Here is a 433,037-nt window from a genome sequence, read left to right on the forward strand (position 1 = left end):
CGGACACCGGCCCGGTGGGGTGCCGGCCGGTGGAGTACCGGCTGCCGGCGTACTGGATGACGCCCTAGTCGCGGGCCGCCGGGATGGTGGGCTTGGGCTCCGGGGCCGGCTGCTCCTCGAAGTCGATCTTCTTCATCTGCTTGTTCATGTTCTTCATGAGCGCCCACAGGCCGACGGCGATCACCGCGAAGACCACGAATCCGAGCAGCCCCGGGGTCACCTTGTTCTTGTCGAGCTCCTGGGCGAGCGGGACGAGCGGGTGGAGGGCGTGGTAGTCAGTCACGCCCTCCATTGTTGCTCAGACCGGAAAGCTCCCCGCAGTCAGGCCCCGCGAACGCCCGCGAACAGGTCGTCCTCGGGGAGGGAGACGTCCACCCGGGAGCGGGCGAGTTCGTAGTCCTCGGTGGGCCAGACCTCGCGCTGGACGTCCATCGGCACCCGGAACCAGCCGCCGTCGGGGTCGATCTGGGTGGCGTGGGCGAGCAGCGCCTTGTCCCGGATCTCGAAGAACTCGCCGCACGGCACGTGCGTGGTGAGGTTCCGCTCGGGCCGGTCGGACTGCTCGAACCGCTTGATCCAGTCCTCGTAGGGCGACTCCAGGCCGCGGGCGAGCAGCGCCTCGTGCAGGGCGAGGGTGCGGGCCTTGTTGAAGCCCTGGTTGTAGTAGAGCTTCAGCGGGGTCCACGGCTCGCCCGCCTCCGGGTAGCGCTCGGGGTCCCCCGCCGCCTCGAACGCCGCCATCGAGATCTTGTGGGTCATGATGTGGTCGGGGTGCGGATAGCCGCCGTTCTCGTCGTAGGTGGTGATGACGTGCGGCCGGAACTCGCGGATGAGCTTCACCAGCGTGCCGGCGGCGGTGTCGACGTCCACCAGGCCGAAGCAGCCCTCGGGCAGCGGCGGCAGCGGGTCGCCCTCGGGCAGCCCGGAGTCCACGTAGCCCAGCCACGCCTGCTTGACGCCGAGGATCTGCCGGGCCTCGTCCATCTCCTTGGCCCGGACCTCGTGGATGTGCTCCTCGACGTAGGGGTCGCCCTGGAGCTTGGGGTTGAGGACGGAGCCGCGCTCGCCGCCGGTGCACGTCGCCACCAGCACGTCGACCCCCTCGGACACGTACTTGGCCATCGTGGCGGCGCCCTTGCTCGACTCGTCGTCGGGGTGGGCGTGCACGGCCATCAGTCGAAGCTGATCGGTCAAGGCTGGCTTCCTTATGTCTCCGGTCATCACAACAGTCTCGATCCCCTCCGAAACAACGGCCGGGGGCACCTCCTATAGTGACGGGAGACGGGGGCGATTAATTCCGCGGTCCCCGACGGGAGGACGATCATGACGGCCGTGCAGCCGGGTCCGGCACCGTCGCTGCCCGAGGGGCGGTACGGCGGCGGCGCAGACGCCGACGCACGCAAGGACCGGGCGCTGCGCAGGGCCGCGGTCGTGCTGGGCGTGCTGCTGGCCGCGGCTGTCGGCTACTTCGGCTGGCACTCCCTCCAGGAGAGCCGGATCAGCGCGCAGGTCGTGTCCTTCCAGGCGGTGTCCGCGCACTCCCTCCAGATCCACCTGGAGGTCCACAAGGGCGCCGGGACGACCGTGGTGTGCACCGTCCGCTCCCAGGACGACGACCACAACGAGGTCGGCCGCAAGGACGTGCGGATCAGCGAGCACGCCAAGGACGTCGACACGATCGTGACGTTGCGCACCACCGCGACCGGCAGCACCGGCGAACTGGTCGGCTGCCAGTCGGCGAAGAACAGCTGATCCGGGTCCGGCCGGTGGCCGGGCTCAGTGGGTCAGCGCGTTCGCGCCCACGATGACCAGGCCGATCACCACGTCCACGATGCCGACCCGGCAGGACGGCGCCCAGCGCTGCCCGGCCGCGCGGGCCGCCCACAGGCCCCAGCCGAAGAGCGTCGCGGTGTTGACCAGCAGCACCACGCCGACGCCGCCGCTCTCGCTCCACCACCCGGCCGACGCGCCGAGCAGCGCGACCAGTGTCGGGGCGACGGCGGCGACCAGCGGCCACTCGTCCAGCATCGACCGGAGCGTCTCCACGGTGGGCCGCCGCCCGCCCGCGGTCCAGTGGGCGATGGTGTGCGCGTAGCCGTGGGCGGCGGCCGCGGTGAGCGCGGCCACCAGAATCCACAGCGCGTCGTAGCGGGGGTCGGGCTGCCCGGTGTCCTGGTCCAGGGCGGAGGCGAGCGAGCTGGCCAGCACCGTGCCGTAGACCCCGCCGAACAGCAGGCGCTGCCGCGGCACGCCGAGGGGCGCGTACGGTGCGTGCTGGTGCGGGTCGTCCGGCATGGCGCCCCTTTCGACACGGTGGCGGCGCGGTCGGCACCGGGGGGTGTTCCGCCGCACACGATGTAACCGCATATGGGGCAGCCTCGCCGGTCAGGAATTGTTAGGCTCGTGGTTTCGTCCCGGCGCCGGGTGGCAATGCACTTGTGCACCGGGAGGGGACACGCACCAGAACACCGCATGACCGTATCGACGAGGAGCACCAGTGACCCAGACCAGCGACAACGTCACCTGGCTCACCCAGGCGGCGTACGACCAGCTCAAGGCCGAGCTGGAGCACCTGTCTGGTCCGGCCCGCGCCGAGATCGTCGCCAAGATCGAGGAAGCTCGTCAGGAAGGCGATCTCAAGGAGAACGCCGGCTACCACGCGGCGCGTGAGGACCAGGGCAAGCTGGAGCTGCGCATCCGGCAGCTCAACCAGATCCTGGAGACCGCGAAGGTCGGCGAGGCGCCGGCCGACGACGGCGTGGTGGCGCCCGGCATGGTGGTGACCATCGCCTTCGACGGCGACCCGGACGACACCCTGACCTTCCTGCTCGGCTCGCGCGAGGGTGTCAGCAGCGACCTCGAGACGTACTCGCCGCAGTCCCCGCTCGGCCGCGGTGTGACCGGCAAGCGCAAGGGCGAGGACGCCACGTACGAACTGCCGAACGGCAAGACGGCAGCGGTGAAGGTCCTCGACGTGAAGCCCTACCAGGGCTGACCCCCTCCTCCCCCCACCCGCCCCCGCAGCAGCCCCGCCCGTCCCCCGACGGCCGGGGCTGCGCTGCGGCTAGGCGGTGGCGGAGCGGTATTTGCGGACGGCGAGGGTGCGGAAGACCGCGACGATCAGGACGGACCAGGCCAGTGAGGCCCATACCGGGTGCTGCATCGGCCAGGCCGAGGAGTGGACGACGCCCGGGTTGCCGAAGAGGGTGCGGGAGGCCTGGACGGTGGCGCTGAAGGGGTTCCACTCCGCGACGTGCCGCAGCCAGGGCGTCATGTTCTGCGGGGAGACGAACGCGTTCGAGACGAACGTCACCGGGAAGAGCCAGACCAGGCCGCCGGAGGTGGCCGCCTCCGGGGTGCGCACCGTCAGGCCGATCAGCGCGCCGATCCAGGAGAAGGCGTAGCCGAGCAGCAGCAGGAGCGCGAAGGCGCCGAACATCTTCGGCAGGCCGTTGTGGATGCGCCAGCCGACGAGCAGCCCGACGCAGGCGAGCACCACGACGGTCAGCGCGGTCTGCACCAGGTCGGCGAGGGTACGGCCGGTGAGCACCGCGCCGCGGGACATCGGCAGCGAGCGGAACCGGTCGATCAGGCCCTTGTGCATGTCGTCGGCGATGCCCGCGCCGGCGCCGGCGGTGGCGAACGTCACGGTCTGCGCGAAGATCCCGGCCATCAGGAAGTTGCGGTAGTCCGAGGCGCTGAACGACCCGCCGACGTTGACCGAGCCGCCGAAGACGTAGCTGAAGAGCACCACGAACATGATCGGCTGGAAGAGGCCGAAGATCACGACCTCGGGGATGCGCATCATCCGCAGCAGGTTGCGCTTGGCGACGACCAGGGAGTCGTGCAGCGAGCCGAGCGCGCCGCCGCGCGGGGTCGGCGCGAGGGTGGTCCGCGGGCTGTCCGGGGTGCCGGTGGCGACGCTCATTTCACGGTCTCCTTCGAGGATGCGGAGTCCGGGCCGCCGTCGCCGTCCCGCGCGGCCCGCGCCTCGGACTCCTCGGCGGTGTGCCCGGTCAGCGAGATGAACACGTCGTCGAGGGTGGGGCGACGCAGCCCGATGTCGTCGATCTCGATGCTCTCGGCGTCCAGTTCGCGGATCACCTCGGCGAGCAGCTTGGCGCCGCCGGTGACCGGCACGGTCACCTTGCGGGTGTGCCGGTCGACGCTGACGGCGTCCTGGCCGCCCCGGCCGTACCGGACCAGTACGGCCACGGTGTCCTCGATCCGGCTGTGGTCGTGGGCGACGACCTCGATCCGCTCGCCGCCGGTCTGCGCCTTGAGCTGGTCGGCGGTGCCGCGGGCGATCACCACGCCGTGGTCGATGACGCAGATGTCGTGGGCGAGGTGGTCGGCCTCCTCCAGGTACTGCGTGGTCAGCAGCAGCGTGGTACCGCCGGCGACCAGTTCCTGGATGACCTCCCACAGCTGCTGCCGGTTGCGCGGGTCCAGTCCGGTGGTGGGCTCGTCCATGAACATCACCGGCGGGCTGACCACGAGGGCCGCGGCCAGGTCCAGCCGGCGCCGCATGCCGCCGGAGTAGGTCTTGGAGACGCGGTTGGCGGCGTCGGCGAGGTGGAACCGCTCCAGCAGCTCGTCGGCGCGGGCCCGGGCCCGCTTGGCGCCGAGCTGGTAGAGCTGCGCGACCATCTGGAGGTTCTCCCGGCCGGTCAGGTACTCGTCGACGGCCGCGAACTGGCCGGACAGCCCGATGTGCCGGCGGACCTCGTTGGGGTGCTTGAGTACGTCGATGCCCGCGACGACGGCTCTGCCGCTGTCCGGGCGGAGCAGGGTGGTCAGGACGCGGACGGCGGTGGTCTTGCCCGCCCCGTTGGGGCCGAGCAGGCCGAGGACGGTGCCCTCCGGCACGTCGAGATCCACTCCCCCCAGTGCCCTGACGTCCCCGAAGGTCTTCACCAGACCCTCGGCGTAGATGGCGCCGGCCATGTCTTCGCTCCCGTCGGTTGTCCGTGTGTACACGTCCGCGGGGGGTTGTCCCGGGGTACGCGCGGTCAAAACGCCCGGCGGCCGTGCGCGCGGCCGGGTCCCGCTTCCCCGTTCGACCGGTGCGCCGACCGAAACTCATCGGCGGCCGGCACCCTCGCGATAGTTCGCGACTATGGCAGACGCGATATATCGCGTCAACTGTTTTCGCCGCCGGCCCCGGGAACGTCGGGCCGATCGGACCAGGCGAGCGGGTGAGCGAGTGAGCGGTCAGGCCAGGACGGCCCAGGTCAAGCCACGCCAGGTCAGGTCAGGTCAGGCCAGGACGGGTCAGCCGATCACCGTGTAGCCCGCGTCCTCCAGCACCGCCGCCACCGCCGCGCGGTGCTCGGGCCCCTTCGTCTCCAGATGCACCTCGACCTCCGCCTCGGTGAGCCCGAGCCGCGGGTCGGTGCGCATGTGGCTGATGTCCAGCACATTGGCGTCCGCCTGCGACAGCGTCGCCAGCAGCCCGGCCAGCGCGCCCGGCCGGTCGGTGAGCCGCAGCCGCAGCGACAGGTAGCGGCCGGCCGCCGACATGCCGTGCCGCAGGATGCGCTGCATCAGCAGCGGGTCGACGTTCCCACCGGACAGCACCGCCACCACCGGCCCCTCGAACGACCGCGGCGCCGCCAGCAGCGCCGCCACCGAACTGGCCCCGGCCGGCTCCACCACGAGCTTCGCCCGCTCCAGGCACAGCAGCAGCGCGGAGGACAGCGCGTCCTCCGAGACCGTCACCACGTCGTCGACCAGCTCGCTGACCACCGCGAACGGCACGTCGCCGGGCCGGCCGACCATGATGCCGTCGGCCATGGTGGCCACCGAACCCAGCGCCACCGGGCGGCCTGCCGCGAGCGAGGGCGGGTACGCCGCCGCGCCCGCCGCCTGCACCCCGACGACCCGCACGTCCGGCCGCAGCGCCTTGACCGCGACCGCCATCCCCGCCACCAGCCCGCCGCCGCCCACCCCGACCAGCACCGTGCGCACCTCGGGGCACTGCTCCAGCACCTCCAGGCCCACCGTGCCCTGCCCGGCGATGATGTCCGGGTGGTCGAAGGGGTGGATGAAGACCGCGCCGGTGGACTCCGCGTACGCGATCGCCGCCCGCAGCGTCTCGTCCACCACGGCGCCCTCCAGCCGGACCTCGGCGCCGTACTCGCGGGTCGCGGCGACCTTCGGCAGCGGGGCGCCCACCGGCATGAACACGGTGGAGCGCACCCCCAGCAGGGAGGCGGCGAGCGCGACGCCCTGCGCGTGGTTGCCGGCGCTGGCGGCCACCACGCCGGCCGCGCGCTCCTCGGGGCGCAGCCCGGCGATCCGCACGTACGCGCCGCGGATCTTGAACGAACCGGTGCGCTGGAGGTTCTCGCACTTCAGGTACACCGGCGCGCCGACCAGATCCGACAGGTGGCGGGAGCTCTCCATGGCGGTGACCCGCGCGACCCCGGCGAGCATCTTGTGCGCTCCGCGCACGTCGTCCAAGGTGACCGGCTGGAACCGCGTGTTGTCCATGGGGCACAGTGTCGCAGTCCGGCCGGGCGATCACGGGCAGGCGTTCACCCGCGAAGTCGCACATGCGGCCGCGAGGCTCCCGATGGCCTCCGGGGCCGCGTACTCTTCTCCCAACTTCCCGCCGTTCCGGCGCCGTACGCCCGTCTGCCCGCCGCGACCGCAATCCGCGCCGGCGCGCATCCACCGAACCGACAGAACGCGAGCTTGAAGGTCATGTCCAACCCTCCGGAGACCTCGACCGAACTCCTCGAGAGCCTCCAGCACCAGGTCGCCCTCTTCGCCCGCCGCGCCGAGCAGACCCGGCTCGGCGGGATCGGCGGGGCCCGCAACTCCATGGACCGCGCCGCCTACCTCCTGCTCAACCGGCTCGACCACGAGGGCCCGATGGGCGTCAAGGCGCTCGCCGAGGCGATGGGGATCGACTCCTCGACGGTGACCCGCCAGGTCGCGCCGCTGGTGGACACCGGCCTGGTCAAGCGCACCTCGCACCCCGAGGACGGGCGGGCGGTGGTGCTCGCGCTGTCCCCGCGCGGCCGCGCCCGGCTGGGCGAAGTACGGGACTCACGACGGCAGTTGATGGCGAAGGTCACCGAGGACTGGTCGGAGCAGGAGCGCGAGCTGTTCACCGAGCTGCTCGGCCGGTTCAACATCGCGCTCGCCGACTGGCACGCCGGCCTCACCCAGCGCGACCCGGAACGCGCCGACCGGTAGCGGACGGGCGGCGTCCGGCAGCGGACAGGCGACGGCCCGGCAGCGGACGGGCGGCGGTCCCGGCGGCAGTACCGCAACGGCCCGGCAGCGAGCCCGGTCGCGGGTATTGACCGCGTGGCCGCCCGTGCCGTCCCATGTCCGCGTGGGCACCCCAGGGGGTCGGCGCCGGGCGGCCGCGGAGGCCCGCAGGGACGCCGAGTTCGCCGATTTCGTCGCCGGCGCGGGCGGGCGGCTGCTGCACTCCGCGCTGCTGCTGACCGGTGATCCGGCCGCGGCCGACCGGCTGCTGACCGGCGCGCTCGCCCGGCTCTACGCCCACTGGCCGGAGCCGGCCGGCGACGACCCCTACGACCGCGCCCGCGCGGAGCTGTTCGTACGGTACGGCTACCGGCCGTGGCGGCGCCCGCACGGCGGCCCGCTGGACGGCCTGACGGTGCGTCAACGGCTCGTCGTCACCATGCGGTACTTCGAGGGGATCGGGGAGGAGCAGACCGCGGCGATGCTCGGGATGGCGTGCGAACGGGTCGCCCTGATCGCGGCGCGCGGCAGCGCGCGGCTGCGCAGCCGGCGGTGAGCCCCGCCGGCGGGCCGCCGCCGAACCGCCGCGAAGCGGAGGTGCGGCGGCTCCTCGACACCCCGCACCCCCCGCTCCCGCCGGACCTCGCCGAGCGTGCGGCCCGCAGGGGCCGCGCCCTGCTGCGGCGCCGCCGCACGCTCCGCCGCGCCCTCTGCGCCGCCCTGCTGCTCACCGCCGCCCTGGCCGCGGCCCTCCTCCTGACCTGAGCCCGGGCACCGAACGCGTCAGGCCAGGGCCTGGCGGAGGTCCTCCACGAGGTCGTCGGCCGCTTCGATGCCCACCGAGATCCGTACGAGGTCGGCCGGGACCTCCAGCGCCGAGCCGGCGGCCGACGCGTGGGTCATCCGGCCCGGGTGCTCGATGAGGGACTCCACGCCGCCGAGCGACTCCCCGAGGGTGAACAGCCGCGCCCGGTCGCAGACGGCGACGGCCGCCTCCTCGCCGCCGGCCACCTGGAAGGACACCATCCCGCCGAAGTGGCGCATCTGCTTGGCCGCGACCTCGTGCCCGGGGTGCGAGGAGAGCCCGGGGTAGTGCACCCGGGTCACCTTCGGGTGGCCTTGGAGCATCTCCGCGATCCGCCCGGCGTTCTCGCAGTGCCGGTCCATGCGCACCGCGAGCGTCTTGATCCCGCGCATCACCAGCCACGCGTCGAACGGCCCGGCCACCGCGCCCATCGCGTTCTGGTGGTACGCCAGTTCCTCGCCGAGCGCGGCGTCGGAGGTGACCAGCGCGCCGCCGACCACGTCGGAGTGGCCGCCCATGTACTTCGTCATGGAGTGCACCACCACGTCCGCGCCCAGCGCCAGCGGCTGCTGGAGGTAGGGGCTGGCGAAGGTGTTGTCGACCACCAGCCGCACCCCGGCCTGCCGGGCCACCCCGGCCAGCGCGGCGATGTCGGTGATGCCGAGCATCGGGTTGGAGGGCGTCTCCACCCAGATCAGCTTCGTCTCCGGGCGTACGGCGGCCCGCACGGCCTGCACGTCGGAGGTGTCGGCGACCGACCAGAGCACGCCCCACCGCTCGGCGACCTTCGCGAAGAGCCGGAAGGTGCCGCCGTAGGCGTCGTCGGGGATGACCACGTGGTCGCCGGGGGTGAGCACCGTACGCAGCAGGCAGTCCTCCGCGGCCAGGCCGGAGGCGAACGCCAGGCCGCGGCGGCCGCCTTCGAGGGCCGCGAGGTTCTCCTCGAGCGCGGTCCGGGTCGGGTTCGCCGACCGGCTGTACTCGTAGCCGCCGCGCAGGCCGCCGACGCCGTCCTGCTTGTACGTCGACACCTGGTAGATCGGCGTGACCACCGCACCGGTCTGCGCGTCGGCCGGCTGGCCGGCGTGGATCGCCAGGGTCTCGAAGTGCTGGTGGGCACGCGGGGGGTGAGGGCTATCGTTCATGCGCCGAGCGTAGCCGCCGTACGGTCCCGTCCGCTGACCGCCGCCGCGGGCCGAACCGTACGGGCGCGCGGGCGTTCAGACCCGCGCGGCGCCGCGGGCGGGCACGTGCGGGACCGCCGCGGCCGGGTCGTACCCGGCGAAGACCAGCCCGATCACCAGGCCCGCCGCCTCCTCCAACTGCCGGGCCCGGCGCAGCGGTCCGACCACCGCCGCGGTCCCGCCCGCGTCGCCCGCGAGGACGGTGACCGTCCGCAGCGCGGCCTCGTCGTCACCCGCGACGGGTACGGTGACCGGTCCGCCCGCCGCCGACCACCGCGCGGCGGGCAGGAGGTGGAACGCCTTGACCACGCGGGCGCCCGGTGCGAGGTCCGCGATGTGCTCGGCGGCGGCGCGGCCGTCGGTCAGCAGGTGCTCGCCGACGCCGTGGTCCACCGCGTTGACCGGGTCGACCAGCACCGTGCCGGCGAGCGCGCCGCGGTCGGCGCCCGCCGCGCGCAGGATGTCGGGCACCCCGGCCCAGGAGACGGCGAGCAGCACCGCGTCCCGCCCGGCGGCCGCCTCCGCGGCGGTGGCGGCCGCGCGGGCCGTCCCGCCGCCGTCCGTACGGTCGTCGCCGCCGCCCATCGCCGCCGCGGCGGCCGCGGCCCGCTCCGCCGAGCGGCCGCCGACCAGCACCTCGTGCCCGGCCCGTACCCACGCCGTGCCCAGGGACGTCGCCAGGGCGCCGGTGCCGAGAATTCCGATCCTCATGGTGTACTCCCGAAGTGTCGGGCGGCGCTCTGCCGGTCGCAGCCGCCGCGGGAGCGCCACCGTAGGGAAACCGATACGCACCGGACGGTAGGAAACAGGTGCGGGAGGATGGGGGCATGGCAGCGACCACGGGCACGGACGGCGGCGGACCGGGGCGGGGCGCGGGACGGGCGGACGCCGTGCGCGGGCGGACGCTCGTGGACTGCCGGCTGCGCGCGGCCACCGAGCTGCTCGCGCACACCTGGGACCCGGTGATCCTGGCGGGGCTGAGCGCGGGGCCGCTGCGGCGGGCCGGGCTGCGGGCGCTGGGCGGGGGGATCAGCGACAAGGTGCTCACCGAGTCGCTGCGCCGCCTGCTCGCCAACGGGCTGGTCGAGCGCCGCGCCTACCGCGCCGCGCCGCCCCGGGTCGACTACGGGCTCACGCCGCTGGGCGCCAGCCTGGTGGAGGGCCCGCTCCGGGCGATGGGCGACTGGACCCGGGAGCACGGCGAGGAACTGCTCGAGGCCCAGGAGCGGGCCGCCGGGCAGGACCTGACCGGCTGACCGGCGGCCCGCCGGCCCGGCTGACCGGCTGACCGCCCGTGCCCAAGGCAGCAGGGCACGGGCGGGGCTCAGGAGCGGCGGGGCTCACTTCTTGGCGGACTCCCGCACCGTCAGGGTGCCCTTGCGGATGGTGGCCAGGCGGGGGGCGCGCTTGGCGATGGTGGAGTCGTGGGTGACGAGGATGAAGGTCAGCCCGCGGTCGCGCCACAGCCCTTCGAGCAGCCCCATGATGTCGTCGCGGGTGCTCTCGTCGAGGTTGCCGGTCGGCTCGTCGGCGAGCAGCACCTTGGGCTCCTTGACCAGGGCCCGGGCTATCGCGACGCGCTGCTGCTGGCCGCCGGACAGTTCGGACGGCAGGTGGGTCAGGCGCTCGCCGAGGCCCACGGACTCCAGGGCGGCCGCGGCGCGGGTGCGGCGCTCGGCGGGCTTGACGCCCATCGGCACCAGCGCGGTCTCCACGTTCTCCTGCGCGGTGAGCGTGGGGATGAGGTTGAAGCTCTGGAAGATGAAGCCGATGTTCTCCGAGCGGACCTTGGTCAGCCGCGCCTCGCTGAGCTTGGCCAGGTCGGTGCCGTCGAGTTCGACGGCCCCGGTGGTGGGGCGGTCGAGTCCGCCGAGCATCTGGAGCAGGGTGGACTTGCCGCCGCCGGTGGGGCCTTGGATGACGACCTGGTCGCCGTCGGCGATGGTGAGGTCGATACCGCGCAGGGCGTCGACGGTCGTCTTGCCCCGGCGGTACTGCTTGGTCACGCCGTTGAGCTGGTACATGGCTGGACTCCTGGGAGCGGAAGGGAAGGTGGGCGGCCGGGGTGGACGGCCCTGACCGGCCGCCGCCCGCCCAGGGGAGGTGCGGGCGGCGGCCGGACCGGCGGCGGCTACTCGACGCGGCGCAGCGCGTCGGCCGGGCGCAGCCGCGAGGCGCGCCAGCCGCCGAAGGCACCGGCGATCAGTCCGCCGCCGATGGCCAGGCCGACGGCCAGCACGATGGTGCCGGCGCTGACCGGCGCGCTCAGCGCGATGTCGAGCGTCTTGGACGCGGCCTGCCGGGCACCGCCGCCGAAGCCGCCGCCCCCGCCGGGGCCGCCCGTGCCGCCGCCGGTGGAGGCGGTGGAGCCGAGCTGGGCGCTGAGCGTGGGGCTGATCTCGGTGACGGCGAACGCGCCGGCCAGGCCCAGCGCGATCCCGAGCACACCGCCGATCAGGCCGTTGACCAGGGCTTCGCCCATGACCTGGCGGGTGACGCGGCCGCTCTTCCAGCCGAGCGCCTTGAGCGTGCCGAACTCGCGCACCCGGCGGCTGACCGCCGAGGAGGTGAGCAGGCCGGCGACGAGGAACGCGGCGATCAGCACCGCGATGGACAGCCACTTGCCGACGTTGGAGGCGAGCGAGGAGGCCGTGGACAGCGAACCGGAGACCGTGGAGGCCAGGTCGGCGGAGGTGGTGACGGTGGTGCCGGAGATGTTCTTCTGGATCTCGGACTTCACCGTGGAGATCTGCTTGGAGTCGGACGCCTTGACGTAGATCGTGGTGATCTTGTTCGCCGAGGAGGCGAGGGTCTGCGCCTGCTTCAGCGGCAGGTAGAGGTTGGCCGCGGAGTCACCGCTGTCGGCGGTGGCGATGCCGATCACCTTGTACTTGGTGCTCTTGACGGTGACGGTGGAGCCGACCTTGAGCTTGTTCTGCTTGGCGTAGGCGGAGTCGGCGACCATCACCTTGGCGTTGCTGTCGGCGGAGGTGAAGGTGGTGCCGGAGGTGATCTTGGAGGAGGAGAGCGGGCCGAGCGCCAGGTTCGACACGTCCACGCCGTACATCGTGTAGCTGTTGGCGTCGAACTGCGCGCCGCCGCCCCTGACCTGGCCCTGCGGGGTGCTGCTGCCGGAGCCGCCGCCGAAGCCGCCGCCCCCGCCGGAGCTGCTGGAGCCGCTGGTCTTGTTCTGCTGGAACTGGCCGGGCGTGAAGGTGCCGTCGATCTTCAGCACCTGGAGGTTGAGGCCGCCGACCGCGCTGGCGACGTTCTTCTGCTTGCCGACGCTGGTGACGACCGAGGAGGCCAGGGTCTGGAAGCCCTGCACGGTGACCCGGTCGCTGCTCTGGGACGAGCCGTCGCTCTTGGCGTCGAAGTCGAACTTCGGGCGGGTGGTGGAGCCCGAGCCGGAGGCGGGCGCGGCCTTGGTCACCGTCATGTCGGTGCCCAGGCCGTAGAGCGACTTGAGGACCTTGCCCTGGGCCTGGTCCATGCCGGACGAGACCGAGTCGACCGTGATGACGAGGCCGATGCCGAGCGCGAGGCCCAGCGCGACCACGAGCGCCGCCTTGCGCCGGCGACGCAGCTCGCGCCGGAGATACGTGAAGAACATCCGATTCCTCGTGTTGGCAGGGATAGGCAGGGGAACCGCACCAGGACAGGTGCGAGGAGCAGGGGGTGGACGCGAGGAGGGCGAAGCGTCCACCCCCTGCTCCCACTGCGGCGCAACGGTAGGAATCGGTGGTGAGGGCGCCGTGAGGCGAATGTGAGGGGGAGTTGAGAAATGCCACGCGGGGATGAGAGCTCGCTGAGCGAAGGATTATTTCTTCCTTGGACAGGCCGCGCACGGCCTGTTCACAGCCGGTCCCCAGGTTCGTGCGGGAGTCTGTTCCGTCGCCCGGCCCGGCGTGCGCGCGACCTGCGCGGCCGGCGCACGCCGCACGGCTCAGCGCACGCCGAGCAGGTGGTCCATGGCGAGCTGGTCCAGCGCCTCGAAGGCCATCCCGCGCTCGCCCACGGCGTCCGCGTCGAAGTCCTCGTAGGCGCTGCGGTCGGCGAGCAGGTCGGCCAGCGTCTCACCGGCGGCCAGCGTGCTCTGCCCCAGCTCGTCCAGACCGGAGGTGCGCAGCGCCTCCTGCACGACCGGGTCGGCGCGGAAGGCGGCGGCCCGCTCCTTGAGGATCAGGTAGTTGCGCATGCCGCCGGCCGCGGACGCCCACACCCCGCTCATGTCCTCGGTGCGCGGCGGCTTGAAGTCGAAGTGCCGCGGGCCCTGGTAGCCGCCCCGCTCCAGCAGGTCCACCAGCCAGAACGCCGAGCGCAGGTCGCCGGCGCCGAAGCGCAGGTCCTGGTCGTACTTGATGCCGGTCTGGCCGTTGAGGTCGAGGTGGAAGAGCTTGCCGTGCCACAGCGCCTGGGCGATGCCGTGCGGGAAGTTCAGCCCGGCCATCTGCTCGTGGCCGACCTCGGGGTTGACGCCCACGATGTCGGGGCGCTCCAGCGAGTTGATGAACGCCAGCGCGTGGCCGACGGTGGGCAGCAGGATGTCGCCGCGCGGCTCGTTCGGCTTGGGCTCCACCGCGAAGCGCAGGTCGTAGCCCTGCTCGGTGACGTACTGGCCGAGGATGTCGAAGGCTTCCTTCATCCGGTCCAGGGCGACGCGTACGTCCTTGGCGCCGCCGGACTCCGCGCCCTCGCGGCCGCCCCAGGCGACGTAGGTCTCGGCGCCCAGCTCCACCGCCAGGTCGATGTTGCGGATCACCTTGCGCAGTGCGAAGCGGCGCACCTCGCGGAGGTTGGAGGTGAAGCCGCCGTCCTTGAACACCGGGTGGGTGAAGAGGTTGGTGGTGGCCATCGGCACCTTCATGCCGGTCTCGGCCAGCGCCTGCCGGAAGCGCTTGACGTGCTGCTCGCGCTCGGCGTCGGAGGAGCCGAAGGGGATCAGGTCGTCGTCGTGGAACGTCACGCCGTACGCGCCCAGCTCGGCGAGGCGGTGCACCGACTCGACCGGGTCGAGCGGCGCGCGGGTGGCGTCGCCGAACGGGTCGCGTCCTTGCCAGCCCACCGTCCACAGTCCGAAGGTGAACTTGTCGGCGGGGGTGGGAGTGAGGTTCGTCTCGGATGTCATGGCGGTCGGCTCCTATTCGTCAGACTGTTGAACAAATTAGTATGCGAGCCCGGTGTTGGGAAGTGGGACCGTGCGAAAGGACCCGGATCACATGGCGGGACAAGGGCAGGTCGTGCTCGGTGTGGACAGCTCGACGCAGTCCACGAAGGTGCTGGCGGTGGACGTGGACAGCGGCGAGGTGCTGGCCCGCGGCCAGGCCGCGCACACCGTCAGCGCCGGCGCCGGGCGCGAGACCGACCCCGAGGTGTGGTGGCGCGCCCTTCAGGATGCGCTGGGCCAGCTCGGCGGGTACGCCGGGCGCGCCGACGCGATAGCGGTCGGCGGGCAGCAGCACGGCCTGGTCGTGCTCGACGAGCGGGGCCGCCCGGTGCGGGACGCGCTGCTGTGGAACGACGTGCGGTCCGCCCCGCAGGCCGAGGAGCTGGTGGCGCGGCACGGCGCGGACTGGTGGGCCGAGCGGATCGGCTCGGTGCCCGCGGCGAGCTTCACCGTCGCCAAGTGGGAGTGGCTGCGCGCCCACGAGCCCGAGGCGGCCGCGGCCGCCGCCGCGGTCCGGCTGCCGCACGACTTCCTCACCGAACGGCTGAGCGGCGCCGCCGTCACCGACCGCGGCGACGCCTCCGGCACCGGCTGGTGGGCGGCGAGCACCGGGGCGTACGACGAGGCGCTGCTCGCCGAGGTCGGGCTCGACCCGAAGCTGCTACCCGCGGTGCTCGGGCCCGGTGAAGCGGCCGGCACCGTACGGGAGGGCGCCGGGGTGCGGCCCGGCGCGCTCGTCGGCGCCGGCACCGGCGACAACGCGGCCGCCGCGCTCGGGCTCGGGGTCGCTCCCGGGCAGCCGGTGCTCAGCCTCGGCACCTCCGGGACCGTCTACGCCGTCGCCCGCCAGCGTCCCGCCGACCCGTCGGGGACCGTCGCCGGGTTCGCCGCGGCCGACGGCGGCTGGCTGCCGCTGGCGTGCACGCTGAACTGCACGCTCGCGGTGGACAAGGTGGCGGAGCTGCTCGGGCGCGGCCGGGAGGAGGTCGAGCCGGGCGGCTCGGTCGCCTTCCTCCCCTTCCTCGACGGCGAGCGCACCCCCAACCTCCCCTACGCCTCGGGGCTGCTCACCGGGGTACGTCACGACACCACCGCCGGGCAGATCCTCCAAGGCGCGTACGACGGGGCCGTCTACGCCCTTCTCGCCGCGCTCGACCTCGTCCTCGCCGTCGACGGCGCCGGGCACGCCCCGGACGAGCCGATCCTGCTCATCGGCGGCGGCGCGCGCGGCGCCGCCTGGCGCGACACCGTACGACGGCTGTCCGGCCGCGCCGTCCAAGTTCCCGCCGCCTCCGAACTCGTCGCCCTGGGCGCCGCCGTCCAGGCCGCCACCCTCCTCACCGGCGAACAGCCCGCCGCCGTCGCCGCCCGCTGGCGCACCGACCACGGCGACCTCCTCCCCCCGCTCCCCCGCGACCACGCCACCCTCGCCCGCCTCGCCGCCGCCCTCCCCCTCGCCGGCTGACCCCTTCCCCCCGCGCCCCGCCCCACCGGGGCGCGGGCGCCGGTGGGGCGAGGCGCGGGGACCTGCGCGACCAGCCCACCACCCAGCGGCAGCCGGGAACGAGCAGACACACCCCCGAGCCGAAGCCGCAGGGGCGCGGACGCCAACCCGGCATGCTGCCGCATCGGGCAGACGCGCCCGCAGGGGCGCGAGGAACTGCGCGACCAGCCCACCACCCGGCGGCAGTCGGGGACGCGGGCGCAGCTCCGCGGCGGGCGGCCGGGACCAGAAGCGTGCCGTCGGGCAGAAGCGGGCGGGTGGGCGGGGAGAACACCCGGAAAGCCCCCGCACATAGGGTGGACGCAGCCCCGAAAACGGAAGGAGCCCCCTGATCAAATCCAAACGCACCGGCGCCCAATCGGAACTACGCCACCGCAACCTCTCCCTGGTCATGCGAGCCCTGGCAACGGAAGAAGACCTCACCCGCGCCACAGTCGCGACGACAGTCGGCCTCACCCGCGCCACCGTCTCCACCCTCGTCGACGAACTCCTCGCCGCCGGCCTCCTGGAAGAACGCGGCGCCCGCCGCCCCGGCACCGTGGGCCGCCCGGGCACCGCCCTCGCGCTGCCCGCCACCGGCCCCGCAGGGCTCGGCGCGGAAATCGGCGTCGACCACCTCGCCGCATGCGTCGTGGACCTGCGCGGCGAGGTCCGCTGCCGCACCGAGCTCCCCGCCGCGAACCGCGGCCGCCCGGCCCCCGCCGTCCTCGCCGAACTCACCGGCCTGACCGCCCAGGTCACGGAGGAAGCCGCCGCCCTGGACCTGCACCCGGTCGGCGCCACCGTCGCCGTCCCGGGCCTGGTCGGCCGCGACCGCGGCACCGTCCTGCGTGCCCCGAACCTCGGCTGGGAGAACGTCCCCGTCACCGCCCTGGGCCCCCACCCCACCGTCGTGGAGAACGAGGCGAACCTCGGCGCCCTCGCCGAACTCTGGCTCGGCGGCCACCACCGCCTCGCCGACTTCGTCCACGTCTCCGCCGAGATCGGCATCGGCGCCGCCCTGATCGTGGAGGGCCGCCTCTTCCGCGGCGCCCGCGGCTTCGCCGGCGAACTCGGCCACGTACCGGTCCGCCCCGACGGCCCCCTGTGCTCCTGCGGCGCCCACGGCTGCCTGGAGACCTTCGCGGGCGAGACCGCCCTGCTGCGCGCGGCCGGCGCCGCCACCCCCGCCGACCTGCGCGCGGCCGCGGCCGCGGGCGACAGTGCCGCCCTGGACGCGCTGGATCGGGCCGGCGAGGCCCTGGGCACCGCGCTGAGCGGCGCCGTCAACCTGCTCGACCCGCAGGCCGTGGTGGTCGGCGGCCCGCTCGCGGACCTCGCGCCCTGGCTGCTGCCCGGCGCCCGCCGCGAACTGGCCGCCCGTGTCACCGACCGCCGGTGGCGCCCGCAGGACGTGATCACCTCGCGGCTGGGCCGCGACGGGGTGCTGCGGGGCGCCGCGTACAGCGCGGTCCGGGCCGTCCTGGACGACCCGGCCGCCTGGATTCACACCGCCGCGGCCCCCGCCGCGACGGCTCCCTGACTACAGCGCCCTGACTACAGCGCCGAACCGGCCACCCACTGGCTCCACGACAGGTTCCAGCCGTTGAGCCCGTTGGACGCCTGGATCGTCTTGTCCTGCGAGTTCTTCACCACGACCACGTCGCCGATCAGCGAGTTGTTGTAGAACCACGCCGCGTCCGTCGTGTCGTCCTTGCCGCCCTTGACGTCGCTGAGGCCGATGCAGCCGTGGCTGGTGTTGGCGGTGCCGAAGACGGACTTCACGGTCCAGTAGTTGCCGTGGATGAAGGTCCCGGAGTCGCTCAACCGCATGGCGTGCGGCACGTCCGGGATGTCGTACTCGCCCTTGCCGTCGCTGTCGGTGAAGCCGACGGACGCCCCGTTCATCCGGGTCGTCTGGTCCTTCTCCTCGATGACCATCTGGCCGTTGTACGTGCTGTGGTCGTCACTGCCCGCGGAGATCGGCAGCGTCTTGATCACCTTGCCGTCGCGGACCACGGTCATCGTGTGCGTGGACGCGTCGACCGTGGAGACCTGCGAGCGGCCCACGTCGAAGCTGACGGTCTTGTTCTGCACGCCGTACACGCCCGCGGAGCCCTCGACGCCGGCCAGCTTGAGCTTGAGCGTGACGTGCGAGCCCGCCGCCCAGTAGGTCTGCGGCCGCAGGTCGAGCCGGGTGGAGCTGAACCAGTGGCCCACCACCGCCTGCCCGCTGCTGGAGCTCACGCTGATCCCGCGCTGCACCGCGGCCCGGTCGGCGGCGGAGATCGCCTTGCTGAAGTTGATCGAGACCGGCATGCCCACGCCCACGGTGGAGCCGTCCTCCGGGGTGAAGTACCCGACGAAGGTGCCGGTGCTCGACTTGGTGCCGAACGTCGACTGCGCGCTGGTGGTACGCCCCTGCGTGTCGGTGGCGGTGGCGGATATGTGGAACTGGATGCCGTGGGCGAGCGTGCCGTTCGGCGTCCAGGTGGTGCCGTCGGACGACAGCGTGCCGGAGACGGTGTGACCGGACGCGACGCCGGTCATCGTCACCTTGGTCAGCTTGCCGCCGGTGGCCTTCACCTGCACCGCGCCGCTCACCGCCGCACCGGTGGTGCCGGTCTTCGGCGTGATGGTGATCTTCGCGGCCGAGGTCTGCTTGGCGGCGGCCGCGTCCGCGGCTGCCTGGGCCGACGCGGAGCTGCTCGGGCTCGCGCCGCCACCGGACGCACCGGACGCACCGGAGGAGGAGGCGCTCGCGGTCGGGGAGATCGTCGCGGCCGCGTTCTGGCTGCTCGCGCTGCTGCTGTGCCCGCCGCACGCGGTCAGGCCCACCGCGCCACCGGCCACCACTGCGAGCGCCGCCAGGGTGCTACGGCGGAAGACCTTCCGCTTCCGGCGGGCGGCCGCGGCAGGACCGTACGCGGCGGGACCGTCCTGCTCGGAGGTGGGGGTGTTTCCGGTGTCGGGCGGCGTCACGCGTCTCTCCCAAAAGTCGGGGTCGCCCGCAGGCCGAAGCGATCGGAGCGGGGCTTCTTCCACCACCCATGGAAACAGCCGAGCCGCCGCGTATGTTCTTTCCGCTGGAAATTGTGGGCTTTGACACGCCATCCGCCGTGATGCCCGTCACGCGGCTTTCCGTAGCGCTCCGGCCACGCACCGCGCACCGCCCCGCGGCCCCCGCCGCTTCCCACCGGCCGCCGCCAGTCACTACGATCGGCGCCTACGGTCAACTCGCCGCATCCGCTGGGGGATCAGATGGCCATGCCCCGCCCGTACGTCGCCGCGGCCGCTGCCGCCGTACTGGCGGCGCTTTACTTCGTCCCCTCCGCGCACGGCGCCACCGCCGCGGACACCGCACCGGCCGCGGCCACCGCACCCGCACCCGCACCCGCCGCCGCCTCCGAGACGCAGGCCGCGCCGTTGTCGGGCCGGCTCGCCGAGACCGGCATGATCGACACCAAGCCCTACCTGATAGGCGGCGGCGTCTTCCTGCTGGCCGGCGCCGGCCTCGTCGTCAACGCCACCCGCCGCTCCCGCCAGGCGCTGGAAGCCGCCGACGCCGAGGACCCGACCCCCGAGCCGTAGCCTCCTCCCGCGGAAAGGCCGGATCAGGGGCGCCCGGACGCGGGCCGGCGGATCAGGCCAGCGGCCCCGTCACGCTCTCCGCGGCCCGCACCAGCGAGCCGTCGCGGACGAAGGCGCACGCGGCCTCCAGGTCGGGCGCGAGGAACCGGTCCCGCCCGGGGCCGGGCACCCCGGCCGCGCGCAGCGCCGCGAGCACCGCGGCGGTCGCGGGCGCGGGCCGCGCCCGCGTACCGGTGGTCCGGATCTCCAGCGCCCGCGTGGCGGCGAACATCTCGACCGCTACCACCCGCGCCAGCGCGTCCACCGCGGTCCGCAGCTTCCGCGCCGCCGACCAGCCCATCGACACGTGGTCCTCCTGCATCGCCGAGGACGGGATCGAGTCGACCGACGCGGGCACCGCGAGCCGCTTCATCTCGCTGACCAGCGCCGCCTGCGTGTACTGGGCGATCATCAGCCCGGAGTCCACCCCCGGGTCGTCCGCGAGGAAGGGCGGCAGCCCGTGCGACCGGTTCCGGTCGAGCAGCCGGTCCGTACGGCGCTCCGCGATCGAGGCGAGGTCGGCCGCCGCGATCGCCAGGAAGTCCAGCACGTAGCCGACCGGAGCACCGTGGAAGTTGCCGTTCGACTCGACCGTGCCCGCCTCGGTCACCACCGGGTTGTCGATCGCCGCGGCGAGCTCGCGCTCGGCGACCAGCCGGGCGTGTGCCAGCGTGTCCCGTCCGGCCCCGGCGACCTGCGGCGCGCACCGCACGGAGTACGCGTCCTGCACCCGCGGCGCGTCGTCCTGGTGGTGCCCGGTCAGGCCGGAGCCGGCGAGCACCCTGAGCATGTTGTCCGCGCTGGCCGCCTGCCCGGGGTGCGGGCGGATCGCGTGCAGTTCGGGCGCGAGCACCCGGTCGGTGCCGAGCAGCGCCTCCAGCGTCAGCGCGGCGGTGACGTCGGCCGCGGTGAACAGCCCGGCCAGGTCCGCGCAGGCCATCACCAGCATGCCGAGCATGCCGTCGGTGCCGTTGATGAGGGCGAGGCCCTCCTTCTCCCGCAGTTCGACCGGCTCGATGCCGTGCTCGGCGAGCAGTCCGGCCGCCGGGCGCACCACGCCGTCCGGCCCCTCCGCCTCGCCCTCCCCCATCAGCACCTGCGCGCAGTGCGCGAGCGGCGCGAGGTCCCCGGAGCAGCCGAGCGAGCCGTACTCGTGGACGACCGGGGTGATCCCCGCGTTCAGCACCGCCGCCATCGTCTCCACGACCACCGGCCGCACCCCGGTACGGCCCGACGCCAGCGTCTTCAGCCGCAGGAACATCAGCGCCCGCACCACCTCGCGCTCCACCCGCGGCCCCATCCCCGCGGCGTGCGAGCGTACGAGGCTGCGCTGCAACTGCGCCCGCAGCTCCGGGCTGATGTGCCGCACCGCCAGCGCGCCGAACCCCGTCGACACCCCGTAGACCGGTTCCGGCTTCGCCGCCAGCGCCTCGACCGCCTCCCGGGCGCGCGCCACCCCCTGAAGCGCCTCCGCCCCGACCTCCACCCGGGCGTCCCCCCGCGCCACGGCCACCACGTCCTCGGCCGCGACCCCGTACGCCCCCACCACCACGTTCTGCATATTCATATTCACAAACCCTAAGCACTGAATCCCCCGCTGTCACCCGCCCCCACGCCCGCCTCCGAGCCCCACGCCTCAGAACCCCGCGGGCATGCCCGGGTCAGGGGTGATGGCCGCGGAGCGTGCGGCGGTCGGCGTCGGGATGCGGCGGCGGGGTGTCGGCGAGCCGCACCACCGGGTCCTGCGGGCCCTCGCGGCCGGCCACCACCGGGTGGTCCGCGCGCAGCGCCTTCGCCCGGTACTGCGCCGCGTCCGCCAGCCGGAAGAGCCGCCGCGCGGACCGGACCGGCCCGATCGGGTCCTCGGTGGAGGCCACCCCGCACGCCACCCCGTCGCCGACCTCCAGTTCGGCCGCACGGCGGCACAACTCGTCGGCGGCGCGCACCACTTCGTCCGCGCTCTGCCCCACCGCCACGATGCAGAACTCGTCCCCGCCCAGCCGCGCCGCCAGGCTCCCGGGCAGCATCGCCCCGCACAGCGACAGCAGCGAGCCGAACCGTTCCAGCAGCCGGTCCCCGACCGCGTGGCCGAGCCGGTCGTTGACCCGCTTCAACCCGTTGAGGTCGCACACCATGAGGCTGACCACCACGCCCTGCCGCCGGTGCAGCTCCAGCGCCTCGTCCAGCCGCACGTCCACCGCCCTGCGGTTGCCCAGCCCTGTCAACGGGTCGGTGAACGCCAGGAGCCGGACCTCCGCCAGCCGCTCGGTCTGTGCGATGCCCGACGCGAGCAGCGTGGCCAGCACCGTCGCGAAGTCCGCGTCCTTGCGGTCGAAGCCCGCCTCGCCCACCCGCCGCGCGACGTACAACTCGCCCCAGGCCCGCCCGTGCAGCACGATCGGCGCGACCACGCAGCTGCCGCGGCCGCGCCGGCGCAGCGCCGCGGCCCGGCCCCAGCTCCCGCCGCCGGGCGAGGTGCCGGACGCGTCCTCGGTCTCCACCCAGGCGTGCGGCTCGCCGCCGGCCGCCCAAGTGCCGTGCAGGAACTCGGCGATCTCCGGGAAGTCGTGCACCGAGTACGACTCGTCGGCCGGCTCCGGCTCCTCGCCCGGGGCCAGGTCGCCGTCGTTGACCAGCACCCGCAGCCGGCCGGACTCCCGCTCCCAGGACGAGACCGCGGCGAAGGCGCCCTGCATCGCCAGCCGGGCGCCCCGCGCCCCTGCCCGCACCGTGGCGAGCGGGGTCTGCGCCGTGGCCAGCGCCTGCGCCAACTCCACGACCGCCCGCAGCCGCACATCGGCCGTACCTTCCGCCATCACCCCAGGCTAGGCACCTTCGCCCCGGCTCGACGGGCGACCCGGCCCCGCACTGGGCCGAACGGACCTGCCACTGCTCTCGCCGGGTTCACCACCCCGGCCAGGCCGGCCGCCGCTTCTCGTTGAACGCCGCGACGCCCTCCGCCCGGTCGGCGGAGAAGGCGACGGTGCGCCAGGCCGCGTCCTCGACCTCCATCCCCGCGCGCAGGTCCAGGCCGTGGCCGACCCGCAGGGCCTGCTTGGCGGCGCGCAGCCCCACCGGGGAGTTGGCCGCGATCCGCGCCGCCAGCTCCAGCGCTGCGGTACGGGCCCGGCCGGCCGGTACGACCTGGTCGACCATGCCCAGCGCCAGCGCCTCGGCCGCCGGGACGCGCCGCGCGGTGAAGACCAGTTCCGCCGCCTTGGCCGCCCCGACCCGGCGCGGCAGCAGCTGGGTGCCGCCGCCCCCGGGGATCACCCCCACCGAGACCTCGGGCAGGCCGACCACCGCGGCCTCGTCCGCCACGATCAGGTCGCAGGACAGCGCGAGTTCGTAGCCGCCGCCCAGTGCGAAGCCGCCCACCGCGGCGATCGCGGGCATCGGCAGGTCCAGCACCCCGCCGTAGGCCGCCCTGGCCCGCGGGCGCTGGCGCAGCAGTTCGGCGTCGCTCAGTTCGTTGCGCTCCTTCAGGTCCGCGCCGGCGCAGAAGGCGCGCTCGCTGGAGGAGGTCAGGACGGCTACGCTCACGGCCGGGTCGGCGGCCAGCGCCGCGCACGCCGCCGCGATCGCCTCGGCCATCGCGGTGGAGACCGCGTTCATCGCCTGCGGGCGGTCCAGCACCACTTCGGCGACGTGCTCGCCATGCCGCCGCACCTCGACGACGTCCCCGAACCTGCGCGCGCCGCCGGTGTTCTCCTGCTCGCCCATGCCGCCCGTCCCTCCCGTGCAGTTAACGATCGCGAACCTCGCGCCATCCTCGCACGGCCCGGCCCGGGCGCCCCCGGAGCAGCCCGGTCAGGTGGCTCCGGGCGGCCCCGGTCAGGTGTCGCGGCGGGACAGCAGCCAGGGCTCGACCACGCCGAGCCCGCGGACCGGGCGGCGCCACATCGGCTGGAGCGCGAAGCGGTACTTCTCGGTGGTCGCGTCGTCCGCCTCGACGTCCGCCTCCGACAGGGGCGCCTCGCCCGCCGCGCCGAGCGCCTCCGCGAAGTCGCCGTCCACCAGGACCGCGTCCCGGGGCGCTATCGAGGTGAGGCGGGAGGCGAGGTTGACGGTGGTGCCGAACACGTCGCCCATGCGCGTGGTGACGGTGCCGAAGGCCATCCCCACCCGCAGCGCGGGCATCGTCTCGTCGCCGGTCATCGTCTCGATCAGCCGCATCCCGATCTCGGCCGCCGTACCGGGGTCGTCGGCGACGAAGAGCACCTCGTCGCCGAGCGTCTTGATCAGCCGCCCCCCGTACGCGGCGACCTGGTCGGCCGCGGTGGTCTCGAACGCCTCGACCAGCTCGCCGAGTTCCTCCTCCTCCAGCCGGCGGGTGAGCCGGGTGAAGCCGACCAGGTCGGCGAAGCCGACCGCGAGCCGGCGGTCGACCGCCTCTTCGTCGTCGGACTGCACCACCCGGCTGGTGGCGGCCGCGACCTGGCGGCGCCAGACGTAGATCAGGAACTCCTCCAGCTCGGGCAGGAGCAACTCGACCAGCGGGTAGGCCACCTCGGCGCGGGTCATACCGGGCTCGGGCGGCTCGGTCAGCCCTTCGAGGAAGGAGTCGGTCTGCCAGTCGGCGAGCCGCGCGGTGGTCTGCCCGGTCGACCGCGCCACCTGGATCGCCATCGACTCGCTGAGCAGCCCCGCCTCGACCAGGCCCGCCAGCCGGCGCAGCGCCAGCACGTCGGCCTCGGTGAGCGCCTTGGCCTGGCCGATGTCGGCGAAGCCCATGGCCCGCCAGAAGCGGGAGGCCAGGTCCATGGACACGCCCGCGGTGCGGGCCGCCTGGAAGGGGGTGTACTGGCGCGGCGCGCCGAGGATCAGCTGCTCCAGCCGGAGGGCGAGCGGGTGTTCGCCCGGGCCCTCGGGGTCGCCGCCGTCCCCGGGGTCGCCCGAACCGCCCGGGTCGCCCGGGTCATCCGGGTCGCCCGCCTCACCGGACACGTCCGGCTCACCCGAGGTCTCACCCGGCTCACCCGAAGACTCGTCCGAAGGCTCACCCACTGTCCCGCCCGAAGGCTCACCCGCGGTCCCGTCCGGGCCCTGGACGGCACCGGCAGGCGCCGGCTCCACGCCGCCCTCACCCTCGGGCACGTGCCCGGGCCCGTCACCGGACGCGGCGCGCGCACCGCCCGCAGCGGCACGCGCACCGTCGGAGGCGGCATCGCCGCCGGGGGCGCTCGGCGGGGGGCTGTCGTTGTCCACGCTTACCGCCCGGCCCCTGAGAAGTCCCTGCGCACAGCCCTTCCGATCATCGAGACGACGCAGCCCCTCAACGATACGGCAGGTGTGCCCTGGCTCACTCTCCTTCGGTGGGGCGCAGATGGACGACGTCCCCGGCGTCGACCGGCTGCTCCCCCTGCGGCCCGGCGATCACCAGCCGCCCGTCGCCGTCGACCGCCACCGCCGTGCCGGACAGGTCCCGGCCGCCGGGCAGCTCGGCCCGCACCTGACGGCCGAGCGTGGCGCAGCCGGCCGCGTAGGTCTGCTGGAGCCGGGACGCGGCCGGGTCGCCGTCCGCGGCGCGCCAGGCGTCGTACCAGTCGCCGAGCGAGCGCAGCACCGCCCGCAGCAGCGGGTCGCGGTCGGTGCCGGCGGCCCCGGCCAGCGCCAGCGAGGTGGCGGTGCGCACCGGCAGTTCCTCGGCGCGCAGCGAGACGTTGAGCCCGATGCCGAGGACGACGGCGCCGTCCCCGACCCGCTCGGCGAGGATGCCGCCGGCCTTGCGCTCCTCGCCGTCGACGGTCAGCAGCAGGTCGTTGGGCCATTTGAGGGCCGTGTCGACGCCGGCGGCGCGGGACAGCGCGGTGGCGGTGGCCACCCCGGCCAGCAGCGGCAGCCAGCCCCACCGGTGCACGGGGACGGGCCGGCGCACACCGTCGGCGGTCGCGGCCGCCTCACCCGGTCGGAGCAGGACCGAGAAGAACAGTCCGGAGCGGGCCGGGGCGCTCCAGCGCCGGTCCAGCCGGCCGCGGCCGGTGGTCTGCTCCTCGGCGACCAGCACCGCGCCCTCCGGCGCGCCGGCGGCGGCCCGGGCGGACAGGTCGCTGTTGGTGGAGCCGGTGGCCTCCACCACATCGAGCGAGGTCCATACCGCTTCCGGTGTGACCACCGCCTTGCGCAGGGCCACGGCGTTGAGCGGCGGCCGTTCCAGGTCGGACCAGCGGCTGGACGTCATGCCCCCACCCTATGAGCCGCGCCCGCCGCCGGGTGCCGCGCCCGCCCGGCACGTACGGGATGTGGTGAACGCCGCACTGCTCGTTCGTCTCCGTCACCACTACGCTACGCAACAGCGTTACTCGCCAGTCACGTACGCGCGGACCGTACGCGTACGACCCGCCGAGAGCAGGAGAGCCGCCTCCATGGCCGAGCCGCAGTACGACATCCACACGACGGCGGGCAAGCTCGCCGACCTGCGCCACCGCATCGAGGAGGCGACGCACGCCGGCTCGGCGCGTGCCGTGGAGAAACAGCACGCCAAGGGCAAACTCACCGCCCGGGAGCGGATCGAACTGCTGCTGGACGAGGGGTCGTTCACCGAGCTGGACGAGCTGGCCCGGCACCGCTCCACCAACTTCGGCATGGCGGCGAACCGGCCGTACGGCGACGGCGTCGTGACCGGCTACGGCACCGTGGAGGGCCGCCCGGTGGCGGTCTTCTCGCAGGACTTCACCGTCTTCGGCGGGGCGCTGGGCGAGGTGTTCGGCGAGAAGATCGTCAAGGTGATGGACTTCGCGCTGAAGACCGGCTGCCCGGTGATCGGCATCAACGACTCCGGCGGGGCCCGCATCCAGGAGGGCGTCACCTCGCTGGGCATGTACGGCGAGATCTTCCGCCGCAACACCCACGCCTCGGGGGTGATCCCGCAGATCAGCGTGATCGTCGGGCCCTGCGCGGGCGGCGCGGTCTACTCCCCCGCGATCACCGACTTCGTGGTGATGGTCGACCAGACCTCGCACATGTTCATCACCGGGCCCGACGTCATCAAGACGGTCACCGGCGAGGACGTCGGCATGGAGGAGCTGGGCGGCGCGCGCACCCACAACACCACCTCGGGCAACGCCCACCACCTGTCGGGCGACGAGAAGGACGCCTTCGAGTACGTCAAGGCGCTGCTGTCCTACCTGCCGGGCAACAACCTGGAGGAGCCGCCCGCCTTCCCGGCGACCGCGGACCTGGCCGCCACCGACGAGGACCGCGAGCTGGACACGCTGATCCCCGACTCGGCCAACCAGCCGTACGACATCCACCAGGTCATCGAACACGTGCTGGACGACGGCGAGTTCCTGGAGACCCAGGCGCTGTTCGCGCCGAACATCGTCACCGGGCTCGGCCGGATCGAGGGCCGGCCGGTGGGCGTGGTCGCCAACCAGCCGCTCCAGTTCGCCGGCTGCCTGGACATCAACGCCTCGGAGAAGGCGGCGCGGTTCGTGCGCACCTGCGACAGCTTCAACATCCCGGTGGTCACCTTCGTCGACGTCCCCGGCTTCCTGCCCGGCACCAGCCAGGAGTGGGACGGGATCATCCGCCGCGGCGCCAAGCTGATCTACGCCTACGCCGAGGCGACGGTCCCGCTGATCACGATCATCACGCGCAAGGCGTACGGCGGCGCGTACGACGTGATGGGCTCCAAGCACCTGGGCGCGGACCTCAACCTCGCCTGGCCGACCGCCCAGATCGCGGTGATGGGGGCGCAGGGCGCGGTGAACGTGCTGCACCGCCGCACGCTGGCCGAGGCGGCCACCCCGGAGGAGGCCGACGCGCTGCGGCAGCAGCTGATCACCGACTACGAGGACACGCTGCTGAATCCTTACGTCGCGGCCGAGCGCGGCTATGTGGACGCGGTCATCGAGCCGTCCAGGACCCGTGCCCACCTGGTCAAGGCGCTGCGCACGCTGCGCAACAAGCGGGAGAGCCTGCCGCCGAAGAAGCACGGCAACATCCCGCTGTGACGCCCCCGCGTCCGTCGGCTCGTCCGCTCGTCCGCTCGTGCGTGGTGTCCGCGCCCTTGCGACCCGCGCCCCGCGCTTCCGTGCTTCCGTCGACAGGAGGACCGCAGAGATGATGATCAAAGTGGAGCGGGGCCGGCCGACCCCGGAGGAACTGGCGGCGGTCGTCGCGCTGGTCCAGGCGCGGGCCGCGGCGGCCGACCTGGGCGGCGGGCCGGAGCCGGCCGTGCGCAGCTCGTGGTCCGACCCGGCGCGTACGGTGCCGGGCGTCGCGCCCCGCCCCGGGCCGGCGGCGTGGCGCACCTCGGTGTGGCCGGCCTGACCACCGGTCCCGACCGGGCGGCAGTGAGTACCCGTACTCAGGCGCGGGGCGGCGCCGCGGTCCACCCTTGACGGCATGCTCTGGTCCGACGATCAACCGCGCCAGCGCGACGAGGAGTTGCGCCGGGCCCAGCTGATGGTGCGCCGGGCCATGCTGGTGCTCGCGGTGGCGGCGGTCGTCGGGATGGCGGTGGCGGCCTGGCACGCGTGACGGGCCATGCAGGCGTTGCGCGGCCGGAACGGGACCGCGGGGCCGGGGCGGCGGCGGGCCTCTCCTACGATGGCCCGGTGACCTCGACACCGCGCCGCGCCCTCGTCCTCGCGTCCGCCTCGCCCGCCCGCCTCGGGCTGCTGCGCCAGGCGGGGCTCGACCCGCGGGTGGTGGTCTCCGGCGTCGACGAGGAGGCGATCACCGCGCCCTCCCCCGCCGAGCTGGCCCGCGTGCTGGCCGAGGCGAAGGCCACCGCGGTCGCGGAGGGCGGGCTGCTGGACGGCGGTGAACTCGTGGTCGGCTGCGACTCGGTGCTGGAACTCGACGGCGGCGCGCTGGGCAAGCCGCGGGACGCCGCCGAGGCGACCGACCGCTGGCGCGCGATGCGCGGGCGCAGCGGGGTGCTCAGGACCGGGCACTGCGTCATCGACACGGCCGACGGCCGCCGGGTCTCCCGGACCGCCTCCACCACGGTGCACTTCGGCACCCCCGACGACGACGAGGTCGCGGCCTACGTCGCCAGCGGCGAACCCCTCCACGTCGCCGGTGCCTTCACCCTCGACGGCCGTTCGGCGCCCTTCGTCACCGGCATCGAGGGCGACCCCGGCAACGTCATCGGCCTGTCCCTCCCCCTGCTGCGCACCCTCCTGGCCGAACTGGGCACCCGCCTCACGGACCTGTGGGCGTAGCCGCCTAGGTGGCCGGGGCGGCCTCGGCCACTCCGGCGGAGTCGTCGCCCTCGTCGGGCGCGTACATCAGCAACGTCCCGACCAGCAGGGCGAGTACCACCATCATCGCCACGAAGGCATACCAGCCGACCAGGCCCACCACGACCGCGCCGACCACGCCGTGGACGACCGCGCAGACGATGAGGACGATCCGCCCCACCCGCCCGGCCATCTCGTCGCGCAGCGCGATCCGCGCCACCAGTACCGCGCAGCACAGCAGGAAGAGCGCGAAGACGCCGCCGGCCGCCCACGCGCCGACGGTCATGGCGTGCGTCGGCAGCCCGCCGAGCGACATCTGCTGGCGGCGAACCGCCAGCCCGAGTATCCAGTTGACGGCCGCGATGGTCAGCGCGTCGAGCACGAGCACCACCGCGGTCGCCACGGCTATCCCTCTGCGCATTCCGTCCCCCTTGTCATGCCTGCCCGCCTTCGGGCCGGTTGGCCCCCGCGGCGCGCACCTGCGCCGCGGCCCGACCCGCCGGGATTTCCACGGGAGTTACCCCAGGTACCCAGGGCTCGCAGGCTACTCACGGGTATGCGCGGCGGCAAGGGTCCTGACCCAACCACCCGCCAGGGAACGCGCGGCGGCAAATTTTCCGTCCGCTGTTCGTAGGAATCCCACAAAGGATCGGCGCGTCGCAGGTCGGCCGACATGCGAGACGCGATCCACACCCGGGAGTGCGGGACATTGCGCCAATCCGCGCCGTACCTTGGAATGAGCAGGCTTTCACGGGGTTCTCCAGGCCCCTGGATCACCCTGCGTGTGGGCAACCTCACGTCCAGGGGCGCCTCGGTTTCAAGTGTGGCCATTGCCTAAACTCTGCTTGTTCCAAGGAGGGAGCCATCGTGCGCAAGGTGCTCATCGCCAACCGCGGTGAAATCGCTGTCCGTGTCGCTCGTGCGTGCCGGGACGCCGGCATCGGCAGTGTCGCGGTGTACGCGGAGCCGGACCGGGACGCCGTCCATGTCCGGGTTGCCGACGAGGCGTACGCGTTGGGTGGTGACACCCCGGCGACCAGCTATCTCGACATCGGGAAGGTGCTGGCCGCCGCAGCCGAGTCCGGGGCGGACGCGGTCCACCCCGGTTACGGGTTCCTGTCGGAGAACGCCGAGTTCGCGCAGGCCGTGCTGGACGCCGGACTGACCTGGATCGGCCCGCCGCCGCAGGCGATCCGCGACCTGGGCGACAAGGTGGCGGCCCGTCACATCGCCCAGCGCGCGGGCGCGCCGCTGGTGGCCGGCACCCCCGACCCGGTCTCCGGCGCGGAGGAGGTCGTGGCGTTCGCGAAGGAGCACGGCCTGCCCATCGCGATCAAGGCCGCCTTCGGTGGCGGCGGCCGCGGCCTGAAGGTCGCCCGCACCCTCGAAGAGGTCCCCGAGCTGTACGACTCCGCGGTGCGCGAGGCGGTGGCCGCGTTCGGCCGCGGCGAGTGCTTCGTGGAGCGCTACCTGGACCGCCCCCGGCACGTCGAGACCCAGTGCCTGGCCGACACCCACGGCAATGTCGTGGTGGTCTCCACCCGCGACTGCTCCCTCCAGCGCCGCCACCAGAAGCTGGTGGAGGAGGCCCCGGCGCCCTGGCTGTCGAAGGAGCAGAACGCGCAGCTGTACAGCGCGTCGAAGGCGATCCTGCGCGAGGCCGGCTACGTGGGCGCGGGCACCTGCGAGTTCCTGGTCGGCCAGGATGGCACGATCTCCTTCCTGGAGGTCAACACCCGGCTCCAGGTGGAGCACCCGGTCACCGAGGAGGTCTCCGGGATCGACCTGGTCCGGGAGATGTTCCGGATCGCCGACGGCGAGGCGCTCGGCTACGACGACCCGCCGTCGCGGGGCCACTCGTTCGAGTTCCGGATCAACGGCGAGGACCCGGGGCGCAACTTCCTCCCGGCGCCGGGCACGGTGACGCTGTTCACGCCGCCGTCGGGCCCCGGGGTGCGGCTGGACGCGGGCGTGGAGTCCGGCAGTGTGATCGGCCCGGCGTGGGACTCGCTGCTGGCGAAGCTGGTGGTGACCGGGGCGACGCGCGAGCAGGCGTTGCAGCGCGCGTCCCGTGCGCTGGGCGAGTTCACGGTGGAGGGGATGGCGACCGCGATCCCGTTCCACCGCGCGGTGGTGGTCGACCCGGCGTTCGCCCCGGTGGACGGGAACCCGTTCACGGTGCACACCCGCTGGATCGAGACGGAGTTCGTCAACACCATCCCGCCGTTCGCCGGACAGGCGGCCGACGAGGAGGAGGGCGGCGGCCGGGAGACCGTCGTCGTCGAGGTCGGCGGCAAGCGCCTGGAGGTCTCGCTGCCCGCGCACCTGGGCATGACGCTGGCCCGTACGGGGCTGGCCGCCGGTGCCAAGCCGAAGCGGCGGGCCGCGACGAAGGCGACCGCGGCGGCGTCCGGTGACACGCTGGCCTCGCCGATGCAGGGCACCATCGTGAAGGTGGCCGCCGAGGAGGGCCAGAAGGTCGCCGAGGGCGACCTGATCGTGGTCCTGGAGGCGATGAAGATGGAGCAGCCGCTCAACGCGCACCGCTCCGGCACCGTCGTGGGCCTGAAGGCGGAGGTCGGCGCGTCGATCTCCTCCGGCGCGCTCATCTGCGAGATCAAGGACTGAGGTCCGCGCGGGGCGCCCGGCGTACGGGGCGCGGCAGCGGGCGGCGGGCGACCTTCGGGTCGGCCGCCGCCCGCTTCTCGGCTCCGCGGCCGCTCAGCGCAGCCGGGGCTTCGGGGGCGCCTTGAGCAGCAGCACCATCACCAGGGCGGCCGCCACGAAGACCGCCGCGAGGGTGAACGCGGCCGTGGCGCCGCTGATGAACGCGTCGCCGTGCGTGTGCCGGGAGACCGTGCCGAAGACGGTGACCAGGACCGACAGCCCGAGGCTGCCGCCGACCTGCTGCATCGTCTGGAGCAGGCCCGAGGCGGAGCCGGCCTCCTTCGGCTGGACGCCGGAGAGGATGAAGGTGTTCAGCGGCATCATCGTCCAGCCCACCCCGAACCCGATCAGCATCAGCGGGCCGAGCAGCCCGGCCGCGTAGCCGTCGGAGCTGCTGAGCTGGGTGATCCAGACCGTGCCCGCCAGGTTGAGCGGCAGCCCGAGGGCCACCACCGTCTTCGCGCCGAACCTGCCGATCATGCGTGGCGCGAGCCGCGCGGCGACGAACAGCAGCCCGGCCAGCGGCAGGAACGCGAAGCCGGTCCGCAACGGGCTGAAGTGCAGGTAGGTCTGGAGGTACTGGGTGGTGAAGTAGAAGACGCCGAACATCCCGGCCGGCACCAGCAGCATCACGCCGTAGGCGATGGCGCGGTTGCGGTCGGCGAACAGCCGCAGCACCACCAACGGCCGCTCCACCCGCGTCTCGTTGACCAGGAACGCGCCGAGCAGCGCGACGGCGGCCACGAACGAGGTGATCGCGCGTCCGTCGCTCCAGCGGCTCTCGCCCACCCGGATGAAGCCGTAGACCAGGGTGGCCATGCCGAGGGTGCCGGTCAGGGCGCCCGCGACGTCGAAGCGGCCGCCGCGGTGGCGCTCGGTCTCCGTGACGAAGCGCGGGGCCAGCAGCAGGATCGCGGCGCCCACCGGCACGTTGACGAAGAACACCCAGCGCCAGGTGCCCAGGTCGGTGAGGATGCCGCCGGCGGTCAGCCCGATCGCCGAGCCCGCGCCGGAGACCGCGGAGAACACGCTCAGCGCCCGGTTGCGCTCGGTGCCCTCGGCGAAGGAGGTCGCGATCAGGGCGAGGGTGCTGGGTGCGGCGAGCGCGGCGGCCGCGCCCTGGAGGCCGCGGGCGACCAGCAGGGTGGTGGCGTCGTTGGCCAGCCCGCCGGCGATCGAGGCGACGGTGAAGGCGCCGACGCCCCAGACCATCGCCGTCCGGCGTCCGACCAGGTCGCCTATTCGGCTGCCGAGCAGCAGCAGGCCGCCGAAGGCGAGGGTGTAGACGTTGAGCACCCAGGACATGCCGGTCGCCGAGAAGCCCAGGTGGGAGCCGATACCGGGGAGTGCGACGTTCACCACGGTCGCGTCGAGCAGGATCATCAGCTGGGTGCCGACGATGGCACCCAGCACGAGGTACGGATGGGCACGGCCGCGGGCTGAACGGTCCGCGCCCGGGAGACGGGTCGCACTGGTCGCAGGGGCCGCCGGGGCCGCCGCCGGGGTGGCAGGGTCCGCAGGGACGGCAGAGGCCGAAGGGGTCGAGCTTCTCGGGCGGGGTGAGCCGTCGGAGTCACGCGTCGTGGGCGTGGGCATGGCGAGGAAGCCTCCAGCGGTGGAAGTAAACGGAGGTCGTCTCCGAAACTATACGGAGACTTCCTCCGGAACCACCACCGGAACTACCATCTATTTCGGCGGGATGTTCCGGGACGGAGGCGTGACCAGGATGCGGGCAGACGCACAGCGCAACTACGACCGTTTGCTCGAAGAGGCGCGGCAGGCGTTCATCGTGCACGGCACCGACGTCGCACTGGAGGACATCGCCCGGCACGCGGGCGTCGGCATCGGCACCCTCTACCGCCACTTCCCCAACCGCTACAGCCTGATGAACGGCGTCTTCCACCGCGAGATCGACGCGCTGTCCGAGCGGGCGGCCGAACTCGCGACCGCGGCCGACCCGACCGAGGCCCTCACCACGTGGCTGTACGCGATCGCGACGCACTCCACCCTCTACCGCGGCATGGCCGCCGCCATCGGCGAGGCGTCGGACACGCAGATGCCCGCCTGCAAAATGCGGATGCGCGAGGCGGGTTCGGTGCTGCTGACCCGCGCCCAGCGGGAGGGCGACGTCCGGGCGGACATCCAGATCGGCGACCTGCTGAAACTCACCTACGCGGTGGTGCAGGCGGCCGAGAAGGACCCCTCGGAGCACGGGGTGTTCAAGCGGCTCATGACGCTGATGATGGAGGGCATCCGGGTCCGGCAGCCCGCACCGGAACTCCAGCGGTGAGCGCCCACCGGGCGGCGGCTCCCCGGGGGCGCTTCCCCGGGGAGCCGGCCGCTCGCGTTCAGCGGCGGCGGACGTCCGCCAGGCGGGCCGCCGAGCCCTCGCCCGCCGAGCCCAACGGCGGGGCGCCGCGCAGCGGGTGGTGCCGTCGAGGCCCGGGCAGCCCCCGTCCGGAGGCGAGCGTCTCGGCGGTGGCGGCCGAGGCGGCCGCCGCGCCCGCACCCGGCACCGGTGCCACGGTCACCTGCACACCGCGGTCGGCCAGCGCCTGGAGTTCGGTACCCGCCCGCTCGTCGTCCGGCTCGGAGTCGTCGGTGACGAGATGGGTGATCTGGTCGGTCGGCACGGTCTGGAACATCGTGTCCGTACCGAGCTTCGTGTGGTCGGCGAGCACCACCACCTCCGCCGCGGCCTGCACCAGCGCCCGGTCCACGCTCGCGGAGAGCATGTTGGACGTCGACAGCCCGCGTTCGGCGGTCAGCCCCGCGCCGGACAGAAACGCCCGGGACACCCGCAGCCCTTGCAGCGACTGCTCGGCGCCGCTGCCGACCAGCCCGTAGTTCGAGCCGCGCAGGGTGCCCCCGGTCATCACCACCTCGACACGGTTGGCGTGCGCCAGCGCCTGGGCCACCAGCAGGGAGTTGGTCACCACGGTCAGCCCGGGCACCCGGGCCAGCCGTCTGGCCAGTTCCTGCGTGGTGGTGCCCGCACCGACCACGATCGCCTCGCCCTCCCCGACGAGGCCGGCCGCGAGATCGGCGATGGCCGTCTTCTCCGCGGTCGCTAGATGGGATTTCTGCGGGAAGCCGGACTCCCTGCTGAAGCCACCCGGCAACACCGCACCGCCATGCCGGCGGTCCAAGAGTCCTTCCGCCTCCAGCGCCCGCACGTCCCTGCGCACGGTCACTTCGGACGTCTGGACGACCCGGGCGAGCTCCCGGAGCGACACCGCTCCGTTGGCCCGCACCATTTCCAGAATCAACTGACGACGTTCTGCAGCGAACACAGAACCGACAGTAATGCCAACGACCGGACGGTTTCAGCGTTTTGCGCCCGTTGATGGAAGTCGTTCACAAAACAGACCGCCAAGTGCTATACCTCGACCGCACGTTCCCTTCCCACCCTAGGCGCGCCCGAGGTCCTTCAGGCGCACCGCTCCGGGCGCGAAGCTGCTGGAGTCGATGGCGGCGTCCATGTTCCCCAGGTCGATGGACTGCACCTGCCACAGCCGCCCCGCGAACTCGACGGTACCGCCGACCGGCACGTCGCGGAACGTGCCTCCGCCCTCCTTGCCCATCACCGTGCTGATGTCGCACCGCGGCGGGTCCGCGGCGATGTCGGTCACCACGATGGACTTGTCGACGCCGCTGTCGTCCCGCGAGTTGACCGGCACGTGCCAGAGCAACGACAGCACACCCGCGCGGGTGGTGGGCCAGTCGGACATCTTCCCTCCCGTCTCGGCCGGAGCGTGCAGCCCCGGGCCGGTCAGAACGACGCGGTAGGTGCAGATCTCCGCGACGGTGTACACATGCCCGGCGAGGGTGACGTGCTGTGCGACCTTCACCGTGTGCCGGATGGAACCGGTTGCCAGCTCCGCGGTGCGGCTGGTGCCGTCCGCGTGCGCCGCGTCGTAGGCCACTTCCGTGCCGCCGGGCAGGGCGGCCTTGGCGTGGAGCAGGACGTGCAGCCCCTGCGCCGCTTTCCGCCCCGCGCACTCCGGCCCCGGGTCCATGGACGCGGAGACGGAAGGGCTCGGTGGATGCCCGGCTGTCGTACCCGAGTTGCCGCACGCGGCCGCAGCCAGGAGGCAGATACCGGCCCCCACCGCCCGGGCCCGCTTCGTCGACACGTCCATCAGTCCACCGAGAGCCGCTGCGGAGCGGTGAAGTAGTCGTGGTACTGCTGCGGCGTGACGGTGATGTCGCGGTCCGGCCCCCAGGGGTTGCCCAGGATCATGTTGCCGTCGCCGTCGAAGCCCTTCACATAGAAGACGTGCCGCGTCACGTACTTGTCGTTCCAGTGGGGATCGAGGCCCTTCGACTTCAGGTCGGCGTCGGACGGCGTGGCGACGATCACCGGATGGCTCGACTGGTACGCCTTCTTGACCCCGTCGAAGCCGCCGTCGATCGACTTCGACTTGTCGCCGGTGACATAGGGCGGCGCCTTGTCGGTCTCGTCCCACTCGGTGGCGCCGTAGTCGCCCTGCTCCGTGCGGTCGTAGAGCGGGTCGTCCTCGTGGCCGTCCGGGGCGCCGCCCTTGTCGCCCGCGTACATCAGGGCGAACGCCTTCTCGTAGTAGGCCGGCCAGCTCTCTCCGGTGCCGTAGGCGGACACGGGGACGTCGTTGCCGTCCATCGGGATGTCCGGTGTGACCGTCACCCAGTGCATCTTGCCGCTCTTGTCCCAGATCCGCACGTTCACCGTGCCGTTGGGATTCTGCTTGATGCCGTCGGCGATGAACTTCGGGTCGGCCTGGGCGGTCGCCTCCAGCGACGCCATGTACCAGCAGTCGGCGATCTGGCCCTGTGACACCCCGGAGGCATCGACGGTCCCGGGGTTCTTGAACAGCGGGTCCGTCGGCATGCCGTAGTGCATGTCCGGTACGCCCTCGCCCCGCTGGGAGTTCTGGCCCTCCAGCCAGGCATCCGTCGTGTCGAATCCCGGCTGCACCGGGAAGGCCGCCTCGATCTTGGGCCAGTGCGTGGGCCCCGCCTTGGCCAGCAGCGAACTGGTGAGGTCGCGGTACTCGCCGGCGGGCAGGCCGTTGTCGTGGTCGAAAGGCCAGATGCCGCTGCTGCCGGTGTGGGCGGCGACGGTGTTGAAGTGGGCGAGGTCGCCGGCCGGGACCTTGTCCAGGAAGGCGTCGAGTTCCGCCGGGGTGAGCCCGTCCAGGTCGCCCTTGATCCGCTCCAGGTCCGAGCGGCCGGCGGTGTCCCCGGCGTCCTTGCCGTTGAGCTTCGCGAGGTCGCTCATCGCGGCGTTGATCTTCTTCTGGTCCGGCGCCGTCTCGTCGTCGAAGTAGAGCGAGGGGTCGATGTGGTAGCCGCCGTCGACGAGGGCCTTCACTCCGGTGAGCTGGGCGTTGCGGCGCTTCATCGACGCCTGGGTGCTGTCGAGCTCGCGGACCAGAGTGCCGGGCAGGCAGCGGTAGTTGCCGAAGAAGATCCCTCCCATCAGGTCGCCGACGAGCGGCTGGAGCAGGGAACTGGTGGTGACCGGTGTGCTGCCGTCGAGCAGTTCGTCGGCGCGCGTGAGCAGGGCGGCGGTCCTGCGGTGCAGCCCACCCGCGCCCTCGCTCGCCTTCTGCAGGTCCCCGGCCAGCGTGGCGATCTTGTCGGTGTCGAAGCCGGCGAACTCCATCAGTGCGCCCCCTTCGCGGCCTCGTCCTCCAACGTCTGGGCCGCGTTCTCCCAGCGCTTGGCGTCGGCGACGAGATCGGACGCCATCTGGTGGAGTGTGGACTTGCGCGAGCCGAGCATCGCGGTCGTCGTCTCGGCGTACGGGCCTTTCCAGATCCCGGAGTTGGCCTGGGCGACCGCACTGTCCAGATACGGCCCCAGAGAGCCCGCGATCGTGCGGGCGTCGCGCGCGCAGTCGCGTAAGTCGTTCGCTCGCTGCTTCTTCTGAGCGGGCGTCTCGCCCGGTTCGTCCGGCGCTCGTCCCATGTGGCACCCCCCGATGGACACAAAGTGGTGCCACCGTAGGGGGCGGGGGACGCGGATGGAGGGCGGACAGACCGGGCGTTACGGAACCGCAACGACCGTGACCGTCCGGTGACAACCAGTGATCACCGGCCGGGTGCGGGGCGTCAGTTGGCGTGGTTGACCTTGCGGGTGTGGAGTTGGCGGGCGACTTCGGCGATCGAGCCGGACAGCGAGGGGTAGACGGTGAAGGCGTTCGCGATCTGCTCGACGGTCAGGCTGTTGTCGACCGCGATCGAGATGGGGTGGATCAGCTCGCTGGCCTTGGGCGCGACCACCACGCCGCCGACCACGATCCCGGTCCCGGGGCGGCAGAAGATCTTGACGAAGCCGTCGCGGACGCCCTGCATCTTCGCCCGCGGGTTGCGCAGCAGCGGCAGCTTGACGACGTTCGCCTCGATCCGCTTGGCGTCGATGTCCGCCTGGGAGTAGCCGACGGTGGCGATCTCCGGGTCGGTGAAGACGTTGGAGGAGACGGTCTTGAGGTTGAGCGGGGCCACCGCGTCGCCGAGGAAGTGGTACATCGCGATCCGGCCCTGCATCGCGGCGACCGACGCGAGCGCGAAGACACCGGTGACGTCGCCGGCCGCGTAGACGCCGGGGGCGCTGGTGCGGGAGACCTTGTCCGTCTTGATGTGACCGGCGTCGGTGAGCTTGACGCCCGCCTCCTCCAGGCCCATCCCGCCGGTGTTGGGGATCGCGCCGACCGCCATCAGGCAGTGCGTGCCCTCGATCACCCGGCCGTCGGCGAGCGCGACCTCGACCCGGTCGCCGACCCGCTTCACCGACTGCGCCCGGGAGCGCGCCATCACGTTCATGCCGCGGCGGCGGAAGACGTCCTCCAGGACTGCCGCCGCGTCCGGGTCCTCGCCCGGCAGCACCCGGTCCCGGGAGGAGACGAGGGTGACGCGCGCGCCGAGCGCCTGGTACGCGCCGGCGAACTCCGCGCCGGTGACGCCGGAGCCGACCACGACCAGCTCCTCCGGCAGCTCGTCGAGGTTGTAGACCTGCGTCCAGTTCAGGATGCGCTCGCCGTCGGGCAGCGCGTCCGGCAGCTCGCGCGGGCGCGCGCCGGTCGCGATCAGCACCGCCTCCGCGGTCAGCCGCTCGGTGCTGCCGTCGGCCGCCTCGACCACGACGCACCGGGTGCCCCCGGCGGTCTGGCACCCCTCCAGCCGGCCCCGGCCGCGCATCACCCGGGCGCCGGCCCGGGTCACGGCCGCGGTGATGTCATGCGACTGGGCGAGCGCGAGCCGCTTCACCCGGCGGTTGACCTTGCCGAGGTCCACCCCGACCACCCTGCCGGAACGTTCCAGCGGCGGCGCGTCGTCGCCGACGATGATGCCCAGCTCCTCGTAGGAGGAGTCGAAGGTCGTCATCACCTCGGCCGTGGCGATGAGCGTCTTGGACGGCACGCAGTCGGTCAGCACCGACGCACCGCCCAGCCCGTCGGTATCCACGACGGTCACCTCCGCGCCGAGCTGCGCCGCAACGAGCGCGGCCTCGTAGCCGCCGGGTCCGCCACCGATGATCACGATCCGAGTCACGTACCCCATTGTCCCGCACGTGCCAAGCGACCGCCGCCAGGGTCCCGCCCGTACGGCGGAAGGGCGCGCAGAAGCGATCGCGGAAAGAGCGCGCACCCCGCCCCTGACCTGCCGCCGACCCGCCTTCCGCTCCTTACGCCGGGTGAACCCCGCTCCCGTACTCTCGTGTCCATGTCGCTCTACGCCGCCTACGCCGGCAACCTCGACGCGCGGCTGATGACGCGCCGCGCCCCGCACTCCCCGCTGCGCGGCACCGGCTGGCTCGACGGGTGGCGGCTGACGTTCGGCGGCGAGCAGATGGGCTGGGAGGGCGCGCTGGCCACGCTCGTGGAGGCACCCGAGGAACAGGTCTTCGTCGGCCTCTACGACATCGCCGAGGTGGACGAGGAGTCGATGGACCGCTGGGAGGGCGTGCCCCTGGGCATCTACCGGCGCACGACCCTGCGGGTCCACACCCTCGACGGCGACGTGGCGGCCTGGCTGTACGTCCTCAACGACTACGAGGGCGGCCTGCCCTCCGCCCGCTACCTCGGCGAGATCGCCGACGCCGCCGAGTCCGCCGGGGCGCCCCACGACTACGTGATGGAGCTGCGCAAGCGGCCCTGCTGAGGCTGCGCAAGCGGCCCTGCTGAGGCGGCCCGCACGGCCCCGCCCACCCGGGTGGACGAGCGCCGGCCCCCTCGTCGATGGTCGGAAGATCCGATTTCCCACCACCAGGTCTTCGCGGCGTCTACGCGCGTAGGGAAACACGGGTTACTCTCATCCGCGTGAACGCTTCCCCAGAACCCGATCCCTACGCCGCGGCCGAGGCCGCCGCCGCCCGCCTCCGCGAGCTGACCGGCGCCGACACACACGACGTGGCCCTCGTCATGGGCTCGGGCTGGGTGCCCGCCGCCGACGCACTCGGCGCCCCCGACCACGAGGTACCGGTCACCGATCTGCCCGGCTTCCCCGAGCCCGCCGTCGCCGGGCACTCCGGACAGGTCCGCTCGGTACGGATCGGCGCGGTGCGCGCCCTGGTCTACCTCGGCCGCACCCACCTCTACGAAGGGCGCGGCGTCGACACCGTCGTCCACGGCGTCCGCACCGCTGTCGCCGCCGGCTGCAAGACCATCGTCCTCACCAACGGCTGCGGGGGGCTGCGCCCCGGCTTCCTCCCCGGGCAGCCCGTCCTCATCAGCGACCACATCAACCTCACCGCCACCTCGCCCCTGCGCGGGCCGCGCTTCGTCGACCTCACCGACCTCTACTCGCCGCGGCTGCGGACGCTGTGCCGCGAGGTCGACCCCACCCTGGAGGAAGGCGTCTACGTCCAACTGCCCGGGCCGCACTACGAGACGCCCGCCGAGATCGGGATGGTGCGGGCGATAGGCGGGGACCTCGTCGGGATGTCCACCGCCCTCGAGGCGATCGCTGCGCGCGAGGCGGGGGCCGAGGTGCTCGGGATCTCCCTCGTCACCAACCTCGCGGCCGGGATGACCGGGGCGCCCCTCAACCACGAGGAGGTCCTTGAGGCGGGGAGGGTTTCCGCGACGCGCATGGGGGCGCTCCTCTGCGAGGTGCTGGGCCGCCTCTGAACGGTGCCCATCCCGCCCGCCCGCCCCTTTGCCCTCAAACGCCGGGCGGGCTTGATCGGTTGGCCTCCGCCCGCTCGACTGCCCTCAATCGCCGGGCGGGCTGAATTGGCTCGCCCGGACCCGCATGTCTGCCCTCAAACGCCGGGCAGGCTGATCATCGGTACCCGCCACAAACAAGCCCGCCCGGCGATTGAGGGCAGGCACACGGCACAACCCGCGCAAACACCGAGCCCGCCCGGCGATTGAGGGCAGGCGAGACCGGAAGAAGGTGAACCGACGGTGCGGCTGGAGCCCACGCAGTGGATCGCTGAGGACCCCGACCCCGAAACCCGCGCTGAGCTGGAGGCTCTGGTAGGGGCCGCGGCGGAGGGCGACGAGGAGGCCCGGGCGGATGTGGCGGACCGTTTCCGGGGGACCCTGGAGTTCGGTACCGCCGGGCTGCGCGGGGCGATGGGCGCGGGCCCGATGCGGATGAACCGGGTGGTGGTGATGCGCGCCGCGGCCGGTCTGGCCGCGTACGTGAAGGACGCGTTCCCGGACCACCCGGGCGGCGGCCTGGTCGTGATCGGGTACGACGCACGGCACAGGTCGGAGCGCTTCGCCCGGGACACCGCGGCGGTGCTGACGGGTGCGGGTCTGCCCGCGGCGGTGCTGCCGCGCCCGCTGCCGACCCCGGTCCTGGCGTTCGCGATCCGCCATCTCGGCGCCGCCGCGGGCGTGATGGTCACCGCGAGCCACAACCCGCCGCAGGACAACGGCTACAAGGTGTACCTCGGCGACGGCTCGCAGATCGTGCCCCCCGCGGACGCGGAGATCGCCGCGCGGATCGCGGCGGTGGGCCCGTTGAAGACGGTGCCGGCCCCCGAGGACGGCTGGACCGTGCTGGGCGAGGAGGTCGTGGCGGCGTACCTGGAGCGCGCGGTGGGGGTCGTCGCGCCGGGCGGCCCGCGCGAGGTGTCCACCGTGTACACGCCGATGCACGGGGTTGGCCTGGAGACGCTGCGCGCCGCGTTCGACCGGGCCGGCTTCCCCGCGCCCGCGGTGGTGCCGCGGCAGGCGGCGCCCGACCCGGACTTCCCGACGGTGGCGTTCCCCAACCCCGAGGAACCCGGTGCGATGGACCTCGCGTTCGAAGCCGCCCGCGCGCACGGCCCGGACCTGGTGATCGCCAACGACCCGGACGCGGACCGCTGCGCGGCGGCCGTACCGGACCCGAACGCGCCCGGCGGCTGGCGGATGCTGCGCGGCGACGAGCTGGGTGCGCTGCTCGCGGTCCACCTGGTGCGGCGCGAGGCGGCCGTACCGGGCCGGGACACCTTCGCGGCGAGCATCGTCTCCTCGTCGCTGCTGTCGAAGATCGCCGCCCGCGCCGGCCTCGGCTACGCCGACACCCTCACCGGTTTCAAGTGGATCTCCCGCGTGCCGGGCCTGCGCTACGGCTACGAGGAGGCGCTCGGCTACTGCGTCGACCCGGCGGGGGTGCGCGACAAGGACGGGATCACCGCGGCGCTGATGGTCGCCGAACTCGCCGCCGACCTGAAGCGGGAGGCCCGTACGCTCGGCGACCTGCTCGACGAGCTCGCCCTCGAGCACGGGCTGCACGCCACCGACCAGCTCTCCGCGCGGGTCGCGGACCTGTCGCTGATCGGCGCGGCCATGGAGCGCCTGCGGGCGCACCCCCCGGCCGCCCTCGCGGGGCTGGACGTCACCGGCGTCGACGACCTGGCCGCCGGGTCGGCGGAGTTGCCGCCCACCGACGGCCTGCGCTACCGCCTGGCCGGGCCCGGGGTGGACGGTGCCCGGGTGGTGGTCCGGCCCAGCGGCACCGAGCCGAAGCTCAAGTGCTACCTGGAGGTGGTGGTGCCGGTCGCCGCCGCCGCGGCCCTGCCCGCGGCCCGCGCCGCCGCGGCCGGCCTGCTCACCGCCCTCAAGCGCGACCTGGCGGCCGCGGCGGGCATCTGAACCAGCGTACGCCGCGGCGCCGTGCGCCTTCTTCGCGCACGGCGCCGCGGCGTACGGGGGAACGGGAGGTACCGGTCCCGTTCAGGCGGCTGTCTCAGGCGGTGGCCGCCAGCACCGCCAGCACGATCGCGCCGGCCACCGATGGCGCGATGACCTCGTAGCACCAGCGGATCACCGGGTGCGCCTGCTCCTCCTCGCCCGGCCGCGCCTCGTGGCGGTCGGCCAGTTCGCGCAGTTCGTACACCGCGCGGTCGGACGGCGCCCGTACGGTGCCGTCGGCGTCCGGCTGCCCCGGGCGGCGGCGCGGGATCGGGCCGAACGGGTCGCGGCGGCCGCCCCCGGACTGGGCCCGCTCGGTCTGCTTGGCCGCGCTCTTGCGGGCCCGCACCGACACCGGGATCGCCCAGAGCTGGAACTTGCGGCCGCCGGCCAGCATCTCCGTCGAGTAGCCGGAGCGGATGCTCTCCACGCCGGGCCACGGCACCGTGATCGTACGGAAGGGGTTGCGCACCCGGATGCGGTCGTCGTTGGCGTAGACCACCGGGCGCAGGGTGAACGCCACGATCAGGGGGACCGCGCAGAGCATCGCGGCGAGCGCGAGCCACGGGGTGTGGCCGGTGCCGCGGGCGACGGCGTCGCCCCCGATCCACCCCACCAGGACGAGCAGCAGCACACCGCCCACGACCCCCGCGACCGAGCGGTAGGCGCGGTCGGCGTACTTCGGCTGCCCGTCCCCGGCCGCGGCCGGACCCGAGCGGTCCTTCTTCGAGCTCGTCATCCCCCGATTCTGCCTCACGGCGCGCCGGACCCCCCGGTCTGCCCCGTCCGCGGAGCTGCGGGACCACCTCCCGGTGGGTGGGCCCTCCGGGCTGCCCCGTCCTGTGGGTGCCGGGGCCTTGCGGTCACCACGGGCTGGTCGCGCAGTTCCCCGCGCCCCTGGTAATGCTCGGCTCCTCCCGCGAAAGAAGCTCGCGCCCCAAAGGGGCGCGGGGAACGGCGCGCGCAACAGGTCACCGGCCCGCCGCCGGGCGCGCCCCACAACCACAACGGCGAGAGCCCGAGGGGCGCGGGGAACGGCGCGGTCAGCCGGACGCCGGGGGGTGGTCCCGGGACGGGGGAAGCGCGCACCCCGGGGGGACTGGCCGACCTGTTACGCGCGTAGATATGGTGATGTGGTGACCATGTCCTCCGAAGTTCCCCCGCCCCCTCCCGACGTCGCCGACGCCGTCGGCGTGCCCGGCACCCCCGGCATCCCCGGCGTGCCCGGCCTCGCGGACGTCGCCTCTTCCGCCCAGGCCCTGCGCAGCTACCTGCACGGACTGCCCGGCGTGGACGCCGTCGGCCTGGAGGCGCGGGCGGCAGCCCTGGGTACGCGCTCGATCAAGACGACCGCGAAGGCGTACGCGATCGACCTGGCGATCTCGATGATCGACCTGACCACGCTGGAAGGCGCGGACACGGCCGGCAAGGTCCGCGCCCTGTGCGCGAAGGGCGTCCGCCCGGACCCCACCGACCGTACGGTTCCGCGCGTCGCGGCGATCTGCGTGTACGGCGACATGGTCGCGACCGCGAAAGAGGCGCTGGCGGCGGCGGGCGGCGAGCAGGTGCACGTCGCCGCGGTGGCGACCGCGTTCCCCTCCGGCCGGGCCGCGCGCCGCGTGAAGCTCGCGGACACCGCGGAGGCGGTCGCGGCGGGCGCGGACGAGATCGACATGGTGATCGACCGCGGCGCGTTCCTGTCCGGCCGCTACCTGGACGTCTTCGAGGAGATCCGGGAGGTGCGGGCGGCCTGTGTCCGCCCCGACGGCACCCGCGCCCACCTGAAGGTGATCTTCGAGAACGGCGAGCTGTCGACGTACGACAACATCCGCCGCTGCTCGTGGCTGGCGATGCTCGCGGGCGCGGACTTCATCAAGACCTCGACCGGCAAGGTCGGGGTGAACGCCACCCCGGCGAACACCCTGGTGATGCTGGAGGCGGTCCGCGACTTCCGCCGCGCGACCGGCGTGCAGATCGGGGTGAAGCCGGCCGGCGGCATCCGTACCGCGAAGGACGCGGTGAAGTACCTGGTGATGGTGAACGAGACCCTGGGAGACGACTGGCTGTCGCCGCAGTGGTTCCGCTTCGGCGCCTCCAGCCTCCTCAACGACCTGCTGATGCAGCGGCAGAAGCTCAGCACCGGCCGGTACTCCGGTCCCGACTACGTCACGGTGGACTGATCCCTCATGGCAGACCAGAAGTTCGCGTACGCGCCCGCGCCGGAGTCCCGCGCGGTCGTGGAACTCGCGCCCTCGTACGGCTTGTTCGTGGACGGCGAGTTCACCGAGGCCGCCGACGGCCGGGTCTTCAAGACCGTCTCCCCCGCCACCGAGGAGGTGCTCGCGGAGGTCGCGCGGGCCGGTGAGGCGGACGTCGACCGCGCGGTGCGGGCGGCGCGCAAGGCGTTCGGGAAGTGGTCGGCGCTGCCGGGCGCCGAGCGCGGCAAGTACCTCTTCCGGATCGCCCGCATCCTCCAGGAGCGGGCCCGTGAGCTGGCGGTGCTGGAGACGCTGGACAACGGCAAGCCGATCCGCGAGACCAGGGACGTGGACCTGCCGCTGGTGGCGGCGCACTTCTTCTACTACGCGGGCTGGGCGGACAAGCTGGAGTACGCCGGCTGCGGGCCCGCCCCGCGGCCGCTGGGCGTGGCCGGGCAGGTCATCCCGTGGAACTTCCCGCTGCTGATGCTGGCGTGGAAGGTCGCGCCGGCGCTGGCCGCGGGCAACACGGTGGTACTCAAGCCGGCCGAGACCACTCCGCTGAGCGCGCTGTTCTTCGCGGACGTGTGCCGCCAGGCGGGCCTGCCGCGCGGGGTGGTCAACATCCTCACCGGCTACGGCGACGCGGGCGCGGCGCTGGTCGCGCACGAGGGCGTGGACAAGGTCGCGTTCACCGGGTCGACGGAGGTCGGCAAGGCGATCGCCCGCACGGTGGCGGGCAGCCGCAAGAAGGTGACGCTGGAGCTGGGCGGCAAGGCGGCGAACATCGTCTTCGACGACGCGCCGGTCGACCAGGCCGTCGAGGGCATCGTCAACGGGATCTTCTTCAACCAGGGCCATGTGTGCTGCGCCGGGTCGCGGCTGCTGGTCCAGGAGTCGGTGCAGGAGGAGGTGCTGGACGCGCTGAAGCGGCGGATGGGCACCTTGCGGGTGGGCGACCCGCTGGACAAGAACACCGACATCGGCGCGATCAACTCCGCCGAGCAGCTGGCCCGGATCACCGAGCTGGCCGCGGCGGGCGAGGCGGAGGGCGCCGAGCGGTGGGCGCCGGCGTGCGAACTGCCCACGTCCGGCTACTGGTTCGCGCCGACGTTGTTCACCGGGGTGACGCAGGCGCACCGGATCGCGCGGGAGGAGATCTTCGGCCCGGTGCTGTCGGTGCTGACCTTCCGCACCCCGGCGGAGGCGGTGGAGAAGGCGAACAACACGCCGTACGGGCTGTCCGCGGGGATCTGGACGGAGAAGGGTTCGCGCATCCTGGCGATGGCGGACCGGCTGCGGGCGGGGGTGGTGTGGGCGAACACGTTCAACAAGTTCGACCCCACCTCGCCGTTCGGCGGTTACAAGGAGTCCGGCTACGGCCGGGAGGGCGGCCGGCACGGCCTGGCGGCGTACCTCGCCGAGGAAGGGGAGCTGGACCGATGACGGAGTCCGAGCGTACTGAGGGTGCGGCGCGGCTGAGCGTCCTGAAGACCTACAAGCTGTACGTCGGGGGGAAGTTCCCCCGTTCCGAGAGCGGCCGGGTGTACGAGGTGACGGAGTCCAAGGGCGGCGGCAGTGGTCGCGGCCGCGGCAAGGGCGGGGGCGGCGGGGCGTGGCTGGCGAACGCGCCGCTCGCCTCGCGCAAGGACGCGCGGGACGCGGTGGTGGCCGCGCGCAAGGCGTTCGCGGGCTGGTCGGGCGCGACGGCGTACAACCGCGGGCAGGTGCTGTACCGCGTCGCGGAGATGCTGGAGGGCCGGCGCGAGCAGTACGTCCGCGAGGTCGGCGAGGCGGAGGGGCTGTCCCGGGCGAAGGCCGGCGCGGTGGTGGACGCGGCGGTGGACCGCTGGGTCTGGTACGCCGGCTGGACGGACAAGGTCGCTCAGGTGGTAGGGGGCGCCAACCCGGTTGCCGGTCCTTACTTCAACCTGTCCACGCCGGAGCCGACCGGCGTGGTGGCCGTCCTCGCGCCGCAGGATTCCTCCCTGCTCGGGCTGGTCTCCGTCCTCGCGCCGGTGATCGCCACCGGCAACACCGCGGTGGTGGTCGCCGCCGAGCGCGCGCCCCTGCCCGCCCTCTCCCTCGGCGAGGTGCTGGCGACCTCCGACGTCCCCGGCGGCGTGGTCAACATCCTCTCCGGCCGCACCGCCGAGCTCGCGGCGCCGCTCGCCGCCCACCAGGACGTCAACGCGATCGACCTCACCGGCGCGGCTCCCGAACTCGCCGCCGAACTCGAGGCCGCCGCCGCCGACAACCTCAAGCGCGTCCGCCGCCCCTCCCCCGCCGAGACCTGGACCGCCTCCCCGGGCACCTCCCGCCTCACCGCCTGGCTCGAGACCAAAACCGTCTGGCACCCCACCGGCGTCTGACCCCGGGCCCCGGTTCCCCACCGGACCACCCCCCGGTCACCCCGCGGCGACGTTCAGTCGGTCGCCTTGGGGTGACCGGTACCGGCGTAGGTGATCCATGCGGTCCGCGTGTCATCGTCCACGAGATACCAGATGCGTCCGCCCGACGTGACTTCGTACTGCCAGCGTTCCAGCGAGCAGCCCTTGAAGACGCCGCTCCCGAGGGAACCCTTCAAGCGGTGGTGGCGCGTGGGCTGGTCCGTGGCGCGGGGTGCCGCACGGATACGGTCGAACGCCCGTCGGAGGTTGCCCGCGGCCTGTCGGGCCAACTGCTCCCATCCGTCGGCCGCTTCGGCGCTGGCGAAGCGCAGGTCGTACTCGGTGCCGACCGGAGGCGGCGCGGCGCGGTCACCGCGTTTGGGTGTCATGCGCCGCCGTTCTCCGGAACGGGCACCGGCCCGAGGTCTCCCTCGGGTTCGCGGGTGAGGAGGGCATGCAGTGCCGGGTCCGCGTGGACCTCGGCGGTGTGGCGCCACTGGGCGAGCAGCAGCGCGATCGGCGCGAGGTTGTCCAGAGCCAGCGCCCCGCGTGCGGTGGCCACCAACTCGGACAGCAGCGCGTCGATGTCGTCCGCGGGCAGAAACGTGCTCCACGGCAGCGCTTCGGGCAGCACCTGCCGCAGTGCGGCGATGTTCTCGCTCCGCACCAGGCCGGCCAGCAGCCGGGCGGAGAAGTCGACGACGGTGGCGTCCTGCTCCATCTGCGTCACGCTCATCAAGGCCAGGTCTTCCGCGTCGCGTCGCCGCAGTCTGAGCGCACGCACGGCGTCGAGCCTGCGCGCGGTCGCCGCCGGATGATGCAGCAGTTCGCTGAACGGAACGTCCTCGTAGGCAGAGGTCATGACATCCACACTACTTCGGATGTCCCTCTCGCGCACGGGCTTCCTCCGTCCGGGCGTCCGGTCAGCGGGAGAGGGTGCGGCCGAAGCCGGCGGCCAGGGGCATGCGCAGGCCGAGGGGCGGCGGGGCCGCGAGGGCGTCGGCGACGGGGCGGGAGAAGGGGCGTTCGAGGAGGGTGCCGAGGACGAAGTCCGCGGCGAGCGCGGCCACTTCGTGGCGGTGGTGGTGCAGCCCGTGCCCGTCGGAGTGCACCTCGAACCGGCAGACCTCCCGGTTCCCCTTCTTCGCCCGCTCGGCGAGCTCGTACGACAGCTCGGGGTCGGTCGTGCTGTCGTCGGTGCCGTGCACGATCAGCACGTGCCGCCCGTTGAGCTGCTTCACCGGCTCGGGCTCGTCGCCCTCCGGCAGCCAGGGCGCGAGCGCGACGGCGGAGCGCACGGCGGGGTGCCCTGCGGCGTGCAGCGCCGCCCGCGCGCCCATGTCGGTCCCGAGCAGGCAGACGGGCACGTCGCCGTAGCGGCGTACGACCTCGCCGACCGCCCACTCCGCGTCCTCCGCGGGGTGCGCGTGCGCGCCGTTCCACCCGCGGAAGCGGTAGTGCACGACGTGCGCGGCCACCCCGTCGGCCGCACCGACCCGCACCAGGTGCCGGGTCAGCGGCCACATCGCGGCCGCGGCCATCGGCGAACGCCGCCGGGTGCTCAGCGCGTTGCCGCCGGGCAGCGCGAGCACCACCGCGCGCACGGTCGGCACCTCGGTGTGCTGCCCCTGCTGCCGTGGTGTGCGCCCGGGTGCCACCTGCCGCCCGAGTCGTGCGCCACGCGCCGGTAATGCTTGCGAAGCCATGGCGCAACGATGGCAGACAGGAGGGTGTGCGTTCGATGGCCAGGCGGAAAATAGTTGCCTGGAAGGCGATATCTACGCGCGTAGGGGCTATCGTTCGAGGATGGAGAACGCCACGCCCACCCTCCCCTCGGGGGAGCAGATCCGCCGCGCCCCGAAAGTCCTGCTCCACGACCACCTCGACGGCGGCCTGCGCCCCGGCACGATCGTGGACATCGCCCGGGCGACCGGATACGAAGGGCTGCCCGAGACCGACCCGGACAAGCTCGGCCTGTGGTTCCGCGAGGCGGCCGACTCCGGTTCCCTCGAACGGTACCTGGAGACCTTCTCCCACACCTGCGCGGTGATGCAGACCCGCGACGCGCTGGTGCGGGTCGCCGCCGAGTGCGCGCAGGACCTGGCGGCCGACGGCGTGGTCTACGCCGAGGTGCGCTACGCCCCCGAGCAGCACCTGGAGGGCGGACTGTCGCTGGAGGAGGTCGTCGAGGCGGTCAACGAGGGCTTCCGCGACGGCGAGCGGCGGGCGCGCGAGGCGGGCCACCGGATCAGGGTGGGCGCGCTGCTCACCGCGATGCGGCACGCCGCCCGCTCCCAGGAGATCGCCGAACTCGCCAACCGCTACCGGGACCTGGGCGTCGTCGGCTTCGACATCGCCGGCGCCGAGGCGGGCTTCCCGCCCACCCGGCACCTGGACGCGTTCGACTACCTCAAGCGCGAGAACAACCACTTCACCATCCACGCCGGGGAGGCGTTCGGCCTGCCGTCGATCTGGCAGGCCCTCCAGTGGTGCGGCGCCGACCGGCTCGGCCACGGTGTGCGGATCATCGACGACATCACCGTCGACGGCGACGGGGTGCACCTGGGCCGGCTCGCCTCCTACGTCCGCGACAAGCGGGTGCCGCTGGAGATGTGCCCCACCTCCAACCTCCAGACAGGCGCCGCCACCTCCTACCGCGAGCACCCCATCGGGCTGCTGCGGCGGCTGCACTTCCGGGTCACCGTCAACACCGACAACCGGCTGATGTCCGGCACCAGCATGAGCGAGGAGTTCGGCCACCTCGTCGAGGCGTTCGGCTACACGCTGGACGACATGCAGTGGTTCACCGTCAATGCGATGAAGTCGGCGTTCATCCCTTTTGATGAACGACTCGCCATGATCAACGAGGTGATCAAGCCCGGTTATGCGGCCCTCAAGGCCGAGTGGCTCTTCGCGGCGGGCGCCGCCGCACCCTCCGTGGCCAGCGGTTCCGCCGCCGAGCAGGGCTGAACCCGGCGCCGGCGCGGCGCGGCGCGCGGCGGGCGCGGAGCCGCGCCACGCCGGTTGCACACGGCGCGCCCGCGTCACTACGTTCTGTGCTCATGCAGACCCTCACCAAGAAGACCCTCACGACCGCCGTCCTCGGGCTGGCCGTCACCGCCGCTGCTGCGGGCACCGCGTCCGCGGCCGGGCTGGCGCAGTCGAGCGACGCCCTCGCGCCGGTCGGCTCGGCCGCCAACCTGCTGCCGGGTGCCGCCTCCACGGTGACCGGCGCGCAGACCGCGCTCAGCAACGGCACGTCCGCGCTGCCGACGGGCTCGGCCACCAGCCTGCTGCCGTCGGGCAACCACCTCTCCGGCAACTCCCTGGGCTCGGCCACCGGCCTGCTCGGCGGCCTGCCGATCGGCGGCTGACCCCGCAAGGGACCCCGCGGCCGGCGGTGGCCGCACTCCGCGGCGTTCCCCGTACCCCTTGCCGGGTGCGGGGAACGTCGTGCGTCGGGGCGGGGCGCCGGCGCGGGCCTACGGCATGCTGGCCGGGAGGGGTTCGTGGGCGGTCTGGGGGATCGGCGCGGCCTCGCGGAGGATACGGCGCCGGGCGGCCGGCACGATCAGCAGGTGCGCGGCGGCGACGCCCACCGTGTTGAGGATGAGGGCGTCCACGTCGAAGATCTGCCCGGGCACCATGGTCTGGGCGAACTCCACGAGCAGGGAGACCATCAGGCCGGCGAAGGTGGTGCGGACGAAGGACGCGAGCCCCGAGCTGTCCGCCCGGCCGCCGGCCATCGGCAGGAGCACGCCGAGGGGGGCCAGCAGCCCCAGCCCCGCGCCGAGCCGCCGGGCGGCTTGCAGGGGCCCCAGCGACAGGTCGTCGCGGATGGTGTCCAGCGGCTGGAGGTTGGGCGCGGACACCCACGCCACGTTGTGCGGCCGCAGGAGCTGCCACCCGACCAACACGAGATATGCGGCGGTGAGCAGCAGCCCGGCCGCGCGCACCCTGAAGACGAAGCCGTCGTGCCGCACGTTGTCGATGACGTCCGGGTCGCGCGCGCCGGTTCCCGGTCCGCCACCGCGACACGCCCGCCACCTGCGTGATCCCCATCACAAGCCGCGTGCGGGGCAGTTGCCACCGCCACCGGGCCCGGCGCGGGCCCGCCCCGGGACGCTCCGGCGCGGGCGGTCAGCCGACCGCGGTGCCCGCGCCGTCCGCCGCGTCGGAACGGCTGCGCAGATCCGACGTGCAGGTGTAGGAGCGGAGCTTGGCGTCCTGCTCCGGGCCGCCGAGCACCACCGAGTGCCCGGGTGAGACCAGCGAGTCCGCGGTCAGCGTGCAGACCAGCTGCGCGAGCGCGAAGGACGGCAGGTCCTGCGGGCGGAGGTTGAGCAGCAGGGCGCCCTTGTGGCTGCCCGAGGCGACCTCGACGACCTGGAGGGTGCCGGGCACGGCCGTGGAGAAGCCGGCCTTCGTCTCGGCGGTGCGCGGGCTCATCTGGAGCTGGGCGAGCAGCGTGCGGACCTCGCCGATCCGGTCGAGCCGGCCGTCGCGCACGTCGACGTACCGGCTGACCGGAGTGACCTGGGTGTTGCAGACCAGGTAGACCTTGTCGACCATCGTGTCCTGGCCCGGGGTGGCCGACGCGCCGGGCGGCGCGCACGCCACCCGGGAGGGCGCGGGCCCGTCGTCCACCGGCACGGTGGTGCTGCGGATGCCGCAGCCGGACAGCGCCGCCAGGGCCGCGCAGGAGGCCGCCAGGGCGGCCGTGGAGCCGCGCAGGGCACGCCGGCCCCCGGACCGCGGGGTGCCCGCGGGAGCGTTTCTCAGCGTCATCGCGCGCTCCCCGCGGGCCCGTCGGCGCCGCCCGCCGGTCCCGTACCGCCGTTGCCGCCGCCGTTACCGCCGTTGCCGTTGCTGCCGCCGCCCTGGGCGTCGTCGTCGCCTTCCTCGGCGCGCGGCCGTACCGGCATCCGCAGGGTGAACACCGCGCCGCCGTCGGGGCTGTTGGCGGCCGTGATGTCGCCGCCGTGGATGTGCGCGTTCTCCATCGCGATGGACAGGCCGAGGCCGCTGCCCTCGGAGCGGGCGCGGGAGGCGTCGGCCTTGTAGAAGCGGTCGAAGACGTGCGGCAGGACGTCCTCGGGGATGCCCGGCCCGCGGTCGGAGACCACGATCACGATCTCGCCGTCCGCGCCGCCCTCCCGGCGCAGCGTGACCCGCACCGGGGAGCCGCCGTGCTTGAGGGCGTTGCCGATCAGGTTCGCCATGATCACGTCCAGGCGGCGCGGGTCGATCGTCGCCAGCACGCCGCGCGGCGCGTCCAGTTCGACCGAGTCCAGCCAGGCCCGCGCGTCCATGCACGCCATGATCATGTCGGCCACGTCGACCTCGTCGACCCGCAGCTTCGCCGTCCCGGCGTCGAACCGGGTGACCTCCATCAACGTCTCCACCAGTTCGTTCAGTCGCCGGGTCTCGCTGACCACCAGCCGCACCGCCGGGGCGATCATCGGGTCCAGCGCGTCCGCCTCGTCCTCCAGCACGTCGGTGACCGCGGTGATCGCGGTGAGCGGGGTGCGCAGTTCGTGCGACATGTCGGCCACGAAGCGGCGGCTGGCCGCCTCCCGGGCCCGCAACTCCTCGACCCGGCTCTCCAGTTGCTCGGCCGCGTTGTTGAAGGTCAGCGACATCTCGGCGAGTTCGTCGGTGCCCGACACCTTCAGCCGCGTGTCGAGCTGCCCTTCGCCCAGCCGCTTCGCGGCCTCACCCAGCCGCCGCACCGGGCGCAGCACCGCGGAGCCGGCCGCCTGCGCCAGCAGGGCCGCGCCGATCAGCGCCAGCAGCGTGGCGATGCCCAGCGACCAGGCCAGCGAGTTGAGGTCCTTGCGCTCGGTGTCCAGCGACTTGAGCATGTAGCCGGTCGGGCCGTCGTCGTTGATCCGCGCACCGGCCACCAGGTAGGGGTGGCCGGCCAGGGATATCCGCTCCCAGTGCAGGTGGTAGCGGTTGTCGTCCTTCGTGTGCTTGGTGTTGACCGCCCGCACCAGCGACGCGGGCACGTCGTCCATCGAGAACGTGCTGCCCTCGGAGCGCTCCGCGCACCGCTGGTCCGACGTGATGTCGAGCAGGATGACCTGGTAGGTGTCCGGGCCGCCGATCCGGTTCGCCGCCGCGGCCACCGACTCGCAGGTGGGCTCCACCGGCAGCGAGGCGGCGTTGCGCTGGAGCGAGTCGCGGAAGTCGTCCAGCGCGCTGTTCTGCGCCCGGGTCAGCACCGCGTCGCGGTTGAGCCAGTACGCGATCCCCGACACCGACACCGCCGCGGTGAGCGCCACCAGCGCGAACACCCCGATCAGCCGCAGCCGCAGGCTGGTCCAGCGCAGCAGCCAGAACGGGCTGCCCTGAGCACGTTTCACTGAGGCGTGTCCAGGCGGTAGCCGACACCGCGCACGGTACGGATCAGCGTCGGCGACGACGGCACGTCCTCGATCTTCGCGCGCAGCCGCTGGACACACGCGTCCACCAGCCGCGAGTCGCCCAGGTAGTCGTGCTCCCACACCAGCCGCAGCAACTGCTGCCGCGACAGCGCCTGCCCCGGCCGGCGGCTCAGCTCCAGCAGCAGCCTCAGCTCGGTCGGCGTGAGCTGAAGGTCCTGGCCGTCCTTGGTCACCGTCATCGCGCTGCGGTCGATCACGATCGCCCCGAACGCCGCCGAGTCCGTGCTGTCGCGCTCCCCGCGCCGCAGCACCGCCCGAATCCGCGCGTCCAGCACCCGCGGCTGCACCGGCTTGATCACGTAGTCGTCCGCGCCGGACTCCAGCCCCACGACCACGTCGATGTCATCACTGCGCGCGGTCAGCAGGATGATCGGCAGCTGGTCGGTCCGCCGGATACGCCGGCACACCTCGAAGCCGTCGATCCCCGGCAGCATCACGTCCAACACGATCAGGTCCGGGCGCTGCTCCTTGAGCAGCTTCAGCCCGTCCTCTCCCGTCGCAGCGGCCACCACACGGTGACCCTGCCGCGACAGGCCGAGTTCAAGACCCGTACGGATGGCGTCGTCATCCTCGATCAGCAACAGGAAAGGCACGGGCGCCATTGTTGCCTACTCGGGCACCTGAGCGGGAAGGGGTCTCACCCTCCTTTCATCTCCCCCACATCCACCGCCGACCACCACAGCTCAACCAGGAAAGTCCAGAAGCAACCCAGGGGCGCGGGGAACTGCGCGACCAGCCCCCACCGACAGGTGGTCCCGGAACCGACAGAAACCCCCCAGTACGCGGGCGGCCAGCGCAGGAAGTCCCGACAGTTACCCAGGGGCGCGGGGAACGGCGCGAGAACCCCCCACCGACAGGTGGTCCCTCAGCCGACAGCACCCCCCACCCCGGAGGGTCCGCTCACCCACCCCCACGTTGTTGCGCGGCTGTGACACTCGCCGGACAGCCCGATGAAACTGGCCCGGCAGGGTTATCCCCATCGAAGAAACGCGGCGGCTTCAAAGCTACGACGCCGAAGACCACGCGGCAGGTTCCACAGACGGGGGCGCGATGATGAACGCACTGCACAGCACCACCACCACCGCAGTTCACAGCGCGCACACCCGCCCGGGGTTCCGCCGCACCGGCGGCCACACCGCGCCCCGCCCGCGCCCGGCGCACATCGCCCCGGTCGGCACCGAGCAGCCCACCGCGGAGCGGGTGCCCGCGCAGGCCGCGGCGCCGCGCACCCCGCAGCACTCCGCCGACGCGGAGGCCGCGTTCACCGCCTACGTGCAGGAGCGCCGGGCCTCGCTCTACGCCACCGCCTACCACCTCACCGGCGACCGCTTCGCCGCCGAGGACCTGCTCCAGAGCGCGCTGTTCTCCACCTACCGCGCCTGGGACCGGATCAGCGACAAGGCGGCCGTCGGCGGCTACCTGCGGCGGACCATGACCAACCTGCACATCAGCGCCTGGCGGCGGCGCAAGCTCAACGAGTACCCGACCGAGGAGCTGCCCGAGACGGTCGGCGACACCGACGAGATGGGCGGCACCGAGCTGCGCGCGGTGCTGTGGCAGGCGCTGGCCCGCCTGCCCGAGCAGCAGCGCACGATGCTGGTGCTGCGCTACTACGAGGGCCGCACCGACCCGGAGATCGCCGACATACTCAACATCAGCGTCGGCACCGTCAAGAGCAGCATCTGGCGCTCGCTGCGCCGTATGCGCGAGGACGAGGCGCTGAGCTTCGGCCGGGACGAGGAGGACGCGTTCGGCGAGCTGGTCGCCTGAGCCCGGGGGTTCCGGGGGCGTACCGCACGGACAAGGGGGGCGTACGGGGGAGCGGGGCCGGACGGCACGGAGGGGTGCCGTCCGGCCCTCGCGCGTGTTCACCGGCCGCGCGCGGGGCGGCGGCTCACCCGCCGGCGGCCGGTGACGACACCGGCACCGTGGCGGCCGGTGCGGCGCTGCCGAGCCGGGTGATACGGGCCAGGGCCTCGCGCTGGTCGCAGGGCGAGCAGCCGAACCCGACCTGGCGCCCGACGATCGCGCGTTCGGCGCGGAAGAGGTGCCAGCCGCGCCGGACCAGGAAGCGTACGGACTTGCGGCCCTCGCGCAGGTCGCGCACGAAGCGGCGGCGGGCGGTGGTGGCGGGGCTGCCGCGCAGGCAGATCGCGTCGGCGAGCAGCCCGAGCGCGCGGCAGCGCTCGGCGATCTCGGCGGCGAAGATGCCTTCTGCCACGAAGTGGGGCGCCCCGGCGAGGTCCAGCCGGTTCCACCCGCTGATGGCGCTGGCGGAGATGTCGTACCGCGGGGTGTCGGTGCTGCCCTGTTCGCACAGTGCGCTGATCGCGGCGATCGCGGCGTCCGCGTGCCAGGAGTCCGGGGCGTCCCAGTCGACGGCGGTGCCGCCGGGCAGCAGCGGGAGCGTCGGGTCGCCGTCCTCCTTGTAGAAGTCGTCGAGTGCGAGGACAGGCAGCCCGGTGCGGGCGGCGAGCGAGGACTTGCCCGAGCCGGACGGCCCGGCGAGCAGGATCACACGGGAACGGGAAGGTGGACTCACGGACAACCATTCTCCCGCAACCCCGCCCGGGGGACGCCGCGCGGTATGACAACTACCATCCGCGGTCATTGCGTTACGCTGCGACGGCAAGCCGTTACGTCGACAGGAGCCGTTCCATGCCCTCGCTGCGCACCGCCCTCGTCCTCACGCTGACCGCCGCGGCGGCGGTCGCCGCCCCCGCGGCCGCCGCCGTCGCCGCGGACGCCTCCACCGCGCTGCCCGACCTCCAGCGCACCACGGACGCGCTGCCCACCTCGGGGATCACCTCGGCGGTGCCCACCCAGTCCGTCACCGGCGCCCTCGCCAGCGGGATCGCGCCGGTCCGCGACCTGAAGCTCGACCCGCTGAACAACACCACGGTCGACCCGCTGACGAACGGCGTCGGCTCGCAGATCGCCGACTTCCGACCCGTCTCCACCACGGACGCCACCGCCCCGCTCACCAGCGGCGGCTCGCTCGGCACCCTCCCCCTCGTCGGCCCGCTCACCGGCGTCCTGACGCACTGACGCCGGGGGCTACCGGGCGCCGGTGAGGAGGGCGCCGCCGTCGACGGTGAGCACGGTTCCCGTGACGAAGCGGTTGCCCATCAGGTAGAGGTGCGCGGCGGCGATCTCGTCCGCCTCGCCGATGGTCCCGGTGAGCGTCCGGTCGGCGAGGGAGGCGAACAGCGCGGTGCGCTGCGGCTCGGGGACCGGGTCCCACAGCGGCGTGCGGACCGCGCCGGCCCGGACCGCGTTGACGCGCAGCGGGGCGAGTTCGGCGGCCAGCCCGCGCGTAAGGCCCTCCATGGCGGCCGCGGAACCGGCCGCGAGCGCCGCGCCGGGCACCGGGCGGACCGCGACCGTGCCGGAGGTCAGCACGATGGAGCCGCCCGGCCGTATCCGCGGCGCCGCGTGCTTGACCGCGGTGACCGTGCCCCAGAAGCGGACGTCGAGGAGCTTGCGGGCCTCGTCGAGCGGCAGGTCGGCCAGCGGCTGCGGGCGCACCGCGTCCCCCGCGGTGTAGACGAGGTGGTCGAGCCCGCCGACGCGGGCGAAGAGGTCGGCGACGGCGGCCTCGTCGCGGATGTCGACGGCGGCGCCGTCACAGGTGTCCGGCAGTTCCGCGAGCGCCGCGTCGATCCGCGCCTGGCTGCTCGACGCGATCGTCACCGCCGCCCCGGCGGCCGCCGCGGCGCGGGCCGTGGCCAGCCCCATCCCCGAACTGCCGCCGATGACGACGACGCGCTGCCCCGAAAAAGTCCCTGCACCAGACATGGCGGTACTCCTGTGCCTCGAAGATGATGACTCAGTGAGCCGTCAGCGTAGCACCGATGATGTCCCAGTGAGTCGTCACTGTTAGACTGCGGGTATGCCGCGATGGGACCCGCACGCCGAAGACCGGCTGCGCGAGGCAGCGTTGGAGCTGTTCCTCCAGCACGGGTACGAGAACGTCACCGTCACGCAGATCACCGAGCGGGCGGGGCTGACCCGGCGCTCCTTCTCCCGGTACTTCGCGGACAAGCGCGATGTGCTCTTCGCCGAGGACGACCGGCTGCCGGCCGCCCTCGCGGGCGCGGTGCGGGCGGCCGACGAGGCCCTGTCGCCGTTCGCGGCGCTGCTGGCCGGCCTGCTGGACGTCTCGGACGCACTGGCCCGCCAGGCGCCGCTCGCCGTTCAGCGGCGCGCGGTCGTCCAGGCCAGCCCTGAGTTGCAGGAGCGGGGGCGCACCAAGTTCGCCGCCGTGACCGCGGCGGTGGTGGACGCGCTCGAGGACCGGGGCGCGACCGCGTCGCAGGCCGGGCTGCTCGCCCAGGTCGGTGTCGCCGTCTTCCGTACGGCCTTCGACCGCTGGACCGACGATCCGGGCAGCGCCGGACTGGCCGCCCGGATCGAGGAGGCGGCCGCCGAACTCGCCGACGGCCTCGGTTCGGTGGACTTCGCCGCGCTGCCCCGCCCCTGAGTCCTCGGAGGCGGCGGGGGCGGGGCAGCGCGGGCGGGCGGATCAGGCGGGGCTGACGCGGTCCAGGACCACCGGCGCGGGCGTGAAGGCGGTGCCGGCCGGGGAGATCGTGAACGCGCCCTCGAGCGCCTCCAGGGCGCCCTGGAACCGCTCGGGGGTGTCGGTGTGCAGGGTGAGCAGCGGGGCGCCCGCGGTGACCTGGTCGCCCGGCTTGGCGTGCAGTTCCACGCCGGCCCCCGCCTGGACGGCGTCCTCCTTGCGGGCGCGGCCGGCGCCGAGCCGCCAGGCGGCGACCCCGACGTCGTAGGCGTCGAGCGCGGTGAGCACCCCGGAGGCGGGCGCGGTCAGGACGTGCTGCTCGCGGGCGACGGGCAGGGCCGCGTCCGGGTCGCCGCCCTGCGCCCGGATCATCCGGCGCCAGGCGTCCATCGCGGAGCCGTCGGCGAGCGCCTTCGCCGGGTCGGCGCCGGGCAGCCCGGCGGCGTCCAGCATCTCCCGGGCCAGCGCGAGGGTCAGCTCGACCACGTCGGCGGGGCCGCCGCCGGCCAGCACCTCGACGGACTCGCGCACTTCGAGGGCGTTGCCCGCGGTCAGCCCGAGCGGGGTGGACATGTCGGTGAGCAGCGCCACGGTGCGCACGCCGTGGTCGGTGCCCAGGCCGACCATGGTGGCCGCCAGTTCCCGGGCGTCCTCGAGGGTCTTCATGAAGGCGCCGGAGCCGACCTTGACGTCCAGGACGAGCGCCCCGGTGCCCTCGGCGATCTTCTTGGACATGATCGAGGAGGCGATCAGCGGGATCGCCTCGACCGTGCCGGTCACGTCCCGCAGCGCGTAGAGCTTCTTGTCGGCAGGGGCCAGGCCGTCCCCGGCCGCGCAGATCACCGCGCCGACATCCGCGAGCACCGCGAGCATCTCGTCGTTGCCGAGCGAGGCCCGCCAGCCGGGGATGGACTCCAGCTTGTCCAGGGTGCCGCCGGTGTGGCCCAGGCCGCGCCCGGACAGCTGCGGCACGGCCGCGCCGCAGGCGGCGACGAGCGGCGCGAGCGGCAGCGTGATCTTGTCGCCGACCCCGCCGGTGGAGTGCTTGTCGGCGGTGGGCCGGGCCAGCCCGGAGAAGTCCATCCGCTCGCCGGAGGCGATCATCGCGGCGGTCCAGCGGGCGATCTCGGCCCGGTCCATCCCGTTGAGCAGGATCGCCATGGCCAGCGCCGACATCTGCTCGTCGGCGACCTCGCCGCGGGTGTAGGCGTCGATCACCCAGTCGATCTGCTCGTCGCCGAGCCGGCCGCGGTCGCGCTTGGCACGGATGACGGAAATGGCGTCCATGAAACGGTGGTTCCTAGCGGTCGAGGTCTTCGGGCCCGAAGGCGTCGGGCAGCACATCGCTCATCGGCCGCACCCCGCGCGGGGTGTCGACGAGCAGGTCGGGGCCGCCGTGCTCCCACAGCAGCTGGCGGCACCGCCCGCACGGCATCAGCGGGTTGCCGCGCAGGTCGGAGCAGGCGAACGCGACGAGCCGGCCGCCGCCGGAGGCGTGCAGCGCGGAGACGAGCCCGCACTCCGCGCACAGCGCGACCCCGTAGGCGGCGTTCTCCACGTTGCAGCCGACCACGGTCCGGCCGTCGTCGGTGAGGGCGGCCGCGCCGACCGGGAAGCCCGAGTAGGGCGCGTACGCCCGGGTCATCGCCTCCCGGGCGGCGGCGCGCAGCCCCGGCCAGTCCACGTCCGGCCCGGCCGCGGCCACCGGGGCCGGGCCGGCCGCCGGCCGCGGCCCCGTGCCGCCGCCGGCTTGCCGCCCGCCCGGTCCCCCGGTGTCGTCCGTCATCCGCTCTGCCCCTTCCGGTACGGCAGGCCGTCCGCCTTCGGCATCCGCAGCCGCTGCGCCGACAGGCCCATCACCAGCAGCGTCACGACGTACGGCGTGCCCTCCACGATCTCGTCGGGCACCGAGTCGGTCAGCATGTACCAGACTGCCAGCAGCACCGCGAAGCCCAGCGCCACGGCCGCGCCGATCCGCGCGCCGCGGTAGAACTTCCACACCGCCATCGCCAGCAGCAGCACCGCGATCAGCAGCAGCAGGGCGTGCACGGACGGGCCGCCGTTGCGCAGTTGGAGGCTGTCGGCGTAGCCGAAGAGCCCGGCGCCCATGGCCAGGCCGCCCGGCCGCCAGTTGCCGAAGATCATCGCGGCCAGGCCGATGTAGCCGCGGCCGCCGGTCTGCCCTTCGAGGTAGAAGTGCGTGCTCATGGCGAGGAAGACCCCGCCGAGCCCGGCGAGCGCGCCGGAGATGATCACCGCGGCGTACTTGTACGTGTAGACGTTGACGCCCAGCGACTCGGCCGCCACCGGGTTCTCGCCGCAGGAGCGCAGCCGCAGCCCGAACGGGGTGCGCCACAGGATGAAGAAGGTCGCCACGAACAGCACGATCGCCAGCAGCGTGATCGCGGAGATGTCGGTGACCAGGCCGCCGACCATCCCGGCCAGGTCGGAGACGAGGAACCAGTGGTGCTTCTCCACGCTGTCCAGCCAGTGCGACAGGCCCGGCACGGTGAACTGCTTCGCGTTGTCCAACTGCGGCGACTGCTTGGGGGTGCCGCCCTTGCGGGCCGCCTCGCCGACGTTGAACCAGCGCTTGGCGAGGTAGGAGGTGACGCCCGCGGCCAGGATGTTCATCGCCACACCGGCGACGATGTGGTCCACGCCGAAGGTGACGGTGACGATCGCGTGCACCAGGCCGCCCAGCGCGCCGCCGAGCACCCCGGCCAGCACCGCGACCCACGCGTTGGTCTGCCAGCCGGCCCACGCGCCGAAGAACGTGCCGAGGATCATCATGCCCTCGAGGCCGATGTTGACCACGCCGGCCCGCTCCGACCACAGGCCGGCCAGGCCCGCCAGGCCGATCGGCACCGCGCTGGCCAGCGCGCCCGCGACCTGCCCGGAGGAGGTGACGTCCTCCGCGCCGGTGATCGCCCGCACCGCGGAGACCGCGATCAGGGCGCCCGCGATGATCAGCAGGATCACCGGGAGGGTGAGCTTGACCCGCCCGCCCTTCCTGGCCGCGGCACCCAGGCTCGGCGGCGGCGTCTGAGTCGTGGTGGCGCTCACGCCGCGACCTCCTTCTTGTCCGTGCCCTGACCGGCCGCGGCGAGTTCCGCGCCGACCTGGCGCTGCTGCCGGGTGAGGCCGTAGCGGCGCACCAGTTCGTAGGCGACGACCACGGCGAGCACGATCACGCCCTGGATCACACCGACGATCTCCTTGTCGTACCCCTGGAACTCCAGGCCCGCCGAGGAGCGTTCGAGGAACGCCCACAGCAGCGCGCCGACCGCGACGCCGATCGGGTTGTTCCGGCCCAGCAGCGCGACCGCGATGCCGGTGAAGCCGATCCCGGTCGGGAAGTCGGTGCCGTAGTCGTAGGACTGGTTGAGCAGCGTCGGCATGCCGACCAGGCCCGCCATGGCGCCGGAGATCAGCATGCTGGTGATGACCATCCGCTTGACGCTGACCCCGCTCGCCTCGGCCGCGGACTCCGAGCGGCCGACCGCGCGCAGGTCGAAGCCGAAGCGGGTGCGGGAGAGCAGGAACCAGTAGACGACGCCGGCCAGCACCGCGAAGACGATGAAGCCGAAGACCGGGTCGGTGGACGTCTTGAAGCTGAACAGGTGGCTGGAGGTCGGGATCGGCTTGGTGGACACCATGTTGGCGTCCTTGTCGAGCACGCCGAGCCGGCCGCCTTGCAGGAAGTAGCCGATCACGATGCCCGCGATCGAGTTCAGCATGATCGTGGAGATGACCTCGCTGACCCCGCGGGTCACCTTCAGCACCCCGGCGATCGCCGCCCATGCCGCGCCGACCGCCATAGCGGTCAGGATGATCACGGGCACCTCGACGACACCCGGGATGGACAGCGCGCCGCCGACCACGGCGGCGAAGAACGCCGCGAGCCGGTACTGGCCGTCCACGCCGATGTTGAACAGGTTCATCCGGAAGCCGACCGCGACGGCCAGGCCCGCCAGGTAGTACGTGGTGGCCTTGTTGAGGATGTAGACCTGGCTGTCGGACTTGCCGCCGTAGGTGAGCATCACGTTGAACGCGTGGAACGGCTCCTTGCCGGTGGCCAGCAGCACCAGCGCGGTGACCACCAGCGCGCTGACCACGGCCAGCACCGGCGCCGCGATCCCCAGCAGGGCGCGGTCCTTGTCGAACTTCCTCATCGGTCCTCTCCCCCGGCCTGCTTGCCGATCTGCCGTTCGAGGTGCCCGGACGCGGCGCCGGTCATCGCCGAGCCCAGCTGCTCCGGGGTGATCGTCGACGGGTCGGCGTCCGCGACCAGCCCGCCCCGGAACATCACCCGCAGCGTGTCGGACAGGCCGATCAGCTCGTCCAGGTCCGCGGAGATCAGCAGCACCGCCAGGCCCTCGCGGCGCGCGGCCCGGATCTGGTCCCAGATCTGCGCCTGCGCGCCGACGTCCACGCCCCGGGTCGGGTGCGCGGCGATCAGCAGCTTCGGCAGGTGGCTCATCTCGCGGCCGACGATCAGCTTCTGCTGGTTGCCGCCGGACAGCGACGCGGCGGTGACCTCGATGCCGGGGGTGCGCACGTCGTACTCGCGGACGATCCGCTCGGTGTCGCGGCGGGCGGCGGCCGGGTCGATCAGGAAGCCGCGGCTGTTGGGCTGCTCGGTGACGTGGCCGAGGATGCGGTTCTCCCACAGCGGCGCCTCCAGCAGCAGGGCGTGCCGGTGCCGGTCCTCGGGGATGTAGCCGATGCCGTCCTCGCGGCGGCGCCGGGTGGGGTCGGCGGTGATGTCCCGGCCGTCCAGGCTCAGCGAGCCGCTGTCCGGCGGGCGGGTGCCGATGATCGCCTCGACCAGTTCGGCCTGGCCGTTGCCCTCCACGCCCGCGATGCCGAGGACCTCGCCCTTGTGGATGGTGAAGGACACGTCGTCCAGCACGATCCGCTCGACGCCCTCCGGGTCCACCGCGGCCAGCCGCAGCCCGGTGACGGTGAGCATCGGCTCGTCGGTGACGGTGGACTCGCGGGTCTCCGGCGACGGGAGTTCGCTGCCGACCATCAGCTCGGCGAGCTGCTTGGCGGTGGTGTGCGCGGGGTCCGCGCTGCCCACGGTGGTGCCGCGCCGGATGACGGTGATGTCGTCGGCGACCGAGAGCACCTCGCCGAGCTTGTGCGAGATGAAGATGACCGTCAGGCCCTGGGACTTCAGCCCGCGCAGGTTCTCGAAGAGCGCGTCGACCTCCTGCGGCACCAGGACCGCGGTGGGCTCGTCGAGGATGAGGATGCGGGCGCCGCGGTAGAGGACCTTGAGGATCTCCACCCGCTGGCGGTCGGCCACGCCCAGGTCCTCCACGAGGACGTCGGGCCGCACCCCGAGGCCGTACGCGTCGGATATCTCGACGATCTTCGCCCGGGCCCGGCCGCCGATGCCGTGCAGCTTCTCGCTGCCCAGCACGATGTTCTCCAGCACGGTCAGGTTGTCGGCGAGCATGAAGTGCTGGTGCACCATGCCGATGCCGCGGGCGATCGCGTCGCCCGGGTCGCCGAAGGAGACCTGCTCGCCGTCGATCGCGATGGTGCCCTCGTCCGGCTTCTGCATGCCGTAGAGGATCTTCATCAGAGTCGACTTGCCGGCGCCGTTCTCGCCCACGAGGGCGTGCACGGTGCCGCGCCGCACGGTGATGTCGATGTCGTGGTTGGCGACGACCCCGGGGAAGCGCTTGGTGATGCCGCGCAGTTCGACCGCTGCCGCGCTGCCGGGTTGCGGCGGTTGCGGCGGGGTCGGCGCGGGTGGACTCGTGGACGCGTTGATGGCGCACTCCCCTCGGGGAAAGGCTCGGGCGGGCGGAACGTGGGGGTGAAGGTATCGCGCGAAGGTGAATCTACGCGCGTTGCGGTGCCGATTCACCGTGCGGGACCCGGCAGTGGGCGCCCCGGTGCGGACACAGGCGCGCAAATCCACCCGGTCCCGCGGGCCGCGGCACGGGGAAGGCCCGGCGAAGGGGGTGCCGGAGCAGCCCCCCTGCCGAGCCTCCGTGGTGCGGTCGTGCGGTCCCGCCGTGCGCTACCGGTTCACCCGGTGCGGGTCACGGAGTGGACTTGACCTTGATCGCCCCCGAGATGATCTTCTGCTTGGCCGCGTCGAGCTGCGACTGGATGTCGCTGATGAAGCCGCCCGAAGTCGCCAGCGAGACACCGCCGTTGGCCAGGTCGTACGTGTTGGTGCCGGTCTTCGGCTTGCCGTCATGCACCGACTTGATCAGGTCGTAGACGGCCACGTCGACGTTCTTCACCGCCGAGGTGAGGATCTGCTTGTTGTACTTCGCCAGCGCCGGGTCCTGGTACTGGTCGGAGTCGACACCGATCGCCCAGGCGCCCGCCTTGCCGGCGACCGTCTGGATCGAGCCGTCGCCGGACAGGCCCGCCGCGGTGTAGATGACGTCGACGCCCTTGTCGAGCATGCCCTTGGCCTTGCCGGTGGCGGCGGCCGGGTCGGCGAAGCCCTTGGAGTCGGTCTCGTACAGGTACTGGTCGGTGATCTGGACGGAGGGCTTGGTGGCCTTGACGCCCTGGTCGAAGCCGGCCTGGAAGGTGCCGATCAGCGTGTTGTGCACACCGCCGATGAAGCCGACCTTGCCGGTCTTGGTCTTCAGCGCGGCGGCGACGCCCGCCAGGTACGAGCTCTGCTCGGTGGCGAAGGTCATGCTGTCGACGTTGCTCGCGTCCACCACGGAGTCGACGATGGCGAAGGTGGTCTTGGGGTACTTCTTGGCTATCGCCTTGACCGCGTCACCGTAGGTGTAGCCCACCGCGATCACCGGGTTGTAGCCTGCTCCGGCAAGCTGGTCCAGCCGCTCCTCGCGGTCGGACTCGGTCTCGTCCTGGCTGGCGGTCTGCTCCTTCTCGCCGAGCTTGAACTCCTTCGTGGCCTTGTCCATGCCGCGGGCCGCGGAGTCGTTGAAGGAGTGGTCGCCACGACCGCCGACGTCGTACGCCATACCGACGCCCTTGTCCTTGCCACCGCTGTCGGTGGAGCTGCTGCCGCACGCGGTCGCGGTCAGCGCGAGGGCCGCGGAGGCGACACCCGCGGCAGCGATCTTGGATACCCGGCGCAAGAGGGTCCCCTTCAGTTCGAAAGCGCCCCGTCCGGCGCTGGCTAAGCCGGAGCTTAACGCGCGTAGATGACAGGTAAAGACCGCATGAAGACCCGTTATCGGATCGACGCATTTCGACCTGGTGAAGCCCCGGTAGCCGGGGCTTCACCCCCAGTCAGGACAGCAGCGCAGCGGCGGTGAAGAGCTCCACGCCGACCGCGATCGCGCCCTCGTCGATGTCGAAGTCGCCCTGGTGCAGATCGCGTGCGGTGCGGTCGCCGACCGGCCGCACCCCCAGCCGCGCCAGCGCGCCCGGCACCTGCTCCAGGTACCAGGAGAAGTCCTCGCCGCCGAGGCTCTGTTCGGTGTCCTCCACGGTGTGCGCGCCGAACCGGCGCGTCATCGCCTCGCGCAGCAGCTCCACCGACTCCGCCTCGTTGACCACCGGCGGCACCCCGCGCTGGTAGGCGATCTCGCACTTGGCCCGGTACATCGCGGCGATCTGGTCGACCACCTCGTGCACCAGGTCCGGGGCGTCGTGCCAGGCGCCCAGCTCCAGGCAGCGGACGGTGCCCTCGAGTTCGGCGTGCTGCGGGATGACGTTCGCCGCGTGCCCGGCCTCCATCCGGCCCCACACGATGCTCAGCCCCGCGCGCGGGTCCACCCGGCGGGACAGCGCGGCCGGCACCTCGGCGGCGAGCTTCGCCGCGGCCATCACCAGGTCCGTGGTCAGGTGCGGCCGCGCGCTGTGGCCGCCGGGGCCGTCCAGCACCAGCTTCAGCCGGTCCGCGGCCGAGGTGATCGGGCCGACCCGCAGGCCGATCCGGCCGACCTCCACCTTCGGGTCGCAGTGCAGCGCGAGGATGCGCTCGACACCGTCGAGCACGTCCGCCTTGATCGCGTCCAGCGCGCCGCCCGGCATCACCTCCTCGGCCGGCTGGAACAGCAGCCGCACCGGGCGCGGCAGCCGGCCGAGCCGGTCCAGCTCGGCGAGTACCAGCCCCGCGCCGAGCACCACCGTGGTGTGCGCGTCATGGCCGCAGGCGTGGGCCTGGCCCTCCACGGTCGAGCGGTACGGGACGTCCTTGCGGTCCGGCACCGGCAGCGCGTCGAGGTCGGCGCGCAGCGCGAGCCGGCCCCGCCCGTCGTCGGCCGAGCCGATGTCGCAGACCAGGCCGGTGCCGGACGGCAGCACGCGCGGCTCCAGCCCGGCCTGCGCCAGGCGGGCCCTGACCTGTTCGGTGGTGCGGAACTCCTGCCGGCTGACCTCGGGGTGGCGGTGCAGGTCGCGGCGGAAAGCGATCAGTTCGGCGCGCAGCTCGTCGCTCACTGCGGCGTCTTCCGGCGCGCCGGACGGTGCTGAGGGTGAGTCATTCACCCAAGTCACGGTATGCCCCACGACCTGCTCCTCATCGGGTGATCAGAAAAACGATGTCCTGTTGTGCTCACGGGGAGGAGAAAGAATCGCCCGATCGGCGCATACCTGGTCATCCTCTGGGGTATGCCCTCCCTTTTGGGGCTAGGCCACCAACACTTCCATACTCCCGCACCCCCGTCCCAGAAGCGAGCCAACGCGCTCCCCGCGCGGGCCGGCACCTACTCGTCGACGGTGCAGGGGCCAGGGCCCAGCCGGTGGGGAGGCGGCGTCTCCGGCGCGCTGTGTCCGGGATGGAGCCGGCCGCGCTTGGTGCGTCGCTGATCAACCCGCTGCGATGTCGGCCTCGATCGCGTCGACGACATCCCTCAACTGGGAGCGGGCCGTGATGCCCAACTTGGGGAAGGCGCGGTAGAGGTGCGAGCCGACCGTTCGGGGGGACAGGAACAGCTTCTCCGCAACCTCACGGTTGGTCAGGCCGGTTGCCGCCAGCCGCACGATCTGCTGCTGCTGGGGCGTGAGCGCGGTGAAGGCGTTCGGCTCGGTTGTGCTCGTCTGTGCTCCCGCTGCCCGTAGTTCAGCCTGCGCGCGCGCCGTCCAGGGCCGGGCCCCCAGCCGCCGGAAGGTCGCTTCGGCCTCGGCCAGCGACGGGCGCGCCTCTGCGATACGGCGCCGCCGGCGCAGCCACTCCCCGTGCGCGAGCAGCGCCTGAGCCCGCTCCATTGGCCTGCGGCCGAGCACCGGGTCCGTCAGTGCCCGGGTGAAGTACGGCTCGGCCTCGTCGGGCGTGGAGAGGATGGCCCGGCTCAGCTGGACCAGGACCGCCCTGCGCGGCGCGAGATTGCCCGCGCTCTTCAAAGAGCGCTCGGCTGCGTCCACGGCGAGGGTGGCCTCGTCGTTCCTGCCGCAGCGGGCCGCGGCCGACGCGAGTTGGGGCAGGGCCGGGTAGGAGAGGTGGTAGTGGGTGGGATGGCCGTGGCCGTCGAAAAGGGCGCGGTAGTGCTGGTACGCCGTCTCGTGGTCGCCTTCCGCGGTGGCGGCGGTGCCCAGTGCACGGTGGGCGAGAACCATGATCCCACGGCTCTCCGCGGGGTCGACGAGTTCCAGGGCGTACCGGGCCTGGTCGCGGGCTCCGGCCAGGTCGCCACGCAGCGCGCGCACCATGGCGTCGGTGGCCGCGGAGCATGCGGCGGCGTGGTCCAGGCCCGCGGCGGACGCGACGGCCGCGAGTTCGGCGCAGGCCGTCTGCGCGCGGGCCCAGCGGCCTTGGTCGAGGTAGGCGAGGGCGGCAGTACCGCTCAGGCCGTTGGGGACCGGTCCCTTGGAGGCCCAGGACGCGAATGCGGTGTCGAAGGTTCCTGCGGCCAGGTCCGTCTCGTCGATCAGCCACGCGGCGATGGCCAGCAGGGTGAGAAGGTCAGGCTGATCGCCCACGGCCTTGACCAGGGTGGGCAGCCGCGACGGGAGACCGGGTTCGGCGGCCTCGGGACGCGCGACGGTCCTGGCCCAATCGCCGAGCAAGGTCCCCTGATCGGGGAGCGTGAGGCCATCGGGTTGCGTGGACGCCGATGCGACGGAGGCGTCGGCGTGCGTCAACAACCCTTCGATTTCCCGCAGTTGACTCGGGTCGGACGAGTAGAAACCGACTACGGATGCCGCGGCCACGGCCTCCACAGCGGCGGCGGGGGCGGTGTCCAGGAGCATCCGGGCCGGGCGTATGAGCTGCCCGAACGCGGCGCTGTGCGAGGTGGTCATGGCCATGAGCCGTCCGACCTGCACGGCGGCGAGCGCCGCGGCCGTCGGGTCGTCCGTGTCGGCGCGGGTCCGCGCAGCCAGTCGTTCGACGGTGCTCAGCTTGCCGGTCAGGACCGCCGTACGGGCGGCGGCGACGAGCAACCGGGCGCGCTCGGCCTGGACGGGGTGCAGTTGCGCGGCGCGCTCCAGCAGGTGCGTGGCGGCGGAGTACCCGCTGCGGCGCCGCGCGCGGTCGGCGCTGTTCTCGAGCTCAGTGGCCACCCGCGCGCTCGGCCCGGTCGTGGCGGCTGCGAGGTGCCAGGCGTATCGGTCGGGGTCGCGCTCGCGGTACAGCCCGGCCAGTTCCAGGTGGGCGGTGCGGCGCTCGTCGGCGGGGGCGGCCTGGTGGACGGCGAGGCGCACCAGTGCGTGGGCCGCGACCAGCCGTCCCCCGGACCGGCGCACGAGCCCGGCCTTCTCAGCGGGGGCCCACACCGGATCTCCGATGCCCGGGAGCCACGACAGCAGTGGCTGCGGCGGATCGTCGGCGTCCGCCGTTGCCAGGCGTACGATCGCGCGCCTTGTCGCGTCGGGCAGGGCCGCCAGCCGTTTCGCGTAGACGAGCTCCAGCCGGTCGGTGACCGGCAGGGGGCCGTCGGCGTCGCTCAGAGGGTACGGGCGCTCCGCGGCGGCGCGCGTAAGCTCCACCAGCGCCAGGGGGTTGCCCTCCCCTTGATCGAGGATCCGCTCGCGGGTGGCCGGATCGGTCTCCTCCGGCAGCCCGGCGAGCAGCAGCCGCGCCGCGTCCCGGTCCAGGGGAGGCAGGTCGATGGCCTGCTGCCACGGCACGAGTTCTGGCAGGACACCGTCGTGGGTGGCCAGCACCATCGTCACGGGCTCGTCGGCCAGGCGCCGGGCAGCGAAGGAGAGGGCGTCGAGCGAGGCGCCGTCGGTCCACTGGGCGTCGTCCATCACCAGCAGTACCGGGTGGTCGGCGGCGAGATCCGACAGCAGGGTGAGCACGCCCATGCCGATGAGCATCGGGTCAGGCGCCTCGTTCCGCTCGCCCAGTCCGAACGCGGTGCGCAGCGCGTCGCGCTGTCTGGGGGGCAGCCCGTCGATGCCGTCGCGGACCGGCCGCAGCAACTGATGCAGGGCGGAGAACGCCAGGTCGGTCTCGGACGGGACGCCGGCGGCGCGCAGCACCCGCCCGCCCGACGCCCCGAATCGCCCGGCGGCCCGAGCGACCAGGGTGGTCTTGCCCGCTCCGGGCGCCCCGATGATGACCAGTACCCCGCCCGTGCCGCGCGCCACGTCCACAACGGCGAGGATTTCGTCCTGCTCCGCCTGCCTGACAGCCGAGGACTCCGGGTGGGGCGCGTCGTCCTGTCCGGTGGCTCCCGTGGCGTGCTCATCCACCAGATCTCCAGACGTCGCGGGCGCGGTGCGGGGCCGTGGCCCGGTGGTGGCGTCCGGCCTGCTCCATCGACGTTACCAGGCGTTTTCCGCCACGACGGGGGCTGCGGGCGCAGGTGCAGTCAGGTGTGCGATACCGCCGGCACCGGTGCCCGTCCCAGGCTGGGACCCGTCCGAACAGACGTAGGAGAAAGCCATGTCCCTCACCTCTCCCGCCCCCTCCGCCACCGCGAACGGGCAGGGTGCCGCTGCGAACGGCGCCCTCGAACCGACGGTCAGCACCATCGAACTCGGTGATGTGCAGATCCACCGCGTCATCGAGTTCTCCGACACGACACCGATGACGACGGACGTCTTCTTCCCCAACAGCGAGCCCGAGGAGTGGAAGCTCCACACCGAACTGCTGGCGCCCCACCACTGGGACCCGGCCACCGACCTCACCCGCGCCGCCACCCAGTCCTGGGTGCTGCGCAGCGAGGGCAGGATCATCCTCATCGACACGGGCGCCGGCAACGACAAGTACCGACCACTGCAGCCGATCTGGTCCTATCTGCGCACCGACTACCTGGCCAATCTCGCCGCGGTCGGCATCCGGCCCGAGGACGTCGACATCGTCGTCAACACCCATCTCCATGATGACCACGTCGGCTGGAACACCCGCTTGGAGGGCAGGGACTGGGTGCCCACCTTCCCGAACGCCACCTACCTCATGCCGCAGCGCGACTTCGAGTACTGGAAGCCCGAGAACCTGCACAACACGGTGTTCGGGCGGGGCAACCAGAACGTCTACGAGGACAGCATCGACCCGGTCGTCGAGGCCGGCCTGGTAGAGGTCTGGGACGAGTCGTACACCATCGACTCCAACCTCCGCCTCGAGCTGGCCCCCGGGCACACCCCCGGCGCGTCGATCATCCACCTGGAGTCCGCGGGAGACCGCGCCGTCTTCGCCGGTGACCTGCTGCACGGCGCGATCCAGGTGCACGAGCCCCACATCAACAGCTGCTTCGAGGAGGACGAGGACGGCGCCCGCGCGAGCCGAGCGCGGATGTTCGCCCACGCCGCCGACAACAACGCCCTCGTTCTGCCGGCCCACCTGCCAGGCCACGGCGCCTTCGAACTGCGTCGGCGCGGTTCCGGCTTCGAACTCACCAACTGGGCGCCCTTCTCCCGGACCTGACCACGACGCCCGACCTGCGTACGACGACGGCGCGGGGCTGTGGGAAGGCGCCTGGTTCCAGGGCCGCAACCAGCGGGACGGCAACCAATGGGCCAGCCGATCACAGGTGCAGAAGGCCGAGCCCGGAACCGCGTTCGCCTACACGGTCCTCAGCTCGGTGCCCGTGCCCATCGTCCGCTGGGGCTCCCTTCGCCCGCACACCCGCAGGGCCAAGCCCGCAGAAGGACACGAGAGATGAGCCACCGCCCCGATCCCGTCGTCACCACAACACAGGGGGCCATCCGCGGTCTGCACCAGGACGACGGCATCGCCGCATTCCTGAACATCCCCTACGCCGCTCCTCCCCACGGCGGCGGCCGGTTCGCACCGCCCGAGCCGCACACGTCGTGGAACGGCGTGCGGGACGCCCGCATGCCGGGCCCCAACGCACCGCAGTCCGAGCGCAAGCTCGGCAGCATCGACATGTCCCCGTACTTCGGAACCGGTTGGAGCCGCGGCGAGGACTACCTCACCGTCAACGTCTGGACGCCCGCTGTCATGCGCGGCGACCTTCCCGTGATGGTGTTCGTCCACGGTGGCGGCTTCGTCGCCGGCTCGACACGGTCCGCCTTGTACGACGGAAGCGCCTTCGCCCGCGACGGCGTCGTGCTTGTCACACTCAACTACCGGCTCGGCATCGCCGGTTTCCTCGACCTGCCCGGGGCGCCCGCCAACCGCGGCCTGCTGGACGTCGTCGCCGCGCTGCAATGGGTGAACGAGAACATCGCCGCGTTCGGCGGTGCTCCGGACAACGTCACGCTCTTCGGCCAGTCAGCCGGGGCGACCATGGTCGGCGGCGTCCTCGCCGCCCCCGAGGCGGCAGGGCTCTTCCGTAGGGCGATCGTGCAGAGCGGCAGCGGCCTGGGAGCCTTCACCACCGAACAGGCCGCCCGCGTCACCGCCGCTGCCGCCGAGGCCCTCGGCATCAAGCCGCACGTGGACGCCTTCGCGGAGATCCCGGACGAGCGTCTGGTGGCCGCCGCCGCCAAGCTCGCCGGGATCGCATTGGAAACCGCCACCCACCGCGACCCGATGATCGGCCTCACGCCCTTCGGTCTGGTCCTGGACACCCAGCCCGCCGTATCCGTCGCTGCCGGACAATCGTCCGACGTCGACCTGCTCGTCGGGACCAACGCCGAAGAAGGCCGCCTCTACCTGGTCCCCGTGGACAGGTTCTCCTCCTCGACCGCCAAGGATCTGGAGGAGACGGCGGCGCGCTCGCACCCGAACCCGGCCCGGCTCATCGAGACGTACCGCACGACGCGTCCTGACGCGTCCTACGGCGAGCTGCGCTCAGCCATCATGGGCGACGCCTTGTTCGGCGTGGGCAGCCGGGCCCTGGCAGATGCCCATGCTGGTCGGGCCGGGTCCGCCACCTTCGCCTACGAGTTCGCCTGGCGCTCGCACGCCCTGGACGGAGAGTTCGGCGCCACGCACGCGGTCGAGTTGCCCTTCGTCTTCGATCTCACGCACCTGCCCCGACTGCACGGCCCCGCCGCCCTCCTCGGCCCGGACCGGCCCCCGGCCGATCTCGCGGCAGACATACACCGAACGTGGGTCCGGTTCGCCAGGACCGGTGACCCCGGCTGGGACCCCTACGACACCGAGCGCAGGGCCACGATGCGCATCGGTGCCGAGTGGACCCAAGTCGACGACCCGCACGGCCGCGAACGACAGGCGTGGAGCTGATGTGTGTGCCCCAGAGCGCGTTTGAGCAGTTCAGTGGGCTTGGCGTAGGGGTTCGGGGCCGGGCCGGGCGGCGGGTCGTCCACGGGCGGTCCCGGGCAGGTCAAGACGTGGCAACCCGGGGGGACCGCTCACGGACTCCCCAGGCGATACACCCCACCGCCGCCACACACAGCGCACCCCCGGTGACGAGGGCGGCGGTGCCCGACCAGGCGCCGGCGACCAGTCCGCCCCGCATGTTCCCGAGGTCGGGCCCGGCCTGCCCGACGATCTGCTCGGCCGCACCGACCCGCCCGAGCAGGGCGTCCGGCGTGTGGAGCCGTACGACCGTCCCGCGCGAGACCACCGCCACGGTGTCGGCCGCACCGGCGACCACGAGGCAGCCGAGCGCCTCCCAGGGGCGCGTCGCGAGCCCGAAGCCCATCAGCGCGACCCCCCACAGCGCGGACCCGCAGAACATGACGGCCCCGGGCCGCGCCCGCCGGGTGAACGCCCCGGACAGCACCGACGCCGCGATCCCGCCGACCGCGATCGCGGTGAGGAACAACCCGAGGGTGCGCGGACTCCCGCCGAACCGTTCGGCGTTGACCAGCGGGAAGAGGCTGATCGGCATGGACAGCACGGTGGCGGCCAGATCCGTGAGCAGGGCCGCCCGGACCACCGGGGTGCGGGCGAGGAACGCCAGGCCGTCGGCGATTCCGCGCAGCCCGGGCCGGGCCGGGGCACCGGCGCCCGCGGCCGTACCCCGGGGCGAGGGAGGCAGGCCGTACAGCCCGTACAGCCCGGCGGCGAAGGAGACCGCGTCGACCAGGTAGCACCCGCCGACGCCCCACGCCCCGATCACCAGGCCGCCGAGGGCGGGCCCGATCAGCATCTGCGCCTGGAAGGCGACCCGGTTGAGCGCGAGCCCGGCGGCGAGCGACTCCTTGGGCAGCAGTTGCGGCAGGAACGCCCCCGCGGCGGGCCCGGAGAACGCGCCGAAGGACGACTGCACGGCGAGCAGCCCGAGGACGGCGGCCACCGGGGCGGGCCCGGCGAGCCCCTGGACGGCGAGCAGCGCCGAGCACACCGCCTGGCCGACGGCCGCCAGCAGGCACAGCCGCCGCCGGTCCACCCGGTCCGCCACCGACCCGGCCCACAGCCCGAGCACGACCACCGGCAGTGCCTGCGCCAGCCCGACCGCGCCGCTCCACACGGTGCTGCCGGTGGTCTGCCACACCTGGTACATGACGGCGACGAGCGTCATCTGCCCGCCGAAGCCGGAGACCGCCCGCCCGGTCCACAGCCGCCGGAAGACCGGGGAGGCGCGCAGCGGCGCGGTGTCGACCAGTAAATGCCTCACTGCCATTCCGGGTCCTGTGCGAGCTGCGCGGCGATCCGGTCGTGGAAGCTGCGGCGGGCCAGCGCGGCGCGCATGTCCTCGACCACGCGGCTGAGCGGGTACGGCAGTTCCGCCTCCAGCTCGGCGCTCGCCCGCTCGGTGGCCCGCCACTCCGCCGCCAGCCGGCCCGTCAGGCGCTTGGCCTTCGCGGTCAGCGTCACCTTCTTCGTCCGCGCGTCCGCGCCCGGCACGGTCCGCACCAGCCCGGCCGTCCGCATCGCCGCGACCTTCTGGCTGACCGCGGAGTGCGTCAGGCCCACGGACGCGGCGAGTTCGGTGATCGTCATGGGGCCGCGCGCGTGCAGCCGCAGCAGCTCCCCCACGTGCGTGGGCCTGATCTCGCCGAGCGCCGCCGCCGCGTAGATCCGCGCGATGTCGTCGTCCATCTCGCGCATCAGCACCCACAGCGGCCGCCACAGCCCCTCCTCGCTGGGGTCGCTTCCCGCCGCGCTCCCGGGCACCTGCTCCTTGCCGTCCATTCCACGAATGTAACAGCACTTATATAAGCACTGTCAAAGAGCGGTCCGGACAACGGAGGCCGGGTTCCTAGCTCCCGCCGCCGGAGGCTGCGGGAGACGGCGTGGCGGGGCGCGGGCAGGACGAGGGGGAGGTGCGGGTGAGCTGCCAGCCGGGGGCGGTCACGACGATCCGGACCGGCTGCCGGGTGGGTTCGGGGGACACCTCGCCCGGGAGTGTCGCGGCGGCGGGGAGCGCCGAGGGCCACGCTTCGGCGGCGGTGCAGGCGAGTTGCTCCATCGCGAGCGCGTCGAGCCGGGGCCCGGCGGAAGGCAGCCGCACGGTGACCGTACGGCCCTGCACGCTCACCGGCACGGCTACCGGGTACCGGGGCAGGTGCGTGGTGAGGTCGGGGCGCCCGGCGGCGGCGGGCCCGGCCAGCAGCAGGTCCACCGCCGCCGCCTCCGGCTCCGCCTGGTCCGGCACCGTGTGCTCGGCCGCCTGGAGCCGGCCGTCGGCGTCGAGGAAGTAGACCAGCGCGACGCGCACCGCGGCCGGCCCGCTGGGCAGCGCGTCCGCCGGCACGCCCACGTCGATGACGCCGGTGGTGGGCACCCCGCACCCGGCGAGCAGCCCCAGCGCGGCGGCGCCCGCCGCACCGGCCGCGCCGGCGTGCCACGCCCGCCCGTCTCCTGCCCCGCGCCGTGCCCTCATGCCTCCTCCCCCGCGGGCCGCTCCGGCGACTCCGGCAGCTCCACCGTGAAGACGGCGCCGCCGCCCGCCGCGTTCTCCGCCCGGACGGCCCCGCCGTGCAACCGCACGTTCTCCGCGGTGATCGCCAGCCCGAGCCCGCTGCTCTCGCTCCGGGTGCGCGCCGAACTCGCCTTGTAGAACCGATCGAAGACGTACGGCAGTGCCTCCGGCGCGATCCCGGGCCCGCCGTCGGCCACCACCAGCCGCACCCCGGGCGGTTCCGCGTGCCGTGCCAGCGTCACGCTGACGGGCGGGGCGCCGTGCCGCAGCGCGTTGCCGACCAGGTTCGCCACCACCACGTCGAACCGCCGCGGGTCCACCGCCAGCCGCAGCTGCTCCGGCCCGGGCAGCCGTACCTCCACGCGTTCCTGCCAGCCGCGCGCGGCCAGCGTGCGCCGCACCGACTCGGCCAGGTCGATCTCGTCGAGGTGGAGTTCGGCCGCGCCCGCGTCGAACCGGGAGACCTCCATCAGGTCGTTCACCAGCCGCACCAGCCGCTCGGTCTCCTCGCTGATCAGCCGCACCGCCTCGGCGGTGCCGTGCTCCAGGCCCGCTGCCTCCTCGTCCAGCACGTCGGTGACCGCAGACATCGCGGCGAGCGGCGTGCGCAGCTCGTGCGAGACGTCCGCGGCGAACCGCCGGGCCTGCGCCTCCATCCGGCGCAGCTCGGACACCGAACGCTCCAGCGCCACCGCCGTCTCGTTGAACGCCGCCGACAAGTCGGCGAGTTCGTCCGAGCCGTTGACGCTGAGCCGGGTGTCGAGGTGCCCCGCGGCCATCCGGCGGGTGGCCTGGCGCAGCGCCCGCACCGGACGCAGCACCCCGCGGGCGACGAACAGCGCGAGCAGCACCGCCAGGCACAGCGCCGGCAGCGCGGCGCGCTCGACCGACCCGACCAGCGCGGTGACATAGCGCTGCTCGGTGGTCTGCGGCACCACGAGGTAGCAGGCCAGCCCGGACGCGACCCGCCCGCCGTCCCCGGTGCCGTAGACGACGGGCAGGCCGACCACCAGCGAGGAGCTGCCGCCGGTGTGCACGCGCTGGAAGACGGCGACGTTGCGGGTGCGCACCGACTTCCGCAGTTCCGCGGTGAGTTCGGGGAAGCGGTCGCCGGGCTGCGAACCGGCCCGCAGCCCGCCGTAGGTGGCCAGCACCCGCCAGTGCTGGGAGCGGTGCGTGGCGGCGAGGTTCTCCACCAGCGCGGTCAGATCCTGCTGCCCGGGCCGGGACGGGATGCCGGGGGTCAGGGCGTCCACGCTGTCGCGGAACTGGTTGACGACGGTGTCCTGGCTCTGCTGGAGCACACCGGTGCGCGCCTCGCGGAAGGTCAGGGCTCCGGTGCCGAGCGCGCTGACCGCCGCGATCAGGGCGAAGCCGGCGACGAGGCGGAAACGCAGGCTGCGTACGGCTCCGGGCATCCTGGCCATGGCGTCCGGCCGACCTCACACCGCGCGGAAGCGGTAGCCGAAGCCGCGCACCGTCTCGATGCAGTCCTGGCTCCCGCCGGACGCGCGGGAGTCGTCGGAGGCGGCGCCGGCAGCCGGGCCGGATGCCGCACGCGCGGCCGGCCCCGAGCGTCCGCCGCTGCCGCTGCCGCTGCCGCCGAGCTTTCCGCGCAGCCGCTTCACACACGCGTCCACCAGCCGCACGTCGCCGTGGTAGCTGTGCTCCCACACCTGTTCCAGCAGCTGCTGGCGGCTGAGCACCCGTCCCGGGGACGCCGACAGCGCCAGCAGCAGCCGCAGTTCGGAGGGGGCGAGCGGCACCGGCCGGCCGCGGTAGGTGACCGCCATGGCGGTGCGGTCCACCACGAGGTCGCCGTAGGTGCTCGGCGCCGGCCGGGTGCGGCCGGCCGCGTCGGGGTCGGCGCGGCGCAGCACCGCGCGTATCCGCGCCTCCAGCACGCCGGCCCGCACCGGCTTGACCACGTAGTCGTCGGCGCCCGCCTCCAGGCCGACCACCACGTCCACGTCGTCGCCGCGGGCGGTCACGATGATGATCGGGACCTGGTGGTGGTCACGTATCCGCCGGCAGACGTCGAGCCCGCGGATGCCCGGCAGCATCAGGTCGAGCACCACGACGTCCGGCCGGTAGGGCCGCAGGAGGTCGAGCCCCTCCTCCCCGGTGGGCGCGGACTCGACGGTGTGCCCGCGGTGCCGCAGCGCTACTTCCAGGCCCCGCCGGACGGCGGGGTCGTCTTCGATCAGCAGGACGCGGGGCACGCGCATCAGTATGTGGTCGCCCTGCGGGCGAGCGGCACGCCGGGACCGCTCCCGGGGCAACTGTTGCAGAACGGTCACACGGGCCGCGGGCCCTCCCACCGCCCCCCAGCAGGCACATCAGGCCGACTGTTACGGCTTCGTGACCGCGCGGGCCAGAGGTCATCATCTCCGGGCACGAGCCTGGAGCCGTTACGCACCGTACGCGGCCGCCCGGTCCCCCTCCCCCGCCGCCGTGGCACCGGTGCGCCGTCATGCCGTAGACCGGAGAGGACATGGAATGGGCACCAGGGCACGCAGGCGGAGGGCGACCGCACCCGCGGGCAGGGGCGCGGGCAGGCGGGCACCGGCCCGTCGCGGCCCGTATCTGCTCTTCGGACTGGTCTTCCTGGCGCTGCTCGGGGTGACGCTCGCCACGGTGCGCTCGGGCGGCCAGGCCCACGCCGGCACGTCGGCGGCAGCGGACGGCGGTGCGGACCGTACGGCCGGGAGCGGTGCCCCCTCGGCCGGGGCCACGGCGCCCGCGGCCGGCTCGCCGAAGACCTCCGCACCGAGGACCTCGGCTCCTCAGACCACGGCCCCGAAGACCACGTCGCAGGCCCCCACCACCCAGAGCGTCCCGGCGCACGGCTCGGGCAGCTTCACCACGGCCGACGCGTCGGCGAAGGCGGTCGGCCACGGTGACATCCGCCGCTACGAGGTGCAGGTCGAGGGCGGCACCGGGGTCGCGTCGCAGGCCGCGGCGAAGGAGATCCAGGACATCCTGGCCGACTCGCGCGGCTGGACCAAGGACGGCCGGGACGGCTTCCAACTCGTCTCGTCCGGCCCCGCCGACTTCGTGATCAAGATCGCCACCCCGGACACGGTGGACGCCATCTGCGGCGCCGCCGGCCTGCACACCCACGGCGAGGTCAACTGCGACGTCGGCGCGACAGTGGTGGTCAACCTCAAGCGCTGGCTGCTGGGTTCACCGCAGTTCCCCGGGCCGATCGAGGACTACCGGGCGCTGATCATCAACCACGAGGTCGGCCACCGCATCGGCCACGGCCACGAGGGCTGCCCGGGCGCGGGCAAGCTCGCGCCGGTGATGATGCAGCAGATCGACGGGCTGCACGGCTGCAAGGCCAACGCCTGGCCGTACGACAGCAAGGGCCGCTACATCCAGGGCCCGTCGGTCGCCTGACGGACCGATCTCCTTTGCGTGCAAGGCAGTTGGCGGAAAGTCCCGCCGGCGCTCAGCGCAGGGGGCCGAGCAGCCGGGCGTACAGGTCGAGCAGCGGTGCCGACTCGGTCTGCCAGGACCACTGGCGCAGCACCTCCACCTTGTCGTACGCCTTGCGGTAGCGGCGCGGGTTGGTCAGCACCGCGCCGACCGCGCGGACGAAGTCGGCGGTGTCGCCGGCCCGGAACACCTCGCCGTTGCCGGCCTCGAGGGTGGCCGCGGACATCGCCCGCACGTCGGAGACCACCACCGGCAGCCTGGCGTGGGCGTATTCGTAGTAACGGGTGGCCAGCACCGTCTGGTGGTACGGCAGTTGGTGCACCGGCAGCACCCCGATGTCGGCCGAGGACAGGAACGCGGGCACCTCGGGCACCGGCACGTACGGCACCACGTGCAGCCGGGCGTGCACGCCGATCTGGGCGGCGCGGTCGCGGAGTTCGGCCAGGTACGGGTGGTCGGGGTCGGGCACGACGAAGGCTGCGTGCAGGTCGTAGAGCTTCGGCAGCGCCTCCACCACGGTGGACGGGCCGCGGTCGGGGGTGACCGGGCCGGTGTGCACCAGCAGCGGGACGTCCGGTCCGAGCCGGCAGCGGGCCCGCACCCCGTCGTCGCGGCCGGCGGGCGGCGCGGTCATCGGCGGGGTGTTGCGGACCACCGTGGGCAGCGTGGACAGGTTGTGCCGGACCAGCAGTTCACCGGCGAGGCGGTCCCCGACGGTGACCACGCCGTCGGCCTCGCGGGCGTACGAGCGCAGCAGCGCGTCGTCGGCGACGGCCGCCCGGCGGGTGGCGGCGGGGATGCGCGGCGGCGCGTCCCACACCACCTCGATCCGGTGGCCCGCGCCCTCCGCGCGCAGCGCCGCCCGGATCGCCAGGGCCAGCGCGCGGTGCCCCAGCGCGTGGATCAGGTGCGGGCGGACCGCGTCGAGCACCGGCCCGTACGCGACCTCCTCGTCCAGCAGGGACGGGTCCAGCCGCCGCCAGGCGCGGCGGCCCAGGAGCAGGCGGGCGAGTTCCGCGGCGAGGTCGTCGAGGCGGGTGTCGGGGCTGCGGCGGCGCTCCACCGCGGCGCGGTACTGGGCTCCCCGCAGGCCGGTCCAGCCGGCGCGTACCGCCAGCCGCGCCGACGTCAGGCCGTGCCCGGCCCGGGCGAACGCCTGGAGCGGCAACGGGCGGTGCACCACGTCGAGTTCGGCGGCCCGGGTGGCGCCCAGCAGGCGGTGCGCGGCCAGCAGGGCGGTACGGCGCTCATAGGACTCCGCGGCGCGGTAGGCCAGCGGCCAGCGCAGGCCCGGGCGCGGACGGCGCTCGCGGTGGGCGCCGAGCGCGGCGCCGGCGGCCACTTCCCTGACGGTGACCTCCGGTTGGGTCTGCCGGGTGGTCTCCGCCGGGCCAGCGCCGACCAGGGTGACGGCGTACCCGGCGGAGTTCGCCGCCGCGGCCACGCGCAGGACTCGGGAGTCGCCGTCCAGTACGCCATCCGTCACGATCGCCGCGCGCAGCGTCGGCCGGGCTGAGGGCTCCGCCATTCCCGTATCCGACCCTACGGAAGTGAACGAACGCGACCCCCCGGGTTGCCTGGAGCTGTCGGCTCCGGGACCACCTGCCGGTGGGGGTCTCCCTCCGGGCTGCCCCGTCCGCCGGGTGCCGGGACCTTGCGGCCCGTCGTGGCTTGTCGCGCAGTTCCCCGCGCCCCTGCGGGCGCGAGCTTCTTTCGCGGAAGAGCCGAGCAACACAGGGGCGCGGGGAACTGCGCGAACAGCCCACCACCGGCGGGTGGTCCCTCAGCCGACAGGACACACCACCCCGGGGGGTCAGGGGCACCCCGCCTACGTGAGGTTGTGGAGGGTGCGGGCCTTGTCGGTGATGTCGGTGAGGAAGGTGTGGGCGCGGGGGGAAGCCGCGGTGGTGAGCCACTCCTGGTCGATGTCGCAGACGGTGATCGTCACCCCGGTGCCGGCCAGCGCCAGCGGCAACGTGTGCACGACGGTGGAGGGGAAGGAGAGCACCGCGCGCCCGATCGGCCCGCGGCGGGCGACGAGTTCGAGCGGCAGGTCCGGCCGTACGATCTCCAGCCCGGTCTCCGCGGCGAGCCGGTGGAGCTTCGCCGGGGCCTCCCGGCGGTGCGCGAAGTACCTCCGGGCACCGTGGCGTTCGGCGAGCCCGCGGACGACGGCGAGGTAGCGGTCGGGGTCCACGACACCGGTCTCGACCAGCGAGGTGCCGATCAGGTCGGTGCCCGCGAGGGTCCGCGGCGGCCCGAACCGCCCCCGGGTCCAGGCGAACCGGTTGGCGCGCAGCGCCATTCCGGGCGGCGGCGTCGCCGGCATCGCGCTGAACAGCTCGATCCGGGAGCGCCGCCGGGGGGTGAGCCGTCGGCGCGCGCTGCGGGCGAAGACGCCGAACGCCACGTCCGCCGGGGAGCGCCGCTTCCCGCTGCGGTGCCAGCGCACCAGCTTCCCGCGCCGCGCCAGGATCTCGGTGAACTCCATGGTCGCGGTGCCGTCGTCGACGACGGTGATGTCCTTGGCCCGGCACAGCGGCAGCAGCACCTGCACCAGCCGGGAGAAAGGGTCGCCGATCACCAGCCGCTTCACCCGTATCAGGGTCGGTGCCAGCGCGAACGCGGTCCGCAGCAGCCCGCCGCGGCCGCCGCGCGCCTCGTACCACCGCACCGACGCGCCCTCGTCCCGGGCGAGTTCGGCCATCCGCCGCAACTGGCCGCGGCTGGTGGGGTCTGCGGGCGAGAGCACCACCACGGTCAGCGGCGCGACCTGCTCACCCGGTGCGGCCGGCGGCCGGACGTGGGCCCACTCCAGCACGTTGAGCAGCTGCACGGGCGACTCGACGAGCGCGACGGCACCCGGTGGGGCGGGCCGGTCGGCCATTCGGCTTCCTTTCGGTGGGCGGCCGCACGCGTCCGCCGTCAGCTCGGCCCGCGCCCACGTGCGGCTCCTTCCGCGGAGGGAGCCGCACGCGCGGGCGCGGGCAATGGGGTTGGTGCCCGGGCGGAGCGGTCAGACCGTCGCGTCGGCCGTCTGCTGCGCCTCGGCCACCACGCCGGCCACCCGGCGCAGCTTCTTCATCGGGCCGATCTCGCCCTCGTAGACCTTCTTCACGCCGTCGCCGAGCGAGGTCTCGATGATGCGGATGTCGCGCACCAGGCGCTCCAGGCCCTGGGTCTCGACGGACGCGGCCTGGTCCGAGCCCCACATGGCGCGGTCGAGGGTGATGTGGCGCTCCACGAAGACCGCGCCGAGCGCGACCGCGGCGAGCGTGGTCTGGAGGCCGACCTCGTGGCCGGAGTAGCCGACGGGGACGTTCGGGAACTCGGACTGGAGGGTGTTGATCATGCGCAGGTTGAGCTCTTCGTGCTTCGCCGGGTAGGTCGACGTGGCGTGGCAGAGCACGATGTTGTCGCTGCCGAGCACCTCGACCGCGTGGCGGATCTGCTTCGGCGTCGACATGCCGGTGGACAGCACCACGGTGCGGCCGGTGGCGCGCAGCGCCCGCAGCAGCTCGTCGTCGGTGAGGCAGGCCGAGGCGACCTTGTGCACCGGCACGTTGAACTTCTCCAGGAACTCCACCGAGGGCACGTCCCACGGGGAGGCGAACCAGTCGATGCCCCGCTTGCGGCAGTACTCGTCGATGGCGCGGTAGCCGTCCTCGTCGAACTCGACGCGGTGCCGGTAGTCGATGTACGTCATCCGGCCCCAGGGGGTGTCGCGCTCGATCTCCCACTGGTCGCGCGGGGTGCAGATCTCCGGGGTGCGCTTCTGGAACTTGACCGCGTCGCAGCCGGCGGCCACGGCCGCGTCGATCAGGGCGAACGCGTTCTCCAGGTCGCCGTTGTGGTTGATGCCGATCTCGCCGGTGATGTACACGGGCTGGCCGTTGCCGATGTGGCGGGAGCCGACGGCGCGGAGGTTGGCGGGGAGCGTGGTGGTCACGGCGTGTTCCTTCACTACGGGGGTTGGGACTGGGGGTTGGCGCGGGCCGGAAGCCCGGGGGACGCAGGAACCGGAAAGGCGAGGGGAGTTCGGGGCGGCCGGGCTCAGCGGGCGAGCGTGGGGCCGAGCAGCCAGGCGGCGATCTCGCGGATCGCGCCGTCGCCGCCGTCCCGGGTGGTCACCGCGCGGGCGGCGGCGCGCACCACGTCGTGGGCGCCGGCCACGGCGACCGGCCAGCCGACGAGGCCGAAGCACGGCAGGTCGTTGACGTCGTTGCCCGCGTACAGCACCCGCTCGGGGGCGATGCCCTGCTCCTCGCACCACTGCTTGAGCGCCAGGTCCTTGCGGTCGATGCCGTGCAGCACCGGCACCTGGAGCTTGCGGGCGCGGGCGGCCACCACCGGGTTGGTCTCGGTGGACAGGATCAGCACGGGGACGCCCGCGCGGCGCAGCGCGGCGATGCCGAGGCCGTCGCCGCGGTGCACGCTGACCGTCTCGTGGCCGTCGGCGTCGATCAGCACCCGGTCGTCGGTCTGGGTGCCGTCGAAGTCGAGGACGACCGCGTCGACGTCGTCGCGGCGGGGCGTGGTGACTCCGGCGTCGAGCAGCGGGGCGAGGGCGCGGGCCCGCTCCAGGTCGGCGGGCTCGTCGATCTCCAGCACCCGGGCCGGGTCGGTCCACACCAGGCTGGTGCGGCCGAAGAAGCGGTGCCGGGCGGCGCGGAAGCCGTCGGCGCGGAAGCCGTAGGCGGCGCCGGTCTCCAGCAGGTCCTGCGGGCGGTCCTGGCGGCGCGGGCGGGTGGACTTGTCGTGGTTGACGCCCACGCCGTTGCCGCGGAAGTCCGCGCCGCCCGCGCCTTCGGCGCCGTGCGAGCCGTGCGAGCCGTGCGAGCCGCCGGCAGCCTCGGCGGCGTCCGGGCGGTCGGCCCGCCAGACGAAGCCGTGGAAAGGCGCGACGGTGTGCGCGGTGTCGGCGCCGCCCTCGGTGATCGCCTCGACCACCCCGTCCAGTTCCTCGCCGGTGACGAAGGGGCTGGTGCACTGGACGAGCAGCACCACCTCGGCGGCCGCGCCGCTCATCGCCTCGTAGGCGTCCATCGCGTGCAGCACCGCGGCCTCGCTGGTCGCGGTGTCCCCGGCGATCGCCGCCGGGCGCAGCACCACCTCGGCGCCCGCCGAGCGGGCCACCTCGGCGATCGCCGGGTCGTCGGTGGAGACCACGGTCGCGGTGATCCGGCGGGCGGCGCCGCAGGCGCGCACCGCGCGGGCCACCAGCGGCACCCCCCCGACCGTCGCCACGTTCTTGCCGGGCACGCCCTTGGAGCCGCCGCGGGCGGGGATCACGGCGAGGACCCGCGCCTCGCCGGCCGACGCGCGGGACGGCTCCCCCGCGGACGTGATCGTCTGGGTCATCGTGCGGCTCCTGTCGTGGGGGTCGTGCGGGCCGCGGTCGCGGCGGGACGCGCCGCTTCGGCGCGTGCGGGGCGCACCGGGGTGCGCGGACTCGTACGGAGGCAGGTGCGCGGGCCGGGCGGCGGCGTCCCGCCGAGCCCCGGGCCCGCGGTGCGCGGCCGGCTCACAGCTGGCCCCAGCGGCGGATGGCCGGGGCGACGCGCTGCACGCCCTGGCGGTAGGCGGTGCGGGCGGACTTGCGGATCATCCGGCGGGCGGCCTTGCGCACCCGGTTGCTGCCGCCGGCGGCGGTGGCCGCGCGGACCGCGGGCAGGCCCTCGGGGTCCAGGCCCTGGCGGGCGAGGATGCCGGGCAGGTAGCCGGGCGCGGTGCGCAGCGTGTAGTAGGGGGTCAGCCGCGGCAGCCGGCCGGCGGCGAGCAGGGCCCGTACGCGGGCCCGCAGGTCGGCGTACGGGTCGCCGAGCGCCACCCCGTGGGCGGCGGTCCAGTCCGGGTCGGCCTTGGGCAGTTCGCCGTCGTCGAGCTGGTCCCAGGAGGCCAGGCAGCCCGAGCCGAGGAAGTGGTGGTTGCCCAGCGGCTCGCGGATACCGAGGTCGGTGAGGATGGCCGTGGGTATGCCGCGGTAGAGCGACTCCAGCGCGGCGGTGGAGCTGACCGTGACGAGCAGGTCGGTGCGGTCGAGCACCTCGCCCATCGCCCCGTAGACCAGCGAGACGTTCGCCGGCGGCTCCAGCGACTGCATCAGGTGCTGGTAGGGGTGCTCCTCGACGTGCGTGGTCTGCTCGCCGGGCATGCTGCGCAGCTTCACCAGCACCTCGCGGTCGGGGTGCCGCCGGGCATGCTCGACGGCCCGGCGCAGCAGGTACAGCCGGTCCGGGCGCTCGGCGGGCGCCGACGGCTGCACCGCGAAGGTGACGGTGAACGGGGTGCTCGGGTCGCGGCGGTAGGGCGCGCCGTCCAGGAACGGCAGCGCCGTCTCCACGATCGCGCCGGTCGGGAAGCCGACCCCTTCGTACACCGCGCGGAACCGCAGCGCGTCGTCGGTGCTGTTGGCGAGCACCACGTCGGCGCCGGCCCGCAGCAGCAGCCCGTCGGCGAGCTTCTCGTAGACCACGCCGACGTAACCGGTGACCACCACCGGCCGGTTGGCGTGGCCGCGCCAGGCCCGGTCCAGGCCGTGCAGGAAGCACTGGATGGTGCCGCCCACGCAGGAGATGACGAGCACGTCGCAGGTGTCCGCGCCGACCTCGGCGAGGATCTCGGCGGTGGTCTGCTCGGTCATCGAGTCGGCGGTGATGCCGAGTTCGGCGAGTTGGCGCTGCGTGGGGGTGGCACGGCCGCGGAGGAAGCGGGCGTCGATCCGCGCGTCCGGCGCGATCCGGCGCGCGGTCAGCGCACCCCACTTCCAACGGGTGTCCGAATCGGCGATCACCGTGACCCGCAGGGGCCCTGACGTACGTTCTGGCACATCGCAGACAGTAGGAAGCAGGTGGGTGGAATGGACTAATCGAAGGCCAACGGAAGGTAAACAGAATGCCGATACTTCGCGAGCTGCGGGCCGTCGCAAAGGGCACACCCGGTCGACATTCTCCGTTTACCTGGAAGTACGAATTCGGCAAAGTACCGGGCCGGAGCGCGTCCTAAAGTAATCGGGTGGTCAAGCTCTCCGTCATCGTGCCGTTTTTCAATGTGCAGCCATTCGTCCCCGACGCGCTGAGAAGCCTGCGGGCCAACGCCCGCGACGACTTCGAGTTCCTGCTGATGGACGACGGGTCGACCGACCGGACCCCGCAACTCCTGGAGGAGGGCGTCGGTTCGCTGCCCGGTGCCCGGATCATCCGCCGGGACCACACCGGGGTCGCCGCGCTGCGCAACGCGGGCATCGACGCGGCGCGCGGCGAGTACCTGACGTTCATGGACGGCGACGACTGGCTCGCCCCCGGCTACCTGCCGCAACTGGTGCGCGCCATGGACGACCTGGACGTCGACTTCCTGCGCACCGACCACGTGCAGTGCACCGGCACCAGCCGCAATGTGATCCGCGCCCCGCACGGCCGGCGCAACGCCCGGATCGACCCGCGCTCCGCGATCCTGCCGGCCAACCGGCCCACGCTGGTGGACTACCCCTACTCCTGGGCCGGCGCCTACCACCGGCGGATCGTCGAACAGGGCCTGGTGCACATGCCCGAGCACCTGCGCACCGCCGAGGACCGGCCGTGGATCTGGCGGCTGCACCGCGAGGCGAAGTCCTGCGCGGTGGTCGGCCTGCTCGGCGTGCACTACCGGCGCGGGGTGACCACCTCGCTGACCCAGATCGGCGACGAGCGCCAACTCGACTTCGTACGCTCCTTCGACCAGGTCATAGCCGAACTCGCCGGCGACCGGGACGAGGAGCGGTTCCTGCCCAAGGCCATCCGCAACTACTGCGCGATCATCGCCCACCACCTGGACAACATCGACCGGTTCGAGCCCGCGCTCGCCCGGCAGTTGAAGACGCTGTCCGCCGCCGCGCTGGGCCGGCTGCCCGCGCAGTTGCTCGCGGACGCGCTCGACTCGATGGACGACGAACGCAGCGCCCGGGTCCGCCGGCTGCGCGGGCGGATGGCGGCCAGAGGCGACAGCGGCGGCCCCGGCGCCGACGGCGAGGCCGACGCGCGCGACAACGCGACCAGCGGATCGGTGATGGCGTGATGGCCCGTACCCAGCTCCTCCTCGCCTCGACCCTGTACGGGATGGCCACGCTCGCCGCGGCCGTCGACGCCGGTGCGCTGCCGCCCGCCGACCGCAGGGTGCTGGTGGTCAGCAACAACGCGGGCGTGCCCGAGACCCACGACGCCCCGGACCGGGCGCCCGGCTTCGAGCCGCTGCGCGGCCGCTTCGACAAGGTGGTGTCCTGGAACGAGGCGATCCGCCCGCTGCACCCGGGCGGCTGGTCCCCGCGCACCGACGAAGTCCCCATGTGGGAGCGGTACTTCCGGCAGCTGTGGCAGCTGGGCGAGGACGACCTGGACCTGGTGGTGGAGTCCCTCCAGGTCGCGCCCGCGCTCTCCTTCGCGCAGGTCTTCACCGGCGCGCCGATCACCGTCTACGCCGACGGCCTGATGTCCTACGGCCCGACCCGCAACAAGCTCGGGCTGCTGGTGGACACCCGGATCGACGCGCTGCTCCACCTGGACCTGGTACCCGGTCTGGAGCCGCTGCTGCTCAGCGAGTTCCAGGTGCCCTCGCGGGTGGTGCCCAGCGCGGAGTTCACGAAGGTGCTCGCCGAAGTGGCCGACGCCACCCGCGGCTTCGGCGCGGCGGACCCGGCGGACCCGGTCGACGCGCTGCCGCGCGACGCGGCGCTGCTGCTGGGCCAGTACCTGTCGGCGCTGGGCATCCTCAGCGTCGAGGAGGAGGAGCGGCTGCACCTGTCGCTGGTGCGCGGCGCGGTCGCCCTCGGCCACCGCAAGCTGGTCTTCAAGCCGCACCCGACCGCCCCCTCGCACTGGCTGGAGCCGCTGCGGCAGGAGGCGCGCACGCTCGGCGCCGAACTGACCGTGCTGGACACCCCGGTGCTGGCCGAGGTGGTCTACCAGCGCGCCCGCCCGGCCCTGGTGGCCGGCTGCTTCTCCACCGCGCTGCTCACCGCGTCCGCGCTCTACGGCATCCCCGTCGCCCGCAGCGGCACCAAGCTGCTGCTCGACCGGCTCGCCCCCTACCAGAACAGCAACCGGGTGCCGGTGACCATCGTGCACGCGCTGCTGCCCGACATCTCCGACGCGGCCGCCGTACGGGCCTGGACCCCGCCCTCGCCGGAGCAGGTGGCCGCCGACCTCACCCCGCTGCTGCACACCGTCGGGTACTGCATGCAGGCCGAGGCGTACCCGCATCTGCGGGCGGAGGCCGAGGCATGGCTGGCGGCCCACCTCGGGCCCGGGGTGCAGCCGTACTTCAAACGCCGCCGGCTGACCTCGCTCGGGCTGCCCGGCGCGCTGCCGCCCAAGCGGTCGCTGGTGCCGCGGGTGCGGGCGGTCCGGCAGGTGGCGCGCGGCGCCCGCGCGCTGAAGAAGGCGACGCTCGGCTGAGCGCGGCGCGGGGCCAGGGGTACGGGCGGGCCCGGTGCGGCCGCCGGGGACGGGCGGTGCCCCGATTAACGGACACGGGAGCTCATACGCCCTGCCCTACGATGGAACAGTGAGCGATATCACCCGTGGGAGTCTGCGCGAACAGCCGACGCGCGCCGAGGCGATCCTCGCGGCCGGGCTGCGCGACGAGAAGAGGCGGCAGACCCGGCGGCACATCGCCGAGGTGGCCACCGGGCTGTTCCTCGAACACGGCTTCGCCCGGGTGACCATCGCCGAGGTGGCCCGCACCGCCGAGGTGTCGGTGAACACCGTCTACACCTACTTCCCCTCCAAAGAGGACCTGGTCTTCTACCCCGAGGAGGCGTCCGCCCAGCGGATGGTGCAGATGGTCCGGGACCGCGCGCCCGGCCAGTCCGCGGCCGGGGCGGTGCTCGCCGCGCTGCGCGGGGAGCTGCGGGCCGGGGACCGCATGGTCGGCCTCACCCAGGGGTTCGGCCGCTTCCTTGAGATGGTCCGCGCCGAGCCGACGCTCTCCGCCCGCCTGGACGCCACCAACCGCGAGATGGTCGACGCGCTCGCCGAGACGCTCGCCGAGGAGACCGGCGCGGCCGGAGGCGACCCCATGCCCCGCCTGGTGGCCTCCCAGCTCGGCTGGGCGCAGGAGCAGCTCTTCCGGGAGATCGGGGAGCGCTCGCGCGCCGGGCGCCCGCCCGGCACCGTCGCCGAGGACGCGCTCGCGCTGCTCGACTGCGTCGAGTCGCTGCTCGGTGACCGCGTCCTGACGTACGCGACCCGCTGACCGCGTCCCGCGCGTACGCCACCCGCTGCTCCGGCCCGCCCTGTTCCGTTTCCGCCCCGCGGCTCGCGGCCCCCGCCGCGGGAGAGCGAGCGCGGCCGGGCAGGGGGAAAACGCACCCGGCCGCGCTCTGTGTCGTGGCCACCGGCACGGGGAGAGCCGGCGTCCACCGGGTCGATGACCAGTCGACCCATTACATAAGGGCGACACAGGGCCCGGAAGTGTCACCCACCCCGTTCGCCACCCTGGCCGGCGCCGGGCGCGACCGGCTCAGTGCCCGGTGCTGCGGCCCTTGTCCCAGCCCAGGCGGCGCCCGCGGTCCAGGCGGTTCACCGTCCCTTCGTCATCCCCGTGCTCGTCGTCGTCGGTGTCCCCCGGCGGCAGGAAGGACAGCCCGTCGGTGGGCAGGGTGCCGGCGTGGGAGGACGGCGATGCCGGCGGAGCTGTCGAAGGGGTCGAAGGGGTCGGAGCCGTCGGGTCGGGCGACTCCTCGGGTTGCAGCGCGTTCCGCCCGGACACACCCGAGCCGCCGGGGTCGGCCGTGGCCCCGCCCCCGTCCGAGGCGGCCGGTACGGGCACGCTGCTGCCCGCCGGGTGCACCGGCTGGCGCCCGCCGCTGCCGGCCGCGGTGGCCGCCACGCCGAGCGCGACACCGCCCAGCGCGACCACGGACGCGGCCGCGGCGAGCGCGATCCGGGTGGACCGCCCCTGCCGTACCCGCCGCGCGCGCCGCGCCCGCACCAGGCGCGCGGACCACGGCGGGAGGGCGGTGTGGCCGCCGACCACGACGGGTTCGGGCAGCGCGTCGCCCGCGGCGACGTCGTCCGCAGCCGTGTCCCTGGCGGCCGCGTCGTCAGCAGCCGCCTCGCCGGAGCACTCGTCCGCGGCCCGCCCGACTGCGACCGGCGGCGCGACCCGTGCCGCGACCCGCGCGGCCCGGAAGGCCGCGAGCGCCTCCTCCTCGCGTACCGGGTCGAGCGGCTGGAGCGCCGCGTGCTCGGCGGCGGCCGCCCGCAGCAGCATCGCCAGCCGGCGCGCCTCGCCCGCGTCCCGGCGGTCGGCCAGCGGCAGCTGACGCCCGGACAACAGCTCCTCCGCCGCCTCCCCGGTCAGCCACCGCCCGCCGGCGCAGGGCGCCCCGGCACCGTCGCCCTGCCCCTCGCGGGGCAGCTGCTCGGCCCGCCGCGGGTGCGGAAACCCCGCCGTCCGTCCGTCGTCGCTCATGCCGCACCCTCGCCGGAACCAGAACCAGAACCAGAACCAGAACCGGGGCCGAAACCGTAAGCGGAGCCGGCACAGGCGCGGGCAGCGGCACCGCAGCCGACACCGGCACCGGCACCGGCACCGGCACCGAACGCATGACCGGACCGCGCCGCCCGCCGCCCGGCGCCCGCGGACGCGGCCGCCACGCCGCCCCCGCCTCCGCCGCCGGTCCCGGTCGTCGACTCCACTCGGCACCGCTCCTCTCCTGCGCCCGCGGGCCTCATCCGCGCACGTCCAACCGCTCCTGCGGCGCGGTGTACGCCGTGCCCTCCCGCACCGCCGATCCCCCCTGCGCCGCCCCGCCCGGCGCGCCCTCATCCTCCCGCCCACCGGAAGCACCGGGCACCCGTTCCTCGGACGCCCGTTCCCCGGCCATCCGTTCCCCGGCTGCCCGCTCCGCGGGTTTCGACTCCCCCGATTCCCCCGGTTCCCGCTCCGCCGCCGACGGCTCGGCCGACAGCTGCTCGGCCAGCCGCCGCAGCCCCCGGTGCGTGGCCATCCGCACCGATCCGGCGCGCCGGCCCAGCACCTGCGCGGCGCTGGTGGAGTCCAGCCCCATCACCACGCGCAGCAGCACCGCCTCGGCCTGCTCGCGCGGCAGCGCCGCTATCGCCGCCAGCGCCCGGTCGGTGGCCACCGACTCCAGCGCCTCCCCGGCGGTGTCGGCCCGTCCGGGCAGCGCGACGAGCTCGTCCACACCGGCCCCGGCCACCGGGCGGCGGCTGCGCGCCCGGATGTGGTCCAGCGCCCGGTTCCGGGCGATCCGCGCCGCCCAGCCCTTGATACCGGTCCCGCCGCCGCGGAAGCTCGGCAGGTCCCGGGCGATCTGCAACCACGCCTCCGAGGCGACGTCCTCCGCGTCGCCCGGCCCGACCAGGCTGCGCACGTACCGCAGCAACTGCGGCTGTACCGCGCGGTACAGCACCCTGAACGCGGTCTCGTCACCGCCTTGCGCCGCGTTCACCGCGGTCTCCAGATCCACTGTCCGGTCCCGCCCCCTCGACCCCCTTGGTCCCCCGCGAACGGGCACCATCCTGCCGCATTCCGGCCGGTGACACTTTCTTACGGTCATACGCCTTACAACTCGGCGGCCGGGGACGCTCCTGTGGGGGGAGGCGGACCCCGGCCGTCTTCACGCCGCTCCGGCCGTCCCCACCGCGCACCTCCGCCCGCGCCTCCACCCTCGACACCGCGCCGGACCGCCCGCGACACGCCCGGTTCCGCCCGGTGTCCACAGCCCGTACGGGTGAATTCACCGATCCGCCCAACCGATCGGGCCGGGGCGGCGTCTACAGTTGCCGTGCCCCCCGTACTGCGCCCAGCCGCGCGCCCGCTTCCGGCGCGCCCGCCCCGCGACCCAGGAGCCCCGCTGTCCAGCGACACGCCGCCCGAGGGACTGCGCCTGCTCAACCGCGCGCCCGCGGCCGACGCCGAAGCAACCCTCCTCACCTGCTGCGGTTCCCACCGCTGGGCCCGCCGGATGACCGCCCACCGCCCCTACCCGACGCTGGAGTCACTGCTCGCCGCCGCGGACGAGGCCGCGTACGACCTCGCGCCCGCCGACCTCGCCGAGGCACTCCAGCAGGAGGACACCACCCCGCTGCCGGACCGCGGCAACCTCGCGGTGCACACCGCGCTGCGCGCCGCCCACGCCGCCTACGAGGCGAAGTTCGGCCATGTCTTCGTCATCGCGCTGGACACCGCCGACCCGGCCGTCGCCCTGGACCAGGCCATGGCCGGCCTGCGCACCCGCCTCGACCACGACGAGGACCACGAGTCGGCCGTCACCGCCGAGCAGTTGCGCCGTATCGCCCGCGCCCGGCTCGCCCGCCTCGCCACCCGCGGCGACGGGCCCCGCCGCCGTGCCCTCGCGCACGCTCACCGGCCGTAGCGTTCACCCGACCGTGCGGGATCGATCACACAAGCACGACCCCGCAGCATCCTGCACAGATCGCGTCGCTACGATGGCCGGGGCCGGTGGACCGTACCCGGCCGGGCGTGACCGACAAGAAGCCGGCAGCCCTCGTCCCGCTTCCGGAGGGTTTTTTCCGTGCCGGCAGGAACGCTCTACCGCGGCCGGGAAGGCATGTGGTCGTGGGTGGCTCATCGAGTCACCGGTGTCCTCATCTTCTTCTTCCTGTTCGTCCATGTCCTCGACACCGCGCTCGTGCGCGTCTCCCCCGAGGACTACGACAAGGTCGTGGCGACCTACAAGACCCCCATCGTCAGCCTGCTGGAGTACGGCCTGGTGGCCGCGATCCTCTTCCACGCGCTGAACGGTCTGCGGATCATCGCCGTCGACTACTGGACCCAGGGCCCCCGCTACCAGAAGCAGATGTTCTGGACGGTGATGGGCCTGTGGGTCGTCCTGATGATCGGCGCGATCTACCCGGTACTCGGCCACGCCGCCCGAGTCCTCTTCGGGAGCTGACGTCCCATGGCCACTGAAGTCTCCCCCAAGGACGCCGTCGAGCTGACCGGCTCCAGCGTCTCCTACAGCCCCGAGAACCCGGCGCCGCTGATCGAGCCGCCGCGGGCCCGGACCAAGCGCACCCCGCGCCGCGGCCGCACCAACTTCGAGCTGTACGGCTGGCTGTTCATGCGGCTGTCCGGCGTGGTGCTCGTGGTGCTGGTCATCGGCCACCTGCTCATCCAGCTGGTGCTGGACGGCGGTGTCACCAAGGTCGGCTTCGCGTTCGTCGCCGGCCGCTGGGCCTCGCCGTTCTGGCAGTTCTGGGACCTGGCCATGCTGTGGCTGGCGATGCTGCACGGCGGCAACGGCCTGCGCACGGTCATCAACGACTACGCCGAGCAGCCGAACACCCGCGTCTGGCTGAAGACGATTCTGTTCACGGCCGTGGCGTTCACCATCGTGCTCGGGTCGCTGGTGATCTTCACCTTCGACCCGAACATCCGCTAGGCCAGGGCAGGGAAGCGACCCCCATGCAATTCCACACGTACGACACCGTCATCGTCGGCGCGGGCGGCGCCGGTATGCGCGCCGCCATCGAGGCGACCAAGCGCAGCCGCACCGCCGTCCTGACCAAGCTCTACCCGACCCGGTCCCACACCGGCGCGGCCCAGGGCGGCATGGCCGCCGCCCTGGCCAACGTCGAGGAGGACAACTGGGAGTGGCACACCTTCGACACGATCAAGGGCGGTGACTACCTGGTCGACCAGGACGCCGCCGAGATCCTGGCGAAGGAGGCCGTCGACGCGGTCCTCGACCTGGAGAAGATGGGCCTGCCGTTCAACCGGACGCCCGAGGGCCGGATCGACCAGCGCCGCTTCGGCGGCCACACCCGCAACCACGGCGAGGCCGCGGTGCGCCGCGCCTGCTACGCCGCGGACCGCACCGGCCACATGATCCTCCAGACGCTGTACCAGAACTGCGTCAAGGAGGGCGTGGAGTTCTTCAACGAGTTCTACGTCCTGGACCAGCTGCTCACCGAGGTCGACGGCGTCAAGCGGTCCGCCGGCGTGGTCGCCTACGAGCTGGCCACCGGCGAGATCCACGTCTTCCAGGCGAAGGCCGTGATCTACGCGTCCGGCGGCACCGGCAAGTTCTTCAAGGTGACGTCCAACGCGCACACCCTCACCGGTGACGGCCAGGCCGCCGTCTACCGGCGCGGACTGCCGCTGGAGGACATGGAGTTCTTCCAGTTCCACCCGACGGGCATCTGGCGGATGGGCATCCTGCTCACCGAGGGCGCCCGCGGCGAGGGCGGCATCCTCCGCAACAAGGACGGCGAGCGCTTCATGGAGAAGTACGCGCCCGTCATGAAGGACCTCGCCTCACGCGACGTCGTCTCCCGCGCGATCTACACCGAGATCCGCGAGGGCCGCGGCTGCGGCCCCGAGGGCGACCACGTCTACCTCGACCTGACCCACCTGCCGCCGGAGCAGCTGGACGCGAAGCTGCCGGACATCACCGAGTTCGCCCGCACCTACCTGGGCATCGAGCCGTACACCGACCCGATCCCGATCCAGCCCACCGCGCACTACGCGATGGGCGGCATCCCCACCAACGTGCACGGCGAGGTGCTCTCCGACAACACCACGGTGGTACCGGGCCTGTACGCGGCCGGCGAGGTCGCCTGCGTCTCCGTGCACGGCGCGAACCGGCTGGGCACCAACTCGCTGCTGGACATCAACGTCTTCGGCCGCCGCTCCGGCATCGCCGCCGCGGAGTACGCCCACGCCAACGACCTGGTGCCGCTGCCGGAGAACCCGGCCGAGCAGGTCGAGGCGCAGGTCGAGCGGCTGCGCGCGTCCACCGGCAACGAGCGGGTGGCCACACTGCGCCTGGAGCTCCAGGAGTGCATGGACGCCAACGTGATGGTCTTCCGCACCGAGCAGACCATCAAGACGGCGGTGGAGAAGATCGCCGAGCTGCGCGAGCGCTACCTCAACGTCTCGATCCAGGACAAGGGCAAGCGGTTCAACACCGACCTGCTGGAGGCCGTCGAGCTGGGCAACCTGCTCGACCTGGCCGAGGTGATGGCGGTCTCCGCGCTGGCCCGCAAGGAGTCCCGCGGCGGCCACTACCGCGAGGACTTCCCCAACCGCGACGACGTCAACTTCATGCGGCACACGATGGCGTACCGCGAGGTGGACGCGAACGGCACCGAGTCGATCCGCCTCGACTACAAGCCGGTCGTGCAGACCCGCTACCAGCCGATGGAGCGTAAGTACTGATGAGCACCCCGACGATCGACAAGCACTCGGCGGCCCTGGACGCGGCCGAGGTCACCGGATCGCACCTGATCCCGATCACCCTGCGGGTGCGCCGCTTCAACCCCGAGGTCTCCGCGGAGTCCGAGTGGGTCGACTACCAGATCCAGGTCGACCCCAAGGAGCGCGTGCTGGACGCGCTGCACAAGGTCAAGTGGGAGATCGACGGCTCGCTGACCTTCCGCCGGTCCTGCGCGCACGGCGTGTGCGGGTCCGACGCGATGCGGATCAACGGCAAGAACCGGCTGGCGTGCAAGACGCTGATCAAGGACATCAGCCCGGAGAAGCCGATCACCATTGAGGCGATCAAGGGCATGACGGTCCTGAAGGACCTCGTGGTCGACATGGAGCCGTTCTTCCAGGCGTACCGCGACGTGATGCCCTTCCTGGTCACCACCGGCAACGAGCCGACCCGCGAGCGGTTGCAGTCCGCCGAGGACCGGGCGCGGTTCGACGACACCACCAAGTGCATCCTGTGCGCGGCGTGCACGTCGTCCTGCCCGGTGTTCTGGAACGACGGGCAGTACTTCGGGCCGGCCGCGATCGTCAACGCGCACCGGTTCATCTTCGACTCCCGCGACGAGGGCGGTGAGCAGCGCCTGGAGATCCTCAACGACAAGGACGGGGTCTGGCGCTGCCGCACCACCTTCAACTGCACGGACGCCTGCCCGCGCGGCATCGAGGTCACCAAGGCGATCCAGGAAGTCAAGCGCGCCCTGATCACCCGCCGCTTCTGATCCTCTTGACGCGCGTTCGGCCCCGCTTCCCCCGTGGCAGCGGGGCCGACCGCTTTCACAGCTGGCTCAGGACCGCCGGGTCGGTGATCTCCGTGTCCCGGGCGAGCATCATCGCCTTGCTGAGGACGATCGCGAGGGTGCGGTCGCCCTCGAAGGGCAGGTAGCCGACCGCCGGGGTGCCGGGCGCGGCCTTGGGCACGATGCACAGGTAGCGGCCGTCGGGCGTCCGCAGGATGTTCCCGGAGCCGAGGTGGATCTTGTACGTGTGCCGGTCGCCGCGTACATGCAGGAAGCGGCCCTCCACGCTGCACCGCTCGGCGATCGCCAGGCGGGGCACCAGCCGGGCGAGCAGGTCGCGGCGGGCGAGGGCGGTCTGCGACAGCTCGCCGAAGCCGTAGCTCTGCCAGTAGGTCCGGAAGCGGCCCTCGGGGCCGCCGTCCTGCCACTCCGGGTCGTTGCCGACGCTGGCCACCCCGACGAAGAGGTCCACGTCGCGCAGCACCTCGCTGAGCACCAGCGGGGGGACCTCCGCCAGCGGCACCGGCTCGGCGGGCTCCTGCCCCCGCACCGGTCCGTACCGGCCGACGTGGGCGTGCGCGACGTTCTCCGCCGCACCGGCGCGGTAGAAGCGCACCTGATCGGTGGTCAGCCACACGAAGGCCCCGGACTCCGAGACGTCCTCCTCCACGCCCTCGACCCAGTACTCGGCCCGCAGCCCCCACCGCGGCAGTTCGCGGGTCGCGGGCGGGAAGTCGTCGTCGACCGCCAGCCGCAGCGGGTCGCGCCAGCCGCGGACCGCGGCCAGCGCGTGGAACGGGTACTGCCGCAGCACATGCCCGGCGAACCGGTTGGAGTACGTCCCCGTGGCCCGCTCGGCGTCGGTGAGCGGATACACCTCGCGGTGGGCCTGCTTGAACGGCTGGGTGACCGCGTGCCGCTCCAGCCAGTCCCGCCAGCCGGCGACCTCGGCGGGCTCCCGGCCCACCGGGTGCCACAGCTCGACGGCGGCGTCCTCCGCGACCGTCCCCAGCTCCTCGTCCGTGAGGGTCCGCAGCGCGCCCCGCGCCCAGCCGCAGGCGCGGCCGTCGACCGTCCACAGCAGGCGTCGGGCGAGGGTGCCGAGCAGCGGGTGGTCGAGGTAGCGGGCGCGCCACGCGGCGTAGGGCCAGGTGCGGCGGGCCAGGAACTGCCGGTCCAGCCGTTCGGTCTGGGCGCGGAGCATCTTGTCGATGTCCTTCGCGGCGGCCTTCAACTCCGTGATCAGCTCAGGCTGTTCGCGCTTGAGTGCGGCGGGCGGGCTCTTGACCGCCTTGCCCGCGGGGGTGCGCCAGGTCAGCACCGCCTTGCCGCCGGTCACCGCCAACTCGCCGTGTTCGTGCGGCAGCCGGCCGACCTCGGTCAACCCGTAGGCGGGCACGGCGAGTTCCTCGACCTCCTCGCGGCTCATGCCGAGCGCGGCGGCCCGCGCCCCGAGGGCGGTGTCGAGCTGCTTGAGGGTGCCCTTGAAGGTGACGCGGGCGGCGAGCCGGGCGAGTTCGGCGAGGGCGGCCTCGTCCTCGATCCGGGACAGCGCCAGCACGGCGGCGTTGGCGACCTTGGGGTTGCGCGGGCCGGTGCCGGGCACCTTGCGCAGCGACGTCTCGACCAGCCGGCCGAGCGCGCGGGCGGTGTCCGGGTGCGGCGGCAGCAGCGCCAGCAGCCAGGCCAGGCCGCGCAGCGCGTTCGCGTTGTAGGGGTCGTAGAGGTCGTCCTGCGCGACCTGGGCGTATCCGCGCCCCCGGTACGGCAGGGTGCGGGGGCGGCCGACGAGCGCGAGCCAGCCGGTGATGCGGGTCCGGGCGGTGTCCGCGCCGAGCCGGTCCAGCAGCGCGCTGCCCTGCGCGTTCCACCCGGCGGTGGGCCGGGCGGCGGTGGCGGTGGCCGCGTGGCGCAGCAACGCGCTCCAGGGCGGGCCGAGTTCGGCGGCGTCGGCGAGCGCGGTGTCCGACCACGCCTCGCCGACGTCCAGGGCGGGCTCGGTGAGGACCGCCGCCAGCCCGGCCATCCGCCCGGGGGTGTAGGCGGTCAGGGCGGTGCGGCGGACGACGGCGACCACGCCGGCGGGTACGGGGCGGCCGGCGGCGCGCTCGTCCTCGACCAGGTCGGCGAGCCCGTCGAAGATCGCGACGCTGTGCAGGGCGGCGTAGCGGTCGAAGTGCGCGGCGCGGGTCGCGGTCAGCGCGTCGTCGCCGAGACCGCGGGCCAGCCGGACCACCAGCTTGAACAGCCCGTCGAGGAACGGTTGGTTGTCCTCGCCGGCCAGGTGCCGGGCGGTCAGCAGGTCGAGCAGCCGGCGCCGGTCCGCCTCGGGCAGCTCCTCGACCTGTGCGAAGAGTCCACCGCCCCGGTGGTATCCGCCGACCTTCCCGGCCACGCACGCCAGCGGGTCCGCCAGCGCCTCGATGTCCCGCGCGGCCAGGTGCTGCCGGCAGACGGTCAGGAGTTCCTCGAAGTCGTTCATCAGCCACCCACCAGCGGCACGAGCTTGAGGAAGACCACTTCGGTGCCCGGGGGCAGGTCGACCTCCTCATCCCACTCCTGGACCTGGCGGTCCCCGACGAGCACGAGGAAGCCGTTGCGCCCGAACGCCTCCCGGGCCAGCGCGTACTTCTGCTCGGAGTCGATCCGGCGCGGGGCGCCCGACCGGTGGGCGTCCGGCGCCGCCGCGGTGCCGGCCGGCTGGACGAGGCCGCGGAACGGCACGCCGTCGGCCGGGTAGTTCTCCGCGACCTCCTGGAAGACCCGTCTGCGGACCAACTCGCCCACGGTCAGCCGCTCTTCGGCGATCTCCAGACCCCAGGAGCCGCCCCGTCCACCAGATGTCGTCTCGTCGACGTATGTGACCCTTGCCATAGCCGTCACCCTAGGTGACCCCACTGACAGTCAGCCGGCTCGTACGGGGCTCCGGCGGACGGGGTCCTACGCCCCCTGCGCCGAGCACGTCGACGGCCGGAGGTGGCCGGTGACGAAGGCGGCGATCTGGTCGAGGGCCTCGGCCGCCTCGTCGACGAGCGGGGCGAAGCCCTGGAACACGTGCGGCGCTCCGGGGAAGATCCGCAGGGTGACCGGGACGTCGGCGTGGGCGGCCCGCGCGGCGAGCCGCAGGGCGTCGTCGAGCAGGATCTCCCGGCCGCCGGCCTGGATCAGCAGCGGGGGCAGTCCGCGCAGATCGGCGTGGAGCGGGCTGGCCAGCGGGGTGCGCGGGTCTGCTCCGGCGAGGTAGTCGGCGGCCCGGGTCTCCAGGGCCCGGCGGGTGAGCGCCGGATCGGCGTCGGCCCGGGTGGCCATGGTGCCGCCGGACTGGGTGAGGTCGGTCCACGGCGACAGGACACTCGCGGACGAGGGCTGCGGCAGCCCCGCGTCCCGGATCGCCAGCAGCAGGGCGAGGGCGAGGCCGCCGCCGGCCGACTCGCCGGTCACCGCGATCGAGTCGGCCGGGGTGCCCCGGTCGAGCAGCGTCCGGTAGGCGGCCAGCGCGTCGTCCACGGCGGCCGGGAAGGGGTGTTCGGGGGCGAGCCGGTAGTCGACGGACAGGGCGGTGGCCGCGGTGCGCCGGGCGATCTCGGAGGCCAGGCCGACGCCCGCGGCGGCGGAGCCGATCGCGTAGGCGCCGCCGTGGAAGTACAGCAGGGTGCCGGCCGCCGCCGCGGTGCCGCCCGCCCGCACCTCGACGGCGGGCACCCCGCCCAGGTCGGTTTTCCGGGTGCGGACGTCGCCGGGCAGCGGCGCGGCGCCGAGCACCTCCTCGAAGACGCGGCGCATCGTGGCCACGTCGCCGCCCAGGTCCAGCGGCGAGTTCAGCAACAGGTCACTGACGGCGTCCAGTTGACTGCGGGTCATGTCGTGTCCATTCGTCAGGGAAGGCGAGGTGATCGGTGACGGACCAGGTAACGGGAGCAGGTACGGAACACGGGCGCGGGGCCGCCTACACCCGGGCGACGTGCAGGACCTCCTCGAATCCCATGCGCCGCACGAAGTCCGTGCGCGCCTCCAGCACGGCGGAGTTGGCCTGTTCGACTTGCGAGTTGGTCAGGTCCACCACGCTGCGGAAGGGGCGCTCGCCGAAGGGCAGGGACAGAATCCTGGCGATCTCCTCGGCGACGGCCGAGGGGTCGGCCGGCGTGCCCGGGGTGAAGAGGCGCTCCGTGGCCTGCTCGTTGCGGGCGACCAGCGGGTCCAGTGCCTGGTAGCCGGCGGCGACACCAGTGGTGTCCGCGGGCCGTCCGGCCTTGGGGAAGTGGTCGGTGCCCTGGGTGAAGGCGCCCGGCATGACGATCACCGTCTCGATGCCGAGCGGGGCCACCTCGTAGGAGGTCACCAGGGCCAGCGCGTCCATCGCCGCCTTCGAGACCACGTACGGACCGAGGAACGGCGGTGTGGTCACCGGGATGGTGCTGCCCACGTAGAGAAGGGTGCCGCTGCCCTGTCCGCGCAGGTGCGGCAGCGCGGCACGGTTGAGCCGCTGGACACCGAGGGTGTTGACGTCGACCAGGCGGGCGATCTCCTCCGCGGTGAACGCCTCGACGTAGCCGGTGACCAGGTGCCCGGCGTTGTGGATGACGACGTCGAGCGCTCCCCCGTCCGCCAGCACGGCCGCCACCGCGCGGTCGGCGGACTCCTGCGAGGTGACGTCGAGTTCGACCACCTTCAGGTCGAGCCGTTCGGCCTCGGCGAGCCGGCGCAGTTCCGCGGCGGGGGCGGCGTTGCGGGTCCCGGGGCCGCGCATCGAGGCGTGGACGCGGTGGCCGGCCCGGGCCAGGGCCCTGGCGGTGAGGTTGCCGATACCGGTGGCGGCGCCCGTGATGAGCACAGTGGACATGGTGGTCTCCTGCCGGAGGGGGTGGAGGGGAGGAAAGTCGGTGGGCGGGGGCGGCGTCGCGGGTCAGGCGATGCCGCCGTTGCTGAACAGCACTTGGCCGTTGATCCAGCGGCCGGCGGGACCGGCCAGGAAGGAGACGGCCTCGGCGATGTCCTCGGGGGTGCCGAGCCGCTCCAGGGGTGCGGCGGCGGCGATCCGGGCGATCAGCTCCTCGCTCTTGCCCTCGGCGAAGAGCGGCGTCGCGGTGGGCCCGGGGGCTACCGCGTTGACGGTCACGTCCCGGCCGCGCAGCTCGCGTGCCAGGATCAGGGTCATGGCCTCGACCGCGCCCTTGGTCGCCGCGTAGCCGCCGTAGCCGGGTTGCTGGAGCCGGGTCACCGAGGTGGAGAAGTTGATCAGCGCGCCGCCGGGGCGCAGCCTGCGGGCGGCGAGTCGGGAGACCACGAAGGTCCCCCGGACGTTGACCCGGTGCATACGGTCGAAGGCTTCCAGCTCCATCTCGGCGAGCGGAGCCAGCAGCATGATCCCGGCGGTGTTGACGACCGTGTCGACGCCGCCGAACCGTTCCTCCGCGGCGTCGAAGAGCGCGGCCGCCTCCGCGGGCTCGGCGACGTCGCCGGGCAGGGCCGCCGCCGTGCCGCCGGCGGCGATGACCGACTCGACGACCGCCTCGGCCTTCGCCGCGCTGCCCGCGTAGTGGACGACGACGGCCATGCCGTCCGCGGCCAGCCGGCGCGCGACCGCGCCGCCGATGCCGCCCGAGCCGCCGGTCACCACGGCCACCCTGGGGCGGCCGGGTCCGTTCTGCGATACCGCGTGGTCCATCGCTGCTCCTTGTCCGGCATCCGCGGGGACACCTGGCACCGGGGGTTCGCGGGCGGTCGCCCGACGACGGGATCAACCCTCCGCCACGTGCTGATATTTGTCTAATGCATCATGAAGATGTAGATTATTCGAATGGTGCATATTGAACGGGTCGACCTCAACCTGCTGGTCCCCCTCGCCGCACTGCTGGAGGAGCGGCACGTCTCGCGCGCGGCCGAAGTCGCCGGGATGAGCCAGCCCGCGATGAGCCGGGCCCTCCAGCGGCTGCGGGACACCCTCGACGACGAACTGCTGGTACGCACCCCGCGCGGGTACCGGCTCACCCCGCGGGCCGAGCGCGTCCACCGCCGGCTGCGGGCGGTCCTGCCGCGCCTGGAGGGCCTGTTCGCTCCGGAGGGGTTCGACCCCGCCTCGGCCGCCGAGGCGTTCCGGGTCGCGGGCACCGACTTCACCCAGGTGTTCGCGCCCGCGGTCTTCCAGCGGGTGTTCCGGGAGTCGCCGCGCTCCACCCTGCACTTCCGCACCTGGCACGACGCCATCTACGAGGACCTCGACCGGGGAGTCGTCGACCTGGTGTTCTTCGCCAGGTCGACGCCGCTCACCGCCCTGCACACCGAGCATCTCCTCGACGACCGGTTCGTGTGCGTGCTCTCCGCGGACCATCCGCTCGCCGAACGCCCGGAGATCGCCCTGGCGGAGTACCTGGACGCGGCCCACGTCGTCGTCGGCACCCTCGGCGAGCGCCAGACCGCGATCGAGCAGCGCCTGGAAGACCTCGGCGAGCACCGCCGGGCCGGGCTGACCGTCCCCTACCACTCCCTGGCCCTGCGCTCGGTCCCGGGCACCCGGCTGATCCTCACCCTGCCCGCGCGGCTGCTGGCGGTGCAGCGCCCGGACCCCGGCGTCCGCATCCTGCCCGCCCCCGAGGAAGTCCGCCCGCTGGGCTACCAGATGGCCTGGCACCCCCGGCTCGACGGCGACCTGGGGCAGCGCTGGCTGCGGAACGTCATCCGCACCGTCACCTCCGAACTGCCGGAGCCGGCCGAGCACTTCTGACCCCGCGCCCTGGTCCCGCGCCGCCCGCGCAGCGCATCCGGGAACGGCCCGTCAGACCGGGGTGAGCCGCCCGGCGGCCGCGGGCAGGGTCACATGGACGGTCAGGCCGCCCTCGGGCGCGCTCTCCACGCTGACGCGGCCGTGGTGGGCCTGCACCAGCGCCTGCACGATGGACATCCCCAGGCCCGCGCCGCCGGTGTCGCGGGCCCGGTCGGGCGCGGCCCGGAAGAAGCGGTCGAAGACGCGGCGGGCGTCCTCGGGGGCGAGCCCCGGGCCGCGGTCGGTCACCGACAGCCGTACTTCGCCCTCGCCGTGCGCGGCGACCTCCACGGTGACCGGGACCCCGGCGGGGGTGTGCACGCGGACGTTGTCCAGCAGGTTGCCGACGATCTGGCGCAGCCCGGCCTCGTCGCCGAGGACCGCGGGCAGGTCCTCGGCGCCCTCCCCGCCCCCGGCCGCGCCGGCCCCCTCGCGGTACGCCGCCCCCGCGCCGTCGGGCTTCGCCCCGCCATACGCCTCCCCCGCACCGGCCGCTCCCCGGCCCGGCACCAGGACCGTCACCGGCCGCCCGGGCTGCTGCGCGGCCAGATCGGCGGCGGCCTCGCGGGCCAGGCAGGCGAGGTCGACCGGGCCGAACCGCAGGGCGGGGCGGTCGTCCAGCCGGGCCAGCGCGAGGAGTTCGTCGACCAGGCGGCTCATCCGCAGCGCCTCGGCCGACACCCGGCGCAGCGCCCGGTCCTGCTCGTCGGCGTCGAGCATGCCCTTCTCGTAGAGCTGGAGGTAGCCGCGTACGGACGCCAGCGGGGTGCGCAGCTCGTGCGAGGCGTCGGCGAGGAACTGCCGCAACTGGGCGGTGGCGCGGTCGCTTTCGGTGAGCGCGGTCTCGATCTGCTGGAGCATCGCGTTGAGCGAGCCGCTGAGCTGCTCCACCTCCTCGCAGCCGTGCCGCGCGGTCGGCTCGGGCACCCGCCGGGACAGGTCACCCTCCGATATGGCGGCCGCGGTCTCCACGATGGCCTCCAGCGGCCTGAGCCGGCGCCGGGCGGCGGTGAGCGAGCCGACGGCGAGCAGCACCAGCAGCACCGCGCCCACGCAGCCCTCCACGACGAGCAGTTCGCCGATCGCGTGGTACACGCCGCTCAGCCGCATGCCGCGGACCACGACGGTGCCGTCCGCCAGCCGCATGCCGATCACCCGGTAGGACCTACCGCGGGCGTGCACGGTGACCGCGCCGGCGCCGGCCAGGTGCCGCGGGTCGGGCAGCGCGGCGGCCAGCGCCCGCTGCTCGCCGTCGACCGGGGTCGCGCTGCCCGGGCACATCGCGCCCGGGCGGCCCTGCGGGTCGAGCACGACCAGCAGTTCCTGCTGGAAGGTCTTGGCGAGCACCGAGTCGTCCTTGCCGCCCAGCAGGTCGGCGAGCGTGCACAGCTGCCGCAGCCCGCGGGCGTCGACGGCGGTGTGCGCGATCGCCGACTGCGACGACTTCAGCGAGTCGTCGATCTCGTTGATCAGCACCATGTACGTGGCGGCGATGCTCGCGGCCGCGGCGAGCACCAGCCCGACGGCGACGAAGGCCACGGTGGCGATGGTGAACCGGCCGCGCAGCGACTGCGGCCGCGGCCAGAAGCCGCAGCGCACCCAGGCGGTGGCGGCGCCCCTCACGCCGGACCGCCCCCGGGCGGTAGGGCGGTCGGTTCGCAGAAGTCCAACTCACTCTCGTCGTAGGGGCGTTGCGCCGCATCCCGGCGGACGGCGGCCTCGTCCGGCCCGGGTCCGGGGAAGATGCCGTAGCCCACCCCGCGCCGGGTCTGGATCAGCGGCGGCCCGAGCCGGTCCAACTTCCGCCGCAGGTAGGAGATGTAGGTCTCCACGACGGTGGAGGAGGAGACGGCGCAGTCGTAACGCCAGACGTGCTGGAGGAGTTGTTCCCTGGTGAGGATGCGGCCGGCGTTGCGCAGCAGGTGCCGCAGCAGGTTGTACTCGGTGGGGGTGAGTTCGACCGGCTGTCCGGCGCGGCGCACGGTGTGGGCCGCCTCGTCGAGTTCCAGGTTGCCGTGGCGCAGCACCCGCGCGGCGGGCAGCGGGTCGCGGCGACGGGTGCGGCGCAGCACCGCGTGCACCCGGGCCACCACCTCGTCGACCCCGAAGGGCTTGGTGATGTAGTCGTCGCCGCCGAGGGCGAGTCCGGCCACCACGTCGCGCGGCGCGTCGCGGGCGGTGACGAAGATGACCGCGGGGCCGTCGGGCTGCCCGCCGGACACCTCGCCGCTCCTGGCGGCGTGCTCGCGGCGCAGCGTGCGGCAGACCTCGAAGCCGTTGCCGTCGGGCAGCATCACGTCGAGCAGCACCAGGTCGGGCCGGTGCTCCCGGGCGGCGGCGAGCGCCTGCCGGCCGGTCGCCGCCTCATATACGGTGAATCCGTTGTATTTCAGGGTGATCCGCAGGATGTCGGCGATACCGGGTTCGTCCTCGACGATGAGCACCGTGGCGTCCATGCCCCTCAGTATCCGTGGCCGCGACGGCGGTTGGCGGCACCGAACTTTGGAGTTCCTTGAGAGAACGCGGTTCGGCTTGGTGGTGGGGTGTGCGGCCGCGGACGCTGGGAGGGCGGGGTGCGCCGGGCGCCGAGGCGGCCGGCCGGCCCCCGCCGAGGACACCGGGAACGGCGAAGACGACGAAGACGACGATGGGGATGTGGACGTGGCGGGTGTGGCGCGCTGGTGCTTCCGGCACAAGTGGTGGGTGATCCTGCTCTGGTCGGTGGCGCTGCTGTCCGTGGGCGGGGCGGGCCGGGCGGCCGGGGACGCGTACTCCAACGCGTTCTCGCTCAAGGGCACCGAGTCCGCGAAGGTGCTCGACCTGATGGGCAAGGCGGTGCCCCAGCAGTCGGGTGAGGCCGACACGGTGGTGTGGCACGTGGACTCCGGCTCGGTGCGGGACGCCGCGGTGCGCGAGCGGATCAGCCCGATGCTGGCGCGGGTCGCACACCAGAAGGACGTCGGCGCGGTCGTCGGGCCGTACACCGCGGCGGGTGCGGCGCAGATCAGCAAGGACGGCCGGACCGCCTACGCCACCGTGACGTACACCAAGCTGGGCGGTGAACTCTCCAACGACCAGGCGTCGTTGCTGATCGACACCGCGCACGCGGCGCGGGCGCCCGGACTGCGGGTGGAGGTGGGCGGCGCCAAGCCCGCGCAGGCCGAGCAGCCGCTGCCCGAACTCGCCGAGGGGATCGGCATCGCGGCCGCCGGAGTGGTCCTCTTCCTCGCACTGGGTTCGCTCTTCGGCATGCTGCTGCCGATCGTCACCGCGCTGTTCGGCATCGGCATCGCGTCGTCCGCGATCATCCTGCTCAGCCACGGGATGGATGTCGCGGACTTCGCACCGGAGTTGGCGACGCTGGTGGGCCTGGGCGTCGGCATCGACTACGCGCTGTTCATCGTCACCCGGCACCGGCGGGCGATCCTGCGCGGCCGGAGCCCGGAGGAGGCGGCGGTCGTCGCCCTCAACACCTCGGGCCGGGCGGTGCTGTTCGCCGGCGGCACCGTGTGCATCGCGCTGCTGGGCATGTTCACCCTGCGGCTGACCTTCCTCAACGGGGTCGCGGTGGCGGCGGCGTTGACGGTCGTGATCACCGTGGCGGCGGCGATGACGCTGCTGCCCGCGCTGCTCGGCGTGCTCGGCATGCGGGTCCTCAGCCGCCGCCAGCGGCGGGCGCTGGCCGCGTCGGGCCCGCGGACGGAGTCGGCCACCGGGGCGGCGGCGCGCTGGTCGGGCTTCCTCCAGCGGCACCCGCGCTCGCTCGCGGCGGTCGCGGTCGTGGTGATGGCCACGCTGGCGGTCCCGGCGCTGTCGCTGCGGCTCGGCTCCTCCGACCAGGGCAACAACCCGACGGGCACCACCACCCGCAAGGCGTACGACATGCTGGCCGCGGGCTTCGGTCCGGGCTTCAACGGCCCGCTGACGATCCTCGCCGAGCTGCCGCACTCCGGTGACCAGGCCGCGCTGGACGGCCTGGTGACGTCGCTGCGCGCCACCCGCGGCATCGCCTACGCGGCGCAGCTGCCGACCGCGGGGGACGGGAAGGTCGCCCTGGTCGAGGCGGTGCCGACCACCTCCCCGCAGGACAAGGCGACGTCCGACCTGATCGACCACCTGCGCGACGACGTGGTGCCCGCGGCCGAGCGCGGCAGCACCATGCGGGCGTACGTCGGCGGCCAGACCGCGGTGTTCGAGGACTTCTCGACGGTGCTGTACGGCAAACTGCCGCTGTTCGTCGGGGTGATCATCGCGCTGGGCTTCGTGCTGCTGCTCTTCGCGTTCCGCTCGCTACTGGTGCCGCTGACCGCGGCGGTGATGAACCTGGTGGCGGCCGCGGCCTCCTTCGGGGTGCTGGTCGCGGTCTTCCAGTGGGGCTGGGGCGGGCCGCTCGCCGGGCGGGCCGGGCCGGTCGACGCCTTCCTGCCGGTCATCATGCTGTCGCTGCTCTTCGGGCTGTCGATGGACTACCAGGTGTTCCTGGTCAGCCGGATGCACGAGGAGTGGGTGCACACCCGGGACAACGCGCGGGCGGTACGGGTCGGCCTCGCGGAGACCAGCCGGGTGATCAACTCGGCTGCCGTCATCATGATCTGCGTCTTCGCGGCCTTCGTGCTCAGCGGGCAGCGGGTGCTGGCGATGTTCGGCATCGGCCTGGCCGGCGCGGTGGCGCTGGACGCGTTCATCCTGCGGACGGTGCTGGTGCCCGCGCTGATGCACCTGTTCGGCGCGGGGAACTGGTGGCTGCCCGGGTGGCTGGACCGGCGGCTGCCGCACCTGGCGGTGGAGCCCGCCGAGGAGGACGCCGGGGACGCCTCGGGTGCCCCGGGTGCCGGGCCGGGTGAGCCGGGTGGGCCGGGTGAGCCGGCCGTCCCGGCGCCGCGCGGCGGTTCCGGCGCGGGCACGCTGGTGCGCGGCCGGGTGACGGGTGCGGCCGGAGTGCCGGTGCCGCGCGCGGAGTTGACGCTGATCGCGGCGGACGGCCGCCAGGCGGCCCGGGCGCGCGCAGCCCAGGACGGCGCCTACACCCTGCCCGCCCCCGCTCACGGCTCCTACGTCCTGGTGGCGAGCGCTCCCGGCCACCATCCGCAGACCGCGAGCGTGCTCACCTCGGGCGGCGAGGTCGACTGCGACCTGGAGCTGACCGGCACCGGCACGCTGGCCGGCACGGTGCGCCGCGCGGACGGCCTGCCCGTCGAGGACGCGAAGGTCATCCTCCAGGACGCCGACGGCCACCAGGTCGCCGAGGTGCGCACCGGCGCCGACGGGTCGTACGCCTTCACCAACCTCCACCCCGGCAGCTACACCGTCGTCACCGTCGGGTACCCGCCCTTCCCCGCCGCGGTCCGCCTCAGCGACGACGACCCCGACGGCGACGGCACCCTCGACGTCCACCTCACCCACTCCGACTGACCCCTCCCCCGCCGCCCAGGGCCCGGCCTCCCCTCACGGGGACGCTGTTGGTTAATTCGGGTCTGGTTGCTTCGCCCCGTCGTTATGCGGCGGGGCGAAGTGCTGCCAGGGGGCTGGTGCGGGTGCGGGCGCGGGGTTGGCCGGTGAGCCAGGCGTTGATGCGGATGAGGTTGATCGCGGCGCCGGTCAGCTGGTGCTGGAGGCTGGTCTTGGCCAGGCCGCGGTAGCGGGATCGGCGCAGACCGCAGGCTTGGACGGCCTGGGAGATGGTTCCCTCGACCCCGGCGCGGATCTTGTAGCGGTCCTTCCACTCGTCGGTTCCCTGGAGTTTCCGAGCCTGGTGGAGGGCTTCGTATTCGTCGCGGGGCTTGAGGTTGATCTCCCGGCGCTGGGCCTTCGGAGAGTTGACGCACTGCCGCAGCTGGGGGCAGGCACGGCAGTCGGCCGGAGAGAACCGGACCCGGATGGTCGGCAGTCCGTCTTCCGAACAGCGCTGGTGCCACTGCGTGCTGGTGACACCGTTCGGGCAGGTCACGTGTTGGTTGTCCCAGTCGATGCTGAACGCGTCCTGCCCGAATGCTGCCTCGCCACGGGCGTGCGGGACGGTCACCGACTTCAGCGGTCCGTGCAGCGCGACCCGGTGATCACGGCGGGCGGCGACCATCGCGCCGCCGTTGACATAGCCGGTGTCGACCCAGTGCTCGGCGGGCAGCAGGTCCCGCCTGGCAAGGTCGGCATGGACAACGGCGGCCATCCGGTCGTCCGGGACGGTGGCGACGGTGGTGGTCACGTTCGTGATCAGATGCACCCGCTCCGGCTCGCACGTCTCGGTGAAATGGACCTTGAAGCCGTCCCAGAAGGTGTCGCGCTTGACGCTGCCCCTGGCCTCGGGGTCATAGGGGGTGACCAGGCGCTTCGCACCCGGCGGCCGGTCTTTTGGGTCCCGCCGCTCCACCTCGCCCTCCACCAGGTGGAAATGCCGGACCCACAGCTGCCGCAGGAGCTCCACCTCTGGCAGTGTCCGAAGAGCTGAGGGAGCGTCATCGGTCCAGATCATCTCCAGCAGCCGCGTGCCGTCCGAGCCGATCCGGCGCCCCACCTCCGCCCGCTTGGCCTGGGCCTTGGGGAAGCGGGAGTCTTCGATCCGGGTCGCATAGTGCGTGAACCAGTCCGGCAGGGCGTGCGTGCTGAGCCAGTCCGGTTCGACGCGGGCCACCGCGTTCAGTGCCGCCCGCAGACTCTCGCCGACCAGCTCCAGCCAGTTCAGCTCACGTGCCGCAGACAGCACATGAGTGGAGTCGGTCCGTGCCTTGCCACCACGGCTGATCAGCCCTTTCTCTCGGGCAGCGGCTAGGATGCCGTCCAACACCGGCCGGCCGCCATCGGCGCTGACCAGCCGGTCCCGGAACTCCGACAGCACGGAGAAATCGAACCCCGGATCGGCCAGCTCCAGTGCCAGCGCGTACTTCCAGTCGATCCGGGCCCGCACCGCCTCTGCGGCCTGCCGGTCGGTCAGCCCCTCCACAAACTGCAACACCAGCACCAGCGCCAGCCGCCCCGGTGACCAGGCAGGCTTGCCCCGCACTCCAAACAGGCCCGCGAACTGCTCATCGCTGAACAGGACACCTAACTCGTCCCTCACCCGGATCGCCAGGCTCCCCTTCGGGAACGCGGCCCGCGCCACCCGCACCGTCTCCGCCGGGATCTCCCCGGACCCCTTCGCCTGCATCGACATCCGCACCCACCCCATACGACAACGTCGGCCTTCAAGACCACAACCGGGTCTTGAAGGCCGACGTCACGCGAGGCCCCGAATTAACCAACAGCGTCCCCTCACGGGGCGCCGGGCCCTTCCGCGTCCCCAACTCCCCCTGCTTACGGGGCGACCCGAGCTTGAACACGTTCAAAAATAGGTCTAGCATCCTTACTGTCAGAGAGTTTTGAACAGGTTCAACAACGCTCTTCCAGGGGTGGAACGCACCATGAACCTCACCGTCCTCGCCTACGTGATCTACCTGGCGGTCAGCGTCACGCTGACGGTCTGGGTGGCCCGGACCCTCAGCCACCACGGCCGGCTCTTCCTGTCCGACGTCCTGCACGGCGACGAGAAACTGGCCGACGCGGTCAACCACCTGCTGGTGGTGGGCTTCTACCTGGTCAACCTCGGCTTCGTCGCGCTGTATCTGAAGACCGGCGACGACATCGACAACGCCCGCGGGGTCTTCGAGGCGCTGTCGGTCAAGCTCGGCGTCGTCCTGCTGGTACTCGGCGCGATGCACCTGGGCAACGTCTACGTCCTCAACCGCTTCCGGCGCCGCGGCTTGAGCGACCGGGAGCAGTTCCCGCCAGTCGACCCGGACGACACCACGCCGACCGCGTGGGCGCCCGAACCCGCCGGTGCCTGAGATGGCCCCCCGCACACCGGCCGGCCGCCTCCCGCTGCGCGCGCTGACCGTCCTGTACGACCCGGACTGCGCGCTGTGCGCCTTCGTCGCGGGCTGGCTCGCCCGGCAGCGGCAACTCGTCCCGATCTCACTGGTGCCCACCGGCTCCGCCGAGGCCCGGCGCCGCTTCCCGGCACTGGACCACGCCGCCACGGCCCGGGAGGTCACCGCGGTCGGCGACCGGGGGCAGGTCTACCGGGGCGACAGCGCCTGGATCGTCTGCCTGTGGGCGCTGGCCGGGCAGCGGCGGCTCGCGCACACCCTGACCCGTCCCGCCGGGCGGCGGATGGCCCGGGCCGCGGTGCTCGGTGCCGCGAAGTACCGCGGCGCCGCCGTCCACTCCCGGGCCGCCCGCCCGCCGGCGCGGCCGAAGGCGACGTACGGGATGGCGCCCGGCTGGACGTACGACCGTGTCACCGGCTGGTCCCAGGCGCCGGTACCGACGCCGACGCTGACGCCTGCGCCCCCGTCTACGCCTGCGCCTACGCCGACCGCGGCACCGCCGCCGGCACCCGGCGGGCCCTGCGCGGACGGGTGCGGGCCCGGCCCCGGATAGGCTCACCCGGGTGGAGGACACGAACGACCGCACCACCGCGAAAGCCGCCGCCGCGGGCGAGGCGGAGCCGCTGCCCGGCGGCCGGGCCAGGCCGAAGACGGGCAAGAGCGAGCAGACCCGCGCGGCCATCCTCGACACGGCGATGCGGCTGTTCCAGGAGCGCGGCTACGACAAGACCACGATGCGGGCCATCGCCCAGGAGGCCGGGGTCTCGGTCGGCAACGCCTACTACTACTTCGAGTCGAAGGAATTCCTGATCCAGGGGTTCTACGACCTGATGACGCGCGAGCACGCGCGCGACGCGGCATCCCGCATGGAGGGGGAGCGGGATTTCGCCCGGCGCCTGGAGACCGCACTGGCCTCCTGGCTGGACTGCGCGGCGGACTACCACGAGTTCGCCGCGCAGTTCTTCCGGACCGCCGCCGACCCCGACAGCTCGCTCAGCCCGTTCTCCAGCGAGTCGCACCCGGCCCGTGAGACCGCCGTCGCCCTCTTCGGCGACGTCCTGGCCGGGTCCGACCTCGCGCCCAAGCTCGACGCCGAACTCGCCGGCCTCCTGCCCGAGCTGCTCTGGCTGCACCTCATGGTCGTCGTCCTCTACTGGGTCTTCGACCGCACCGAGGACACCGCCCGCACCCGGGAGTTCGTCCGCCGCTCCACCCCCCTGGTGGCGCGCCTGATCTCCCTGTCCCGCTACCGCGTCTTCCGCCCCCTGGTCCGCGACGCCACCGCCCTCATCCAGGACTTCGTCCTCCCCACCCTCGGCAAGTCCCCCCTCCCCGGCACACCGCGCTGACCGCGCTGACCGTTCGGCGTTCGGCGTTCGGCTGAGCACCGCGCGTCTCCCCGGCTACGACCGGCTACGGAAACGGTCGCCGCGGGTACTTGAGGTAGCTTGAGTCGTGTGACTTCCCAGGTGACCGCCCGGAGTATCGAAGAGGTGCGGCTGACCGCGTTCAAGAGCTTCCGCGACCAGGTCCTCCCGCTCGCACCGCTGACCACACTCATCGGCCGCAACAGCAGCGGGAAGTCCAATGCGCTCGACGGCCTCGAAGTGCTGTCCCGGCTCGCCCGTGGCGAGGACATCACCGAGGCGCTGGAGAGCCGCCGTGGTCCGGAGGGCGCCGTCCGCGGAGGGCTGACCGGATGCGCTCCGCACGGCTCCGACCATTTCTCGCTCGGATGCACTGTGCGGACGGAACGCGGACCGATCCGCCTCGACGTGACCGTCCAGGTCGAGCCCGAGGTGCAGATCATCGCGGAGCGCCTGTCCGGGCCGACCCCGAAAGGACACCAGCCCGTCCTGGTCAGCGGCGAGGCGAACCCTCAGGTCGGCGACCTGTGGGCGACCTGGCACAACGGCAAGAAGGGCCGCGATCCGAACGTGAGGTTCCGCGGCTCCCGGCTGCTGACCTCGCAACTGCCCCTGCGGGTGACGCCGGTGACGGTGGGCGGGAGGGACAGCGTGTGGTGCGCCGAGACGATGATCTCGACGCTCGAGGGCGTCTTCCACCTCGACCCCGTCCCCCACCTCATGCGCCAGTACGTCCCCTCCCGCGACAGCAACCTGCGCCGTACCGCCGAGAACCTGTCCGCCGCGGTGGGCAACATCGAGCGCACCGACCAGCGCCTCTTCCGGCGCTTGGTGGAACTGCTGCGCGGCCTCGCGGACCACGAGATCGAGACGCTCGCGGTGACCCGGTCCGACCTCGGCGACGTCATGATCGCCCTGAACGAGGGCACGCTCGGCCTCACGCCGGCCCGTGAGATGAGCGACGGGATGCTCCGCTTCCTGGCCATCACCACCTCACTTCTCACCGGTGGAGGCGGCCTGGACCTGGGGCCTTCGACCACCGAAGAGGACGAACGCTCCCTGATGCTCGTGATCGAGGAACTGGAGAACGGCCTCCACCCGTCCCAGGCGTCGGAGGTACTCGAACTGGTCCGTCAGACCGGGGCGGCGAGCAGAGCTCAGGTGCTGATCACCACACACAGCCCGGCGCTGCTGTCCGCCCTCGACGCCGAGGACCACGAGGGTGTCGTCGTCTGCTGGCGTGATCCTGACGAGGGGACCAGCCGCCTGACCCGGCTGACCGAACTGGAGGGTTACCCGGCGGCCATGGCGGCCGGCTCGCTCGGCGAGGTGGTGACGCGAGGGCGCCTCGAGACGCGCCCCCGCCGCGATCGCGACTACACCGAGTTCAACCGGCTGCTGGGAATCGGGTGACGCATGGCACGCCGGGTCGAGTTCGTCGACACCTCCATCCTCTGCAACCTGCTGAAGATCCCTGGAAAGTGCCAGGACCACGCGAAGGTGGTCGAGGAATACCAGGCCAAATGCCATGCGCGTGACTGCGACCTGCTGCTTCCGGTGACTGCGATCATCGAGACCGGCAACCACATAGCCCAGCTCTCCGACGGCCGTCAGCGGCGTGCCTGTGCCCAGCTCTTCGCGGCGATGCTGCGCGCGGTCGTCGACGGAGAAGCTCCGTGGGCACTCAACAAGGTGGAGTGGAACGCCGCTCACTTGCAGTCGCTGATCAACGGGGGCCGCACCGGAAGCACCCTGATCGAGCACGCCTGCAACCAGCTCGGCTGCGGCGATCTGAACATCCTGATCGAGCGGGACCGCTACCTGGCCCGCACTTCCGGAGTGACCGCGACGGTCTGGACACTCGACGAGCTGCTTTCCTGCTACGCGTGAGCGCGGCCGGCGGTTTCGCGTCAGCGGGTGGTGGCCGGTTGCTGGGGCTCGTCCGCTGACGGGGTGGGCGGGGTGGGCTGGGGGGCGGCGGGGGTGCGGTGGAGGGTGCGCAGGGAGCGGATGCCGAGGACCCCGATCACGGTGCCCAGGACCGTGGAGGTGATCGCCAGGGCGAGGTGGATCCAGAAGTACGCGGTGGGGTGGGAGTGGTCACCGTGGTGGAAGGCGAGACCGCTGGTGTCCTTCCAGAGGTTCTTCACAAAGGTCGTCCAGACGATCCAGGACCACACCCCGAAGGCGACCAGGAACCAGGAGACGCGGCGGCTGAGCTTCATACGCACCAGTATGGGCGGAGTCCGGGCGGCGACGGCGGCCGGGGGGAGGGGGTTGCGGGCGGCGGGCGTGCGAAGGGTCACGTGGCGCTCCCGGCACCCGGGGGCGCGGGCGGGCGGCCGGGCCGGGTACGTTCTGCGGGTGGCCACCACAGTCTCCTCAGCCCTGAAAGCGTCCGCGGCGTCCCTGACCGCCCTCCTGCTCGGCGGGAGCGTGCTGGCCGGCACCGCGCAGGCCGCCCCCGCGACAGCGAAGACGCCCAGTCCGCCGTCGGTGATGTCGAAGGTCGGCGGCGACCGGCTGAGCCTGCCGGGCACCCAGGTCAACGCCGCCACCGGCGTGCCCGCGCTCCCCAAGGGCATCACCGCGCGCTCCTGGATCGTCACCGACGCCGAGACCGGCGAGATCCTGGCCGAGCACAACGCCCACTGGAAGCTCGCCCCGGCCAGCACCCTGAAGATGCTGCTCGCCGACATGCTGATACCCAAACTGCCGGCGTCGACCGTGCACAAGGTGCTGCCGTCGGACCTGAAGGGCATGGGCGAGGGCAGCAGCCTGGTCGGGGTCAAGGAGAACCTGACCTACACCGTCAAGGACCTGTGGCTCGGGGTCTTCCTGCGCTCGGGCAACGACGCGGTGCACGTGCTGTCCGCGATGAACGGCGGCGTCCCGGCCACCGTCGCCGACATGAACGCCGAGGCCCGCGAACTCCAGGCCGACGACACCCACGTGGTCTCCCCGGACGGCTACGACATGCCCGGCCAGGCCAGCAGCGCCTACGACCTGACGCTGTTCGCGCGCGCCGGGCTCCAGCTCCCCGAGTTCCGCGAGTACTGCTCGACGCTCACCGCGCAGTTCCCCGGCGACTACAAGAAGGTCAAGAACCCCAAGAAGGGCCAGCCGAGCAAGGTCCGGGAGTCCTTCCAGATCCAGAACACCGACCGCCTGCTCAGCGGTGACTACGACCTGAAGCCGTACCAGGGCATCGCCGGGGTGAAGAACGGCGACACCACGAACGCCGGCGCCACCTACACCGGGGTCGCCCAGCGCGACGGCCGCAAGCTGCTGGTCACCGTGATGCACCCGGACCCGAAGTCGGGGCACAACGCGGTCTACCGCGAGGCGGCCTCGCTGCTGGACTGGGGCTTCAAGGCGGCGCCCACGGTCCAGCCGGTCGGCACCCTGGTGCCGCCGCTGAGCCAGGTCGCCGCGAGCAAGGCGAGCACGCAGCCGTCCTCCGCCACGCCCCGGTCCACCGCGGCAGCGGCCCCGGTGGCCGCCTCCTCGTCCTCGCGCGGGCTGTGGACCGCGGCCGGGATCACCGCCGCGACGCTGGTGCTGCTCGCCGCGGTGATCATCGTCGTACGCCGCCGCCGTCCGCTTCCGTCCGCGGTGGCCGCCAGCGGTGCGAGCCCGACCCCGGTGTCCGCGCCGGCTCAGCGCCGGGCTCCCGATCAGGAACAGGGCCAGGAGCAGCGTCAGGAGCAGAGCCAGGAGCAGGGCCCGCGTCAGGGCCAGGCGCGGGCGAAGCGCCCTCGCGGTCTCCGGAAGCACTGACCCCGGACGGGCCCGCCCCGCCCGGCGGCCTCACCTCGCCGTACTGCGTCGCGGTCCACGCGGCGCAGTACAGCAGCAGCTTCGCCATGAAGTTGAACCACAGCAGCAGCGCGATGGGCGTGCCGAACGCACCATAGACGTTCCGGCCCGCGACGCCCCGCAGGTAGCCGCTGAGCGCGATCTTGAGCACCTCGAAGCCGACCGCCCCGATCAGCGCCGCCACCGCGACGGCGCGGCGGGGCGGGTCGACGCCGGGCAGCAGCGTCAGCACGTACAGCAGGATCAGGAAGTCCGCGACGACCGCCAGGACGTAGCCGACGACGGCGAGCAGCACCCGGCCCGGGCCGTGGTGGTCCAGGCCGATCCGGTCGGCGGTCCAGTTGACGGCGGCGGTGGCGAACCCGGAGGCGGCGAGCGAGACCAGTACCGCGCCGCCCAGGCCCAGCAGGACGCCGCCGTCGGAGAGTTTGGCCGTGACCGGGTTGCGTTCCTCGTCGTCCTTGAGCCACACCGCCCGCAGGCAGCCGCGCAGCGAGCCGACCCAGCTGATGCCGGTGAAGAGCAGGGCGGCGGAGGCCGCGATGCCGATGGTGCCGGCGTTGGCGACCAGGCTGTTGATGTCGAGCTTGTCGGCGATCCCCGGGATCTGCTCGGTGATCCGGTGCTCCAGCTTGTCGAGCCGCCGCTGCGACAGGGTCGCGGCGCCGACGGCGGCGACCACCGCGAGCAGCGGGAAGAGCGCGAGGAAGCTGGTGAAGGTCATCGCGGCCGCCAGCCGCGTCCAGTGCACCGTCTGGAGGTGCGCGAACGCCCGCCACGCGTGGGTGCGCATCGCCCGCGCGATCCGCGGGCCGATCCACGGCAGCCGGGTCAGCCAGTCCATGTCGGGCGGTTACCCTCCCCCGCCGCCCGCACGCCCGCACGGTCCGCCACTCCCCCGTCCGGGTGAGGCGCGGAGCCGAACACCAGCGTCCGCGTCCCCCAGAACCGCACCGCGGTCGCCAGTGCCATCCCGACCCCGGCCCCGGCGACGACGTCGGCCCGCGCGGAGGTGCAGCCGAGGACGTAGTGGGAGAAGCCGAGGCACGCCAGCTGCACCAGCGCCCCCGCGAGGTTCACCGCGAAGAAGGCGCCGAACCTGCGGGCCCGTCCGCCCCGGGCCCGGCCGCGGTAGGCGCCCAGCGCGTTGCCGGCGTACGCCACCGAGCAACCGGCCAGGAACGACAGCGCCTTGGCGGTCAGCGGCCCCGCCCCGCCCGGCCCGCGCAGCCACACGAACAGCCCGAGGTCCACCGCGTACGCGGCGCCGCCGGCCAGCGCGAAGCCCAGCAGCTCCGGGCCGACGCCGCCTCGTACGCCGCCCCGTACGCCGGCCCGTGCACCGCCCCGTACGCCGGCCCCCGCCGGGTCCCGCCTCACGAATTGACCACCGCGAGCACGTACAGCGCGCTCCACGCCACCGCGATCACCAGCAGCGGGCGGTCGCGCAGCACCACGTCCTCGGGTTCACCGGCCGCGCCGGCGTCCGCGAAGACCGCGTAGCGCAGCACCGACAGGGTGAAGGGCACCATCGACAACTGCCGCCAGGGCAGCAGCCCGTGCTCGCCGCCACTGCTCTCCAGCGCCCACAGGCAGTACGCGAGCACCGCCACGCCCGCCGCCAGCTGCCACACGAACCTCAGGTAGCCGATGGTGTACTCGCCCAGCAGCGCACGGGTGGCGGTCAGGTCGCCGTCGCGCTCCGAGACCAGGACCAGTTCGGAGTACCGCTTGGCGGCGACCATGAACAGCGCGCCGAAACCGGAGGTGATCAGGAACCAGCGCGACAGCGCGATGTCCAGCGCGAGCCCGCCGGCCATGGCGCGCATCAGGAAGCCGGTGGTGACGATCACCAGGTCGACCACGAGCATGTGCTTCAGCCGCAGGCAGTAGGCGAGTTGCATGGCCACGTAGGCGGCCAGCAGCGCCGCGGTGTGGCCGTTGCAGGCCGGCACGGCGAGGGCGGGGGCGAGGACCGCCAGCAGCGCGCCGGCGGTGTAGGCGACCGGGACCGGGACCTGGCCGCTGGCGACCGGGCGGCGGCACTTCACCGGGTGCGCCCGGTCCGCCTCCGCGTCGCGGGCGTCGTTGATCAGGTAGACCGCGGCCGAGCAGGCGACGAAGAGCGCCAGCGCGGCCGCCAGCCGTATCGCCTCGTCCAGGCCGAGCGGCCGGGCGGCGGCGAAGGGCGCGGCGAGCACCAGCCCGTTCTTCACCCACTGCCGGGGGCGGGCGGCCCGCAGCAGGCCGGTGGCGAGCGTCCAGCCGGTGCCGGGCGCGGCGAGCACCGGCGGCGCGGGCTGCTCGATGACGACGGCGGGTTCACTCATCGCACACCCCTGTGGGTCCAGTCCCGCCCCAGGCGGGCGGTGGTCGCGCCGAGCAGCGCGCCGAAGACGACGTCGGTCGGGTAGTGGACGCCCGCGACCAGCCGGGACACGCAGACCGCGGCGGCGAGCGGGCGCAGCGGCGCGGCGGGGACGAGCGTGCCGAAGGCGAGCGCGGCCGCGGCGGAGGAGGCGGCGTGCGAGCTGGGGAAGCTGTGCCGGCCGGCGGTGCGCACCAGCGGCGCGGCGCCGGGCGGCAGTTGGGGGCGGGGGCGGCGCACCACGCGCTTGACGGCCATGCTCGCCGCGTGCGCGGCGGCGACCAGGGCGGTGGCGCGCAGCCACGCGCCGCGGCGGGCCGGGTCGGCGGCGGCGCCGGTCAGCCCGGCGGCGAGCCAGACCGCGCCGTGCTCGCCGGCCAGGGACAGGCCGCGGGCCGCGGCGGCGGCGCCGGGCCGGCGGCCGCAGCCGCGCAGCACGGCCAACAGGTCGTGGTCCGGGCGGAACACGTGATCCGGGCGGAGCACCGGCCGCACCTCCTCGTTTCCTCCGTCGGGTTTCCCGCCCCCACGCCGTCCGTGCCGCACCCTCCTCGTCGCGTCCCCTCCGGCCAAAGCGCGGCCGGAGCGCGGCCGGACCGCAGGCACGCCCCGTACGGCCCCACACGGCGCGTGAGTCATACGATTCGGCCATCGGACTGTGAATCCCTACCGTGCGACCCCCGCCCTTATCCCTACCGATCGCCCGTTACGGTGAGAAAAGCCGCATTTCCCACCGAACCTCACCCAAGAGGGCACTCCTTCGGGTTGCCCGGCGGTACGTTCACCGGCATGCCCGTACCGCTCGCGCCGGCCACCACCTCCGTCACCGGCTGGGGACGCACCGCCCCGACCGCCGCCCGGCTGCTGCGCCCGGGTACGTACGAGGAGGCCGTCGAGGCGGTACGGGCCTGCGACGACCGCGGCGCCATCGCCCGGGGCCTGGGCCGGGCGTACGGCGACGCGGCCCAGAACGCCGGCGGCGCCGTCCTGGACATGACCGCGCTGGACCGCATCCACGAGATCGACGCCGTGGGCGGCGTGGTCACCTGCGACGCGGGCGTGTCGCTGCACCGGCTGATGGAGGTGCTGCTGCCGCTCGGCTGGTTCGTGCCGGTCACCCCCGGGACCCGGTACGTCACCGTCGGCGGCGCGATCGGCGCCGACATCCACGGCAAGAACCACCACGTCTCCGGCTCCTTCAGCCGCCACGTACGGGCCTTCGAGCTGCTGACCGGCGACGGCGAGACCCGGCTGGTGACCCCCGAGGCCGAGCCCGAGCTGTTCTGGGCGACCGCCGGCGGCATGGGCCTGACCGGGGTGGTGCTGGCCGCCACCCTCCAACTGCTGCCGGTCGAGACGTCGTTGATGACCGTGGACACCGAGCGGGCCACCGACCTGGACGACCTGATGGCCCGGCTGACCGCCACCGACCACCGCTACCGCTACTCGGTGGCCTGGATCGACCTGCTCGCCCGCGGCGCCCGGACCGGCCGGGCGGTCCTCACCCGCGGCGACCACGCACCGCTGGAGGCGCTGCCGGTCCGGGCCCGCCGCGACCCGCTCGCCTTCCGCCCGCGCCGGCTGCCGGCCGCCCCGCGCCCCGCCCCCGACGGGCTGCTCGGCCGCACCAGCGTCGGGCTCTTCAACGAACTGTGGTACCGCAAGGCGCCCCGCGAGCGCCGCGGCCAGTTGCAGAAGCTCGCCTCGTTCTTCCACCCGCTGGACGGCCTGCCCGACTGGAACCTCGTCTACGGCCGGTCCGGCTTCGTGCAGTACCAGTTCGTGGTCGGGCACGGCCAGGAGGAGACGCTGCGCTCGGTGGTGCGGCGGCTGAGCACCCGCGGCTGCCCGTCGTTCCTCGCGGTGCTCAAGCGGTTCGGGGCCGGCGACCCGGGCTGGCTCTCCTTCCCGATGGCCGGGTGGACGCTCGCGCTGGACCTCCCCGCCCGGCTGCCGGGCCTCGGCACCCTGCTGGACGAGCTGGACGAGGAGGTCGCGGCCGCCGGCGGCCGGGTCTACCTCGCCAAGGACTCCCGGCTGCGCCCGGAGACGCTCACCCGGATGTACCCGCGGCTGGACGACTTCCGTTCCCTGCGCGCCCGCTACGACCCGCGCGGCGCCATCACCTCGGACCTGGCGCGGCGGCTCGCGCTGTGACGTTGGGAGTGCGCTCATGAAGGACGCGTTCGGGGCTCCCCAGTCCCTGCTGGTGCTCGGCGGCGGCTCGGAGATCGGGCTGGCCACCGCGCGGCGGCTGATCGCCCGCAGGACCCGGCGGGTGCACCTGGCCGGGCGGCCCTCCCCCGTGCTGGACGCCGCCGCGGCCGAGTTGTCGGCGCTCGGCGCCGACGTGCATGTCACCGCCTTCGACGCGCTCGACCCGGGCAGCCACGAGGAGGTCCTCGGGAAGGTCTTCGCCGAGGGCGACATCGACATGGTGCTGGTCGCCTTCGGCGTGCTCGGCGACCAGGCGCGCGACGAGCAGGAGCCGCTGTCCGCGGTGCGGGTCGCCTCGACCAACTACACCGGGGCGGTCTCGGCGTCGCTGGTCTGCGGCGCCGCGCTCCAGCGGCAGGGGCACGGCTCGCTCGTGGTGCTCTCCTCCGTGGCCGGCGAGCGGGCCCGGCGGGAGAACTTCATCTACGGCAGCAGCAAGGCCGGGCTCGACGCGTTCACGCAAGGGCTCGGGGACGCGCTCCACCCCTGCGGGGTGCATGTGATGGCCGTACGGCCCGGGTTCGTCCGGGGACGGATGACCGCGCACCTGCCCCCGGCGCCGTTCGCGACCACCCCCGAGGCCGTGGCCGAGGCCATCGAGGCGGGCCTGCGCCGCCGCTCCGAGGTCATCTGGGTGCCGGGCCGCCTCCGCCCGGTCATGTCCGCCCTGCGCCACCTCCCCCGCCCCCTCTTCCGCCTCATCACCACCCCCCGCTGACCCGCTGTGCCGGGAGGTGGCGGGGCTGCTCGGGTGAGGGGGGCGGGGTCTGGTCAGGTCAGGGCCTCGCGGAGGCGGGACAGGGACCAGGTGAGGTCGTCCTCGGTGATGGTCAGCGGGGGAGCGAGGCGGATGGTGGAGCCGTGGGTGTCCTTGGCCAGGACGCCGCGCTCGAGGAGCCGCTCGGTGAGGGCGCGGCCGGTGCCGAGGGACGGGTCCACGTCGAGCCCCGCCCACAGCCCGCGGCCGCGTACCGCGGTGAGCAGGCCGTCGGACCGCAGGGCCGCCAGCTCGCGGTGGAGCAGGTCGCCGAGTTCCGCGGCCCGCTGCTGGTACTCCCCGGTGCGGAGCATCGCCACGACCTCGATGCCGACCGCGCACGCCAGCGGGTTGCCGCCGAAGGTGGAGCCGTGCTCGCCCGGGTGGAAGACGCCGAGCACGTCGCGGGAGGCGGCCACCGCGGAGACCGGTACGACCCCGCCGCCCAGCGCCTTCCCGAGGACGTACATGTCCGGCACCACGTCCTCGTGCTCGCACGCGAAGGTGCGGCCGGTACGGCCCAGCCCGGACTGGATCTCGTCCGCGACGAAGAGCACCCCGCGCTCGGCGGTGAGCTGCCGCACCCCGGCGAGGTAGCCCGGCGGCGGCACCAGCACCCCCGCCTCGCCCTGGATCGGCTCGATCAGCACCGCCACGGTGTCGTCGTCGACCGCGGCCCGCATCGCGTCGAGGTCGCCGTACGGGACGACCGTGAACCCCGGGGTGTACGGGCCGAAGTCCGCGCGGGCCTCGGGGTCGGTGGAGAAGCTGACGATGGTGGTGGTGCGGCCGTGGAAGTTCCCCTCGGCGACGACGATCTTCGCCCGGCCGTCCGGCACGCCCTTGACCTGGTACCCCCACTTGCGGGCGGTCTTGACCGCGGTCTCCACCGCCTCCGCCCCGGTGTTCATCGGCAGCACCATGTCCTTGCCGCACAGCTCGGCCAGCCCGCGGCAGAACTCGGCGAAGCGGTCGTGGTGGAAGGCCCTGGAGGTGAGCGTCACCCGGTCCAGCTGCGCCTTGGCAGCGGCGATCAGCCGCGGGTTGCCGTGGCCGAAGTTGAGCGCCGAGTACCCGGCGAGCATGTCGACGTACCGGCGGCCCTCGACGTCGGTCACCCACGCGCCCTCCGCGGCGGAGATGACGACGGGCAGCGGGTGGTAGTTGTGGGCGCTGTACTCCTCGACGACCGCGATCTCGCGGTCGGTCGCCGCGTGGTCGGCGGTGCCGGGGTGCTCGCCTGCGGCCGGTTCGCTGCCCGGGGCCGGGCGGGCGGGGGCGTCGTTCGTCACGTGCGTACTCCGTTCGTCGTGCGTCAGGAGCCAGGGCCAGCCTGGGAGCGGGCGGGGGTGGTGCCCTGCTTCCATGGTCGCGCACGGCGGTCCCGGTGGAAACTCCCCCGACCCGCGCCTCCGGGCCGGCCCGCGCGGCGCGCCCCGGCGGGCGGCGCTCAGGGGTGTGGGAGCAGGTCCGCGGCCTGAGAGAATGGGGGTATGGCCAACCTGCGACCTCGTGCCCTGTCCGGCATCCAGCCCACTGCCAGCTCCTTCCACCTCGGCAACTACCTGGGTGCGATCCGGCAGTACGTCTCGATGCAGGAGACCCACGACGCCTTCTACATGGTGGTGGACCTGCACGCGATCACCGTGCCGCAGGACCCGGCGACGCTGCGCGCCAACACCCGGCTGGCCGCCGCGCAGCTGCTGGCCGCGGGCCTGGACCCGGACCGCTGCACGCTCTTCGTGCAGAGCCATGTGCCCGAGCACGCGCAGCTCGGCTGGCTGATGAACTGCATCACCGGCTTCGGCGAGGCGTCCCGGATGACGCAGTTCAAGGACAAGTCCGCCCGGCAGGGCGCCGACAGCACCACCGTCGGCCTCTTCACGTACCCGATCCTCCAGGTCGCCGACATCCTGCTCTACCAGGCCGACGCGGTGCCGGTCGGCGAGGACCAGCGGCAGCACATCGAGCTGACCCGCGACCTGGCCGAGCGGTTCAACGGGCGGTACGGCGAGACCTTCAACCTGCCCGCGGCGCACATCGTGCGCGAGGTGGCGAAGATCTACGACCTCCAGGACCCGGCGGCGAAGATGAGCAAGTCCGCGGCCTCGGCCAAGGGTCTGGTCAACCTGCTCGACGAGCCGAAGGCGTCGGCGAAGAAGTTCCGCAGCGCGGTCACCGACACCGACACGGTCATCCGGTACGACGAAACGGAGAAGCCGGGCATCAGCAACCTGCTCAGGATTCACTCCGCCCTCACTGGCACCGGAATCGCCGAACTGGAGGAGCAATACGCGGGCAAGGGCTACGGTGCGCTCAAGACCGACCTCGCGGAGATCTTCGTGGCGTGGGTCACACCGTTCCGTGAGCGCACGCAGGAGTACCTGGGGGACCCCGAGACGTTGGACTCCGTTCTGGCCAAGGGAGCCGAGAAGGCCCGGACCGTCGCCGCCGAGACGCTGGCGCTGGCGTACGACCGGATCGGCTTCCTCCCGGCGAAGCACTGACGCCGCGGCCGTCCCGCGGCTGTGACAGTAGTCGGATCGGGCTGTGACGTACGTCGCGGTCCGGTTCGTCCGCGTGCGCGCGACACTGAGCAGGACGACCGAGCAGGGCACAAGCAGCACACAGCAGGAGCACGCGGGCGGCCGGCCGCGGGGCCCTGCGGCGGAGCGGCGACCCGGGGAGAGGTGAACGCAGTGGGTACCACCACCATCGGCGTGTCCATCGCGGTCCCGGAGCCGTACGGACGGCTGTTGCAGGACCTGCGGGCCGGGTTCGGCGACCCGGCGGCCCACGCGATCCCCACGCATGTGACGCTCCTGCCGCCCACCGAGCTCGCCCGCGAGGAGCTGCCCCGCTTCGGCCGGCACCTCGCCCGGGTCGCCGCGGACGGGCGGCCGTTCACCATGCGGCTCGACGGCACCGCGACCTTCCGGCCCGTCTCGCCCGTGGTGTACGTGCGCATCGCCGAGGGCGGTACGGACTGCGGCGCCCTCCAGGAGCAGGTCCGCTCCGGCCCCGTCGCCCGCGAGCTCCAGTTCCCCTACCACCCGCACGTCACCGTGGCCCACGGCATCTCCGACGACGCCATGGACCGCGCCCAGGCCGCCCTCGCCGACTTCACCGCCGACTGGACCGCCTCCGGCTTCGCCCTCTACGAACAGGGCCGCGACGACGTCTGGCGCCAACTGCGCGTCTACCCCTTCGGCACCGAGCCCCTCCCCCCGCTCCCCCACCAGCACACCTCCGCGGCCACCCAACCCTCCCGCATCCCCCGCCCCGTCGCCTGAGGCCCCCTGCCGTTGGGTGTTCTTTCCTCCGCGGAAGAAGCTCGCGCCCCAAAGGGGCGCGGGGAACGGCGCGACCAGCCCCCACCGGCGGGTGGTCCCGGCACCGACAGAACCGGGCAACCCGGGGGGTCAGGGCCCCCCGATAGCATCGGCAGATGCTGACCGGACTGCTGGCGGCGCTCGGCGCCGCGTTGTGTTTCGGCGCGGCCACCACCCTCCAGGCGAAGGCCGCGCGGTCAGCGCGGGGCGGCGGCGCGGCGGGCCTCCTCGTGGCGGCGCTCCGCCAGGCCCCGTACCTCGCGGGCCTGGCCCTGGACGGCGCCGGCTTCGTGCTGGAAGTCGTCGCGCTGCGCGCGCTGCCGGTCTACACGGTGGGCGCGGCGCTGGCCGCGAGCCTGGCGGTCACCGCGGTACTCGCCGCCCCGCTGCTGGGCGCGCGGCTCGCCCGCGGGGAGTGGGCCGGGGTGGCCACCGTGTGCGGCGGGCTCGCCCTGCTGGCGCTGGCCTCGGGCGGGGAGGGCCCCGGCCACGGCGGGGGCGCGCTGCGCTGGGGCACGCTAGCGGCGGCGCTGGCCGTACTGGCGCTGGGCGCGGTGCCCGCAGCGCGGCTGCCGCGGCGGGCGCGGGCCGCGCTGCTCGGCCTGGGCGCGGGCCTGGGCTTCGGGGTCGTCGAGGTCGCGGTACGGCTGCTGGACCCGGTCACGCCGAAGGCGCTGGCGGCGAACCCGGCGTCGTACGCCCTGCTGGTCGGCGGCGGGGCCGCCTTCCTGCTGCTGACCTCGGCGCTGCACCAGGGCTCGGTCACCGCGGCCACCGCGGGGATGGTGCTGGGCGAGACGGTCGGCCCCGCGCTGGTCGGGGTGCTGGCGCTGCACGACCGCACCCGGGGCGGCTGGGCGCCCGCGGCCGCGGCCGGTTTCGTACTGGCGGTGGCCGGCGCGCTGGCGCTGGCCCGCTACGGGGAGGGCGGCCCGCCGGCGGAGGCCGCCGGCAGCACCCGGCCGGAAGGCGTCACGCTCGGGTCCGGGGGCTGAGCCGGCAGGTGACGCCGATCCGGTTCCAGGCGTTCATCGTCACGCACAGGGCGATCAGCCGGGGCAGTTCGGTGCCGTCGAAGAGCGCGGCGGCGCCGTCGTAGGCGGCGTCGGCGACGCCGTGCGGGCCGAGCGCGGTGACGGCCTCGGCCAGTTCGAGGGCGGCGCGTTCGCGGGCGGTGAAGAACGGGGTCTCCCGCCACACCGTCAGCCCGGTGAGCTTCTGCTCGGTGATGCCGAGGGCGCGGGCGGCGGCGCTGTGCTCGTCCACGCAGTACGCGCAGCCGTTGAGCTGCGAGACGCGTACCCGCACCAGTTCGCGGACGACCGGGTCGAGCCCGGCGGTCGCGGCCTTGTCCAGGCTGATCATGGCCCGGTAGAAGTCGGGCGCGGAGGCGTTCAGGTCGATCCGGCGCGGCGGGGCGGGCACGGTGGCGTCACCGGCGGGGGCCGGGTGGTCGGCCGGGGTGCCGGTCGGGTTGTCGGTCGGGTTGTCGGTCGGGGCGGAGGTGGTCGGCTCGGAAGTGCTCATGCCTTCAACGTAGCCGCGAAGTGGCCCCGTCCCGTGGTCCACTTGACCTGTGAACGCAAGGGCCACTTCGGGCGAGCCGGGCCGAGCCGGCGGCTACGACCTGCTGATCGACCTCGCCGCCCAGCGGCAGCGGGGCGCGGGCGCCCGGGCGGGCCTGGAGGCGGCGCTGCGGGAGGCGGTGCGGGACGGGCGGCTCGGCGCGGGCACCCGGCTGCCGTCGAGCCGGGCCCTCGCCCGGGACCTGGGCCTGGCCCGGAACACGGTCGCGGAGGCGTACGGCCAGCTCGTGGCGGAGGGCTGGCTGACCGCGCGGCAGGGCTCGGGCACGGCGGTCGCGGCGCGCCAGACCGCGGCGGAGCAGGCGCAGCGGACAGGGCAGACTGAGCGGACGGCGACAGGGCCGGCCGGCCCGCCCGCCGCGGTGCCGGACGCGGTGCGGCTGCCGTACTCGCTGTGGCCCGGCTCCCCCGACGTCTCCGCCTTCCCCCGGGCCGCGTGGGGCGCCGCCGCCCGCCGGGCCCTCACCGCGGCGCCGAGCGAGGCGTTCGGCTACTCCGACCCGCGCGGGCGGCCCGAGCTGCGGGCGGCGCTGGCGGCGTATCTCGCCCGGGTGCGCGGGGTGCGGGCCGATCCGGAACTGCTGGTGGTCTGCACCGGCTTCGTCCAGGCGGTCGGCCTGCTCGCCCGGGTGCTGCGGGACCGCGGCGGGCGCCGGATCGCCGTGGAGGAACTGGGCTTCCCCGACACCCGTACGCTGCTGCGGGCCAACGGCCTGGCGACGGTGCCGCTGCCGCTGGACGGCGACGGCGCCCGGGTGGAAAGGCTCGACGGCACGGCGGACGCGGTGCTGCTCACCCCGGCGCACCAGTTCCCGACCGGCGTACCGCTCTCCCCCGCGCGCCGCACCGCGGTGGTGGACTGGGCCCGCGCCACCGGCGGAGTGGTCATGGAGGACGACTACGACGGCGAGTTCCGGTACGACCGCCAACCCGTCGGCGCCGTACAGGGGTTGGCGCCCGAGCACGTCGTGTACGCGGGGACCGCGAGCAAGAGCCTGGCGCCGGGGCTGCGGCTGGCGTGGATCGCGGTGCCGCCGGACCTGCTGGACGCGGTGGTGCGGGAGAAGCGGCTCGCCGACCACCACTCGCCGGTGCTCGACCAGTTGACGCTGGCGGAGTTCATCGGCTCCGGCGCCCACGACCGCCACGTGCGGCGGATGCGGCTGCGCTACCGGGACCGCCGGGACCGGCTGGTGGCCGCGCTCGCCGAGCGGGTGCCTTCGGTACGGGTCTCGGGTATCGCCGCCGGGCTGCACGCCGTCGTCGAACTGCCGCCGGGCGCCGCCCCGTCGGCCGTGCTGACCGAGCGGGCCCGGCAACGGGGGCTGGCACTGGGCGGGTTGGACCTGCTGGGCGCCCGCGCCGACCGCCCGGCCCTGGTGATCGGGTACGCCACTCCGCCCGACCACGCCTTCGCCGGGGCGCTGGAGCGGCTGTGCGCGGTGCTGGCGGAGTCCTGCGGCTGACACCCCGGGACCGGCGCCCGTAGGCGCGGACGGCCCCGCCGCTCACCGGGGTGAGGGCGGGGCCGTCCGGACCGGCTGGGCTCAGATCAGGCCGAGGGCGCGGACCGCGTCGCGCTCCTCCGTCAGCTCCTGCACCGACGCGTCGATGCGCGGGCGGGAGAAGTCGTTGATGTCCAGGCCCTGGACGATCTCGTACGTGCCGTTCTTCGTGGTGACCGGGAAGGAGGAGATCAGCCCGGCCGGGACGCCGTAGGAGCCGTCGGAGACGATGCCCATGGAGGTCCAGTCGCCCTCGGCGGTGCCGTTGACCCAGGTGTGGACGTGGTCCAGGGCGGCGGAGGCGGCCGAGGCGGCGGAGGAGGCGCCGCGGGCCTCGATGATGGCCGCGCCGCGCTTGGCGACGGTCGGGATGAAGGTGTCGGCGAGCCACTGCTCGTCACCGATCACCTCGGCGGCGTTCTTGCCGGCGATCTCCGCGTGGAAGACGTCCGGGTACTGGGTGGCGGAGTGGTTGCCCCAGATGGTGACGCGCTTGATGTCGGCGACGGCGGCACCGGTCTTCTTCGCCAGCTGGCCGACCGCGCGGTTGTGGTCCAGCCGGGTCATCGCGGTGAAGCGGTCGGCGGGGACGTCGGGGGCCGCGGACTTCGCGATCAGCGCGTTGGTGTTGGCCGGGTTGCCCACGACCAGGACCTTGATGTCGTCGGCGGCGTGGTCGTTGATCGCCTTGCCCTGCGGCTTGAAGATGCCGCCGTTGGCCTCCAGCAGGTCGCCGCGCTCCATGCCCTTGGTGCGGGGGCGGGCGCCGACCAGCAGCGCCACGTTGGCGCCGTCGAAGGCCACGTTCGGGTCGTCGGTGATGTCGATGCCGCGCAGCAGCGGGAAGGCCGCGTCGTCCAGCTCCATGGCGGTGCCCTCGGCCGCCTTGAGGCCCTGCGGGATCTCCAGCAGCCGGAGCCTCACCGGCACGTCCGCGCCGAGCAGGTGGCCCGAGGCGATACGGAAGAGGAGCGCGTAGCCGATCTGGCCGGCCGCTCCGGTGACGGTGACGTTGACGGGAGTGCGAGTCATTGCCTTCTCCTGGCCTTCTGCTTCGGGTGGTGCTGCGGGTGGTACTGGCGGGTACTCGGTCGCCCCGGCAGCGGCCCGAGCGGCCCCGAACGTGGATCTCTCGGCGTCAAGAGAGCCAGTCGCCAGGCTATCGCGCGCCGCCCGCGCCCATCACGCGGCCTCCTGTGGCACCAGTCACCCGATCCGGTGACAGGCGCGGCCGGGGGCCGCGCGGCGGCGCGGGCGGGGCGTACCGCCGGCGTCAAGTCGGCGTCAGGTCCGTGTCCCGTCAGCGTCCCGTCAGCGCCCCGCCCGCGTCCCGCCCGCGTCTTCGTCAGCGGACGGAGAAGTGGATGATGTCCTCCAGGAACGGGATGCGGATCAGGGGGTCCGGCTGGGCCATGAGCCCGAGCAGGATGATCGCCGCGCCGAGTATCCCGTAGGTGATCACGTCGGTGAACCGGCTGCGCACCGCGAGCATGCCCACGGCGGTGACCGCCCAGCGCAGCCCGGCGCCGAGCAGCAGCGCCGCGCCGATCAGGATGGTGCCCGCCCGGAACTGCCCGGCAGCGGTGACGATGAGCCCGATGGCCGCCCCGGCGATCACCGCGATGATCGGCCACTGCCGGACCGGCGCGGGCGCGTCCCCGCCGGCCGCCCGGCCGCCGCCCTCGGGCCGGGCGACGCCCCGGGTGCCCTCGGGCCGCCCGCCCGGGTCCTGGGACGCGGCACGCACGGTGCCGTCGGGGATGTCCGCGGGTCCGCCCGCCGCCTCAACCGACATGGCCCGCCACCGTCCGCTCGGCCGCCTCCACGACGTTCTGGAGCAGCAGCGCGCGGGTCATCGGCCCGACGCCGCCCGGGTTCGGCGACAGCCACGCCGCGACCTCGGCCACCCCAGGATGGACGTCGCCGACGATCTTGCCGTGCTCGTCCCGGCTGACGCCGACGTCGAGCACCGCCGCACCCGGCTTGACGTCCTCCGGCTTGATGATGTGCGGCACGCCCGCCGCGGCCACCACGATGTCCGCCTGCCGCAGGTGCGCCGCCAGGTCCCGGGTGCCGGTGTGGCAGAGCGTCACCGTGGCATTCTCCGACTTGCGGGTCAGCAGCAGCCCGATCGACCGGCCGACGGTGATGCCGCGGCCGACCACCACCACGTCCGCGCCGTCGATCCCGACCCCGTGCCGCCGCAGCAGCTCCACGATGCCGTGGGGCGTGCAGGGCAGCGGCCCCGGGACGCCGAGCACCAGCCGGCCCAGGCTCGTCGGGTGCAGCCCGTCCGCGTCCTTGTCCGGGTCCACCAGCTCCAGCACGCGGTTGGCGTCGATGCCCTCGGGCAGCGGCAGCTGCACGATGTAGCCGGTGCAGGCGGGGTCCTCGTTCAGCTCGCGGACGACCGCCTCGATCTCCTCCTGCGTGGCGGTGTCCGGCAGTTCGCGCTGGATGGAGCCGATGCCCACCTGCGCGCAGTCGCGGTGCTTGCCCGCGACGTACCACTTGCTGCCCGGGTCGTCGCCGACCAGCAGGGTGCCGAGGCCGGGCTCGACACCGCGCTCCCTGAGCGCTTGGACCCGGGAGGTCAACTCCGACTTGATCGCGGCGGCCGTGGCCTTGCCATCGAGAATCTGGGCGGTCATGGCTCCATACTCGCGGATCTGCCCGGCAGCGGACCAATCCGCGCGCGAACCGGCCCCGTACCGGTCCCGTACCGCCCCGGACCGCGGCTTCCCCGTCAGCTCGCGTCGCGGATGGTGACCGTGTGGACCATCTTGTCGGCCCAGGTCTGGTGCAGTTCGTCCCACAGCGGCCACAGGAAGCCGAGGAAGCACGGGAGGGCGTCCACCGCGTGCAGGACGCGGCGCCCCACGGCCCGGCCGAAGCCGAGCGCCGAGCCGTCCGCCAACCGCAGCAGCCGGATGCCCACGATCCGCTTGCCCGGGGTCTGCCCGGTCTTCCCCTCGCGGTAGGCCAGGAACAGGAAAGCAGCCAGCGACAGCACGGCGCCGACGAGGATCAGCAGCCCCGAACTCGTCGGCACCGACGGCGTGGGGCACTTCGACCGCTCGATACCTCGGTCGTCGCACGCGTTCCACGCGTCGGCCACTTTCGCCGCGAACCGCCCGTACCCCGCCAGAAACAGGCCCGTCGGTATCAGGTTGAACATCAGCCCGTCGAGCACCATCGCGCCCAGCCGCGCGCCCCACCCCGCCGGCGGCGGCATGCCCAGTGGCCGGTTCCCCACCGCCGGATACCCGTACCCGGGCGGAAGCGGATCACCATACGGGCCGGCGGACCCAGGAAACTGACTCACGGGCGGATTCCTTGCGGCAGCAGGGGACGATGCGTGCGCGCACATCGTCAGGCCCCCACCCCCGCCAGTGCAAGAGTCATCCCCCCGCAACCCCCGAGGACGCACCCGAGCGAACCCAGGGGCGCGAGGAACTGCGCGACCAGCCCCCCACCGGCAGGTGGTCCCGGAACCGACAGGACCACCCACCCCGGAGGGTCAGGGGCACCGCCCCCGCGAGGTCAGTGGAAGAAGTGCCGCGTCCCCGTGAAGTACATGGTGACCCCGGCCTTCGCCGCAGCCTCCACCACGGCCTCGTCCCGGATCGACCCACCGGGCTGCACCACGGCCTTGACGCCCGCGGCCGTCAGCACCTCCAGCCCGTCCGCGAACGGAAAGAACGCGTCGGACGCCGCGTACGACCCCGCCGCGCGCTCCGCCCCGGCCCGCTCCACCGCCAGCCGCGCGGAATCCACCCGGTTGACCTGCCCCATCCCGACCCCGACGGTCGCCCCGTCCTTCGCCAGCAGGATCGCGTTGGACTTGACCGCGCGGCACGCCCGCCACGCGAACGCCAGGTCCGCCAGCTCGTCCGCGCCCAGCGCCTCGCCGGTCGCCAGCGTCCAGGTCGCCGGGTCGTCGCCCTCCGCCTGGAGCCGGTCCTTGACCTGGACCAGCACGCCGCCCTCGATCGGGCGGTACTCCGTGGCGGCCGCGGGCGCGTCGGCGCAGCGCAGCACGCGGATGTTCTTCTTGCGGGCCAGCACCTCCACCGCGCCCTCGTCGTACGCCGGGGCCACGATCACCTCGGTGAAGATCTCCGCGACCTGCTCGGCCATCGCCACGGACACCGGGCGGTTGACCGCGATGACGCCGCCGTACGCGGAGACCGGGTCGCAGGCGTGCGCCTTGCGGTGCGCCTCGGCGACGTCCGCGCCGACCGCGATCCCGCACGGGTTGGCGTGCTTGATGATCGCCACGCAGACGCCGTCGTGGTCGTAGGCGGCGCGGCGGGCCGCCTCGGTGTCGACGTAGTTGTTGTACGACATCGCCTTGCCGTGCAGCTGCTCCGCGCCGGCCAGACCGGTGCCGGAGCCGTCGGTGTAGATCGCCGCGCCCTGGTGCGGGTTCTCGCCGTAGCGCAGGGTGTCCAGCCGGGTGTACGTGGCGCCGGTGAACGCGGGGAACTCCTCGTCCGCGCTGTAGCCGTCGAGGAACCAGGACGCCACGGCCACGTCGTACGCGGCGGTGTGCTGGAACGCCTCGGCGGCGAGCTGCTTGCGGGTGGCGAGGTCGAAACCGCCGTCGGCGACCGCGGCGAGCACCTCGTCGTACCGGGCCGGGCTGGTGACGACCGCGACCGAGGGGTGGTTCTTGGCGGCGGCGCGGACCATGGACGGGCCGCCGATGTCGATCTGCTCGACGCACTCGTCCGCGCTCGCGCCCGACGCGACGGTCTCGCGGAAGGGGTAGAGGTTCACCACGACCAGCTCGAACGGCTTGACGCCCAACTCGTCGAGCTGCCTGCGGTGGTCCTCGAGCCGCAGGTCGGCGAGAATGCCGGCGTGCACCCGCGGGTGCAGGGTCTTCACCCGGCCGTCAAGGCACTCGGGGAAGCCGGTCAGCTCCTCGACCTTGGTGACGGGCACGCCGGCCGCGGCGATCCGCCCCGCCGTCGAGCCGGTCGACACCAGTTCGACCCCGGCCGCGTGCAGGCCCCGGGCCAGCTCCTCCAGGCCGGTCTTGTCGTAGACGCTGATCAGCGCGCGGCGCACCGGCCGCTGCGTTCCGTTCGCCCGGGGGCTGTCCTGCGCGGTGTCCTGGGGAGTGGCGCTCATGCCGGAATCAAAACCTTTCGTCCCTCGATGCGGTACCCGTCGCGCGACAGACGTCCCACCACGTCGACGAGCAGACGTCGCTCGACTTCCTTGATGCGCTCGTGGAGCGCGTCCTCCGTGTCGTCCGGCCGGACCTCGACCACGCCCTGGGCGATGACCGGGCCGGTGTCGACGCCGTCGTCGACGAAGTGGACGGTGCACCCGGTGACCTTGGCGCCGTACGCCAGGGCGTCGCGCACGCCGTGCGCCCCGGGGAAACTGGGCAGCAGCGCCGGGTGCGTGTTGACGATCCGGCCGCCGAACCGGGCCAGGAACCGCGCGCCGACGATCTTCATGAAGCCGGCCGAGACCACCAGGTCCGGGTCGTGGGCGGCCGTCGCCTCGGTGAGCGCGGCGTCCCAGCCGTCCCGGTCGGCGTGGTCCCGCAGCCGCACCGTGAAGGTGGGCAGCCCGGCCCGCTCGGCCCGCTCGAGTCCGACGGTGCCGTCGCGGTCCGCGCCCACGGCGACGATCCGGGCGCCGTAGCCGGGGTCGGCCTCGATGGCGTCGAGCAGGGCCTGGAGGTTGGTGCCGGAACCGGAGACGAGGACGACGAGACGGGCGGGAGTGCGGGCGGCCACGGACGGGGCCTCTCTCGGGCGTGCGGGAATCCCGCGAACGGGGACCTGGGCGGCTGTGTTTCGGGCGGCTTGGATGTTTCTATGAGACCGGGGCCGCTCGTTTTGGGGCGACCCTACGAGCGCGCCGGTCGTCAGCAACGATACCGGCACTCCGGGCGGCCCCCACGGGACGGGGGAGCGTCCGGGCGGTAGCGTCTGGGGGAGAACACGTACGCGACAGGAGTCGAGCCCAAGGGGATGGCGCATCACATCATGAGCAGCGGCCGCATTGAACTCGCGCTGCGCGCGCCTGGTGGCGATCAGCGGGACAACCCGTTCGCGCCGCCGCCCGAGGGTGCGCCGGACCGCCCGTGGCAGCCGCGGCAGCCCGGCCGGCCGGCCGGCAGCAGCGGGCGGCAGGAGGGCGGCACCGGCTCGGGTGAGGGCGCGGGTTCCGGCGCGGGTTCCGGTTCCGGCAGCGGGAGTTCGGGGGGCGACGGCTCCGACGGGGCCGACGGCTCCGGTTCCGGTTCCGGTTCCGGCGACGGGCCGCAGGGCACCCCGCCGCCCCCGCACGGCGCGCCCCAGGCGTGGGGCCACCAGTGGAGCAGCCGCCAGCCGCAGTCCGGTCGGCCGGACCCGTTCGCCCGGCGCCCCGAGCAGCCCGGGCCGACCGGCCCCCAGGGCCAGGGCCCGCGCTTCGACCCGACCGACCCGGCGCAGCGCCGCTCGCGGTACGCCCTGGTCTGCGGCGGCTGGGGCCTGATCTTCTCGCTGCTCGGCTGGACCCCGCTGGGCCTGCTGCTCGGCGCGCTCGCCCTCTACTGGGGCGTCAGCGCGCTGCGGATGTCGCCCGAGGACCGCGCCAAGGCCCGCGCGCAGGCCGCCTCCGCGCTCGCCGACGCCACCCAGAGCCCGCGCCCGGCGCCCCCCGCGCCCGGCCCGGACGCCCAGCGCTCCTTCCTCACCGCGGCCTGGACCGGCATCATCACCAGCGCGCTCGCCCTCGCGATCGTCGGCACCACGTACGGGTTCCAGATCGCCTACCGCGACTACTACGACTGCAAGGCCGACGCCCTCACCGCGCCTGCCTCGCACTCCTGCCAGAAGCTTCTCCCCTCCCCTCTCCGCAGCCTCCCCGCCCTCCGCGACTGACCTCCCCGAGGCCCCGCCGGGGGCGACGACCGCGGGCCTTGCGGGACCTCGCCCTCGACCGCGCCCGGCCGGCCGGCGGCCGTGGGTACGGCAGGACCTTCCCCGGCGACAGCGAGTCCCACCGAACGAAGCCCGACCCCGCCCACTCCCCCACTAGCCCGCCCGCCGACACAGCCAGCACTCCAACCGAGGGCGACACGGCACCGTGCCCGGCGGGGACTGCCCCCGCACCGCGGCCAACCCCGCGTACGGTCCGGCCGGGCTGGCGGCTACGCCTACAGGCCGCGCAGCTCTCGTAGGGTTGCCCCTCGCCCGCGCCGCCGACCGACCGCCGGCCACAGGCCGCGCAGCGGCGGCGGGTACGGCGCGACCGACGCGCAGTCAGCCGGCCGGAGGCCCGCCGGGCGCCCCGGGCCCCGCTGGCGACTGCGGTCCGTAGGTCGGGCAGCGGCGGCGGGTAGGCGGCGGGGCCGTCGCGCGGTCAGTCGCTGGGCGATTCCGGGGGTGGCGGGGGTGCGGCGGTGGGGGGTAGGTCGGGCAGTGGGGGCGGGAACATCGGCAGGGGGGCCGGGGCGAGCCCGGGGAGCGGCGGGGGGAAGGCGGCCGGAGCGGTCGGCTCGGCGGAAGCCGGTTTCGGCAGGGGCACGGGCGGGGGTGGCGCGACGGCGGGGTCGTCGTTCGTCGCCGTGGTGCTGCCCGACCTGCGCAGCCGCGCCCAGGCCGTCTGGGGCATCCGCGGCCGGGGCACCCGCAGCTTGGGCAGGCGCAGCCCGCCGACCAACGACCGCCACGGGTGCGGCGGGTGGGCGACGTGGTAGCGCAGCAGCAGCGCACCCGGCAGCGCGATCACCAGCGTCCATCCGGCTGCCGCGGCCCCCGCCAGCCACCAGCGCGGCCCGAAGTCCGCGAGCCGGTGCGGCCCGAGCGGACCGCCCGACCAGGCGGCGAGCACCGCGAACCCGGCGCCCAGCGCCAGCGCGGCCCCGAAGGTGACGCGGACCGTACTCCACACCGGCCAGGCGTCGTTGCCGACGAACCAGGCCACTCCGAGTGCGGCCAGCACGGGCAGCGCGAGGGTGCTCCAGCCGGCCCAGGACGTACCGGTGTGCGGCAGCGCGGCCAGCAGCGGGAAACCGGGCAGCAGGACGTAGCCGGAGGCGCCCGCCGGGGCGACCGCGCTGCCCGCGCCGACCGCGAAGCCGGTGCCGAGCGCGTAGGAGGCGGCCCAGACCGCGAGGTTGGGCACCAGGCCGACGGCGACGAGCAGCACCGAGACCCGCCCCACCAGCGAGGCGCTGAGCTGCTGGTAGGTCTGCCCGACCGCACCCATGTGGCAGATCAGCGCGGCCGCGCCGATGAGGGCGCCGCCGCCCACCAGCAGCGCGACCGCGCCGGCCGCGGCCCGCACCGCCGCGCCGGCCTCCTCGGCGTGGCCGCGGTGCAGCCGGTACGTGCCGCGCCCGGCGCGGAAGCGGTCGAGCGGCAGCAGTTCGGGCCCGGGCCGCCCGCAGCCGGACCACGCCCCGCAGCTCGCGGCGGCGCCGGCGAAGAGCAGGACGTAGGGCGTGGTCAGTGGGGCGACGTGCACGGAGCCGCCGGTGGCGTAGACGGCCGCGACCGCGGCGAGGGTGAGGTAGCCGGCGAGCACCCACCCGGTCACCGCGGCGGCGGCCCGCACCCGGGCCCGGCCGGTCAGGCGGTCCGCGGGGTCGGAGGCGCCGGCGGACCGGTCGGCGTGGTCGGGGTGACCGGCGTCGGCGGCATCGTCGGCGTCCTTGCCGTCGACGGCGGCGGCCACCGCCGAGGCCGTACCGCGGAAGAGCAGCCACGCGGGCAGCGCGCTGAGCAGCAGCGGCGCCACGGCGACGGGTGACGGGTCGCCGGAGAGCGTGGCGGTGCGCACCAGGCCCGCGCCCTGCGCGAGCAGCCAGAGGTCGGCGCTCACATGCAGCGCGCCGCCGAGGCTGGTGTCGGGGAACGGCGAGCCGATCCACAGCAGCAGCACGACGGCGGCGATCCCGCCGAGCCCTAGCCCGGCGGCGGACGCGCCCGCGGCCAGCGCGGACACCCGCAGTGCGGCCCACCGCGGGGGCAGGGCGGATACGGAAGCGGAAGCGGTCAGCGGCTCGCTCGTCTGCGTCACGGCCACCCATGGTGGCAGGAACACCCGTTTCGCCCGGGGAGAAGGCGAAAAGTCGACGTGTCGGCGAGAATGAGTGCTATGTGTCATTTTTTCGGACTGTCATGTCAGCGGACGAACGCCAGCATTACGGTAGGTACCGCTCGCCGAGAGGCGGTCCGATGACGTCACGGCGCAAGGCCCGCAAGCAGGCGGCGGCCCAGAAGCGGAACGGCGTCCAGGGCACCACCGCGGTCGGCGGCGGCGATTCGGCTGCGGGGCGCGGCGGTTCGGCGGCGGGGCGCGGCGGTTCGGCCGCGGGCCGTGGCGGGGCGGCGGCCGGCCGCGGCTCGGCCCGGCGGACGCACCGGAAGGGAGCGGCGGGCGGCAGCGACCGCCCCGCCCGCCCGGCGAACGGCCCCACCCGCCCGCGCGCCGGCGCCGAAACGGCCGCGCGCCCGCCCCTGGAGGCGCTGGTCCTGGTGGCGGCCACGGCGCCGACCGCCATCGGCGCGCCGACCGCGACCGCCGCCCCCGCACCCGAGGCAGCGCCCGCGCCCGTCACCTTGGCCCCAGCCACCCTCGGGCTCGGCACCGGCGGACCCGACATCGTCGCCCCCGCCCCCGTACCTGACGCACCGTCGGAACCGCACCCCGCCGAGCCGGCCGCGTACCCGCTCGGCGGCACCGAGCCCGACGACGGCCTGCCCGACCTCTTCTCCCTCGCGCCCCACCCGCCGGCCCCGGCCGCCCCCTGCGACCTCGGGCTTTCCGGTGACGCCTCGCCCGCGGACGCGTTCGACGCCCTCTATCGGCACGCGGCGGGCGCCCTGACGCGCCAGGCGGAACTGCTCACCGGCGACCCGGACCAGGCGCGGAAGTCGGTGGCGTACGCGTACGGACTGGCCTGGCAGCGATGGCCGGAGGTCGCGCGGGACAGCGACCCGGTGGGCTGGCTGCGCGCGGCCGTGTACGAGCACGCGCTCGCGCCCTGGCAGCGGTGGGTGCCGGAGTGGGCGGGCGGGCACCGGCCGCAGCCGTGTACCCCCGACGACGCGCTGGCCGCGGCCCTGCTCGCGCTTCCGCCGCGGCAGCGCACGGCGGTGCTGCTCCACGACGGCCTCGGGCTCGCACTGCCGACGGCGGCAGCGGAGGCGGAGGCGAGCGAGACGGCGGCCGCGGCGCGGATCGTCGCGGCGCGCGCGGCGCTGACGGAGGCGGTGCCGGACCTCGCCGAGGAGGTGCTGCCGGAGCGGCTGGGGGCGCTGCTCGACGAGCGCCCCCGAACTGAGACCGCGTCAGATGATCGCACCGGCGCGGATGGCGCCCCCGGGGTCGCCTCCCCCGAACCGCCGGAGCCGGCCGGGCGGCCGGACGGTGTGCGGGCCGCGAGCGAGCGCGCGACCCGGCACCGTACCGTCGGCGCGTACGCGCTGACCGCGGTGATCGCCGCCGTCACCACGGTCGCGGTGATCGTCACCCCGGACCACCAGGCGCCGCGCCCGGCCGGGCGGTCGGGGCCGACGGCGACCGCGACCGCGCCCGCCCCGAGCACCGATCTGACAACCACCGCGCCCGGGGCCGTACAGCACAGCGGCGTGGCCCGCTCCCTTCCGGGGAGCGGACCCGCGCCGCCACCGGCCGCTGAGCCGGGTCGTGCGGTCGGGCGGGGTCAGCCCGCCAGGATCGCCCGGGCCAGCCGCGCGGTCTCGGACGGCGTCTTGCCGACCTTGACGCCCGCGGCCTCCAGGGCCTCCTTCTTCGCCTGCGCGGTGCCGGAGGAGCCGGAGACGATGGCGCCGGCGTGGCCCATGGTCTTGCCCTCGGGCGCGGTGAAGCCCGCGACGTAGCCGACGACCGGCTTGGTCACGTTCTTCTCGATGAAGGCCGCGGCCCGCTCCTCGGCGTCGCCGCCGATCTCGCCGATCATGACGATCAGGTCGGTGTCGGGGTCGGCCTCGAACGCGGCGAGCGCGTCGATGTGCGTGGTGCCGATGATCGGGTCGCCGCCGATGCCGACCGCGGACGAGAAGCCGATGTCGCGCAGCTCGTACATCATCTGGTAGGTCAGCGTGCCCGACTTGGAGACCAGGCCGATCCGGCCCGGCTTGGTGATGTCGCCGGGGATGATGCCCGCGTTCGACTGGCCGGGGGTGATCAGGCCGGGGCAGTTCGGGCCGATGATCCGGGTCTTGTTGCCCTTGGCCTGGGCGAGCGCCCAGAACGAGGCGGTGTCGTGGACGGCCACGCCCTCGGTGATCACGACCGCGAGCGGGATCTCGGCCTCGATCGCCTCGACGACCGCGCTCTTGGTGAACTTCTCCGGTACGAAGATCACGGTGACGTCCGCGCCGGTGGCCTCCATGGCCTCCTTGACGGAGCCGAAGACCGGGACGTCACCCTGCTCGAAGGTGACGGTGGTGCCGGCCTTGCGCGGGTTGACGCCGCCGACGATGTTGGTGCCGTCGCCCAGCATCAGGGTGGTGTGCTTCATGCCGGTCGCGCCGGTCATGCCCTGGACGATGACCTTGCTGTCCTTGGTCAGGAAGATAGCCATGGTGTCTTGAGTCCTCTTCCCTTACTTCGCAGCCAGCTCGGCGGCCTTGGCGGCCGCACCGTCCATCGTGTCGACGCGCTGCACCAGCGGGTGGTCGGCGTCCGAGAGGATCTTGCGACCCAGCTCCGCGTTGTTGCCGTCCAGGCGGACCACCAGCGGCTTGGTGACCTCCTCGCCCTTGGAGGCGAGCAGTTCCAGGGCCTGCACGATGCCGTTGGCGACCTCGTCGCAGGCGGTGATGCCACCGAAGACGTTGACGAAGACGGACTTGACGTCCGGGTCGCCGAGGATGATCTCCAGGCCGTTCGCCATCACCTCCGCGGAGGCGCCGCCGCCGATGTCGAGGAAGTTGGCGGGCTTCACACCGCCGAACTCCTCGCCGGCGTACGCGACGACGTCCAGGGTGGACATGACCAGGCCCGCGCCGTTGCCGATGATGCCGACCTGGCCGTCGAGCTTGACGTAGTTCAGGCCCTTGGCCTTGGCGGCGGCCTCCAGCGGGTTGGCGGCGGCCTTGTCCTCCAGCGCCTCGTGCTCGGGCTGCCGGAAGGCGGCGTTCTCGTCGAGCGAGACCTTGCCGTCGAGCGCGACGATCCTGCCCTCGCCGGTCTTCACCAGCGGGTTGACCTCGACCAGCAGGGCGTCTTCCTTGACGAAGACGGTCCACAGCTGCTGGAGCACGTCCGCGACCTGGTCGGCGATGTCGGCGGGGAACTTCGCGGCGGCCACGATCTCGGCGGCCTTCTCCGGGGTCACGCCCTCCAGCGCGTCCACCGCGACCTTCGCCAGCGCGTCGGGGTTCTCCTCGGCGACGACCTCGATCTCGACACCGCCCTCGACGGACGCCATGGCGAGGAAGGTGCGGTTGGTGCGGTCGAGCAGGAAGGAGACGTAGTACTCCTCCTTGATGTCCGCGGTCTGGGCGAGCATGACCTTGTGGACCGTGTGGCCCTTGATGTCCATGCCGAGGATCGCTTCGGCCTTCGCCACCGCGTCGGCCGGGTCGGCGGCGAGCTTCACACCGCCGGCCTTGCCGCGGCCGCCGACCTTGACTTGTGCCTTGACGACCGCCCGGCCGCCCAGCCGCTCCGCCACCTCGCGCGCCGCCTCAGGCGTGTCGATGACTTCACCGGCCAGCACCGGTACACCGTGCTTGGCGAAGAGGTCCCTCGCCTGGTACTCGAACAGGTCCACGCGCGTCCGTCTCCCTTTTGGTCTTCTGGATTCCTCGGGCATCGCCCGGAATTCAGCGTCTCGCAGGCGGCTGCCGCCAAAAGTGCAGCGCCGCCTGATCGGCTGGGCGTGCCGCAACGGGCAGGGCGACTGTGCGCAGTCACAAGGGAAGCGCACACGGTGACCGAGTACGCGGCATGTCCGTCTTGCAGGTTATCGCCGCGGGCCGTGGCGTCCTAAATCGTGCCTCACATGGACGCGGTGAGAACGGTCACAACTTTCCGCGGACCGGGTGGGCCCGGGCGGCCCGGGACGAGCGGGCCGAACGGTCGGGCGGGGCGTGCCCGGAGCTGACCGTTCCGGGCATGTCCGGGCCTCTCCGGGCACGGTCCGGGCACGGGCGCGTACGGACGCGTACGGGCGCGCACCGACGGGCGCCGGCGGGCCGCCGGTCAGGGCTCGGGTATGGGCAGCGGGCGCTTCTCTATCGCGGCGGCCATGATCTCCGGGAACAGGTCGGGGGTACAGGCGAACGCAGGTGCGCCCAGGGCGGCGAGCGCCGCGGCGTGCTCGCGGTCGTAGGCCGGCGCGCCCTCGTCGGACAGCGCGAGCAGCGCCACGAACTGCACACCGGACGCCTTCATCGCGGCCACCCGGCGCAGCATCTCGTCGCGGATGCCGCCCTCGTACAGGTCGCTGATCAGCACCACGACGGTTTCGGCCGGACGGGTGATCAACGACTGGCAGTACGCCAGGGCGCGGTTGATGTCGGTGCCGCCGCCGAGCTGGGTGCCGAAGAGCACGTCCACGGGGTCGTCGAGCGCGTCGGTGAGGTCGACGACGGCGGTGTCGAAGACCACCAGCCGGGTGGCGATGGAGCGCATCGACGCCAGGACGGCGCCGAACACGGAGGCGAACACCACGGACGCGGCCATCGAGCCGGACTGGTCGATGCACAGCACGACGTCCTTCTTCACCGCCTGGTCCGCGCGGCCGTGGCCGACCAGCCGTTCGGGCACCACGGTGCCGTGTTCGGGCAGGTAGTGCCGGAGGTTGGCGCGGATGGTGCGGTCCCAGTCGATGTCGCGGTGGCGCGGCCGGTACGTCTTCGCCGAGCGGTCCAGCGCGCCGGTCAGGGTGGCCCGGGTCCGGCTCGCGAGCCGCTTCTCCAGGTCGGCGACCACCTTGCGGACCACCGCGCGGGCGGTCTCCTTGGTGGTCTCCGGCATCGCCCGGTTCAGGGAGAGCAGGGTGCCGACCAGGTGGACGTCCGCCTCGACGGCCTCCAGCATCTCCGGCTCCAGCAGCAGCGCCGACAGGCCGAGCCGGTCGATCGCGTCGCGCTGCATCACCGAGACCACGGAACTCGGGAAGTACGTGCGGATGTCGCCCAGCCAGCGGGCCACCCGGGGCGCCGAACCGCCGAGCCCGGCGGAGCGCTCGGCTCCCCCGCTCTCGCCCTGGCCGGGTCGGCCGCTCCCGTAGAGCGCGCCGAGGGTGCGGTCCATCGCGGCGTCGCGGCCGCTGAGCTCGCAGCCGGTGCCCTCGGCCGGGCCGCCGCCGAGGACGAGCCGCCAGCGGCGCAGCCGCTCCTCGGCGTCGGCGGTGCCGGCGGGGGCCGCGGTGGCGGGCGCGGCGACGGGCGCGGTGGCGGGCGCGGTCGTGTCGGTCATGCGGGTGCTCCCTGTCGGGTGGCCGGCTGCGTCGGCGTCTGCGCGTCGCCTGTTCCGTCCGGTGCTTCGAGTTCATCGGGTTCATCGGGTTCATCGAGTTCGGCCGGGCCGGTGGTGCCGCCGCGGCCGAGCAGCAGCCGTACGGTCCTGGCCGCCCTGTTCGCGCGGGCCCGGTCCAGCTCCGCGCCGAAGCCGGGCAGGCCCGCCTCCCCGGTGGAGCCCGCCGCCCGCGGCCGGTGCGCGGCAGCCGGTCCGCGCCGCACCAGTTCGCCCACCGAGCGGCGCACGCCCGGTTCGAACTCCGCGAACGTCCGCCGCAGCAGCGGCAGCACGTCCGTGAACGCCTCCTGCGGTACCCCGGCGAGCCAGCCGTCCACCAGCCCGAGCAGCCGTTCGTCGTGCAGCAGGAGCATGCCGCCGCCGGCGAGGAACCCCTCGACCCAGCCGGCCGCCTCGGCCGGTGCGGTGCCCGGCGACAGCGCCAGCCCCATCAGCCGCGCCGCCTCCCCTTCCTCCAGCCGGCCCTCGTCGAGCAGCAGCCGCGCCGCGGCGCCCCGCAGCAGCCCCGGCACCGACTCGTCCCGTTCGGCGAGGGTCCGGAGCATCCCGGCCCAGCGCTCCCGCAGTCCGGCGACGTCGGGGGCCGCGTCGGCGGGCACGGTGTCCGGCTCGGCGTCGGGGGACTCGGCGCCGGGGGACTCGGCGTTGGGGGACTCGGTGTCGGGCGCGGGGAGGAGGGCGACAGCGCGGTGCGCCTCGTCCAGGTGGGCGCGCAGCGCGGTGGCGGCGTCGCGGTCGAGGTTGGCGCAGGCCGGCGGGAAGCCGATGCGGACGCGTTCGGCGAGGCCGGCCGCGACGCGGGTGAGGGCGGCGGAGTCGGTGCCGCGGACGTCTCCGTACCGGACCGCGCGGACGAGGGCGGGCAGGGCCGCGGCGAGGTGGGCGACATCGGCGTCGAGGGCCGCGCGGTCGGCGAGTACGCGCATGACCGTGGGCAGGGCGCCGGACAGCCCCGCCAGCAGGCACCGCTCGGCGGTGGAGGTGACATCGGCGAGGGTCGCCCCGGCGACCGCTGCTTCCTGGGCGCGGGTGCCCGCCGCGGCCTCGACGGTGGTCCCCCAGATCCCCGCCTCGGCGACGCGGATCGCCAACTCCGGCTCCCAGCGCAGCTTCCAGCTCTCCCGGAAGGTGCCCTTGCCGCCGCGCGCGCCGCCCGGCTCACCCCAGTCGATGCCGAGCAGGCGCAGCCGGTGCAGCAGGCGGCTGCGGCCGGCGTCGGTCTCCTTGCGCAGGTCGAGGTCGAGTTCGCGTTCCAGCGCCTCGGGCTTGAGCCGCAGCCGGCGCTGCTCGCGGGCGAGGTCGCGGGCGAGCGGCACCGCGGGCGCGTCCGGCGGGACCTCGCCGAGCGCGTCGCCGACCACGAGGCGGTCGTGGATGAGGGCGAGCGGCACCTCGGAGCCGTCGCACATCACCGCGCGCACCGCGTCGACCGTCTCACCGAGGCCGGCCAGCGGGCGGCCGCGCATCGCGGCGAGCGTGTCGGCCAGCCGCACCGACTCGATGACGTGGGCGGAGGAGACCGGCAGGTCCTCCTCGCGCAGCAGGCCGGCGATCCTGGTCATCCACCGGGTGACGGGCCGGTCGGGCGCGGTGAACAGGTGCTGGTACCAGCCGGGGGAGTCGATACCCGCGCCATAACCGCCGGCCCGGGCGAGCCTGCGGTGGGTCCACGGCACCCAGGTGGTCTCGACCTTCGCCTTCGGCAGGCCCTTGAGCAGTTGCCGGTCGGCAGCGGCGGTGGCCGGCCCGGCGAGCGCGGGGACGTGCCAGGCGCCGCACACCACGGCGGTGCGCGCGTAGGTCCGGCGGGCCTCGCGCAGCCGCAGCCGCATGTGCGCCTCGCGCAACGGGTCGCGGTCGTCCCCGCCGTCCCCGTACGTGGCGCGGATCGCGGCCATCGCCTCGGCGACCGCGGCGAACGGCGCCAGCGGGTCGGCGCCGTCCGCGCTGTCCCGGTGCTCCACCGCGTCCTCCCACCAGCGCTCCGGGTCGTCGTACCCGGCGGTCTCGGCGAGCACGGCGAGCGGGTCGACCCGTACGGCGGCGGACGGCACGGCGGCGGGTGGCTCGGCTGTGGGCGGCACGGCGGCGGACGGCGTGTCCGTGCCGGTGTCCGTGCTGCCGTCCGGAGCTGCGCCCTGGCCCGGGCCGGGATCGTCGCCGGGGCCCGGGTCCTTGGGCGGCTCGGGGGCGCGCATCGCGAGGGTGTGCGCGGCCGGCAGGTCGATGAACCGCACGGCCGCGCCCGCCTCGGCCGCCCACCGCATCGCCACCCACTCGGGGGAGAACTCGGCGAACGGCCAGAACGCGGCGCGCGCCGGGTCGTCGGTCACATGGGCCAGCAGCGCGACCGGCGGCCGCATCGCCGGGTCGGCGGCCAGCGCGGTCAACGCGTCGGCCTCCGGGGGCCCTTCGATCAGCACGGCCTCCGGGCGGTAGGCGTCCAGCGCGGCCCGCACCGCGCGGGCCGAACCGGGGCCGTGGTGCCGTACCCCGAGCAGCAGCACGTCGTCGGCGGTGCGGGCGGACCGGCCGCGGCGGGGCGCCGGCCCTGCCGCGGGCGAGGGATCGGGCGAGGCGCCGGGCGGCTTCGCGTCCGTCCCGATCGCCGCGCCGGCCGGGGCCGTCACGCCGACACCTCGCGGCAGGCCCGGTAGAAGTCCTTCCAGCCGTCCCGCCCGCGGACGACCGTCTCCAGGTATTCCTGCCACACCTGGCGGTCCGCGGCCGGGTCGCGGACCACCGCCCCGAGGATGCCGGCGGCGACGTCGCCCGCGCGCAGCACCCCGTCGCCGAAGTGGGCGGCGAGCGCGAGCCCGCCGGTGACCACGGAGATCGCCTCGGCCGTGGAGAGCGTGCCGGAGGGCGACTTGACCTTGGTGCGGCCGTCCTCGGTGACGCCGCCGCGCAGCTCGCGGAAGACGGTGACCACGCGGCGGATCTCGTCGGCGCCGCGCGGGGCGGCGGGCAGGTCCAGGCCCCGGCCGAGCTGCTCGACGCGGCGGGAGACGATGTCCACCTCCTCCTCCGCGGTGGCCGGCAGCGGCAGCACCACGGTGTTGAACCTGCGGCGCAGCGCGCTGGAGAGCTCATTGACCCCGCGGTCGCGGTCGTTGGCGGTCGCGATCATGTTGAAGCCGCGCACGGCCTGGGTCTCGGTGCCCAACTCCGGTATGGGCAGCGTCTTCTCGGAGAGGATCGTGATGAGGGTGTCCTGCACGTCGGCCGGGATGCGGGTCAGCTCCTCGATCCGGGCGATGCGGCCCTCGGCCATGGCGCGCATCACCGGGCTGTGCACGAGGGCGGCGGGCGTGGGGCCGTGGGTGAGCAGCTGTGCGTAGTTCCACCCGTAGCGGATCGCCTCCTCGGGGGTGCCCGCGGTGCCCTGGACCAGCAGGGTGGAGTCGCCGCTGATCGCGGCGGCGAGGTGTTCGGAGACCCAGGTCTTGGCGGTGCCGGGCACGCCGAGCAGGAGCAGCGCGCGGTCGGTGGCGAGGGTGGTGACGGCGACCTCGACGACGCGGCGCGGGCCGACGTACTTCGGGGTGATCACGGTGCCGTCGGGGAGGGTGCCGCCGAGCAGGTAGGTGGCGACGGCCCACGGGGACAGCTTCCACCGGGCCGGGCGGATGCGGTCGTCGGCGGCGGCGAGCGCGGCCAGCTCGTCGGCGAACGAGTCCTCCGCGTGCGGCCGCAGGGCCTGCTCGGTGCCGGGCGCGGCGCCGCCGGTGGTGCTGCTGGTGGTGCTGCTGGTTTCGGACAAGAGCGACACGGTTCTCCCCCACTCGCTTGCACGGCGGCCTGCCCGCCGCGTGCTCGTTCGGTGTGTTTCCCACTGTGCACCCGACCTCTGACAATCGGTCACCCAGCGCTATTTCCGCAGGTCATGGCGATTGTCAGAGGGGGGATCTACGGTCTGTGACATGGAGACGGAAACGCGGTGGACGGTGGATCAGGTGCTCGCGCTGGCGCCTGACGCCGCATCACGGAAGGCCGGCGCGAAGCTCGCGTCGCCCGCGCCGTGGTCCGGCACGGGGGCGGCGGGCACAGCGGTGTGGGGCCTGTGCAGGGGCAGCGGCAGCAAGCCGTACCAGACGGCGGTGGACACCCGCGGTCCGGCGTACCGCTGCACCTGCCCGAGCCGGAAGTTCCCGTGCAAGCACGCGCTGGCGCTGCTGATCCTGTGGGCCGGCGGTGCGGAGGGGCCGATAGCCGCGGCCGGCGCGGCGGGCACCGAGCCTGAGTGGGTGGAGCAGTGGGTGTCCGCGCGGCGCAAGAAGGAGGAGGCCGCGGCGGCGGCTGCCGGCGCGGCCCGTGCCGCCGGACCAGCGGACCCGGAGGCGGCCCGCCGGCGCGCCGACCGGCGGGCGGTGCGGGTCGAGGGCGGCGCCGCGGAGCTGGAGCAGCGGCTCGCCGACCTGCTGCGCGGCGGGCTCGCGGGGGCGGACCGCGCCGGGCACCGTGCGTTCGAGGAGACAGCGGCCCGCATGGTGGACGCCCAGGCGCCCGGACTGGCCTCTCGGGTGCGGGAGTTGGGCACCATACCGGCGTCGGGCGGCGACTGGCCGTCGCGGATGCTGGAGGAGACCGCGCTGCTGCACCTGCTCGCGCGCGGGTTCCTCGGCCGCGAGGGGCTGCCGGGGCCGCTGGTGGATACCCTGCGGGCGCGGGTCGGGTTCACCGTCGACAGCGCGGAGCTGCTCGCCGGTCCGACCGTGCCCGGCCGGTGGCTGGTCCTCGCGCAGTACGACACGACCGACGACCTGACGACCCGCCGGATCTGGCTGCGGGACGCTGCCTCGGGGCGGTTCGCCCTGGTGCTGTCCTTCGGCGCGGCCGGCCGCTCACCCCAACTCGCCTTCCCGGTCGGCGTCGTGCTGGAGGCGGAGCTCGCCTACCACCCGTCGGCGGTGCCGCTGCGCGCCGCCCTCGGCCCGCACCGCACCACCACCGCTCCCCCGGCGGCCGTCCCGGCCGGCACCGCGATCGGCCCGGCGCTCGACGCGTACGGCGCCGCGCTCGCCGACGACCCCTGGATGGACGCCTGGCCGGTCCTGCTCTCCGGCGTCGTGCCCATACCCGGGCCCGACCGCTGGCAGCTCGCCGACGCGGCGGGCACCGACGCCGTACCGCTGGCCGGCCCCGCGCCCTGGCGCCTGGCGGCGCTGTCCGGCGGCCACCCGCTCACCGTCTTCGCCGAGCTGACGCCCGCCGGGGCGAAGCCGCTCACGGCGTGGTCGGCCGACACGCCTGCGCCGACCCCCGTGCTGCCCTGACCACCCGCACACGTCCGGACCGGACCAGCCGGCCCGACCGGACCCGGCCGCACCGGCCGACCGACGAGACACGACCGACCCGACCAGACCAGGCCAGACCGACCAGATCCGACCGACCAGACCCGACCGGCCGCGGCGCCGCCCCTTCGAAACGCGGGCGGGCACCCGGCAGATCGGCAGCAGAGGAAGCGGAAAGAAGGGGGACCCGATGGGTGGGACGTGGGAGGACCTGGTGGGCAGCGCACTGCTCGGCACCGAGCGGCGGCGGCCCGCGGGCGTGGTGGGGGACGCGCAGGAGGCGGCCGTCGGCCTGCTGGACGCCGCCGCGGTGGGCGTGGTGCGGCGCCGGGCCGGGCTGCGGCCGGGCACCGCGGGGCCGCGGCCGAAGGCCGTGGCGGCCGACCCGCGCCCGCGCCTGCCCGACGCCGCCCGGCGCCGGCTGGAGTCGATGCTGACCGGCGGCGGCCGCAGCCGGCAGAACGCGGCGCCCAATCTGCTGGAGCTGCTGCCGCAGTGGCTCGCCACGGCCCGCACCCGCGGCTACGCGGCGCCGCCCGCCCTGCTGCCCGCGCTGCTGGACATCGCCCGGGCGCGTACGGACCTGCGGGCGGACGCCCTGGCCTTCGCCGGGCCGCGCGCGCTGTGGCTGGCCGAGCTGAACCCCGAGTGGAGGTTCGCGCTGCGGGCCGGCGGCGGCGCGGTGGGTGCCGGCACCGCCGTCGCCGACTCCGCCGCCCGCGCACAGCTGTGGGAGGAGGGCCTGTTCGCCGAGCGGGTGGCCCTGCTCACCCGGCTGCGCCAGGCGGACCCGGCCGGGGCGCTGGCGCTGCTCGCCGCCACCTGGCGGGGTGAACGCGCCGAGGACCGGCTGATGTTCATGGACGCGCTGCGGACCGGGCTGTCCGCGGCCGACGAACCGTTCCTGGAAGCGGCGTTGACCGACCGCAGCCGCAACGTACGGGCCACGGCCGCCGAGTTGCTCTCCGCGCTGCCCGCCTCCGCGCTGGCCGGGCGGATGGCGGAGCGCTCCCGCAGTTGCGTGTCGCTCGCCCCCGAGGGCATCACCGTCGAGGCGCCGTACGCGTGCGACGCGGCCATGGAGCGGGACGGGGTGACCGCGAAGCCGCCCAACGGCAGGGGCGAACGCGCCTGGTGGCTCGGCCAGTTGGTGGAGGCCGCACCGCTGGCGACCTGGCCCGAGCGGTTCGGCGGGCGCACCCCCGAGCAGATCGTCGCCCTCCCGGTGCTCGACGACTGGCAGCCCGACCTGCACGCGGCGTGGTGCCGGGCGACGGTCCGCCAGCGCGACACCGCCTGGGCGCGGGCCCTGCTCGGCGCCCCCTCCGCCCGGGGCGGCCCGGTCGCGGCGATCGGCGATCCCGCGAAGCTGCTCGCGATCCTCCCGGCGGACGAACGGGCCGCCTGGGTGGCGCGGTTCGTCGCCGCGCACGGCCTGTCCGAGGCGTTCCAGATGCTCGGGGTGTGCGCGGTGCCGTGGAGCGCCCCGCTCGGCCGCGCGGTCGTCGACGCGCTCGACATCGCCCGCGACGGCGGCAGCTACCCGTGGAGCTTCAGCGGCGTGATGGGCCTGGCCGAGCGCTGCCTCGACCCCGGCTGCGCCGAACAGGTCGCCCTGCTCAGCGCCGCCGCGGAGGAGTCCCCCAACGGCTCCCCCGGCGCCGGCGCCTACTGGTCCGAAGCCTTCCAGCGCCTCACCGCCACCCTCCGCCTGCGCGCCCTGATGGCCGAGGAACTCCTCTCACTCCAGTAACCGATTTTCCGTCGACCGGCGAAAAAACCGCACGCGAGCGATTCCGGTTCGATGCCCGAAGAAACAGTCCACCATTCCGCTTTTTCTCAATTCGGAGCAGCGGAATGGTTCCATCCGGACGGCCTGCGCGCGGAATCCGACCCTCCGGGCCATCGGATTGGCGAAAATCCGGCCAGCGTCGCCCGAAAGAACGCTTGACAGGAGCGGAAGCCCCCTCCCGACGCCCAGCCCGCACCTCCTGACGAAATCGCTATTTGCTTGCGCAGAAAACGGGGCACGGATAATGTCATTCCGAATCTGATCGGCACATGGGCGGCAGGAGCCACAGAACTCCGGCAACCCATGGGACGAACTATGCCAGGGGGGAATAGATGATTCGTCGCCTTGCGCTCGCAGCGGCTCTGACCGCAGGGGTGATGGCTCTCACCGTCACCGAGGCGTCCGCGGCACAATCCTCAGCGGCCACGCGCAGCACCACCGGAGCACGGGCCACGTGTTCGTTCTACACGTGGAAGGTGCTCATCCACGATGATCATGCACAGATAAATTGCTCGCTCTCCGACACTTCCGGAGACAGCCACTCGGTGTACGTCGACTGGTGGCAGGACGGGTTCGGCCATGTGCACCTGCGGAACAGCAAGGGCAACGGTAGTACCATATCGGTGGTCGATGCTCGACAGAACGGAGACGGGTCGTTCGAAGACCTCTACTTCCGCGTCTGCCGAGATGTCCAGCTCGAACCGGACAACTGCTCGTCGACATACCACTGGAACATCCCCTGATAGCACTCCGGACCCGGCGGACATATGCTCGCCGGGTCCGGAGTTTCGGGGGCTCGGTCAGCGGGTGCCCGGCGTGACCGCCCGCGATGAACGTCCTTGGAGCCGCCCGTGTTGCGTGCAGACTCGCTGTATGTCGCCTACGGCGACGACCGTGCGCTGTCCGGTGCCTCACTGAACGTGCGGGACGGCGAGATGGTCGCCGTGGTGGGGAGCAGCGGTTCCGGGAAGTCCACACTGCTGCACTGCCTCGCGGGTATCGTCCGGCCCGACAAGGGCACGGTCGACCTGGACGGTTTCCGGATCGACCGGGCCGACGACGACCAGCTCAGCGCACTGCGCCAGACGAAGTTCGGGTTCGTCTTCCAGTTCGGTGAACTGGTCGCGGAGTTGAGCCTGTTGGAGAATGTCTCCTTGCCGTTGCGCTTCGCGGGCGTGGGACGCAGAGCAGCCGAACGCCGGGCCGCGGCGATGCTGGAGTCCCTTGGCATCGCCGCGCTGGGCGGCCGCCGCCCCGGGCAGGTGTCCGGCGGGCAGATGCAACGTGCGGCGGTGGCCCGAGCGCTCGTGCACCGACCCAGCGTGGTGTTCGCCGACGAACCCACCGGCGCACTGGACAGCCACAGCAGCCGAACCGTACTGACCGCTCTGCGGGAGCTGTCACGCGGCCAGGGCAGCGCGGTCCTCCTGGTCACCCACGACATGCGGGTGGCCGAGTCGGCCGACCGCGTCGTGCACGTAGCGGACGGCCAGGTCACCGCCGAGGAGACGAGCACCCGTTGAACGGTCTCGGCCTCGGCGTACGGCACGCAGTGCGAGGTGACAAGGAGACGTGGCTGCGCACCGGCCTCGCCGCTTTCGGCGTGGCAGTGGCCATGTTCGCCCTGCTGTGCACAGGCGCCGCGGCGCACATCGCCGTCACCCGGATCGACCGCACCGCGGCCATGGCGCCGACACGCGAAGGCACGGCGGCCGAGCCATACGTATGGACCCGTCAGGACACCGACCTTTGGCAGGGATCGCGAATCCGCCGTGTGCTGGTGGATCGCACCACCCCAGGGGGCGGACGCGTGATACCTCCGCCGGGCATGGGCCGGCTGCCTTCACCTTCCGACTGCGTCGTGTCGCCCGCCCTCGCGCGGCTGATGGAAACGCCGGGCGCCGACCAACTGCGCCGCCGCTACTGCGGCGGGCATCACACACTGATCGGTGACGCCGGACTGGGCAGTCCGGACGAACTGACCGCCTGGGTCGGCTACAGCCCGCTCCAGGGACGTGAAGGTGCGGTGCGCGCCTTCGGGTTCGGTGACGACGCGGTCGGCGGGAGGGTCGCGGACTCCCGGGTGCAGACGGTCTACACCACCACGGCTGCGGTGACCGCCCTGGTCTGCGTCCCGCTCGCCATCCTGGTGAGCGCCTGTGTGCGGGTCTCCTCGGAACGGCGGCACCGACGGATCGCCGCGCTGCGCCTCAGTGGTGCGACCCGCAGACAGGCCGGTGCCGTACTCACCGGCGAGGTGCTGTTCGTGTGCGCCCTGGGCGTCGCGGCCGGGTGGCTGTTCTTCCTCCCGGCCCGACTCCTGCCCGTTCCATGGCTGAGCTTCTTCCCGCACGACGCGCGGCCGGGAGCGTTCGGCATCGCTGCGACCCTGCTGCTGCCATTGGTCGGCGTGGGCATCGCGCGACGCGGCGCGGCCCGGGCGGTGGCGGCCCCGTACGCGGTCCGGCGCGCCGCCGAACCGCGGCCCTTGCGATGGCGTGCCGCACTGCCGCTGGTCGGCGGGCTGCTCATCCTTGTCGGGTTGACGCTCCATCACCAGGGCGGTTCCGGTGGCGACCAGACACTGCCGCTCGCGCTGCTCTATCTCAGCATGGTGTTGAGCCTGCTCGGAGTGCCACTGGCGCTGCCCCTCGCGGTACGGGGGGTGGCATCGACGCGGGGCCGCCGCACCCGCCGGTTGTCGCTCCAACTGGCGGGCCGCCGACTTGAGCGCGGCTTCGGCGACACCGCGCGGGCCTCCGCGGCTCTCGTGGTGGGGATGGTGGCTCTGTCCACCGCCGGGCTGCTGCTGTCGACGTACGACCACGCGGCCACCGATTTCCTGGTCCGGACGCTGCGCACTCCGGCGGGGAAGGCCGTGACGGTGGAGCAGCCGTCTGCGGCAGTGGCACGGCTGCCCTTCGGTTCGCTGCCCGGCGTGCGCGGTGCGGTGCCGCTACGTACCTACCAGGAACCGGCCGCCGGACCGGGTGAGGTCCCGTCACCTGTCTCCGTACTGGTGGCCGACTGTGCCCAGTTGAAAGTGATCTGGCCGGACGCACTGCGGCACTGCCCGAGCGGTCCGTTCCGGCTGGCCGCACCGGACCGCCCGTCGCTCGCGGCCGCCGGGCAGCGCGTCACCATGCTCTACGCGGCCGATCCCGCCGCGGCCGGGCCGCGGGTGACGCTGACAGTTCCCGCGCGGACCCTGGTGCTTCCCGACGTGGACGGTGCGGCGGCCTTCACCGCCGACGTGGTGGTTCCGCCCGGCAGTCCCGCCCTCGCCGGGCTGCCCCTGCCGCGCCCTGCCGCGACGATCGTCCTCACCGACGGCGGGTCGGCCACGGAGGCAGCCGTACGATCGCGGGTGCTGGCCGCCGACCCCGCCGCGTCGCTGGACAGCACGGCGGCCCAACTCGCCGCATCGAAAGCGGGCTTGGCGCCGTACCGCATCATCACGCTGGCGGTGGCCGCGGTGATCGGGGTGCTGTTGCTGGTCACTCTCGTGGTCACCGGGTGTGATGCAGCGGTGGGGCGACGCCGGGCAACGGCGGCGTTGGTGGTGACGGGCGCGGACACCGCCGTGCTGAGGCGCGCGCAGCTGTGGTATCTGAACCTGCCGATGGCTCTCGGGTGCGGGCTGGCGGTCGGGGTGGACCTCCTGCTGAACGCGGCCTTCGACCGGATCACCACGGGCCACGTCGGGGCGCACCCGGCCGCGCTGCTGGTGCTGGGGGGCGTCGCGGTCGCGGGCATGCTCGCCGCGGCGCCCTCGGCGCTGCTGATGACCGGGCGGCGGCCGGACCCGGGGCTGCTGCGGGCGGAGTGACCCTGCACGTCAGGCGGGTTGGCCGATGTTGGCGCGGACCCAGTCGACGACCTCGCCCGTGGAGGTGCCGGGGGTGAAGATCGCGGCCACGCCGAGTTCGGTGAGCGGCGGGATGTCGGCGTCGGGGATGATGCCGCCGCCGAAGACCTTGATGTCGGCCGCGTCGCGCTCGCGCAGCAGCTCGACCACCCTGGCGAAGAGCGTCATGTGGGCGCCGGAGAGGATAGAGAGCCCGATCGCGTCGGCGTCCTCCTGGATCGCGGTGTCCACCACCTGCTCGGGCGTCTGGTGCAGCCCGGTGTAGATGACCTCCATGCCCGCGTCGCGCAGGGCACGCGCGATCACCTTGGCGCCGCGGTCATGACCGTCGAGCCCGGGCTTGGCGACCACCACGCGGATCTGTCCGGACACTCCCATTCGCTGCCTCCCTCACCATGGGACGCGGGCCGTACCGCGTAAACGAACGTTAGCGCCCGCGCGCCGCGCCCGACAGTTTTACGGGAGGCGGCGAGGGGGAAATCACACAGTGGGACACATTCACGACAAGGGCCGGGGCTGCCCGCGGTGGCCGGCGAGGGACACGCCGGGAGCCGGGGGGACGCCCGGCTCGTCCTTCGAGAGCCGCAGCCAGGGTGTCGTGCCGCCGCGTGTCGAGCCGCAGGGCGCGGCGGCACGGCGCCCGCTCCGGCTCCCGCTGAGGGCACCCGGTTCGACGACGACCCGGGCGCCGCGACGGGAGGTGGGCCATGGCCGCCCAGTCCTCGGAAAGCGAGCCGGACCCGGGGCCGACACCCCGCGACGCCCCGGACGACGGCCGGCGGGACCGTATCCCCGGTCACGCGCTGTGGGGACGGCACGGCGCCGAGCTGGCCAAGGTCGCCGCCATCGACCTCGCCCTGTTCGCCGGGCACCTGCTGCTCTATCCCACCGGGATGCTCCCCGAGCGCGCCGCGCAGGGCGCCCCGCCCGCGGAGCGCGAGGGGCACGGGCAGCCCCCGGTCCTGCTGCTGCACGGCTTCGTGGACAACCGCTCGGCCTTCGCCCTGCTGCGCCGCTCGCTGCTGCGGCACGGCTGGACCCGGGTCCAGGCGCTCAACTACTCCCCGCTGACCGGCGACATCCGTACCGCGGCCGCGATGCTCGGCCCGCACATCGAGCGGGTCTGCGCGGAGTCCGGGCACGAGCGGGTGGACATCGTGGGCCACAGCCTGGGCGGCCTGGTCGCCCGCTACTACATCCAGCGGCTGGGCGGCGACGCCCGGGTGCGGACCCTGGTCACCATGGGCACCCCGCACGCCGGCACCCGCGCGGTGCCCGCCCTGGCGCCCCACCCGCTGGCCCGCCAGATGCGGCCCGGCTCGCCCGTGCTGGCCGAGCTGGCGGCCCCCGCGCCGGGCTGCCGGACCCGGTTCGCGGCGTTCTGGAGCGACCTCGACGAGTTCATGATCCCCGTCGAGTCGGCGCGCCTCGAACACCCGGACCTGTCCGTGGACAACATCCAGGTCCGCGGGATCGGCCATCTGGCCCTGCCGGTGCACGGCTCGGTGGCCGCGGAGGTCAGGCGGGCCCTGTCCGGACCGGGCCCGCTGCCCGCCGCCATCGACGCCGCATAACGGACACATAACGGTCGAATACCAACCGAACACCGGGCAAGGCGGGCGCCAGGTCGGGCCGGAAGATTGTCCGCGGCCGGTGCGGAGGGCTACAGTCGCCGCTAATTCTCCTGCTGCCTAGGCGAAAGAGAAGCTGGCGGTGAACCCACGTCCTCCGTCGGAGTACGACTCCGGCCACGACGCCCACGCGTACGACGCCTACTCCTCGGGTTCCTACCCGACTGTCGGCACCACATACGCGGATGACACGACCGGCAGCTACAGCTACGCCCCCATCCCGCAGCAGGCCGCGCCGTACGACCAGCAGTACGCCTACGGCTACGACCCGGACGCGGCGCAGCAGGCCCCCTCCGGCGGCTACGACCCGTACGCGTACGGCTACAACGGCCACAGCGGCTACGACCCGAACGGGTACGACACTGGGACCTACGCCGTCGGCGGCTACGACACCGGCGCCCACCCGGTCTACGACCCGTACGCCGCCCCGGCCACCGGCGCCGCCTACTACGACACGGGCAGCTACGACACCACCGCCTGGCAGACCGCCCAGCAGCCGGCCTACCCGCAGCAGCAGGAGTGGGACTCCGGGGCCTACCCGGTCCACGACGGCTACGGCTACGACAGCGGCGGCGACACCGGGATCTACGAGCAGGTGACCGCGCCCTTCGCGGCCCCCGAGGCCCCCGAGGCGTACGAGGCGCCCGTCGGCCCCACCGCCGGCGGCTACGGCACCGGCTTCGACGCGCCGGCCGCCGCGCCCGGTTCGGCCGCCGCCACCGCGGCCGTGGGCGCGACCACCACCATGACGGCTACCCGCGGCACCCCGACGGTCAGCAGCGCTGCCCCGGCCCCCGACGACACCGAACTGCTCGGCGCGGACCTCGCGTTCGACCTGCCCGCCGACGAGGCGCCGGTACGGCACGACTTCACCGCCGACGAGGTGCCCACCGCCCGCAGCCGCCGCCGCAAGCCGGCCCGCCGCTCGGCGCTGCTGACCGTCGGGGTGCCGTCGGTGGCCGTGATGGGCGTCGCGGCGGTCGGCGCGGCGGCGTACGGCGGGGTCGGCGTGGGCCACGACGCGTCGAAGACGACCGCCGACGCGGCCACCGGCAAGGCGCCGACCACCCAGCTGGACCGGCAGTTGAGCGGGGTGAGCCGGGACGCCGACGACTTCGCCACCCGCGCCAGCCGCTCCCAGGAGCGGGTGGACCTCGCGGACCGGCAGGCGGCGGCGAAGAAGGCCGCGGAGGAGGCGGCCGCCCGCAAGGAGGCGCTGCGGCCGAAGTACGTGCTGCCGGTCAAGCAGAAGGGCCTGAGCGCCTACTTCGGGCAGTCCGGCGAGCACTGGATGGCGCTGCACACCGGCATCGACTTCCCGGTGCAGGTCGGCACGCCGGTGATGGCCGTGACCGACGGCACCGTGCGCACCCAGTGGAACAGCTCCTACGGCAACATGGCGATCGTCACCGCGCCGGACGGCACCGAGACCTGGTACTGCCACCTGAGCAGCACGAAGATCCGGTCCGGCAAGGTCAAGGCCGGGACGGTGATCGCCTACTCGGGCAACACCGGCAACACCACCGGGCCGCACCTCCACCTGGAGGTCCGGCCGGGCGGCGGGTCCCCGATCGACCCGCTGCCCTGGCTGCTCTCCCACGGCCTCGACCCGCGGTAGCCGCGCGCCCCCGGCCCCCGGCCTGGTCCGCCGGGGCGACCCGCTACAGCTTCTCGACCGGGGCGTAGCGCAGCAGGAGCTGCTTGGGCCGCTCGTCGCCGAAGTCGATGGTGGCCTTCTCGTCGCCGGGGCGCCCGGTCACGGCGATGACGGTGCCGAGCCCGAACTGGTCGTGGGTGACGCGGTCGCCGACCGACAGGGAGATCACCGGGCGGTCGCCGGCGGAGCGGCGCGTGGCGAAGCCGCCGGTGCCCGAGCGCCCGCGGGCGGTGACGGAGGACGCGGCGGACGCCGCCGCCCTGGAGCCGCTGCCGCCGCCCGAGCCGGCGGACTGGGGCCGCCCAGTGCGCTTCCACTCTATGAGCGCGTCGGGGATCTCCTCCAGGAAGCGGGAGGGCGGGTTGTAGGAGGGCTGCCCCCAGGCGCTGCGCATCATCGACCGGGTGACGTAGAGCCGGTTGCGGGCGCGGGTGATGCCGACATAGGCCAGCCGCCGCTCCTCCTCCAGCTCCTTGACCTGCCCGAGGGCGCGCATGTGCGGGAAGACCCCGTCCTCCATGCCGGTCAGGAACACCACCGGGAACTCCAGGCCCTTGGCGGTGTGCAGCGTCATCAGGGTGATCACGCCGCCGGTGTCCTCCTCACCGTCGGGCGAGTCGGGGATCTGGTCGGAGTCGGCGACGAGCGCGACGCGCTCCAGGAACTCGGCGAGCGACCCGCTCTCCTCGCCCTCCCGCTCCTGCTCGAACTCCAGGGCGACGGCGGCGAGCTCCTGGAGGTTCTCCACCCGGGTCTCGTCCTGCGGGTCGGTGGACGCCTGCAACTCGGCGAGGTAGCCGGTGCGTTCCAGCACCGCTTCCAGGACGACGGCCGGGCCCGCCCCGGACTCCACGACGGTGCGCAGCTCGTCCATGAGCGTGTTGAACCGCTTGACCGCGTTGGCCGAGCGCGCGGCCATGCCGTACGCCTCGTCGACGCGCCGCAGCGCCTGCGGGAAGGAGATGCCCTCGCGTCGGCCGAGCGCGTCGATCATCGCCTCGGCGCGCTCGCCGATGCCGCGCTTGGGCACGTTGAGGATGCGGCGCAGCGGCACGGCGTCCTCGGGGTTGGCGAGCACCCGCAGGTAGGCCAGCACGTCGCGGACCTCGCGGCGCTCGTAGAAGCGGACGCCGCCGACGACCTTGTAGGGCAGGCCGACCCGGATGAAGACCTCCTCGAAGACCCGGGACTGGGCGTTGGTGCGGTAGAAGACGGCGACGTCGCCGGGGCGGGCGTCGCCGGCGTCGGTGAGCCGGTCGATCTCCTCGGCGACGTACTGCGCCTCGTCGTGCTCCTGGTCGGCGACGTAGCCGGTGATGACGGGGCCCTCGCCGGACTGCGTCCACAGGTTCTTCGCGCGGCGCCCGGCGTTGCGCTCGATGACGGCGTTGGCCGCGCTGAGGATGTTCTGGGTGGAGCGGTAGTTCTGCTCCAGCAGGATGGTGCGGGCCTGCGGGTAGTCCTCCTCGAACTGGAGGATGTTGCGGATCGTGGCGCCGCGGAAGGCGTAGATCGACTGGTCGGCGTCGCCGACGACGCACAGCTCGGCCATGGGCGTGGCGGGGGCGCCGTCCGCGGGCTCGGCGCCGGTGCCGACGAGTTCGCGGACCAGGGTGTACTGGGCGTGGTTGGTGTCCTGGTACTCGTCGACGAGGACATGCCGGAAGCGCCGCCGGTAGTGCTCGGCGACGTCGGGGAACGCCTGGAGCAGGTTGACGGTGGTCATGATGATGTCGTCGAAGTCCAGCGCGTTCGCGTCGCGCAGCCTGGCCTGGTACATCGCGTACGCCTCGGCGAGCTTGCGCTCGAAGGGATTCTCGGCGCGCGCGGCGAACGTCTCGTGGTCGACCAGTTCGTTCTTCAGGTTGGAGACCTGGGCGCTGAACGACTTGGGCGGGAACTGCTTGGGGTCGAGGTCCAGGTCCCGGCAGACCAGGGCCATCAGCCGGCGCGCGTCGGTGGCGTCGTAGATCGAGAACGACGAGGTGAAGCCGAGGGTCTTGGACTCGCGGCGCAGGATGCGCACGCAGGCGCTGTGGAAGGTCGAGACCCACATCGCGTTTGCGCGCGGCCCGACCAGCTCCTCGACCCGCTCCTTCATCTCGCCCGCGGCCTTGTTGGTGAAGGTGATGGCGAGGATGGAGCCGGGGTGCACGTCGCGGGCGGCGAGCAGGTGGGCGATGCGGTGGGTGAGCACGCGGGTCTTGCCGGAGCCGGCGCCGGCGACGATGAGCAGCGGCCCGCCGTGGTGCTCCACGGCCGCCCGCTGCTGTTCGTTGAGCCCCGCGACGAGCTGCGCGGGGTCGAGCACGGGGCGCGGCGCGCCGTTGCGGTAGTGCGCGTCGTGTGCCGGCGGGTCGTCGTACCGCCCCTGGAACAGGTCGTGCGGGACCTCCTCGCCGCCGGGGCCGTCGTCCGGTGGCGGGGGCTGCTCGCTGTCGGCGGGCCCGTGGGCCGCGTCCAGACCGTCCAGGAAGCTGTCGTCAAAGAGGCTGCTCATCGCCTCCCGAGTCTAGGGCCGACCGCCGACAGCTCAGGCCGGTCCGCGGAAGTCGCCGCGCGGACTCCCCCGGCTCAGCCTCAGCGCGGCCCCACCACACCGCAGGCGCACAGCGAATGCAGGCCGTACGCACAGGAAACTCCTCGCCCGGGTAGCCCGCTCGCCACGCTGGGTGACGCCGACCAGGCTTCGGCAAAAGATTACGAAAAGGTATCGACCCTTATCGGACATCGCCCTTCCCAGCCGTGCCGGGCTTTGGCTAGCGTGCCGCACCAGCCGGAACCGGCAGCGTCCGAGAGGAGTCCGTCCGCCATGGCGACGCACCGTAAGGCCCGTACCGCGCTCCTGAGCACCCCCGGCCCGCGCGCGGCCGTGGGGATCACCACCGCCGCGCTGGCCACCGTCACGCTGCTCAGCGAGAGCGCGAGCGCCACCCCCGCGCCCGCGAAGCCCGCGCAGCCGTCGATCAGCGAGGTCAAGAAGCAGGTCGACGCCCTCAACCAGCAGGCGGAGGCGGCGACCCAGAAGTACGACCAGGCGCAGGAGCAGACCACCTCGCAGAACGCGAAGGTCAACAAGCTGCTCGCGCAGGTCGCCCAGAAGACGCAGAAGCTCAACGACTCGCGGCGCGTGCTGGGCGAGTTCGCGGCGGCGCAGTACCGCAGCGGCGGCGACATGAGCACCAGCCGCTACCTGCTGTCGGACAACCCGCAGGACCTCGCCGCCGAGATCCACCTCACGGACGTGATGGGCAAGCGCGAGCGGGCCGCGGTCGTCTCCTACCAGACCCAGCAGGTCGCCGTCACCCAGCAGCGGGTCGAGGCGGCCAAGAGCCTGGCCACGCTGACGGCCAAGCAGAGCGAGCTGAAGTCCGCCAAGCAGGAGGTGCAGACGAAGCTCGGCGCGGCGCAGAAGCTGCTCAACAGCCTCACCGCGCAGGAGAAGAAGCGGCTGGCGGAGCTCCAGGCGAAGCAGGAGGCCGAGGCGAAGAAGAAGGCGGAGCAGATCGCCGCCCAGGAGAAGGCGAAGCAGGCGCAGGCCGCGAAGGCCGCCGCCACCGCGTCCGCCACCACGTCCACGTCCACGTCCTCCTCGACGGCCGCCGAGCAGGCCATCGCCTTCGCCCGCAAGCAGCTCGGCAAGCCGTACGTGTGGGGCGCCACCGGCCCGGACTCGTACGACTGCTCGGGGTTGACCCAGGCCGCCTACAAGGCCGCGGGCGTCACCCTGCCGCGCACCACCTACGACCAGGTGAACGTGGGCACCCGGGTCTCGGAGTCCGACCTCCAACCCGGCGACCTGGTCTTCTTCGACGACGACGAGCACGTCGGGCTCTACATCGGCGGCGGCGAGATGATCCACGCCCCGCACACCGGCACCGTGGTGAAGATCGCGCCCATCACCGAGATGACCTTCTATGCGGCCGTCCGCCCGTAATAGGGGCGCGTCGGCCGTCTCGTCCGGGTCGCCACCGCATGACCCGGATGTCCGATCAGCAAGTCCGCAAAACCCAAGGTCACAGAGCGATTTCGGTCACATTGCGATCCAAACTCCCCGAGATCCGCTGAAGTTGACTACGGTAACCCGCTAGGTGGTCCGCCTCCCGTCGGCGAAGGTCCGGCAGCGCATCACCTCCGCCTAATCCGGCCGGCGCCGGAACCGGGGACCCAGAGCACTTTGGGGTGAATCGGGGCAGACGCGACCCGCGTCCGCACCGTAGGGCGACCTTCCCCGCCCGAACCCGTCAGCTAACCCGGTCGGCGGTCCACGGAAGGAGTCGCCTCCTTGGCGTCGCACCGCAAGCCGCGTACCCCGCTCCTCGCGTCGACCGGCACCCGGGCCGCCGTCGGTCTCACCACCGCGGCCATCGCATCGGTCACCCTCCTGAGCGAGACGGCGAGCGCGGCCCCCGCGAAGCCCTCGCAGCCGTCGATCAGCCAGGTCAAGAAGCAGGTCGACACGCTCAACCAGCAGGCCGAGGTCGCCACGCAGAAGTACGACCAGGCCAAGGAGCAGACGGCGACCCAGCGCGCCAAGACCAACCAACTGCTGGCCCAGGTCGCCGACAAGACCGAGCAGATGAACGAGTCCCGGCGCGTGCTGGGGCAGTTCGCCGCCGAGCAGTACCGCACCGGCGGCTTCGGTGCCACCACGCAGCTGCTCTTCTCCGACGACCCGGAGAGCTTCCTGTCGCAGAACCACCTGCTGGACCGGCTGACCGCCACGCAGGAGCAGGCGCTCCAGAAGTTCAAGATCCAGCAGGAGCAGGCGTCGGTCCAGCGCGCCCAGGCCACCGCGAGCCTGAAGAAGCTGACGTCCTCGCAGACCACGCTCGCCACGCAGAAGAAGAGCGTGCAGACGAAGCTGGCCGCCGCGCAGAAGCTGCTCAACAGCCTCACCGCGGAGCAGAAGAAGAAGCTCGCCGCGCTCCAGCAGCCGAAGACGACGACTTCCTCCTCGTCGTCGTCCTCCTCCTCGTCGTCCTCCAGCACCACCCCCACGTACACCGGCACCGCGACCGGCCGCGCCGCCACCGCGATCCAGTTCGCGCTGGCGCAGCAGGGCAAGCCGTACGTCTACGGGGCCACCGGCCCCGGTTCGTACGACTGCTCGGGCCTGACCCAGGCCGCCTACAAGGCCGCCGGGATCAGCCTCGGGCGCACCACCTGGGACCAGGCCAAGCAGGGCACCGCGGTCTCCGAGGCCGATCTGCGCCCGGGCGACCTGGTGTTCTTCTACTCCGGCCTCAGCCACGTCGGGATCTACATCGGCAACGGCAACATCGTGCACGCCCCGCACACGGGCGCCACGGTCGAGGTCGCCCCGCTGAGCTGGATGCCGTTCGCCACGGCCCGCCGCATCGTCTGACGCGCCCGGAGCCCGTTCATCCCCGTCTTCGTCGCGGTGCTCAGGTCCAGAGCACCGCGATGAAGATGTTGACGACGGTCAGGCCGCCGACCGCGCCGAACAGGGCCGTCTCCACCTTCTCGTCGTCGCGCTTGACGTAGACCAGCGCGAGGATCACCAGCAGCACGGCCAGCTTGACGCCGATCTTGACGTTGCTGATGTGCCGGTCGTCGGCGTGCGCCAGACCGACCAGGGCGACGCCGGTCACCAGCATCGTGCACGCGCCGTAGAGCATGCCGGGCACGAAGCGCGGCTCGGCGCGGCCGGGGCCCAGCACCTTGAGTTGGGTGAGGAAGCCGCCCAGCAGCGCCGCGATGCCGATGATGTGCAGCCCGACGAAGACATTGATGAGGGTGTCCATGCGCCGGACCCTACGGCGCGCATAGCAGCCGGCGGCGGGCGGGGTGCCCGATGGCGGGGTTCGGTCGCCGGGCGCCGGGATGCGGGCAGCGCGCCTGCCGGAACCGTGCCGCATCCGGTCGGCCGCGACGAATTGCGGGCAGTCCCGGACAGCGGGGCGGGGCGGGGCCGGGTGAAGGCTTAGCGTCGTCGGCAGGTGGTCGGTTCCCATCGCCGTCGGTCCGCCCGCGGCGCGGCCACCTCCGCCGAGCCCGGCGGCGCCGCGTCCCCCCGTGCGCGGTGCTGCCGGGCCTCCTCGACGAAGGAGCGGCGGCGCCCGGCCCGGCGCGGCTCGGCTCGGCTCGGCTCGACGCAGGGGGTGGTCCGGCTCAGCGCAGGGTGACCCGGCTGGGGCCGTTGAAGGGGGCCAGGGACAGCACGGTCGCCGGGGTGCGCAGGCCGTCGTGGTCGGCGAAGAGCGCGCGGACCTCGGCGAAGGACACCTCGCCGCTGGTGACGCGGGCCGCGATGTCGTACAGGTCGCGGAGCCCGGCGGGCAGTCCGGTGCCGCCGGCGCACTCCGGGTCGGCCTCGGAGCCGGGGCCCCACACGTCCCACAGCAGGGTCTCCACCTTGTTGAGGGCGGCCAGGTCGAGCCGGATGTCGCCCGCCACGAACCGCTCCCCCACCATCGGCCCCTGCGGCAGGTGGAGCCCGAAGGACAGCGGGTCCGCGGTCCCGGCGCGGATCTGCCGCCACGCCTCGCCCGCGACGAGGAAGCGGTCCCGCGGCACGTCGGTCGCCTCGAACGGCATCGGGTACCACGCGGGGTCGGCGATCTGCGCGTCGGCCAGCAGCCAGCCGCGCTCGTCGTCCCAGTACTCGGTGACGACGTGGTCGAAGTGGAAGCCGTCGGTGCCGAAGTAGTCGGCGAACCCGGAGCGCAGCCGCGCCGGGATGCCGACGTGGCGCAGCAGCGACACGTGCAGCAGCGTGAAGTCCCGGCAGATCCCCACGAACCGGTCGGCCAGGTCGCGCCCCTTGCGCAGCGGCGCTCCGTCCCGGCTGACCACCAGCCGCAGGATGTCGTCCACGTAGCGGGTCTCCGCGTCGTCCCGCATCCGGTCCTCGGCGATCGGCACCCCGAACTGGCCGCCCTCCACGCGGTGGACCATCACCTCCCGCACCACCCGGGCGAGTTCGCCGACGTCCCGGGGCAGGTCGGCGTACCAGCCGACGAGTTCGCCCGGGTCGGAGAAGACGCTCTGCGCGGTGTAGAAGGCGGCTTCCGCCGGCGCGATCCGGTGTGCGGTCATGACGAAGCCCCCTGCTTGACCTTGCCCTTGGGACAGCCCCCATTGTGGTCGCACCGGCCCCACCGGGCCACCCCCGCCGACCCGCGGCCCTGTCCCCGGCCCGGTCCCGCCCCGCGCGGTGACTGGAAGGAGAACCGTATGACCACGAGCGGAGCGCCGCTGCTGACCATCGGGGCGTTCGCCGCGGCGGCCCGGCTGTCGGCGAAGGCCCTGCGGCTGTACGACGACCTCGGGCTGCTCACCCCGGCCCGGGTGGACCCCGCCACCGGATACCGGTTCTACGCGCCCGAGCAGCTCGAACGGGCCCGGCTGGTGGCGTGGTTGCGGCGGATCGGCATGCCGCTGGCCCGCATCCGGCGGGTCTGCGCGTGCGCCACGAACGCGGCGGCCGCGCAGGAGGTGCGCGGGTACTGGGCGCAGGTGGAGGCGGAGACGGCCGCGCGGCGCGACCTCACCGCGTTCGTGCTCGCGCACCTGAACCGCGCACCCGGGGGGCCGGGCAGCACCGCCGGTCCCACCACGTCAGGAGAGGAACCACCCATGTCCCACGGCACACTCACCCTCCGCTACGCCGCCCGCTCGGACGCGGGCCTGGTCCGGCCGGGAAACCAGGACGCGGTCCACGCCGGCGACCGGCTGCTCGCGGTCGCCGACGGCTTCGGGCCGGCCGGCGCCCCGGCCAGCGCCGCCGCGATCGAGGCGCTCACCGGCCTCGAGACGGCCGGGGCGCTCCCGCCGGGCAACCTGCTCAACGTCCTCCAGGACGCGGTGGAGGCCGCGGCCCGCGCGGTCGACGCCAGCACCGGGGGCGGCACCAGCACCGGCACCGGGCCGCGCGAGGAGGGCGCGATCCCCGACGGCACCACCCTGACCGCCATGCTGTGGACCGGCACCCACCTCGCCCTGGTGCACATCGGCGACAGCCGCGCGTACCTGCTGCGCGACGGCGAGCTGTTCCTGATCACCCACGACCACACGCTCGTGCAGTCCATGGTCGACGACGGCCGCCTCACCGAGGCCGAGGCCGCCTCCCACCCCGACCGCGCCCTGCTGCTGCGCGCCCTGCTGTCCGGCAGCCCGGCGCCCTCCGCCGACCTGAAGCTGCACGAGCCGCAACCCGGCGACCGCTACCTGCTGTGCTCCGACGGGCTGCCCGCGGCCGCCTCCGCGGAGGAGATCCGCCGGGTGCTCACCACCGAGGCCGCACCCGATGCCGCCACGGCCGCACTGATCGCGCTGGCCAACGCCGCGGGCGGCCCGGACAACGTCAGCTGCGTGGTCGCCGACGTGGTCTCCACCGCGGCCCCGGCATAACGGGACCGACCGCCGCATCGGGCGCCCGGAGAAGGTCACGGTTCGGGCATTCAGGCCGGCGCCGCGGCCCACCGGCGTAGTGTCTACGTTCGCCCGATGAGCCGACCCGACGGGAGAACCACCGATGCAAGCCCTGGAGGCGAGTTGGGGCGACTGGATGGCGGCCTTCCGGCAGCGCTACGACCGGCTGCCCGCGGCGGCCCCCGACATGCCCTGCCCCAACTGCGCCGCGCCCGAGCTGAACCTGACCTTCTGCGGCCTGCCGGCCGACCGCGTCGGCTACGCGTCCTTCTGGTGCGGGCGCTGCCTGACCGGTGTCCACCTCAGCCGCTGCGCGGTGCCCGACGACGTCCCCATGGACTCCCTGCACACCCCCGTGGAACAGCGCACCGCCCCCACCCCCGACTACACCCTGGTCTGGCCCGCCGACGAGGAGGACGGCTGACGGTGCGGCGCCCGGCGGCGGATCACACCAGCCGCCGCGCGGTCGCCCACCGCGTCAGCTCGTGCCGGTTGGACAGCTGCAGCTTCCGCAGCACCGCGGAGACGTGCGACTCCACCGTCTTCACCGAGATGAACAGCTGCTTCGCGATCTCCTTGTAGGCGTAGCCGCGCGCGATCAGCCGCAGCACCTCCCGCTCGCGCTGGGTGAGCCGGTCGAGGTCCTCGTCCACCGGCGGCGCGTCGGTGGACGCGAACGCGTCGAGCACGAAGCCGGCCAGCCGCGGCGAGAACACCGCGTCGCCGTCGCGCACCCGGAAGATCGAGTCGACCAGGTCGGGCCCGGTGATGGTCTTGGTGACATAGCCGCGCGCACCGCCGCGGATGACCCCGATCACGTCCTCGGCCGCGTCGGACACCGACAGCGCCAGGAACCGCACCGGCCGCTCCGGGTCGGCGCTGAGCGCCGCGCACCGCCGCAGCACCTCCACCCCGCCGCCGCCGGGCAGGTGGACGTCGAGCAGCACCACCTCGGGCCGGGTCGCGGTCACCACGCTGACCGCCTGGTCCACGTCGGCGGCCTCGCCGACCACCTCGACCCCGGTCTCCGCGGTGACCCCGATCTCCGCCTGGACCCCGGTGCGGAACATGCGGTGGTCGTCGACGAGCACCACCCGGACCCGTCGCTCGTCTCCCGTGGGCGTAGTCATGCCGCCGCCACCCTCTCCATCTCCAGTTCGACTTCCGTGCCGCCGCCGGGCGCCGCCCGCAGCCGGGCCTCACCGCCGTTGCGCCGCATCCGTCCGATGATCGATTCTCTTACGCCCATGCGGTCGCCGGGAACCTGGTCGAGGTCGAAACCGGGGCCGTGGTCGCGCACCGAGACGAACACCTTCGCCTCCTCGACCTCCGCGTAGACCTGGACCGCGCCGCCGCCACCGTACTTCGCACCGTTGACCATGGCCTCGCGCGCGGCCTGCATCTGCGCCACCAGCCGCTCGTCCAGCGGGCTGTCGCCGACGCACACCACCTCCACCGGCACGCCGTGCGCGTCCTCCACCTCCGCGGCGGCGGCCCGTACAGCCTCGGCCAGCGTGGTCGGCTCGTCGTCGCGGCCGGTGCCCTCCGGGCGGTACAGCCACGCGCGCAGCTCCCGCTCCTGCGCCCGGGCCAGCCGGGCCACCTCGCGCGGCTCGTCCGCGTGCCGCTGGATCAGCGTGAGCGTGTGCAGCACCGAGTCGTGCACATGGGCGGCGACCTCGGCCCGCTCCTGGGCGCGGATGCGCATCAGCCGCTCCGCGGACAGGTCCTGCGTCATCCGCACCAGGTACGGGCCGGCGATCAGCGCCACCCCGACCAGCACGGCGAGCGCGGCCTGGAGGATGCCGCCGAGGTGCCCGCCCGAGCCGCGCACCACGATGAAGCCGGTCACCCCGGCGATCACCAGCACGATGCCGCCCGCGGCGCGCACCAGCGGCCAGAACCGCTTGCCGTGGCTCATCTCGACCCAGTGCGCCTTGCGGGCGTTGTCGGCCTGCCGCCACACCAGCGCCACGCCGACACCGATCACCAGCAGCGGCCACACCGCGCGGTTGGCCGCGCCGAGGTTGAGGTTGCCCACGAGGATGCCGGTGCCGATCGCCAGTGCGATCAGCGCCAGCACCTGGCCCTTGTCGGGCCGCTTGCCCGCGAGCCAGGAGCGGGCGTCGCGCGGCTCCTTCGCCTCGGCGACCCCGCCGACGCCGAGCGGCACGAAGAACCAGAACACCGCGTAGAGCAGGATGCCGATGCCGTTGAAGACGGCGAGCAGCACGAACAGCGCCCGCAGCCACAGCACCGGCAGCCCGAGGTGGCCGGCCAGCCCGCGCGCCACGCCGCCGACCATCCGGCCCTCGGAGCTGCGGTAGAGCTTGCGCACCCCGCCGGCGCCGGGTTCCGGGGGCGCGAGGAAGGACGCGCCGGAGACGCCGCCGGGCGCTGCGGGCGGCGGCGGGGGGCTGGCTGACATACCCCGATCGTCACACAGGCACGCCCCGCGGGGCATCAGGGTGAACCCCCGTTGATGCGGGAACGGGACCCCCAGGGGACGTCCGGGGCGGGATCAGGGTCGGACCAGGGTCGGGGCGGGTGCCGGCGGGGCGCCGGACGGGCGACCATGGTGTCCATGACCGACCAGCCCGCCGACGACGCGGCCACCGCCACCGGCGGCCCGGCCGGCACCGAAGCCACCGGGGCCGACGCCGCTGCCGCCGACGCCGACGCTGCCGCCACCGCCGTCCCGGCTGCCGGCGCCACCGCTGCCGACGGCCGTCCGACCCTGCGGCGCGGCCACGGCGACAACAAGGTGATCGCCGGTGTCTGCCACGGCGCGGGCCGCTACTTCGACGTCGACCCGGTCATCATCCGGATCGTCCTCGCGGTGCTCGCCCTGACCGGCGGCATCGGCCTGATCATCTACGGGCTGGGCTGGCTGGTCGTGCCGCAGGAGGACGAGCAGGAGAGCGAGGCGCACCGGCTGCTGTCCGGCCGGATCGAGGGCGCGCCGCTGGTCGCCGTGCTGATGGCACTGGTCGGCTGCGGGCTGTACGCCTCGCTGCTGGGCAACGCCGCCAACCAGGCGTTCTCGCTGATCCTGCTGGGTTCCACCGTCGCCGCGCTGTACTGGTCGCAGCAGCGGTCCCGGCTGCGGGCGGCCGGTGAGGGCCCGCTCACGGCGGCGGGTTCCGTCGCGGACGCGCCGCCCGCCGCCCAGGCGCCGCCCGGGCCGGGCAGCGCCCCCTCCTGGTGGCGCGACCCGCTGACGAAGGCGCCGCCCTACCTGTGGGGCCCGGACGACGGGCCCTACGAGGGGCCGGACCAGCAGCCGTGGCGGGAGCGGCGCAGGGCGGAGCGCAAGGAGCGGAACTGGCCGTTCGGGCTGGCGGCGTTCCTGGTGGCGGCCACCGCCGCGGTGGTGGGCACCTCGGTGTCGCTGCCGCGGACGTCGGTGGGCAGCAGCCTGGAGATCGGGCTGCTGTCGGCGCTGTTCGTGTTCGGCGCCGCCTATCTCGTGGCGTCCTTCGCGGGCCGGCCGCGCGGGCTGACCGCGTTCTGGACGCTGCTGACCGTGGCCGGGCTGGTCGGCGCGGCCTGGCTGCCGAAGGACCAGCCGGGGTGGGGCACCACCTGGGCACCGGCGAGTGCGGCCGCGGTCCGGCCCGGGTACGAACGCGGGGTCGGCCACGGCGTGCTGGACCTGACGAACGCCGCCGCGCACGGCCGTACCGTCACCACGCGGCTGAGGGTGCGGGCCGGCGAGGCGCTGGTGCGGCTCCCGAAGGACGCCACCGTGGTGCTCAGCTACCACATCGGCGCCGGTGAGGTGCTGCTGCCCGGAGAGGACCACAGCGGAGTGGACATCAAGACCGGAGCCCATGACACGAAGGTGTACGCGGCCAGGCCGGGTACGGCGTCGGCCGGGACCGTGGAGGTGCGGGTCGACGTCGCCGTCGGGGACGTGCGGGTGGTCCGGTGAGGCGGCACCGCTTCGAACCGGCGGCCCTGGTGACGGGCCTGGTCCTGGTCACGCTGGCGGTGTTCTTCCTGCTCGACGTGCTCGGCGTGTGGGACCTGTCGGACCCGCGCCTCACGAGTGCGCTCGCGGGGGCGGGTCTCGGCCTGGTCGTCGCGACGTCGGTCGTCACGCAGGGGGTGCGGACCGTACTGGCCCTGCGGCGGCGGCGCTCGCCTCAGCGGTAGCCGGACCGGTGCCGCCTTCCGCGCCGCCGCCCGTCCCGGTGCGCCACTTCCTGATCAGCAGGTCGAGCGACAGGTACGGGGTGCCGGCGAGCAGCAGCGGCAGCCAGGCCATCAGGTAGATCAGGTCGTTGCCGTAGTAGTAGGGCGTGGTGGCCCAGCTGACCGTCAGCCACAGGCTCAGCGAGATCAGCGCGCCGCCGAGCGCGGCGACCCGGCCGAGCAGCCCGAAGAGCACACCGAGGCCGACCGCCAGTTCGCCGAGCGCGATCGCGTAGCCGAAACCGTGCGGGGCCTTGAGCGCGAGGTCGACCAGGCCCGGGATCGCCGCGGAGTCCCGCACGCCGTGCAGGGTCTGGAGCAGCGAGCCGTTCGCCGAGTCGGTGAAGAAGGTGTCGCTGGTCAGCTTGTCGAGCCCGGCGTAGGCGAAGGTCACTCCGAGGAAGATCCGCAAGGGCAGCAGCGCGTACCGGCGCGCGGTCTCCCGCCACATCTCCAGCATCTTCTTCCGCCTCTCCCGCCGCAGTTGGTGGGGTGGAAGTCGTCTTCCGTTGCAGCGGCGTCAGGAGGTGATACGTAGACCGGGGCGCCGCGACTCAACAGGCCGCGACTTTTCCCGGACCGGGCTTCGTGATGTCCCGGACCGGGCTTCGTGCCGGGCGGCCCGGCACGAAAAGCCCGCTCACTCCCACTCGATGGTGCCCGGCGGCTTGCTGGTGACGTCGAGCACGACCCGGTTGACGTCGGCGACCTCGTTGGTGATCCGGGTGGAGATCCGGGCCAGCACCTCGTACGGCAGCCGGGACCAGTCGGCGGTCATCGCGTCCTCGGAGGAGACCGGGCGCAGCACGATCGGGTGGCCGTAGGTGCGGCCGTCGCCCTGGACGCCGACCGAGCGGACGTCGGCGAGCAGCACCACCGGGCACTGCCAGATGTCGCGGTCCAGACCGGCCGCGGTCAGCTCCTCGCGGGCGATGGCGTCGGCTTCGCGCAGCAGGTCCAGGCGCTCGCGGGTGACCTCGCCGACGATGCGGATGCCCAGGCCCGGGCCGGGGAACGGCTGCCGCTGGACGATCTCCTCGGGCAGGCCGAGCTCCTGCCCGACCATCCGCACCTCGTCCTTGAAGAGCTTGCGCAGCGGCTCGACGAGGGCGAACTCCAGGTCCTCGGGGAGTCCGCCGACGTTGTGGTGCGACTTGATGTTGGCGGTGCCGGTGCCGCCGCCGGACTCCACCACGTCCGGGTAGAGGGTGCCCTGCACCAGGAACTCCACCGGCTGGTCGTCCGGCGCCTCGGCGACGATCTCGGCCTGCGCCTGCTCGAAGACCCGGATGAACTCCCGGCCGATGATCTTGCGCTTCTGCTCCGGGTCGGCGACCCCGGCCAGCGCGTCGAGGAACCGCTGGGAGGCGTCGACGATCTTCAGCCGCACCCCGGTCGCGGCCACGAAGTCCTTCTCGACCTGCTCGGTCTCGCCCTTGCGCATCAGGCCGTGGTCGACGTAGACGCAGGTCAGCCGGTCGCCGATGGCGCGCTGCACCAGGGCCGCGGCGACCGCGGAGTCCACGCCGCCGGACAGCCCGCAGATCGCCCGCCGGTCGCCGACCTGGGCGCGGATCGCGGCGACCTGCTCCTCGACGACATTGGTGGTGGTCCACTCCGGGGTGATGCCGGCGCCGCGGTAGAGGAAGTGCTCCAGGATCTGCTGGCCGTGCGTGGAGTGCATCACCTCGGGGTGGTACTGCACGCCGTACAGCCGCTTCTCGTCGTTCTCGAAGGCGGCGACCGGCACCACGTCGGTGCTGGCGGTGACGGTGAAGCCCGCGGGCGCGGCCGAGCAGGCGTCGCCGTGCGACATCCACACCGACTGCTGGTCCGGGGTGCCCTCGAAGAGGGTGGAGCCGGGCTTGGCGACCTCCAGGGCGGTACGGCCGTACTCCCGGGCGCCGGTGTTGTCGACGGTGCCGCCGAGCACCGTGGCCATCAGCTGGAAGCCGTAGCACATGCCGAAGACCGGGACCCCGGCGTCGAACAGCTCGCGGTCCAGGCGGGGCGCGCCCGGCTCGTAGACCGAGGAGGGGCCGCCGGACAGGATGATCGCCCGCGGCCGCTTGGCCAGCATCTCGGCGACCGGCATCGACGAGGGCACGATCTCGCTGTAGACCCGCGCCTCGCGCACCCGGCGCGCGATGAGCTGGGCGTACTGCGCGCCGAAGTCCACGACCAGGACGGTGTCGGTGGTGGTGTCGGTGGCGGCGGCGCCGTCGGGAGCGGGGTCGGCTGGGGTCGCTGAGGACACGGGCGGCCTTCCGGCGAGAGTACGGGAGAGTGGCACCCAGTCTACCCAGCGCCGGAGTGCTCCCCGGACGGCGCCTGCCGCCCCCTGCCGGGCACCCCGCCGGGCCCGCCGGCCGGACGCGCACGCCGGACCCGCCTTGCGCCGGACCGGGGGCCGTGGTCCATACTGGCGCCATGCTCACGTACACCTTCGCGTTTACCTATGGCACCGGCCGGTCCGGCTGCCATGGTCGCGTCGCGTGAGCTGACAACCAAGCGACCTCCAGGCGCCCCGGGCCACTCGGCCCGGGGCGCCTGTCGCTTCCCCGGACCGCGGCCCGGGTCGTGACGAAGACGCCCACGACCCGAGGAGCAGACCGTGACCGACACCCTTCCCCCCGACGCCGAGCAGACCATCACCGAGGCCCGGCAGCGCATCGACGATCTCGACCTGCGGATCATCGAGCTGGTCCGGCAGCGCGTCGGGGTCTCGCAGGAGGTGCAGGCGGCCCGGATGGGCGCCGGCGGCCGCCGGCTGCACCTGGCCCGCGAGATGGAGGTGCTGCGGGTGTACGGCGACGCGCTCGGCCGCCCCGGCACCGCGCTGGCGATGACCCTGCTGGAACTGGGCCGCGGCAAGGTATGACCATATGACCGCGACCCGCGCAGTTCCCCTTTCGAGGGGGATCACCCGAACGGCACGTGACCGGCCGACGGCCCCTTCGTTGGAGGTGGTGTCCGTGCCAGCCAGGGGCGGTAACCCAACACCACGCGTGGATATGGACACCGCCCAGACGCAGCTGGGCGGGGTGTGAGCCGGTGCGATGAGGCGGCTGCGGCAACGCGGCCGCCGTGGGACCTCGCATCGGTCGAAGTGACCGGACGGCAGGGGACAGCAGCCCGGTCGCGACTGGAAAAGAGGCGGTCGGTTCTCGGGGACGCCCGGGGCCGACCGCTCTGCGACCACCACATTACAGCGTGTTCAGGGCGATTTGGGCAGCCGCGGCGCTTCTTCCGCCCGCGGTACCCGGGGCACCGGCAGCAGCGGCAGCCGCAGCGCGCCGAAAGCGTCCGCCGGCACGGCCGGGGCGAGCGGTTCCACCGCGGCGATCCTGCGGTACGGCTCGCCCTGGGCGGGCCGCGGGTCCGGCATGCCCTTGTTCGGCCACAGCGACATCGCCCGCTCGGCCTGCGCGGTGATGGTCAACGACGGGTTCACCCCGAGGTTCGCCGAGACCGCGGCGCCGTCGACCACATGGATGCCCGGATGCCCGAACAGCCGGTGGTAGGGGTCGATGACGCCCTGCTCGGCGTCCGCGCCGATCGGGCAGCCGCCCAGGAAGTGCGCGGTCATCGGCCGGTCGGTGGCCTCGCCGACGTTGCTGCCGGCGAAGCCGTTGATCTCCTCGGCGATCAGCTCGGCCGCCCGCGCGCCCTCGGGGATGTGCACCGGGTTGGGGGCGCCGTGGCCCTGACGGGCGGTCAGCAGCCCCTTCCCCAGGCCCTTGTCCTTGCGGTAGGTGGTCAGCGAGTTGTCGCTGGTCTGCATCACCAGCCCGATGATCGTCCGCTCCGACCACCGGAAGTTCGACAGCGAGCGGAAGGCGACCGCCGGGTGCCGCAGGTAGTTCACCGCGAACTCCGCCCAGCGCGGCAGCTTCCCGCGGTAGGGCGCCGCCATGATCGACAGGTTGCCCATCGCGTTGGAGCCGCGGCCGTAGCGGACCGGCTCGATGTGGGTGTGGTCGTTCGGGTGCACCGAGGAGGTGATGGCCACGCCCCGGGTGAAGTCCAGCGGCCGGTCCGGGTAGCGCTTGCGGTAGCGCCCCGCGGAGGTCTGCGCGCCCACCAGTGCCTCGGAGTTGGTCCGGGTCAGCTCGCCCAGCCGCGCGGAGATCCGCGGCAGCCGCCCGCTGTCCCGCATGGCGTGCAGCAGCGTCTGGGTGCCGTAGGTGCCGGCCGCGACCACCACCTGCCGGGCCCGCAGCACCTGCCGGGCGCCCTTCCGGCGCCGGTCGGTCGGCACCGTGGTGACCAGGTAGCCGCCGGCCGGGTCCTCGGCCAGCTCCACGACCGTCGTCATCGCCCGGATCTGGGCGCCGGCCCGCTCCGCGAGGTGCAGGTAGTTCTCGTTCAGGGTGTTCTTCGCGCCGTGCCGGCAGCCGGTCATGCACTCACCGCACTCGGTGCAGGCCCGCCGCCGCGGCCCGGCGCCGCCGAAGTACGGGTCCGCGACCTCCTCGCCGGGCGCCGCGCTCGGCCCGCCGGCGCCCTCGCCCTCACCGCAGGCGTCCCGCCCGTCGCCGAAGAACACCCCGACCGGCGCCAGGTGGAAGGTGTCCCCCACGCCCATCTTCTCGGCGGCGTCCCTGAGGTGGACGTCGGACGGCGTCATCGTCGGGTTCAGCCGCACCCCGAGCATCCGCCGGGCCTGGTCGTAGTACGGCGCCAGCTCCTGCTGCCAGTCGGTGATCGCGCCCCACTGCCGGTCCTGGAAGAAGGCGGCGGGCGGCACGTAGAGGGTGTTGGCGTAGTTCAGCGAGCCGCCGCCGACGCCCGCGCCTGCCAGCACCAGCACCTTGCCCAGCACGTGGATGCGCTGGATGCCGTACAGGCCCAGGGCGGGCGCCCACAGGTAGTTGCGCACGTCCCAGGAGTTCTTCGGCAGCTCGTCGCGGGCGAAGCGGCGGCCGGCCTCCAGCACGCCGACCCGGTAGCCCTTCTCGGTCAGCCGCAGCGCGGAGACCGCGCCGCCGAAACCCGACCCGACCACGATGACGTCGAAGTCGTAGCCGTCGCCGTTGCCGTCTTCCTGTGCCACCTGGTCCTCCGGAGGGGTCGGTCGGTCGCGCCGCGGCCGGCGGGCGCCTTTGCCGGCGGGGCGCGGCGCGGGCGTACGAGGTGCGGCGGGTACGGGCGTTCAGCGCAGGCGCAGCGCCTTCATCAGCCGCAGCGAGACGTTCAGCAGCGCCGCGTACTTCTCGTCGTCCATGCCGAACGCCGGGCCCATCGGCATCAGCCGCTGCACGGCCACGGTCTGCGCCTCGGTGTACTTCACGATGCCCTCCGAGCCGTGCCGGCGGCCCAGCCCGGAGTCCTTCATGCCGCCCATCGGCGCCCGCACGCTGCCGTAGGCCGCCGCGTACGCCTCGTTGACGTTGACCGTGCCGGAGCGCAGCCGGGCGGCGAGCGCGGTGCCGCGGCGGATGTCGCGGGTCCACACGCTGGAGTTGAGGCCGTACTCGCTGGCGTTGACCCGCGCGACCGCCTCGTCCTCGTCGCGGAAGCGGTAGACGGAGACCACCGGGCCGAAGGTCTCCTCCGCGCACACCGCCATCGGCGCCTCGACGTCGGCGAGCACCGTCGGCTCGTAGACGTACGGGCCGATGTCGGGGCGCGGGCGGCCGCCGGTGAGCACCCTGGCGCCCTTCTCCCGGGCCTCGTCCACGTGCCGGCTGACCACGTCGAGCTGCCGCTGCCCGACCAGCGAGCCCATGCCCGCGCCGTAGGCCAGCGCGGTGCCGAGCTTCAGCGACCGGGTCAGCTCGACGAACTTCGCGGTGAAGGCGTCGGCGACCGACTCGTGCACGAACAACCGCTCGATGGAGATGCACAGTTGGCCGGCGGAGGCGAAGCAGGCGCGGACCGCGCCCGCGGCGGCCCGGTCCAGGTCGGCGTCGCGCAGCACCAGCAGGGCGTTCTTGCCGCCGAGTTCCAGCGAGGCGCCGACCAGCCGGGCCGCGGCGCGCTGGGCGACCTCGCGGCCGGTGCGGGTGGAGCCGGTGAAGGAGACGTAGTCGGCGTGCTCCACGACCGCGGGGCCGACCACCGGTCCGTCCCCGATGACGATCTGCCACACGTCCTCGGGCAGCCCGGCCTCGATGAGCTGCCGGCGGGCCCACAGCGCGGTCAGTGCGGTCTCGGTGTCGGGCTTCATCACCACCGCGTTGCCGGCCGCGAAGGCGGGCAGCGCGTCGCCGACGGACAGCTCCAGCGGGTAGTTCCAGGGTGAGATCTGGCCCACCACCCCGCGCGGCTGGCGCAGTTCGAGCGCCTTGGTGAGGGTGGGCACGGCGCCGGTGTGCCGCCTGGGCCGCAGGTAGGCGGGCGCTTTGAAGCCGTAGTGCCGGGCGGACATCGCGACCACCTGGACCTCTTCGTGGGCGTGCAGCCGCGCCTTGCCGGTCTCCAGCTGGATCAGGTCCAGCACCTCGGCCTGCCGGGCGAGCACCAGGTCGTGGAAGCGCAGCAGCACCCGGGCCCGCTCGCGGACCGGGGTCGCCGCCCAGGCGGCCTGGGCGGCGCGGGCCCGGCGGTATGCCTCGGCGACGTCGTCCGGGGTGGCCTCGGGCAGTTCGGCGAGCTGCTCGCCGGTCAGCGGGGTGTGGCCGGCGGTCCGGCCCGAGCCGAGCACGCCCGCGGTCAGCCGGGCGACCAGGTCGGGGGTGACGACGTCCCGCGGGCCGCGCGTGACGGCGGGCCGGGGCGCGACGGGGTTGTCGGCGCTGCCGTCGGTGCTGCCGAAGTCGGGGGATGCAGTGCGGGCCACGCTTTCCGGCGAATCCGTCATGCCGGTGAGGGTACGGCGGCCGGGACGCCCTGGGTACCCATCAGTAGCTTTTTTCTCCGCGACTTCCACAACCACGCCAGTATGTGATGGCATCGTAATGATCTTCGCAGCTCAGAAGGGCCGCGCGGGGCTGGGGCAGGGGCGGTGGGGAGGGGAGCCGCGACGCGCCGGGCTCAGTGCGCGGTGTACGTCTCGACGGCCTTGTCGAACGCCTGCTGGACCGCCGCGCGCTGGCTGTCGAGCCCGGTCACCAGCACCACGTGGTACTTGCCGTCGATCAGCAGGGCGAGGTTGCGCGCGTACACGCCCTGGCCGCTGGAGTTGCGGTAGGTGTACTCGCCCTCCGCGGCCGGGTGTCCGTCCAGCGTCAGGGACTGAAGGCCCGAGGCGGAGGACCAGGAGGAGGCGCGGAAGTCGGCCAGCTCCGGTTCGTTGAGCTGGTAGGCGACCGGGTCGGTGCCGCGCGCGGAGGAGCTGTCGCGGCCGGGCACCACCGTCAGCTGGAGGTCGTTGCCGGCGTAGGTGACCTCGTCCTGGCCGTTGGGGCCCGAGCGCTGCCAGCCGGTGTGCACCGCGACGGAGAAGCCCGCACTGTCGTGCCGCAGCGCGTAGTCCGGGCCGAGCGCAGGTCCGGAGGGCGAGGCCGGCGCCGAGGTGGTGGCCTTCGCCGGGGGCGTGGTGGCGGGCGCCGACGTGGCCGGGGCGGTGGTGGCGCCGCCCTTGCCGTCGCTCTTGCCGCTGCCGGGCTTCGGCATCCCGGCCTGGACGGTGCGGTCGGCCTTCGCCCCGTCGCCGGAGCCGTCGCCGCGGTGCGGCATGAGCAGCAGCGCGTAGGCGACCGCGGCCGCGAGGATCACCAGCACCGCGATCAGCAGCCGCATCCCGAGCCGGCGCGGCGCGTCGTCGCTGCCGTCGGGACGCCGGTAGACGACGTCCTCCTCATGGATGGGCGGGCGGGCCGTGACGTGCGGGCCGCCGCGGGCCGCGGCCGGGCGGGCCGGGGCGGACGGGCGCGGCTGCCGGGGCGGCGCGGCCGGGCGGGCTGCCTCCATCGGCGCGGTGGCGGCGGGGCCGGCCGGTCCCAGGCCGGACATGCCCAGCGCGTTGGCCGGCCCGGCGGCCTTGCCGGGCTTGGGCAGCTTCGGGGGCCGGCCGGTCCTGGCCTGCTTGCCGCGCGCGTGCCGCCGGTGCTGGGTGCCGGCCGCCGCCTCGGCGGCCGCCTTCTTCCGGCGCCGCCGCACCAGTTCGCCGCGGCGCCGCTTGACCGGCAGCTTCGCCGGGTCGGTGGGCACCTGCACGGTGCTCACCCCGATGTCGGGCTCGGGCGCGGACCGGATCAGCGAGCGCAGCCAGCCGCCCAGTTCCTCGGCCTCCGGCCGCTCCTCGGGGTCCTGGCGCAGCAGCGACTCCACGACCGGCCGCAGCGGGCCGCACTCCTCGGCGAAGGCCGGCGGCTCCGCGCAGACCAGCTGGACGAGTTCGGCGGCGCTCTCCTCGGGGAAGGGCGGGTGGCCCTGGACGCTGCGGAACAGCAGCGAGCCGAGCGCCCACAGGTCGGCGGCCGGGCCGACCGGCGGCGACAGCCGCCAGTTCTCGTGCACGGCGTGCGCCTGCTCCGGCGCCCAGCGCTCGGTGACGGCGCCGACCACGGTGATCCGGTTCTGCCGGGCCCGCTCCTGTTCGAGCGCGGAGCGCGGGCCGTGCCAGTCGCCGGCCTCCTCGTCCTCGCCGCCGCCGGCGAGCACCTGCTCGGGCACCGGGTCGTAGCCGCACAGCGCTTCCTGGGCGGCGCCCGCGGCCAGCCCGGCGAGCATGGCCCGGCCGTCGTCGCAGACCAGGACGGTGCTCGCGGTGACATTGCGGTGGGTCCAGCCGGTGGCGTGCAGCGCGCGCAGCGCGGTCAGCACGTCGGAGGCGACCTCGGCGGCGCGGTAGGCGTCGAGCGGCCGCTCGGCGAGCAGGGCGGCCAGCGGGCGTGCGGACACCAGTTCGCTCGCGATCCACAGGCTGCCGCCCTCGACGAAGATGTCGAAGACCTGGACCAGCCGCGGATGGTCGGGGATGGCGGCCGCGCTGCGGGCTGCCGCCAGGGCGCGCCGGGAGCTCTCGTCCAGCCCGTCGCCGTCAGGCCCGTCGGGGCCGTCGTCGACGCCGACCACCTCGGGCAGCAGCACCTGGTGGACCAGGACCTCCTGGCCGCTGTAGGTGTCGAAGGCGCGGCTCTCGACGAGTTCGAACCCGTCGGCGGGTGGCCGGGGCAGCCGGTAGCGTTCAGCGAGCACCCGGCCTGCGTACTCCTCCACGGCGCCCCCCTTCCGGTCCGCCCGTCCGCTCATCCGCCCGCTCGTCAGGCCGAACCCCCGTAGCGGTCAGGCCTGTTCAGGTCCGGGCACCTCCGACGGCGAGTCGGTCGGTTTCCGGCTGCGGACAGTCCACACGTATTCACCTTACGTGCTTCGGCCCGCTTACTTCGCCGGTTTGAAGGTACTGAAGAAGGTCTGGAGCCGCTCCTTGTTCACGGCACTGCCCCACGCCCCGCTGGGCGTGGTGAACATCAGGGCGTAGCCGTGCTTGCTGTCCGTCACCATGCCGCGGTTCAGGACATGTACGGCCTTACCCTGCTGCTGCCGGGTGTATTCCCAGTCGGCCGCGTCGTAGTCGCGGTAGTCCACCGAGACGACCTTGATCTTGTGGTAGTCCTTCATCGTGCTCTGGGCGGCGGCCGACGAGGTCTGCCAGTCGCCCAGCGCGCTCTTGCCGGGCTTGTGGGTCCAGTCCACGAGCAGGTTCTCGCCGCCGCTGCCCTTGAAGCGCGAGCCGGCGCCGTACCCGTCGTCGCCGACCCGCTTCCACCCGGCGGGCAGGGCGATGGAGAAGCCCTCGGAGTCCTTGAAGACGTGCCAGCCCTTGGGCAGGTCCGAGGAGGTGCCGGACGCGGTGGTCGAGGCGGTGGTCGCGGGGGTGGTGGCCGCGGTCGTGGGCTGCCCGGTGCTGCCGTCGGGGTCCTGGGCCTGGCCGGACTGGTCGGCGGCGTTCTTCCCGCTCCCCTGGGCGGCGGTGCTGGGGGTGGCGCCGGGCGTCTTCGAGCCGCTCTTGCCGTCGCCGCCGCCGGAGTTGGCTATCGCGACGCCGATCACGGTGCCCAGCAGCGCCAGCACCACCAACGCGACCACGATCACCATGGTGCGGCGCGGCACCACGTCGCTCAGCGGCGCGCGGGCCGGGCCGGCCGGCACCGCCGCGCCGGGCCCGGCCGGCACCTTGCGGTCGGCGGCCTTGCGCAGCGAGCGCAGCGCCTCGCGCGCCCTGGCCTGGTCGAGCGCGGCCTTGCGGGCGGCGGGCGGCGCGTCGGTGGGCACCGGCTGCGGGTCGGTGGCGCCGCCGGGCGGGGCGGCGGGGGCGGCCGGCAGGGCCATGGTGCGGGTGGCCTCGGCGGGCGGCACGGCCGGCTCGTCGGGGGCGTTGATCACCGCGTTGAGCAGCCGGCGCGCGCCCGCGTCGTCCAGCCGCCGGTCCGGGTCCTTCACCAGCAGCCCGGAGATCACCTCGGCGAGCGGCCCGGCGTTGCGCATCGGCCCGACCGGTTCGGTCATCACCGCGGTGAGGGTGGCGATCGCGGAGCCCTTGTCGTACGGCGGGTGGCCCTCGACGGTGGCGTACAGCAGCGCGCCGAGCGACCACAGGTCGGCGGGCGGGCCGGGCTTCTGGCCGCGGGCCCGCTCGGGCGAGATGTAGGAGGGCGCGCCGACCAGCATGCCGGTGGACGTCACCGAGGGGTCGCCGTCGATCAGGGCGATGCCGAAGTCGCCGAGCACCACCCGCCCGGCGCCCGAGGCGCGGCCTTCCTCGTCGTCGCCGGTCTCCGCGAGCAGCACGTTGGACGGCTTCACGTCGCGGTGCAGGATGCCCTCGGCGTGCGCCGCCTTGAGCACGTCGAGCAGCACCAGCCCGATCTCGGCGGTGCGCCGGGGGCTGAGCGGCCCGTCCTCGCGGATCGCGTCGGCGAGCGAGCGGCCCTCGACCAGCTCCATGACGATCCACGGCCGGTCGTCCTCCTTGACGACGTCGAAGACCGTGATGGCGCCGGTGTTGCGGATGCGCGCGGTGGCCTTCGCCTCGCGCAGGGTGCGGGTGACCAGCCGGCGCTTCTCGTCGTCGTCCACGTTGCCGGGGAAGCGCAGCTCCTTCACCGCGACGCTGCGGCCGAGCGTCTCGTCGACCGCGCGCCACACGGTGCCCATGCCGCCCCTGCCGAGCACGCCGCCGAGACGGTACCGGTCGGCGAGCACGCGTCCGTCGGTGACTTCGTCCTCGCTCATGGCTTCCCTCTGTCGTGTCGTACCGGTGCGGTGGCCCCCTGCGCCGCGGCTCCGGGCGGGTGCCGGGCCGGGGCGGGCGGCGCCCGCCGGGTCCGGCTGCGCGCGCGGTGCGGCGGGGCAGCCGCCAACTGCGGCACCGGCGGCGGTTGTCGGGCGGTTCGGCTCCCCATCATCCCCGAACGGGCGCGGTGGTTGCGAACCCGGCAGGTCAGTCGGCGGCCCGGAATCCGGCGACGGCGTTGTTGAAGACCGGCAGCCACTGCTGCCACTGGGCGTCCGGGGCCGACAGGTAGATGGCGTACTCGGTGGCGCCGGGCTGCCCGAAGCCGAGGTCGATGGCGTGCCAGTCGCGGACCTTGCCCTTGAAGGTGAACTCCCACAGCGCGGCCTTCTGGCCGAGGTGCACGGTGCGGTCCATCCGCTCGCGGTGATAGGTGTCACCCACCGCCTGCTCGGTCTGCGGCTCGATCTGCTGGAAGTGCTCCAGCGGGTCGGTGCTGGCGAACGGCAGCGCGTCGATCTTCAGCCCGACCAGCCCGTCGGGAGTGACCCAGTCGACCTCGTCGGTGCCGTTGGGGGTGGTGCGCTTCCAGCCCTCGGGCACCGGCACCGTGTAGTGGTAGCCGTCGTGGTCCTCGTCGGCGAGCCGGTAGCCGGCCGGGAGCGGCGGCGCCGGCGTGGTCTGCGCCGCCGTCGGGTCGGCGCCCGCCAGGTCGGTGGTGGCCGGGCCGGTCGGGGTCGCCGAGCCGCTGCTCTTCGCACGGCCGCCGGCGGCGGGGTGCTGGGAGCGGTGGACGGCGTACAGCGCGCCGCCGACCACCACGGCGGCCGCGACGACGGCGGCGATCCACGGCAGGGCGCGGCGGCGGCGCCGCGTCACGGGGGACGGGTCCGGCGCCGGGGACGAGGCCGGGGCCGGGGCCGGGACCGGAGCTGGGACCGGGGACGGGACCGGCGGCGGGGGCGGCCCGAACGCGCCGGGGGCGGCGGCCTGCGGCGCCTGCCCCGGCTGCGGTGAGGAAGGCGGCACCGGGACGGCGGCGGACGGGGCGTAGGGGGACATCCGGGTGGTGGTGGTCTGGCCGGGCGGCGACTCGAAGCGGAGCCGGTCCACCTGCGCGGTGTCCGACTCGGCGGCCGGTACCCGCAGCATCTGCTCGGCCGCTTCGGCCGACAGCCGCTTGTCGGGTTCCTTGGCGAGCAGCCCGGTGATGACCTCGGTGAGGACCCCGGCCTTCGCCGGCTGCCGTACCGGCTCCTCGGCGATGGCGTACGCGGTCTCGATCGCGGTGGGGCGGTGGAAGGGCGAGTCGCCCTCGACCGCCTGGTACAGGGTCGCGCCCAGCGCCCACAGGTCCGACTCCGGCCCGGGCAGGGCGCCGCGTATCCGTTCCGGGCTCAGGAAGTCGATGGAGCCGATGAGTTCACCGGTGCGGGTCAGGGTGGAGGTGCCGGACGCCTGGGCGATACCGAAGTCGGTCAGGACGATCCTGGAGTCCTCGCCGAGCAGCACGTTGCCGGGTTTGACGTCGCGGTGCAGCACCCCCGCGCGGTGGGCGGCGCGCAGCGCGGCGACCATTCCGCGGCCGACCCGGGCGGCCTCGGCCGGCGCCAACGGGCCCTGCTCCTTGAGGCGTTCGCCCAGGGTGACGGAGGGGACGTACTCCATCACGATCGACGGCAGGCCCGCGTCGTCGACCACGTCGTGGACCACCACCACGTTGGGGTGGCTGATCCGCGCGGCGGCGCGGGCCTCCCGCCGGGTGCGCTCGAAGAGGGTCGCCAACTCCTCGTCGTCCATGTGCGGCTGAGGCGGATGCAGTTTCTTCACCGCGACCCGGCGGCCGAGGAGTTCGTCCTCGGCCAGCCACACCGTGCCCATCCCGCCCCGGCCGACGCGTTCGAGCAGCCGGTAGCGGCCCGCGACGAGCCGCCCCTCGTCGCCGTGTCCGGACCCATTCATGTCGTGCCCTCCCCGCGGGCGCTCCCGGCTCGCGCCCAGGCGAACTCCGCGCCTAGAGGGGCACGATATCGGGCGCGCCCAGCCGCGCGGCGTCCGCGGTCTGGTCGTCGGGCTGGAGTTGGGACTCCCGCTCGGCCTCGACCCGCTTCTCGTAGTACGCCACTTCCTTGTCGATCTGCGCCTGGTCCCAGCCCAGGACGGGCGCGATCAACTCCGCGGCGGGGCGGGCGCTGCCGGTGCCGCGGTCGAAGGTCTCGATGGAGATACGCGTTCTGCGGGTCAGCACGTCCTCCAGGTGGCGGGCGCCCTCGCTGCGGGCGGCGTAGACGATCTCGGCACGCAGGTAGTCGTCGGCGGCGGGCAGCGGTTCGCCCAGTGACGGGTCGTCGGCGATCAGCGCCAGCACCTCGTCGGTGAGGGTGCCGTAGCGGTTGAGCAGGTGCTCGACCCGGGCGACGTGCAGTCCGGTGCGGGCGGCGGTGCGGGCCCGGCTGTTCCATCCGGCCCGGTAGCCTTCGGCGCCGAGCAGCGGCACGTCCTCGGTGCAGCAGCCGGCGACCTTGCGGTCCAGGCCGTGCACCGCCTCGTCCACCGCGTCCTTGGCCATCACCCGGTAGGTGGTGTACTTGCCGCCGGCCACCACCACCAGGCCCGGCAGGGGGTGGGCGACGGTGTGCTCGCGGGACAGCTTGCTGGTGGCGTCGGACTCGCCGGCCAGCAGCGGCCGCAGCCCGGCGTAGACACCCTGGACGTCGTCCCTGGTCAGCGGGGTGGAGAGCACCGAGTTGACGTGTTCGAGCAGGTAGTCGATGTCGGCGCTGGAGGCCGCCGGGTGCGACTTGTCCAGGTCCCAGTCGGTGTCGGTGGTGCCCACGATCCAGTGCCGGCCCCAGGGGATGACGAACAGCACGCTCTTCTCGGTGCGCAGGATCAGCCCGGTGGTGGAGTGGATGCGGTCCTTGGGCACCACCAGGTGGATGCCCTTGGAGGCGCGGACGTGGAACTGGCCGCGCTCGCCGATCAGGGCCTGCGTGTCGTCGGTGAACACCCCGGTGGCGTTGACCACCTGACGGGCCCTGACCTCGTAGGTGCCGCCCGCCTCCAGGTCCTCCACCCGGGCGCCGACCACCCGCTCGCCCTCGCGCAGGAAGCCCACCACCCGGGCCTGGTTGGCCACCACCGCGCCGTAGGAGGCAGCGGTGCGCACCAGCGTCACCACCAGGCGGGCGTCGTCGACCTGCGCGTCGTAGTACTGCAAGGCGCCGACCAGGGCGTCCTTGCGCAGCGCGGGCGCCACCCGCAGGGCGTGGCGGCGGCTGAGGTGGCGGTGGACGGGCAGGCCGCGGCCGTGTCCTGAGGAGATCGACATCGCGTCGTAGAGCGCCACGCCCGAGCCGGCGTAGAGCCGCTCCCACCCCTTGTGCTGGAGCGGGTAGAGGAAGGGCACCGGCCGGACCAGGTGCGGGGCCAGCCGCTCCAGCAGCAGCCCGCGCTCCTTCAGCGCCTCCCTGACCAGGGCGAAGTCCAGCATCTCCAGATAGCGCAGCCCGCCGTGGATGAGCTTGCTCGACCGGCTCGACGTGCCGGACGCCCAGTCGCGCGCCTCGACCAGGCCCACCGACAGGCCGCGCGTGGCGGCGTCCAGCGCCGTGCCCGCGCCGACCACGCCGCCGCCCACGACCAGGATGTCCAGTTCGTGTTCGGCCATCCGGGCGAGAGCCTGGGCCCGTTCCGCCGGGCCGAGTGATGTCGTACGCATCCGTGCCTCCGTGACTGCGTCGCTGCGGTGCCGCTCGGTGAGTCGCCGTACCGCTCGGTGAGCCGTGTACCGCTCGGTGAGCCGCCCTCGTCCGGGCCGGTGACGGCCGTGGGGTACCTACCCGCTCCTTCGATAGTGACCGCCACCGCGCTGCCCGGCCAGCGCTGCCGGGCGCCGCACCGGTGCCGCCCCGGCGCGCCGCGTGGTCATATCAGTCATTTGTCTGGTTAGCCTGCTTTAGAGTCCTTTGTGAGTCCGTTCGTGCGTCTCGCCAGAGGGCGGCTCCAGGGAGAGGACCGGAAACCATGCCCGCAGACCTCGCCGTACTCGGACTGGGCCACACCGGTCTCCCCCTCGCGCAGGCGGCCGCCACGGCCGGCATCGGCACCATCGGGTACGACCCCGATCCGGCCGTGGCCGCCGACGTCAACGCCGGCCGGGTGCCGCCGGGCACCCTGGCCGCGGCCGAACTGCGCCGGATGCTGGCCGGCGGCTTCCGCGCCACCAGCGACCCCGCCGCGCTGGGCCGGGTGCGGACCGCCGTGATCTGCGCGCCCACCCCGCTCGGCGAGGACCACGCCCCGGACCTGACCGCGCTCACCGCGGCCGCCCGCGCGCTCGCCGGCCACCTGCGCCCGCACACCACGGTGGTGCTGGAGTCCGCGGTGCACCCCGGCACCACCGAGCAGTACCTGCGGCCGCTGATCGAGGCCGGCGGGCTGCGGGCCGGCCGCGACTTCCACCTCGCCTACTCCCCCAGCCGGCTCGACCCGGGCAACCGCGCCTTCCCGCTCACCCACATCCCCAAGGTGGTCGGCGGCCTCACCCCCGCCTGCACCGAGGCCGCCGCCGCGTTCTACAGCCGGCTCAGCGAGCGGGTGGTGCGCGCCCGCGGCCCGCGCGAGGCCGAGGCGGTCAAGCTCCTGGAGACCAACTACCGGCACGTCAACATCGCCTTCGCCAACGAGATGGCCGTCTACTGCCACGACATCGGCGTCGACCTGTGGGACGTGATCCGCTGCGCGGAGACCAAGCCGTTCGGCTTCCAGGCCTTCCGCCCCGGCCCCGGCGTCGGCGGCCACGCCGCCCCCCTCGACCCCAACGCCGCGCCCCACTTCGCCACCGGCACCGGCCGCCCGCGCACCCCCGGCCACCCCCTGCGCATGGTCGAACTCGCCCAGGAGGTCAACGGGCGCATGCCGCGCTACGTCGTCCAGCGCGCCGCGGCCCTGCTCAACGAGCACGGCAAGTCCCTGCGCGGCGCCCGGGTGCTGCTGCTCGGCGTCACCTACAAGGCCGACCTCGCCGATCAGCAGGGCGCCCCGGCCCGGGAGATCGGCACCCGGCTGATGGAGCTGGGCGCGCAGCTGTGCTACCACGACCCGTACGTGCCGCAGTGGCGCGTTCTCGACCATCCGGTGCCGCGCGCGGACTCGCTGTGGGAGGCCGCGGCCGACGCCGACCTGACGCTGCTGCTCCAGCACCACCGCACGTACGACCTCCAGGGGCTGGCGGTCAAGGCCCAACTGCTGCTCGACACCAGGGGCGCGACCCCGGCGGGCGCTGCGGCCCGCCTCTAGGCGGCGCCTGCCGCGTCTGACCTGCCTGACCTGCCTGACGTGGGACAACAGCGCTTCGTGGGGCGGAGGTTGTGCGGGCTTGTCGTGGTCCTGTAACGACCGGATGAATCGTCTTGTCCGATTGTCTGCGCCCACTGCTAGATTTCGGCATCACTGTTTCGCACGGGGGCGCAACCCTGTGCGCTACCCGCTTCCGTCCCCGGGGGAACCTTTCGTGAGCGCCAACTACCCGCCTCCACAGCAGCCTTCCGGCCAGAACCCGTACGCGGCCGGCCCGCAGGGGGGCAACCCCTACGGCCCGCCGCCGGCCGGCAGCCCGTACGGCGCGCCGCAGGCCGCGCCCGCCTTCAACCCGAACGCGTACCCGCCACCGGTCGCCGCCCGGCAGAACGACAACACCGGCCTCGGCATCGCGGTCGGCGTCGTGGTCGCCATCGTCGCGGCGCTCGCCTACGGCGGCCTGCTGCGCGCCCTGGCCAAGAGCGACGGCACCACCGTCGAGTTCCGGTACGCCGCGCTCGCGGTCGGCGCCCTGATCGGCGTCGCCATGGGCAAGCTCGGCGGCCGCAACATCGCCCTGCCGATCCTGGGCGCCCTGCTCGCGATCGCCGCCGTGATCTTCGGTGAGATCTTCGGCGGCGCGCTGATCATCAGCCACTACGCCAGCGAGCACGGCGGCAGCATCTCCGTGTCCACCCTGCTCTTCCACCACTTCGGCGACCTGTTCAAGGCGTGGAAGTCGGACTTCGGCGCGATGCGCGCCTTCTTCCTGATCTTCGCCGGGGTCGCGGCCGCGGGCCTGGCCAAGCGGATGGGCGAGAACTGAGCCACCCCGCCGCCGCGCCGGCGGCATGACGGGAGGGCCCGTACCGCGCAGCCGCGGTGCGGGCCCTCCCGTCGGTGCGGCGCAAACCGCGGACGCCGGTGCCGGCGGGCTCAGCGGTGGTGCGTGGGCGAGACCGTGACCTCGACCCGCTGGAACTCCTTCAGGTCCGAGTAGCCGGTGGTGGCCATCGAGCGGCGCAGCGCCCCGAAGAAGTTCATCGAGCCGTCGGGGGCGTGCGAGGGGCCGAGCAGGATCTCCTTGGTGTTCCCCGCGGTGCCGAGGTTCATCCGCTTGCCGCGCGGCAGTTCGGTGTTGACCGCCTCCATGCCCCAGTGGAAGCCGCGGCCGGGCGCGTCGGTGGCGCGGGCCAGCGGGGAGCCCATCATCACCGCGTCCGCGCCGCATGCGATCGCCTTCGGCAGGTCGCCGCTGGCGCCGAAGCCGCCGTCCGCGATGACGTGGACGTACCGGCCGCCGGACTCGTCCATGTAGTCGCGGCGGGCGGCCGCGACGTCCGCGACGGCGGTGGCCATCGGCACCTGGATGCCCAGCACGTTCCGCGTGGTGTGCGCGGCGCCGCCGCCGAAGCCGACCAGCACGCCCGCCGCACCGGTGCGCATCAGGTGCAGCGCCGCGGTGTACGTGGCGCAGCCGCCGACGATCACCGGCACGTCCAGCTCGTAGATGAACTGCTTGAGGTTCAGCGGCTCGTGCGACCCGCTGACGTGCTCGGCCGAGACCGTGGTGCCGCGGATCACGAACAGGTCGACGCCCGCGTCCACCACGGCCTTGGAGAACTGCGCGGTGCGCTGCGGGGAGAGGGCGGCCGCCGTGGTCACCCCGGCGTCCCGCACCTCCTTGATCCGCTGCCCGATCAGCTCCTCGCGGATCGGGGCGGCGTAGATCTCCTGGAGGCGCGCGGTGGCCCGCGAGTCGTCCAGCTCGGCGATCTCCGCGAGCAGCGGCTCCGGGTCCTCGTACCGCGTCCAGAGCCCTTCGAGGTTCAGCACCCCCAGGCCGCCGAGGTTGCCGATCCGGATCGCCGACTCCGGGGAGACCACCGAGTCCATCGGCGCGGCCAGGAACGGCAGCTCGAAGCGGTACGCGTCGATCTGCCACGCGATCGAGACCTCCTTGGGGTCCCGGGTCCGCCGGCTGGGCACCACGGCGATGTCATCGAACGCGTATGCCCTGCGGCCCCGCTTGCCCCGCCCGATCTCGATCTCAGTCACGTCCTACGCCTCTCTGTCCGTCCTGCGGTCCCCAGTATGGCGGGTCCCCCCGAAGCGGGCGCTTCCGCCCGTCCGAGGACCACCTGCCCGTGGACGGCCGCTCGCGCGGCGGACCGCGAGGCCATGGCGCCACAGGACGGGGCGGCCCGGGGGGACCGCCCCCGGATCAGCCGTGGTAGTTGGGGGCCTCGACGGTCATCTGGATGTCGTGCGGGTGGGACTCCTTGAGCCCGGCGGCGGTGATCCGCACGAAGCGCCCCTTGGACTCCATCTCCGCGATGCCCGCCGCGCCGACGTACCCCATGGTCTGGCGCAGTCCGCCGACCAGTTGGTGCAGCACCGCCGAGAGCGGGCCGCGGTAGGGCACCTGCCCCTCGACGCCCTCGGGGACGAGCTTGTCGTCGGAGGAGACCTCGGCCTGAAAGTAGCGGTCCTTGGAGTACGAGCGGCCCTGCCCGCGCGACTGCATCGCGCCGAGCGAGCCCATCCCGCGGTAGGACTTGAACTGCTTGCCGTTGATGAACAGCAGTTCCCCGGGTGACTCCTCGCACCCGGCGAGCAGGCTGCCGAGCATGACGCTGCTCGCGCCCGCGGCCAGCGCCTTGCCGATGTCGCCGCTGTACTGGAGGCCGCCGTCGCCGATCACCGGCACCCCGGCGTCGAGGCAGACCTGCGCCGCCTCGTAGATCGCCGTGACCTGGGGGACGCCGATGCCGGCGACCACCCGGGTGGTGCAGATGGAGCCGGGCCCGACGCCGACCTTGACGCCGTCGACGCCCGCGTCCAGCAGCGCCTTGGCGCCGTCGCGGGTGGCGATGTTGCCGCCGACCACGTCGACCTGGACGCTGGACTTGATCTTGGCCATCCAGTCCAGCGCGTTGCTGTTGTGGCCGTGGGAGGTGTCGACCACCAGGAAGTCCACGCCCGCGCCGGCCAGCGCCTGGGCCCGGTCCAGCGCCTCGGGGCTGGCGCCCACGGCCGCGCCGACCAGCAGCCGGCCGTCGGCGTCCTTGGCCGCGCTCGGGTACTGCTCGGCCTTGACGAAGTCCTTGACGGTGATCAGGCCCTTGAGCAGGCCCTCTTCGTCCACCAGCGGCAGCTTCTCGATCTTGTGGCGGCGCAGCAGCTCCATCGCGTCGGCACCGGAGATGCCGACCTTGCCGGTGACCAGCGGCATCGGGGTCATGACCTCGCGCACCTGGCGGGAGCGGTCGGACTCGAAGGCCATGTCGCGGTTGGTGACGATGCCGAGCAGCCGGCCCGCCTCGTCGGTGACCGGCACACCGCTGATCCGGAACCGGGCGCACAGCGCGTCGGCCTCGCCGAGGGTGGCCTCCGGCCGGACCGTGATCGGGTCGCTGACCATGCCGGCCTCGGAGCGCTTGACCAGGTCGACCTGGCTGACCTGGTCCTCGATCGAGAGGTTGCGGTGCAGCACGCCGACGCCGCCCTGGCGGGCCATCGCGATCGCCATCCGCGCCTCGGTGACCTTGTCCATGGCGGCGGAGAGCAGCGGGATGTTCACCCGGACGTTCCGCGAGATGAGCGAGGAGGTGTCCACCTCGTTGGGCAGCACCGAGGAGGCCCCCGGGAGCAGCAGCACATCGTCGTAGGTGAGTCCGAGCGTGGCGAACTTCTCGGCTACTCCGTCGGCGTTCAGCGACATGACACCTTCCCGAATGGTCTTGCCCGGCGAGTTGTTCAATGGTAATGGCTGCGCCGCTATTCCCCCGACCGCCCGGAGCCGTCCGGTCTGTCGGGTTCGCCACCTTCGGCGCCACCTTCGGCGACACCTTCAGCGCGCGCCTCCACGGCCCGCCTCCACCGCCCGCCCCGGGCCGCCGGAACCGCGGCCCGCCGGTCCCGCCGCTCCCGGCTACGCGCTCAGTCCGGGCGCGTCCGGTTCGGCCGCCGACACCGCGCCGGACTCCTCCGCGATGGCCCGCAGCCGGCTGAGCGCGCGGTGCTGGGCGACCCGGACCGCGCCCGGCGACATGCCCAGCACCTGACCGGTCTCCTCCGCGCTCAGGCCCACCGCGACCCGCAGCAGCACCAGCTCGCGCAGGTGGTCGGGGAGGCGGGCGAGCAACGTACGGGCCCAGGCGGCGTCGCTGTTGAGCAGCGCGCGCTCCTCGGGCCCGAGCGAGTCGTCCGGCTTCTCCGGCATCTCGTCGGCGGGCACCGGCGCACCGGGACCGCGCATCGCGGCCCGTTGCAGGTCGGCGATCTTGTGCGAGGCGATCGACACCACGAACGCCTCGAACGGCCGGCCCAGGTCGCGGTAGCGGGGCAGCGCGCACAGCACCGCCAGGCACACCTCCTGGGCGAGGTCGTCCACGAAGTGCCGCGCGTCGCCCGGCAGACGGGACAACCGGGTGCGGCAGTACCGCTCGGCGAGGGGGTGGACGGCGGCGAGCAGGTCGTGCGTGGCCCGCTGGTCCCCGTCGACAGCGCGACGAACGAGGGCACCGATGGCCGGGGGGTCGTCGTCACGCATCCACCCATGGTGCCTCGCCGCCGGACGATTCGCCGCATCGCGTCCGGACTTCTGCACCGAAGCGTTATGCGGTCCGTCCGCCGGGGCGCCCGCCGCGGCCGCGGGAACGGTGCCGTCGACACCGCCCGAAGCGGTGTCGGGCGCGGTGCCCGCCGCGGCATCGGCCCTGCTTCCGGGCCCTGTTGGCGCCTGGGCCGGGACGGACCCGGCCCGCGCGCCGCGCGCGCTCTCCCGCCCGCCGTTCACATCGGCCGCGAGCACGGACGACTGCGCCCGCGGGCCCGCCGCAGTCATCTCCGCCATACCCGGCCCCCGCCGATCCCCGAGGAAGTCCATACGTCAAGCATGCGTCCTCCGCCGGGAAACCGGGGACCCGCCGGTGGGCACCCGGCGTTCCCGCGGCTGTGCCACGGGAGTTCGCCGAGGTCGCCGGGGGTCCGGCCGGGTGCGTACGGCTGCCGGCCCGCGGCGTGCCGCCGGCCGGCGGGCGGTCAGCGGACCAGGCCCCAGCGGAAGCCGAGCGCCACCGCGTGCGCGCGGTCGGAGGCGCCGAGCTTCTTGAACAGCCGCCGGGCGTGCGTCTTGACGGTGTCCTCGGACAGGAACAGCTCACGGCCGATCTCCGCGTTGGAGCGGCCGTGGCTCATCCCTTCGAGCACCTGGATCTCGCGGGCGGTCAGGGTGGGCGCGGCGCCCATCTCGGCCGAGCGCAGCCGGCGCGGGGCCAGCCGCCAGGTCGGGTCGGCGAGCGCCTGCGTGACGGTGGCCCGCAGTTCGGCGCGCGAGGCGTCCTTGTGCAGGTAGCCGCGCGCACCGGCGGCGACGGCGAGCGCCACCCCGTCGAGGTCCTCGGCGACGGTGAGCATGATGATGCGGGCGCCGGGGTCGGCGGACAGCAGCCGCCGCACCGTCTCCACGCCGCCGAGGCCGGGCATGCGGACATCCATCAGGATGAGGTCCGAGCGGTCGGCACCCCAGCGGCGGAGGACCTCCTCGCCGTTGGCCGCGGTGGTCACGCGCTCGACGCCGGGCACGGTGGCCACCGCGCGGCGCAGGGCCTCTCGGGCGAGCGGGGAGTCGTCGCAGACGAGGACGGAAGTCATGACCGCCCCCCGCAGCTGAACCGCGTCACTTGTGCCTCCAGGCTGTACGAAGTACGAATCTTCACCGTTGGGGCTGACGGCTCGGGCATCTGCCCGAATCACGTGATTCCGCCAACCGCTTCCGCCACACTCAACGACCCTCACCCGAAAGAGTTACGACGTCGGATCGCAGTCGTGTGCACTCTACGTGATCATGCGTGTACGGATCGACCATGTCGCAGGTCAGATGGGCGAGGCGGCCGTGTTTTCCGAGGCGGCGGGCGGTCCGATTCATCCGCGCGAGGGGTACCGCGCCACTCGCGCGGCGCATCACGCGCGGTCGCGAATTATGCCAAACGGGTCTTAGGACGGATTTTGCACTGTTTGGCGGCTCTTTCCTGGTGCGTGGGGTAATCGTCGCTAGATTGGCGAAGAGTCATATTTACATCTACTACGACAGTAGATGTACGGTCGGACGTGCGGCTGAGCGAAGCCGAGCTCCCAGGCCGTCACCCACGTTTCGAGGGGATGAGCAATGGCAGACTTCTCCCGCCTTCCCGGCCCCAACGCGGACCTATGGGACTGGCAGCTGGTCGCCGCCTGCCGCGGCGTCGACAGCTCGCTGTTCTTCCACCCCGAAGGTGAGCGCGGCGCCGCCCGCAGCGCGCGGGAGGCCGCCGCCAAGGAGGTGTGCATGCGCTGCCCGGTCCGCGCGGAGTGCGCCACCCACGCCCTGGCGGTACGCGAGCCGTACGGCGTGTGGGGCGGCCTGACCGAGGACGAGCGCGAGGCCATGATGGGCCGCTCCCGCCACCGCGCCACCCCCGACCGGGACGACGACGAGCGGGAGCGCGAACGCGAGCGGGACCGCGAGCGCAAGCGGTACGACCGCTACGCCGACACGGACCTCGACGACGCCGACGCCGCTGACGAAGCGGACGCGGCCGCGATGGACGACGACGGCCCGCACGGCCGCCACGGCCACCACGACGACTACGACCCGTACGACGGGGACGGCGACCTGGACCTGGAGCCGGACCGGGACGGCCAACCGCTGCGCATCTACTGACGTCCGGCGCCCCGCGACCGGCACCGAAGAATCGATTCTGCACACCCGGCGCACCCGGCACGGCCGCGGGCGGCTGCTCTACGGCCGCACCGCCGCCCGGCTCAGCCAGGTGAGCATCATGTCCACCGCGGGTACGCGGGCGAGGTCGGGGAGGGTGAGCGCCACGACCTCGCGCTCCACCGCGGGGGCCAGCTCCAGCACCGCCACCCCGTCGGTCCGCACCGCCGCCAGGGCGAGTTCGGGCAGTACCGCCACGCCCAGACCGGCCGCGACCAGGCCCACCACCGCCGGCGAGTCGTCGGTGGCGAAGTCGATCCGGGGAGTGAACCCGGACCGCTCACACACCTCGACCAGGTGCCGGCGGCAGCGCGGGCACCCGGCGATCCACTGCTCGGCGGCCAGCTCCTCGTACGGCACGGGCGGCACCGTCTCGGGTGAGCGCCGCGGGCCCGCGGCTGCGAGCCGGTGCTTCTGCGGGACGAGCCCCACCAGCCGGTCGGTGAGCAGCGGGCGCACCACCAGGTCCGACCAGGACTCCTCGGACGGGGTCGGCAGGTCCACGTACCGGAACGCGAGCGTGATGTCGCAGTCGCCCGCGCGCAGCATCTCCACCGAGGCGGGCGGCTCCGACTCGACCAGCGAGACCCGGGTGTCCGGATGGCGGGCGCGCAGCGCGGCCACCGCGGCCGGCACCAGGGTGGAACTGCCCGAGGGGAAGGAGGCGAGCCGGACCCGTCCGGCGCGCAGGCCCGCGATCGCCGCGACCTCCTCCTCGGCGGCGGTCAGCCCGGCGAGGACCCCCGCGGCGTGGCGCACCAGCGCGTCGCCGGCCTCGGTCAGCCGCATCTCGCGGGCGCCGCGGACCAGCAGCGGGGTGCCGACGGCGTTCTCCAGGGCCTTCATCTGCTGGCTCACCGCGGGCTGGGTACAGCCGAGGTCGCGGGCGGCGGCGGAGAAGGAGCCCGTGCGCGCCACCGCGCGCAGGACCCGGAGATGGCGTGGCTCGAGCACAGGCCGATTTTATGGCCTGCACGGCCCGGCCGGGTGCTCCGGGGCGAGCCCCCGCCCCGGGGGTAAATGGGAGGTGGCTGCTCAGGGCGCGGTCTAGGGTGCCCGGATGGACATCACGGTGGTGCGGGAGACGTTCGACGCGCAGGTCAGGCGGGGCGCGGGAGTGGTCACGCCGGAGGGGGTGGTGCGGCTGGTGGAAGGCGAGGGGGCGGCCGGGTGGGCCGGGGTGGTGTGGTCGGGGTTCGCGGCGCACGACGGTGCGCGGGCGGACGCGGCGATCGCGGCGGAGCGGGCGTGGCTGGGGTCCGCGGAGGGGGCGGGGCGGGAGTACGAGTGGAAGCTGTACTCGTACGACCTGCCGGCGGACCTGCCGCAGCGGCTCACCGCGGCCGGGTTCACCGCGGAGCCGCCGGAGACGCTGATGGTCGCGGAGGTCGCGGAGCTGGCGCAGGACACGCCGGTGCCCGAGGGCGTCCGCTTCGCGGAGGTGCGGGACGCGGCCGGGGTGGACCTGATGGCGAAGGTGCACGACGAGGCGTTCGGCACGGACTCCGGGCGGCTGCGGGACCGGCTGCTCGACCAGCTCGGGGACCCGGACGTCGGCATGACGCTGGCGACGGCCGGCGGCCGGCCGGTGTGCGGCGCCCGCGTGGAGTTCCACCCGGGCACCCAGTTCGCGAGCCTCTGGGGCGGGGGCACCGTCCCGGAGTGGCGCGGGCGCGGCATCTACCGGGCCCTGGTCGCACACCGCGCCCGCACGGCCGCCGCCCGCGGCTGCCGCTACCTCCAGGTGGACGCCTCGGACCAGAGCCGCCCCATCCTCGAACGCCTCGGCTTCGCCCCCCTGGCCGTCACCACGCCCTACGTCCTGCCGTCAGCCGACCAGTGAACATACAGTCCGTCAACATCGGCCGCTCGCGGCCGAACCCGTGGAAGCGGCTCCCCGCCACGGGCATCGACAAGCGCCCGGTGCGGGGCCCGGTGGCCGTGGCGGCACCGGGCCCGAAGGGGACCGGCGCGGTCGGGCTGGCGGGTGACCGGGCGTACGACGTGAAGCACCACGGCGGGGACGACCAGGCGGTCTACGCCTACGCCCGGGAGGATCTGGACCGCTGGCAGCGCGAGTTGGGCCGGCCGCTGCCCGACGGCTGTTTCGGGGAGAACCTGACGACGGTCGGGATCGACGTCAACTCCGCGCTGATCGGGGAGCGCTGGCGGATCGGTTCGGCGCTGCTGGAGGTGTCCTGCCCGCGCATTCCGTGTGCCACCTTCGCCGGATGGCTCCAGCAGGCCGGGTGGACCCGGCGGTTCACCGCGGCGGCGGTGCCGGGGCCGTATCTGCGGGTGGTCGAGCCGGGCGAGGTGTGCGCCGGCGACGCGGTGCACGTGGTGGCACGGCCCGACCACGAGGTGACGGTCGCGCGGTCCTTCCGCGCGCTGACCACCGAGCCCGGGCTGCTGCCGCTGCTGGTCGACCTGCCTGCCTTCCCCGCCGTCGAACGCGCCGCGATCCGCCGCCGCCTGGACCGCTGGCCGGACTGCTGACCGCCCGCAGCGCCGAACGGTACGGGCCGCGGCCGGCTGCGTTGCACCGTGTCGCGGGGGGTCGGTGCGCTTCTAGGGTGGCGGTATGACGACTTCTGTAGTGACCGGGGCGACCGCGGGGCTGGGGGCGGCGTTCGCGCGGCGGCTCGCCGCTGACGGGCACGGGCTGGTGCTGGTGGCGCGCGACGCCGAGCGGCTGGAGCGGTCCGCGGCGGACCTGCGCGAGCGGTATGGCGTCGAGGTGGAGGTGCTTGCCGCGGACCTCGCGACGGACGCCGGGATCGCGGCGGTCGAGGAGCGGCTGAGCGCGCCCGGCCGGCCGGTGGACGTGCTGGTGAACAACGCCGGGTTCGGCAACCGCGGGGCTTTCCTCGACGCGCCGGTCGAGGACGAGCTGCGGATGCTGAAAGTGCACTGCGAGGCGGTGCTGCGGCTGACCACGGCCGCGGTGCCGGGCATGCGCGAGCGGCGCCGCGGCTTCGTGGTGAACGTGGCCTCGGTCGCCGCCTACCTGCCGCGCGGCACCTATGCGGCGAGCAAGGCGTGGGCGGTGCGGTTCACCGAGGGCGTGGCGAGCGAACTGCGCGGCTCGGGTGTGCGGTTCCTCGCCCTGTGCCCGGGGTTCGTGCGGACAGAGTTCCACGCGCGGGCCGGTATGGACTCCTCCGGGCTGCCGCCGTGGGCGTGGCTCGACGCGGACGAGGTGGTGGCGGCCGCGCTGCGCGACCTGGCCCGGGGCCGCACGGTCAGTGTCCCCTCGGCCCGCTACAAGGTGGCGGTCTCGCTCGCCCGCCATGTGCCCCCGGCCCTGTTCGGCGCCGCCGCGGGCCGGGCCGGCCGGTTCGACCCGAAGCTGCGCGGCACCCGGGGCTGAGCCGGAGCGGCGGGCGGAAAACGACCGGGCCCGCCAGGAAAACGACCGGGCCCGCCACCCCGTGACCGAGGTGGCGGGCCCGCAAGGCCGCGGAGGGGCCTGCGACGCGGTGACGCGTCAGTGGCTGTGCCCGTGACCGCCGGCGGCGGCCTCCGGCTCCTCTTCCTTCTTCTCGACGACCAGGGTCTCGGTCGTGAGCAGCAGGGAGGCGATGGACGCCGCGTTCTCCAGCGCGGAGCGGGTGACCTTCACCGGGTCGATGACGCCGGCCTTGACCAGGTCGCCGTACTCGCCGGTGGCGGCGTTGAAGCCGTGGCCCTTGTCGAGCTCGGCGACCTTGGAGGTGATGACGTAGCCCTCCAGGCCGGCGTTCTCGGCGATCCAGCGCAGCGGCTCGACGGCGGCGCGGCGCACGACGGCGACACCGGTCGCCTCGTCACCGGACTTGCCGAGGTTGTCGCCGAGCACCTTGACCGCGTGCACGAGCGCGGAGCCACCGCCGGAGACGATGCCCTCCTCGACGGCCGCGCGGGTCGCGGAGATCGCGTCCTCCAGGCGGTGCTTCTTCTCCTTCAGCTCGACCTCGGTGGCCGCGCCGACCTTGATCACGCAGACGCCGCCGGCCAGCTTCGCCAGACGCTCCTGGAGCTTCTCGCGGTCCCAGTCGGAGTCGGTGGTGGCGATCTCGGCCTTGATCTGGCCGACCCGGCCCTCGATCTCGGCCTTGTCGCCGGCACCGTCGACGATGGTGGTCTCGTCCTTGGTGACGGTGACCCGGCGGGCGGAGCCCAGCAGGTCAAGACCGGCCTGGTCGAGCTTGAGGCCGACCTCCTCGGCGATGACGGTGGCGCCGGTCAGCGTGGCGATGTCGCCCAGCATGGCCTTGCGGCGGTCGCCGAAGCCCGGCGCCTTGACCGCGACCGCGTTGAAGGTGCCGCGGATCTTGTTGACCACCAGGGTCGACAGGGCCTCGCCCTCGACGTCCTCGGCGATGATCAGCAGCGGCTTGCTGGAGTTGGCCTGGATGACCTTCTCCAGCAGCGGCAGCAGGTCCTGGATCGAGGAGATCTTGCCCTGGTGGATGAGGATGTACGGGTCGTCGAGGACGGCCTCCATCCGCTCCTGGTCGGTGACGAAGTACGGCGACAGGTAGCCCTTGTCGAACGCCATGCCCTCGGTGAAGTCCAGCTCCAGACCGAAGGTGTTGGACTCCTCGACGGTGATGACGCCGTCCTTGCCGACCTTGTCCATCGCCTCGGCGATCAGGTCGCCGACCTGCTTGTCCTGCGCGGACAGCGCGGCGACGGCGGCGATGTCCTCCTTGCCCTCGATCGCGCGGGCGGTGGCGATCAGGTCGTCCGAGACCGCCTTGACGGCCGCGTCGATGCCCTTCTTCAGGGCGGCGGGGGAGGCGCCGGCGGCGACGTTGCGCAGGCCCTCGCGGACCAGCGCCTGCGCGAGCACGGTCGCGGTGGTGGTGCCGTCACCCGCGATGTCGTTGGTCTTGGTCGCCACCTCCTTGACGAGCTGGGCGCCCAGGTTCTCGTACGGGTCCTCGATCTCCACCTCGCGGGCGATGGTCACGCCGTCGTTGGTGATGGTCGGGGCGCCGAACTTCTTGTCGATGACGACGTTGCGGCCCTTGGGGCCGATGGTCACCTTCACGGTGTCGGCGAGCTTGTTGACGCCGCGCTCAAGGGCGCGACGGGCGTCCTCGTCGAACTTCAGGATCTTGGCCATGCCTGCGAACTACCTCATCTACTCGTATGTCGTCGTCAGTCAGTGAGGACGGTCAACGAAACCGCCCCGGCCCCGGCCGGAAGAGGGCGCGGAGTCCCGGGGCGGGATCACGGCTGTGGTGGGCCGGAAGACTACTTCTCGATGATCGCGAGAACGTCGCGCGCCGAGAGGACGAGGTACTCCTCGCCGTTGTACTTCACCTCGGTGCCGCCGTACTTGCTGTAGAGCACGACGTCGCCGACGGCGACGTCGAGCGGCAGGCGGTTGCCGTCCTCGAAGCGGCCCGGGCCCACGGCCAGGACGACGCCCTCCTGGGGCTTCTCCTTGGCGGTGTCCGGGATGACCAGGCCCGAGGCCGTGGTCTGCTCGGCATCGAGCGGCTGGACCACGATGCGGTCCTCGAGCGGCTTGATGGCAACCTTGGTGCTGGCGGTCGTCACGATCCGACCTCCCCCTTCAAAGGGCTCACGGGAGTGTCTGTCTGGGTCGGCGACCTGGTAGGCCCGTCGTCGCGGGTGCCGGACCTGCCCGTCGCTGAGTTCTGGCACTCAGCGGTGCCGAGTGCCAGAACCGAGACTAGGACGCACTTAGCACTCGGTCAAGCGGAGTGCCAACGGATGCCCCGAAGGGGGTCGGCGACCGGCGGCGCCCGCGCGCCGGGGCCGCCGCGGCAGCGCGCACAATGGGGCGGGTGACACCCGAGGACCTCGATGCCCTGCTCGCACCCGAAGGGCAGGAACTGCTGCGCGAGTTGCGCGACCACGACCCGGCCGACGAGCTGGCCGCGGCCACCCGGCTGCGGCGCACCCACCCGCCGGAGCTGGTCTCCGCGGCGCTCGGGCAGGCCCGGCTGCGGCAGCGCGCCGCCGCGAAGTTCGCCGCCGATGACGCCGCGCGGATGTACTTCACGCCCAACGGCGTCGAGCAGGCCACCCGCGCCGCCGTCGCCGCCCACCGGGCCGCCCGCTTCCGCGCGTTGGGCGTGCGGCGGCTGGCCGACCTGTGCGGCGGCATCGGCGGCGACGCGGTCGCGCTGGCCCGCGCGGGCATCGAGGTGCTCGCGGTCGACCGGGACCCGCTCACCTGCGCGGTCGCCCGGGCCAACGCGCGGGCGCTGGGCCTGGCCGACCGGATCGAGGTGCGCTGCGCGGACGTGGCGGACGTGGACACCGCCGGCTGCGACGCGGTGTTCGTGGACCCGGCGCGCCGTTCGGGGCGGGGCCGCACCTTCGACCCGGAGGCGTACTCCCCGCCGCTGTCCTGGGCGCTGGCCGCGGCCCGCACGGTGCCGTACGCGGCGGTGAAGGTGGCGCCCGGGGTGCCGCACGAGGCGGTGCCCGCCGACGCGGAGGCGGAGTGGGTCTCGGACCGGGGCGAGGTGAAGGAGGCGGCGCTGTGGTTCGGCACCGGGCCCGGCACCGTACGCGCCACGCTGCTGCCGGGCGGGGCGGAGCTGACCGCGCCCGGCCCGCCGCCGGCCCCGCCGGTGCGGCCGGTGGGGCGGTACCTGTACGAGCCGGACGGCGCGGTCATCCGCGCGCACCTGGTCGCCCTGGTCGCGAGCGAGGTGGGCGGCGGGCTCATCGACCCGACCATCGCCTACGTCACCGGCGACGACCCGCACCCGACGCCGTACGCGGCCGCGTACGAGATCCGGGACGCGCTGCCCTTCGGCCTCAAGCGGCTCAAGGCGCTGCTGCGCGAACGTGAGGTGGGGCGGCTGACGGTGAAGAAGCGCGGGTTCGCCATGGAGCCGGAGGAGGTACGGCGCCGGGTGCGGCCGCAGGGGCCGCACGAGGCGACGGTGTTCCTGACCCGGGTGGCGGGCGAGCCGGCGATGCTGATCGGCGCGCCGGCGGCGTGGGACGGGCGGCTCAGGGCCTGACCGCGACCGACACGAACCGCCAGCGGTGCACCTGGCGGCGGACCAGTTCCGGCGGCGGGTCCGGCAGTTCGGGCAGCTCGGCGCCGTAGGGCGCGTCCCACCAGCTGATGACGAGCACCCGGTCGCCGGGCGCGGTCAGGTACTCCACCCGCTGGGGCTGCCCGGCCAGCTCCTGCTGCCGCGCCCAGTCAAGGAGTTCGGCGCCGCGCTCGTCGGCCGCGGCCGCCTCCCACATCAGCGTGACGGTCATCCGTACAGGTTGTCCTTGCTCAACTCGTGCACATGGTCGTGGTCATGGGCGTGGCTGTGGGTGTGGCCGTGATCGGGGCCGTGATCGGGGCCGTGGGTGTGGCCGGGCACCGAGATCTCGGTGACCGGCAGCGAGGAGTCCGCGGGCAGGTCGAGCGTGGAGGCCGAGCGGCCGCGGGCGACCATCTCGGCGCCGAGCGCGGCGACCATCGCGCCGTTGTCCGTGCACAGCCCGGGGCGGGGCACCCGCAGCCGGATGCCCGCGTCCTCGCAGCGCTGCTGGGCGAGCGCGCGCAGCCGGGAGTTGGCCGCCACTCCCCCGCCGATCATCAGGTGGTCGACGCCGTTGTCCTTGCAGGCGCGGACGGCCTTGCGGGTCAGCACGTCGACCACGGCCTCCTGGAAGGACGCCGCCACGTCGGCGACCGGCACGTCCTGGCCGTCCCGGCGGCGGGCCTCGACCCAGCGGGCGACGGCGGTCTTCAGGCCGGAGAAGGAGAAGTCGTAGCGCGGGTCGCGGCCGCCGGTCAGGCCGCGCGGGAAGGCGATCGCCCGCGGGTCGCCGTCGCGGGCGTAGCGGTCGATCACCGGGCCGCCGGGGAAGCCCAGCCCGAGCACCCGGGCGACCTTGTCGAACGCCTCACCGGCCGCGTCGTCGATGGTCGCGCCGAGCGGGCGGACGTCGCTGGTGATGTCGGGGGCCAGCAGCAGCGAGGAGTGGCCGCCGGAGACCAGCAGCGCCATCGTCGGCTCGGGCAGCGCGCCGTGTTCGAGCTGGTCGACGCAGATGTGCGAGGCGAGGTGGTTGACGCCGTACAGCGGCTTGCCGAGCGCGTACGCGTACGCCTTGGCGGCCGAGACGCCGACCAGCAGCGCACCGGCCAGGCCCGGGCCCGCGGTGACGGCGATGCCGTCCAGGTCGCGGGCGCTGACCCCGGCCTCCTTCAGGGCGCGCTGGACGGTCGGGACCATCGCCTCCAGGTGCGCGCGGCTGGCGACTTCGGGCACCACGCCGCCGTACCGGGCGTGCTCGTCGACGCTGGAGGCGACGGCGTCGGCGAGCAGGGTGTGACCGCGGACGACGCCGACGCCGGTCTCGTCGCAGGAGGTCTCGATCCCCAGGACCAGGGGTTCGTCTGCCATTACTTCCTCAGATCCTCGGTTCCTCAAGGTCAACGGCGAAGGTGCGCGCCGGGTCGGACAGCCGCATCACGAGCGCGTCCACGTTGCCGGGCTGGTAGTAGCCGCGGCGCACGCCGATGGGCTCGAAGCCGAAGCGCTGGTAGAGGCGCTGGGCGCGGGGGTTGTCCACCCGCACCTCCAGCAGGACCTCGTGGCACTCGGCGGCGGTCGCCGCGCGCAGCAGTTCGGTGAGCAGGCGGCCGCCGAGGCCGCTGCCCCACTGGTCGCGGGCGGTGGCGATGGTCTGCACGTCGCCGGTGCCGGCGACGGCCGCGAAGCCGGCGTAGCCGACGATCCGCGGGGCGGGCCCGTCCTGCTGCTCGGCGACGAGGTAGGTGCGGGTGGCGGCCGGGTGCCGGGCGTCGGCGAGTTCGGACCAGAACATGCCGCGCGACCAGGCGTCCTCGGGGAAGAGGTCCTGTTCGAGGGCGGTCACGGCGTCCAGGTCCCACCAGCGCATGGCCCGCAGGGTGGCGCCGCCCGCGGGGGCCGCGCCGGTGTGCTCGGTCACTTCGGCAGGACCGCCTTGTAGCCGGCCGGCACCTGGGCGTCGGGGCGGCGCAGGTACAGCGGCCGGGCGGGCCCGAACTCCTCGCCCGCGGCCAGCCGGTGGGCGGCGAGCGCCGCGAGCGCGCCGGCCGACTGGTGCGCCGGGTCGGGCCGGTGGTCGGTGAAGACCTCCGGGTAGAGCGCGGCGCCCGCGCCGACCGCGGGCAGGCCGGCGACCGCGGCGGCGATGTCGGCCGGGCGGTCCACGGCGGGCTCGCCGGCGCGGTGCAGCGGGCCGTCGTAGCGCGCCCAGTAGACCTCCTTGCGGCGGGCGTCGGTGGCCACCGCGAACGGGCCGTCGAGCCCGGCCTCGCCGGCCGCCCAGGCCAGCCCGTCGAGCGTGCAGACGCCGTGCACGGGCACGCCGAGCGCGTCGCCGAAGGACGCGGCGGTGACCAGGCCCACCCGCAGCCCGGTGTACGGGCCGGGGCCGGTGCCGACCACGACGCCGGTGACGTCGGCGAGGGCGCGGCCGGCGGCGGCCAGCACCCGGTCGACGGCGGGCACCAGCAGTTCGCCGTGCCGGCGCGCGTCGATCACGGTGGACTCGGCGAGCACCTGCTCCCCGTCGTGCAGGGCGGCGGTCACGGCGGGTGTGGCGGTGTCGAAGGCAAGCAGCAGCACGCCCCAAGCCTACGGCGCGCGGGCGGCGCGGCGGGGCGCCAGGGGCGCAGCCGGCCTGACTGCTACGTTCAATTCAGACAAAAGCCTTATTCGGCATATATGACAGCCGGTGCGGCGGTGGGCCGACCCGGCGGGAGGACGGCGGCCGTGGTGCGGATCGGTTCGGGGGTCGCGGTGGCCGGGTTCCTCGCGACGGCGATCGCGGTGGTGGGGGTGCTCACGGCGGCCGCGGTGGACGCGCCGCCCCGCCACCCCGCGGGCGGCGCGCACGGGGGCGCGAGCGGCACGCCCGCCCCGCCGGCCACGGCGTCCGGCTCCCCCGCGTCCGCCGCGCCGACCGCGCTCCCCTCCGCCGGCGGGCACGGCGCCCGGGTCGTCTACAGCCTCGGCCGGCACCGGGTGTGGCTGGTCGACGAGCGGGGCGGGGTGCTGCGTACCTACGAAGTGCGCGCGGGCCAGATCGCCCCGGCGCGCGGCACGCACCGCGTCTTCGCCCGCGAGCGCGGGCAGGTCGTGCTCTTCGCATCCACCGATGGAGTGAACGTCGGATTCGCGCCCACCGCGAGCGCGGGGGCCTCCGGCGCCGTGATCCGCGAGGCGCCCGACGACGCGGCCGTGCTCTGGCAGCACGCGCCCACGGGCTCCCTCGTGGCCGTGGTGCCGTAATCCCCGGCCGCATGGAGGGCGGCCCTTACGCCGTACGGCGCTCCGGGTGCTCCGGGGCGGCGCGCCGCTCCTCGTCCTCGTCGCAGGAGGGCGGGGTGGAGACCGTACGGGCGGCCGCGCAGGCCACGAGGAGGTCCCGCACCGAGGGCACCGCGCAGGCGGGCTCGGGGCCGGCCCCGGCGGCACCGGGTTCCACCGGCCCGGCGGGCGCGTCGGCTGTGTCGGGCGCTGCGGGTGTTTCGCGCGCCATGGGCGTTTCGGGTCCTGCGGGCACCACGGGCTCCGCTGGCGCCGTCGGTGCCGGAGCCTGTGCGGCGGCGTCGCCGTGGGACGTCATGCGCGCCTCCCCGGGGAGAGAAGTTAGGCAACCCTAAGAGGGCGGCCGCTACCAGCACACCACGGCCACCCGCTCCCGCGCAACATCTTCCCGACAGAGTGTCGGCGCGAACCTCCGGCCCGCTCGGGCCGCTCAGAGGAGCAGCGGCGCCAGGTCCTGACCGGCCCAGCGCGGCCCGATCCCGATCACGGTCACCTCACGGGTGTCGTCGCCCTCCGCCGGCTCCGCGCCGGGCCCGGCATCCGCTCCGGCCGCGGCTCCCTCCGTGCCGTGTGCGCCGCCCTTCGCGCGGCCGCGCTCCTCGCCGAGCGTGCGGCCGATCACCACCTGGAGCCGCGCGTCGGACAGGTCCTCGACCTTGCCCTCGCCCCACTCCACCACCACCACGGACTCCGGCAGCGAGACGTCGAGGTCCAGGTCCTCCATCTCGTCCAGCCCGCCGCCCAGCCGGTAGGCGTCCACGTGGACCAGCGCGGGACCGCCGGTGAGCGAGGGGTGCACCCGGGCGATGACGAACGTCGGCGAGGTCACCGCCCCGCGCACGCCGAGCGCCTCGCCCAGCCCCCGGGTGAGCGTGGTTTTGCCCGCGCCCAGCTCGCCGGTGAGCAGCACCAGGTCGCCGGGAAGCAGCAGCGCGGCGAGCCGTCTGCCCAGCTCACGCATGTCTTCCGCGGTGTGTACGGTGATCCGGACCGCGTGCGCGTCCTCGGCGGTGCCCGCGCCCGCGGGATAAGGGTCGTGCGGATTGCCCATGGTGGCGAATGCTACGCGTCGAGCGCGGCCGTCAGCTCGCGCAGCCGCGGCGGTACGGGCACGCGCGCGCCCTCCGCGGCCCGGGCGACCAGTGCCGCCAGCGCCGGCCCGACCAGCTCGGGCCGCTCGAACAGCACCAGGTGGCCGGCGCCGGGCACCACCACCAGCTCGGCGGCGGGCAGCTGCGCCGCCATCTCCGCGCTGTGTGCGCTCGGCAGCAGCAGGTCCGCGCTCCCGGCCAGCACCAGCGCGGGCAGACCGTCGAACGCGGCCAGCGCCTCGCTCTTCTCGTGTGCGGTGAACGCCGGGTAGAACTCGGCCACCACGTCGATCGGGGTGGCCTCGATCAGCCGCTCGGCGAACCGGGCCACGGCCGGGTCGACGTCCTTCGAACCGAAGCTGTAGCGCTTGATGACGCCCCCGAACAGCTCGGCGGTGGCCCGCCGGCCGCGCTCCACCAGCTCCGCCTGCCGGCCCATCACCCGCAGCAGCCCGGGCGCGACCGCGCGGAACGCCCGCGCCCCGACCGCGGGCAGCCCGAGCGTGTCCGCGGCGAGCTTGCCCGACGCGGTGGAGATCAGCGCGACCCCGGCGACGCGCTCGCGGACGTACCGCGGGTACTGGTCGGCGAAGGCCATCACCGTCATGCCGCCCATGGAGTGCCCGACCAGCACCACCGGGCCCTCCGGCGCCACCGCGTCCAGCACCGCCTTCAGGTCGCGGCCCAACTGGTCGATGGTGGCGGGCTCCCCCGCGAGCTGGTCCCGGCCGCGCTCGCTGCGGCCGTGGCTGCGCTGGTCCCAGTAGACCGAGCGCACCACGCCGCGCAGCAGCGCCCGCTGGAAGTGCCAGGAGTCCTGGCTGAGGCAGTAGCCGTGGGAGAAGACCACGGTGAGCGGCGGCCGCGGCCCGGCCGCACCGGCACCCTTGCCCGCCTCCGGCCCCGGGTCCGCGCCGCGCCCGCGCAGCCAGCCGCGCCTGGCGGCCCGCGGCGGGCGCACCGGCTCCGGCTCGGTCTCGGACCGCGGCGCGGGCGGCGCCTCGTCGACCTCGTAGTACAGCTCGGTGCCGTCCTCGGCTACGGCGATGCCGGGGGTGCCGCGCAGGCTGCCGTACGGGCCGGCGGCGTCGAGGGCGAGCTGTGCGCGGCGGCGCACCCCGCGGCCCACGGTGGCCCGCTCGATCGCCACGCCCGCGGCCGCGCCCGCCGCCACCACGCCGATCGCGGCACCGACCAGCCCGGCCCGCTCCCACTTCATCCCCGCTCCCTCCGCCATCGGTCAGCCGCTCCGGCCGTACGGTCCCCGCGGGCGGCCGCGCACCGGCGCGGCGGGGACGAGGACGCGGGCGCGGGCGCGGACGGGGGCGCAGGTGCTCATGCCGGCTCACCGACGTACAGCCGCGGCACCCGGGCGCCGATCCGGGTGACGATCTCGTAGGCGATGGTGCCGCAGGCGCGCGCCCAGTCCTCGGCGGTCGGCTCGCCCGCGTCGCCCGGGCCGAAGAGCACCGCCTCGTCGCCCGGCGCCGCGCTGTCACCGCCGAGGTCCACCACGAACTGGTCCATCGCCACCCGTCCCGCCACCGTGCGCCATTTGCCGGCCACCAGCACCGGGCCGGTGCCCGACGCGTGTCGCGGCACACCGTCTGCATACCCCAGGGGCACCAGCGCAAGCGTGGTCTCACCCGGGGTGACGTAGCGGTGGCCGTAGCTGACGCCGTGCCCGCCGGGGACGCGCTTGACCGAGGCGAGCCGGGCGGCCAGCGTCATCACCGGGCGCAGCCCGAAGTCCGCGGGGGCGCCGAGCTGGGGCACCGGGGAGATCCCGTACATCGCGACGCCGGGCCGCACCAGGTCGAAGTGGGCCTCGGGGAGGGTGAGGGTGCCGGGCGAGTTCGCCAGGTGCCGCACCTCCGGGTCGAGCCCGGCATCCGCGGCCTGGGCCAGCGCGGTGCGGAACGCGGCGAGTTCGCGGGCGATCGAGGGGTGGTCGGGTTCGTCGGCGCAGGAGAAGTGCGACCACACCCCGGTGACGCGGATGGTGCCCTCGCGCTCCGCGGCGCGGGCGGCGCGGGTCAGGTCCGGCCAGTCCGCGGGTTGCGCGCCGTTGCGGCCCAGCCCGGTGTCGATCTTCAGCTGGACGCGGGCGGTGCGCTGGGCCGCGCGGGCCGCGGCGACCACCTCGTCCAGGGCCCAACGGGCGCTGACCGTCACGTCGATGTCGGCCTCGACGCACTCCTGCCAGGGCCCGCCGGGGGTCCACAGCCAGCACAGGACGCGGCCGGTGAGGCCGGCCGCGCGCAGGGCCAGCGCTTCCTGCGGGGTGGCCGCGCCCAGCCACTGCGCGCCCGCCTGCTGTGCGGCGCGCGCGCACGCCACCATGCCGTGGCCGTACGCGTCGGCCTTCACCACCGCCATGAACGCGGCGGTGGGCGCGTGCGCGCGCAGGGCCGCGACGTTCGAGCGGAGCGCGGCGAGGTCGATCAGGGCGGTGGCGCGCAGCGCGGGGGGGAGGGGCGAGGGGGTGGGCATGGTGGCAGGTCCTTGCGGGTCCTTGCAGGGGGCTTTTTGCGGGGGCGGGTTCGGGTCGGTTCGGTTTCGTCTGTAAGTGTCGCAGGCTGCGGGCTCGGGGGCCTGGACCTGGTCGGTGCGAGGGTTTGTGGCCGGGCGGGGGGCGGCGACCCGCCGCTGCGGTTTTCCGGCCGTCGCCGGCTGCCCGATGTCTGTGGAGTACGGCAACCCGCCGCTACGGTTTCCCGGACGTCGCCGACAGCTCGCCGGTGGCCGGCTGGGCGCGCAGTTCCCCGCGCCCCCGAAGGGCACCCTCCGCCCGCCAGGGCGGCAACCCGCCGCTACGGCTGCGCGATCGTCGCCGACAGCTCGCCGCTGGTCGGCTGAGCGCGCAGTTCCCCGCGCCCCCGAAGGGCACCCTCCGCCCCGCCAGGGCGGCAACCCGGCGCTACGGCTGCGCGATCGTCGCCGACAGCTCGCCGGTGGCCGGCTGGGCGCGCAGTTCCCCGCGCCCCCGAACGGCACCCTCCGCCGCTACGGTTCGCCGGAGGTTGCCGCGGCACCGAAGGGCACCCTCTGGGCAGTTTGCCGTGATGCTCAGGGGAGGAGGTTGTGCCAGGCGGAGGGGAGGGAGTCGGCGAGGTCGAGGGCGGTGAGGGGGGTGGGGGTGAGGCGGGCGGAGAGGCCGTGGAGGTAGGCGCCGAGGGAGGCGGCATCCTGGGGGGCGAGGCCGGCGGCGAGGAGGGAGCCGGTGAGGCCGGAGAGGACGTCGCCGCTGCCGGCGGTGGCGAGCCAGGCGGTGCCGGTGGGGTTGACGCGGACCGGGCGGACCGGGTCGGGGTCGGCGACGAGGGTCGTGGAGCCCTTGAGGAGCACGGTCGCCCCGAAGCGCGCGGCCAACTCCCGTACGGCGTGCAGCCGGCGCCCCTCGACGTCCTCGCGGGCCCATCCGAGCAGCGCGGCCGCCTCACCGGCGTGCGGGGTCAGCACGGTGGCCGCCGTACGCCGCTTGACCGCCTCGGGGGTGAGCAGGCGCAGCCCGTCGGCGTCCACGAGGATCGGCACGTCCGAGGCCAGCGCGTCGTCCACGGCGGTGCGCGCGTCCGAGGTGTCGCCGAGCCCGGGCCCGACCACCCACGCCTGCACCCGCCCCGCGGAGCGCGGCGAACCGGGTGAGACCAGCGTCTCGGGGTGCCGGGCCAGCACCGCGGTGCCGCCGGGCCCGGCATACCGCACCGCGCCGGCGCCGCCGCGCAGCGCCCCGGACACCGCGAGCACCGCCGCGCCCGGGTACCGCTCGGAGCCGGCGGCCACCCCGACCACGCCCCGCCGGTACTTGTCGCTCTCCCCGGTCGGCCGCGGCAGCAGCGCCGCGGCGTCGGCGTGCTGGAGCGCTTCGAGTTCGGGCGCCCCGAGGTCGCCGCCGAGGCCGATGTCCACCAGCCGCAGCGCCCCCGCGTACTGCGCCGCCGGGTCGATCAGCAGCGCGGGCTTGTACGTGCCGAACGTGACGGTCGCGTCCGCGCGGACCGCCGGGCCGTGCACCTCGCCGGTGTCGGCGTCCACCCCGCTGGGCAGGTCCACGGCGAGCACCGCGGCCGGACCGTCCGCCGCGGCCGCCGCCAGTTCGGCCGCCTGCGGGCGCAGCCCGCCCCGGCCGCCGATGCCGGTGACGCCGTCCAGCACCAGGTCCGCGCGCGCGACGACCCGCGCGCCCTCCTCTGCGGCGGCCACCCGGCCGCCGGCCGACCGGAACGCCGACAGGCCCTCGGCGTACGCCCGTTCCGGGGTCAGCAGCACCGCCGTCGCCGCCGCGCCCCGGCGCAGCAGCCGGGCCGCCGCGAAGAGCGCGTCCCCGCCGTTGGCGCCGCTGCCGACCAGCACCGCCAGCCGCGCGCCGTACACCCGCCCGAGCAGGTCCGCGCCCGCGCCGGCCAGCCCGGCGGCCGCCCGCTGCATCAGCGCGCCCTCCGGCACCCGCGCCATCAGCGCCGCCTCGGCCCGCCGCACGCTCTCCACACTGTGCCCGTACCTCATCAGCAACCTTCCCCTCGGCGCCCCACCCGAGCCTACGGACCCGTCCAACTCCTCGCCACGCCACCCCGGGCCGCGGCCACGACCCGGTGGTGCTCCGCCCGCTGGACGCGTACGAATCGCTGGGCGAGGCCGCGCACCTGCTCCGCAGCCCCGCGAACGCGCGCCGCTGACCTCAGCTCTCGGCGATGACCACCGCGGAGGCGATGCCGGCGTCGTGGGAGAGGGAGACGTGCCAGCTGCGGACGCCGAGGGCCGCGGCGCGGGCGGCGACGGTGCCCTGGACGGCGAGGTGGGGCTGTCCGGTGGGCGACGTGGTGATCTCGGCGTCGAGCCACTGGAGGCCGGCGGGGGCGCCGAGCGCCTTGGCCAGGGCCTCCTTCGCCGCGAAGCGGGCCGCCAGGGAGGCGGAGCCGCGGGGCGCGCCGGAGGGCAGCAGCAGCTCGGCGGGGGTGAACAGGCGCGCGGCCATCGACGGGGTGCGCGCGAGGGCCGCCTCGAAGCGCTCGATCTCGGCGACGTCGATGCCGACCCCGACGATCATGCCGCGCCCGCCGTCGCAGCGGTGTGCTCGTCCTGCGGTGGGTGGGCGTCCATGGGGGTCAGCTTAGAGGCGCCCGGCGCGCGCTGGACAATGTTCCGGTGCCGACCACGCCGCCGCCCGCCGCCGCCACGAGTCCCTACGTCGACCTGACCCGCGCCCAGTGGAGCGCCCTGCGCGACCGCACCCCGCTGCCGCTCACCGCCGAGGAGGTGGAGCGGCTGCGCGGGCTCGGCGACGTCGTCGACCTGGAGGAGGTCGAGGACGTCTACCTGCCGTTGTCCCGCCTGCTGAACCTGTACATCGCCGCGCACAGCGGGCTGCGCGGCGCGCTCAACACCTTCCTCGGGTCGGCCGCGGGCCGGGCCGGCGCCCAGCCCGGCACGCCGTTCGTGATCGGCGTCGCCGGCAGCGTCGCGGTCGGCAAGTCCACCACCGCCCGGGTGCTGCGCGAACTGCTCGCCCGCTGGCCGGAGCACCCGAAGGTCGAACTGGTCACCACCGACGGGTTCCTGCTGCCCAACGCCGAGTTGGAGCGGCGCGGGCTGATGGCCCGCAAGGGCTTCCCCGAGTCCTACGACCGCCGTGCGCTGGTCCGCTTCGTCGCCGACGTGAAGTCAGGCCGCCCCGAGGTGACCGCGCCGGTCTACTCGCACCTCAGCTACGACATCGTGCCCGGCGAGCGGCTGACCGTGCGCCGCCCGGACATCCTGATCGTCGAGGGGCTCAACGTCCTCCAGCCCGCGCTGCCCGGCACGGACGGCCGCACCCGGATCGGCCTCGCCGACCACTTCGACTTCAGCGTGTACGTCGACGCGCGCACCGAGGACATCGAGCAGTGGTACCTCGGCCGGTTCCGCAAGCTGCGCGACACCGCCTTCCAGGACCCGGACTCCTACTTCCGCAAGTACACCCAGGTGCCCGAGGACGAGGCGCTGGCCTACGCCCGCATGGTCTGGCGGACGGTCAACCTGCCCAACCTGGAGGAGAACGTGCTGCCCACCCGCGGCCGCGCCACGCTGGTGCTGCGCAAGGGCGCAGGGCACAAGGTGCTGCGGCTGCGGCTGCGCAAGCTCTGAGGGCCGGCCGCCCGGTACGAAGGCGCCGGGCGCGGCGCGGGGCCCGTACGGCCGCCGCGCCGCGCCCGCCGTCCTCAGCCCAGCGTCGCCTTGACCAGGTCGGCCAGCCGCCCGGCCACCGTGCGCGCGTGGTCGATGTCGGCGGCCTCGACCATCACTCTCACCAGCGGCTCGGTGCCCGAGGGGCGCAGCAGCACCCGGCCGGTGGCGCCGAGTTCGGCCTCGGCCTGGCTGACGGCCACCGCCAGTTCGGGGGTGCGCGGCATCCGCTCCTTGTCCACGTCGGGCACGTTGACCAGCACCTGCGGCAGCCGCCGCATGACGCCGGCCAGGTCCGCGAGCGGCCGGCCGGTGGCCGCGACCCGGGCGGCCAGCAGCAGCCCGGTCAGGGTGCCGTCCCCGGTGGTGGCGTGGTCCAGCACGATGACGTGCCCGGACTGCTCGCCGCCGAGCGCGTAGCCGTGCTCCTTCATCGACTCCAGGACGTAGCGGTCGCCGACCGCGGTCTGCACCAGGTTGATGCCCTCGCGCTCCATCGCCAGCTTGAAGCCGAGGTTGGACATGACCGTGGCGACGACGGTGTTCTCCCGCAGCGCGCCCTGCTCGCGCAGCGCCAGCGCCAGCACCGCGAGGATCTGGTCGCCGTCGATCTCCTCGCCGGAGGCGTCCACGGCCAGGCAGCGGTCGGCGTCGCCGTCGTGCGCGATGCCCAGGTCCGCGCCGTGCTCGACCACGGCGGCCTTGAGCAGGTCCAGGTGGGTGGAGCCGCAGCCGTCGTTGATGTTGAGGCCGTCGGGCTGGGCGCCGATGGTGACGACCTCGGCGCCGGCCCGGGAGAACGCCTCGGGCGACACCCGGGAGGCGGCGCCGTGCGCCTCGTCGAGGACGATCTTCAGGCCGTCGAGCCGGTTGGGCAGCACCGCGACGAGGTGGGCGACGTACCGGTCGAAGCCCTCGTCGTAGTCCCGGACCCGGCCGACGCCGGCGCCGGTCGGGCGCACCCAGGGGGCGCCGGTGCGGTGCTCCTCGTAGACCGCCTCGATCCGGTCCTCCAGCTCGTCGTCGAGCTTGTGGCCGCCGCGGGCGAGGAACTTGACGCCGTTGTCCGGCATCGCGTTGTGGCTGGCGGAGAGCATCACGCCGAGGTCGGCGCCCAGCGCGCCGGTGAGATACGCCACCGCGGGAGTGGGCAGCACACCGACGCGCAGGACGTCCACGCCCGCGCTGGCCAGGCCCGCCACCACGGCGGCCTCCAAAAACTCGCCCGAGGCCCGTGGATCGCGCCCGACCACGGCCACCGGCCGGTGCCCGGCGAAGCTGCCCGCTTCGGCCAGTACGTGTGCCGCCGCGACCGACAGGCCGAGCGCCAGCTCCGCGGTCAGGTCGACGTTGGCGATGCCCCGCACCCCGTCGGTGCCGAAGAGTCGTCCCACAGTGTTTCCTCCGATGCGATGCGGCGGCTCTGCTTGCGTGTGCCACGAACCTGCCGGGTCGTACAAGCACACATATACGCCCCTAGCTCATCATGCGAACGCCCCGGAGGCACCGATGTGCCTCCGGGGCGTTGCGTCGCGCGTCGAGCGGGGGGGTGGGGGCGGACCGCCCGGCTCCCCCGCCGGGACGACTAGCGCTTGCTGAACTGCGGCGCCTTGCGCGCCTTCTTCAGACCGGCCTTCTTCCGCTCGACCGCGCGGTCGTCACGGGTGAGGAAGCCGGCCTTCTTGAGCGGGCCGCGGTTGTTGTCGACGTCCGCCTCGTTGAGCGCACGGGCGACACCCAGGCGCAGCGCACCGGCCTGGCCGGAGATGCCGCCGCCGGAGATGCGGGCGACGACGTCGTAACGGCCGTCGAGCTCCAGCACCTTGAACGGCTCGTTGACTTCCTGCTGGTGCACCTTGTTGGGGAAGTAGCCCTCGAGGGTGCGGCCGTTGATCTTCCACTTGCCGCTGCCGGGGATGATCCGGACGCGGGCGATGGAGCGCTTGCGGCGGCCGGTGCCGGCGGCCGGCTGCGGGTCGCCGAAGCGGGAGGCCAGGGACTCGGAGGTGTACTCACCCTCGACGGCCTCGGACTCGAAGGTCGTGATCTCGTCGTAGGACTCTTCGCCCTCGACGGGGGTCTCGGCGGTGGTCTCAGCCACGATTCTCCTCAGGTTCTTTCTGGTAGCAGGTGGCCGGGACTACTGCGCGACCTGGGTGATCTCGAACGGCACCGGCTGCTGCGCAGCGTGCGGGTGCTGGTCGCCCGAGTAGACCTTCAGCTTGGTGAGCATCTGGCGGCCCAGGGTGTTCTTGGGGAGCATGCCCTTGACGGCCTTCTCGACGGCCTTCTCCGGGCTCTTGGCCAGCAGCTCGTCGTAGCGCACGGAGCGCAGACCGCCGGGGTACCCGGAGTGGCGGTAGGCCATCTTCTGGGTCTTCTTGTTCCCGGACAGGTGCACCTTGTCGGCGTTGATGATGATGACGAAGTCACCGGTGTCGACGTGGGGCGCGTAGATGGGCTTGTGCTTGCCCCGCAGGAGGGTCGCGGCCTGGGTGGCCAGGCGACCCAGGACGACGTCCTGCGCGTCGATGACATGCCACTGGCGCTGAACGTCGCCGGGCTTGGGGCTGTACGTACGCACGGTCGTTAGCCTTCGCTATCTTCGGTGAGTTGGTCCTGACAAGGCCACCCGGCGATCACGACAGCCCTGGTGGCACAAGGGGACGCAACCCATGGGCCTACCGCTGGTCATCGGCCCGGTGGACCGGCGTAAGGGCCTCTCACGTGAGATAGAGCAAGCCAATACGCATAACGACATCGCAGAATACCCGGGTGGTCCCTGCCGGGTCAAAACGCGTCCCTCCGGGGGCGCGGACGGACCCCCCGGGGCCGGCCGTCCCGCCGGTTGCGGGACCTCGCGGCCCGGGCCGGCCGACGGTCAGCGGGGCCTTTCGACACGGCGCTCGTCCCACACGGGGGCCGGGGTCTCGCGGACCAGGCCGTCGGAGCCGAAGACGAGGTAGCGGTCGAAGCTGCGGGCGAACCAGCGGTCGTGGGTGACCGCGAGGACCGTGCCGTCGTAGGCCTCCAGACCGTCCTGGAGGGCCTCCGCGCTCTCCAGGTCGAGGTTGTCCGTCGGCTCGTCCAGCAGCAGCGCGGTGGTGCCCTGGAGTTCCATCAGCAGGATCTGGAAGCGGGCCTGCTGCCCGCCGGAGAGCTTGTCGAAGGTCTGGTCGCCCTGCCGCTCCAGTTCGTACCGCCGCAGCACCGACATCGCCCGGCCCCGGTCGCGGGAGTGCTCGGCCCACAGGATGTCCACCAGGGTGCGGCCGGCCAGCTCGGGGTGGGCGTGGGTCTGCGCGAAGTGCCCGGGCACCACCCGGGCGCCCAGCTTGTACGTCCCGCTGTGCGCGACCGAGGAGTCCCCGGCCAGCAGCCGCAGGAAGTGCGACTTGCCCGAACCGTTGGACCCCAGCACCGCGACCCGCTCGCCGTAGAACACCTCCAGGTCGAACGGCCGCATCAGGCCGGTCAGTTCGAGCTGCTCGCAGGTGACCGCCCGCACCCCGGTCCGGCCGCCCTGCAACCGCATCCGGATGTCCTGCTCGCGCGGCGGCTCCTGGGGCGCCCCCGCCTCCTCGAACCGCCGCAGCCGGGTCTGCGCCGCGTGGTAGCGCGAGGCCATGTCCGGGCTGTTGGCCGCCTGCTGCCGCAGCCGCAGCACCATCGCCCTGAGCTTGGCGTGCTCCTCGTCCCAGCGGCGGCGCAGCTCCTCGAACCGAGCGAAGCGCTCCTTGCGGGCCTCGTGGAAGGTGTCGAACCCGCCGCCGTGCACCCACGCGGTGGACCCGGCCGGACCGGTCTCCACACTGACGATCTTCTCCGCGGTGCGCGACAGCAGCTCGCGGTCGTGGCTGACGAACAGCACCGTCTTGCGGGTCAGCGCGATCTGCTCCTCCAGCCAGCGCTTGCCCGGCACGTCCAGGTAGTTGTCCGGCTCGTCCAGCAGCAGCACCTCGTCCGGGCCGCGCAGCAGCGCCTCCAGCACCAGCCGCTTCTGCTCGCCGCCCGAGAGCGTCTTCACCTCGCGCCACTGCGCCCGGTCGTACGGCACCCCGAGCGCGGCCATGGTGCACATGTCCCACAGCGTCTCCGCCTCATAGCCGCGCGCCTCGGCCCACTCGCTCAGCGCCGTGGCGTACGCCATCTGCGCCGGCTCGTCGTCCTGCGCCATGATCGCCAGCTCGGCGGCGTCGACGGCCTTGGCCGCGGCCTGGATACGGGGGTGCGCCACCGACACCAGCAGGTCGCGCACGGTGCGGTCGTCGCGGACGCTGCCCACGAACTGGCGCATCACGCCGAGGCCGCCGCTGACGGTGACACCGCCACCGTGCGGTTTCAGCTCTCCGGAGATCAGCCGCAGCAGTGTGGTCTTGCCCGCTCCGTTCGGCCCCACCAGGGCCACCGCGGCGCCCTCCCCGACCCGGAACGAGACGTCGCCGAGCAGCGCCCGTCCGTCCGGGAGGTAGTACTCGATGTGCGCGGCTTCGACGTGACCCATGGTCCGGATTCTCCCTGTCCCTGTGGACCCGCCCCAAGTCCTTTTCCGGGGCCGCTGCGGCCATATGATGCGCCACATGAGTGAAGGGCCGGGGCAGCAGCCCCCGCAGGAACCCCGTAACCAAGCCTCCGACGGCCCCCGCGAGGTCCTGGAGGGACGCGTCATTCCCTCCCGCACGTCAGACCCCCGGCGCGGCTTCGCCGGGCCGCCGCAGCAGGAGCGGTCCCCGCAGGAGCAGGGCGCGCAGGGCGCGCAGCCGCCCGCGGCCGGGGGCGGCGCCCCCGAGAGCCCGTACAGCTTCCGGCCGGGTGCGCCCGGTGCCGCCGGTGCGGCCGGTGCGCCCGGCTCCGGGGGCCAGACCGGCCCGGGGGGCCAAGGCGGCCAGGGCTTCCAGGGCGCCGGGCCTGCCGGGCCCGCCGCGCCCGCCGCGGCCCAGGGCGGACCGGCCGCACCGGGGCCGCAAGGAGGCGGCTACGGCTTCCCGCAACAGCAGCCCGCGCAGCCCCAGCCGCAGTCCCAGCCGCAGGCGCCCGCGGCCGGCCAGGGCCCTGCCGCCCCCGGCACCCCGCAGCAGGGCGGCTACGGCTTCCCGCAACAGCAGCAGCCCGGCGCCGCTCCCGGCGCCGCCCAGGGCGGCTACGGCTTCCCCCGGCCGCAGCAGACCGGCGGCCCGGGCGCGGGCCCCGCGGCTCCCCCGGCGAACGGGCCCGCGGCGGGCGCCGACGCACCCGGGACCCCTGACTGGAGCGCGCTCGCCGAGGAGCAGGCCAGCGGCGCCCAGCGCCGCCGCAAGGTGATGATGCTGGTCGGCGGGGCCGTGGCCGTCGCGGTGATAGCGGGCGGCGTGGCCACGGCCGTGGTGGTGTCCGGCCACCACTCCGACCACCCGATCGCCGACCCGAGCGGGTCGACGGGCAGCACCGGCCGGCAGTCGCTGCCGCCCGAGCCGTCCTTCTCCTCCGTCGCCCCGCCCTCGCCGGAGAACCCGCTGGACTTCATCTCCTCCGCGGCGAAGGACAAGGCGCCCCTCAGCGCGGCGTCGCTCTTCCCGGGCAAGACGTTCGTACTGGCCGGACGCACCTACACCAAGACCAACATCGCCAGCACCTCCTCGTGCGCGGCAGCCGCCGGCGGCCAGCTCTCCGGCTCGCTCGCCGCCAACGGCTGCACCAAGATGCTGCGCGCCACCTACACCAACGGCGCCATCGCCGTCACCGTCGGCGTCGCGGTCTTCGCCGACAAGGCGCACGCCACCAAGGTGCACAGCGTCGCCCAGTACGTCCGGCCGCTCAACGGCGGCGGCATCGCCGACTTCTGCCACGCCGTGGCCTGCCAGATGACGTCGAACTCGGTCGGCCGCTACGCCTACTTCGCGATCTCCGGCTTCAAGAACGGCAAGACCCTCACCGCGTCCAACACCACCGGCGCCCAGGCCGCCAACGACGCCTCGGACTTCGCCTTCCAGCGGATCGTCCAGCGCGGCCGGGACGCGGCCCAGGCCCAGGCGAACAGCCAGTAAGGCGGCGGGTAAGGGCCGCCCTCCCAGGAGAGCGGTCCTTACCGGCAGCCGGGCAGCGTCCGCATGTTGCGGGCCTCCCGGCTGCGCGCGGCCAACAGTTCGTCCGCCGGGTAGCCGACCTCCTCCAGCGTCAGCCCGTGCGGCCGCACCACGTTGACCGCCGAGTGCCGCTCCCGCCCGGCCAGCACCTCCGCGGGGAAGCCGACCGGCCGGTGCCCGTCGCCGACCAGGATCATCGCGCCGACCAGCGCCCGCACCATGTTGTGGCAGAACGCGTCGGCCCGTACGGTCGCCACCGCCAGCCCGTCGGCGCTGCGCTCCCACGACAGGTCCAGCAGGGTGCGGATGGTCGTCGCGCCCTCCCGCTTCTTGCAGTAGGCGGCGAAGTCGTGCTCCCCGAGCATCAGGCGCGCGGCCTCGTTCATCAGCTCCACGTCCACCGGCCGGTCGTGCCACAGCACATGGCCGCGCAGCAGCGGGTCCACCCCGCCCGGGTGGTCGCCGATCCGGTAGGCGTACCGGCGCCACACCGCCGAGAACCGGGCGTCGAAACCGGGCGGCGCCTGCGCCACCCCCCACACCCGTACGTCCCACGGCAGCCGTCCGGCCAGTCGGCGCCGCAGCTTCCCGCTCTCCAGCTCCCACACCTCCGCGGGCAGGTCCACGTGCGCCACCTGCCCCCGCGCGTGCACCCCCGCGTCGGTCCGCCCCGCCACCGTCAGCTCGACCGGCTCCGGCAGCCGCAGCACCGTCGCGATCGCGGACTCCAACTCCCCCTGCACCGTCCGCCGGCTGCGCTGCTTCGCCCACCCGGAGAAGTCCGCCCCGTCGTACCCCAGGTCCAACCGCACCCGCACCAGCCCATCCGCCGGCCGGTCATCAAACTCGCTCATCCGTGCAGCCTCTCACTGCTTCCCGCCGGACCGCACCGCGGCTCCGCCGCGAGCGGCGCCGATAGGATCGGCGCCATGACGACGGAGACTCCGCAGCAGGCACCGGACGTGGTCGAGGACGTTTTCGAAGGCACCGCGACCGGCGTCGAGGTCGAGCAGGACGGCGACCAGGAGTCCGGAATCTCCATCGCCAAGCCGTGGGACCCCTCGCAGATCCGGGTCACCACCAACCAGTTCTCCCTGCGCAACATCCTGGACCAGATCGACGAGGAGTCGATCGAACTGGCACCCGACTTCCAGCGCGGGAAGGTCTGGAAGACCGAGCAGAAGTCCCGGTTGATCGAGTCGCTCCTCCTCAACATCCCCCTGCCCGCCTTCTACTTCGCGGAAGACAGCAGCGGCGGGTTCCGGGTCGTCGACGGGCTCCAGCGCCTGTCCACGTTGCACGACTTCGTACGCGGGAATCCGTCGTCCTTCACGCTCAGGGGGCTGGAGTACCTGGAGGCGGAGAACGGGAAGAGTTTCACCGACCTGCCTGTCCAGTGGCAGCGGCGCATCAACAACGCGCAGCTCACGGTGAACGTGATCGACCCCACCACCCCGTCCGGCGTCATGTACGACATCTTCAAGCGGATCAACACCGGTGGCACTCCGCTGAACGCCCAGGAGATCCGGCACTGCATGAGCAGGAACCGCAGCCGCCAGATCCTGAAGACGATGACCGCGATGCCGGAGTTCGACGCCGCGACGCACCTGGCCGGCCACATCCGGATGAACGACCGGGAAGTCGCTCTGCGCTTCGCCGCGTTCTGGCTGCGAGGCGTGGAGGAGTACGGACTGCACCCCGCGATGGACGCCTTTCTGGAGACCACGACGGCGCTGCTCGACGCCCCCGGCCACGTACCCGACACCAAGGTCGAGGAGATGTACGCCGCCTTCCGGACAGCCATGCGCAACGCCCGTCTCGTCTTCGGTGAGCACGCCTTCCGCAAGTGGCCCCTCGGGCAGACATCGCGCAGTCCGATCAACCGGGCGCTGGTCGAGACCTGGTCGATCGCGCTGGCCCGGTACTCGTCCGACGACCTCGAACGTCGCAGGGAAACGATCGTCGCAAGTGCACGTCAGCGGATGACGGACGACTTCGACTATCTCGACGCGATCACCTCGTCGACGGGTGACCGCAGACGCGTGACCTTCCGCTTCGAGGCGGCAGCGAAGGATGCGGCGGCAGGTCTGTGATCAGGTCGCTGCGCATCGAGCGCTTCAAGTGCTTCGTGGACACCACTCTCGAGCTACGGCCCCTCACCGTGCTGACCGGCTTCAACGGCGCGGGGAAGAGCACGGTGCTGCAGAGCCTTCTCCTGGCGCGCCAAGCCGCCGTCGGCGCCGACGGCGCGGTCCGTCTCAACGGTCCCTACGGGCTCGCCCTCGGCGAGGCCCACGAACTGCTCCACCCCGACGCGACCACTGCCGACATCTGCGTGTCCGGCCGGAGCGACGAGGAGTCCTGGACCTACCGGTTCGGCGTGCCAGACGGGCGCGCGCTGCACCTCAACGTCGTGGAGAGCCCGCAGGAGCCCTCGCCGCAGCTGGTCCGTCCGGGCTTCGGCTTCACCTACCTCGGCGCGGAGCGGCTCGGCCCCCGAGACGTGCTGGCCGTCTCCGGGGAGCCGCCGGACGACCTCGGTGTCGGAGTCCGTGGGGAACACACGGCCCAGGTCCTGGCCCTCCGCGAGCTGCGCATCACGCGCAAGGCGCTCAACGTGCGGGAAGAGCTGACCTTCCCCCACACCGACGTCAACCTGCTGCGCGCCCAGACGGAGGCATGGGCGTCCCACATCATCCGCCCGCTGCGGCTCGAAGCGCACTGGGCCGCGGGGATGGCTGCCAGCGCCCTGCGGGTGCAGGGCGAGAACGGCGACGCCATCCGTCCGGCCAATACCGGGTTCGGCGTGTCCTACGCCCTTCCCGTCATCGTGGCCGGGCTCATGACCTCCCCCGGTGACGTGCTGATCGTGGAGAACCCGGAGGCGCATCTGCACCCCGCCGGGCAGTCGCGGCTCGGGGCCTTCCTCGCGCGCGTCGCCGGCAGCGGGGTGCAGGTGATCGTCGAGACCCACAGTGACCACGTCCTGAACGGCGTCCGGCTGGCGTCCGCTGTGGAAGGGCTGCTTCCGCCGGCGGACACCATCGTGCAGTTCTTCGACCACCGGGGGATCACGTCGATCGAGCTCGGCGGCCGGGGAGACCTCTCCCAGTGGCCGCCCGGATTCTTCGACCAGATCGAGGACGACCTGGGAAGGCTCGCCCGTGCCCGGCGCCGCGGGTGAGCCGTACCGGCTTGTCGTCGACCACGGAAGCCTCGATTTCCGGGGCCGCTCCGGTGCGGCCCTTACCGACCTTCTCGACGACTTCAGCGACATGCTGGAAGACCTCCAGGCCGAGCACGAGGTGGCTGCCTGGGCCTCCTGGGTCGAGCAGGAGTGCCGGGACCACGAGCCCCTGCACGCGTTTCTCTACCAGCGGGACAGCGGACCCGAAAGCGTCTCCCCCGACGCCAAACGGCGCTTGAGTCGGCTGATGGACCGGTGCCGCCTCTGGGACGACGACGAGGCGGCCGCAACACCTGACGGTGTCAGCGTGGCGGGTACCGCGCACCCGTGGCCCTCGGCGGCCGGGCACGCGCTCCGCCGCTCACTCCAGGGCACCACGACCGCCTGCCTGCTGCTGCCCACGAAGGAGGCCGTCTCCGGCTGGCAACCGGTGACGTCGGACAGCGGTGCCTCGACCGTCTTCTTCGTCACGAACAGCAGCGGCATCCCCAGCTTCTGGCGTGCGCTCTTCGACCGCGAGGACATCGGCGAAGCCGACTTCGGGATGCTGGCCGGACGGGCCTTCCCCGCGCTCGTGCTCGCCTCGTCGCTCTCCTTCTCCAAGTTCCAGGGCCACTACCGGGACCTGCTCCCGTGGGTGGTCAAGGCGCTGTCCGTGACGAACGACCATTTCGCCGCGGCGCTGGCGACCGGCGCGGGCATCCCCAGACAGGTTCAGGCGGCGCTCGGCGGGCACGGCATCACGCTCTCACCGGAGAGCCCGAAGACACACGCGAACGAAGCGGCCATGAGGGAGCGGGACGTCGAGCACGAGGGGGAGGTGTATCGATGCGAATGGCACGTCAAGCAGCACCCCACCCACAACCGGGTGCACTTCTCACTGCCTGATCAGCGCCTCGGTGGCCGGATACTCATCGGGATCTTCACCGACCACCTGCCGACCTGAGCAGAACGGGCCCGCACCCCGGAGGGGGCGGGCCCGCTGGCTGTGTTCCGGAACCGTCAGGACGCTCAGGCGTCCTTGGACTCCTCGTCCGCCGGAGCGGCGTCCTCGGGCTCGGCGTCCGCCGGAGCGGCGTCCTCGACCGGGGCGTCGTCCTTCTTGGCCTCGGCCAGGGCCTCGTCACCGGCGCGGTCCTTCGCGGAGCGCTTGGTGGCGGCCTCGGCCTCGCCGACCGCGTTCTGCTGCACGGTCAGGGCCTCGACCAGCTCGATGACCGCCATCGGGGCGTTGTCGCCGCGACGGGGACCGACCTTGGTGATGCGGGTGTAGCCACCCGGGCGGTTCTCGTACCGCGGCGCGATCTCCGTGAAGAGCGTGTGCACGACGCCCTTGTCGGTGATCTGCTGCAGCACCTGGCGACGGTTGTGGATGTCGCCCTTCTTCGCCTTCGTGATCAGCCGCTCCGCGACCGGGCGCAGCCGGCGCGCCTTGGCCTCGGTGGTGGTGATCCGGCCGTGCTCGAAGAGCGACTTCGCGAGGTTCGCGAGCAGCAGCTTCTCGTGCGCGGCGCTCCCGCCCAGACGGGCTCCCTTAGCGGGCTGGGGCATGGTCCTTCTCCTTCTACGCTGCACCGGCCGTGTCAGGTACCGATGTCAGTGCGAACCGGCGGCTGCCGGCTCGTGTGTCCCGGGGCCGAGCCCCGGAATTCCCGGGGCTGCCGCCCCGGGAGGTTCCGTTCTGCCCCGAGGGGCAAGCACCAAGGGCGCGTGCCCCGCAGGGGCTAGTACTGCTCGGTCTCCACGAAGCCCGCGTCCACGTCGTCGTCGGCGCCGAAGGCGTCGGCGGCGGCGGTCGGGTCGAATCCGGGCGGGCTGTCCTTGAGGGCCAGGCCCATCCCGGCGAGCTTCGCCTTGACCTCGTCGATCGACTTCGCACCGAAGTTGCGGATGTCGAGCAGGTCCGCCTCGGAGCGGGCCACCAGCTCGCCCACCGAGTGGATGCCCTCGCGCTTGAGGCAGTTGTAGGAGCGGACGGTGAGTTCCAGCTCCTCGATCGGCAGCGCCAGGTCCGCGGCCAGGGCGGCGTCCGTCGGGGACGGGCCCATGTCGATGCCCTCGGCGTCGACGTTCAGCTCGCGGGCCAGGCCGAACAGCTCGACCAGGGTCTTGCCGGCCGACGCCATGGCGTCACGCGGCCGCATGGCCTGCTTGGTCTCGACGTCGACGATCAGCTTGTCGAAGTCGGTGCGCTGCTCGACACGGGTCGCCTCGACCTTGTAGGTGACCTTGAGCACCGGGCTGTAGATGGAGTCGACCGGGATGCGGCCGATCTCCTGGCCCTGCTGCTTGTTCTGGACCGCGGAGACGTAGCCGCGACCGCGCTCGACGGTCAGCTCCATCTCCAGCTTGCCCTTGGCGTTGAGCGTGGCCAGCACCAGGTCGGGGTTGTGCACCTCGACACCGGCCGGCGGCGCGATGTCGGCGGCGGTGACCACACCCGGGCCCTGCTTGCGCAGGTACATCACGACCGGCTCGTCGTGCTCCGAGGAGACGACGAGCTGCTTGATGTTGAGGATGAGGTCGATGACGTCTTCCTTGACGCCCGGCACGGTGGCGAACTCGTGCAGGACCCCGTCGATCCGGATCGAGGTGACAGCCGCACCCGGGATCGACGACAGGAGCGTACGGCGCAGGGAGTTGCCGAGGGTGTAGCCGAAGCCCGGCTCCAGCGGCTCGATCACGAACCGGGAGCGGAACTCGTCGACGACCTCTTCGGTCAACGAGGGACGCTGAGCGATCAGCATGTGTTCGGTCCTTCAGTCGTGGGCGCCCGCTATTTGACGCCCCCTGTACTACGAGGGTACGGGCGGCGCGGCGAAACCGTCGTACGACGGCGGCCGCACCGCCCGTGACCTGCGAACTCCTACCCGACTACTACTTCGAGTAGAGCTCGACGATGAGCTGCTCCTGCACCTGGGTGTCGATCACCTGGCGCTCGGGCAGGCTGTGCACCAGAATCCGCAGCTTGCCGGCGTTCGCCTCCAGCCACGCGGGCACCGTCCGGTCGCCGGCCTCGCCCTGCGCCACCGCGAACGGGGTCAGGTTACGGGACCGCTCGCGGACCTCGACGATGTCGTTGACGGACACGCGGGCCGACGGGATGTCGGTCTTGCGGCCGTTGACGGTGATGTGTCCGTGCCGGACCAGCTGACGGGCGTGGTCGCGGGACTTGGCGAAGCCGGCCCGGTACACCACGTTGTCGAGGCGGGTCTCGAGGATGCGCAGAAGGTTCTCACCGGTCTTGCCGGTCTTCTGGTTCGCTTCCTTGTAGTAGTTCACGAACTGCTTCTCGAGGACACCGTAGATACGCGCGCACTTCTGCTTCTCACGAAGCTGGAGGAGGTACTCGCTGTCCTTGGTGCGCCCGCGTCCGTGCTCACCCGGGGGGTAAGGACGGATCTCGATCGGGCACTTCGCGCTCTCGCACTTAGCTCCCTTGAGGAAGAGCTTCTGCTTCTCCCGACGGCAACGCTTGCAGTCGGCCCCGGTGTAACGCGCCATTGTCTAGTTCTCCTGTTTCAGCTGGTCAGACGCGGCGGCGCTTCGGCGGGCGGCAGCCGTTGTGCGGGGTCGGGGTGACGTCCTGGATCGAACCCACCTCCAGGCCGGTGGCCTGGAGCGAGCGGATCGCGGTCTCACGGCCGGAGCCGGGACCCTTGACGAAGACGTCCACCTTGCGCATGCCGTGCTCCTGCGCGCGGCGGGCGGCCGACTCGGCGGCCATCTGCGCGGCGAAGGGGGTGGACTTGCGCGAGCCCTTGAAGCCGACGTGACCGGCGGAGGCCCAGGAGATCACGTTCCCGGCGGGGTCGGTGATCGAGACGATGGTGTTGTTGAACGTGCTCTTGATGTGGGCGTGCCCGTGAGCGACGTTCTTCTTTTCCTTGCGGCGCACCTTCTTGGCTGCGCCCTGACGGCCCTTAGGAGGCATGTGTCAATACTCCCGGTGGAGGTGATCGGTCCTACAGCGAAGACCGCTGATGGGGTCTGGCTGTCGGACTACTTCTTGCCCGGCTTCTTCTTACCGGCGATGGCGCGACGCGGACCCTTGCGGGTACGGGCGTTGGTGTGAGTGCGCTGGCCGTGGACCGGGAGGCCGCGACGGTGGCGCAGACCCTGGTAGCAGCCGATCTCGACCTTGCGGCGGATGTCGGCCTGGATCTCACGGCGGAGGTCACCCTCGGTCGTGTAGTTGTCGTCGACCCACTTGCCGATCTTGACGAGGTCTTCCTCGGCAAGGTCGCGGACGCGGGTGTCGGGGTTCACACCGGTGCTCTTCAGGATCTCCTGGGCGCGCGAGCGCCCGATGCCGAAGACGTAGGTGAGGGCGATCTCGACGCGCTTCTCACGCGGGAGGTCAACGCCTGAAAGGCGTGCCATGTGCTTGGCTCCTGGTGTTCTCGGAGGTCTTCCGCAGTTCCGGTTCCTGTCCGCCGTACCAGGTACGAACAGGTCCCCGGCCTCCTCCGGGGGTGTCATCCCCGTCCGGGACGGGGATGGGAACTGCGTATGTACGCGTGCTGCGTCGCGCGAAGTTCTGCTGGTGCAGGGGTGGTCGGCTGGGCGTCAGCCCTGGCGCTGCTTGTGGCGCAGGTTGTCGCAGATGACCATGACCCGGCCGTGGCGGCGGATCACCTTGCACTTGTCGCAGATCTTCTTGACGCTCGGCTTGACCTTCATGGGACTGAGGTTCTCCGGGTCGTGTGCTGAGATCTACAAGCGGGTTACTTGTATCGGTAGACGATCCGTCCGCGCGTCAGGTCGTAGGGAGACAACTCCACCACGACCCGGTCATCCGGGAGGATACGGATGTAGTGCATCCGCATCTTGCCGCTGATGTGCGCGAGGACCTTGTGACCGTTCTGGAGCTCCACCTTGAACATCGCGTTCGGCAGAGACTCGATCACGGTGCCCTCGATCTCGATGGCGCCTTGCTTTTTGGCCATGTCCTGCTTTCGGGATCGGCTACCGGGGTCGGCTCCGGACATGCCGGAAGACACGCGGGGCCGACATATGAGTCTACGGCAACGGCCGACGAAAGACGAATCCAGAAGTATGCCCACGCAGCGTGATCGTTACGCCGGTGGGCCGGCGGCTCCGCCGCGGCACCGGCTCGCGGCCCCGCGGGGCGCTACGCGAGCGGGTCGGGGGCGGCCGTCACGCCGTACTCGGCGAGCTTCGCCCGGCCGCCGTCAGGGGCGGTGAGCACCAGCGGGCCCTGCTCGGTCAGCGCGATGCTGTGCTCCCAGTGCGCCGACCAGGAACCGTCGTCGGACTTGACGGTCCACTCGTCCTCCAGCACATGGGTGTGCGGGGTGCCGAGCGTCACCATCGGCTCGATCGCCAGGCACAGCCCCGGCACCAGCCGCATGCCGCGGCCGCGCTTCTTGGTGACGTAGTTGAGCACGTGCGGGTCCATGTGCATCTGGCTGCCGATGCCGTGCCCGCCGTACCCCTCCACGATGCCGTACTTGCCCGACGAAGGCCGCGGCTGGCGGCGGATGTACGACTCGACCGCCTGCGAGATGTCGTCCAGCCGGTTGCCCTTGCGGAAGGCGGCGATGCCCGCCCACATGGACTCCTCGGTGACCCGGCTCAGCTCGGCCAGCTCCGGGGCGTGCCCGGTGCCCACCAGGCAGGTGAAGGCCGCGTCGCCGTGCCAGCCGTCCACGATCGCGCCCGCGTCCACCGCGAGGATGTCGCCGTCCTTGAGCACCGTCACCGCGTCGGGGATGCCGTGCACCACCACGTCGTTCACCGACGTGCAGATGTTGCCCGGAAAGCCGCCGTAGCCGAGGAAGTTGGGCTTCGCCCCGTGGTCGGCGAGCACCTTCGCGGCGACCTCGTCCAGGTCCTTGGTGGTGGCGCCGGGCACCGCCGCCGCCCGGGTCGCCTCGTGGATCGCCGCGACGACCAGACCGGCCTCCCGCATCTTCGCGATCTGCTCCGCGGTCTTCAGCTCCACCATCGCGGCCGACGCCTTCCTTGCTGCCTTGGGTCCGTACTGCCTTGCATCACTGCCGTGCACCACTGCTGCGCACCGCTGCCGTGCGTCCGCCGATCCAGGGTCGGGCCCGGGCGCGGGTCACCCACAACCATACGGCCGTGGCGCCCCTGGGGGCACCACGGCCGTGGCATGCACATGCACCGGCGGGGGCCGGCGCGGGGCGGGCTACCGGGCTTACGCGGTCGGCTCGCCGGCCTCCGCGCCGAGCGCCGTCATGGCACGCGCGGTCACCTCGGACACCGCGCCGAGCGCCGAGATGGTGACCACCAGACCCTGCTTCTTGTAGTAGTCGATGATCGGCTCGGTCTCGCGGTGGTAGATCTCCAGCCGGTTGCGCACCTTGTCCGGGGCGTCGTCGTCACGCCGGTACAGCTCGCCGCCGCACTCGTCGCAGACCCCCTCGGCCTTCGGCTGCTTGTACTCGACGTGGAAGACGTGCGCGCCGTTGTTGCGGCAGATCCGGCGGCCGGCGATCCGCTTGACCACCTCGTCCTCCGGGACCTCCAGGTCCAGCACGCCGTCCAGCGCGATCTCGTGCCGCGCCAGGTAGGCGTCCAGCGCCCGCGCCTGCTGCTCGTTGCGCGGGAAGCCGTCCAGCAGGAACCCGCCGGTCGCGTCCGGCTGCTCCAGCCGGTCCTCGGCCATGCCGATCGTGACCTCGTCGGGCACCAGGTCGCCGGCGTCCATGTACGCCTTCGCCTGCTTGCCCAGGTCGGTGCCCTGACTGATGTTGGCGCGGAACAGGTCGCCCGTGGAGATGTGCGGGATCGAGAGGTTCTTGGCGAGGAACGCGGCCTGCGTCCCCTTGCCTGCGCCGGGGGGCCCGACCAGGACGATACGCATCAGCGGAGGAACCCTTCGTAGTTACGCTGCTGGAGCTGGCTTTCGATCTGCTTCACGGTCTCCAGACCCACACCGACGATGATGAGGATGCTGGTGCCACCCAGAGGGAAGTTGCCGTTGCTCCCGTTGAAGATCGCGATGGCGACCGTCGGAACGAGGGCGATCAGACCCAGGTACAGCGAGCCGGGCCACGTGATGCGGTTGAGCACGTAACTCAGGTATTCAGCGGTGGGGCGACCGGCCCGGATACCCGGGATGAACCCACCATACTTCTTCATATTGTCGGCCACTTCTTCGGGGTTGAAGGAGATGGCGACGTAGAAGAAGGCGAAGAAGACGATCAGCAGGAAGTACGCGGCCATGTACGCCGGGTGGTCGCCCTTGGTGAAGTTGCGGCTGATCCACTGCGCCCAGCCGGCCGTCGACCCGGAGAACTGCACCACCAGCGCCGGGATGTAGAGCAGCGACGAGGCGAAGATGACCGGGATCACACCGGCCTGGTTCACCTTGAGCGGGATGTACGTGGAGGTGCCGCCGTAGGACCGGCGGCCGATCATGCGCTTGGCGTACTGCACCGGGATGCGGCGCTGCGCCTGCTCGACGAAGACCACCAGGCCGACCATGACCAGGCCGATCAGGATCACCGAGATGAACTCGACCCAGCCGCCGGCGATGGTGCCGGAGACCTTGATGCCCCACAGCGAGCCGGGGAAGCCGGCCGCGATCGAGACGAACATCAGGATCGACATGCCGTTGCCGATACCGCGGTCGGTGATCAGCTCGCCCAGCCACATGATCATCACGGTGCCCGCGGTCATGCACGTGACCATGGTGACGGTGGTGAAGATCGACTGGTTCGGGACGATGTCGTTGCCCTGGGTGCAGGTCGAGAAGAGGTTGCCGGAGCGGGCGGTCGCCACCAGGCCGGTGCCCTGGAGGATCGCGAGCGCGACCGTCAGGTACCGGGTGTACTGGGTGATCTTGGTGGTTCCGGCCTGCCCCTCCTTCTTCAGGGCTTCCAGCCGCGGGATCACCACGGTCAGCAGCTGCAGGATGATGCTCGCCGTGATGTACGGCATGATCCCCAGCGCGAAGATGGTGAGCTGGAGCAGCGCTCCGCCACTGAACATGTTGACCAGGCCGAAGAGGCTGTTGTTGCCCTTCGTCTGCTTCACGCAGTCGTTGACCACGCCGAAGTCGATCCCCGGCACCGGCACATGCGCGCCCAGCCGGTACACCACGATGATGGCGAGCGTGAAGAGCAGCTTCTTGCGCAGGTCGGGCGTCCTGAACGCCCGGGCGAACGCGGTGAGCACGGTGCCTCCTGCACCCCCCGCGCCACGGCGGAAGGACGGTCTCTGGTGAGATTTCTGACGGATAGGGGCTCGGCCACCTTACCGGCGACGTGCCCCCGGTAGGAATGACCCATCGGCCAGGGAAAATTCACAGAAATGAACGACCGGGGACGCCCTGAGGTACTGGGCGTCCCCGGTCGGGTTGCACATCCGGCTCAGACGAGCTCGGTGACGGTGCCGCCGGCGGCGGTGATCTTCTCCTTGGCGGAGCCGGAGACCGCGTCCACGGTCACCTGCAGGGCCACGGAGACGTCGCCGGTGCCGAGCACCTTGACGAGCTGGTTCTTCCGCACCGCACCCTTGGCGACCAGGTCGGCAACGGTGACCTCGCCACCCTCGGGGTAGAGGGCCGCGAGCTTGTCCAGGTTGACCACCTGGTACTCGGTACGGAACGGGTTCTTGAAGCCCTTGAGCTTCGGGAGCCGCATGTGGAGGGGCATCTGCCCGCCCTCGAAGCGCTCCGGAACCTGGTAGCGGGCCTTGGTGCCCTTGGTGCCGCGACCGGCCGTCTTGCCCTTGGACGCCTCACCACGACCCACGCGGGTCTTGGCGGTCTTGGCGCCCGGAGCCGGACGGAGGTTGTGCACCTTGATCGGGTTGTCACCCATGATCAGTCGACCTCCTCGACCGTGACGAGGTGGCGGACGGTGTGGACCATGCCGCGGATCTCCGGGCGGTCCTCCTTGACCACGACGTCGTGCAGGCGCTTGAGCCCGAGCGAACGCAGGGTGTCACGGTGGTTCTGCTTGCTGCCGATGTAGGACTTGGTCTGCGTGACCTTCAGGCGCGCCATCACACACCAACCCCGGCCCGGGCGCGCAGCAGCGCGGCCGGCGCGACGTCCTCGATCGGCAGACCGCGGCGGGCGGCGATCTCCTCGGGCCGCTGAAGGCCCTGGAGCGCGGCCACCGTGGCGTGCACGATGTTGATCGCGTTGTCCGAGCCGAGGCTCTTGGACAGCACGTCGTGGATGCCCGCGCACTCCAGCACGGCACGCACCGGGCCACCGGCGATCACACCGGTACCGGGGGAAGCCGGCTTGAGCAGGACGACGCCCGCGGCCTTCTCACCCTGGATCGGGTGCGGGATGGTGCCCTGGATACGGGGGACCTTGAAGAAGTGCTTCTTGGCCTCCTCCACACCCTTGGCGATGGCGGCCGGCACCTCCTTGGCCTTGCCGTAGCCGACACCGACGGTGCCGTCACCGTCGCCCACCACGACCAGCGCGGTGAAGCTGAAGCGACGACCACCCTTCACAACCTTGGCGACGCGGTTGATCGCGACGACCCGCTCGACATAGGCGGTCTTCTCGGCCTGCTGGCCGCCGTCCCGCCGGTCCTTACGGTCCCGTCGCTCGCCGCCACCGGCACCGCTTCCGCGGCGCTGGGGTCCAGCCATTGGAATTACCTCTCGATCCTTTTAGCGTTTCTCCGCTAGCTAACGGAACCGGGCTCAGAACTTCAGGCCGGCTTCGCGGGCGGCGTCCGCCAGGGCGGCGATCCGCCCAGCGTACTGGTTGCCGCCACGGTCGAAGACGACAGCTTCGACGCCCTTGGCCTTCGCACGCTCGGCCACGAGCTGGCCGACCTGCTTCGCCTTGGCGCTCTTGTCGCCCTCGCCGCCGCGGATGGACGCGTCCAGGGTCGACGCCGACGCGAGCGTGTGGCCCGCGAGGTCGTCGATGACCTGCGCCACGATGCCGCGGTTGGACCGCGTCACCACCAGGCGCGGGCGCTCGGACGTACCGTTGACGCGCTTGCGCACCCGGATGTGGCGCCGCTTGAGCGCCGCACCCTTGTACGCCTTGCCCTTGGCGATCTTCACACCGTATGCCATGGCTACTTACCAGCCTTTCCGACCTTGCGGCGGATGACCTCGCCGGCGTACTTGACGCCCTTCGCCTTGTACGGGTCAGGCTTCCGCAACTTGCGGATGTTGGCGGCCACTTCGCCGACCTTCTGCTTGTCGATGCCCTCGACGGAGAACTTCACCGGGGACTCGACCTTGAAGGAGATGCCCTCGGGGGCCTCGACGAGGATCGGGTGGCTGTAGCCGAGCGAGAACTCCAGGTTGGAGCCCTTCGCCTGGACGCGGTACCCGACGCCGCTGATCTCAAGGGACTTGCTGTAGCCCGCGGTCACGCCGGTGATCATGTTCGCCACCAGCGTGCGGGACAGGCCGTGCAGGGCCTTCGAGACACGCTCGTCGTTGGGGCGGGTGACCAGCAGCACGCCGTCCTCGCCCTTTGCGATCTCGATCGGCGCGGCGACGGTGTGGGTGAGCGAGCCCTTGGGGCCCTTCACCGCGACCGTGCGGCCATCGATGGTGACGTCCACTCCGGCGGGAACCGAGATGGGCAGCTTGCCGATGCGCGACATTGCTCTACCTCTCTTTCCCGGTTACCAGACGTAGGCGAGGACTTCCCCACCCACGCCCTTCTTCTGCGCCTGCTGGCCGGTGAGCAGTCCGTGCGACGTGGAGATGATCGCCACGCCGAGGCCGCCCAGCACCCGAGGCAGGTTGGTGGACTTTGCGTAGACCCGAAGACCCGGCTTGCTGATCCGCTTGATGCCGGCGATCGAGCGCTCGCGGTTCGGGCCGAACTTCAGCTCGAGGATGAGGTTCTTGCCGACCTCGGCCTCCTCGACCTTCCAGCCGGTGATGTAGCCCTCCTGCTGGAGGATCTCCGCGATGTGCGACTTGATCTTGCTGAACGGCATCGCAACCTCGTCGTGGTACGCCGAGTTCGCGTTGCGCAGACGGGTCAGCATGTCTGCGATGGGGTCGGTCATGGTCATGAGTTGGCCCTGGGCCTCTCTCGCCGGGGTTTCCTGTCTGCTCCGTCCCTTTCCCCCGGCCGGAGCCGGGAGCGGGTGTGGAGCGGGGACCTACGGCGTAGTGGATCGGGTCCTGGTGTCCGGAAGGGGACTACCAGGAGCTCTTGGTCACGCCCGGCAGCTCGCCACGGTGCGCCATCTCACGGAGGCACACGCGGCACAGGCCGAACTTGCGGTAGACGGAGTGCGGCCGGCCACAGCGCTGGCAGCGGTTGTACGCGCGCACAGCGAACTTGGGCTTGCGAGCCGACTTAGCGATCAGAGCCTTCTTCGCCACGGTCAGTTCTCCTTGAACGGGAAGCCGAGGTGACGAAGGAGGGCACGACCCTCGTCGTCGTTGGTCGCCGTGGTGACCACGGTGATGTCCATGCCCCGGACCCGGTCGATCTTGTCCTGGTCGATCTCGTGGAACATGACCTGCTCCGTGAGACCGAAGGTGTAGTTGCCCCGGCCGTCGAACTGCTTCGGCGACAGGCCGCGGAAGTCGCGGATACGCGGCAGCGCCAGCGACAGCAGGCGGTCCAGGAACTCCCACATCCGGTCACCGCGCAGCGTGACGTGCGCACCGATCGGCTGACCCTCACGCAGCTTGAACTGCGCGATGGACTTACGGGCCTTGGTGACCTGCGGCTTCTGACCGGTGATCGTGGCGAGGTCGCGGATGGCGCCCTCGATCAGCTTGGAGTCGCGGGCGGCGTCGCCCACACCCATGTTGACCACGATCTTGGTCAGACCGGGGATCTGCATGACGTTCTCGTAGCCGAACTGCTCGTGCAGCTTGCCCGCGATCTCGGCGCGGTAGCGCGCCTTGAGGCGCGGAGCGGTGCTGGTGGCAGCGGCACCTGAAGTTGCAGTAGTCATCTCAGATGTCCTCACCGGTCCGCTTGGCAACGCGGATCTTGGTGCCCTCGTCGTCGAAGCGGTAGCCGACGCGGGTCACGACCTTCTTGCCGTCCTTCTCCACGACCAGCTGCACGTTGCTGACGTGGATCGGCGCCTCGGTGGTGATGATCCCGCCGGTCTTCGAACCGCGGTCGGTCTGGCCGGCCTTGGTGTGCTTCTTGACCCGGTTGACACCCTCGACCAGGACCCGGTCCTCGCGGGGGTAGGCCACGATGACCTTGCCCTGCTTGCCCTTGTCCTTGCCGGTGATGACCTGAACCAGGTCGCCCTTCTTGATCTTCATCGGTTACAGCACCTCCGGCGCGAGCGAGACGATCTTCATGAACCTCTTCTCGCGCAGCTCACGGCCGACCGGGCCGAAGATGCGGGTGCCGCGCGGGTCACCGTCGTTCTTGAGGATGACCGCCGCGTTCTCGTCGAAGCGGATGTACGAGCCGTCGGCACGGCGGCGCTCCTTGACGGTGCGCACGACGACAGCCTTGACGACCTCGCCCTTCTTCACGTTGCCACCGGGGATCGCGTCCTTGACGGTGGCGACGATGACGTCACCGATGCCCGCGTAGCGGCGACCCGAACCACCGAGAACACGGATGCAAAGGATCTCCTTGGCACCAGTGTTGTCGGCGACACGAAGCCGCGACTCCTGCTGGATCACGTCTATCTCCTGTTTGTCTGCCGGTTCCCGGCGGGTGCCGCACGGGGTGACCCGGGCGGCACCCGCCGAGCCTGGCGGAACCGTCCTGCGAGGGACTCCCCGCAGGAATTACTGGGCTACTTGGCCTTCTCGAGGATCTCCACCACACGCCACCGCTTGGTCGCGGACTGCGGGCGGGTCTCCATCAGCAGCACGCGGTCGCCGATGCCGGCGGCGTTCTGCTCGTCGTGGGCCTTGAGCTTGTTGGTGCGGCGAATGACCTTGCCGTAGAGCGCGTGCTTCACGCGGTCCTCGACCGCGACCACTACGGTCTTGTCCATCTTGTCGCTGACCACGAGGCCCTCACGGGTCTTGCGGAAGCCGCGCGCGTTGGTTTCAGTCACATTCTTCTCGCTCATCAGGCGCTCTCCACCGTCTCGATGCCGAGCTCACGCTCACGCATGAGGGTGTAGATCCGGGCGATGTCCTTGCGGACGGTCTTGAGCCGGGAGTTGTTCTCAAGCTGTCCGGTGGCCGCCTGGAAGCGGAGGTTGAACAGCTCCTCCTTGGCCTCACGCAGCTTGCCGACGAGGTCCTCGTCGCCAAGCTGGCGCAGCTCGGTCGCCTTGGTACCGGCCGCCATCACGACTCACCTGCCTCGCGCCGCACGATGCGGCACTTCATCGGAAGCTTGTGCGCGGCGCGGGTCAGCGCCTCGCGCGCAACCTTCTCATTCGGGAAGGACAGCTCGAACATCACCCGACCGGGCTTGACGTTCGCGATCCACCACTCCGGCGAACCCTTACCGGAACCCATGCGGGTCTCAGCCGGCTTCTTCGTCAGCGGGCGGTCCGGGTAGATGTTGATCCAGACCTTGCCGCCACGCTTGATGTGCCGGGTGATGGAGATACGAGCGGACTCGATCTGCCGGTTGGTCACGTAGGCGGGCGTGATGGCCTGCAGGCCGTACTCGCCGAACGCCAGCTCCGTGCCGCCCTTGGCCATACCGCGCCGGGTGGGGTGGTGCTGCTTGCGGTGCTTGACCCTACGGGGGATCAGCATGGTACTTAGCCTTCCGTTCCGGGGGTCTCAGCAGCCGGGGCCGCGTCGACGGGAGCGGGCGCCTCGGCCTTGGCGGCCGTCGGGGCTCCGTCCGTCTGGGGACGACGGCCACGGCCGCCGCGCTCGCCACCGCGGCGCTGCGGACGCTCGTTGCCGCCGCCGCGGGCCGGGCGGTTGCCGGCGCGGGCAGCGGCGTTCTCGGCGCGGACCTCGGCGATGTTCTTCACGTCGCCCTTGTAGATCCACACCTTCACACCGATCCGGCCGAAGGTGGTCTTGGCCTCGAAGAAGCCGTAGTCCACGTTCGCCCGCAGGGTGTGCAGGGGCACCCGGCCCTCGCGGTAGAACTCGGAGCGGGACATCTCGGCGCCGCCGAGGCGGCCGCCGCACTGAATCTTGATGCCCTTGGCGCCGGCCTTCAGCGTGCCCTGCATGCTCTTGCGCATGGCACGGCGGAAGGAGACCCGGGAGGACAGCTGCTCGGCGACCGCCTGGGCCACGAGCTGCGCGTCCATCTCGGGGTTCTTCACCTCGAGGATGTTGAGCTGGACCTGCTTGCCGGTCAGCTTCTCCAGGTCGCCGCGGATACGGTCGGCCTCCGCGCCGCGGCGGCCGATGACGATGCCCGGCCGGGCGGTGTGGATGTCGACGCGGACGCGGTCGCGGGTGCGCTCGATCTCCACCTTGGAGATGCCGGCCCGCTCCATGCCCTGCGTCATCATCCGGCGGATGGCGACGTCTTCCTTGACGTAGTCCTTGTAGAGCTTGTCGGCGTACCACCGGGACTTGAAGTCCGTGGTGACGCCGAGCCGGAACCCGTAAGGGTTAACCTTCTGGCCCATTACCGGGTCCCTTCCTTGCTGGCAACGACCACGGTGATGTGACTCGTCCGCTTGCGGATGCGGTAGGCGCGGCCCTGGGCGCGCGGCCGGAACCGCTTCAGGGTCGGACCCTCGTCCACGTACGCCTCGCTGATGTACAGCGACTCGGCGTCCGTGTGGTCGTAGTTGTGCGCGGCGTTGGCGATGGCGCTGTCCAGCACCTTGCCCACCGGCTCGCTCGCGGCCTGCGGCGTGAAACGCAGGACCGCCTGAGCCTCCGTGGCGTTCATGCCACGGATGAGGTCCACCACGCGGCGGGCCTTCATGGGCGTGACGCGGATGTACCGCGCCTGGGCCCTGGCTTCCATGGTTGTCCCTTCAGTGTCTGTCATGGTCGGTCGCTTCTCGCCGCTGGATCAGCGACGCCGCGCCTTGCGGTCGTCCTTCTCGTGACCGCGGAAGGTACGGGTCGGCGCGAACTCGCCGAGCTTGTGGCCGACCATCGACTCAGTGACAAACACCGGGACGTGCTTACGGCCGTCGTGCACCGCGATCGTGTGGCCCAGCATGGCCGGGACGATCATCGAGCGGCGGGACCAGGTCTTGATGACGTTCTTGGTGCCGGCTTCGTTCTGGACATCCACCTTCTTGATCAGGTGGTCGTCGACGAAGGGCCCCTTCTTGAGACTCCGCGGCATCTAAACCCGCTCCTAGCGCTTCTTGTTCGTCTTGCGGCGGCGGACGATGTACTTGTTGCTCGCCTTCTTGGGAGAACGAGTACGACCCTCCTTCTGACCCCAGGGGGAGACCGGGTGGCGACCACCGGAGGTCTTGCCCTCACCACCACCGTGCGGGTGGTCCACCGGGTTCATGGCGACACCGCGGACGGTCGGGCGGACGCCCTTCCACCGCATGCGGCCGGCCTTGCCCCAGTTGATGTTCGACTGCTCGGCGTTGCCGACCTCACCGATGGTGGCGCGGCAGCGGACGTCGACCATCCGGACCTCGCCGGACGGCATGCGAAGGGTGGCCATGTTGCCTTCCTTCGCCAGCAGCTGCACCGAGGCGCCCGCGGAGCGGGAGATCTTGGCGCCGCCACCGGGCCGCAGCTCGATCGCGTGGATCGTGGTACCGACCGGGATGTTGCGCAGCGGCAGGTTGTTGCCCGGCTTGATGTCGGCCGCGGGGCCGTTCTCGATCCGGTCGCCCTGCTGCAGGCGGGCGGGGGCGAGGATGTAGCGCTTCTCGCCGTCCGCGTAGTGCAGCAGCGCGATGCGCGCGGTGCGGTTGGGGTCGTACTCGATGTGCGCGACCTTCGCGGGCACGCCGTCCTTGTCGTGCCGGCGGAAGTCGATCACCCGGTAGGCGCGCTTGTGGCCACCGCCCTGGTGACGAACGGTCACTCGACCGGCGTTGTTACGGCCGCCCTTGCTGTGCAGCGGGCGGACCAGCGACTTCTCCGGCGTGGACCGCGTGATCTCGACGAAGTCGGCGACGCTGGAGCCACGACGGCCCGGGGTCGTCGGCTTGTACTTGCGGATACCCATTCTTAGTCCTCGGAATATTCCGGACTTCGACTCGATCCGATCTCCGTCAGGAGACCGGGCCGCCGAAGATGTCGATGCGGTCGCCCTCGGCAAGGGTCACGATGGCGCGCTTGGTGTTCGCGCGCTTGCCGAAACCGGTGCGGGTGCGCTTGCGCTTGCCCTGCCGGTTGATCGTGTTGACCCCGGTGACCTTGACCTGGAAGACCGTCTCGACGGCCTGCTTGATCTGGGTCTTGTTGGCGCGCGGGTCGACGACGAAGGTGTACTTGTTGTCGTCCAGCAGCGCGTAGCTCTTCTCGGAGACGACCGGCTTGATCAGCAGGTCGCGCGGGTCCGAGAAGGTCTTGCTGGTGATCTCGGCGGCCGGCACCTGGTCGGCGGCCTCGGTCTGTGCGGTCTGCTCGGCCATCAGGCGTCGCTCCCTTCGGTCTCGGCGGCGCCGTTACCGATGAAGCGGTCGAAGGCGGCCTTGGTGAAGACCACGTCGTCGGAGACGAGCACGTCGTACGTGTTGAGCTGGCCCGCCTCCAGGATGTGCACCTGGGGGAGGTTGCGGGCGGACAGCCACCCGGCCTCGTCGGACCGCTCGACGACGAGCAGCACGTTCTTGCGCTCGCTGATCTTGCCCAGCAGCGTCTTCGCGGCCTTCGTCGACGGCGTGCTGCCCTCGACCAGGTCGCTCACCACGTGGATGCGGCTGTGCCGGGCGCGGTCGGTCAGGGCGCCACGCAGGGCGGCCTTGATCATCTTCTTGGGCGTGCGCTGCGAGTAGTCGCGCGGCACGGGGCCGTGCACGACGCCACCGCCGGCGAACTGCGGCGCGCGGGTCGAGCCCTGGCGGGCGCGGCCGGTGCCCTTCTGGCGGTACGGCTTCTTGCCACCACCGCGGACCTCGCCACGCGTCTTGACCTTGTGCGTGCCCTGGCGGGCAGCGGCCAGCTGCGCGACGACGACCTGGTGGATCAGCGGGATGCTGACCTTGGCGTCGAAGATCTCGGCCGGGAGCTCTACGGTCCCGGTGGTGTCGCCCGCGGGCGACAGGATGTCGATGCTGGTGCTCATATCCTTCAGGCCCCCTTGGCCGCGCTGCGGACCAGGACGAGGCCGCCGTTCGGACCGGGAACCGCGCCCTTGATGAGCAGCAGGCCCTTCTCCGCGTCAACGGCGTGGACGGTCAGGTTCTGGGTGGTGACCCGCTCGTTGCCCATGCGGCCCGCCATGCGCAGACCCTTGAACACGCGGCCCGGGGTGGCGCAGCCGCCGATGGAGCCGGGCGAGCGGTGCTTGCGCTGGACACCGTGGCCGGCGCCGAGGCCCTTGAAGTTGTGGCGCTTCATGACACCGGCGAAGCCCTTGCCCTTGCTCTTGCCGGTCACGTCGACCTTGACACCGGCCTCGAACACCTCGGCGGTGATCTCCTGGCCCAGGGTGTACTCGGCGGCGTCGGCGGTGCGCAGCTCCACGAGGTGGCGGCGCGGGGTGACGTCGGCCTTGGCGAAGTGGCCCTTGAGGGGCTTGTTCACCTTGCGCGGGTCGATCTCGCCGAAGGCGAGCTGGACCGACTCGTAGCCGTCGGCGTCGTTGGTACGCACCTGGGTCACGACGTTCGGGCCGGCCTTGACCACGGTCACCGGGACGACACGGTTGTTCTCGTCCCAGACCTGGGTCATGCCGAGCTTCTCGCCCAGGATGCCCTTGATCTGCTTGGTCATCTTCTCCGCGCCTCTCAGAGCTTGATCTCGATGTCGACGCCGGCCGGCAGGTCCAGGCGCATCAACGAGTCAACGGTCTTGGGCGTCGGGTCGAGGATGTCGATCAGGCGCTTGTGCGTGCGCATCTCGAAGTGCTCGCGCGAGTCCTTGTACTTGTGCGGCGACTTGATGACGCAGTACACGTTCTTCTCAGTGGGCAGCGGCACCGGGCCCGCGACCTGCGCACCAGTACGGGTCACCGTCTCGACGATCTTCTTCGCCGAGGAGTCGATGACCTCGTGGTCGTAGGCCTTGAGCCGGATGCGGATCTTCTGTCCCGCCATGGCTACTCCGTAGTCCTTGTCTCTGTTTACGCTCTGGCATCCGCTTGTCCGACCCACGCGGTCGGGCGTGTCGCTTCTCTCGCACATGGCTTTCCGCATGCGGAACAGGCCCTGCGCCAGGGATGTGCGTGGGAGATACCACCCACCGGATGCCTGGCCGGAGCCGCACTGACGCTTCCCGGAAGATTCCCGTACGTCCGCCCCAGCGCTGCCCGGAGGGCAGATATGGACGACGAGTACTGTGGGACTCGCTTCCGGTCCCCCCGACGGGAGGCGCGCAGCATCGGCGCTCGACCGAGCAACTTGGGTAGTCTGCCATACCGGACGCACCGGACGCCAATCGAGCCGGGTAGCTTACCCCGTGGTCCGGGACACCCAAACCCTGGCGGGGCGAGTCCGGACATGTCGCGATGGCCGAGGACGGCGCGGCAGGCGCTGCGGGGCGCGGAAGGTGGCCCGTTGGCGCTCTGCCCCGGCACCCGCCCGCCCCTGTAACTTTCCAAGGTGAGCCTATGGAGTTCCCTGGAGCCCGCGTCCACGACCGTCGACGCGGGCAGCACTGTGGCCGTACGCCTCCGCATCCGCAACACCGGCGACGTCGTCGACGAGTACCGCTTCACCGTCGTCGGTGACCTCGCGCCCTACATCACCGCCGAACCAGCCACCCTCCGGCTCTACCCGGGTACCACGGGCACGGTCGAGCTCACCGTCGCGCCGCCCCGTACCCCCGACGCCACCGCCGGGCCGCACCCCTACGCCGTCCAGATCACCCCGTCCGAGCAGCCCGAGGCGACCACCGTCCCGGAGGGCAACATCACGGTGACGCCGTTCGTCGAGGTGCGCGCCGAGCTCGTCCCGCACACCGTCAAGGGGCGCTTCCGGGGACGGCCCAGGCTGGCGGTCGACAACCTCGGCAACACCGCCCTCACCGCCGTCGTGACCGGCGAGGACAACGGCGACCAACTCGGCTACGAGATCGTCCCGTCCAACGTCCGTATCGAGCCGGGCCGAGCGGCTTTCCTCGCCGCCACGTTGAAGCCCCGCCAGATCATCTGGATCGGCCCCAAGCAGAACCGGCCGTACCGGCTGTCGGTGTCCCGCTCGGGGGTCAGCCCGCTGAACGTGGACGGCTCCTACGTCCAGCGCGGCGTCCTGCCCCGCTGGCTCCTGACCGTCCTCACCATCTGCCTGGGGCTCATCATCGCCGGCGTCGCGCTCTGGTTCACCCATGCGCCCGCCCTCAGCAGCCGGGCCACGCCACTCGTCCAGCAGAGCACCGCGAGCGTGCTCCCCAGCCCGGGTTCCGCACCTGTGCAGCCACAGCCGGCCACCACCACCCCGAGTGCGGCGGTGCCCACCACACCGCAGGACACCGCGACCCGTGGAGGCGGCGCCACCCACGGCGCCACCCACGGTGGAAGCAGCGGCGGAGGCGGGGGCGGCACCACGCACACGACGCCGCCCGCCACCGGGAGTTCGGCCGTCGAGCTGGTCGGCCGGGGCTCCCACCGGTGCATCACGGTGACCGACGGCGTCGCGCCGGGGGGCAAGGACGGCAAGCCGCTGGAGCTGTGGGACTGCAGCGGCGCCGCCTGGCAGCAGTGGACCTTCGTCCTGGACGGGTCGTCCGACTACCGCGGCACCATCCACTCGCTGGGACTGTGCATGGACGTTGCCAACGCGGACACGGCCGCGGGCACCACGGTCCAACTGGCCAACTGCAACGGCGGCCCGGCCCAGGTGTGGACCCTCAACACCACCGCGGGCGGCGATCTGGTGAGCATCCTCGCCAACAAGTGCGTGGCCGCGGTCAACCAGGGAACCGGCAACGGGACCAAGCTGCAGCTGGCGGACTGCGCCGGCACCTCCAACCAGAAGTGGGTCCGGGCCAAACCGTGAGGGTGGGAAAGGTCCGGCGACGTGCGGCGTGCGTCGGGTCCTGCGCTCCGCACCGGGGCGGGCGGTCGCCAACCCGACACGCCCCGCCGCCTGCGCTGCCGGCCGTACTAGGGTCACGGGGACCCACCTAGTGCAGGGAGGCACGTGATGGCGGTGAAGGCCCACGGTTCGGGTGCGCTGCTGCGGCTGCGGAAGGTCGGCCGCAGCTACGGGCAGCGGCGGGCCCTGTGGCCGCTGGACCTGGACGTGGCCGCCGGGACGTGCACCGCGCTGTTCGGGCACAACGGCTCCGGCAAGTCGACGCTGCTGCGGATCGCGTCCGGCCGCGACACCCCCAGCACCGGCCAGGCCCTGTTCGCCGGGCGGCCGATCAGCGAGGACGACCCGGAGGTGCGCGCCCGGGTCGCCGTGGTCGGCGACACCGTGGCCTGCTACCCGGACCTGACCGTGCGCGAGCACCTGGAGCTGGTGACCGTCGCGCACGCCGTCGACGACGCGGCCGGCTGGATCGACCAGGTGCTGGCCGACCGCCGGCTCGCCGACCACGCCGACGCGCTGCCGGGCGCGCTGTCCTCCGGGCAGATGCAGTCCCTGCTGCTGGCCGCCGCCCTGGTCCGGCCGCGGGACCTGCTGGTCCTCGACGAGCCCGAGCAGCGGCTGGACCCGGGCGCCCGCCGCCGCCTGGCGGAGCTGCTGGTCGCCGAGAAGGAGAGCGGCGTGGCGGTCCTGCTCGCCACCCACCAGCCCGAGTTGGCCGCGGCCGTCGCCGACCACCTGGTCGCCCTGGAGGACGGCCAGGTGGCCGCGCAGGGCCCGCCCGCCGAGGTCCTCCCCCACCTGGGCACGTCCGCATGACCGCCCTGCCCGCGGCCGCGCAGCCCCACGGTCCTGAAAGCGCGGCGGGCCCCGCCGGCACCGCCGACACCGCCGACACCGCCGATCCGGCCGAGGAGACCGCCTCCGGCGGCTGGAGCGAGGCCGACGACGACCGGACCGCGGAGACACTGGCGTGGCTGCGCGCCAAGCGCAAGGCGCACCGGCGGCAGCAGGGCCGGGACCTGGCCGTGCTGCTGTACTCGGTGCTGCTGGCCGTGGCCGGCTACGGCAGCGGGCTGGCCTACCACTTCCTGCACGGCCTCAGCGAAGGCGCGGACTACGGCGGCTTCGGCGCCGGGCTGACCCGCGGCCTGCCCGCGCTGTTCACCGGGCTCGGCCTGCTGCTGTTCCTGGTCGCCGCGCGGGACGCGCTGTGGCGCGGGCCCGTGGTGCTGCCCGGTCCGGCGGTGGGCTGGCTGCTGGCGCAGCCGGTCCGGCGGGCGGCGGTGCTGCGGCCCTGGTTCCGGCTGTCCGCGGGCCTGGCGCTGCTGCCCGGCGTGCTCGGCGGGCTGGCCGGCGCGGTCGCGCTGCGCGTGACCGGGCAGGCACCGCTCGGCAGCGCGCTGCTTGCGGTGCTGCCCGCCGCGCTGTGCCTGCCGCTGCTCGCGACGGCCGTCGGCATGGCGGTGGAGCGCCGCCCGGAGCGCGCCCGGGACGTACGGCGCTGGACCGCGCCGGCCGCCGCGCTGCTCGCCGCGCTGGCCGCGCAGACCGCGCTGGCCGGGGCCGGGCACCGGTGCCGGCCGCTGGAGTGGGTGGAGCTGTGGTCGGGCCCCTGGGGCTGGGCCGCGCAGCCGGTGGTCCGCGCCTGCGGCGGCGCCGCGCCCGGCTGGCCGGCCGCGGCCGCCCTGCTGCTCGCCGCCACCGCCGCGGCCGTGGCGGGCGCGCACCGCGAGGCCGCGGCCGTACCGACCGCGCAGTTGCGCGCGAGGTCCGCGACCGCCACCACCGTCGCCTCGGTGGCCTGGTCGCTCGAACTGCGCGCCGCGAAGCTCGCGTTGCTCTCCGCCGCCGGCGGCGACGCCACCCGTACGGTCCGACTGCCGCCGCCGCGCGGCCGGGCGGCGCGCTACCTGGCGGTCGCCTGGCGCGACGCCCTGACGCTGCTGCGCGCCCCCGGGAGGGTGGGGCGCGCGGTGCTGTGGACGGCGGCCGCGGCGGCCGCCGCCGGGCTCGGCGCCGACCTGGGCGGTGAGCGGCGCCCGGTGGGCCTGGTGATCGGCCTGGTCTGCGGCTACCTCGCGGTGGGCGCGCTCGCGGAGTCCGCCCGGGTCGAGACCGACGACCTGCGGCGCGCGGCCTGGTCGCCGTACCGGCTGCGCAGCCTGATGCTCCAGCACGGCACCGTGCCGGCGCTCGGCGGCGCCGTCCTCGGGCTGCTGGCCGCGGTCCCCTTCGCTCTGCGGGGCGCGCCGGTCGCCCTGCTCTACCTGCCGCTGTGCGCCTTCCCGTTCACCGCGGCCGCGCTCTACGGCGCCTGCCGCGGGCCGGCCCGCACGCAGTTGATGTTCCTGGGGGGCGGCTCCCCCGTCGGCTCCCCCGGCCCCCTGATCTACCTCGCCTGGTACGCGGCCGGGCCGCTGGTCGCGGTGACCGTGCTGGCCGTCACCCTGTCCACCGCGGCCCCGGCCGGCGTCGCCGCCGCCACGGCCCTTCTGACCGCCGCCCTCGGCTACGCGGCAGCCCGCTCCGCCGACCGGCTCCTGCGCTGAAACAGCGCGGTGAGGACGCCACCGGCTGACCCGCCCCACGCAAAAGGTGCCCCACTCCAAGCGGAGTGGGGCACCTACCTACGGCTCAACGAGCCCGCAGGGCTTACTTGTTGATCTTGGTGACCTGGCCGGCGCCCACCGTACGACCACCCTCACGGATGGCGAACTTCAGGCCCTCCTCCATGGCGACCGGCTGGATCAGCGAGACCGTCATGGAGGTGTTGTCGCCCGGCATGACCATCTCGGTGCCCTCGGGGAGGGTCACCACGCCGGTCACGTCCGTGGTACGGAAGTAGAACTGCGGGCGGTAGTTGTTGAAGAACGGCGTGTGGCGGCCGCCCTCGTCCTTGGACAGGATGTACGCCTGCGCCTCGAACTCGGTGTGCGGGGTGACCGAACCCGGCTTGATGATGACCTGGCCGCGCTCGACGTCCTCGCGCTTGATGCCGCGGAGCAGCAGACCGACGTTCTCACCGGCCTGGCCCTCGTCGAGCAGCTTGCGGAACATCTCGATGCCGGTGACCGTGGTGGAGGTCTTCTCCTGCTTGATGCCGATGATGTCAACGGTCTCGTTGACCTTCAGGACACCACGCTCGATACGGCCGGTGACGACGGTGCCACGACCGGTGATCGTGAAGACGTCCTCGATCGGCATCAGGAACGGCTTGTCGACGTCGCGCTCGGGGGTGGGGATCGACTCGTCCACGGCCTTCATCAGGCCGAGCAGCTTCTCGCCCCACTCCTTGTCGCCCTCGAGGGCCTTGAGCGCGGACACCCGCACGACCGGCAGGTCGTCGCCCGGGAACTCGTACTCGGAGAGCAGCTCGCGCACCTCGAGCTCGACGAGCTCCAGGATCTCCTCGTCGTCCACCATGTCGGCCTTGTTCAGGGCCACCACGATGTACGGCACGCCGACCTGGCGGGCCAGGAGCACGTGCTCCTTGGTCTGCGGCATCGGGCCGTCGGTCGCGGCGACCACCAGGATCGCGCCGTCCATCTGCGCGGCACCGGTGATCATGTTCTTGATGTAGTCCGCGTGACCGGGGCAGTCGACGTGCGCGTAGTGACGCGACTCGGTCTGGTACTCGACGTGCGCGATGGAGATGGTGATACCGCGCTGGCGCTCCTCAGGAGCCTTGTCGATCTGGTCGAAGGCCGAGGCCTCGTTCAGTTCCGGGTACGCGTCGTGCAGCACCTTGGTGATCGCCGCGGTAAGGGTGGTCTTACCGTGGTCGATGTGACCGATGGTGCCGATGTTGACGTGCGGCTTAGTCCGCTCGAACTTCGCCTTCGCCACTGGGGTCCTCCTGGGAGTGGATCTGTACGCCTTGCTTCATCGGCGCCAGGTGATCTTTGCTGGAATGCCGACCCGGGGGCGTTTCCGGCCCGTTGTGCCGGAAACGCCCCGAAAGCCTGCTGTCAAGCCTAGACGAGGTACCGGGGGGTACTACTCGCCCTTGGCCTTCGCGATGATCTCCTCTGCGACGTTCCGCGGAACCTCGGCGTAGGAGTCGAACTGCATGGAGTAGCTGGCCCGGCCCGAGGTCTTGGACCGCAGGTCACCGACGTAGCCGAACATCTCCGACAGCGGGACCAGGCCCTTGACGACCCGGGCGCTGTGACGCTCCTCCATGGCCTGGATCTGGCCACGGCGGGAGTTGAGGTCGCCGATGACGTCGCCCATGTAGTCCTCGGGCGTGGTGACCTCGACGGCCATCATCGGTTCGAGGAGCACGGGGCTCGCCTTGCGGGCACCCTCCTTGAACGCCTGCGAACCGGCGATCTTGAACGCCAGCTCGGAGGAGTCGACCTCGTGGTAGCCGCCGTCGATCAGGGTGACGCGGACGCCCACCATCTCGTAGCCGGCCAGGATGCCGAACTTCATGGCCTCCTGCGCGCCCGCGTCCACCGAGGGGATGTACTCACGGGGGATGCGGCCACCGGTGACCTTGTTGACGAACTCGTAGGTCGCGTCGCCGCCTTCCAGCGGCTCCAGCATGATCTGCACCTTGGCGAACTGACCGGTGCCACCGGTCTGCTTCTTGTGGGTGTAGTCGATGCGCTCGACCGTCTTGCGGATGGTCTCGCGGTACGCGACCTGCGGCTTGCCGACGTTGGCCTCGACCCGGAACTCGCGCCGCATCCGGTCGACCAGCACCTCGAGGTGCAGTTCGCCCATGCCGCCGATGATGGTCTGGCCGGTCTCCTCGTCCGAGTGGACCTGGAAGGAGGGGTCCTCCTCCGAGAGGCGCTGGATGGCGACACCCAGCTTCTCCTGGTCGCCCTTGGACTTGGGCTCGATCGCGACCTCGATCACCGGCGCCGGGAAGTCCATCGACTCCAGGATCACCGGGTTCTTGTCGTCGCACAGCGTCTCACCGGTGGTGGTCTGCTTGAGCCCCATCACGGCGATGATGTCGCCGGCGCCCACCGACTCGATCTCCTCACGCTTGTTCGCGTGCATGCGGTAGATCTTGCCGATGCGCTCCTTCTTGCCCTTCACGGAGTTCAGCACGGCCGAACCCGACTCCAGGCGACCGGAGTAGATCCGGACGAAGGTGAGCTTGCCCAGGTGCGGGTCGCTCATGATCTTGAACGCGAGACCGGAGAACGGCTCGTCGTCCGACGGCTTGCGCTTGATGACCTCGTCCGCGTTGCCGACGGCGTGGCCCTCGATGGCCTCGACGTCCAGCGGCGACGGGAGGTAGCGCACGACCGCGTCGAGCAGGGGCTGCACGCCCTTGTTCTTGAACGCGGTGCCGCAGAACACGGGGGTGACGGTGACCGAGCCGGCGCCGCCCTTGGAGGCGAGCGTGATCCGGCGGATGGCCGCGATCAGCTGCTCCTGGGTGGGCTCCTGGCCCTCCAGGAAGAGCTCCATCATCTCGTCGTCGTGCTCGGCGACGGCCTCGAGCAGCTTGCCGCGCCACTCCTCGGCCGCCTCGACGTGGGTGTCCGGGATGTCGACGGTGTCGTACATCTCGCCCTTGGTCGCTTCGAGCGACCAGACCAGGGCCTTCATCTGGACGAGGTCGACCACGCCCTTGAAGTCGGCCTCGGCACCGATCGGCAGCTGCATGACCAGCGGCACCGCACCGAGGCGGTCCACGATCATGTCGACGCAGCGGTGGAACTCCGCGCCGGTGCGGTCCAGCTTGTTGACGAAGCAGATACGGGGCACGCCGTAGCGGTCGGCCTGGCGCCAGACCGTCTCGGACTGCGGCTCCACACCGGCGACACCGTCGAACACGGTCACGGCGCCGTCGAGGACGCGGAGCGAACGCTCCACCTCGACGGTGAAGTCGACGTGACCGGGGGTGTCGATGATGTTGATGGTGTGGTCGACGTTGTCGAGCGGCCAGTGACAGGTCGTCGCGGCCGACGTGATGGTGATGCCGCGCTCCTGCTCCTGCTCCATCCAGTCCATGGTGGCAGCGCCGTCGTGGACTTCACCGATCTTGTAGGAGACACCGGTGTAGAACAGAATCCGCTCGGTGGTCGTCGTCTTGCCCGCGTCGATGTGGGCCATGATCCCGATGTTGCGGACCTTGGCCAGGTCAAGCGAAGTGGTGGCCATGTGGCTCAGTCTTCTCTCGGTCTCGATGGGGGTGGTGACTACCAGCGGTAGTGCGCGAAGGCCTTGTTGGACTCGGCCATCTTGTGCGTGTCCTCGCGGCGCTTCACGGAGGCGCCCAGGCCGTTGCTGGCGTCGAGGATCTCGTTCATCAGCCGCTCGGTCATGGTCTTCTCGCGACGGGCGCGGGAGTACCCGACCAGCCAGCGCAGCGCCAGGGTGTTCTGGCGGCCCGGACGGACCTCGACCGGCACCTGGTAGGTCGCACCGCCGACGCGGCGGGACTTGACCTCGAGGGTCGGCTTGATGTTCTCCAGCGCGCGCTTGAGGGTGATCACCGGGTCGGCGCCGGCCTTCTCGCGCAGGCCCTCCAGGGCGCCGTAGACGATGCGCTCGGCGGTGGAGCGCTTGCCGTGCAGGAGGATCTTGTTGACCAGCGAGGTCACCAGCGGGGAGCCGTAAACCGGGTCGATGATGACCGGGCGCTTCGGGGCGGGGCCCTTACGAGGCATGCTTACTTCTCCTTCTTGGCGCCGTAGCGGCTGCGGGCCTGCTTACGGTTCTTCACGCCCTGCGTGTCGAGCGAACCGCGGATGATCTTGTAGCGAACACCCGGCAGGTCCTTCACACGGCCGCCGCGCACGAGCACGATGGAGTGCTCCTGAAGGTTGTGGCCCTCGCCCGGGATGTAGGCAGTGACCTCGATACCGCTGGTCAGACGGACACGCGCGACCTTACGGAGGGCCGAGTTCGGCTTCTTCGGGGTGGTCGTGTAGACACGCGTGCAGACGCCGCGGCGCTGGGGCGAACCCTTCAGCGCGGGCGTCTTGTTCTTCTCGACCTTGTCCTGCCGGCCCTTTCGGACCAGCTGCTGGATCGTAGGCACCGTTTCTCCGGTTTCTGTGTGCCGATCTCGATAAATCTAACCTGGGACCCGACCCACGCGGTCGGGTGTGTCGCGGACCCCACACGCATCCGCGTCCAGAAGATCGGAAAGCGCGTATGGTCGGGCGCCGCGGCCTCGATGTCCTCGTCCGGTCACACGGCACGCACAAGGACCCGGGCACACCCCAGGCACAGATGAGAGCGTACCTACCGCATCGGCTACGGTCAAAACAAATGCGCCGGGCCCCTTGACCCGTGGACGGGTGGCTGGCACCGCATGGTCGGCGCGGCCGTTCCGGCCCCCTCGGCGGGCCGCTGCACTAAGGTGATGCGGCCTCGTACCGCAGCGAATCGAGGGGGAGCTTCGCTCATGACGGTCACTGGTGCCACCGATCGAAGCGGCCCGCCCGGCCGGCCCGAACCGCCGAACACGCTGGACGACCGGATTCCCTTCCTCGCGCGTCTGGAACACGACGACCGGGTCGCCTTGCTCGCCCTCGGCCGTCCGCTGGTCTACCCGCCACGAGCGACCCTCGTCTACCAGGACGAGCCTCCCGCGCATGTCCTGCTGATCCTCAGCGGCTGGACCAAGGTCACGCACTCCGCGGTCAACGGATACGAGGCACTGCTCGCGCTCCGCGGCCCGGGCGACATCGTCGGGGAGGCGTCCGCGGTCAGCGGGCGGCCGCGCTCGGCGACGGTGACCGCGTTGGAGGCGGTCAAGGCCGTGGCCATCGAACGCGAACGGTTTCTGGCCCAGTTGGCCTCCTCTCCTGCCACCGCGCTGAAACTCCTGGGGCTCACGGCTGACCGCACCCGGGCCAGCGACCGCCGACGGGTGGAGTTCGGCGCGCTCGGCGTACGGGAACGGCTGGCCATCCTCCTGCTGGAACTGGCCCGTACCCACGGCACGCAGGTGCCCGAGGGACTGCGGCTCACCACCGGGCTGAGCCAGCACGACCTGGCCGGGTCGGTGGGGGCCTCGCGGGAAGCAGTCGCGCGGCTGCTGAAGGAACTTCGCGAACGGGACATCGTCCGTACCAGCCGTCGCAGCCTGGTCATCGTGCGGCCGGAGCAGCTGCGCCGGATCGGGCGCGGCGAGTAGCGGTCGGGACTGCCGCGCAGCGGCACCCCGTTGTGTGCATTCGGTCACAGACCGTCTGTGCCAGCGGCCCTCCCGATTGTCAGTGCGGTGCGGGAGAGTCAGGCGGCACGGATGAGTCCTTGAGAGGCGGCCATGACGGAACCAGTGAACCGCACCATCCTGCTCTTCGACATCGAGCGCTTCAGCCGGCGCGACGACGTGGAGCAGGCGTTCCTACGGCGGGGTCTCGACACCGTCGTGGAGGACAGCCTCGCCGCGGCCGGTGTGGAGCGCACCCAGCAGTACCGCGAGGACCGCGGCGACGGGCTGATCATCCTCATCAGCGGCGACGTCTCGAAAGCCCGGTTGCTCCGCGCGCTGCTGACGACCACGCCGGACGCGCTTCACGCGTACAACCGCTTCGCCGCCAGCAGCACCCAGATGCGGCTGCGCGTCGTCCTGGCGGCCGGTGAGGTCGCGCACGACCCGCAGGGCAGCACGGTCGGCGGCCTTGTCGGACACGACCTCAACCAGGCGTGCCGGCTGCTCGACGCCGACGTACTGCGCGCGGCGCTCCAGCAGCGGGAGTCAGCCGACTGCGTGTTGTGCGTGTCGACGTCCGTCTACGAGGGCGTGGTCCGGCACGGCCACCGCGGTCTGGACAAGGAGGAGTTCCACCGGGTCGCCGTGGCGGTGAAGGAGGACCGGCTGACCGCCTGGCTGCACGGACCGGTGCCCGACATGCCCGGGAGCCGTCACAGCGCACCGGTCGACGCCGGCGGCGCGGCGGAGGGTCCCACGCCTTCGACCGAGCCGGTGCCGGCGCCTGCGCAGGGCACGGCACGCCCGCAGGACGCTGCCGGCCGAAGCGTCCAGTTCACCTTCAACGGCGGCTCCCAGACCTTTGGCGGCAGTCAGGTCGCGGGCGACCAGATCGGGGTGAGCGGTGGCCAGGTCACCGGCGACGTGATCATGGGCGGCATCCGGCGGGACCCGGAAGGTGATCACCGATGAGCGACCCGGACGGTCGGCAGGACCAGACCGAGGAGCAGCAGGCGGAGGACGCTTCGGCCGACGGGCAGGAAGCCGGCGAGGAACAACAGGAGATCGAGGACGACCTCCCCCAGGACCCCTGGGTCGCCCGCCGCGAGCTGTACTTCCACGCCCCGAGCGCGTTCGGCGGAGGACTGACCGCGGGCGACCAGATCGGAATGTCCGGCGGCCGGGTGCACGGCGACCTGATCATGGGCAGCAAGGTGGAGAACCACTTCCGGTACGGGTCCGCCACCCACACCTCGGGGCTGCTCCCGCCCGCCGAACTGGCCGAGCTGGCCGAGGTCTTCGTCGCGGACGCCGACCGTGTCGACACCGCCCTGGCCCGGTTGCGCGAAGACCGTGTGCTGGTGCTGTCCGGCGCTCCCTACACCGGCCGCCGCAGCGCCGCGCTCATGTTGCTGCACACGTTGGGCGCGGCTCCGGTGCGCGAACTCGACCCGAAAACCCGCCCCACGGCGCTGAAGGACGAACTCGGCGCAGGCGCCCGCGGCTACCTGATCTGCGACCTGATCACCGACCGGGACCATCCGCTGCGGGACATCGACCTCCTGGGCCTGCGGGAGAAGCTGACGGAGGAGAACGCCTACCTCGTCGTCACCGTGGGTCTGGCCGCGTCGCTGTCCGGCGTACGGCCCACGGAGTGGAAGCCGCCGGCGCCCGATGCCGTCCTGCGGTCCCATCTGGCCCGACGGGTCGGTGACGCTCAGCGCGAGCGGTTGCTGCTCGGGATGGCGCCGGTCCGGGAGTTCGTCGCCCACGCCCACCACCAGCTTCGCGAGGCCGCGAGGTTCGCGGAGGCGCTGGCGGCCTACGCCCGGGGCGAGTTGACCGAGCAGAAGCTCGGCTCGTTCCAGGCTGCGGCCGTGACCGACCAGGTACAGGAGTGGTTCGGCGACGAGGAGACGCCGCTGCGGGACAAGGCGTTCCTGATCGCCCTCGCCGCCTTCAACGAGGCCCCGTACGCCCTGGCCGCCGAGCTGAGCGACGAGCTGTACGCCGCCCTCCAGCAGACCGAGCACCCCGCGGTCCGACCGGTGATCCCGGTCTTCGGCACCTCCATCGACAAGCGGCTGCAACTGGCCCGCGCGCAGGGGTACGAGGAGGTCGAGTACACCGAGTGGGGCGAGGTCCGCCAGTACAAGGCCCGCTTCTGTGAGCCGCTGGCCGCTCTGGTCATGCTGCGCGAGGTGTGGACCGGCTATCCCTCGGCCCGGCCCGCGCTGATCCGCTGGCTGCGTCGACTCGCCGACGACGGCCGGCCGCTGGTCCGCACCCGTGCGGCGGCGACCGCGGCGGTGCTGACATACGCCGACCTGCCCTCGGCCATGGCGCTCGTCGTACAGGGCTGGGCCGGTGCCAAGCGGTACCGCCGCTGCCTGGTCGCCGCCAACACGCTTGCACTTGCACATGGATTGGGCGCTCCGAACATCCCCAGCATCCTGCGCGCCTGGTGCGATCCGTCGCAGCCGGACAAGTGGCTGCGCTGGACGGCGATCCGGGCATACGGGCTCGTCGGCGCGGAGATGCCGGAAGCAGCGGTGGAAGCACTGAGCGACGCCGCCCGGGCCGAGGGCGATGACGAGGCCGCCGGCCCGATCGCCGAGTCCATGGCGCTGCTGCTCACGGGGCCCGCCGCCGAGGCCCGCAGCCAGGTACTGTCCGATCTGGCCGGCCTGGTCCACGACAAGCCGCCGGTCCGACGTGTGGTGCTCCGTGCGTTCGTCCTGGCCTGCGAGCACACGGACGACAACCTGTTGCTGCTGCGCTGGCACGCCGCAGCGGCAGCGTCGAGCGGTACCGCGGACGACCGGCACCTGGCGGCGCTGTGGCGAGCGGTTCTCGGCGACCTGGAACACACCGGGGGCGCCTTGCAGGCGCTTCGCCGGTGGGTGCGGCAGGCGGACACCGACCCCACCGTCGAGTCCGCCCTCCTGTGCCTGCTGCCGTCGATCGCGGTGACCGCCGACGACCGCAAACGTCTCAGCCATCTGCTGCGCACCCTGCCGTCCTCGCCCGGCGAACAGCCGCCGCAGGCGGCCGGCCGGCTGCTCGCCGCACTGTAGGCCGGCTCATCCGCACGAGATGTCCGCACCACGATCCACGCGTGCGGAAAGAGCGCAGCACCTCCCCATCCACCCCGCGACCAATTGGAGTGACGACCATGGCGGACTTCTCCCGCCCGCCGGACTGGGACCAGGGCGCCGACCGGCACAGCGACGTGCCCGACCCCGTGCTGCGGGTGCGCCAGCTCGCGCGCTTCGAGTACCGCAAGCTGTACACCCGGATCGACGACGCCCTGGTGTTCACCACCAGCAAGGGCGGCTACGACGTCTTCATGCCGCCGCGTCGGCCGAGCCGCTCGGACCTGGCGACGAAGCGGTACTCCGCCGTGTACGAGGTCGACATCGGTGTTCACCGCTGCGCGACGTCGCTGCGCCTGCCGAGCGACAACGACGCCTTTCACTTCACGGCGGAAGCCGAGCTGAGCTGGCAGGTCGTCCGTCCTGACCTGTTCGTCTCCAGTGGCGAACGCGATGTGCCGGCACTGCTGACCCGCCGGGTCGAGGAACTCGCCCGCCCGCACACCCGGCTGTTCGCGGTGGACCGCGCCTCGGCCGCGGAGGAAGCTGTGCGGCGCGCGGTCGAGACAGCGGGACCGCTCGGCGGCGAGACCGGACTGCGGGTGCACTCGGTCCTGCGCCTGCACGTGGACGACGAAGCCCTGGAGCACCAGCGTGGCCTTCGGCAGAAGCGCTACGCCGACGAGCAGCTCAGCGTCTCGCACGCGCTCGCCATGCGTGAGGACCGGCTCCAGGCGGACCGCATGACGGCTCAGGCCGAGCAGGAACACGACCTGGCGATGCTCAAGGCACGCGGCGAGATCGAACGCCAGAGCCTGGAAGCCGAGAAGATCAAGTACTACCAGTACTACCTCGAACAGGAGGGTGTGGCGTCCTGGGCGTTCCACCTCGCCCAGCACCCGGAGGACTCCCGCCTGGTGATGGAGAACCTGCGCAAGGACCAGATCGCCCTCATCCAGAGCCAGGCTCAGGTCGCCATGGAGGTTCTGAAAGGCCCGAGTCTGGAGGAGTACCAACGTGAGGGCGTGACCAAGCAGTCGCTCAAGTTCTTCGAGGACATGTTCACCCGCAACCTGCCGGGCGCCACCTGGGTTTCTCCCGCACCGGGCACCCTGCCGTGGGCCGGGTCCCAGGACGAACCGCCCGACGGTCCGACCCCGCCGAAGACGGACGAGCCGTGACCGCGTCCGTCGCCGGCCACCGATTACTCGCGGAGCTGCGCGCGGAGATCGCGCACGCTGACAACAAGGCGTCTGTGCTGCTCGGTGCGTTGAGCATGACGGCGGGTCTGGTCGGCGCGCTGCTCGCCGCACACGGCTGGACGCCGGAACGTCTCCCGACCGCGGCCCAATGCGTGTGGTGGGCCGGTGTCGCCTCGCTCGGCGGCTGTCTGCTGTCCCTTCTCCTTGCGATCGCCCCCCGGTACGGCAGGGCCTTCTGGACCCTCGGCCGCCCACTGACCTACTTCGACGACATCCGGCGTGCCGTCGCCCAGGACGTGCTGGCCCGCGCGCTGGCGGACACCGACGCCGCCCCGAACGCGGGTCTGATCGACGCGCTCTCCGCCACGAGCCGCATCGTCGGCACCAAGCACGCCTGGATACGCGTAGGGCTGATCGCCTACGCCGCGGGCGCGGTACTGCTACCCAGCGCCCTGCTCCTGAGCTGACGACGCCCACGACGCCCCACCGGAAGGCATAACCGCATGACCACCCCGTCCGACGCTGCCGGCGAGGGCCCGGCCGACAGCCGCGGCCCGGCCAAGGTCCCGCCGCAGTACCCCACCGCCGCGGAGCCGGCACCACCGCGATACCCCACCTCCTCCCGATCGGTACCGCCGGACTACCCCGGCGGCGGACCGCCGCGCCCCGCGCCGGGCCCCACCAAGACCGCACCTCCTCCCCCTCCTGCGCAGGACTCGGCACCGTTTCCACGGCAACGGATGACGGGCGATGCGCCGGGCCGGGTGCACATCGCCAAACGGCAGCGCGGGCTGGACGCCACCGCGATCGGCCAGTTGGTGTTCTACCTGCCGAGCTTCGTGGTCAGCCTGGTTCTCGTCGCCGGTCTCGCGCAGGCGGTGCTCCCCCACGAGGGCTGGGTCGTCGTGGTGGCCTGGCTCGCCTCGGGGGCTTTCGCCTTCCACCCGCCATCCGAGGACTTCATCGCCCGCTACCTGCTGCGACTGCGCTACCCGACCCCGTGGGAGTCGGCCCGCCTGGAGCCGCAGTGGCGGAAGGTGACCGCGCGGGCCGGTGTGGAAGGGCGCGCCTACCGGCTCTGGGTCGAGGACAGCGACGACCTCAACGCCCTTTCGGCAGCGGGCCACATCGTCGGAATCACGCGCTTCGCGCTCACCCTGCCCGAGGACCAGCTCGCCGCTGTGCTGGCGCACGAACTCGGCCATCACACCGACGGTCACGCCTGGTCGTCCCTGCTCGGCTCCTGGTACGCGGCCCCCGGACGGCTGGCGTGGGCCGTGGTCCGCGCCGTGACCCGCTTCTGCCGACGGTTCAGCAGTTGTCTCACCTTCCTCCTGCTGATCGCGGTGGTCGGTGCGGTGGCAGCGCTCGCGCTCGCGTACTGGTTCGTCGTCGTACCGCTCCTGGCTGCGCCGTACCTGCTGGCCGCCGTCAGTCGCCGAGCCGAGCTGCGGGCGGACCGGCACGCGGCCGCCCTGGGCTTCGCGCCGATGCTCGCCCAGGTCCTGCACGTCATGCAGTCGCAGCAGTGGGCCGACCCCCGCACCGCGGGTCTCGCGCTGACAGCGCACGGCACTACGGCCGCGACGGCGCACGGCGGCCTGCCCGGCAAGCTGCTTTCCTCTCACCCGGACTACCACACCCGGCTCCACCACCTGCGGCCTTACCTGGAGCAGGCCCGATGAACGGCGCCGGGCAGCCGCAGGAGGGGGGCGGCGGCCCGGCGCTCCCGGTGCGGTCCGATGTGTCGAGGGGCCTCAGGGGCCCGGGGCGGTGGCGATGAAGGCGGCGACCAGGGCGATGAAGGCGGTGATGACGGCGAGGCAGGCGTAGCCGAGGACCAGGCCGGCGGTGGCCTGGCCGTCGCCGGACTCGCCGGTGCGGCGGATCTGGGTCTTGGCGACGTGCCCGCAGATGACCGCCGGGATCGCGGTGGCGCCCAGGGTGAAGGCGGCCAGGACGCCGCAGACGAGGGAGGCGGTGGCCGCGGTGTTGGTGCGCCGGACCGCGGGGACGAAGACCGGGGCCGGGGCTGGGGGCGGGGGCGCCGGGGGGAAGGGCGGCAGCGGGTAGGGCGGCGCGGCGGGGTGGGGGATGTCCGCGGTGATCCGGTCGAGGTCGTCGTAGGTGCGGGCCTGGTAGGCCCGGCCGACCCGCTCGTCGTACTCCTCGGGCCGCAACCGGCCCTGGGTGTACGCCTCCTTGAGGATGTCCACCGCGCGCTCACGGTCCCCGTCGCTCGCCAGCATGCGTTGATGCATGCCCCGGCAGGCGCCGATCAGCCGCGACTGCCGTGCGGTGTCGAGAAGTTGTGACACAGCGGCGCGGCTACGCCTGTTCGCCGTCGGTGCCGGGCGGCGTCGCGGTGAGGTGGGTGAGGACCTCGGTGACCAGGGCAGCCAGTTCGGCGCGGGGGACGGACCGGATGTCCTCGAACCAGCCGAGCGAGCGGCTGAGGGTGATGCCGTAGAGCGCGGAGACCGCGATCTCCGCGCGCAGCCGGGGCCGGTCGAGGTGCTGGCCGGCGATGTCCTCGGCCAGGGGCTCCACGACGCGGCGGGCGAGGCGGTCGCGGGCGGCCACCCGGATCTCCGGCGAAGTGTCGGACCGGATCAGGGCCTGCATGATGGGCCCGGGCCCGCGCTCGTCGGACCGCCGGACCAGGGTCTCCGCGATCTGCGCCAGCCCGCTGAACTCGGCCGGCCCGCTGACCGCGGCGTCCTCGGCGACCACCGCGGCGACATACAGCTCCGCCTTGTTGCCGAAGTAGCGGGCGATCAACGCGGCGTCCACGCCCGCGCGTTCGCCGATCTCCCGGATCGTGGTCCGCTCGAAGCCCTTCTGCCCGAACAGCTCCTGGGCGGCCCGCAGCAGTGCCTGCCTGCTGGCGGCCGCATCGCGGGGGCGCCCGGGCCCCGTCTGCGCGACGCCCACCGTGGTCCTCCTCAGCGGGTGTCCGAAGCCCGGTCGTCGACGGTCATGAAGCCGGAGCCGGCGAGTTCGGCCTCCTCCTCCATCATAGGGACGACCGCCGCGGCCTCCTCGGCCTTCGCCCGCACCCGGCTGCCGCCGCCCAGCCCGGGCAGCACGAAGCTGATCACGGCCGTGGCCACGGCCAGCGCCGACGCGAAGAGCAGTGCCGTCTCGAAGCCGGACACCTTCGGCAGGGCGCTGCCCGCCGGGGTGTGCGCCATCAGCACCGCGGCCGACAGCGCGCTGCCCAGCGTCAGGCCGATGCTGCGCAGCACCTGGTAGAAGCCAGTCGCGCTGCCGGTCTCACTGGCCGGCACCGCGCGCACGATGAAGCCGGGCATCGCCGCGTAGGTGAAGCCCATCCCGAAGCCGGCGATCCCGGTGACCACGAACGCCTCCCACAGGTGGGAGTGCTCCAGCGCGAAGAAGCCGGTGCCGAAGGCGAAGATCAGCGAGCCCAGCGGGATCATGCTGCGGGTGCCGAACCGCCGTTCGTAGATCCCGAGGAAGCGGCTGGCCACGAAGTTCGCCGCCGCGTAGGGCATCAGCACCAGGCCGGAGACGACGAGCGAGGCGCCGAAGCCGTAGCCCCGGTCCGTCGGGACCTGGACGAACTCGACCACCACCGGCAGCAGCAGGTACATCGCCACGCTGATCAGGAAGCCGCCGGTGTCGGCGGTGAGCACCGAGCGGTTCTTCACCTGGCGCAGGTCGATCAGCGGGTCGGTGGTGCGCAGCTCGTACGGAATCCAGGCCGCGAGCAGCACCAGGCTGGCGGCGAAGATGCCCAGGGTGCGGGCCGAGGTCCACCCCCAGCCGCCGGCTTCGCTGAGCGCCACCGAGAGCCCGACGACGACCAGGCTGATCAGGGTCGCGCCCACCGTGTCGAACCGCCGCGAGGGGACGTCCGCCCGGCCGGGCAGCACGAACGCGGCGAGCAGGAAGGCGGCGCCGACGGTGATCGCGCCGAACCAGTACGCGCCCCGGTAGTCGAAGGTCTCGGCGATCAGCGCGGTGACCGGGTAGCCGAGGCCGGCGCCGATCGCGGCGGTCACCGAGAGCGTGGCGATCGCCTGCCGCGACTTCTCGGGGGTGAGGTTGCGCCGGGCGACGGCCATCGCCACCGGCAGCAGTCCGAGGCCGACCCCTTGCAGGCCACGCCCGACGATCAGCATCGCGAAGCCGTTGGACAGGGCGGCGACCACGCAGCCGGCGACCACCGAGCCGAGCGCGGCGAGGATCACGTCGCGCTGCCGGGGCCCGTCGGAGAGCCGGCCCATCAGCGGGGTGGCGAGGGCGCCGGTCATCAGCGTGATGGTCAGCAGCCACTCCGCGGTGCTCAGCGAGACCCCGTCGGCGTCGGCGATGGTGGGGATCAGCGGGGCGCCCAGGCTGGAGACGACCGACATCAGCGAGCCGACGATGATCAGGGTCGGCCCGAGCAGCCGCAGCCGCAGCCCGCTCGGTAGGGCCCCGGGGCCGGTGGCCCCGCCTGTTATGTGTGCGCTGCTGGACACGGTGCCGCCGCTCTCCCCGGGTTCGGATGTCACCAGGCGATGTCACCCAGTGATGTCATCAGATGATGACAACTGGAGATAACGGTATCACGCAACTATCTCGGCCCCGAAGGGGGCCTGGCGGGCGACCCCGGGCACGCACGCGAAAGGGCGGCCGCCCCGGAACCCCGGGGCGGCCGCCCTCCATGACTGCTCAGGCCGTCAGGCCCACGCCTCAGCCGTTGTACGGGCCGTAGTCGTAGTCCTCCAGCGGCACCGCCTGGCCGGAGCCGGTGCCGAACGGGCTGTAGTCGATGTCGTCGTAGCCGACGGCCGAGTACATCGCGGCCTTGGCCTCCTCGGTCGGCTCCACCCGGATGTTGCGGTAGCGGGACAGGCCCGTACCGGCCGGGATGAGCTTGCCGATGATGACGTTCTCCTTCAGGCCCAGCAGCGAGTCCGACTTCGCGTGGATCGCCGCGTCCGTCAGCACCCGGGTCGTCTCCTGGAAGGAGGCGGCCGACAGCCAGGACTCGGTGGCCAGCGAGGCCTTGGTGATACCCATCAGCTGCGGGCGGCCCGAGGCCGGGTGACCGCCCTCGGAGACCACGCGGCGGTTCTCGGTCTCGAACCGGCCGCGCTCGACCAGCTCGCCCGGCAGCAGCTCCGCGTCGCCGGACTCGATGATCGTCACCCGGCGCAGCATCTGCCGGATGATGATCTCGATGTGCTTGTCGTGGATCGACACGCCCTGCGAGTTGTAGACCTTCTGCACTTCCTGCACCAGGTGGATCTGGACCTGGCGCTGGCCGAGGATGCGCAGCACGTCGTGCGGGTTGGTCGCGCCGTAGGTGAGCTTCTGGCCCACCTCGACGTGGTCGCCCTCGCCGACCTGGAGCTTGACGCGCTTGGAGATCGGGTAGGCGATCTCGTCGGCACCGTCGTCCGGGGTGACGATGATCTTCTTGGTCTTCTCGGTCTCCTCGATCCGGACCCGGCCGGCCGCCTCGGAGATCGGCGCGACACCCTTGGGCACGCGCGCCTCGAAGAGCTCGACCACACGCGGCAGACCCTGCGTGATGTCGTCACCGGCCACACCACCGGTGTGGAAGGTACGCATCGTCAGCTGGGTGCCGGGCTCACCGATCGACTGGGCGGCGATGATGCCGACCGCCTCGCCGATGTCCACCAGCTTGCCGGTGGCCAGCGAACGCCCGTAGCAGTAGGCGCAGGTGCCCACCGCCGACTCGCAGGTGAGGATCGAGCGGGTCTTGACCTCCTCGACGCCGTGCCGCAGCAGCTGGTCGATGAGGACGTCGCCCAGGTCGACGTTGGCGGGGGCGATGACCTTGCCGTCCACCACGACGTCCTCGGCGAGCATCCGCGCGTACACGCTGGTCTCGACGTCCTCGGCCTTGCGCAGCGAGCCGTCCTCGGCGCGCTCGGCGATCCGCAGCTTCAGACCGCGGTCGGTGCCGCAGTCCTCCTCGCGGATGATCACGTCCTGCGAGACGTCCACCAGACGACGGGTCAGGTAACCCGAGTCGGCGGTGCGCAGCGCGGTGTCGGCCAGACCCTTACGGGCACCGTGGGTGGAGATGAAGTACTCCAGCACGGACAGGCCCTCGCGGAAGGACGCCTTGATCGGACGCGGGATCGTCTCGTTCTTGGCGTTCGACACCAGGCCGCGCATACCCGCGATCTGACGCATCTGCATCATGTTTCCGCGGGCACCCGAGTCGACCATCATGAAGATCGGGTTGGTCTTCGGGAAGTTGGCGTTCATCGCCTGGGCGACCTCGTTGGTCGCCTTGGTCCAGATGTTGATCAGCTCGTCCGAGCGCTCCTGCTTGGTGATCAGGCCGCGCTCGTACTGCTTCTGGACCTTCTCGTCGAGCGCCTCGTAGGAGGCGATCAGGCCCTTCTTCGCCTCGGGCACCACGATGTCGGTGACGGCCACGGTGACGCCCGAACGGGTCGCCCAGTGGAAGCCGGCCGCCTTCAGGTTGTCGAGCGTCGCCGCCACGATCACCTTCGGGTACCGCTCGGCGAGGTCGTTGACGATCTCGGAGAGCTGCTTCTTGCCGACCGCGTAGTCCACGAACGGGTAGTCCTCGGGCAGCAGCTCGTTGAAGAGCGCCCGGCCCAGGGTGGTGCGCAGCCGGAAGCTGTCACCGACCTGGTACGGCTCCTCGCCCTCCACCGGCTCCGGCGGGGTCCAGCCGCGCGGCGGGACGGTGCCCACCGGGAAGCGGATGTCCACCTTGGCCTGCATGGACAGCTCGCGCGCGTCGAAGGCCATGATCGCCTCGGCGGTCGCGCCGAACGCCCGGCCCTCGCCGATGACCTCGCGCTCCTCGGAGTCCGTGGTCAGGAAGAACAGGCCGAGCACCATGTCCTGGGTCGGCATGGTGACCGGGCGGCCGTCGGCGGGCTTGAGGATGTTGTTCGAGGACAGCATCAGGATGCGGGCCTCGGCCTGCGCCTCCGCGGACAGCGGCAGGTGCACGGCCATCTGGTCGCCGTCGAAGTCCGCGTTGAACGCGGTGCAGACCAGCGGGTGGATCTGGATGGCCTTGCCCTCGACGAGCTGCGGCTCGAACGCCTGGATGCCCAGCCGGTGCAGGGTCGGCGCGCGGTTGAGCAGCACCGGGTGCTCGGCGATGACCTCTTCCAGCACGTCGTACACGACCGTGCGGCCGCGCTCGACCATGCGCTTGGCCGACTTGATGTTCTGCGCGTGGTTGAGGTCCACCAGGCGCTTCATCACGAACGGCTTGAAGAGCTCCAGCGCCATGGCCTTGGGCAGGCCGCACTGGTGCAGCTTGAGCTGCGGGCCGACGACGATCACCGAGCGGGCGGAGTAGTCCACGCGCTTGCCGAGCAGGTTCTGGCGGAACCGGCCCTGCTTGCCCTTGAGCATGTCGGAGAGCGACTTCAGCGGACGGTTGCCGGGGCCCGTCACCGGGCGGCCGCGGCGGCCGTTGTCGAAGAGCGCGTCGACGGCCTCCTGGAGCATCCGCTTCTCGTTGTTCACGATGATCTCGGGCGCACCGAGGTCGAGCAGGCGCTTCAGGCGGTTGTTGCGGTTGATCACCCGGCGGTACAGGTCGTTCAGGTCGGAGGTGGCGAAGCGGCCACCGTCGAGCTGGACCATCGGACGCAGGTCCGGCGGGATCACCGGGACGCAGTCCAGCACCATGCCGCCGGGCTTGTTGGTGGTCTGGAGGAACGCGGAGACCACCTTGAGCCGCTTCAGGGCGCGGGTCTTCTTCTGGCCCTTGCCGGTGCGGATGATCTCGCGGAGGCGCTCGGCCTCCTCCTCCAGGTCGAAGGACTCCAGGCGCTTCTGCAGCGCCGCGGCACCCATCGAGCCCTGGAAGTACGTGCCGAAGCGGTCGCGCAGCTCGCGGTAGAGCAGCTCGTCGCCCTCCAGGTCCTGGACCTTGAGGTTCTTGAAGCGGGCCCACACCTCGTCGAGCCGGTCCAGCTCGCGCTGGGCGCGGTCGCGCAGCTGCTTCATCTCGCGCTCGGCGCCCTCGCGCACCTTGCGGCGGACGTCGGCCTTGGCGCCCTCGTTCTCCAGCTCGCCGAGGTCGGCCTCCAGCTTCTTCTGCCGGGCCTCGACATCGGCGTCGCGGCGCTGCTCGACCTGCTGGCGCTCCACGGAGACCTGGGCCTCCAGGGAGGGCAGGTCGCGGGTGCGGCGCTCGTCGTCCACCCAGGTGATCATGTACGCCGCGAAGTAGATGACCTTCTCCAGGTCCTTCGGGGCGAGGTCGAGCAGGTACCCCAGGCGCGAGGGCACGCCCTTGAAGTACCAGATGTGGGTGACCGGCGCGGCCAGCTCGATGTGGCCCATCCGCTCACGCCGCACCTTGGCGCGGGTGACCTCGACGCCGCAGCGCTCGCAGATGATGCCCTTGAAGCGGACACGCTTGTACTTGCCGCAGTAGCACTCCCAGTCCCGGGTGGGGCCGAAGATCTTCTCGCAGAAGAGCCCGTCCTTTTCCGGCTTGAGGGTGCGGTAGTTGATGGTCTCGGGCTTCTTGACCTCGCCGTGCGACCAGGTCCGGATGTCGTCCGCGGTGGCCAGGCCGATCCGCAGCTCGTCGAAGAAGTTGACGTCGAGCACTGTGTCGTCAATCCCTCTCAGGGTTGATTCTCAAATGGTCTGAACGGGTCGCGGGAGAGCCCGTCCGGTGGGAGACCGGACGGGCCGGCCCGTCAGACCTCTTCGACGCTGCTCGGCTCGCGCCGGGACAGGTCGATGCCGAGCTCCTCCGCCGCACGGAACACGTCCTCGTCGGTGTCCCGCATCTCGATGGACATGCCGTCCTTGGACAGCACCTCCACGTTGAGGCAGAGCGACTGCATCTCCTTGATGAGCACCTTGAAGGACTCGGGGATGCCGGGCTCGGGGATGTTCTCGCCCTTGACGATGGCCTCGTAGACCTTCACGCGGCCGAGCACGTCGTCGGACTTGATGGTCAGCAGCTCCTGGAGCGCGTAGGCGGCGCCGTACGCCTCCAGCGCCCACACCTCCATCTCGCCGAACCGCTGCCCGCCGAACTGCGCCTTACCACCCAGCGGCTGCTGGGTGATCATCGAGTACGGGCCGGTGGAGCGGGCGTGCAGCTTGTCGTCCACCAGGTGGTGCAGCTTGAGGATGTACATGTAGCCGATGGAGATCGGCTCCGGGAACGGCTCGCCGGAGCGGCCGTCGAACAGCCGCGCCTTGCCGGAGGGCCGCACCATCCGGTCGCCGTCGCGGTTGGGGATCGTGGCCTCGAAGAGACCGACGATCTCGTCCTCGCGGGCGCCGTCGAAGACCGGCGTGGCCACGTTGGTGCCCGGCTCGACCCGGCCGGCGCCGATGCCGTCCAGCCGCTGGGCCCACTCCTCGGCGATGCCGGAGACGTCCCAGCCCTGCTTGGCGAGCCAGCCGAGGTGGATCTCCAGTACCTGGCCGGGGTTCATCCGGGACGGGACGCCGAGCGGGTTGAGGATGATGTCGACCGGGGTGCCGTCCTCGGTGAACGGCATGTCCTCGACCGGCAGGATCTTGGAGATGACGCCCTTGTTGCCGTGCCGGCCGGCGAGCTTGTCGCCGTCGGTGATCTTGCGCTTCTGGGCGACGTAGACCCGCACCAGCTGGTTGACGCCGGGCGGCAGCTCGTCGCCCTCCTCGCGGTCGAAGACGCGCACGCCGATGACCTTGCCGACCTCGCCGTGCGGCACCTTCAGGGAGGTGTCGCGGACCTCGCGGGCCTTCTCGCCGAAGATCGCGCGCAGCAGCCGCTCCTCCGGGGTCAGCTCGGTCTCGCCCTTGGGGGTGACCTTGCCGACCAGGATGTCGCCGGCGACCACGTCGGCGCCGATCCGGATGATGCCGCGCTCGTCGAGGTCGGCGAGGACCTCCTCGGAGACGTTCGGGATGTCCCGGGTGATCTCCTCCGGGCCCAGCTTGGTGTCGCGGGCGTCGACCTCGTGCTCCTCGATGTGGATCGAGGACAGGACGTCGTCCTGCACGAGGCGCTGCGACAGGATGATCGCGTCCTCGTAGTTGTGGCCTTCCCACGGCATGAACGCGACCAGCAGGTTCTTGCCGAGGGCCATCTCGCCCTCGTCCGTGGACGGTCCGTCGGCGAGCACCTGGCCGGCCACCACGCGGGCGCCCTCGTCCACGACGACCTTCTGGTTGAAGGAGGTGCCCTGGTTGGAGCGGGAGAACTTGGCGACCCGGTAGGTGGTGTAGGTGCCGTCGTCGTTGGTGACCGTGACGTAGTCGGCGGAGACCTCCTGGACCACGCCGTCCTTCTCGGCCTTGATCACGTCGCCGGCGTCGACCGCGCAGCGGTACTCCATGCCGGTGCCGACCAGCGGCGCCTCGGCCTTGATCAGCGGCACGGCCTGGCGCATCATGTTCGCGCCCATCAGGGCGCGGTTGGCGTCGTCGTGCTCCAGGAACGGGATCATCGCGGTCGCGACCGACACCATCTGGCGCGGCGAGACGTCCATGTAGTCGACGTCGTCGCCGGGGATGTAGTCGATCTCGCCGCCACGGCGGCGGACCAGCACGCGGGACTCGGCGAACCGCAGCTCGTCGGTGAGCGGCGCGTTGGCCTGCGCGATGACGAAGCGGTCCTCCTCGTCGGCGGTCAGGTAGTCGACGTGGTCGGTGACCTGGCCGTCGGTGACCTTGCGGTACGGCGTCTCGATGAAGCCGAACGCGTTGACCCGGCCGTAGGAGGCGAGCGAGCCGATCAGGCCGATGTTCGGGCCTTCGGGGGTCTCGATCGGGCACATCCGGCCGTAGTGCGACGGGTGCACGTCGCGGACCTCGAAGCCGGCCCGCTCACGGGACAGGCCGCCGGGGCCGAGCGCGTTGAGCCGGCGCTTGTGCGTCAGGCCCGACAGCGGGTTCGTCTGGTCCATGAACTGGGAGAGCTGGCTGGTGCCGAAGAACTCCTTGATGGAGGCGACGACCGGCCGGATGTTGATCAGGGTCTGCGGCGTGATCGCCTCGACGTCCTGGGTGGTCATCCGCTCCCGGACCACGCGCTCCATACGGGCCAGGCCGGTACGGACCTGGTTCTGGATCAGCTCGCCGACGTTGCGGATGCGGCGGTTGCCGAAGTGGTCGATGTCGTCGGTCTCGACGATGATCGACCGGCCGGAGTCGCCCACGGTCTCGGTCTCGCCCGCGTGCAGCTTCACCAGGTACTTGATGGTGGCGAGGATGTCCTCGGTGGTGAGCACGCCGGCGTCCAGCGGCGCGTCGCTGCCGAGCTTCTTGTTCACCTTGTAGCGGCCGACCTTGGCCAGGTCGTAGCGCTTCGGGTTGAAGTAGAGGTTCTCCAGCAGGGTCTGGGCGGCCTCCTTCGTCGGCGGCTCGCCCGGGCGCAGCTTGCGGTAGATGTCCAGCAGCGCGTCGTCCTGGCCCTGGGTGTGGTCCTTCTCCAGGGTGGCGCGCATCGACTCGTACTCGCCGAACTCCTCGAGGATCTGCTCGGTGGTCCAGCCGAGCGCCTTGAGCAGCACGGTCACCGACTGCTTGCGCTTGCGGTCGATGCGCACCCCGACCATGTCGCGCTTGTCGATCTCCATCTCCAGCCAGGCACCCCGGGACGGGATGATCTTGGCGGAGAAGATGTCCTTGTCGGACGTCTTGTCGATGGAGCTGTCGAAGTACACACCCGGCGAGCGGACCAGCTGCGAGACGACGACACGCTCGGTGCCGTTGATGCAGAAGGTGCCCTTGCTCGTCATCAGGGGGAAGTCGCCCATGAAGACGGTCTGGGACTTGATCTCGCCGGTCTCGTTGTTGGTGAACTCGGCGGTGACGAAGAGCGGGGCGCCGTAGGTGAAGTCGCGCTCCTTGCACTCGTCGAGCGAGTTCTTCGGCGGCTCGAAGCGGTGGTCACGGAACGTGAGGGACATCGACCCGGAGAAGTCCTCGATCGGGGAGATCTCCTCGAAGATCTCCTCCAGACCGGACTTCCTGGGGACGTCCTGCCCACTGTCCAGGGCCGCCTCGACCCGGGCCTTCCATGCCGCGTTGCCGAGCAGCCAGTCAAAGCTCTCGGTCTGGAGCGCGAGGAGGTTCGGAACTTCGAGCGGTTCACGGATCTTCGCGAAAGAGATGCGCAGCGGGGCGGTGCTTGCGCCGTTGTTCGAATGGGTGGTCGAGGCGTTGCGCGAGGCGGCCAAGAGGGGGTCCTTCCGAGGGCTCGGACTCACTACGCGCGTACCGGACCGAACCCGAGCTGAAGAGAAAAGCCCTGATGACAGGCTTCCTCACGAGTGCTCGGACACGGGCATACCCCTGGTGACGGGCCAGGCAGCAGCTAACAGGCAGCGCAAAGGGTCAGTGTAGCCACTTGGCCCACTGATGTCCAGGCTGAGATTCGGAGTACCGAATCGTCGCCCCCTCCGCCCGTCTCACGGCCGCGTCCGCCCGGCCCTCGGAGCCCGGGTCCCGCGTCCGTCATCCATCATGTCCTGCCTGCCGCGCGGACCACCGCAAGCGGGTCCACCCGACCACCAACGCATCCATTCCCGCTTCGCCGGCGATCCATGCATCCGGCCCCTGACGAAGTGTGGGGCCGGCGGGCACCGGACCGGGCGACCGCGGGTGGCGGCGCGTCCTGAGAATTGCGCGCCGCGTGCCATCCGTCAAGGCCCAAGCCTCGCGGAGATCGAAAACGACCGAGGGCGGCCACCCGTTCGGGTGGCCGCCCTACGGCGGGTGGAGCAGCTGCGGAGCGAGGTGTTACTTGACCTCGACCGAAGCGCCGGCGCCCTCGAGGGACTCCTTCGCCTTGTCCGCGGCTTCCTTGGTGGCCTTCTCCAGGACGGGCTTCGGGGCGCCGTCCACGAGGTCCTTGGCCTCCTTCAGGCCCAGCGAGGTCAGCTCACGCACGACCTTGATGACCTGGATCTTCTTGTCACCGGCGCCGGTGAGGATGACGTCGAACTCATCCTTCTCCTCGACGGCCTCGGCCGGGGTGCCCGCGGCACCGCCGGCGGCGGCGACCGCGACCGGAGCGGCGGCGGTGACGTCGAACTTCTCCTCGAACGCCTTCACGAACTCGGAGAGCTCGATGAGGGTCAGGCTCTCGAACTGGGCGAGCAGTTCGTCCTGGGTCAGCTTCGCCATGATTGGCGTCCTTCCATTCATTCGGCTGGTGCCGTGGTGTACATGTCGGCGGGCGTACGTCGGGCCCGCGGCGACCGCTCCCGCTCCGCGGGCGACCGGTACGGGTACCGGGCGCCCCGCCGGGTCAGGCGGCGGTCAATGTGCGAGCCGAGTTACTCGGCACCGCCCTGCTCTGCCTCGGCCTCGGCCTTCTTGGCCCGAAGCGCCTCCGCGGTGCGGACGAACTTCGACGGGAGCGCCTGGAAGAGCGCGGCAGCCTGGGACTGCTTGGCCTTCATGGCACCCGCCAGCTTGGCGAGCAGAACCTCGCGGGACTCGAGGTCCGCAAGCTTCTTGATCTCGTCGGCGGACAGCGCCTTGCCGTCAAGGACACCGCCCTTGATGACGAGAGCGGGGTTGTCCTTGGCGAAGTCGCGCAGACCCTTCGCCGCCTCGACCGGGTCACCGGTCACGAAGGCGACGGCCGACGGACCCGCGAACAGGTCGTCGAGCGTGTTGATCCCGGCCTCGTTGGCCGCGATCTTGGTCAGCGTGTTCTTCACCACGGCGTACGTGGCGTTCTCACCGAGCGAACGGCGCAGCGTCTTGAGCTGCGCCACGGTGAGACCGCGGTACTCGGTCAGCACTGCGGCGTTCGAGCTGCGGAACTTGTCCGTCAACTCGGCAACCGCGGCAGACTTGTCGGGCCTCGCCATGAGTCTCGGCCTCCTTCCGGGTGATTGCGGACCGCCCGGTTGACGAAGGGGACGTGACTGGCGCGAGCAACACAAACGCCCCGGGCGCAGGCGCACGGGGCGGAACTCGACGAGAGGGCGTCAGCACTCCCGGAGATCTTCATCCGATCACCTACGCGGGCCGTCCGCACCGAGCGGAATCCTTCGGCCGCCCCACCCGTTCCCGGGCACGGCGACAACCTGCGGTCTTTGGCTTCGCGTTGAGAGTACGGGACCCGAGGCCCGGAGGGCAAATCCTTCCCGAAAGGAAGGTTTTCCCGGGCCCCGGCACGGGAAAAGCGGGCGCCCCGCGACCGCCCGGGGGTGCCGGGGGGAGCGGGGCGCCGTGGTGCTGTCGTGCCGTCGTACTGCCGGCCGCACCGCCGTCAGAGGGCGGCGGGGTCCTCCTCGGTGAGGAGGTTGCGGGTGCGGTTGGAGTCGAGCGGGATGCCCGGGCCCATCGTGGTGGAGACGGCGGCCTTCTTGATGTAACGGCCCTTGGCCGCGGACGGCTTGAGCCGCAGGACCTCGTCCAGCGCCGCCGCGTAGTTCTCCACCAGCTTGGTCTCGTCGAAGGAGACCTTGCCGATGATGAAGTGCAGGTTCGAGTGCTTGTCGACGCGGAACTCGATCTTGCCGCCCTTGATGTCCGTGACCGCCTTCGCCACGTCCGGGGTGACCGTGCCGGTCTTCGGGTTCGGCATCAGACCGCGCGGGCCGAGCACGCGGCCCAGCCGGCCGACCTTGCCCATCAGGTCCGGGGTGGCGACGACGGCGTCGAAGTCGAGCCGGCCCTTCGACACCTCGTCGATCAGTTCGTCGGAGCCGACGATGTCGGCTCCCGCGGCTTCCGCGGCCGCAGCACGGTCACCGGTCGCGAAGACCAGGACCCGGGCGGTCTTGCCGGTGCCGTGCGGAAGGTTCACGGTGCCGCGGACCATCTGGTCGGCCTTGCGCGGGTCGACACCCAGGCGGAAGGCGACCTCGACGGTCGAGTCGAACTTGGTGGTCGCGGTCTCCTTCGCGAGACGGACGGCCTCCAGGGGCGCGTACACGCGCTCCCGGTCGATCTTGGCGTCCGCAGCGCGGAGAGACTTGCTGCGCTTGCTCACTTGCTGCTCCTACGTTGTCTTGGAGTCGTGGTCCGAGCCGAGCAGGCCCTTCCACTCACTGCCGGGTGTGGCCAGGTCGGCGGTTCAGCCCTGGACCGTGATGCCCATGGAACGGGCGGTACCCGCGATGATCTTCTCCGCGGCGTCCAGGTCGTTCGCGTTCAGGTCGGGGAGCTTCGTGGTGGCGATCTCCCGCACCTGCTCACGGCTGAGCGAGGCGACCTTCTTGACGTGGGGCTCGCCGGAGCCCTTGTCCACGCCCGCGGCCTTCAGGATGAGCTTCGCGGCCGGCGGGGTCTTGGTGATGAACGTGAAGGTACGGTCCTCGTAGACCGTGATCTCCACCGGGATCACCATGCCGCGCTGCGACTCGGTGGCCGCGTTGTAGGCCTTGCAGAACTCCATGATGTTCACGCCGTGCTGGCCCAGCGCGGGGCCGACCGGCGGCGCCGGGTTGGCCGCACCGGCGTTGATCTGGAGCTTGATCAGCCCCGTGACCTTCTTCTTCTTGGGAGGCATTGCTCTCTCCGGGTCTTGTTGAGAGTGTTCATGCCTGCGAGCAGGCATACCGCACCACGATAACGGGTACGGGGCCGCGCCCTGAAATCGCGAGGTCACCACGGGTCGCGCAGCGCCGACCGGTGCAGGCGGCCGGCGAGGGCGGCGACCAGGTCGCGGAGCTCGGCGGGGCGCTCGACGGCGAACGGCAGGTCGAGCGCGGCCAGGACGCCGGGCAGCCAGTCCAGGCGCTCCACGTGCAGTTCCACCCGGAGCCAGCCGGCGGGGTCGTCCGGGTCGGTGGGCTCTCCGTCCCGGGCGGCCGGGGGGTTCGTCACGACCGCGACGGACGCCGGCAGGCGGGTGCGGACCTCCTCCACGCTACCGGCGATCCGCAGCACCACCTCGTACCGGTAACGCGCGGTGGCGAACCCGGTCAGCACGCGCTCGGCCGGGTCGACGCCGGCGGGCGGGGAGAACGAGCCCGGCAGGGTGCGCGCCTCCGCGACGCGGTCGAGCCGGAACGTACGGTCCTCGCCGCCGGGCACCAGCGCGCCCGTGACGTACCAGCGGCCGGAGTGGACGACCAGGCCGTACGGGTGCAGCGTCCGTACGGTGGCGCGGCCGCCGGCGGCGGTGTGGCGGAAGGCGACCGGGCGGTGGTGGCGCACCGCGTCGGCGAGCGTGAGCAGCACGGCGCTGTCCGGCGCGGCGGGTTCCGCGCCGCCCGGGGCGGTGAGGGCGAGGGTGTCCAGCACGGTGTCGAGCCGGGCGCGCAGCCGCGCGGGCAGCACCCGGCGGATCTTGGCCGCCGCGGTCTCGCCGGCGGTGGCCGCTTCCGTGGCCAGGCCGAGGCGCCGGCCCGCGACCAGGCCGAGGAGCACGGCGAGGGCCTCGTCGTCGCTGAGCATCAGCGGGGGCAGGCGGTAGCCGGGGGCGAGCCGGTAGCCGCCGTAGCGGCCGCGGACCGACTCGACCGGCACGTCGAGGTCGAGGAGGTGGTCGGCGTACCGCCGCACCGTGCGCTCGTCCACGCCGAGCCGGTCGGCGAGTTCGGCGACGGTGCGGGTGCCGCCGGACTGGAGGAGTTCCAGCAGGGTGAGCACGCGGGCGGTGGGGCGGGACATACCTGCGATTCTGCCTCGGATACCGGGCGGGTTCTGCCCGGTATCCGTCCTAACGTGCGGTGGAGAGAACAGCACCCGACGACGTACGGAGCACCCCATGGAGTTCGCCTCGACCCGCATCATCACCGACGACGTGGCCCGCCTCGTCGGCTTCTACGAGCGCGTGACCGGCGTACGGGCCGACTGGGCCACCGAGGACTTCGCGGAGCTCCGCACCCCGGGGGCGACCCTGGCGATCGGCAGCACCCGCACGGTCCCCCTCTTCGCACCCGGCTCCGCCCGGCCCGCCGCCAACCACAGCGCGATCATCGAGTTCCTCGTGCCCGACGTGGACGCCGCCTACCGCGACCTCGCCGGTTCGGACTTCGTCAACGAGCCCACCACGATGCCCTGGGGCAACCGCTCCCTGCTGCTCCGCGACCCCGACGGCACTCTCGTCAACCTCTTCACCCCGGTCACGGCAGCCGCCCGCGAGAGGTTCGCCATGGATCAGGCGGCCACCGTTCATCCTCGGAGGTGACTGTGTACACATATCTGCGTACACTGGTGCCATGACCGAGAACACCGTGACCGTACGGGAAGCGCGCGCGCATCTCGCGGATCGCATCCACCACGCCGAAGAGGGCACGCCGACCGTCATCACCCGGAACGGCGAGCCCGTGGCGGCCCTGGTACCGATCGCGGACCTCAACGCCCTGGAGGAGGCCGCCGACCTGCTGCTGGCCCGGGAGGCGGAAGCGGCCCTCGCCGAGGGAGGCCCCACGGTGACCATGGCCGAGTTGCTGGCCGACCTGTTCGCCGAACGGGCTGACGGCGCGGCGTGAAGTACGCATTCCGTTTCCTCCCCGCGGCGCAACGCCAGCTCCGTGCCATCGATCGGCCCGCCGCGATGCGCATCCTCACCGCGCTCACCGCGCTCGGTGACGATCCTTACCGCGAAGACGCGGACGTCAAGAAGCTCATAGGCCCGTCCGACCTCTATCGGCTCCGCGTCGGCGCCTACCGCGTCGCCTACCGGGTCGAGGACGGTGAACTCCTCATCCTGGTCGTCAAGGTCGGCAACCGACGCGATGTCTACCGCGCCCTCTGACAGCACACGGCCGGCTCACCCGTCGAAACGGCCCCCGCGCACAGCCACCACGAATTGGGCGAACGAGTCCGCCGGGAACACCAGCGCCGGGCCGGCCTTGTCCTTCGAGTCCCGCACGGCCACCTGCCCGGTGGGGGTCAGATCGGCGACGTCGGCGTCTCGCCGGGGGCGAGTGCGCCCGCGCTGAGGGCGTCGAACTTGCGGTTGAACGCCCAGATGGTGGTGTCCTTGTCGCTGACATTGGAGCTGTCGGGCATGTCGGACTGGACGACCGTGAGCTTCGGCGCCTCCAGCTCCGGCAAGGTGAAGTTCGTGCTGGAGCGGTACGTAGCGATATCCAGCGGCAGGATCTGGACGGTCACATTATCGAGCTTCGTCAACCGGATGATCTCTTCGTACTGCTCCCGCATGACATCCGGGCCGCCGATCGTCCGCCGGAGCGCAGCCTCATCGAGGATGCACCACAGTTCCAGCGGACCTTCCCTGCCCGTGAGGCGTTCCTTCCGCTCCATACGCAGCTGGATGTTGCGCTCGACGAACTCCGTGGTGTGCTCCTCAACGGGCTTCGCGACCCGGAGCATCTCGCGGACGTAGCGCTCGGTCTGGAGAAGCGAGAACACGACGTTCGGCTGCCACGCACGGATCGCGCGGGCGCCCGTCTCCAGACCGACGTACATCGCCATGCCGGACGGCATCACGCTGCGGTACTGCGACCACCAACCGCGGTTGAGGGAGTCCCGGTGGATCTCCGCGAGGAAGTCGATGTCCTCCTGGCTCTCGACTCCGTACCGCTCCAGGAGAACCCGTAGCTCGGTGGTGGACTTGAGGGCCGTCAGGCCGTTCTCCACCCGGTAGAGCTTGGTGATGGAGAGGTCCAGCTCACTGACCGCCTCCGCGAGGGTGAACCCCGCCTTCTCGCGCAACCTGCGGAGCTCCGAGCCGAGTTGCATGCGCCGAACAGTGGGTCCGGTCGGTGCCGCCATGAGTCTGCCTCGCCGTGTACCGAGTCTACGAGCTCGACGCGGGAGCCCCGAGCGTTTAACGGACAGTCCGCACTCCGCGAAGGAACCGTCGAGGACGAGGTGGCGGCGGACCGGGACGGGCACGGGGTGCTGTGGGCCCGGATGGGCGAGGCGGTGGGGGTCGGGCGGCCCGACTACCGGGCCATGAGCTCCCACCGCCAACGCGTCGCCGCACTCTGCAAGTTGTGCCAGGTGTGCGGGAAGCCGGCCGACCGCAGCGCCAAGGGCTGGCTCTTCCTGATGCCGGGTGGAGGCGAAACGGAGGATCTGGAGGGGACGTTGACCACGAAGCCGCCGGTCTGCCACCCCTGCGCCAAGGTTGCCGTACGGCACTGCCCGCACCTCGCGGCACCGCTCTTCGTGCACTCCCGCAAGCCCCGCGTCTGGGGCGTGTTCGGCGGGTTCGTCACGCCCTCCCCCACCCGCGGCCTGGTCAACTCCGCGGACACGTACATGCCGTACGGCGACCGGGAGGCGGCGCCCTGGTTCCTGGCCTCCCAACTCGTCCTGGAACTCACCCGTTGCGGCTGAACGACGGCTCCACGCCGTGGCCGGGCGGCCGTTCACCCCCGCACAACCCCTCGGCACACCAGTGCGCCCCGGGGTGTCTCACGTGTCGCTGTCCAACACACCTGATTCCTGGGTACCACTGACTGACACTCAGGTCTACGCGTGGAGAATTCTTGGCATGGACACTTCCCAAGGGAAGCTACCGCGCGGTACCAAGGTGACGCAGCGATCCCGCCCTTGGAGGTTTCGTGAGACTCACAAAGTCCCTTACCGCTCTTGCCGCCACGGGGTTCGCCCTGGTGACAGCGATGTTGCTGGCGGCTCCGGCACAAGCCGCCGGGCCGGCGTACGTCGCGCTGGGCGACTCGTACGCAGCCGGCAACGGGGCCGGCAACTACATCAGTTCCAGCGGTGACTGCCACCGCAGCAACAGCGCGTACCCGGCCCTGTGGGCCAGCGCGCACAGCCCCTCCTCGTTCACGTTCGCCGCGTGCTCCGGCGCGGTGACCACGGACGTGATCAACAACCAGCTCAGCGCGCTGAACTCGTCCACCGGCCTGGTGAGCCTCACCGTCGGCGGCGACGACGCGGGCTTCTCCGACGTGATCACCACCTGCGTCACCGGCTCCGACGACACCTGCGTCAGCCGGGTCAACACCGCCGAGTCGTACATCACGAACACCCTTCCGGCCCGGCTGGACGCGGTGTACAACGCGGTCCACTCCAAGGCGCCCTCAGCGAAGGTCGTCGTGCTGGACTACCCGCACCTGTACAAGCTCAACACGCTCTGCCTCGGCCTCAGTTCGACCAAGCACAACAAGCTCAACGAGGCCGCCGACCTGATCGACTCGGTCATCTCGGCCCGCGCCTCCGCGCACGGCTTCACCTTCGGCGACGTGCGCACCACGTTCAGCGGCCACGAGCTGTGCTCCGGCGACGACTACCTGCACTCCCTGGTCATCAGCCCGACCTGGGAGTCCTACCACCCCACCGCCACCGGCCACTCCAAGGGCTACCTGCCGGTCCTGACGACCGACGCGTCCTGACCCGCACCCCCAGCACACGCAAGAGCCCCCGGCCGACGGGAGAACCGCCGACCGGGGGCTTCTTGGGAAGCCGGGGAACCGCGTCCCCGTGGAACCTAGTTCTTCTGGATCTGGTCGAAGCTCAGCTCGACCGGGGTCTCGCGGCCGAAGATCTCCACCAGGCCCTTGACCTTCTTGGAGTCCGGGTTGATCTCGTTGATCGTCGCCTGGAGGGTGGCGAAGGGGCCGTCGGTGACGGTGACCGAGTCGCCGACCTCGAAGTCGAGCACCTGGACCTCGACCTTGCGCGGCTGGGCCGTGCCCTCGGCGATCGCGGCGGCCTCGGCCGCGGCCTCCACCTCGGGGGCGAGCATCTTGACGATCTCGTCCAGCGTCAGCGGGTAGGGGTCGTAGGCGTTGCCGACGAAGCCGGTGACACCCGGGGTGTTGCGGACGACGCCCCAGGACTCGTTGGTGAGGTCCATGCGGACCAGCACATAGCCCGGGAGCTTGTTCTGCCGGATGGTCTTCCGGTCGCCGTTCTTGATCTGGACTACTTCTTCCTGGGGCACTTCGGCCTGGTAGATGTACTCCTCGACGTTGAGCGAGACGGCGCGCTGCTCCAGGTTGGACTTCACGCGGTTCTCGTAGCCGGCGTAGGTGTGGATGACGTACCACTCGCCGGGCAGGGTGCGCAGCTCCTCGCGGAACGCGGCGACCGCGTCGACCGGCTCGGCGGCCGGGGCCTCGGCCTCATCGGCCTCGTCGGCGTCCTCGTCGCCCGCGGTCTCGTCCGCCGCCTCGTCGTCAGCGGCTTCCTCGTCCGCGGCCTCGTCGGTGTCCGCTACGTCGTCGGCGCTGTCGGCGCCGTCGGCGTCCTCGGTGTGCACGGCTTCCTGCTCCGCCGGCTCCCCCTCGGCCAGGTCCGCAGCCTCGGCCTCGTCGATGTCGCCGTCAGCAGCGTCGACGATGTCGAGCGCGGACTCCTCGTCCGCCGCGGACTCGTCGGTGACGTCGGCATCGTGCGCGTTGGGGTCAGACACGTGACTGCTCTTCCTGACTTCTCAAAGGGTGGGACATACGGCTCGCCGCCGAGCACACCGGCGCGGGCCGCGGGTTCGAGCGAAGGCTCATCCGAAGACGTACGAGACAAGCTTCTCGAAACCGTAGTCAACCACGCTGACGAACGCGATGACGACGACAACGAACACAATCACCACAGTGGTGTACGTCGACAGGTCATTGCGGCTCGGCCAGACGACCTTGCGCAGTTCGGCGACGATCTGACGGTAGAAGAGCGCGAGACGACCGAGCGGGCCCTTCTTGCCGCGCTTACCACCGCGGCGGGGCTTCTTGCCGGTCTCCTTGTCGTCCTCAGCAGGGACCTCAACGGAGTCCGTGATCTCAGTCACTCGTCCTCACCTGACTCCGGGTCGTGGCCATGCCGCGCCCGTCGCGCGGTACGGCGAGTGCTTCTGTCTGCTACCTGCGCCCACGCCCACCGTCGGACGTGTGGAGCAGGGTCGGAGGGACTCGAACCCACAACCCCTGGTTTTGGAGACCAGTGCTCTGCCAATTGAGCTACGACCCTACGTAGACACCCCCAACGTACCGCAACGGTACGACAGGAGGGCCACGACCGATGAGTGTACGTGGTCCGGGCCGCCCCGTCGAACGCCTTGCACGCGAAAGATCAAAACCGGCCCGGTGAACTCGGGTGCCGGGGCCGCCCGGGGAATGGGACGATGCACCCATGAGCGCAGCCACTCCCTCCGCACAGTCTGCTACCGACCGGCGGGTATCGGCCCGTATCGGGGCGATCTCCGAGTCCGCGACGCTGGCCGTGGACGCCAAGGCCAAGGCCCTCAAGGCGGCCGGGCGCCCGGTGATCGGCTTCGGTGCCGGCGAGCCCGACTTCCCCACCCCCGACTACATCGTCGACGCGGCCGTGGAAGCCTGCCGGAACCCGAAGTTCCACCGCTACACGCCGGCCGGCGGCCTGCCCGAGCTGAAGGCCGCCATCGCCGCCAAGACGCTCCGCGACTCCGGCTACGAGGTGGACGCCTCGCAGGTCCTGGTCACCAACGGCGGGAAGCAGGCGATCTACGAGGCGTTCGCCGCGGTCCTCGACCCGGGCGACGAGGTCATCGTGCCCGCGCCGTACTGGACCACCTACCCGGAGTCGATCCGGCTCGCCGGCGGCGTGCCGGTCGAGGTCGTCGCCGACGAGACCACCGGCTACCGGGTGTCGGTCGAGCAGCTGGAGGCGGCCCGCACCGAGCGCACCAAGGTGGTGCTCTTCGTCTCCCCGTCCAACCCGACCGGCGCGGTCTACGGCCCGGCCGAGACCGAGGCGATCGGCCGCTGGGCGGTCGAGCACGGCCTGTGGGTGCTCACCGACGAGATCTACGAGCACCTGGTCTACGGCGACGCGGCCTTCACCTCGCTGCCCGCGGTCGTGCCCGAGCTGCGCGACAAGTGCCTGGTGGTCAACGGCGTCGCGAAGACCTACGCGATGACCGGCTGGCGGGTCGGGTGGATCATCGGCCCCAAGGACATCGTCAAGGCGGCCACCAACCTCCAGTCGCACGCCACCTCCAACGTCAACAACGTGGCGCAGGCGGCCGCGCTCGCCGCGGTCAGCGGCGACCTGTCCGCGGTCGCGGAGATGCGCGCCGCCTTCGACCGCCGCCGGCAGACGATCGTCCGCATGCTCAACGAGATCGACGGCGTGGTCTGCCCGGTCCCCGAGGGCGCGTTCTACGTCTACCCGTCGGTGAAGGCGCTGCTGGGCAGGGAGATCCGCGGCCAGCGCCCGCAGACCTCGGTCGAGCTGGCCGCGCTCATCCTCGACGAGGCCGAGGTCGCGGTGGTGCCCGGTGAGGCGTTCGGCACACCCGGCTACCTGCGGCTGAGCTACGCGCTGGGCGACGAGGACCTGGTCGAGGGCGTCTCGCGGCTCCAGAAGCTGCTCGCGGAGGCCACCGCCTAGGACGCTCCGGCCGCCTTGTACGGCCGATCGCCCTTTCGGGCAAGCCCCCGTTCGGTGAAAGTGGTACCGGGCGGGGGCCGACCTGTAGCAGGATCTATAGATGGCACGCGAGGTAGGGACGACGGCGCGCGAGATCCGCGAGCTGCCCAAAGCACATCTGCATCTGCACTTCACCGGGTCCATGCGGCCCGCGACTCTGCTGGAACTGGCCGACAGGCACGGGGTGCGGCTGCCCGAGGCGCTGACCTCGGGTGAGCCCCCGAAACTGCGTGCCACCGACGAGCGCGGCTGGTTCCGCTTCCAGCGGCTCTACGACATCGCCCGCTCGTGCCTGCGCACCCCCGAGGACATCCAGCGGCTGGTCCGGGAGGCCGCCGAGGAGGACGCCGCCGACGGCTCCGGCTGGCTGGAGATCCAGGTCGACCCGACCTCGTACGCGCCCCGGCTGGGCGGGCTGATTCCCACGCTGGAGATCATCCTCGACGCGGTGCGCAGCGCCTCGCGCGACACCGGCGTGGGCATGGCCGTGATCGTGGCCGCGAACCGGATGAAGCACCCGCTGGACGCCCGTACCCTGGCCCGGCTCGCGGTCCGGTACGCCGACCAGGGGGTGATCGGCTTCGGGCTGTCCAACGACGAACGGCGCGGGCTGGCGCGGGACTTCGACCGGGCGTTCGCGATCGCCCGCGAGGGCGGGCTGCTCGCGGCCCCGCACGGCGGGGAGCTGGCCGGGCCGTCGAGCGTCCGCGACTGCCTGGACGACCTGCACGCCCAGCGGGTCGGGCACGGGGTGCGCGCTGCCGAGGACCCCTACCTGCTGCGGCGCCTGGCGGACTCCGAGGTCACCTGCGAGGTCTGCCCGGCGTCGAACGTCGCGCTCGGCGTCTACGACAAACCCGAGGACGTGCCGCTGCGGACGCTGTGGGACGCCGGGGTGCCGATGGCGCTCGGCGCCGACGACCCGCTGCTGTTCGGCGCGCGGCTGGCCGCCCAGTACGAGATCGCGCGGGACGCCCACGGGTTCTCCGACCTCGAACTGGCGGAGCTGGCCCGGCAGTCCGTCCGCGCCTCCCGCGCCCCCAAGGAGGTCCGCGACCGCCTCCTCGCCGACATCACCGCCTGGGCGGCGCCCTAGCTACAGGGCCGTGCCCACGAAGACCGGTTCGTTGACGAGGGTGACGCCGAAGGCGGCGTGGACGCCGTCGCGGACCTCGCGGGCGAGGGCGAGGAGGTCGGCGGTGGTGGCGGTGCCGCGGTTGGTCAGGGCGAGGGTGTGCTTCGTGGAGATGCGGGCGGGCCCGGAACCGTAGCCCTTGGGGAAGCCGGCCTTGTCGATCAGCCAGGCCGCGGAGGTCTTCACGTGGTCGGTGTCGGCCGGGTAGGCGGGCGGGATGACCTCCGGGCCGAGGTGCTCCTTCACCCGGACCAGGAACCGCGCGTGCTCGGCGGCGCTGAGCACCGGGTTGGTGAAGAACGACCCGGCGGACCAGGTGTCGTGGTCCGCGGCGTCCAGCACCATGCCCTTGCCGGCGCGCAGCGCGAGCACCGCCGTACGGGCCTCGGCGAGCGGCACCCGGTCGCCGGCCTCGACACCGAGTGCCCGGGCCGTCTCGGGGTACTTCAGGGGCGCCGACAGCCCGCCCGCGTCCTCCAGCTCGAACCGCACCCGCAGCACCACGTGCCGGTCGGGTTCGGCCTTGAACCGGCTGTGGCGGTAGGCGAAGCCGCACTCGGCGTTCGGCAGGGTGACGACCTCGTCGCGACCGCGGTCGTAGGCGACCACCTCGCTGACCGTGGCGGACACCTCCTGGCCGTACGCCCCGACGTTCTGGATCGGGGTGGCGCCGGCCGAGCCGGGGATGCCGGCCAGGCACTCGACCCCGGCCAGCCCCGCCTCGACGGTGCGGGCCACCGCGTCGGACCAGACCTCGCCGGCCGCCAGCTCCAGTGTCCTGCCGTGCAGCGCGACCCCGCCGGTGGCGATGCGGACGGCGGTGCCGTCGAAGCCCTCGTCGGCGATCACCAGGTTGCTGCCGCCGCCGACCAGCAGCACCGGCTCGCCGCGCGTGTCCGCCGCGCGCACCGCGGCGACCACGTCCGCGTCGGTGCGGGCGGTCACCAGCCGCCGGGCCGGGCCTCCCAGCCGGAAGGTGGTCAGCGGCGCAAGTTCGGCGTTCTCGGTCACATCCACGCGGAAAGCCTACGTTCCCCGCGCCCGCGAGGGGGCCGGGGAACGCGCCGGCCCGGCGGACCACCGTCCCGGGCGCTACCGCGCACTGGTCTCCAGCGCGCCGTCGGCCGCCCGCGGCTGCCCCGCCACCGCCTCCTGCCGCGCGGCCTGGGCGCGCCGCGTCGGGTTGCACAGCGCCGCGACCATCCCGACCACCAGGACCGACGCGCCCACCCACAGCGCCGGGGTGAGGCCGTCCACGAAGGCGGCCGGGGACTGGTATCCGCCGTGCGAGGAGAAGATGGTGCCGAGCAGCGCGATGCCCAGCGCCCCGCCGACCTCGCGCAACGCGTTGTTCGTGCCCGAGGCGATGCCCTGCTGCGACTCCGGCACCGAGCCCATCAGCAAGTTGGTGGCCGGGGCGAAGAACAGCGCCATGCCGACCCCGCTGATGATCAGCGCGGGCAGCTGCGCGGTGTAGGACAGGTCGGTGGAGATCAGCGCCGCGTACCAGCCGAGCCCGACGGCCTGGCAGCCCAGCCCGGCGGCGACCACGAGCCGGCCGCCGATACGGTCGGACAGGTAGCCGGCGACCGGCGACACGATCATCGGCATACCGGTCCAGGGCAGCATCCGCAGCCCCGCCTCGGTGGGGCTGTAGCCGGCCACGGTCTGCAGGTACTGGCTGAGCAGGAAGACCGAGCCGAACATGCCGACGAACATCAGCATGCTGGTCGCGTTGGTCGCCGCGAAGCCCCGGTTGGCGAACATCCGCATCGGCACCATGGGGCGCGCGGCGGTGAAGCCGTGCCGGACGAACGCCGCCACCAGAACGCCGCCGCCGATCAGTCCGGACAGCACCCGGACGCTGCTCCAGCCGTGGTCGGTCGCACTGACCAGGGCGTAGACGACGCCGAACAGGCCGAGGCTGATCAGGGCGGTGCCGCGGAAGTCCAGCCGGGCGTCGGGCGCGGAGGACTCGCGCAGCTTCAGCCGGGCCAACGGCAGCAGCGCCAGGCCGATCGGCACGTTGAGCCAGAAGATCCAGTGCCACGAGATGTGCTGGGTGAGGCTGCCGCCGATCAGTGGGCCGCAGGCGACCGCGAGGCCGTTGGCCGCGCCCCAGATCCCGTACGCCATGCCCCGCTTCTCCTTGGGCACCGCCGCGGTCAGCAGGGTCAGGGTGAGCGGCATCATGATCGCGCCGCCGACGCCCTGCAGGGCCCGCGCGGCGATCAGCTCGCCGATGCCGGAGGAGAGCGCGGCCGCGGCCGACGCGGCGGTGAAGACGCTGATGCCCACGAGGAAGAGCCGGCGGCGGCCGAAGCGGTCACCGAGCGCCGCGCCGAACATCAGCAGCACCGCGAAGGTGAGGGTGTAGGCGCTGACCGTCCACTCCAGGTCCGACAGGGCGCCGCCCAGGCTCTCGCGGATGGACGGCAGCGCGGTCGTGACCACCAGGTTGTCCAGGGCCGCCATGAAACCCGCCACGCTCGTGATGACCAGGGCCCAGCCCACGCCCGGTCCCTTCCGCTTCCCCTCGAACGCCGTCGCCGGCGCCGGTATCCGGTCCCGTGGTGGCCGCTGTTCGGTACTCATCGGTACTACCCCCTGCTGGTTCGTGGTGCTGGCCGGCACCTCGGTGAGTTATCAGTCACTAAGTTTCGACCCCAAAAAAAAGAGGCCGCTCGGGGCGGACCACCGGGCCGGGTCGGCCCCGGGTCACTCGGGGCAGGCGGCCGCATGGAAGCCCTCCCAACTCCGGTGGGACGCCGGAAAGCCCATGGAGACCAGGGTGTTGATCAGCATCCCGTACGCGAAGAACTCCGTCGTCTCGTCGACGTCCGTGCCCAGTGCGGCGCGGGCCTCGTCCCACATCTCCTGCCACGCGACCCGGAGCGGGGCGCCGAACTCGTGGTCCCCGCCGGCCTCGGCGGCCGCGACCGCCGCGTACATCTGCATCTGGAGCAGCAGCTTCTCCGGTTCCTCCCGCAGCAGCCGCTGGTAGGCCGACGCCATCGCTTCCAGGCGCTCCTCGACGGGCACGCCCTCGACGGCCCGGGCGAAGACCGCGCGGGCCTCGACGAGGCTGCGTTCGCAGGCCGCGACGAACATGGCCTGCTTGTTGGGGAAGAGGCGGAACAGGTACGGCTGGGAGACGCCCACGCGCCGGGCGATCGCCTCCGTGGACGTGCCGTTGTAGCCGCCCTGGGCGAACTCGCTCATGGCCACGGTGATGACGCTGGCGCGTCGCTCCTCGGCGCTCATCCTTGCCATGGCGTCAAGTTAGTGGTCAATTACTTACGTGGTCAAGCGGGAGGGCTGGACCGTCTCCGCCGCAGCGGTGCCGACTGGCTGCCCGCCGGGCCGGGCGGGCAGCCGGGGGCAGCCCGGGGCGGCGAGCGGTCGGCACGAGGGCCCCCGCGCCCCGTCGAAAGGGGGAACAGGAGACTCGCGGCGGACTCGGACCCGGACCCGGACTCAGGCGAGCCTGACGACGGCGCGGGACATGCCCAGCACCTTCTGGCCCTGGCTGGTGGCGAGGAGGTCCACCCGCACGCGGTGGTCGTCGAGCTTGGCGGCGACCTTCGCGGAGACGTGCACGGTGGCGCCGACGCCGTCGTCGGGCACCACGACGGGCCGGGTGAAGCGGACGCCGTACTCCTCGACGGCTGCGGGGTCCACCGTCCAGTCGGTGACCACGCGGATGGCGACCGCCATCGTGAACATGCCGTGCGCGATGACGTCGGGCAGGCCGACCTCGCGGGCGAACCGCTCGTTCCAGTGGATCGGGTTGAAGTCGCCCGAGGCGCCGGCGTACTGCACGAGGGTGGCCCGGTCGACCGGGAACTCCTGTGCGGGCAGCTCGGTGCCGACCTCGACGTCGTCGTACGCGATTGCCGCGGTCATCGGCCGTCCCCGCTCGTGTCGTTGCTGCTCGCGGCGCCGGCAGCGGCCTTTGCGTCACCGGCGGGGCTCTTCGCGTCACCCGCGTCGGCCGCCTCGATCGGGCGGGCCACCAGCTTGGTCAGCGCGGTGACCACGTGCTCGCCGGACTCGTCGTGGATCTCCCCGCGGATCTCCAGCACCTCGTTGCCCGCGAGGGACTTGATCGAGTCGATCGTGGAGGTGACCGTGAGGCGGTCGCCGGCCCGCACCGGGCGGGTGTAGGTGAAGCGCTGGTCGCCGTGGACCACCCGGCTGTAGTCGAGGCCCAGTTCGGGGTCCTGGATCACCAGGCCGGCCGCCTTGTAGCTGATCGCGAAGGGGAAGGTCGGCGGCGCGATCACGTCGGGGTACCCGAGCGCCTTGGCCGCGTCGGCGTCGACGTACACCGGGTTCGGGTCGCCGATCGCCTCGGCGAACTCGCGGATCTTCTCCCGGCCGACCTCGTAGGCGCTGCCGGGCGGATAGCTCCGCCCGACGAAGGACGGGTCGAGGGCCATCGTGAACCTCCGGGTGCGGGCGGGCCGGCGCGGACCGCGCGGCTCGGACATGCGATGAGGCCGCCCCCGGGGTACGGGAGCGGCCTCACGGTAGGGCTTCAGCCGGACGGTGCCGGCACAGTCCGGTCAGCTGCCGACGCGGGACACGGCGCCGCAGTGCGCCGGAACCCTGGGGCTCCGGCGTTGCGTCGGGTACGGTCCCGGCCGGGCGGCACGCGGGGCCGCCGACAGCGTCAGCGGGTCTCGCGGTGCGCGGTGTGCGCGTTGCAGCGGGGGCAGTGCTTCTTCATCTCAAGACGGTCCGGGTCGTTGCGCCGGTTCTTCTTGGTGATGTAGTTCCGCTCCTTGCACTCCACGCAGGCCAGCGTGATCTTAGGGCGGACGTCGGTGGCGGCCACGTGAGTGCTCCTTGACGAACGGGTGTGATGAACACAGAAAGAGTAGCCGATCGAGGGACCGAACCCGCAATCGGCTACGGAGAGTAGCGGCGACCGGACTTGAACCGGTGACACAGCGATTATGAGCCGCTTGCTCTACCGACTGAGCTACGCCGCCTCGACGGACTGACCCCCGTCGTGGCGACGGGGGACCGATCCATCAGAGCCCCAATACGGAATCGAACCGTAGACCTTCTCCTTACCATGGAGACGCTCTACCGACTGAGCTATTGGGGCGAGCGAGGAAGACATTACACGCTCCGCAGCGATACGTGAAATCCGTATCCGGCGGGGCACATCGGACCTGGCGGACACCCGAACCGCGGCTCCCCCGGGGCCTGTCGGCGCCGCGTGGGCCGGCCCGTACCCAAGGGCGCCGCGGGTCCGCCACGACCCCACCGCGACCCCTGCCGGTACGACTAATGCGCTCCTCCCGGGACCTCGGCACCGGGCGCCCTAGGCTCTGAACCGCGTGATCGCGCCGTACGTCCCGCTTCTGGCCATCCACCGTGCGCGCCCCTGGTGAACCACGGGTGGCCGTCCGCCTCCGGGCGCCGTGCTTCTCCTGCTTCCTGTCCCGTGATCCCGTTCCTGTCCCGTGATCCTGCCTCCCACCGTCCGTAGAGCCCGTACCGGAGGAGCGCGATGACCGACAGCTCTCGCGGCACCACCGCGGAGACCGCCACCCTGCTGCTGTGCGGCGCCCGCCTCACCGACGGCCGGGCCGTCGACGTCCGGTTGAGCGGCGCGCGGATCGAGGCGGTGGGCACCGCGGGAAGCCTCGCGCTGCCCGCGGACCGCGGGGGCGGTGGCGGTGGCGGTGGCGGTGGCGGTGGCGAACGGACCGCGGGCCCGGTCGACCGCGAGCGGGCCGGCCGGACCGACCGTGCCGATCGCGGTACCCGGATCGACCTGCGCGGCTACCTCCTGCTGCCCGCTCCCGCCGAACCGCACGCGCACCTGGACTTCGCGCTCACCGCCGGCGGCCCGCCCGCGGGCGACACCGAGGACGTGCAGCGCCGCGCCACCGAGGCCGCGCTCCTCCAACTCGGCCACGGCGCCACCGCGGTGCGCAGCCACGTACGTGTCGGCGACGTACGCGGGCTGCGCTCGCTGGAGGCGGTGCTCCAGGCGCGGCAGTCGCTGCGCGGGCTGCTGGAGGTGCAGGCGGTGGCCGTGCCGCGGGTGCTGACCGGGGCGGCGGGCGCGGACGGCCTGGCGATGCTGCGGGACGCGCTGAAGATGGGCGCCTCGGCGGTGGGCGGCTGCCCCGACCTCGATCCGGACCCGAGCGGCTACATCGAGGCGGTGCTCACGCTGGCCGCCGAGTTCGGGCTGCCGGTGGACCTGCACACCGCAGCCGACGACCCGGCGCGGATGGCCCGGCTCGCCGCGATGGCCGGCGGGCTGCGGCCCGGGGTCACCCTCGGCCCCTGCCACCGGCTGGCCGTGCAGGGCCCGGACGGGGTCGCGCGCACCGCGGACCGGCTGGCCGCGGCGGGCGTCTCGGTGGTCGCGCTCCCCCAGGGCGGCTGCGGCGCGCTGGACCGCGGCTCGCCCGCGCCGGCCACCCCCGCGGCCTACGCGGCCGCCGCCGTCCGCCCGCTGGCGCCGCTGACCGCGGTACGCGCGCTGCGCGCGGCCGGGGTGCGGGTGACCGCGGGCAGCGGCGCGCTGTGCGACCTGGCCAACCCGGTCGGCCGCGGCGACCCGTTGGAGGCGGCGTTCCTGCTGGCCTCGCACGGCGAGTGCGCTCCCCTGCTCGCCTACGACCTGGTCAGCGCGGAGGCGCGGGCGGTGCTCGGGCTGCCGGAGGTGCGCGTCGAGGCGGGTTTCCCGGCGGAGTTGCTCGCGGTGCGCGGGGAGAGCCTGGCCGGGGTGCTCTCGCTGGCCTACAGCCGGATCGTGATCCACCGCGGCCGGGTGGTCTCGCGGACCAGCGCGGTGCGCGAGTACTGCGACTCGGCGGGCGACGCGGCCTTCGACCTCCCGCGCCAGGCGCACCGCCAGGCGTAGCGTCGGGGCATGCGTACGGTGATCGCTGGTGGACACGGACAGATCGCGCTGCGGCTGGAGAAGCTGCTGAGCGGGCGCGGGGACAGCGCGGTGGGGCTGATCCGCGACCCCGCCCAGGCGGACGACCTGCGGGCGGCGGGTGCCGAACCGGTCGTGCTGGACCTGGAGTCGGCGACGGTGGAGCAGGTGGCGGAGGTGCTGGCGGGCGCCGACGCGGCGGTGTTCGCGGCGGGCGCGGGCGCCGGTTCGGGGGCTGCGCGCAAGCAGACCGTGGACCGGGGCGCGGCGGTGCTGCTCGCGGACGCGGCCGAACGGGCCGGGGTACGGCGCTTCCTGGTGGTCTCGTCGATGGGCGCGGACGCGGCGGCGGAGGGGCGGGACCCGGTCTTCACGGCGTATCTGCGGGCGAAGGGCGAGGCGGACGACGCGGTGCGGGCGCGGGACGCGCTGGCATGGACGATCCTGCGCCCGGGTGCCCTGACGAACGACAGTGGCACGGGGAAGGTGCACCTCGCGCCTTCGACCGGGCGGGGTTCGGTGCCGCGGGACGACGTGGCGGCGGTGCTGGCGGAGTTGCTGACGGCGCCGGAGACGGCCGGGCTGACGCTGGAACTGGTCGCGGGGCGCGACCCGGTGGCGTCGGCGGTGCGGGCGGCGGCTTCGTAGGTCCCCGCCTCGCCTGGCGCGTGTGAGGTGCCGGGCCCGGCCCGAGGCGTCGAGGGCCCCTGGCCGGGCCGGGTCAGCCGGCGCGCCGCGCGCGCCAGAGGTAGCAGGCCATGGGCAGGCGGACGCGGCCGTCCCCGAACTCCGCGGTAGCGCGGACCTTCGCCTCGATCCGGGCGGTGAGTTCGCGTCTGCGGTCGGCGGGCAGCGCGATGAACCTGCTGTAGGTGGCGAACATGGCGGCGACCTCCTCGGTGGTCGCCTCGGCGGTCCAGGTGACGGTGCGGGTGCGCGGCTCGGTGAAGGGCGCGCCGGCGGGCAGCCAGGGTCCGCTGTTCATCCGCGTGATGAGGTCCCCGATCCGGTCGTCGGTGCCCATCTCGTCATGGACGTACCCGTCGAGGGCGTCGAGCCAGGGCACCCGCCGGTCGCGCCGGGTGTAGAGGATGCCGAAGGTGCCGCCCGGCCTGAGCACCCGGGCGATCTCCGGGAGCGCGGCGGCCGGGTCCATCCAGTGCCAGGCCGCGGAGACGGTGACGGCGTCGACGTGGGCGGCGGGCAGCGGGATGTGCTCGCCGGTCCCGTCGAGGACGTCCGCGCCCGGGCAGTTCCCGGCCAGCACCTCGCGCATCCGGGCGTCGGGTTCGACCGCGACCACCCGCCCGGCGCGGTCGGCGAGTTGACGGGTCAGCAGGCCGGTGCCGGCGCCCAGGTCGAGCACGTCGGGGCGGCCGGCGGGCAGCAGCCAGTCCAGCGCCTGCGCGGGCGGGCCCATGCGGTAGCGGTCGTAGTCCTGTGCCGCGGCGCCGAAGGACACCGCGAGGCCGGGCTGGTCGGTCATGGCACTTCCGTGGGTTGTGGGGGGACGCGGGTCGGGGGGGACGGGCGGGCGCTCACCCGGTTGCCGCCGGGCGGCGGTTCACAGGCCGCGCAGCCCCGTGAGCACCCGTTCCAGCAGGGTGACGTCCGGCCGGCCGCCCGCGTAGCCCGGCTGCTGGACGATGACGAAGCCGCCCTCGGCCAGGTCGCCGACGAGCACACGGGTGACGCCGAGCGGGATGTTCAGCAGCGCGGAGATCTCGGCCACCGACGTCAGGTTCACGCACAGCCGGCAGATCGCCTGCTGCTCGGGGAAGAGCCGTACCCCCCTCTCCCAGGCGTGCGCGGTGGTGCCGACCAGCGCCTCCAGCGCGAAGTCGGTCCGGGCCGCCGTACGCCCGCGGGTGACGGCGTAGGGCCGTACGAAGGGCGACGAGTTGCGCCTGCGGTCCTCGCTCACGAGCACACGTCCTTCCGGGGGTGGGTCGGCCGGCGGGCCGCGCGGGGCCTCAGCCGGCCAGCGCGCTCTGCAACTCCCGGCGCACGTCGGGGGTGAGCACGTCGCCGGCCCGTTCGACCAGCAGCGTCATCTCGTAACCGACGACCTTCATGTCGCAGGTGGGCGCGGCGAGCACCGCCAGGATCGAGCCGTCGCTGATCGACGTGAGGAAGAGGAAGCCGTTCAGCATGTCCACCACGGTCTGGGTGACCGCGCCGGCGTCGAAGAGCTGGGCCGCGCCCTGCGTGAGGCTGGCCAGGCCCGAGGCCATCGCGGCGAGTTGGTCGCCGCGGTCCTTGGGCATGGAGGCCGAGGCGAGGAGCTGGACGCCGTCCGAGGAGACGACCACGGCGTGGGCGACTCCCGGCACCTGCTTGACGAAGTTGGCGATGAGCCAGTTCAGGTTGCGTACTTCGGTGCTCGGATCGCTCATGGCTGGGGCTGCTTCCTATGCTGCTGGGGGCGTCGTGCGGCTCGGCCGCGGGCGGAGGGGCGGGCGTCCGGCTCATACCGGACCCGTTCCGCCCGGTGACCGGCCCGGTCCGCCGCCGCGTTCCGTCCCGTCCTTGCCGCGCCGGACGCCCTGGCGGAAGCTCGACAGCCGCTCCCGCATCAGGTCGGCCTGGCGGGGCGCGGCCGGGACGTGGGGAGCCGGGAGGTGGGGGGCCGGGCTCCCGGGTGCGGGGCGGGGGTCGGCGGCCGTGCCGGGGGCGAGGTTGCCGAACGGCACGCGCCGGGGCAGGCCCTGGGCGGTCGGGCCCGCGCTCGGCGGGCGGCCCGGGTCGCCCGGCCCGCCCGGCCCGCTCGGAGCGGCGTGCGGGGCGCGGTCGGGGCGTGCCCAGGAGGGTGCCTGGTGGGCGTCCCGCGGGGGCAGGGGCTGGGGCGCGGCCGGCGGCTGCGGGTGGGGGTGTGCCTGCGGCTGCGCGGGGTGGGGCGGGTCCGGCGGCGGCGGGTGCTCGTCGAGTTGCTGGGCGAACCAGGAGAACGCGTGGCCGGGCTGCCCGGGGGCCGGCTCCGGGTCGTTGAACCAGGGGAAGCCGCCGTCGGGCGGGCCGGAGTGGCGTCCGGCGGGTGCCTGGTCGTAGTGCGGGTCGCTTGCGCCGCGGGGCCGGCCCTGGCCCGTACCCGGCGCCGTCATCGGCCCCGGGCCGAAGTCCGGGCCGAAGCCCGAACCGCCGACCGGCCCCGCCGCCGCCGCTGCGGAGCGGTACGCGCCGACGGGTTCGCGGGGGTCGTCCTGCCTGCCGGGCTGCGGCGCCGGCCGGCCGAACGCCGGTGCCGCGTCGGCGCCCCCCTGGTCCGGGGAGACCAGCAGGGCGGGCGGCACCCGGATGAGGGCGTTGAGGCCAGTCCGGCCGGAGCTGGTCAGCCGTACCTGGATGCCGTACTTGGCGGCCAGCCGCCCGACGACGAACAGGCCCATCCGGCGGGAGGTCGCCACGTCGAGCAGGGGCGGCTCGGCGAGCCGGCGGTTGATCCGGTCCAGTTCCTCCGGGCGTATGCCGATGCCCGCGTCCGCGACGTCCAGGACGACGTCGCCGGAGGTGAGGAACTTCGCGCCGACCAGCACCTGGGTCTCGGGGCCGGAGAACGAGGTGGCGTTCTCGATGAGTTCGGCGAGCAGGTGGACGACGTCGGTCGCGGCGTGGCCGGCCACCGCGACGTCCGGCAGCTCGTAGAGCACCACGCGTTCGTACTGCTCGACCTCGGCGGTGGCGGCGCGGACCAGGTCGATCAGCGACACCGGCTCGTGCCAGCGGCGGCCCTGCTCCTCACCGGCCAGCACCAGCAGGTTCTCGTTGTTGCGGCGCATCCGGGTCGCGAGGTGGTCGAGCTGGAACAGGCTCGCCAGCTGGCTCGGGTTCTGCTCGCTGTTCTCCAGGTCGTCGATGAGCTGGAGCTGCCGCAGCACCAGGCTCTCGCTGCGGCGGGAGAGGTTGGTGAAGATCGCGTTGACGTTGCTGCGCATCCGCGCCTGCTCGGTGGCGAGCCGGACCGCCTCGACGTGGACGCGGTCGAAGGCGCGCGCGACCTGGCCGACCTCGTCCTCGGTCCGCACCTCGATCGGCTCGACCCGCACCGGTTCGTCGGTGTCCGAGGGCGCCAGGTCGCGCAGCCGGCGGACGGCGGCGGGCAGCCGGTGGTCGGCGACGTCCAGCGCGGAGGCGCGCAGCCGGCGCAGCGGCCGCACCACGGAGCGGGCGAGCACCAGGGCGCCGAGGAAGGACAGCGCGACCACCACGACGATGATCGCGATGTTCTCGTAGAGCTGGGTGCGCACCGCGGACAGCAGATCGGAGGCGCGCCGGTTCATGTCCGCGACGGCCTGGCGCTCCACGGTCCGCACCGCGTCGAGCTTGTCGGTGAGCTGCCGGAACGCGGTGGCCTTGCCGATGCCGAGGTCCGCCAGGGGGATGTCCTCCTGCGCGGCGGTGGAGACCTCCTGGACGGTGCCGTCGGCGGCGCCGACCTTGTCGCCGCTGACCGTGGACTGGTAGAGGTTCAGCAGCGAGGTCGGGGCGTTGTTGGCAAGGGACTCGGCGGCCGTCTCGAACTGCGCCTGCTCGATGTCCTCCTTCTGCTCCAGCGTGAAGTCGCCGCTGTCCAGCACGTCGACGAGGTAGCCGCGCTCGCTGGACGTCTGCTGCTCGATCTGCTCGATCGAGGCGAGCGTGGCGACCAGGCTGCCGAGGGCGTGGTCGGAGGTGACGGCGGCGAGTTGCTCGCTGAAGTCCAGCAGGTCGTCGATGATCGTGCTGTACGCGCTGAAGGTCGGGGTGCCGGCGCCGGCGGCGAGGCCGCGTGCGGAGGCTCGCAGCGGGCTCAGATCGCCGAGCCGTGCCTCGCCGCGCGCGCCGAGCTGCCGTACCGCGGCCGGCAGGGCGTCGACGCTGTCCTGGTGACCGCGCAGGCTCGCGCCGAACTCCCGTACCTGGACGTCGGTCGCCTTCTGCGCCGCCGCCAGGTCCTGGTCCTTCGCCGCGCCCGGGCCGCGCAGCGCGACCTCGGTGCGGTCGCGTTCGTCGTCCAGGGCGCTGACCAGGGTGGATATCTGGCGGGCGAGCTGCGCCTGGCCCTGGACGCGGGCCGCGGAGTGCAGGTTGCCGACCTCGGAGACGACGCGTACGCCGACCAGCGGGATGATCGCGACCAGCGGGACCAGCACCAGGAGCAGCATGCGGCTCCGCAGCCGCCAGTCGCCCAGGTGCTTGACGCGCAGCAGGGCGAGGACCCTGCCGGGTACGGCGGCGCCGCGCCGGGGTGCGCGAGCCGAACGGGACCTGCGTGCCGCGGTCACAGCACCACCACACGGTGACGCTCCAAGCGGTCCCCGCCCGTCGGCGGATTTCCGGCTTCGCGGGACCCCTGGTCTGCCATTTGCCAACCCTCAACCCTCGATAACGTCGCAGGCATGACGCGGCGACGCCCGGTTATTCGGTCCACCACAACGAGTGCCCGATCCGGGCGCACACCAGTCGGCTCAGGTACACCACGTCGCACGCGCTTTCCGGCTGCAAAGACATTGCCGCCGTACTTCCGCCCGCTCCCGCGCACCGGTCGGGGAACCACATTTCAGCACACGCAAGCCCACCGGAGCAAAGGGTTCCGCTACTGACTTAAGGCGATCGGCCCGGTCACAGGACCGCATCGCCCGCCTCGGCCGCAATACCGTCCGCTGAATATGCCGGGGTCATCAGATGGCCCACGACGTGATACATGCAGAGCATCGCATATATTTCCTGCTGAACAAGTTCCGGGCTTTTCGAGCGCAGCGCCACCCGCATACCGGCGAGCTGCGCCACAAAGGCACCGACACCGCTTCTGCACATCTCCGCCACATTTCGATGGCGGGCGGCGATCTCCGCCGCGGTCACCGCTTCGTCGAGGAACGAGGTGACCAGCACCGCCGTTTCCGCGGCCGACCGGCACGGCACCACCCGGACGAGCCGCCCGGCCGCGCCTTCGGCGCTCTGGCCGACCTGGCCGCCTGTGCCTTCCGGGGCTCCCACGCCGTCTGTGGCGCCCGTGCCGCCTGTGCCGCCGTCCTGCGGCAGGACCGACAGGTAGGAGCCGTCGGGCAGTTCGCGCAGCACCGGCAGCACCCGGCCGGCCCCGCCGCGGCCGCCCACCCGCCAGATCTGCTGGGCGCCGGCCGCGGCCAGCACGTCCCACATCGCCAGCGGCACCGCGTCCTGCTCGCCGACCACCAGCGCCCCCGCGCCGAGGAGGTCGTGCTGCCAGTCGGCGACGATGCTGTCGATGCCCGCCTGCGGGCCGGCGGCGACGGCCGCGGCCGCGGACAGGCGCAGCCGGCACTCGGTGAGGGAGACCAGCCAGACGTCGAGCGCGCGCCCCCGCGCCGTTCGCTCGACCACCTGGCGGCCCGCGGCGCCCTCCCCGTACGCGGCGCCGAACGCCTCGTACGCCCCCCGGTTCGCGGGGGTGTCCGGCGCCTCCATGGCGACGCTCTCCAGGACGAACACCCGCTCGGCGCCCGGCTGCGCGGCGGACGCCGCGACGTGCGCGCACAGCCCCTTGAGCGGTTCGACGCCAAGCCGCATCCGGGCCCGGGCGATGGCGGCGGCGGTGGCCACGTTGCCGACGTCGTCGAACAACTCGGGCAGCCCGCCGGTCAGTTTGGCGAGCACCTCCTCGTACGAGGAAGTCCCGAAGAGCCACATGGCGAGGGCGAAATACATCATCAATTGCGCGGGCAGTAGCCGTCGGCGCCGCTCCCGCCGCTCGGCCCGGTCCACCAGCCGGTCCATCAACTCCGGCCGGAAAGTACGGACGAGCATGCGCAGCGCCAACCGATCCGGAAGCGCGATTTCGACGGGTATGTCGGGATAACGGAATGTCACCAACCAGAAGTTACCCCCGAAGAACGCATCACGTCTAACCGCCTCCAACAATCCGCAGAAGCCGAACATCGGCGTTTTTCTCCGGACACGGGAGAGGTGGCGACACGGCGCGGCGACGGTTTTCCGGCCGCTTCCGCGCTTAAGTCAGTGCACTCCGGATGGGCAAGGTTGTTCTCCCGCGCCGGGTTCTGGCAGCCTCACCGGCGTGACGAGCGAAACCCCGCGTGAACCCAATGGGTCGGTCACATCGCCGCAACCGACGACGCCTCCCAAGACGCCTCCAATCGTGATGCGCAATGTGACGAAATCCTTCAGCACGCCCCAGGGCGGCAATCACGATGTCCTGCACGACGTCGATTTCTCGGTGGCGGCCGGCGAGTTCACCGCGGTGGTCGGGCCGACCGGCTGCGGGAAGTCCACCACGCTCTCGCTGATCAGCGGCATGGCCCGGCCGGACACCGGCGAGGTGCTGCTCGACGGCCGGCCGGTCGACGGCACGGCCCGGGACGTGGGCTTCGTCTTCCAGACCGACGCGGTGTTCCCCTGGAAGACCGTGCTGGGCAACGTGGCCGCAGGACCGCGCTTCCGCGGCGCGTCGCGGAAGGACGCGCACGCGCTGGCCGCCGACTGGATACGCCGGGTGGGCCTGGCGGGGTTCGAGCGCTACCACCCGCACCAACTCTCCGGCGGCATGCGCAAGCGGGTCGCCCTCGCGCAGACGATGATCAACCAGCCGCGGGTGCTGCTCATGGACGAGCCGTTCGCCGGGCTGGACGTGCAGACCCGCCAGATCATGTCCGACGAGCTGCTCGCCCTGTGGGACCTGACCCGGCCGTCGGTGGTGTTCGTGACCCACGACCTGGAGGAGGCGATCTCGCTCGCCGACACGGTCGTCGTCATGACCGCGGGCCCCGCCACCGTCAAGGAGACCTTCCCGATCGACCTGCCGCGGCCCCGGAACCCGCGGGAGATCCGGCACACCCCGGAGTTCGTCCGGCTCCACGAGCGGATCTGGGAGTCCCTGCGGGACGAGGTGCAGGTCGCCCACCGCCGTACGGCGACCGCGACGCCCGGGACCGCGGCATGAACCCGTTGGCCAAGTCCCCGTCGGCCAAGGAGCTGCGCGGGCAGGCCGTACGGCGGGCGCGGATACGGCGCCGGGTGCTGGTCAACCTCACCAGGGCCGCCCTCCTCGTGCTGTTCGTCGGCCTGTGGCAGGTGCTCGCGTCGTCGGGGACCATCGACCGCTTCTACTTCGGCGAACCCTCCGGCATCTGCTCGAAGTTGTGGGACTGGGTGCGCCACGGCACCTCGCAGGGCTCCTTGTGGGACCAGGTGTGGGTGACGCTCGAAGAGACGCTGATGGGCTTCGGCATCGGTGTGCTGGGCGGTGTCGTCCTCGGCATCCTGCTGGGCCGGCTGCGCTTCCTCGCCGACGTCTTCTCCCCCTTCATCAAGACGCTGAACTCCATCCCGCGCATCCTGTTCGGGTCGGTGTTCGCGATCTGGTTCGGCCTCGGCATCAGCTCCAAGGTGACGCTGTCGGCGGTGCTGGTCTTCTTCGGCGTGTTCTTCAACGCCTTCCAGGGCGCCCGCGAGGTGGACCGCAACCTGATCGCCAACGCCCGCATCCTCGGCGCCGGGAACGCCCAGGTGACGCTGCACGTCGTCATCCCCTCCGCGCTGAGCTGGATCACCACCAGCCTGCACGTGGCGTTCGGCTTCGCCGTCACCGGCTCGATCGTCGGGGAGCTGCTCGGCGCGCAGCAGGGCCTCGGGCTGCTCATCTTCCAGGCGCAGGCCAACTTCGACCCCGACGGCGTGTACGCGGGGCTGGTCATCACCGCCGCGTACGCGCTGGCCGCGGAGGGCCTGATCACGCTGCTGGAGCGGCGCCTGCTGCGGTGGCAGCCGCGCCCGCAGCGGTCCGACGCCGGCGCGTGACCCCGGCGGCCCCCGTGCGGCACCTCCCGACGAACGCCCGCCCCGCATTGACCGGCGGACCGCGGCACGGCCGAAGACGGCCGGTGGCGCGCCCGCTCCCGAGGAGAAGGCAAGGCTCATGTGGCACAAGAAGATCGTTCTCACAGCCGCGACGACGTTCCTGGCTACGGGGCTGACGGCCTGCTCGGACAGCTCGTCCGGCAGCTCCGGCGCGGCCGGTGACGGCTCCGCGACGAAGGTGACGATCGCGCTGTCGAACCAGGCGAACCAGAGTTACCTGCCGCTCATCCTGGCGCAGCGGATGGGCTTCTTCACCAAGCAGGGCCTGGATGTGAAGATCGACAACCTCCAGGGCACCCCGCAGGTCTCCGACGCGCTCCTCAAGGGCGACGTCCAGGGCATGATCGGCTTCTTCGACCACAACCTCGACCTCCAGGCCAAGGGCAAGAGCACCGAGGCGGTCGTGCAGCTGCTCCAGGCGCCCGGCATGGTCGAGATGACCCGGGCGAACGAGTCGTCGCTGAAGTCCCCGGCGGACCTGCGCGGCAAGACCGTCGGGGTGACCTCGCTCGGTTCGGCCAGCTCCACCATCGGCTCCTACCTGGCGATCCACAACAACATCCCGCTCGCCCAGACCCACCTGGTGGCCGTGGCCGCCGGCCCCACCTTCGTCGCGGCCTTCCAGCACGACCGGGTCGACGCCGGCGTCACCACCGAACCGACGATCTCCACGCTGCTGAAGAAGCACCTCGGCACGATCGTGGCCGACATGCGCACGCTCGCCGGCACCAAGGCCGCGCTCGGCGGGCCGTACCCCGGGACCGCGCTGACCGTGCAGACGGCGTGGGCGAACAGCCACAAGGCGACCACGCAGAAGATGGTCAACGCGATCTACCAGACGCTCCAGTGGATGGAGTCGCACTCGGCCGCGCAGATCACCGCGCAGGTCCCGGCGGACTTCTACTCCGGCAGCGGCAAGGACCAGTACATCCAGGCGCTGGCGAACGAGATGGGCATGTACAACCCCACCGGCCAGATGCCGGCGGACGCGCCGCAGACCGTGCTGCGGGTGCTGGACGCGGTCGACCCGGCCGTCAAGGGCCACACGATCGACCTGGCGAAGACGTACACCGACGCGTACGTCCAGAAGGCGGCGCAGGACACGTCCTCGTCCTGACCCGCGGGCGGGCTCGTACGCATCCTGACCTGCCGGCGGGCTCGTACGCGTCCTGGCCCGCGGGCGGGCTCGTACCGACCTGTGCGCGAGCGGGCGGCTGCACACGGTCACTCTCTGGGGTGAGGTGCGGCCGCTGACAATGCGGCGCGGCGGGGCCCGGCGCACACTGGCCGGGAGATGCGGACCGGAGCCGAGCCCTAGGGAGCCGCCATGCTGAGGACGTGTCGCCGGTACACGGAGCGCAGGGCCCGCCTGGTCGGTACGGCCGCGGCGGCCACCGCGCTCGCCGTCGCCGGGGGTACCGCGCTGACCGGTACCGCGGCGGCGGCGACGCCCGGCCCGGCCGTACTGAAGTCGGCGCTGCTGAGCCCGTCGGACACCGGTATGACCGGTGCGCAGTCGGCCGCGGGGGGCGGGGTCGGCGGCGACGGGGTCTCCGGCTGCGCCGCGCTGGTGAAGGTGCTCCGGGCCGCGCCGGGCCCGGGCACCCAGGAGGCGGACTTCACCGGCGGGCAGTCCGGACCGCTGCTCAGCGAGCAGCTGACCACCGGGTCCGCGGGCCGGGTCGCGGGCGTGTACGCCCAGGAGAAGGCCGCGCTCACCTCCTGCCGCGACCTCACCCTCACCTCCGACGGCACCAAGCTCGCCCTCAGGCTGACGCCGACGCACCTGGTCACCGCCTCCGGCGCGCAGACCACCGCGACCCGGATGGACGGGCAGCTCAGCGGCGTACCCGTCAACGGCTACCTCGCCTTCGGGCGCGTCGGGCAGGTCCTCGTCGGCTACATGTTCTTCCAGATCTCCGACACCTCGCCCCAACTGGCCAGCAGCCTCTACCAGAAGGCGGTCACCAAGGTCCGCCACACCGTCGCCACCGGTGGCGGCACTCCGGTGTGAGGCGGGGCCGCGCTTCCGGGGCGGGGGCGCGCGCTTCCGGTGCGGGAACGGCGGGGCGCGCTTCCGGCGCGGGGGCGGCCCGTCGCGGTGGCGCACACTGGGGGCATGAAGGGTGACGCGCCGCTGCCCGGGCTGGCCACGGACGAGGAACTCGCCGCGGGGCGGCGGGTGGTGCGGTGCGGGATGTGCGGGCAGCCGCTGTCCGACGCGGAGAGCAGGGCGTGGGGGCTCGGCGAGAACTGCCGGCGCAAGCTGGGCGGTGACAGGGCGGTCCGCCGCCCTGGGCGCTTCGAGGTCGAGCAGGACGGCATCCCCGGGGTCTGACCGCGCGCCAGCGATGCCGTCCCGGTATGGCCGGTGCCGATGCTCGCGCTCCGGCCGGGCTCACCGTCCGCGGCGCTGCCGTTCCCGCGGTCAACCCCGCGCCGGCAGGGTCCCGTGCGGAAGGTCGGCCCGCAGCTCGCGGATGAGTGCGCGGATCGCGGTCGTGGCGGCCAGCTCGGGTGTGGTGACGTAGCCGACGCGGCGGGTGGGGCGGTCCGGGCCGAGGTCGGTGGTGCGCAGCGCGGCCGGGGCGGCGGTCAGGGAGAGCGCGGGCATGATCGCCATGCCGTGGCCGGCGCCGACCAGCGCCAGGACCGCTCCGTCGTCCTCGGCCTCGACCGTCGCCGGCGGTATCCAGTCCTGCGTGGCCCACCAGGAGCGGGTGTACGACCCGCAGTTCTCGGCCCAGTCGACCAGCGGCAGCGCACCTGGAGCGGCCCGGTGACCGGGCGGGTGCACCAGGACGTACGGCTCCTCGAACAGCCCGCCGACGACGAGGCCGGAGGGCAGCGGCGCGCTGCCGCCCAGCGTCGCGACGGCCAGATCGGCCTTCCCGTCGGCGACTTCGCCCGCCGCGCCGCGGCCCACCTCGCGGACGATCCGCACCCGCGGCTCGATCCCGGGGTGCCGGTCGCGCAGCCGCCTCAGGGCCGCGGGCAGCAGGTGCAGGGCCGCGCTGCGGAACGCCGCGACCCGCAGCTCCCCCCGCGCCGGGTCCGGCGAGGCGGCGCCGCGCGCCTCGGCGGCCAGCACGTCCAGCATCCGCAGGATGCGGCGGGCGTGCGCGACGGCCCGCTCACCGGCGGGGGTCGGGCGGGCGCCGGTCCGGCCCCGTACGAACAGCACCGCGCCGACCTTGCGTTCGCTGCCGCGCACCGAGTGGGACACCGCGGACTGGGTCAGCCCGAGCGCCGCGGCCGCGGCCGAGAAGCCCGCGCCGTCCGCGACCGCGACCAGCACGCGCAGTTCGTGCGGCGCGAGATCGGAGTCGGCCGTCCGGGCCACCGGCGCTCACCTCGACGTATGAATAGTGCTCATGGAACCGCCCGTCACATGAGCCCAACCCGCTGCCGGCCGGCCCCATTCCCGCCGTACGGTCCGGCCATGGACGACACCGCGCTCACCGTGCACCAGACCGCCCGCCCGCACGCCTTCCCCGGCCCCGAGCACTTCGCCTTCGTCGAGTCCGCGCTCCCCTCCCCCGCCGCCGGCACCGCGCTGGTGGAGAACCTCTACTGGTCCGTCGACCCGTACCACCGCGAGATGATGGACGGCGGGCCCGGCGGTTTCGCGCTCGGCGCGCCCCTGGAAGGCCGCGCCCTCGGACGGGTCGTCGCCTCGCGCACGCCGCAACTGGCCGAGGGCGAGGTCGTGTTCCACCGGCAGGGCTGGCGTACGCACGCGGTTGTCGCGCCGGGGCAGGTCCGGCGCCTGCCCCGCTACGACGGGGTGCCGCTGAGCGCCTACCTGGGCATCCTCGGCGGCACCGGTCTGACCGCCTACGTGGCCCTGACCCGGATCACCCGGCTCCGGCCCGGCGACGACCTGTTCGTCTCCGCAGCCGCGGGCGGCGTCGGCACGGCCGCCGGACGGTTCGCCCGGCTGCTGGGCGCCGGACGCCTCGTGGGCAGCACGGGCTCGGCGGACAAGGCCGCGTACCTCACGCGGGAGGTCGGCTACGACGCGGCCTTCGACTACCACGACGGCCCCGCCTCCGAACTGCTCGCCACCGCGGCCCCCGACGGCTTCGACGTCTTCGTCGACAACGTCGGCGGCCCGCAGCTCGCCGCCGCGATCGGCGCGCTGCGCCCGTTCGGCCGGATCGCGCGGGTCGGCACGATCAGCCAGTACAACGCCCCCGACGCGCCGCCGCCCCGCTTCAACCACGCCGACCTGGTGGAGAAGAGCCTGCGGATGGAGGGCTTCCTCGTCACCCACCACCTCGAACTCCAGCAGGAGCTGTACGACTTCGCGGTCCCCCACCTCCGGTCCGGCCGCCTCACCCCCGACGAGACCGTCGTCACCGGCTTCGACCACATCGTGACCGCCTTCCTCGCGATGCTCCACGGCCGCACCACCGGCAAAACCCTCATCCGCGCCCCCGCCCCCGTTATCCACACCCCTGTGGACAACCCCAGCGAGCCCGCATAACCGACCGACCCGCCCCACACGCGCAAAGAGGGCCCCCGACCCGCGCAGATGCAGGTCGGGGGCCCTCTTCGGGGTGTGGCGGCACGTGGATTCGAACCACGGTAGGCTAAGCCGACGGATTTACAGTTGGCTTGCCCACGCCGGGTGTTGACGCCTTGACCAGGCCATCTCCGCTACGTCCGCCCCTTGACCGAGCAGCCGTCCATTCCTCGTCCTGATCATTCGAGTTTCGCGCGTCGGCCAGAACATCGGACACCACTCCACATCATCTCAATCAGATGATCTTTTGGCACCTCGATGAAGCGGGGTCCTATGCCCAGAATCAAAGATCATCTCCCAGCATTTCACGCATACCTCAAATCGACGCATCTTGACAGGCTCTTCATATTCAGCGCTGCGACCCCGCGAATTATAGAGACCATCCTCCTCCATTTCGAGAAGGAACGTCGGCTCGCCGCACTCAGTACAATGCGAGAGCGCGTCCTCTACCCGTCGCGGAAAGCTTTCGCCGCGAGGAAGAAGAGACAAGTTCATCCATGTACGCTGACAGAACCGGCACGTTGCAAACTCTAGAGCGTCAAATACCAGAGTCCAACATCCACAGGAGAGGCACCCCGTAACGCGCTCAATACCAACCACCTCAAGCTCCCTTTCGATCCGCTTCAAACGCAGGGCTACCAGCACCTCTATGGACGTCAGATTTTCTCGAACATCCTCAAGAATCTCGTGGTATTTATCAAATTCCTCGCTCTCAGGACTCGGCCCCAGCCAATCTTCTAGGAACACCAACAGAAAATCCAGAACCTCGGCCGCCACAGCCTTAACCGCATGGGCCGACTCACGGTTCGCACCGTAGTGCTGCAATTGATTCCTATAGCGAGCCAACTTCTTGAGACGACTTCGCGCTTTCTCGGGAACATCCACGCCGACGATTTTTTGCAATCGTTCAATAGTCGCATCCGTGCCGCAACTCTCAAAATCTCCGCGCTCATAAGATTCTCGATCCGCCGCACCGGGATTCTTAAACACCAGCGACCAGTGTTCATCTACAAGCCGGACTTTGAAAAGAATTTCCACGGCTGCCTGAAGGTGCAGGACGGCATACTTGAGAGAATGATCCTCCTCGCCATCCACCAGCTGACCAACTGCACTGTTGAGAAAATCCATCCCGTTTGAAATCGGAGGGAAATGGAAACTTTGATCACTTGCCACCGCTCGCCGACACCCCATTTTTTTGAGACGATTTTATTGTGGGAAGCCAAATAGCATACAATGAGCAGCTGCGGTCGGAATCTCGGGAATCTATCCCTCTCCTTGCGGCCTTACTGGCGGCAGCAGGAGGTCCCGCTCTGGATGCGGCTCCCCAACCAAAGAACCCGAGACGCCCAGGTCGACTCGAGCCGCTTCGTGAAAAGCGTTGATCGCCGCGAAGACCGCGCGGTTGCGGGTGCGCCAGTCGTCCAGGGTGCCCGGGGTCTTGCCGGTGGCCTGCCAGTCGACTTCCAGGGTGGCCGCGTTCAGCGCGTGGGCGGCTTCCACGACCTCGTCGCCGGCCAGGAGCATGATGCGCTCGAAGGCCCGGCCGCGGAGGTGAGTGGCCTCCGACAACTCCGCCCGCTGGCGCGCTTCCGGGTCGTCGCTGAGGCGGATGCCCTCGCGGTGCTCGTACAGCTCGACGGCGAGGTAGATCGCGGCGCGGACCCGGTCGACGTAGTTCTCGTACGCTTCGAGCTTCTTCGTGTCCCACCGGGTGAGCAACTCGCGGCGGATGCGCTGGCGCTCGGTCCAGTAGTTGGTGACGTACGTGGTGAGGGCGCCCAGGAGCACCGCGGCGATGGTCAGCAACTGCTCGGACGTGCTCAAACCCACCCCCGGTCCCCGAGTCATCAAGACGTCTTGAGGATTTTAGGAGGGCGGGCGGCTGCAAGGGGGTGGTTCCGGGGCATCGGGACCGCGAACGCTGTGGGTGGTGGCGCGGGGGCGCCCGTAGGGTGGGTGGTCTGGCGGCGCGCGGAGGAGCGTACGGATGAGCAACCCCACCACGGAGGCCCTGGTCACCCTGGGCCGCTGGTACGTGCGCAACGCCCCCGGCACCCTCGGCAAGGGCCCGCTGGCCGGCCGCTGGCTGAACCCGCACCTGCGGGACACCCCGCGCCGACGCGTCACCGAGACCGAGAGCGGCGCGCGCTTCGCCGTCGACACCCAGGACCTGATCCAGCGCTACCTGTACCTGTTCGGCACGTGGGAACCGCGCATGACGCACTGGCTCCGCAACCGTCTGGGCCCGGGGGACACGTACATCGACGTCGGCGCGAACATCGGCTACTTCAGCGTGCTCGCCTCGCAACTCGTCGGGCCCAGCGGGCACGTCGTCGCCATAGAGGCGTCGCGCCCCTTCCTGGACCGGGTCGAGCAGAACGCGCGCCTCAACGGCTGCACGAACATCCGCGCCATGCACACCGCCGTCTCCGACAAGGACCAGACGCTGACGTTCATCCTCGCCAGCTCGGCGAACATGGGCGCCAACAGCATCGTTCCCTGGGACGGCCCGACCGAGTCCGTCTTCGACATGGACGCCCACCCGCTCCCGGACGTCCTCACCGACGACGAGATCACCCGCGCCCGCGTCGTCAAGATCGACGTCGAAGGGGCCGAGGGCAGCGTCGTACGGGGCATGGCCCCCATGCTCGAACGCCTACGTCCCGACGCCGAGGTCACCGTCGAGGTCACCCCCGAGCGCATGGAACAACTCGGCGACTCCGTAGAGGAGTTGCTCGACACGATGCGCGGCGCCGGCTTCCACGTCTACCGGCTCGCCAACGAGTACGCCGCCGCCACCTACCCGACAGCGCTGCGCGGCGCCTCCGTCGTACCGATCCGCTGGCGGGGTCCAGTCACAGGCGAGAGCGACCTCATCTTCTCCCGCGTCGACGCGGAGACCCTTCCCTGAGGGATGCCGTGAATCAGGGCGGCAGCGGTCAGCGATGTCGTCCTGCGTTGCGGCTGACCTCGGGTGTTGGGCCGGTGAGGGCAGGCAGGGCGGCCACGGGTGGGTTCGCGGCGGGGTGTATGTGGCGTGGAGTCGGCCCGTGCTTTCGGGTGTCCGCTCCGGGCGTCTCCTCGACCGTGTCCCGAAGGGGTGGGAGGGGCGGACCGGGGCGCATTGCGACGCCCGGAGCGGAGTCTTCTCAGGGGGCGGGCTGGCTGGCGATGGCCAGGCCGAGGACGAGTCCACATCCGAGGGCCAGGCCGGCGATCAGCGCGATGCCGGTCCAGCCGGCTATGAAGGCGATCTTCCAGTGGCGGATCACGGGATGTCGGCCTTGCTCTGGTCGCTGACGGAGGTCGTGGGGTGGTGGGTGGCCCAGTCCTCGCGGGCGGTGATGAGGGCAGGGAGGACCGTGGTCTCGAAAAGCGCTGCCTGGGCGCGGAGTTGGTCGGCGATGCGGTGGAGGTCGGCGGGGGCGAGGTTGCCGACCTCGTATTCCTCGATGATGGCGAAGTTGGCGGTGGGGATGCGCTGTTGGAGCTGCTCGGAGTAGGGGTAGCACTCGATCTGGACGACGACGTACCAGTGGCCGGGCCCGCCGAGGGCGGCGTCGGCGAGGGGGGCGATGGGCTCGGCGGGGAGCATGGCGAAGTGCGAGTAGCTCCGTAGGCGGCGCATGGCCTGGTCGAGAGGTATGCCGGTGCGGCTGGGGTTGTCCATGGACCAGTCGGGCTGGTAGCCGGTGAGGTTGATGCCCTCGGTGGTGGTGATGGTCCAGGTGTGCGGCGTGCTCTCCTGCTCCGGCGTGGTCGGCTCGGGGACGGGTTCGGGTGGACGTGGGTCGGTGGGGTGGTCGGGGGCGGCGATGGTGGGGTTCATGGGCGTGGACTCCTGGGTGGGGCTGTGGAGTTGATCGGTCAGGGTGCGGTGGTGCGGAGGGTGTGGAGGTGTTCGATGGTCTGGGCGGGGTTGAGGGCGGTGTCGCGGAGGGCGTCGTAGGTCTGGCGGAGGTGGTCGACGTCGTCGGGGTCGTCGGTGACGTGGCTGGTGAGCGCGCTGTTCGCGGCAGCCAGGTCGCGGCCGACGTGGAAGGACAGCAGGTGGACCGGACCGGCGAGGAGGTGAGGGCCGGTGTGTGCGGGGAGGATGTGGAGGGTGATGGCGGGGTCGTGGGCTGCGGTGATGAGGTGGTCGAGTTGGTTGGTCCAGGTGGGGGCGTTGCGAGCGGCTCGGTGCAGGACGGCTTCGTCGAGGACGGCGCGGTAGCGGACGGGCCGGGATGCGGTGTCGGTGAGGCGGGCTTGACGTCGTCGCAGCGTTTCGATGTGGGCGCTGAGTGCTTCCGGCCGGTGGGGGCCGGAGTTGGCGAGGTGCTCGCCGGCGTAGGCGGGGGTCTGGAGCAGGTCGGGGATGGTGGCCAGGGCGAATTCCTGGATGCTGGTCGCGGCCGTTTCCAGGGCTTCCATGCCTCCGACCGCGAGCCGTTTGAGCTCTCGCTTCGCCAGTTGCCACAGCGCGACGAGCAGGCCGTCGGTGTCGTAGAAGTGGTCCAGGGTCTCGGCGACGGTGAGGGTGCCGATGCGCCCTCCGCCTTCGAGGCGGTGGAGATAGGACTGCTCGTAGTGGCACTGGTCGGCAAGCCCCTGGAGCGAGAGGCCGGCGCGCTTGCGCAGCGCGGCGAGGTGGGCGGCGTACAGGGCGCGGGCGGTCACGCCGCCGGGGGCGAGGACGAGTCCGCTCGCCGCCAGCACGCTGCTGCCGACCGGTGCGGCACCGGTAGTGGCGGGGGTCGACGTGTCGGGAGTGGTCATGAGCGGCCACCGGTGGAGGTCATGGGCCGGTTGGTCCAGTCGGAGCGGGCGTTGTCCAGGGTGGGGATGATGTCCCGGTCGAGGCGGTCGGCCAGGGTGCGCAGCTTCGCCACGAGGCCGGCCACTTCCTTCGGGCCGAGGTCGGTCAGCCAGAACTCGCCCGCGATCCGGATGTTGACCACGGGGCACCGAGGGTCGCTGCCGGTGGCGTAGGGGTTGCAGTCGATGCTGCTGCGCAGGATCTCCAACGGCGCGTCATGGCTGGTGGGGTTGCCCGGCGAGTACGAATCCAGCATCTGTCCGGGGAAGTCCACGTGGTGGGTGATGTCGGCCAGCCGCGCGGCCAGTTCCTCCGGCGGCACGTCCACCTCGCTGGGGTCTTCCTGCGCCCAGCGGGGCAGGTACCCGGACACGGTGACGCCGCTGGTGGTGGTGATCGTCCATTCGCGCTTCCGGTCGGCCACGCATGACCCCGCATTCGTAGTGCCGACAGTCATCGGCTCGATTTCCTTTCGTCGGTGGGAGCGTTGCGGCGTCGAGGAGGGACCGCAGCTCGGGTGAAGCGGGGATCAGGTGGCGTCCCACCGCCCGATCGCGCGCTCGTTGAAGGACTGGACGACCTGGCGGAGCCGTACGGTCTCGCTCGCCTCCTCGTCCACGTCAGGCACCGGGAGTCGCCCGCCACGGCTCTCCGCGACGCGCAACGCGTCCGCGAGAGCCATGCAGAGGTGCGCGACCATGACACGCAAGTCGCTCTCGGGCGGGGCCTGTTCGGTCGTGTACTTCCGTACGTTCGCCAACAGGTCTCGGCCCAGGCCGAGTTGCACGGCCTCCACGTTGTCCGCGAGCCGGGAGAGGAACGACGAGCCGCTCGCGTCCGTGTCGAGGTAACAGGGCTTGCCGTCGGCGCCCTGCCACGGCAGGAGCCGCATCACCGCGCCGAGCCTTTTCCGTCGGCCGCGGCAATGCCCCTCGGGTCTCCCGAGAAGGCGGCTTCACCCCAAATGCCGGGCAGGACGACGTGGGCACAGGCGACCGTCCGACCGCCGCCCGCCGTGACCGTCCGATGGATCGCGAGCACCGGCGTACGGGCGGTGATGCGCAACGACTGTGCTTCCGCACCGGTGGGGAACCGGGCGGTGACCTGGTCGTAGCTGTTCACCTCCGAACTGCCGTCCGCCGACACGTCCATGAGCCCGCCGAGGATGTCGTCGCCCCACGGCGAGATCCCCGCGGGGAGCACCCGACTGCCGGACACCGCATGCGGCACGTGGACGTGCGCGAGCACCTGCGGCCCGTCCTCCCGATGGCTGAGGCACACGTACTCGGTGATCGGGGCACCCGGCGATTCGCCGAGGTGGGCGGCAAGTTCACCGGACGCGGCCCGTTCGACGACGCTGACGACGACGTGAAGACCCTCGGTACCGCCGGGATACGTGATCCGCTCCGCCGGCCGGCACACGAAGTTGCCGCGGCCCTGGAACTTCGCGATTAGGCCCTCGGCCTGCAACACGTCGAGCGCGTCACGGAGTGTCGGCGTACTGACCTGGTACCGCGCGGCGAGCCGAGTCTCCGGCGGCAGCCGGTCCCCCACGGCGTACTCGCCCGCAGCAATCAGCCGGCGCAGGTCGTCGGCGACGACCTGGTAGCGCGCGGTCACAGCGTCGCCGCGAGTCCGGGTCCGCGGCGGCTGCCGCGTCGTCGCTCCGCGGCGAGCACGTACGGACGGACGATCGCGGTCTCCTCGGCGCGGATGACGCTCCAGCGCGGAACGAGCTGCGCCGCAAGGACGGCAGGGGGCAACGGAGTCGTGCGCAACTGCTGGCTCAGCAGCGGCATTTGACGGTGCCGTCCAGCGGGCGGGAAGAGCTGTCGCGCGATCCACACGGCAGCCCGGAGGAAGAGTTCGGGCATCGGTTCAGCTCCTACGGTTCAGGGTGTTCCCGGTGACGCGTGACGCGCCGGGCCGGGGGCTGTCCGCACGACCGCCCCCAACTGGCGTCCGCGCGAGGTGCTGTCGGCAAAGCCGAACCGGTCGGCCGTTTCGAGGACCGCCAGAAGCTCCGGCCAGCTCCCCATGGGGAAGTCGGCCGGAACCAGCGCTTCGATCCGCGCGCCGTCACCGTCGTCCGTCCGCTCGGGCCTCAGACCTACGGCCGTCAGGCGCGTGCAGATGTCGACGATGCGAGCTTCGGATGGGGGCACAGAACGGTCCTCCGTTGCCAAACAGGCACTCTCAGTGAAGCTAGTTCACTAGATTAGAGCTAGTGGACTAGATTGTCCACATGCCTGATCAGCCGCCGTATCTCCGGATCGCGGACGCCCTCCGCGAGCGCATCGCCGACCAGGAGTGGGCCCCCGGCGACCGCCTGCCGTCGCGCGCCGACCTGGCCACCGCGTACGGCGTCGGCGACAACGTCATCCGCCGCGCCCAAGAGCTGCTGATCTCCCTGGGCACGCTCGAAGGCCGCGCCGGCTCCGGCACGTACGTGGCCGAGCCCCGCCAACGGCTCCGCATCGTCCGCTCCGTCTACCGCGAGCAGGCGGGCGGTTCGCCTTTCCAGTCCGACATGGCGGCCCTCGGCAAGCGCGGCACCTGGGAGAGCCGTACCGACGCCAAGATCCCCGCTCCCGCCGACATCGCGGCCCGACTCGGCATCGCCGAGGGCGACTTGTGCGTCCGCACCGCCTACGAGTTCCTCGCCGACGGCAAGCCCGCGCAGATCTCCACCAGTTGGGAGCCCTACGCCCTCACGGCGGGCACCCTCGTCGTCCTCCCCGAGGGCGGCCCCCACGCCGGCACCGGCGTCGTCCGCCGCATGGCCCAGATCGGCGTGACCGTCACCAGGGCCGTCGAGCAGCCCTCACCGCGCGTCGTGACCGCGGAGGAAGCCGCGTTGCTCGGCGTCCAAAAGGGCACCCTGGCCACGCACATCCAGCGCACGTACTACGCGGAAGACGGCCGCCCCGTCGAGACCGCGGACATCGTGGTCCCGGCCAACCTCTGCGAAGTCGTCTACGAGGTCCCGGTCAACCCGTAGCCTCAGCAGCAACCAGCTAATGGAACGCGGCCCGACGACGCTTCCTACGGAAATCTCCAAAAGTGACCGAGGCGGCCTAGCCTCATCAGCGATACCGCAGCCCTAATGAGAACACCCTCATAACGATGGAGTCGTGCGTGCCCCATCAGCGCCAGCGCATCATATCCGTGCTACTCCTCATCGGGATACTCGCACTCTTCACTGGAGGGGCTGCACAGACACGCCCATCCGGGCAGAAAAAATCATCAGCCGAGGCGGATACACAAAGAAAAAAGACGACCCGCAGAGCAGTTACACTGGCCGACGCGGTTCTCCCGTATCCCACCGGCGCAATGCACTACCCTGCCAAGAATACTGGCTACATGGACGTAGCCGGTTTCGTCAAACATGTCTACCAGAAGGACTACCAGTCCTACGAACGGACCTTCCTCGCCAACCATGGATTCATATCGGCATACTGCCGAGGCTGGATGGCTCCCGACGGATTCGAGTCCGACATCTGGCTCGCAAGGTTCTCAACCAGCGGACAGGCTCGTTACGAGTATCAGAGCGTAGCCTCCGCCTTTAAGTGGGAGAAAAGCCCTAATGTCGCATTCCCCGACCCAGCCGTAGCCGGGGAGGGGACGATGTCGCCAGAGAAAAGCAAGTACAACAAAACAGTAACTCAAATAGCAGCCTCATGGGGCGACATGTTCATCTACGTCAAAACATACAGCCCCGGCGATCCCGACAAGATCGCAACCATGACGCTCATGCAGCAAGAAATGCAGCTCTTGATCCAGAAATCGCAATGAGCGGACAATTTCCCGAAATTCTGGCCAAGTAGTCCACTCAGGCCGAGACGGACATGAGGCGGTAGTCGCGCGCTTTCGGCGAACCACTGCGCAGCCGCTTACGAAGCCCATGCCCGGCCGTAGCGTTCTGCGGACTCCATAGCGTCAGCCAATCGACGAATATATGCACTATCCACGGAATCCCGCGGGCCAGAGATTTCCGATATAGGCAAACCTTGGGAAGTGAGTAAACCCGCTGTTCACGACAAGGTGCTCCCCGGGCATGCAGGCATGTTCTGACTCAATCGGCCGCGGCCAGGCGCCAACCGGTATCTGCCAACGCCTCGGCACGGGCCGCCACCACCGCCATACGGGCTTCGCGCTCAGCCTCCTCCATGTGGCTCGGTTGGGCCGTGGCCTGGCCGGGCCACTTGCGGTAGAGGAGGCCGTACTCCCGGGTGAAGTAGCCGCGGCTCACGGTGTTGAGGGCCAGCAACAAGCCCGTGTCCTCGGAGGCGGGAAGAGCCATCCAACCGCCCAGAGCGAGGAGCAGGTCGCGGCGGACGAAGAGGGTTGCCGGATGGACCTGGGCGCGAGAGCCGTTGGCCTTCCAGTAGTCGACTACGGCGCCGGGGGAGATAGGGCCGTCGTCCGGGTCACCGTCGAAGCCGGCGGTGGAGCCGTCGGGGAGAAGGTCCAGGACGCGGGAGGTGGCCCAGCCGAGTTCGGGGTCGTCTTCCAGGAGGGCCAGGTCGCGCGCGAGGGCGCCCGGGGTCAACTGGTCGTCGGCGTCGAGGACTTTCACGTATGGCCCGGAGGCGTACGCAAGGGCCATGGTGCGGGCGACGCCCGGGCCGCCGGGTCGGCCCTGGTGGAAGGTGACGCGCGGGTCGTCCGGGACGTGGGGTCGTACGGCGTCGCCGCGGCCGTCCTCCTGGATGATCCAGCGCCATTCCCAGCCGTCGGGCAACTCCTGGGCGCACAGCGACTTGTAGGCGTCCGCGAGGTACGGCGCCGATGGGGCGTGGACTGCGGTGATGACGTCGATCCGGCGATCCGCCACGGCGGTCACCACCTTCCCAGATTGGTGACGAAGGTCATCTCCGTGCGGTCGCCCGGCAGCCGGACGTAGGAGTGCTCGACCACGCGGCCGTCGGTGTCATACGAGGTCTTGCCCAGCACGATGAGGGCGGTGCCGGGCGGCAGGCCGAGTTCCTCGGACTCTTCGGCCGTCGGCGGGCGGGCCGATACCCGCTCCTCGATGCGGTCGAGTTCGATGCCGATGGTGAAGAGCTGGTTCTGCGTGCCGCCGGGCCAGGGCTCGTTGGTCGCGTCCAGGAGTTCCGGGTTCACGGCGACCATGTCGCGCACTAGGTAGGAGACGACGAGGTTGAAGGGGTAGTCCTCCGCCTCATACCGGGTGCGGTACGTCCGCTCCACCATCGTGGTGCCGACTGGGACGCCGAAGATCGCGGCGAGTTCCTCGTCGGCCTCGACCTCGTCGTACACGGCGTAGAAGACGAGATCGTTCACTTCGAGCCCGGTGTCGTGCTCGGTCGACCCGGTCTTCTTCCGCTGCTGCTCCGGCTCGCGCGCCCGGTCCTTCTCCCACTGATGACGCAGGTTCGAGCGGAAGATCGGGGTACGAGGCTGCCGGACGAAGTTGCCGCGGCCGTGCTGCTTCTCGATCAGGCCCTCGGCCTGGAGGAGCCCGAGCGCCTGGCGAACGGTCGGCAGGCTCTTGTTGTACTCCTCCACGAGCACCGTCTCGGAGGGCAAGCGGTCACCGGCCCCCAGCTCACCTGCACGGATGCGGTCACGTAGATCGTCTGCGATCCGTTCGTATGCCTTCGCCATGCGGCTCACCGTCCTGATCATCGGCCCGCGCCAGCATACAACTCCTCAAGAGGTCTTGACGACTTAAGGAGTCACGTGTCACAGTCACTCACGAACTCCTAAAGAGGACCTGAGGACAGGATCTCTTGATGAGTTGCTGTGCTCGGAGCGTCCGGAGGGCCCGCGAAACGGTCCCTAAGGCAACGCCCGTTGCTTGAAAACTCCACAGAGCGCCTGAACGAACGAGTGCTTTTGATCCCGGCACGTCCGCTGCCCCGCCTCAGCGGTCGGCGGCCGCGCCGGGGGTCATGACCGCTCGTCCGTGATGAGCGGTCCCCACCACCTCAAAGGAGGGACCCGATGCATCTCGCAGTCGGCGACGTGGTCCGCGACCGCACCGACCAGGCCCTTGGCACGGTGGCCGGCCTCGCCAGCCACCCCGACGGCCCCCTCGTCGCCTTCCAGGTCGCGTCCGAACTGCACCTCGCCGATCCGGGCGACCTCGACCTCGTCGCCCGTGCGGCGGTTCGGGCCACGCCTCGCCGGAACGCGGCCCGCGCCACCGGATACGCCCTTGCCGTGCTCTTCGCCTTCGTCGCCGGCCACTCCGCGCGTGAGGTCGGCGCCGACTGGCTGCTGACCTTCCTCGCCGGCGTCGGCGGCTTCAGCGCCGTCACCACGGCCGTCCGCTGGTCGGCGCGGTTGGTGTCGCCCCGGAGGTTCCGGATCTGAGCCGCTCAGCGGCGCCCCGTCTCCGTACATGAGCAGGAGCTTCCATGCGTACGTTCACCCGTCGCTGCGAGAGCGGCGACGACTTGGAGTTAGGAGAACTCCCGGGATGCTTCCGGGAGCTGTTCCGCGGTCCGCCCGGCGTGCACGAGGCTGCGGACGAACGGGCCGCTCGCCTGGCGGTGGCCCGCGACGTACTCGCCGAGCTGCTGGACGAGGGCAACCGCGACGACCTTACCTTGCAGGACGCCTGGTACGCCCTACGGCTCGGCGGCGCCGAACTGCTACGCGGCACCGCGGCCCCGGTACGGGAGGCGGCGTGAACGCCTTCGCGAGCCTCACCCGTAGCCCGGCCGCCACGTTCGCCCTGATCGCGCTGGCGGCCTGGGCCGCCTGGCTCCTCGTCCGGCAACTGCGGCGCGGCACAACGGCGGTGCGCGTCGCCGCCCTCGCGGCGGCCGGCTGCACGGCGTACAGCGCCGACACCTCATGGCGGTTCGCCGCCGACTACCTCGACATAGCGGGAGCCGCCGAGCGCGCCGCCATGTTCGGTGCGGCCGAACTCGCCCTGTTCGCGACCGCGTTGCTGGCCCGGCAGAACCTGAACGGACCGAGCGCAGCTCCCGGAGTCCCCGGCGTGCTCGTCTGGGTTATCACGGGAGTGCAGATCATCCCCGCGTACGCCGAGTCCGGCCCGATCGGCGGCACCGTACGCGCCTTCGTCGGTCCGGTGCTGGCGGCACTGCTGTGGCACCTCGCGATGGGCATCGAGCTACGGCACCGCGCACCGGACGCGTCGTCCAACGGCTTCGGCGCCCTGCTGATGAGGGAGCTGCGGGAACGTCTGCTCTCCCGACTCGGGGTCGCCGAGCGGCATCGCGACGCCGCCCAGATCACCCGCGACCGCGCCACCGTACGAGCAGTGGCACTGGCCGCTCGGCTCGCCGAGATCAGCCCAGCGCGGCGAGGAAAGCGGCGCGGTCGGCGGATCGCGCGCCAGCTGTCCGTAGCTGTGGCCAAGGCGTCCGTCGGCACCGACGCCGATCAGCGCGACAAGCTGCTCGACCAGCTCGCGGCCCGCCGTCACGCGGTCGACCTCGCGACGATCGCGCTGCCGTCTCCGTGGGCGGCGCGACCGGACCCGACGGCGTCCGCGCTAGCTCACCACGTGCGCGCGCAGATGACACGGGCGACGGCGAACGCTCGCCGCTTCCCGCTGCCGCCGTTCACTGAACACCACGCGGGGAGCACGGCTTCAGGAGAGACGTGCTCTCCCGAACGTTCGCCCGCCAAGCTCGGCACTTCCGAGGCGCTGGCAGCCATCGAACGCGGCTGGACCGACGGCCTCACCGTCCGCGAGACCGCCCGCCGCGCCACCCGCGCCCCGAGCTACGTCCACAGCGTGTTCGTACGGCTCGACCGTGAACGCGGACCGCGTCCGGTGAACACGCCGCGTTGACGCCACTCGGTTCGCGCCACCCCATCACCGGGGCCCGGCCGCTGCTTTGGCGGGTAGGGCCGGACCCCGGCGTCCCCTCCGCGCAGGAAGGAACCGCCAGTGGAACATGCCCGACCCGACGACACACCCGTGGAGAAGTCCTTACCGCCGCCCGACGCCGTGCCCCTGGTCGACCAGCCCGACAACCGCCCCCGTCATGGCCTCACCGATCGCATCCCTGGCGCGAAGCGCCGCCCGATCGTGCCGACGTGGGCGCGCTCACGGCGAGATCTCCGTAGCGCTGCACGGTGGTTGGGCGGATACGTCGGCCATGTCAGCGCGTATCACGCGGTCCGCCTGCCCTGGTACGCCGTCCGCCTCTCCCTTCAAGCCCCACGTGGCACCGCACGTTTCGTCGGCGGCTCGCTGCGGTGGGTGGCCGACGCGGAAGGCGGCCCGCTGCGACAGGCCGCGGCCACGCGTGAAGACATCGAGGAGTACCTCAAGCTGTCACGGCAGCGGGACCGGCGGGTGCGGTGGCGTACGGTCGTCGGCATCCTCGCCGCCGTCTTCGGGACGGCGACCGCTCTCGCGTTGTACGTACTCGCCCCTGCGTGGGTGCTCGCTGCGAGCGGGGCGCTGCTCACCCTCGCCCTCGGCAGATTCGGGCAACCCGAAGACGCGCCGGTCATCCACCGGGCTGTGGACATCCCGAGAGCGACCAAGCTCACCAGCGACATCGTGCTGCGCGCGCTCGGCGCACTCGGCATTCCCGCGATCAACCAGGCCCAGGCCAAGGGGAATCCGGGATTCGCCTTCACCGCACCCATCACCCGCGACGGCCCCGGATGGCTCGCCGAGGGTGATCTCCCTTACGGCGTCACCGTGACCGATGTCCTCGACCGTCGGGAGAAGCTGGCGAGCGGGCTGCGGCGCCCGCTCGGGTGCGTATGGCCGGAGGCAGTTCCCGACGAGCACACCGGACGGCTGCGCCTGTGGGTCGGCGACCAGGACATGTCCAAGACCCGCCAACCCAAATGGCCTCTCCTGGCTGCCGGTTCAGTCGACCTGTTCAAGCCGCAGCCGTTCGCCACCGACCAGCGCGGACGATGGGTCTCGCAGACGCTGATGTACGTCTCCGGGATCATCGGGGCCGTCCCCCGGATGGGCAAGACGTTCCTCCTGCGCCTGGTCCTGCTGATCACCTGCATGGACCTGCGCGCCGAGATCCACGCCTACGACCTCAAGGGCACCGGCGACCTCTCGCCCCTCGCCCGCGTCGCCCACCGCTACCGGGCCGGCGAGGAAGAGGACGACATCGCCTACGCGCTCGCCGATCTCCGGGACCTGCGCGCGGAGTTGAGGCGACGGGCTCGCGTCATCCGCGAACTGCCGAAAGACCTGTGCCCAGAGTCGAAGGTCACCTCGCCTCTCGCGGACCGCAAGTCGCTCGGCCTGCACCCGATCATCGTCGGCGTGGACGAGTGCCAGAAGTGGTTCGAACACCCGCAACACGGCGCCGAGTTCGAAGAGCACTGCACCGACCTCGTCAAGCGCGGCCCGGCCCTCGGCATCACGCTTCTGCTCGCCACCCAGCGGCCCGACTCCAAGTCGCTGCCGACCGGGATCTCCGCGAACGCCACCGTGCGGTGGTGCCTCAAGGTGATGGGTCAGATCGAGAACGACATGGTCCTCGGCACCGGCTCCTACAAGCGCGGCGTCCGCGCCAACACCCTTGCCTGGGACGACAAGGGCATCGCATGGTTCGTCGGCGAGGGAGCCGATGCCCGCATCGTCCGGTGCGTCAAGCTGAACTCCCCCAGCGCCGATGCGCTGGCGTTGCGCGTCTACGAGCTACGGAAGCAGGCGGGACGGCTCAGCGGACACGCGCTCGGCGAGGACGCCCCGACGAGCGCGGCCGCGTACGACCTGCTGACCGACCTTGTCTCCGCGCTCCCGCCTGGCAAGGCCAAAGCATGGAGCGAGGACATCGTTACCCGACTCGCTGAACTCCGCCCCGAGGTCTACGGCCAGTGGACGCCGGAGCAACTGGCCGCCGCCGTCAAGCCATACGGCATCCGCACCGTGCAGGTGTGGGGGACCGCGGACGGCAAGGGCGCCAACCGCCGCGGACTGCGGCGCGACGACGTCCTCAAGGCCCTCGCCGAGCGAGGCGGGACCAGTACCGCCGCTTAATTCAGGGAGTGGTGGTCTCAGCTTCCGGCAGGTAGACGTCGCTCGACTGCGGGTCCCAAATGACCAAGGAGTGCAGAGCGGCAAGTTCTTCGACAGCCCTGAGTGCGGGCGTACTCCGGTCCGAATAGCTCATCGTGAGCATCACGTGATCGATGCCGATGTCCAACGGCCGCTCCATCCACGGCGAATCGACGCTGTCCGCCTGGTCGGGGAATCGCGCTCGCAACGACTCATAGAAGGCGATCACTCGCTCATCCGGATCGCCTTCCGGATGAGCGCCCGCCTGGCAGCGCTGGTACATCGCCGCTGCCGAGGCCCCGTCCACGTGCTCGTCCATCGCAAGGACGCCAAGGTCGAAACTCATACGGCCATCGTCCACCGCCCCAGTGACAATCACGGACGGTGACGCCGTCCCGGCCGATGTCGCGGTGACTCTAGCGCCCCAGCCCGCTAGGTCTAGCACCCCCGCTAGCGCCCCACACCGCATCTGACCTGTCCACTAGCTCCTAGCGGCCCACTCTCCGCACGCCCTGATTCCGCCCTGGAAGGGGTTTCCCATGCCCTCACTCACCGCCGCTATAACCCTCGTCGTGATCGCCGTCGCCTGCTACGCCGCCCTCTGCGCCGCGAGCCCGCTCGGGGTCTGCCGCAGGTGCGGCGGGTTCGGGTTCAAGGTCCGGCAGAACCGGCGCGGGCGGATCGTCCGGGGCCGGGAGTGCCGCCGCTGCCGCGGCTACGGACAGCGCGTCCGGGTCGGCCGCCACCTCTACAACGTCGCCACGCGGCTCCACCGCGAGGGCACCCGCTGACCGCCTCCGCTCGCTCCTGAGAAAGGCACCCAGATGGCTTTCAGCATCTCCGCGCTCGTCCTCTTCGGCGCGCTCGTGGCCCTGCTCATCCGCTACCGCGCCCTCGGCGCCGGCGCCGCGATCGTCGCCCTGCTCTTCGGCTTCTACCTCGCCCGCAGCAGCGCCGCCCCGTCCATCGACCAGATCATGTCCGCCCTCCGCGACGCCATACCCGGCAACCACACATGACCCCAAGGGAGTTCACCATGTGCGTCCAGAACCCCGCGCCCAAGCTCTCCCTGATGGCCGTCGGGGACCTCCGCGACGCCCTCACCGCCCTCGAACTCGGTCAGGGGCCCACCGCGATCACCGCGTTGATGTCCATCGACGCCGAGTCCTGGCAGGCCGTCGAGCACCGCCTCGCCGCCGTCGGCGGGGACCTCCACCAGCTCCTCGAACGCGCCGGGCTCGCGCCGGCCCCGGCCGGACCGCTGGACTGACGGCCCCCGGTACGGCTCCAACTCTCGTCCCAGCGAGGGGCGTTGGAGCCGCTCCGAGGACCGGACAGCCCGGCCCGACGGATCGCCCGACGGAGGAAACCGATGCCCGAGACCACCCCGGAATGGCACCTCAGCCTCCTCGACAGTGTGCGCGCCCTCGCCGCCGCCACCGAGGAACTGCGCGCCGCCCACCAGCACGCCCGCCACACCGCCCGCACCGCCGACCCCGCCCGGATCATCCCGGTCCCCGGCCTGCTTACCATCTCCGGCACCTCCGAGCCCGTGCGTCCCCACGACGAGGCCCTGTGGCAGCTCAGCGACCTGTACATGGTCCTCGAACACCACACCCGCGACCTGTACGAGAACGCCGCCCTCGGCTACGCCCACGGCACCGCCAACGCCATCGCCGCCGTCCTGCGCGCCGAGCGCCCCCACCACGCCGAACTCCCCCGCGACCGCCACGGCAACTACCCCCTGGCCGCCGACGACCTCCCCGACCTCAGCAACTCCCTCACCACGCAGGCCGGCGCCCGCGACCTCACTGCCCTCCGCAACCAGCTCATCGCGTGCGAGCAGGCCCAGGACACCGAAGAGGCCACCGAGGAAACGGGGTTGTCGACCACCCTCGCCGACGCCGCCCACGCCTACGGCCAGCACGCCGAGCGAGCCCTCCACCACCTCATCCACTACGCCGACACCCACGGCTTCCTCCGCGCGAGCTGACCCCCGCGCCACCCGCCCACGCCCCCGACGAACGGAGCACATGCCCCACACCCGCGCCATCCGCGCCCACATGATCCAGTCCTACGACGGCACCGAATGGCAGGTCTTCGTCGCGCTGCCCGACGAAGCCCGCTGGCCCACCGTCCCCTTCCCCCTCGCCGACGGCATCCCCACCCTCCGCGCCCGCACCAACGCCCTCGCCGCCCTCGGCTACACCCTGCTCAACGGCGAACACACCTGGGACTGGATGGAAACCGTCTTCGAGGGCGACCCCGACGGCACCGTCTCCCTCGTCGCCACCACCACCGTCGCCCCGTCCCACCCCACCACCGACGACACCTGACTCGACCCGGAGCAGCGGCCAACCGGCCAAGGACGCCCGCTGCTCCGGCCTCCCGCCCCGCCAACACGGCACAGGAGGTGCCCCCAGCATGCCCTACGCCCCCGGCCCGCAACCGCCCCTCGCGGCGCAAGCGGACGCCTTACGCGCCCTGCTCCACCTCACCGAGCTCCACCCCCACCTCCCCGGCGCATACGTCGTCTCCCACAACCTGCTCCCGGACCAGGTCGACATCCAGCTCGACAGCCCCGGCGCCTGGGAGACCTGGCGCGAAACCCTCAACCTCCCCGCCGACTCCGCCACGCACCGCGCCTTCGACAGCAGGGAATTCCTGGAATGCGTGACCGCCATCGGTGGGACCACCATCCGCATCTACGCCGTCTTCCCCCGCGTCGACACCATCATCCGAACGAGCCGCTTCCCCTTCATCAAGTCTGGGACCGAGGTGGTGTGACGTGACCACCCACTACCGGCGCCACCACCGCCCGCCCAAGGACGAGTTACTGCCGCTGTCCGCGGTCCTGGACGAACTCGGGATTACCCGTGCGTCCTGGTACCGCTGGCGCAATCGCGGTCTGGGCCCGAAGGTTCACCGTCTGCCGAACGGTCACCTGCGCGTACGCCGCAGCGAACTCGACTCGTTCCTCCGTGAGATGGAGGAGGCGTGACCGAGTGGAGTTACACCGTTCGGGTGTGGGCCATCCGCAAGCGCCCGTACCGCAAGCCCTACCAGCTCCGTTGGCAGGTCGGCATTCGGCCGCACTCCGAGTCCTTCCTGACGTCCGGGCTGGCGGAGAGCAGGAGGGCGGAACTCATCACCGCCGCGCGGGCCGGTGAGCCGTTCGACGTCGAGACCGGGATGCCCAAGTCCAAGGTCCGGAAGCAGAAGGACATTTCCTTCTACCAGCACGCCCGGAACTACGTGGACCTCAAGTGGGACCACGCTCCGGCGAAGACGCGCACCGGGTACGCGGACACCATGGCCACGGTTGCCGCCGTGCTCGTCAAGGACACGAAGGGAATGCCCGACGCCAGGCTTGCGAGGCGGGCGCTCTACAGCTGGGCGTTCAACAAGAACCGCTGGACCATCGATCCGCCGGAGGACATCAAGCAGGCGTTGGCATGGTTCGCCAAGAAGTCCCTTCCGATCTCCGCCCTCGCAGAAGCAGCAACCGTGCGCAAGGCCCTCAACGCGTGCGCGAAACGTCTCGACGGCAAGACGTCCGCGGCGTCCGTCATCCACCGCAAGCGGGCCGTCTTCCACCAGGCCCTCGCTTTCGCGGTGGAAGCGGATCTCCTCACCGAGAACCCTCTCCCAGCACTTCAGTGGAAGCCGCCCGAGCGGATCGAGGAGGAACTCGATCCGGAGTGCGTGCCGAACCCGGAACTCGCCGAGTCGCTGCTCGCGTCGGTGGCCGATCAGGGAGCGCGCGGCCGTCACCTCAAGGCGTTCTTCGGCTGCATCTACTACGGCGCCGCACGCCCCGGCGAGATCGTCGGCCTCAGCCGGCCCGACCTGAAGCTTCCGCGTCGCGGCTGGGGCATGGTCCGACTGCACGAAAGCCGACCGCGCGCTGGTCGACCGTGGACGGACTCGGGCGAGGCCCACGACCGGAAAGGGCTCAAGCACCGCCCCCGAAGTGCTGTCCGTTGGGTGCCGATCCCCCCAGAACTCGTCGCCCTCCTCCGCTGGCACATCACCGTCTACGGTTACGCGCCCGACGGCCGTGTCTTCCGTACCGCCCGCGGCGGCATCGTCCAGGAGAGCGGCTACGGCGAGGTCTGGCGCCGAGCCCGCGAGGACACCCTCTCCCCCGACGAGTTGAAGACCAAGCTCGCCAAGCGGCCGTACGACCTGCGCCACGCAGCCGTCTCCACCTGGCTCAGCTCCGGTGTCGAGCCTCAGCTCGTCGCCCACCGAGCCGGCCAGAGCGTCGCCGTCCTCTTCCGCTTCTACGCCAAGTTCCTCAAGGGCGGCGACGACGAGGCCAACGCCAAGATCTCCGCCCGCCTCGCCCAGCGCAGGCTGCCGTCCTGAGCGTGCCCCTCCTGTGCTTCGCTGTCGCAGATGCGACCGGGAAATCCCGTCCACGTCTCGTCCAGAGAGGCTGGTAGACACCGGGTCGGAGCGGCGCTCAGCGAGACAGCCAGCATCGGCGCCGGACACCCGAAGAGGGCCCCCGGCCAGCGCAAGCGCAGGTCGGGGGCCCTCTTCGGGGTGTGGCGGCACGTGGATTCGAACCACGGTAGGCTAAGCCGACGGATTTACAGTCCGCTCCCATTGGCCACTCGGGCATACCGCCATGGGATGGCGCCGCGGGCCGGCCTGGTGGGCCGGGGGTCGTGGCGACGGGGTAAACGATACCTGATGCAGAGGGGTGGTTCGCCACCGGATTGATCAGGGCATCGGCGGCGGGGATGGCTAGGCTGGGCCGGTGGCGGTGCCCGGTCGGGCCGCCGCCGATGTGATGGAACCGACGTACCGATGAACACAGTCAAGGAGCCCACTGAAGATGGCCGACTCCAGTTTCGACATCGTCTCGAAGGTCGAGCGGCAGGAGGTCGACAACGCCCTCAACCAGGCCGCCAAGGAGATCTCGCAGCGCTACGACTTCAAGAATGTCGGCGCGTCGATCTCGTGGTCCGGGGAGAAGATCCTGCTGGAGGCGAACTCCGAGGAGCGCGTGAAGGCGATCCTGGACGTCTTCGAGAGCAAGCTGGTCAAGCGGGGGATCTCGCTGAAGGCGCTGGACGCGGGCGAGCCGCAGCTGTCCGGCAAGGAGTACAAGATCTTCGCGTCGATCGAGGAGGGCATCTCCCAGGAGAACGCCAAGAAGGTCGCGAAGATCATCCGTGACGAGGGCCCGAAGGGCGTCAAGGCGCAGGTCCAGGGCGACGAGCTGCGGGTCAGCTCCAAGAGCCGTGACGACCTCCAGTCCGTGCAGGCCCTGCTCAAGGGCAAGGACCTGGACTTCGCGCTCCAGTTCGTCAACTACCGCTGAGCTCCGCGGGCCCGCGGACGGGGGAACGAGCAGCACGCGGTACGAGGCCGGCGGGTGCCCTGGGGGGCGGCCCGCCGGCCTCGGGCGTTGCAGCGGGGGCGGGGGCAGGAGGCGGGGACGGGGGTTGCCGGACTCGGGTTACTGGTCGCTCGCGGGCGGGTCGGCGGGGGCCGCGTCGTCGCCCTTGAGTTGCTTGACCACCGCCAGCGCGTCGTCCACGTGGGCGCCGACGTTGCTCATTGAGGAGAAGGCGTGGCGGATGGTGCCGGCCTGGTCGATGACGAAGGTGATCCGGGCGGGGACGACGCCGAGGGTGGTGGCGCCGTACTGCTTGCGGACGGCGCGGTCTGCGTCGGAGAGCAGGGTGAAGGGGAGTTCGTGGCGCCCGGCGAACTTGTCATGTGAGGCGACGCTGTCGGAGCTGACGCCGATCACCTCGGCGCCGGCGTCGGTGAAGCTCTCGTAGCCGTCGCGGAAGCTGCACGCCTCGGCGGTGCAGCCGCGGGTGTTGTCCTTGGGGTAGAAGTACAGGACGACGGTGTTGCGCGCCAGCCGCTCGCTGAGCGCCACCGGTGCCCCGTTCTGGTCGGGGAGGGTGAAGTCCGGTGCCTTGTCGCCGACTTGCAGGGTCATCGCGATCTCCTCGGTACGGTCGGTAACGGCCGGAGTAGAGCGTACGGGCGGCCGGCGGGGGCGGGGAGGGGCCGGAAAAGCGCGAGGCGCGCGTCAGGTGACGCGCGCCTTCTCCGTCGGGGCCCGGAACCGCTCAGCGGGTGGCGAACGGCTGGTCCGTCGGCACGATCTCCCGGCCCAGCGGCATCAGCGACAGCGGAATCAGCTTGAAGTTCGCGATGCCGAAGGGGATGCCGATGATGGTGACGCACAGCGCGATCCCGGTGACGATGTGGCCGAGTGCCAGCCACCAGCCGGCGAGGATCAGCCACAGGATGTTGCCGACGAGGGAGCCGGCGCCGGCGTCGCGGCGTTCGACGGTGGTGTAGCCGAAGGGCCACAGGGCGTAGACGCCGATGCGGAAGGCCGCTATACCGAACGGGATACCGATGATGGTGATGCACAGCAGCAGCCCGGCCAGGAAGTAGCCCAGGCACATCCACAGCCCGCACAGGATGAGCCAGATTATGTTGAGGATCGTTTTCATCGGTTGCGACCTGCCATCTCTTCCAGGCGCGCGATGCGCTCGGCCATCGGCGGGTGCGTCGAGAACAGCTTGGAGGCGTCACCCGGCCGGAACGGGTTGGCGATCATCAGGTGACTCGTCGTTTCCAGCCTAGGCTCAGCCGCGAGCGGACGCTGCTTCGTGCCCGTGTCGAGTTTGCGCAGCGCCGAGGCGAGGGCGAGCGGATCACCGGTGAGGCGGGCGCCGGAGGCGTCCGCTTCGTACTCCCGGGAGCGGGAGACGGCCAGCTGGATCAGGGAGGCGGCCACCGGGCCGAGGATCATCAGCAGGAGCATGCCGAGGATGCCGGGGCCCTCGTCGTCGTCGGAGCGGCCGACCGGGATCAGCCAGGCGAAGTTCGCCAGGAAGACGATGACCGAGGCGAGCGCGCCGGCCACCGAGGAGATCAGGATGTCCCGGTTGTAGACGTGGCTCAGCTCGTGGCCGAGCACGCCGCGCAGCTCCCGCTCGTCGAGGATCTGGAGGATGCCCTCCGTGCAGCAGACCGCCGCGTTGCGCGGGTTGCGGCCGGTGGCGAAGGCGTTCGGCGCCTCGGTGGGCGATATGTACAGCCGCGGCATGGGCTGCCGGGCCGCCGTGGACAGCTCGCGGACGATCCGGTAGATCTCGGGCGCCTCGAACTCGCTGACCGGGCGGGCGCGCATGGCCCGCAGCGCCATCTTGTCGCTGTTCCAGTACGCGTACGCGTTCGTGCCCAGGGCGATGACGAGCGCCACGATGAGCCCGGTCCGGCCGAAGAAGCTGCCGATGACCAGGATGAGTGCGGACAGGCCGCCGAGGAGTACGGCGGTCTTCAACCCGTTGTGCCGGCGGTGCACGTGCGCCCTCCAAGGTGTGCGGCGGGGACCTCCCCCTCAGGAAAACCTCCTGCACTGGTCAACGCGAGTCGGGCGCCGTTGGTTCCCGTGTGCGTACGCAGCGCTACCGTGCGAACGAGGCCGGAACCGGCCGGGTCCGCGCCTCGTGCCGCCCCACCTGCGGCGCGGCCGTGGCGGACCGGTTCGCCGCCGCGGGGCCGGGTCGGCGGCGGGTACTCACAGCAGCACTCCGGCCGCGTAGCGCAGCACGACCTGCGGCGCGCCGGACAGCACCACGCCCGCCGCGGCGGCAAGCGCGATGGCCGCGCCCAGCGCGAAGGGGGTCCGTGCGGCGGCCGCACCGGCCGCCGGCGCGCCCCCGCCGTCCGCGGAGAGCTCGGCAGCGGCCGCCGCGGCCTTCGTCCCGCCTGCTGAGGCGAAGAGCAGCGCCGTCCACCGCAGGTAGTACACGAGCGCGATCGCCACGTTGACGGCCATGATCACCGCGAGCCAGCCGTGCTGGGCGTCGACCGCCGTGGAGAAGACCGCCACCTTCGCGAACAGGCCGATCAGGCCGGGCGGCAGTCCGGCCAGGCAGAGCAGGAAGAAGGCGAGCGCGAGGGCGGCCGCGGGCCGGGCCGCGTACAGGCCGCGGTAGTCCGTCAGCCGCCCGTGCGGCGCGCTGCGGCCGACCAGGGCCGCGACGGCGAACGCGCCGAGGTTCACCACCGCGTACATCAGGGCGTACGCCACGGTGGTGCCGACGTGGTAGCCGGCGGGGTGGCCCGAGGACTCGGCGGCGAGCGGCACCAGCAGGTAGCCGGCCTGCCCGATCGAGGACCAGGCGAGCAGGCGTACGGCGCCGCGCTCGGCGCCGGGCCGCTGCCGCAGGGCGCCGACGTTGCCGACGGTCATGGTCAGCGCGGCCAGCACGCCCATCGCCGGGCCCCAGGTGTCGGCGTACGGGTGCAGGGCGAGCGTGGTGATCAGGATCAGGCCGGAGAAGCCGGCCGCCTTGCCGACCACCGACAGGTAGGCGGCGACCGGCAGCGGCGCGCCGGCGTAGGTGTCGGGCACCCAGAAGTGGAAGGGCGCCACCGCCAGCTTGAAGGCGAAGCCGACCAGCGTCAGGGCGGCGCCGGCCTTGCCGAGGGTGTGCAGCTGGGCCGGTTCGTGGCCGAGGGTGCGGCCGATCCGGTCGAGGTAGAGGGTGCCGGTGGTGGCGTACAGGAAGCTGACGCCGAGCAGCGACACAGCGGTGGCGGTCACCGAGGTGAGGAAGAACTTCAGCGCGGCCTCGCTGCTCAGCCGGTCGCCGCGGCGCAGCCCGACCAGGGCGAACGACGGCAGCGTGGTGACCTCCAGCGCCACGACGAGGGTGGCCAGGTCCCGGGAGGCGGGCAGCAGGGTGGCGCCGGCCGCGGAGGCCAGCAGCAGGAACCAGAACTCGCCGGCCGGCAGCTCCTCCTCGACGGCGGGCGCGGACAGCAGCGCGGTGAGCAGCGCCCCGCCGAGTACGAGCACCTGCACCACGAGCGCGAAGCGGTCCGCGGTGTACGAGCAGCCGGCGGCGGGGTCGGTGCCGCAGAACGTGGCGTGGTGCCCGGCCCGCAGCGGGATCAGGGAGAGCAGCGCCAGGGCGAGCCCGGCCACGGTCGCCCAGGCCAGCAGCCGCTTGTGCCGCGGCGGCAGGAAGAGGTCGGCGACCAGCAGGAGGACGGCCAGGGCGGCGGGGATCGCGGCCGGGGCGATCGCGGTCCAGTCGACGGACGCGGTCAGCGCGCCGAGGGAGGTCATCAGCTTCCTCCGAGCAGGGAGCGTACGGCCGGTTCGGTGAGGCCGAGCAGCAGCGCGGGCCACAGTCCGGCCAGCACGGTGAGGGCGGCGAGCGGCGTCCAGGCGGCGAACTCGTAGCCCTGCACGTCGGCGAGGGCCGGCTCGGCCCGGGCGGTGTCGCGGTCGCCCATGCAGATCCGGCGGACCACGACGAGCAGGTAGGCGGCCGTGAGCAGGGTGCCGAAGGCGGCGATCGCGGTGAAGGTGACGTAGGCGGGGCGGCTGAGGCCGGCGCCGGGGGTGAAGGAGCCGAACATCGCGAGCATCTCGCCCCAGAACCCGGCCAGGCCCGGCAGGCCGAGCGAGGCGACGGCGCCGAAGGCCAGCAGCCCGCCCAGGCGCGGCGCGCGGCCGTAGAGGGCGGCGCCGCCGCTGCCCGCGAGCCGGTCGAGGTCGCTGGTGCCGTAGCGGTCCTTCAGGGCGCCGACGAGGAAGAAGAGCAGGCCGGTGATGAGGCCGTGGGCGACGTTGGCGAACAGGGCGCCGTTGACGCCGGTGCGGGTCATGGAGGCGATGCCGAGGAGCACGAAGCCCATGTGGCCGACCGAGGAGTAGGCGATGAGCCGTTTGAGGTCGCCGCCGTTGCCCTGCCGGGCCAGCGCGAGGCAGGCGAGCGAGCCGTAGACGATGCCGACGACCGCGAAGGCGGCCAGGTACGGGGCGAAGGTGTGCATCCCGCCGGGCGCGATCGGCAGCACCACCCGGACCAGGCCGTAGGTGCCCATCTTCAGCAGCACCCCGGCGAGCAGGACCGATCCGGCGGTGGGTGCGGCGGTGTGCGCGTCCGGCAGCCAGCTGTGCAGCGGCCACATCGGGGCCTTCACGGCCAGGCCGAGGCCGATCGCGAGGACCGCGACCAGTTGCGTGGTGTGACTGAGGTGTGACCCGTTGTCAGTGGCGAGTGCCACCATGTCGAAGGTGCCCGCTTTCACGCCGATGAGGAGCAGGCCGAGCAGCATGACCACGGAGCCGAGGAGGGTGTACACGATGAAGCGCAGCGCCGAGCGTTCCCGGTTCGCGCCGCCCCAGCGCGCGATGAGGAAGTACATCGGGACCAGCACGGTCTCGAAGGCGAGGAAGAACAGGATCAGGTCGAGCACCGCGAAGCTGGCCAGCGTGCCGCCCTCGAGCAGCAGCAGCAGGGCGACGAAGGCGCGCGGCCGGGGCCCGTCCGGCATCTTGAAGTACGAGTACAGCGCGCACAGGAAGGTCAGCAGCGCGGTCAGCACCAGCAGCGGCAGCGAGATGCCGTCCACCCCGAGGTGGAGGTGGATGCGCAGCGCGGGAATCCAGTCCAGGTCGGTGGTGGCCTGCATCCTGGCCGGGTGGGAGTGGTCGAAGCCGGCGGCGAGCACCACCGCGAGGACCAGCACCGCGCCGGTGACGGTCACGCCGTGCCGCAGCACCGCCTGGTCCGGGCCGCGGCCGCGCAGACCGGGCGGCGCCGGCAGCAGGGCGCCGAGCGCGCCGAGCAGCGGCAGCACCAGGATCGCCGCGAGGATGTACTGAAGGGCGGTGTCGTTCACTTCGGGCTCAGCCTCCGACGGCGACGAGGACGGCGAGGACGACCGCACCGGCCAGCAGCGCGCTGAGGTAGGTCTGGACGTTTCCGGTCTGGGCCTTGCGGACGGCCGCGCCGAGCAGGTTCGGGGTGCCCGCGGCGCCGCGTACCCAGGTCTCCACCACGTCCCGGTCCAGGAAGCGGACCAGGGACGCGGCGGCCAGCACCGGCCGGACGAACAGCGCGGTGTACAGGGCGTCGAGGTGGAAGCCGTGCGCGGCGGCGGTGTGCAGCGGGCCGAGCAGCAGCCGGCCCGGGTCGCCGGGGTCGCGGGCGGCGGCGACGTCGCCGTAGACCTCCTTGTGGTGTTCTTCGGCCTCGGCCTCGATCAGGGCGGGTTCGGAGTCCGCGTCGAGGTGGTCGGTGAGCGCGCCCGCGGTGTCCGGCGGTTCGGCGGCGAGCGCGCCGATCGGCACGGCCCGGCGGCTGGCGGCCACCGCGCGCCAGGCGCCGTAGGCGAGCAGTACGCCGACCAGCGCGAGCCCGGTGCCCAGCAGGGCGGTGACCAGGGTCGGGCCGAGCGGGCTGCCGCCGAACCAGTCGGGCAGTTCGCGGTAGGCGAGCCCGCCGAAGGCGACGGTGGGGATGGCCAGCACCCACAGCACCGCGGTCATCGGCAGCGGCTGGCGGCCGTGGTCGGGGACGGCCGGGCCGTTGCCGAGGAAGGCGAGCAGGAACAGCCGGGTGGCGTAGGCGCCGGTGAGCACAGCGGTGGCCAGCCCGGCCACCAGCACCGTCCAGCCGACCGCCGACGGCACGTGCGCGGTGTCGCCGCCGGCGGCGTGCTCCGCGGCGCGCAGCACCGACTCCTTGGAGAAGAAGCCGGACAGCGGCGGGAGCGCGGCCAGCGCGGCCAGGCCCAGGCCCATGGTCCACATCGCGTCGGGCACCCGCCTGCGCAGCCCGCCCATGCGGGACATCGCGGTCAGCGAGTTGGTGCCGGCCGCGTGGATCACCACGCCCGCGCCCAGGAAGAGCAGCGCCTTGAACGCGGCGTGCGACAGGAGGTGGAAGACGGCGGCGTCGCGGTCGCCGACGGCCAGCGCGCCCGCCATGTAGCCGAGTTGGCCGATGGTGGAGTAGGCGAGCACCCGTTTGATGTCGTCCTGGGCGAGCGCGGCCAGGCCGGAGCCGACCATGGTGATCGCGGCCATCGCGGCCAGCACCGCGAGCGCGGCGGCGGACGCGGTGAACACCGGCAGCAGCCTGGCGACCAGGTAGATGCCCGCGGCCACCATGGTCGCGGCGTGGATCAGCGCGGAGATCGGGGTGGGGCCGGCCATCGCGTCGGGCAGCCAGGTGTGCAGCGGGAACTGCGCGGACTTGCCGGCGACCCCGGCGAGCAGCAGCAGCGCGGTCACCGTGGGGTGGTGCAGGCGCCCGTCGGCGGCGGCGGCCAGGATGCCGCTGATCCGGAAGGTGCCGGCGTCCGCGGCCAGCGCGAACACGCCGATCAGGAACGGGACGTCGCCGAGCTTGGTGACCAGGAACGCCTTGATCGACGCGGAGCGGGCCGCCTCGGTCTCCCAGTAGTGGCCGACCAGGAAGTAGGAGCAGATGCCCATGACCTCCCAGCCGACCAGCAGCACCATCAGGTCGCCGGAGTAGACGACGAGCAGCATCGCGGCGGTGAACAGCGAGACCAGCGCCGCGTAGGACGGGTAGCGCGGGTCGTCCCGCAGGTAGGAGACGGAGTAGACCTGCACGCAGGTAGCGACCAGGCCGACGAGCAGCGCGATCAGGACGGAGAAGCCGTCCAGGTGCAGCGCGAGGTCGATCGGCACCGAGCCGGTCGCGGTCAGCCGGTGGGCGGCGTCGGTGGCCTGCCCGGTGCCCTGGCGGGCGGCGACGACGGCGGCGAGCACGAAGGCCGCGGCGGTGGGCAGCACCGCCAGCGGCCGGACGAAGCCGGGTGCGCGCCGGCCGAGCAGGAGTCCGGCGGCCGCGCCCAGGAAGGGCAGTGCGGGGACGAGCGCGGCAAGGGCGGTCAGGGTCACGCGGTGGCCTCTGCCTTCTCGTCGGGGCCGGCGGCCGCACCCGGACCGGCGTCCGGGTCGGCGGCGTCCGGGGGCGCGGGCGCGCCGAGCGGCCGTCCGGGGTCGGCCAGGTCGGCGAGGCGGTCGATGTCGGAGGTGCCGCGGTTGCGGTAGACCAGCAGCACGATCGCCAGCCCGAGCCCGATCTCCGCGGCGGCGACGGTGATGGTGAACAGGGTGAGGGCCTGCCCGGAGTGCAGGCGGTCGCCGAGCCAGGTGTCGAAGGCGACCAGGTTGAGGTTGACGGCGTTGAGCATCAGCTCGACGGACATCAGGACGAGGATCGCGTTGCGCCGGGCGAGCACCCCGTACAGGCCGACGCAGAAGAGCAGGGCGGCCAGCACGGCGGGGTAGACGAGGTGCATCAGCGGTCCTTGCCGTTCGGGGCGGAAAGGCCGCCGGACCCGGCGGCGGGCAGGGCGGCGGCTCCGGTGCCCGCCCTGCGCCGGGACAGCACGATCGCGCCGACCAGCGCGGCCAGCAGCAGCACCGACAGTGCCTCGAAGGGCAGCACCCAGAACCGGAAGAGGCTGCTGCCGGTGACCTTGGTGGCGCTGACCCCGGCGGTGCGGTGCACGTCGATCCAGGTGCTGCGGAAGGCGTCCACCACCACCCACACCAGCGTGGCCGCGGCCGCCACCGCCACCGCCAGGGCCACCCAGCGGTTCTCGGAGTCCGCGTCGGGCGAGTGGCCGATCGGCGCCCTGGTGAGCATCAGGCCGAACAGCAGCAGGACCACCACCGAGCCGACGTAGATCAGCACCTGCACCCAGGCGATGAACTCGGCGGTCAGCAGCAGGTACTCCACCGCGATCCCGCCGAGCGCGACCACCAGCCACAGGGCCGCGTGCACGAGCTGGCGGGTGGTGACGGTGACGACGGCCGCGCCGAGGGTGGCGAGGCCGACGAGCAGGAAGGTGATCTCGACGCCGGTCGGCGAGAGGAAGCCGTGGTGGCTGGCGACACTGCCGTGCATCACGCCTCGCCCTCCCCGGGCCGGTCGTCCTCCGAGGCACCCTCGGCCTGCCCCGACTGCTCGGCCTGCTCGGCCTGCTGAGCAGCCTGTGCTGCCTGAGCTGCCTGAGCTGCCGCCTGCGCGGCCTTCTCCGCCGCCTTGTGCGCGGCCGCGACCTCCTTCGGCTCCTCGGCCGCAGGGTCGAGCGGCGGCGGAGGCGGCACCGTCCACATCCACTCGCGCAACTTGTCGCGCTCGTGCGTCAGGTCGAGGATGTCGGTCTCGGCGTACTCGAACTCCGGCGACCAGAAGAGCGCGTCGAAGGGGCACACCTCGATGCAGATGCCGCAGTACATGCACAGCGAGAAGTCGATCGCGAAGCGGTCCAGCACGTTGCGGCTGCGCTCGCGGCCACCAGGGGCGGCGGGCGGCGCGGTCTCCTTGTGCGAGTCGATGTAGATGCACCAGTCGGGGCACTCACGGGCGCACAGCATGCACACCGTGCAGTTCTCCTCGAACAGCGCGATCACACCGCGGCTGCGCGGGGCGAGTTCGGGTTGCGCGTCGGGGTAGCGGGCGGTGACGGTCTTCTTCGTCATCGTGCGCAGGGTGACGGCCAGGCCCTTGGCCAGGCCGGAGCCGGGAATCGGCATGGCTTACGAGGTCACCACCTTGACGACGCCGGTCAGGGCGATCTGGACGAGGGAAATCGGGATCAGCACGGTCCAGGCGAACTTCATCAACTGGTCCTCGCGCAGCCGCGGGTAGCTCACCCGCAGCCAGATCACCACGAAGGCGAGCACGCCGGTCTTCAGCAGCGTCCACAGCCAGCCGACGCTGCCGGACCAGGGCCCGTGCCAGCCGCCGAGGAACAGCACCGCGGTCAGCGCGCACAGCACCACGATCCCGGCGTACTCCGCGAGCAGGAACAGCGCGAAGCGCAGCCCGGTGTACTCGGTGTACGCGCCGAAGATGATCTCGGAGTCGGCCACCGGCATGTCGAACGGCGGCCGTTGCAGCTCGGCGAGTCCGGCGGTGAAGAACACCAGGCCGCCCATGAGCTGCCACAGCGTCCACCACCAGTGGTACGACTCGACGATCCCCGGCAGCGACAGGGTGCCCGCGGCCATCGCCACGGACGCCGCGGCCAGCAGCATCGGCAGTTCGTACGCCATCAGCTGGGCGGCCGTGCGCAGGCCGCCGAGCAGCGAGAACTTGTTCGCCGACGCCCACCCGGCCATCAGCGAGCCGAGGACGCCGACGCCCATCACGGCCAGCACGAAGAACAGCCCGGCGTCGACCGCCTCCCCGACGAAGCCGTGCGGCCCGACGGGGATCACGACCAGCACCAGGAGGTAGGGCAGCAGGGCGACGGCGGGCGCGAGCTGGAAGATCCGGCGGTCCGCGTCGGCCGGGACCACGTCCTCCTTCTGCGCGAACTTCACGCCGTCGGCGACGAGTTGGGCCCAGCCGTGGAAGCCGCCGGCGTACATCGGGCCGAGCCGGCCCTGCATGTGGGCCATCACCTTGTGCTCGGTCTGCCCGACCGCCAGCGGCAGGACCAGGAACGCGACGAGGACGGCGACCAGCCGCAGGACGACATGGAGCGTGTCGTTCACGGGGTACGGCCTCCTTCTCCTTCGCCGGTGGGCGGTTCGTCACGTGCGGGCGGCGCGGGTTTCGGCTCCTCCTGCGGCCGGTCGGCCTGAGGCGGCTCGGACCGCGGGGGCTCGGCGGGTTTCGACGGCGCGGCAGGTTTCGACGGCGCGGCAGGTTTCGACGGCTCGGCCGACTCCGGTTCCGCCGGTTTCGAGGGCTCCGCGGGCGGCTGCCCGGCCGGCTGCTGCCAGGGCGCGTCCGGGCCGGCCGGGCGCGGCGTCCGGGCCGGGCGCTCCGTACCGCCGCCCCCCGTGCCGCCAGCCGCGCCGCCCGCCGCGCCGGACTGGCTCGCCGAACCCTCCCCCGCCGTCCGCGTCCGGCGGGCCGGCCGCTCCCCCGCGGCGCCGCCCGCTCCCGCGCGGCGCGCCGGACGCGCCGGCGCGGGCGGCAACTGGCCCTTCAACGGGCCCCAGTCGTTCGGGTCCGGCACCCCGGGCGGCAGCATCTGGCGCCGCTTCGGGCCGCCGTCGTGCGACTCGCCCGGCTCCTTCGCGCCCGGCCACGCCTTGGCCACCCGCGCGGCCAGCACGAAGTCCTTGCGCAGCGGGTGCCCCTCGAACTCGTCGGGCAGCAGCAGCGGTGCCATCCCGGGGTGCCCGGTGAAGGCGACGCCGAACATCTCGTGCGTCTCGCGCTCGTGCCAGCCCGCGCCCGCGAAGACGCCGGTGGCGCTCGCCAGTTCGGCCGCGTCATGGGGCACCGTGGTGCGCACCAGCAGCCGCCCGAGACCGCCTTCCAGCCGGACGAGGTGGGCGCAGACCCGGAAGCCGGTGCCCGGCTCGTCCACCGCGCTGAGCCAGTCGAAGAAGGTGCAGCCGAGCACGTCCCGGGCCGCGGTCAGCGCCGCCACCCATCCGGCGGGCGGGACGTCGACGGTCAGCAGGTCGTACGACTCCTCGGCGGTCGCGCCCTCGCCGAAGACCTCGGCCGCGGCCTGGGGAAGCTGCTCGAAGTGGCTCACCGCTCCTCCGCCTCCGCCGGCGGCGGGGCCACCAGTGAGCTGGTCAGCGCGGCGGTCGAGGGCTGCCCGCGGCCGGCTCGGCGCCCGTACCGCTCGCCGAGCGACTCGCGGGCGATCTTCTCCTGGAGCTTGAGGATGCCCTGGAGCAGCGCCTCGGGGCGCGGCGGGCAGCCGGGCACGTAGACGTCGACCGGGATGATCTGGTCGACGCCCTTCGTCACGGAGTACGAGTCCCAGTACGGGCCGCCGCAGTTGGAGCAGGCGCCGAAGGAGATGACGTACTTCGGTTCGGGCATCTGCTCGTAGAGCCGCTTCACCGCCGGCGCCATCTTGTCGGTGACCGTGCCGGAGACCACCATCAGGTCGGCCTGGCGCGGGCCGGGCGCGAACGGGATCACCCCGAGCCGGATGAAGTCGTGCCGGGCCATCGACGCGGCGATGAACTCGATCGCGCAGCAGGCCAGGCCGAAGTTGAAGACCCACAGGCTGTAGCGGCGGCCCCAGTTGAGCACGACCTTCATCGGCTCGGGCGCCAGCCGGGCGAGCGGGCCGAGCCGGCGCGGCTCGGGCAGCAGCGTCCCGGCCGGTTCCGGCTGCGGCTGCGCCGGGTCGGGCAGGGTCACGTCCATTCCAGCACGCCCTTCTTCCACGCGTAGAGCAGCCCGACCGCGAGGAAGCCGAGGAAGACGAACATCTCGACGAGCGTGGTACCGCCGAAGCCGTGGGCGGCGAAGACCGTCGCCCACGGGAAGAGGAAGATCGCGTCCACCGCGAAGATCACGTAGAGGAACGCGTACACGTAGTAGCGGATCTGGGTGTGCGCCCAGTCCTCGCCGACCGGGTCGACGCCGCACTCGTAGCTGAGCAGTTTCTCGCGGGTCGGCACGTCCGGTCGCAGCAGCCGCCCGGCCGTGAACGAGACCGTCACGAACAGCACGCCGACGACCGCGACCAGACCGACGACCGAGTAGCCGTGGAAGTAGGCCACGTCCGTCCGCCCCTCGTTCACTCGTTGACCAGCGATGTCCAGCGATCCGGATGGATCTTTAGACGATTTATACGGAGGGAGTCTAGGCCCTGGCCTCAGCGGCGGAGGAAGCCGTCCACCGATGGCGGCCCGCGGGCGGTGGGGCCGGGGGGATAACCCCACCGGCCACCGGAGCGCGCACCCCATGGCGCGGGCCCCCGGCGGGACGGCAGGCTGGACCCATGGACACCTCCCCCGCGTCGTCGGCGCCATCGGCGCCGCAGCCGCTGCCCCCGCCCCGCTTCGCCTTCGACCCCGTGACGTGGCGGGAGATCGCGAACCTGCTGCTGAACTTCCCGATGGCGCTGCTCGGCTTCGTCTACGTGGTGGTGACGCTGTCGCTGGGCGCCGGGCTGTCCGTGACGGTGGTCGGGTTGCCGCTGCTCGCCTTCGGCCTGGGCGGCTGCCGGGTGCTGGGGCGGCTGGAGCGGGCCCGGGCGCGCTCGCTGCTCGGGGTGCGGATCGAGGAGCCGCGGCCGCTGCGCACCCGGACGATGGGCGGCTTCCTGCCCTGGCTGTGGGCGTCGCTGAAGGACCCGGTGGCCTGGCGGCACGCGCTGTACCTGGCGATCCGGCTGCCGTGGGGCATCCTCACGTTCACGGTGACGCTGGTCTCGCTGTTCGTGCTGTGGCCGCTGTTGCCGTTCCTGGCCCGCGGCATGTCGACGGTGGACCGGGCGCTGGCCCGCGGGCTGCTCCAACCCTCCGACGAGCTGGAGCGGCGGATCGCGGAGCTGGAGTCCGACCGCGGGGTGGTCGTCGACACCGCGGCCGCCGACCTGCGCCGGATCGAGCGGGACCTGCACGACGGCGCCCAGGCCCGGCTGGTGGCCCTGGCCATGGACCTCGGCCTGGCCAAGGAGAAGCTGCTGGAGGACCCCGAGGCGGCGGCGAAGATGGTCGGCGAGGCGCACGGCGAGGTGAAGGTGGCGCTCCAGGAGCTGCGCGACCTCGCCCGCGGCATCCACCCGGCGATCCTCACCGACCGCGGCCTGGACGCCGCGCTGTCGTCGGTCGCGACCCGCTGCACCGTGCCGGTCGCGGTCACCGTGGACCTGCCGGCCCGGCCGGCCGAGGCGATCGAGGGCATCGCCTACTTCACCGTCTCCGAGCTGCTCCAGAACGTCAGCAAGCACAGCCGGGCCCGCGGCGCCTGGGTGGAGGTCTGGCGCGCCGACGACCGGCTGATGATCCAGGTGCGCGACGACGGGCAGGGCGGCGCGGACGTCTCCGGCGGGTCGGGGCTGGCCGGGCTCACCGAGCGGCTGGACTCCGTGGACGGGCTGTTCGTGGTGGCCTCGCCGGTGGGCGGGCCGACCGTGGTGACCGCGGAACTGCCGTGGCGGGACCGGGACTTCCGCCGCCCCGCGGCGCCCCGCGGCCAGGCCCGGGGCCGGAGCTAGGTCCGGGGGCGGGGCCAGGTCTGGGGATGGGGCCGCGGCCGGGGTAGGGAAATCCCCACCCCGAAGACGCCGATCCGCACCATGGGCGGCCGGGCCGGACCGGAGCAGGGTGGTCGGTATGACCAGCAGTACCGAAAGGACGGTCCCGACCATGGCGTACGGCATCCATCCCGCCGAGCGAGCGCACCGGCTGCCCACCGCGCTGCGCGCCCCCGTGGAGGCGCGTACCTGGCGGGAGCTGGCCTACCTGCTGCTGAACCTGCCGATGGGCGTCGTCGGCTTCGTGTGGACGGTGACGATGCTGTCGCTGGGCGCCGGGCTGCTGATCACCTTCGTCGGGCTGCCGGTGCTGGTGCTGGCGCTGGGCGGCTGCCGCGCGATCGGGTACGCCGAGCGGGCGCGGGCCCGCTCTCTGCTGTGGCTCGACGTCGCCGAGCCCGGCCCGGTCCGCACCCGCGGGCGCGGCTTCTTCCCGTGGCTGGGCGGCCAGCTGGGCAGCGGCGTGAACTGGCGGCACGCGATCTACGGCCTGCTGCACTTCCCGTGGGGGGTGTTCACCTTCTCCGTGTCGATCAGCTTCTTCACCTACGGCTGGGGCCTGCTGACCTACCCGCTGTGGCGCTGGGTGTTCCCGGTCTACTTCGGCCAGGACGGCCTCCAGCTCTACGGTGACGGGCACGGCGGCGGCTGGTGGCTGCACACCCCCGCGGACATGGTGCTGTGCGTGGCCGTCGGCGGGGCGCTGGTGCTGGCGCTGCCGTGGACGGTGCGGGGTATGGCGCACGTGGACCGGATGCTGGTCAGCGGGCTGCTCGGCCCGTCCCGGCTGGCCGACCGGGTCAGTGAGCTGGAGTCGGACCGCGGCGCCGTGGTGGACACCGCGGCCGCCGACCTGCGCCGGATCGAGCGGGACCTGCACGACGGCGCCCAGGCCCGGCTGGTGGCGCTGGCCATGGACCTGGGGATGGCCAAGGAGAAGCTGCTCCAGGACCCGGCGGTGGGCGCGGCGATGGTCGAGGACGCGCACGGCGAGGTGAAGGTGGCGCTCCAGGAGCTGCGCGACCTCGCCCGCGGCATCCACCCGGCGATCCTCACCGACCGGGGGCTCGGCCCGGCCCTTTCGGCGGTCGCGGCGCGCTGCACCGTGCCGGTCGCGGTCACCGTGGACCTGCCGGCCCGGCCGGTGCCCGCGATCGAGGGCATCGCCTACTTCACGGTCTCCGAGCTGCTCCAGAACGTCAGCAAGCACAGCGGCGCCGCCCGCGCCGCCGTGGACGTCTGGCAGACCGAGGACCGGCTGATGCTGCACGTGTCCGACGACGGGCGCGGCGGCGCCGCGGTGGACGCCGGCTCGGGCCTGGCCGGGCTGGCCGAGCGGCTGGACTCCGTCGACGGGGTGCTGGTGGTGGACTCGCCGCAGGGCGGCCCGACCCGGATCACGGCCGAACTGCCCTGGCGGTCCTGACCGCGGCGGCGGACGGGCCGCGGCGAGGCCCTACCGTAAGGCCATGGACGCGAAGGCCTTGGACGGCAGCGGCGACGGGGCGGGCGGAGCGGTCGGCGGCTCCGCGGTGCGGGCGGCCGAGGAGGTGCGGGTCGTCGTCGGGCGGCTGCGGCGCCGGCTGCGGGAGGTGAGCGGGGACGGTCTGACTCCGGCCCAGTCGTCGGTGCTGGTCCGGCTGGCCAGGGGCGAGGCCGCCTCGGTCAGCGAACTCGCCGCGGTGGAACGGGTCCGCCCGCAGTCGATGGCGAAGACCGTGGCGGGCCTGGAGGAGGCCGGGCTCGTCTCCCGGCGCCCCGACCCGGACGACGGCCGCCGCCAGCTGCTGGCACTGACCGAGCAGGGCGTGCAGCGGCGCCTGGGCGACCGCCGCTCGCGCCAGGAGTGGCTGGCCCGGGAGTTGCAGACCCGCTGCACCGAGGAGCAGCGGCGCACGATCATCGAGGCGATGTCCCTGCTGGACGCGATCGCCCAGTCCTGAGGATTCCCCGTCGGAGCCCGAGCAGGCCCCCCGGCGGGGCCCGAGCAGGTCCCCGGGTAGGGCCCCGGCAGATCCCGGGCAGGGCTCGACCGATCCCGAGCAAGTCCGGGCCGATCCCGAGCAGGGCCCCCGGCGGGGTCCGAGCGATCCCCGGACAGAGCTCCAGCAGGTCCCGGGCAGGGCCCGCCCGATCCCTGGGCAACGCCCCGGCAGGTCCCGGCCGATCCCGAGCACGTCCCCCGGCCGATCCCGAGCAAGCCCCCTGGCGAGGACCGAGCAGGTCCCCCGGCGGGGTCCGGCAGATCCCGAGCAGGGCCCGCCCGATCCCCGGGCAGGGCCCGAGCAGGTCCCCGGGCAGGGCCCCGGCAGATCACGACCGATCCCCGGGGAGGGGCGAGCAGGGCCCGGGGCGCCTTCCATGCCGGGCCGGGCGCGCCGAGCCGGCCCCGCAGCCGGCGGCGCGTGGAGCCGAACGAGTCGCGGGTCGGCACCCCGCCGGACCATCCCCAGCAGATCGCGAAGCGAGCCTCGGCCGGCCGGCCGCTCGGTCCCGAACCAGACATCGCGGCCGGACGGGCAGCACGAACACCCCCTGCCCAGCTCGCACCCCGGCCGGGTGGGCTGACCGGGCCTCGGGCGGGGCCGGGCGGCTCCGGGGCGGCTTCGCCGCGGTGCGCTCAGGCGACCCGCAGGAGAACCTTGCCGGTGCTGCGGCCGGCCGCCATGGCCTCGTGGGCCTCGGCCGCCCGCGCCAGCGGCAGTTCCGCGGTCACGTCCAGCCGGATCGCGCCCGAGGCCAGCAGCGACAGCGCGGACAGGGCGTGCGAGCGTACGGCGGTCGGCGCGCGGCGGGCGAGGTCGGCGATGTGGTAGCCGGTCAGTGAGCGGTTGTGCTGCCACAGCGGCAGCAGCGGCAGCGACAGGTCCGGGTGGCGGGCGGCCTCGCCGTACAGCGCGAGGCGGCCGAAGGGGGCCAGCAGCGGCAGGGACGCGAGCCGGGTGGGCCCGCCGATCGGGTCGAGCACCACGTCGACCTCGCGGACCGCCTCGGCGAACGCGTCGCGCGGGTGGATCGCGTCGTAGCCGAACCGCTTGGCGTACTCGGCCTTGGCCGGGGAGCCGACGGTGCCGTAGACCGCGGCGGCGCCCAGCGCGCGGGCGATCTGGGCGGCGGCCGAGCCGATGCCGCCGGCGGCGGCGTGGATCAGCACGGTATCGCCCGCGGTGAGCCGGGCGGCGCCGGCGAGGATGCCGTAGGCGGCGGTGAGCGTGAGGCCGGCGCCACCGCCGTCGCGCAGCGAGATCCCGTCGAGCGGGAAGGCGAAGTCCGCGGGCGCGAGCGCGAACTCGGCGTAGCCGCCGCCGTCGGGGAGGTAGGCGGCGACCTGCTCGCCGACGGTGAGGCCGGTGACGCCCGGGCCGACCGCGGCGACCTCGCCGGAGACCTCGTAGCCGGGCACGGTCGTGTGCCGCGGGGCGCCGTAGTCCCCCCGCCGGTGCCGCATCTCGTCGTGGTTGACGCCGGCGTAGGCGACCTTGACCAGGAGCTGGCCGGGCCCGGGCACGGGCGCGGGCAGCTCCACGGCCTTGAGCACCTCGGGACCGCCTATGACGTCGAAACCGACCGCGCGCACACGTTCTCCTCTCCCCGGGCGCCGCCTGTACGGGCGGCCGCCGCTGATCGACGGGCGCAACCTTGCCCACCCCGAACCGTATTCCTCATCGGGCCGCCGATGCTGGGATGCTGGGGGAGTCAGTCCGGACGGGGGGAGTGGGAGACGGTGGAGGAACGCGTGCGGGTCGTGATCGCCGAGGATTCGGTACTGCTCAGGGAGGGGCTGACCCGGCTGCTCACGGACCGCGGCCACGAGGTGGTCGCGGGGGTCGGCGACGCCGAGGGCCTGATCAAGGCGGTGCGCGAGCTGGCCGGGCAGGGCGTGCCGCCGGACGTGGTGGTGGCCGATGTGCGGATGCCCCCGACGCACACCGACGAAGGGGTGCGCGCCGCGGTGCAATTGCGCAAGGAGCACCCGGGCGTAGGCGTGCTGGTGCTGTCGCAGTACGTCGAGGAGCAGTACGCGACGGAGCTGCTGGCCGGCAGCAGCCGCGGGGTGGGCTATCTGCTCAAGGACCGGGTGGCCGAGGTCCGCGAGTTCGTGGACGCGGTGGTCCGGGTGGCGCAGGGCGGCACCGCGCTGGACCCGGAGGTGGTCGCGCAGCTGCTGGGCCGCAGCCGCAAGCAGGACGTGCTGGCCGGGCTGACCCCGCGCGAGCGCGAGGTGCTGGGGCTGATGGCCGAGGGCCGGACGAACTCGGCGGTGGCCAAGCAGCTGGTGGTGAGCGACGGCGCGGTGGAGAAGCACGTCAGCAACATCTTCCTGAAGCTCGGGCTGGCGCCGAGTGAGGGAGATCACCGCCGGGTGCTGGCGGTACTGACCTATCTCAACTCGTGAGTTGCTGACACGCTGTCTCACAAGGGTGCCGGCGGTCGTTGTCGGAGGGTTTTCCGGGCTTGGTTCCCGTTGCCGGAACGTCCCGGGAAGGGAAGCCTTACCGACGTACGATGACCGGTGATGAGCAGTGCCGCCGCGAAGGAGGTCCGTTCAGTGACCAGCCAGGTCAGCAGCCCCATCAACGAGGAGCACGAGGGCTCGGGGACCGTGCTCGGCTCCCCGGCCGCGGAGGCCGGTGCCCTCGGGGCCCTCGCCCAGGCCGCCGGACTCCCCGAGCCCGGCGGCCCCGGCGGCCCGCCCCCCTCAGGCAAGGAGACCCGCCGGCTGGACCGGGTGATCATCCGGTTCGCCGGTGACTCCGGCGACGGGATGCAGCTCACCGGCGACCGGTTCACCTCCGAGACCGCGTCCTTCGGCAACGACCTGTCGACGCTGCCGAACTTCCCCGCCGAGATCCGGGCCCCCGCGGGCACCCTGCCCGGGGTCTCGTCCTTCCAGCTGCACTTCGCCGACCACGACATCCTCACCCCGGGCGACGCGCCGGACGTGCTGGTGGCGATGAACCCGGCCGCGCTGAAGGCGAACCTCGCCGACCTGCCGCGGGGCGCGGAGGTCATCGTCAACACCGACGAGTTCACCAAGCGGGCGATGGCGAAGGTCGGGTACGCCGCGAACCCCCTGGAGGACGGCTCGCTGGCGGCGTACGCGGTGCACCCGGTGCCGCTGACCACGCTGACGCTGGAGGCGCTCAAGGACAGCGGGCTGGCCCGCAAGGACGCGGAGCGGGCGAAGAACATGTTCGCGCTCGGCCTGCTGTCGTGGATGTACCACCGCCCGACCGAGGGCACCGAGTCCTTCCTGCGCCAGAAGTTCGCGAAGAAGCCGGACGTCGCCGAGGCGAACGTCACCGCCTTCCGAGCCGGCTGGAACTTCGGCGAGACCACCGAGGACTTCGCCGTCTCGTACGAGGTGCAGCCGGCCGCCAGCGCCTTCCCGGCCGGCACCTACCGCAACATCTCCGGGAACCTCGCGCTCGCCTACGGCCTGGTCGCCTCGTCCGAGCGCAGCGGGCTGCCGCTCTTCCTGGGCTCCTACCCGATCACCCCGGCCTCGGACATCCTGCACGAGCTGAGCCGGCACAAGAACTTCGGCGTGCGGACCTTCCAGGCCGAGGACGAGATCGCCGCGATCGGCGCCGCGCTGGGCGCCGCGTTCGGCGGGTCGCTGGCGGTCACCACCACCTCCGGGCCGGGGGTGGCGCTGAAGTCCGAGACCATCGGGCTGGCCGTCTCGCTGGAGCTGCCGCTGCTGGTGGTGGACATCCAGCGCGGCGGGCCGTCCACCGGGCTGCCTACCAAGACCGAGCAGGCCGACCTGCTCCAGGCGATGTACGGGCGCAACGGCGAGGCGCCGGTGCCGGTGGTCGCCCCGGCCACCCCCGCGGACTGCTTCGACGCCGCGCTGGAGGCCGCCCGGATCGCGCTGGCCTACCGCACCCCGGTGATGCTGCTGTCCGACGGGTACCTCGCCAACGGCTCCGAGCCCTGGCGCATCCCCGACGTCGGCGAACTGCCGGACCTGCGGGTGGAGTTCGCGACCGGCCCCAATTACACCACCCCCGACGGCACGCAGAGCTTCCGGCCCTACCTGCGCGACCCGAAGACCCTCGCCCGGCCCTGGGCGGTGCCCGGCACCCCGGGGCTGGAGCACCGGATCGGCGGCATCGAGAAGCAGGACGGCACCGGCAACATCTCCTACGACCCGGCCAACCACGACTTCATGGTCCGCACCCGCCAGGCGAAGATCGACGGCATCGAGGTGCCGCGGCTGGAGGTCGACGACCCCGACGGCACCGCCCGCACCCTGGTGCTGGGCTGGGGCTCGACGTACGGGCCGATCACCGCCGCGGTCCGCCGGCTGCGGCGCGAGGGCGGCCGGGTGGCGCAGGCCCACCTGCGCCACCTCAACCCCTTCCCGGCCAACCTCGGCGCGGTTCTGGCCCGCTACGACAAGGTCCTGGTGCCGGAGATGAACCTCGGGCAGCTCGCCCACCTGATCCGGGCCACGTACCTGGTGGACGCCCGCTCCTACACCCAGGTGACCGGACTGCCGTTCAAGGCCGAGCAGTTGGCGCAGGCCATCGCGAAGGAGAACGCGGATGTCTGAGACCCCCGTACTCGGCGGCACCGGTACCGGCATCGGCCCGCTCGCCGGCGCCGCCTCGCTGTCGCTGGTGCCCAAGGCAGCAGGCCCGCAGAGCACCAAGGACTTCAAGTCCGACCAGGAAGTGCGCTGGTGCCCCGGCTGCGGCGACTACGCCATCCTCGCCGCCGTCCAGTCCTTCATGCCGGAGCTCGGCCTGGCCCGGGAGAACGTCGTCTTCGTCTCCGGCATCGGCTGCTCCTCCCGCTTCCCGTACTACATGAACACCTACGGGATGCACTCCATCCACGGCCGCGCCCCGGCCATCGCCACCGGGCTGGCCACCTCCCGCCGCGACCTGAGCGTGTGGGTGGTCACCGGCGACGGCGACGCGCTGTCCATCGGCGGCAACCACCTCATCCACGCGCTGCGCCGCAACGTCAACCTGAAGATCCTGCTCTTCAACAACCGGATCTACGGCCTCACCAAGGGCCAGTACTCCCCCACCTCCGAGGCGGGGAAGATCACCAAGTCCACGCCGATGGGCTCCCTCGACACGCCCTTCAACCCGCTGTCGCTGGCGATCGGCGCCGAAGCCTCCTTCGTCGCCCGCACCATCGACTCCGACCGCAAGCACCTCCAGTCGGTGCTGCGCGCCGCCGCCGCCCACGAGGGCACCGCGCTGGTGGAGATCTACCAGAACTGCAACATCTTCAACGACGGCGCCTTCGACGTCCTCAAGGACAAGGACACCGCCGAGAGCGCCCTGATCCGGCTGGAGCACGGCGCGCCGGTCCGCTTCGGCCCGGACGGCGCGCGCGGCGTGGTCCGCGACGCGCGCACCGGCGACCTGGAGATCGTGGACGTCACCGCCGGCAACGAGGCGAGCGTCCTGGTGCACGACGCCCACTCCCCCTCCCCCACCAACGCCTTCGCCCTCTCCCGGCTCACCGACGGCACCGCCTTCGGCCCGGGCACCGCCACCCCGATCGGCGTCTTCCGCGACACCACCCGCCCCGTCTACGACACCGACATGGCCGACCAGCTCAAGGCGGCCACCACCCGGCAGGGCCCCGGCGACCTGGCCGCCCTCCTCGCCGGGAAGGACACCTGGACGGTCACCGGCTGACCGCCGCACCGGCCCGCCGTCTCCGGACCGTCCTGCCTCCGCCCCGTCCCGCCGGCACCCCGGCGCGGCGGGGCGGGCGCGTCACCGGGCCGCGTCGTACGCCTGCTGGGCCGCGGCGACCGCGGCCACGTTGTCGCCGGTCCAGCGGGCCAGCGCGCCGACCATCTCGGCGGCCTGGGCGCCCAGCGGGGTCAGGTCGTAGTCGACGTGGGGCGGGATGACCGGATGGGCCAGGCGGCGTACGAAGCCGTCCCGCTCCAGGGTGCGCAGGGTCTGGGTGAGCATCTTCTCGCTCACCCCGCCGATCCGGCGGCGCAGTTCGCTGAAGCGCAGGGTGCCCGCGTCGGCCAGGTCGAGCAGGACCAGGACGCCCCAGGTGCTGGTGACGTGTTCCATGACGGCCCGCTCCGGGCAGCCCTTCACGGTGCCCATCTCACTTACCTTCATGTATGTACCGTACGCCAAGGTGGGTACTTTCCCACGGTTAGCGCTCGCGTTACGGTGGCGGAGAGGTCGGAGAGATCCGCATACCACCGCAGAACGGGAGCACACAGCATGAGCATCGTCGTCACCGGGGCAAGCGGCCACCTGGGCCGACTCGTCGTCGCGGACCTGCTGGCACGCGGGGTGGGGGCGGGGGACATCGCGGCGGTCGTCCGGGACCAGGGCAAGGTGGCCGACCTGGCCGCCCAGGGCGTGCAGGTGCGCGTCGCGACGTACGACGACCCGCAGAGCCTGAAGGGCGCGTTCAAGGCGGGCGAGCGGGTGCTGTTCGTGTCCGGCAGCGAGGTCGGGCGGCGGCTGCCGCAGCACACCGCGGTCGTCGACGCCGCGCGCGCGGCGGGCGTCGGCCTGCTGGCGTACACGGGCATCCTCGGCGGCCCCGAGGCCGACATCGCGCTCGCCGAGGAGCACAAGCTCACCGAGCGGCTGATCCTCGACTCCGGGCTGCCCTACACCTTCCTGCGCAACGGCTGGTACACCGAGGTGTACACGCAGAACCTGGGCACGGTGCTGGAGCACGGCGCCGTGGTCGCCAGCGCGGGCGAGGGCCGGGTGGCCTCGGCCGCGCGCGCGGACTACGCGGCCGCCGCGGCCGTGGTGCTCACCGGCGAGGGCCACGAGGGCAAGGCGTACGAGCTGAGCGGCGACACCGCGTGGAGCTTCGCGGAGTACGCGGCGGAGGTCTCGCGGGCCAGCGGGCGGGAGATCCGCTACCAGAACGTCTCCTCCGAGCAGTACCTGGAGGTGCTGGTGGGCGCGGGCCTGCCCGCGGGCCTGGCCGAGGTGCTGGTCGACGTGGACCGCGGCATCGGCCGCGGCCTGCTCGCGGGCACCAGCGGCGAGCTGTCCCGGCTGATCGGCCGCCCGACCACGCCGATGCCGGAGTCGGTGGCCGCCGCCGTACGCGAGCTCAAGGGCTGACCCGGACCCGCTGACCCGGACCGGCTGACCCGGACCCGCCCCTGCGGCCTGTCATGACCACAGTGCGATATGGCCATGACAGGCCGCGGCGCGGCCGCTACGGTCGAGGAGCCGTACGGCATCACGAGGGGCGGGCGCATGGGCGAGCAGCGGGTGGGACTGGGCTACGGCTTCGCGGCCTACGGGCTGTGGGGGCTCTTCCCGCTCTACTGGCCGCTGCTGGAACCGGCCGGCGCCCTGGAGATCCTGGCGCACCGCATGGTGTGGTCGCTCGGGGTGGCCGCGGTCATCCTGCTGGTGCTGCGCCGCTGGGCGTGGATCGCCGAACTGGCCCGCCAGCCGCGGCGGATGGCGCTGGTCGCGGCCGCGGCGAGCGCGGTCACCGTGAACTGGGGCGTGTACATCTGGGCGGTGAACGCCGGCCACGTGGTCGAGGCGGCGCTCGGCTACTTCATCAACCCGCTGGTCACCATCGCGCTCGGCGTGCTGGTGCTGCACGAGCGGCTGCGGCCGGTGCAGTGGGTGGCCGTCGGCATCGGCTGCGTGTCCGTGGTGGTGCTGACCGTCGGTTACGGGCGGCTGCCGTGGATCGCGCTCACGCTGGCCTTCTCCTTCGGCGGCTACGGGCTGATCAAGAAGAAGGTGGCGATGGGCGGCCTGGAGTCGCTCGCCGCCGAGGCGAGCGTGCAGTTCCTGCCCGCGCTCGGCTACCTGATCGTGCTGGGCGCGAGCGGCGACTCCACCTTCACCCACCACGGGCCCGGCCACGCCTCGCTGCTCGCCGCCTGCGGCCTGGTCACCGCGATACCGCTGATCTTCTTCGGGATGGCCGCGACCCGGCTGCCGCTGTCCACCATCGGCCTGATGCAGTACCTCACCCCGGTCTCGCAGTTCCTGATCGGGGTGCTCCACTTCCACGAGACGATGCCGCCCGACCGGTGGGCCGGGTTCTTCCTGGTCTGGGCCGCGCTGGTGGTGCTCACCTGGGACGCGCTGCGCACCGCCCGCCGGGGCCGGCTCGCGCTCGCCGCGGCCGGGGCCGGCGCCGCGCCCGGCCGGGCCGCGGCGGGCAGCACTACGCGGTGATGTCGCGCGAGGTGAACCGCGCCCACGCGGCCGACCCGAACACGGCCGCGTACAGCGCCTGGAGGCCCAGGTTCCTCCCCGTCGCGCTCCACTGCACGGGGTCGCGCAGCACGTCGGCGAAGCTCAGCCAGTAGTGCGGGAAAAGATACGGCTGGACCGCGTGCAACTGCGGGATGGAGTCCACGATCTGCACGGTGATCAGCACGCCGACCGTGGCCGCCATGGCGCCGATCCCGCTGTCGGTCAGGGTCGAGACGAACAGCCCGACGGCGGCCACGCCCACCAGCGACCCGGCCACCAGCACCGCGATCAGCAGGGCCCGCAGCATGCCCTGGGAGAGCGGGATCGTGGTGCCCGACAGGGTCGTCACATCCCCGACCGGGAAGAGCACGCACCCGACGACCAGGCCGGACCCGGCCACGACCAGGGTCGCGGCGAGGCAGAAGGCCAGCACCGAGGCGTACTTGGCCAGCAGCAGGCGGGTCCGCCCGGCCGGGGCGACCAGCAGGTAGCGCAGGGTGCCGCCGCTCGCCTCGCCCGCGATCGCGTCACCCGCCACCACGCCGACCGCCATCGGCAGGAAGAACGGCAGGGTCGCGGCGAGCGCGGTGAAGACCAGGAACAGGCCGTTGTTGCTCACCTGCTGGATGAACGCCGGTCCGTTGTCGCCGTGTGCGCCGCCGCCGAGGGTCCCGCCGTCGCGGGTCTCGATCCGGACCGCGACACCGACCAGCACCGGGACGCCCACCAGCACCCCGAACAGCGCGAGGGTCCGCCAGCGCCGGAAGACGAGCAGCAGCTCGGAGCGGAACAGCCCGAGCGTCCACCACAGCCGCGCCGCCCGTGCGGCGGCCGGGCCCGGCGCCGTGCCGGTCCGCTGCGGTGCCCCGTCGGTGCGGTCCGCCGCCGTCTCAGCCCGCGACATCGAAGCCCTCCCCGGTCAGCGCCACGAACGCGTCCTCCAGCGTGCCGCGTTCCAGGCCGAAGCCGCGCACCCGGACCCCGCCGGTGACCAGCGCCGCGTTCAGCTCGGCGAGGTCCGGCGGCGGCGCCGGCAACTCGCCGGTGACGCGCTGCCCGTCGGTGGTCAGAGCGGTCACCCCGCACCCGGCCAGCACCCGGACCGCGTCGGCCGGGTCCGGGGTGGTGACGGCCAGCCGCCCCCGGCCGCCGGCCGACAGTTCGGCGACCGGCCCCTGGGTGAGCAGCCGGCCGCGGGCCATCACGGCGGCGTGCGTGCAGACCTGCTCGATCTCGTCCAGCAGGTGCGAGGAGAGGAAGACGGTCGTGCCGTCGGCTGCCAACTCCCGTACCAGGGTGCGGATCTCCCGCATGCCCTGCGGGTCGAGGCCGTTCGTCGGCTCGTCGAGCACCAGCAGGTCCCGCGGCTGGAGCAGGGCCGCGGCCAGGCCAAGGCGCTGCTTCATGCCGAGCGAGTACTGCCGCGCCCGCTTCTGGGCGGCCGCGGCCAACCCCACCCGGTCCAGGGCCGCGCCGACCCGGGCCCGCCGGGTGCGCGGGTCGGCGGTCGGGTCGGCCGCGTCGTAGCGCAGCAGGTTGTCGCGGCCGGACAGGAAGCCGTACAGCGCCGGGCCCTCGATGAGGGCGCCGACCCGGGGCAGCACCGTGCGGGCCGCGCGCGGCATCGGGTGGCCCAGCACCCGGGCGGACCCGGCGGTCGGCTCGACCAGGCCCATCAGCATGCGGATGGTGGTGGTCTTGCCGGAGCCGTTCGGGCCGAGGAAGCCGAAGACGCTGCCGCGCGGCACCCGCAGGTCGAGGCCGTCGACCGCGAGGGTGCCGCGGTAGCGCTTGGCGAGGCCGCGGGTCTCGATCACGGCCTCGCCGGGCGCCGCCGCCAGGGCCGGCTCCGCCATCGCACTCCTTCACGGTCTCGGGTCGTCAGGGTCGCCGGTCGTCCGGTCGTCGGGTCCTTGCGGCCACGCGGCCGCGCGGGCGCTTCCCGCGACGGGCCGGCTACTTCGCGCCGTCGGCGGCCGCCTGGGTCAGCGCGGACTGCGTGACCGCGCCGGCGTAGAGCGTGCCCTTGTCGGTGAGGAGCACGTTCACCAGGCGGGTGTGGAAGACGGTGCCGGTGCCGAAGGAGCCGGTGACCTTGGTGCCGTAACTGTCGAGCAGGGACTGCGCGTCGGCGCCGCCCTGGCCGCCGGAGCCCTTGGTGGCTGCCGTGCCCGCGCCGCCGGTGTCGATGACCGCGATGGAGTCCCAGCCGGTGCCCAGGACGGTGGGCGCGGCCAGGGCGGACAGGGCGCCGGAGCCGGAGCCGCCGGACGCGTCGGACGCCTTGCCCTCGGTCACCTCGGCGCCCTTGGGCGCGCTGAACGCGAAGGTGCTCGCGGCCGGGCGGCCGAAGCCGACCTTGGTGAAGCCGATGTCGAAGACGGCCTTGCCGCCGCCCTTCGGGAGCAGGGTGAACTTCAGCGGCACCCCGGTGCCGGAGTCGACCGCGATGCGCACGGAGCCGACCGTGGTGCGGTCGGCGTGCTCGGGGGTCACCACCAGCTCGTAGGCGCTGCGGCCGGCCACCCGGGCGGTGCCGTCGACCGTGATCGAGGCAGTGCCCCGCGCCGCGGCGAGCACCTGCTCGGCGGCGGCCTGCGGGGTGGTGGGCACGCCCGCGGCCCCGTCCGTGCCGTCCGCACCGCCCGCCCGGTCCGCACCGTCCGCCGCGGGCAGCGTCGCGTGGTACGCCTGGTTCGACGCGCTGTCGTACGCCCACAGTTGGGTGCCGTTGTGGATGACGCTGTACTCGGCGGTCGGCTCGATGACCGAGACCTTCTGCCGGTCCGGGCCGTCCACCGACACGTGCAACTGGTGGGTGCCGGCCAGCAGCTGGACGAGCTGCGTCTGCGGCGCCGCGGACGAGCCGCTGCCGCTGCCGCCGTTGCCGCCGCCCTGGCCCGCGCCCGACAGCAGGCCGTCGGCCGCGCCCCCCGAGAGCGCGTCGGGCAGGCCCAGGTCGGTGCTCACCTTCACGGTGCCGTCCAGGGTGCGGGTGTGCGAGGCCGCGATCTTCGTCAGCAGCTGCTGCGCGGTGATCTTCGGCAGCGACGGGGTGCCCGCGTCGGCGAGCGCCGGGACCAGCGTGATGGTCGCGGCCGCCACTCCCGCCACCGCCACGGGTACGGCGTAGCGCGCGATCTTCCGGCCGCGGCCCCGCGGTTGCTCCGGCTCCTCCGGCTCGGGCCGTCCGATCCGTTCGGTCAGTGCCATTGCGTCTGCCTCCGTCGTCAGCGGCGGTCTGCTCGCAGCGGACCCTCTACCAGGCCCCATTCTCCTCCCGCCGCGCCCCGACCGAGTCCCCCCACGGGCTGCCCTTCCCGTCCCCCTGGGGTATGACACCCCCTTAGGTCACTCCGGGGTCCCTGGGGTCCCTGCGGTCGCTGCCGGAAGAGCCGCGCAGATCCGGGGAGCGGTCAGCCGGCGCGGTGGACGACGGCGTCGCAGAGCGCGGCGAGGGACGCCTTCGCGGGGAGTTCGGGCAGCGGGGCGAGCGCCGCGCGGGCCTCGTCGGCGTAGCGGACGGTGTCGCGGCGGGCCTGTTCGAGCGCGGGGTGCGCGCGCAGCAGGTGCAGCGCCTCGGCGTGCAGCGCGTCGTCCGTCAGGTCGCCGTCGAGGAGTTCGTTCAGCCGGCGGTCCTGCGGGGTCTGCGGGCCGCTCCCCTGCGCCCGCCACCGGCGCAGGTGCAGCACCGGCAGCGTCGGGATGCCCTCGCGCAGGTCCGTGCCGGGCGTCTTGCCCGACTCGTGGCTGTCGCTGGCGATGTCCAGGACGTCGTCGGCGAGTTGGAACGCGACGCCGATCCGCTCGCCGTACTGCGTCAGGACGTGGACCACCGACTCGTCGGCGCCGGACATCATCGCCCCGAACCGCCCGGAGACGGCCATCAGCGAGCTGGTCTTGCCCGCGATGACGTCCAGGTAGTGGTCGAGCGGGTCGCGCCCGTCACGCGGGCCGACGGTCTCCATGATCTGCCCGGTGACCAGGCGTTCGAACGCCTCGGCCTGCACCCGCACCGCCTCGGGCCCGAGGTCCGCGAGGATGTGGGAGGCGCGGGAGAAAAGGAAGTCGCCGGTGAGCACGGCCACCGAGTTGTCCCAGCGGGAGTTGGCGCTCGGCACCCCGCGGCGCACGTCCGCCTCGTCCATGACGTCGTCGTGGTAGAGGGTGGCGAGGTGGGTCAGCTCCACGACGACGGCCGCGGGCACCACCCCGGGCGCGTGCGGGTCGCCGAACTGCGCCCCGAGCATCACCAGCAGTGGCCGGAAGCGCTTGCCGCCGGCCCGCAGCAGGTGCCGCGCGGTGTCGGTGATGAAGGGGACGTCGCTCTTGGTCGCCTCCAGCAGCCCTTCCTCCACGGCTGCGAGACCGGCCTGGACGTCGGCATCGAGGTTCTCGTCCCACACGCTCAGCCCGAAGGGCCCGACGACGGTCACGAGGGGTACTCCTGTCGCTGGTCTGGCATCTGGCGGGTCTGTCCCGGGGCGGCTGGCGGCTTGCTGCGGCTACTGCGGGGAACCGCCGCACGAGACCGTCCGGGGACGGGGACCTGCGACTGCTCCTACCGGCAGGGTAGCCGGTCAGGTGTTGATCACCGCCGGGGCATGGCCCTGCGACGAGCTACGGACGATCACCGCCCGTATAATCCTGATCACCCGGGTTTATTCATATACGACCCACTCGAAAGAGTGAAGTGCGCGAACAGGGGAATACTCGGCCGATATCGAATGCTTGAACGGGCGGCCGTTCCGGAGGAGAGGCAGGATCGCCACGCACCATGCCGAACTACACTCTCGGCAGCACCATGTGACATGTCCTCGCTTCGGATGAACACCCGACAGAAGAACTGAGGAGGTGGATCGATGGGCCCCTACCGTGCCGACCTGGGTGAAGACCTCACCGAGGAGGAGGCGGAAGCCCACATACGCGGCGTGTGCTTCAAGACCGGACCGCCCGAACGGACCGGCGTGGAGCTGGAGTGGCTGGTCCAGGACCGCTCCGATCCGCGCGAACTGATATCCGTCGAACGGCTCGACGCGGCGCTCGCGCCGGTCGAGGCCCCAGGGGCACTGCCCCGGGGCAGCAGGCTCACCCGCGAACCGGGTGGCCAGGTGGAGCTGAGCTCCCCGCCCGCACCCTCGCTCAGCGGGTGCGTCACGGCGATGGCCGAAGACCTCGCCGCCCTCCGGGAAGCCGTCGAACGCGCCGGGCTGGTGCTCGTCGGCTCCGGACTCGATCCCCACCGCGAACCGCCCCGCGTCCTGGACCATCCCCGCTACCGGGCGATGGAGCGCTTCTTCGACCGCGAGGGCCCCTGGGGCCGCACGATGATGCGCCGCACCGCGTCCTTGCAGGTCAACCTGGACAGCGGCGACGACAGCGCGGGCATCACCGGATACCGCAGCCGGTGGGCGCTGGCCCACCGGATCGGCCCGGTGATGGTCGCCGCCTTCGCGAACTCGCCCTTCCGGGACGGCCGCCCGACCGGCTGGGTCTCCACCCGGCAGGCGAACTGGGCGCTGATGGACCCCGGTCGGACCCGGCAGCCGCGGCACGACGGGCGGGACGAGGACCCGCGTGCGGCATGGGCCCGGTACGCCCTGGACGCCCGGGTGCTGTGCATCCGGCAGGAGGGCGCGCCGGCGGGCGCCCCCGCGGCGCAGGCGGCCGTCGCCGCCGCGGGCCCAGGTGCGGGCCCGGCCGGCGGCCCTGCGGCGGGCTCCCCCGCCGGCACGGATCACGCTCGCCGCGACGACTGGTCCGCTCCCCATGGGCTCACCTTCCGCCAGTGGGTGCGGGGCGCGCCGGGCGTGCGGCGGCCCACCGCCGACGACCTCGACTACCACCTCAGCACTCTCTTCCCCCCGGTCCGCCCGCGCGGCTGGCTGGAGCTCCGGATGACCGACGCGCAGGACGGCGACCAGTGGATCGTGCCGACGGTGCTCGCGGCAACCCTCCTGGACGATCCGGTCGCCGCGGAGTGCGCCTACGCCGCCACCGAACCGTTCGCCACGGACGGTGACCTGCTCCCCTCCGATCTCGTCTGGCGCCGCGCCGCCCGGACCGGCCTGGCCGATCCGGAACTGGCCCGAGCGGCCCGCGCCTGTTTCGCCGCCGCCGAGAGCGCGCTGTCGCGCGCCGGCGCTTCCCCGGCCCTGCGGCAGGCCCTCTCCGACTTCGCCGAGCGCTACCCCGAACGCGGCCGATGTCCGGCCCACGACCAGTTGGACGCGTTGAGCCGCGCCTGACCCACCGGAAGGCTAGTCGTGACAGACCCCCGTACTCCGTACCACGGCGCTGCCGAGAACCAGGCCCCGCCGACCCCTTCAGCCGCTCCGGCACCTTCGGCCCCCCGCGTCGCACCCGCGGCTTCGGCCGGCGGCGCCCCGACGGCCCCGCCCGGCCACCCCGGTGGGCCCGGCCACCCCGGTGACCCGGCTGACCCCGCCGACCGGGCCCGGGCCGCGCTGCGGGCCGCCCGGCACCGCACCGGCGTGCTCACCGACTCCGTCACGGACGACGACCTGGTCGCCCAGCACTCCCGGCTGATGTCCCCGCTGGTGTGGGACCTCGCGCACATCGGCAACCAGGAGGAGCTGTGGCTGGTCCGCGAGGCCGGCCGGCGCGGCGGGCTGCGCCCCGACCTCGACCACCTCTACGACGCGTTCCGGCACCCCCGCGCCGACCGCCCCGCGCTGCCGCTGCTCGGCCCGGCGCAGGCGCGCGCGTACGTCGCCGAGGTGCGCCAGGAGTCCCTGGACGTGCTGGCCGGGGCGGACACCGACCCCGGCCACCCCGAACGGCTGCTGGCGGGCGGCTTCGTCTTCGGGATGCTCGCCCAGCACGAGGCGCAGCACGGCGAGACGATGCTCGCCACCCACCAGCTGCGCTCGGGCCCGGCCGTCCTGGACGCCCCCGCGCCGCCGCCCGCGCCCGCCGACGCGGCCGCGCTGCCGCGTGAGGTCCTCGTCCCCGGCGGCCCGTTCACCATGGGCACCAGCACCGAGCCGTGGGCGCTGGACAACGAACTGCCCGCGCACGAGGTGCCGGTGGCGCCTTTCTGGCTGGACACGGTGCCGGTCACCAATGGTCGGTACGCCGACTTCATCGACGCCGGCGGCTACCGCGACCCGCGCTGGTGGACGCCCGCGGGCTGGCGGCACGTGCAGGACGCCGGGCTCATCGCGCCGCTGTTCTGGTCCCGCGACGGGGACCGCTGGATTCGGCGCAGGTTCGGCCATGTGGAGGCGGTGCCCGCCGACGAGCCGGTGGTGCACGTCTGCTGGTACGAGGCCGACGCCTACGCCCGCTGGGCCGGCCGGCGGCTGCCGACCGAGGCGGAGTGGGAGAAGGCGGCGCGGCACGACCCGGCGTCCGGCCGCTCGCGCCGCTACCCGTGGGGCGACGCCGACCCGGGGCCGGAGCACGCCAACCTCGGGCAGCGGCACCTGCGGCCGGCGCCCGCGGGCAGCTACCCCGCGGGCGCGGCGCCCAGCGGGGCCCGCCAGCTGATCGGCGACGTGTGGGAGTGGACGTCCTCGGACTTCGCCCCCTACCCGGGCTTCGCCGCCTTCCCGTACAAGGAGTACTCCGAGTTGTTCTTCGGGCCGGAGTACAAGGTGCTGCGCGGCGGCGCGTTCGGGGTGGACCCGGTGGCCTGCCGCGGCACCTTCCGGAACTGGGACTACCCGATCCGCCGGCAGATCTTCGCCGGGTTCCGCACCGCGCGGGACCTGACGGAGGCGGAGGCGGGCACCGGGGCGGCGCGGGCAGCGGGAACGTCGGGGGCGGCGGGCGGTGGGAGCGCCTGATGTGCCGCCATCTCGCGTACGTGGGACCGCCGTTGCCGCTGGCGCACCTGCTCGTGGCGCCGCCGCGGGGCCTGTACGAGCAGTCCTGGCAGCCGCGGCGGCAGCGGCACGGCACGGTGAACGCCGACGGTTTCGGGGTGGGCTGGTATCCGCTGGCGGAGACATCGGCCGACGCAGCCGACGCGCCCCAGGCGCCGGCGGCGGCGGACGGTGCGGGCGTCGGCGGTGGCGTTGGCGTTGGCGTTGGCGTCAGTGCGGAACTGCCCGGCGACGCGGGCGTGCCGGTGCCCGCCCGCTACCGCCGCGCGCTGCCGATATGGGCCGAGCCCAACTTCACCGAGCTGGCCCGGGTGATCCGCAGCGGTGCCGTGCTGGCCGCGGTGCGCTCGGCCACCGAGGGCACCGCGCCCGACGAGGCGGCGGCCGCGCCCTTCCGGGACGGGCGCTGGCTGTTCAGCCACAACGGCGCCGTACCGGACTGGACCCGGCTGCCCACCGGGCTCGCCGCGGCCGAACTGCTCGCCCTGGAGGCGCGGTCGGACTCCGCGCTGCTGTGGGCGATGCTCGCCGGCCGGCTGCGCCGGGGCGAGCCGCCGGGCGGCGCGCTGGCCGCCGTGGTCCGCGAGGTCGCCGCCGCCCGGCCGACCGCGCGGCTCAACTTCCTGCTCACCGACGGCCGTACCATCGCCGCCAGCGCGTGGGGCGACACGCTCTGGTACCGGGTCCGCCCGGGCGCGGTGGTCGTCGCGTCAGAACCCGACGACGCGGTCGGGGCCGCGCTCGGCGAGTGGCGCGAGGTCCCCGACCGTTCCCTGCTCCTGGCCACCACGGAAGGCGTCCGCGTCATCGCGCTGCGCCCCGAACGCAAGGACACCACCCTCATGAGCGACGAGAACCAGAGCCGCTTCACCCTCGACGACCGGCTGCCCGCCGGGTACTTCACCGACACCCTGCACGCCGACGTGGCCGGCGGTCTGACCGCCGCGCCGCGCACCCTGCCGCCCAAGTGGTTCTACGACAAGCGCGGCAGCGACCTGTTCGAGCAGATCACGAAACTGCCCGAGTACTACCCGACCCGGGCCGAGCAGGAGATCCTGGTCCGCCGGGCCCCGGAGATCGCCGCGGCCACCCGCGCGGCCACCCTGATCGAGCTGGGCTCGGGCTCCTCGCGCAAGACCCGGCTGCTGCTGGACGCCCTCACCGCGGGCGGCACGCTGCGCCGCTACGCGCCCCTGGACGTCAGCGCGTCCGCGCTCGAGGCGGCCGGGCGGGCGATCTGCGCCGACTACCCCGGGCTCGAAGTCGCCGCCACCGTCGCCGACTTCGAGGGCGGCATCCCGCTGTCCGACGAGCCGGGGCCGCGGCTGCTCGCCTTCCTCGGCAGCACCATCGGCAACTTCGACGGCCCGCAGCGCGCCGCCTTCTACCGCACCCTGACCCGCTCGCTGAGCAGCGACGACATGCTGCTGCTCGGCGCGGACCTGGTGAAGGACCCGCAGGTGCTGATCCGTGCCTACGACGACGCGGCCGGTGTCACCGCCGAGTTCGACAAGAACGTGCTGCACGTCCTGAACCGCGAACTCGGCGCGGACTTCGACCCGGACGCCTTCGAGCACGTCGCCGTCTGGAACGCCGAGGACGAGCGGATGGAGATGCACCTGCGCGCACGGGTCGCCCAGACCGTCAAGATCCCCGACCTCGACCTGTCGGTGGACCTCGCGGCCGGGGAGGACCTGCGCACCGAGCTGTCCTGCAAGTTCCGCCGCGAGTCGCTGACCGCCGAGCTGCACGCGGGCGGCTTCACCGTCCGCCACTGGTGGACCGACGACGCCGCCCGGTTCGCGCTCCTGCTGGCCGTGCCGAACTGATCCCGGCCGCCCGCCCACAGCCGCCCCGGGGCTCGCGTCCACCGACGCGAACACCGGGGCGACGTGCGTGAGTTGGACGTATCGGGCAAGCGGATCGGGGGCCCGGCCGACATGGCGGAAGGTGTCGTTTCTCTCCTCTAGAGTGATCGACTACAGCCGTTGGGCGAACAGTTCGGGTACGGCACGGATTCGGGTACGGCACGGAGGTGTGCGGTGGGCGACTTCGACGCGTTCGAGCGCGAGGCGTGGGCCGGACGGGCGGAGGCGTACGCGCGGAGCTTCGGGCTGCTGTGCGCGCACACCGTGCCCATGCTGCTCGACGCCGCCGGGGTGGGCGCGGGCGTGCGGGTACTGGACGTCGGCACCGGGCCGGGCACCGCGGCGGCGCTGGCGGTGCGCCGGGGCGCGGAGGTCTTCGCGGTGGACGCGGAGCCGAGCATGGTCGAGCGCGCGGCGCGGGCGGTGCCCGAGGCGCGGGTCCAGCACGCGCTGCTGCCCGAACTCCCCTTCGCCGACGGCGAGTTCGACGCGGTCGTGGCGAACTTCGTGGTCAACCACGTGGGTCGGCCCGCGGCCGCGCTCGCCGAGCTGCGCCGGGTGGCCGGGCCCGGCGGCCGGGTCGCGGTCACGATCTGGTCCGCGCCGCCCGCGCCGGGGCAGGCGCTGGTGGGCCGGGCCCTGGAAGCGGCCGGTGCCACCCGGCCCCCGTCCATCCCCCTGATCGCCGAAGAGGACAACTTCCCCCGTACCGAGGAGGGCCTGGCCGGGCTGCTGACGGGAGCCGGGCTGACCGGGGCGCGTTGCACCACACTGAGCTGGGACCACGTGGTCGACCCCGAGGTGTGGTGGTCGGGACCGGCCGCCGGGATCGCCACGTCCGGCCAGATCCTGCACTCCCTCCCCCCGGGGGCTGTGGCGGAAGTACGGCGCCACTACGACGAGTTGGCGGCTCAGTTCCGCACCGCCGACGGTGCGCTGTCCCTGCCGCACTCCGCGCTTCTGGCCTGGGCGACCACGTCCTGACGCCCGTACGGGGGCAGGGCGTACGACTCAGGCGGCCCGGCTCAGGCGTACGGTGCGGCTGGGGTGAACGGGATGTACGGCGAGACGAACAGGTAGTCCGGGTCGTGCGCCGGGTCGTGGCCGGTGTGGCGGGCGACCACGAACTGGAAGCCGCGGGGCGGCGGTCCGGGCCGTTCGGCGACCGTGCGGGCCACGGAGTTGCGCAGCATGCGGTAGGCGGGGGCCTGGGTGAGGTCGCCGTCGAACTGCCGCATGACGGCGACGAGTTCGTGGCACAGGTCGTAGAGCGCCTTCTCCCGGCGGCGGTTCGGGAACCACACGGTGTGCAGCGGGCGGCGCGGGGTGATCGCGGAGCCCTCCTGCCAGGGGGTGGCGCGGCCGTCGGCCTCCTCGGTCCGGAACAGGACGTGGAAGTCGTGGCGGGCCGGTTCTGGCGCGAAGAAGCGCCAGTTGGGGATGAGGGCGCCGGTGCCGTCCAGGGCCGCGAGCCGGTTGAACTCCGGGCGCGGGTGCTGGCTCAGGACGGTGGCCGCGAACCAGGTGGCGAGCGCCGCGAGCGCCAGCGCGCCGACCGCGTCGGCGCCGCCCGGTGCGGGCCGGCCGCTAAGCGGGGACATCGGCGGCCCTCCCCCGCTCGGCGGTGGTGCCCGCGGTGAAGCCCGCGACCAGTTCGGCGACGGCCCGGGCGGAGCCGCGGGCGGCGAGCACATGCTCGCGGGGGGCGTCCACGGTGTGCACCTGCGCGTGCGGGGCGCGCCGCAGGTACTGCTCCTGGCGGGCCCGCCGGTCCTCCGGCGGCGGGCCGCCGGGCTCGCACAGCACCAGGCAGGTGGGGACGGCCGCGGCCGGGACGCCGGCGGTGCCGCGCAGCGCCCGCCACTCGTCGCGGGCCGCGCGCCACCCGGCGGCGTCGCGGTAGTGCGCGCGGGCCAGGCCCCGTACGTCCGGTGGGAGCAGGCGCAGCCAGTCCGGGTCGCGCAGCAGCTGGCCCAGGCCCAGCCGCAGGGAGACGGTCATCTGGTCGAGCAGCGCGGTGACTTCGCGGTGGTGCTCCGGTTCCGCGTCCTGCACGCCCGGGTGGTAGGGGTCCACCAGGGCCAGGCCCGCGAGGCGGTCCTCCAGGCGGGTCGCGGCGGCCGCGGCGACCGCTCCGCCGACGCCGTGGCCGACGAGGACCGCGGGCCGCCCGTCCGCGACGTGGTCCACCAGCTCCGCGAGGTCCGCCGCGGCGCCCGCCGGCCCGCCGCCCGGCCGGGGTCTCTCCCGCGCCCCGCTCCCGGCCTGCCCGGCCCGGTGGTAGGTCACCACCTCGTACCGCTCGGCCAGTTCCCGCACCAGCCACTCCGCGCGCTCGGGCGACTCGGCCAGCGCCCCGCTGAGCACCACGACCGGTGCCGCGGCGGTGCTCTTGCGGCGGTGCGTGCCGAGCGCGGTGGCGCGGCGGTGGACGAGGAGGGTGCCGGCGGTGGTGACGAACCGCTGCTCGTCGCCGCGGCCGCGCAGCACCGTACGGCGGTCGCGGGCGCGTACGACGGCGCCGGCGGTCAGCGCGGCGGTCAGGGCGGCGCCCGCGGCGAGCGGGAAGGTGTCGTCGCGGCGCTGCACCAGCCCGCCGGGCAGGGGGCGTTCGCGCGGCCCGGTGACGTAGAGCACCGCCGGGTGCAGGGCGCAGAAGCCGGTGAGGAAGCGGCCCAGGCCCATCACGCCGGCGTTGGCGAGGTGGAAGCCCGCGGCGGCGGCGACCAGGGGGACGGCGGGGCGGCCGCGGGCCAGGTGGACCGCGGGGAAGGCCGATTCGAGGGCCACCACGCAGGTGCAGACCGCTTTGGCGGCGCGCGGGTGGTCGTGGGCCAGCCGCCAGGCGTACTCCTGGCCGTAGGAGACGGTGCGCAGCACCCCGGGCAGGGCGCGGCCGCTGCGCCAGGTCCGGCTGGACGCCTTGACCCAGCCGGACGCGGTGTAGGACAGCACCGACTGGAGGCCGGCGAACCACAGGCAGGCGTCGACCGTGGCGGGCCGGCGCTCCTCGGCCGCCCGGGCGATGGCGGCGGCGGTCTGGGCGACGAACGCGGCCTGGTCGGCGCCGTCGGTGCCGTAGTGGTTGCGCGGGTAGAGGGCGAGGGAGGCGGCACAGAGCACCGCGTCGGCGGCGAGGCGGCCGCGGCGGGGCAGCGGCAGGAGCAGGGCGCCGGCCGCGGCGACGCGGGCGGCGTGCAGGGTGCGGGTCACGGCGGGCCGGCCCACGGCGTCGAGCGCGGCGCGGGCCGGGCGCGGCCAGCGCGCGAACTGCCCGCGGGCGACCTGCCAGTCGTTGAGGCCGCCGGGGCGGCGGTCGCCGGGGGTGGCCAGGTACTCCAGGCTCGCCACCAGGTGGTTGACCGCGCCGAGGCGTTCCATCGCGGTCAGGGCCGTCCCGCGGTCCACCGTGGGCGGTGCCACCACGGCACGCAGTATGCGCTGGAGTCTCGACACGGGTCTTCCCCTTCCTGGCGGGTTCGTCGGCAGGCGCTCGTGGGGCGCCCTCCCTCCCGCCGCCGGGCCGGGGTGGGAGGGAGGGCGAGCAGGCGGGCCTTACGCGTCGGGCAGGGTGCCGCCGCTGACGCTGATCGACACGCTGACGGAGCAGGTCACCAGTACGACGGACAGGATGGGCTGCACCTCGGTGCTCGCCAGCCGCTGCACGTCGGTGGTCCGCAGCGGCACGGCCGCCAGCTCGGTGCTGTCGTTCGCCTTCGCGGCAAGAGGGGACACGGGGGTTCTCCTTCGGTCGAGGCCGCCCGCTGAGGGCCGGCCGCCGTCACGTTCGGGCCCCACCCGAGGCGGGCCCGCTTCGCCCGGCCGAGGAGCGGCAGTGCGGTCGCGCCGTGGCCGGCGACGGCGTTCAGCATTCCCCACCCCCCGCCCACCGGTCAACTGATGTGAATAACAAACCCCCATCCGTTCATCTGAGTTGACATCCCGTACGGGGAAACGGCGAAGGGGGCCCGGGATGCCGGGCCCCCTTCGCACCAAGGGTGGGGTGGTGGGTCAGCGGACGAAGACGCCGGCCTTGTCGGCGAGGTCCAGGAAGTACTGGGGGGCCAGGCCCAGGACGACCGTGACGGCGACGCCGAGGGCGATCGCGGTCGAGGTGAGCGGGGAGGGCACGGCGACGGAGGGGCCGTCGGCCTTGGGCTCGCTGAAGAACATCAGCACGATCACCCGGATGTAGAAGAACGCCGCGATCGCCGAGGAGATCACACCCACGATGACCAGCGGCATCGCCCCGCCCTGCGCCGCGGCCTTGAAGACCGCGAACTTCCCCGCGAACCCGGAGGTCAGCGGGATGCCGGCGAACGCCAGCAGGAACACCGCGAAGACCGCGGCGACCAGCGGCGAGCGGCGGCCCAGGCCCGCCCAGCGCGACAGGTGGGTGGCCTCGCCGCCCGCGTCGCGCACCAGGGTGACCACCGCGAACGCGCCGAGGGTCACGAAGGAGTACGCGGCCAGGTAGAACAGCACCGACGACACGCCCGCCTTGTCGGTGGCGATCACACCGGCCAGGATGAACCCGGCGTGCGCGACGGACGAGTAGGCCAGCAGCCGCTTCACATCGGTCTGGGTGACCGCGATCACCGCGCCGATGACCATCGTGGCGATCGCCACGCCCCACATCACCGGCCGCCAGTCCCAGCGCATCCCCGGCAGCACCACGTACAGCAGCCGCAGCAGCGCGCCGAACGCGGCGACCTTGGTGGCCGCGGCCATGAACCCGGTGACCGGGGTCGGCGCGCCCTGGTAGACGTCCGGCGTCCACATGTGGAACGGCACCGCGCCGACCTTGAACAGCAGCCCGACCGCGACCATCGCCAGCCCGATCAGCAGCAGCGCGTCGTTCCCGGTGGTGTCGGCGAGCGCCGGGGTGATCTTCGCGGTGCCGTCGACCACCGAGGAGATCCCGGAGTACGACACGGTGCCCGCGTAGCCGTACAGCAGCGCGATGCCGAAGAGCAGGAACGCCGACGAGAAGGCGCCGAGCAGGAAGTACTTGACCGCGGCCTCCTGCGACATCAGCCGGTTGCGGCGGGCGAGCGCGCACAGGATGTACAGCGGCAGGGAGAAGACCTCCAACGCCACGAAGAGCGTCAGCAGGTCGTTCGCCGCCGGGAAGACCAGCATCCCGCCGACGGCGAAGAGCAGCAGCGGGAAGACCTCGGTGGTGGTGAACCCGGCGCGGACCGCGGCCTTCTCCTGGTCGCCGCCGGGCACCGCGGAGCCCTGTGCGGCGAAGGAGTCGACGTGCCGGCCGTGGGCCTTCGGGTCGAGTCGTCGCTCGGCGAAGGTGAACACCGCGACCAGCGACACCAGCAGGATGGTGCCCTGGAGGAAGAGCGCCGGGCCGTCCACGGCCACCGCGCCCATCGCCGCGATGTGCGCCTTCGTGGTGCCGTAGCCCTTCTCGGCGAGTGCCACCACGGCGGCGAACGCGGCGGCCAGGCCGACCACGGCCAGCACCACCTGGGTGGTGTAGCGGGACCGGCGGGGCACGAACGCCTCGGCGAGCACCCCCACCATCGCCACGCCGAAGACGATCAGCACCGGGGACAGCTGCGCGTACTCGATGTGCGGGGTGGGGAAGCGGTCCGTGGTGGACGCGGCGCTCGTCCACAGGGTGTGGACGGCGGGTCCCGTATGCAGTGCGGCGCTCACTTCTTCGCCTCCAGCGCGGGCTTGGGGTCGGTCTTGTGCACGTCGGAGAGCGTGTGCTGGACCGACGGGTTGACGATGTCCGCCACCGGCTTGGGGTACACGCCGAGGAAGAGCAGCAGCGCGATCAGCGGTGCGACCACCAGCAGTTCACGTGCCTTCAGGTCGGCCATGCCCTCGATGCCGGCCTTCACCGGGCCGGTCATGGTGCGCTGGTAGAGCACCAGCACGTACAGCGCGGCGAGCACGATGCCCAGCGTGGCGACGATGCCGAGCACCGGGTGCCGGCTGAAGGTGCCGACCAGCACCAGGAACTCGCTGACGAACGGCGCGAGCCCAGGCAGCGACAGCGTGGCCAGGCCGCCGACCATGAAGGTGCCGGCGAGCACCGGCGCGACCTTCTGCACCCCGCCGAAGTCGTCGATCAACCGCGACCCGCGCCGGGTGATCAGGAACCCGGCGACCAGCATCAACGCGGCGGTGGAGATGCCGTGGTTGACCATGTAGAGCGTGGCGCCGGACTGGCCCTGGCTGGTCATCGCGAAGATGCCCAGGATGATGAAGCCGAAGTGCGACACCGACGCGTAGGCGATCAGCCGCTTGATGTCGCGCTGGCCGACCGCGAGCAGCGCGCCGTAGATGATGCTGATCACCGCGAGCACCAGGATCACCGGGGTCGCCCACTTCGAGGCGTCCGGGAAGAGCTGGAGGCAGAAGCGCAGCATCGCGAACGTGCCGACCTTGTCCACCACCGCGGTGATCAGCACCGCAACCGGCGCGGTGGACTCGCCCATCGCGTTCGGCAGCCAGGTGTGCAGCGGCCACAGCGGCGCCTTCACCGCGAAGGCGAAGAAGAAGCCGAGGAAGAGCCAGCGCTCGGTGGTGGTGGACAGGTCCAGGTGCCCGGCGGCGCGGGCGGTGAGGATCTCCTGCAACGAGAAGGTGCCGGTGCCCAGTTGGTCCGCGGTCGCGGCGTACAGCCCGATCACCGCGGCCAGCATGATCAGCCCGCCGACCAGGTTGTACAGCAGGAACTTCACCGCCGCGTACGAACGCTGGCGGGCCGCCTCCTCCTCGCCGGAGGCGTGCGCCCGGTCGCCGAAGCCGCCGATGAGGAAGTACATCGGGATCAGCATCGCTTCGAAGAAGATGTAGAAGAGGAAGACGTCGGTGGCCTCGAAGGAGAGCACCACCATCGCCTCGACCAGCAGGATCAGCGCGAAGAAGCCCTGGGTGGGCCGCCAGCGCCGGTTGGGGTCGGGCCCCTCCAGCGGGTCGGCGTCGTGCCAGCCGGCGAGCATCACGAACGGGATCAGCACCGCGGTCAGCGCGACCATGACGACCGCGATGCCGTCCACGCCCAGGTCGTAGTGGAGCCCGAAGCTCTTGACCCAGGTGTGCGACTCGGTGAGCTGGTAGCGGTCGCCGTGCGGGTCGAACCGCACCAGCGCGACGATCGCCAGCACCAGCGTGCCCAGCGAGAACGCCAGCGCCGTGTACTTGGCGGCGAGGCGGCGCGCGGCGGGCACCGCGGCGGTGACGACGGCGCCGACCGCGGGCAGCGCCGCGGTGGTGGTCAGCAGAGGAAACGACATGAGCTATCAGACCGCCCTCATGAGAAGGGTCGCGGCGACCACCACCGCGGTACCGCCGAGCATGGAGACGGCGTACGACCTGACGTAGCCGTTCTGGAGCCGGCGCAGCCGCCCGGACAGCCCGCCGACGGAGGCGGCTGTACCGTTGACGGCGCCGTCGACCAGGGTGTGGTCGAGGTAGACCAGCGAGCGGGTCAGGTGCTCGCCGCCCCGGACCAGCACCACGTGGTTGAAGTCGTCCTGGAGCAGGTCGCGGCGGGCCGCCCGGGTGGCCAGGCTGCCGTGCGGCGCGACCGCGGGCACGGTCCTGCGCCCGTACATCAGCCAGGCGATGCCGACGCCGACCACCAGGCAGACCATGGTGGCGGCGGTGACGGTGCCGGTGCTCAGCGGCGAGTCGCCCTCGCTGTGCCCGGTGACCGGCTCCAGCCACTTCAGGAACGAGGAGTTGATGCTGAACGCCGCGCCGGCGAACACCGACCCGAACGCGAGGATGATCATGGGAACCGTCATGGAGGCCGGCGACTCGTGCGGGTGGGGCTCCCGCCCTTCGGCGTCCGGCACCCACCGCTTCTCGCCGAAGAACGTCATCAGCATCACGCGCGTCATGTAGAAGGCGGTGACCGCGGCGCCCAGCAGGGCCGCGCTGCCGAGAATCCAGCCCTCGGTGCCGCCCTTGGCGTACGCCGCCTCGATGATCTTGTCCTTGGAGAAGAAGCCGGACAGCCCCGGGAAGCCGATGATCGCCAGGTAGCCCAGGCCGAAGGTGACGAAGGTGATCGGCATGTACCTGCGCAGACCGCCGTAGCGGCGCATGTCCACCTCGTCGTTCATGCCGTGCATCACCGAGCCGGCGCCGAGGAACAGCCCCGCCTTGAAGAAGCCGTGCGTGACCAGGTGCATGATCGCGAAGACGTAGCCGATCGGGCCGAGCCCGGCCGCCATGATCATGTAGCCGATCTGCGACATCGTGGAGCCGGCCAGCGCCTTCTTGATGTCGTCCTTGGCGCAACCGACGATCGCACCGAAGAGCAGCGTGACCGCGCCGACGGTGACCACCGCGGTCTGCGCGTCCGGCGCCGCGTTGAAGATCGTCCCGGAGCGGACGATCAGGTAGACGCCTGCGGTCACCATGGTCGCGGCGTGGATCAGGGCCGAGACCGGGGTCGGGCCCTCCATCGCGTCGCCGAGCCAGGACTGGAGCGGCACCTGCGCGGACTTGCCGCACGCGGCGAGCAGCAGCATGAAGCCGATGCCGGTGACCGTGGCGTGCTGGGTGGCCGACGCCCCGGCCGCAGCCGGCAGCACATCGGCGAAGGCGAACGAGCCGAACGTGGTGAACATCAGCATGATGCCGATGGACAGCCCCATGTCGCCGACCCGGTTGACCAGGAACGCCTTCTTCGCCGCGGTCGCCGCGCTGGGCTTGTGCTGCCAGAAGCCGATCAGCAGGTAGGACGCCAGGCCGACGCCCTCCCAGCCGGCGTACAGCAGGAGGTAGTTGTCGGCGAGCACCAGCAGCAGCATCGCCGCGAGGAAGAGGTTGAGGTAGCCGAAGAAGCGGCGGCGGCGCTCGTCGTGCTCCATGTAGCCGATCGAGTAGATGTGGATCAGGGTGCCCACACCGGTGATCAGCAGCACGAACGTCATCGACAACTGGTCGAGCTGGAAGCCGACCTGGGCCTGGAAGCCCTCCACCGGCACCCAGGTGAACAGGTGGGAGTGCAGGGCGCGGTGGTCGGCGCTCTTGCCGAGCATGTTGACGAAGAGCACCACGCCGAGCACGAAGGACAGCAGCGCGAACACGGTGCCCAGCAGGTGGCCGCCGCGGTCGAGCCGGCGGCCGCCGGTGAGCAGGATGCCCGCGCCCAGCAGCGGCGCCGCGACGAGCAGTCCGATCAGGGTTTCCACGTCTCGCAGCCCCTTACAGCTTCATCAGGTTCGCGTCGTCGACCGAGGCCGAGTGGCGGGTTCGGTAGATCGACACGATGATCGCCAGGCCGACCACGACCTCGGCGGCCGCGACGACCATCGTGAAGAACGCGATGACCTGCCCGTCGAGGTTGCCGTGCAGCCGGGAGAAGGTGACGAACGCCAGGTTGCAGGCGTTCAGCATCAGCTCCACGCACATGAACACCACGATCGCGTTGCGCCGGATCAGGACGCCGGCCGCGCCGATGGTGAACAGCAGCGCCGCCAGGTAGAGGTAGTTCACCGGGTTCATTTCGCCCCCTCCTGCGCGGGCTCGGTGTCCCGCTCGCCGTCCTGCGCCAACTCGGGGTGTTCCGGGGCCTGTTCGGGGGCGCGTTCCAGCCACTCGTCGGAGCGCTGGTCGAGTGCGGCCAGCCGCCGCATGGCGTCCCGCGACACGTCGCGGATCTGGCCGCGGTCGCGCAGCGTGGAGCTGACCGACAGTTCGGCGACCGAGCCGTCCGGCAGCAGCGCCGGCACGTCGACCGCGTTGTGCCGGGCGTAGGTGCCCGGCGCCGGCAGCGGGGTGACCTGGCGGCCCTCGCGGACCCGGGCCTCGGCCAGCTCCCGCTGGGTGCGCCGCTCCTCGGTCCGCTCGCGGTGGGTGAGCACCATCGCGCCGATCGCCGCGGTGATCAGCAGCGCGCCGGTGATCTCGAACGCCCACACGTACCTGGTGAACACCAGGTGGGCCAGGCCCGGCACGTTGCCGCCGTCCACCGCGTTGGCCGCGCCGGTGCCGGCGAAGGTGTCCAAGGAGGCGTTGGCGATGCCCGCGATCAGCAGGATGCCGAAGCCGAGGCCGCACAGCGCGGCCATCCAGCGCTGGCCCTTCAGCGTCTCCTTCAGCGAGTCCGCGGCGGTGATGCCGACCAGCATGACGACGAAGAGGAAGAGCATCATGATCGCGCCGGTGTAGACGACGATCTGCACCACGCCGAGGAAGTACGCGCCCTGGGCGAGGTAGAACACCGCCAGCACGATCATGGTGCCGGCCAGCGACAGCGCGCTGTGCACGGACTTCTTCATCAGGACGGTGCCGAGCGCGCCGAGCACCGCGACGGTCCCCAGCACCCAGAACTGCACGGCCTCGCCGGTGGACGTCTGGTAGGCGGCCGCGGCCAGCGGCAGCGACTGCAACGAGCCGGTCATGCTTCCTCCCCCGTTCCGGCCGGGGCGGTGCCGCCGGGCGCGACGGTCTCGGCCGCCTCCGGCTCACCGGTGTACGGGTTCTCGACGGGCACCGACTCCTCGGGCTTCTCGCCCTTGGAGACGGCGACCTGCCGTACGGTGCCGGGCGCCGCCTCGGTGACCGCGCCGCGGTAGTAGTCGCCCTCGTCCATGCCGGGGAAGATCGAGTGCGGCGACTCGACCATGCCCTCCTCCAGCCCGGCGAGCAGCTGCTCCTTGGTGAAGATCAGCGACTCGCGGGTGCGGTCGGCGAGTTCGTACTCGTTGGTCATGGTCAGCGCGCGGGTCGGGCACGCCTCAATGCACAGCCCGCACAGGATGCAGCGGGCGTAGTTGATCTGGTAAACGCGGCCGTAGCGCTCGCCCGGGGAGTAGCGCTCCTCGTCGGTGTTGTCCGCGCCCTCCACGTAGATCGCGTCTGCCGGGCAGGCCCAGGCGCACAGCTCGCAGCCGACGCACTTCTCCAGGCCGTCGGGGTGCCGGTTGAGCTGGTGGCGGCCGTGGAACCGCGGCGCGGTCGGCTTCTTGTACTCGGGGTACTGCTCGGTCAGGCGCTTCTTGAACATGGCCTTGAAGGTCACGCCGAAGCCCGCGACCGGGTCCAGGAACTCAGGCATCGCCGTCCTCCGTGTTCTCCGTCTGCGCGGCGTCCGCACCGGGCGCGCCGGACGCACTGGATGCGCCTACGAGTTGGGCCTGCGCGCGGCTGGGCCGCCGCGGCGCCGGCTCGGCCTGCTGGCCCGGCAGCGGCGGCACCGGGTAGCCGCCCGCCATCGGGTCGAACCGCTGCTGCGGGCCGAGCGCCCCGCCGGTCGCGGGCTCCTTGCGTTTCTCCTCGCGCTCGCGCAGCACGTCGATCACGAGCGAGACCAGCAGCAGCGCCACGACCGCGCCGCCGACGTAGAGCACGATCTTGGTGAAGTCGTAGTTCTCGTTGCGCATCGCCTTCACCGCGGCCACCAGCATCAGCCAGACCATGGAGACCGGGATGAGCACCTTCCAGCCGAGCTTCATCAGCTGGTCGTACCGGACCCGGGGCAGGGTGCCGCGCAGCCAGATGAAGAAGAAGAGCAGCAGCTGCACCTTGATGACGAACCACAGCAGCGGCCACCAGCCGTGGTTGGCGCCGGCCCAGAAAGTGCTGATCGGCCAGGGGGCCCGCCAGCCGCCGAGGAAGAGGGTGGTGGCGACCGCGGAGACCGTCACCATGTTGACGTACTCGGCGAGCATGAACAGCGCGAACTTGATCGAGCTGTACTCGGTGTTGAAGCCGCCGACCAGGTCGCCCTCGGACTCCGGCATGTCGAACGGCGCCCGGTTGGTCTCGCCGATCATCGTGCAGATGTACACCAGGAACGACACCGGCAGCAGGATGATGTACCAGCGGCCGTGCTGCGCCTCGACGATGGTCGAGGTGGACATCGACCCGGAGTAGAGGAAGACCGCCGCGAAGGACAGGCCCATCGCGATCTCGTAGGAGATCATCTGCGCGGACGCGCGCAGGCCGCCGAGCAGCGGGTAGGTCGAGCCGGACGACCAGCCGGCGAGCACGATGCCGTAGATGCCGACGGACGCCGTGGCCAGGATGTAGAGGATGCCGATCGGCAGGTCGGTGAGCTGCATCGCGGTGCGGTGGCCGAAGACGGACACCTCGTTGTCGGCCGGGCCGAAGGGGATCACCGCGAACGACATGAACGCGGGGATCGCGGCCACGATCGGCGCGAGGACGAAGACCACCTTGTCCGCGCGCTTGACGGTGAGGTCCTCCTTCAGCATCAGCTTCACGCCGTCGGCGAGCGACTGGAGCATGCCCCACGGGCCGTGCCGGTTCGGGCCGATCCGCAGCTGCATCCAGGCGACGACCTTGCGCTCCCACACGATGGAGAAGAGCACGGTCAGCATCGCGAAGGCGAAGCAGAACACCGCCTTGACGACGATCAGCCACCACGGGTCGGTGCCGAAGAAGGAGAGGTTCTCCGTGGTGGTGGCGGCGAGTCGGACGCCGCCGGGGGCAAGGGCGGTCATGACTGGACCTCCGCGGTGAGCTGCGCGCCGAGCGTGACGACCTGTCCCGGGCCGGCGCCGGTGTCCGAGGCGACGCCGCCGCCGGCGGAGTTGAGCGGCACCCACACCACCCGGTCCGGCATCGGGGTGACCGCCAGCGGCAGCGCCACGCTGCCGGCCGGGCCGGTCACGGTGAGGATGTCGCCGTCGGCCACCCCGACCTCCTCGGCCGTCGCGGCCGACAGCCGGGCGACGGCCGCGTGCCGGGTGGCGGCCAGCGCGTCGTCGCCGTCCTGGAGCCGGCCCTGGTCGAGCAGCAGCCGGTGCCCGGCGAGCACCGCCTGCCCGGCCGCGGGCCGGGGCAGCGGCACCGACACGGCGGCGGGCGCCTGCGCGCGGGGCCCGGACCACCCGGTCAGGCGGTCGATCTCGCGGCGGGCGGCCCGCACGTCCGACAGGCCCAGGGCCACATCGAGCGCGTCGGCGAGCATCGTCAGCACCCGGGCGTCGCTGAGCTGGTGCCGGGTGGTGGCCTGGTCGGGCTTGATCGCGGTCTCGAACATCCGCACCCGGCCCTCCCAGTTGAGGAAGGTGCCGGACTTCTCGGCGACCGCGGCGACCGGCAGCACCACGTCGGCGCGCTCGGTGACCTCGCTCGGCCGCTGCTCCAGGCTGACCAGGAACCCGACGTTGCCGAACGCGGCCCTGGCCCGCGCCGGGTCGGGCAGGTCCGCGACCTCGACGCCGCCGACCACCAGCGCGGCCACCTCGCCGGCGGCCGCGGCCGCCAGGATCTGCCCGGTGTCGCGGCCGAACCCGGTCGGCAGGGCCGGCAGGCCCCACACCCGGGCGACCTCGTCGCGGCCGCGCGGGTCGGTGAGCGGGCGCCCGCCGGGCAGCAGCCCGGGCAGCGCCCCCGCCTCGACCGCGCCGCGCTCCCCGGCCCGGCGCGGAATCCACGCGGTGCGCGCGCCGGTCGCCGCGGCCAGCCGCAGCACCCCGGTCAGCCCGCCCGGCACGGCCGCCAGCCGCTCCCCGACAAGGATCACCGAACCCGGCGCGCGCAGCGCGTCGGCGGCCAGCCGGCCGGCCTCGTCCAGGCCGACCCCACCGGCCAGCGCGTCCAGCCAGTCCGGTTCGGTGCCCGGGGCGGCCGGCAGCAGCACGCCGCCGGCCTTCTCAAGGCCGCGCGAGGCGTGGGTGGCCAGCGCGAACGTCTGCTGCTTGCTCTTGCGGTGCGCCTTGCGCAGCCGCAGGAAGACGCCGGGCGCCTCCTCCTCGGCCTCGAGCCCGGCCAGCAGCACCGTCGGCGCCTGCTCCAGCGCCAGGTTGGTCACCCCGGCGTCGCCCCCGACGTCGACACCGCGCCCGGCGACGTGGGCGGCGAGGAAGTCGGCCTCCTCCTCGGAGTGCGGGCGGGCCCGGAAGTCCACGTCGTTGGTGCCCAGCACCACCCGGGCGAACTTGCCGTACGCGTAGGCGTCCTCGACGGTGAGCCGGCCGCCGGGCAGCACCGCGGCCCGGCCGTGCGCGGCGGTCAGCCCCGCGGCGGCCGCGGCCAGCGCCTCCGGCCAGCTGGCGGGGGCGAGTTCACCGTCGGCGCCGCGCACCAGCGGGTGGGTGAGGCGCTCGGGGCGCTGCGCGTAGCGGAAGCCGAAGCGGCCCTTGTCGCACAGCCACTCCTCGTTGACCTCCGGGTCGTTGGCGGCCAGCCGCCGCATGACCTTGCCGCGCCGGTGGTCGGTGCGGGTGGCGCAGCCGCCCGCGCAGTGCTCGCACACCGACGGCGAGGAGACCAGGTCGAAGGGGCGGGAGCGGAACCGGTAGGCGGCGGAGGTGAGCGCGCCGACCGGGCAGATCTGGATGGTGTTGCCGGAGAAGTACGACTCGAACGGGTCGCCCTCGCCGATCCCGACCTGCTGGAGCGCGCCGCGCTCGAGGAGTTCGATCATCGGGTCGCCGGCGATCTGCTGGCTGAAGCGGGTGCAGCGCGCGCACAGCACGCACCGCTCGCGGTCCAGCAGCACCTGCGCGGAGATCGGCACGGGCTTGTCGTAGGTGCGCTTGCGGCCCTCGAAGCGGGAGTCGGGGTCGCCCACCGACATCGCCTGGTTCTGCAGCGGGCACTCGCCGCCCTTGTCGCAGACCGGGCAGTCCAGCGGGTGGTTGATCAGCAGCAGCTCCATCACGCCGCGCTGCGCCTTCTCGGCGACCGGCGAGGTGAGCTGGGTGGTGATCACCATGCCGTCGGTGCAGGTGATGGTGCAGGAGGCGACCGGCTTGCGCTGGCCCTCGATCTCCACGATGCACTGGCGGCAGGCGCCGGCCGGGTCGAGCAGCGGGTGGTCGCAGAACCGCGGGATCTCGATGCCGAGTTGCTCGGCGGCGCGGATCACCAGGGTGCCCTTGGCCACCGAGATCGGGATGCCGTCGATGGTGACCGAGACCAGGTCCTCGGGGGGCGGCGCCGGCTGCCCCCCGGAGGGTGCGTTTGTCATGATGGTCACGCGTGGGCCTCCGTACGGGACGTGTCGGCCCAGGCGGTGGAGCGGGCCGGGTCGAAGGGGCAGCCTCCGCGCTCGATGTGCTCCTCGTACTCCGCGCGGAAGTACTTCAGCGAGGAGAAGATCGGGGCGGCGGCGCCGTCGCCGAGGGCGCAGAAGGACTTGCCGTTGATGTTGTCGGCGATGTCCTGGAGCTTGTCGAGATCTTCCGGCCGGCCCTTGCCGGCCTCGATGTCGCGCAGCAACTGGACCAGCCAGTACGTCCCTTCGCGGCAGGGCGTGCACTTTCCGCAGGACTCGTGGGCGTAGAACTCCGTCCAGCGGGTGACGGCCCGCACCACGCAGGTGGTCTCGTCGAAGCACTGGAGCGCCTTGGTGCCGAGCATGGAGCCGGCCGCGCCGACGCCCTCGTAGTCCAGCGGCACGTCGAGGTGCTCGTCGGTGAACATCGGGGTGGAGGAGCCGCCGGGGGTCCAGAACTTCAGCCGGTGGCCGGGCCGCATCCCGCCGCCCATGTCGAGGAGCTGGCGCAGCGTGATGCCGAGCGGCCCCTCGTACTGGCCGGGGCGGGCGACGTGGCCGGAGAGCGAGTAGAGCGTGAAGCCCGGGGACTTCTCGCTGCCCATCGACCGGAACCACTCCTTGCCGCGCTGGATGATCGCGGGCACCGAGGCGATCGACTCCACGTTGTTCACCACGGTCGGGCAGGCGTACAGGCCCTCGACGGCGGGGAACGGCGGGCGCAGCCGGGGCTGGCCGCGGCGCCCCTCCAGGGAGTCCAGCAGCGCGGTCTCCTCGCCGCAGATGTACGCGCCGGCCCCGGCGTGCACGGTGAGTTCGAGGTCGAAGCCGGTGCCCTTGATGTCCTTGCCGAGGTAGCCGGCGGCGTACGCCTCGCGGACCGCCTCGTGCAGGCGGCGCAGCACGGGGACCACCTCGCCGCGCAGGTAGATGAAGGCGTGGTGCGAGCGGATCGCGTAGCAGGCGATCACGATGCCCTCGATCAGGGAGTGCGGGTTGGCGAAGAGCAGCGGGATGTCCTTGCAGGTCCCGGGCTCGGACTCGTCGGCGTTGACCACCAGGTAGTGGGGTTTGCCGTCGCCCTGCGGGATGAACTGCCACTTCATGCCGGTGGGGAAGCCCGCGCCGCCGCGGCCGCGCAGGCCGGAGTCCTTGACGTAGGCGATCAGGTCGTCCGGGGCCATCGCGAGCGCCTTGGTGAGCGCTTCGTACCCCTCGTGCCGCCGGTAGGTCTCCAGCGTCCACGACCGCGGGTCGTCCCAGAACGCCGACAGTACGGGCGCGAGCAGCTTCTCGGCCGGTTCCACGGTCATCACTCGCCCTCCTCCTCGGTGGCGTGGTCGTCCACGTGGTCCGCGACCGGGTCCGACGGGTGCGCCGGGTCGGACTGCGCGGTCTGCGCGGGTGCGTCGTGCGAGCTGGGGTGCTGCGCCGGCGACGGCGAGGTGGCGGTGTCGTACGTCCCCGCGTCGTCGCGCGGCGAGGCCTCGCGCTGGCCGACCACCTTCGGTGCGTGCAACTCGCCGCGGTGCAGCCGCAGGCCGGCCAGGGAGGCGGGCCCGGCGCCGCCGGTCGCCTCGACGGCGCCCGCGCGCTCGTCGGGGAAGCCGGCCAGGATGCGGGCGGTCTGCCGGTAGGTGCACAGCGGCGCACCGCGGGTGGGGCGGACCTCGCGGCCGGCGATCAGGTCGTCGACGAGCTGCTTGGCCGACTCGGGCGTCTGGTCGTCGAAGAACTCCCAGTTGACCATCACCACGGGTGCGAAGTCGCAGGCCGCGTTGCACTCGATGTGCTCGAGGGTGACCTTGCCGTCCTCGGTGGTCTCGTCGTTGCCGACGCCGAGGTGGCGCTGCAGCTCCTCGAAGATCGCGTCGCCGCCCATCACGGCGCACAGCGTGTTGGTGCAGACGCCGACCTGGTACTCGCCGGACGGCTTGCGCCGGTACATCGTGTAGAAGGTGGCGACCGCGGTGACCTCGGCGGTGGTCAGGCCCAACTGCTCGGCGCAGAACCGGACGCCGGTGCGGGTGACGTACCCCTCCTCGGACTGCACCAGGTGCAGCAGCGGCAGCAGCGCGCTGCGCGAGCCGGGGTAGCGGGCGATCACCTCCGCGGCGTCGCGCTCCAGCCGGGCCCGGACGTCGGCCGGGTAGTCGGGGGCGGGCATCTCGGGGATGCCCAGGGACACCGCCTGCGCGCCGGTTGCCGGTGCGGGCTCGGTCATCGGTCGACACCTCCCATCACGGGGTCGATGGACGCCACCGCCACGATGACGTCGGCGACCTGGCCGCCCTCGCACATCGCGGCCATGGTCTGCAGGTTGGTGAAGGACGGGTCGCGGAAGTGCACCCGGTACGGGCGGGTGCCGCCGTCGCTGACGGCGTGCACGCCCAGCTCGCCCTTGGCCGACTCGACGGAGGAGTACGCCTGTCCCGGCGGCACCCGGAAGCCCTCGGTGACGAGCTTGAAGTGGTGGATCAGGGCCTCCATGGAGGTGCCCATGATCTTCTTGATGTGGTCCAGGGAGTTGCCCATGCCGTCCGGGCCGAGCGCGAGTTGCGCGGGCCAGGCGATCTTCTTGTCCTCGACCATCACCGGCCCGGGGGCGAGCCGGTCCAGGCACTGCTCGACGATCCGCAGGCTCTGGTGCATCTCCTCCAGGCGGACCCGGAACCGGCCGTAGGAGTCGCAGGTGTCGGTGGTCGGCACGTCGAACTCGTAGTTCTCGTAGCCGCAGTACGGCTCGGCCTTGCGCAGGTCGTGCGGCAGGCCGGCGGCGCGCAGGATCGGGCCGGTGGCGCCGAGCGCCATGCAGCCGGTCAGGTCCAGGTAGCCGACGCCCTGCATCCGGCCCTTGAAGATCGGGTTGCCGGTGGCGAGCTTGTCGTACTCCGGCAGGTTCTTCCGGAACTTCTTCACGAACTCGCGGATCTGGTCCACCGCGCCGGGCGGCAGGTCCTGGGCGAGGCCGCCGGGGCGGACGTAGGCGTGGTTCATCCGCAGGCCGGTGACCAGCTCGAAGATGTCGAGGATGTACTCGCGGTCGCGGAAGCCGTAGATCATGATGGTGGTGGCGCCCAGCTCCATGCCGCCGGTGGCGATGCACACCAGGTGGGAGGCGATCCGGTTGAGCTCCATCAGCAGCACCCGGATGACGCTGGCCCGGTCCGGGATCTGGTCGGTGATGCCGAGCAGCTTCTCCACCGCGAGGCAGTAGGCGGTCTCGTTGAACAGCGGCGTGAGGTAGTCCATGCGCGTCACGAAGGTGGACCCCTGGGTCCACGTCCGGAACTCCATGTTCTTCTCGATGCCGGTGTGCAGGTAGCCGATGCCGGAGCGGGCTTCGGTGACCGTCTCGCCGTCGATCTCCAGGATGAGCCGGAGCACGCCGTGGGTGGACGGGTGCTGGGGGCCCATGTTGACGATGATCCGCTCGTCGTCGGCCTTGCCGACGGTCTCGGCGAGTTCGTCCCAGTCCCCGCCGGTGACGGTGAACACCCGGCCCTCGGTGGTCTCCCGCTCGTCGGCGGGTTGCGGGGCGGTGTATCCGTAACTCATGAGTACGACCTCCGCTGGTCGGGAGCCGGGATCTGGGCGCCCTTGTACTCGACGGGGATGCCGCCGAGCGGGTAGTCCTTGCGCTGCGGGTGGCCGGGCCAGTCGTCCGGCATCATGATCCGGGTGAGCGCGGGGTGGCCGTCGAAGACGAGGCCGAAGAAGTCGTAGGTCTCGCGCTCGTGCCAGTCGTTGGTCGGGTAGACCGCGACCAGCGAGGGGACGTGCGGGTCGGCGTCGGGCGCGCTGGTCTCGATCCGCAGCCGGCGGCCGTGGGTGAGCGAGCGCAGGTGGTACACCGCGTGCAGCTCGCGGCCCGTGTCGCCGGGGTAGTGCACGCCGCTGACGCCGGTGCACAGCTCGAAGCGGAGCGCGGGGTCGTCGCGCAGCGTGCGGGCGACCCGGACCAGGTGCTCGCGGGCGATGTGGAAGGTGAGTTCGCCGCGGTCGACGACGGTCTTCTCGATCGCCTCGGCCGGCGGCAGCCCCTGCTCCTCCAGGGCGCCTTCCAGTTCGTCGGCGATCTCGTCGAAGGGGTCGCCGTAGGGGCGGTGGGCGGCGCCGGGCAGCCGCACGGTGCGCACCAGGCCGCCGTAGCCGCTGGTGTCACCGCCGCCGGAGGAGCCGAACATCCCGGTGCGGACGCCGATCACCTCGCCGGCGTCGTGCCGCTGCGCGGGTACCGCGCCCTCGCCCGCTTCCTCGGGCAGCTCGGGCGGGTTGGGGGTGGCCGTCATCGCAGCAGCCCCTTCATCTCGATCGTCGGGAGCGCCTTGCGTGCCGCTTCCTCCGCCTCGCGGGCGGCGGCCTCGCGGTTCACGCCGAGCTTGCCGTGCTGGATCTTCTCGTGGAGCTTGAGGATCGCGTCGAGGAGCATCTCGGGGCGCGGCGGGCAGCCGGGCAGGTAGATGTCGACGGGCACCACGTGGTCGACGCCCTGCACGATCGCGTAGTTGTTGAACATGCCGCCGCTGGAGGCGCACACGCCCATCGAGATCACCCACTTGGGGTTCGGCATCTGGTCGTAGACCTGGCGCAGCACCGGCGCCATCTTCTGGCTCACCCGGCCGGCCACGATCATCAGGTCGGCCTGGCGCGGTGAGCCGCGGAAGACCTCCATGCCGAACCGGGCCATGTCGTACCGCCCGGCGCCGGTCGTCATCATCTCGATGGCGCAGCAGGCCAGGCCGAAGGTGGCCGGGAAGACCGACGCCTTACGCACCCAGCCCGCCGCCGTCTCCACCGTCGTCAGCAGGAATCCGCTCGGCAGTTTCTCTTCGATACCCATGGGTTGCTCCTGGTCTCCTCGGTCCCCTGGTCGCCGTCAGTTGCCGGAACTCGCCGGGCTCTAGTCCCACTCCAGGCCGCCGCGCCGCCAGACGTAGGCGTAGGCGACGAAGACGGTGAGCACGAAGAGGAGCATCTCGACGAGCCCGAACATCCCCAGCCGGTCGAAGGTGACCGCCCAGGGATAGAGGAAGACGATTTCGATGTCGAAGACGATGAAGAGCATCGCCGTCAGGTAGTACTTGATCGGAAAGCGGCCACCACCGGCCGGCTGCGGAGTGGGCTCGATGCCGCACTCGTACGCCTCCAACTTGGCCCGGTTGTACCGTTTCGGCCCGATGATCGAGGCCATGAAAACGGAGAAGATCGCGAAGCCGGCCGCGAGGCCGCCCAGCACGAGGATGGGCGCGTAGGCGTTCACCGTCCCCCGCTCCTTCCAGTCGACTGTGACTGATGTACGGACCGTGCCCGGGTCGGCGCACGCCGTCACAGAATCGCGAAGATCGCGGCCATGTGAGGCAGTTCACAAGCCCAAGCCGCCTGCATACTATGCCTCCCGGTCTGTGATCTGCGACACGGGGGTCAGCACCGACTTTGTGATCTCCACCACCTGACAGTCGATCATCAGGTCGGATGAACGCCAATGTTGCGCCAGATGGCACCCAAATGATCACCGGATGTTACATCCGAGGGTGTTCTCGCTGGTCAGAGCGTCGATTCCACTACCAGACGATGGCCCTTACAGGCAAATTGGCCCTGGACTTGACAGCGTGGTAGCGCCACCCAACTCGCCCGAGTGACCCGTGGAACCCGGGAATGACGCGCGTGAACGCGTGCACGAGTACATAACGAACCTGAGCCATGAAAACGGACCAAAGCCCCCGTCAAGCAAGATCGATAATCGGGCAATTGGGCCGTGGCCACGTCAACTGTGGCGCATCCCACCTTTATTGAACGGAACCATTCGTTCCTGATAGCCAGAGACGCATGTCCCCGAACACAACCCGGACACAGGTGTCCGATACGCATCCCCATAGCGGCCGCCGACGGCACGCGGCGCCCCGCGACCCGAAGTGGGTTCGCCGGGCCGGACTCGTCGGCGGTGTCGTCAGCGCGTTCGCCCTGTGCGGCGCGGCCGCTCCGGCCATGGCCGAGTCCACGCACACCACCACCACCGCCGCCGCCCCGTCACGGGCCGGGCTCGAGGCCCGCAGTGCGACGTTCTCCACGACGGCCTCCGCTCAGCAGGCCGTTGCCGCGCTGGAGCGGGAGGCGCTGGCCGCCTCGCTCGCCGCCGACCAGGAGAAGGCCGCCGCCGACGCGGCGAAGTCCGCGGCCAAGGCCCACAAGGCCGCGCTGCGCAAGGCCGCCGCCGCCGCGAAGGCGAAGGCCGCCAAGGCCGAAGCCGCCGCCAAGGCCGCCGCACAGAGCGCCGCCACGGCCTCGACCGGCTCCGCCGGGCAGAGTTCGACCACCGCAGCCACCACCGCGGCCACCACGTCGGACACCACCGCCACCGCGGCCTCGTCCAGCAAGGCCGACCAACTGATCGCCTTCCTGAAGTCCCAGCTCGGCAAGCCCTACGTCTACGGCGCCACCGGCCCCGACTCGTACGACTGCTCCGGCCTGACCCAGGCGGCGTTCGCCTCCATCGGCATCGACATCCCGCGCACCTCGCAGGAGCAGTCGACCGCCGGCACGCCCGTCTCGCTCTCCGCCCTCCAGCCCGGCGACCTCATCTTCTGGGGCGGCGAGGGCAGCGCCTACCACGTCGGCGTCTTCATCGGGAACGGCCAGTACCTCGACGCGGCCAACTCCTCCACGCCGGTCGCCATCCACCAGCTCGCGGACTACGAGCCCGACTGGGCGGTCAACGTCCTCTGAGCACCCCCGCTCCCCCGCGAACAGCGGGAGGCGGCCCCGTCACGCCCTCTTCCGGGCCGACGCGGACCACCTCCCGCTGATTCGTATGCAGTTGTCGCGTTCGTCCTCAGGCGCGCGGGGTGATCTTGGTGAGGCCGTTGATGATGCGGTCCATCGCGTCGCCGCCGGTCGGGTCGGTGAGGTTGGCCAGCAGCTTGAGGCAGAAGCGCATCAGCATCGGGTGGGTCAGGCCGCGCTGGGTGCACAGCTGGAGCACCTTGGGGTTGCCGATGAGCTTCACGAAGGCGCGGCCGAGGTTGTAGTAGCCGCCGTAGGTGTCCTTCAGGATGCGCGGGTAGGCGGCGAGCGCCAGTTCGCGCTGCGCGGCGCCGGCCCGGGCGTGCGCCTGGGTGATCACGTCAGCGGCGAGCTGGCCGGATTCCATCGCATAGGCGATGCCCTCGCCGTTGAACGGATTGACCAGCCCGCCCGCGTCGCCGACCAGCAGCAGACCGCGGGTGTAATGCGGCTGGCGGTTGAAGGCCATCGGCAGCGCGGCACCGCGGATCGGCCCGGTCATGTTCTCCGGGGTGAACCCCCAGTCCTCCGGCATGGAGCCGACCCACGCCTTGAGCACCTCGCGCCAGTCCAGCTCGCGGAAAGCCGCCGAGGAGTCGAGGATGCCCAGCCCCACGTTGGCGGTGCCGTCGCCGAGGCCGAAGATCCAGCCGTAGCCCGGCAGCTGGCGCGGCGCGGCGCCGCGCCGGTCCCACAGCTCCAGCCAGGACTCCAGGTAGTCGTCCTCGTGCCGGGGCGAGGTGAAGTAGGTCCGCACCGCGACGCCCATCGGGCGGTCGTCGCGCCGGTGCAGGCCCATCGCCAGCGACAGCCGGGTGGAGTTGCCGTCGGCGGCGACCACCAGCGGCGCGTGGAAGGCGACCGGGGTCTTCTCCTCGCCGAGCTTGGCGGTGACCCCGGTGATCCGGCCGGTGCGCTCCTCGATGATCGGGGCGCCGACGTTGCACCGCTCGTACAGCCGCGCGCCGGCCTTCACCGCCTGCTCGGCGAGCATCTGGTCGAAGTCGTCGCGGCGGCGCACCAGTCCGTAGTCCGGGTAGGCGGCCAGTTCCGGCCAGTCCATCTCCAGCCGCATGCCGCCGCTGATGATGCGCAGGCCCTTGTTGCGCAGCCAGCCCGCCTCCTCGGAGACGTCGATGCCCATCTGCACCAGCTGCTTGGTGGCGCGCGGGGTCAGCCCGTCGCCGCAGACCTTCTCCCGCGGGAAGGCCGTCTTCTCCAGCAGCAGCACGTCCAGACCGGACTTGGCCAGGTAGTAGGCGGTCGTCGAACCGGCGGGCCCGGCGCCGACGACGATCACATCGGCGCTGCGCTCTGACAGGGCGGTGTCGGTCACGTGGGCTCTCCCGGTTCGGCAAGGGGCTGTTGCTGGCACTGGACGCCGGCAGCGGACGTCATGCCGAGTGTATGAGGCCGCCGCTCCCCGTGGAGCGGCGGCTCTCGGGGCAGGCCCCGGTCCGTGCCGGTCAGCGGTGGTCGGGCGGCTCCGGCGGCTGCTTGCGCAGCCGGTCCGGCTGCACCACGCCGAGGTCGTGCACGGTGGGTTCCGCGGGCCCGGGCGGCCCGGGCGGCTGCGGCGGCCCGTACGGCCCGGCGGGCGCGGCGGGTTGGGCCGGCACCGCGGCGCCGAAGGTCCCGCCGGGCGCGTCGTACGCCCCGCCCTGGCCGGGTCCGCCCTGCGGCGCCGGGGCGTACGGCGAGGGCGCGCCGGCACCCGGGTAGGGCGCGTTCGGCACCCGGCCGCCGAACACCCGCCAGACGTACGGCGCGACCAGCACCCCGCCGAACGTCCACAGCAGGCCGAACCCCAGCAGCTCCGGCACCTGCGTGCCCACGCTGGTGTGGGTGAGCGCCCCGGTGCCCACCAGGCTGGAGTCGCCGCCCGTGTGCGCGCCGCTGACGGCGGCGAGGATCACCAGCAGGAGCGTGAACAGCCCGGCGACCGCGAACTGTTCGGGCCGGCCCCGGTTGCGCCGAAGGGCCAGCACCCCGATCAGCAGCGCGCAGCCGAGCCCGCCCGCGACGGTGCCGGCCACCGACCAGCCGCCCCACACGTGGTCGAGGTCGCCCAGGCCGAAGGAGACGTGCCGGGCCTGCGAGCCGCTGCTGGCGCCGACCCGGAAGGGCGCGCCCCAGCCCAGCCCCAGCCCGGACACCCCGAGGTTGACCAGCAGCAGGCCGGCGGCGGTCAGGCCCCAGCCGGTGAGGTCGTGGTAGTGCGCGGCCGCGATCACGAAGACCACGGTGCCCGCGACGAGCAGGGTCGCCAGCAGCGCGATCGCGGTGGTGGCGAGCACCCGGTACGCGGCGGCGGCGCCCGGCCGCGCGGCCAGCCACGCGGTCAGCGCCGGACGGCACAGCACGACCAGCGCTGTCACCAGGCTGAGCACGAAGGTCCACAGCGCGGCGAGGAACGGCGCGGTGGTGAAGTGCACCAGCTCGATGCGGGGTTCGGCAAAGAAGCCGATGGCGAGCACCGCGGCGGCGGCCAGCAGCGCGACCCGTACGGCCGCCGCGGCCGCCTCGGCGGTGAGGGCCGAGCCGGGCCCGGCGGGTATGCCCGCGGCGGCGGCCTGCGCCTGCTGCCGCCGGCGCAGCGCGCGCAGGCCGAGCACCAGCACCAGGACCCAGAGCAGGGTGACCGACCAGGGCAGGACCGACAGCGAGGCGTGCACCGTGTGGGAGTGGCCGCTGCCGCTGCCGCCGCCGCTCATCGTGTAGCCGATGTCGCTGCCGTCGGTGCCGTCCGACCCGTCGGAGCCGCTGTCGTAGCCGTCGGAGCCGTCGGAGCCGTCGGAGCCGTCGCTGCTGTAACCGTCGGAACCGTCCGTGCTGTAGCCGTCGGAGCCGTCGTCGTAACCGTCGCTGCCACCGTCGGAGAAGTCGAACCCGTCGCTGCCACCGGAGGAGTCGTCGTAACCGTCGCTGCCGCCGTCGGAGTAGTCGAAGCCGTCACTGCCGCCGGAGGAGTCGTCGAACCCGTCGCTGCCGCCGTCGGAGAACTCGTCGCCGCCGCTGCTGCCGTCGGACGAACCGTCGCCGCTGTCGTCCGAGTCGTCGAAGACGGAGTCCTCGGTGTAGGTCGCGTTCGCCCTGAGGTTGCCGCCCAGCCCCTGGACGAGCGCCGCCAGGGCGGCCCGGGTGCGGGTGGCCATTCCGACGGTGCCGCTGGGCAGGGCGGTCCCGGCGACCCCCGCGATCGCCAGGGCCGCCGCGACTATGGTGAGCGCCGGGCCGAGCGCGACCAGCAGCGGGCCCTCCCAGCGGCCGGTGAACACCCGGCGGACGAACACGGCGGCGGGCGAGGGCCCGGCCGGCGCGGGGGGCGGGTAGGGGCCGGGCGCGTAGCCGGGTGGGGCCGCGGCGCCGGCGTACGGCGGTGCGGGCGGTGGCGCGGTGGGCGGCGGCAACGGCCCGACGTGCGTGGGCGTGGGCACAGGCGCGGCCGTGGGTGCGGCCGCCGGTGGCGGCGGCGCGGCGGGCTGCGCGGGAAGGGACGGCGCGGTCAGGTCACGGCCGCAGCGCGGGCAGAAGCGGTTGCCTTCCGCCTCGGCGACCTGGTTCCCGCACGCGGGACAGAACGGCATCGGCAACTCCGGAAAACGGCGGGGCTGCGTTCCCCCCGCAGACAAGGCAGCATATGGCCCCTACCGGCCGCAACCACCCGGAATACCGGATTCCGTTCGAACAGCGGGCGGTTACGCCGCCGGCCCGTTCGTGCCGCGGTGCAGCGCCACGATCCCGCCGGTCAGGTTCCGCCAGGCCACGCCCGTCCAGCCGGCGTCCTTCAACCGCCCGCCCAGCGCCCGCTGGTCGGGCCAGGCGCGGATCGACTCCGCGAGGTACACGTAGGCGTCCGGATTGCTGCTCACCCTGGTCGCCACCGGGGGCAGCGCGCGCATCAGGTACTCGGTGTACGCGGTACGCAGCGGCCGGTACGTCGGGTGGCTGAACTCGCAGATCACCAGCCGCCCGCCGGGCCGGACCACCCGGCGCATCTCGCGCAGCGCCGCGTCCACGTCCTGCACGTTGCGCAGCGCGAAGGAGATGGTGACCGCGTCGAACACCCCGTCCGCGAACGGCAGCCGGGTCGCGTCGCCCGCGGTCAGCGGCAGTTCGGGGTGCCGGCTCTTGCCCTGGCGCAGCATGCCCAGCGAGAAGTCGCAGGGGACGACCCAGCCGCCGGCCGCGGCGAACGGCAGCGACGACGTCGCGGTGCCCGCGCCCAGGTCGAGCACCCGCTCGCCCGGCCGCACGTCGAGCGCCTGCGCCACGGCCCGCCGCCACAGCCGCGTCTGGCCGAGCGACAGCACGTCGTTCGTCAGGTCGTACTTCGCCGCCACCTTGTCGAACATCGCGGCGACGTCCTGCGGCTGCTTCTCCAACGATGCCCGGGTCACGCGACTCACCTTACGGGGTGCGCCGCGCACGGCCCGGCACACCCCCGCGGGGCCGCGGCGGGCGGCCGGCTCCGGTCAGTCCGGTCAGTCCGGTCAGTTGGAGGGAAGGAGCTTCAGCTCGGGGTGGGCGGTGCCGCCCTCGATCGCGGTCGAGGACAGGTGCGAGACCACGTGGTCGTCGACCGGGTCGTTCGCCGGGTCGTCGTGGACGACGAGGTGCTCGTAGGTGGTCGCGCGCTGCGCGGGCACCCGCCCGGCGGAGCGGATGAGGTGGATCAGCTCCATCCGGTTGGAGCGGTGCTTCGCGCCGGCCGAGGAGACCACGTTCTCCTCCAGCATGACCGACCCGAGGTCGTCCGCGCCGTAGTGCAGCGAGAGCTGGCCGACCTCCTTGCCGGTGGTCAGCCAGGACCCCTGGATGTGGGCCACGTTGTCGAGGAAGAGCCGCGCGATCGCGATCATCCGCAGGTACTCGAAGAGCGTCGCCTGCGTCTGGCCCTTCAGGTGGTTGTTCTCCGGCTGGTAGGTGTACGGGATGAACGCCCGGAACCCGCCGGTGCGGTCCTGCACGTCGCGGATCATCCGCAGGTGCTCGATCCGCTCCGCGTTGGTCTCACCGGTGCCCATCAGCATGGTCGTGGTGGACTCCACCCCGAGCCGGTGCGCGGTCTCCATGATCTCCAGCCACCGCTCGCCGGACTCCTTCAGCGGCGCGATCGCCTTGCGCGGCCGCTCCGGCAGCAGTTCGGCCCCGGCGCCGGCGAACGAGTCGAGCCCGGCGGCGTGGATGCGGCGGATCGCCTCCTCCGCGCTGACCCCGGAGATCCGCGCCATGTGGTCGATCTCGGAGGCGCCCAGCGAGTGGATCACCAGCTGCGGGAACTCCCGCTTGATCGCGGCGAAGTGCTCCTCGTAGTACTCCACGCCGTAGTCCGGGTGGTGGCCGCCCTGGAACATGATCTGGGTGCCGCCGAGTTCGACGGTCTCCGCGCAGCGGCGCAGGATGTCGTCCAGGCTGCGGCTCCAGCCCTTGTCGGTGTCCTTCGGCGCCGCGTAGAACGCGCAGAACTTGCACGCGGTGACGCAGACGTTGGTGTAGTTGATGTTGCGCTCGATGATGTACGTCGCGATGTGCTCGGTGCCGGCGAAGCGGCGGCGGCGCACCGCGTCGGCCGCGGCGCCCAGGGCGTGCAGCGGGGCGGAGCGGTAGATGTCGAGCGCTTCCTCCGGGGTGATCCTGCCGCCCGCGGCGGCGCGGTCGAGGACGGCTGCGAGGTCGGTCGGAGAGGTCACCGTGGCAGGCCCTTCGGAGGACGGGAGATCGGTCCGGCCCAGCGTACGCCAGCGGCCGGTGGCACTTTCAGGTGCCGTACGGGGCGGCGCGCGGCCGCGCCCGTACGGCGCCCGGCCCGCCGCGCGGGGGCACGGGGCCGGGGTGCTGCGGGGTGCTGCGGGGTGGAGCGGAGGTGCTGCGGGGCCGGCGCGGGTCAGGCCGGCGGGAGCAGGTCCACGCCGGCGCCGGGCGGGAAGCCGACGCGGCGGGCGAACTCGGCGATGCCGGCCTGCTGCGGGGCACCGAGCGAGAAGTCCAGCGTGGTGAAGTAGCTGCTCAGCAGCTCCTGGTCGAACGCCTCCCAGCGCGATGCCTGCTCGGCGACCTTGTCGACCTCCACCAGGGACAGGTCGCGGGAGGCGAGGAACGCGCGGTGCACGCTGTGCACGGCCTCCGGGTGCGCCGCGAGGTAGTCGCGCCGGGCCGCCCAGACCGCGAAGACGAAGGGCAGCCCGGTCCACTCCTTCCACATCGTGCCGAGGTCGTGGACGGTCAGCCCGAGCCGGGGCGCGTCGTGCAGGGAGGCGCGCAGGGCGGCGTCGCCGATCAGCACCGCGGCGTCGGCCTCCTGCATCATCAGCGAGAGGTCCGGCGGGCAGCGGAAGTAGTCCGGCGTGACGCCGTACCGCTCGCTGAGCAGCAGCTCGGCCAGGCGCACGGAGGTGCGGCTGGTGGAGCCGAGGGCCACCCGCTGGCCGTCCAGCCGGTCCAGCGGGAGCTGGCTGACGATCACGCACGACATCACGGGGCCGTCGCAGCCCACCGCGATGTCCGGCAGCGCGACCAGCTGATCGGCGTGCTTGAGGTACTCCATGAGGGTGATCGGGCCGATGTCCAGGTCGCCCTCGACGAGCTGGGCGCTGAGCTTCTCCGGGGTGTCCTTCGTCAGCTCCAGGTCCAGCAGCGCACCGGTCCTGGCCAGGCCCCAGTACAGCGGGGTGCAGTTCAGGAACTGGATGTGGCCGACCCGGGGGCGGACCCGGTCGCTGTCGCTTTCACGCGCGGTTGTGTCCATATGCCGGACGCTACTCCTGGGTCCGTGCGGCGCTGTGCGGGGGTGCCCCGGCGAGCCGCCAGGAAGGATCTTGCGACCCTTCCGCGCCCCGGCCCCCCATGCTAGGCTCGACGCAAGTTGCAGTTTGGTTTCCTTGCAGTACAAGGCCTGCGGATCATGTAACCCGCGGGCTTTTGTAGTTTTCAGACTTCGCAGTTGCAGGTTCTGGAGCAGGGCAACCCTTTGGGCCCAAGGAGGGCTTTATGGCTACCGGAACCGTGAAGTGGTTCAACGCTGAAAAGGGCTTCGGCTTCATCGCCCAGGACGGCGGCGGCCCGGATGTCTTCGTTCACTACTCCGCGATCAACGCGACCGGCTTCCGCTCCCTCGAGGAGAACCAGCCGGTGACCTTCGACGTCACCCAGGGCCCGAAGGGTCCCCAGGCGGAGAACGTCACCCCGAACTAGTTCTCCACTAGGTCGGACGGACAGCGGCGCGATCGCGCCCAGAACCTGCAGTACCAAGGGGCCCCGCACTCCGTGCGGGGCCCCTGCCTCTTTTTTGCCGCCCTAGGGGCGGCGGTAGAGGTCTTCGATGGTGTCGGCGAAGTCCGCGGCGACAGCCGACCGCTTGAGTTTCATCGACGGCGTGAGGTGGCCGCTGTCCTCGGTGAAGTCGACCGGCAGGACCCGGAACGCGCGGATCGACTCGGCCCGGGAGACCGTGGAGTTCGCGTCGTCGACCGCCTTCTGGAGGTCGGCGAGGAGGTCGGGGTCGGTGACGAGGTCGGCGGGCCGCAGGCCCTCCTTGCGCCGCATCCGCTGCCAGTGGGCGAGCCCGTCCGCCTCCAGCGTGATGAGCGCGGTCACGAACGGCCGGTTGTCGCCGACCACCATGCACTGGCCGACCAGCGGATGCGCCCGCAGCCGGTCCTCCAGTGGTGCGGGCGCCACGTTCTTGCCGCCGGCGGTGATGAGGATCTCCTTCTTCCGCCCGGTGATCCGCAGGTATCCGTCCGGGTCCAGCTCCCCGATGTCCCCGGTGGGGAACCACCCGTCCACGTGCGGCACCCCGCCCGCGTCGTTCCAGTAGCCGGTGAAGACCTGCCCACCGCGCAGCAGCACCTCCCCGTCGTCGGCGATCCGCACCGCGGTGCCCGGCAGCGGGTGCCCCACGGTGCCCAGCCGCGGTGCCAGCGGCGGCGTCACCGTGGCCGCCGCGGTGGTCTCCGTCAGGCCGTAGCCCTCGAAGACCATCACCCCGGCGCCCGCGTAGAACGCGCACAGCCGCTCGCCCAGCGGGGAGCCGCCGCAGATCGCGTACCGGACCTTGCCGCCGAGGGCGGCCCGTATCCGGCGGTAGACCAGCGGGTCGTACAGCGCGTGCGCCATCCGCAGGCCGAGCGAGGGGCCCGGGCCGGTGCCGGTCTGCCGGGCGATCAGCGCCCGGCCGTAGCGCCGAGCGATCGTGGCGGCCCGGTCGAAGGAGGCGGCCCGGCCCATCTTCTCCGCGGTGGCCCGGCCGGTGTTGTAGACCTTCTCCAGGACGTACGGGATCGCCAGCAGGAAGGTCGGCCGGAAGCCGGCCAGGTCGGCGAGCAGGTCCTCGGTGGCGATGCTCGGCGCGTGGCCCAGCCGTACCCGGGCCCGCAGGCACCCGATGGCGACCATCCGCCCGAAGACGTGCGACAGCGGCAGGAACAGCAGGGTGGAGGCGGGCTCGGTGCTCACCGACTTGAAGACCGGGTGCAGCAGCTCGATCGCGTTGTCGACCTCGGCGAAGAAGTTGCCGTGGGTGAGCACGCAGCCCTTGGGGCGGCCGGTGGTGCCGGAGGTGTAGATCAGCGTGGCGGTGCTCGCCGGGGTCAGCGCCTGCCGCCGGGACGTCACCAGCGCGTCCGGCAACTCCTTGCCGTCGGTGCTGAGTTGCCCGATCGCGCCCGCGTCCAGCTGCCACAGGTGGCGCAGTTCGGGCAGCTCCGACCGGCGGCCGGTGACCAGCCGGGACTGGTCCACGTTCTCCACCGCGCAGGCCGCGGCACCGGAGTCGGCGAGTATCCAGGCGGTCTGCGACGCCGAGGAGGTCGGGTAGATCGGTACGGTCACCAGGCCCGCGGCCCACCCCGCGAAGTCCAGCAGCGTCCACGCGTAACTGGTGCGGGCCATGATCGCCAGCCGTTCGCCCGGCTTCAGCCCCGCCGCGATCAGGCCCTTGGCGACGTCCACCACCTGGGCGCAGAAGTCCGCGGCGCTCACGTCCCGCCAGGTGCCGTCCGCGCCCTCCCTGCCCAGCACCGCGTCCTGCGGCGCCTCGGCCGCGTTCGTGAACGGGATGTCGGCCAGGCTCCCCCGCTCGGGCACGGCGACCAGCGGGGGCACCGCCACCTGCACGGCCCGGCCCGCCTCCATCACCACCTGCGGCGCCTGACCCGCCTGACCCACCAGCTGCCCTGTTCCAGTTGACATCTACGGCTCCTGAACGATGAGGGTGGATTGCGCTTCCGTGCCCGGTCGCGGCCCGGGGCGGCCGGCTGCGGCCTGCTAGGCGCTCTCGAGGATCGCGGTGACGCCCTGTCCGCCCGCGGCGCAGATCGAGACGAGGCCGCGCCCGGGTGTTCCCCGCTCGGCGAGCAGCCGCGCCAGCGTCCCCACGATCCGTGCCCCGGTCGCGGCGAAGGGATGCCCGGTCGCCAGGGAGGACCCCGCCACGTTCAGCCGCGCCCGGTCGATCGCGCCGAGCGGCTCGGCCCGCCCCAGGCGCTCCGCACAGAACGCCTTGTCCTCCCATGCCGCGAGCGTGGCGAGCACCTGGGAGGCGAACGCCTCGTGGATCTCGTAGAAGTCGAAGTCGCCCAGGCCCAGTCCGGCCCGCTCCAGCATCCGCGGCACCGCGTAGGCGGGTGCCATGAGCAGCCCGTCGGGGCCGGGCCGGCCGCCGACGAAGTCGACGGCCGCCGTCTCGTACGCGGTGAGGTACGCCTGCGGGGTCAGGCCGCGCTCGGCGGCCCACTCCTCCGAGCCGAGCAGCACCACCGCGGCGCCGTCGGTGAGCGGTGTGGAGTTGCCCGCGGTCATGGTGCCGCCGGGCCCGCCGTAGACCGCCTTCAGCCGGGCGAGCTTCTCGGGGGTGGAGTCCGGCCGCAGGTTCTGGTCGCGTTCCAGGCCGCGATAGGGGCTGACCAGCGGCGCGAAGAACCCGCGGTCGTAGGCGGCGGCGAGGTTGCGGTGGCTGGCGGCGGCGAGTTCGTCCTGCGCGGCGCGGGTGATGCCCCACGCCTCGGCGGTGAGCGCGGCGTGCTCGCCCATCGACAGGCCGGTGCGCGGCTCGGCGTTGCGCGGCATGTCGGGCACGAGGTGGCGCGGGCGCACCCCGGCGAGCGCGCGGGCGCGGCCGCCCAGGGACTTCGCGCGGCGGGCGGCGAGCAGGGTGCGGCGCAGTTCGTCGTTGACGCCGAGCGGTGCGTCGCTGGTGGTGTCGGCGCCGCCGGCGATGCCGGAGTCGATCACGCCGAGCGCGATCTTGGCGGCGACCGCGAAGACCGCCTGGAGGCCGGTGCCGCACGCCTGCTGGATGTCGTAGGCGGGGGTGGCCGGGTCGAGGACGGAGCCGAGCACGGTCTCGCGGGCGAGGTTGAAGTCGCGGGCGTGCTTGAGCACGGCCCCGGCCGCGAACTCCCCCACCGCCGGCCGGCCGTCGGCCCCCGGGCGGGCCAGGCCGGTCCGCTCGGCCAGGCCGTCGAGCGCGGCGGTGAGCATGTCCTGGTTGGACGCGGTGGCGTAGGGGCCGTCGGAGCGGGCGAAGGGGATGCGGTGGCCGGCGATGACGGCGACGCGGCGGACGGTGTGCATACGGAACTCCTGAGGGCTCTTGGCCGGAGCGACAACTCACCAGTAGCCTTACCGGCGGTAAACTTACTCCAGAGTAAGGAGAAGGCCAATGGCCGACCGCTATCTCGGCTTCACCGGTACGGCTCCCGGCCGCTTCCTCACCCGGCGGCTCGGCCTGCCGCAGCCCACCGCGCTGCGGCGCTGGTCGCCCGGGACCCCCGAACTCGACGGTCCCGTCCTGCGGTTGACCGCCGGACAGGCGCCGCCGCCGGCCGCGCCGGGCGACCCGGCACCGGCCGCGGTGGTGCTGGACGCGACCGGCATCGCGGACCCGGCCGGGCTGCGGGCGGTCCGCGAGAGCCTGCACCCCCTGGTGCGCACCCTGGCCCCCTGCGGCCGGGTGGTGGTGCTCGGCGCGCGACCCGACGCCGCCGACCTCCACCAGGCCGCCGCCCAGCAGGCGCTGGAGGGCTTCGTCCGCTCGCTCGGCAAGGAGATCGGCCGGGGCAGGACCGTACAGCTGGTGCGGCTGGCCCCCGGTGCCGGCGCGGACTCCACGCTGGACTTCCTGCTCTCGCCCCGCTCGGCCTACGTCAGCGGGCAGGTGATCGAGGTCGGCCCGCCGGTGGGCCGTAAGGACAGCGCCGCGGCGGACGGCGGACCGGGCGCGGCCGGGCCCCGTACGGCGCTGGTCACCGGGGCGGCCCGCGGCATCGGCGCCGAGGTCGCGGCCACCCTCGCCCGGGACGGCGCGCAGGTGGTCTGCCTGGACGTGCCGCAGGCCGCCGACGCGCTCGCCGCGACCGCGGCCCGGATCGGCGGCACCGCGCTGACCGTGGACATCACCGCGCCCGACGCCGCCGAACGGATCGCGGCCGCGGTGCCCGGCGGCCTGGACGTCCTGGTGCACAACGCGGGCATCACCCGCGACCGCAAGCTCGCCAACATGTCCGCGGAGGGCTGGGACACGGTGATCGAGGTCAACCTCGCTTCCGTGCTGCGCGTCACCGACCACCTGCTGAAGGCCGGGGCGGTCCGCCCGCACGGCCGGATCGTCGGCACCGCGTCCATCGCGGGCATCGCCGGGAACGCCGGCCAGACCAACTACGCCGCCTCCAAAGCCGGCATCATCGGCTTCGTCCGCGCGCTGGCCGCCGCCCCCGAGGTGCGCGAGCGCGGCATCACCGTCAACGCGGTCGCGCCGGGCTTCATCGAGACGCAGATGACCGCCGCGATACCGCTGTTCATCCGCGAGGCCGGCCGGCGGATGAACTCCCTCGGCCAGGGCGGCCGTCCGCAGGACGTCGCCGAGACCGTCGCCTGGCTCGCGGCGGCCGGCTCCGGCGGCGTGACCGGCCAGGTCGTCCGCGTCTGCGGGCAGTCGCTGCTGGGAGCGTGAGATGCCGCTGCTGCTCACGCTGGGGCGCGGCGCGCTGACCGGCCTCGGCAAGCACCCCTCGGCCGGCGCCGCGCTGCCGCCGCTCCGGCTGACCGACCCGCGGGTGCGGATCGACCCGGCCCGGATGGCCCGCTACGCCGAGGTGTGCGGCTACCCGCCGCTGACCGACCGGGTGCCGCTGACCTACCCGCACATCCTCGGATTCCCGCTGGCCGCGCGGATCATGGCCGCCCGGGACTTCCCGCTGCCGCTGATGGGGCTGGTGCACACCTCGATCGAGATCACCGCGCACCGCCCGCTCACCACCGCCGACCGGCCCGAGATCGCCGTCCACGCCGAGGAGTTGCGGCCGCACCGGCGGGGCACCGAGGCGGTCCTCGTCACCGAGGCCCGGATCGAGGGGGCGGCGGTGTGGACCGACCGCAGCACCTACCTGGCCCGCCACCCGACCGGCGCGCCGCCGACGGAAGGGGCCGAGCCGGGCACCGGGCCGCAGGACGCCGGCGCACTGCCCGTCGTCGAGGAGTGGCGGCTGCCGGCCGGGCTCGGGCGGCGGCACGCCCGCGTCTCGGGCGACTACAACCCCATCCACCTGCACGCGCTGACGGCCCGGCCGCTCGGGTTTCCCCGGGCCATCGCGCACGGGATGTGGACGATCGCCCGGTGCGCGGCCGCGCTCGGCCTGGACGAGCGGGTGCGCGCCCACTTCCGCGCACCGGTACCGCTGCCGTCCACGGTCGCCCTGGCCGCCGCCGGGCACCGGTTCGAACTGCGCTCGCCCCGGGGGGTGCATCTCACCGGCTCGTCCTGAGCAGCGCGGCCGACCCCAGCGGAACGGAGAGCCTGCGCCGCAGCAGCGGGCCGAGCGGCTTCTCCACCAGGCGGTATATCAGCCAGGCGAGGACCAGCATCGACAGCACGGCCAGCACCAGCACCGCACTGGCCGGCAGCGACGTGTGGTGCTCCAGCCGGTCGATGACCTCGGTGCCGAGGATCTCGTGCACCAGGTAGAAGGGGTACGTCAGCGCGCCCGCGGTGGTCAGCCACCGCCACTCCACCCGGGCCACGCGCGGCACCAGCGTCGCCGCGGCGATCGCGGCGAACCCCGCGGCGACCAGCACGATCACGACCGTGGGCGACCGCTGGTAGAAGGGGTGCGAACCGGGCGGCGCCACCAGCGCCTTGACCGCGGACTGCTGGCCGAGCAGGAAGCCGACCGCGACCACCGACCAGTTCACCAGGTCGTGCCCGAAGCGGTGCACGAGGTAGAGGCCGATGCCGCCGACGAAGAAGGGCGCGTAGTCCGGCATCAGCGCCAGTTGCAGGAAGCTCTCGCCCGAGCCCTGGGCGTAGACCGCGCCGAGGGTCCACAACGCGCAGAACGCCAGCACCCGGCGCTGGGTCGCACCGCGCCACAGCACCGTCAGCGCGAACAGCGCGTAGAAGCGCAGCTCCGCCCAGAGCGTCCAGGAGACGCCGAGTTGCCGCTTGGCGCCCGCCGGGGTCTGGAGCATGGTGAAGTTGGTGATCAGGTCGGTGCGGGAGACGGTCTCCTTGCCGATCACGTAGAGGACCGCCGCCACCAGGATCAGCGCCGCCCAGTACGCGGGGTACAGCCGGCTGATCCGGGAGACCGTGAACGCCTTCACGGTGCGGCCCCAGCCGCTCATGCAGATCACGAACCCGCTGATGATGAAGAAGAACTGCACACCGAGCGGGCCGTAGGCGGCCGGCGCGATGACGTGCGGCAGCATGTGCTTGATCGGGTGGTTCCACGCGTCGCCGCCGCGCACCACGTAGTGGTAGGAGGCGACCATCAGCGCGGCGACCAGCCGCAGCCCGTCCAGGGCCCGCAGCCGTGCCGGCGGCGCGGGCGCGGGCGGCTGCTGCGCCGCGGGCGCCCCGGTCGCTTCGGGAGCTGCCGGGGCAGCAGAGGCGGCGGGGCGGGGCTGCGGGGGCGCCGAAGGCGGGCCGGGCGTGGGGAGCGTCGAACTCATCCCGTTCTTCCTTCCTGCCGGCGCGCGGCAGGGAGTCGTATGGCAGGAGCGGTGGGAAGTCTCGGACGACGGAGCCGCGCCACGTCAGGCGCCTGCGATCCGCGTCCTCCTTCGCACCCTAGCCGTGGGTTCGCCGTGAGAAGCCTGTGGGCGCAACCCCCACCGAATCGGGACAGGACGTTAACGGCCGCGCCGCGGCGAATTCATCCGCGCCAGGGCAACCTTCGGCGCGGCAACCGCCGACAGGGCGCGGGGGAGGTCGGGACGGGAGGTCGGGACGAGGGAGGTCAGGGCGACCAGGGGTGGCCGTCGAGCAGGTTGCCGAGGCCGGCCCAGGCGAAGTTCATCAGCGTGGCGGCGGTCTCGCGGCCGTTCGCGGAGGACCCGGCCAGCGACTCGGCGGCGCCCACCAGCGCCAGGGCCAGCGCCCGCACCTCGCGGTCGGCGAGCACCGGTACGCACGGGGCCTCGCGGGCGGCGGTGCCGATCAGCGCGGTGACGAAGTCCACGATCTCCACCCGCATCGCGGCGACCTCGTCACCGGAGGGCGCGCCGCCGCTGCGGGCCTGGCCGTACAGCAGGTGCCAGCCGTCGGGGTGTTCGGCGGTGTAGCGGAAGAACCCGAGCAGCCCGGACCACAGTTGGCGGTCGGGGGCGGCGCCGGTCTCGACGGACGCGCGCACCGCGGCGCTGAGCGCCTTGGCCTCGCGCCGCACGCAGGCGGTGAACAGCTCGTCCTTGGACTTCAGATAGAGGTAGACCAGCGGCTTGCTGACGCCCGCCGCCTCGGCGATCTCGTCCATGGAGGTGGCGCGGAAGCCGCGCCGGGCGAAGACGGCGACGGCCGCGTCCAGCATCTGCTGCTCGCGGACCGCCCGCGGCACGCGCTGCGCCCGCTTGCCCTGGGTCTCCACCTGCGCCCCTCCCCCGTGCTGGCTCGGCGGCCGGTCGACACGGACCGGCCGGATCGGACGCTGCCCGGGTCAGGCGGTGTGCGGCTCGCCGTCGCGGGCGACCTCGCGCGCCTGGTCGTCGGCGTCGTCCTCCTGGCCCGCGGCGGCGGCCAGGGAGTTGCGGGTGCGGGTGACGCGGTCGGAGACCTGGGCCGCGGCCTGTTCCCGGACCCCGCGCAGCAGCACGAAGCTCAGGGGCGCGGACACGACCAGCGCGAGCAGCGCGACCCACAGGTAGTTGGAGTCACCGAGCCCGGCCGGCAGGACATGCAACCGGACCAGGCCCCAGATGACCCCGAAGCTGGCGACGATCAGACCGAAGCGCAGTGCGGTGTATCGGAGCATGCTCCCAGTGAAGCACGCCCCCTTCCCGATCATCGTCCCGCCCCCGCAGCAAGCCCCCCGCCCCACGAAAGCACGGCCCCAAGACGTAGCCGGCGAGCCGAAGGGCGCGGTGCCCCGGTGAGCGCGGCCGGGCCGCGCTCACCAGCTCAACAGCATGAAGACGTCGTCGCGGTCGTCGCCCGGGGCGACGCGGATCGCGTTCGGGACGCGGCCGACCTCCTTGTAGCCGCAGGATGCGTAGAAGCGTTCGAGGCCGAGGCCGCCGCGGCAGGTGAGCCGGATCGCCTCGATCCCCTCGAACCCGCGGGCGGCCCGCTCGGCCTCGGCCAGCAGCGCCCGGCCGTACCCGGCGCCCTGGTGGCGGGGGTGGACCATCACCGTGTAGAGCCAGATCCAGTGGGTCATCAGCCGGTGCGCGTTGAAGGTGAGGAACGCGGTCGCGGCGACCCGCCCCTCCTCGTCGCGCCCGACGAGCAGCCGCCGGCGCCCCGCCTCGACGTCGGCCATCGAGTCGGCCAGGCCCGGCGCGATGTCCGCGGCGGTGACCGGCGGCACGTAACCGACCGCGCCGCCGGCGTTGCTCACGTCGGCCCACAGCGTGAGCACACCGGCGCGCAGGTCGTCGTCGAGCGCGGGATCGAGTTCGAAGGTAAGTGCCATAAGGGCAGCGTACCTATTACCTCGACCCGGCCTCCAACCGTTTCCGTGTCACCCGGGTCACACCGCCCCGGGTGTTGCCGCCCCGGGTCACACCCGCATCGCCTGCGGCGACTCCCGGCGGGAGCCGTCGGGGCCCGGGTACTCCCGGATGATCTCGTAGCGGGTGTTGCGCTCCACCGGGCGGAACCCGGCATCCCGGATCAGGTCGAGGATGTCCTCCCGGGTGAGCTTGTTCGGAGTGCCGTAGTCGTCCGCGTCGTGGGTGATCTTGTACTCCACGACCGACCCGTCCATGTCGTCGGCGCCGTGGTTGAGGGCGAGTTGAGCCGTGGACAGCCCGTGCATCACCCAGAACACCTTCACGTGCGGCACGTTGTCGAACAGCAGCCGCGAGACCGCGAAGGTCTTCAGCGCCTCCGCGCCGGTGGCCATCGTGGTACGGGCCTGGAGGACGTTGCGGATCTTGCCGTCCTTCATGTCCACGAAGTCGTGCTGGTAGCGCAGCGGGATGAAGACCTGGAACCCGCCGGTCTCGTCCTGGAGTTCGCGCAGCCGCAGCACGTGGTCGACGCGGTGCCGGGGCTCCTCGATGTGGCCGTAGAGCATCGTCGCCGGGGTCTTGAGGCCCTTGGAGTGCGCCAGCCGGTGGATACGGGACCAGTCCTCCCAGTGGGTGCGGTGGTCCACGATGTGCTGCCGCACCTCCCAGTCGAAGATCTCCGCGCCGCCGCCGGTCAGCGACTCCAGGCCGGCGTCGATCAGCTCGTCGAGGATGTCGGAGGCCGACATCCCGGAGATGGTCTCGAAGTGGTGGATCTCGGTGGCGGTGAACGCCTTCAGCGAGACCTGCGGCAGCGCCTCCTTCAGCGCCTTCAGTGACCGCGGGTAGTACCGCCACGGCAGCGTCGGGTGCAGGCCGTTGACGATGTGCAGCTCGGTGAGGTTGTCGCCCTCCATGGCCTTCGCCAGCCGGACGGCCTCCTCGATCCGCATCGTGTACGCGTCCTTCTCGCCCGGCTTGCGCTGGAAGGAGCAGTACGCGCAGGACGCGGTGCACACGTTCGTCATGTTGAGGTGGCGGTTGACGTTGAAGTGGACCACGTCGCCGTTCTTGCGGGTGCGCACCTCGTGCGCCAGGCCGCCCAGCCACGCCAGGTCGTCGGACTCGTAGAGCGCGACACCGTCCTCACGGGTCAGCCGCTCGCCGGCGTGTACCTTCTCCTCCAGCTCGCGCTTGAGTCCAGCGTCCATGTGCGTCTCCTCCTACGGGGTTCGGTCCGACGTTACTCCCCCGCCCGCGCGCGCGAAGCCGCCCCCGGTCACACCTCCTCGGGCAGGTTCCCGACCCGGTTCTCCCACTTGGTGGAGAGCACGATCGTGGTACGGGTCCTGGCCACGCCCTTGGTGCCGGACAGCCGGCGGATGGTGTGCTCCAGCCCGTCCACGTCGCCGACCCGCACCTTGAGCATGTACGAGTCGTCGCCCGCGATGAACCAGCAGTCCTCGATCTCGTCCAGGTCCGACAGCCGCCGGGCCACCTCCTCGTGGTCGGCGGCGTCCGACAGCTGGAGCCCGACCAGCGCGGTCACCCCCAGGCCCATCGCGGCGGGGGCGACGGTGGCGCGGTAGCCGGTGATCACGCCCGCCTGCTCCAGGCGGTTGATCCGGTCGGTGACGCTCGGCCCGGACAGGCCCACGAGCCGGCCCAGCTCGGCGTACGACGCCCGGCCGTTCTCGCGCAACGCCTGGATGAGCTGCCTGTCCACCGCGTCCATCGGATTGGACCCTCCCGTTCGCCTGGTGACTGCCCTGTCTGGACACGAATCTAAGGCATCGAAAGGTTCCTGCCCTCCTTTTGCCGCCTGTTCGCCGCCGCAGGCTTGGACCCGGCCGGTTCAGCCCTGGCCCGTGGACCCGCCGCCCAGCTCGCCCCGCCACCGCCGGTAGAGCCGGTGCTCCACCCCCACCGCGTCCAGCACCCGCCCGGCCACGAAGTCCACCAGCTCCTGCGCCGTGGTGCCCCCGGCGTAGAAGGCCGGGGAGGCGGGCAGCACCACCGCGCCGGCATCGGCCAACGAGGTGAGCTGGCGCAGCGTCTGACCGCTCAACGGGGTCTCGCGCACCGCGACCACCAGCGGCCGGCGCTCCTTGAGGGTGACGCTCGCCGCGCGCTGGAGCAGGTCCTTGGACAGGCCCAGCGCGACCCCGGCCACACACGCGGTGCTGGCCGGCACGATCAGCATGCCCCGGGCCGGATACGACCCCGAGGACGGCCCGGCCGCCAGGTCGCCGGCCGGCCAGTAGCGCACACCGGAAAGGTCCGGGCCGGGGGCGAAGGTGTCCGGGCGGCCGTCCGCCCCGCGGGCCAGCCAGCGCGCCAGGTCCTCCTGCCAGTGCGCGTCCCGCACCGCCGCGCCGGTCTCGTCGAGCAGCGTCAGCCGGGCGGCCCGGCTGACCACCAGGTCCACCCGCTCGCCCGCGTCCAGCAGCCCGCGCAGCACCGCCGCCGCGTACGGCGTACCGGACGCGCCGGAGACCCCGACGATCCACGGGGCACGCTCCGCACGCCCCCCGCGCTCCGCGCGCCGCTGCTCCGCATCGCGCGTCTCGCGCCCGCCGTCCAGGTCCGCCACGCCGTCGAGCGTAGCCGCGACCTGGGCGGACCGCCGGGCGGGGCGGGCGCGCGCCCGGGCTCGGCCGGCCCGCTGCGATCCGGCCGTCCGATCGGCGGCGGGCCGGAACCGCAGACGGTGTCAGTGGCGTCGTGCACACTGGACGCACATAGAAACCACTGGGGGACGTGGCGGATCGGGGGGATTCGGTGGCGTACGGACGCATCGCGGCGCACACCGGCCGCGGGGGGACGCTCATGGCGTCGCTGCGGGTCCGCGACCGCGCCGGGGCCGCCTCGGCCGGCGACCGGATCGTGGCCGCCGCGGCGCTGATGACCGCCTGGGTGGCGCTGCTGTGGGCGCTCGAGGTCGTCGACCACGCCACCGGCCACCGGCTGGACAGCCTCGGCGTCCAGCCGCGCCGGGCCGGCGAGTTGGCGGACATCGTGCCGTCGGCGTTCATCCACTTCGGGTACGGGCATGTGGCGTCCAACACGCTGCCGCTGCTCGTGCTCGGCTTCGTCGCCGCGCTGCGCGGCACCGGCCGCTTCCTGGCCGTGGCGTTCACCGTCATCGCCGTCGACGGGCTCGGGGTGTGGGCGTGCTCGCCCGCGCACACCAACACCGCGGGCGCGTCCGGCCTGATCTTCGGCCTGTTCAGCTACCTCCTGGTGCGCGGCTTCGTCGACGGCCGCGCGCCGGACCTGCTGGTGGGCCTGCTTATCGGCGCGTACTACGGCACGTCCATCCTGTGGGGCGTGCTGCCGGTGCACACCGGCGTCTCCTGGCAGGGCCACCTCTTCGGTCTGCTCGGCGGGGTGGCCGCCGCCTACCTGTTCCGCGACCGTCCGCCCGAGGTGCGCGGCGAACCACCGTACGCGGGCTGACCGGTTGCCGGACCCCGGCAGCCAGTCGGCCCCCAATTCGCCCGAAGAACCCGGGTGAAGACACAGCGCCCGCACAGCTACGCTTCTGCTCCGACTCATCCGCTTACCCACCGCTTCCTAGGAGTTCGTCATCATCAGCATGCGCAAGGGCCTCGCCGCCGCCGGAGTGGTGGCCCTCATAACCGCCGGGGCCGCAGCGTGCGGTGCGGACGACCCCGCGTCGCCGCAGGGGAAGGTGGACAACGCCTTCCAGAAGCTCGGCAAGCAGAACACCGTCACCGTCGATCTCGGCTTCAGCGGCACCTCCGCCCAGATCTACTCGGCCATGAAGGGCGAGGACGGCTTCACCCAGGCCGACGCCGACCTGCTGTCGTCCCTGCACGTCACCGTCGGCGGCAGCTCGCAGAAGTCGCTGTCGCTGCTCGGCCGCAGCCTCGGCAAGGGCGCGGACGCCACCAAGGGCTCCTCCGCGGCCTTCCTGCTCTCCACCGACGGCCCGAGCGGCGCGAAGCTGATCGAGGTCCGCGCGGTCGGGCAGAAGATCTACCTGCGGGCCGACGTGAAGGGCCTGGAGAAGCTCGACACCAGTGCCTCCGACGCCGGCTCCATCGCGCAGTTCAACGACCAGTACCTCAACGCCCTGACCAGCTCGTCCGGTTCGGTGGGCTCGGCGCTCAACGGCAAGTGGGTCAGCATCGACCCGGCGGTGTGGGGCGCGTTCGTCAAGAGCGCCCTGGCCGCCCAGGGTTCGAGCAGCGGCTCCGACTCCGGCTCCACCACCCCGACGCTGGACGCGAAGACGCAGAACGAGGTCATCTCCGGGCTGCGGGCCGCGCTGACGAAGGACGCCACCTTCGCCGACGCGGGCAAGAAGGGCGGCGCGGACCACATCACGGTCACCGTGCCCGCGCAGCAGTTCGCCAAGGACGTCGCCTCCAGCGTCGCCCCCGCGCTCCAGCAGATCCCCGGCATGAAGCAGTCCGACCTGGACAGCATGCAGCGGGCCGAGGGCGTGCCGGCGAAGAAGGTCACCGCGGACGTCGCCGTCAAGGACGGCAGCATCCAGTCGGTCACCTTCGACCTCCACCAGCTCGACGACCAGTCCACCGGGCCGCTGCCGCTGACCGTCGGCTTCAAGGGCAGCGCGGCGCCGATCAGCGCGCCGAGCGGCGCGGTGACGCTCAACCCGCAGGACGTGGTGAGCGCCGTCATGAACCTCATGGGCGACGACTCGAACAGCTCGGAGTTCTGAGCGCCGGGAAGCTGAGCGACCCGGTATCACAGCGGCGGCCCCGGCGGATGATCCGCCGGGGCCGCTGCCGTCGGGCCGCGCCGCGCGCTACCAGCTCAGGCCGCGCGCGATCAGGTCGAGCAGCGCGAAGACGAACAGGGTGATCCCGATGACACCGTTCACCGTGAAGAACGCCCGGTTCAGCCGGCTCAGGTCGTGCGGCTTCACGATCGAGTGCTCGTAGACGAACGCGCCGGCCACGATCGCCATGCCCACCCACCAGAAGCCGCTCGCGTCGGTCGCGGCGCCGTACCAGACCAGCAGCGCGGTGGTGGCCACATGGCAGGCCCGCGCCCCGTACAGCGCCGCGGGCACCCCGAAGCGGGCCGGCACCGACATCACGCCGTGCGCCCGGTCCGCGGCCACGTCCTGGCTGCCGAAGATCAGGTCGAAGCCGCCGATCCACACCCCGACCGCCAGGCCCAGCACCACCGCGTGCCAGTCCCAGGAGCCGGTCACCGCCAGCCACGCGCCGACCGGGCCCATCGCCTGGGCGAGGCCGAGGATGGCGTGCGGGAAGTTCGTGAACCGCTTGCCGTAGGGGTAGACCACCATCGGCACCACCGCGACCGGCGCCAGCGCCAGGCACAGCGGGTTGAGCAGCGCGGCGGCGCCGAGGAAGACCACCACCGCCACCAGCGCGCCGGCCCACGCCGAGCGCACCGACAGCGCGCCGGTGACCAGTTCACGCTTCGCGGTGCGCGGGTTGCGGGCGTCGATCTCCCGGTCGATGATCCGGTTGCAGGCCATCGCGAAGGTGCGCAGGCCCACCATCGCCACGGTCACCAGCAGCAGTTCGCCCCAGTGCACGCTGCGGTCGTCGCGGAACATCGCGGTCAGCGCGGCGATGTAGGCGAAGGGCAGCGCGAAGACCGAGTGCTCGATCATCACCAGCCGCAGAAAGGCCCGGACCTTGCTGTCGGGCCGCGGCTCCGACTCGAACAGGTCCGGCGTCGTGGCGCTCACAGGCCGTACTCCCTCCACCGTTTGGTCACCAACTCTGCCGTCTTCGGATCGGCGAGCACCATCTCGGGCCAGCCGCCGTCCCGCGTGTAGCCCTCCTCCGGCAGCTTACGGGTCGCGTCGATGCCCGCCTTGCCGCCCCAGAACTGCTGGTACGACGCGTGGTCGAGGTGGTCGACCGGGCCCTCCACCACCGTGAGGTCCCGGGCGTAGTCGGTGTTCCCGAACGCCCGCCAGGCGACCTCGTGCAGGTCGTGCACGTCGCAGTCGGCGTCCACCACCACGATCAGCTTGGTGAGCGACATCATGTGCGCCCCCCACACCGCGTGCATCACCTTCTGCGCGTGTTTGGGGTACTTCTTGTCGATCGAGACGATCGCGCAGTTGTGGAAGCCGCCCGCCTCCGGCAGGTGGTAGTCCACGATGTCCGGCACGATGATCTTCAGCAGCGGCAGGAAGAACCGCTCGGTGGCCCGGCCCAGCGGCCCGTCCTCGGTCGGCGGCCGGCCGACCACGATCGACTGGAACAGCGGCCGCTTGCGCATCGTGACGCAGTCGATGGTCAGCGCCGGGAAGGGCTCCTGCGGCGTGTAGAAGCCGGTGTGGTCGCCGAACGGGCCCTCCGGCAGGGTCCGCCCGGGCTCCAGCCAGCCCTCCAGCACCACTTCGGCGTGCGCGGGCACCTGGAGCGGCACCGTCTTGCAGTCGACCAGCTCGACCCGCTTGCCCTGCACGAAGCCGGCGAACAGGTACTCGTCGATGTCGCCGGGCAGCGGCGCGGTCGAGGCGTACGTCACGGCCGGCGGGCAGCCGAACGCGATCGCCACCGGCAGCCGCTCACCGCGCCGCTGGGCGACCTGGTAGTGGTTGCGGCTGTCCTTGTGGATCTGCCAGTGCATGCCGATGGTGCGCCGGTCGTGCCGCTGGAGCCGGTACAGGCCGAGGTTGCGCACCCCGGACTCGGGGTCCTTGGTGTGGGTCAGGCCGAGGTTGAAGAAGGAGCCGCCGTCCTGCGGCCAGGTGAACAGCGCCGGCAGCCGGTCCAGGTCCACGTCGTCGCCGGTGAGCACGACCTCCTGCACGGGGGCGTCCTTCACCTTCTTCGGCGGCAGGTGGACCATCCCGGCGAGCTTCCCGAACGCCTCGCGCACCCCGACGAAGCCGTGCGGCAGCTCGGGCTTGAGCAGCCCGCCGATCTTCTCCCCGATGTCCGCGTACGACGTCAGGCCCAGGGCTTTGAGCAGCCGCCGGTCGGTGCCGTAGACGTTCGTCGCCAGCGGCGCGATCGAGCCGCGGACGTTCTCGAAGAGCAGTGCCGGGCCGCCGGCCTTGTTCACCCGGTCGGTGATCTCCCCCACTTCGAGGTGGGGGTCCACCTCGGCGGTGATCCGCTTGAGGTCGCCGTCCTTCTCCAGTGCCCTCAGCAGCGAGCGGAGATCGTCGTAAGCCATACGGCCAGTGTTCCACCCCGCACCGCGCCGCCCACCCGCGGCCGGGCCGCCGGCGCACCGCGGCCAGGTCGTAACCTGGGTGGGGTCAAGGATTGGTCAACCTGGGGGCCGGGGTTTCGAATGTCGCGCTACATGCCGTTCCTACTGGTCATCGCGGTATGGATATACGCCTTCGTGGACTGCCTGGGCACCCCGGACCGGCAGGTGCGCGGGCTGCCGAAGGTGGTCTGGCTGCTGATCGTGCTCTTCTTCGGCGAGATCCTGATCGGCCCGCTGGCCTGGCTGGCGCTGGGCAAGCGGCGGGTGGCGGGCCCGCGCGGCGGCTTCGGCGCCGGATGGGGGCCGGACCTGTCCCGGCCGGCCGGGCGCCGGGAGCAGGAGCGCCCGCAGGCCGGCGATGTGCTCCAGGCGCCGCGCGAGGACTGGATACCGCCGGACGACAACCCGGAGTTCCTGCGCTCGCTCGCCGAGTTGAACCGGCAGAAGCGCGAGGACGGCACGACCCCCTCGCCCGAGGGCGAGTGAGCCGTACCGCCTGGATGAGCCCGGCGCCGCGGCGCCGGGGGCGCCGCGCTCTTCGTCACACCCCGGCGTAGGAGTGCTTGCCGGTCACGAAGATGTTCACGCCGTAGTAGTTGAACAGGAAGCACGCGAAGGCGACCAGCGCCAGGTAGGCGGCCTTGCGGCCCTTCCACCCGGCCGTCGCGCGGGCGTGCAGGTAACCGGCGTACACCACCCACGTGATGAACGACCAGGTCTCCTTCGGGTCCCACTCCCAGTAGTGGCCCCAGGCCGCCTGCGCCCAGATCGCGCCCGCGATGATGGTGAACGTCCACAGCGGGAAGACCAGCGCGTTCATCCGGTAGGCGAACTTGTCCAGGCTCGCCGCGGACGGCAGCCGCCGCATGATGTTGCCCCACCGGTTGCTCTGCGCCGCCCCGGCCAGCACCGCCACCTCGTAGTGGTCGCGGAACAGGTAGAGCAGCGTGCCGACCGCGGCGAGGTAGAACACCGCGCCGGAGATGATCGCGCACGACACGTGGATCCACAGCCAGTACGAGTGCAGCGCCGGCACCAGCTGCTCGCTGGAGGTGTAGAGCACCGACAGCGCCAGGCCCAGGTCGAGCAGCACCGACGTGGTGAGGAACAGCCCGATCCAGCGGACGTTCTTCCGCAGCGCCAGCAGCAGCAGGTACGCGCCGACCGCCACCGCGCCGAACGTGGTGGAGAACTCGTACATGTTGCCCCACGGCGCGCGCTGCACCGAGGCGGCCCGGAAGGCGACGCCGCTGACGTGCAGCACCCAGGCCAGGGCGGTGAAGGAGATGGCGATCCGGCCGTACAGGTCGCCCCGCGCGTCGTCGCCCGCGGCGCCCGGGCCGTCGGCCATGTCGCGGTCGCTGGCGGAGGCGCGGGTGACGACCTTGGGCCGCTCCAGGGTGGTGGTGCCGCCGGCGGAGCGCACCGCCACCGCGGGTGCGGCCGCGCCCGCCGGCGCGTCGGCGGTGAGCGCGGCGGACTGCACGGCGATCTTGCTGCGACCGCCGAAGACCCACTCCGCGAGGTGCGCGAGGAAGGCGAGTGCGTACACGAACATCGCCGAGCGGATCAGGTAGTTGCTGTAGTTCGCGAAGTTCTCGTTGACCGCGGCCGCGAGGTTCACGCGCGGGCTCCTTCGTCGTCGGGCGGGGATGGCGGTTCGTCGGGGGTGTCCGCTGGGGCGGCTCTGACCGGTGCGTCGGGTTGCAGCTGGTCGACGAGGCTGCCCAGCTCGTCGGCGATCCGCGCCGACTCGCTGCGGCCCAGGCCGCCCAGCTCGACCACGGAGCCCTGGTCGGACGGCACCGCGCGCACCCAGATCCGGCGCCGCTGGATGAACAGCGACCCCATCAGGCCGAGGATCGCGATGATGCCGCTGACCAGCGCCAGTTCGTTGCCGGACTGGTGGGAGATGGTGAAGCTGGCCCAGCGCTTGACCCCGTCGAACTCCAGGCTGCCGGCACCGTTCGGCAGTTGCATCGAGTCGCCCACGCCGAGCGCGACACCGTTGACCCCGGTCTTGGTGTTGAGCTTGTACTGCTTCATGTGGGTGGTATCGAGCTGGTAGACGTTCTGCGCGATGCCGGAGTCCAGGCCGAGGTCGCCGTGGTAGGCGTTCAGCCACAGGATCGGCTGCAACTCGTCCGGGAAGAGCGACACCGGGCCGCTGGAGGTGTCACCGGTCGGCGTGAAGAAGCCCTCGAAGGCGAGCTGGTCGGGCTTGCCGTTCTTGCCCATCGCGTCGGGGACCTTGATCACACCGGTCGAGGTGAGGTTGGCGTCCTGCGGCAGGAACGGCACCGGGCCCTGGTAGGCGACGTTGCCCTGGGCGTCCTTGACGGTCACCACGGGCGCGTAGCCGTGCGAGATCAGATACACCTTCTCCCCGCCGATGCTCAGCGGGTGGTTGGTGGAGATCGTGCCCTTCGTCGGGTGCGCGCTGCTGGTGCCGCTCCAGTAGTGGATGTCCGCCTGGAACTTCAGCGCGGTGCCGCGCTCGGGGCCGGAGGTGGCGTACTTGTCCTCGAAGCTGTCCAGCGTGAAGCCGAACGCCTTGAGGTCGTCCGCGCCGTAGAGCGTGCCGCCGGAGAAGTCGTCGTACTGCGTGAGGTTGTTGACGAAGCCGTCCTGGCCCTCGACCACCAGCTTGCCGCCGGACGCCGCGTTCAGCGAGGTCCAGGCGAAGCCGATCAGCAGGCCGAACAGGGCCACGTGGAAGAGCAGGTTGCCCGCCTCGCGCAGATAGCCCTTCTCACCGGCGACCGAGGTGCCGGTGGCGTCGACCCGGAACCGCCGCCCGCGCAGCGCCTTGCGGGCGGCCTGCGCGACCTGCTCCGGGCTCGCGTCGGTGTGCCAGGTGCTGTACGCCGGCAGCCGGTCCAGCCGGCGCGGCGCGGCCGGCGGCTTCGCCCGCAGCTGGCCGACGAACTGCCAGGTGCGCGGCACGATGCAGCCGGCCAGCGAGACGAACAGCAGGATGTAGATCGCCGAGAACCACGGCGAGCCGTAGACGTGGAAGAGGTCGAGCCGGGAGTACAGCGGGCTGATGTCCGGGTGCGCCTTCTTGAACGCGGCGACCTTCAACTCGTCGCTGCGCTGCGGGATCAGCGAGCCGGGGATCGCGGCCAGCGACAGCAGGAAGAGCAGGATCAGCGCGATCCGCATCGAGGTCAGCTGCCGCCACATCCAGCGCAGCCAGCCGAGCACGCCCAGCGACGGCCCGCTGGAGAGGGTGTCCACCGGCTGGGTGGACAGCTGTGCGCCCGCGGCGCCGATGCCGTCCTCGCCGCCGGTGCCGTCCTGCGGCACGTCAGGGGCGTCCGGGCCCTCGGCGTTCGGCCCGGAACCCTGGCCGGGGACGCGGCCGTCGCTTGGCTTGTGCGTGATGCTCACGGTTCAGACCCCTGTGGAGAAGCCGCTGGACCAGATCTGCATCTGGTAGGTGATGTGGTCCCACACGCCGGTGACGAGCAGCACCCCGACGGCCACGAGCATGCCGCCGCCGATCCGCATGACCCAGGCGTAGTGCCGCTTGACCCATCCGAAGGCGCCCAGCGTACGGCGGAAGGCTACGGCGGCCACGATGAAGGGCACCCCGAGGCCCAGGCAGTAGAACGCCATCAGCAGCGCGCCGCGCCCGGCGCTGGCGTTGCTGAAGGCGAGCGACTGCACGGCGCCGAGCGTCGGCCCGACGCAGGGTGTCCAGCCCAGCCCGAACATCGCGCCGATCAGCGGCGCGCCGGCCAGCCCGACCCCGGGCCGGAAGTGGAAGCGGAACTCCCGCTGGGTGATGCCGCCGATCAGCCCCATGAAGGCAAGCCCGAGCACGATGGTGAGCGACCCGAAGACGCGGACCAGCACCTGCCGGTGCACCTGCAGTTCGGCGCCGAAGTTGCCGAACAGGGCGCCGCCGGAGACGAACACGGCGCTGAAGCCGAGCACGAACAGCAGCGAGCCGGCGAACATCCGCCCGCGCCGGGCCTCCCCCAGGTCGCTGCCGGTGACCCCGGTCACGTAGGAGAGGTAGCCGGGCACGAGCGGCAGGACGCAGGGCGACGCGAAGGAGACCAGCCCGGCGAACATCGCGATCGGGATGGCCGCGACGAGCGCGCCGGACGTCACCGTGTCCGCGCTGCCGGCCAGCAGGAGGGAGCCGCCCGCCACGTCACTTCTCCGCGGCGATGGGGTCCACCAGCTTGTGCAGCTGGTCCTCGGTCAGGGCGGCCAGCGCCCGTCCCGCGACCCGGCCCTGCCGGTCGATCACGAGCGTGGCCGGCAGGCTCTGCGGGTTGAGGCTGCCCTTGGGGAACTTCAGGATCAGCTTGCCGTACGGGTCGTACAGGCTCGGGTAGGTGATGCCGAAGCGCTTGTCGAACCGGGCGGCGTTGGAGCGGTTGAGGTCACGCGTGTTGATGCCGAGGAACTGGACGTCCTTGCCGGCCTCGGCCTTGGAGACCTTGGCGAGGTTGGGCGCCTCGGCCCGGCAGGGCGCGCACCACGACCCCCAGATGTTGACGACGACGACCTTGCCCTTGTAGGCGGCCAGGCTGGTCTTCCCGCCGGCCACGGTCTCGCCGGACAGCGCCGGGGCGGCCTTGCGCTGGCCGGCCTTGACCACCGTGATGTTGCCGTTGCCGCTGACGAAGTTGGCGTTGCCGCCACTGGAGGACGAGGAGGACGAGCTGCAGGCGGCGAGCGTGAGCGCCAGCGCCACGGCTCCGGCCGGCGCGGCGGCGCGGCGGAGCAGGTGGCGGCCGAAGGCGCGCGGAGAACTCATGTGAAAAGTTTCGCATGAGCCCTCGCGCGATCTTCCCCACCCCCCACCGGCAACCCCAAAGACGGCAATTGCCCCAAGTAAGGATGCGTGGGGTCAGGTCGCCGAAGGAACCTCCGGCGATGTGCCGGCCCCGACCGGGCTGTCGGCCGACCCGCCGGCGGAGCCCCCTGCGGAGGGCCCGGCGCCGGTCGCGTCGGACGCCGGCACCTGGCCGGTGAACCGCTTCCAGCCGCCGGCCGGCTGCTCCCCGACCTCCAGTTCGCGCAGCTTCGCCAGCATCGCCGGGTCCTGGGCGTCCAGCCAGTCGGCGAGCTGCTGGAAGGAGACCAGCCGCACGTCCTTGTAGCCGAGCGAGGCGATGTGCTGCAACGCGCCCTCGACGGCGTCCATGTAGATGCCGCCGTTCCACTCCTCGAAGTGGTTGCCGATGTAGAAGGGCGCGCGGTTGGTCTCGTAGGCCCGCTCGAACCCGGCGATGTACGAGGCGGTCGCCTGGCTGCGCCAGTACGGGTAGTTGCGCGGGTCGGACTTGGTGGCGGCGTGCGACTGGTTGGCGAGCATGTTGTAGTCCATGGACAGCACCTCGAAGGTGTGCCCGGGGAACGGGATGAGCTGGAGCGGGAAGTTCCACAGGCCCTGCATCTTGTCCGGCCAGGTCTGGTTGCCGCCGGGGTTGCTGGTGTCGTAGCGCCAGCCGAGCGCGGCGGCGGTGGGCAGCAGGTTGTTCTGGCCGAGCAGGCAGGGGGTGCGGCTGCCGATCAGGGTCTTCTCGTAGTCGAACGGCAGCGGCTCCTCGTCGTGCCAGCCGGTGTTGGTCTTCCACTGGGTGACGAACGACACGGCCTGGTCGATCTCGCTCTTCCAGTCCGCCGGCGTCCAGCGGGCGACGCTGCCGGCGCCGGCGCAGAAGTGGCCGTTGAAGTGGGTGGCGATCTCGTGGCCCGCGGTCCACGCCTGCCGCAGGTTGTCCAGCGTCATCCTGATGTGGTCGTCGGCGAGGTAGCCGATGTCGGAGGCGCCCAGCGGGCCGTTCGGCGGCGCGTACTGGAGCTTCTTGCTCTCCGGCAGCAGGTACAGGCCGGAGAGGTTGAAGGTCATCTTGGCGCCGTGGTCGTCGGCGAGCTTGCGGAAGCGGGGGAAGAGGCCGTTGCCGATCTCGCCCGCGCCGTCCCAGGAGAAGACCACGAACTGCGGGGGCGTCTGGCCCGGTTCCAGCCGGTCCACCACCGGCTGGCCGGGCTGCGGCCCGGTGTCGGCGGTGGAGCCGTCGCCGATCAGCCGCACGGTAGGCGGCGCCTTCGGCCCGCTCGCCCCCTGGTGCTCCCCCGTGCTGCGGGACCGTGGCGCGGCACCCGAGGAGCCCCCGTCCTTTCCGCCGCACCCCGCCACCGCGACACCCGCGGCGGCTCCGGCGGTCGTGGTCAACAGGGCCCTTCGGGTCATGGCACTCATGCGATCCCCGTCTCTCGGCGGCTGCGTCGTTGCCCCTCACCACTTCCTCGCGGGCAGCACGAAACGGAGACTCGCCGACAGATAGGGCACTTATGGACTAATCAGATCACCTTAAAAGAGGCCCATTTCGGGCATATGCACCAACGGCCGGGGCAGAGGCCGGAGCCACCTGGACCGGGCGCCGGCCCGGCCGGAACGCCTACGCGCCGACCGAGCCGCGGACCGGCTTGGCTCCCGCGCGCAACCGCGCCGGGACCAGGTCGATCGCCGGCTCGCTGTAGCCCACGGAGACGATCTCGTCGCCCTGGAACGTGAAGCTCGTCACGCTCGCCAGCGTGCACTGCCGCTTGCGCGGGTCGTGCCACAGCCGCCGCTTCTCCGCGTACGACCGGACGATCCAGATCGGCAGCTGGTGGCTGACGCAGACCGCCTCGTGCCCGCGCGCGGCGTCCCGCGCGGCGCCCAGCGCGGCCATCATCCGCACCACCTGGTCGACGTACGGCTCGCCCCAGCTCGGCCGGAACGGGTTCGTCAGGTACTTCCAGTTCGCCGGGCGGCTCAGCGCGCCGTCGCCGACGCCGAACGTCTTGCCCTCGAAGATGTTTTCCGCCTCGATCAGCCGCGGGTCGGTCGCCAGGTCCAGCCCGTGCGCCTTCGCGATCGGCGTCGCGGTCTCCTGCGCCCGCTCCAGCGGCGACGCGACGACGTGGCGGATGTCACGCCCCGCCAGGTGCTCGGCGACCCGCTCGGCCATCTGCCGGCCGAGCTCGGAGAGGTGGTAGCCGGGCCGGCGCCCGTACAGCACGCCCTCGGGGTTGTGCACCTCGCCGTGGCGCATCAGGTGCACCACGGTCAGCTCAGGGTGTTCGGCACTCATGCGTGGGCCTCCGCTGCGGCACGTGCGGCGGCGGGCAGCGCCGCGGCGATCCGCTGCACCGCCTGCTCGTCGTGTGCGGTCGACACGAACCAGGACTCGAACGCGGACGGCGGCAGGTAGACGCCCTGCGCCAGCATCGCGTGGAAGAAAGCGGTGAAACGGTACGCCTCCTGCCGCTTCGCGTCGGCGAAGTCGCGCACCTCGGCGTCGGTGAAGAAGACGGAGAACATGCTGCCCGCGGTCTGCACCCGGTGTGCGACGCCCTCCTTGTCCAGCGCCGCGCTCACCAGCTCGCGGATCTGCGCGGAGACCGCGTCGAGCCGCGCGTACGCGGCCGCGTCCAGCAGCCGCAGCTGGGCCAGCCCGGCGGCGGTGGCGACCGGATTGCCCGACAGCGTGCCGGCCTGGTACACCGGCCCGGCCGGGGCGAGCGCGGCCATCACGTCCGCGCGGCCGCCGAAGGCCGCGGTGGGGAAGCCGCCGCCCATCACCTTGCCGAAGGTCATCAGGTCCGGGCGCACCCCGTCGATCCCGTACCAGCCCGCGGCGCTGACCCGGAAGCCGGTCATCACCTCGTCGGAGATGTACAGGGCGCCCTCGGCCGTACACAGTTCCTTGAGCTGGGCGTTGAAGCCGTCCCGCGGCGGCACCACGCCCATGTTGCCGGGCGACGCCTCGGTGATCACACAGGCGATCTCGCCCGGGTGGGCGGCGAACGCGGCCCGTACGGCCTCGATGTCGTTGTACGGCAGCACCACGGTGTCGCCGGCCTGCGCGCCCGTCACCCCCGGGGTGTCCGGCAACCCGAACGTGGCGACCCCGGAACCGGCCGCCGCCAGCAGCGCGTCCACATGACCGTGGTAGCAGCCGGCGAACTTCACCACCTTCGCGCGGCCGGTGAAGCCGCGGGCCAGCCGGATCGCCGACATCGTGGCCTCGGTGCCCGAGGACACCAGGCGCACCTGGTCCAGCGGCTCGACCCGCGCCACCATCGCCTCGGCGAGCGCGACCTCGCCCTCGGTGGGCGTCCCGAACGAGGTGCCCCCCGCCACGGCCGCCTGCACGGCCGCGATCACCTCGGGGTGCGCGTGGCCGAGAATCATCGGTCCCCACGAGCAGACGAGGTCGACGTACTCGCGCCCGTCGGCGTCGGTCAGATACGGACCGGCACCGGAGACCATGAACCGCGGCGTACCGCCCACCGCGCGGAACGCGCGCACCGGGGAGTTCACGCCACCTGGGGTCACGGCCGCCGCGCGGTCGAAGAGTTCCTGGGACACTGGTGCTTCGTACGGATAGCTCACAGGCACATGCTCTCAAACGACGGGCGTTGCGCCGCAACGTCTCGACCTCGCATCTGAGACGATGATCGGGTTGCATGGTTGGGTCGACGGATGGTCGGGTAGTGGAATGCAGCAGCGCGGTGGTGAACCGGGCGACGTGCCGGGCGATCGCGAGCCTGAAAACCCCCGTCCCACCGGCCGGCGGCGCCGGCCCGCCGATCGCGCGCCGCAGGACAACACCGGCTCCGGGGCCGACCGACCGGAGCAGCGACCGACCGCAGAGGGCAGGAGCAGGGGTGGCCGAGTGGGGGTGACCTACAAGTACTTCGGCGCGCCCGACGGGGCCACGGCGGCCCGCGTCCCCATCTCCATGCGCCCGGAGGAACTCGGGGGCGACGAACTCGGCCAGGGCCTGTACACCAAGGTCAAGCCGGAGACCATGGCCGCGATGGTGCTCACCGGCATCGAGGGCATACCTCCCTCCAAGGTCCCGCCGCTCGAACTCGTCGTGCTGCACCCGGACTACGCGGTCGTCCGGCTGCCCGCGTCCGTGGTGGACCCGCTGCGCACCGCCAACGAGGAGTCGCTCGGCGCCGCCGCCTTCATCTGGTCCACGGTGCCCGACCGGCGCGGCCCGCGCGACGCGTTCGTCATCTACCAGATGCTCCACGAATGGCAGGACTTCGCCCGCCGCTGCGAGGAGTCCGGCCACCAGCTCTACTGCCTGGTCTGGCCGTAGGGCCTGGCGCCCGCCCGGACCCCCTCCCGTGTGACCGCCGTGTGTACGGCCGCTCACACTCGCAACCCGCATGCTGTCAGCGGGACTTGACGGCCGGATAACCGGCGGGTCACCGCGGTGGAAAGCGGCCGCCGAATCATCGGGGCCATGACGGACACGACATCGGCAGGGGCCACTGCGGCCGAACCCACGATCTTCGACCGTATCGGCGGAGCGGACGCGGTGGCGGCCGTGGTCGACCTCTTCTACGACCGGGTGCTGGCCGACCCGGACCTGGTCGGGTACTTCGAGGGCCAGGACATCGAGCGGATCAAGGGCCACCAGCGGAACTTCGTCGGCCAGGCGCTGGGCGCCCGGCGGCCCTACTCGGGGCGGACGATGCGGCGCGCCCACGAGCAACTGGCCATCACCTCGGGCGCGTTCGACAAGGTCGTGGCGCACCTGGCGGCCTCGCTCGCGGAGGCGGGCGTGGACGAGGAGACCATCGGCACCATCGCGGGGGTGCTGGGGCCGCTGAAGCCGGAGATCGTGACGGCGTGACGGCGTGAGGGTATGACCGGCGCCCGGGTTCGGGCCGGGCCCGGGTGACATCCGGCGGCCCCGGACATGACAGATGTCACCGCCGACCGCGGACGTCCGGCTCTGCCGCCGGCCACCCCGCGACCGGGACGCTGGACGCATGGCAACCACCGAGGCAGTCCCGCAGACCACCAGCCGAACGGCGCCCCCGCCCACCGGCCCCGACCGCGGCCCGGACACCGACACCCGCGCTGGCACCGCCACCGGCACCGGCACCACGGGCCCCTGTGCGTACCAGCCCGTCCCCGTCTGGTTCTTCGCCTTCGAGGGCCTGATCGGGGCTTCCTACGACGTCCTGCGGACCAGCCGCTACGGCTGGGTCGTCGTCGCGGTCGCGGTCGCGGTGAACATCGTGCTGGCCAGGACCGTGCTGCGCGGCCGGCTGAAGACGGCGAAGGCGATCCTGCGCGGCCGCCAGACCCGGCTGCTCGCCGTCGGGCTGCTCGCGCTCCGCGTCGGCGCCCACTTCGCGCTCGGCATGGTCGGGGCCGAGGCGGCCTCGCCGGTCGCGCACACCGTGTTCGCGGGGCTGATGTGCGCGACGACGGTCGCGCTGCTCGCCTTCGACCAGCGGGTCATGCTGCGGGCGCTGAACTCGGACAGGTGCGCGAGCGCGTAGCGCCCGCACCTATGCTGAGCGGCAGCCCCGTACGAAAGGCAGCGCGACATGACTTCCCGTACCGCAGTGGTCACCGGTGCGAGCAGCGGCATCGGCGCCGCGACCGCCCGCCGGCTCGCCGAGGCCGGCTACCACGTCGCGCTGGCCGCCCGCCGCACCGACCGGCTGGACGCGCTGGCCAAGGAGCTGACCGACGCCGGCCGCAGCGCCTCCGTGCACGCCCTGGACGTCACCGACCGGGCCGCGGTGGACGCCTTCGCCGCCGACCTCGGCGCCCTGCCCCCGCTGCACGTCCTGGTCAACAACGCGGGCGGCGCGCTCGGCACCGACCCGGTCGCCACCGCCGACCCGGACGAGTGGCGCACCATGTACGAGGTCAACGTGCTCGGCGTGCTCCACGTCACCCAGGCGCTGCTGCCCGCGCTGACCGGCTCCGGCGACGGCACCGTGGTGGTGCTCTCCTCCACCGCCGGCCTGGCCCCGTACGAGGGCGGCGGCGGCTACGTGGCCGCCAAGCACGGCGCCCACGTCATCGCCGAGACGCTGCGCCTGGAGCTCAACGGCCGGCCGGTGCGGGTGATCGAGATCGCCCCGGGCATGGTCAAAACCGAGGAGTTCGCCCTCACCCGCTTCCACGGCGACGCCGAGCGCGCCGCCGCCGTCTACGCGGGCGTGGCCGAGCCCCTCACCGCCGACGACGTCGCCGACACCGTCGCCTGGGCCGTCACCCGCCCGCCCCACGTCAACGTCGACCTGCTGGTCCTGCGCCCCCGCGCCCAGGCCAGCAACACCAAGGTCCACCGCGAGCAGTAGCCCCCGCCCGCCCGCCGGACGTGCGGGGGGCGGGGTGCGGCAGCGGCCCCCTCAGCCCTTGACGCAGACGACCTGCTTGAGCTTCGCCACCACCTCGACCAGGTCGCGCTGCTGGTCGATGACCTGCTCGATCGGCTTGTACGCGCTGGGGATCTCGTCCACGACGCCGGCGTCCTTGCGGCACTCCACCCCGCGGGTCTGGTCCGCGAGGTCCCGTACGGTGAAGCGCTTCTTCGCCGCGCCCCGGCTCATCCGGCGGCCGGCGCCGTGGGACGCGGAGTTGAACGCCGAGGCGTTGCCCAGACCCCGCACGATGTACGAACCGGTGCCCATGGAACCAGGGATGATGCCGTACTCGCCGCTGCCCGCGCGGATCGCGCCCTTGCGGGTGACGAGCAGGTCCATCCCGTCGTAGCGCTCCTCGGCCACGTAGTTGTGGTGGCAGGAGATCTCGGGCTCGAAGACGGGCTTCGCCTTCTTGAACTCCTTGCGGACGACCTCGCGGAGCAGGGTCATCATCACCGCGCGGTTGTACTTGGCGTACTCCTGCGCCCAGAACAGGTCGTTGCGGTAGGCCGCCATCTGCGGGGTGTCGGCGACGAAGACCGCGAGGTCCCGGTCGACCAGGCCCTTGTTGTGGGGCAGGCCCTGCGCGACCCCGATGTGGTGCTCGGCCAGTTCCTTGCCGATGTTGCGGGACCCGGAGTGCAGCATGAGCCATACCGCGTCGGACGTATCGATACAAACTTCAACAAAGTGGTTGCCCGAGCCCAGCGTGCCCATCTGCTGGGCCGCGCGTTCCGCGCGGAACTTGACCTCGTCGGCGAGTCCGTCGAAGCGGGACCAGAAGTCGGTCCAGCCCCCGGTGCGGAACCCGTGGATCGCCCCCGGGTCCACCGGGTCGGCGTGCAGCCCGCGGCCGACCGGGATGGCCTGCTCGATCTTCGTCCGCAGCCGGGAGAGGTCGCCGGGCAGGTCGCCGGCGCGCAGCGAGGTCTTCACCGCGCTCATGCCGCACCCGATGTCGACGCCGACCGCGGCCGGGCAGACCGCGCCGTGCATGGCGATGACCGAGCCGACCGTCGCGCCCTTGCCGTAGTGCACGTCGGGCATGACCGCCAGGCCCTTGATCCAGGGCAGCGAGGAGACGTTGCGCAGCTGCTGCATGGCGCCCTGCTCGACGGACGCGGGGTCGGCCCACATCCGGATCGGTACGCGCACGCCCGGCAACTCGGTGTACGACATGGTTTCCCCCCGATGGCGGTACGGATAATGGAGCGACAATACGAAGAATGGATGCGAGCCATGCTCCGCGCCGGCCCGCGAGGGCACGTGCGGCATGGCGGTCCGGTCGCACCCGCGAGCTCGTGCGAGCCGTCCGGTGCGCCCGCCCCGACGGGCGGTTTCCGCCCCCGGTGCGGTAGACATTGTGTCCAAGGCTCGCTCGTATGCGCCAAGGAATTACCGCGAGGAATGACGAAAGGGGTCCGGCCGGTGCGGTCCACGTTGCCGTCGACACGAAGGCTGCCGCTCGCCGCCGGAGCCGTCCTGACCGCGGTCGCGGTCGCCGTCCTGGGCGCGTGCACCGGTCCCGGCTCGTCCGACGGCGCGGACAAGGACGGGACGGCCGGACCGGTCGGGGGCGCCGCCGCCTCCGCGGCGCCCGGCAAGTACCAGACGCTGCCGCAGCCCTGCTCCGCGGTGGACGCGGACTCGCTGAAGCGGCTGGTGCCGGGCCTGGCCGACTACTCCGGCACGGAGGCGCTGACCTACGACACCGACCGGCTGGTGGGCTGCTCGTGGCAGGCCAAGGCGGCCGACGGCGCCTCCCGCTCGCTGAAGCTGAGCATGGTCCGCGTGGTGTCGTACGACCCGTCCGTCAGCGATGAGGCGCAGGCGACGTCGGACTTCGAGAAGAAGGCCCAGGCGGCGTCCATCCCGCTCACCCCGGCCGACGGGTCGTCGACGAACCCGACCGCCTCCTCGACGGCGTCCGGCACCTCGTCGTCCTCGTCGTCCTCGTCGTCGTCCGGCGGCTCCACCAGTTCCGGCGGCACCGGCAGCAGTTCGAGCGGCAACGCGGCCGACAGCTCCACCGGGACGAACGCGGCAAACGGCACGGACAGCACCGGCACGAGCGCCGCGAGTCTCGCCCCGCGCCTGCTGTCGGGTGTGGGAAACGCCGCATTCATCAACGACGTCGCCTCGACCGCCGGAAAGGGCGCGAGCCGCACGGTGACGCTGGTTTTCCGCACCGCGAATGTCCTGGCGACCGTCACGTACACGCAGTCCTCGACCAGCGACGCACAGCCACCGGACAGCGCTGACCTGCAAAAGGACGCCGAGAAGGTGGCCAGCGACCTCCAGCACAGGGTCGAGGGCTGACCCGGCGGGCGGACCGGGGCCGGCCCTCGACCCCTTAGGGTGGTGGGCCGAACCGGCCCGACCACCCCGCTGCCGAAGGACCCGAGACCATGGAACGACGTCGACGCCCCTCCAAGCGCCGCCTGACCGTGCTGCTCGCCTGCGCGGCCGTGCCCGCCCTGCTGGTGGCCGGCTGCTCCGGCGGCTCGTCCGGCTCGTCCGGCTCCTCCACCGCGTCCGCCTCGGGCTCGTCCGCGGACGACGGCAGCGGCAAGGGCGGTTCGGCCGCGCCGAGCGCCACCACCACCGCCCCGCTCGCCGCCGCCCGGTTCCAGACGCTGCCGTCGTCCTGCAAGACGATCACCAAGGCCACCATCAGCGACCTGGTCCCGAAGGCCAAGCACAGCGGCGGCACCGCGACGGACACCGCCGGCGCCAGCAACACCCGCAGCGGCTGCTCCTGGACCGGCAACGGCAAGGACGGCTACCAGTACCGCTGGCTGTCGGTCAGCCTGGAGCGCTACGACTCCTCGGCCGACCTCGGCGCCGCCGACCTCCAGGCGCACAAGCAGTTCACCGACCAGGTCGCCTCGGCGGAGAAGGACGCGGGCACCACCGCCACCGGCATCACCGGGCTCGGCGACGAGGCCCGGTCGATCAGCGGCTGGACGATCGTGTCGAAGGTCAAGTCGCAGAACGACTCCGTGGTGGTCCGCACCGGCAACGTCGTGGTGCTCGTCGAGTACGACGGCGCCGGCCTGGAGGGCAAGAAGAACCCGAGCGCGAAGTCCGTGGACAGCGACGCGAAGCGCGCCGCGAAGGACGTCGTCGCCGCGGTCGCGGCCGCCAACGCGTAGCACCGCCGCCGCCGGGCTCCGCGTAACAACTCGGCCTCACCCGGCCCCGTATCCGTACGTTTGTCCGACCGCGAGCGGGCCCGGGCGTCAACCGATCCTCACGACGCCACCCGTATGTGGCAGTCTGGGGCGGCCAGTTCAGGGGAAGAGGTGCCGAGCAGCAGGAGGGGCCGCGGGTGGCCGCGATACGTTTGACCCGGACACACCGGATATTGGTCGGCATCGTCATCTCCGGTGCCGTGGTGATCGCCGGGATCGGTTTCGCCGGTTCGTACGCCGCCGTGCGCACGCTCGCCCTGCACAAGGGCTTCGGCTGGTTCGCCAACGTCTTCCCGATCGGTGTGGACGCCGGGATCGTCGTCCTGCTCTCGCTCGACCTGCTGCTGACCTGGCTGCGCATCCCCTTCCCGCTGCTGCGGCAGACCGCGTGGCTGCTCACCGCCGCCACCATCGCCTTCAACGGCGCCGCGGCCTGGCCGGACGCGCTCGGCGTCGGCATGCACGCGATCATCCCGGTGCTGTTCGTGGTGTCGGTCGAGGCCGCCCGGCACGCGATCGGCCGGATCGCCGACATCACCGCCGACAAGCACATGGAGGGCGTGCGCATCACCCGCTGGCTGCTCGCCCCGCTGCCGACCTTCCGGCTGTGGCGGCGGATGAAGCTGTGGGAGCTGCGCAGTTACGAGGAGGTCATCCGGCGCGAGCAGGACCGGCTGGTCTACCGGGCCCGGCTGCGGGCGCGGTACGGCATCGCGTGGCGGCGCCGCGCCCCGGTCGAGGCGATCATGCCGCTGCGGCTGGCCCGCTACGGGGTGCCGCTGTCCGAGACGGCCGACGCGGGGCTGGAGGCGGCGGGCATCGAACTGCTGCCCCCGGCCAAGCAGTTGACGGCGGGGAGCGGTGGGGCGGACGCGCTCGCCACGGGTGACGCGGCGGACGGCGGGCAGGTCGCCGACGAGCGGGCGGGTACCGCGGGCAGGGCTGCGGCCGCGGGCCAGGCCGGCCCGGGTGGACCGGGTGGGCCGGGTGGCCGAAACGGGTCCGCCGGACCGGTGCCGAACGGCCCGGTGAGCGACCTCGACGACGACTTCGACCTGGCACTGGCCCAGGCGCAGGAGTACGAACGGCAGTTGTACGAGCGCCAGTTGCTGGAGCAGCAGGGGTACCAGCAGGGCGATTGGCAGGGCGCGCCCCACCACAGTCCGTGGTTCGCCGCGCAGCGGGCCGCCGCCCAGGCGGAGTTCCCGGGCCACCCCTACCCCGGGCCGTACGGCGGGCCGGAGTACGACGAGGCCCAACAGGGATTCGCGGCCCAACAGGGGTTCGCCGCTCAGCAGGGCCAGGCTCCGGTGCCGGGCGCCGAGCCGCAGCAACCGCAGCAACCGCAGCAACCGCAGCAACCGCAGCAACCGCAGCAACCGCAGGTGATGGTGCCCGCCGGGCCCAACCGCACCCGACCGCTGGGCACCGTGGGCACCGTGGGCACCGAGGGCGAAGTGCCGCCCGAGGCACTCAACGGTGCGAACGGCACCCCGGTCCAGGGCGAAGGCGGCATCGCGCTGCCCGGCCAGCGCACCGAGGCACCCGCTGCCGCTCCCACTCCCGAGCCGGCGGCCGAGGCGGCCCCCGCACCGGAACCGGAGTCCGACCTCGCCACCTACCCGTCCGGCACCCTGCGCCTGCCCGACGACGTGCCGGTCGCCGACGCCTACTTCGCCGCCTACCGCCAGTACGTACGAGAGCAGGGCAGCTTCCCCAACACCCGCCAGCTCGCCCGGCTGCTGGAGGAGGCGTACGGCGGCAACGCACCCGAGCAGCGCGAACTGGTCGCCGCCCACCGCGAGTTGCGCTACCGCTACACCTCCGAGGCAGAGGCCGAGTACATCCCCTGATCGGGCGCCGATCCGGCCCGCCCCGCCCCTGATGCCGATCCGGCGGGGCGCCGCACTGCCGCACGGCGCCCCGCTCCTGCGGCCGGGAGCCGGCCGTCAGCAGACAGTCAGGAACCGCCGCCCAGCAGCGACCGCACCCGGTCCTGGCCCACGGCCAGCAGCAGGGTCGGCAGCCGCGGACCGGTGTCCCGGCCGACCAGCAGTTCGTACAGCAGCACGAAGAACGACCGCTGGGCCGCCTTGAGTTCGGGCGTCGGCTTCGCGTCGGGCGTCAGGCCGGCCCGGATCTTCGGGACCGCGTAGACCAGGGTGGTCAGGCCGTCCAGCGACCAGTGGCTGTCCAGGCCGTCCAGCAGCAGCTTCAGGGAGCCGCGGTCGGCGTCGTCGAGCGCGGCGAGGCGGTCGGTGTCGGGCTGGTCGCGCACCACGGTGCGCTGCTCGGCCGGGACGTACGTCGCGATCCAGTCCTCGGCGCGGTCCAGCCGCGGCCGCACCTCGGCGAGCGAGGTGAGCGGGTGCTCCGGGTCCAGCTCGGAGAGGATGCGCAGCGTCTGCTCCTCGGCGCCCGCGGTCACGTCGGCGACCGAGGCGAGGGTGCGGTACGGCAGCGGGTGGACGGTGCGCGGGAGTTCACCGCGGGCGGTGCCGACCGCCCGGCCGTACGCCGCCGCGTCGGCGGGGAGCACGGTGCCGTCGGCGACCTTGCGGGAGAGCGCGTCCCACTCGTCGTACAGCCGCTGGATCTCCTGGTCGAAGGCGATCTTGAAGGACTGGTTGGGCCGGCGGCGGGCGTACAGCCAGCGCAGGATCTGCGGCTCCATGATCCGCAGGGCGTCGCCGGGGGTGGGCACGCCGCCCTTGGACGAGGACATCTTGGCCATGCCGGAGATGCCGACGAACGCGTACATCGGCCCGATCGGCTGCTTGCCGCCGAAGATCGGTCCGACGATCTGCCCGCCGACCTGGAAGGACGACCCGGGCGAGGAGTGGTCGACGCCGGAGGGCTCGAAGACCACGCCTTCGTACGCCCAGCGCATCGGCCAGTCGACCTTCCAGACCAGCTTGCCGCGGTTGAACTCGCTGAGCCGGACCGTCTCGGAGTGGCCGCAGGCGCAGGTGTAGCTGAGCTCGGTGCTCTCGTCGTCATAGCTGGTGACGGTGGTGAGGTCCTTGCCGCAGCGCGCGCAGTACGGCTTGTACGGGTAGTACTCCGCGCCGGCGCCGCTGCCGTCGTCCTCCGCCGCGGCGCCCGAGCCCTCGGCGGCCGCCAGCTCCGCCTCGTCGACCGGCTTCTGGCCCTGCTTGGCGGCGGGGGCGGCCTTCTTCGTGCGGTACTGCGCGAGGATCGCGTCGATGTCGGCGCGGTGCCGCATGGCGTGCAGCACCTGGTCGCGGTAGGCACCCGCGGTGTACTGCGCGGTCTGGCTGATGCCGTCGAACTCCACGCCGAGGGCGCCCAGGGCGTCGACCATGGCGGACTTGAAGTGCTCCGCCCAGTTCGGGAACGGGGAGCCGGCCGGGGCGGGCACCGAGGTCAGCGGCTTGCCGATGTGCTCGGCCCACGAGTCGTCGACGCCGGGGATGCCCTTGGGCACCTTGCGGTACCGGTCGTAGTCGTCCCAGGAGATGAGGTGGCGCACCTCGATGCCGCGGCGCCGGATCTCGTCGGCCACCAGGTGCGGGGTCATGACCTCGCGGAGGTTTCCCAGGTGGATCGGGCCGGAGGGGCTGAGCCCGGACGCGACGACAACGGGTTTCCCGGGGGCGCGGCGCTCCGACTCGGCGATGACGTCGTCCGCGAAACGGGAGACCCAGTCGGCCTCGGTGCTTGCTGCCACGGTCCTCTTCTTCCTGGGGGTCTTCGACGGTGCTCGCCGCCGGCCGCGAAGCGTCCGCGGGACCGGCGGGCCGGGACCTGCCCGGCACCTTCATTCTCCCAGACCCGGCGCGTGCGGCGGCCAGCGAATAATCCGCCTGTGGACAACCCGGCGCGGCCGCTTCCGCCTGTGGATAACCCGGTGAGGGGGTCGCGGGGCCCGTGGGACAATGATGTCGCCACGGTCGCGTGGCACGTCCGATCTCCCGACACACGGAACGGCACCTCCATGGCCTCGGTCGCTTCCCTCTCCGCCTCGCTCCAGCAGCGCGTCTCCGCAGCCCTCGCGGCCGCGGTGCCGTCGGCCGTCGACGCCGACCCGCTGCTGCGACGAAGCGACCGGGCGGACTTCCAGGCGAACGGGGTGCTGGGCCTGGCCAAGCGGGCGAAGGCCAATCCGCGGGAGCTGGCCGCGGCCGTGGTCGCCGCGCTGCCCGCGGACGAGGTGGTCGGCGAGGTCGAGGTCTCCGGCCCCGGCTTCCTGAACATCACGGTGCCGGACGCGGCGATCACCGCCAACCTCGCCCTGCGCGCGGCCGACGAGCGGCTCGGCGTGCCCGGCAAGGCCGCCCCGGGCACCACCGTCATCGACTACGCGCAGCCGAACGTGGCGAAGGAGATGCACGTCGGCCATCTGCGGTCCTCGGTGATCGGCGACGCGATCGCGAAGATCCTGGAGTTCGAGGGCGAGAAGGTGGTGCGGCGGCACCACATCGGCGACTGGGGCACCCAGTTCGGCATGATGATCCAGTACCTGCTGGAGCACCCGCATGCGCTGGACCACACCGAGGCGGCCGGCACGGACGCCGGTGAGGCGTCCATGTCCCGGCTCGACCGGCTCTACAAGGAGTCCCGGGCGCTCTTCGACACCGACGAGGCGTTCAAGGAGCGGGCGCGGCGCCGGGTGGTCGACCTCCAGGCCGGCGACCCCGAGACCCTGGCGACCTGGCAGCGCTTCGTCGACGAGTCGAAGATCTACTTCTTCTCCGTCTACGACAAGCTGGACATCGCGATCGCCGACGAGGACATCGTCGGCGAGTCGGGGTACAACGACATGCTGGTCGAGACGTGCGAGCTGCTGGAGAAGTCCGGGGTGGCGGTGCGCTCGGAGGGCGCGCTGTGCGTCTTCTTCGACGACATCAAGGGCAAGGACGGCGAGCTGGTACCGCTGATCGTCCGCAAGTCCGACGGCGGCTTCGGGTATGCGGCGACGGACCTGTCCGCGATCCGCAACCGCACCGGCGACCTGCACGCCGACACCCTGCTCTACGTGGTGGACGTCCGGCAGTCGCTGCACTTCCGGATGGTCTTCGAGACCGCGCGGCGGGCCGGCTGGCTCACCGACGGCGTGGTGGCGCGCCACCTGCCGTTCGGCACCGTGCTCGGCGCCGACGGCAAGCCGTTCAAGACCCGGGCCGGTGCCAGCGTCAAGCTGGAGGACCTGCTCGACGAGGCGGTCCAGCGGGCCACCGCGGTGGTGCGGGAGAAGGGCGAGAAGATCGGCCTGTCCGAGCAGGAGATCGTGGACAACGGCCGGCAGGTGGGCATCGGCGCGGTGAAGTACGCCGACCTGTCCACGTCGCTGGGCCGGGACTACATCTTCGACCTGGACCGGATGGTCTCGCTCAACGGCGACACCAGCGTCTACCTCCAGTACGCCTACGCCCGGACCCGGTCGATCTTCCGGAAGGCGGCGGCCGGCCAGCGCCCCGTCGCCCACCCCGAGCTGGCCCTGGAGCCGGCCGAGCGGGCGCTGGGGCTGCACCTGGACGCCTTCGGGGACGCTCTGGCGGAGGTCGCCGAGAGCTACGAACCGCACCGGCTCGCCTCGTATCTCTTCCAGCTCGCCTCGCTGTTCACCACGTTCTACGAGCAGTGCCCGGTGCTGACCGCCGACGGCGGCCCGGCCCAGGTGGAGAACCGCCTGCTGCTGTGCGAGCTGACCGGCCGGACCCTCAGCAAGGGCCTGGAACTCCTCGGCATCCGCAGCCCCGAGCGCCTCTGACCCCTCCCGCCGCTCCCACCAGCGGCACAAGCGGGGCCGTCCCGGTGGACGGCCCCGCTTGTGCTGCTCCGCTCCGGGCGGCCGGTGCTACTTCAGGACCACGACCGTGGAGCCGATGACGGTGTTGTTCCAGATCTTGGTCTCGTCGGCACGGTGGACGCGGATGGCGCCGGTGCGCAGTGCGGAGGAGGGGGCGGTGACCTTGTCGTCGATCGGGGCGGAGAAGGCCACCCAGGTCTCGGCGGTGTACTCGAAGAAGACGACGTGTTCGACGTGGACGCCGTCGGAGCCGGTGCCGGTGGCGTTGCGCCCGGTCACGTAGTGGGTGCCGACCTGGGCGGGCACGGTGCCGGGCTGCACCAGGAAGGTGGAGGTGGGCCCGGAGCGCGGGACCACCCACACGCGGTGCTGGGAGATCGAGTAGACGATCCGCTTACCGGTGTCGGAGTGCGCGGGCACCGGCGGCGGGGTCTGCGGGGACTGCTTGCTCGCCGAGGGGTGCGGCGCGGGCGCCGCCGTGGCCGGCTTGCCGCCCGGGGCCGATCCGCTGGCCTGGATCGCCAGCACCGACACCACGGCCATCGCCCCGGCCGTCAGGCCGCTGACCGTGGCCCACGAGGGTATGCCCCGACTCATCGGACCCCCTCCCCTTCCTCAACAAGCACCCGCCCGGCGGCCGTCAGAGCCGCTGGGCGACTTCCGTGGCCCAGTAGGTCAGGATCATGTTCGCGCCCGCCCGCCGGATCGACGTCAGCGTCTCCATGATCGTACGGTCCCGGTCGATCCAGCCCTTCTCGGCGGCGGCCTCGACCATCGCGTACTCCCCGGAGACCTGGTACGCCGCGACCGGCACGTCGACGGTGTCCGCGACCTTCCTCAGCACGTCAAGATACGGCAAGCCGGGCTTGACCATCACCATGTCCGCGCCCTCCGCGAGGTCGAGCGCCAGCTCGCGCATCGACTCGCGCAGGTTCGCCGGGTCCTGCTGGTAGGTCTTGCGGTCGCCCTTGAGCGAGGAGCCGGTGGCCTCCCGGAAGGGGCCGAAGAAGGCGGAGGCGTACTTCACGGTGTAGGCGAGGATCGCCACGTCCTGGCGGCCGATCTCGTCCAGTGCGTCGCGCACCACACCGACCTGGCCGTCCATCATCCCGGACGGGCCGACCACATGGACACCGGCGTCGGCCTGTACCTGGGCCATCTCCGCGTAGCGCTCCAGCGTCGCGTCGTTGTCGACCCGGCCCTGGTCGTCCAGCACACCGCAGTGGCCGTGGTCGGTGAACTCGTCCAGGCACAGGTCGGACATCACGATGACGTCGTCGCCGACCTCGGAGACGACGTCGCGGATCGCCTGCTGGAGGATGCCGTCGGGGTCGGTGCCGGCGCTGCCCACCGCGTCCTTGGTCTCCGGGACGCCGAAGAGCATCAGGCCGCCCACGCCCGCCGCGGCCGCCTCCACGGCGGCCTTGCGGAGGGTGTCGCGGGTGTGCTGCACCACACCGGGCATCGAGGCGACGTCGACGGGGGCGCTGATGCCCTCGCGGACGAACATCGGGAGGATCAGCTCCGCCGGGTCCAGGCGGGTCTCGGCGACCAGGCGGCGCATCGCGGGTGAGGTGCGCAGGCGCCTCGGCCGCGCTCCGGGGAACTCGCCGTACCGGCTGCTCATCGGCTGCGCCGCCTTTCTGTGGACAACAGGGCCGTTTTCCACGGTACGCCCGCGCACAGGGTGCAGTTGCCGACGATCAGTCGGTGCCCCAGGTACCCTCAGGCGCCCCCGGGCCCTCCCTGGCGCCACGCCCCGGACCCCTCGGCAGGCGGCCCCCGAACCGACAGGACCGCCCGCCCCCGGCACTTCCGCGCCGGCTACACCCGGGAGCGGCGGCGCGCCCCGGGACGGCGCTCGCTGGGTCGCGTGACGGGGTCGCCCGCCGCCTCCGCCGCCGTACGCCGCGCCCGCCCGAACTCCGCCAGCGCCTGCGCCAGCGCGTGCACGGACGGCTCGGGGGCCATCACGTCCACCCGCAGCCCGTGCTCCTCCGCCGTCTTCGCCGTCGCGGGCCCGATGCACGCGATGACCGTCACGTTGTGCGGCTTCCCGGCGATCCCGACGAGGTTGCGCACCGTCGAGGACGACGTGAAGAGCACCGCGTCGAACCCGCCGCCCTTGATCGCCTCGCGGGTCTCGGCCGGCGGCGGCGAGGCGCGCACCGTCCGGTAGGCGGTCACGTCGTCGACCTCCCAGCCGAGTTCGACCAGACCGGCCACGAGCGTCTCGGTGGCGATGTCGGCGCGCGGCAGGAACACCCGGTCGATCGGGTCGAAGACCGGGTCGTAGGGCGGCCAGTCCTCCAGCAGCCCGGCGGCGGACTGCTCGCCGCTGGGCACCAGGTCCGGCTTGACGCCGAACTCGACCAGCGCCTGCGCGGTCTGCTCGCCGACGGCGGCGACCTTTATCCCGGCGAACGCCCGGGCGTCGAGGCCGTACTCCTCGAACTTCTCGCGGACCGCCTTGACCGCGTTGACCGAGGTGAACGCGATCCACTCGTAGCGGCCGGTGACCAGGCCCTTGACCGCGCGCTCCATCTGCTGCGGGGTGCGCGGGGGTTCGACCGCGATGGTCGGCACCTCGTGCGGCACCGCGCCGTAAGAGCGCAGCTGGTCCGACAGGGACGCGGCCTGCTCCTTGGTGCGCGGCACCAGCACCCGCCAGCCGAAGAGCGGCTTGGTCTCGAACCAGGACAGCTGCCGCCGGTGCGCGGTGGGCTCGCCGACGACGGCTATCGCGGCGATCGGGCCCTCCGGCGTCGGCAGCGCCTTGGTCGCCTTCAGCTCGGCCGCGATGGTCGCCAGGGTCGCGCTCCAGGTGCGCTGGCGGGTGGTGGTGCCGGCCACGGTGACGGTCAGCGCGGTGTCGGGCTTGCGCCCGGCGGCGACGAGTTCGGCGGCGGCCGAGGCGACGGTCTGGAGGGTGGTGGAGACCACCAGCGTCGCGGAGCTGGCGCCGACCTCGCCCCAGCACTGGTCGGAGGCGGTGGCCGCGTCCACGAACCGGACGTCGCCGCTGAGCGGCACACCGGCGTACGCGGGCACGCCGAGCGCGGCGGCGACGCCGGGGACGACCTCGAACGGGATGCCCGCGTGGGCGCAGGCGAGCATCTCCTCGGCCGCGGAGGCGTCCAGTCCGGGGTCGCCGGCGATCGCGCGGACCACCCGCTTACCGGTGCGCGCGGACGACATGACAAGCTGTGTCGCAGCAGCGGCGGCGTCCAACACCTCGCCGTCGGCGGCGGGTTCGGCCGTGCCCACGTCGGCGCGGGCGTGGCCGCGGACGACGTCGAGCACGTCGCCGGGACCGATCAGCACGTCGGCGAGGCCCAGGGCCTCGACGGCGCGCAGGGTCAGCAGGCCCGGGTCACCGGGCCCGGCGCCGAGGAAGGTCACGTGCCCGGCGGCTGGGGCGGCCGGACCGGCGGCGGTGCCGGCCGGGTTGGTTGTAACGACGGCGGCGGGGTTCAAGATGTGCGCTCCCCCATAAGACCGGCCGCGCCCTTGGCGAGCATCGCCACGGCGAGTTCGCGGCCAACGGCCCGCGCCTCGTCGTCCGACGCCGGTACGGGACCGGTGGTGGACATCTGCACCAGCGTGGTGCCGTCGGTGGTGCCGACGACGCCGCGCAGGCGCAGCTCGGTAAACTGCCCGTCGGCCACGAGGTCGGCCAGCGCGCCCACAGGGGCGGAGCAACCGGCCTCAAGGGCGGCGAGCAGGGATCGCTCGGCGGTCACGGCAGCCCGGGTGAACGGGTCGTCGAGTTCGGCGAGCTGTGCGGCCAACTCCTGGTTGGAGGCGGCGCATTCGACGGCGAGCGCGCCCTGCCCGGGAGCGGGCAGGCTGACGCCGGTGTCGATGAGCTCGCTCGCCTCGGCGAGTCTGCCGATACGGTTCAGCCCGGCGGCGGCCAGGACGACCGCGTCGAGTTCGCCTGAAGTAACGTACCCGATTCGGGTGTCAACATTGCCACGGATCGGGACCGTCTCGATCTCCAGTCCGTGTGACCGTGCCCACGCGTTGAGCTGGGCCATCCGGCGCGGCGAGCCGGTGCCGACCCTGGCGCCGGGCGGCAGTTCGGCGAAAGTGAGCCCGTCGCGGGCCACCAGCGCGTCGCGCGGGTCCTCGCGGACCGGGATCGCGGCGAGCACCAGGGCGTCGGGCGCCGTGGTGGGCAGGTCCTTGAGGCTGTGCACGGCGAAGTCGATGTCACCGGCGAGCAGCGCGTCGCGCAGCGCGGAGACGAAGACCCCGGTGCCGCCGATGCGGGCGAGCTCCTCCTTGGAGACGTCGCCGTAGGTGGTGATCTCGACGAGTTCGACGGCCCGGCCGGTCAGCTGCCGGACCTGGTCGGCGATCATGCCGGACTGCGCCATCGCGAGTTTGCTGCGGCGGGTGCCCAACCGCAGTGGCGCCGCGCTGTCGGTGGAGCCGCGCCGCGCGGCGCGTGCGGCCGGGTCCGCCGGCTGGTCCGAGAGCTGGTCCGACGGCTGGTCCGTCGGCGACGGCGGCTGGTCCGCGCCGGTCGTTCCGGGGGCCGCGGCCGGCGGCCGCACCGTTTCCGGCTCCGGCCCCGCAGGGTTACTCATTGCCCGCCTCGATTCGGTTCGGTGCCACCCGGGTCGGCGGCCGGGTGTCGGCCCGGCTGACGGCGGCGACCGCCTGCGGGTCGAGGTCGAAGAGTTCGCGCAGCGCGTCGGCGTACCCGGCGCCGCCGGGCTCGCCGGCCAGCTGCTTGACCCGCACGGTCGGCGCGTGCAGGAGCTTGTCCACCACGCGGCGGACGGTCTGGGTGATCTCGGCACGCTGCTTGTCGTCCAGGCCGGGCAGCCTACCGTCGAGGCGGGCGAGTTCACCCGCCACGACATCGGCGGCCATCGCGCGCAGCGCGACCACGGTCGGGGTGATCCGGGCCGCCCGCTGGGCCGCGCCGAAGGCGGCGACCTCCTCGGAGACGATCGCCCGGACCTGGTCCACGTCGGCGGCCATGGGCGCGTCGGCGGAGGCCGCGGCGAGCGACTCGATGTCGGCGAAGTGCAGCCCGTCGATGTGGTGGGCGGCCGCGTCCACGTCCCGCGGCATCGCCAGGTCCAGTACGGCCAGCGGCCCGTCCGCGGTGCGGCGGCGTACGGCGCCGCGCAGGTCGTCGGCGGTCAGCACCAGGCCGGTGGCGCCGGTGCAGGACACGACGAGATCGGCGTCGGCGACCGCGCCGGACACCTCGTCGATGGTCAGGGCGCGGGCGCTCAGCCCGGGGTGCTGCTCGCCGAGCATGGCGGCCAGCCGCTGGGCGCGCTCGACGGTGCGGTTGGCGACGGCCAGTTCGCGCACCCCGGCGCGGGCGAGGGTCGCCGCGGCCAGCGAGGACATCGAGCCGGCGCCGACCACCAGGGCGCGGCGGCCGGCGAGCGGGCCGGTGGCCGGGGCGAGTTGGGACAGCCCGAAGGTGACCAGGGACTGCCCGGCCCGGTCGATGCCGGTCTCGGAGTGGGCGCGCTTGCCGACCCGCAGCGCCTGCTGGAACAGGTCGTTGAGCAGGCGGCCGGCGGTGTGCTGCTGCTGGCCGAGGGCCAGGGCGTCCTTGATCTGGCCGAGGATCTGGCCCTCGCCGACCACCATGGAGTCCAGCCCGCAGGCCACCGACAGCAGGTGGTGGACGGCGCGGTCCTCGTAGTGCACGTAGAGGTGCGGGGTCAGCTCGTCCAGGCCGGCCGAGCTGTGCTGGGCGAGCAGCGTGGACAGTTCGGCGACCCCGGCGTGGAACTTGTCGACGTCGGCGTACAGCTCTATCCGGTTGCAGGTGGCCAGCACCACGGCCTCGGCGGCCGGTTCGCAGGCGACTGTGTCCTGGAGCAGCTTGGGCCGCGCGCCCTCGGGCAGGGCGGCGCGCTCCAGCACGCTGACGGGGGCGGTGCGGTGGCTCAGCCCGACGACCAGAAGACTCATGAACACTCCCCGTCGCCCGCGGACCGGACGGCGCCGGACCCACCTCGCCGCATGGCGCTGCGCTCGTTCATGCCGGCATCACGGCGGGTACGTCGCCGTCCGGGTCCTGGCGTTCCTCACCGGCCTTGCGCTGCTCGTGGAAGGCGAGGATCTGCAGCTCGATGGAGAGGTCGACCTTGCGCACGTCGACGCCGTCGGGCACCGACAGCACCGTCGGCGCGAAGTTGAGGATGGAGGTCACACCGGCCGTGACGAGGCGGTCGGTGACCTCCTGGGCGGCGCCGGCCGGGGTGGCGATCACGCCGATGGACACCTGGTTGTCCGCGACGATCGTCTCGAGCTCGTCGATGTGCCGCACCGGCAGGCCCGCGACCAGCCGGCCGGCCAGGGCCGCGTCGGCGTCCAGCAGCGCGGCGACGCGGAAGCCGCGGGAGGCGAACCCGCCGTAGTTGGCGAGTGCGGCGCCCAGGTTGCCGATACCGACGATGACCACGGGCCAGTCCTGGGTGAGGCCGAGTTCACGGCTGATCTGGTAGACGAGGTACTCCACGTCGTATCCGACTCCCCGGGTCCCGTAGGAGCCCAGGTAGGAGAAGTCCTTGCGCAGCTTCGCGGAGTTGACTCCGGCGGCGGCGGCGAGTTCTTCCGAGGAGACGGTGGGCACCGAGCGCTCCGAGAGTGCTGTCAGTGCCCGCAGATACAGCGGAAGCCTGGCGACGGTGGCCTCGGGAATTCCTCGGCCGCGGGTCGCCGGTCGGTGTGTTCGGCCAGTTGCCACGGTGCTCCTGCGGGTAGAGCTGGGCTGAGGGCGACCGCGGTCTTTGGGGACGCCCCGTGGACGCCAGGCTATGTCTTTGTGAACGCGTGCACAAAGATGGTGTCCGATTTGCCCGGCGGAAGTGATGGGCATCACGCGTGCCCGTGGCGGGCATGCGGCACTGTTCGGCGGGCCGAATCGTTGCCGCGCCGCAGCCACAGGCCGTCCGCCGCCGCGAGCAGGCCGGACGGCTCCGGCCAGGGCAGCCCGGCCGCGGCCGCCAGCAGGTCGGACAGGCCCGGCAGTTGCGGGGCGTGGTGCGCGAACAGCGCGGCGGTGGCGCGGACGTCACCGAGCGCGGTGTGCGGACTCCAGTCGGTGACGCCGATGCGCGCCGCGCAAGCGCGCAGCGACAGTCCGTACGGCGCCGACGGGCCCAGCGCCGCCGCGGTCCGCATGGTGCACACCTCGGGCGCCGCGGGCAGCCGCAGTCCCAGCCGGGCGTACTCCGCGGCCAGGAAGGCCCGGTCGCAGCCGACGTTGTGGCCGACCAGCACCCGGCCGCGCAGCAGCGCCAGCAGCCGCGCCGCGATCGCGGCGAACCGCGGGGCTCCGGCCAGGTGTTCCGCCTCGATGCCGTGGATGTGCGTGGGGCCGACCGGGCCCTGCGGGTCGATCAGCGTGGTGAACTCGCCCTGCGGCACCAGGTCCCGGTCCAGCAGCAGCACCGCGAGCTCGACCACCCGGTGCCGGTGCGAGGACGAGCCCGTCGCCTCCACGTCCACGACGGCATAGCCGTACGAACCCTGGCTCCGGCCCGGAAGCACGCGCCCACGCTCCTCACGCATCGCCCCCGGGTGTACAAAACGCCCCCGATGGTAGTCGAACACGCGGCTACGCAGGCAATCCGCCCAAAAGCACCCACCACCGCCGGGCCGCGGGCACCGCCGGACGGGCCGGCGACGGTCAGGCGCCAAGGTCGGGCGCCGAGGTCGGGCGGCGGTCACATTCCGATCAGGTCAGGCGAGTGCCGCCCGCAGCCGCCGCTCGTCGACCCGCCAGAACGTGTGCTGCTCGCCGTCGACGAGCACCACCGGAATCTGCTCCCAGTAGCGGTCGTGCAACGCGGCGTCCTGGGTGATGTCCTGCTCGGTCACGACCGCGCCGGTCTCGGCCGCGACCTTCGAGATCACGGCGCGGGCGTCGTCGCAGAGGTGGCAGCCGGGCCGGCCGATCAGGGTCACCGTCTTCGGGGTCGTCGTCATGCCCGCCATTGTGTCCCGCGCCGTTCACGCGCCCGCATCCCGGCCGAAGCGGGCCCGCCCCCGGACCTCGTTATGCTCGCGGCATGGCCGCTCTCAAATGGCTCACCCCCCGTAGGCAGTCCGCCACCGAGCGGAGCGTGCTGGCAGGAGAGGCCGCCGCGGAGGCCGCGCTCGACCACCGGACGCAGGCCGGCGACGCGGCCGCCGAACCGGCGGAGCAGCAGTTCCCGGTGGCGGGCGACCCGCGGGCCGCCGCCTTCTTCGACCTCGACAACACCGTGATGCAGGGCGCCGCGCTCTTCCACTTCGGCCGCGGCCTGTACAAGCGGAAGTTCTTCGACAAGCGCGACCTGCTGCGGTTCGCCTGGCAGCAGGCGTACTTCCGGCTGGCCGGCGCCGAGGACCCCGAGCACATGCAGGACGCCCGCGACAGCGCGCTGTCCATCGTCAAGGGGCACCGGGTGGCGGAACTGACGGCCATCGGCGAGGAGATCTACGACGAGTACATGGCCGGGAAGATCTGGCCCGGCACCCGCGCCCTCGCCCAGGCCCACCTCGACGCCGGGCAGCGGGTGTGGCTGGTGACGGCCGCGCCGGTGGAGACCGCCGCGATCATCGCCCGCCGGCTCGGGCTGACCGGGGCGCTGGGCACCGTCGCGGAGTCGGTCGACGGCGTCTACACCGGCCGGCTGGTCGGCGAGCCGCTGCACGGCCCGGCCAAGGCCGAGGCGGTACGGGCGCTGGCGACGGCCGAGGACCTCGACCTGTCGCGGTGCGCGGCCTACAGCGACTCCACCAACGACATCCCGATGCTCTCGCTGGTCGGCCACCCCTACGCGATCAACCCCGACAGCGGGCTGCGCAAGCACGCGCGGGCCGAGGGCTGGCGGCTGCGCGACTACCGCACCGGGCGGAAGGCCGCGAAGATCGGGATTCCCGCGGCCGCGGGCATGGGTGCGGTGGCCGGCGGCGTCCTGGCGGCCCTGGCCGCCCGCAGACGCTACCGCTAGCCGCCCGGGCGAGCCCAACACCCCGACACGGCGGAGAGGCGCGCGGCGCCGTACGGAAGCGCGTGCGGCGCGCTCCGTACGATTCCGCGCGCCCGCGCCCGCCCGCGCGCACGGCTCGCGCCGGTGCACCGGAACACGCGCCCCGCACGGCACGCACGGCTCGTTCGGCCGGACCAGCGGCTCGCATCCGCGACTTCGACACGAGCACAACACGCGCTTCACACGAGCGCTTCACGACTCGAAGTGGTCAACTCGGGCGCCCCGTTCGATAATTGGTCGATCACGATTCCGCACAGGAAGTGCCGGAAACGGCGATTTCCACAACTCGGTGTAGCGCCGCCTGTACGAAGCGTTATTCTCCTCAGACGCATTCCGGTACCCGCACGTCGCCACGACGGGTGAACGGTCCCGTACTGCACGTGATGGAAGTTCTGCCTCTGGGAGTCCCGTGTACCCACACGACGGGGTTGTCACCTCCGGCCTGGCTGCGCTGCGCGCTCTGGTCACCGACCAGTTGCCGCGTGTCCCCGCGTACGCCGCGCCCGCCCTCGCCACGTCCGGTCCCACCGTCCCCGGCCCCGCCTACGCCCTGGCCGAAATCAGCACCGCCGCAGGCAGACGCACCCGCAACAGCAGCCCGCAGCGCGGCCAGGCCGCCGACAAGGCCGCCCCGGCCCGACGGCCCGCGTCGGACACCGACAGCGGCCGCATGATGGACCTGGTCGAAGCCGCGCAGAGCGGCGAGACCGAAGCCTTCGGCCGGCTCTACGACCACTACAGCGACACCGTCTACCGGTACATCTACTACCGGGTGGGCTCCAAGGCGACAGCCGAGGACCTCACCAGCGAGACGTTTCTGCGCGCCCTGCGCCGTATCGGCACCTTCACCTGGCAGGGCCGCGACTTCGGCGCCTGGCTGGTCACGATCGCCCGCAACCTGGTCGCCGACCACTTCAAGTCGAGCAGGTTCCGGCTCGAAGTGACCACCGGTGAAATGCTGGACGCCAACGAAGTGGCCCGCAGCCCCGAGGAATCGGTGCTCGAACAGCTCTCCAACGAAGCGCTGCTCACCGCCGTCCGCAAGCTCAACCCGCAGCAGCAGGAGTGCATCACCCTGCGCTTCCTCCAGGGCCTGTCGGTGGCCGAAACCGCCCGGGTGATGGGCAAGAACGAGGGCGCCATCAAGACGCTCCAGTACCGCGCGGTGCGCACCCTGGCCCGGCTGCTGCCCGAAGACGCCCGATGAGTGGCGCCCAGGGCGTACGCTGCCCGATCATCAGACCTGCGTAACCCAACCGGACCGGCACTCGTTGCAACACATGCAGACACTTCCGCGCCGCACGCCGCTCACCGCTTTTCACCCGATCGGGTGGACGGCTTCGGAGAGGGCAACCTTCCGGACGGCGGGTGGAGTCGAGTGTGGAGACGAGAGGAGGTGCCGCCCGTGATCGGACAGGCAACGGCACACCGTCGGGCGAACGCCTTCGCCCAGGCGGTCGAGGACGCCGGGCTCGACGGCGGCCGCGAGGACAGCACCGGCGGACACGGCGCCGGTGCCGGCACGGACGGCGCAGCGGACAGCCGCGGCGGCGGTACGCCCGGGGGCGCGTCCAGCGGTGCGCACAGCGCCGGCGAGACGCACGGCACGCACGCCGCCGACCGCCACGCCGACCCCGAGCAGGGTGCGATGGTCGCCCTCGCCGGTGCCATCGGCCGGCGCCCGCGCCCCGCGATGGACCCCGCGCGCAAGACGGTGCAGCGCGCCCAGCTGATCGCCGCCATGGAGCAGGCGATCGCCGACGGCAGCTTCCGCCCCGCCACCCGCGTGCCCGAGCAGCGCGGTGAGAGCGGCCGGCTCGCACCGGCCGCCGCCCTGCGCCGGTTCGCCCCGCGCTCCCGGCTGTCCCGCCGGCTCGCGGTCGGCGGGCTGACGATGGGGGTCGCCGCGGGCGCCCTGGGCGGTGTCGCCGCGGCGAGCACCAACGCCCTGCCCGGCGACAGCCTGTACGGCCTCAAGCGCAGCATGGAGGACATCAAGCTGGACATGGCGGGCAGCGACGCCTCCCGGGGCAAGGTCTACCTCGACATGGCGTCCACCCGCATGCAGGAGGCGCGCCGGCTGATGGACCGCGGCCGCGGCGGGCAGCTCGACCCCGAGTCCGTCGCCGAGGTGCGCAGGGCGCTGTCCGGGATGCACCAGGAGGTGGCCGAGGGGCACCGCCTGCTCACCGACGCCTACCGCAAGAACGGCTCGCTCCAGCCGATGGAGCTGCTCAACAGCTTCGCGGAGAGCCACCGCCAGGGCTGGACCGACCTGAGCGGCAAGCTGCCCAGCCAGCTCACCGACGTCTCCGACCAGGTGACCTCGCTCTTCGACGCCATAGACGCGGAGGTCGCGCCGCTGTCGCTGCCGCAGAAGGACCACTCCGGCGCCTCCGCCACCCATGGCGCGGACTCCGGCACCGGTCACGACGGCGGCCCGCGCGGCGGCTCCCCCTCGAGCGGCCCGTCCGCGACGGCCACGTCGAAGGACACGGCCGGGGACGACAGCGGGCAGAACCCCAGCCCCTCGCCCTCGGACAGCACCGCCGACGGACTGATCGGCGGCTCGGGCAACCTGCTCGGCACCGCGCCGAAGCTCCCGGACCTGCCGGAGACGACCCCGACGCCGACCCCCAGCCCCACCCAGCACTCCGTCGAGCTGCCCCCGCTGCTCCCCGGGCTGCTCCCCGGCCTCGGCCTGACCAGCAGCACCGACGACAGCTGACGCGGCACCGTGCGGCGCCGCCCGGTCAGAAGAACACCGAGCGGCGCTCCACCAGCAGTTCGTACAGCGTGTGCTGGATGGTCTCCCGCACCTGGTCGGTCAGGTTGAAGACGAGCATCGGGTCGTCCGCGGCCTCCGGAGCGTAGGAGTCCGTGGGGATCGGCTCGCCGAACTGGATCGTCCACTTCGTCGGAAGCGGAACCAGGCCGAGCGGGCCGAGCCAGGGGAAGGTCGGGGTGAGCGGGAAGTACGGGAAGCCGAAGACCCGGGCGAGGGTGCGGGAGTTGCCCACCATCGGGTAGATCTCCTCGGCGCCCACCACCGAGCACGGCACGATCGGCACCTTCGTTTTCAGTGCCGTCGCCACGAACCCGCCCCGCCCGAACCGCTGGAGCTTGTACCGCTCCGAGAAGGGCTTGCCCAGGCCCTTGAAGCCCTCGGGCATCACCCCGACCACCTCGCCCCGCTCCAGCAGCAGTTGCGCGTCCTCCGCGCAGGCGAGGGTGTGGCCGGCCTTCCGCGCCAGCTCGTTGACGACCGGCATCATGAACACCAGGTCCGCGGCGAGCAGCCGGAGGTGGCGGCCGGCCGGATGGTGGTCGTGCACCGCGACCTGGGTCATCAGCGCGTCGATCGGCAGCGTCCCGGAGTGGTTCGACACCACCAGGGCGCCGCCCTCGGCGGGGATGTTCTCGATGCCCCTGACCTCGACCCGGAAGTACCCCTCGTACAGCGGGCGCAGCAGCGACAGCAGCACCTGGTCGGTCAGCTCGGCGTCGAAGCCGAACTCGTCGACGTCGTAGTCCCCGGTCACCCGCCGCCGCAGGAAGGACAGGCCGCCGGCGACCTTCCGCTCCCACGGGCCGCCGAGCAGCCGGTCGGCGACCGCGCCGAACGCCGCGGACAGCGACGCCCCGAGGTCCTCCGCACCGCCCGGGCCACCGCCCTCCGCCGCCGGATCGTCGGCCGCCTCCGGGCGGACACCGTCGGCGGCGCCTCCACCGCCGCCGTGCGGGCCGTGTCCGGCGCCTGCCGGCGGTGTTCCGTCCGCCTGTGCCGGAATGCCCGGGCCGTCCTCCGGAACGGCCGCCAGCGGCGCCTGGGCGGCACCCGCGGCCTTCTGCCCGGACCCCGCCGCACCCGCCTTGCGCTCCCGGCCCCGCGACCGCCGCGCGCCACCACTGCCGCTGCTGCTGCCGGCGCCGCCGGCACCCGCGCCGCGGCGGCGGCCGTCGTCCCCGAACGGGATGACCTTCGCGTCCGTCATGACTGCCGTTCCTCCTGCCGCTCCGGCCCCCGCTTCGTTCCCGGCCCCGCGGCCGCCGCCCGCCGCACCCGCGCCGCCATCCCGTCGACCGCTGCCGCCAGCCGGGCCGGCGGCAGCAGGCCGCCGGCCCGGGAGCGGGCGAAGTCGTGGAAGGTCTCCGCGGTGGTGTGGACGGGGTGGAAACCCAGCGTCTCCCGCATCTGCCGGGTGTCGACCACCCGGCCGTGGGTGAGCAGCCGGATCTGCTCGGCGGAGAAGTCCGTCACACCCGCGGTGCGCAGCATCCGCCCCACCCAGGTCACCGCGGGCAGCAGCACCGGCACCGTCGGGCGCCCCAGCCGCCGCGCGGTCTGCGACAGCAGCAGCACCCCGTCCCCGGCGATGTTGAACGTGCCGCTGTTCAGCGTCCCGCGCCGCGGCTCCGTGGCCGCGACCACCAGCACCTCGTCGACGTCGTCCTCGTGCACGAACTGGAGCCTGGGGTCGTATCCGAACACCGTGGGCAGCACCGGCAGGTCGAAGAACTCCGCGAGCGGGGTGTCCGCGCGCGGCCCGAGGATGTTGGCGAAGCGCAGCACCGCCACCGCCACGTCGGGCCGGCGCCGGGCGAAGCCGCGCACAAAGCCCTCGACCTCGACCGCGTCCTTCGCGAAGCCGCCGCTGGGCAGCGACTTGACCGGGGTGGTCTCGGTGAAGACCGCCGGGTCGCGCGGCGCGGAACCGTAGACGCTCGTGGTGGACTTCACCACCAGCCGCCGGACCGTCGGCGCCTTCTGGCACGCGCCCAGCAGCTGCATGGTGCCTATGACGTTGGTCTCCTTGGCCTGGGTACGGCCGCCGGCGCCCAGCGGGGTGCCGCTGACGTCCAGGTGCACCACGGTGTCCACCGCGTGCCGCGCCAGCACCTTTCCGATCACCGGCTGCCGGATGTCGGCCCGGACGAACTCCGCGTCCCCCAGGTCGTGGTCGGGCGGCACCACGTCGACCGCGACCACCCGGTCCACCTCGGGCTCGCGCTGCACCCGCCGGACGAACCGCCCGCTGAGCTGCCGCGCGACTCCGGTGACGAGCACCACCTTGCCCACGTTCAGCGCCTTCCTGAGGGAATGCTGTCACCGTACCCCGCCGCCGTGTCACCGCGGTGACGCAACGCCCCCGCCCGCGGGCGGCCGCCGAACGGCCCCGGACACGCCACTGCCCCCTTCCACCACCCTGGATCGGGCGGTCGAAGGGGGCAGGAGAGCGGCAAGCAGCCCGCTTACTTCTTGTTGCGGCGCTGGACACGCGTCCGCTTCAGAAGCTTGCGGTGCTTCTTCTTCGCCATACGCTTGCGCCGCTTCTTGATGACAGAGCCCACGACAACCCTCGCTTCGGTTTCACTCGGTGCGGGGCGTCCGAGCCCACACGACCTACGTCGGCCTAGCCTACCCGCCCCGAGCGGACGAACGTAACCGAGGCCCACGCGGCCCGTCACCGGCCCGTTACCGGACCGCTCACGGCAGCTCAGGCAGACTCCACCCCCACATAGCTCTCCCGCAGGTATTCGTGCACGGCCTGCTCCGGAACCCGGAAGGACCGACCCACGCGAATCGCCGGCAGATGACCGCTGTGCACCAGGCGGTACACGGTCATCTTCGACACCCTCATGACCGCCGCTACTTCGGCGACAGTGAGGAACACGACCTCGTTGAGAGGCCGACTTTCAGTTACAGCCATGACACACCTGAACCTTCCGCACATGACGGCCACCGGCTTCCCCTCCGGCGACTCCAAACAGGCATGTGCGCTCCCCCTCAGATTAGGGGCGGATGATGCAAGTGGGGAAGAGGAGTTGCGAAGGGAGGATTACTGCCCGAGCCATGCGCTCTTCAGGACGTAACGGGTGACCGGCCGGTAGTAATCCGACCGAGCGGTGTCGTCGAGTGGTACGGCCACCGACACTCTGCCCTCCGCCTCCGCCACGAAAACCGCCGGGTCGTCGCAGTCCCCGATACCGATCGCCTCGATGCCCAACTGCCCTGCCCCGCAGACGAATCCATGGTCCCCCACCACGAGTTTCGGCAGAATTCCCGCCTGCTGCGCGGCCGCCGCGAGGGCCGCCCTGACCGGCAGCGGCGAGTGGGTGTGCGCGCCCCGCTCGGCCCCCTCCGCCCGCACCACCGCGACCCCGCCGACGTAGCCGAGGCGGTGTACGCGTACGCCGAAATGAGTGGGCATCCGCATGCAGTGGTCGTAGTGCGGGGTGAGCACCTGGCACCCGGCCGCCGACAGCGCGGCGGCCAAAGTTGCGTAGAAACCAAGGAGACGATGTGGATGTCCTGTGCCCAACAGGACGGGTAGCCGGTCATGCGCCGCACGCGCCAACCGCTCCGCGAACGCGTCCAGCGCCGCCACCGTACGGTCCGGATCGATCGCGTCGGGCCCCGACGTCCGGCACGGATCGGCCGACACCCCGCACCGGTCCGCCATCAACCGCAGCAACTCCGCCCGGTCCCACGCCCCCTCCGGCTCCAGTCCGCAGGTCTGCCGCGGATCACGCGCCGCGAACAACCCGTAGTTCACCAGGCTCTGCTCCCGCGCCGTGGCCACCTCGCCCGCGAGCCCCACCGCCACCAGATGTGCGCGCAGCGCACCCACACTCACCACGCGCCCGATCCTGCACGGGCCCCGCGGCCGGTACATAACGAACCTTCCGAAATCACCCCCACGGGTGGGCCGTCGAACCCCGCCACGGCCCTACGGCAGCAGCCCATGCAACGGGAAGACCGCCCGCCGCGTCGCCAGCACCGCCTGGTCCAACCGCGACGCCGGGTCGTACCCCCCGTCGTCGAACTCCGCCCACCGCCCCGGCGCACCGTCCGTCATCCGCGCCGACACCGACGTCCGCGTCAGCGCGTACGCCTGGTCCTGCCACTCCCGCGGCACCGCCGTCCGCGGCTCGACCGGCGTCCCCGCCGCAATGCCCACCAGATGCGCCCACGCCCGCGGCACCACGTCCGCGACGGCGTACCCGCCACCGCCCAGCGCCACCCAACGCCCCTGCGCGTGCTCGTGCGCCAGCCGGTGGCACGCCTCCGCCACCACCCGCTGCGCGTCCAGCGACACCGCCAAGTGCGCCAACGGGTCCTCCACATGGCTGTCCGCGCCGTGCTGCGACACCAGCACCTGCGGCCGGAACGCCGCCACCAGCGCCGGCACCACCGCGTGGAACGCCCGCAGCCAGCCCTCGTCCCCCGTGCCCGCCGGCAGCGCCACGTTCACCGCGCCGCCCTCCGCGTCCGCCCCGCCGGTCTCCTCCGGCCACCCGGTGGCGTACGGGAAGAGCGTGCGCGGCGTCTCGTGCAGCGAGATCGTCAGCACCCGAGGGTCGTCCCAGAACGCCGTCTGCACACCGTCCCCGTGATGTACGTCCGTGTCCACGTAGACCACCCGCTCCGCGCCCAGCTCCAGCAGCCGCGCCACCGCGAGCGCCGCGTCGTTGTAGACGCAGAACCCCGCCGCCTGGCCGGGCATCGCGTGGTGCAGCCCGCCGGCGAAGTTGACCGCATGGTCGGCCTCGCCCCGCCACACCGCCTCCGCCGCGCCCACCGACTGCCCGGCGATCAGCGCGGAGGCGTCGTGCATCGCCGCGAACGCCGGGTTGTCCATGCTGCCGATGCCGTACGCCGCCTCGGTCCCGGCCTGGGCCGCCGCCGGGTCCGCCGAGGCGCGGCGCACCGCCGCCACGTAGTCCGACCGGTGCACCAGCTCCAGCGTCGACTCACCCGCCGCCGGAGCCGCCACCACCTTGAGCCCCGCGTCCAGGCCGAACGCCCGCACCAGGGCCCAGGTCAGCTTCAGCCGCACCGGGTCCATCGGGTGCCCGTCCCCGAAGTCGTACGCCGTTACCCGGTCATCCCACATCAACTGCGCGCGGCCGCTCATGGCCGACACCGTACCCGCCGGGACCCGCCGCGAAAGATCGCGCGTACAGCAGCGTGGCTCCCACCAGGACCATCGGTACGACCATGGCACCGCGGTAGCTCCACGCGTCGCCGAGCGCCCCGACCAGCGGCGATCCGACCAGGAACCCCACGTAGTTGAAGATGTTCAGCCGCGCGATCGCCGAGTCCGACCCCTCGGGGAACATCCGCCCGGCCGCCGCGAACGTCTGCGGCACGATCACGCACAGCCCGAACCCGAGCAGGGTGAAGCCGAGCATGCCCACCCACGGCCCCGGCGCCACCGCCACCACCGCGAACCCGGCCATGGCGACGACCGCGCCCACCCGCACCACCGCGACCGCCCCGAACCGCCGCACCCCCTGGTCCCCGACCGCCCGCCCGAGCAGCGTGGTCACCATGTACACCGCGTACGGCACCGTGGAGAGCTGGTCCGAGCTGTGCAGCGTGTCCTGGAGGTACTTCGCACTCCAGTTGGAGACCGTCGAGTCGCCGATGTACGCGAAGGCCATCACCAGGCACAGCGGCAGCAGCATCCGCATGACGACCTGCTGGGCGGCCCCGCCCCCATCCGGGCTGCGTCCCTCCGCCACGTCGGCCGACACACCGCCCGGCTGCTGGTCGCGGTACCAGCGGCTCGCCGTCAGCGTCAGCGGGATCAGCACCAGCACCGCCGGCCCGTACAGCGAGAACAGCGCGAAGTGCCAGTGCGCGCCCGACCAGGCGAGCGACGCCCCGACGATGCCGCCCAGGCTGTAAGCCGCGTGGAAACCCAGCATGATGCTCTGGCCCCACTCCCGCTGGAGGCTGACGCCCAGCATGTTCATCGACGCGTCCAGCCCGCCGACGCACACCCCGAACAACGCCAGCGTCACCGCCGCCGTCCACACCCGGTCCCCGGCGCCCAGCCCCGCCAGCACCAGCCCCACCACCGGCTGCACCCAGCGCAGCACCACGCTCGGCCGCACCCGCTTCACCAACTGCTCGGTCAGCACGCTCCCGACGCCCGCCAGGATCGGCACGGCCGCCAGGAACACCGGCAGCAGCCCGTCACTGATCCCGTAGCGGTCCTGGATCGCGGGGATACGGGTCACGAGCAGCGCGAAGAGCGCGCCCTGCGCGAAGAAGCTGACCTCGAGGGCAGCCCGGCCTTGCCGCAGAGCCTGCGGGCGAGCGACATCCATAAGCGAGCAGGCTAAGCGCGGGAGCTACGGATGAGTAGGGTCTGTGCGGACGATTCCGCACGGTCAGCCGGTCGGCGGGTCGGCAGCTCGGTCGGTCGGCAGCTCAGCCGGTCAGCAGCGCGGGCAGCTCCGTCATCCGCTCGAACAGCGCGGTCGCCCCCGCCAGGTTCCCGGGCGGCGTCATCGCGGTGAACCCGTACACGTCCATCCCGGCCGCGACCGCCGCCTGCACGCCCAGTCGGCTGTCCTCCACCACCGCACAGCGGCCCGGCGCGACACCCATCTCCCGGGCGGCGTGCAGGAACAGGTCGGGGGCCGGCTTGCCACGCCCCACGTCCTGCGCGGAGAAGATCCGCTCCTCCCCGAACCGCTCGTACAGGCCGGTCTTCCGCAGCGCGACCCGAATCCGGTCATGCCCGCCGGAGGAGGCGAGGCAGTACGGCACCCCGTCCGCGGCGAGCTGGTCCAGCACCGCGGCGACGCCGACAACGGGCTCCAGGTCCCGTTCGAAGGCGGCGAAGACCTGGGCGTGGAACGCGTCGTCGAAGTCCGCCGGCAGCACGGCCCCCGACCGCTCACGCACCAGGTCGTGCACCCGGTGCATCGCGGCACCCATGAAGTCCCGGAGCGAGTCCTCGTACGTGGTGGGGTGCCCGGCCGCGGTCAGGCGCTCCGCGAGGATGCGGTTGGAGATCGGCTCGCTGTCCACGAGGACGCCGTCGTTGTCGAAGATCACCAGGTCGTACTGCACGGGCTCACGCTACCCGGACGGTACAACGCAAAAAAGCCCGGGTCCCCCGAATAAATCCGGGGAACCCGAGCTGAAT

415 protein-coding genes, 4 tRNA genes, 4 pseudogenes and 1 riboswitch are annotated in these 433,037 nt (G+C 72.7%); of the genes and pseudogenes, 151 read left to right on the plus strand and 272 right to left on the minus strand.

Features of this window, described 5'->3' with window-relative positions:
• Window positions 1–64: 64 nt before the first annotated feature.
• Window positions 65–292 (minus strand): hypothetical protein, encoded by a 228-nt coding sequence (locus AC3EVP_RS00825; protein WP_335981653.1) that lies wholly within the window; start codon window positions 290–292, stop codon window positions 65–67.
• A 29-nt stretch (window positions 293–321) separates the two neighbouring features.
• Entirely contained in the window at window positions 322–1,194 is an 873-nt protein-coding gene (mca, locus tag AC3EVP_RS00830) for a mycothiol conjugate amidase Mca (protein WP_335981656.1), read from the minus strand.
• Window positions 1,195–1,323: 129 nt separating this feature from the next.
• On the opposite strand from mca, the gene AC3EVP_RS00835 reads away from it, so the two are divergent.
• Window positions 1,324–1,752 carry a DUF4307 domain-containing protein gene (locus AC3EVP_RS00835; protein WP_335981658.1) on the plus strand — a complete coding sequence of 143 codons (429 nt, stop codon included), beginning with the start codon at window positions 1,324–1,326 and terminating at the stop codon, window positions 1,750–1,752.
• Window positions 1,753–1,776: 24 nt separating this feature from the next.
• Here the strand turns inward: AC3EVP_RS00835 and AC3EVP_RS00840 are convergent, their stop codons facing one another.
• Window positions 1,777–2,295 carry a hypothetical protein gene (locus AC3EVP_RS00840; protein WP_435124774.1) on the minus strand — a complete coding sequence of 173 codons (519 nt, stop codon included), beginning with the start codon at window positions 2,293–2,295 and terminating at the stop codon, window positions 1,777–1,779.
• A gap of 202 nt (window positions 2,296–2,497) precedes the next feature.
• Between AC3EVP_RS00840 and greA the strand changes: the two genes are divergently transcribed.
• Window positions 2,498–2,995: a transcription elongation factor GreA gene (gene greA / locus AC3EVP_RS00845; protein ID WP_335981662.1), complete on the plus strand. Its 498-nt coding sequence runs from the start codon at window positions 2,498–2,500 to the stop codon at window positions 2,993–2,995.
• 69 nt (window positions 2,996–3,064) lie between these two features.
• Here greA and AC3EVP_RS00850 read toward each other — a convergent pair whose 3' ends face one another.
• From AC3EVP_RS00850 to ilvA, 3 genes are all read right to left on the minus strand, one after another.
• Entirely contained in the window at window positions 3,065–3,928 is an 864-nt protein-coding gene (locus AC3EVP_RS00850; protein WP_335981668.1) for an ABC transporter permease, read from the minus strand.
• A complete protein-coding gene (locus AC3EVP_RS00855; protein ID WP_335981670.1) occupies window positions 3,925–4,947 on the minus strand; it encodes an ATP-binding cassette domain-containing protein in 1,023 nt (340 codons plus the stop codon). Before AC3EVP_RS00855 ends, AC3EVP_RS00850 begins: the two co-directional genes overlap by 4 nt.
• A 327-nt stretch (window positions 4,948–5,274) precedes the next feature.
• Complete coding sequence (ilvA, locus tag AC3EVP_RS00860; RefSeq protein WP_335981672.1) at window positions 5,275–6,495, minus strand: threonine ammonia-lyase; 1,221 nt, start codon at window positions 6,493–6,495, stop codon at window positions 5,275–5,277.
• Between the two features lie 213 nt (window positions 6,496–6,708).
• On the opposite strand from ilvA, the gene AC3EVP_RS00865 reads away from it, so the two are divergent.
• The 3 genes from AC3EVP_RS00865 to AC3EVP_RS00875 all read left to right on the plus strand — a co-directional run bounded on the left by AC3EVP_RS00865 (window position 6,709) and on the right by AC3EVP_RS00875 (window position 7,989).
• A complete protein-coding gene (locus tag AC3EVP_RS00865; protein ID WP_335981674.1) occupies window positions 6,709–7,206 on the plus strand; it encodes a MarR family winged helix-turn-helix transcriptional regulator in 498 nt (165 codons plus the stop codon).
• Window positions 7,207–7,348: 142 nt separating this feature from the next.
• Window positions 7,349–7,780 carry a sigma factor-like helix-turn-helix DNA-binding protein gene (locus AC3EVP_RS00870; RefSeq protein WP_335981677.1) on the plus strand — a complete coding sequence of 144 codons (432 nt, stop codon included), beginning with the start codon at window positions 7,349–7,351 and terminating at the stop codon, window positions 7,778–7,780.
• Complete coding sequence (locus tag AC3EVP_RS00875) at window positions 7,777–7,989, plus strand: hypothetical protein (protein WP_435124782.1); 213 nt, start codon at window positions 7,777–7,779, stop codon at window positions 7,987–7,989. The genes AC3EVP_RS00870 and AC3EVP_RS00875 overlap by 4 nt, the downstream gene beginning before the upstream one ends.
• Window positions 7,990–8,007: 18 nt before the next feature.
• Here the strand turns inward: AC3EVP_RS00875 and AC3EVP_RS00880 are convergent, their stop codons facing one another.
• Window positions 8,008–9,174 carry a cystathionine gamma-synthase gene (locus tag AC3EVP_RS00880; RefSeq protein ID WP_435124785.1) on the minus strand — a complete coding sequence of 389 codons (1,167 nt, stop codon included), beginning with the start codon at window positions 9,172–9,174 and terminating at the stop codon, window positions 8,008–8,010.
• Window positions 9,175–9,249: 75 nt separating this feature from the next.
• Complete coding sequence (locus tag AC3EVP_RS00885; protein WP_435124787.1) at window positions 9,250–9,924, minus strand: NADPH-dependent F420 reductase; 675 nt, start codon at window positions 9,922–9,924, stop codon at window positions 9,250–9,252.
• Window positions 9,925–10,040: 116 nt separating this feature from the next.
• On the opposite strand from AC3EVP_RS00885, the gene AC3EVP_RS00890 reads away from it, so the two are divergent.
• The gene (locus tag AC3EVP_RS00890; protein ID WP_435124789.1) at window positions 10,041–10,469 is read left to right on the plus strand and encodes a winged helix-turn-helix transcriptional regulator; all 429 of its coding nucleotides are present in this window, start codon (window positions 10,041–10,043) and stop codon (window positions 10,467–10,469) included.
• A gap of 84 nt (window positions 10,470–10,553) precedes the next feature.
• On the opposite strand, the gene AC3EVP_RS00895 is transcribed toward AC3EVP_RS00890, so the two are convergent.
• The 3 genes from AC3EVP_RS00895 to xylA form a co-directional block, all read right to left on the minus strand.
• A complete protein-coding gene (locus AC3EVP_RS00895; RefSeq protein ID WP_335981686.1) occupies window positions 10,554–11,237 on the minus strand; it encodes an ABC transporter ATP-binding protein in 684 nt (227 codons plus the stop codon).
• Between the two features lie 107 nt (window positions 11,238–11,344).
• A complete protein-coding gene (locus AC3EVP_RS00900) occupies window positions 11,345–12,826 on the minus strand; it encodes an ABC transporter permease (RefSeq protein WP_435124792.1) in 1,482 nt (493 codons plus the stop codon).
• Window positions 12,827–13,159: 333 nt separating this feature from the next.
• Complete coding sequence (xylA, locus tag AC3EVP_RS00905; RefSeq protein WP_435124795.1) at window positions 13,160–14,341, minus strand: xylose isomerase; 1,182 nt, start codon at window positions 14,339–14,341, stop codon at window positions 13,160–13,162.
• Window positions 14,342–14,432: 91 nt separating this feature from the next.
• Between xylA and xylB the strand changes: the two genes are divergently transcribed.
• Window positions 14,433–15,845, plus strand: coding sequence for a xylulokinase (xylB, locus tag AC3EVP_RS00910; RefSeq protein ID WP_435124798.1), 1,413 nt, complete (start codon window positions 14,433–14,435; stop codon window positions 15,843–15,845).
• Between the two features lie 430 nt (window positions 15,846–16,275).
• Window positions 16,276–17,406, plus strand: a complete 1,131-nt coding sequence (locus AC3EVP_RS00915; RefSeq protein ID WP_435124800.1) for an ROK family protein — start codon at window positions 16,276–16,278, stop codon at window positions 17,404–17,406.
• A 14-nt stretch (window positions 17,407–17,420) separates the two neighbouring features.
• Here the strand turns inward: AC3EVP_RS00915 and AC3EVP_RS00920 are convergent, their stop codons facing one another.
• Window positions 17,421–18,701: a L,D-transpeptidase gene (locus AC3EVP_RS00920; RefSeq protein WP_435125560.1), complete on the minus strand. Its 1,281-nt coding sequence runs from the start codon at window positions 18,699–18,701 to the stop codon at window positions 17,421–17,423.
• Window positions 18,702–19,130: 429 nt separating this feature from the next.
• Here AC3EVP_RS00920 and AC3EVP_RS00925 point away from each other — a divergent pair, with 429 nt between their 5' ends.
• Entirely contained in the window at window positions 19,131–19,454 is a 324-nt protein-coding gene (locus AC3EVP_RS00925; RefSeq protein WP_435124803.1) for a hypothetical protein, read from the plus strand.
• Between the two features lie 52 nt (window positions 19,455–19,506).
• On the opposite strand, the gene hutH is transcribed toward AC3EVP_RS00925, so the two are convergent.
• The 5 genes from hutH to AC3EVP_RS00950 form a co-directional block, all read right to left on the minus strand.
• A complete protein-coding gene (gene hutH, locus AC3EVP_RS00930) occupies window positions 19,507–21,060 on the minus strand; it encodes a histidine ammonia-lyase (RefSeq protein ID WP_435124805.1) in 1,554 nt (517 codons plus the stop codon).
• A 94-nt stretch (window positions 21,061–21,154) separates the two neighbouring features.
• The gene (locus AC3EVP_RS00935; RefSeq protein ID WP_335981699.1) at window positions 21,155–22,309 is read right to left on the minus strand and encodes a GGDEF domain-containing protein; all 1,155 of its coding nucleotides are present in this window, start codon (window positions 22,307–22,309) and stop codon (window positions 21,155–21,157) included.
• A gap of 88 nt (window positions 22,310–22,397) precedes the next feature.
• Entirely contained in the window at window positions 22,398–23,216 is an 819-nt protein-coding gene (locus AC3EVP_RS00940; RefSeq protein WP_435124810.1) for an enoyl-CoA hydratase/isomerase family protein, read from the minus strand.
• Window positions 23,217–23,327: 111 nt separating this feature from the next.
• The gene (locus tag AC3EVP_RS00945; protein WP_435125563.1) at window positions 23,328–24,440 is read right to left on the minus strand and encodes an adenylate/guanylate cyclase domain-containing protein; all 1,113 of its coding nucleotides are present in this window, start codon (window positions 24,438–24,440) and stop codon (window positions 23,328–23,330) included.
• 355 nt (window positions 24,441–24,795) lie between these two features.
• Window positions 24,796–25,674: a biotin--[acetyl-CoA-carboxylase] ligase gene (locus AC3EVP_RS00950; RefSeq protein ID WP_435124813.1), complete on the minus strand. Its 879-nt coding sequence runs from the start codon at window positions 25,672–25,674 to the stop codon at window positions 24,796–24,798.
• A gap of 184 nt (window positions 25,675–25,858) precedes the next feature.
• Here AC3EVP_RS00950 and AC3EVP_RS00955 point away from each other — a divergent pair, with 184 nt between their 5' ends.
• The 4 genes from AC3EVP_RS00955 to AC3EVP_RS00970 all read left to right on the plus strand — a co-directional run bounded on the left by AC3EVP_RS00955 (window position 25,859) and on the right by AC3EVP_RS00970 (window position 28,666).
• Entirely contained in the window at window positions 25,859–27,448 is a 1,590-nt protein-coding gene (locus tag AC3EVP_RS00955) for an acyl-CoA carboxylase subunit beta (protein ID WP_335981705.1), read from the plus strand.
• 109 nt (window positions 27,449–27,557) lie between these two features.
• The gene (locus tag AC3EVP_RS00960; protein WP_435124818.1) at window positions 27,558–27,767 is read left to right on the plus strand and encodes an acyl-CoA carboxylase epsilon subunit; all 210 of its coding nucleotides are present in this window, start codon (window positions 27,558–27,560) and stop codon (window positions 27,765–27,767) included.
• Window positions 27,768–27,842: 75 nt separating this feature from the next.
• On the plus strand, window positions 27,843–27,977 hold the full coding sequence (gene mmpB / locus AC3EVP_RS00965; RefSeq protein WP_335981706.1) for a morphogenic membrane protein MmpB: 135 nt from the start codon (window positions 27,843–27,845) through the stop codon (window positions 27,975–27,977).
• A gap of 77 nt (window positions 27,978–28,054) precedes the next feature.
• The gene (locus AC3EVP_RS00970; protein ID WP_335981707.1) at window positions 28,055–28,666 is read left to right on the plus strand and encodes a nucleoside triphosphate pyrophosphatase; all 612 of its coding nucleotides are present in this window, start codon (window positions 28,055–28,057) and stop codon (window positions 28,664–28,666) included.
• A gap of 4 nt (window positions 28,667–28,670) precedes the next feature.
• On the opposite strand, the gene AC3EVP_RS00975 is transcribed toward AC3EVP_RS00970, so the two are convergent.
• Window positions 28,671–29,105 (minus strand): hypothetical protein, encoded by a 435-nt coding sequence (locus tag AC3EVP_RS00975; RefSeq protein WP_335981708.1) that lies wholly within the window; start codon window positions 29,103–29,105, stop codon window positions 28,671–28,673.
• Between the two features lie 446 nt (window positions 29,106–29,551).
• On the opposite strand from AC3EVP_RS00975, the gene AC3EVP_RS00980 reads away from it, so the two are divergent.
• A complete protein-coding gene (locus AC3EVP_RS00980; protein ID WP_435124823.1) occupies window positions 29,552–31,312 on the plus strand; it encodes an acetyl/propionyl/methylcrotonyl-CoA carboxylase subunit alpha in 1,761 nt (586 codons plus the stop codon).
• Window positions 31,313–31,405: 93 nt separating this feature from the next.
• Here AC3EVP_RS00980 and AC3EVP_RS00985 read toward each other — a convergent pair whose 3' ends face one another.
• On the minus strand, window positions 31,406–32,947 hold the full coding sequence (locus AC3EVP_RS00985; protein ID WP_435124826.1) for an MFS transporter: 1,542 nt from the start codon (window positions 32,945–32,947) through the stop codon (window positions 31,406–31,408).
• Between the two features lie 130 nt (window positions 32,948–33,077).
• On the opposite strand from AC3EVP_RS00985, the gene AC3EVP_RS00990 reads away from it, so the two are divergent.
• The gene (locus AC3EVP_RS00990) at window positions 33,078–33,641 is read left to right on the plus strand and encodes a TetR/AcrR family transcriptional regulator (RefSeq protein WP_435124829.1); all 564 of its coding nucleotides are present in this window, start codon (window positions 33,078–33,080) and stop codon (window positions 33,639–33,641) included.
• A gap of 58 nt (window positions 33,642–33,699) precedes the next feature.
• Here AC3EVP_RS00990 and AC3EVP_RS00995 read toward each other — a convergent pair whose 3' ends face one another.
• From AC3EVP_RS00995 to AC3EVP_RS01015, 5 genes are all read right to left on the minus strand, one after another.
• Window positions 33,700–34,608, minus strand: coding sequence for a DeoR/GlpR family DNA-binding transcription regulator (locus AC3EVP_RS00995; RefSeq protein WP_435172850.1), 909 nt, complete (start codon window positions 34,606–34,608; stop codon window positions 33,700–33,702).
• A gap of 153 nt (window positions 34,609–34,761) precedes the next feature.
• Window positions 34,762–35,493 (minus strand): hypothetical protein, encoded by a 732-nt coding sequence (locus tag AC3EVP_RS01000; protein WP_435124833.1) that lies wholly within the window; start codon window positions 35,491–35,493, stop codon window positions 34,762–34,764.
• Window positions 35,493–36,998, minus strand: a complete 1,506-nt coding sequence (locus tag AC3EVP_RS01005; protein ID WP_435124836.1) for a C2 family cysteine protease — start codon at window positions 36,996–36,998, stop codon at window positions 35,493–35,495. Before AC3EVP_RS01005 ends, AC3EVP_RS01000 begins: the two co-directional genes overlap by 1 nt.
• Window positions 36,998–37,303, minus strand: a complete 306-nt coding sequence (locus AC3EVP_RS01010) for a hypothetical protein (RefSeq protein ID WP_335981719.1) — start codon at window positions 37,301–37,303, stop codon at window positions 36,998–37,000. Before AC3EVP_RS01010 ends, AC3EVP_RS01005 begins: the two co-directional genes overlap by 1 nt.
• Window positions 37,304–37,446: 143 nt before the next feature.
• On the minus strand, window positions 37,447–38,895 hold the full coding sequence (locus tag AC3EVP_RS01015; RefSeq protein ID WP_335981721.1) for an NAD(P)H-quinone dehydrogenase: 1,449 nt from the start codon (window positions 38,893–38,895) through the stop codon (window positions 37,447–37,449).
• Window positions 38,896–39,057: 162 nt separating this feature from the next.
• On the opposite strand from AC3EVP_RS01015, the gene AC3EVP_RS01020 reads away from it, so the two are divergent.
• The 3 genes from AC3EVP_RS01020 (at window position 39,058) to AC3EVP_RS01030 (ending at window position 42,425) form a co-directional block, all read left to right on the plus strand.
• Window positions 39,058–39,495, plus strand: coding sequence for a gamma-glutamylcyclotransferase family protein (locus AC3EVP_RS01020; RefSeq protein ID WP_335981722.1), 438 nt, complete (start codon window positions 39,058–39,060; stop codon window positions 39,493–39,495).
• Between the two features lie 158 nt (window positions 39,496–39,653).
• Complete coding sequence (locus tag AC3EVP_RS01025; protein ID WP_335981724.1) at window positions 39,654–40,463, plus strand: purine-nucleoside phosphorylase; 810 nt, start codon at window positions 39,654–39,656, stop codon at window positions 40,461–40,463.
• A gap of 279 nt (window positions 40,464–40,742) precedes the next feature.
• Window positions 40,743–42,425 carry a phospho-sugar mutase gene (locus AC3EVP_RS01030; protein WP_435124841.1) on the plus strand — a complete coding sequence of 561 codons (1,683 nt, stop codon included), beginning with the start codon at window positions 40,743–40,745 and terminating at the stop codon, window positions 42,423–42,425.
• 94 nt (window positions 42,426–42,519) lie between these two features.
• Here AC3EVP_RS01030 and AC3EVP_RS01035 read toward each other — a convergent pair whose 3' ends face one another.
• Complete coding sequence (locus AC3EVP_RS01035; RefSeq protein WP_335981728.1) at window positions 42,520–43,203, minus strand: PH domain-containing protein; 684 nt, start codon at window positions 43,201–43,203, stop codon at window positions 42,520–42,522.
• Window positions 43,204–43,606: 403 nt separating this feature from the next.
• Here AC3EVP_RS01035 and deoC point away from each other — a divergent pair, with 403 nt between their 5' ends.
• Genes deoC through AC3EVP_RS01050 form a run of 3 tightly spaced genes read left to right on the plus strand, consistent with a single transcriptional unit; the run spans window position 43,607 to window position 47,034 of the window.
• On the plus strand, window positions 43,607–44,644 hold the full coding sequence (deoC, locus tag AC3EVP_RS01040; protein WP_435125566.1) for a deoxyribose-phosphate aldolase: 1,038 nt from the start codon (window positions 43,607–43,609) through the stop codon (window positions 44,642–44,644).
• A gap of 6 nt (window positions 44,645–44,650) precedes the next feature.
• Window positions 44,651–46,108: an aldehyde dehydrogenase family protein gene (locus AC3EVP_RS01045; protein WP_335981730.1), complete on the plus strand. Its 1,458-nt coding sequence runs from the start codon at window positions 44,651–44,653 to the stop codon at window positions 46,106–46,108.
• A complete protein-coding gene (locus AC3EVP_RS01050; protein ID WP_335981731.1) occupies window positions 46,105–47,034 on the plus strand; it encodes an aldehyde dehydrogenase family protein in 930 nt (309 codons plus the stop codon). Before AC3EVP_RS01045 ends, AC3EVP_RS01050 begins: the two co-directional genes overlap by 4 nt.
• A 53-nt stretch (window positions 47,035–47,087) precedes the next feature.
• Here AC3EVP_RS01050 and AC3EVP_RS01055 read toward each other — a convergent pair whose 3' ends face one another.
• From AC3EVP_RS01055 to AC3EVP_RS01065, 3 genes are all read right to left on the minus strand, one after another.
• Window positions 47,088–47,441, minus strand: coding sequence for a hypothetical protein (locus AC3EVP_RS01055; protein ID WP_435124845.1), 354 nt, complete (start codon window positions 47,439–47,441; stop codon window positions 47,088–47,090).
• Complete coding sequence (locus AC3EVP_RS01060) at window positions 47,438–47,914, minus strand: hypothetical protein (protein ID WP_435124848.1); 477 nt, start codon at window positions 47,912–47,914, stop codon at window positions 47,438–47,440. The genes AC3EVP_RS01055 and AC3EVP_RS01060 overlap by 4 nt, the downstream gene beginning before the upstream one ends.
• Window positions 47,915–47,975: 61 nt before the next feature.
• On the minus strand, window positions 47,976–48,758 hold the full coding sequence (locus AC3EVP_RS01065) for a dienelactone hydrolase family protein (RefSeq protein WP_335981733.1): 783 nt from the start codon (window positions 48,756–48,758) through the stop codon (window positions 47,976–47,978).
• Between the two features lie 100 nt (window positions 48,759–48,858).
• Here AC3EVP_RS01065 and AC3EVP_RS01070 point away from each other — a divergent pair, with 100 nt between their 5' ends.
• Both AC3EVP_RS01070 and AC3EVP_RS01075 read left to right on the plus strand, forming a co-directional pair.
• Complete coding sequence (locus AC3EVP_RS01070) at window positions 48,859–50,022, plus strand: adenosine deaminase (protein ID WP_335981735.1); 1,164 nt, start codon at window positions 48,859–48,861, stop codon at window positions 50,020–50,022.
• A gap of 92 nt (window positions 50,023–50,114) precedes the next feature.
• Window positions 50,115–50,426 (plus strand): hypothetical protein, encoded by a 312-nt coding sequence (locus tag AC3EVP_RS01075; RefSeq protein ID WP_335981737.1) that lies wholly within the window; start codon window positions 50,115–50,117, stop codon window positions 50,424–50,426.
• Between the two features lie 108 nt (window positions 50,427–50,534).
• Here the strand turns inward: AC3EVP_RS01075 and AC3EVP_RS01080 are convergent, their stop codons facing one another.
• The 4 genes from AC3EVP_RS01080 to AC3EVP_RS01095 form a co-directional block, all read right to left on the minus strand.
• Window positions 50,535–51,035 carry a VanZ family protein gene (locus AC3EVP_RS01080; protein ID WP_435124853.1) on the minus strand — a complete coding sequence of 167 codons (501 nt, stop codon included), beginning with the start codon at window positions 51,033–51,035 and terminating at the stop codon, window positions 50,535–50,537.
• Between the two features lie 157 nt (window positions 51,036–51,192).
• Complete coding sequence (locus AC3EVP_RS01085; RefSeq protein ID WP_435124856.1) at window positions 51,193–51,840, minus strand: hypothetical protein; 648 nt, start codon at window positions 51,838–51,840, stop codon at window positions 51,193–51,195.
• Window positions 51,837–53,420: an ATP-binding protein gene (locus AC3EVP_RS01090; RefSeq protein ID WP_435124858.1), complete on the minus strand. Its 1,584-nt coding sequence runs from the start codon at window positions 53,418–53,420 to the stop codon at window positions 51,837–51,839. Before AC3EVP_RS01090 ends, AC3EVP_RS01085 begins: the two co-directional genes overlap by 4 nt.
• The gene (locus AC3EVP_RS01095; RefSeq protein WP_335981745.1) at window positions 53,417–54,094 is read right to left on the minus strand and encodes a response regulator; all 678 of its coding nucleotides are present in this window, start codon (window positions 54,092–54,094) and stop codon (window positions 53,417–53,419) included. The genes AC3EVP_RS01090 and AC3EVP_RS01095 overlap by 4 nt, the downstream gene beginning before the upstream one ends.
• Before the next feature lie 460 nt (window positions 54,095–54,554).
• Between AC3EVP_RS01095 and AC3EVP_RS01100 the strand changes: the two genes are divergently transcribed.
• The gene (locus AC3EVP_RS01100; protein WP_335981826.1) at window positions 54,555–55,271 is read left to right on the plus strand and encodes a SigE family RNA polymerase sigma factor; all 717 of its coding nucleotides are present in this window, start codon (window positions 54,555–54,557) and stop codon (window positions 55,269–55,271) included.
• Window positions 55,272–55,395: 124 nt separating this feature from the next.
• On the opposite strand, the gene AC3EVP_RS01105 is transcribed toward AC3EVP_RS01100, so the two are convergent.
• On the minus strand, window positions 55,396–56,049 hold the full coding sequence (locus AC3EVP_RS01105; protein ID WP_488179783.1) for an ATP-binding protein: 654 nt from the start codon (window positions 56,047–56,049) through the stop codon (window positions 55,396–55,398).
• Between the two features lie 110 nt (window positions 56,050–56,159).
• Here AC3EVP_RS01105 and AC3EVP_RS01110 point away from each other — a divergent pair, with 110 nt between their 5' ends.
• Window positions 56,160–56,549 (plus strand): hypothetical protein, encoded by a 390-nt coding sequence (locus tag AC3EVP_RS01110; protein ID WP_435124862.1) that lies wholly within the window; start codon window positions 56,160–56,162, stop codon window positions 56,547–56,549.
• Window positions 56,550–56,558: 9 nt separating this feature from the next.
• Here AC3EVP_RS01110 and AC3EVP_RS01115 read toward each other — a convergent pair whose 3' ends face one another.
• A complete protein-coding gene (locus AC3EVP_RS01115) occupies window positions 56,559–57,299 on the minus strand; it encodes an SDR family oxidoreductase (protein WP_435124865.1) in 741 nt (246 codons plus the stop codon).
• Between the two features lie 94 nt (window positions 57,300–57,393).
• Between AC3EVP_RS01115 and AC3EVP_RS01120 the strand changes: the two genes are divergently transcribed.
• Window positions 57,394–57,984, plus strand: a complete 591-nt coding sequence (locus AC3EVP_RS01120) for a TetR/AcrR family transcriptional regulator (RefSeq protein WP_435124868.1) — start codon at window positions 57,394–57,396, stop codon at window positions 57,982–57,984.
• Between the two features lie 42 nt (window positions 57,985–58,026).
• Here the strand turns inward: AC3EVP_RS01120 and AC3EVP_RS01125 are convergent, their stop codons facing one another.
• From AC3EVP_RS01125 to AC3EVP_RS01160, 8 genes are all read right to left on the minus strand, one after another.
• Window positions 58,027–59,310 (minus strand): thymidine phosphorylase, encoded by a 1,284-nt coding sequence (locus AC3EVP_RS01125; RefSeq protein ID WP_335981754.1) that lies wholly within the window; start codon window positions 59,308–59,310, stop codon window positions 58,027–58,029.
• Between the two features lie 13 nt (window positions 59,311–59,323).
• Window positions 59,324–59,809: a cytidine deaminase gene (locus AC3EVP_RS01130; RefSeq protein ID WP_335981756.1), complete on the minus strand. Its 486-nt coding sequence runs from the start codon at window positions 59,807–59,809 to the stop codon at window positions 59,324–59,326.
• Window positions 59,806–61,089 (minus strand): ABC transporter permease, encoded by a 1,284-nt coding sequence (locus AC3EVP_RS01135; RefSeq protein ID WP_435124873.1) that lies wholly within the window; start codon window positions 61,087–61,089, stop codon window positions 59,806–59,808. Before AC3EVP_RS01135 ends, AC3EVP_RS01130 begins: the two co-directional genes overlap by 4 nt.
• Window positions 61,086–62,198, minus strand: coding sequence for an ABC transporter permease (locus AC3EVP_RS01140; protein WP_435124876.1), 1,113 nt, complete (start codon window positions 62,196–62,198; stop codon window positions 61,086–61,088). Before AC3EVP_RS01140 ends, AC3EVP_RS01135 begins: the two co-directional genes overlap by 4 nt.
• Window positions 62,195–63,811, minus strand: a complete 1,617-nt coding sequence (locus AC3EVP_RS01145) for an ABC transporter ATP-binding protein (protein WP_435125570.1) — start codon at window positions 63,809–63,811, stop codon at window positions 62,195–62,197. The genes AC3EVP_RS01140 and AC3EVP_RS01145 overlap by 4 nt, the downstream gene beginning before the upstream one ends.
• A gap of 274 nt (window positions 63,812–64,085) precedes the next feature.
• The gene (locus AC3EVP_RS01150; RefSeq protein ID WP_435124879.1) at window positions 64,086–65,114 is read right to left on the minus strand and encodes a BMP family lipoprotein; all 1,029 of its coding nucleotides are present in this window, start codon (window positions 65,112–65,114) and stop codon (window positions 64,086–64,088) included.
• 154 nt (window positions 65,115–65,268) lie between these two features.
• Window positions 65,269–66,471 carry a M20 family metallopeptidase gene (locus AC3EVP_RS01155; protein WP_435124881.1) on the minus strand — a complete coding sequence of 401 codons (1,203 nt, stop codon included), beginning with the start codon at window positions 66,469–66,471 and terminating at the stop codon, window positions 65,269–65,271.
• 321 nt (window positions 66,472–66,792) lie between these two features.
• Window positions 66,793–69,621 carry a helix-turn-helix transcriptional regulator gene (locus AC3EVP_RS01160; protein ID WP_435124884.1) on the minus strand — a complete coding sequence of 943 codons (2,829 nt, stop codon included), beginning with the start codon at window positions 69,619–69,621 and terminating at the stop codon, window positions 66,793–66,795.
• Between the two features lie 193 nt (window positions 69,622–69,814).
• On the opposite strand from AC3EVP_RS01160, the gene AC3EVP_RS01165 reads away from it, so the two are divergent.
• A complete protein-coding gene (locus AC3EVP_RS01165) occupies window positions 69,815–70,795 on the plus strand; it encodes an MBL fold metallo-hydrolase (RefSeq protein ID WP_435124886.1) in 981 nt (326 codons plus the stop codon).
• A 234-nt stretch (window positions 70,796–71,029) separates the two neighbouring features.
• Entirely contained in the window at window positions 71,030–72,523 is a 1,494-nt protein-coding gene (locus AC3EVP_RS01170) for a carboxylesterase/lipase family protein (RefSeq protein ID WP_435124888.1), read from the plus strand.
• A gap of 100 nt (window positions 72,524–72,623) precedes the next feature.
• On the opposite strand, the gene AC3EVP_RS01175 is transcribed toward AC3EVP_RS01170, so the two are convergent.
• The 5 genes from AC3EVP_RS01175 to AC3EVP_RS01195 form a co-directional block, all read right to left on the minus strand.
• On the minus strand, window positions 72,624–73,868 hold the full coding sequence (locus AC3EVP_RS01175; RefSeq protein WP_435124891.1) for an MFS transporter: 1,245 nt from the start codon (window positions 73,866–73,868) through the stop codon (window positions 72,624–72,626).
• Window positions 73,859–74,380, minus strand: coding sequence for a MarR family winged helix-turn-helix transcriptional regulator (locus tag AC3EVP_RS01180; protein WP_435124893.1), 522 nt, complete (start codon window positions 74,378–74,380; stop codon window positions 73,859–73,861). Before AC3EVP_RS01180 ends, AC3EVP_RS01175 begins: the two co-directional genes overlap by 10 nt.
• Before the next feature lie 67 nt (window positions 74,381–74,447).
• Window positions 74,448–75,071, minus strand: coding sequence for a GerMN domain-containing protein (locus AC3EVP_RS01185; RefSeq protein WP_435124896.1), 624 nt, complete (start codon window positions 75,069–75,071; stop codon window positions 74,448–74,450).
• Window positions 75,068–76,537, minus strand: coding sequence for an ATP-binding protein (locus tag AC3EVP_RS01190; protein WP_435124899.1), 1,470 nt, complete (start codon window positions 76,535–76,537; stop codon window positions 75,068–75,070). Before AC3EVP_RS01190 ends, AC3EVP_RS01185 begins: the two co-directional genes overlap by 4 nt.
• 15 nt (window positions 76,538–76,552) lie before the next feature.
• Window positions 76,553–77,332 (minus strand): response regulator, encoded by a 780-nt coding sequence (locus AC3EVP_RS01195; protein ID WP_435124902.1) that lies wholly within the window; start codon window positions 77,330–77,332, stop codon window positions 76,553–76,555.
• 277 nt (window positions 77,333–77,609) lie between these two features.
• Between AC3EVP_RS01195 and AC3EVP_RS01200 the strand changes: the two genes are divergently transcribed.
• Window positions 77,610–78,512, plus strand: coding sequence for a DUF3152 domain-containing protein (locus tag AC3EVP_RS01200; protein ID WP_335981778.1), 903 nt, complete (start codon window positions 77,610–77,612; stop codon window positions 78,510–78,512).
• Between the two features lie 52 nt (window positions 78,513–78,564).
• Here the strand turns inward: AC3EVP_RS01200 and AC3EVP_RS01205 are convergent, their stop codons facing one another.
• The 5 genes from AC3EVP_RS01205 to AC3EVP_RS01225 all read right to left on the minus strand — a co-directional run bounded on the left by AC3EVP_RS01205 (window position 78,565) and on the right by AC3EVP_RS01225 (window position 85,380).
• Window positions 78,565–80,079 (minus strand): glycosyltransferase, encoded by a 1,515-nt coding sequence (locus tag AC3EVP_RS01205; RefSeq protein ID WP_435124906.1) that lies wholly within the window; start codon window positions 80,077–80,079, stop codon window positions 78,565–78,567.
• A gap of 300 nt (window positions 80,080–80,379) precedes the next feature.
• On the minus strand, window positions 80,380–81,438 hold the full coding sequence (locus tag AC3EVP_RS01210) for a hypothetical protein (protein WP_335981781.1): 1,059 nt from the start codon (window positions 81,436–81,438) through the stop codon (window positions 80,380–80,382).
• Window positions 81,439–81,567: 129 nt separating this feature from the next.
• Window positions 81,568–82,500, minus strand: a complete 933-nt coding sequence (locus AC3EVP_RS01215) for an N-acetylneuraminate synthase family protein (protein WP_435124909.1) — start codon at window positions 82,498–82,500, stop codon at window positions 81,568–81,570.
• Window positions 82,501–82,604: 104 nt separating this feature from the next.
• Window positions 82,605–83,912 (minus strand): cytidylyltransferase domain-containing protein, encoded by a 1,308-nt coding sequence (locus AC3EVP_RS01220; protein ID WP_435124912.1) that lies wholly within the window; start codon window positions 83,910–83,912, stop codon window positions 82,605–82,607.
• 163 nt (window positions 83,913–84,075) lie between these two features.
• Window positions 84,076–85,380, minus strand: coding sequence for a DUF6716 putative glycosyltransferase (locus tag AC3EVP_RS01225; RefSeq protein WP_435124915.1), 1,305 nt, complete (start codon window positions 85,378–85,380; stop codon window positions 84,076–84,078).
• 185 nt (window positions 85,381–85,565) lie between these two features.
• Between AC3EVP_RS01225 and AC3EVP_RS01230 the strand changes: the two genes are divergently transcribed.
• The 3 genes from AC3EVP_RS01230 to AC3EVP_RS01240 all read left to right on the plus strand — a co-directional run bounded on the left by AC3EVP_RS01230 (window position 85,566) and on the right by AC3EVP_RS01240 (window position 88,778).
• On the plus strand, window positions 85,566–86,603 hold the full coding sequence (locus AC3EVP_RS01230) for a glycosyltransferase family 2 protein (protein WP_335981789.1): 1,038 nt from the start codon (window positions 85,566–85,568) through the stop codon (window positions 86,601–86,603).
• Complete coding sequence (locus AC3EVP_RS01235) at window positions 86,603–87,979, plus strand: polysialyltransferase family glycosyltransferase (protein ID WP_435124918.1); 1,377 nt, start codon at window positions 86,603–86,605, stop codon at window positions 87,977–87,979. Before AC3EVP_RS01230 ends, AC3EVP_RS01235 begins: the two co-directional genes overlap by 1 nt.
• 109 nt (window positions 87,980–88,088) lie before the next feature.
• Window positions 88,089–88,778 (plus strand): TetR/AcrR family transcriptional regulator, encoded by a 690-nt coding sequence (locus tag AC3EVP_RS01240; RefSeq protein ID WP_335981793.1) that lies wholly within the window; start codon window positions 88,089–88,091, stop codon window positions 88,776–88,778.
• Window positions 88,779–89,045: 267 nt separating this feature from the next.
• Here AC3EVP_RS01240 and AC3EVP_RS01245 read toward each other — a convergent pair whose 3' ends face one another.
• A complete protein-coding gene (locus AC3EVP_RS01245; protein WP_435124922.1) occupies window positions 89,046–89,999 on the minus strand; it encodes a hypothetical protein in 954 nt (317 codons plus the stop codon).
• Window positions 90,000–90,258: 259 nt separating this feature from the next.
• Window positions 90,259–91,071: an RNA polymerase sigma factor gene (locus AC3EVP_RS01250; protein ID WP_435124924.1), complete on the minus strand. Its 813-nt coding sequence runs from the start codon at window positions 91,069–91,071 to the stop codon at window positions 90,259–90,261.
• A gap of 267 nt (window positions 91,072–91,338) precedes the next feature.
• On the opposite strand from AC3EVP_RS01250, the gene AC3EVP_RS01255 reads away from it, so the two are divergent.
• The 5 genes from AC3EVP_RS01255 (at window position 91,339) to AC3EVP_RS01275 (ending at window position 95,509) form a co-directional block, all read left to right on the plus strand.
• The gene (locus AC3EVP_RS01255) at window positions 91,339–91,929 is read left to right on the plus strand and encodes a 2-oxo-4-hydroxy-4-carboxy-5-ureidoimidazoline decarboxylase (protein WP_435124926.1); all 591 of its coding nucleotides are present in this window, start codon (window positions 91,339–91,341) and stop codon (window positions 91,927–91,929) included.
• 159 nt (window positions 91,930–92,088) lie between these two features.
• Window positions 92,089–92,469, plus strand: coding sequence for a succinate dehydrogenase, cytochrome b556 subunit (gene sdhC, locus AC3EVP_RS01260; protein WP_335981801.1), 381 nt, complete (start codon window positions 92,089–92,091; stop codon window positions 92,467–92,469).
• Between the two features lie 6 nt (window positions 92,470–92,475).
• On the plus strand, window positions 92,476–92,958 hold the full coding sequence (locus AC3EVP_RS01265) for a succinate dehydrogenase hydrophobic membrane anchor subunit (protein WP_335981802.1): 483 nt from the start codon (window positions 92,476–92,478) through the stop codon (window positions 92,956–92,958).
• A 23-nt stretch (window positions 92,959–92,981) separates the two neighbouring features.
• Window positions 92,982–94,736 (plus strand): succinate dehydrogenase flavoprotein subunit, encoded by a 1,755-nt coding sequence (gene sdhA, locus AC3EVP_RS01270; RefSeq protein WP_335981803.1) that lies wholly within the window; start codon window positions 92,982–92,984, stop codon window positions 94,734–94,736.
• The gene (locus tag AC3EVP_RS01275) at window positions 94,736–95,509 is read left to right on the plus strand and encodes a succinate dehydrogenase iron-sulfur subunit (RefSeq protein WP_335981804.1); all 774 of its coding nucleotides are present in this window, start codon (window positions 94,736–94,738) and stop codon (window positions 95,507–95,509) included. Before sdhA ends, AC3EVP_RS01275 begins: the two co-directional genes overlap by 1 nt.
• A 55-nt stretch (window positions 95,510–95,564) precedes the next feature.
• On the opposite strand, the gene AC3EVP_RS01280 is transcribed toward AC3EVP_RS01275, so the two are convergent.
• The 5 genes from AC3EVP_RS01280 to AC3EVP_RS01300 form a co-directional block, all read right to left on the minus strand.
• Window positions 95,565–98,009 (minus strand): DUF4132 domain-containing protein, encoded by a 2,445-nt coding sequence (locus AC3EVP_RS01280; RefSeq protein ID WP_435124931.1) that lies wholly within the window; start codon window positions 98,007–98,009, stop codon window positions 95,565–95,567.
• The gene (locus AC3EVP_RS01285; protein ID WP_435124933.1) at window positions 98,009–98,401 is read right to left on the minus strand and encodes a hypothetical protein; all 393 of its coding nucleotides are present in this window, start codon (window positions 98,399–98,401) and stop codon (window positions 98,009–98,011) included. Before AC3EVP_RS01285 ends, AC3EVP_RS01280 begins: the two co-directional genes overlap by 1 nt.
• 66 nt (window positions 98,402–98,467) lie before the next feature.
• Window positions 98,468–99,388 (minus strand): alpha/beta hydrolase, encoded by a 921-nt coding sequence (locus AC3EVP_RS01290; RefSeq protein WP_435124936.1) that lies wholly within the window; start codon window positions 99,386–99,388, stop codon window positions 98,468–98,470.
• A gap of 85 nt (window positions 99,389–99,473) precedes the next feature.
• On the minus strand, window positions 99,474–100,367 hold the full coding sequence (locus AC3EVP_RS01295) for an SDR family oxidoreductase (RefSeq protein WP_435124938.1): 894 nt from the start codon (window positions 100,365–100,367) through the stop codon (window positions 99,474–99,476).
• A gap of 63 nt (window positions 100,368–100,430) precedes the next feature.
• A complete protein-coding gene (locus AC3EVP_RS01300) occupies window positions 100,431–101,192 on the minus strand; it encodes an SDR family oxidoreductase (protein ID WP_335981812.1) in 762 nt (253 codons plus the stop codon).
• Window positions 101,193–101,324: 132 nt separating this feature from the next.
• Between AC3EVP_RS01300 and AC3EVP_RS01305 the strand changes: the two genes are divergently transcribed.
• On the plus strand, window positions 101,325–102,248 hold the full coding sequence (locus AC3EVP_RS01305) for a LysR family transcriptional regulator (protein WP_435124941.1): 924 nt from the start codon (window positions 101,325–101,327) through the stop codon (window positions 102,246–102,248).
• A gap of 51 nt (window positions 102,249–102,299) precedes the next feature.
• Here the strand turns inward: AC3EVP_RS01305 and AC3EVP_RS01310 are convergent, their stop codons facing one another.
• Window positions 102,300–103,910, minus strand: coding sequence for a sensor histidine kinase (locus AC3EVP_RS01310; RefSeq protein ID WP_435124944.1), 1,611 nt, complete (start codon window positions 103,908–103,910; stop codon window positions 102,300–102,302).
• On the minus strand, window positions 103,907–104,743 hold the full coding sequence (locus tag AC3EVP_RS01315) for a response regulator transcription factor (protein ID WP_435124946.1): 837 nt from the start codon (window positions 104,741–104,743) through the stop codon (window positions 103,907–103,909). Before AC3EVP_RS01315 ends, AC3EVP_RS01310 begins: the two co-directional genes overlap by 4 nt.
• 199 nt (window positions 104,744–104,942) lie before the next feature.
• Between AC3EVP_RS01315 and AC3EVP_RS01320 the strand changes: the two genes are divergently transcribed.
• Complete coding sequence (locus AC3EVP_RS01320) at window positions 104,943–107,699, plus strand: MMPL family transporter (RefSeq protein ID WP_435124948.1); 2,757 nt, start codon at window positions 104,943–104,945, stop codon at window positions 107,697–107,699.
• An 82-nt stretch (window positions 107,700–107,781) separates the two neighbouring features.
• On the opposite strand, the gene AC3EVP_RS01325 is transcribed toward AC3EVP_RS01320, so the two are convergent.
• Window positions 107,782–109,434 (minus strand): IS1182 family transposase, encoded by a 1,653-nt coding sequence (locus AC3EVP_RS01325; protein ID WP_435124951.1) that lies wholly within the window; start codon window positions 109,432–109,434, stop codon window positions 107,782–107,784.
• 247 nt (window positions 109,435–109,681) lie between these two features.
• On the opposite strand from AC3EVP_RS01325, the gene AC3EVP_RS01330 reads away from it, so the two are divergent.
• The 5 genes from AC3EVP_RS01330 (at window position 109,682) to AC3EVP_RS01350 (ending at window position 113,403) form a co-directional block, all read left to right on the plus strand.
• The gene (locus tag AC3EVP_RS01330; protein ID WP_335978100.1) at window positions 109,682–110,104 is read left to right on the plus strand and encodes a hypothetical protein; all 423 of its coding nucleotides are present in this window, start codon (window positions 109,682–109,684) and stop codon (window positions 110,102–110,104) included.
• A 1-nt stretch (window position 110,105) separates the two neighbouring features.
• A complete protein-coding gene (locus AC3EVP_RS01335) occupies window positions 110,106–110,699 on the plus strand; it encodes a thiol-disulfide oxidoreductase DCC family protein (protein WP_435124954.1) in 594 nt (197 codons plus the stop codon).
• A 10-nt stretch (window positions 110,700–110,709) separates the two neighbouring features.
• Window positions 110,710–111,495 carry a TetR/AcrR family transcriptional regulator gene (locus tag AC3EVP_RS01340; RefSeq protein WP_435124956.1) on the plus strand — a complete coding sequence of 262 codons (786 nt, stop codon included), beginning with the start codon at window positions 110,710–110,712 and terminating at the stop codon, window positions 111,493–111,495.
• A gap of 108 nt (window positions 111,496–111,603) precedes the next feature.
• Window positions 111,604–112,926 (plus strand): AAA family ATPase, encoded by a 1,323-nt coding sequence (locus tag AC3EVP_RS01345; RefSeq protein ID WP_335978104.1) that lies wholly within the window; start codon window positions 111,604–111,606, stop codon window positions 112,924–112,926.
• Between the two features lie 3 nt (window positions 112,927–112,929).
• A complete protein-coding gene (locus AC3EVP_RS01350; RefSeq protein WP_435124959.1) occupies window positions 112,930–113,403 on the plus strand; it encodes a hypothetical protein in 474 nt (157 codons plus the stop codon).
• 20 nt (window positions 113,404–113,423) lie between these two features.
• Here AC3EVP_RS01350 and AC3EVP_RS01355 read toward each other — a convergent pair whose 3' ends face one another.
• A complete protein-coding gene (locus AC3EVP_RS01355; protein WP_335978108.1) occupies window positions 113,424–113,738 on the minus strand; it encodes an SCO4848 family membrane protein in 315 nt (104 codons plus the stop codon).
• 139 nt (window positions 113,739–113,877) lie between these two features.
• Here AC3EVP_RS01355 and AC3EVP_RS01360 point away from each other — a divergent pair, with 139 nt between their 5' ends.
• Window positions 113,878–115,293, plus strand: coding sequence for a D-alanyl-D-alanine carboxypeptidase family protein (locus AC3EVP_RS01360; RefSeq protein ID WP_435124961.1), 1,416 nt, complete (start codon window positions 113,878–113,880; stop codon window positions 115,291–115,293).
• Window positions 115,294–115,399: 106 nt separating this feature from the next.
• Here the strand turns inward: AC3EVP_RS01360 and AC3EVP_RS01365 are convergent.
• The 4 genes and pseudogenes from AC3EVP_RS01365 to AC3EVP_RS01380 all read right to left on the minus strand — a co-directional run.
• A pseudogene (locus tag AC3EVP_RS01365) lies at window positions 115,400–116,176 on the minus strand (YihY/virulence factor BrkB family protein); the annotation flags it as partial.
• Window positions 116,164–116,625, minus strand: a complete 462-nt coding sequence (locus AC3EVP_RS01370) for a GtrA family protein (RefSeq protein WP_435125573.1) — start codon at window positions 116,623–116,625, stop codon at window positions 116,164–116,166. The gene AC3EVP_RS01370 and the pseudogene AC3EVP_RS01365, both read right to left, overlap by 13 nt.
• 83 nt (window positions 116,626–116,708) lie before the next feature.
• A complete protein-coding gene (locus AC3EVP_RS01375) occupies window positions 116,709–117,662 on the minus strand; it encodes a decaprenyl-phosphate phosphoribosyltransferase (protein WP_435124964.1) in 954 nt (317 codons plus the stop codon).
• A complete protein-coding gene (locus AC3EVP_RS01380) occupies window positions 117,659–118,186 on the minus strand; it encodes a phosphatase PAP2 family protein (protein WP_335978113.1) in 528 nt (175 codons plus the stop codon). Before AC3EVP_RS01380 ends, AC3EVP_RS01375 begins: the two co-directional genes overlap by 4 nt.
• Window positions 118,187–118,489: 303 nt before the next feature.
• Here AC3EVP_RS01380 and dprE1 point away from each other — a divergent pair, with 303 nt between their 5' ends.
• Together dprE1 and dprE2 are read left to right on the plus strand one after the other, a co-directional pair.
• A complete protein-coding gene (gene dprE1 / locus AC3EVP_RS01385; RefSeq protein WP_435124968.1) occupies window positions 118,490–119,857 on the plus strand; it encodes a decaprenylphosphoryl-beta-D-ribose oxidase in 1,368 nt (455 codons plus the stop codon).
• A gap of 16 nt (window positions 119,858–119,873) precedes the next feature.
• Window positions 119,874–120,635: a decaprenylphospho-beta-D-erythro-pentofuranosid-2-ulose 2-reductase gene (gene dprE2, locus AC3EVP_RS01390; RefSeq protein ID WP_435124971.1), complete on the plus strand. Its 762-nt coding sequence runs from the start codon at window positions 119,874–119,876 to the stop codon at window positions 120,633–120,635.
• 53 nt (window positions 120,636–120,688) lie between these two features.
• Here dprE2 and rocD read toward each other — a convergent pair whose 3' ends face one another.
• Window positions 120,689–121,870, minus strand: coding sequence for an ornithine--oxo-acid transaminase (gene rocD / locus AC3EVP_RS01395; RefSeq protein ID WP_435125576.1), 1,182 nt, complete (start codon window positions 121,868–121,870; stop codon window positions 120,689–120,691).
• A 297-nt stretch (window positions 121,871–122,167) separates the two neighbouring features.
• Between rocD and trpS the strand changes: the two genes are divergently transcribed.
• The 3 genes from trpS (at window position 122,168) to AC3EVP_RS01410 (ending at window position 125,001) form a co-directional block, all read left to right on the plus strand.
• Window positions 122,168–123,181 carry a tryptophan--tRNA ligase gene (trpS, locus tag AC3EVP_RS01400; protein ID WP_335978116.1) on the plus strand — a complete coding sequence of 338 codons (1,014 nt, stop codon included), beginning with the start codon at window positions 122,168–122,170 and terminating at the stop codon, window positions 123,179–123,181.
• 192 nt (window positions 123,182–123,373) lie between these two features.
• Window positions 123,374–123,967 carry a 2'-5' RNA ligase family protein gene (locus AC3EVP_RS01405; RefSeq protein WP_435124974.1) on the plus strand — a complete coding sequence of 198 codons (594 nt, stop codon included), beginning with the start codon at window positions 123,374–123,376 and terminating at the stop codon, window positions 123,965–123,967.
• A 155-nt stretch (window positions 123,968–124,122) separates the two neighbouring features.
• On the plus strand, window positions 124,123–125,001 hold the full coding sequence (locus AC3EVP_RS01410) for a hypothetical protein (protein WP_435124976.1): 879 nt from the start codon (window positions 124,123–124,125) through the stop codon (window positions 124,999–125,001).
• On the opposite strand, the gene AC3EVP_RS01415 is transcribed toward AC3EVP_RS01410, so the two are convergent.
• Window positions 124,979–125,533 (minus strand): carboxymuconolactone decarboxylase family protein, encoded by a 555-nt coding sequence (locus AC3EVP_RS01415; RefSeq protein ID WP_435124979.1) that lies wholly within the window; start codon window positions 125,531–125,533, stop codon window positions 124,979–124,981. The two genes, AC3EVP_RS01410 and AC3EVP_RS01415, sit on opposite strands and share 23 nt — an antisense overlap.
• Before the next feature lie 49 nt (window positions 125,534–125,582).
• Here AC3EVP_RS01415 and pdxR point away from each other — a divergent pair, with 49 nt between their 5' ends.
• Entirely contained in the window at window positions 125,583–127,058 is a 1,476-nt protein-coding gene (pdxR, locus tag AC3EVP_RS01420) for a MocR-like pyridoxine biosynthesis transcription factor PdxR (protein ID WP_435124981.1), read from the plus strand.
• An 81-nt stretch (window positions 127,059–127,139) separates the two neighbouring features.
• Here the strand turns inward: pdxR and AC3EVP_RS01425 are convergent, their stop codons facing one another.
• The 6 genes from AC3EVP_RS01425 to purN form a co-directional block, all read right to left on the minus strand.
• Entirely contained in the window at window positions 127,140–128,129 is a 990-nt protein-coding gene (locus AC3EVP_RS01425) for a malate dehydrogenase (protein WP_335978124.1), read from the minus strand.
• Window positions 128,130–128,442: 313 nt separating this feature from the next.
• Complete coding sequence (locus AC3EVP_RS01430; RefSeq protein ID WP_335978126.1) at window positions 128,443–128,892, minus strand: DUF3017 domain-containing protein; 450 nt, start codon at window positions 128,890–128,892, stop codon at window positions 128,443–128,445.
• Window positions 128,882–129,748 (minus strand): bifunctional methylenetetrahydrofolate dehydrogenase/methenyltetrahydrofolate cyclohydrolase, encoded by an 867-nt coding sequence (locus AC3EVP_RS01435; RefSeq protein ID WP_335978128.1) that lies wholly within the window; start codon window positions 129,746–129,748, stop codon window positions 128,882–128,884. The genes AC3EVP_RS01430 and AC3EVP_RS01435 overlap by 11 nt, the downstream gene beginning before the upstream one ends.
• Before the next feature lie 95 nt (window positions 129,749–129,843).
• Complete coding sequence (locus AC3EVP_RS01440) at window positions 129,844–130,353, minus strand: RDD family protein (protein WP_435124985.1); 510 nt, start codon at window positions 130,351–130,353, stop codon at window positions 129,844–129,846.
• Window positions 130,354–130,640: 287 nt separating this feature from the next.
• Window positions 130,641–132,236: a bifunctional phosphoribosylaminoimidazolecarboxamide formyltransferase/IMP cyclohydrolase gene (gene purH / locus AC3EVP_RS01445; protein ID WP_435124988.1), complete on the minus strand. Its 1,596-nt coding sequence runs from the start codon at window positions 132,234–132,236 to the stop codon at window positions 130,641–130,643.
• Window positions 132,233–132,886, minus strand: coding sequence for a phosphoribosylglycinamide formyltransferase (gene purN / locus AC3EVP_RS01450; RefSeq protein ID WP_335978522.1), 654 nt, complete (start codon window positions 132,884–132,886; stop codon window positions 132,233–132,235). The genes purH and purN overlap by 4 nt, the downstream gene beginning before the upstream one ends.
• Window positions 132,887–133,093: 207 nt before the next feature.
• Between purN and AC3EVP_RS01455 the strand changes: the two genes are divergently transcribed.
• Window positions 133,094–133,990 (plus strand): hypothetical protein, encoded by an 897-nt coding sequence (locus AC3EVP_RS01455; RefSeq protein WP_435124990.1) that lies wholly within the window; start codon window positions 133,094–133,096, stop codon window positions 133,988–133,990.
• Window positions 133,991–134,471: 481 nt separating this feature from the next.
• Here the strand turns inward: AC3EVP_RS01455 and AC3EVP_RS01460 are convergent, their stop codons facing one another.
• Window positions 134,472–136,133, minus strand: a complete 1,662-nt coding sequence (locus AC3EVP_RS01460; RefSeq protein WP_435124993.1) for a cell division protein PerM — start codon at window positions 136,131–136,133, stop codon at window positions 134,472–134,474.
• Window positions 136,134–136,291: 158 nt separating this feature from the next.
• Here AC3EVP_RS01460 and AC3EVP_RS01465 point away from each other — a divergent pair.
• A pseudogene (locus tag AC3EVP_RS01465) lies at window positions 136,292–137,308 on the plus strand (SigE family RNA polymerase sigma factor); the annotation flags it as partial.
• 473 nt (window positions 137,309–137,781) lie between these two features.
• On the opposite strand, the gene sucD reads toward AC3EVP_RS01465, so the two are convergent.
• The 5 genes from sucD to AC3EVP_RS01490 all read right to left on the minus strand — a co-directional run bounded on the left by sucD (window position 137,782) and on the right by AC3EVP_RS01490 (window position 145,335).
• Window positions 137,782–138,666, minus strand: a complete 885-nt coding sequence (sucD, locus tag AC3EVP_RS01470; protein WP_335978139.1) for a succinate--CoA ligase subunit alpha — start codon at window positions 138,664–138,666, stop codon at window positions 137,782–137,784.
• Window positions 138,667–138,687: 21 nt separating this feature from the next.
• Window positions 138,688–139,860: an ADP-forming succinate--CoA ligase subunit beta gene (gene sucC, locus AC3EVP_RS01475; protein WP_335978141.1), complete on the minus strand. Its 1,173-nt coding sequence runs from the start codon at window positions 139,858–139,860 to the stop codon at window positions 138,688–138,690.
• A gap of 431 nt (window positions 139,861–140,291) precedes the next feature.
• Window positions 140,292–141,512: a VWA domain-containing protein gene (locus AC3EVP_RS01480; protein ID WP_435124997.1), complete on the minus strand. Its 1,221-nt coding sequence runs from the start codon at window positions 141,510–141,512 to the stop codon at window positions 140,292–140,294.
• Window positions 141,509–144,076 carry a DUF5682 family protein gene (locus tag AC3EVP_RS01485; RefSeq protein WP_435125581.1) on the minus strand — a complete coding sequence of 856 codons (2,568 nt, stop codon included), beginning with the start codon at window positions 144,074–144,076 and terminating at the stop codon, window positions 141,509–141,511. Before AC3EVP_RS01485 ends, AC3EVP_RS01480 begins: the two co-directional genes overlap by 4 nt.
• A gap of 122 nt (window positions 144,077–144,198) precedes the next feature.
• A complete protein-coding gene (locus tag AC3EVP_RS01490) occupies window positions 144,199–145,335 on the minus strand; it encodes an ATP-binding protein (protein ID WP_435125000.1) in 1,137 nt (378 codons plus the stop codon).
• Window positions 145,336–145,495: 160 nt separating this feature from the next.
• On the opposite strand from AC3EVP_RS01490, the gene AC3EVP_RS01495 reads away from it, so the two are divergent.
• From AC3EVP_RS01495 to AC3EVP_RS01515, 5 genes are all read left to right on the plus strand, one after another.
• Window positions 145,496–146,848, plus strand: coding sequence for an SWIM zinc finger family protein (locus tag AC3EVP_RS01495; RefSeq protein WP_435125003.1), 1,353 nt, complete (start codon window positions 145,496–145,498; stop codon window positions 146,846–146,848).
• 208 nt (window positions 146,849–147,056) lie between these two features.
• Window positions 147,057–148,619, plus strand: coding sequence for a DUF5691 domain-containing protein (locus AC3EVP_RS01500; protein WP_435125005.1), 1,563 nt, complete (start codon window positions 147,057–147,059; stop codon window positions 148,617–148,619).
• 416 nt (window positions 148,620–149,035) lie between these two features.
• The gene (locus AC3EVP_RS01505; RefSeq protein ID WP_435125008.1) at window positions 149,036–149,401 is read left to right on the plus strand and encodes a hypothetical protein; all 366 of its coding nucleotides are present in this window, start codon (window positions 149,036–149,038) and stop codon (window positions 149,399–149,401) included.
• 108 nt (window positions 149,402–149,509) lie between these two features.
• Complete coding sequence (locus AC3EVP_RS01510) at window positions 149,510–150,181, plus strand: ABC transporter ATP-binding protein (protein ID WP_435125011.1); 672 nt, start codon at window positions 149,510–149,512, stop codon at window positions 150,179–150,181.
• 338 nt (window positions 150,182–150,519) lie between these two features.
• Window positions 150,520–152,487: an FtsX-like permease family protein gene (locus AC3EVP_RS01515; RefSeq protein WP_435125014.1), complete on the plus strand. Its 1,968-nt coding sequence runs from the start codon at window positions 150,520–150,522 to the stop codon at window positions 152,485–152,487.
• Between the two features lie 9 nt (window positions 152,488–152,496).
• Here AC3EVP_RS01515 and icmB read toward each other — a convergent pair whose 3' ends face one another.
• Window positions 152,497–152,904 carry a coenzyme B12-dependent isobutyryl CoA mutase small subunit gene (icmB, locus tag AC3EVP_RS01520; RefSeq protein WP_435125017.1) on the minus strand — a complete coding sequence of 136 codons (408 nt, stop codon included), beginning with the start codon at window positions 152,902–152,904 and terminating at the stop codon, window positions 152,497–152,499.
• 329 nt (window positions 152,905–153,233) lie between these two features.
• On the opposite strand from icmB, the gene AC3EVP_RS01525 reads away from it, so the two are divergent.
• On the plus strand, window positions 153,234–154,100 hold the full coding sequence (locus AC3EVP_RS01525) for an esterase/lipase family protein (RefSeq protein ID WP_435125020.1): 867 nt from the start codon (window positions 153,234–153,236) through the stop codon (window positions 154,098–154,100).
• A gap of 139 nt (window positions 154,101–154,239) precedes the next feature.
• The gene (locus AC3EVP_RS01530) at window positions 154,240–155,775 is read left to right on the plus strand and encodes a M23 family metallopeptidase (protein ID WP_435125023.1); all 1,536 of its coding nucleotides are present in this window, start codon (window positions 154,240–154,242) and stop codon (window positions 155,773–155,775) included.
• A 43-nt stretch (window positions 155,776–155,818) separates the two neighbouring features.
• On the opposite strand, the gene pcrA is transcribed toward AC3EVP_RS01530, so the two are convergent.
• Window positions 155,819–158,314 carry a DNA helicase PcrA gene (pcrA, locus tag AC3EVP_RS01535; RefSeq protein ID WP_335978153.1) on the minus strand — a complete coding sequence of 832 codons (2,496 nt, stop codon included), beginning with the start codon at window positions 158,312–158,314 and terminating at the stop codon, window positions 155,819–155,821.
• Window positions 158,315–158,626: 312 nt separating this feature from the next.
• Here pcrA and AC3EVP_RS01540 point away from each other — a divergent pair, with 312 nt between their 5' ends.
• Window positions 158,627–159,751, plus strand: a complete 1,125-nt coding sequence (locus tag AC3EVP_RS01540) for a C40 family peptidase (protein WP_435125026.1) — start codon at window positions 158,627–158,629, stop codon at window positions 159,749–159,751.
• A 188-nt stretch (window positions 159,752–159,939) separates the two neighbouring features.
• Window positions 159,940–160,092, plus strand: a riboswitch (cyclic di-AMP (ydaO/yuaA leader).
• 7 nt (window positions 160,093–160,099) lie between these two features.
• Window positions 160,100–161,182, plus strand: a complete 1,083-nt coding sequence (locus AC3EVP_RS01545) for a C40 family peptidase (protein ID WP_435125028.1) — start codon at window positions 160,100–160,102, stop codon at window positions 161,180–161,182.
• A 40-nt stretch (window positions 161,183–161,222) separates the two neighbouring features.
• Here the strand turns inward: AC3EVP_RS01545 and AC3EVP_RS01550 are convergent, their stop codons facing one another.
• The gene (locus AC3EVP_RS01550; protein WP_435125031.1) at window positions 161,223–161,582 is read right to left on the minus strand and encodes a hypothetical protein; all 360 of its coding nucleotides are present in this window, start codon (window positions 161,580–161,582) and stop codon (window positions 161,223–161,225) included.
• 367 nt (window positions 161,583–161,949) lie between these two features.
• Window positions 161,950–162,876 carry a transglutaminase-like domain-containing protein gene (locus AC3EVP_RS01555; protein ID WP_435125034.1) on the minus strand — a complete coding sequence of 309 codons (927 nt, stop codon included), beginning with the start codon at window positions 162,874–162,876 and terminating at the stop codon, window positions 161,950–161,952.
• 138 nt (window positions 162,877–163,014) lie between these two features.
• Between AC3EVP_RS01555 and AC3EVP_RS01560 the strand changes: the two genes are divergently transcribed.
• Complete coding sequence (locus AC3EVP_RS01560; protein ID WP_435125036.1) at window positions 163,015–164,190, plus strand: MerR family transcriptional regulator; 1,176 nt, start codon at window positions 163,015–163,017, stop codon at window positions 164,188–164,190.
• A 124-nt stretch (window positions 164,191–164,314) separates the two neighbouring features.
• Window positions 164,315–164,635: a hypothetical protein gene (locus tag AC3EVP_RS01565; RefSeq protein WP_335978159.1), complete on the plus strand. Its 321-nt coding sequence runs from the start codon at window positions 164,315–164,317 to the stop codon at window positions 164,633–164,635.
• Between the two features lie 22 nt (window positions 164,636–164,657).
• Here AC3EVP_RS01565 and AC3EVP_RS01570 read toward each other — a convergent pair whose 3' ends face one another.
• Together AC3EVP_RS01570 and AC3EVP_RS01575 are read right to left on the minus strand one after the other, a co-directional pair.
• Window positions 164,658–165,341, minus strand: a complete 684-nt coding sequence (locus AC3EVP_RS01570) for a LuxR C-terminal-related transcriptional regulator (RefSeq protein ID WP_335978160.1) — start codon at window positions 165,339–165,341, stop codon at window positions 164,658–164,660.
• Entirely contained in the window at window positions 165,338–166,639 is a 1,302-nt protein-coding gene (locus AC3EVP_RS01575; RefSeq protein ID WP_335978161.1) for an ATP-binding protein, read from the minus strand. Before AC3EVP_RS01575 ends, AC3EVP_RS01570 begins: the two co-directional genes overlap by 4 nt.
• 156 nt (window positions 166,640–166,795) lie before the next feature.
• Here AC3EVP_RS01575 and AC3EVP_RS01580 point away from each other — a divergent pair, with 156 nt between their 5' ends.
• The gene (locus tag AC3EVP_RS01580) at window positions 166,796–168,145 is read left to right on the plus strand and encodes a PspC domain-containing protein (RefSeq protein WP_435125041.1); all 1,350 of its coding nucleotides are present in this window, start codon (window positions 166,796–166,798) and stop codon (window positions 168,143–168,145) included.
• Window positions 168,142–168,369: a hypothetical protein gene (locus AC3EVP_RS01585; RefSeq protein WP_335978163.1), complete on the plus strand. Its 228-nt coding sequence runs from the start codon at window positions 168,142–168,144 to the stop codon at window positions 168,367–168,369. The genes AC3EVP_RS01580 and AC3EVP_RS01585 overlap by 4 nt, the downstream gene beginning before the upstream one ends.
• Here AC3EVP_RS01585 and AC3EVP_RS01590 read toward each other — a convergent pair.
• Window positions 168,311–168,868 (minus strand): DoxX family membrane protein, encoded by a 558-nt coding sequence (locus AC3EVP_RS01590; protein ID WP_435125045.1) that lies wholly within the window; start codon window positions 168,866–168,868, stop codon window positions 168,311–168,313. The genes AC3EVP_RS01585 and AC3EVP_RS01590 overlap by 59 nt on opposite strands.
• Before the next feature lie 180 nt (window positions 168,869–169,048).
• The gene (gene guaA / locus AC3EVP_RS01595) at window positions 169,049–170,665 is read right to left on the minus strand and encodes a glutamine-hydrolyzing GMP synthase (protein WP_435125048.1); all 1,617 of its coding nucleotides are present in this window, start codon (window positions 170,663–170,665) and stop codon (window positions 169,049–169,051) included.
• 357 nt (window positions 170,666–171,022) lie between these two features.
• Between guaA and AC3EVP_RS01600 the strand changes: the two genes are divergently transcribed.
• Window positions 171,023–171,289 carry a chorismate mutase gene (locus AC3EVP_RS01600; RefSeq protein ID WP_335978165.1) on the plus strand — a complete coding sequence of 89 codons (267 nt, stop codon included), beginning with the start codon at window positions 171,023–171,025 and terminating at the stop codon, window positions 171,287–171,289.
• Between the two features lie 336 nt (window positions 171,290–171,625).
• Here AC3EVP_RS01600 and AC3EVP_RS01605 read toward each other — a convergent pair whose 3' ends face one another.
• The 6 genes from AC3EVP_RS01605 to AC3EVP_RS01630 all read right to left on the minus strand — a co-directional run bounded on the left by AC3EVP_RS01605 (window position 171,626) and on the right by AC3EVP_RS01630 (window position 183,254).
• Window positions 171,626–173,464: a GMC oxidoreductase gene (locus tag AC3EVP_RS01605; protein WP_435125052.1), complete on the minus strand. Its 1,839-nt coding sequence runs from the start codon at window positions 173,462–173,464 to the stop codon at window positions 171,626–171,628.
• A gap of 99 nt (window positions 173,465–173,563) precedes the next feature.
• Entirely contained in the window at window positions 173,564–175,213 is a 1,650-nt protein-coding gene (locus AC3EVP_RS01610) for a succinic semialdehyde dehydrogenase (RefSeq protein WP_435125055.1), read from the minus strand.
• Between the two features lie 173 nt (window positions 175,214–175,386).
• Window positions 175,387–177,516, minus strand: a complete 2,130-nt coding sequence (locus tag AC3EVP_RS01615; RefSeq protein WP_435125058.1) for a protein kinase family protein — start codon at window positions 177,514–177,516, stop codon at window positions 175,387–175,389.
• A 162-nt stretch (window positions 177,517–177,678) separates the two neighbouring features.
• Window positions 177,679–179,532 carry a serine/threonine-protein kinase gene (locus tag AC3EVP_RS01620; RefSeq protein WP_435125061.1) on the minus strand — a complete coding sequence of 618 codons (1,854 nt, stop codon included), beginning with the start codon at window positions 179,530–179,532 and terminating at the stop codon, window positions 177,679–177,681.
• A gap of 208 nt (window positions 179,533–179,740) precedes the next feature.
• On the minus strand, window positions 179,741–181,495 hold the full coding sequence (locus AC3EVP_RS01625; protein ID WP_435125064.1) for a protein kinase domain-containing protein: 1,755 nt from the start codon (window positions 181,493–181,495) through the stop codon (window positions 179,741–179,743).
• A gap of 52 nt (window positions 181,496–181,547) precedes the next feature.
• Window positions 181,548–183,254, minus strand: coding sequence for a glycerol-3-phosphate dehydrogenase/oxidase (locus tag AC3EVP_RS01630; protein ID WP_335978171.1), 1,707 nt, complete (start codon window positions 183,252–183,254; stop codon window positions 181,548–181,550).
• Between the two features lie 305 nt (window positions 183,255–183,559).
• On the opposite strand from AC3EVP_RS01630, the gene AC3EVP_RS01635 reads away from it, so the two are divergent.
• Window positions 183,560–184,834 carry a nucleotide sugar dehydrogenase gene (locus tag AC3EVP_RS01635; protein ID WP_435125068.1) on the plus strand — a complete coding sequence of 425 codons (1,275 nt, stop codon included), beginning with the start codon at window positions 183,560–183,562 and terminating at the stop codon, window positions 184,832–184,834.
• 214 nt (window positions 184,835–185,048) lie between these two features.
• On the plus strand, window positions 185,049–185,660 hold the full coding sequence (locus AC3EVP_RS01640) for a DUF3824 domain-containing protein (RefSeq protein ID WP_335978173.1): 612 nt from the start codon (window positions 185,049–185,051) through the stop codon (window positions 185,658–185,660).
• 110 nt (window positions 185,661–185,770) lie between these two features.
• Here the strand turns inward: AC3EVP_RS01640 and AC3EVP_RS01645 are convergent, their stop codons facing one another.
• The 4 genes from AC3EVP_RS01645 to AC3EVP_RS01660 form a co-directional block, all read right to left on the minus strand.
• Window positions 185,771–186,892 (minus strand): GuaB3 family IMP dehydrogenase-related protein, encoded by a 1,122-nt coding sequence (locus tag AC3EVP_RS01645; RefSeq protein ID WP_435125071.1) that lies wholly within the window; start codon window positions 186,890–186,892, stop codon window positions 185,771–185,773.
• Window positions 186,893–187,058: 166 nt separating this feature from the next.
• A complete protein-coding gene (gene guaB, locus AC3EVP_RS01650; RefSeq protein ID WP_435125074.1) occupies window positions 187,059–188,558 on the minus strand; it encodes an IMP dehydrogenase in 1,500 nt (499 codons plus the stop codon).
• Between the two features lie 210 nt (window positions 188,559–188,768).
• Window positions 188,769–189,389 (minus strand): RNA polymerase sigma factor ShbA, encoded by a 621-nt coding sequence (shbA, locus tag AC3EVP_RS01655; protein ID WP_335978176.1) that lies wholly within the window; start codon window positions 189,387–189,389, stop codon window positions 188,769–188,771.
• Between the two features lie 491 nt (window positions 189,390–189,880).
• Window positions 189,881–190,492, minus strand: a complete 612-nt coding sequence (locus tag AC3EVP_RS01660) for a response regulator transcription factor (protein ID WP_003948568.1) — start codon at window positions 190,490–190,492, stop codon at window positions 189,881–189,883.
• A gap of 514 nt (window positions 190,493–191,006) precedes the next feature.
• Here AC3EVP_RS01660 and AC3EVP_RS01665 point away from each other — a divergent pair.
• Window positions 191,007–191,297 (plus strand): annotated as a pseudogene (locus tag AC3EVP_RS01665) (WhiB family transcriptional regulator); the annotation flags it as partial.
• Window positions 191,298–191,618: 321 nt separating this feature from the next.
• On the opposite strand, the gene AC3EVP_RS01670 reads toward AC3EVP_RS01665, so the two are convergent.
• Complete coding sequence (locus tag AC3EVP_RS01670; protein ID WP_435125081.1) at window positions 191,619–192,551, minus strand: LysR family transcriptional regulator; 933 nt, start codon at window positions 192,549–192,551, stop codon at window positions 191,619–191,621.
• A gap of 106 nt (window positions 192,552–192,657) precedes the next feature.
• Between AC3EVP_RS01670 and AC3EVP_RS01675 the strand changes: the two genes are divergently transcribed.
• From AC3EVP_RS01675 to AC3EVP_RS01685, 3 genes are all read left to right on the plus strand, one after another.
• The gene (locus AC3EVP_RS01675) at window positions 192,658–193,440 is read left to right on the plus strand and encodes a GNAT family N-acetyltransferase (protein ID WP_335978178.1); all 783 of its coding nucleotides are present in this window, start codon (window positions 192,658–192,660) and stop codon (window positions 193,438–193,440) included.
• Window positions 193,437–194,096: an MOSC domain-containing protein gene (locus AC3EVP_RS01680; protein WP_435125085.1), complete on the plus strand. Its 660-nt coding sequence runs from the start codon at window positions 193,437–193,439 to the stop codon at window positions 194,094–194,096. Before AC3EVP_RS01675 ends, AC3EVP_RS01680 begins: the two co-directional genes overlap by 4 nt.
• Window positions 194,097–194,181: 85 nt before the next feature.
• Complete coding sequence (locus tag AC3EVP_RS01685; RefSeq protein WP_335978179.1) at window positions 194,182–194,970, plus strand: SDR family NAD(P)-dependent oxidoreductase; 789 nt, start codon at window positions 194,182–194,184, stop codon at window positions 194,968–194,970.
• Window positions 194,971–195,087: 117 nt separating this feature from the next.
• Here the strand turns inward: AC3EVP_RS01685 and groL are convergent, their stop codons facing one another.
• Together groL and groES are read right to left on the minus strand one after the other, a co-directional pair.
• Window positions 195,088–196,710, minus strand: a complete 1,623-nt coding sequence (gene groL / locus AC3EVP_RS01690) for a chaperonin GroEL (protein WP_335978180.1) — start codon at window positions 196,708–196,710, stop codon at window positions 195,088–195,090.
• A gap of 131 nt (window positions 196,711–196,841) precedes the next feature.
• Window positions 196,842–197,150: a co-chaperone GroES gene (gene groES, locus AC3EVP_RS01695; protein ID WP_033177833.1), complete on the minus strand. Its 309-nt coding sequence runs from the start codon at window positions 197,148–197,150 to the stop codon at window positions 196,842–196,844.
• Between the two features lie 242 nt (window positions 197,151–197,392).
• Here groES and AC3EVP_RS01700 point away from each other — a divergent pair, with 242 nt between their 5' ends.
• On the plus strand, window positions 197,393–198,595 hold the full coding sequence (locus AC3EVP_RS01700) for a class I SAM-dependent methyltransferase (RefSeq protein ID WP_435125091.1): 1,203 nt from the start codon (window positions 197,393–197,395) through the stop codon (window positions 198,593–198,595).
• On the opposite strand, the gene AC3EVP_RS01705 is transcribed toward AC3EVP_RS01700, so the two are convergent.
• The 4 genes from AC3EVP_RS01705 to tsaB are packed head-to-tail and all read right to left on the minus strand — an operon-like array spanning window position 198,585 to window position 201,199.
• Window positions 198,585–198,845: a hypothetical protein gene (locus AC3EVP_RS01705; protein ID WP_335978185.1), complete on the minus strand. Its 261-nt coding sequence runs from the start codon at window positions 198,843–198,845 to the stop codon at window positions 198,585–198,587. The two genes, AC3EVP_RS01700 and AC3EVP_RS01705, sit on opposite strands and share 11 nt — an antisense overlap.
• Window positions 198,842–199,987 (minus strand): tRNA (adenosine(37)-N6)-threonylcarbamoyltransferase complex transferase subunit TsaD, encoded by a 1,146-nt coding sequence (gene tsaD / locus AC3EVP_RS01710; protein WP_435125096.1) that lies wholly within the window; start codon window positions 199,985–199,987, stop codon window positions 198,842–198,844. The genes AC3EVP_RS01705 and tsaD overlap by 4 nt, the downstream gene beginning before the upstream one ends.
• A 7-nt stretch (window positions 199,988–199,994) precedes the next feature.
• Window positions 199,995–200,486, minus strand: a complete 492-nt coding sequence (gene rimI / locus AC3EVP_RS01715) for a ribosomal protein S18-alanine N-acetyltransferase (protein ID WP_335978527.1) — start codon at window positions 200,484–200,486, stop codon at window positions 199,995–199,997.
• 47 nt (window positions 200,487–200,533) lie between these two features.
• Entirely contained in the window at window positions 200,534–201,199 is a 666-nt protein-coding gene (gene tsaB / locus AC3EVP_RS01720; protein WP_335978187.1) for a tRNA (adenosine(37)-N6)-threonylcarbamoyltransferase complex dimerization subunit type 1 TsaB, read from the minus strand.
• A gap of 99 nt (window positions 201,200–201,298) precedes the next feature.
• On the opposite strand from tsaB, the gene AC3EVP_RS01725 reads away from it, so the two are divergent.
• Window positions 201,299–201,865 (plus strand): hypothetical protein, encoded by a 567-nt coding sequence (locus tag AC3EVP_RS01725; RefSeq protein ID WP_435125099.1) that lies wholly within the window; start codon window positions 201,299–201,301, stop codon window positions 201,863–201,865.
• Window positions 201,866–201,890: 25 nt separating this feature from the next.
• Here the strand turns inward: AC3EVP_RS01725 and AC3EVP_RS01730 are convergent, their stop codons facing one another.
• From AC3EVP_RS01730 to AC3EVP_RS01755, 6 genes are all read right to left on the minus strand, one after another.
• Window positions 201,891–202,115: a hypothetical protein gene (locus AC3EVP_RS01730; protein WP_435125102.1), complete on the minus strand. Its 225-nt coding sequence runs from the start codon at window positions 202,113–202,115 to the stop codon at window positions 201,891–201,893.
• 219 nt (window positions 202,116–202,334) lie between these two features.
• Entirely contained in the window at window positions 202,335–202,955 is a 621-nt protein-coding gene (gene tsaE, locus AC3EVP_RS01735) for a tRNA (adenosine(37)-N6)-threonylcarbamoyltransferase complex ATPase subunit type 1 TsaE (protein ID WP_435125105.1), read from the minus strand.
• A gap of 11 nt (window positions 202,956–202,966) precedes the next feature.
• A complete protein-coding gene (locus AC3EVP_RS01740; protein ID WP_435125108.1) occupies window positions 202,967–204,214 on the minus strand; it encodes an alpha/beta fold hydrolase in 1,248 nt (415 codons plus the stop codon).
• A gap of 116 nt (window positions 204,215–204,330) precedes the next feature.
• Complete coding sequence (gene alr, locus AC3EVP_RS01745) at window positions 204,331–205,488, minus strand: alanine racemase (RefSeq protein ID WP_435125111.1); 1,158 nt, start codon at window positions 205,486–205,488, stop codon at window positions 204,331–204,333.
• 576 nt (window positions 205,489–206,064) lie between these two features.
• Window positions 206,065–207,504, minus strand: a complete 1,440-nt coding sequence (locus AC3EVP_RS01750) for an NAD(P)H-hydrate dehydratase (protein WP_335978199.1) — start codon at window positions 207,502–207,504, stop codon at window positions 206,065–206,067.
• 172 nt (window positions 207,505–207,676) lie between these two features.
• Window positions 207,677–208,045 (minus strand): holo-ACP synthase, encoded by a 369-nt coding sequence (locus AC3EVP_RS01755; RefSeq protein WP_335978206.1) that lies wholly within the window; start codon window positions 208,043–208,045, stop codon window positions 207,677–207,679.
• Between the two features lie 98 nt (window positions 208,046–208,143).
• Between AC3EVP_RS01755 and coaA the strand changes: the two genes are divergently transcribed.
• A complete protein-coding gene (coaA, locus tag AC3EVP_RS01760) occupies window positions 208,144–209,121 on the plus strand; it encodes a type I pantothenate kinase (RefSeq protein ID WP_435125116.1) in 978 nt (325 codons plus the stop codon).
• Window positions 209,122–209,195: 74 nt separating this feature from the next.
• Here coaA and glmM read toward each other — a convergent pair whose 3' ends face one another.
• The 4 genes from glmM to AC3EVP_RS01780 form a co-directional block, all read right to left on the minus strand.
• The gene (gene glmM, locus AC3EVP_RS01765; RefSeq protein WP_335978208.1) at window positions 209,196–210,554 is read right to left on the minus strand and encodes a phosphoglucosamine mutase; all 1,359 of its coding nucleotides are present in this window, start codon (window positions 210,552–210,554) and stop codon (window positions 209,196–209,198) included.
• A 191-nt stretch (window positions 210,555–210,745) separates the two neighbouring features.
• Complete coding sequence (rpsI, locus tag AC3EVP_RS01770) at window positions 210,746–211,261, minus strand: 30S ribosomal protein S9 (protein ID WP_202235538.1); 516 nt, start codon at window positions 211,259–211,261, stop codon at window positions 210,746–210,748.
• A 39-nt stretch (window positions 211,262–211,300) separates the two neighbouring features.
• The gene (rplM, locus tag AC3EVP_RS01775; protein ID WP_103886886.1) at window positions 211,301–211,744 is read right to left on the minus strand and encodes a 50S ribosomal protein L13; all 444 of its coding nucleotides are present in this window, start codon (window positions 211,742–211,744) and stop codon (window positions 211,301–211,303) included.
• 297 nt (window positions 211,745–212,041) lie between these two features.
• Window positions 212,042–213,664, minus strand: a complete 1,623-nt coding sequence (locus AC3EVP_RS01780; RefSeq protein WP_335978210.1) for an ABC-F family ATP-binding cassette domain-containing protein — start codon at window positions 213,662–213,664, stop codon at window positions 212,042–212,044.
• Between the two features lie 76 nt (window positions 213,665–213,740).
• Between AC3EVP_RS01780 and AC3EVP_RS01785 the strand changes: the two genes are divergently transcribed.
• Window positions 213,741–215,183, plus strand: coding sequence for a hypothetical protein (locus AC3EVP_RS01785; RefSeq protein ID WP_435125122.1), 1,443 nt, complete (start codon window positions 213,741–213,743; stop codon window positions 215,181–215,183).
• Window positions 215,184–215,221: 38 nt separating this feature from the next.
• Here the strand turns inward: AC3EVP_RS01785 and truA are convergent, their stop codons facing one another.
• Complete coding sequence (gene truA / locus AC3EVP_RS01790; protein WP_435125125.1) at window positions 215,222–216,076, minus strand: tRNA pseudouridine(38-40) synthase TruA; 855 nt, start codon at window positions 216,074–216,076, stop codon at window positions 215,222–215,224.
• Between the two features lie 75 nt (window positions 216,077–216,151).
• Between truA and AC3EVP_RS01795 the strand changes: the two genes are divergently transcribed.
• From AC3EVP_RS01795 to AC3EVP_RS01805, 3 genes are read left to right on the plus strand one after another with little or no spacing between them, the layout of a single operon-like run.
• Entirely contained in the window at window positions 216,152–217,315 is a 1,164-nt protein-coding gene (locus tag AC3EVP_RS01795) for a GmrSD restriction endonuclease domain-containing protein (RefSeq protein WP_435125128.1), read from the plus strand.
• Entirely contained in the window at window positions 217,312–218,406 is a 1,095-nt protein-coding gene (locus AC3EVP_RS01800; protein WP_435125130.1) for an AAA family ATPase, read from the plus strand. The genes AC3EVP_RS01795 and AC3EVP_RS01800 overlap by 4 nt, the downstream gene beginning before the upstream one ends.
• A complete protein-coding gene (locus tag AC3EVP_RS01805; RefSeq protein WP_435125133.1) occupies window positions 218,387–219,355 on the plus strand; it encodes a hypothetical protein in 969 nt (322 codons plus the stop codon). The genes AC3EVP_RS01800 and AC3EVP_RS01805 overlap by 20 nt, the downstream gene beginning before the upstream one ends.
• Window positions 219,356–219,420: 65 nt before the next feature.
• Here AC3EVP_RS01805 and rplQ read toward each other — a convergent pair whose 3' ends face one another.
• The 31 genes from rplQ to rpsJ all read right to left on the minus strand — a co-directional run bounded on the left by rplQ (window position 219,421) and on the right by rpsJ (window position 236,456).
• Window positions 219,421–219,960: a 50S ribosomal protein L17 gene (rplQ, locus tag AC3EVP_RS01810; RefSeq protein WP_335978213.1), complete on the minus strand. Its 540-nt coding sequence runs from the start codon at window positions 219,958–219,960 to the stop codon at window positions 219,421–219,423.
• Between the two features lie 173 nt (window positions 219,961–220,133).
• The gene (locus tag AC3EVP_RS01815; protein WP_335978215.1) at window positions 220,134–221,156 is read right to left on the minus strand and encodes a DNA-directed RNA polymerase subunit alpha; all 1,023 of its coding nucleotides are present in this window, start codon (window positions 221,154–221,156) and stop codon (window positions 220,134–220,136) included.
• 130 nt (window positions 221,157–221,286) lie between these two features.
• A complete protein-coding gene (rpsD, locus tag AC3EVP_RS01820; RefSeq protein ID WP_202235531.1) occupies window positions 221,287–221,913 on the minus strand; it encodes a 30S ribosomal protein S4 in 627 nt (208 codons plus the stop codon).
• A gap of 25 nt (window positions 221,914–221,938) precedes the next feature.
• Entirely contained in the window at window positions 221,939–222,343 is a 405-nt protein-coding gene (rpsK, locus tag AC3EVP_RS01825) for a 30S ribosomal protein S11 (protein ID WP_006376016.1), read from the minus strand.
• Window positions 222,344–222,411: 68 nt separating this feature from the next.
• Window positions 222,412–222,792 (minus strand): 30S ribosomal protein S13, encoded by a 381-nt coding sequence (gene rpsM, locus AC3EVP_RS01830; RefSeq protein WP_335978219.1) that lies wholly within the window; start codon window positions 222,790–222,792, stop codon window positions 222,412–222,414.
• A gap of 186 nt (window positions 222,793–222,978) precedes the next feature.
• The gene (gene rpmJ, locus AC3EVP_RS01835; RefSeq protein WP_003956441.1) at window positions 222,979–223,092 is read right to left on the minus strand and encodes a 50S ribosomal protein L36; all 114 of its coding nucleotides are present in this window, start codon (window positions 223,090–223,092) and stop codon (window positions 222,979–222,981) included.
• 44 nt (window positions 223,093–223,136) lie between these two features.
• Window positions 223,137–223,358, minus strand: a complete 222-nt coding sequence (gene infA / locus AC3EVP_RS01840) for a translation initiation factor IF-1 (protein ID WP_003956442.1) — start codon at window positions 223,356–223,358, stop codon at window positions 223,137–223,139.
• A gap of 185 nt (window positions 223,359–223,543) precedes the next feature.
• Window positions 223,544–224,380 (minus strand): type I methionyl aminopeptidase, encoded by an 837-nt coding sequence (gene map, locus AC3EVP_RS01845; protein ID WP_335978222.1) that lies wholly within the window; start codon window positions 224,378–224,380, stop codon window positions 223,544–223,546.
• Window positions 224,381–224,593: 213 nt separating this feature from the next.
• The gene (locus AC3EVP_RS01850; protein ID WP_335978224.1) at window positions 224,594–225,262 is read right to left on the minus strand and encodes an adenylate kinase; all 669 of its coding nucleotides are present in this window, start codon (window positions 225,260–225,262) and stop codon (window positions 224,594–224,596) included.
• The gene (gene secY, locus AC3EVP_RS01855) at window positions 225,262–226,578 is read right to left on the minus strand and encodes a preprotein translocase subunit SecY (RefSeq protein WP_335978226.1); all 1,317 of its coding nucleotides are present in this window, start codon (window positions 226,576–226,578) and stop codon (window positions 225,262–225,264) included. The genes AC3EVP_RS01850 and secY overlap by 1 nt, the downstream gene beginning before the upstream one ends.
• A 194-nt stretch (window positions 226,579–226,772) precedes the next feature.
• Window positions 226,773–227,225 (minus strand): 50S ribosomal protein L15, encoded by a 453-nt coding sequence (rplO, locus tag AC3EVP_RS01860; RefSeq protein ID WP_430393162.1) that lies wholly within the window; start codon window positions 227,223–227,225, stop codon window positions 226,773–226,775.
• Window positions 227,226–227,227: 2 nt separating this feature from the next.
• On the minus strand, window positions 227,228–227,410 hold the full coding sequence (rpmD, locus tag AC3EVP_RS01865) for a 50S ribosomal protein L30 (protein ID WP_031524772.1): 183 nt from the start codon (window positions 227,408–227,410) through the stop codon (window positions 227,228–227,230).
• On the minus strand, window positions 227,410–228,015 hold the full coding sequence (gene rpsE / locus AC3EVP_RS01870) for a 30S ribosomal protein S5 (RefSeq protein WP_031524774.1): 606 nt from the start codon (window positions 228,013–228,015) through the stop codon (window positions 227,410–227,412). The genes rpmD and rpsE overlap by 1 nt, the downstream gene beginning before the upstream one ends.
• 54 nt (window positions 228,016–228,069) lie before the next feature.
• The gene (gene rplR / locus AC3EVP_RS01875) at window positions 228,070–228,453 is read right to left on the minus strand and encodes a 50S ribosomal protein L18 (RefSeq protein ID WP_103886906.1); all 384 of its coding nucleotides are present in this window, start codon (window positions 228,451–228,453) and stop codon (window positions 228,070–228,072) included.
• A gap of 2 nt (window positions 228,454–228,455) precedes the next feature.
• Complete coding sequence (gene rplF, locus AC3EVP_RS01880) at window positions 228,456–228,995, minus strand: 50S ribosomal protein L6 (protein ID WP_335978231.1); 540 nt, start codon at window positions 228,993–228,995, stop codon at window positions 228,456–228,458.
• 21 nt (window positions 228,996–229,016) lie between these two features.
• On the minus strand, window positions 229,017–229,415 hold the full coding sequence (gene rpsH, locus AC3EVP_RS01885; RefSeq protein ID WP_335978232.1) for a 30S ribosomal protein S8: 399 nt from the start codon (window positions 229,413–229,415) through the stop codon (window positions 229,017–229,019).
• 130 nt (window positions 229,416–229,545) lie between these two features.
• Window positions 229,546–229,731: a type Z 30S ribosomal protein S14 gene (locus AC3EVP_RS01890; RefSeq protein WP_093713218.1), complete on the minus strand. Its 186-nt coding sequence runs from the start codon at window positions 229,729–229,731 to the stop codon at window positions 229,546–229,548.
• Window positions 229,732–229,733: 2 nt separating this feature from the next.
• Entirely contained in the window at window positions 229,734–230,315 is a 582-nt protein-coding gene (rplE, locus tag AC3EVP_RS01895; protein ID WP_335978237.1) for a 50S ribosomal protein L5, read from the minus strand.
• Between the two features lies 1 nt (window position 230,316).
• Window positions 230,317–230,640: a 50S ribosomal protein L24 gene (gene rplX / locus AC3EVP_RS01900; protein ID WP_202235522.1), complete on the minus strand. Its 324-nt coding sequence runs from the start codon at window positions 230,638–230,640 to the stop codon at window positions 230,317–230,319.
• Window positions 230,641–230,643: 3 nt separating this feature from the next.
• Entirely contained in the window at window positions 230,644–231,012 is a 369-nt protein-coding gene (gene rplN, locus AC3EVP_RS01905) for a 50S ribosomal protein L14 (protein ID WP_037912379.1), read from the minus strand.
• 116 nt (window positions 231,013–231,128) lie between these two features.
• Complete coding sequence (gene rpsQ / locus AC3EVP_RS01910) at window positions 231,129–231,410, minus strand: 30S ribosomal protein S17 (protein ID WP_202235521.1); 282 nt, start codon at window positions 231,408–231,410, stop codon at window positions 231,129–231,131.
• Window positions 231,410–231,634 (minus strand): 50S ribosomal protein L29, encoded by a 225-nt coding sequence (gene rpmC, locus AC3EVP_RS01915; protein ID WP_202235520.1) that lies wholly within the window; start codon window positions 231,632–231,634, stop codon window positions 231,410–231,412. Before rpmC ends, rpsQ begins: the two co-directional genes overlap by 1 nt.
• On the minus strand, window positions 231,634–232,053 hold the full coding sequence (gene rplP / locus AC3EVP_RS01920; RefSeq protein WP_335978241.1) for a 50S ribosomal protein L16: 420 nt from the start codon (window positions 232,051–232,053) through the stop codon (window positions 231,634–231,636). The genes rpmC and rplP overlap by 1 nt, the downstream gene beginning before the upstream one ends.
• 5 nt (window positions 232,054–232,058) lie before the next feature.
• Entirely contained in the window at window positions 232,059–232,895 is an 837-nt protein-coding gene (gene rpsC / locus AC3EVP_RS01925) for a 30S ribosomal protein S3 (RefSeq protein ID WP_335978243.1), read from the minus strand.
• Entirely contained in the window at window positions 232,895–233,242 is a 348-nt protein-coding gene (rplV, locus tag AC3EVP_RS01930; protein WP_073492408.1) for a 50S ribosomal protein L22, read from the minus strand. The genes rpsC and rplV overlap by 1 nt, the downstream gene beginning before the upstream one ends.
• 48 nt (window positions 233,243–233,290) lie before the next feature.
• Complete coding sequence (gene rpsS, locus AC3EVP_RS01935; protein ID WP_202235517.1) at window positions 233,291–233,572, minus strand: 30S ribosomal protein S19; 282 nt, start codon at window positions 233,570–233,572, stop codon at window positions 233,291–233,293.
• Window positions 233,573–233,584: 12 nt separating this feature from the next.
• Entirely contained in the window at window positions 233,585–234,421 is an 837-nt protein-coding gene (gene rplB, locus AC3EVP_RS01940; RefSeq protein ID WP_335978245.1) for a 50S ribosomal protein L2, read from the minus strand.
• A 46-nt stretch (window positions 234,422–234,467) separates the two neighbouring features.
• The gene (gene rplW / locus AC3EVP_RS01945; RefSeq protein WP_435125157.1) at window positions 234,468–234,830 is read right to left on the minus strand and encodes a 50S ribosomal protein L23; all 363 of its coding nucleotides are present in this window, start codon (window positions 234,828–234,830) and stop codon (window positions 234,468–234,470) included.
• Complete coding sequence (gene rplD, locus AC3EVP_RS01950) at window positions 234,830–235,483, minus strand: 50S ribosomal protein L4 (protein WP_335978249.1); 654 nt, start codon at window positions 235,481–235,483, stop codon at window positions 234,830–234,832. Before rplD ends, rplW begins: the two co-directional genes overlap by 1 nt.
• Window positions 235,484–235,488: 5 nt before the next feature.
• On the minus strand, window positions 235,489–236,133 hold the full coding sequence (rplC, locus tag AC3EVP_RS01955; RefSeq protein WP_103886919.1) for a 50S ribosomal protein L3: 645 nt from the start codon (window positions 236,131–236,133) through the stop codon (window positions 235,489–235,491).
• Between the two features lie 14 nt (window positions 236,134–236,147).
• Window positions 236,148–236,456, minus strand: a complete 309-nt coding sequence (gene rpsJ / locus AC3EVP_RS01960) for a 30S ribosomal protein S10 (protein WP_014144312.1) — start codon at window positions 236,454–236,456, stop codon at window positions 236,148–236,150.
• 504 nt (window positions 236,457–236,960) lie between these two features.
• Between rpsJ and AC3EVP_RS01965 the strand changes: the two genes are divergently transcribed.
• The 3 genes from AC3EVP_RS01965 to AC3EVP_RS01975 all read left to right on the plus strand — a co-directional run bounded on the left by AC3EVP_RS01965 (window position 236,961) and on the right by AC3EVP_RS01975 (window position 240,943).
• On the plus strand, window positions 236,961–238,355 hold the full coding sequence (locus AC3EVP_RS01965; protein ID WP_435125161.1) for a ricin-type beta-trefoil lectin domain protein: 1,395 nt from the start codon (window positions 236,961–236,963) through the stop codon (window positions 238,353–238,355).
• A 147-nt stretch (window positions 238,356–238,502) separates the two neighbouring features.
• Window positions 238,503–239,210: an ABC transporter ATP-binding protein gene (locus tag AC3EVP_RS01970; protein WP_435125164.1), complete on the plus strand. Its 708-nt coding sequence runs from the start codon at window positions 238,503–238,505 to the stop codon at window positions 239,208–239,210.
• Window positions 239,207–240,943, plus strand: coding sequence for a hypothetical protein (locus tag AC3EVP_RS01975; RefSeq protein ID WP_435125167.1), 1,737 nt, complete (start codon window positions 239,207–239,209; stop codon window positions 240,941–240,943). Before AC3EVP_RS01970 ends, AC3EVP_RS01975 begins: the two co-directional genes overlap by 4 nt.
• Before the next feature lie 103 nt (window positions 240,944–241,046).
• Here AC3EVP_RS01975 and tuf read toward each other — a convergent pair whose 3' ends face one another.
• From tuf to rpsL, 4 genes are all read right to left on the minus strand, one after another.
• Window positions 241,047–242,240, minus strand: coding sequence for an elongation factor Tu (tuf, locus tag AC3EVP_RS01980; RefSeq protein WP_335978256.1), 1,194 nt, complete (start codon window positions 242,238–242,240; stop codon window positions 241,047–241,049).
• 150 nt (window positions 242,241–242,390) lie between these two features.
• Window positions 242,391–244,520 carry an elongation factor G gene (fusA, locus tag AC3EVP_RS01985; protein WP_335978257.1) on the minus strand — a complete coding sequence of 710 codons (2,130 nt, stop codon included), beginning with the start codon at window positions 244,518–244,520 and terminating at the stop codon, window positions 242,391–242,393.
• Between the two features lie 38 nt (window positions 244,521–244,558).
• Window positions 244,559–245,029: a 30S ribosomal protein S7 gene (gene rpsG, locus AC3EVP_RS01990; protein ID WP_033177779.1), complete on the minus strand. Its 471-nt coding sequence runs from the start codon at window positions 245,027–245,029 to the stop codon at window positions 244,559–244,561.
• A 2-nt stretch (window positions 245,030–245,031) separates the two neighbouring features.
• Complete coding sequence (gene rpsL / locus AC3EVP_RS01995) at window positions 245,032–245,403, minus strand: 30S ribosomal protein S12 (RefSeq protein ID WP_014144289.1); 372 nt, start codon at window positions 245,401–245,403, stop codon at window positions 245,032–245,034.
• Window positions 245,404–245,772: 369 nt separating this feature from the next.
• On the opposite strand from rpsL, the gene AC3EVP_RS02000 reads away from it, so the two are divergent.
• From AC3EVP_RS02000 to AC3EVP_RS02025, 6 genes are all read left to right on the plus strand, one after another.
• Window positions 245,773–246,507, plus strand: a complete 735-nt coding sequence (locus AC3EVP_RS02000) for a Crp/Fnr family transcriptional regulator (protein WP_335978263.1) — start codon at window positions 245,773–245,775, stop codon at window positions 246,505–246,507.
• Window positions 246,508–246,639: 132 nt separating this feature from the next.
• Window positions 246,640–247,500, plus strand: coding sequence for a hypothetical protein (locus tag AC3EVP_RS02005; protein ID WP_435125172.1), 861 nt, complete (start codon window positions 246,640–246,642; stop codon window positions 247,498–247,500).
• On the plus strand, window positions 247,497–249,605 hold the full coding sequence (locus AC3EVP_RS02010) for a hypothetical protein (protein ID WP_435125175.1): 2,109 nt from the start codon (window positions 247,497–247,499) through the stop codon (window positions 249,603–249,605). Before AC3EVP_RS02005 ends, AC3EVP_RS02010 begins: the two co-directional genes overlap by 4 nt.
• 98 nt (window positions 249,606–249,703) lie before the next feature.
• Window positions 249,704–250,804 (plus strand): PE-PGRS family protein, encoded by a 1,101-nt coding sequence (locus AC3EVP_RS02015; RefSeq protein ID WP_435125177.1) that lies wholly within the window; start codon window positions 249,704–249,706, stop codon window positions 250,802–250,804.
• The gene (locus tag AC3EVP_RS02020) at window positions 250,801–251,292 is read left to right on the plus strand and encodes a Pycsar system effector family protein (RefSeq protein WP_335978271.1); all 492 of its coding nucleotides are present in this window, start codon (window positions 250,801–250,803) and stop codon (window positions 251,290–251,292) included. Before AC3EVP_RS02015 ends, AC3EVP_RS02020 begins: the two co-directional genes overlap by 4 nt.
• A 273-nt stretch (window positions 251,293–251,565) precedes the next feature.
• Window positions 251,566–252,510 (plus strand): M48 family metalloprotease, encoded by a 945-nt coding sequence (locus AC3EVP_RS02025; protein WP_435125180.1) that lies wholly within the window; start codon window positions 251,566–251,568, stop codon window positions 252,508–252,510.
• Between the two features lie 72 nt (window positions 252,511–252,582).
• On the opposite strand, the gene AC3EVP_RS02030 is transcribed toward AC3EVP_RS02025, so the two are convergent.
• From AC3EVP_RS02030 to AC3EVP_RS02075, 10 genes are all read right to left on the minus strand, one after another.
• Window positions 252,583–253,074 (minus strand): DUF1707 and DUF4190 domain-containing protein, encoded by a 492-nt coding sequence (locus tag AC3EVP_RS02030; RefSeq protein ID WP_435125183.1) that lies wholly within the window; start codon window positions 253,072–253,074, stop codon window positions 252,583–252,585.
• Window positions 253,075–253,153: 79 nt separating this feature from the next.
• Entirely contained in the window at window positions 253,154–253,759 is a 606-nt protein-coding gene (locus AC3EVP_RS02035) for a TetR/AcrR family transcriptional regulator (protein ID WP_435125186.1), read from the minus strand.
• Between the two features lie 11 nt (window positions 253,760–253,770).
• The gene (locus AC3EVP_RS02040) at window positions 253,771–255,348 is read right to left on the minus strand and encodes an MFS transporter (RefSeq protein ID WP_335978280.1); all 1,578 of its coding nucleotides are present in this window, start codon (window positions 255,346–255,348) and stop codon (window positions 253,771–253,773) included.
• Between the two features lie 181 nt (window positions 255,349–255,529).
• Window positions 255,530–259,429 carry a DNA-directed RNA polymerase subunit beta' gene (locus AC3EVP_RS02045; protein ID WP_335978282.1) on the minus strand — a complete coding sequence of 1,300 codons (3,900 nt, stop codon included), beginning with the start codon at window positions 259,427–259,429 and terminating at the stop codon, window positions 255,530–255,532.
• Window positions 259,430–259,521: 92 nt separating this feature from the next.
• The gene (gene rpoB / locus AC3EVP_RS02050) at window positions 259,522–263,007 is read right to left on the minus strand and encodes a DNA-directed RNA polymerase subunit beta (RefSeq protein WP_335978284.1); all 3,486 of its coding nucleotides are present in this window, start codon (window positions 263,005–263,007) and stop codon (window positions 259,522–259,524) included.
• A 562-nt stretch (window positions 263,008–263,569) separates the two neighbouring features.
• The gene (gene rplL / locus AC3EVP_RS02055) at window positions 263,570–263,956 is read right to left on the minus strand and encodes a 50S ribosomal protein L7/L12 (protein WP_435125190.1); all 387 of its coding nucleotides are present in this window, start codon (window positions 263,954–263,956) and stop codon (window positions 263,570–263,572) included.
• A 152-nt stretch (window positions 263,957–264,108) separates the two neighbouring features.
• Window positions 264,109–264,651, minus strand: coding sequence for a 50S ribosomal protein L10 (rplJ, locus tag AC3EVP_RS02060; protein ID WP_335978287.1), 543 nt, complete (start codon window positions 264,649–264,651; stop codon window positions 264,109–264,111).
• Between the two features lie 404 nt (window positions 264,652–265,055).
• Window positions 265,056–265,781 (minus strand): 50S ribosomal protein L1, encoded by a 726-nt coding sequence (rplA, locus tag AC3EVP_RS02065; protein ID WP_335978291.1) that lies wholly within the window; start codon window positions 265,779–265,781, stop codon window positions 265,056–265,058.
• A gap of 84 nt (window positions 265,782–265,865) precedes the next feature.
• Window positions 265,866–266,300: a 50S ribosomal protein L11 gene (gene rplK, locus AC3EVP_RS02070; protein WP_202235499.1), complete on the minus strand. Its 435-nt coding sequence runs from the start codon at window positions 266,298–266,300 to the stop codon at window positions 265,866–265,868.
• A 95-nt stretch (window positions 266,301–266,395) separates the two neighbouring features.
• Window positions 266,396–267,406 (minus strand): helix-turn-helix transcriptional regulator, encoded by a 1,011-nt coding sequence (locus AC3EVP_RS02075; protein WP_435125194.1) that lies wholly within the window; start codon window positions 267,404–267,406, stop codon window positions 266,396–266,398.
• Between the two features lie 97 nt (window positions 267,407–267,503).
• On the opposite strand from AC3EVP_RS02075, the gene AC3EVP_RS02080 reads away from it, so the two are divergent.
• The 3 genes from AC3EVP_RS02080 to AC3EVP_RS02090 are packed head-to-tail and all read left to right on the plus strand — an operon-like array spanning window position 267,504 to window position 268,496.
• Window positions 267,504–267,926, plus strand: coding sequence for a VOC family protein (locus AC3EVP_RS02080; protein ID WP_435125197.1), 423 nt, complete (start codon window positions 267,504–267,506; stop codon window positions 267,924–267,926).
• Between the two features lie 31 nt (window positions 267,927–267,957).
• Window positions 267,958–268,230 (plus strand): type II toxin-antitoxin system Phd/YefM family antitoxin, encoded by a 273-nt coding sequence (locus AC3EVP_RS02085; RefSeq protein ID WP_435125199.1) that lies wholly within the window; start codon window positions 267,958–267,960, stop codon window positions 268,228–268,230.
• Complete coding sequence (locus tag AC3EVP_RS02090; RefSeq protein WP_335978298.1) at window positions 268,227–268,496, plus strand: type II toxin-antitoxin system RelE family toxin; 270 nt, start codon at window positions 268,227–268,229, stop codon at window positions 268,494–268,496. The genes AC3EVP_RS02085 and AC3EVP_RS02090 overlap by 4 nt, the downstream gene beginning before the upstream one ends.
• Window positions 268,497–268,511: 15 nt before the next feature.
• Here AC3EVP_RS02090 and AC3EVP_RS02095 read toward each other — a convergent pair whose 3' ends face one another.
• Window positions 268,512–268,619, minus strand: coding sequence for a DUF397 domain-containing protein (locus AC3EVP_RS02095; RefSeq protein WP_435125202.1), 108 nt, complete (start codon window positions 268,617–268,619; stop codon window positions 268,512–268,514).
• 14 nt (window positions 268,620–268,633) lie between these two features.
• The gene (locus AC3EVP_RS02100) at window positions 268,634–269,446 is read right to left on the minus strand and encodes a helix-turn-helix domain-containing protein (RefSeq protein ID WP_435125205.1); all 813 of its coding nucleotides are present in this window, start codon (window positions 269,444–269,446) and stop codon (window positions 268,634–268,636) included.
• A gap of 132 nt (window positions 269,447–269,578) precedes the next feature.
• Between AC3EVP_RS02100 and AC3EVP_RS02105 the strand changes: the two genes are divergently transcribed.
• Both AC3EVP_RS02105 and AC3EVP_RS02110 read left to right on the plus strand, forming a co-directional pair.
• Window positions 269,579–270,049, plus strand: a complete 471-nt coding sequence (locus tag AC3EVP_RS02105; protein WP_435125208.1) for a hypothetical protein — start codon at window positions 269,579–269,581, stop codon at window positions 270,047–270,049.
• A 287-nt stretch (window positions 270,050–270,336) separates the two neighbouring features.
• On the plus strand, window positions 270,337–271,074 hold the full coding sequence (locus tag AC3EVP_RS02110) for an SGNH/GDSL hydrolase family protein (RefSeq protein WP_335978531.1): 738 nt from the start codon (window positions 270,337–270,339) through the stop codon (window positions 271,072–271,074).
• Between the two features lie 95 nt (window positions 271,075–271,169).
• Here the strand turns inward: AC3EVP_RS02110 and nusG are convergent, their stop codons facing one another.
• From nusG to AC3EVP_RS02125, 3 genes are all read right to left on the minus strand, one after another.
• Window positions 271,170–272,096, minus strand: a complete 927-nt coding sequence (gene nusG, locus AC3EVP_RS02115) for a transcription termination/antitermination protein NusG (protein WP_435125210.1) — start codon at window positions 272,094–272,096, stop codon at window positions 271,170–271,172.
• 87 nt (window positions 272,097–272,183) lie between these two features.
• Window positions 272,184–272,465 (minus strand): preprotein translocase subunit SecE, encoded by a 282-nt coding sequence (gene secE / locus AC3EVP_RS02120; RefSeq protein WP_335978306.1) that lies wholly within the window; start codon window positions 272,463–272,465, stop codon window positions 272,184–272,186.
• A 106-nt stretch (window positions 272,466–272,571) separates the two neighbouring features.
• A tRNA-Trp gene (locus tag AC3EVP_RS02125) sits at window positions 272,572–272,644 on the minus strand.
• Between the two features lie 162 nt (window positions 272,645–272,806).
• Between AC3EVP_RS02125 and AC3EVP_RS02130 the strand changes: the two genes are divergently transcribed.
• Both AC3EVP_RS02130 and AC3EVP_RS02135 read left to right on the plus strand, forming a co-directional pair.
• Window positions 272,807–274,045: a pyridoxal phosphate-dependent aminotransferase gene (locus AC3EVP_RS02130; RefSeq protein WP_435125214.1), complete on the plus strand. Its 1,239-nt coding sequence runs from the start codon at window positions 272,807–272,809 to the stop codon at window positions 274,043–274,045.
• 100 nt (window positions 274,046–274,145) lie between these two features.
• A complete protein-coding gene (locus AC3EVP_RS02135) occupies window positions 274,146–275,180 on the plus strand; it encodes an adenosine deaminase (RefSeq protein ID WP_335978310.1) in 1,035 nt (344 codons plus the stop codon).
• Here the strand turns inward: AC3EVP_RS02135 and AC3EVP_RS02140 are convergent, their stop codons facing one another.
• The 8 genes from AC3EVP_RS02140 to AC3EVP_RS02175 all read right to left on the minus strand — a co-directional run bounded on the left by AC3EVP_RS02140 (window position 275,181) and on the right by AC3EVP_RS02175 (window position 280,335).
• Window positions 275,181–276,236 (minus strand): UDP-N-acetylmuramate dehydrogenase, encoded by a 1,056-nt coding sequence (locus AC3EVP_RS02140; RefSeq protein WP_435125217.1) that lies wholly within the window; start codon window positions 276,234–276,236, stop codon window positions 275,181–275,183.
• A 75-nt stretch (window positions 276,237–276,311) separates the two neighbouring features.
• Window positions 276,312–277,694 (minus strand): DHA2 family efflux MFS transporter permease subunit, encoded by a 1,383-nt coding sequence (locus tag AC3EVP_RS02145; protein WP_435125585.1) that lies wholly within the window; start codon window positions 277,692–277,694, stop codon window positions 276,312–276,314.
• Between the two features lie 243 nt (window positions 277,695–277,937).
• Window positions 277,938–278,483 carry a TetR/AcrR family transcriptional regulator gene (locus AC3EVP_RS02150; RefSeq protein ID WP_435125588.1) on the minus strand — a complete coding sequence of 182 codons (546 nt, stop codon included), beginning with the start codon at window positions 278,481–278,483 and terminating at the stop codon, window positions 277,938–277,940.
• A 213-nt stretch (window positions 278,484–278,696) separates the two neighbouring features.
• A complete protein-coding gene (locus AC3EVP_RS02155) occupies window positions 278,697–279,125 on the minus strand; it encodes a MaoC family dehydratase (protein WP_335978316.1) in 429 nt (142 codons plus the stop codon).
• Window positions 279,122–279,661, minus strand: a complete 540-nt coding sequence (locus AC3EVP_RS02160) for a MaoC family dehydratase N-terminal domain-containing protein (protein ID WP_435125221.1) — start codon at window positions 279,659–279,661, stop codon at window positions 279,122–279,124. The genes AC3EVP_RS02155 and AC3EVP_RS02160 overlap by 4 nt, the downstream gene beginning before the upstream one ends.
• Window positions 279,662–279,894: 233 nt before the next feature.
• Window positions 279,895–280,059: a 50S ribosomal protein L33 gene (rpmG, locus tag AC3EVP_RS02165; RefSeq protein ID WP_004571794.1), complete on the minus strand. Its 165-nt coding sequence runs from the start codon at window positions 280,057–280,059 to the stop codon at window positions 279,895–279,897.
• Between the two features lie 84 nt (window positions 280,060–280,143).
• A tRNA-Met gene (locus AC3EVP_RS02170) sits at window positions 280,144–280,216 on the minus strand.
• Window positions 280,217–280,262: 46 nt separating this feature from the next.
• A tRNA-Thr gene (locus AC3EVP_RS02175) sits at window positions 280,263–280,335 on the minus strand.
• 408 nt (window positions 280,336–280,743) lie between these two features.
• Between AC3EVP_RS02175 and AC3EVP_RS02180 the strand changes: the two genes are divergently transcribed.
• Together AC3EVP_RS02180 and AC3EVP_RS02185 are read left to right on the plus strand one after the other, a co-directional pair.
• Window positions 280,744–282,114 (plus strand): amidohydrolase family protein, encoded by a 1,371-nt coding sequence (locus AC3EVP_RS02180; RefSeq protein ID WP_435125224.1) that lies wholly within the window; start codon window positions 280,744–280,746, stop codon window positions 282,112–282,114.
• 9 nt (window positions 282,115–282,123) lie between these two features.
• Window positions 282,124–282,780 (plus strand): NAD(P)H-binding protein, encoded by a 657-nt coding sequence (locus tag AC3EVP_RS02185; protein ID WP_335978322.1) that lies wholly within the window; start codon window positions 282,124–282,126, stop codon window positions 282,778–282,780.
• A 73-nt stretch (window positions 282,781–282,853) separates the two neighbouring features.
• Here the strand turns inward: AC3EVP_RS02185 and AC3EVP_RS02190 are convergent, their stop codons facing one another.
• From AC3EVP_RS02190 to AC3EVP_RS02210, 5 genes are all read right to left on the minus strand, one after another.
• On the minus strand, window positions 282,854–283,618 hold the full coding sequence (locus tag AC3EVP_RS02190) for a class I SAM-dependent methyltransferase (protein ID WP_435125227.1): 765 nt from the start codon (window positions 283,616–283,618) through the stop codon (window positions 282,854–282,856).
• A gap of 78 nt (window positions 283,619–283,696) precedes the next feature.
• Entirely contained in the window at window positions 283,697–284,056 is a 360-nt protein-coding gene (locus AC3EVP_RS02195; RefSeq protein ID WP_335978325.1) for a DUF742 domain-containing protein, read from the minus strand.
• A gap of 49 nt (window positions 284,057–284,105) precedes the next feature.
• Window positions 284,106–284,528, minus strand: a complete 423-nt coding sequence (locus tag AC3EVP_RS02200) for a roadblock/LC7 domain-containing protein (protein WP_335978327.1) — start codon at window positions 284,526–284,528, stop codon at window positions 284,106–284,108.
• A 72-nt stretch (window positions 284,529–284,600) separates the two neighbouring features.
• The gene (locus AC3EVP_RS02205) at window positions 284,601–287,393 is read right to left on the minus strand and encodes a sensor histidine kinase (RefSeq protein ID WP_435125231.1); all 2,793 of its coding nucleotides are present in this window, start codon (window positions 287,391–287,393) and stop codon (window positions 284,601–284,603) included.
• Between the two features lie 337 nt (window positions 287,394–287,730).
• Window positions 287,731–289,026: a transposase domain-containing protein gene (locus AC3EVP_RS02210; RefSeq protein ID WP_435125234.1), complete on the minus strand. Its 1,296-nt coding sequence runs from the start codon at window positions 289,024–289,026 to the stop codon at window positions 287,731–287,733.
• Between the two features lie 220 nt (window positions 289,027–289,246).
• Here AC3EVP_RS02210 and AC3EVP_RS02215 point away from each other — a divergent pair, with 220 nt between their 5' ends.
• The 5 genes from AC3EVP_RS02215 to AC3EVP_RS02235 all read left to right on the plus strand — a co-directional run bounded on the left by AC3EVP_RS02215 (window position 289,247) and on the right by AC3EVP_RS02235 (window position 293,299).
• On the plus strand, window positions 289,247–290,044 hold the full coding sequence (locus AC3EVP_RS02215; protein WP_435125237.1) for an ABC transporter ATP-binding protein: 798 nt from the start codon (window positions 289,247–289,249) through the stop codon (window positions 290,042–290,044).
• Window positions 290,041–290,901, plus strand: coding sequence for an ABC transporter permease (locus tag AC3EVP_RS02220; protein WP_435125240.1), 861 nt, complete (start codon window positions 290,041–290,043; stop codon window positions 290,899–290,901). The genes AC3EVP_RS02215 and AC3EVP_RS02220 overlap by 4 nt, the downstream gene beginning before the upstream one ends.
• 118 nt (window positions 290,902–291,019) lie before the next feature.
• Complete coding sequence (locus AC3EVP_RS02225; RefSeq protein WP_435125242.1) at window positions 291,020–292,078, plus strand: ABC transporter substrate-binding protein; 1,059 nt, start codon at window positions 291,020–291,022, stop codon at window positions 292,076–292,078.
• 210 nt (window positions 292,079–292,288) lie between these two features.
• Entirely contained in the window at window positions 292,289–292,975 is a 687-nt protein-coding gene (locus AC3EVP_RS02230; RefSeq protein WP_435125244.1) for a hypothetical protein, read from the plus strand.
• A gap of 105 nt (window positions 292,976–293,080) precedes the next feature.
• Window positions 293,081–293,299: a DUF6011 domain-containing protein gene (locus AC3EVP_RS02235; protein ID WP_335978341.1), complete on the plus strand. Its 219-nt coding sequence runs from the start codon at window positions 293,081–293,083 to the stop codon at window positions 293,297–293,299.
• Between the two features lie 90 nt (window positions 293,300–293,389).
• On the opposite strand, the gene AC3EVP_RS02240 is transcribed toward AC3EVP_RS02235, so the two are convergent.
• Window positions 293,390–294,304: a LysR family transcriptional regulator gene (locus tag AC3EVP_RS02240; RefSeq protein ID WP_435125248.1), complete on the minus strand. Its 915-nt coding sequence runs from the start codon at window positions 294,302–294,304 to the stop codon at window positions 293,390–293,392.
• Window positions 294,305–294,403: 99 nt separating this feature from the next.
• On the opposite strand from AC3EVP_RS02240, the gene AC3EVP_RS02245 reads away from it, so the two are divergent.
• Window positions 294,404–295,450, plus strand: coding sequence for a zinc-binding dehydrogenase (locus tag AC3EVP_RS02245; RefSeq protein WP_435125251.1), 1,047 nt, complete (start codon window positions 294,404–294,406; stop codon window positions 295,448–295,450).
• Between the two features lie 270 nt (window positions 295,451–295,720).
• On the opposite strand, the gene AC3EVP_RS02250 is transcribed toward AC3EVP_RS02245, so the two are convergent.
• On the minus strand, window positions 295,721–296,662 hold the full coding sequence (locus tag AC3EVP_RS02250) for a hypothetical protein (protein WP_435125254.1): 942 nt from the start codon (window positions 296,660–296,662) through the stop codon (window positions 295,721–295,723).
• 90 nt (window positions 296,663–296,752) lie between these two features.
• Entirely contained in the window at window positions 296,753–297,319 is a 567-nt protein-coding gene (locus AC3EVP_RS02255; protein ID WP_435125256.1) for a hypothetical protein, read from the minus strand.
• 157 nt (window positions 297,320–297,476) lie between these two features.
• Here AC3EVP_RS02255 and AC3EVP_RS02260 point away from each other — a divergent pair, with 157 nt between their 5' ends.
• Window positions 297,477–298,400 (plus strand): FkbM family methyltransferase, encoded by a 924-nt coding sequence (locus tag AC3EVP_RS02260; protein WP_435125259.1) that lies wholly within the window; start codon window positions 297,477–297,479, stop codon window positions 298,398–298,400.
• A 238-nt stretch (window positions 298,401–298,638) separates the two neighbouring features.
• On the opposite strand, the gene AC3EVP_RS02265 is transcribed toward AC3EVP_RS02260, so the two are convergent.
• From AC3EVP_RS02265 to AC3EVP_RS02300, 8 genes are all read right to left on the minus strand, one after another.
• Window positions 298,639–298,761 carry a hypothetical protein gene (locus AC3EVP_RS02265; RefSeq protein WP_435125262.1) on the minus strand — a complete coding sequence of 41 codons (123 nt, stop codon included), beginning with the start codon at window positions 298,759–298,761 and terminating at the stop codon, window positions 298,639–298,641.
• On the minus strand, window positions 298,758–299,318 hold the full coding sequence (locus tag AC3EVP_RS02270; RefSeq protein ID WP_435125264.1) for a DUF6907 domain-containing protein: 561 nt from the start codon (window positions 299,316–299,318) through the stop codon (window positions 298,758–298,760). The genes AC3EVP_RS02265 and AC3EVP_RS02270 overlap by 4 nt, the downstream gene beginning before the upstream one ends.
• Before the next feature lie 38 nt (window positions 299,319–299,356).
• Window positions 299,357–300,250: a helix-turn-helix domain-containing protein gene (locus tag AC3EVP_RS02275; RefSeq protein ID WP_435125267.1), complete on the minus strand. Its 894-nt coding sequence runs from the start codon at window positions 300,248–300,250 to the stop codon at window positions 299,357–299,359.
• Window positions 300,247–300,714, minus strand: a complete 468-nt coding sequence (locus AC3EVP_RS02280; RefSeq protein WP_435125269.1) for a DUF6907 domain-containing protein — start codon at window positions 300,712–300,714, stop codon at window positions 300,247–300,249. The genes AC3EVP_RS02275 and AC3EVP_RS02280 overlap by 4 nt, the downstream gene beginning before the upstream one ends.
• A 105-nt stretch (window positions 300,715–300,819) precedes the next feature.
• A complete protein-coding gene (locus tag AC3EVP_RS02285; RefSeq protein ID WP_435125591.1) occupies window positions 300,820–301,182 on the minus strand; it encodes a hypothetical protein in 363 nt (120 codons plus the stop codon).
• Entirely contained in the window at window positions 301,182–301,910 is a 729-nt protein-coding gene (locus AC3EVP_RS02290) for a GntR family transcriptional regulator (RefSeq protein WP_435125271.1), read from the minus strand. Before AC3EVP_RS02290 ends, AC3EVP_RS02285 begins: the two co-directional genes overlap by 1 nt.
• The gene (locus AC3EVP_RS02295) at window positions 301,907–302,164 is read right to left on the minus strand and encodes a hypothetical protein (protein ID WP_435125274.1); all 258 of its coding nucleotides are present in this window, start codon (window positions 302,162–302,164) and stop codon (window positions 301,907–301,909) included. Before AC3EVP_RS02295 ends, AC3EVP_RS02290 begins: the two co-directional genes overlap by 4 nt.
• Before the next feature lie 18 nt (window positions 302,165–302,182).
• The gene (locus AC3EVP_RS02300) at window positions 302,183–302,455 is read right to left on the minus strand and encodes a hypothetical protein (protein ID WP_435125277.1); all 273 of its coding nucleotides are present in this window, start codon (window positions 302,453–302,455) and stop codon (window positions 302,183–302,185) included.
• Window positions 302,456–302,535: 80 nt separating this feature from the next.
• On the opposite strand from AC3EVP_RS02300, the gene AC3EVP_RS02305 reads away from it, so the two are divergent.
• Together AC3EVP_RS02305 and AC3EVP_RS02310 are read left to right on the plus strand one after the other, a co-directional pair.
• Window positions 302,536–303,291: a GntR family transcriptional regulator gene (locus AC3EVP_RS02305; RefSeq protein WP_435125278.1), complete on the plus strand. Its 756-nt coding sequence runs from the start codon at window positions 302,536–302,538 to the stop codon at window positions 303,289–303,291.
• Window positions 303,292–303,428: 137 nt separating this feature from the next.
• Entirely contained in the window at window positions 303,429–304,085 is a 657-nt protein-coding gene (locus AC3EVP_RS02310) for a hypothetical protein (RefSeq protein WP_435125279.1), read from the plus strand.
• Window positions 304,086–304,365: 280 nt separating this feature from the next.
• Here AC3EVP_RS02310 and AC3EVP_RS02315 read toward each other — a convergent pair whose 3' ends face one another.
• Both AC3EVP_RS02315 and AC3EVP_RS02320 read right to left on the minus strand, forming a co-directional pair.
• Complete coding sequence (locus AC3EVP_RS02315) at window positions 304,366–305,136, minus strand: glycosyltransferase family 2 protein (protein ID WP_435125594.1); 771 nt, start codon at window positions 305,134–305,136, stop codon at window positions 304,366–304,368.
• The gene (locus AC3EVP_RS02320) at window positions 305,133–305,921 is read right to left on the minus strand and encodes a GntR family transcriptional regulator (protein WP_435125281.1); all 789 of its coding nucleotides are present in this window, start codon (window positions 305,919–305,921) and stop codon (window positions 305,133–305,135) included. The genes AC3EVP_RS02315 and AC3EVP_RS02320 overlap by 4 nt, the downstream gene beginning before the upstream one ends.
• A gap of 339 nt (window positions 305,922–306,260) precedes the next feature.
• On the opposite strand from AC3EVP_RS02320, the gene AC3EVP_RS02325 reads away from it, so the two are divergent.
• The 4 genes from AC3EVP_RS02325 (at window position 306,261) to AC3EVP_RS02340 (ending at window position 310,263) form a co-directional block, all read left to right on the plus strand.
• A complete protein-coding gene (locus tag AC3EVP_RS02325; protein ID WP_435125283.1) occupies window positions 306,261–306,632 on the plus strand; it encodes a hypothetical protein in 372 nt (123 codons plus the stop codon).
• A 140-nt stretch (window positions 306,633–306,772) separates the two neighbouring features.
• Window positions 306,773–306,952 carry a hypothetical protein gene (locus AC3EVP_RS02330; protein WP_435125286.1) on the plus strand — a complete coding sequence of 60 codons (180 nt, stop codon included), beginning with the start codon at window positions 306,773–306,775 and terminating at the stop codon, window positions 306,950–306,952.
• Complete coding sequence (locus tag AC3EVP_RS02335) at window positions 306,949–308,088, plus strand: hypothetical protein (RefSeq protein WP_435125289.1); 1,140 nt, start codon at window positions 306,949–306,951, stop codon at window positions 308,086–308,088. The genes AC3EVP_RS02330 and AC3EVP_RS02335 overlap by 4 nt, the downstream gene beginning before the upstream one ends.
• A 99-nt stretch (window positions 308,089–308,187) precedes the next feature.
• Window positions 308,188–310,263: a cell division protein FtsK gene (locus tag AC3EVP_RS02340; protein WP_435125292.1), complete on the plus strand. Its 2,076-nt coding sequence runs from the start codon at window positions 308,188–308,190 to the stop codon at window positions 310,261–310,263.
• A gap of 1 nt (window position 310,264) precedes the next feature.
• On the opposite strand, the gene AC3EVP_RS02345 is transcribed toward AC3EVP_RS02340, so the two are convergent.
• On the minus strand, window positions 310,265–310,627 hold the full coding sequence (locus AC3EVP_RS02345; protein ID WP_435125295.1) for a hypothetical protein: 363 nt from the start codon (window positions 310,625–310,627) through the stop codon (window positions 310,265–310,267).
• A 226-nt stretch (window positions 310,628–310,853) separates the two neighbouring features.
• Here AC3EVP_RS02345 and AC3EVP_RS02350 point away from each other — a divergent pair, with 226 nt between their 5' ends.
• The 8 genes from AC3EVP_RS02350 (at window position 310,854) to AC3EVP_RS02385 (ending at window position 314,652) form a co-directional block, all read left to right on the plus strand.
• Window positions 310,854–311,072 carry a hypothetical protein gene (locus AC3EVP_RS02350; RefSeq protein ID WP_435125298.1) on the plus strand — a complete coding sequence of 73 codons (219 nt, stop codon included), beginning with the start codon at window positions 310,854–310,856 and terminating at the stop codon, window positions 311,070–311,072.
• 33 nt (window positions 311,073–311,105) lie between these two features.
• Window positions 311,106–311,300, plus strand: coding sequence for a hypothetical protein (locus tag AC3EVP_RS02355; protein WP_335971623.1), 195 nt, complete (start codon window positions 311,106–311,108; stop codon window positions 311,298–311,300).
• Window positions 311,301–311,317: 17 nt separating this feature from the next.
• Entirely contained in the window at window positions 311,318–311,551 is a 234-nt protein-coding gene (locus AC3EVP_RS02360; RefSeq protein ID WP_435125302.1) for a hypothetical protein, read from the plus strand.
• 102 nt (window positions 311,552–311,653) lie between these two features.
• Window positions 311,654–312,274: a hypothetical protein gene (locus AC3EVP_RS02365; RefSeq protein ID WP_435125305.1), complete on the plus strand. Its 621-nt coding sequence runs from the start codon at window positions 311,654–311,656 to the stop codon at window positions 312,272–312,274.
• Between the two features lie 40 nt (window positions 312,275–312,314).
• On the plus strand, window positions 312,315–312,617 hold the full coding sequence (locus AC3EVP_RS02370; protein ID WP_435125308.1) for a DUF6303 family protein: 303 nt from the start codon (window positions 312,315–312,317) through the stop codon (window positions 312,615–312,617).
• 88 nt (window positions 312,618–312,705) lie between these two features.
• On the plus strand, window positions 312,706–313,068 hold the full coding sequence (locus AC3EVP_RS02375; RefSeq protein ID WP_435125311.1) for a hypothetical protein: 363 nt from the start codon (window positions 312,706–312,708) through the stop codon (window positions 313,066–313,068).
• Window position 313,069: 1 nt separating this feature from the next.
• On the plus strand, window positions 313,070–313,282 hold the full coding sequence (locus AC3EVP_RS02380) for a helix-turn-helix transcriptional regulator (protein ID WP_435125314.1): 213 nt from the start codon (window positions 313,070–313,072) through the stop codon (window positions 313,280–313,282).
• On the plus strand, window positions 313,279–314,652 hold the full coding sequence (locus AC3EVP_RS02385) for a tyrosine-type recombinase/integrase (protein ID WP_435125318.1): 1,374 nt from the start codon (window positions 313,279–313,281) through the stop codon (window positions 314,650–314,652). The genes AC3EVP_RS02380 and AC3EVP_RS02385 overlap by 4 nt, the downstream gene beginning before the upstream one ends.
• Window positions 314,653–314,835: 183 nt before the next feature.
• Here AC3EVP_RS02385 and AC3EVP_RS02390 read toward each other — a convergent pair.
• Window positions 314,836–314,917 (minus strand) — tRNA-Tyr (locus tag AC3EVP_RS02390).
• A gap of 210 nt (window positions 314,918–315,127) precedes the next feature.
• Between AC3EVP_RS02390 and AC3EVP_RS02395 the strand changes: the two genes are divergently transcribed.
• Window positions 315,128–315,616, plus strand: a complete 489-nt coding sequence (locus AC3EVP_RS02395) for a YajQ family cyclic di-GMP-binding protein (protein ID WP_335978348.1) — start codon at window positions 315,128–315,130, stop codon at window positions 315,614–315,616.
• 138 nt (window positions 315,617–315,754) lie between these two features.
• Here the strand turns inward: AC3EVP_RS02395 and AC3EVP_RS02400 are convergent, their stop codons facing one another.
• The 13 genes from AC3EVP_RS02400 to AC3EVP_RS02460 form a co-directional block, all read right to left on the minus strand.
• Window positions 315,755–316,249, minus strand: coding sequence for a peroxiredoxin (locus AC3EVP_RS02400; protein ID WP_435125322.1), 495 nt, complete (start codon window positions 316,247–316,249; stop codon window positions 315,755–315,757).
• Window positions 316,250–316,382: 133 nt separating this feature from the next.
• Entirely contained in the window at window positions 316,383–316,775 is a 393-nt protein-coding gene (locus AC3EVP_RS02405) for a YccF domain-containing protein (RefSeq protein WP_435125324.1), read from the minus strand.
• Window positions 316,772–317,632: a zinc metalloprotease HtpX gene (gene htpX / locus AC3EVP_RS02410; RefSeq protein ID WP_435125327.1), complete on the minus strand. Its 861-nt coding sequence runs from the start codon at window positions 317,630–317,632 to the stop codon at window positions 316,772–316,774. Before htpX ends, AC3EVP_RS02405 begins: the two co-directional genes overlap by 4 nt.
• Window positions 317,633–317,848: 216 nt before the next feature.
• Window positions 317,849–319,408, minus strand: coding sequence for an NADH-quinone oxidoreductase subunit N (locus tag AC3EVP_RS02415; RefSeq protein WP_435125330.1), 1,560 nt, complete (start codon window positions 319,406–319,408; stop codon window positions 317,849–317,851).
• On the minus strand, window positions 319,408–320,973 hold the full coding sequence (locus AC3EVP_RS02420) for a complex I subunit 4 family protein (protein WP_435125333.1): 1,566 nt from the start codon (window positions 320,971–320,973) through the stop codon (window positions 319,408–319,410). The genes AC3EVP_RS02415 and AC3EVP_RS02420 overlap by 1 nt, the downstream gene beginning before the upstream one ends.
• 7 nt (window positions 320,974–320,980) lie before the next feature.
• On the minus strand, window positions 320,981–323,005 hold the full coding sequence (locus AC3EVP_RS02425) for an NADH-quinone oxidoreductase subunit 5 family protein (protein WP_435125336.1): 2,025 nt from the start codon (window positions 323,003–323,005) through the stop codon (window positions 320,981–320,983).
• Complete coding sequence (gene nuoK, locus AC3EVP_RS02430; RefSeq protein ID WP_435125339.1) at window positions 323,002–323,409, minus strand: NADH-quinone oxidoreductase subunit NuoK; 408 nt, start codon at window positions 323,407–323,409, stop codon at window positions 323,002–323,004. Before nuoK (AC3EVP_RS02430) ends, AC3EVP_RS02425 begins: the two co-directional genes overlap by 4 nt.
• The gene (locus tag AC3EVP_RS02435) at window positions 323,409–324,020 is read right to left on the minus strand and encodes an NADH-quinone oxidoreductase subunit J family protein (RefSeq protein WP_435125341.1); all 612 of its coding nucleotides are present in this window, start codon (window positions 324,018–324,020) and stop codon (window positions 323,409–323,411) included. Before AC3EVP_RS02435 ends, nuoK (AC3EVP_RS02430) begins: the two co-directional genes overlap by 1 nt.
• On the minus strand, window positions 324,020–324,652 hold the full coding sequence (locus AC3EVP_RS02440; protein ID WP_435125345.1) for a NuoI/complex I 23 kDa subunit family protein: 633 nt from the start codon (window positions 324,650–324,652) through the stop codon (window positions 324,020–324,022). Before AC3EVP_RS02440 ends, AC3EVP_RS02435 begins: the two co-directional genes overlap by 1 nt.
• Before the next feature lie 3 nt (window positions 324,653–324,655).
• Entirely contained in the window at window positions 324,656–325,618 is a 963-nt protein-coding gene (gene nuoH / locus AC3EVP_RS02445) for an NADH-quinone oxidoreductase subunit NuoH (protein WP_335978368.1), read from the minus strand.
• Complete coding sequence (locus tag AC3EVP_RS02450; RefSeq protein WP_435125348.1) at window positions 325,615–326,619, minus strand: NADH-quinone oxidoreductase subunit C; 1,005 nt, start codon at window positions 326,617–326,619, stop codon at window positions 325,615–325,617. Before AC3EVP_RS02450 ends, nuoH (AC3EVP_RS02445) begins: the two co-directional genes overlap by 4 nt.
• Window positions 326,616–327,248, minus strand: a complete 633-nt coding sequence (locus tag AC3EVP_RS02455; protein WP_335978372.1) for an NADH-quinone oxidoreductase subunit B — start codon at window positions 327,246–327,248, stop codon at window positions 326,616–326,618. The genes AC3EVP_RS02450 and AC3EVP_RS02455 overlap by 4 nt, the downstream gene beginning before the upstream one ends.
• The gene (locus AC3EVP_RS02460) at window positions 327,239–327,607 is read right to left on the minus strand and encodes an NADH-quinone oxidoreductase subunit A (RefSeq protein ID WP_335978374.1); all 369 of its coding nucleotides are present in this window, start codon (window positions 327,605–327,607) and stop codon (window positions 327,239–327,241) included. Before AC3EVP_RS02460 ends, AC3EVP_RS02455 begins: the two co-directional genes overlap by 10 nt.
• Before the next feature lie 221 nt (window positions 327,608–327,828).
• Here AC3EVP_RS02460 and AC3EVP_RS02465 point away from each other — a divergent pair, with 221 nt between their 5' ends.
• The 3 genes from AC3EVP_RS02465 (at window position 327,829) to AC3EVP_RS02475 (ending at window position 331,031) form a co-directional block, all read left to right on the plus strand.
• Window positions 327,829–329,049: a sensor histidine kinase gene (locus tag AC3EVP_RS02465; RefSeq protein WP_335978376.1), complete on the plus strand. Its 1,221-nt coding sequence runs from the start codon at window positions 327,829–327,831 to the stop codon at window positions 329,047–329,049.
• A gap of 118 nt (window positions 329,050–329,167) precedes the next feature.
• Window positions 329,168–330,514, plus strand: coding sequence for a sensor histidine kinase (locus AC3EVP_RS02470; RefSeq protein WP_435125353.1), 1,347 nt, complete (start codon window positions 329,168–329,170; stop codon window positions 330,512–330,514).
• Window positions 330,515–330,557: 43 nt separating this feature from the next.
• On the plus strand, window positions 330,558–331,031 hold the full coding sequence (locus AC3EVP_RS02475) for a MarR family winged helix-turn-helix transcriptional regulator (protein ID WP_335978378.1): 474 nt from the start codon (window positions 330,558–330,560) through the stop codon (window positions 331,029–331,031).
• Window positions 331,032–331,708: 677 nt separating this feature from the next.
• Here the strand turns inward: AC3EVP_RS02475 and AC3EVP_RS02480 are convergent.
• Window positions 331,709–332,665, minus strand: a complete 957-nt coding sequence (locus AC3EVP_RS02480) for a quinone oxidoreductase family protein (RefSeq protein WP_335978380.1) — start codon at window positions 332,663–332,665, stop codon at window positions 331,709–331,711.
• Window positions 332,666–332,824: 159 nt separating this feature from the next.
• Between AC3EVP_RS02480 and AC3EVP_RS02485 the strand changes: the two genes are divergently transcribed.
• The 3 genes from AC3EVP_RS02485 (at window position 332,825) to AC3EVP_RS02495 (ending at window position 336,755) form a co-directional block, all read left to right on the plus strand.
• A complete protein-coding gene (locus AC3EVP_RS02485; RefSeq protein ID WP_335978537.1) occupies window positions 332,825–333,484 on the plus strand; it encodes a response regulator in 660 nt (219 codons plus the stop codon).
• A 153-nt stretch (window positions 333,485–333,637) separates the two neighbouring features.
• Window positions 333,638–335,650 carry a 2-oxoacid:acceptor oxidoreductase subunit alpha gene (locus tag AC3EVP_RS02490; protein WP_435125598.1) on the plus strand — a complete coding sequence of 671 codons (2,013 nt, stop codon included), beginning with the start codon at window positions 333,638–333,640 and terminating at the stop codon, window positions 335,648–335,650.
• On the plus strand, window positions 335,643–336,755 hold the full coding sequence (locus tag AC3EVP_RS02495; RefSeq protein WP_435125358.1) for a 2-oxoacid:ferredoxin oxidoreductase subunit beta: 1,113 nt from the start codon (window positions 335,643–335,645) through the stop codon (window positions 336,753–336,755). The genes AC3EVP_RS02490 and AC3EVP_RS02495 overlap by 8 nt, the downstream gene beginning before the upstream one ends.
• An 81-nt stretch (window positions 336,756–336,836) precedes the next feature.
• Here AC3EVP_RS02495 and AC3EVP_RS02500 read toward each other — a convergent pair whose 3' ends face one another.
• Window positions 336,837–337,202 carry a winged helix-turn-helix transcriptional regulator gene (locus AC3EVP_RS02500; protein ID WP_435125361.1) on the minus strand — a complete coding sequence of 122 codons (366 nt, stop codon included), beginning with the start codon at window positions 337,200–337,202 and terminating at the stop codon, window positions 336,837–336,839.
• Between the two features lie 108 nt (window positions 337,203–337,310).
• On the opposite strand from AC3EVP_RS02500, the gene AC3EVP_RS02505 reads away from it, so the two are divergent.
• Complete coding sequence (locus AC3EVP_RS02505) at window positions 337,311–338,180, plus strand: SDR family oxidoreductase (RefSeq protein ID WP_435125365.1); 870 nt, start codon at window positions 337,311–337,313, stop codon at window positions 338,178–338,180.
• Between the two features lie 138 nt (window positions 338,181–338,318).
• Window positions 338,319–339,266, plus strand: coding sequence for an EamA family transporter RarD (rarD, locus tag AC3EVP_RS02510; RefSeq protein WP_435125600.1), 948 nt, complete (start codon window positions 338,319–338,321; stop codon window positions 339,264–339,266).
• Here the strand turns inward: rarD and AC3EVP_RS02515 are convergent.
• The 4 genes from AC3EVP_RS02515 to AC3EVP_RS02530 all read right to left on the minus strand — a co-directional run bounded on the left by AC3EVP_RS02515 (window position 339,256) and on the right by AC3EVP_RS02530 (window position 343,723).
• Window positions 339,256–340,191 (minus strand): ABC transporter permease, encoded by a 936-nt coding sequence (locus AC3EVP_RS02515; RefSeq protein WP_435125368.1) that lies wholly within the window; start codon window positions 340,189–340,191, stop codon window positions 339,256–339,258. The genes rarD and AC3EVP_RS02515 overlap by 11 nt on opposite strands.
• A complete protein-coding gene (locus AC3EVP_RS02520; RefSeq protein WP_435125372.1) occupies window positions 340,178–341,143 on the minus strand; it encodes an ABC transporter ATP-binding protein in 966 nt (321 codons plus the stop codon). The genes AC3EVP_RS02515 and AC3EVP_RS02520 overlap by 14 nt, the downstream gene beginning before the upstream one ends.
• Before the next feature lie 100 nt (window positions 341,144–341,243).
• Window positions 341,244–342,500, minus strand: coding sequence for a LolA family protein (locus tag AC3EVP_RS02525; RefSeq protein WP_435125375.1), 1,257 nt, complete (start codon window positions 342,498–342,500; stop codon window positions 341,244–341,246).
• A gap of 203 nt (window positions 342,501–342,703) precedes the next feature.
• A complete protein-coding gene (locus tag AC3EVP_RS02530; protein WP_335978394.1) occupies window positions 342,704–343,723 on the minus strand; it encodes a polyprenyl synthetase family protein in 1,020 nt (339 codons plus the stop codon).
• A gap of 426 nt (window positions 343,724–344,149) precedes the next feature.
• Here AC3EVP_RS02530 and egtA point away from each other — a divergent pair, with 426 nt between their 5' ends.
• From egtA to AC3EVP_RS02555, 5 genes and pseudogenes are all read left to right on the plus strand, one after another.
• Window positions 344,150–345,535: an ergothioneine biosynthesis glutamate--cysteine ligase EgtA gene (gene egtA / locus AC3EVP_RS02535; protein ID WP_435125379.1), complete on the plus strand. Its 1,386-nt coding sequence runs from the start codon at window positions 344,150–344,152 to the stop codon at window positions 345,533–345,535.
• Between the two features lie 246 nt (window positions 345,536–345,781).
• Entirely contained in the window at window positions 345,782–347,098 is a 1,317-nt protein-coding gene (gene egtB, locus AC3EVP_RS02540; protein ID WP_435125382.1) for an ergothioneine biosynthesis protein EgtB, read from the plus strand.
• A pseudogene (locus AC3EVP_RS02545) lies at window positions 347,098–347,868 on the plus strand (class II glutamine amidotransferase); the annotation flags it as partial. The gene egtB and the pseudogene AC3EVP_RS02545, both read left to right, overlap by 1 nt.
• Window positions 347,869–347,979: 111 nt before the next feature.
• A complete protein-coding gene (gene egtD, locus AC3EVP_RS02550) occupies window positions 347,980–348,966 on the plus strand; it encodes an L-histidine N(alpha)-methyltransferase (protein WP_435125602.1) in 987 nt (328 codons plus the stop codon).
• Window positions 348,967–349,179: 213 nt separating this feature from the next.
• Complete coding sequence (locus AC3EVP_RS02555; RefSeq protein ID WP_435125385.1) at window positions 349,180–349,989, plus strand: class I SAM-dependent methyltransferase; 810 nt, start codon at window positions 349,180–349,182, stop codon at window positions 349,987–349,989.
• Between the two features lie 41 nt (window positions 349,990–350,030).
• Here the strand turns inward: AC3EVP_RS02555 and AC3EVP_RS02560 are convergent, their stop codons facing one another.
• The 17 genes from AC3EVP_RS02560 to AC3EVP_RS02640 form a co-directional block, all read right to left on the minus strand.
• Window positions 350,031–350,606, minus strand: a complete 576-nt coding sequence (locus AC3EVP_RS02560; protein WP_435125388.1) for a hypothetical protein — start codon at window positions 350,604–350,606, stop codon at window positions 350,031–350,033.
• Window positions 350,593–352,431, minus strand: coding sequence for an alpha/beta fold hydrolase (locus AC3EVP_RS02565; protein ID WP_435125391.1), 1,839 nt, complete (start codon window positions 352,429–352,431; stop codon window positions 350,593–350,595). The genes AC3EVP_RS02560 and AC3EVP_RS02565 overlap by 14 nt, the downstream gene beginning before the upstream one ends.
• Before the next feature lie 129 nt (window positions 352,432–352,560).
• A complete protein-coding gene (locus AC3EVP_RS02570; RefSeq protein ID WP_435125394.1) occupies window positions 352,561–352,740 on the minus strand; it encodes a hypothetical protein in 180 nt (59 codons plus the stop codon).
• A 276-nt stretch (window positions 352,741–353,016) separates the two neighbouring features.
• Window positions 353,017–354,678, minus strand: coding sequence for an NADH-quinone oxidoreductase subunit NuoN (nuoN, locus tag AC3EVP_RS02575; protein ID WP_435125397.1), 1,662 nt, complete (start codon window positions 354,676–354,678; stop codon window positions 353,017–353,019).
• On the minus strand, window positions 354,675–356,270 hold the full coding sequence (locus AC3EVP_RS02580; protein ID WP_435125400.1) for an NADH-quinone oxidoreductase subunit M: 1,596 nt from the start codon (window positions 356,268–356,270) through the stop codon (window positions 354,675–354,677). The genes nuoN and AC3EVP_RS02580 overlap by 4 nt, the downstream gene beginning before the upstream one ends.
• A gap of 6 nt (window positions 356,271–356,276) precedes the next feature.
• Window positions 356,277–358,181 (minus strand): NADH-quinone oxidoreductase subunit L, encoded by a 1,905-nt coding sequence (gene nuoL, locus AC3EVP_RS02585; RefSeq protein WP_435125403.1) that lies wholly within the window; start codon window positions 358,179–358,181, stop codon window positions 356,277–356,279.
• 13 nt (window positions 358,182–358,194) lie between these two features.
• The gene (gene nuoK, locus AC3EVP_RS02590; RefSeq protein WP_335978405.1) at window positions 358,195–358,494 is read right to left on the minus strand and encodes an NADH-quinone oxidoreductase subunit NuoK; all 300 of its coding nucleotides are present in this window, start codon (window positions 358,492–358,494) and stop codon (window positions 358,195–358,197) included.
• The gene (locus AC3EVP_RS02595) at window positions 358,491–359,393 is read right to left on the minus strand and encodes an NADH-quinone oxidoreductase subunit J (RefSeq protein WP_335978406.1); all 903 of its coding nucleotides are present in this window, start codon (window positions 359,391–359,393) and stop codon (window positions 358,491–358,493) included. Before AC3EVP_RS02595 ends, nuoK (AC3EVP_RS02590) begins: the two co-directional genes overlap by 4 nt.
• Window positions 359,390–360,049, minus strand: coding sequence for an NADH-quinone oxidoreductase subunit NuoI (gene nuoI, locus AC3EVP_RS02600; protein ID WP_335978407.1), 660 nt, complete (start codon window positions 360,047–360,049; stop codon window positions 359,390–359,392). The genes AC3EVP_RS02595 and nuoI overlap by 4 nt, the downstream gene beginning before the upstream one ends.
• Window positions 360,042–361,457 (minus strand): NADH-quinone oxidoreductase subunit NuoH, encoded by a 1,416-nt coding sequence (gene nuoH, locus AC3EVP_RS02605; RefSeq protein ID WP_435125408.1) that lies wholly within the window; start codon window positions 361,455–361,457, stop codon window positions 360,042–360,044. The genes nuoI and nuoH (AC3EVP_RS02605) overlap by 8 nt, the downstream gene beginning before the upstream one ends.
• Window positions 361,454–363,943, minus strand: coding sequence for an NADH-quinone oxidoreductase subunit G (locus tag AC3EVP_RS02610; protein ID WP_435125411.1), 2,490 nt, complete (start codon window positions 363,941–363,943; stop codon window positions 361,454–361,456). Before AC3EVP_RS02610 ends, nuoH (AC3EVP_RS02605) begins: the two co-directional genes overlap by 4 nt.
• Complete coding sequence (gene nuoF, locus AC3EVP_RS02615) at window positions 363,940–365,274, minus strand: NADH-quinone oxidoreductase subunit NuoF (RefSeq protein ID WP_335978411.1); 1,335 nt, start codon at window positions 365,272–365,274, stop codon at window positions 363,940–363,942. The genes AC3EVP_RS02610 and nuoF overlap by 4 nt, the downstream gene beginning before the upstream one ends.
• The gene (gene nuoE, locus AC3EVP_RS02620) at window positions 365,274–366,185 is read right to left on the minus strand and encodes an NADH-quinone oxidoreductase subunit NuoE (RefSeq protein ID WP_335978413.1); all 912 of its coding nucleotides are present in this window, start codon (window positions 366,183–366,185) and stop codon (window positions 365,274–365,276) included. Before nuoE ends, nuoF begins: the two co-directional genes overlap by 1 nt.
• A complete protein-coding gene (locus tag AC3EVP_RS02625; protein WP_435125415.1) occupies window positions 366,182–367,519 on the minus strand; it encodes an NADH-quinone oxidoreductase subunit D in 1,338 nt (445 codons plus the stop codon). The genes nuoE and AC3EVP_RS02625 overlap by 4 nt, the downstream gene beginning before the upstream one ends.
• Entirely contained in the window at window positions 367,516–368,253 is a 738-nt protein-coding gene (locus tag AC3EVP_RS02630) for an NADH-quinone oxidoreductase subunit C (RefSeq protein WP_335978418.1), read from the minus strand. Before AC3EVP_RS02630 ends, AC3EVP_RS02625 begins: the two co-directional genes overlap by 4 nt.
• Window positions 368,250–368,804, minus strand: coding sequence for a NuoB/complex I 20 kDa subunit family protein (locus AC3EVP_RS02635; protein WP_093785987.1), 555 nt, complete (start codon window positions 368,802–368,804; stop codon window positions 368,250–368,252). The genes AC3EVP_RS02630 and AC3EVP_RS02635 overlap by 4 nt, the downstream gene beginning before the upstream one ends.
• 60 nt (window positions 368,805–368,864) lie before the next feature.
• A complete protein-coding gene (locus AC3EVP_RS02640) occupies window positions 368,865–369,224 on the minus strand; it encodes an NADH-quinone oxidoreductase subunit A (protein WP_103887024.1) in 360 nt (119 codons plus the stop codon).
• Between the two features lie 725 nt (window positions 369,225–369,949).
• Here AC3EVP_RS02640 and AC3EVP_RS02645 point away from each other — a divergent pair.
• Complete coding sequence (locus AC3EVP_RS02645; RefSeq protein ID WP_435125421.1) at window positions 369,950–370,687, plus strand: C40 family peptidase; 738 nt, start codon at window positions 369,950–369,952, stop codon at window positions 370,685–370,687.
• A 106-nt stretch (window positions 370,688–370,793) separates the two neighbouring features.
• On the opposite strand, the gene AC3EVP_RS02650 is transcribed toward AC3EVP_RS02645, so the two are convergent.
• From AC3EVP_RS02650 to AC3EVP_RS02670, 5 genes are all read right to left on the minus strand, one after another.
• Window positions 370,794–372,080: a geranylgeranyl reductase family protein gene (locus tag AC3EVP_RS02650; protein ID WP_335978424.1), complete on the minus strand. Its 1,287-nt coding sequence runs from the start codon at window positions 372,078–372,080 to the stop codon at window positions 370,794–370,796.
• Between the two features lie 130 nt (window positions 372,081–372,210).
• Entirely contained in the window at window positions 372,211–374,181 is a 1,971-nt protein-coding gene (locus AC3EVP_RS02655) for a hypothetical protein (protein WP_435125424.1), read from the minus strand.
• 261 nt (window positions 374,182–374,442) lie between these two features.
• A complete protein-coding gene (locus tag AC3EVP_RS02660) occupies window positions 374,443–375,144 on the minus strand; it encodes a demethylmenaquinone methyltransferase (protein WP_335978428.1) in 702 nt (233 codons plus the stop codon).
• A 93-nt stretch (window positions 375,145–375,237) separates the two neighbouring features.
• A complete protein-coding gene (mqnC, locus tag AC3EVP_RS02665; protein WP_335978430.1) occupies window positions 375,238–376,437 on the minus strand; it encodes a cyclic dehypoxanthinyl futalosine synthase in 1,200 nt (399 codons plus the stop codon).
• A gap of 194 nt (window positions 376,438–376,631) precedes the next feature.
• Complete coding sequence (locus tag AC3EVP_RS02670) at window positions 376,632–377,492, minus strand: menaquinone biosynthetic enzyme MqnA/MqnD family protein (RefSeq protein WP_335978432.1); 861 nt, start codon at window positions 377,490–377,492, stop codon at window positions 376,632–376,634.
• Between the two features lie 242 nt (window positions 377,493–377,734).
• Between AC3EVP_RS02670 and AC3EVP_RS02675 the strand changes: the two genes are divergently transcribed.
• Window positions 377,735–377,938 carry a cold-shock protein gene (locus tag AC3EVP_RS02675; RefSeq protein ID WP_103887033.1) on the plus strand — a complete coding sequence of 68 codons (204 nt, stop codon included), beginning with the start codon at window positions 377,735–377,737 and terminating at the stop codon, window positions 377,936–377,938.
• 102 nt (window positions 377,939–378,040) lie between these two features.
• Here AC3EVP_RS02675 and AC3EVP_RS02680 read toward each other — a convergent pair whose 3' ends face one another.
• Window positions 378,041–379,879 (minus strand): AMP-dependent synthetase/ligase, encoded by a 1,839-nt coding sequence (locus AC3EVP_RS02680; protein WP_435125605.1) that lies wholly within the window; start codon window positions 379,877–379,879, stop codon window positions 378,041–378,043.
• Between the two features lie 132 nt (window positions 379,880–380,011).
• A complete protein-coding gene (locus AC3EVP_RS02685) occupies window positions 380,012–381,319 on the minus strand; it encodes an acetyl-CoA C-acetyltransferase (RefSeq protein WP_435125429.1) in 1,308 nt (435 codons plus the stop codon).
• 88 nt (window positions 381,320–381,407) lie between these two features.
• Between AC3EVP_RS02685 and AC3EVP_RS02690 the strand changes: the two genes are divergently transcribed.
• Window positions 381,408–382,697 (plus strand): 3-oxoacyl-ACP reductase, encoded by a 1,290-nt coding sequence (locus AC3EVP_RS02690; protein WP_435125431.1) that lies wholly within the window; start codon window positions 381,408–381,410, stop codon window positions 382,695–382,697.
• Between the two features lies 1 nt (window position 382,698).
• Window positions 382,699–383,508, plus strand: coding sequence for a MaoC/PaaZ C-terminal domain-containing protein (locus tag AC3EVP_RS02695; RefSeq protein WP_435125433.1), 810 nt, complete (start codon window positions 382,699–382,701; stop codon window positions 383,506–383,508).
• Here the strand turns inward: AC3EVP_RS02695 and AC3EVP_RS02700 are convergent.
• The 7 genes from AC3EVP_RS02700 to AC3EVP_RS02730 form a co-directional block, all read right to left on the minus strand.
• Window positions 383,492–384,694, minus strand: a complete 1,203-nt coding sequence (locus AC3EVP_RS02700) for an acyltransferase family protein (protein WP_435125436.1) — start codon at window positions 384,692–384,694, stop codon at window positions 383,492–383,494. The genes AC3EVP_RS02695 and AC3EVP_RS02700 overlap by 17 nt on opposite strands.
• A 287-nt stretch (window positions 384,695–384,981) precedes the next feature.
• The gene (locus tag AC3EVP_RS02705) at window positions 384,982–385,551 is read right to left on the minus strand and encodes a TetR/AcrR family transcriptional regulator (protein WP_335978548.1); all 570 of its coding nucleotides are present in this window, start codon (window positions 385,549–385,551) and stop codon (window positions 384,982–384,984) included.
• A gap of 126 nt (window positions 385,552–385,677) precedes the next feature.
• On the minus strand, window positions 385,678–385,992 hold the full coding sequence (locus tag AC3EVP_RS02710) for a DUF4229 domain-containing protein (RefSeq protein ID WP_335978440.1): 315 nt from the start codon (window positions 385,990–385,992) through the stop codon (window positions 385,678–385,680).
• 138 nt (window positions 385,993–386,130) lie between these two features.
• The gene (locus AC3EVP_RS02715) at window positions 386,131–386,652 is read right to left on the minus strand and encodes a GNAT family N-acetyltransferase (protein ID WP_435125440.1); all 522 of its coding nucleotides are present in this window, start codon (window positions 386,650–386,652) and stop codon (window positions 386,131–386,133) included.
• 87 nt (window positions 386,653–386,739) lie between these two features.
• Complete coding sequence (mqnE, locus tag AC3EVP_RS02720; RefSeq protein WP_335978443.1) at window positions 386,740–387,903, minus strand: aminofutalosine synthase MqnE; 1,164 nt, start codon at window positions 387,901–387,903, stop codon at window positions 386,740–386,742.
• Window positions 387,904–387,971: 68 nt separating this feature from the next.
• Entirely contained in the window at window positions 387,972–388,427 is a 456-nt protein-coding gene (locus AC3EVP_RS02725; protein WP_335978445.1) for an Lrp/AsnC family transcriptional regulator, read from the minus strand.
• A gap of 120 nt (window positions 388,428–388,547) precedes the next feature.
• A complete protein-coding gene (locus AC3EVP_RS02730) occupies window positions 388,548–389,276 on the minus strand; it encodes a UbiX family flavin prenyltransferase (protein WP_488179790.1) in 729 nt (242 codons plus the stop codon).
• 245 nt (window positions 389,277–389,521) lie between these two features.
• Between AC3EVP_RS02730 and AC3EVP_RS02735 the strand changes: the two genes are divergently transcribed.
• Together AC3EVP_RS02735 and AC3EVP_RS02740 are read left to right on the plus strand one after the other, a co-directional pair.
• Window positions 389,522–390,151, plus strand: a complete 630-nt coding sequence (locus AC3EVP_RS02735) for a rhomboid family intramembrane serine protease (protein ID WP_435125612.1) — start codon at window positions 389,522–389,524, stop codon at window positions 390,149–390,151.
• 139 nt (window positions 390,152–390,290) lie between these two features.
• On the plus strand, window positions 390,291–391,403 hold the full coding sequence (locus AC3EVP_RS02740) for a hypothetical protein (RefSeq protein WP_435125444.1): 1,113 nt from the start codon (window positions 390,291–390,293) through the stop codon (window positions 391,401–391,403).
• 87 nt (window positions 391,404–391,490) lie between these two features.
• Here AC3EVP_RS02740 and mqnP read toward each other — a convergent pair whose 3' ends face one another.
• Window positions 391,491–392,408: a menaquinone biosynthesis prenyltransferase MqnP gene (gene mqnP / locus AC3EVP_RS02745; RefSeq protein WP_435125447.1), complete on the minus strand. Its 918-nt coding sequence runs from the start codon at window positions 392,406–392,408 to the stop codon at window positions 391,491–391,493.
• Entirely contained in the window at window positions 392,405–393,856 is a 1,452-nt protein-coding gene (locus AC3EVP_RS02750; RefSeq protein WP_435125450.1) for a menaquinone biosynthesis decarboxylase, read from the minus strand. The genes mqnP and AC3EVP_RS02750 overlap by 4 nt, the downstream gene beginning before the upstream one ends.
• Window positions 393,857–393,988: 132 nt before the next feature.
• Between AC3EVP_RS02750 and AC3EVP_RS02755 the strand changes: the two genes are divergently transcribed.
• On the plus strand, window positions 393,989–394,381 hold the full coding sequence (locus AC3EVP_RS02755; protein WP_335978451.1) for a PLD nuclease N-terminal domain-containing protein: 393 nt from the start codon (window positions 393,989–393,991) through the stop codon (window positions 394,379–394,381).
• Between the two features lie 55 nt (window positions 394,382–394,436).
• On the opposite strand, the gene ccsB is transcribed toward AC3EVP_RS02755, so the two are convergent.
• The 7 genes from ccsB to hemL form a co-directional block, all read right to left on the minus strand.
• Window positions 394,437–395,519, minus strand: a complete 1,083-nt coding sequence (gene ccsB / locus AC3EVP_RS02760; protein ID WP_335978453.1) for a c-type cytochrome biogenesis protein CcsB — start codon at window positions 395,517–395,519, stop codon at window positions 394,437–394,439.
• Window positions 395,516–397,288: a cytochrome c biogenesis protein ResB gene (gene resB, locus AC3EVP_RS02765; protein ID WP_435125454.1), complete on the minus strand. Its 1,773-nt coding sequence runs from the start codon at window positions 397,286–397,288 to the stop codon at window positions 395,516–395,518. The genes ccsB and resB overlap by 4 nt, the downstream gene beginning before the upstream one ends.
• Before the next feature lie 3 nt (window positions 397,289–397,291).
• Window positions 397,292–398,059 carry a cytochrome c biogenesis CcdA family protein gene (locus AC3EVP_RS02770; RefSeq protein WP_335978454.1) on the minus strand — a complete coding sequence of 256 codons (768 nt, stop codon included), beginning with the start codon at window positions 398,057–398,059 and terminating at the stop codon, window positions 397,292–397,294.
• A gap of 1 nt (window position 398,060) precedes the next feature.
• Window positions 398,061–398,672, minus strand: a complete 612-nt coding sequence (locus tag AC3EVP_RS02775; protein WP_335978456.1) for a TlpA family protein disulfide reductase — start codon at window positions 398,670–398,672, stop codon at window positions 398,061–398,063.
• Between the two features lie 93 nt (window positions 398,673–398,765).
• Entirely contained in the window at window positions 398,766–400,124 is a 1,359-nt protein-coding gene (locus AC3EVP_RS02780; protein WP_435125458.1) for a polysaccharide deacetylase family protein, read from the minus strand.
• Between the two features lie 199 nt (window positions 400,125–400,323).
• Entirely contained in the window at window positions 400,324–401,001 is a 678-nt protein-coding gene (locus AC3EVP_RS02785) for a histidine phosphatase family protein (RefSeq protein WP_435125461.1), read from the minus strand.
• Complete coding sequence (hemL, locus tag AC3EVP_RS02790) at window positions 400,998–402,305, minus strand: glutamate-1-semialdehyde 2,1-aminomutase (protein WP_435125464.1); 1,308 nt, start codon at window positions 402,303–402,305, stop codon at window positions 400,998–401,000. The genes AC3EVP_RS02785 and hemL overlap by 4 nt, the downstream gene beginning before the upstream one ends.
• A 106-nt stretch (window positions 402,306–402,411) precedes the next feature.
• Between hemL and AC3EVP_RS02795 the strand changes: the two genes are divergently transcribed.
• The 4 genes from AC3EVP_RS02795 to AC3EVP_RS02810 all read left to right on the plus strand — a co-directional run bounded on the left by AC3EVP_RS02795 (window position 402,412) and on the right by AC3EVP_RS02810 (window position 405,034).
• Window positions 402,412–403,023, plus strand: a complete 612-nt coding sequence (locus AC3EVP_RS02795) for a hypothetical protein (protein ID WP_335978464.1) — start codon at window positions 402,412–402,414, stop codon at window positions 403,021–403,023.
• Between the two features lie 147 nt (window positions 403,024–403,170).
• Window positions 403,171–403,563: a group I truncated hemoglobin gene (locus AC3EVP_RS02800; protein ID WP_435125468.1), complete on the plus strand. Its 393-nt coding sequence runs from the start codon at window positions 403,171–403,173 to the stop codon at window positions 403,561–403,563.
• A gap of 139 nt (window positions 403,564–403,702) precedes the next feature.
• Window positions 403,703–404,221, plus strand: a complete 519-nt coding sequence (locus tag AC3EVP_RS02805; RefSeq protein ID WP_435125471.1) for a hypothetical protein — start codon at window positions 403,703–403,705, stop codon at window positions 404,219–404,221.
• A 48-nt stretch (window positions 404,222–404,269) separates the two neighbouring features.
• Window positions 404,270–405,034 (plus strand): SDR family NAD(P)-dependent oxidoreductase, encoded by a 765-nt coding sequence (locus tag AC3EVP_RS02810; protein WP_335978470.1) that lies wholly within the window; start codon window positions 404,270–404,272, stop codon window positions 405,032–405,034.
• 51 nt (window positions 405,035–405,085) lie between these two features.
• On the opposite strand, the gene AC3EVP_RS02815 is transcribed toward AC3EVP_RS02810, so the two are convergent.
• The gene (locus AC3EVP_RS02815; protein WP_435125474.1) at window positions 405,086–406,279 is read right to left on the minus strand and encodes an RtcB family protein; all 1,194 of its coding nucleotides are present in this window, start codon (window positions 406,277–406,279) and stop codon (window positions 405,086–405,088) included.
• Between the two features lie 228 nt (window positions 406,280–406,507).
• On the opposite strand from AC3EVP_RS02815, the gene AC3EVP_RS02820 reads away from it, so the two are divergent.
• The 3 genes from AC3EVP_RS02820 (at window position 406,508) to AC3EVP_RS02830 (ending at window position 410,147) form a co-directional block, all read left to right on the plus strand.
• The gene (locus AC3EVP_RS02820; RefSeq protein WP_435125476.1) at window positions 406,508–407,419 is read left to right on the plus strand and encodes a DUF3558 domain-containing protein; all 912 of its coding nucleotides are present in this window, start codon (window positions 406,508–406,510) and stop codon (window positions 407,417–407,419) included.
• A gap of 89 nt (window positions 407,420–407,508) precedes the next feature.
• The gene (locus AC3EVP_RS02825) at window positions 407,509–408,255 is read left to right on the plus strand and encodes a DUF3558 domain-containing protein (RefSeq protein WP_435125479.1); all 747 of its coding nucleotides are present in this window, start codon (window positions 407,509–407,511) and stop codon (window positions 408,253–408,255) included.
• Window positions 408,256–408,431: 176 nt separating this feature from the next.
• A complete protein-coding gene (locus tag AC3EVP_RS02830) occupies window positions 408,432–410,147 on the plus strand; it encodes a DUF2637 domain-containing protein (RefSeq protein WP_435125480.1) in 1,716 nt (571 codons plus the stop codon).
• 107 nt (window positions 410,148–410,254) lie between these two features.
• Here the strand turns inward: AC3EVP_RS02830 and lysS are convergent, their stop codons facing one another.
• Window positions 410,255–411,985 (minus strand): lysine--tRNA ligase, encoded by a 1,731-nt coding sequence (lysS, locus tag AC3EVP_RS02835; protein WP_335978480.1) that lies wholly within the window; start codon window positions 411,983–411,985, stop codon window positions 410,255–410,257.
• Between the two features lie 267 nt (window positions 411,986–412,252).
• On the opposite strand from lysS, the gene argS reads away from it, so the two are divergent.
• Window positions 412,253–414,028, plus strand: a complete 1,776-nt coding sequence (argS, locus tag AC3EVP_RS02840) for an arginine--tRNA ligase (protein WP_335978481.1) — start codon at window positions 412,253–412,255, stop codon at window positions 414,026–414,028.
• 87 nt (window positions 414,029–414,115) lie between these two features.
• Here argS and AC3EVP_RS02845 read toward each other — a convergent pair whose 3' ends face one another.
• The 8 genes from AC3EVP_RS02845 to AC3EVP_RS02880 form a co-directional block, all read right to left on the minus strand.
• Window positions 414,116–414,664 carry a L,D-transpeptidase gene (locus AC3EVP_RS02845; RefSeq protein ID WP_335978482.1) on the minus strand — a complete coding sequence of 183 codons (549 nt, stop codon included), beginning with the start codon at window positions 414,662–414,664 and terminating at the stop codon, window positions 414,116–414,118.
• A 43-nt stretch (window positions 414,665–414,707) separates the two neighbouring features.
• Window positions 414,708–415,694: a porphobilinogen synthase gene (gene hemB, locus AC3EVP_RS02850; RefSeq protein ID WP_435125486.1), complete on the minus strand. Its 987-nt coding sequence runs from the start codon at window positions 415,692–415,694 to the stop codon at window positions 414,708–414,710.
• 197 nt (window positions 415,695–415,891) lie between these two features.
• A complete protein-coding gene (locus AC3EVP_RS02855) occupies window positions 415,892–417,544 on the minus strand; it encodes a bifunctional uroporphyrinogen-III C-methyltransferase/uroporphyrinogen-III synthase (protein ID WP_335978486.1) in 1,653 nt (550 codons plus the stop codon).
• On the minus strand, window positions 417,541–418,662 hold the full coding sequence (hemC, locus tag AC3EVP_RS02860; protein ID WP_435125491.1) for a hydroxymethylbilane synthase: 1,122 nt from the start codon (window positions 418,660–418,662) through the stop codon (window positions 417,541–417,543). Before hemC ends, AC3EVP_RS02855 begins: the two co-directional genes overlap by 4 nt.
• Window positions 418,655–420,019, minus strand: coding sequence for a glutamyl-tRNA reductase (locus AC3EVP_RS02865; RefSeq protein ID WP_435125494.1), 1,365 nt, complete (start codon window positions 420,017–420,019; stop codon window positions 418,655–418,657). Before AC3EVP_RS02865 ends, hemC begins: the two co-directional genes overlap by 8 nt.
• Window positions 420,020–420,086: 67 nt before the next feature.
• A complete protein-coding gene (locus AC3EVP_RS02870) occupies window positions 420,087–420,797 on the minus strand; it encodes a redox-sensing transcriptional repressor Rex (RefSeq protein WP_335978491.1) in 711 nt (236 codons plus the stop codon).
• A 131-nt stretch (window positions 420,798–420,928) separates the two neighbouring features.
• A complete protein-coding gene (locus AC3EVP_RS02875) occupies window positions 420,929–421,603 on the minus strand; it encodes a 3'-5' exonuclease (RefSeq protein WP_435125499.1) in 675 nt (224 codons plus the stop codon).
• A 192-nt stretch (window positions 421,604–421,795) separates the two neighbouring features.
• Window positions 421,796–422,041 (minus strand): glutaredoxin family protein, encoded by a 246-nt coding sequence (locus AC3EVP_RS02880; RefSeq protein WP_435125502.1) that lies wholly within the window; start codon window positions 422,039–422,041, stop codon window positions 421,796–421,798.
• A gap of 83 nt (window positions 422,042–422,124) precedes the next feature.
• On the opposite strand from AC3EVP_RS02880, the gene AC3EVP_RS02885 reads away from it, so the two are divergent.
• The 3 genes from AC3EVP_RS02885 (at window position 422,125) to AC3EVP_RS02895 (ending at window position 425,818) form a co-directional block, all read left to right on the plus strand.
• Window positions 422,125–423,051, plus strand: a complete 927-nt coding sequence (locus AC3EVP_RS02885) for an HAD family hydrolase (RefSeq protein ID WP_335978496.1) — start codon at window positions 422,125–422,127, stop codon at window positions 423,049–423,051.
• A 448-nt stretch (window positions 423,052–423,499) separates the two neighbouring features.
• Complete coding sequence (locus AC3EVP_RS02890; RefSeq protein ID WP_335978498.1) at window positions 423,500–424,297, plus strand: ECF subfamily RNA polymerase sigma factor, BldN family; 798 nt, start codon at window positions 423,500–423,502, stop codon at window positions 424,295–424,297.
• Between the two features lie 198 nt (window positions 424,298–424,495).
• Complete coding sequence (locus AC3EVP_RS02895) at window positions 424,496–425,818, plus strand: DUF5667 domain-containing protein (RefSeq protein ID WP_435125505.1); 1,323 nt, start codon at window positions 424,496–424,498, stop codon at window positions 425,816–425,818.
• A 25-nt stretch (window positions 425,819–425,843) separates the two neighbouring features.
• Here AC3EVP_RS02895 and AC3EVP_RS02900 read toward each other — a convergent pair whose 3' ends face one another.
• The 8 genes from AC3EVP_RS02900 to AC3EVP_RS02935 form a co-directional block, all read right to left on the minus strand.
• On the minus strand, window positions 425,844–427,085 hold the full coding sequence (locus tag AC3EVP_RS02900; RefSeq protein WP_435125508.1) for a lysophospholipid acyltransferase family protein: 1,242 nt from the start codon (window positions 427,083–427,085) through the stop codon (window positions 425,844–425,846).
• The gene (locus AC3EVP_RS02905) at window positions 427,082–428,170 is read right to left on the minus strand and encodes an NAD-dependent epimerase/dehydratase family protein (protein WP_435125510.1); all 1,089 of its coding nucleotides are present in this window, start codon (window positions 428,168–428,170) and stop codon (window positions 427,082–427,084) included. The genes AC3EVP_RS02900 and AC3EVP_RS02905 overlap by 4 nt, the downstream gene beginning before the upstream one ends.
• Before the next feature lie 173 nt (window positions 428,171–428,343).
• Window positions 428,344–428,559 carry a 30S ribosomal protein bS22 gene (locus AC3EVP_RS02910; protein WP_435125512.1) on the minus strand — a complete coding sequence of 72 codons (216 nt, stop codon included), beginning with the start codon at window positions 428,557–428,559 and terminating at the stop codon, window positions 428,344–428,346.
• Between the two features lie 29 nt (window positions 428,560–428,588).
• Entirely contained in the window at window positions 428,589–428,801 is a 213-nt protein-coding gene (locus AC3EVP_RS02915; protein ID WP_202235362.1) for a helix-turn-helix domain-containing protein, read from the minus strand.
• Window positions 428,802–428,930: 129 nt separating this feature from the next.
• On the minus strand, window positions 428,931–429,731 hold the full coding sequence (locus AC3EVP_RS02920; protein ID WP_435125516.1) for a phosphatase: 801 nt from the start codon (window positions 429,729–429,731) through the stop codon (window positions 428,931–428,933).
• A 90-nt stretch (window positions 429,732–429,821) separates the two neighbouring features.
• Window positions 429,822–431,009 (minus strand): acetoin utilization protein AcuC, encoded by a 1,188-nt coding sequence (locus AC3EVP_RS02925; protein ID WP_435125518.1) that lies wholly within the window; start codon window positions 431,007–431,009, stop codon window positions 429,822–429,824.
• Window positions 430,978–432,210: an MFS transporter gene (locus AC3EVP_RS02930; RefSeq protein ID WP_435125521.1), complete on the minus strand. Its 1,233-nt coding sequence runs from the start codon at window positions 432,208–432,210 to the stop codon at window positions 430,978–430,980. The genes AC3EVP_RS02925 and AC3EVP_RS02930 overlap by 32 nt, the downstream gene beginning before the upstream one ends.
• A 103-nt stretch (window positions 432,211–432,313) precedes the next feature.
• Window positions 432,314–432,961: an HAD family hydrolase gene (locus tag AC3EVP_RS02935; protein WP_435125524.1), complete on the minus strand. Its 648-nt coding sequence runs from the start codon at window positions 432,959–432,961 to the stop codon at window positions 432,314–432,316.
• Window positions 432,962–433,037: the final 76 nt, after the last annotated feature.

This window comes from Actinacidiphila sp. bgisy144 (assembly GCF_057708105.1).

Coding starts and splice junctions, on each gene's coding strand:
- AC3EVP_RS01180 (WP_435124893.1), bottom strand. CDS start 74,380: ATGGACGGCAAGGAGCAGGTGCCCGGGAGCGCGGCGGGAAGCGACCCC.
- AC3EVP_RS00880 (WP_435124785.1), bottom strand. CDS start 9,174: ATGAACGATAGCCCTCACCCCCCGCGTGCCCACCAGCACTTCGAGACC.
- AC3EVP_RS02235 (WP_335978341.1), top strand. CDS start 293,081: ATGAAGGGTGACGCGCCGCTGCCCGGGCTGGCCACGGACGAGGAACTC.
- AC3EVP_RS00835 (WP_335981658.1), top strand. CDS start 1,324: ATGACGGCCGTGCAGCCGGGTCCGGCACCGTCGCTGCCCGAGGGGCGG.
- AC3EVP_RS01250 (WP_435124924.1), bottom strand. CDS start 91,071: ATGGTGCCCGTTCGCGGGGGACCAAGGGGGTCGAGGGGGCGGGACCGG.
- AC3EVP_RS00975 (WP_335981708.1), bottom strand. CDS start 29,105: ATGCGCAGAGGGATAGCCGTGGCGACCGCGGTGGTGCTCGTGCTCGAC.
- AC3EVP_RS02285 (WP_435125591.1), bottom strand. CDS start 301,182: ATGCGGCTCCTGCCGTGGCAGGGCGCCGACGGCAAGCCCTGTTACCTC.
- AC3EVP_RS02025 (WP_435125180.1), top strand. CDS start 251,566: ATGACGGGCGATGCGCCGGGCCGGGTGCACATCGCCAAACGGCAGCGC.
- AC3EVP_RS02465 (WP_335978376.1), top strand. CDS start 327,829: ATGGACACCTCCCCCGCGTCGTCGGCGCCATCGGCGCCGCAGCCGCTG.
- AC3EVP_RS02560 (WP_435125388.1), bottom strand. CDS start 350,606: ATGTCCCCGCTTAGCGGCCGGCCCGCACCGGGCGGCGCCGACGCGGTC.
- AC3EVP_RS02155 (WP_335978316.1), bottom strand. CDS start 279,125: ATGACCGCGGCAATCGCGTACGACGACGTCGAGGTCGGCACCGAGCTG.
- rplV (WP_073492408.1), bottom strand. CDS start 233,242: ATGGAAGCCAGGGCCCAGGCGCGGTACATCCGCGTCACGCCCATGAAG.
- rpmC (WP_202235520.1), bottom strand. CDS start 231,634: ATGGCGGCCGGTACCAAGGCGACCGAGCTGCGCCAGCTTGGCGACGAG.
- nuoI (WP_335978407.1), bottom strand. CDS start 360,049: ATGCCTGAGTTCCTGGACCCGGTCGCGGGCTTCGGCGTGACCTTCAAG.
- rplK (WP_202235499.1), bottom strand. CDS start 266,300: ATGCCTCCCAAGAAGAAGAAGGTCACGGGGCTGATCAAGCTCCAGATC.
- AC3EVP_RS01290 (WP_435124936.1), bottom strand. CDS start 99,388: ATGACCCGCAGTCAACTGGACGCCGTCAGTGACCTGTTGCTGAACTCG.
- rpsH (WP_335978232.1), bottom strand. CDS start 229,415: ATGACCATGACCGACCCCATCGCAGACATGCTGACCCGTCTGCGCAAC.
- AC3EVP_RS01010 (WP_335981719.1), bottom strand. CDS start 37,303: ATGGGACGAGCGCCGGACGAACCGGGCGAGACGCCCGCTCAGAAGAAG.
- AC3EVP_RS02865 (WP_435125494.1), bottom strand. CDS start 420,019: ATGAGTCTTCTGGTCGTCGGGCTGAGCCACCGCACCGCCCCCGTCAGC.
- AC3EVP_RS01580 (WP_435125041.1), top strand. CDS start 166,796: ATGACCGACCAGCCCGCCGACGACGCGGCCACCGCCACCGGCGGCCCG.
- AC3EVP_RS01975 (WP_435125167.1), top strand. CDS start 239,207: ATGACCGCCCTGCCCGCGGCCGCGCAGCCCCACGGTCCTGAAAGCGCG.
- pcrA (WP_335978153.1), bottom strand. CDS start 158,314: ATGAGCAGCCTCTTTGACGACAGCTTCCTGGACGGTCTGGACGCGGCC.
- AC3EVP_RS00895 (WP_335981686.1), bottom strand. CDS start 11,237: ATGTACCAGCTCAACGGCGTGACCAAGCAGTACCGCCGGGGCAAGACG.
- AC3EVP_RS02785 (WP_435125461.1), bottom strand. CDS start 401,001: ATGAGTGCCGAACACCCTGAGCTGACCGTGGTGCACCTGATGCGCCAC.
- AC3EVP_RS01525 (WP_435125020.1), top strand. CDS start 153,234: ATGGCCGCCCAGTCCTCGGAAAGCGAGCCGGACCCGGGGCCGACACCC.
- AC3EVP_RS02210 (WP_435125234.1), bottom strand. CDS start 289,026: ATGTTCGGCTTCTGCGGATTGTTGGAGGCGGTTAGACGTGATGCGTTC.
- AC3EVP_RS02795 (WP_335978464.1), top strand. CDS start 402,412: ATGCAGCAGCGCGGTGGTGAACCGGGCGACGTGCCGGGCGATCGCGAG.
- AC3EVP_RS01110 (WP_435124862.1), top strand. CDS start 56,160: ATGCCCTCGCTGCGCACCGCCCTCGTCCTCACGCTGACCGCCGCGGCG.
- AC3EVP_RS00850 (WP_335981668.1), bottom strand. CDS start 3,928: ATGAGCGTCGCCACCGGCACCCCGGACAGCCCGCGGACCACCCTCGCG.
- AC3EVP_RS01055 (WP_435124845.1), bottom strand. CDS start 47,441: ATGACACCCAAACGCGGTGACCGCGCCGCGCCGCCTCCGGTCGGCACC.
- AC3EVP_RS01630 (WP_335978171.1), bottom strand. CDS start 183,254: ATGCGTACGACATCACTCGGCCCGGCGGAACGGGCCCAGGCTCTCGCC.
- AC3EVP_RS01075 (WP_335981737.1), top strand. CDS start 50,115: ATGCAGACCCTCACCAAGAAGACCCTCACGACCGCCGTCCTCGGGCTG.
- rplD (WP_335978249.1), bottom strand. CDS start 235,483: ATGAGCACCAGCATCGACATCCTGTCGCCCGCGGGCGACACCACCGGG.
- AC3EVP_RS02930 (WP_435125521.1), bottom strand. CDS start 432,210: ATGGATGTCGCTCGCCCGCAGGCTCTGCGGCAAGGCCGGGCTGCCCTC.
- ilvA (WP_335981672.1), bottom strand. CDS start 6,495: ATGGACAACACGCGGTTCCAGCCGGTCACCTTGGACGACGTGCGCGGA.
- AC3EVP_RS01740 (WP_435125108.1), bottom strand. CDS start 204,214: ATGAAGTGGGAGCGGGCCGGGCTGGTCGGTGCCGCGATCGGCGTGGTG.
- icmB (WP_435125017.1), bottom strand. CDS start 152,904: ATGGGAGTGTCCGGACAGATCCGCGTGGTGGTCGCCAAGCCCGGGCTC.
- AC3EVP_RS02110 (WP_335978531.1), top strand. CDS start 270,337: ATGTTGCTGGCGGCTCCGGCACAAGCCGCCGGGCCGGCGTACGTCGCG.
- AC3EVP_RS02885 (WP_335978496.1), top strand. CDS start 422,125: ATGGCCGCTCTCAAATGGCTCACCCCCCGTAGGCAGTCCGCCACCGAG.
- nuoK (WP_435125339.1), bottom strand. CDS start 323,409: ATGCACCTCGTCTACCCCGCCGTGCTGGCCGCCCTGCTCTTCTGCGTC.
- AC3EVP_RS02925 (WP_435125518.1), bottom strand. CDS start 431,009: ATGAGCGGCCGCGCGCAGTTGATGTGGGATGACCGGGTAACGGCGTAC.
- mmpB (WP_335981706.1), top strand. CDS start 27,843: ATGCTCTGGTCCGACGATCAACCGCGCCAGCGCGACGAGGAGTTGCGC.
- AC3EVP_RS01415 (WP_435124979.1), bottom strand. CDS start 125,533: ATGAGCACTTCCGAGCCGACCACCTCCGCCCCGACCGACAACCCGACC.
- AC3EVP_RS01115 (WP_435124865.1), bottom strand. CDS start 57,299: ATGTCTGGTGCAGGGACTTTTTCGGGGCAGCGCGTCGTCGTCATCGGC.
- AC3EVP_RS01125 (WP_335981754.1), bottom strand. CDS start 59,310: ATGGACGCCATTTCCGTCATCCGTGCCAAGCGCGACCGCGGCCGGCTC.
- AC3EVP_RS00915 (WP_435124800.1), top strand. CDS start 16,276: ATGCGAGCCCTGGCAACGGAAGAAGACCTCACCCGCGCCACAGTCGCG.
- AC3EVP_RS02680 (WP_435125605.1), bottom strand. CDS start 379,879: ATGGAGGCGGGCCGGGCCGTGCAGGTGGCGGTGCCCCCGCTGGTCGCC.
- truA (WP_435125125.1), bottom strand. CDS start 216,076: ATGAGCGAGTTTGATGACCGGCCGGCGGATGGGCTGGTGCGGGTGCGG.
- AC3EVP_RS01590 (WP_435125045.1), bottom strand. CDS start 168,868: ATGCTGGAGATGTGGCGGGAGACCGCGCGCCGGTACGCGCTGCTGCCC.
- AC3EVP_RS01625 (WP_435125064.1), bottom strand. CDS start 181,495: ATGAATGGGTCCGGACACGGCGACGAGGGGCGGCTCGTCGCGGGCCGC.
- AC3EVP_RS01550 (WP_435125031.1), bottom strand. CDS start 161,582: ATGGACACCCTCATCAATGTCTTCGTCGGGCTGCACATCATCGGCATC.
- AC3EVP_RS02100 (WP_435125205.1), bottom strand. CDS start 269,446: ATGCAACTCGGCTCGGAGCTCCGCAGGTTGCGCGAGAAGGCGGGGTTC.
- AC3EVP_RS01000 (WP_435124833.1), bottom strand. CDS start 35,493: ATGGACGTGTCGACGAAGCGGGCCCGGGCGGTGGGGGCCGGTATCTGC.
- AC3EVP_RS01210 (WP_335981781.1), bottom strand. CDS start 81,438: ATGGCCGACCGGCCCGCCCCACCGGGTGCCGTCGCGCTCGTCGAGTCG.
- AC3EVP_RS01315 (WP_435124946.1), bottom strand. CDS start 104,743: ATGGACGCCACGGTGCTCATCGTCGAGGACGAACCCGGTATCGCCGAC.
- AC3EVP_RS01410 (WP_435124976.1), top strand. CDS start 124,123: ATGCTGACCGGACTGCTGGCGGCGCTCGGCGCCGCGTTGTGTTTCGGC.
- AC3EVP_RS01065 (WP_335981733.1), bottom strand. CDS start 48,758: ATGGCTTCGCAAGCATTACCGGCGCGTGGCGCACGACTCGGGCGGCAG.
- AC3EVP_RS02525 (WP_435125375.1), bottom strand. CDS start 342,500: ATGGCACTGACCGAACGGATCGGACGGCCCGAGCCGGAGGAGCCGGAG.
- AC3EVP_RS02805 (WP_435125471.1), top strand. CDS start 403,703: ATGGCAACCACCGAGGCAGTCCCGCAGACCACCAGCCGAACGGCGCCC.
- AC3EVP_RS02085 (WP_435125199.1), top strand. CDS start 267,958: ATGACCGAGAACACCGTGACCGTACGGGAAGCGCGCGCGCATCTCGCG.
- rplR (WP_103886906.1), bottom strand. CDS start 228,453: ATGGCATACGGTGTGAAGATCGCCAAGGGCAAGGCGTACAAGGGTGCG.
- AC3EVP_RS01200 (WP_335981778.1), top strand. CDS start 77,610: ATGGGCACCAGGGCACGCAGGCGGAGGGCGACCGCACCCGCGGGCAGG.
- AC3EVP_RS02150 (WP_435125588.1), bottom strand. CDS start 278,483: ATGAGCGCCGAGGAGCGACGCGCCAGCGTCATCACCGTGGCCATGAGC.
- AC3EVP_RS02415 (WP_435125330.1), bottom strand. CDS start 319,408: ATGACCTCCCTCGGCGCGCTGACCGCGTCCGTCGACTGGACCGCGATC.
- AC3EVP_RS00855 (WP_335981670.1), bottom strand. CDS start 4,947: ATGGCCGGCGCCATCTACGCCGAGGGTCTGGTGAAGACCTTCGGGGAC.
- AC3EVP_RS02220 (WP_435125240.1), top strand. CDS start 290,041: ATGAACCCGTTGGCCAAGTCCCCGTCGGCCAAGGAGCTGCGCGGGCAG.
- AC3EVP_RS02295 (WP_435125274.1), bottom strand. CDS start 302,164: ATGCCCGAACTCTTCCTCCGGGCTGCCGTGTGGATCGCGCGACAGCTC.
- AC3EVP_RS01495 (WP_435125003.1), top strand. CDS start 145,496: ATGGAGACGGAAACGCGGTGGACGGTGGATCAGGTGCTCGCGCTGGCG.
- rpsS (WP_202235517.1), bottom strand. CDS start 233,572: ATGCCGCGGAGTCTCAAGAAGGGGCCCTTCGTCGACGACCACCTGATC.
- AC3EVP_RS00995 (WP_435172850.1), bottom strand. CDS start 34,608: ATGGTGCGGGCCAACGGAGCGGTGTCGCTCCGGGAGCTCGCCCGGGTC.
- AC3EVP_RS02810 (WP_335978470.1), top strand. CDS start 404,270: ATGACTTCCCGTACCGCAGTGGTCACCGGTGCGAGCAGCGGCATCGGC.
- AC3EVP_RS02580 (WP_435125400.1), bottom strand. CDS start 356,270: ATGTCGTTTCCTCTGCTGACCACCACCGCGGCGCTGCCCGCGGTCGGC.
- AC3EVP_RS01100 (WP_335981826.1), top strand. CDS start 54,555: ATGAACGCACTGCACAGCACCACCACCACCGCAGTTCACAGCGCGCAC.
- AC3EVP_RS02495 (WP_435125358.1), top strand. CDS start 335,643: ATGTCTGAGACCCCCGTACTCGGCGGCACCGGTACCGGCATCGGCCCG.
- hutH (WP_435124805.1), bottom strand. CDS start 21,060: ATGAATATGCAGAACGTGGTGGTGGGGGCGTACGGGGTCGCGGCCGAG.
- AC3EVP_RS02675 (WP_103887033.1), top strand. CDS start 377,735: ATGGCTACCGGAACCGTGAAGTGGTTCAACGCTGAAAAGGGCTTCGGC.
- AC3EVP_RS02215 (WP_435125237.1), top strand. CDS start 289,247: ATGCGCAATGTGACGAAATCCTTCAGCACGCCCCAGGGCGGCAATCAC.
- AC3EVP_RS02815 (WP_435125474.1), bottom strand. CDS start 406,279: ATGTCGTACACCGAGTTGCCGGGCGTGCGCGTACCGATCCGGATGTGG.
- map (WP_335978222.1), bottom strand. CDS start 224,380: ATGGTGGAGCTGAAGACCGCGGAGCAGATCGCGAAGATGCGGGAGGCC.
- fusA (WP_335978257.1), bottom strand. CDS start 244,520: ATGGCCACCACTTCGCTTGACCTGGCCAAGGTCCGCAACATCGGGATC.
- rpsM (WP_335978219.1), bottom strand. CDS start 222,792: ATGGCACGCCTTTCAGGCGTTGACCTCCCGCGTGAGAAGCGCGTCGAG.
- AC3EVP_RS01505 (WP_435125008.1), top strand. CDS start 149,036: ATGGCTCTCACCGTCACCGAGGCGTCCGCGGCACAATCCTCAGCGGCC.
- AC3EVP_RS02435 (WP_435125341.1), bottom strand. CDS start 324,020: ATGCACGGCAGTGTCGCCAGCCACCACGGCTTCCTCTCGCCGACCGGC.
- AC3EVP_RS01165 (WP_435124886.1), top strand. CDS start 69,815: ATGTCCCTCACCTCTCCCGCCCCCTCCGCCACCGCGAACGGGCAGGGT.
- AC3EVP_RS02010 (WP_435125175.1), top strand. CDS start 247,497: ATGAGCGACCCGGACGGTCGGCAGGACCAGACCGAGGAGCAGCAGGCG.
- xylB (WP_435124798.1), top strand. CDS start 14,433: ATGGCGGGACAAGGGCAGGTCGTGCTCGGTGTGGACAGCTCGACGCAG.
- AC3EVP_RS01175 (WP_435124891.1), bottom strand. CDS start 73,868: ATGGCAGTGAGGCATTTACTGGTCGACACCGCGCCGCTGCGCGCCTCC.
- nuoE (WP_335978413.1), bottom strand. CDS start 366,185: ATGACCGAGCCCGCACCGGCAACCGGCGCGCAGGCGGTGTCCCTGGGC.
- AC3EVP_RS00985 (WP_435124826.1), bottom strand. CDS start 32,947: ATGCCCACGCCCACGACGCGTGACTCCGACGGCTCACCCCGCCCGAGA.
- rplO (WP_430393162.1), bottom strand. CDS start 227,225: ATGGGTGACAACCCGATCAAGGTGCACAACCTCCGTCCGGCTCCGGGC.
- AC3EVP_RS02355 (WP_335971623.1), top strand. CDS start 311,106: ATGGCTTTCAGCATCTCCGCGCTCGTCCTCTTCGGCGCGCTCGTGGCC.
- AC3EVP_RS02820 (WP_435125476.1), top strand. CDS start 406,508: ATGACGAAAGGGGTCCGGCCGGTGCGGTCCACGTTGCCGTCGACACGA.
- AC3EVP_RS01265 (WP_335981802.1), top strand. CDS start 92,476: ATGGCCACTGAAGTCTCCCCCAAGGACGCCGTCGAGCTGACCGGCTCC.
- AC3EVP_RS01190 (WP_435124899.1), bottom strand. CDS start 76,537: ATGGCCAGGATGCCCGGAGCCGTACGCAGCCTGCGTTTCCGCCTCGTC.
- AC3EVP_RS02135 (WP_335978310.1), top strand. CDS start 274,146: ATGGCACGCGAGGTAGGGACGACGGCGCGCGAGATCCGCGAGCTGCCC.
- AC3EVP_RS01560 (WP_435125036.1), top strand. CDS start 163,015: ATGACCACGAGCGGAGCGCCGCTGCTGACCATCGGGGCGTTCGCCGCG.
- AC3EVP_RS00950 (WP_435124813.1), bottom strand. CDS start 25,674: ATGACGTCCAGCCGCTGGTCCGACCTGGAACGGCCGCCGCTCAACGCC.
- AC3EVP_RS01140 (WP_435124876.1), bottom strand. CDS start 62,198: ATGAGGAAGTTCGACAAGGACCGCGCCCTGCTGGGGATCGCGGCGCCG.
- AC3EVP_RS01060 (WP_435124848.1), bottom strand. CDS start 47,914: ATGACCTCTGCCTACGAGGACGTTCCGTTCAGCGAACTGCTGCATCAT.
- AC3EVP_RS02365 (WP_435125305.1), top strand. CDS start 311,654: ATGCCCGAGACCACCCCGGAATGGCACCTCAGCCTCCTCGACAGTGTG.
- groL (WP_335978180.1), bottom strand. CDS start 196,710: ATGGCCAAGATCCTGAAGTTCGACGAGGACGCCCGTCGCGCCCTTGAG.
- AC3EVP_RS02520 (WP_435125372.1), bottom strand. CDS start 341,143: ATGGCGGAGCCGGCCCTGGCGGCGGCGCCCGGCGAGGCCGTGATCGAG.
- dprE2 (WP_435124971.1), top strand. CDS start 119,874: ATGAAGGACGCGTTCGGGGCTCCCCAGTCCCTGCTGGTGCTCGGCGGC.
- AC3EVP_RS02145 (WP_435125585.1), bottom strand. CDS start 277,694: ATGGCGGCCCTGGACAACCTGGTGGTCACGACCGCGCTGCCGTCCATC.
- AC3EVP_RS02500 (WP_435125361.1), bottom strand. CDS start 337,202: ATGAAGGTAAGTGAGATGGGCACCGTGAAGGGCTGCCCGGAGCGGGCC.
- AC3EVP_RS01220 (WP_435124912.1), bottom strand. CDS start 83,912: ATGACCCAGACGATCACGTCCGCGGGGGAGCCGTCCCGCGCGTCGGCC.
- AC3EVP_RS01045 (WP_335981730.1), top strand. CDS start 44,651: ATGGCAGACCAGAAGTTCGCGTACGCGCCCGCGCCGGAGTCCCGCGCG.
- nuoH (WP_435125408.1), bottom strand. CDS start 361,457: ATGACCGCCCTTGCCCCCGGCGGCGTCCGACTCGCCGCCACCACCACG.
- AC3EVP_RS01425 (WP_335978124.1), bottom strand. CDS start 128,129: ATGACTCGCACTCCCGTCAACGTCACCGTCACCGGAGCGGCCGGCCAG.
- AC3EVP_RS01500 (WP_435125005.1), top strand. CDS start 147,057: ATGGGTGGGACGTGGGAGGACCTGGTGGGCAGCGCACTGCTCGGCACC.
- tsaD (WP_435125096.1), bottom strand. CDS start 199,987: ATGGCAGACGAACCCCTGGTCCTGGGGATCGAGACCTCCTGCGACGAG.
- AC3EVP_RS02780 (WP_435125458.1), bottom strand. CDS start 400,124: ATGAGTGCCATGACCCGAAGGGCCCTGTTGACCACGACCGCCGGAGCC.
- AC3EVP_RS02440 (WP_435125345.1), bottom strand. CDS start 324,652: ATGCCGATTCCCGGCTCCGGCCTGGCCAAGGGCCTGGCCGTCACCCTG.
- AC3EVP_RS00890 (WP_435124789.1), top strand. CDS start 10,041: ATGGCAGCGACCACGGGCACGGACGGCGGCGGACCGGGGCGGGGCGCG.
- AC3EVP_RS02735 (WP_435125612.1), top strand. CDS start 389,522: ATGGCGTCGCTGCGGGTCCGCGACCGCGCCGGGGCCGCCTCGGCCGGC.
- AC3EVP_RS01005 (WP_435124836.1), bottom strand. CDS start 36,998: ATGGAGTTCGCCGGCTTCGACACCGACAAGATCGCCACGCTGGCCGGG.
- rpsK (WP_006376016.1), bottom strand. CDS start 222,343: ATGCCTCCTAAGGGCCGTCAGGGCGCAGCCAAGAAGGTGCGCCGCAAG.
- AC3EVP_RS02505 (WP_435125365.1), top strand. CDS start 337,311: ATGAGCATCGTCGTCACCGGGGCAAGCGGCCACCTGGGCCGACTCGTC.
- AC3EVP_RS01610 (WP_435125055.1), bottom strand. CDS start 175,213: ATGACGGATTCGCCGGAAAGCGTGGCCCGCACTGCATCCCCCGACTTC.
- AC3EVP_RS01660 (WP_003948568.1), bottom strand. CDS start 190,492: ATGACTTCCGTCCTCGTCTGCGACGACTCCCCGCTCGCCCGAGAGGCC.
- AC3EVP_RS01780 (WP_335978210.1), bottom strand. CDS start 213,664: ATGGGTCACGTCGAAGCCGCGCACATCGAGTACTACCTCCCGGACGGA.
- AC3EVP_RS02360 (WP_435125302.1), top strand. CDS start 311,318: ATGTGCGTCCAGAACCCCGCGCCCAAGCTCTCCCTGATGGCCGTCGGG.
- rplP (WP_335978241.1), bottom strand. CDS start 232,053: ATGCTGATCCCCCGTAGGGTCAAGCACCGCAAGCAGCACCACCCCACC.
- AC3EVP_RS02915 (WP_202235362.1), bottom strand. CDS start 428,801: ATGGCTGTAACTGAAAGTCGGCCTCTCAACGAGGTCGTGTTCCTCACT.
- AC3EVP_RS02715 (WP_435125440.1), bottom strand. CDS start 386,652: ATGGCACTTACCTTCGAACTCGATCCCGCGCTCGACGACGACCTGCGC.
- AC3EVP_RS00825 (WP_335981653.1), bottom strand. CDS start 292: ATGGAGGGCGTGACTGACTACCACGCCCTCCACCCGCTCGTCCCGCTC.
- purH (WP_435124988.1), bottom strand. CDS start 132,236: ATGAGCGCCACTCCCCAGGACACCGCGCAGGACAGCCCCCGGGCGAAC.
- rplW (WP_435125157.1), bottom strand. CDS start 234,830: ATGGCCGAGCAGACCGCACAGACCGAGGCCGCCGACCAGGTGCCGGCC.
- AC3EVP_RS01170 (WP_435124888.1), top strand. CDS start 71,030: ATGAGCCACCGCCCCGATCCCGTCGTCACCACAACACAGGGGGCCATC.
- AC3EVP_RS02180 (WP_435125224.1), top strand. CDS start 280,744: ATGACCGACAGCTCTCGCGGCACCACCGCGGAGACCGCCACCCTGCTG.
- AC3EVP_RS00960 (WP_435124818.1), top strand. CDS start 27,558: ATGATGATCAAAGTGGAGCGGGGCCGGCCGACCCCGGAGGAACTGGCG.
- nuoK (WP_335978405.1), bottom strand. CDS start 358,494: ATGAACCCGGTGAACTACCTCTACCTGGCGGCGCTGCTGTTCACCATC.
- AC3EVP_RS02515 (WP_435125368.1), bottom strand. CDS start 340,191: ATGTCGCGGGCTGAGACGGCGGCGGACCGCACCGACGGGGCACCGCAG.
- AC3EVP_RS02395 (WP_335978348.1), top strand. CDS start 315,128: ATGGCCGACTCCAGTTTCGACATCGTCTCGAAGGTCGAGCGGCAGGAG.
- shbA (WP_335978176.1), bottom strand. CDS start 189,389: ATGCGTGACGACGACCCCCCGGCCATCGGTGCCCTCGTTCGTCGCGCT.
- AC3EVP_RS01435 (WP_335978128.1), bottom strand. CDS start 129,748: ATGACCGCCCAGATTCTCGATGGCAAGGCCACGGCCGCCGCGATCAAG.
- AC3EVP_RS01755 (WP_335978206.1), bottom strand. CDS start 208,045: ATGATCGTCGGGGTCGGCATCGACGTCGCCGAGATCGAGCGCTTCGAG.
- AC3EVP_RS01235 (WP_435124918.1), top strand. CDS start 86,603: ATGGCCCGTACCCAGCTCCTCCTCGCCTCGACCCTGTACGGGATGGCC.
- hemB (WP_435125486.1), bottom strand. CDS start 415,694: ATGAGCAGCCGGTACGGCGAGTTCCCCGGAGCGCGGCCGAGGCGCCTG.
- AC3EVP_RS01205 (WP_435124906.1), bottom strand. CDS start 80,079: ATGGCGGAGCCCTCAGCCCGGCCGACGCTGCGCGCGGCGATCGTGACG.
- AC3EVP_RS02740 (WP_435125444.1), top strand. CDS start 390,291: ATGCGCAAGGGCCTCGCCGCCGCCGGAGTGGTGGCCCTCATAACCGCC.
- rplF (WP_335978231.1), bottom strand. CDS start 228,995: ATGTCGCGCATCGGCAAGCTGCCCATCTCGGTTCCCGCCGGAGTGGAC.
- AC3EVP_RS00940 (WP_435124810.1), bottom strand. CDS start 23,216: ATGGGCGAGCAGGAGAACACCGGCGGCGCGCGCAGGTTCGGGGACGTC.
- guaB (WP_435125074.1), bottom strand. CDS start 188,558: ATGTCGCTGAACGCCGACGGAGTAGCCGAGAAGTTCGCCACGCTCGGA.
- rplL (WP_435125190.1), bottom strand. CDS start 263,956: ATGGCGAAGCTGACCCAGGACGAACTGCTCGCCCAGTTCGAGAGCCTG.
- AC3EVP_RS01015 (WP_335981721.1), bottom strand. CDS start 38,895: ATGGGGTACGTGACTCGGATCGTGATCATCGGTGGCGGACCCGGCGGC.
- AC3EVP_RS01850 (WP_335978224.1), bottom strand. CDS start 225,262: ATGCGTATCGTCCTGGTCGGGCCCCCCGGCGCAGGCAAGGGGACGCAG.
- rplJ (WP_335978287.1), bottom strand. CDS start 264,651: ATGGCGAGGCCCGACAAGTCTGCCGCGGTTGCCGAGTTGACGGACAAG.
- AC3EVP_RS02000 (WP_335978263.1), top strand. CDS start 245,773: ATGACGGTCACTGGTGCCACCGATCGAAGCGGCCCGCCCGGCCGGCCC.
- AC3EVP_RS01330 (WP_335978100.1), top strand. CDS start 109,682: ATGAACCTCACCGTCCTCGCCTACGTGATCTACCTGGCGGTCAGCGTC.
- rplE (WP_335978237.1), bottom strand. CDS start 230,315: ATGACTACTGCAACTTCAGGTGCCGCTGCCACCAGCACCGCTCCGCGC.
- AC3EVP_RS01035 (WP_335981728.1), bottom strand. CDS start 43,203: ATGACGAGCTCGAAGAAGGACCGCTCGGGTCCGGCCGCGGCCGGGGAC.
- dprE1 (WP_435124968.1), top strand. CDS start 118,490: ATGCCCGTACCGCTCGCGCCGGCCACCACCTCCGTCACCGGCTGGGGA.
- sdhA (WP_335981803.1), top strand. CDS start 92,982: ATGCAATTCCACACGTACGACACCGTCATCGTCGGCGCGGGCGGCGCC.
- AC3EVP_RS01750 (WP_335978199.1), bottom strand. CDS start 207,504: ATGAGGTACGGGCACAGTGTGGAGAGCGTGCGGCGGGCCGAGGCGGCG.
- AC3EVP_RS02190 (WP_435125227.1), bottom strand. CDS start 283,618: ATGACCGACCAGCCCGGCCTCGCGGTGTCCTTCGGCGCCGCGGCACAG.
- AC3EVP_RS02880 (WP_435125502.1), bottom strand. CDS start 422,041: ATGACGACGACCCCGAAGACGGTGACCCTGATCGGCCGGCCCGGCTGC.
- AC3EVP_RS02685 (WP_435125429.1), bottom strand. CDS start 381,319: ATGCACACCGTCCGCCGCGTCGCCGTCATCGCCGGCCACCGCATCCCC.
- AC3EVP_RS01675 (WP_335978178.1), top strand. CDS start 192,658: ATGGACATCACGGTGGTGCGGGAGACGTTCGACGCGCAGGTCAGGCGG.
- rplC (WP_103886919.1), bottom strand. CDS start 236,133: ATGACCAAGCAGATCAAGGGCATCCTGGGCGAGAAGCTCGGCATGACC.
- AC3EVP_RS02725 (WP_335978445.1), bottom strand. CDS start 388,427: ATGGACGCGGTGGACAGGCAGCTCATCCAGGCGTTGCGCGAGAACGGC.
- AC3EVP_RS01795 (WP_435125128.1), top strand. CDS start 216,152: ATGACGACGGAGACTCCGCAGCAGGCACCGGACGTGGTCGAGGACGTT.
- AC3EVP_RS02185 (WP_335978322.1), top strand. CDS start 282,124: ATGCGTACGGTGATCGCTGGTGGACACGGACAGATCGCGCTGCGGCTG.
- AC3EVP_RS02635 (WP_093785987.1), bottom strand. CDS start 368,804: ATGGGTATCGAAGAGAAACTGCCGAGCGGATTCCTGCTGACGACGGTG.
- AC3EVP_RS01725 (WP_435125099.1), top strand. CDS start 201,299: ATGACAGCCGGTGCGGCGGTGGGCCGACCCGGCGGGAGGACGGCGGCC.
- AC3EVP_RS01130 (WP_335981756.1), bottom strand. CDS start 59,809: ATGACGGACGACACCGGGGGACCGGGCGGGCGGCAAGCCGGCGGCGGC.
- AC3EVP_RS02225 (WP_435125242.1), top strand. CDS start 291,020: ATGTGGCACAAGAAGATCGTTCTCACAGCCGCGACGACGTTCCTGGCT.
- AC3EVP_RS01430 (WP_335978126.1), bottom strand. CDS start 128,892: ATGTCGGTTGAGGCGGCGGGCGGACCCGCGGACATCCCCGACGGCACC.
- AC3EVP_RS02130 (WP_435125214.1), top strand. CDS start 272,807: ATGAGCGCAGCCACTCCCTCCGCACAGTCTGCTACCGACCGGCGGGTA.
- AC3EVP_RS01085 (WP_435124856.1), bottom strand. CDS start 51,840: ATGACGCTGAGAAACGCTCCCGCGGGCACCCCGCGGTCCGGGGGCCGG.
- AC3EVP_RS02775 (WP_335978456.1), bottom strand. CDS start 398,672: ATGAGTTCTCCGCGCGCCTTCGGCCGCCACCTGCTCCGCCGCGCCGCC.
- rpmD (WP_031524772.1), bottom strand. CDS start 227,410: ATGGCGCGCCTGAAGGTCACGCAGACCAAGTCCTACATCGGCAGCAAG.
- AC3EVP_RS02670 (WP_335978432.1), bottom strand. CDS start 377,492: ATGGACACAACCGCGCGTGAAAGCGACAGCGACCGGGTCCGCCCCCGG.
- rpsE (WP_031524774.1), bottom strand. CDS start 228,015: ATGGCTGGACCCCAGCGCCGCGGAAGCGGTGCCGGTGGCGGCGAGCGA.
- AC3EVP_RS02705 (WP_335978548.1), bottom strand. CDS start 385,551: ATGCTGGACGCGGCCGTCGCCGTCTTCGCCCGGCGCGGCTTCCGCGCC.
- AC3EVP_RS02325 (WP_435125283.1), top strand. CDS start 306,261: ATGCATCTCGCAGTCGGCGACGTGGTCCGCGACCGCACCGACCAGGCC.
- AC3EVP_RS02645 (WP_435125421.1), top strand. CDS start 369,950: ATGGCCGAGTCCACGCACACCACCACCACCGCCGCCGCCCCGTCACGG.
- rplQ (WP_335978213.1), bottom strand. CDS start 219,960: ATGCCCCAGCCCGCTAAGGGAGCCCGTCTGGGCGGGAGCGCCGCGCAC.
- AC3EVP_RS01540 (WP_435125026.1), top strand. CDS start 158,627: ATGGCGACGCACCGTAAGGCCCGTACCGCGCTCCTGAGCACCCCCGGC.
- AC3EVP_RS01335 (WP_435124954.1), top strand. CDS start 110,106: ATGGCCCCCCGCACACCGGCCGGCCGCCTCCCGCTGCGCGCGCTGACC.
- AC3EVP_RS00990 (WP_435124829.1), top strand. CDS start 33,078: ATGCGGGCAGACGCACAGCGCAACTACGACCGTTTGCTCGAAGAGGCG.
- nuoF (WP_335978411.1), bottom strand. CDS start 365,274: ATGACCGTGGAACCGGCCGAGAAGCTGCTCGCGCCCGTACTGTCGGCG.
- AC3EVP_RS02630 (WP_335978418.1), bottom strand. CDS start 368,253: ATGACGGCCACCCCCAACCCGCCCGAGCTGCCCGAGGAAGCGGGCGAG.
- AC3EVP_RS00885 (WP_435124787.1), bottom strand. CDS start 9,924: ATGAGGATCGGAATTCTCGGCACCGGCGCCCTGGCGACGTCCCTGGGC.
- AC3EVP_RS02230 (WP_435125244.1), top strand. CDS start 292,289: ATGCTGAGGACGTGTCGCCGGTACACGGAGCGCAGGGCCCGCCTGGTC.
- AC3EVP_RS02270 (WP_435125264.1), bottom strand. CDS start 299,318: ATGAACCCCACCATCGCCGCCCCCGACCACCCCACCGACCCACGTCCA.
- AC3EVP_RS00935 (WP_335981699.1), bottom strand. CDS start 22,309: ATGGCGGAAGGTACGGCCGATGTGCGGCTGCGGGCGGTCGTGGAGTTG.
- AC3EVP_RS01355 (WP_335978108.1), bottom strand. CDS start 113,738: ATGAAGCTCAGCCGCCGCGTCTCCTGGTTCCTGGTCGCCTTCGGGGTG.
- AC3EVP_RS02260 (WP_435125259.1), top strand. CDS start 297,477: ATGAGCAACCCCACCACGGAGGCCCTGGTCACCCTGGGCCGCTGGTAC.
- AC3EVP_RS01280 (WP_435124931.1), bottom strand. CDS start 98,009: ATGAACGACTTCGAGGAACTCCTGACCGTCTGCCGGCAGCACCTGGCC.
- AC3EVP_RS02005 (WP_435125172.1), top strand. CDS start 246,640: ATGACGGAACCAGTGAACCGCACCATCCTGCTCTTCGACATCGAGCGC.
- AC3EVP_RS01300 (WP_335981812.1), bottom strand. CDS start 101,192: ATGGACCACGCGGTATCGCAGAACGGACCCGGCCGCCCCAGGGTGGCC.
- AC3EVP_RS02825 (WP_435125479.1), top strand. CDS start 407,509: ATGGAACGACGTCGACGCCCCTCCAAGCGCCGCCTGACCGTGCTGCTC.
- AC3EVP_RS01120 (WP_435124868.1), top strand. CDS start 57,394: ATGCCGCGATGGGACCCGCACGCCGAAGACCGGCTGCGCGAGGCAGCG.
- rpsJ (WP_014144312.1), bottom strand. CDS start 236,456: ATGGCGGGACAGAAGATCCGCATCCGGCTCAAGGCCTACGACCACGAG.
- AC3EVP_RS02475 (WP_335978378.1), top strand. CDS start 330,558: ATGGACGCGAAGGCCTTGGACGGCAGCGGCGACGGGGCGGGCGGAGCG.
- AC3EVP_RS01575 (WP_335978161.1), bottom strand. CDS start 166,639: ATGTCAGCCAGCCCCCCGCCGCCGCCCGCAGCGCCCGGCGGCGTCTCC.
- alr (WP_435125111.1), bottom strand. CDS start 205,488: ATGCCCACCCCCTCGCCCCTCCCCCCCGCGCTGCGCGCCACCGCCCTG.
- AC3EVP_RS02030 (WP_435125183.1), bottom strand. CDS start 253,074: ATGCTGGCGAGCGACGGGGACCGTGAGCGCGCGGTGGACATCCTCAAG.
- sucD (WP_335978139.1), bottom strand. CDS start 138,666: ATGGCTATCTTCCTGACCAAGGACAGCAAGGTCATCGTCCAGGGCATG.
- AC3EVP_RS00865 (WP_335981674.1), top strand. CDS start 6,709: ATGTCCAACCCTCCGGAGACCTCGACCGAACTCCTCGAGAGCCTCCAG.
- rpsG (WP_033177779.1), bottom strand. CDS start 245,029: ATGCCTCGTAAGGGCCCCGCCCCGAAGCGCCCGGTCATCATCGACCCG.
- AC3EVP_RS01705 (WP_335978185.1), bottom strand. CDS start 198,845: ATGACCGTCACGCTGATGTGGGAGGCGGCCGCGGCCGACGAGCGCGGC.
- AC3EVP_RS00840 (WP_435124774.1), bottom strand. CDS start 2,295: ATGCCGGACGACCCGCACCAGCACGCACCGTACGCGCCCCTCGGCGTG.
- AC3EVP_RS00955 (WP_335981705.1), top strand. CDS start 25,859: ATGGCCGAGCCGCAGTACGACATCCACACGACGGCGGGCAAGCTCGCC.
- AC3EVP_RS01185 (WP_435124896.1), bottom strand. CDS start 75,071: ATGAGGGCACGGCGCGGGGCAGGAGACGGGCGGGCGTGGCACGCCGGC.
- xylA (WP_435124795.1), bottom strand. CDS start 14,341: ATGACATCCGAGACGAACCTCACTCCCACCCCCGCCGACAAGTTCACC.
- AC3EVP_RS00900 (WP_435124792.1), bottom strand. CDS start 12,826: ATGTTCTTCACGTATCTCCGGCGCGAGCTGCGTCGCCGGCGCAAGGCG.
- AC3EVP_RS02710 (WP_335978440.1), bottom strand. CDS start 385,992: ATGCTCCGATACACCGCACTGCGCTTCGGTCTGATCGTCGCCAGCTTC.
- AC3EVP_RS01375 (WP_435124964.1), bottom strand. CDS start 117,662: ATGAGTGAACCCGCCGTCGTCATCGAGCAGCCCGCGCCGCCGGTGCTC.
- AC3EVP_RS01685 (WP_335978179.1), top strand. CDS start 194,182: ATGACGACTTCTGTAGTGACCGGGGCGACCGCGGGGCTGGGGGCGGCG.
- AC3EVP_RS02305 (WP_435125278.1), top strand. CDS start 302,536: ATGCCTGATCAGCCGCCGTATCTCCGGATCGCGGACGCCCTCCGCGAG.
- trpS (WP_335978116.1), top strand. CDS start 122,168: ATGGCCAACCTGCGACCTCGTGCCCTGTCCGGCATCCAGCCCACTGCC.
- AC3EVP_RS01730 (WP_435125102.1), bottom strand. CDS start 202,115: ATGGCGCGCGAAACACCCGCAGCGCCCGACACAGCCGACGCGCCCGCC.
- AC3EVP_RS01305 (WP_435124941.1), top strand. CDS start 101,325: ATGGTGCATATTGAACGGGTCGACCTCAACCTGCTGGTCCCCCTCGCC.
- rplX (WP_202235522.1), bottom strand. CDS start 230,640: ATGAAGATCAAGAAGGGCGACCTGGTTCAGGTCATCACCGGCAAGGAC.
- AC3EVP_RS01275 (WP_335981804.1), top strand. CDS start 94,736: ATGAGCACCCCGACGATCGACAAGCACTCGGCGGCCCTGGACGCGGCC.
- AC3EVP_RS01285 (WP_435124933.1), bottom strand. CDS start 98,401: ATGGCAAGGGTCACATACGTCGACGAGACGACATCTGGTGGACGGGGC.
- tsaE (WP_435125105.1), bottom strand. CDS start 202,955: ATGGGCAATCCGCACGACCCTTATCCCGCGGGCGCGGGCACCGCCGAG.
- AC3EVP_RS01350 (WP_435124959.1), top strand. CDS start 112,930: ATGGCACGCCGGGTCGAGTTCGTCGACACCTCCATCCTCTGCAACCTG.
- AC3EVP_RS02700 (WP_435125436.1), bottom strand. CDS start 384,694: ATGAGTTCGACGCTCCCCACGCCCGGCCCGCCTTCGGCGCCCCCGCAG.
- AC3EVP_RS02455 (WP_335978372.1), bottom strand. CDS start 327,248: ATGGACGTGACCCTGCCCGACCCGGCGCAGCCGCAGCCGGAACCGGCC.
- AC3EVP_RS00925 (WP_435124803.1), top strand. CDS start 19,131: ATGCCCCGCCCGTACGTCGCCGCGGCCGCTGCCGCCGTACTGGCGGCG.
- AC3EVP_RS02080 (WP_435125197.1), top strand. CDS start 267,504: ATGGAGTTCGCCTCGACCCGCATCATCACCGACGACGTGGCCCGCCTC.
- AC3EVP_RS02075 (WP_435125194.1), bottom strand. CDS start 267,406: ATGTCCCGCCCCACCGCCCGCGTGCTCACCCTGCTGGAACTCCTCCAG.
- rpsD (WP_202235531.1), bottom strand. CDS start 221,913: ATGGCGCGTTACACCGGGGCCGACTGCAAGCGTTGCCGTCGGGAGAAG.
- AC3EVP_RS02370 (WP_435125308.1), top strand. CDS start 312,315: ATGCCCCACACCCGCGCCATCCGCGCCCACATGATCCAGTCCTACGAC.
- AC3EVP_RS01635 (WP_435125068.1), top strand. CDS start 183,560: ATGCCCGCAGACCTCGCCGTACTCGGACTGGGCCACACCGGTCTCCCC.
- AC3EVP_RS01295 (WP_435124938.1), bottom strand. CDS start 100,367: ATGTCCACTGTGCTCATCACGGGCGCCGCCACCGGTATCGGCAACCTC.
- AC3EVP_RS02690 (WP_435125431.1), top strand. CDS start 381,408: ATGGCCGACCGCTATCTCGGCTTCACCGGTACGGCTCCCGGCCGCTTC.
- AC3EVP_RS02375 (WP_435125311.1), top strand. CDS start 312,706: ATGCCCTACGCCCCCGGCCCGCAACCGCCCCTCGCGGCGCAAGCGGAC.
- AC3EVP_RS02275 (WP_435125267.1), bottom strand. CDS start 300,250: ATGACCACTCCCGACACGTCGACCCCCGCCACTACCGGTGCCGCACCG.
- mqnE (WP_335978443.1), bottom strand. CDS start 387,903: ATGGACGCTGGACTCAAGCGCGAGCTGGAGGAGAAGGTACACGCCGGC.
- AC3EVP_RS02800 (WP_435125468.1), top strand. CDS start 403,171: ATGACGGACACGACATCGGCAGGGGCCACTGCGGCCGAACCCACGATC.
- rpsQ (WP_202235521.1), bottom strand. CDS start 231,410: ATGAGCGAGAAGAATGTGACTGAAACCAACGCGCGCGGCTTCCGCAAG.
- argS (WP_335978481.1), top strand. CDS start 412,253: ATGGCCTCGGTCGCTTCCCTCTCCGCCTCGCTCCAGCAGCGCGTCTCC.
- AC3EVP_RS02200 (WP_335978327.1), bottom strand. CDS start 284,528: ATGAGCGATCCGAGCACCGAAGTACGCAACCTGAACTGGCTCATCGCC.
- AC3EVP_RS01480 (WP_435124997.1), bottom strand. CDS start 141,512: ATGACCGACACGACCGCGCCCGCCACCGCGCCCGTCGCCGCGCCCGCC.
- infA (WP_003956442.1), bottom strand. CDS start 223,358: ATGGCCAAAAAGCAAGGCGCCATCGAGATCGAGGGCACCGTGATCGAG.
- AC3EVP_RS01245 (WP_435124922.1), bottom strand. CDS start 89,999: ATGAGCGACGACGGACGGACGGCGGGGTTTCCGCACCCGCGGCGGGCC.
- AC3EVP_RS02320 (WP_435125281.1), bottom strand. CDS start 305,921: ATGGCGAAGGCATACGAACGGATCGCAGACGATCTACGTGACCGCATC.
- egtD (WP_435125602.1), top strand. CDS start 347,980: ATGAGCGACGAGAACCAGAGCCGCTTCACCCTCGACGACCGGCTGCCC.
- AC3EVP_RS01050 (WP_335981731.1), top strand. CDS start 46,105: ATGACGGAGTCCGAGCGTACTGAGGGTGCGGCGCGGCTGAGCGTCCTG.
- AC3EVP_RS02845 (WP_335978482.1), bottom strand. CDS start 414,664: ATGAGTCGGGGCATACCCTCGTGGGCCACGGTCAGCGGCCTGACGGCC.
- AC3EVP_RS01970 (WP_435125164.1), top strand. CDS start 238,503: ATGGCGGTGAAGGCCCACGGTTCGGGTGCGCTGCTGCGGCTGCGGAAG.
- AC3EVP_RS01070 (WP_335981735.1), top strand. CDS start 48,859: ATGGAGAACGCCACGCCCACCCTCCCCTCGGGGGAGCAGATCCGCCGC.
- AC3EVP_RS02015 (WP_435125177.1), top strand. CDS start 249,704: ATGGCGGACTTCTCCCGCCCGCCGGACTGGGACCAGGGCGCCGACCGG.
- AC3EVP_RS02695 (WP_435125433.1), top strand. CDS start 382,699: ATGCCGCTGCTGCTCACGCTGGGGCGCGGCGCGCTGACCGGCCTCGGC.
- rimI (WP_335978527.1), bottom strand. CDS start 200,486: ATGCGCTGGTGGGACCTGGACGCCGTGACCGCCCTCGAACAGGACCTC.
- egtA (WP_435125379.1), top strand. CDS start 344,150: ATGGGCCCCTACCGTGCCGACCTGGGTGAAGACCTCACCGAGGAGGAG.
- rarD (WP_435125600.1), top strand. CDS start 338,319: ATGGGCGAGCAGCGGGTGGGACTGGGCTACGGCTTCGCGGCCTACGGG.
- AC3EVP_RS02750 (WP_435125450.1), bottom strand. CDS start 393,856: ATGGCTTACGACGATCTCCGCTCGCTGCTGAGGGCACTGGAGAAGGAC.
- AC3EVP_RS02160 (WP_435125221.1), bottom strand. CDS start 279,661: ATGGCCCTCGACCCGTCCTTCGTCGGGCGGAGCTATCCGCCCGGCAGC.
- AC3EVP_RS01815 (WP_335978215.1), bottom strand. CDS start 221,156: ATGCTGATCGCTCAGCGTCCCTCGTTGACCGAAGAGGTCGTCGACGAG.
- AC3EVP_RS02405 (WP_435125324.1), bottom strand. CDS start 316,775: ATGAAAACGATCCTCAACATAATCTGGCTCATCCTGTGCGGGCTGTGG.
- rplB (WP_335978245.1), bottom strand. CDS start 234,421: ATGGGTATCCGCAAGTACAAGCCGACGACCCCGGGCCGTCGTGGCTCC.
- AC3EVP_RS02400 (WP_435125322.1), bottom strand. CDS start 316,249: ATGACCCTGCAAGTCGGCGACAAGGCACCGGACTTCACCCTCCCCGAC.
- AC3EVP_RS01700 (WP_435125091.1), top strand. CDS start 197,393: ATGGGGCGGGTGACACCCGAGGACCTCGATGCCCTGCTCGCACCCGAA.
- AC3EVP_RS01455 (WP_435124990.1), top strand. CDS start 133,094: ATGGCGCATCACATCATGAGCAGCGGCCGCATTGAACTCGCGCTGCGC.
- rpsC (WP_335978243.1), bottom strand. CDS start 232,895: ATGGGCCAGAAGGTTAACCCTTACGGGTTCCGGCTCGGCGTCACCACG.
- AC3EVP_RS02470 (WP_435125353.1), top strand. CDS start 329,168: ATGACCAGCAGTACCGAAAGGACGGTCCCGACCATGGCGTACGGCATC.
- AC3EVP_RS02245 (WP_435125251.1), top strand. CDS start 294,404: ATGGACGACACCGCGCTCACCGTGCACCAGACCGCCCGCCCGCACGCC.
- AC3EVP_RS02755 (WP_335978451.1), top strand. CDS start 393,989: ATGCCGTTCCTACTGGTCATCGCGGTATGGATATACGCCTTCGTGGAC.
- AC3EVP_RS02625 (WP_435125415.1), bottom strand. CDS start 367,519: ATGAGTTACGGATACACCGCCCCGCAACCCGCCGACGAGCGGGAGACC.
- AC3EVP_RS02595 (WP_335978406.1), bottom strand. CDS start 359,393: ATGACCGGCTCGTTGCAGTCGCTGCCGCTGGCCGCGGCCGCCTACCAG.
- rpmJ (WP_003956441.1), bottom strand. CDS start 223,092: ATGAAGGTCAAGCCGAGCGTCAAGAAGATCTGCGACAAGTGCAAGGTG.
- hemC (WP_435125491.1), bottom strand. CDS start 418,662: ATGAGTAACCCTGCGGGGCCGGAGCCGGAAACGGTGCGGCCGCCGGCC.
- AC3EVP_RS01570 (WP_335978160.1), bottom strand. CDS start 165,341: ATGACTACGCCCACGGGAGACGAGCGACGGGTCCGGGTGGTGCTCGTC.
- AC3EVP_RS01325 (WP_435124951.1), bottom strand. CDS start 109,434: ATGTCGATGCAGGCGAAGGGGTCCGGGGAGATCCCGGCGGAGACGGTG.
- AC3EVP_RS01020 (WP_335981722.1), top strand. CDS start 39,058: ATGTCGCTCTACGCCGCCTACGCCGGCAACCTCGACGCGCGGCTGATG.
- deoC (WP_435125566.1), top strand. CDS start 43,607: ATGTCCTCCGAAGTTCCCCCGCCCCCTCCCGACGTCGCCGACGCCGTC.
- AC3EVP_RS01620 (WP_435125061.1), bottom strand. CDS start 179,532: ATGAGCGAGGACGAAGTCACCGACGGACGCGTGCTCGCCGACCGGTAC.
- AC3EVP_RS02900 (WP_435125508.1), bottom strand. CDS start 427,085: ATGACGGACGCGAAGGTCATCCCGTTCGGGGACGACGGCCGCCGCCGC.
- AC3EVP_RS02345 (WP_435125295.1), bottom strand. CDS start 310,627: ATGAGTTTCGACCTTGGCGTCCTTGCGATGGACGAGCACGTGGACGGG.
- AC3EVP_RS01785 (WP_435125122.1), top strand. CDS start 213,741: ATGAGTGAAGGGCCGGGGCAGCAGCCCCCGCAGGAACCCCGTAACCAA.
- AC3EVP_RS01555 (WP_435125034.1), bottom strand. CDS start 162,876: ATGACCGCACACCGGATCGCGCCGGCGGAAGCCGCCTTCTACACCGCG.
- AC3EVP_RS01565 (WP_335978159.1), top strand. CDS start 164,315: ATGCAAGCCCTGGAGGCGAGTTGGGGCGACTGGATGGCGGCCTTCCGG.